A 456,682-nucleotide genomic window follows, 5' to 3' on the forward strand; every position below is an offset into this window, starting at 1 on the left:
ACCGCGCCGCCGCCGCCCTGCACCTCAGCCAGTCCGCGGTCAGCCAGCATCTGCGCCGGGTCGAGGCGGTCGTCGGCGAGCCCCTGATCCAACGCTCCGGCCGCGGCATCGTGTTCACCGAGATAGGGCTGAAAGCGCTGCGGCATGCCCGCACGATATTGGCCGCACACGACACGGCGCTCGACGACCTCGGCGCCGTCGAACCCAAGCTCCTGACGATCGGGGCCACCGAGCACGGCGCAGACGTGATGCTGCCCGGGCTGACCGGCGCGCTGCGGGAGCGCCTTCCCGACCGGCGCGTGCGGTTCCGGCTCGACCGCAACGTGTCGCTGGCCGACTCGATCGAACGCGGACTGGTTGACTTGGCGATCATGCTCGACGGGGCCGGCCTGGACCGCGCCAACGCATCCGGAGTGGTTCGGCTGCAATGGATCTCCGCGCGCGCGTTGGCTGTCCCGGCGCGCGACCCACTCCCACTGGTGATCTTCTCCGAGCCGTGCACCTTGCGTGAGCCCGCCTTCGCCATTCTCGAAAACCACGGCATCGACTATGAGATCGCCGCCGAATGCGGCGATCTGTCCGGGCTGTACGCGGCGGTGCGGTCGGGCCTCGGGGTGGCGTTGCTGCCGATGATCGGCAAGCTGCCGGACGGCTTGTGTCCGGCCGAGGGACTACCGCCCACCAATAACGCATCGGTTCTGGTTCGCGGCCGAGCCGGCATCGATCCGGACCTGCTGAGCACGGTCGACGAGGCGGTGCGGGACGTGCTCGCCGCCGCGGACTGATTCCCGCCGCCGAACAGCGCAGCCCCGTCGGGCTTTTCGCGCTCCGTCGCTCAGCTCACAGTGCAGCGGTGAGTCTCCACAACGCTTCGCGGTCCACCGTCGCGGAGCGGTCGATCGGGCTGATCACCACGTCCGTGGCGCCTGCATCGCGATAACGGCGCAAGTGTTGCACGACACGTTCTTCCGTTCCGATCGCGGCAAGTTCGACGACACTGTCGACTTCTTCCCTGGCGATCACGTTGCGATAGGACGGGATGCTCTCGTAGAGGCTCAGCTGTTGCGCGGCGATTGCGCGGGCGCCCTCGACGTCTTCGGACAACAGCACCGGCACGGCGGCGATGATGCGCGGCGCGGGACGCCCCGCATCGGCCGCTGCCTTGGTGATTTCCGGCACGATGAATTCGCCGACGGTCCGGGGCCCCGCCAGGTAGGGCAATGTCCCGTCCGCCAGTTCGCCGGTGACCCGCAACGCCTTTGGGCCCATCGCCGCCACATACACCGGGATGGGTGTCCCGCCCGCGACCTGGACCGGCCAGGTCGGGCTCGCACTGAGCTCGCTCCCGTGGAAATCGACGCCTGCGGCGTTGAACACCGACCCGAGGATCGTCAGATGCTCCCGTAACCGGGTGATGCCGTTTGACCAGTCGGCGCCGAAGGTCTGGCGCTCGATCTGGCGCGCACCCAGACCGAGGCCCAGGCTGAAGTTTCCGTGCGCGGCGGCCTGTGCCGTCTGCGCGAGCGACGCGACGATCAGCGGGTGACGCGGATTGATCGGCACCACCGACGTTCCGACGCCGAGTCCGGGCACGGCGGCGCCCACGAGGGCCGCCAACGCGAGCGCGTCGTAGTTCTGCTGTTGGGGAAGCCACACGTGGGCGACACCGTGCGCATAAGCTTCGCGGGCTTGCGCGACCACATCGTCAACGAGGTTGGCGGCATCGGGGCGCGCCATGAGGATGATTCCGGTAGGCATATCGACAACCAACGGCGCCGCCCGCTCGAGCATTCCTGCGGCACCGACACCCTGATGGGCCACGACCTATCGAGGTACCAAACCTTCCACGACCCCGAGGATTTCGGCACACTGCTTGACCAGACGATGACCGCTCAATTCGATGAATTCACCTGAGCCCCGGAACGACTCACGATCATTCAATGCCCTCCCGGCGTCCGATGAAGAGCGGGGAATTACCGGGTCAAGATCGGCCTGAGGTCGTCGAGGCGGTCGAATAGGTGCCAAATATATCCCGATGACCCGTTCTCGCGGTGCCGATGCAGATCGGCGAGCTCCGGGTCGTTGCAGTAGCTGTCAAATGCGTCTCGTGATTCCCATTCCACGAGTATCAGCACTTGTCGCGGCTCGATGTCACCGACAATCGCATGTTGGAAGCTGCCGAGCGCGACGACGCGACCGCCGTGCTTGGCCACCTCGGCGGGTGACCGTCGTGAGTATGCGCGGTACTCGTCGGCGTCGGCGATATCGAAGAGGTTCAGGGCATAAACGGTCATGGTCGCAAACGCTACGGGGCCGGATAATGCGGCGGCAGGTGCCGGTGTTCAACAGCGGCGTCACCGGCTGAGTGTCGGCGCGTTAGTGTGCCTTGGTCGGCCGCAGCGAACCGGTCGATAGAAAAGTTGAGCAATTCATGACCGCAGCAGCAGAAAAGTCAACGCTCGAATCGCGCGTCGGCCACTACTACCGAGTCGACGACAGCTACCGGGTCGCCGCTGAGAAGGTGCGCGAGTACGCCCGCGCGGTGCAGGACTATCACCCCGCGCACTGGGATATCGCGGCCGCCGCGAAGCTCGGATATTCGGGCCTGGTGGCGCCGCTGACCTTCACGTCGATCCCCGGCATGGTCGCCAACCGGCACCTGTTCGAATCCGTGGTCGTCGGTTACGACATGTACCTGCAAACCGAAGAAGTCTTCGAGCAGCACCGGCCGATCATGGCCGGCGATGAACTGCACACTGACGTCGAGCTGTCATCGGTGCGCAGGATCGCGGGCAGGGATCTGATCACCGTGACCAACACCTTCACGGACTCGGCCGGCGAACGGGTGCACACCATGCACACCACCGTCGTCGGTGTGACGGCCGAGGATGTCGATCCGGCGATGATGACGGCCGCGGAGAACGTGGTGATGCACGACGTGAATCTCGCCGGAGTCGATCGCTCCGAAGCGGCCTACCGCAAGACGGTACGTCCCGAGGCTGACGTGCGGATAGCGCAGGGTGGCACGCGGCGCATCCCGGGAACCCCCTCCTTCGATGACCTCAAGGTCGGCGATGAGCTGCCGGTGCACCACGCCCGGCTGTCGCGCGGCGACCTGGTGAACTATGCCGGCGTGGCCGGCGACGCCAACCCGCTGCATTGGGACGAGAACGTCGCCAAGCTGGCGGGGCAGCCCGATGTGATCGCCCACGGAATGCTCACCATGGGTTTGGGTGCCGCGTTCGCCTCGGCATGGTCGGGCGACCCCGGTGCGGTTACCCGCTACGCGGTGCGCTTGTCGCAGCCCGCGATCGTGTCGGCCGCGGGCGGTGCAGACATCGAGTACAGCGGCCGGATCAAGTCGTTGGACCCCGCGACCCGAACCGGTGTGATCATCGTCGGCGCCAAGTCCGGTGGCCGGAAAATCTTCGGCCTGGCGACGTTGAATATCCGCTTCCGCTGAATGTCCTCCGTGGGAGGGGTGGCCTATTGATCCGCGTCAGCGGATGCAAGGGCTGAAAACATCATGTGCGGCTTACCCCGCGCGTCAGCTGATGCGGATGACCAGAACCGACACCCGCCGCGCATCACCGCGCCATGTTGGCGAAGCGCGACAGGTGCAGCTGATGCGCGACGGTGACGGTCTTGGTCGGCCCGTTACGGTGTTTGGCGAGAATGAAATCCGCCTCCCCCCCGCGTGGATCGTCGCGCTCGAAAGCGTCCGGCCGGTTCAACAGGATGACCATGTCCGCGTCCTGCTCCAGCGATCCGGACTCACGAAGGTCGGACAACATCGGCTTCTTGTCGGTGCGCTGCTCGGGACCGCGGTTCAGCTGAGCGATCGCCACCACCGGCACCTCAAGCTCTTTGGCCAACAACTTGAGTTGGCGCGAGAATTCCGAGACTTCGACCTGGCGTGACTCGTGCTTCTTGCCGGACGTCATCAGCTGCAGGTAGTCGACCACGACCAGCTTCAGGTCGGCCTTCTGCTTGAGCCGGCGGGCTTTGGCACGGATCTCCATCATCGTCAGGTTGGGCGAGTCGTCGATATACAGTGGGGCCTCACTGATTTCGCTCATCCGCCGCGCCAGCCGCGTCCAGTCGTCGTCGCTCATCCGGCCCGAACGCATGTCGGACAGTTTGATCTTCGCCTCCGCCGAGAGCAGCCGCATCACGATCTCGGACTTGCTCATCTCCAGCGAGAAGATGACGCTGGCCATCCGGTGCTTGATCGAGCAGGACCGCAAAAAATCCAGCCCTAGCGTGCTTTTGCCCACGCCGGGCCTGGCCGCCACGATGATCATCTGCCCGGGGTGCAGGCCGTTGGTCACCTCGTCGAGTTCGGTGAAGCCGGTCGGCACTCCGCGCGAGATGCCGCCGTTGGAGGCGATGGCGTCGATCTCGTCCATCGTCGGCTGCAGCAAGTCCTCCAGCGGCACGAAGTCCTCCGACGTGCGGCGGTCGGCGACGTCGTAGATCTCCGCCTGCGCGCGATCGACCACCTCGGCCACGTCGGCGCCCTCGGCCCCCGCGTAGCCGTACTGCACGACCCGCGTGCCCGCCTCCACCAGCCGGCGCAGCAGCGCCTTCTCGGCGACGATGCCGGCGTAGTAGCCGGCGTTGGCGGCCGTGGGCACGGTCGAGATCAGCGTGTGCAGATAGGGCGCGCCACCGATGCGGCGCAGCATCCCGCGGCGGTCCAGTTCCGCGGCCACCGTCACGGCGTCGGCCGGCTCCCCGCGCCCGTAAAGATCCAGGATCGCGTCGTAGACGTTCTGATGCGCGGGGCGGTAGAAGTCGCCGGGCCGCAGCCGCTCCAACACATCGGCGATGGCGTCCTTGCTCAGCAGCATGCCGCCCAGCACCGCCTGCTCGGCCGCGAGGTCCTGCGGTGGCTGACGGCCGAAGTCCTCGCTGGGTGCCGGCGAATCCATGCCAGACGCCAGGTCATCGACGACCGCCATGGATCCCTCCTCCCCTGCCACGCACCCGAACGTACATTCGAAAACCGCTCTCGCCAGCGTAAGTCAAGGAGCCGACACTTTCGCCGCACAACACTCGCACGCCTCGCGCCGGGACGACGTTAGACGTTGCTGGCTAGGAGGTGAAAGGGGCGCTGTTCATGAACCTGTGCATCGTGTGTGCATATCCGTCGACACCTGTGTTGAGTGGGGTGTGGAGAACCTGTGTATGAATTCAAGGGGCTTGAACATCAATGCTGTTAAGGGCCATGTAACGCGACGAATTTGGTGTGGACAAGAATCTCTACGGCGTGTCGTCGCAGGTTACTGCGCCGGGCGTGTTGGCTTTCAGCCATATTTTCGGAGAGTTACGGCAGGGTAAATAGGGTCCCCGAAACACCCCACACCAATAGTTCGCTGGCGTACGCCTCCGCGACCATCGGCGATGCGGGCAGAAAGTATGACCGCAGCGCAACTGAACCCGGCGGCGGCCGATCAGGGCCACCGCCGGGAAAGAGCAAACGTCGGAGGCTTAGCTCTCCGCGACAACCTCGAGAGCGACCTCGACGTCGACCTCGGGATGCAGGTGCACGGACACCGGGTGGGTGCCGACGGCCTTGATGTGCGACTTGGGCAACCGGACGATCCGCTTGTCCAGGTTCGGCCCGCCCGCCTTCTTGATGGCCGCGACGACATCGCCGGAGGTCACCGAGCCGAACAGCTTGCCGGAGTCGGCCGCGGTCCGCACCGGCAGCTGGACGGGGCCCAACCCTTCGATCGCCGTCTTGAGTTCGTTGGCGTGCCCGAGGTCGCGCACCGCCTTGCTTTCGCGGGACCGGCGGATGTCGTCGGCCTGCTTCTGCGCGCCGCGTGAGGCGACGATCGCCAGGCCGCGCGGGAGCAGGAAGTTGCGGCCATAGCCGTCCTTGACCTCGACGGTGTCACCGACGGTACCGAGGTGGTCGACGTCGGCCGTCAGAATCAGCTTCATCGTTGTTCGTACTTTCGCTCAGGCTTCGGCGGCTATCGCGCCGAGGAAGTGAAGGGCAGCAGAGCCACCTCGCGGGCGTTCTTCACCGCGATCGCGATGTCGCGCTGGTGCTGCACGCAGTTGCCGGTGACGCGGCGCGCCCGGATCTTCCCGCGCTCACTGATGTAGGTGCGCAGCAGCGTGGTGTCCTTGTAGTCGATCGATTGATCCTTCTTCGCGCAGAAGACACACTTCCGCGTCTTGACCGGCTTTTCGGGAGCCGGGCGTCGCTTGCTGGACTTGGCCATGACTGTCTTTCTTTCCGTTGCTTACTGTTGAAGTTCTTTCAGAACGGCGGTTCGTCGTCGCCGCCGCCGAAGGACCCGGACGCCGGGGCGCTGCCCCAGGGGTCGTCGGCGGGCGCGGCGCTCGCCGAAGCCGACGCCTGCCGGGACCCGCCTCCGCCGCCGAATCCGCCGCCACCGCCACCGCCGCCGCTGCGGCTGGCCTTGTTCACCTTGGCGGTGGCGTACCGCAGCGAGGGCCCGATCTCGTCGACCTCGACCTCGACGACCGTGCGCTTCTCGCCCTCGCGCGTCTCGAAGGACCGCTGCTTGAGCCGGCCGGTGACGATCACTCGCGCGCCACGGGTGAGGCTCTCCGCCACGTTCTCGGCGGCTTCCCGCCAGATGTTGCAGCGCAGGAAGAGGGCCTCGCCGTCTTTCCATTCCCCGCTCTGGCGGTCATAGATCCGCGGTGTCGACGCGACGGTGAAATTCGCGACGGCGGCACCCGACGGGGTGAACCGCAGTTCGGGGTCGGCGGTCAGGTTTCCGACGACGGTGATAGTGGTGTCACCAGCCACAATTTCCTCCTAGTTCCGCCCTGCTACTCGCTTCTCAGACGGTGGATGGCACGTGTCCTCGCTGAGCCTACGCAAGTCCACCGACGGTGGGCCCGCGACTCAGCCACGGGTGTCAGTGCTTGTCGGTGCGCATCACCTTGGTGCGCAACACCGACTCGTTGAGGCTGAGCTGGCGGTCGAGCTCGGAGACCGTCGCCGGCTCCGCTTTCAGGTCGACGACGACATAGATGCCCTCGGCGTGCTTGGCGATCTCGTAGGCCAGCCGGCGCCGGCCCCAGATGTCGACCTTTTCGACGGTTCCGCCGTCTTTGCGGACGACGTTGAGGAACGTCTCCAGCGACGGAGCAACGGTGCGCTCGTCGAGCGTGGGGTCAAGAATGACCATGATTTCGTAGGGACGCATGGAAACCTCACCACCTCCTCTGGTCTGCACGGCCACGGTCGATCCGTGGCAGGAGGGTCGCCTGCGTCGGCAACCGCCCCAGGCTACCGGATGGGCGGGGTGGCCTCCAAAATTGAGGCGACCCGGAACCGGCTACTGCCGGGCGTTCAGGTATTCGGTGGCCCTGTTCACCGTCGCCTGATCGGCCTTGCCGAGGGAACCGGAATCGAACGGTGGCTGCGGGTCGTATTCGATCAGCAGCTGCGCGGCCTGCGCGCCCTGTCGATCAACCAGGAGCTCAACCAGGCGCAAGGCCATGTCGATGCCGCTGGAGACCCCGGCGGCGGTGATGATCCGCTCCGGCAGGTGCTCGACGACGCGATCCGGCACATACTGGGCGCCCAGCTCGTTGAGCAGGTCTCTGGCGCGCCAATGCGTCGTGGCGGTGAGCCCGTCGAGCAGGCCCGCGGCGGCCAACAACAACGCGCCGGTGCACACCGACGTGGTGAACGTCGTGGTGGGGTGCACGGCTTGCAGCCAGGCGCGGATGGTGTCGTCGTGGATCAGCTGCCGCGTGCCGATCCCGCCGGGAAACAGCACCACGTCCGGCGAGGTGACCTCGTCGAACCGCGCGTCGCAGCACAGCCCGAGCATGCCGTTTTCGGTACGCACCTCGCCGCGGCGGTGACCGATGAACACGACCTCGATCGACGGGACGCGTTGCAGCACCTCGTAGGGGCCCACCGCGTCGAGCGCGGTCACCCGGGGAAACAGCGGGACGGCGACGAGTGTCACGGCACCGCGGGCTCGGCTTCGGGGATCGCGGTGCGGCGCACGCCGGACGGTCGCAGCCGGTCCGGCAGCCAACCCGGCGGGGCGTCGGGGGCGCGGTCGAAGGGGCCGCCCGACGGGTCGTCCACCCGGCCACCCCAGCGCACCAAATCCTCGTCGGGCCGGTAGATCTGGCGGACCACCAGCGCGCACAATGCGACGACGGCGATGTCGCGCAGTAACACGGTCGTGGTGAAGAACTGCTCGGGCAGCGAACGGTTCGGGTTGCCGTACAGGTAGTACATCCGTGGTACCCATACCACCGCGTCGATGGTCATCCACGTCAGCAGGATCCGGCGATGCGGGAGGGCCAGCACCGCAAGCGGCACCAGCCACAACGAGAACTGCGGACTCCACACCTTGTTGGTCAACAGGAAGACGGCCACCACCAAGAACACCAGCTGCGCCAGCCGCGGCCGCTGCGGAGCGGTGAGCGCGACGTATACGATTGCCGCACAACCGATTACGAAAAGCACGGTGACCACGGCGTTCAGCACGGTGGGCGGCTCCCAGAACCCGAGCTTGGGATCGAAACCGCGCCAACCCGTGAACGACTTCACCACGTTGTACACCGAATCCATGTCGTCGCCCCGCCGGGTATTGAGCCGGAAGAACTCCGACCACCCGCGCGGAAACAGCACCAGGACAGGCAGATTCACCAACAACCACGTCGCCGCGGCCGTCCCGGCGGTGCGGGCCAACGCGCGAAAGCGCCCCGTCCGGATCGCCAGAGCCACCATCGGACCGAGGAACAACAGCGGATACAGCTTGGCGGCGGCGCCCAATCCGATCAGCACACCGGCGAGCACCGGTCTGCGCCGCGCCCACGCCAGCAGTCCGGCCATGGCGAATGCCGTTGCCAGCGCGTCGAAGTTGGTGAAGATCTGGAAGATCACCAGCGGCGACGCGGCCACCAGGGCCGCATCCCAGACCCGCCGCCCCGCCAGGCCGGCGGTTGCCCAGACCGTGGCCAGCCACGCCAGCGCCAGGCCGAATGCTGCGACGTTGAAGAACATCACCACCTCGGCGACCACCGGCAAGGGGGCCAGCTTGCTCAGCGCGGTGTAGGTCTTCGCCAGCGCCATGGAGACGTACTGATACATCCCGGTCAGCACCGGATACTCCATGTAACGCACCGCGGGCCGGCCGTCGTAGCGGGTCTGCGGGGTGCCGCCACCGTCGGTCTCGACCCAGCTGGACTTGTACGGAAACTTGCCCTGGCTCAACAACTCCGCGCCGTAGAGCGGAACCGTGTCTGAGTAACACAACTCGTAGTAGGCGCGCTGGTTCTCCCAGTTGGCCACCCGCTGATCGGCCGTTCCGGTGCCGGTGCTCTGCAGGCAGGCCGCCTTCGTCGACCAGCCAAGCGCCAGGAACACCAGGCCGATCATGAACATCACCCGCAGCGGGGTCATCACCCGGGTGCGGCCGATCAGCGCGTGCCGGCCCACCGGTCCCCCGACGACGTCCGCCAGCGCGGCGCCCAACGGGTCGGTGCGGCTCGGGCAATCGCGATTGCCGACGCTACGCAGATCGGCGGCCAGCGGCGCCGGGGAAATGGTGGCGGTCTGCCGCTGAGCCTCGGTCACGGTGGCGGTTGGCCAGGCGGCGGGGCTTGGGGACCACCCGGCGGGACGCCCGGCTCGGGACCGCCGCCGGGCGGCGCCGGCCCGAGAGTGACCGTCGTGGGCGGCCCGACCGGGATGGTGATGCCGGGCGCCACCTCGACGGTGGGCTGAATGACGGTCACCGACGGCTGCGGAGGCGGGGGCGGCGGCGCCGGGACACCCGCGTAGCCGCCGATCTCGGTTGGCTTGGGGAAGGATTCATTGGAGGTGCCCTTCAGGGCGCCGTCCATGGTGGACTTCCAGATGTCCGACGGCAGCCCCGAGCCGTAAACCGGTGCGCCCGAGGCGGTTACCAGCGGCACGTCGCCTTTCGCGGTGCCCACCCAGACGGCCGTCGCCAGCGACGGCGTGTATCCGACCATCCACGCGTCCTTGTCGGCGGTGGTGTCACCGAGCTGCGTGGTGCCCGTCTTGGCCGCCGACGGCCTGCCGCCGGACAGGGCGTGGCCGCGCGAGTAGCTGGCGATCGGCTCCATGGCCGCGGTGACGTTGTCGGCCACGGCCTTCGGGATGCGCTGTTCGCCGTTGTTGTCGGACTTGCTCGCGTCGAAGAGCACCTGGCCGTCGGAGTTGACGACCTTCTGCACGAAGTGCGGCCGGTGATAGAGGCCGGACGCGGCCAGCGTGGCGTATGCCGAGGCCATGTCGATGACCCGGGTCTGGTACTGCCCCAACACAATCCCGTTGTTGGGCGGTCCGCCCTTGCCGTCTTCGGACAGCGTGTGGTCCACGCCGGGGAAGCTGGTCGCGATGCCGGCCTGGTGCGCGGCGTCCGCGACGGCCTGGGGTCCGCCCTTGAGCTTGAGCATCAGCCGGTAATACGAGGTGTTCAACGATTGCTTGAGCGCCTGGGCGATGTTGCACGTCCCGCAGCCCTCGCCGTCGACGTTCGTGATCTTGATGCCGTCGACCGTCAGCGGTGAACTGTCGACCTGGTAACCCAGGCCGATCCCCTGCTCGAGCGCGGCGACCAAGGCGAACACCTTGAACGACGAACCGGTTTGCAGCCCGGCCTGCGCGAAGTCGAAGCCGTTGGCGTCCGTGCCCCCGTAATAGGCGCGGATCGCCCCGTCGTGCGGGTCGACCGACACCACGGCCGATCGCATGTCGGGGTCTTGCCCGTCAAGGTATTTCGAAACCGCCTTCTCGGCGGCCTGCTGTGCCTTCGGGTCGATGGTGGTGGTGACCTGCAAGCCCTGAGTGTTCAGAGTCCGCTCGTCGATGTTGAACAACTCCATCAACTCTTTGGTCACCTGGCGCTCGATCAGCCCGTTGGGCCCCGTCGTCTGGTTCTCCGCGCGCGCCTGATCGGGCGGAACCGTCTGTGGAAACTCCTGCGCGGCGCGGTCGCTGGGTGAGAGCGCCTTGGTCTCCACCATGCCGTCGAGCACCCAGTTCCAGCGCGCGCGGGCCCCCTGCGGGTCGACGGCCGGGTCCAGCGCGGACGGCCGCCGGATCAGGGCCGCCAGCAACGCACCCTCGGAGACGGTGAGCTGCTCGACGGGCTTGTTGAAGTAAGCCTTGGCGGCGGCGGAGATGCCGTAGGCGCCCCGCCCGAAGTAGATGATGTTCAGGTAGGCCTGCAGCACATCGTCTTTCGACCACTCCCCCGACATCTTGGTGGCGATGACGAGTTCCTTGGCCTTGCGCATCAGGCCGCTGACCCCGTGCTGGGCCGACCCCACCAGCGCGTTCTTCACGTACTGCTGGGTGATGGTCGAGCCGCCCTGCAGGTCGCCGTTGCCGAACAGGTTGTTGTCCACCGCCCGCGCGAACCCGCTGAAGTCGAACCCCGGGTTCGAATAGAAATTGCGGTCCTCGGCGGCGATCACCGCCTGGCGCACGTGGACCGGCACCTGGTTGATGTTGACGTCGACCCGATTGCCCTCGGGCGGAATGATTTTGGCGATCTCGGACCCGTCGCTGGCCAGGATGGTGGAGACCTGGTTGGTGCGCAGGTCGCCCGGCTTGGGGATGTCGACGATGAAGTACGCCATGGCGAACGTGACGATCGGCAGGAGCACCAACACCGCAGCCGACAGGTAGGCCGCTCGCCGCACCCACACCCAGTTGATCTGTTGGGTCCAGTGAACGTTGCCCGGCGGCCGTGGCCCGAAGCCGTCGGGTCCGCCGGGCCGTCCACGCGGCCCCGGCGGGGGTGGTGGGCCTTCCGGCGGGCGGCCTGCCCCGCCCGGCCGGTCGCGGCGCGCCGACGACCGGCTGTCCAGCGCGGCCTTGACCTCTTCGAGCGCGTCCCGTTGCAGGGGCGTCGACGGGGGGGCGTCCATTGCGGCTTTGACTTCGTCGACGCTGGGATCGGGCCGGCGGGGTGACCGGTCGTCGACAACCGGCGGCAGGATCGTGGTCAGCCTGTCATCGGGTGGAACGCCCCGGCGGTGCCCACGCGAAGGCGCGTCGCGCGGGCGATCGCCGATTCCATGTCTGCCCACACCTTCAGTCGCCGGCCCGTCCGCGTCGCCCGACGACTGGTTGCGGGGTCCGTCGTTATTCAATGGCCGTTCGCGCGCCGTTGCGCGCCGTCCGCGTAGTCCGGGTGCCCCTGGGCGGAGGCGCGGTGCGCGCCGCGCCGAGCACGTACGACTTGACCAGATGATTCCACTCGCAGGTCCGGCATACCTCCACCACGTGGACGGCGAACTCCTCGAAGCGACTTGCCAGCAGGACCAACTCTTCGGCCGTGCGCGCCGAACCCGACACCGGACCCAGATGCTCACCGAACACCCACGACACCAGCGTCAGCTGCTCCTTGCGGCAGATCGGGCACATGACCTGGCTCGGTTTCCCGTGAAACTTGGCGGCGCGCAGCAGATAAGGGTTCGCGTCACACACCTCGGACACACCCGTGCGGCCCGAGTACACCTCGGCCAGCAGTGCTCGCCGCCGGAGCGCGTAGTCCACCACTTGTCGCTGCAGTCGCACGCCCCCCAGAGTACGTCGCCATCGGCGAGCGCCGATACGCAACCAAAACCGTGGCGGCCCGCGGCGGGTGGTCGGCCGGTGCTTTACCCCCGAACCGGGGACCGGACTCTACGATCATCCCCGTGGCGAAATGGCTCGGGACATCGCTCGCTGGTCGGCCGGCGGCGAGCACCCGCGCGACGGACACCAACCGGCAAGACGCCTGCAAGATCCTCGACAACGCGTTGAACGACGGCCAGCTCTCGATGGAGGAACACCGGGAACGTGTCAGCGCGGCCACCAATGCGGTCACCCTCGGCGACCTGCAGACCCTGGTGACGGACCTGCAGACCGACAGCTCCGCGCTGCCGACGCCGGCGGTCAAGGGCCCGCGGGTGCCGCCGAAGCTCGGCGGCTGGGGCTCGCTCGCCGCCGCCTTCGCCGTGTCGGTGCTGCTCGGCATCGGCATCGGCTGGGGCCTGTACGGCAACACCGGCTCACCGCTGGACTTCACCACCGATCCCGGGGCCAAGCCGGACGGAGTCGGCCCCGTGGTGCTGACCCCGCCCACCCAACTGCATTCGGTCGGCGGGCTTACCGGGCTGCTCGAGCAAACGCGCAAACGGTTCGGCAGTGCCGTCGGGTACCGGCTGGTGATCTACGCGACGTACGCGGTGTTCGACCGGCCGGATCCCTCCGACGACCGCAGGGTGTTGACCTACACCTACCGCGGCGGATGGGGCGACCCCTCCAGTTCCGCCCGGAGCTCCGCCGACGGTCCCGTCGCGGTTGACCTGAGCAAGTTCGACGTCACGGCGACGGTGGGCATTATGCGCGGCGCCCCGCAGACCCTCCGCATGAAGCCGTCGGACGTCAAAACCCAGTACCTGATCATCGAACCGGCGAGCGACCCGACCACGCCCGGCGCCCTGTCGCTATCGCTGTATGTCTCCAGCGACTACGGTAGTGGCTACATCGTCTTCGCAGGTGACGGCACCGTCAAGCAGCTGAACTTGCCGTCTTGACCGACGCATGAGCCGCCGGCGCCCGCCGCGATTCGAATTCGCGAACCCTGACTAACAGCTGACGAACAGCCGGTGGTGTTGTGGCGAATATATCGAGGCGATACGATTACGCGAGGCGTCGAACCGTCGTAACCGATCGTGCAAAGGGGGTGATTCGATGCTGGAGCTCGCCATCCTGGGCCTTCTGATCGAATCGCCGATGCATGGTTACGAGTTGCGCAAGCGACTGACCGGCCTCCTCGGTGCGTTCCGTGCGTTCTCGTACGGTTCGCTGTACCCGGCCCTCCGTCGGATGCAGGCCGAAGGCCTGATCGCCGAGGATGCCGCCCCGGCCGGGACCCCGGTTCGGCGCGCCCGGCGCGTCTACCAGCTAACCGACGAGGGCCGTCGGCGCTTCGGTGAGCTGGTGGCCGACACCGGTCCGCACAACTACACCGACGACGGCTTCGGGGTGCACCTGGCGTTCTTCAACCGGACTCCGGCGGAAGCACGCATGCGCATCCTGGAAGGCCGCCGCCGTCAGGTCGAAGAGCGGCGGGAGGGCTTGCGCGAAGCCGTGGCGCGGGCCAGTAACTCGTTCGACCGTTACACCCGCCAACTTCACCAACTGGGGCTCGAGTCCAGCGAGCGCGAAGTGAAGTGGCTCAACGAGCTCATTGCTGCGGAGCGGGCGATGCCCGGCCTCTCCGAGCAGACGTAAACCCCTGCACGAATCCCATCAGCTGCGAAACAAGGTTATGGAGTTAGGAGAACGCCCTATGAGTGACCACCAGCCGCCGAAGGCGGAAGAGGCGCAGACCGACGTACGAGTCGCCATTGTCGGCGTCGGTAATTGCGCGTCTTCGCTGGTACAGGGCGTCGAGTATTACCAGAACGCGGACGAGAACAGCACCGTCCCCGGTCTGATGCACGTGAAGTTCGGCCAGTACCACGTGCGCGACGTCAAGTTCGTTGCCGCCTTCGACGTGGACGCCAAGAAGGTCGGATTCGACCTGTCCGACGCGATCTTCGCCTCGGAGAACAACACGATCAAGATCGCCGACGTGCCGCCCACCAACGTGACGGTGCAGCGCGGCCCGACCTTGGACGGCATCGGCAAGTATTACGCCGACACCATCGAGCTGTCCGACGCCGAGCCAGTCGACGTGGTCAAGGTGCTCAAGGAGAACAACGTCGACGTGCTGGTCTCCTACCTGCCCGTGGGCTCGGAAGAGGCCGACAAGTTCTACGCCCAGTGCGCCATCGACGCCGGCGTGGCGTTCGTCAACGCGCTGCCGGTGTTCATCGCCTCGGACCCGGTGTGGGCCAAGAAGTTCGCCGACGCCGGTGTCCCGATCGTCGGCGACGACATCAAGAGCCAGGTCGGCGCCACCATCACCCACCGCGTGATGGCCAAGCTGTTCGAGGACCGCGGTGTGCAACTGGACCGCACCATGCAGCTCAACGTGGGCGGCAACATGGACTTCCTCAACATGCTCGAGCGCGAGCGGCTGGAGTCCAAGAAGATCTCCAAGACACAGGCGGTCACCTCCAACCTGCAGCGGGAGTTCAAGACCAAGGACGTGCACATCGGCCCGTCCGACCACGTCGGCTGGCTCGACGACCGCAAGTGGGCCTACGTGCGGCTCGAGGGTCGCGCGTTCGGCGACGTGCCGCTGAACCTCGAGTACAAGCTCGAGGTGTGGGACTCGCCGAACTCCGCGGGTGTCATCATCGACGCGGTGCGCGCGGCCAAGATCGCCAAGGACCGCGGCATCGGCGGCCCGGTGATCCCGGCGTCGGCCTACCTGATGAAGAGCCCGCCGCAGCAGCTGCCCGACGACGTCGCGCGCACCCAGCTCGAAGAATTCATCATCGAAGGCTGAAGTCTCTTCAGTCCGCGGGCGTAACGCCTCGGCGATTTCCACCTCTGGAATTGCCACGGCGTTACGCTCGCGGCCGCTGGAGCCATTTCGGCCCACGGGGCTGTGCGAGTGCTTAGCATCATCTCTCGATGACCGTTCAGCCCGCCGCGTTCCTGCGCACGACCCTGCCGCTGGACCTGTCCCGGCTCGCGGAGTTGGACAGCGGCCGGTACCACTCGATCTGGCTGCCCGACCACATGGTCAGCTTCTGGCCCGACGCCATCTGGACTCCCGAGTTCACCGACCTGGCCACCGCATCCCCGTCGCCGCACCGCCACCTCGACGGGCTGGCGGTGGCCGCGGCGGCCGCCGTCCTGACCGAGAACGTTCCGCTCGTCAGCGCCGTCGTCGACACCGTGCGCCGCCACCCCAGCATGCTGGCCCAGACCGCGCTCACGATCGACCACCTCGCCAAGGGGCGTTTCATCCTGGGCCTGGGCAGCGGCGAGAGCGAGAACACCCTGCCCTACGGCTTCGACTTCTCCCGGCCGGTCAGCCGCTTCGAGGAAGCGCTGACGGTGATCCGGCTGCTCTGGCAGAGCGACGGCCCGGTCGATTTCGACGGGCAGTTCTACACCCTGCGCCATGCCCGGCTGGACACCGAGCCCTACGCGGGCCGGCCGCCGCAGATCTGGATCGGCGCCAGTGGCCCGCGGATGCTGGACATCGCCGGCCGGCACGCCGACGGGTGGTGGCCCGCCGGCGCCTGGACGCCGGAGCACTATGCCGAAATGCTCGCCGCGGTCAGGCAATCGGCCGAACGCGCCGGCCGCGATCCGCAGGCGATCACGCCGTGCTTCATCCAGGTCTGTCTGATCGGCGAGGACGAGGACGCCCTCGCCGACATCCTCCAAGCGCCCCTGGTCAAGGCGTTCCTGCTGCAGGTATCAGCGGACACGTTGCGCGACTTCGGATTTGAGCACCCGATGGGCGATCGGTGGCGCGGATTCCAAGACATCGACCCGGCGGTGCTCACCCGCGACCGGATCCTGGAATTCCTCGACAAAGCGCGGCCCGAGATGGTGCTGGCCGCCGTCCCGCACGGGACGCCGAAGCAGGTTGCCAAGGTCGTCAAGACCTACGTGGACGCCGGACTGCGCGTCCCCAAGATCCTGGACTACGGCGCGATGGCCGGCCTGAGATATGCCGAGGCTTCGGCGGCCAACGTGCGCGCCGCCGAAGACGAACTCATGCGGCTGTGCGGAGGGTCGTCGTGACGACGCCCCTGTGCGCCGCCCAGCTGCTTGCCGACGCGCAGGCCGAGACGGGACTGCGCGACTACGGCGATCCCACCTTCCCGCAACGCTTCACCGTCGCCGTCGACCACCTCAACGGCCTGGGCATGAACACCGAGGGCAACCGGCAGGCGGCGCAGGTGTGCCGCTGGCTGCTGACGTCGCGTCTGGAATTCATCGAAGACCGCAACCGCTACCCGATCGCCGACGAGGTGATCGACGAGCCGATGTTCGTCACGGGCGAACCCCGTTCGGGCACAACGCTCATGCACGCCCTGATGTCCGTCGATCCGTCAGCCCGGGCGCTGCGCTTCTGGGAAGTGATGTACCCGTCACCGCCGCCGGGTCTGGCCGGTCCCGACGACGACCGCCGGGAGCGGGCCGACGCGGACTGGCGGGAGATCAACGCCAAGCTGCCCAAGTGGCTGCACAGCCACCCGTACAACGACATGCTGGGTGACGGCCTGCCCGAGGACGAGCGCACCTGGGCGTTCGACTTCCGCGTGATGACGCCCACCGCCTGGTGGCGAGTGCCCATGCAGTCGCTGGTCGGCGGCCTGGCCACCGATCCGACGGCGCAATATCGCCTACACAAGGCCATGCTGCAACAGCTGCAATATAGCCGGCCGCGAAAATTCTGGGTGCTCAAGGGTTTTCATGGATTTCGGCTCAAGGAACTCTTCGACGCCTATCCGGACGCGCACCTGGTGTGGCTGCACCGCGACCCCGTCCAAGTCGCGGCGTCACGCACGATGATGATGGCCGACATCGCCGAGGGCATCGTCGGTCCGGTCGACCTGCATGCCGAAGCGAAGAGGCACCTCGAGATGACCCGCGCCAGTATCGCCAACACGATGAGCAATCCGTTGGTCGACGATCCGCGCATCCTGCATGTGCGCTACGCCGACTTCGTCGCCGACCACATCGGCACCGTGCGGCGCTACTACCAGTTCTGCGGCCGCGAGCTGTCGGACGACGCCGAATCGGCGATGCGTGCCTACCTGGCCAACAATCGTGGCGACCGCTACGGCAAATTCACGTACTCCACCCGACTGCTGACCGACATCGGCGAAGACCTCGATGCCCTGCACGAGGAATTCCGGGCATTCCGAGAGCGATTCGGCGTCGCCATCGAGAACCGCGCCTGACATGCCCGGCCCACACCACCGTCTGTCGGTGCACAATGTCACCTTCCAAGGCGAGTCGCTGGCCGAACTGGAAGCTCATTGGGCAGCGCTTGGCGTCTCCCGGCTGAGCATCCTGGACAGCCAGCTGCTCGAGCCGCACTTCCCGATGCTGTTGCACGGCAACGCATATTCCGTGGAGGCCGTCTATCACCTCTTCGCCGGCGGCAGGCTGTCGAGCGAGACGCGCGCCGCGCGTGATGCGCTGTCCACTGTGATCGACGCCGCTGCCGCTGTCGGGGCCCGCACCGTATACCTACTGACCGGCGGGCGCGGTGACCTCACCTGGGCGCAGGCCGCGGACCGATTTTGCGCCATGGTCGCGCCCTGCGTGGCGCAGGCCAAGGCGGCCGGGGTGGCGCTGGCCATCGAGAATGCGTCCAGCCTCTACGCCGACATTCACCTTGCCCACACCCTGCGCGACACCGTCACGCTGGCCGAGATGGGCGGCCTGAGTGTCTGCATCGACGTATTCCACTGTTGGGCCGAGGGGGATTTCGAGGCTATGGTGCAGCGGGCGTTACCGCGAACGGCGCTGATCCAGCTGAGCGACTATGTGCTCGGTGACCGGGCGCTGCCGGCCAGGGCGGTGCCCGGCGATGGCACGATTCCGCTGGAAGCGTTCGTCACCCAAGCGCTCGCCGGCGACTACTCCCGCGGTTTCGACCTGGAACTGATCGGTCCGCGGATCGACCGCGAGGGGCACCTGGAATCCGCCCGGCGCGCATGTGATGTCCTCAGCGCGATGCTCGAGAGACTGGGTGCGTGAGCATGGCCTTCGGTGACGGTCCCGACGACGCGGCGCTGCAGCAGGCTTGGTCTGAATTCTGCGCGCGGCTACAGAAAGCGGGCGAGCAGGTCTTCAAGCAGGCCAACCCGGCGTCGGGCGCGCAGCGGGTCGATGCCTATCGGTTTCTCACCCAAAACCTCGGCCAGGCCTTCGATCTGGCGCTCGAAACGCGCGACACCCGCTACCCGGTTCTGCACACCTTCTGCGGCCCGACCCGCAAGCTCGGCGGCGACTGCGCCGACTTCACCTACCAGCAGGCGTGGATCGACGGGCAGTCGACGTACCGGCTCGCGGGGACCCGTGGCACCGCAAGGTTCCTCAACATCACGGTCCACGGGCCACGTACGCCCGGCCCGGGCGTGCTGCACGAACCGTTCGGTGACATCCCGGAGGGCAATCTGCTCGGTCATCAGCTCCAGATCGACCCCGACGGCGAATTCGAGCTCTACATCGGCGGACCCGAGCGCGGGCCGAACTGGCTGCCCACCACGGCCGAGTCGCGGAAACTGTTCATTCGGCAGGGTTTCGACCGCTGGGACGAGCTGCCGGCGCAGCTTCGCATCGAGCGGATCGACATGGCCTCCCCCAAGCCGTTGCCCTCGCCCACCGAAATGGTCGAGGCGATGCGCTGGGCCGGCGAGTTCGTCACCGGCCTGATGGCCGACTGGCCCGAGTTTCCCTTCACCTACGGCGGCGTCGACGCCAACCGCCCCAACGTCTTCCCGCAAATCGCCGCGACCGACGCCGATACCCGGCGCGGCCGCGCGGCCGCCAACATGTATTGGGAACTCGCGGACGACGAGGCGCTGATCGTCGAGTTCGGCGCCCACGACGGGTTGTGGATGCTGAGCAACATGGGCGTCTTCTTCAACAGCATGGATTACCTGTACCGGCCGGTGAGCTACACGCCGAGCCGCACGCAGGCCGACGCCGACGGCCGCGTTCGTCTCGTCATGGCCCATCGTGATCCGGGCGTTCGCAACTGGCTCGACACCCAGGGCTTCGCGCGCGGCAACCTGACCTACCGGCACATGCTCGAGGGCGAGCCCGCCGCGCTGAACACTAGGGTTCTCAAGCACGACGAAGTGCTCGCCGCCCTACCCCCGGACACCGCCATGGTCAGCCCTGCCGAACGCACCGCCGCGATGTGGGAGCGCTTCCACGGCATTCGCCGTCGTTACGTCCTTTAGACGCCGGCGCTAGTGTCTTAGCTCGTGGCCGAAATGTCCGAAGGTGAGCTCGATGGATTGTCGGAGTTCTCGCTGTTGTCCGAGAACGCCGAGCAGGCCGGTGTCACCGGTCCGCTGCCCGCTGTGCAACGCGTCGACGCGGGCGGGAATGAGGACAAGATCAGCGGGCTGCGCTGGGGTGACACTCCCCCGCGGATCGTCTTCCTGCACGGCGGCGGGCAGAACGCGCACACGTGGGACACCGTCGTCGTCGGCCTCGGCGAACCCGCGCTGGCCGTGGACCTGCCCGGGCACGGCCATTCGGCATGGCGCGAGGACGGCGACTACTCGCCGCAGCTCAACGCCGACGCCCTGGTGCCGGCGCTGCGCGAGCACGCCCCAAACGCCGATCTCGTCGTGGGCATGTCGCTGGGCGGGTTGACCGCGATACGTTTGGCCGCCGTCGCGCCCGAACTCGTGAACGAACTCGTCCTGATCGACGTCACCCCGTCGGCACTGCAGCGGCACTCGGAGATGACCAAGGAACAGCAGGGCACGGTCGCGCTGATGCATGGGGAGCGCGAATTCGAAAGCTTTCAGGCCATGCTGGACCTGACGATCGCGGCGGCGCCGCATCGCGAGGTGAAGGCCCTGCGCCGCGGCGTCTTTCACAACTCGCGCCGGCTGGACAACGGCAAGTGGACGTGGCGCTACGACGTCATCCGCAAGTTCCCCGACTTCGACGTCCTCTGGGACGACGTGGACAGGTTGTCCGCGCCCATCACCCTCATCCGCGGCGGCAACTCCGGATTCGTCAGCGACGATGATGCCGCCGAATTGCGGCGCCGCACAAGCCATTTCCGAGCCGCGCACGTCGTCGAGAATGCCGGTCACTCCGTGCAAAGCGACCAGCCCCGCGCCCTGATCGACCTGCTGCGCGGGGTGCTGGAGGCGCGCTGAGCCTACGGTGGGTGGTATGGAATCAGACCTCCCCATCCGCGTCGGTGTGCAACTGCAGCCGCAGCACGCGCCGCAATACGGACAAATCCGTGACGCCGTGCGTCGCTGCGAGGACATCGGCGTCGACATCGCGTTCAACTGGGACCACTTCTTCCCCCTTTACGGGGATCCCGACGGCGCGCATTTCGAATGCTGGACCATGCTCGGGGCCTGGGCCGAGCAGACATCGCGCATTGAGATCGGCGCGCTGGTCACCTGCAACTCCTACCGGAATCCCGAGCTGCTGGCCGACATGGCCCGAACCGTCGACCACGTCTCCAACGGCCGGCTCGTGCTGGGGATCGGCTCGGGCTGGAAGCAGAAGGACTACGACGAATACGGCTACGACTTCGGCACCGCGGGCAGCCGGCTGGCCGACCTGGCTGGCGCGCTCCCCCGGATCAAGGCACGGCTGGCGAAGCTGAATCCGCCGCCGACCCGCGACATCCCGATCCTGATCGGCGGCGGCGGGGAGCGTAAGACGCTGCGGCTGGTCGCCGAATACGCCGACATGTGGCACAGCTTCACCTCCGCCGACGAGTTCCCGGCGAAGTCACAGGTGCTGGCCCGGCACTGCGCCGACGTCGGCCGTGACCCGGCGAGCATCGAACGTTCGGCCGCCGTGCAGGACCGCGGCGACCTGGTAGGCAATGCCGAGACGCTCGTCGGCCTCGGTGTCACGCTGTTGACCGTGGCCTGTGACGGTCCGGATTACGGCCTCGGCGCGGCCGAAGCGCTGTGCCGGTGGCGCGATAGTCGCTGAGGCTCCCGACCATTTATCGGTCAAACGCCGGAAAGTACGAGCCCACTCGTGAGAAACTTCTCGCGCTGATGCCGAATCGGGTTTGAAAGAGACTCAACGACGAATGCCGAAGAAATACGGGGTCAAAGAAAAGGACCTGGTTGTTTCGCACATCCTTCACCTCTTGCTGACGGGAAAGTTGCGCACCGGCGACCGCGTCGATCGCAATGAGATCGCGCTGGGGCTCGGAGTGAGTCGCGTCCCGATTCAAGAGGCGCTGGTTCAGCTTGAACACGACGGCATTGTCTCCACCCGCTATCACCGCGGGGCGTTCGTCGAGCGATTCGATGAAGCCACAGTCCTCGAACATCACGAGCTCGACGGGCTGCTCAACGGCATCGCCTCCGCGCGCGCGGCGACCAGCCCGACCCCGCGCATCCTCGGGCAACTCGACGGCTTGATGCGCTCGCTGCGCGGCGCGAAGGATTCGCGCGCGTTCTGCGACATCGCCGCGGAGTACCGAGGCACCATCAACGACGAATACGCCGGGCCGCGCCTGCACGCCACGATCCGCGCCTCGCAGAACCTCATCCCCAGGGTGTTCTGGCTGACCTACCAGGGCGGCCGCGAGGAAATGCTGCCGTTCTACGAGGACGAGACCGCCGCGATCAACCGGCGCGATCCCGAGGCCGCGCGGGCCGCGTGCGAGAGTCGCTCCTACCTGGCGGCCCAGACCATGCTGGCCGAACTTTCCAGGCGCAGGGTGTTCACCGTGCCCGACGAAGTGGTCCCGGTCGTGCCCGGACCGCTCGAGGGACTCGACGACGCCGAACCCGTGGGCGTCGAGCCGTCGCTGGCTCTTTAGAGCGGACGCTCACCCGACGAAGCCGGCCGCCGGTCGATACGGTGGCAGGGATGAATGTGCGCGCGGACCGGCGCACCCTGCGCCGCGGCAGGCTGTTCGGACTCACCGCGACCCTGGTGTTGGTGTGCTGCATGGCATTAGGCGGGCTCGCGGCGCCCGCCGCTGCCGACTGGAACCAATGCGCGCCGTCCGGTTTGGACAACGCAAGGGCCCTGCCCAAAGACCTGACCGAGTCCCAGTCCACGCCCGAGGAAGACCGGGACACGACAAATTCGGTGGAACCGCTCAGCGCCGTCGACGTCGGCGCGCTGGGCCTGGGCACGCCGGGCGTGCTGACGGTGGGGACACTGTCGGACGCCCCGCCCAACATCTGCATCAATCCGACCGGCGAATTCAGCGGCTTCGACAACCTGCTGCTGCGCGCCATCGCCGACAAGCTGCACCTGCAGCTGCGCTTTGTCAGCACGGACTTCTCCGCGCTGCTCGCTCAAGTGGCGTCCCGGCGCTTCGACGTCGGATCGGCGTCGGTGAAAGCCACCGAACGGCGTCGTCACACCGTCGCATTCACCAACGGCTACGACTTCGGCTTCTACTCGCTGGTGGTGCCGCCCGGTTCACCGATCCACAAGTTCGGCGACCTGGCGGCCGGCCAGCGCATCGGTGTCGTCCAGGGCACCGTCGAGGAGTCCTACGTCGTCGACACCCTGCATCTGCAACCGGTGAAGTATCCGGGCTTCGCGACCCTGTACGCCAGCCTCAAGACCCGCCAGATCGATGCGTGGGTGGCGCCCGGAACCCTCGCCTCGACCGTCATACGGCCGGGCGATCCCGCGGTGACCGTCGCGAACACGTTCAGCGCAGGCAATTTTGTGGCGTATGCGGTCGCCAAGGAGAACAAGCCGCTGATCGATGCGCTGAACTCCGGGCTGGACGCGGTGATCGCCGACGGCACCTGGGCCAAGCTGTACTGCCAATGGGTCCCGCGTAGCCTGCCGCCGGGCTGGAAACCCGGGTCCAAAGCCGCGCCCGTCCCAAGCCTGCCGGATTTCGCCGCGATCGCCGCGAGCCAGCATCGCGCGGCGAGGGGTCCGGCCGCGCCCAAGTCGACGCTCGCCCAGTTGCGCGACTCGTTCTTCGACTGGGACATGTACCGCCAGGCCATTCCCGTTCTGTTCACGACGGGGCTGCCGAACACGTTGATCCTGACCAACAGCGCCATCGTGATCGGCCTCGCGCTCGGAATGGTGCTGGCCATGGCGGGCATCTCGCATCGGCGCTGGCTGCGCTGGCCGGCGCGGGTTTACACCGATATCTTCCGTGGCCTTCCCGAAGTGGTGATCATTCTGCTGATCGGAATGGGCATCGGGCCATTGGTCGGCGGTCTGACGAACAAGAATCCCTACCCCTTAGGGATTGCCGCGTTGGGATTGATGGCCGCGGCCTACATCGGCGAAATCCTGCGCTCGGGAATACAAAGCGTGGACCCCGGCCAGTTGGAGGCCTCCCGCGCCCTGGGATTCAGCTATACGGCCGCGATGCGGCTGGTGGTGGTGCCGCAGGGAATACGGCGGGTGCTGCCGGCACTGGTCAATCAATTCATCGGGTTGTTGAAGGCGTCGGCTTTGGTGTACTTCCTGGGCCTGATCGCCGATCAGCGGGAGCTCTTCCAGGTGGGCCGGGATTTGAATGCCCAAACCGGGAGCCTGTCGCCGTTGGTGGCGGCCGGTCTCTTCTACCTGATACTGACCATTCCGTTGACGCATCTGGTGAATTACATCGACACCCGCCTGCGCCGCGGTCGAGGCGCCCCCGACCCCGACGACAATTCCAGCTTGCTCGCGACGACGTTCGGCCAGGAGATCACGTGAGCGCCGCCGTTGCGGGCCGTGCGCCAGTATCGCTGGCCGCCAAAGACATTCACCAAACGCTGGGCGGAAACAAGGTGCTGCGCGGCGTCGACCTCGAGGCGCCCGCCGGCACCACCGTCGCCGTCATCGGGCCGTCCGGCTCTGGCAAGTCGACGCTGCTGCGCACCTTGAACCGATTGCACGAACCCGATAGCGGCGACATCCTGCTGGACGGCCGGTCCGTGTTGCGCGACGATCCCAACAAGCTGCGCCAGCGCATCGGCATGGTGTTTCAGCAATTCAACCTCTTCCCGCATCTGAGCGTGCTGAAAAACGTTGCGATGGCGCCGTGCAAGTTGCGGCACCTGCCCGCCGACGAGGCCCGCGAGCTGGCGCTGGCTCAGTTGGACCGAGTTGGCCTGAAGCACAAGGCCGATGCCCGGCCCGGCATGCTGTCCGGCGGCCAACAACAACGGGTCGCGATCGCCCGGGCGCTGGCCATGGCCCCGCAGGTGATGTTTTTCGATGAGGCGACGTCGGCGCTGGATCCCGAAACGGTGAAAGGAATCCTGCAACTCATCGCCGACCTCGGCGCCGACGGTATGACCATGATCGTGGTCACTCACGAAATGGGTTTTGCCCGCTCGGCATCCGACACCGTTGTCTTCATGGATCGCGGCAAGGTCGTGGAATCCGGGGCGCCGGACCAGATTTTCGAAGCCGCGCAGACCGAACGGCTACAGCGATTCTTATCCCAGGTACTTTGATCACCCCCATTGCTACTAATTAGTCGGCATAGCTACCTTGTCCTGGCTGATATAGCGTTAGACTCCCCGTTTATGGCGGACAGCGAATCCACCGCGGCCGACGTCACCGAGCTTGCGGAAGGTTTGCACCGTGCGCTGTCCAAATTGTTTTCGATTCTGCGGCGCGGGGACCCGAGCGGCACGGCGGCCGCGGGCGAACTGACGTTGGCGCAACTCTCGATTCTGGTCACCCTGCTGGACCAAGGGCCGATTCGGATGACCGACCTGGCGGCCCACGAACGGGTGCGCACGCCCACCACCACCGTGGCGATCCGCCGGCTGGAGAAGCTGGGGCTGGTGAAACGTTCGCGCGACCCGTCCGACCTGCGGGCGGTGCTGGTCGACATCACCCCGCGCGGGCGTGCCGTCCACGGCGAGTCGCTGGCCAACCGGCGCGCCTCGCTGGCCGCGATGCTCAGTCAGCTACCCGCGTCCGACCTCGGTATCCTGATGCAGGCGCTGGCGCCGCTGGAACGGCTGGGCTGCGGTGAGCCGACCTCGGGCCCCGCGGGTGAGCCGCCGGCGTGTAAAGAGGCATGAAAGTATCTGCCATGCAACGAGTTTGGTTGCGCCCGTAGACTGGGGTACATGCCCACTGCACTCATCACCGGCGCCGGTGGCGGCATCGGTTCCGCGATCGCCACGGCGTTGGCGCCCACCCACACCCTGCTGCTGGCCGGTCGGCCGTCCGACCGGCTCGACGCCGTCGCGCAACGGCTCGGGTCGACGACGTTTCCCCTGGACCTGACCGACTCCGGTGATATCGAGGCCGCGTGCGAGATCGTGGACGAACTCGACGTGCTGGTGCACAACGCCGGCATGTCGATCCCCGGTCATGTGGCCGAGTCCAACATCGACGAGTGGCGCGCCACGTTCGCCGTCAATGTGCTTGGGCCGGTGGAACTTACGTTGGCGTTGCTGCCGGCACTGCGGCGGGCCCGCGGCCAGGTGGTGTTCATCAACTCCGGGGCGGGCCGCAACGTTTTGTCCGGCATGGCGTCGTACTCGGCCAGCAAGTTCGCGTTGCGGGCCTTCGCCGACTCGCTGCGCGCCGACGAGCCCGAGCTGCGGGTGACCACGGTCTACCCCGGCCGCACCGACAGCGAGATGCAGCGCGAGCTCGTCGAATTCGAGGGCGGGACGTACGACCCCAGCAAGTTCCTGCGGCCCGAAACCGTCGCGGCCGCGGTCGCCAGCGTGGTGGCCACTCCCCCGGACGGCCACGTTCACGAGGTGGTGCTGCGGCCCAGGGGCCGGTGACCCGTAGCCCGCTAGACGACCAGGTTGACCAGCCGGCCGGGGACCACGATCACCTTGCGCGGGTTGGCGCCGGCCAGGAACGCCTGGACTTTTTCGTCCGACAACGCCGCGGCCTTCAGGGTGTCCTGATCGGCGTCGGCGGCCACCACCACTCGCCCACGCACCTTGCCGTTCACCTGGACGGGGTACTCGACGCTGTCGTCGACCAGGTAGGCGGGGTCGGCCTGCGGGAAGGGGCCATGCGCCAGCGACGTGGTGTGGCCCAACCGCAGCCACAGCTCCTCGGCCATGTGCGGCGCCAACGGCGCCAGCATCAGCACCAGCGGCTCGACCGCCGCCCGCGGCACCGCGTCGCGGTGCTCTTTGGTGAGGTGGTTGGTGTACTCGATCAGTTTGGCTGCCGCAGTGTTGTTGCGCAGTGCGGCATAGTCTTCCGAAACTCCCGCGATGGTGCGGTGCAGCGCTCGCAGGGTGTTGACGTCGAGCTCCTGCTGCCCGGCCACATCGACCACCCGCGTCTCGCCGGTCTGCTCGTCGACCACCAGCCGCCACACGCGTTGCAGGAAGCGGTGGGCCCCGACGACGTCCTTGGTGGCCCATGGGCGGGAGGCCTCCAGCGGTCCCATCGACATCTCGTACACCCGCAGCGTGTCGGCGCCGTACTCGTCGCAGATCTCATCGGGGGAGATCGAGTTCTTCAGGCTCTTGCCGATTTTGCCGAATTCCTGGAAGACCTCGACCTCGCCGTCCGGGCCCGGGTAGAAGAAGCGGTCGCCGCGCTCGACCACCTCGTCGGCCGGAACGTAGGAGCCGCGCGAGTCGGTGTAGGCGAAGGCCTGAATGTAGCCCTGGTTGACCAGGCGGCGGTATGGCTCCCGGGAGCTGACGTGACCCAGGTCGTATAACACCTTGTGCCAGAACCGGGCGTACAGCAGGTGCAGCACCGCGTGCTCGGCGCCTCCCACATAGAGGTCGACGCCGCCGGGATCCTGCGGGCCGTGCTCGTCCGGTCGCGGCCCCATCCAGTAAGCTTCGTTTTCCTTGGCGCACAACCGTTCCGAGTTGTGCGGATCGGTGTAACGCAGTTCGTACCAGGAGCTGCCGGCCCACTGCGGCATCACGTTGGTGTCGCGGGTGTAGGGCTGCAGGCCGTCGCCGAGGTCCAGGTCGACATGCACCCACTCCGTCGCCTTGGCCAGTGGTGGCGACGGCTCGCTGTCGGCGGCGTCGGGGTCGAACAGCACCGGCGAATAGTCGGGCACGTCGGGCAGCTCGACCGGCAGCGCGGCCTCGTCGAGCGCGTGGGCGCGTCCGGCACTGTCGTAGACGATCGGAAACGGCTCACCCCAGTAGCGCTGCCGGGCGAAAAGCCAGTCCCGCAGCTTGAATTCGATCCGCGCCCAGCCGCGGCCGTCCGCCTCAAGGCGGGCGGTGATCGCCTCCTTCGCCGCGGGCACGTCCATTCCGTCGAGGTAACCGGAATTGACCAGGACACCGTCACCGGGGTACGCGGCCTCCGAGATATCTCCCCCCGCAATGACTTCCACGATCGGAAGCCCGAGCTGTCGGGCGAAGTCCCAGTCGCGCTGGTCGTGGCCGGGGACCGCCATGATGGCGCCGGTTCCGTACCCGGCCAACACGTAGTCGGCGATGAAGATCGGCACCGGCTTACCGTTGGCGGGGTTGGTCGCGTAGCTACCCAGGAATACGCCGGTCTTGTCCCTGTTCTCTTGACGCTCGAGGTCCGACTTCGCCGCGATCGCCTGCCGGTAGGCGGCGACCGCCTCCCCCGGCGTCGCGCCCCCGTAGGTCCACCGCGCGTCGGTCCCCTCCGGCCATCCGGCGGCGATCAGGCCGTCGACCAGGTCGTGCTCGGGAGCCAGCACCAGGTAGGTGGCGCCGAACATGGTGTCCGGCCGGGTGGTGAACACCTCGATGTCGACCGTCTCGCCGCTGGCGTTGATCGCCGAGAACAGCGCCCGGGTGCCGGTGGAACGGCCGATCCAGTTGCGCTGCATGGTCTTGACGGGCTCCGGCCAGTCAAGCAATTCCAGATCATCGAGGAGCCGGTCCGCGTAGGCGGTGATACGCATCATCCACTGCCGCAACCGCTTCCGGAACACCGGGAAGTTGCCGCGGTCGCTGCGGCCATCCGCGGTGACCTCTTCGTTGGCCAGCACCGTGCCTAGACCGGGACACCAATTCACCAGCGAGTCGGCGCGGTAGACCAGTCGGTGGCTGTCGATCACGTCGGCCCGCTCCCCCACCGTCAGCGCGGCCCAGTCCCGTCCATCCTCGAGGCGCCTTGCGCCCGAGTCGAATTCCGCGATCAGTTCGGCGATCGGGCGGGCCTTGCGGGCCGAGGTGTCGAACCAGGCGTTGTAGATCTGCAGGAAGATCCACTGCGTCCACTTGTAGAACTCGACGTCGGTGGTCGAGAAGCTGCGCCGGCTGTCGTGGCCCAGGCCCAGCCGGCCCAGCTGACGCCGGAAGTTCACGACGTTGGCCTCGGTCCGGGTCCGGGGATGGGTGCCGGTTTGCACGGCATATTGCTCGGCGGGCAGCCCGAAGGCGTCGAAACCCAACGCGTGCAGGACGTTATGTCCGGTCATCCGGTGGTAGCGGGCATACACGTCGGTGGCGATATAGCCCAGCGGGTGCCCGACGTGCAGTCCCTCGCCCGAGGGGTAGGGAAACATGTCCTGCACGAACAACTTGTCGGCGGGGACAGGGGTGCCGTCCGTCGGGGCCAGCGAGCCGACCGGGTTGGGCACGTTGAACGTGCCGAGCCGCGCCCAGTTCTCCTGCCAGGTGCTCTCGATACGGCCCGCCAGCGCCGCCGTGTAGCGATACGTCGGCGCATCAGAGTCCGTCTGAACGGCGCCGGGGTTGTTCCCGGGGGCGGTGGTCGGGGAGTCGGTCACCTGAACAGGGTATAAGGGCGGCCTCGGCGCGACCGCCGGCCACAGGATGATCTCGGTTCCGTTGCGCACCGATCAGAGGTTCATCCCATCTCGATTTCGAGCCTATTCATCACCTTTGACCTGTAGTTACAGTCGGCCTCTAACTGCTGGCAGTGCGCCATTGGAAGGACCGACGCAGATGATCGAGATCGTCCCCGCCCACCGTGCGCTCCTCGGGGGTATGGTCGCCGGCCTGATCGGCATGGCGGTTTTCACGGGCGCCCAGGCATCGGCAGACCCCTTGCTTCCCGCACCATCCCCCGTTCCCGTGATCCCGGCACCCGCGCCGCAGAACCTCACCGCCGTGCCAGGGCAGGCCCCGACCAACCGGTTCCTCGCCGCCCCGCCGGCGTCGAATCCCGTCGCGTCGCCGACGGCCCCGGGCGCCCCGGTCCCGGCCGCGGTCGCGCCCGTCGCGCCGGTGGCCCCCGCGGTCACCCCGGCCGCCTCGGGCACCATCCGCGAATACCTGGAGTCGAAGGGGGTCAAGCTCGAGGCGCAGAAGCCCCAGGGGCTCAAGGCGCTCGACATCACCTTGCCCGTGCCGGCGCGCTGGACCCAGGTGCCCGACCCCAACGTGCCCGACGCTTTCGCGGTGATCGCCGACCGGCAAGGCAGCAGCATCTACACCTCGAATGCCCAGGTGGTGGTGTACAAGCTGGTCGGCAATTTCGACCCGCGAGAGGCCATCTCACACGGTTATGTCGACAGCCAGAAGCTTCTCGCCTGGCAGCCCACCAACGCCTCGATGGCCGATTTCGGCGGCTTCCCGTCCTCGATCGTTGAAGGCACCTACCGTGACGGCGACGTGACGCTGAACACGTCGCGGCGGCACGTCATCGCCACCTCGGGGCATGAGAATTATTTGGTCTCGCTCGCGGTAACCACCGATCGCGCGGTCGCCGTCGCCGACGCACCGGCCACCGACGCGATCATCAACGGCTTCCGCGTGACCGTTCCCGGGGCGCCTGTCCCCGCGCCGGTCCAGACGCCCGCGGCCTCGCCGGTCGGGCTGACCCCGGCGCCGGTCGCACCAGGGCCGGCCCAGGCTCCGGTCCCCCAGGCCCCGGTCTCGCAGGTTCCGGCCGCGCAAGTTCCGGTCGGGCAAGTACCGGCCATGCCCCCGGTCGGGCAGGCACCCGTCGCCGCTCCGGTCGGGCAGGCACCCGCCGTGGCCCCGCTCCGGCAGGCCTCGGCCACCGCCCCGGTCGGCCTGCCGGTGCAGGCGCCCATGCCCAGCCGCCAGCCCACGCCGAACCTGCTGGCCCTGGTTCCCGGCCTGCCCCCGCTGCCCAACTTCTCGTTTCTGCAGCACTAGACGCACGGCCCCGACCCCGCGGAGCCGACTGAGCGGGCAGGGGCTCGGCCTCGTATTGTGAGGCCATGCTGATTGCGGGCCTGCTGAGCATGTGTGCGGCGGTCGCCTCCGCCGGGTTCGGGACCTGGTCGCTGGCGCGCCCCCGGAATGTCGACCCCACCGCGCTGGCGCTGCGGTCCATGGCTCCCGCTCAACTGGCGGCGGCCATCATGCTGGCCGCCGGCGGCGTGGTGACGCTGGCGGCGCCTGCACACACGGCGATAGTGGTGCTGATCGTCTGCGTCGTCGGCGCGTTCGGAACGCTCGCCGCCGGGTCGTGGCAGAGCGCCCGCTTCGCGCTGCGACAAGAGGCGGCCGCGCCGGCCTGCGCGGGGACCTGCGCGGGCTGCACGCAGTCCTGCCACTGAGCCCGGCGGAAGCGTCGCTGCGGGGCTAGTTGCGGCTGAGGTCGATCGGATGGGTGGCCAGCAGCGACAGCGGCAGCGGCTGGCGACGCAGCACCTGCCCCCACAGGTCGGACCTCGACCCCACCAGAACGTCAGAGGGCAACGCGGACAAAACGATCCAGTCGTCGCGTTCGATTTCGCCTTCCAGCTGGCCGATGGTCCAGCCGGAGTAACCCGCGAAGATCCGCACCCCCTCCACGAAGGGCGCGATCGTGTCGGGGTCGGCGTCGAGGTCGACCATCACCACCCGGCCGTCCACATGCCGAAGGCCCGCAACGCCCTGCGGATCGGCGCCGACGCGCAAGGCCGCCAGGCATAGGGCCGCGTCGCGCTTCACCGGGCCGCCGATGAACATCGTCTTCGGCTTGGCCGCCAGTTTGGTCCACTGCGGCAGGACGTTGTACACCGCGGTCTCGCTGGCGCGGTTGAGCACCACGCCCAAGGTGCCGCCATCGTTGTGCTCGACGATGTAGATCACGCTGCGTCGGAACGTCGGTTCGAAAAGATCGGTGTTGGCCAGCAGCAAGGTACCCGCGCGCACCCGCTGCGCGGCCGGCGCGACATAGTCCTCAGGATCCTCGGGCGGCACCCCACCATCATGGCATCCGGCGCTTGTCGCTCGGGGGAATCAAGCGCGGGGCGTGAAGATTTGTACTGTTGGTAGATCAGCTCGGACCGTGACGAGCTTGCTAGCCCCCCTCGTGGAAGTCGGTTTCGTGATCCAATCCCGGATGCACTCAAGCGCACCCGCCGAAATGTGGCGGTCGGTGCGCAGTTTGCCAGACTTCTGGCGGCTGCTGCAGGTGCGCATGGCGAGTCAATTCGGTGACGGGCTGTTCCAGGCGGGTCTGGCGGGGGCGTTGCTGTTCAATCCGGACCGGGCCGCCGACCCGATGGCCATCGCGCGGGCATTCACCGTGCTGTTCCTGCCTTACTCGCTGTTGGGGCCGTTCGCGGGAGCCCTGATGGACCGCTGGGACCGGCGGCTGGTGCTCGTCGGCGCCAACGCCGGCCGGGTCATCCTGATCGCCGCGATAGGCACCATCCTGGCGGTCCGGGCCGGCGATTTGCCGCTGTTGTTGGGCGCGCTGTTCGCCAACGGCTTGGCCCGGTTCGTCGCTTCCGGGCTGTCTGCGTCGCTGCCGCACGTCGTGCCGCGCGAACAGGTCGTGACGATGAACGCCGCGGCCAACGCCGCCGGGGCCATCGCCGCCTTCATCGGCGCCAACTTCATGCTCGTGCCCCGGTTCGTGTTCGGCGCGGGTGACAAGGGGGCCTCGGCGATCATCTTCCTCACCGCGATCCCCGTGTTGACCGCCTTGCTGCTGTCGTGGCGGTTCGGCCCTCGTGCCCTCGGCCCGGACGACACCAAGCGGGCGATCCACGGACCCGTCGTCTACGCCGTCGTCACCGGCTGGCTGCACGGCGCGCGCACGGTGGCGCAACGGCCGACGGTCGCCGCCACCTTGTCCGGCCTGGCCGCCCACCGGATGGTGATCGGCATCAATTCCTTGCTGGTCCTGTTGCTGGTCCACCACATGACCGACCCCGAAGCCGGGGGATTGGGTACTGCGCTGGTGTTCTTCGGCGCCGCGGGTCTGGGCGCGTTCCTGGCCAACGTGCTGACTCCGCCCGCGGTCCGTCGCTGGGGGCGCTACGCCACGGTCAATGGTGCGTTGGTGCTGTCGGCGATCATCGAGGTCGCCGGCGCGGGATTACTGCTACCGATCATGGTGGCCTGCGGCTTCTTCCTCGGTGTGACCGGGCAAATGGTCAAGCTGTGCGCCGACTCGGCGATGCAGATGGATGTCGATGACGCCCTTCGCGGGCACGTTTTCGCCGTGCAGGACGCGCTGTTCTGGGTCTCGTTCATCGTCTCGATCACGGTGGCCGCGCTGTTGATTCCCGCCGACGGCCATGCGCCGGCGTTCGCGCTGTTCGGCTCGGGGGTGTACTTGGCCGGCCTGGCCATGCACGGCGTCCTGGGCCGGCGCGGCGAGCAGGCGAATAATCGCTACCCGGCGGCGGCAACCGACGAGCGGAGGCAATGATGGCGGGTCCCGAACCGATCGTGGCTGACCTACGGGCCGAAAGCGATGAACTTGACGCCCTGGTTGCACCGCTGCCGCCCGAACGCTGGGCCGATCCGACGCCCGCGCCCGGCTGGACGATCGCCCATCAGATCGGGCACCTGTTGTGGACCGACCGGGTCGCGCTGACCGCGGTCACCGACGAGGCCGGGTTCGCCGAAGAACTCAAGGCGGCCGCCGCCGACCCAACCGGCTTCGTCGACGCGGGCGCCGACGGGTTGGCGGCTCTGCCGCCGGCCGAGCTGCTCGCCGATTGGCGGGTCACCCGCGGCCGATTGCACGACGAGCTGCTGATGGTTCCCGCCGGGCGAAAACTTCCCTGGTTCGGGCCCCCGATGAGTGCGGCGTCGATGGCTACCGCGCGGTTGATGGAGACGTGGGCCCACGGACTGGACGTCGCGGACGCGCTGGGCGTCAAGCGGGTGGCCACCGACCGGCTGCGGTCGATCGCTCATCTTGGGGTGCGCACCCGCGACTACGCCTTTTTCGTGAACAACCTCCCCGCTCCCGTCGAGCCGTTCCTGGTCGAACTGCGGGGACCCAGCGGCGACACCTGGAGTTGGGGACCGCCCGACGCGGCCCAGCGGGTCACCGGTTCCGCGGAGGACTTCTGCTATCTGGTCACTCAGCGCCGCCCACTCGGTGCCCTCGACCTCACCGCGCACGGGCGCGACGCCCAGCGCTGGCTGGAGATCGCGCAGGCCTTCGCGGGCCCGCCCGGCGGCGGGCGATGAGGGCGCGGGCCCGCCCGGCGTCGGGCGATGAGCGCGCGGGCGCGCGAGGTCAGTGCAGCGGACCGCCGTAACTTGCCCGGTTCTCGGCCTCGGCCTCTTCACGCAACGCCGTGATCGCCAGGTTCAGTCTGTCGGCGAGCTCGCCGTGGGCGTATCCGGTCATCACACCGGGATGCAGCGTCAGATTGAGCAACCGCCCGTCGGCATTCGCCACGGCATAGACGTCGCCGAGATCGACACTGTAGGTGACGGCCTCCGCCTGGGCCACAAGGGCTTCCCACTTGTCGGCGGCCTCGCTCAGTTCGCGAAGAACCGACTCGACGAGATCCTTGTCGCCGAGATTCGCGCCACCGCCCGAACCCGACACGATCACAGTATGTCGACCGCCCTAACCAGCGTCAATTCGAAAATTCGAGGGTGAGGAGCAACTCCGATCGCCCTACGCGCCGGGCGGCGGCCCGGCAAGTTTCCGATACCAGGCGAGGTGGTAGTTCGCCGATATCGCGTCGCCGCTGGCGAGGCCTTCGGTGGCGGCCATCAACAGGCACTTGAGCAGAAGTGTCGGATTCACCGCCGGGTATTGGACCAAGAGCTGGTAGCGCGCCGTATCGAGGTGCACCCGCAACACGTCGACCTCCTGGTCGATGATCACGGCGTCCGCGGCAGCCGCGTCCGCCAGCCTCTGCACGATCCGGGGGAGCCCGTCGAAGCGACGCGTGGTCTCGCTCAGCGCCCTGCCCAGGTCCTCGATCGCGGGGAGCTCGCGCGGTTCCACAGACGATTTCGTCGCGGCGAAGTCGGCCGAGCGGCGTAGTGAGTCACCCGGGGCGTAAGTGACGACGCGTACCGCGTCGCCGATCAACGCGCCGACCCTGCCGGTGCGTGGCTCGGGTTCCAACAACCGCACGCCGGCCGGAAGGGTGATGCCTGCAGGTATCCAGCCGTGGGCGAGGTCGGTGACCAACACCGTCGTACCGTCGGCACGGTCGCCGACCGCCCAATTCAGCCGCGGCTCCTGGCGGACCACATACTCGAGCAATCGGTTCAGCCGGTCGACCTCGAAACCCGTTGCAATGGGACTGTTTCCGCGGGGCAGGCCGGAGGGCTCCCGGGGAACCTGCGGTTCATCGTGCCCGGCAGCGGCCTCGCCTGCGACCGCGTGGTGGCGACCACTGTCCGCCGGTTCGTCGACGACGGGCTCGGCCTCGGTGATCGCGGGGATGACCTGTGTCTCCTCAATCGAAGCCGCCGCTGCGGTCTCGGCGGGTTCCGGCTCGTGCTGGGCCTCGTCCGCTCCCTCCACGTCGACGTGGTGGCGACCGGTGGCGACCGGCTCCCAATCCATCGCGGACACGCTGTCGGCGGGCTCGCCGACGACGCCTTCGGCCTCGGCGATCGCGGGGATGACCTGCGTCTCCCCAATCGCGGTCACCGCGGCATCGGCCTCCGGGGGCCAGTCGGGTTCGTCCTGGTGCGTTGCCGGCTCCTGCGCCGCCACGTAGTTGCGACCGTTCGTGACCGACTCCTGACCGGGTTCCATGTCCTCGGCCGGCGCTTCGACGACGTGTTCCACTTCAGCCGCGCGCGGGATGACCTGCGTCTCCTCCATATCCGGCATTTCCGGCATATCCGGCGCGGGCGCGGCCTCTGCCGCGATCTCCTGCGCAGGGGTTTCCTGCGGCGGCGGTCCGGGCTCGTCCCCACGTTGCGGCGTCACGGGGGGCGGCCTGTCGGCGACCCGCCACCGCGGCTTACGCACCGTCCTGGTGGGCGCTTCGGAAGGCCTCGCGTCCGTGACAGCAGGAATGATGCGGGTCTGCTCCATGTCCGGCGACGGCGGCTCGGCGACCTGCGGGCGGGGATACCCGGCGTTCACCGAGCGCAGCTGGCGAATCGTCGATTCGACGCGCCGCACGGCGCGGGCACGGGCCTCATCGATGACCCGTGCCTCTTCGGCTTGGCGGGACAGATCGGCCAACCCCGCACGTCTGATCATCCTCAGCTGCTCGTTGGCGTTGTCGGCGATCCGTTGCAGGTCGACCTTCAGATACTCTGCGAGCGTGGCGTTTTCGGTGGTGAGCGTCGCAAGCTCGGCAGGCCAAAGCCCACCGATCACCCAGGGGGTGCAATCGATGGGAGAGCTGAAGGCCGGCATCGCCAATGATTCCCGGGTAGCTCTCCGGAGGCGCTGACGCGCCGTCATCCGACCGAAGATCGCCACCGGTTAAGCGTACCGGCAGCTGACCAATCGCTTATTCGGTGAGTGAATTGTGCAGGTGTGACGGCCTGGGTAGCGTGGGGATATGGCCGAATCTGCCTTGCAGCAGCAACTCGACGAGGTGCGTGACCTGCTCGCTCGTGCACGAGAGTTGTTCGGCCCCAATCCCGTCGAGCCGCCCACGAATATCGCTCCGGATCCCGACGCGGCCAAGACCTGGCTGCTGTAGGCGCCGAAACCGGCTAGCGTGCGGTGCCGCGGCGGCGCAGTTTGTGTGCGAGCAACTTTTCGATCGCCGCATCAAGATCGCGCGGGGTGGGCACCTCCGCCGAGGGGGTATGCCCGGCCGCCAGGATTTCGTCGCGAATCTCCAGCAATGCCTTGAGGCAAGAAACGTCGGCGGTCAGCAAGATGCCGCGTGCCAGCGTCTCGGCGTCGGTCTCCATCGCCTCCTCGCTCAGCGCAACGCTGTGCATGTAGCCGCCGCGGCAGGAGCGGACGAGGATGTGCCCACTCGGGTGAACGGTGTCAAAAGCGGGATCCGCGTCCGTCATCGACCGCGGTCGGCAATGCCGCCGAGGTTGCGCGCCGACTCCTGCTCGTGCTGTTCCCACATCGCCGCCGACGCCGCGAGTTTGTCCGCCAGGTCGGCGTGGTCTGCGGCTTGTTGCTCGTAGCACTGGCGTCGGAGTTCGAGCAATTCGCGCCCGGCGTCGCGAAGTTCACCGAAGATCGGGCCCAAGGAGTCCAGGCTTTCCTGTATTGCCTCATGCGACGACGGGACCGTGCGCAAGTACTCGGAGGTTTCCTGGTGACGCGCGGCGGCTTGACGCAAGTGCGTCGGCACCACATGAATCGAATCTGCCATCCGCTGTCTCCTCTTCACGGTTGCCGGCCAGACCGGCGTGATCACTATTGTCAGTTGGTCGACGCCGTCGCCGGCCGTGTGGGTGTCGGTGTCGGTGTGTCGGGCTTCGCCGGCGCGGTCATGGCCGACGCCGGTGGATGCTCCCAGCCTAGAAAGCTTGGCCCGCTCACGGTGGCGATGTCTTGAATTTGGCCATCGAGAAGGGCCTTGCCCGAGCCGAGGGCAAGTGCGTGCCGGTCGACGAACATCCCGATGTCCGCCGGAGCCACGTGGGACGCGTCGATCGGCTCGGCGACCGCCGTACCCGGCGGCGGGATCGTTATTCCCTGCTGCTGGAAGGCATCTGGTATGGCCACCCCACCAACGGCGGCTTTGATCGCCGCCGCCAACTGGGGGCTGGCCGCGGTCACCGTCTCACCGTCGGGCAAGGTCACCGTGGTGGGACCGGCCGGTGGGGATTCGTCCCCATCCGTCGGCGCGTCCGCGGGGGTGTCACCGTCTTGTGCATCCGGTTCATCTGACGAAGCGTCGGCCTCTGGATCCGGATGTTCCCCGGAATCCAGCAGGCTGTCGTCGTCGAGGCCTGGGAGCGATGGGTCGCCGCCCTGCAGCGCGGGAAGCGGCAACCCGCCCGGCGTGGCGCCGAAACTCGGCACTCCCGGGGCGACGTTGGGCACTGGCGGCAACACGGGAGGAACGGGCGCCGCCGGGGCGGTCACGCCGTCCGGCACACCCATTCCCGGCAGGTCATCGGTTGCCAGGCCCGGTTCGTCGGCCAGCAATGAATCCAGCAGCGGATCCCACTCGGCGTCGTCCGCCGACGGCGGGGTCGCGGTATCGGCGCCGGAGGCCCGGACCGGTGGGTGCTCGTCGGGGCCGTCCGGCTGATTCTTGGACGCGTCGTAGAGCGATGTCCATGCGGCCATCAGAGCTGATTTCGACGTGTCGTCCAGGCTGGCGCTGAGGACCACCGCGCGAATGTCTCGGAGTTTGCCGATCAGAAAGCGTTGGAAATCGCGCGCTCCGGCCGGGGTGTCCAGATCCGATCGCGTCCGTACCGCGGCTTCGGTGTCCTGCTGCAACGTGGCCAGCGCCTGGCCGCCATCGACGGCGTTCAGGTGGGCATTCAAGATGGCGGTAATCACCTGCATGTCGAGCTGGGAACTCGACGAATTCTGGTGTGCCAACGCGGCTTCGGCGCGCGCGATGGCTTCCGCCGCCTCACCCTTCTCGCCATCCGGCGGCGTCGCGTGTTGCTGACGGATCTTGCCCACGATCGCCTGAAGCTGTTCGGGCGGTGTCGTCGGGGCGATCACGGCGGCCAGCTCGCCGGGTGACAGGCCCGCCTGCCACGCGTTCGGGTCACCGGTGCGATCTCGCGCATATTTCACCGCGGCAAACAGATCTTCGTACGCCGGCATCGGTCAGGTGACCGGCGCTGCATGCACCGCACGTGTTTGCGGGATGCGTTGCGGCCCATCCATGTCCGGCGACAGTACCCAGACATGTGGCTGCCGACAATTCACTGTGCAGGGCGATTGTGGATAACACTGCGACCGTGCCTTGCTACCCGTTGTCGGGGGCGTACTGGTCCCGAAGACCTTCCAGGACAGTCTTTTTCGCTCGACTGAGTTCGCGTGCATCCTCGAGGACCGCGGTGATCTCGCGCTGTTTGGCCAGCAGGAATCGCTGAAACTCCCGCGCGCCCATCGGCGTGTCGACGGCGAGGCCCGCTTGGTGCGAGGTGGCGTGGTCGATCTGCTCGGCGATGGCATCCAGCCGCCGGGCGCCCTCCCGCATCGCGGCATGAGCACCGGTGAGCACCTCTGTCAGCACGCGGTCGGCGTCGGCGGCGGTGCCGTGCTGGCCGGCCAGCGCCGACTGCCGCGCCTGCATGGCGGCCACCGAAGGTCCGGCTTGTTCGGTCATCGGTTCACCCTGTTCGTCATAGCGGTCGGCGGATAGCGACGTTGGCGCCCAGCCGGCTGATCCGAACCGAAGCACCCGAGTAGGGCGCTTCGATCACCAGGTTGTTGCCGATGGCCAGCTGAACGTGTCCGGCGTGGGGGAAGACGAGATCACCGGGCCGGACTTGCGAGCGAGGCACCGGGATCCCGTCGTTGATCTGCTGATAGGTGGTGCGGTCCAACCGAATTCCCGCTTGCGCGTAGCTCCACTGGACCAGGCCCGAACAGTCGAACTGGTCGGGCCCGGTCGCACCCCACACGTAGGGCCGGCCCAGGCGTGACAACGCGGCGCGCACCGCGACTGCGGCGCGCCCGGTCAACCCCGGTCCGGCGGCGCGGTGGCGCAGGAGTTGGTAGCGCAGTGCCCTCAGTTCCGCGAGGTGTCGTCGGGCCCGGAAGCGGGCCCACACGACGTGCGCGCGTTGTGTCCGGAGTCGCGCCGCGCGGCGGCGCATCGCCTCGCGCTGCGCCATCGGTGTCGTCGGGACGACGGCAGCGTCGGCGCGGGCTTCATCGAGGACGGTCCGGGTCAATTCGCGGGCCTGGGCCCGATCCCGCTGGGCTCCGGCGATGACGTTCGCCGCCGCGCCGTCGGTCGCAGCGGCGGCCGCGAGGCGTTGCCGGCTGTGATCCGCGGCGAGCCGGTAGCCGCCGTGTCCGAATCCGTCGTTCAGCTTGGCGGCTGGACGCAACAGGTTGCGGTAATGCCCGGTGCCGGCATCCAGCGACGGGGGCCGCGTATTACCGACGAACATCTCGTGAGCACGGCTCAACACCCCGATCTCGCTTTGATTCACTGGGCCTCCTCGCCTTGGCGGCCTTCGGATTCGACGGCGTCGGTGAAGGCGCGCACGCGGGGGAGTGCCCCGGGCGGGATAACCCCCCGGTTGCGAATGTCCCAGATCTCCTCGACGTCGACACCGACCAGGGCTGCGATGATCGGCTCCGGCAACGACGACTGGGCGCAGGCCCTGTCGAAACGTGCGCTCAAGCTGGTCGGCATCCGCTTCAGCAGAGCCGTGCGGGTGGCCTCGAGGGCCTGGAGGTGCTCCATCAAACGGTCGGTGGAGTCCGCGCCGGCATTCACCGCGACCCGCCAGGAACCGGCGGCGAGCATCTCGGCCTTCACGCACTGAGCGATCACAGACAGAATATACGTCTCATATTCGTTTGATGTTGTCGCAGGCAACCGATCGATGACGGACTTGAGCGCTTCGAGCTGCGCTTCGGCATAACCTTCCAGCACTTCCGTGTCACTGTGCCGGTCCACGACCACGGGCCCGGTGCGCCTGGCGGGGACGGCGGCGGGCGGTTGCGCGGCCATCAGCCGGGCCAGTTCGGCGTCCGGATCGGCGGCCACCAAGAGCCGAGAATAGGTGCCCGGCGGCAGGCCTAGTCCGTTTTCAACCTTCTGAACTGTGCTTTTGTGAGGTTTGCGGGCGCCGCGCTCCAGGAAGCTCAGCCCCATGATGCTCACACCGGTCGCGGCGGCCAGGTCGGCCAATGACCAGTCGCGCGACTCCCGTAAAGCGCGGATCGCCGCACCGGCCGATTCACGGCTCACCGCACGCTCCGGCCATAGGCCGGATAGTACACAGCTCAGGCCGTATCGCTCTCTATATACGTTTTTGTCTCGTTTCTCTTGCGCGGGCGGCGGATCTCTGTATACGCTTTTGCCTACGTTTCACGTTCGACAAGGAGACCGACATGGGACACCCCTGCGCTGCCAACCCGGAACTTTGGTTCGGCTACCCCGACGACGACGGTGGTGATGGCGCAGCCAAGGCCCGTGCGTACGAGCGGTCGGCCGTCGAGGCACGCATCCAGTGCCTGCGCCGCTGCCCGCTGGCGCAGCAGCGCCGCTGCGCCGAGCACGCCATCGCACACCGCGAGGAGTACGGCGTCTGGGCGGGGGTCAAGCTCCCTGGGGGCCAATACCGCAAGCGCGAACAGCTTGCCCAGGCTCACGAGGTTCTGCGGCGCATCGCGTCCGGCGAGATCAACGCGCGCCAGCTGCCGGAGAATGCCGCCCTGCTCGCCAACCACGAACATGAGGCCGTTGCGGTGGCCGCGGTGGTGCTGCACCTGCCGCTCGCCCGAGTCGGACCGCGTTCGGCCGCCTGACGTTCCGTCCGGCATTGGAGTCGTTTGCTGGCGTGGTCAACGGGGTAGTCGGGCGGCACGACCGTGTCTGTCGACCCGAAGGCGGGATCCATGACGTTCGACCTGACCCCGACCGCAGCACAGCACGACCTGGCCCGGCGAACCCACGAGTTCGCCGAAGAAGTGGTCCGCCCGGTGGCGCTGCACTACGACCAACGACAAGAGTTTCCGTGGCCGGTGTTGGAGGAGGCAGCCCAGCGCGGCTTCTACAGCCCCCTGTTCTACCGCGACCTCATCGGCGATCCGAGCGGCCTCTCGTTGCCGATGTTCATGGAGGAGTTGTTCTGGGGCTGCGCCGGGATCGGGCTGGCGATCGTGATGCCGGCATTGGCGCTGTCGGCGATCGGGCAGGCCGCGTCGCCTGAGCAGATGCTGGAGTGGGCGCCCGAATGTTTCGGAACGCCAGGCGATCTCAAGCTCGCGGCGCTAGCGATCTCCGAACCGGAGGGCGGCAGCGACGTCAGGAACCTGCGCACACGCGCGCGCCGCGACGGTGACGACTGGATCATCGACGGCCACAAGATGTGGATCGGCAATGGCGGGATCGCCAACGTGCACGTGGTCAATGCGGTCGTCGACGAAGAACTCGGCCATCGCGGACAGGCGCTGTTCGTGGTTCCCGGTGGCACACCGGGGCTGAAGCTGGTGCGCAAGCTGGACAAGCTGGGCTGTCGCGCGTCCCACACCGCCGAGTTGTTGTTCGAAGGCGTTCGCGTTCCTGGCGCGAATCTGCTGGGCGGACAAGAGAAGTTGGAGCACAAGCTCGCCAAGGCCCGCGAGGTCGTGGCGGGCGGGAAGCGCTCCGGCTCCGCGACGTTGGGCACGTTCGAGCAGACCCGGCCCATGGTCGCCGCCCAGGCCATCGGGATCGCCCGCGCGGCGCTGGAGTACGCGACGGCGTACGCCACCGAGCGCGAGGCGTTCGGCGGGCCGATCATCGACAACCAAGGCATCGCCTTCCCGCTGGCGGAGCTGGCCACCCAGATCGACGCCGCCCGACTGTTGACCTGGCGAGCGTCCTGGATTGCGGCCAACAACGTTCCGTTCGAACGCGGGGAAGGCTCGATGTCGAAGATGGCCGCCAGTGAGGTGGCCGTCAAGGCCACCGAACGCGCCATTCAAACCATGGGCGGCTGGGGCTACATCACCGATCACCCGGTCGAGAAGTGGTATCGGGATGCCAAGCTGTACACCATCTTTGAGGGCACCAGTGAGATCCAGCGGATGGTGATCGCCAATGCGCTGGGAGCCAGCGTCGGCACGCCCCCACTGCATGTGGTGCTCGAGCCATCGGGCGGACCGCTGAACCGGGTCTTCGGGCGCGGCACCCCGCTGCGATCCCGCGCCGCCGACACCGCGTTGTCGATGCAGGACCGGGTGCCCGAGCCCGTCATGCGGCTGGCCATGAAGGTGCTCCGTCCGCCGCGCAAGTAGCGGTGTCTGGGTACGGTCGGGGTGACGATGAGCAACCTTGAGGCGGCGCCGATCGAAGTCGCCTGCGCTGCCTTGCCAAGCGCGGGCCTCGAGGTGCTGCGCCCCCGGGAGGTTCCGTTGGGCGGGCCCCGCGCCATGCGGGTGCATCGCACGCTTCCGCAACGCCAACGCTCGCTGATCGGGGCGTGGTGCTTCGTCGACCACTACGGCCCCGCTTCCACGCGCATGGACGTCCCGCCGCATCCGCACACCGGACTACAAACGGTGAGTTGGTTGTTCAGTGGGGAAGTGGAGCACAACGACAGCGCCGGCGTGCACGCGATGGTCCGACCCGGCGAGCTGAACCTGATGACTGCGGGTGCCGGTATCTGCCATTCCGAGGTATCGGTTGAATTGCCGGCCGCCTTGCATGGCGTGCAGCTCTGGGTGGCGCTGCCAGGTTCGGATCGCGATACCGGTCGCGACTTCGCCCACTACGTGCCGCGGCCGGCGGCGCTTCCCGGTGCGACGGCGCGGGTGTTCCTCGGCGAACTGCCCGATGCCGCGTCCCCGGTGCATACCTTTACTCCGCTGCTGGGCGCGCAGATCGATCTCGACGCCGGGGCCCGCCTCGATATCGACATCGACCCGTCGTTCGAGCATGGGGTGCTCGGCGATCGCGGCTCCGTCCGCGTGGAGGAGACCGCTCTGACAGTCGCCGACCTGGTCTATCTGAGCCCCGGCCGCTCCTCGCTGCACCTGCACAACGTGGGGGAGGGGCCGGCGCGGGTGCTGCTGATCGGTGGGCCACCGTTCGCCGAAGAGCTGGTGATGTGGTGGAACTTCGTCGGACGAAGCCACGACGACATCGTGGGTTACCGCCGCCTGTGGGAGGACGGCGACGAGCGGTTCGGCGCCGTCCACGGCTACCGCGGTTCACTTGCCCGGCTGCCCGCCCCGCCGCTGCCGACTACCCGGCTGCGGCCCCGACCTGTACCGCAAAGAAGGGAGAGTGCAGATGACCGCCGATAAGACCGGAGCCGAAACCACCGTCAGGCTGGAGGAGGGCCGCTACACCATTGCCGTGGAAGGCAAGCAGGTCGGCCTCGCCGATTTCGCCGACCGCGGTGACCAGCGGGTCTTCCACCACACCGAAATCGATCCGGCGTACGGCGGACGTGGCCTGGCAACCATTCTCGTCGAGCAGGCGCTCGACGAGGCCCGTGGCGAAGGTAAGCGCATCGTTCCCGTGTGCTCGATGATCGGCACGGTGTTGAAGAAGCACCCCGAATACGACGACATCACCGATGCCGTTACGCCGGAGATCCAGCGGTGGGTGCAATCGTCGTAGCCTAGGTTGGGTCGCCCAGCGCGAGAGCCTGCTGTATGTCGTTGGGGGAGCCACCGCTTCTAATGGACCGTGAGCCGCTCATTTTCGGGGCGCGTCAAGCAATTCCCGCCCTGATCATCCGTCCGATTTCGTCAACCGACTTAGACATAAGGTGACTAAAGATGGTTGCGTACGGTTCCATCAGAATTGCTTTTCCACTTGGCGATAGTAGTTCCGCGATTCCCGCCTTTATGGGGGTTACAGTCACGTCCGGACTGAAGCCCGCAGAATAGAGTTGGGGCCCCAGAGGCGGTGCACCTATGACTCCACGTGCCAACGAGGACCAGATCCACATCAGGTATTTTTCGGCGAGCTCGAGCGAAGACAACTTCGCCGTGTCGTTGCGACGTTGTCCACGGTCATCGATCGTATCAACGGTCCACCAGTCAGCATCGTGACGAAGGTGTATCGAGAAATCACCGGATGTGAACGCGATCTCACAATCGTCGCATTCCAATGAGACGTTTGGGTTGAGCATGCGGGCGCGGTGAGACCATTCAAGCCAGCTCGCGGAAATTCGTGAGAAATCGGTCATTGTCTACGTATATCTCCTAGGAATCCGGAATCCTCTAGAGCTTGCACCGGGGCATCGTTCCCGTCTGGCCCAATGACTCGATATTGAATTCCCCCGCCGGGTTGATGAAACCAGGGCGCTGCTTGAGATTGTTCAATGTGGTAGCCGGGTGGTAGTGCGGTCGGGTCCTTAACCACATACTGATAATAGGGTTTGAGAGCACTTTCGGGCGGGAGCGATAGTTCTGCGAATGGTGTTCCTTCAGGAGCCAAGTACGAGCCATAAGGGCTGCCGAAACGGCCCAGGACCGTGCCTGGGCTGATGGTCGCGTCGGGAATGACGGTGCCCGGGACCGCGTACGGTTTTGTCGGCAGCGTGTCATCTGGGTAGAACAGGCTGCCGTCCGGGTGTCTGAACTCCGGACCGGGCTCGACTGGGTTGTATCCGTGGAACAACTCGTGCTCAGGGGGCAGTCGGGGCGGCGGTTCGAGGGGTACCACCGGTGGCGCCGGGCTATCGGGCGCCACCGGCACGTGCGGGCCCGCCGGTGGTCCAGCATCAGGCGGAAGCTCACCGCTCGCCGGGTGCGGCGTGTGCTCGACGACGGGTGCGGGACCGGGGTGGGTGGCGCCCGGCACCGGCTCGCCGCCCACGCCCGGTGTGGGTGAACCGTGGGGGGTCAGGTCTGCGCCGGCGTTTGCCGCACGCTCCTCGGCCCCGCCTAATGCGCGGGCTAGAACATTGTCTCCGGTCAAGCCCTCCAACGCTTCGCGGCTGAACAGCGTCTTGAGCCCTTGCCAAGCCACCTGACCGCCCGCCTTCAGCCCATAGCCTCCGACTGCGGTGGTGATAGCGCTCCACAACGGTTCGGGGGTGGCTTCCACCTTCCCCGGATCCAACGTGCGCATGCCGGTCAACTTGCCGCCGCTGAAGGTATAAGACGTGCCCATGGCCTGGTCGAAGAATTCGCCCGCACCGTTCTTGAGCTGTCCGTAGACCTGCACGGGCTGTCCATCCACGGTGTGGGTGAACATGAAACGACCGTCGGGGGTGATTGTTATCGATGCGGGGTCTACGTCCTTGTAGTCGGGGATCTTGCCCAGGTCGTCGAGCGCGTGGGCGAGGTCCGCCTTCAGCTTGGGCAGCCTCGCGCTGGCGGCCTCGCCCTCGGGCGACCCCGGGCCGTGCGCATAAAGGTCGGCCATGGCCTTGTTCAAGGCTTCCTGCGCGGCGCGCACCTTGCCCATTTGGTCCACCACCGCTTGGTCGGTGATCCTGCGGAGGTCGGCGAGCGCTCGCGTCTGGGCCTCGGTGGGCTTCGGCGAACCGTCGGCGTCGACATCGTGCAGGGAAGCGGGATCGTATCCGTCGGTTCGTAGGTTGCTCAGCGAATTCCGTAAGCCATCGGAGTAGCCATTGCGTATCGAATTGAGCTGTGCAAGTGCGGCTTTGGTGTCATCGATGGCGTCCCTTTCACAATTGCGGATCAGGGCATCGAGGATGTGGCGGTCCTCCGCGCTGACGTTGTCGGCCTGCTCCATCGCGACGGCTTGGCCGATCAAGCCGTCGAGCGTTTGCAGCTGGTTCTCGAGCGCCGCGATCTGTCCCGCCGCAGCCTTCTGCGCCTCGGCCAAGGAGGCCGCGATGTTTTCCAAGTCGACGCCGATCTTGGGCAACTGCAGGGACTGAATACCGAGCGACTGGGTCACCCGCTGCACTTCGGCGGAGTCGTTGATCGGATGACCGCCATCCCTGCGGTCCCACGCAGCGTTGAATCGGTTGCGAGCTTGCTCGAAGGCGTGCTGCGCCTCAGCGGTGCATCGGCCGGCGCGGTGGAAGACCTCCGCCAGCGAGGAGATCTGCCCGGGGCTCCCGGATTGCAAGCTCTTGTTGATCGCCCACGGGTCACCGCCGGCCTCGCCAATCAGCGCCGCAACGCTTATGTAGCGCAGCTGCATCGCATCACCCTTAGCTGCGCGGCGTCATACGCCACGACCATTGCCACCCCTCCTGAGCTGGCAATTACGCTACTAATGCGATCGCAGCCGTCAATTCACTGCGGGCTTCAGCCCATGGGGCGATGACCAACACACCGCTCCTACTGGGACGGCGAGGGTGGCCGGGTGTCCTGCCTCCGGCGCAACACGCGGGAATACACAGAGGTCACGAACTCCTCGAGCCCGTGACCACAGCGCCTGCGGTCCTGCGAACCGCTCAATGTGGGCGAAGGGGGACTTGAACCCCCACGTCCCGAAGGACACTGGCACCTGAAGCCAGCGCGTCTGCCATTCCGCCACTCGCCCGGGGAAAAACAACCGATGGACCATACCACTCTAATAGCCGCATTCCCCAACCGACTGGTCGGGCTCGAACGCTGGGCGGCGCTGCGAGACAACGCCTCTGAGCAGGTCCGACGCAGTTCTCAGAGTTTCCACGGTGCCGCAGCGGCGCGCTGTCCCGATACCATGCTGGAGTGAAAGGTCACCGCGCGAATGGTTTGCCGCCAGCGTGCGGCATGCCGCGTCACGTGCGGGTGAATGCCGGCGCATGAGTAACCAACGGGGCCTGGCGGCGCGGATCGAGCGCAGGCTCGAGGCGACCGTCGACAATGCGTTCGCCCGAGTCTTCGGTGGATCAGTCGTTCCGCAGGAGGTGGAGGCTCTCCTGCGGCGCGAGGCCCGGGACGGTGTCGAGAGGCTGCAGGGAAATCGCCTTTTGGCCCCCAACGAATACATCATTACCCTCGGTAGGCACGACTTCGAGAAGGTGGGCGCCGACCCTGATCTCACGTCGGACGCTTTCGCCAGGTACTTGACCGACTACATCCGTGAACAGGGGTGGCAAACGTATGGTGAGGTGGTCGTCCGGTTCGAGCAATCATCGAACCTGCGTACCGGCCAGTACCGCGCCCGTGGTGCTGTCAACCCTGATGTGCAGCCCCGCCCGACGGTCAACCATCCCGTCCGGCCACAATCAAATAATGCGTTCGGCGCAGAACGAGGAGTAGCACCAATGACTGACGATTCGAGCTACCGCGGGGCTCAGGGGCCGGGGCGGCCCGGCGATGAGTATTACGACGACCGTTACCAGCGTCCGCCAGAGGGTGGCGCGGAACCGCAGGGGGGACCTGACCAGCGGGGTGGGTATCCGCCCGAGCAGAGCGGCTACCCGCCGCAGCAGGGCTACCCGCCACCCCGGCAGCCCGAGCAGGGCGGCTACCCGGAACAAGGCGGTTACCAGGGCCCGGGCGGCTACCCGGATCAGCGCGGGTACCAAGGTCCGGGCGGCTACCCCGACCAGCGCGGCTACCAAGGCCCGGGCGGCTACCCCGAGCAGGGCCAAGGCGGCTACCCGCCGCAGTACGAGCAGCGTCCTCCCGCGCCCGGCGGGTACGGCGGCCAGGGTTACGACCAGGGCTATCGCCCGGGCGGCGGCTACGGCCCCCCGCCCGGGGGCGGTCAGCCCGGCGGTCAGCAGGGCTACGGCGGTTACGGCGAATACGGCCGCGGACCGGCGCGCCCGGACGAGGGGGGCTATGCCCCACCCGAGCAACGGCCGGCCTATCCCGAGCAGGGCGCCGGCTACGAGCAAGGCGCCTACCCCGAGCAGGGCGCCGGCTACGAACAGGGCGCCGGCTACGAACAGGGATACCAGCAGGGCGGTGGCTACGGTCGGCAGGACTACGGCCCCGGCGACTACACGCAATACGCTGAAAACGTCCCGGCCGGGGGATACCCCGGACCGGCCGGTGGATACGCCGAGCCCGCGCACCGCGATTACGACTACGGCCAGCAGCCCGAGTACGCCCAGCCGAGCGAGTACGGCCAGCCCGCTGACTACGGCCAGCCGGCCGGCGGCTACGGCGCGTACGGCGGTGGCGGCTACGGTGCGGCCGGAACGGCGGTCACCCTGCAGCTCGACGACGGCAGCGGCCGCACCTATCAGCTGCGTGAGGGCTCCAACATTGTGGGCCGCGGGCAAGACGCCCAATTCCGGTTGCCCGACACCGGGGTGTCACGGCGTCACCTCGAGATCCGCTGGGACGGGCACGTGGCCCTCCTTTCCGACCTGAACTCGACCAACGGCACCACCGTGAACAACGCGCCCGTCCAGGAGTGGCAGCTAGCGGACGGTGACGTGATTCGTCTGGGCCACTCGGAGATCATCGTCCGGATCCACTGAACCCGCTCGGCTCAACGCTGCCGTGCTTCGCCCCGTGTCGACCGGCGTCCAAGTATCGTGACGTTGCCGATGTGCTCGGGGTCACGGGCGCAAGGGGGATGCCGCCAGGACGGAAAGGACGCCAGATGCAGGGACTCGTTCTGCAGCTGACGCGTGCCGGATTTTTAATGTTGTTATGGGTATTCATCTGGTCCGTCTTGCGGATCTTGCGGACCGATATCTATGCGCCCACGGGCGCCGTCATGGTGCGCCGCGGGTTGGCATTACGCAGCACCCTGCTGCCGTCGCGGCAGCGCCGCCACGCCGCCCGCTATCTGGTGGTGACCGAGGGGGCATTGGCCGGCGCCCGCATCACACTCAGCGGGCAGCCGGTGTTGATCGGGCGTGCTGACGACTCCACCCTGGTCCTCACCGACGACTACGCCTCCACGCGGCACGCCCGGCTGTCTCAGCGCGGTTCGGAATGGTACGTCGAGGATCTAGGATCGACCAACGGCACTTACCTTGACAGGGCGAAGGTGACGACTGCGGTACGAGTTCCGATAGGTACGCCGATTCGGATCGGCAAAACGGCGATCGAGTTGCGCCCGTGACGCTGGTCCTGCGATATGCCGCCCGCAGCGATCGCGGCCTGGTACGCGCCAACAACGAAGACTCCGTGTACGCCGGTGCGCGGCTGCTCGCCCTGGCCGACGGCATGGGGGGCCACGCCGCCGGCGAAGTCGCCTCCCAGCTGGTGATCGCCGCGCTGGCCCATCTCGACGACGACGAGCCCGGCGGGGACCTGCTGGCCAAGCTCGACGCCGCGGTGCGCTCGGGCAACGCGGCGATCGCGGCGCAGGTCGAGGCGGAGCCGGAGCTCGAGGGAATGGGCACCACACTCACCGCCATCCTGTTCGCGGGTGACCGGATCGGTCTGGTGCACATCGGCGACTCGCGCGGCTACCTGCTGCGCGACGGTGAACTGACCCAGATCACCAAGGACGACACGTTCGTCCAGACCCTGGTCGACGAGGGCCGCATCACCCGCGAAGAGGCACACAGCCACCCGCAGCGGTCGCTGATCATGCGCGCGCTGACCGGTCACGAGGTCGAACCCACCCTGACGATGCGCGAGGCGCGCGCCGGCGACCGCTACCTGCTCTGCTCCGATGGGCTCAGCGACCCGGTGAGCGACGAAACCATCCTCGAGGCGCTGCAGATCCCGGACGTGGCCGAAGCCGCCTACCGCCTCATCGAGTTGGCGCTTCGCGGCGGCGGCCCGGACAACGTGACCGTGGTGGTTGCCGACGTCGTCGACTACGACTACGGCCAGACCCAGCCGATTCTGGCCGGCGCGGTTTCCGGTGACGAAGACCAGATGACCTTGCCGAACACCTCCGCGGGCCGCGCCTCGGCGATCAGGCCGCGCGACGAGGCCGCCAAACGTGTTGCGCCACAACCGGAAACACCTATCCGGCCGCGTTGGCCCCGGCGGCGGATGTTCTTCGTCGCGACACTGGCGGTGTTGTTCGTTCTCTCGGGCCTCGCCATCGCGTGGTGGGTCATCCAGCGCAACTATTACGTCGCCGAATACGACGGCCAGGTGTCGATCGTCCGCGGAATTCAGGGCTCCCTGTTGGGCGTGCCCCTGCAGGAGCCGTACTTGGTCGGCTGCCTGAGTCCGCACAACGAACTGTCGCTGATCAGTTATGGCCAATCCGGTCACTCGAATTGCCAGCTGATGACGTTGCGGGACCTACGCCGTCCCGGGCAGGTGCAGGTGCAGACCGGACTGCCGGGAGGCAGCCTGGACCAGGCGGAGTCGCAGCTACGGCAATTGCTGGCCGAGTACCTGCTGCCGACCTGTCCGTCGCCGCGCGCCACGTCGCCGCCCGGGTCGCCTGCCCCCGGGAGCGGCACCCCCGAACCAAGTGTCGCGGCATCGCCGACAACAACCGCTCCATCGACCACGGCTTCTTCCGTCCCCGGCGCCCCAGCCCCCACCAGTGCCACAGGCGGCCCGACCCCTTCGCCGTCGGGCCCCACGACCCCTTCCCAGACGGTCACCGCGCTTCCAGCGCCTCCACTTCAACCGGGCATTGACTGCCGGACGGTGGCATGACGACACAACTGCAGCCGCCCGTCGCGGTCACGCCTCCGCTGCCCACACGTCGCAACGCCGAGCTGCTGCTGCTGTGTTTCGCCGCAGCGATCACCGTCGCCGCGTTGCTCATCGTCGAGGCCAACCAGGATCGCGAAGTGCGCTGGAACGTCATCAGTTACGGACTGGTCTTCCTGCTCGTATTCGGGTCCGCGCACATGGCCATCAGGCGTTTCGCCCCCTATACGGATCCGCTGCTGTTGCCAATTGTGGCCCTGCTCAACGGCCTTGGCCTGGTGATGATCCATCGGCTCGACCTGGTCAACAACCAGATGAGCGGCCGTCATCACCCCAGCGCTACCCAGCAGATGATGTGGACCGTGGTCGGGGTCGTCACGTTCGCGCTCGTGGTCACGTTTCTCAAAGACCATCGCCAGCTGGCGCGGTACGGCTACATCTGCGGAATCACGGGGCTGGTGTTGCTGGTGATTCCCGCCCTGCTACCGGCATCGCTGTCCGAACAGAACGGCGCGAAGATCTGGATTCGGTTCCCCGGCTTCTCAATTCAGCCCGCCGAATTCTCCAAGATCTTGTTGCTGATCTTCTTTTCCGCCGTGCTGATCGCCAAGCGGGGGCTGTTCAACAGCGTCGGAAAGCATTTCATGGGCCTGACCCTGCCGCGCCCGCGCGACCTCGCGCCGCTGCTGGCGGCCTGGGTGATCTCGGTGGGTGTGATGGCCTTCGAGAAGGACCTCGGCACCTCGCTGCTGCTCTACGCGTCGTTCCTGGTGGTGGTTTACCTTGCGACACAACGGTTCAGCTGGGTGGTGATCGGCCTGGTGCTGTTCGCGGTGGGCAGCGTCATCGCCTATTTCATCTTCGCCCACGTCCGCGTCCGCGTGCAGATGTGGTGGGATCCGTTTTCCGACCCGGACGGCAGCGGCTACCAGATCGTGCAGTCCCTGTTCAGTTTCGCCACGGGCGGCATCTTCGGCACCGGGCTCGGCAATGGTCAGCCCGATACCGTGCCGGCCGCGTCGACCGACTTCATCATCGCGGCCTTCGGTGAAGAGCTCGGGCTTGTCGGCCTGGCCAGCATTTTGATGCTCTACACCATCGTCATCGTCCGCGGCATGCGCACCGCGATCGCGACGCGGGACAGCTTCGGCAAGCTACTGGCGGCGGGCCTCGCCTCCACCCTGGCGATTCAGCTGTTCATCGTCGTCGGCGGCGTCACGCAACTCATCCCGCTGACCGGACTCACCACGCCGTGGATGTCCTATGGCGGCTCGTCATTGCTGGCGAACTACATCTTGCTGGGCATCCTCGCTCGCATCTCCAACAGCGCCCGGCACCCCGTGCGCGGACGCGACCGCAAGGACTCTCCGATCGCGGCGGCCAAGACCGAGGTAATCGAGAAGGTATGAACACCTCTCTGCGCCGCATCTCGGTCACCGTCATGGCGTTGATCGTGCTGCTGCTGCTCAACGCCACGATGACGCAGGTGTTCGCCGCCGACTCGCTGCGGGCCGACCCGCGCAATCAGCGTGTCCTGCTGGACGAGTACTCGCGGCAACGCGGCCAGATCGTCGCGGGCGGCCAGCTGCTGGCGTACTCGGTGGCCACCGACAGCCGCTTCCGCTTCCTGCGGGTCTATCCCAACCCCGCGGTGTACGCGCCGCTCACCGGTTTCTACTCGCTGCGCTACTCCAGCACGGGCCTGGAGCGTGCCGAGGACCCGCTGCTGAACGGCTCCGACGAGCGGCTGTTCGGGCGGCGGCTGGCCGATTTCTTCACCGGCCGCGACCCGCGCGGCGGCAACGTGGACACCACGATCCGGCCGCGGGTCCAGCAGGCCGGGTGGGACGCGATGCAGCAGGGCTGCGGCGGACGGCCGTGCAAGGGCGCCGTCGTCGCCCTCGAGCCATCCACCGGCAAGATCTTGGCGATGGTGTCGTCGCCGTCCTATGACCCCAATCTGCTCGCGTCGCACGATCCCGAGGTGCAGGCGCAAGCATGGCAGCGGCTTCGCGACGACCCCGACAATCCGATGACCAACCGCGCCATCTCGGAGACGTACCCACCCGGTTCCACGTTCAAGGTGATCACCACCGCGGCGGCGCTCGAGGCCGGCGCGACCGACGCCGAGCAGCTGACCGCGGCCGCCTCCATCCAGCTGCCCGACAGCACCGCGACACTGGAGAACTACGGCGGCCAGCCCTGTGGCAGCGAGCTCACGGTGTCGCTCAAGCAGGCGTTCGCCCTGTCGTGCAATACCGCGTTCGTTCAGCTCGGCATCCACACCGGGGCCGATGCGCTGCGCAGCATGGCGCACTCGTTCGGCCTGGACACCACCCCGAGCGTCATTCCGCTGCAGGTGGCCGAATCCACCCTTGGGATCATCCCGGACGCCGCCGCGCTGGGCATGTCCAGCATCGGCCAGAAGGACGTGGGGCTGACCCCGCTGGAGAACGCTCAGGTCGCCGCGACCATCGCGAACGACGGCGTCACGATGCAGCCCTACCTGATCGACAGCCTCAAAGGCCCCGACCTGGCGACCATCAGCACCACCGTTCCTTATCAGCAGCGCCGCGCGGTGTCGACCCAGGTCGCCGCTAAGCTAACAGAGCTGATGGTCGGCGCCGAGAAGGTCGCGCAGCAGAAAGGGGCCATTCCCGGCGTGCAGATCGCATCAAAGACTGGTACCGCAGAGCACGGCACCGATCCGCGAAATACGCCGCCGCACGCGTGGTACATCGCCTTCGCGCCCGCGCAGACGCCCAAAGTCGCCGTGGCAGTGTTGGTGGAGAATGGCGGCGACCGCCTGTCCGCGACGGGAGGTGCACTCGCCGCGCCGATCGGACGGGCTGTCATCCAAGCCGCGCTACAGGGAGGACCATGAGCCCGCGAGTTGGTGTGACGCTGTCGGGCCGCTACCGCCTGCAGCGCCTGATCGCCACCGGCGGCATGGGCCAGGTCTGGGAGGCCGTGGACAGCCGGCTCGGGCGCCGTGTCGCGGTCAAGGTGCTCAAGCAGGAGTTCTCCCAGGATCCGGAGTTCATCGAGCGGTTCCGCGCCGAGGCCCGCACCACCGCCATGCTCAACCACCCCGGCATCGCCCAGGTCCATGACTACGGCGAAAGTCAGCTCGACGGCGAAGGCCGCACGGCCTACCTGGTGATGGAACTGGTCAACGGCGAGCCGCTGAACTCGGTGCTCAAGCGCACGGGCCGGCTGTCGCTGCGGCACGCGCTGGACATGCTCGAGCAGACAGGGCGGGCGCTGCAGGTCGCGCACGCCGCCGGCTTGGTGCACCGCGACGTCAAACCGGGCAACATCCTGATCACCCCGACGGGCCAGGTGAAGATCACCGACTTCGGGATCGCCAAGGCCGTCGACGCCGCACCCGTCACCCAGACCGGGATGGTGATGGGTACGGCCCAGTACATCGCCCCCGAACAGGCGCTGGGGCACGACGCGACCCCCGCCAGCGACGTGTACTCGCTGGGCGTCGTCGGCTACGAGGTGGTGTCGGGCAAGCGGCCGTTCACCGGTGACGGCGCCCTGACGGTGGCGATGAAACACATCAAAGAGCCGCCCCCGCCGCTGCCCGCCGAGCTGCCGCCCAACGTGCGCGAGCTCATCGAGATCACGCTCGTCAAGAATCCCGCGATGCGCTACCGCAGTGGCGGTCCTTTCGCCGATGCCGTCGCGGCGGTGCGCGCCGGCCGCCGCCCGCCGCGGCCCAGCCAGTCACCACCGCCCGGACGGGCGTCGCCGGCGGCCATTCCGTCGAGCCCCACCACCAGGGCGGCGGCCGTCACCAGCAGCCGCCCTGCGGCGCCGCGCCGAACCCGGCCGTCCACCGGCGGTCATCGCCCACCCCCGGCGCGGCGCACCTTCTCGTCTGGTCAGCGGGCGTTGTTGTGGGCCGCCGGGGTGCTCGGAGCGCTGGCGATCATCATCGCGGTGCTCATCGTCATCAATTCCCGCGCGGACACCCAGCAGCAGCCGCCGCCCCCGACGGTCACCGACACGGGGGGTCCACCGGCGCCGCCGGCGAGCAAGACCCCGAGCGGTTCCGCGCCGGGCCCCGCGCTGCGGCTCAATTGGACGGATCGACCGACGATAGGGAATTCTGGACTGCAACGAGGGCCGACCCCGCATGGATGGCGTTCACCACCGACGCCCAGCGTGTCACCGGCCCGACACGAGATACCACGATGACCTCCCCTCAACACCTGTCTGACCGCTATGAACTGGGCGAAATCCTCGGATTCGGGGGTATGTCCGAGGTTCACCTGGCCCGCGACGTCCGGCTCCACCGCGATGTCGCGGTCAAGGTGCTGCGCGCCGACCTGGCCCGCGATCCCAGCTTTTATCTGCGGTTCCGCCGCGAGGCGCAGAACGCCGCCGCGTTGAACCACCCGTCGATCGTCGCGGTCTACGACACCGGCGAGGCGGACACCCCGACGGGCCCGCTGCCCTACATCGTCATGGAGTACGTCGACGGCGTCACGCTGCGCGACATCGTGCACACCGAGGGCCCGCTACCCCCGCGGCGGGCCATCGAGATCATCGCCGACGCATGCCAGGCGCTGAACTTCAGTCACCAGGCCGGCATCATCCACCGCGACGTCAAGCCGGCGAACATCATGATCAGCAACACCAACGCGGTCAAGGTGATGGACTTCGGCATCGCGCGCGCGATCGCCGACAGCGGCAACAGCGTCACCCAGACGGCGGCCGTGATCGGGACGGCCCAGTACCTGTCGCCCGAGCAGGCCCGCGGCGACACCGTCGACGCCCGGTCCGACGTCTACTCGCTCGGTTGTGTGCTCTACGAAATCCTCACCGGTGAGCCACCTTTCACCGGTGACTCCCCGGTCGCGGTCGCATACCAGCACGTGCGGGAGGACCCGATTCCGCCGTCGCAGCGGCACGAGGGCATCTCGGCCGACCTCGACGCCGTCGTGCTCAAGGCGCTGGCCAAGAATCCGGACAACCGCTACCAGACGGCCGCCGAGATGCGCGCCGACCTGGTGCGGGTGCACAACGGCGAAACCCCCGAGGCGCCAAAGGTATTCACCGATGCCGACCGTTCGTCGCTGCTCGCCACGGGCGGCAACCTGCCCGGCCCGCGCACCGATCCGCTGCCCCGCCAGCCCCTGCGCCGCATCGAGGACCGCGACGGCGGGTCGGTCGGTCGCTGGATCGTCGCCGTCGCCGCGCTGGCGGTGCTGACGATCGTCGTCGTGATCGCCTTCAACACCTTCGGCGGCACGACCCGAGATGTCCAGGTGCCCGACATGCGGGGCCAGGTGTCCGCCGATGCCATTGCGGCGCTGCAGAATCGCGGCTTCAAGACTCGCACCCTGCAGAAACCCGACTCCGCGATCCCGCCCGACCATGTCATCAGCACCGATCCCGGCGCCAACGCATCGGTGAGCGCGGGCGACGAGATCACCATCAACGTCTCGACCGGCCCCGAACAGCGTGAAGTGCCCGATGTCTCGTCGCTGAGTTACTCAGACGCGGTCAGCAAGCTCAAGGCCGCGGGATTCAGCAAGTTCAAGCAGGCCAATTCGCCGTCGAGCCCCGAGTCGCTGGGCAAGGTGATCGGCACCAACCCGCCTGCCAACCAGACGTCGGCGATCACCAACGTGATCACCGTGATCGTCGGCTCCGGCCCGGAGACCAAGCAGGTGCCCGACGTCGCGGGCCAGACCGTCGACGTCGCCCAGAAGAATCTCACCGTCTACGGTTTCACCAAGATCACCCAGACGCAGGTGGACAGCACCCGCCCCGCCGGCGAGGTCATCGGCACCAATCCGCCCAAGGGGCAGACGGTTCCGGTGGATTCGGTGATCGAGGTGCAGGTGTCCAAGGGCAACCAGTTCGTGATGCCCGACCTCAGCGGCATGTTCTGGGCGGACGCCGAGCCGCGGCTACGGGCGCTGGGCTGGACCGGGGTGCTGGACAAGGGACCCGACGTCGACGCGGGAGGGTCGCAGTCCCACCGGGTGGTGTATCAGAACCCGCCGGCCGGTACCGGTTGCAACCGCGACGGGATCATCACGCTGAAGTTCGGCCAGTAGCCGCCGGGTCGGCCGGGAAATAAGGCTGCACCGCCGCACGGACCTCGTTCTCGAGCCGGCGGACCAGCGTGTCGTTGCGGGGCCACCCGCAGTACGCCAGCCAGTTCGCCAACATCCGGTGCCCACCCTCGGTCAGGATGGACTCCGGGTGGAACTGAACCCCGTGAATGGGCAGCTCGCTGTGCCGGACCCCCATGATGACGCCCCCGCGCGTGCGCGCCGTCACCTCCAGCACCGGGGGCAGTGACTCCGGCAGTATGGTCAGCGAGTGGTAGCGAGTGGCCGTGAAGGGATCCGGAAGTCCTTGCAGCACACCGGTATTGGTGTGGAAGACGCTGCTGGTCTTGCCGTGCAGCAGTTCTGGCGCGCGGTCCACGGTGGCGCCGAAGGCCACGCCGATGGCCTGGTGGCCGAGGCAGACCCCGAGCAGCGGCGTGCGTTCGGCGGCACATGCCCCCACGAGACCGACGGAAGCGCCCGCGCGTTCCGGGGTGCCCGGCCCAGGACTGAGCAGGACGCCGTCGAACCGCTGGGCCACGGCGGCCTCGTCGGAGAGCCTGGCGTCGTCGTTGCGCCACACCTCGGCCTCGACGCCCAACTGGCCGAGATACTGCACCAGGTTGAACACGAAGCTGTCGTAGTTGTCGACGACCAGGATCCGCACCGTGCCAGGTTACCGTCCGCCCGAATTCAGTAGCCGATGGTTCCCATGGGCTGCGCGAAATGCAGCCGGTCCGGCTCGGTGTGGCCGACGACCTGCACGTCGGGCTTGACCTCTTCGCGGTAGCCGAGCCCGAACCGGACCACGTATTGCCGGTACAGGGTGACCAGGGGAGCGGCGGCCAGGGCGGCCTGCATGGCGGCCGCGTTGCCAATCGCGGTGATGGTGTAGGGCGGGCTGTAGGTGCGGCCGTTGAGCAGCAGCGTGTTGCCCACGCAGCGGGGCACCGAGGTGGCGATGATGCGCTGGTCCTGCATCTGGATCGCCTCGGCCCCGGCGCTCCACATCGCGTTGAGGACGGCCTCGATGTCTTGCTGGTGCACCACGAGATCGTCGGGGGAGGCGTCCCGCGGGAACCGCCCGTTGGCGTCCCGTGACGCGTCCTCCAGGGTGACCACCAGCCCCGGCCCGTGCACCGGGTTCATGTCCGCGTCGGCGGCCAGCTCGGCGGAGCGTCGCAACATCGCCGACAACGCCCGATCCGAGGACCGTCCGTGCGCGGCGTCGATCTTGCCGGAGAGCTCGTCGCGCTGGGCGTTGAGATGATTCACCGACGACTGCGCCTCCCGGACCAGATCCACCAGCCGTGGGGCATCGCTGCGCCGGATCTCCGCGCCGCCGGACACCCCGTGCGTGGCGGCGAGCAGCAGCCCGGCCAACAGGCACACCACCGGGACGCCGAAGCGCCACGCTGACGGGCGTCCGTCGCTCATCCGGTCTCCAATTTCCTGGTCGCCGCGTCCGGTGAGTTAGTCTCGTAGCCAAGCTGTGCGTGCAGCTGCGGTCTTCATCGTTGCACCCCGTCCCGCTCACCGTCTTGTTGAGGTAATCATGCCCAAGTCCAAGGTCCGCAAGAAGAACGACTTCGCCGTCAGCTCGGTCAGCCGCACGCCGGTGAAGGTGAAGGTCGGGCCGTCGAGCGTGTGGTTCGTGGCCCTGTTCGTCGGCCTCATGCTGATCGGTCTGGTCTGGCTGATGGTGTTCCAGTTGGCCGCCGTCGGCACCCAGGCGCCGGCCGCCCTCAACTGGATGGCGCAACTGGGGCCGTGGAACTACGCCATCGCGTTCGCTTTCATGATCACCGGTTTGTTGCTGACCATGCGGTGGCACTGAGCGCAACCGGCGCCGGAATGAATTCATTTTTGAGTTGCTTCGTTACTGCGTCAGCAACATTCCTGCCACCCAATCACACGCGTGTGATTTATCCCCACTGTTGATAGCGTCTGTGGATAACTCCATCGGCAGTGGTGGGAGGGGCTGAAGGGCCCGTGCAGCAAACACAATGGGAGCCTCGCACGGCGGGAATCGCTGGTTGTGGGGCCGCCGGTGTCTTGATGGCTATCGCCGCTGTGACCGTGGTCACAGACGCTCCGGGCCGCATTTTGGCGGGGATTGCCGCGGTGGGTCTGATCTTGTTTGCGGGCGCGACGTGGCGCGCGCGGCCGAAGCTGGCAATTACGGCCGACGGGCTGGTGCTTCGGGGATGGTTCCGAACGCAGGTATTGCGGCCCCCCGACATCAAGATCATTCGGATCACCGAGTTCCGCCGCTACGGACGCAAGGTCCGGTTGCTCGAGGTCGAGACGGCCGACGACGCGCTGGTGCTCTTCTCGCGGTGGGACCTCGGGACGGACCCGCTGGAGGTGCTCGACGCGCTGACCGCCGCCGGTTACGCGGGAGGCCACGCGCGCTGACCGGACCGGCGCCGGCCCGGGCCTACGAGATGGTGATCGACTCGATGACGACCGGCTCGGTGGGGCGGTCGTTGCTGTCGGTGGCCGTCGTCGCGATGGCCTCGACCACCCGCTGCGACTCCGGGTCCGTCACTTCGCCGAAGATCGTGTGCCGCCGGTTCAGGTGGGGAGTCTTGCCTACCGTGATGAAGAACTGGGAGCCGTTGGTGCCCGGGCCCGCGTTCGCCATCGCCAGCAGGTACGGCTTGTCGAATTGCAGTTCGGGGTGGAACTCGTCGGCGAACTTGTAGCCCGGGCCGCCGCGGCCCGTTCCGGTCGGGTCGCCGCCCTGGATCATGAAGCCCTGGATCACCCGGTGAAACACCGCGCCGTCGTAGAACGGACCAGACGACCCGCCCGATGCGTTCTGGGTCGAGTACTCCTTGGTGCCCTGCGCCAGGCCAACGAAGTTCGCGACTGTCTTGGGCGCGTGGTTTCCGAACAGGGCGACTTTGATGTCGCCGCGGTTGGTGTGGAGTGTGGCGGTAGCGGTCTGAAAGGGGCTGTTGGTCACGGCATGAGAGTCTGCCACTACCCATCCGCATGCCCGCACCCGGTGCCGCTCAACCCAAGCCACGGCCGAAAACGCGGCGCGCACATAACGGTTCCGCCGAGGTCCCTATGCTGGCAGTCTGTTCAGCAGGCACAGAAAGGCGACAGATGAGGGCGAAGGCGGAATCCCGGCTGACCCCGCGGGAGCGACTGACTCGCGGGCTGACCTATTCGACCTTGGGACCGGTGGACGTCACACGGGGAGCCGTCGGCCTCGGTGTCCAGTCGGCGCAGTCGACCGCAGCGCAGATTCGCCGCAAATATCAAGAGGGGCGCCTGGCCAGGGAGCTCGCCGCCGCCCAGGAGACCCTGGCTCAGGAGTTGGCTGCCGCCCAGGAGGTGGTGGCGGGGCTGCCTCAGGCGCTTCAGGACGCGCGTCGGGGACAGCGGCGGGGCAAGCGCCCGTGGGTGATCACCGGAGTCGTTGTCGCGGTCCTTGCCGGCGGCGCCGTCGCGTTCAGCGTGGTGCGGCGCTCGGTGCGGGCGAAGCCGCAGGAGCCGCAGTCGCGGCCCCCCAGCGTCGACGTTCAGCCGCGGCCATGATTTGTGGAGCCTAGGGGAATCGAACCCCTGACACCCGCCTTGCAAAGGCGGTGCTCTACCAACTGAGCTAAGGCCCCTCGACGTGATCGGGTGGCTGACCGGATGTGTCGTCCACCGCCACGTGCCAGACCTCGACCCCGCGTCGGTAGCGCGCCACCGCCACCACCACCGCGATCAGTGTGATTGGCAGGGCGAGTCTCACGCAACGTCTCGATGGGCACATGGTTGTGGGCCTAGGAGGACTCGAACCTCCGACCTCTTCGTTATCAGCGAAGCGCTCTAACCGCCTGAGCTATAGGCCCGTACTCGCGGTACGGCCGAGCGACGAGATTACCGCAATCGCCGCCGCACCCCCAAAAACGCTAGTCGCGGTCCGCCAACGTCACTTCGATGCCGCCGATCAGATCGGTGGTCAGGTTGTAGACGAACGCGGCGATGGTGGCCATCGCGGTCAACAACACGATGTTGACCAAGCCGATCAACACGGCGCCGCCAAAGATGGTGCCGCTGGAGACGAGCTCCCCGCTGCTGCCGCTGGTGTTGTTCAACAGGTCGCCGACGTTGCTGTTCAGCTTCGACCACACGCCCATGCCCCCGAGCACGAGGTAGAGGAACGCGACGGCGATCATCCAGACGAAGAACAGCGCGACCGAGAGCAGCAAGGAGACCTTCAGCGTGCTCCACGGGTCGATCCGGCGGATCTGCATGCTCGCCCGCACCGGGCCGCGCGGCCGCCGGGACACCTGGGTCCGAGTGTCCCGGGCTTCGCGGCCCTCCCGGCTCTCCGAGGCCGGCGACCGGCCGGAATCCGGCGCGCCGGACGCCTCCGCCGAGCGGTCGGGCGTCGTTTTGCGCTGCGGGGCCCGCGGCATCGGGCCGGACAGGTCGGGCAATTCACTGGCGTAGGCCTCCGCGGGCGGCCCGTCGCCGCGCGGCGCAGGCGCTTCGGTGTCGTGCGACGGGTTCTTCGCCGGTGGGGGAGCACCGGCGCCCGGTGCCGCGGTGCCGGAGATGAAGCGGTTGAGCCGGGCCTCGACACCGCCGGGCGGCCCCGACGGCCGCGCCTCGGTGGGCGGCTCGGTCTGGCGCTGCGGTGCCTGCGGCGGCCTGGGCCCGCCGCGCTGCCAGGGCGGTGCGTCCCCGGCGTCCGGAGCGCGGCCGGACTGTGCGGGAGGCGTCGCGCGGTGTACACCGGCGCGCTCGGCAGAACCGTCCCCATTAAGGCCGTCGCCCTTTTTGGGGGCGCCCGGCTCGTTCGGTGAGGTCACCCCGACTCCTTACATCTCCTGCCACGGCCTCGGGGCTATGGCAGTCGCATTTTGTCTGGTCGGGCCGAGTCTAATTGCCCGGCTGTTCCCCGAACCCCCCGGATTGTTCCCGGCTAGCCATCCGAGCCCGCGGCGCCTTCCGCTTCCTCGACGACCTCGTCCGCGTTTTCCTCGGCGTTGCGCGCGATGGCCAGCAGCGTGTTGTCCTCGCCCAGGTTCATCAGGCGCACGCCCTTGGTCTGTCGTCCCGCCTTGCGCACCTGGCGCGCGTCGGTGCGGATAACGCCGCCCCCGGAGGTGATCGCGTAGAGCTCGCTGTCGTCGTCGACGATCAGCGCGCCCACCAGCTTGCCGCGCCGCCGGTCGTACATCACGGTCAGCACGCCCTTGCCGCCGCGGCCCTGCACCGGATACTCCTCGATCGCGGTGCGCTTGGCGTAACCACCCGACGTGGCCACCAACAGGTAGGTCCCCTCGCGAACCACGTTGAGCGACAACAGGTAATCGTCGGTGTTGAACCGCATGCCCTGCACGCCGGAGGTGGCGCGTCCCATCGGGCGCAGCGCCTCATCGGTCGCCGAGAACCGGATGGATTGACCGTTGGCCGACACCAGCAGCAGGTCCTCATCCGAGGAGCACAGCACCGCGCCGACGAGCTCGTCGTTGTCACGCAGGTTGATCGCCACGATGCCGCCCGACCGGTTGGAGTCGAAGTCGGTCAGCTTGGTCTTCTTGACCAGGCCGTTGCGGGTGGCCAGCACCAGATATGGGGCGTCCTCATAACTGCGGATCTGGATCACCTGGGCGATGCGCTCCTCCGGCTGGAAGGCCAGCAGGTTGGCGACGTGCTGACCGCGCGCCGTGCGCGACGCCTCCGGCAATTCGTACGCCTTGGCGCGATAAACCCGGCCCTGCGTGGTGAAGAACAGGATCCAGTCGTGCGTGGAGCTGACGAAGAAGTGCCGCACGATGTCGTCCTGCTTGAGGCCGGCGCCCTGCACGCCCTTGCCGCCGCGTTTCTGGCTGCGGTACAGGTCGGTCTTGGTGCGCTTGGCGTAGCCGGTCTCGGTGATGGTGACGACGACGTCCTCGCGGGCGATCAGATCCTCGTCACTGACCTCGCCGTCGGCCGCGACGATCCGGGTACGCCGGTCGTCGCCGTGCTTCTCGACGATCTCGGCGAGCTCGTCGCGCACAATGGCGCGCTGGCGCTCGGGCTTGGCCAAAATGTCTTCCAGGTCCGCGATCTCGGCCTCGATCTTGGCCAGGTCGTCGACGATGCGCTGGCGCTCGAGGGCCGCCAGGCGACGCAACTGCATGTCCAGGATCGCCTGGGCCTGGATGTCGTCGATGTCGAGCAGCTCGATCAGGCCGGCCCGGGCGATGTCGACGGTTTCCGACGCCCGGATCAACGCGATGACCTCGTCGAGCGCGTCGAGCGCCTTGACCAGACCGCGCAGGATGTGGGCGCGTTCGTTGGCCTTGCGCAGCCGGTAGGTGGTGCGCCGGACGATGACGTCGAGTTGGTGCGCCACGTAGTGGCGAATCATCTGGTCGAGCCGCAGGGTGCGCGGCACCCCGTCGACGATCGCCAGCATGTTGGCGCCGAAGCTGGTCTGCAGTTGGGTGTGCTTGTAGAGGTTGTTCAGCACCACCTTGGCGACGGCGTCGCGCTTGATCTCGACGACGATGCGCACGCCGACGCGGTCGCTGCCCTGGTCCTCCACGTTGGAGATGCCGGCGAGCCGGCCGTCGCGAACCTGCTCGGCGATGGAGGTGATGAAGTTGTCATGGTTGACCTGGTAGGGCAACTCGGTGATCACCAAAGAGGTTCGGCCCCTTGCCTCTTCGACCTCCACGACGCCGCGCATCCGGATCGACCCGCGGCCGGTCTTGTAGGCGTCGGCGATGCCCGTGGTTCCGACGATCAGCCCGGCGGTGGGGAAGTCCGGGCCCTTGACGCGTTCCATGCACGCGGCCAGGGTGGCCTCCTCATCGGCCTCGTGGTTCTCCAGGCACCAGAACACTGCCTCGGCGAGCTCCCGCAGATTGTGGGGCGGGATGTTGGTCGCCATGCCGACCGCGATGCCGCCGGAGCCGTTGGCCAGCAGGTTGGGGAACCGACTGGGCAACACCGTCGGTTCCTGCACCCGACCGTCGTAGTTCGGGATGAAATCGACTGTCTCCTCGTCGATTTCACGCAGCATCTCCATCGCCAGCGGGGTCAGCCGCGCTTCGGTGTACCGCATCGCGGCCGGCGGGTCGTTGCCGGGCGAGCCGAAGTTGCCCTGTCCGTCGACGAGGGGATACCGCAACGACCATGGCTGCGCCATGCGCACCAAGGTGTCGTAGATCGACGCATCGCCGTGCGGATGGTAGTTACCCATCGTCTCGGCGACCGAGCGCGCCGACTTAGCGTGGCTGCGATCGGGCCGGAATCCCGAGTCGTACATCGCGTACAGCACGCGGCGGTGTACCGGCTTGAGGCCGTCGCGTACCTCCGGCAGTGCGCGCCCGACGATCACGCTCATCGCGTAATCGATGTAGCTGCGCTGCATCTCCTGCTGAATGTCAACGGGTTCGATGCGGTCGCCGGCCTCGTCGCCGGGCGGCAGCGTGGTGTCAGTCATCTATTCCCCTTTGTGGGTTGGCGTGCCCGACGAATGCGTCAGACATCCAGGAAGCGAACGTCCTTGGCGTTGCGGGTGATGAAGCTGCGGCGCGCGTCGACGTCTTCGCCCATGAGGATGGAGAACAACTCGTCGGCCGACGCGGCGTCGTCCAGCGTGACTTGGCGCAGCACCCGCACCGACGGGTCCATCGTGGTCTCCCACAACTCTTTTGCGTCCATCTCACCCAGACCCTTGTAGCGCTGGATGCCGTCCTCTTTGTTGATCTTCTTGCCGGACTTCAGCCCCGCCTCGAGCAGGCCGTCACGTTCACGGTCGGAGTAGGCGAACTCGGGATCGGTGCGCTGCCACTTCAACTTGTACAGCGGCGGCTGCGCCAAGAACACGTGCCCGTTCTCGATCAGTGGCCGCATGAACCGGAACAGCAGCGTCAACAGCAGCGTCGAGATGTGCTGGCCGTCCACGTCGGCGTCGGCCATCAGCACGATCTTGTGGTAGCGCAACTTGGTGATGTCGAATTCGTCGTGAATGCCGGTACCCAGCGCGGTGATGATCGCCTGGACTTCGGTGTTCTTCAGCACGCGGTCGATGCGGGCCTTTTCCACGTTGATGATCTTGCCGCGCAACGGAAGGATCGCCTGGAACATCGAGTCGCGACCGCTCTTCGCCGAGCCGCCGGCCGAATCGCCCTCCACCACATAGAGTTCCGATTTCCTCGGGTCGGTAGAGCGGCAGTCGGCCAGCTTCCCGGGCAGCCCGCCAAGGTCTGTGGCGCTCTTGCGGCGCACCAGCTCCCGCGCCTTGCGCGCGGCGATCCGCGCCTGCGCCGACGACACCGCCTTGTTCACAACGGTTTTCGCCTCAGAGGGGTTCGCCTCGAACCAATGCGTCAGCTGCTCGTTGCACACCCTCTGCACGAACGACTTGACCTCGGTGTTGCCCAGTTTCGTCTTGGTCTGGCCCTCGAACTGGGGCTCGGCGACCTTGACCGAGATGACCGCCGCCAGGCCTTCCCGGATGTCGTCGCCGGTCAGGTTGGCGTCCTTCTCCTTCAGGAGCTTCTTGTCTTTGGCGTACTTGTTCACCACCGAGGTCAGCGCGCTACGGAAGCCCTCCTCGTGCGTACCCCCCTCGTGGGTGTTGATGGTGTTGGCGAAGGTGTGGACCGATTCCGAGTAGCCGCCGTTCCACTGCATGGCGATCTCAACCTCGTGGCCCGTGCCCTTTCCGTCGAAATCGATGACGCTCTGCTGGATCGGGCTCTTGGTGCGGTTGATGTGCTTGACGAAGTCGACCAGGCCGCCGGGGTAGTGGAACGTGCGGTGCTTGACCTTATGGGGCGCAGTCGATTCCGCGGCCTTCTCCTGGGCGGATTTGGGCGCCTCGGCGGTGTCGCTGACGACCTCGTCGACGACCTCGTCCTGCTCTACTCGCTCGTCGGTGAGGTTGATCGTGAGGCCTTTATTCAGGAATGCCATCTCCTGGAGGCGGCGCGCCACGGTCTCGAAGTCGTACTGGGTGGTTTCGAAGATCTCCGAGTCCGCCCAGAACCTGATGGTGGTGCCGGTCTTCTTGGTCGCCTCGCCTTGCTTGAGCGTGCCGGGCACGGCGCGGTCGTAGTACTGAAACCACTCGTGCCCGTCGCGCTTGATGTTGACTTCGAGTCGGGTGGAGAGCGCGTTGACCACCGAGACGCCGACGCCGTGCAACCCGCCGCTGACCGTGTAGCCGCTGTTCTCGCCACCGAACTTGCCGCCGGCGTGCAGCTGGGTCATCACCACGTCGACGGTGGGGGCGCCGGTGGCATGCATCGCCACCGGAATGCCGCGGCCGTCGTCGGCCACCTCCACGCTGCCGTCGTCGAGGAGCCGCACGTCCACCCGGGTGGCGTAGCCGGCCATCGCCTCGTCCACCGAGTTGTCGACCACCTCCCAGATGAGGTGGTGCAGCCCACGCTCACCCGTGGACCCGATGTACATGCCGGGGCGTTTGCGGACCGCCTCCAGCCCTTCGAGCACGGTGATCGCTGACGCGCCGTATTCGTCTTGCGCCTTCTTCTTCTGGGCAGCCACGGTCGGAATGCTCTCCTTGGGGTTTCATGCGGGCGGTTCGGTCACCGCGTCAGTCGCATGTGGCCAGTCTACCGTGATGGGCCGTCCGTACCGATTTTCTGGGCGCGTTTCTACCCAGCTAACCGCGCCGTGCGGGCGATTTCTCTATTCCCGCCGCGTCCCGACGTGCATCAAGGTGCTCCGTGTCGTCCTAGCGGCTTTGAGCGGCCTGTCGGGGAACGCTCGTCTGGGGATGGTCGGCGCCGGTCCGGGCGCTAGCCGTAGGTGTCGCGCGGACCCCTTCCGGCGATGTGGCGCGGCCCCTTGCGCCACGACGGCGCCGCCGGCCCGGTGATCTTCAGCGACGTCACCACCCCGTTGCCGACGGCGGCGGCGATCTTGGCCAACAGCTGCGACTGGATCATCCGCAACTGGGTGGCCCACGCCGTCGATTCCGCTGCCACGCTCAGCACACCATCGCTCAACGCGGTTGGCGTCGCATGGTCGGCGATCTGCGCGCCCACCACCGACGACCAGTTGCCGAGTACCGTGCCTTCGGCCACCTGCGTCGACCAACCGCGCTTCTTGGCCAAGTCGCGCGCCAACCTGCCCAACGGCTGGGGATCGCGCGCGTCGGGCCCCGGGCCCGACCAGCTTCGCCGCTGCCCCGCCACACGGCGGGTAGCCGGTGGTATCGAGCGGCCCCGTCCGGCGTCCTTTCCCTGCGCACGGGCCGCGGCGCGGGCCTCCTCGAGGGTGCGCCGGACCATGTCCATGCCGCGCAACAGGCCCGCATCCGCTGCGCCGGCTGAATCTTGCTCGTCGCTGCCGGTCATGACCGCACCGCCGAGACCCGGCCCAGGTCGTCGTCGCGCAATTCGATGTTCACCTGCGTGGCGGCCCAACCCGCCGGGATGTCTTCGACCACCGCCGCCGTGACCAACACCTGCTCCGCCGATTCCGCTACCGTCGCCAAGGCCCGGCGCCGGGCCGTATCCAGTTCGGCGAACACGTCGTCGAGCAAGAGCACCGGTTCGGTCCCATCAGCGCGCAGCAGCTCGTACGCGGCCAGCCGCAACGCCACCGCGAAAGACCACGATTCCCCATGGCTGGCAAACCCTTTCGCGGGTTGATCACCCAACCACAGCTCTAGATCGTCGCGATGCGGGCCGACCAGACACATCCCACGGTCGAGCTCCGCGTCACGGCGTTCCGCCAACGCCGCCAGCAGCGCGGCCTCGAGGAATGCGCGGTCACCACCGCGCGCGTCGGTCGATGCCTGTGCGCCAAGGCTGGTGCGGTAAGCGATTGTCGCCGGCCGCGATGCCGGTGCCAGCAGCTGGTAAGCCTTCTCCACCTCGGGCGCCAACTCGTTCACCAGGTCGATCCGCGCGGCCATCAACTCGGCGCCGTATTCGGCCAACCGGCTGTCCCACACATCGAGGGTGTCCAGGGCGCCGCGGTCACCGCGGTGCCGAATCCCGGAGGCGGATTTGAGCAACGCCGTGCGTTGCCGCAGAACCTTCTCGTAATCCGCGCGGACCCCGGCGACCGTCGGGCGCCGCACCGTCGCCAGGTCATCGAGGTAGCGCCGCCGGTCCGCCGGGTCCCCCCGCACCAACGCCAAGTCCTCCGGGGCAAACAGGACGGCGCGCAACACCCCGATCACCTCGCGCGTGCTGCGCACCGGTGACCGATTCAACCGTGCCTTGTTCGCGCGCCCCGCCGCGATCTCGAGGTCGATGGCGCATTCCCTGCCCTCGTTGACCACGATCGTCGAAATCACCGCCCGGTCGGCACCCGCCCTGATCAGCGGCGCATCGGTGCCCACGCGGTGCGACCCCAATGTCGTCGAAAACCACAGCGCCTCAACAAGATTGGTCTTACCAAACCCGTTCGAACCGACGAATACCGTCCGGCCCGGCTCCAACTCGAGGTCGGCGTGCGCCCAGGACCGGAAATCACGCAGTCCCAAATGCCGGACGTACACCTATCCGGGCAACCGAACTGGCATCAACAGGTAGACATAATCCGTCGGCAGCGCTGCAAAGGGTCCGTTTCCGGTTGGCGAACTGTCATCGCCCGAGGCCGGCCGCAGCAACGCCGGCTTGCCCGGGGTCGTGAAGCCAAACGACACCCGCTCCGAATGCACCGCGGCCAGCCCGTCGGTCAGGTAGGTCGGGTTGAACGCAATCGTCAACGGTTCGCCGACGAAATCGACGGCAAGGTCTTCCTCGGCCCGGCCCACATCGTCGGCCCCCGCGGACAGCCGCAGCGAGCCCTCGGAGAACTCCATCCGCACCTGGGCGCCCCGATCGGCCACCAACGCCACCAGCTTGATCGCCTCGGTCAGCTCGGCCACGTTGATGGTCGCCACCGCCGTGTGCTCGGCGGGCAACAGTTGGCGGAACTTCGGGAACTCCGCATCGAGGAGCCGGGTGGTGCTGCGCTTGCCGTTCCCGCTGATGCCAAGCAGGCCGTCCTTGCCGACCCCGCTGCCGGCGCCCAACGACAACCGAACCTCGGAACCGTCGGCGCCTGCCCTGGCCGCCTCGGCCAACGTTTTCGCCGGCACCAGCACGGCGGCTTCGATGTCGGGTGACGATGCCGACCAGGTCAGCTCGCGCACCGCCAGGCGGAACCGGTCGGTCGCCGCCAAAACCACGGTGTTACCCGAGATCTCGACGCGAATCCCGGTCAACATCGGCAGCGTGTCATCCCGGCCGGCCGCGATGGCCACCTGACTGATCGCCTCCGCGAAGACGTCGGCCGGCAGTGTGCCGGTCTCGTCCGGTAACCCCGGCAACGTCGGGTAATCCTCGACGGCCATGGTCGGCAGCGAGAATCTGGCGCTTCCGCAGTTCAGCGCGACCCGATTCCCGTCGACGTAGAAGTCGACGGGCTTGTTCGGCAACGCCCGGGTGATGTCGGACAACAACCTTCCCGACACCAAAACGCTTCCGGGAGAAGCTATTTCAGCAGCAACCTGCGCTTCTGCGGAAACTTCGTAATCGAATCCCGAGATTGTCAGGCCCTCGTCGGACCCGGATAACAGCACTCCTGACAGCACCGGCACCGCCGGCCGGGTCGGCAGATTCTTCGCCACCCACGACACCGCATCGGCGAAAGACTCCCGCACCAAACGAAACTTCAAGTCGCTGAGGCCAGCTCTAGTCGTCGCCGCGTCCATAGCGTCCCTTCACCTACCGAGCGATTAAAAAGTTCAGTGGCTAGCCTCTCCCCGCTAGCACGGGGCTCCGCCACGAACGCCACCGGCACTTCGTGCCAACGGCGACCGCAACGGCAGTCGAAGAACAACCGTAGATCGTCCGACGCCAACTTGAAAGCTAATCGCGAAGGCCGACAAGGCGGGTTACCGGCGGATCAGCCGTGCGCGTTCCACCGGGAGTCCCCAGCGCTGTATTTCAAAGAAGAAACGACGAAGAGATCTCAGTACTAGTAATAAGGCCTGTGCATCCTGGGGACAACGCCGGTTCGACGCAGCTAGGACAGGGATCGGGCTGTGGATCGCGGCGTGGACAACTGTGCGCGTGGTGTTGGGCCGCTGGGGACGAAGCGTGGTTGTGAACGCGGCGAGGGTTAGTACACGGCTGTTTGACGGTGTTGTGCACAGTGCTGCGCACAATCTCTTGGTGTGGCGGGTGTGACAGCCGTGGGAGAAGTTTTTTGAAATTGCTTGCGCGCGAGGGCTGACGGACGCCCAGGATTCAGCGCTTGGAGCGCTGGCGGATGCGAGTGGTGAGCTCTTTGACGTGATCGAAGACCTCACGTCGCTCGGCCATCTCGGACAGGATCTTGCGTTGGGCATACATGACCGTGGTGTGGTCCCGCCCGAATGCCTGCCCGATCTTGGGCAATGACAGATCGGTGAGCTCGCGGCACAGATACATGGCGATCTGGCGGGACTGCGCGAGCGCGCGGGTCTTGCCGGGCCCGCGTAGTTCTTCGACGGTGGTGTCGAAGTATTCCGCGGTGGCAGCCATGATGGTCGCCGCGCTGATCTGCATCGTGCTGGCGTCGGCGATCAGGTCGCGCAGCACGATCTCGGCGAGGGCCTTGTCGATCGGGGTCTTGTTCAACGAGGCGAACGCGGTGACCCGGATGAGGGCACCCTCGAGTTCGCGGATGTTGCGTTCGATGCTGCTGGCGATGAGTTCCAGGACGTCATCGGGGACGGCCAGCCGCTCCATCTGTGCTTTCTTGCGCAGGATGGCGATGCGGGTTTCGAGTTCTGGCGGCTGGACGTCGGTGATCAGGCCCCACTCGAACCGGGTCCGCAGGCGGTCTTCGAGGGTGGCGAGCTGTTTGGGGGGCCGGTCCGACGAGATGACGATCTGCTTGTTGGCGTTGTGCAGTGTGTTGAAGGTATGGAAGAACTCCTCCTGGATACCTTCCTTGCCCTCGATGAACTGAATGTCATCGACCAGCAGGACGTCGACGTCGCGGTAGCTGCGCTTGAACGCGACCTTGCGGTCGTCGCGCAGGGAGTTGATGAAGTCGTTGGTGAATTCCTCGGTGGAGACGTACTTGACGCGCATGCCGGGGAACAGTCGCTGCGCGTAATTGCCGGCGGCGTGCAGCAGGTGGGTCTTGCCCAGCCCCGACTCGCCCCAGATGAACAGCGGGTTGTAGGCGCGCGCCGGCGCTTCGGCGATGGCCAGGGCCGCGGCGTGCGCGAAGCGGTTGGAGGCACCGATGACGAAGGTGTCGAAGGTGTACCGCCGGTTGAGGCTGGTGCCGCCGGCGACGGCCGGGTCGGTGGGGTGCGGACGCTCGGTGAAGTAGTTCGGCCAACTCTGCGACGCGCTGTCGACGGCCTCGCCGTTCTCGTCGGCGTCGTCATCGGCAAACGGCGGTTCGGATTGTCCGAACTGCTCGGCTTGCGGAAGGACGACATCGTCGGCGTCGTCGTCGGGCGGTGCGATGCGCACCCCGAGCTGGATCTGCTGCCCGAGCCGCCGGCTGAGGGCGTCGGTGATGGGTGCGCGCAGATGACGTTCGATCTCGTTCTGGACGAAGCTACTGGGCACCGAGAGCAGGGCGAACCCCTCGACGATGGTCAGTGGTTGGACGAGATTCAGCCAGGCCCGTTGCTGAGGGGTGAGGGGAGCGATGAGCGTGGTGCGGTTGGCGGCTACCCCGTCCGGGGTGGATTCCCCGTTGAGCTCGGACACGACCGCGTTCCACACGGTGGTGAAACTTGAACCGGGGTCATCGGTCAACGACGCATCCCCCTGGTTCTCGAGCATCCCGGGTCGAAGTACAACCACGCTTGGCGACAAAGCAACTGTCCACATAGTTATACACAGGTGTGGACAGGATGAGCGTATGCGAGCCACAACCTACCGGCGACGGCTCGCGATCTCCGTGCTGGAAGAAAACCATTGCAGGCTGTCAGGCAGCTAGTCGACCCACCATCCTCGCTTCGTTGTCAGCGTCGTTGCAGTCTAAAACGACACTGGCAGAAGCTAACAGTTTTCCGTGCGGCTGCCAACCGTTCTGCTGCATTCCAATCAGGTTGTTTAGGGTTCGGTGGGCCTGGCTCCGCTCGACGCCGGTGCGGCGCCTGACCGGAGGGGGCCGCTGGCGGCGATCTGGCCGGCCGCGATCGAGCGGGTGCCTTGGGACAGGCCAGGTTTGACCAGGCGAAGCCCGGTCAGTACCCTCAAACAGTCGCCCGAAAGTCGGCGATGCGGCTGCGACCCAGGTTTGCCTGGGGACCGCGCCGGCCAGCAGCAAGATTACCTCCGACCGACCCGCAGACGAACCTGAGCGAGACGTCTGGCCGGCCGGATGGAAATGCGAGACACAACGAGGAGAACGTCGTGGCCAAGGGCAAGCGGACCTTCCAGCCGAACAACCGGCGCCGAGCCCGCGTGCACGGCTTCCGGTTGCGCATGCGTACCCGCGCCGGACGCTCGATTGTGTCGAGCCGGCGCCGTAAGGGGCGCCGCGCGCTATCTGCCTGATCGCAACGTCGGGTTTTCGGCGGTGCTTCCGGCACGCAACCGCATGAGGCGGTCAACGGACTTCGACGCGACGGTGAAGCACGGAATTCGCGCGGCGCAGCCCGACGTCGTCGTCCATGTCCGGCGCACGGACGATCGCGACGCTGCGACGGCTCCGCGCGTCGGATTGATCGTCGGCAAGTCCGTGGGTTCGGCGGTCGAACGCCACCGGGTGTCGCGCCGGCTGCGGCACGTGGCGCGATCCGTGTTGGGTGATCTCCACGAGTCCGACCAGATGGTCATCCGGGCGCTGCCCGGGAGCCGGACCGCATCGTCGGCGCGGTTGGAACAGGAGCTGCGCCGGGGGTTGCGACGGGCGCTCGACTCGGTGGGACGGGACCGGTGAGCGCGCCGGCGAGCGCCGTCCATACGGTGGGCGCGGCGGTCGTGCGCGGGCTTGTCTCGGTGATCCAGCTGTACCGGCACATGGTCTCGCCGTTGCGACCGGCGACGTGTCGCTTCGTTCCGACGTGCAGCCAGTATGCGGTCGAGGCGCTGACCGAATACGGCTTGGTGCGGGGGAGTTGGTTGGCCGCGGTCCGGCTCGCCAAGTGCGGACCATGGCATCGGGGCGGATGGGATCCGATACCGGAACGCCCGGGATGCCAAGAGAACTTCGAAGATGCCAGCGACGCGTGGCCCCGCCCGGCGGCGCGAGGGGAGAGTGGAACTCTTGTTTGATTTCTTTAGCCTGGACTTCGTCTACTACCCGGTGTCGTGGATCATGTGGGCCTGGTACAAGCTGTTCGCCGCGATGTTGGGGCCGTCCAACTTCTTCGCGTGGGCGCTGTCGGTGATGTTCCTGGTGTTCAGCCTGCGGGCGCTGCTGTACAAGCCCTTCGTGCGGCAGATCCGCACCACCCGCCAGATGCAGGAGCTGCAACCACAGATCAAGGCGCTGCAGAAGAAGTACGGCAAGGACCGTCAGCGGATGGCGCTGGAGATGCAGAAGCTGCAACGCGAGCACGGGTTCAACCCCATCCTCGGATGCCTGCCGATGCTCGCGCAGATCCCGGTGTTCATCGGTCTGTATCACGTGCTGCGGTCGTTCAACCGGACCACGGGGGGCTTCGGTCAGCCCCACCTGTCGGTGGCTCAGAACCGGCTGACCGGAAACTACGTCTTCAGCCCGACGGACGTCGGGCACTTCCTGGACGCCAATCTGTTCGGCGCACCCATCGGTGCATTCATGACGCAGCGGACCGGGTTGGACGCGTTCACCTACTTCAGCCGGCCGGCGGTCATCGCGGTCGGGGCGCCGGTGATGATCCTGGCGGGGATAGCGACGTACTTCAACAGCCGGGCCTCGGTGGCGCGACAGAGCCCGGAAGCCGCGGCCAATCCGCAGACCGCGATGATGAACAAGCTCGCGCTGTATGTGTTTCCGCTCGGCGTGGTCGTGGGTGGCCCCTTCCTGCCACTGGCGATCATCTTGTACTGGTTCGCCAACAACATCTGGACGTTCGGTCAGCAGCACTACGTGTTCGGAATGATCGAAAAAGAGGACGAGGCGAAGAAGCGGGAAGCGCTGGAGCGACGGGCGGCCAACGCGCCGGCCCCGGGGGCCAAACCGAAGCGGAACGCCAAGGCGCCACAGCCGGGTGGCAACGGGTCGCCGAGCGCGGGGGAGGGCGAGGCGGAGTCCGAGGCCCCCGACGAAGACGCGCCGGCCGCGAAGCCTCCGGCGGCCAAGCCGAATCCGGGTGGCCAAAACGGTGGAACCGCCAACCGCACCCCGCGGCCCGGGGCGCGACCCAAGAGACGCAAACGCTGACAAGGGGACACAGCCAGAGCGGGCCGCCTTGGCATGGTGACCCCGAGGGCAGGGACCCGCGGATGAGGGAGAGAAAGACATGACCGACGCAGACACGACGACCGAGCGCGACACGGACACCGAACTCGATGCCGAGCGGCCATCGGAGAACGGTGCGGAGGCGGACGCCGACGACTTCGACGATCAAGAAGAGCGGTTGGTCGCCGAGGGAGAGATTGCCGGCGACTACTTGGAAGAGCTGCTGGACCTGTTGGACTTCGACGGGGACATCGACCTGGACGTCGAGGGCAACCGCGCGGTGGTGAGCATCGACGGTAGCGACGACCTGACCAAGTTGGTCGGGCGTGGCGGCGAGGTGCTCGACGCGCTGCAGGAACTCACCCGCCTGGCCGTGCACCAGAAGACCGGCGTGCGGAGCCGGCTGATGCTCGACATCGCCGGCTGGCGGCGCCGGCGCCGCGAGGAGCTGGCGGCCCTGGGCGACAAGGTGGCCCGACGGGTGCTGGAATCCGGCGAGCGTGAAGAGCTCGCGCCGATGACGCCGTTCGAGCGCAAGATCGTCCACGACGCCGTGGCGGCGGTCCCCGGCGTCCACAGCGAAAGCGAGGGCGCGGAGCCCGCGCGCCGCGTGGTCGTGCTGCACGACTAGCGAGTTACAGCGGTGTAGTTCCCACGCCGAAGCCCATCTGGGTGCCGGCCCGAGTGGAGGATGTTTCACGTGAAACATGTCGGCCCGGGCGAACCTGCGGCGGACATGCACGCCTGGCCGAAGCCCGGCACCGCGCCGGAGGCGGCGGCGACCATCTTCGGTCCGAGAATCGATCTTGCGCGACGCTACGCGGAACTGCTGGCCGGCCCGGGGGTGGAACGCGGGCTGCTCGGGCCGCGCGAGGTGGATCGCATCTGGGACCGGCATCTGCTCAACAGCGCCGCGATGGCCGAGCTGCTGGAGGCCGGCGAGCGGGTCATCGACATCGGCAGCGGAGCGGGACTGCCCGGCATCCCGCTGGCCCTCGCGCGCCCCGACGTCGAGGTGGTGCTTCTCGAACCGCTGCTGCGCCGCAGCGAATTTCTCAGCGAGGTCGTCGACCAACTAGGGTTGGCCGTCGAAGTGGTCCGCGGCCGTGCCGAGGAACTGTGGGTACGCCATCAGTTCGGGGAAAGGGATGCGGCGGTGTCGCGAGCGGTTGCGTCGTTGGACAAGTTGGCCAAGTGGAGCATGCCGTTGCTTCGGCCGGGCGGGCGGATGCTCGCGATCAAGGGCGAGCGCGGGCGCGAGGAAGTTGAACAGTACCGGCGTGTGATGGCAGCATCGGGCGCCGTTGATGCCAGGGTGGTGACATGTGGCGCGACCTATTTGCGTCCCCCCGCAACCGTAGTTATAGCGCGGCGCGGAAGACCGCAACGCCATCAGTCGGCACGGATCGGGAAGACGGGGAACCGATGAACAGTCCGGGAGATCTGCCGACCCCGTCCGGGCCGGCCCTGAACGCCGTGGACGCCCAGGCGCCGATCGCCCCGGAAGCCCGGCCGCCGATGTCGAGCACCGTGGGCAACCCCGAGGCGGATGTTTCACGTGAAACATCGGACGAGTTCGACACCCCGATCGGTGCGGCCGCCGAACGGGCGATGCGGGTCTTGCACACCACCTATCCGCCGCTGCGCCGGCCCCGCCACCGTCGGGTGTTGACCGTCGCCAATCAGAAGGGCGGCGTCGGCAAGACCACCACCGCCGTGAACCTCGCCGCGGCTCTCGCGCTCCAGGGGCTCAAGACGTTGGTCATCGATCTCGACCCGCAGGGCAACGCCAGCACGGCGCTCGGGATCACCGACCGGCAATCGGGCACGCCGTCGTCGTATGAGGTGCTCATCGGTGAGGTGGCGGTCAAGGACGCGCTGCGGCGCAGCCCGCACAACGAGCGCCTGTTCTGTGTCCCGGCCACCATCGACCTGGCGGGGGCCGAGATCGAATTGGTCAGCATGGTCGCCCGTGAGAATCGGTTGCGCACCGCCCTGGCCGAACTGGACGACCTCGACTTCGATTACGTCTTCATTGACTGCCCGCCCTCCCTGGGGCTGCTGACCATCAATGCGCTCGTCGCCGCCCCGGAGGTGATGATCCCGATCCAGTGCGAGTACTACGCGCTCGAGGGTGTGTCACAGCTGATGCGCAACATCGAGATGGTGAAGGCCCACCTCAACCCCCGGCTCGACGTGTCCACCGTCATCCTCACGATGTATGACGGCCGCACCAAGCTCGCCGACCAGGTGGCCGAAGAGGTGCGCCGGTACTTCGGAAGCAAGGTGCTGCGCACGGTGATTCCGCGCAGCGTCAAAGTCTCCGAGGCGCCCGGCTACAGCATGACCATCATCGATTACGACCCCGGCTCCCGCGGGGCGATGAGCTACCTCGATGCGAGCCGCGAGCTCGCCGAACGTGATTGACCACCATCCGTGAAGGGACGACCATGACGCAGCCGTTACGCAAGAAGGGCGGCCTCGGCCGGGGCCTGGCTTCGCTGATCCCGACTGGCCCCGCCGAAGGTGACTCGGGTCCCGCGACGCTCGGTCCGCGGATGGGGGACGCGGCAGCGGACGTGTTGATCGGTGGACCGGGGCCGGACCTGGCGCCGGCAGGTGCGGTGTATCGCGAGATCGCGCCGGCCGATATCGAGCCCAACCCGCGCCAGCCTCGGCAGGTGTTCGACGACGAGGCGCTATCTGAGTTGGTGCACTCCATCCGCGAGTTCGGCCTGCTGCAGCCGATCGTGGTCCGCGCGGTGCCCGGGGCCAAGACGGGACCGCGGTATCAGATCGTCATGGGGGAGCGGCGCTGGCGGGCGGCCCAAGAGGCGGGGCTCGCGACCATTCCCACCATCGTGCGCGAGACCGGTGACGACAATCTGCTTCGCGACGCCCTCCTGGAGAACATTCACCGGGTGCAGCTCAACCCGCTGGAAGAGGCGGCGGCATACCAGCAGCTGCTCGACGAGTTCGGCGTCACCCACGACGAACTTGCCTCACGCATCGGCCGCTCGCGGCCGTTGATCACCAACATGATCCGGTTGCTGAAACTGCCGATCCCTGTGCAGCGGCGGGTAGCGGCCGGCGTGCTCTCGGCCGGCCACGCCCGCGCCCTGCTATCGCTGGAAGCCGGTCCCGAGGCGCAAGAGGAACTGGCCAGCCGCATCGTCGCGGAAGGGCTGTCGGTGCGGGCGACCGAGGAGGCGGTGACGCTGGCCAACCGCGCCGGCGCGACCACCCCGGCACCCCAGCGGCGCAAGCCGATCCAGATGCCCGGTCTGCAGGAGGTCGCCGAGCGGCTGTCCAACGCCTTCGATACGCGGGTGACGGTGAGCCTGGGCAAACGAAAGGGCAAGATCGTCGTGGAGTTCGGCTCCGTGGACGACTTGCAGCGAATCATCGACATGATGACCACCGCCAAGGCCTAACCCGCCATACGCTGTAATTACGTCACTGTGACACCGGAGCGGTCACGGCTGGGCAACAACGAGCTCTCGACGCCGTAGGGTTACGAAAGCGCATGCGTTTCAAGGATTTTCGGTAACAAACCGGTTGGGACGGTAACGCGTCGGGCGCCCCGGCGCCGTGATCGGCGCCTCGAAGGCAAAGCTGGCCCGATTGCGGCTTACTCTCCTATCCTGGAGGGGTTGCCGGCGCATTTGGCTGCAGCACCGCACAGGAGCCAGGAGGCTAGTGTCCGCTCGAATCACACCGCTGCGCCTCGAGGCCTTCGAACAGCTTCCCAAGCATGCTCGCCGCTGCGTGTATTGGGAGGTCGACCCAGCGACCCTCGGTAACCAGGACCATCTCGCCGACCCGGAATTCGAGAAGGAAGCCTGGTTGTCGATGGTGATGCTGGAGTGGGGCTCGTGCGGCCAGGTCGCCACCGCGGCGACCGACGACCGAAGTCAAAGCGAGCCCCCCTGCCTGGGCTATGTCTTCTACGCGCCGCCGCGGGCGGTGCCCCGGGCGCAGCGGTTTCCCACGGCCCCGGTCTCCGCGGACGCGGTGCTGCTCACGTCGATGGGCATCGAGCCCGGTCAGGCCACCGACGATCTGCCGCACGGCCTCCTCGCCCGGGTGATCGACGAACTGGTCCGCCGTGGAGTCCGGGCGCTGGAAGCCTTCGGCCGCACACCGGCGGCTTCGGAATTGCAGGACCCGCTGGCCGCGAGCCCCGATGTGCGGCCGGTGTTGGAGGCCGTCGGTGACTGCTCGGTGGACCACTGCGTCATCGACGCGGAGTTGTTGCAGGACGCGGGTTTCGTTGTGGTGGCCCCACATCCGTACTTCCCGCGGCTGCGGCTCGAGCTGGACAAGGGCCTCGGTTGGAAGGCCGAAGTCGAGGCGGCTCTAGAACGCCTGCTGGAAAACGCGCAGCTGCAAGAGCCGGTCGGAGCCGGGTCGGTGGCGGGAAATACGTTGCGCGGCGCCGAGATCGGCTAAGAGCCGCCGAGCCGGCTGGTCCGCTCGACCGAAAGTTCGTGGGCCAAAAGTTCGGCGAAGGTGAACGTGCCGGTGGGCCGGTCGTTCTTGCCCAGGAGGTAGAGCCGTTTGACCGCGGCGAGGATACCTTCGGCGATGGCGTCGCGCGTTTGCGTCGAGATCAGCATCGCGCGATCCTGCGGATTGGTGATGTAGCCGACGTCAACCTGTACGGTTGGCATCCGGGTCAGGCGCAACAGATCCCAGGTCCGGCCATGCGTCCGGCAATCCCGTAACCCCGTGCGGGCCACGACCTCTCGTTGGATGAAGTCGGCGAGATTGCGCCCGATCGTGGACACCGAGCCGTGCGAGTTCCCGAAGTGAAAGGACGCCACCCCGTTGGCCGCGGAGCTGGGCTGACTCTCGCAGCGCAAGCTGATCATCAGGTCCGCGCCGACGTTGTTGGCGGTGGCGGCGCGTTCGGCGTCGGACGGGCTGCGGTTGACCGGCCGCGACAGGAACGTTTCCATCCCGATGGCGGTCATCCGCCCCTCGAGTCGGCTTGCCAAGTCCCACAACACATCCGCTTCGCTGACCGGTCCCGACGGACCCTGCATCAGCTCACCGAGGTCGGTGCCGCCCCGGCCCGGATCGATGATGATCCGCTTGCCCGACAGCTTGGGCCCCGATCGGCGCACCAGTTCTTCCTCGCGGATCGCGTGCGGTGAACCGCCGGTGACGCGGGAGCTCAGAAAGTACAAGGAGCGCAATGTTTCTGGGCCACAGATGCCGTCGGCGGCGAGCCCGTACTCACGCTGGTATGACATCAACGCGTTGTGCGTCTGCAACCCGAAGTGCCCGTCGACCAGTCCGGTGTAGAAACCGAGGTCTTGGAGGCGGGCCTGCAGGGTGGCGACGTCGTCACCATAGAGCGGTGCGCCGAATTGGTGATACAACGTGCGCGCACCGAGCCGGTACGACGCTTCCTTCAACGCGCGATAGGTGGCCTCGCCGACGAGGCCGTCGACCAGCAGGCCGCGGTGCTGCTGGAAGGCGCGCACCGCCTGGTCGAGTTCGGTGTCGAAGAGCTCGGCGGGCACCTGCCGGCCGGTGGCGAGGTCGTCCTCGGGGCCGTCGAGCAGCCCTAGCGCCGCCAACGTAGCCCGGATTTCGGTCACAGCTGCGCTACGGTCACCACAGCGCAGCGCATCGCCGTGTTCACGGCGCGGACTCGACATACCAAAGGCCCTCCGGGACACACTGACAGGCTCGCATCTGGGCAACAGCTAACGGTTATTGTCGCAGATGCTTCCCATATTCGGGAAAACCCCAGGCTGAACGCGGGGCGTGGTGCGGCGAATTCAAATGACGGTCAACTGAGGTTCGGCACCGCGTCCGAGAGCTCGCGCAGCAGCGCCGCCTTACCTTTGGCGCCGACGATCCGCTTGACCGGTTGGCCATCCTTGAACAGGATCATGGTCGGGATCGAAACGACCTGGAAGTCGCGCGCGGTGACCGGATTGGCGTCCACGTCGAGCTTGGCGACGGTGAGCTGGCCGGCCCGCTCGCTCGCGATTTCCTCGAGAACCGGCGCGACCATCTTGCACGGACCGCACCACGTCGCCCAAAAGTCAACCAGCACAGGCTTATTGCTGGACAGCACCTCTGTGGAGAAGGATGCGTCAGAGACTTCGATTGTGGCCCCGGCTTTTTGGGCGTCGGTCATTGAGGTGCTCCAATCATCTCGGTACTGCCAGGAAATTCGGTTGCGTCGCTTTGGGCGGCCGAGCTTGATTCGACGTGGTCGGCCAGCCAGCGTTCGGCGTCGATGGCCGAGGCGCAACCGCTGCCGGCGGCGGTGATGGCCTGGCGGTAGGTGCGATCCACCAGGTCCCCGGCGGCGAACACCCCCTCGATCGAGGTCGCCGTGGTGTGGCCCTGAACCAGCACGTAGCCATCGGGGTCGGTGTCGAGGACGTCGCGGACCAATTCCGAGCGCGGGTCGTGACCGATCGCCACGAAGACGCCGGTGACGGGCAGGGTGTTTTCCTCGCCGGTGACCGTGTCGCGCACCCGCAAACCCGTCACCGTCTCGTCCCCGTCGACCCCCAGCACCGCCTTGTTGGTCAGGATGGTGATCTTCTCGTTGGCGCGGGCGCGGTCGAGCATGATGCGCGAGGCGCGGAATTCGTCACGGCGGTGCACCAGGGTGACGCTGCGCGCGAATCGGGTCAAGAACGTCGCTTCCTCCATCGCCGAGTCCCCGCCGCCGATGACCGCGATGTCTTGATCTTTGAAGAAGAATCCGTCACAGGTCGCACACGAGCTCACACCACGACCGAGCAACTCCTGCTCGCCGGGGACGCCCAGATACCGCGCCGCGGCGCCCATCGCCAGAATGACCGCCCGCGCGCGGACGGTCTCACCCTCGGCGGTCGTCACCGACTTGATCGGCCCGTCCAGCGACACCGACTCGACGTCTTCCATCCGCAGGTCGGCCCCGAAGCGCAGGGCCTGCTCGCGCATCTGGTCCATCAACTCCGGACCGGTGATGCCATCGCGGAACCCCGGGAAATTCTCCACCTCGGTGGTGGTCATCAAGGCCCCGCCAAACGACGTTCCCTCGAACACCACCGGCGCCAGCTGTGCGCGGGCCGTATACAACGCCGCGGTGTACCCAGCGGGGCCCGAGCCGATGATGATCACGTCGTGCACAGTGTCGGCGGTCATAGAACCCTTTCAACCAATCGTCCCTGGATTCCTACAAACGCCAGCGTAGGCACGGCTGTTCCCCGGCGCGTCGGACACCCCGGCACCACACTAGGGGCGCGGAACCTGAGTGGTGGCCAATAAGCCGGTATCGGCGGCGCTGCAGTTCAGCGCCACCGCGTAAACGGCCAGGCTGTGGGGAGTGTCGCCGGCCACTACCAGCACGACGCCGGGGCGGGCGTTGATCTCGACGCGGCGCGCGCCCAGCACCTGCGTGGCCGCCGGATAACCGAGGCCGGTGAGGCATGAGGCGCGCCGGCCAGGGTCGCCGAGTGGTCCGTAATCCGGACGCTGGGCGAGGAGACCCAGGATCTCGTCCTGCGACAGGGGGACCGTCATCGGCGGCGTCGACACCGTGATGTGCTCGGCGGTGACCGGGGTGCTGGGGGCGGGTTCGGGGGCGGTGATCAGCGCCGCGGTCCCCACGCCCACCGCCGCCAGCACCGCACCGACGCCGGCCACCGTGGCGACCACCCGCCCGGTCCGCATCGGCGGCCGGGCCGAGTGCGCGGCGGGCCGGCCCGCCTCCGCCGATTCCAGCGCGGCCGAGACGCGGGCGGTGACCTCCGGCGGGACATCGGGCGGTGGGTCGGCGCCAAGGGTGGCAACGTCGCAGCGCACGCGATTCAGGGCGCGCAGGATCTGCTCCGCCTCGGCGTCGCCGCGAACCCGCTGGCGCACGCGGGCCGCGGATTCGTCGTCCAGCAGGCCCGCCTGCAGGTCGGCGAGAAGCTCGACCGTCAGGGGCGGCTCGTCGGCATCGTGGTCGGCTTCATCCATCCGCCCCAGTGTCCGTCATGCGCTGCTTGACGGCCATGGGTGGGGCCAGGTCGGGGGAGGCTTTGAGGTAGCCGAGCAGCTCGGCGAGGCGAACACGGGCACGCGCGCATCGGCTTTTGACGGTGCCCTCGGCGACGCCCAGCAGAGCGGCGGTGTCGGCCACCGAGTACCCCTGCATGTCGACGGCCACCACCGCCGCCCGCTGCTCGACGGGAAGCCGCATCAAGGCGCGGTGCACGATCATCGCGGTCTCGACCTGGGTCGTCCGGTCGGCCACCGGGAAGACGTCCTCGAGCGGCACGGTGGGATGTGCCTTCGTGCGCCGCAGCCGGTCCAGGCAGGCGTTGACGACGATGCGGTGCAGCCAGCTGCCGACGGCGGCGTCATGCCGGAACGCGCCGGCGCCGCGGTGCGCCGAGAGCATGGCGTCCTGCAGCGCGTCCTCGGCATCCTCCGCGGTGCGCGTGGTCAGCCGGGCCAGCCGGTGCAGCTGTCGTTGGTGGCGAAGGAACAACTCCCCGAAGGCGCGGCGATCGCCGGCGACGTGGGCTGCCAGCAGCTCGGCGTCGGTGCGTTCACGCTGGATGTTTCCCCGGGAGCCCACGGCCGGACAGTATCCAATCGGCTGCGGGGCGGCACTTCACCACGGCGGCCGATTGTGGGGCGAAATCAGGATGCGGCCTGGACCGTGATTTCCGAAAAGCCGGCCTGGCTCTTGCCGTTCGTGGTTCCCAGCGTGGAGATCCACACCAGCAGATTCGACGTCGGTGAGCCGGACCGGACCGGGATGACGTTGTGCCCGGGCTTGAGCGTGAACGCCTGCGCCAGCACGGTCGTGTCGTTCAGCGATGCCGGCGACGCCGTGGCCGACGAGCGGATCTCGACTTTCGTCCCGGTGCTCGGGGTGTCGATGCTGACCTGCCCGACCACCGTGGGGTTCGGCAGCTGCAGCATGAGCCCCTCACCCTGCTTGAAGCTGGGGAACGGGACGGCGTCGGTGTAGACCTCGGTGGCCCAGGCTGTCGAGGGGTCGCCGTCGATGGCCTGGCCGGCCGTGCCCGCATTGTCGGCGTCGCCGTCGGGGGAGTAGACCGACGCCCTGGTCGGTTTGACGACGCTACCGGCGGCGGTGGAGCTCGGGGCCGACGACGATACGGACGACGACGGGCCGTTGAGCCCCAGCTCGTCCTTGTTCAGGCCGCCGCCGACATTGCCGAAGATCTTGCTCACCACCGACGCCAGGACCAGCAGGGCCACCACGATGACGACGAGGCCGGCCCCGACGCCGATCAACACGTTGCGGCGCCGGCGCGCAAAGTTGGCGTCATCTTCACCCGCGGGCACGCGGGCGGTGGCGGGCGCCGGCGAATCATCGATCGGGCCCAGCACCTCGGTCCGATCGGCTACCGCGGTCGCCTGCTGCAGCAGGTTCAAAAGCGTTGAGGCACTGCGGATCCCGCCATCTTCCTGAACCGCGCGGACAGCGACAGCCGAGATCTGGAACGGAATCTCCCGGTCGATGACCATTGGTTCGACCGGCTGGCCCGCCGAATCGCGTTCGGCCGGGGCGAGCCCGCTGCGCACGCTCGACTCCGCGAGCGGCCACCGATTGACCAGCAGGGCATACAGCGCCGCACCGATCCCGCGGATGTCGCCCTGCGGGTTGGCGTCGGGCATGGTCGCCGGGTAAGCGAGCACGACGTCGCCCTCGATGCTGACCCGCACCCGGCTCGGGTGGTCGATCGACAACGCGACACCGGCCCGGTGGGCCGCATCGGCGGCCGCGGCCAGCGATTGCATGGCCCGCACGGCGCCGACGGGCGACGGCGCGGTGTCGGCCACCTCCTGCAGCGACCCGCCCCGCACCCACTCCGAAACGACCAGGCCGCCGTGGCCCGTATGGACCACGTCGAGCACCCGGGCGATGCCGGGCTTGTCGATGCGGCTGAGCCGCAGGGTGCGGGACAGGATTTCCTGCAGCACGTCGTCGGGCAACGCCCTGTCGGGGTCGACGAAGGTCAGCGCCACCTGCCGGTCCAATGCGGTGTCCAGCGCCTGCCAGAACTGCAGCGGCGGCGCGCCGCCGTGGAAGACCAGCAGCCGATAGCGGCCGCCGGCGATGCGGGCACCGGGAACCAGATGGAGGTCGTCTGCCGGCGGTTCCCCTCCGCGGTCGCGGGGCGCATCGAACGGGGCCGGGCCGCGCCGCGATTCGGGGGCGACGTCGCCGTTGCGCTGGTCGGCCGGGCGCGCCGGCGACGGCTCCGGCTCACGGCCGGCGGGTATGTCGGGTTGGAAGTCGTCGGCGACCGGTCGTGGCAGCTCGGCACCCGACGCGGCGCTCTCGACAGGGCGGTCGGTCACCTCCGGTCCTTTCGCTAGCCGGGCTGGGGTTGCCCGCTCCGGAGGTCTGCGCCGGATCGGCTCCTGGACCGCATTTACCCCAGGCGGGGACGAATTCCTCTGCTCAGGGTACGTGACCGGGGATGGGCGAGACGATCGATCCGCTGTGACCGGTTTGCGGGGGGTCGGCGTGCGGCCGCCGAAGCGGTGTCTGACCGCGTCGAGTGCGGCCTGCGCCTCCGGGACGCGTGCGCGGAGCATGACCGCGGCCATGATCGGCAGCATGATGACCCCGAGGATGAGCAGGCGCAGCAGCGAGCCGGCGCCCCCGCCGTGCGTGGTCAGCCGGTCGAGCCCCAGCAGGCGGTCGGCCACGTGGGCCACCAATCCGGCCAGCATGGACGCGGTGATGGTGACCAGGATGGTTCGGAGCTCGCCCTTGCTGATCAGCTGGCCGCCGGTCGGCAGCAGGGTGTGCCGCAACAGGAGGTAACCGACGATCGCGCCCGCCAGGAACCCGATGCCGTTGGCCAGCCCCAGATAGCCGGCGACCAGCTTGGGGTCATGGGTGAGGTGCGGAGCCAGGACGGATCCGACGATCTTGACGGCCGTGATGACGAGGATGATCACGATCGGCGTCCAGGGCTGCTCGCGCGCGTAGAACACGCGCAGCTGGAGCAGCACCAGGCCGTAGGGGATCAGCGTGAACGCCGACATGGCGATCGCGGCGCCGAGGTAGCCGGCGTCGACGCCGCCGAAGTGGCCGTAGGCGAACAGCGCGCTGCCCATCGCGGGCCCGCCGACGGTCATGAACGCGACGATCGGGATCAGCGTGATCAGTGTCAGTCGGGTGGCCAGCGACAGGTCGGCGAGCACGGCCTGGGTGTCGTCGGCGGCGGCGTTGCGGCTCAGCCGCGGCATCACCACGGTCAGCACGGTGACGCCGATCATGCCGAACGGCAGCATGAGGACCAGCCAGGTGTAGTTGTAGATCGCCGGGCCCGAGGCGGCCGCCGTGCTGGCGATCTGATTGCCGACCACCAGGCCGAGCTGGCTGATCAGCACGTAGAGGACCATCGCGGCGGCCATGGTGCCGAAGCGCTTGAGGCGTTCGTCGATTCCCCACATCGGGCGCAGGTCGACGCGTTGGCGCCGCAGCGCCACCAGCAGCACCGCGGTCTGCGCGAAGACACCGAGCGTGGTGCCGACGCCGAGGACAAGCAGCTTGGTGTTGCCCATGCGGACGGGGTCGACCGACAACTCCCCGGGCACGACCGCGTACACCGCCAGGGTCGCAAGGGCGACGACGTTGTTGACGACCGGCGCCCACGCTGTCGGCCCGAACACGTTGCGGGTGTTCAGGATCGCCATGAACACCGACGTGAGGCCGTAAGCGAGCACCTGGGGGAGCAACAGGTAGGCGAAGGCCGTGGTCAGCGGCTCGTTGACCTGCGGGTCGCGGCCGAGCATGAGCCGCACCAGCAGCGGCGCTGCGAGCACCGACAACGCGGTCGCCACCAAGAGCAGCGCGGTGGTCAGCGTGACCAGGCGGCGCACGAATGCCGCCCCGCCGTCGGGGTCGCTCTGCTCGGCGCGGGCCAGCACGGGCACGAAGATGGCGGTGAAGGTCGCCTCCAGCACTAGGGCGGCCACCAGGTTGGGCAGCTGGTTGGCCACCGAGAACGCGCTCGACAGCGCGGCGCCGAGGATGGCCGCCAGGAGCACGATCCGGGCGAAGCCGGTGAGCCGGCTGACCAGCGTGGCGAAGGCCATCGCCCACGACCGCGACACCAGGGCGGCGTCGGACAGTTCGGGTCGCCGGCGATCGACGCCCGCAGGGACGGGCGGCAGGGGACCGGTGGGCGGTGAGCCCGGGACCCGGGGTCGCCGCGGCGGCTGTGGCAGGCGGGGGTGTTGCGGTGCGGCCTGCCGGTGGGCGGGTTTCATACTCGGTGCTCTTGCTCGACCCGATCGTCGGCGCCGTCGTCCAGCCCCGCGGATCTGGTGCGCGGTGGGTCGGGCCGGTCCAGGTCGGCGGGGTCGGGCTGGCCGCGGAAACGGTGCCAGAGGCGGCGTCCGGCCAGCAACACCAGCACGGCTGCGGCCGTCATGGTGATCGCGAAGAGCACCTTGCCGTAGGCGTTGGAATGCACCGACAGGCGCACCGGGTCGCCCAGCCGCAGGCCGTCCGGGGTGCGGAGCGTGACGTCGATGGCGACCCGCTGGGTGAAGTTCACTTCGATCGGCACCCGCAGCGGTAGGTATCCCGGCGGCAGCTCGATCTGGCCGACGTCGGTGACCCTCATCCCCGGCGGGGCGTCGACCTGCAGCCGCACCCGGATCGGAACGGCCAGGCCGTTGTGCAGGGCCAGCGGCAGCGGGCTGTGCTCGGTGGCCAGGGTGTACGAGCCGCCCGGGTTGACGATCGTGACCGCGCCGAACAGGTCGTTGATCGTCTTGCCGACGACGGCCAGGCGTTGCTGGGCCATCCCGTTGCGGGTGTCTGGCGGTTCGGATTGGCTCAGCGCGCGCAGCATGTCCTCGCGCAGCGGGGCGGTGTACTGGATGCCGGTCAGCCCGGTGCGGTCGTCGGTGGTCAGCGCGGAGGTCAGGCCCCACAGCCGCCCCACCTGGCCGGCGATCGAGGCGGTGACGTCGTCGCCGAATCGACCGCGTGCGGAGGTGGAGGCCCCCACCGGTTCGGACGGCTCGGCGCCGGGTTGCCCAACAGGATTGGCCTCGGTGACGACCGCCGGCAGCGGTCGCGGCACCGCCAGCCCGGACCGGATGCTGGTGGTGAGCGCGGTCAGGATGACGTGGGCGTCGTCGGCCTGCAGGTTCCATGTCGCCGGCGGGACGAGGAGCTGGGTGCGCGGCTCATCGTCGGGGCGCAAGGCGTGCCAGAACATCGAGCCCAGGGCGTCCTGGCGGCGCGCGGTCGCCGAGTCGTGCGCGAGCCGGACGGTCAGCGAGGGATCAAGGTAGGTGGGGACTGCGGGTGAGTTTCCCGCCCCGGCCAGCGCGGCGCCCACCGCAGGGTCGAACGGCGCGACCACGACTTGAGGGGACAGCCGCCGCGGCGCGGTGTCGGCGGCATCAGTGGATCCTTGCGCGTCCGGGGCGGACAGGTCGGCGGCAGCAACGGCGACGGTGTTTTCGTTGGCACCGAGCAGATTGACCGCGCGGTTGGTCAACGGGCCGTCGGGCAGCAGAGTGGCGCCGTGAATGGACGGCACGTCCAGGATGCGGTCGACGATGCTGTTGACGCCTGTGGTCGCGGCGGCGCTCAGCCCCCGATCGTTGACGCGCTGCAGAGCGTCCAGGTCGGCCTGCGCGTAGGGGAGCGGGGCGACGCACGTGCGGCGGGCCAGGGCACGCAGCCGGTTGAGCCATTCGGTCGCTGCGGCCTGTCCGGCACCCGGATGGGTCAAAGTGCCCGGGAGCTGACCGGGGCCCTCGGGCGGGTCGGTCACCACATAGCCGGCGGTCATCGCGTTGACGGTGACGAGCAGGTCGGGGTCGACGGCCAAACACAACGCCCGGCCGACCGCGCCGTCGGGGTCGACGTCGTGGCTGGTGGCGACCTCGGCCGCGGACAGCAGGATGTCCAACCTGCCGCCGCTGGCCAGGGAGCCGGCGAGGTCGTCGTCGACCAGTCGCACCGGAATGGTGCCGCCGGGAACGCCCGGCGCCAGCCTGGGCCGGTCGGCCAGGGGCCACAGCATGGTCAGCCCCACGGGTTTGGAGGTGTCGGGCGCGACGGCGGAGCCCAGATCGCCGCCCTGGTCGGGCGGCACACCGACCACGGGAAGCAGGAAGCGCGCGTTGTCGAGCCGGGCCGGGGCGCCGTAATCGGGGGTGCCGTTCACGTTGACCAGGACCGGGTAGATGCCCGGCTTTTCGACACCCAACGATTGCTTGGTCAGGGAGCGCAGTGGCGCCGACAGCGTGAAGCCGGCCTGTTGTCCGCGTTGCAGTTCGGGAGCGACCGTGAGGAAGTCGGCCGCCGGTTGGTATTGATCGGTGTCGCCGTCGAGGGTGGTTCGCAAGCCCGCGGACGTGGTGACCGCACCCGCATGCTCGAGCCGGACCATCACGTCACGGACGGGGCGGTCGCCGATGTTGGTCACCATGCCGCTGACGGTCACGACGGGTGGGCTGGTCGTGGTGACGACGTCGGGGGTGACCTGGTCGATGCGGACCCGGACGAACGGCGTCACGCCGGGTTCACCGGCGGTGGCGTGCGGCATGACGGGCCCGGTGAGCATCCCGAACCCGGCCACGATGCCGATCACTGCCGCGAGGCGCAACAAGCAGAGCCGGGATGCCGTCACGGCCCTGGCCCGTGGCCGTTCTTGCGGCTGGTGGCCGGCTTGTCGGCGTGCCGGGTGCGCGAGTGCGTTTGTGGGCGGCGCCGGGGAGCGGTGGGCGGCAGCGGCGGCAGCGCGGCGGGGCCGTCGTTCTGCAGCTTGTCGATCAGCTCGTCGGCGACCCGCGCGAGCCGGCGTTCGTCGGCGTAGGCCAGCTTGGAGGGCAGCTCGTGGATCGGCACCCAGGCCACCTCGGCCACTTCGAGGTCCTCGTCGGACAACTCGCCGCCGGAGAACCGCATCAGATAGTGGTGCACGGTCTTGTGGACCCGGCGGCCGTCCGTGACGAACCAGTAGTCGATGCGTCCCAGCGCCGCCAGCACGCTGCCGCGGATGCCGGTCTCTTCGGCGACCTCTCTTATAGCGGTCTGTTCGGCGGTCTCACCCTGCTCGATGTGCCCCTTGGGCAGCGACCACAGCATCCGCCCCCGCCGGTCGACGCGGCCGATCAGCGCGGCGACCTGGGAGTCGCGCGGGCCGTCGAGGCCGTCGATGACCAGCCCGCCGGCGGAGGTTTCGTGCACGGTGCGCAGCCGGTCCGGTCCGCGGCGAGGCGAACGGGATCGGCGCGATTTCGTCGCCGTCGAGTCCGCGGGCGCTTGGCCGTTCGTCTGGTTCTCGGTCGAACTCGCGGCGCCACGACCGCGCCGCCGCCCCCGGCGTCGACGTGGCTTGTGTTGTTCGCCGTCCGACACCCAAGCGATAGTAGCTGGCACGACATCGTCTCCCAGGACATACTCGCCGCTGGGCGGCCCCGCGATGGCTCTGAACGTATCGGGTCAGATCGGTCCGATCGCATGCGCGATGACGAACGCCGGAATGAAGATCAGGAGTGAGAGTGGCCCTGACAAGCTGCCAATCATCATTCCGCGGCCGATCTGACCACAGCGGCCCGATGCTCGCGCGATGAGGGCGCTGACGCCGACGTATGCCAGCGTTACGGGGAGAACGACAAATACCAAGGGCCACATCGGCAGAACGAACAGCCAGGTGACGAGATCGACCACGAAGACGTGAGCTATGGCTACTGCGAAACTCAGGGGCCCATAGCGATTGTTGGATGGGTCGACTGCAGGTTTGTCCGTCATCGCGGCCCTTCAGCGCAGGACCAGATAAGCGAAGATCGTTCCGCCTGCGAGCACGACGGCTGAACAGCTCACGACGCTGATGCCAAGACCACGACTACGTGGGGACGACGACCTCAGGAACGCGACGCCGGCAAGCAGCGACGCCAAAGCTGTCAGGACGGTGGCGGTCAGCATCCATCCGCGCTCACCGGCGTACGCGCTGTGTGTGTCGAACGGCCACTTGCCCAGCAGCCACATGGCGACAAGCAACATCCCCACTATCGGTTGGACGACAAAGGGCGCTGACCATGTCGCTGTGCGCCAGGCGCGGGTGTCGAAGAAGTTCGCTCCCTCAGAACTCGACATACTGTTGCTTTCTGTCACTGGACGGTCATGCCGGAACTGCAATGCCTGTAGGCAGGGAAGGCACCGAACGTATGTCGGTGACTGGGCCAAAGTCTGTGGTCGGTAGAGGAACCGGCACATCGTATTTCTGGTTCCATCCGCCCGTGTCGAACGGTGTGAACGCCTTACCGCCAAGGGGACCTACGTCGTGGTGCCGGAACAGATTCAAGGCTGGGCCTAGCGAGCTACCCGACTGTGCGGGGTCGATCAACAACGGACGCGTACTGCCACTTGGAAAGTCCTGATAAGCCTCGAGCGAGGGGTAGTTAGTACGTGTGCCATTCACCTGCACACCTTCTGGTCCCGGCGTGAACACCAGGTCGCCATTGACCGTGATGGTGTGGCCCGCCAATGGACCGTTCGGATCGGCGGTGAACCCTGGCGCGAAAGGGTTGCCGGCGTCGTACTTTATGCGAACTGATCCATCGGAGAGCTGAGTAACGCTACCTGTTGGTGTGCCCACCTTGACAGTCCCGGGAGCACCGCTCGAAGTCTCTTCGACGGACGGATTTTGTCGCAGAATCACGAGGCCATTTTCGAAGTCGATGTAGGTCGTTACCTTGGTGTCTTCTGGATCGAAATTGATGTTGGGTCCGCGGTCGTTCCCAAGATCCCGGTTGCCAAAAGGAGAGCTCGTCACGTCCCGCTGCTCGATCCACTGCGAAACACGGACCACTCCTTGGCCTGGTACGGGGCGAATCTTCACCACTCGGACCTGCGATTTGGCCCCGTTGAACTTGGGGTCGTACGTCTGTGGGTCTAGAGCTGCCGCGGTCTCCCAGTCGGCCGCCGACGTCGGTTCGCGGCCAAAGACCTGCTTGAACGCCTCGATTTGGTTGCGACGCCGTTCCTCTGCGTTTTGCGGGGGCGCTTCCGGGATGTCGCCGTCGAGAACCTGGATTGGCGGCTCGTATCCGTCCTGCTTGCGCAGGTTAGCCATCGAGGCTTGCAGCTGCCGAGAATACTGATCGCGGACTTGGTTCATTTTGTCGGCCGACGCCTTGGTGTCGGCGATCGCGTGCTTCTCAAGCCCGTTTATGTAGTGGTCCAGCAGCTTCCTTTCCGACCCTGTTAGCCGGGGATCTTTCTCCAGCTCGACGGCCTCGCCGATTTGATCATCGAGGCCTTGTAGCTGTTTTTCCAGCGCTGAGATTTCGCCTCGTCCGGACCGTTGGGCCTCGGCCAACGCGGCCGCCACATTTTCCAGATCGGCACCGATCTTGGGCAATTGAGCAGCTTGTACCCCGAGCGTCTTAATTGCCCGTTGTACCTCGGCCGAGCTATTGATCGGATTCCCGCCGTCCTGATGCGTCCAGGCTTTGTCGAAGCGGTTGCGCGCCAGGTCGAATGCGGCTTCTGCTTCCCCTGTGGAGTGGCCCGCGCTATGAAACGCGTTTGCAAGATTCGAGATCTGGGCCGGCCGACCGCTTTGCAATGTGCCGTTGATACGCCATGGGTCGCCGCCCGCGAACATGATGAGTGCGCCCTTGCTTATGTATCGGAGATGCACCGCATCACCCCGCCCGTTTCACCCTTCCCGCAGCGCGTAACGCTACTACCGCGCGTCGGCCGGTCAATTCACCGCGGGTGCGTGCCAGTGATGCCACGGGCAGGTGCGAGCCTCCTCACACGGGCGTTTCGGTTTCGGCCGACTACGCTGATCGAACGTGTCCGAAGCCGATGTCGAGCTGCTTGCCGCCGCCGCGGTTGCCCTGAATCAACAGGCGCCCGTGCTGCGCGAGCTGGGCTCGGCGTTCGACGCGGCAGGCCACGAGCTGTACCTCGTCGGCGGCTCCGTGCGGGATGCCCTGCTGGGCAGGTTGAGTCCGGACTTGGACTTCACCACCGACGCCCGCCCCGAGCAGGTTCAACAGATCCTGCGGCCATGGGCGGACAACTTGTGGGACACCGGCATCGAATTCGGCACTGTCGGTGTCGGCAAGGGCGAGCACCGGCTGGAAATCACCACGTTCCGCGCCGACGCCTACGACCAGGTGTCCCGCAAACCCGCGGTGCAGTACGGCGAGCGCCTCGACGACGATCTGGTGCGGCGAGATTTCACGGCCAACGCGATGGCCGTGCGCATCACGCCGGACGGACCGGGCGAATTCCTCGATCCCCTCGGCGGTTTGGCGGCCCTGCGTGACCGCGTGCTCGACACCCCGGCCGCGCCGGAGGTGTCCTTCGGCGACGACCCGCTGCGGATGCTGCGCGCGGCGCGGTTCGTCTCGCAGCTCGGCTTGGCCGTCGCGCCGCGGGTACGCGACGCGATCGAGGCGATGGCGCCCGAGTTGGGGCGGATCAGCGCCGAGCGGGTGGCCGCGGAGTTGGACAAACTTCTGCTCGGCGACGACCCGGTGTCCGGCATTGACCTGTTGGTGCAGACCGGCATGGGGGAGGTGGTGCTGCCCGAGGTCGGTGGCATGCAGATGGCCATCGACGAACACCACCAGCACAAGGACGTCTACCAGCATTCGCTGACGGTGCTGCGGCAGGCGATCGCGCTCGAGGACGACGGCCCGGATCTGGTGCTGCGCTGGGCCGCGCTGCTGCATGATATCGGCAAGCCCGCGACCCGGCGGCACGAAGCCAACGGCGGCGTGAGCTTTCACCACCACGAGGTGGTCGGCGCCAAGATGGCGCGAAAGCGGTTGCGGGCGTTGAAGTATTCCAAGCAGATGGTCGAGGACGTCTCGCAGCTGGTGTATCTGCATCTGCGGTTTCACGGGTACGGCGAGGGCAAGTGGACCGATTCCGCGGTGCGCCGCTACGTCACCGATGCCGGGTCGCTGCTTCCGCGGCTGCACAAGCTGGTGCGGGCCGACTGCACGACCCGCAACAAGCGCCGGGCCGCGCGGCTGCAGGCGAGCTACGACCGGCTGGAGGCGCGCATCGCCGAGCTTGCCGCCCAAGAGGATTTGGCGCGCGTGCGGCCGGATTTGGACGGCAACCAGATCATGAAACTGCTCGACATCCCCGCCGGCCCGCAAGTCGGCGAGGCGTGGCGCTTCCTCAAAGAGCTGAGGCTGGAGCGCGGGCCGTTGTCGGCCGAGGAGGCCACCGCGGAACTGCTGAACTGGTGGCGCTCGCGCGGGAACCCGTAGCGGTGGTTGAGCGTCCGAGCATTCGTGGATTACTGCATGAGTGGTGACGACGGCACGGCGGCTATGTGGCACCGCGACCTCGACATGGACCTTGACGGCGACGGCCGGCTCGATGCGTTCGGGCTGGACTTCGATGGTGACGGCCTGCGCGACGACGCGCTCGCGGACTTGGACGGCGACGGCATCGCCGATCACGCGGTGCTCGACCTCGACAACGACGGCACTCCCGAGGCGTACTTCACCGACGACGGATCCGGTACGTGGGGGGTAGCCACAGAGCAGGGCCGGCAACTGCGCTGGTTCGGACTCGACGGTGTCGAGCACACCGGCGGCCCGTTGGTCGACTTCGACAGTCACGGCGGCGTCAATGACCGACTCTTTGATCTCGACGGCGACGGTGCCGCCGATCGAGTGCTGTGCACCGACGAGGACGGCGTCACCGGATACGTCGACACCGACGGCGACGGCAAGTGGAACGTGCGGCTGAGCGATACGGACGGCGACGGTCTCGCCGACGGCGCCACCGCCTTGTGAGGGGCGACCCGGCCTCGTCGGTCGAGACGACGTGAATTGACCGCTGCCGTCGAGGTACTTAGCTTGGTCAATACAGGCGTGACGTGCGATTGCGTCTCACCGAGTCGGGCTTGAAAGGGGTGGCAATGTTCGTCGACACAGCGCTGCTGCACTCCGGAGGCAACGAGTCGCATCGCGCGGGCGGGCACGCCCAAGAGGGAGCCGACCAGCTCGCGCGCGGGCCGCTGGCGTCGGGAATGTTCGGTGACTTCGCCGCCGCGGATTCTTTCCACGAGGCGGTCACCGCCGCACACACCCAGCATGTGCAGAACCTGCAGGGCCACCAGCGGACGCTGACCGATGTCGGCGCGAAGGCCCATCACGCGGCCAAGGGCTTCACCACCATGGACGAGCAGAACGCCGGCGAACTGCAGGCGGTGCGGCCGAGCGCGAACGGCTCGACGCCGCGAGTTTGAACTCAACGTCGCGCGGGCGCCGGCCCAGGAGTCGCTGTATACGCGGGATTAAAGCTATCGATTAGCCAGGCTCCGTCCCCCTTGGCCATTCCCACAAGCACCGAACCCCTTGTGGTTTCGGAAGCTGGCTTATCAAGACTTGTGGAGACCTGGTTTGCGAACACCGGAATTGGCCGACGGATTGAAAGATCTCAGATCAAGAAATCGCGCTGATCGCGCTTACGGCTCGATGAAGCTGGACGGCGATGCCGGAAGGTGCTATGTGCCTATGTCGGCATGGCATGGGTTGACCGATCGGTCGGTGGCAAGCCGGTGCGGCGGAGACTCGATTCGCCTACATCTGCTCTGCATCGACGGAGTTATTGCGTTGTTGACGTGTAGCACATGCGGATAATCCAGGAGAATGGCGGTTACGGTGTTGGGCTAAGTGAGGAGGGCTGCTGTATGGGGGATCTGCCTCCAAACTTCGCTGGGGAGCCACCTGTAGGCGCGCCAGCAGGACTTTGGCCACCGACCTATCCACCTCAACCCGGAAAGCGCCCACGCACGTGGCCAGCCATCAGCGTTGCAGCCATCGCCGTTCTGCTGGGCGCAGCCGCCCTCGTTGTGGCGTCTACGCGGTCTGTGAATAACTCTGCCTCTGGCTCAGCGAGCACCTCGGCGGCGCCGACCTACACCGCAGCGGAGACGGCCGACGCACACAAAAAGCTTTGCGATATCTACAATGTAGCCGCGCGTGCGGTCCAAATTGATACCAATGGCGACAATCCTGCCTTGGCGGGCGTGGCCACGGTGAATGCGTCACTGATGCTGGAACAGGCGGTGAAATCAGCTCCCGCGATCTCATCCGGCGACCGAGCAGCCGCTCTCACGCTCGCGGCTGCGTACACGAATGCTACGGCCATGGGAAGCCAACTGCAGCGTACCGACCCCGCCTGGCAGGCGGTAGTTGACGATGTCAATGCCAAGGACGCTGCGATGAAGAAGGTGTGTAGCGGAGGGTGACGCGTCACTCTTGAGCGCGCGTGGCGCGTGGCGACCTATGTGCACACCCGTCCGATGATCGGAGCACTGACGAGCGCTGCCTAGATCTGAGACCGACGGGAATCCCTGGTGCGGTTATGCCGAGAATCCCGCAACACCCAGTAAGCCTGTCGTGCACCGCTCCAGGTAGACGAAACCGCGACTCGCGGTGAATTGCTGCCATCCCCCGCCTGGCCCACTATGGAGGCTGGAGCCGAGCTTTACACGTGGTCCGACAAGCGTCTCGATTCGGGAAGCACTTGAGGAGGGTGGATGGTCGGCGACGAGCCTTGGAGGCCTGCTGAGGGTCCGGCCCCGCAGCCGCCCTGGGCAAATTGGTCACCGAAATATGTCGGCCAGCCAGTGCCTCGCTCGCGCCCGTGGCTGGCAATCGCTGTCGTATTAACCGCAGGCCTAGCCATCGCCGCTCTAATCTTGGCCCTCACACGACCGAGGGCTCCGAGTTCATCGACCGCTACAACGACGCCGACCCATGCGCCCCCCGATGTCGCCGCCGCACAACAACAACTGTGTGACATGTACCAACTCGCAGCGAAAGCTGTCCAGGTAGACACCGCTGGCACTGACAAAGCGCTCGCTCGCATCGCCACAACCAATGGGGCTCTGATGCTCGACATGGCAGCGAGTAACCCGGCCCTCGACGCTAACCACCGGGATGCCGCCCGCGCTCTAGAAGCTGCTTACCTGACGGTGACGGCAAAGAGCAGCTATGGGGTTGCGACGGAAGCCGACTTTCAATCAGCACTCGATGATGTCATCGCAAAGGATGCTGCGATGAAGAAGGTATGCAGTGGCGGTTGACCTTCCGCCCGGGAAGTGGACCCTGGCGCTGATTGGGCCCTGGTGGCCAGCGCCGTCGACCGGTCTGCGCGCTGGTGCTCAACATTGGAGCCAGGCGTGTGCCGAGCAGCAGTTCTTTTCGCAGGACCTCCGCAGTCAGTGGATGACGATCGCGGCGAGTAACCAGGGCCACACGGCGGACGATCTTATATCCAGGTACCAAGAAGGCGAGAAATTTCATCTGGATCTCGCCGAGAAGTACCAGGCAAAGGCGCGAGCCTTCAATTCCGGCGCTGATGCAATCGACTATCTACGAAGTCGATTGGCAGACATAGCGAATGCAGGCAATAGAGAGATAGACCAAATTCTTGCGTCGAAAAAACCCCTGCCAGAACAGGTCGCAGAGGTGCAGGCCGTCCAGTTGCGTTGCAATGGTGATGCGGCAAACGCGAGTCTGAACGCAGTCGACAAGCTCACAATGGCAACCCAGAAGATCCTTGACTCTGAAGGTGTTGGTGGTGACGCTCGAACGTGGGCGCGTGAACAGGGGTTCAATGTGGAGAATCCTTCATCACCACGTCCGATAAGCGAGGGAGATCTCGGATCGACGCAGACCGCGCCGGGGTTCGGCGGCGGTGTCAGTCACGCCGACCCGTCGCCCGTTGGCAGCGACACGACGGTGACACCGACGGGATATGGAGGCGGTTCTGGTCATGCGGGCCCTGCATCCGGTAGCGGCGGCGCTGCGGCGACGCCGGCGGGATACGGGGTTGAGTTCGGTCATGGAAATGAGGTGCCAGGTGGTACCGCGCCAGGAGTGTCGCCCGGTACGGCCACCGGAACTGGGCTGGTGCCGGGTGCTCCGCTGATGAGTACACCGATTCACGGCGCCGGGGGTATGTCACCCGCCGGCCTTGGGCAGGGCGCCTCGCCCAACCTGGCGCAATCATTCGCATCCGGGATGGCGACTGGGCAGCCTGCCGGTGCCGGTGCCCAGGGGTTGTCGTCGGGTGCGATACACGCAATGGAATCCGGAGGGGGCGCGCCTCCCGAGACCGGGCCCCCTGCGGGCACGCCGCCTGTGACACCGACCGCACCTAGCGCGGGGGTTTTCATTCCGACGAGTACTCCAGTCGACGCACCCCCGCCGGCCGCTTCCGCGCCACCGGCCACCGGCGGCACCGCTCCGGTCGCGCCGGTGATGACAGGGGGATCCTGGTCGGGGTCGGCAGCGCCTGTAAGCGGCAGTCCGAATATTCCTGCTGGGTCGCTGCCCGCGTACGGCTCTGACCTGCGCCCGTCGGTCGCGGCGCCCCCTGCCATGCCTGCGGCTCCGACGGCGCCAGTCTCGGGGGCGCCGGTGGCGCCGTCGCCGGGATCGTCCCCGTCGGCTGGCGGACCCCTGGTTTCCCCGGTGGAACGCGGGGCTCCGGGAGCCGCGGCCGGGCAGGCGGGTGCGAACTCGTCGAGCATGGTCGGTGCGTCAGCGGTGTCGGCGGCAACTGGCGCGACCGCCGGCGCGGTATCCAGTAGGGCGGCCGAACAGCAGAGGTTGCAGCGACTCGTCGACGCGGTGGCCCGCCAAGAGCCGCGATTGTCCTGGGCGGCTGGGCTGCGCGACGATGGCACCACCACCCTGTTGGTCACCGACCTCGCTGCCGGGTGGATCCCGCCCCACGTCAAACTGCCGGCCCACGTAACGGTGCTGGAGCCGGCCCCGCGCCGACGAGATGCAAGCGTGGTGGATTTGCTGGGGGCCGTCGTCGTCGCGGCTGCCCACGAGCACAACACATATGTCGGCGAACCGGACCCGGAAGCTCCCGCGCTCAGCGGTGATCGACCGGCGCGATCGGCCTCGCCGCAGGTAGACGAACTGGGACCAGCCCTGGTGGAAGCTGTGCGCCGTCGCGATGGTTTGCCGCGAATTGCGCAGGCCATTGTGGCGCCGGCGGTGCGGAATACGGGTGTTCTTGAAAACGAAACCGAACTCTTGCGCAGCTGCATAGCCGAGATTCAGAACTCGGTGCTGACCGCTTACCCAAATCACGACGCAGCAGCCGTCGGAGATTGGATGTTGCTCTCGGCAATCGAGTCGCTGATAGATGGGCACGAGTATCTCGCGAATTACCACATGGCCTGGTTCGACGTCATCGGCCGTCTCGCTGGCGCCGAAGGCGTCGTCCAAAAACCGAGGTGAATACCAATCTCAGGCTGCTATGCCAAACTGGTGAAGTGTGATTGAACGCGCACCAAGGGGTTCCGGTTCTAATAGCGGGGTGGAGGTGAGGCTATGACCGGGGGCGATGGCACCATCAAAAGCGCTCCAGCCGTATTGGGAGGGTTAGTGGGCGCGCCGGAAGCGCCGCCTCCGATGCCGTTTCCTATGTCCGCGGGTGGAACCAGCCCCACCGACGGATTACGGGGAGCGCTTGAAACCGCCGGCAACGCCGGTGTGCCGAAAGACGCCGCCGACGCGGCCGCGGCCGACGCGGATCGCCGGGCGCACGCGGCCGACGCCGCCGCGAAATTCCCTGCCAACGAAGCTGAATCACAGCAGCAAATGCAGAACGTGGGTCAACAAGCGCCGCAGATGATGCAGCAGATGCTGCAAAGCATCACGGGTGCCCTCGGCGGCGCGGTCGGCGGCATCATGCAGCCGCTGACGCAGCTGCCGCAGCAGGCAATGCAGGCCGGCCAGAGCGCGATCCAGCCGCTGATGAGCGCGGTGCAGGGCGGTGCCCACGGAGCGGGGCTCGCGAGCGATGCGCATCTCGTCGACAGTGTCGGCCCGGGCTCCGGAGCCGGCGGGGGCTCAGGCTTGGGCGGCGGTGCCGGCCTCGGGGGCGGCGGCACCACGCCGGCCAGCTCGCTCGGTCCGCCGCCGGTGCCGACGTCGTCCCCACCGACGACGCCAGCCGGGGCGGCCAAGGCGGCCGTGACGCCGCCGGTCAGCGGCGCGCCAACCGTGTCGGGGCAAACCGGCATGGGTGGTATGGGCATGATGCCGCCGGGTGCGATGGGGGCAGGCGGCGAAGGAAGCAAGGAGAAGCCACCGGAAAAGCGGATCTCGGCCCCGGGCGTGCCCAACGGTCAGCCCGTCAAGGGTCGCCTGACGATGCCGCCGAGCCCGCCGGGTCCCAAGCCCGGTGAGGACAAGCCCACGGTCGTCACGAATCGGCCGAATCGCCGGATCGTCATCATGCCCGCCGACGACGAGGCAAAGGAATAGGCGGCACCGCAAGCCATTCCCACGCCACCGGAAGGTGAGTGGTCGGGCAACGCGCCCGGCAGTAGGGTCGCTACGTGATCAAGCGGGCTTGAACCGTTCGTTATTGACAGCGCGACTGCCTATTCGTGCATGCTATTGAGTACGGATTTTCGCAGGGCAGAGGGTGTGGAAAAAGGGGATGCGGGTGGGGCAGTCGTTGACTGATCCGCTGACGGTGCAGGCGGTGACGGCGCTGTCCCGCGGCCACGGCCTGTTCGCCGGTGAGACCATTCCCGCTCCGGTCGGCGGCGCCCAGGAACACCCCGAGATCCGGACCAACGGCCTCCCGAGAGCCGCGGCGACAAGGTCGACGAACGCGCTCTACGAACTGCGCCAGTCGAGCCAAACCGACCGCGCACTTTCTCACATCATGGTGACGGCGCGCGCCGACCACGCGCATGCCAGGGCGGCGACCCGGGCCGTCCTGGACGACGCGAAGGCCGACGTGACGTCGCCGGCCGACAACCCGATGGCGCGTCGTGAGGCGATGGCCCGGATGGCGGCGAGGCTGCGCACGCAGCATCGGCACATCGTGAACTCGCGCCGGCGGGCGCGGCTCCTGGCGCTGCGACTGCGGCGGCTGCGCTACCGGCAAAGGCGGACGGCGATGCGAGGCGACCACGGCAGCGGGCGGGCGGCGGTGGTGGCGGCGATCCGCAAAGCCTTGGACATCAAGGGCATTCACGACCCGGCGGCGCGGGCCCGCTGGGAGCGGGGCATGGACCTGGTGGCCCGCCGCGAGTCCAACTACAACGCCCACGCGGTCAACGGCTGGGACTCCAACGCGGCACGGGGCACCCCCAGCAAGGGCGCCTGGCAGTTCATCGCGCCCACGTTCGCGGCCTACCACGAGCCGGGAACCTCACGCGACATCAGCAATCTGGTGGCACAGGCATGCGCATTCATCAACTATGCGATGGGCCGCTATGGCGTCGCGGTTGACGCGTCGAATCTGGCTGATCAGATTCAGCAGGCCGATCCTCGCCGAGCACCTAAGGGGTATTGAGCATGCCGCTGAGTTTGTCGAATCGCGACCAGAACTCCGGTCACCTGTTCTACAACCGACGGCTGCGGGCGGCGACCACCCGATTCTCGGTGCGCATGAAGCACGACGACCGCAAGCAGACCGCCGCCCTGGTGTTGTCGATCCTGCTGGTGGCCATCGCCGCCGGGTGGATGATGCTGCTGAACGTCCTGAAACCGACTGGGGCAGTAGGTCAATCGGCCATCATCGGCGACCGCGATTCCGGCGCCATCTACGCCCGTATCGACGGCCGCCTCTATCCCGCCCTGAACTTGACGTCGGCCCGGCTGGCCACCGGGACGGCGAACCCGCCGACGTGGGTGAAGCGCAGCGAGATCGCGAAGTACCCGACCGGCCCGCTGATCGGCATTCCGGGGGCGCCGGCAGCGATGCCCGTGAACCGGGGCGCGATCTCGGCGTGGGCGGTGTGCGATACCGCCGGGCGCCCGCGCAGCGGGGAGAAGCCGGTCGTCACGTCAATCGCCGGCACACTCGACGGCGGCGGCCGCGCGGCGCCGCTGGCCGACGACGCCGGAGTGCTCGTGACGTTCGAGGGAAGCACGTACGTGATCTGGGGCGGCAAGCGCTCGCAGGTTGATCCGGCCAGCAGAGCGATCACCCTGAGTCTCGGGCTGGACCCCGGAGTGACCTCGCCCGTTGAGATTTCGCGCGCGCTGTACGACGGGCTGCCCGCGACCGAGCCGCTGCGCGTCCCGGACGTCCCTCAGGCGGGCGCGCCGTCGACATGGGTGTCCGGCTCGCAGGTGGGCGCGGTGTTGCAGGCCCAGACCGCCGGCGGCGGCAAGCAGTTCTACGTGCTGCTGCCCGACGGGGTGCAGAAGATCACCAGCTTCGTCGCGGACCTGCTCCGCAGCGCGAACTCCTACGGGTCGACGGCGCCGCGCGTCGTTACGCCCGACGTGCTGGTCAACATTCCCCAGGTGAATTCGCTGGCGGTGGACTACTACCCGACGAAGCGGCTGAATTTCGTTGACACGGCGGCGAATCCGACCACATGCGTCGGCTGGGAGAAGGGCTCGACAGACCCGCAGGCTCGCGTGGTCATCTACAACGGGCGGGGCCTGCCGGTGTACTCCTACCTCGACGACCGGATCGTGCACCTGGTGCGCGACGACCGCAACCCGGGATCGGTGGTCGCCAACCAGGTGCTGGTGCTGCCGGGGGCGGCCAACTTCGTCACCTCGACCAGCGGGGTGATCACCTCGGATTCCCGCGAGTCGTTGTTCTGGGTGTCCGACAACGGCGTTCGGTTCGGCATCGCCGCCAACGACGACACCATGCGCGCGCTCGGCCTCGATGCTGCCTCGGCGGTCCAGGCGCCGTGGCCGTTGCTGCGCACGTTCGCCGCGGGCCCGGCGCTGTCGCGGGAGGCGGCGCTCGTGGCGCGTGACACGGTGCCGGCACTGGGCAGGGCGGCGGTGGTCACGACATCGGCGAAGGCGGGAGGCTAGGGATGTCCAAGAAAGCGTTTCCCATCAACCGGGTCAAGATCGAACCGCCGAAACCCGTTCGGGTGGCGCCGAATGCGCCGATCGCGCTGCCGGAGCGCGAACCCCGCAACATCTGGGTGATGATCGGGGTGCCGGCGCTGATCGTGGCGCTCATCGGCACCATCGTCATGCTCTACGTGTCCGGGGTGCGCAGCCTGTCGACCGGGTTCTTCCCGCTGATGGGCATCGGCGCGTTCAGCATGCTGGCGTTCTCCGGACGTTTCGGGCGGGCCCGCAAGATCACCTGGGGCGAAATGGAAAAGGGCCGCCGCCGCTACCTGCGGGACCTCGACTCCAACCGCGACGAGATCCAGACCGCGGTGTGCGCGCAGCGTGAATGGCAGAACGCGCTGCACTCGGATCCGCGCGGGCTGGGGGCGATCATCGGCGGCCCGCGGATGTGGGAACGCGGCCGCGGCGATGCGGATTTCCTGGAGGTGCGGCTGGGCACCGGCGTGCAGCACGCCCCCGACTCCGTCTTGTCGGTCACGTGGCCCGACATAGCCTCCGACGAGGAGCTCGAACCCGTCACCGGGCAGGCGCTGCGCGATTTCATCTTGGAGCAGCGCAAGATTCGTGATATCGCCAAGGTGGTCAACCTGCGATCGGCGCCCGGTTTCAGCTTCGTCGGCGACGAACTGGACCGGCTGCGCTCGTTGATGCGTTCGGTGTTGTGCTCGCTGGCGGTCTTCCACAATCCGCGCGACCTGAAATTGATGGTGGTCACCCGCAACCCCGAGGTGTGGTCGTGGATGGTGTGGCTGCCGCACAACCTGCACGACGAGCTGTTCGACGCGTGCGGCTGGCGGCGGCTGGTGTTCGCCACACCGGAGGAGCTCGAGGAGACCCTCGGTGCGGAGCTGCACATGAAAGGAAAGCGCGGCGCGTGGACACCGCTCGCGGCGGCGAGCCCCACCGCGATGGGATCGGCACTCGAGACCGGCACCGACACTGCCCACCTGGGACCGCACCTGGTGATCGTCGACGACAACACCGGCAGCCCCGACGCGTGGGAGAGCGTGGTGGGGCAGGTCGGCAAGGCAGGAATCACTTTGCTGCGCATAGCATCCCGGGTAGGCACCGGCGTGGGCTTCGCCCAGGACCAGATATTCGAAATGGGCGAGCGACACAGCGTTCCGGTCAACGGCGAGGTCAGGTTCGGCCGGAACGGGTTCGACGCCGACGGTGAGGATGGGCGCCCGGCGCCGTTGTTACGGGTGCGCGGCAAGTTCTTCGCCCACGCCGACCAGCTGTCGATCCACCGTGCCTACCGGTACGCCCGGGCGATGGCCCGGTGGTCACCGACCAGCCGCAGCGAGATCGCGGATTCGACGGGCGGCGCCGCCGAATTGCTGCGCGGCCTGGGCATCATCGATCCGCGCGAACTGGACGTCGACCGGTTGTGGGCCGAGCGCCGCGGCCGCGGCGACGAGCGGTGGTGCGAAATCCCGGTCGGCGCCAAACCCACCGGCGAACTGCAGAACATCATCATCCGCGCGAAAGACTTCGGCGGCTTCGGGTTTCACTCCGTGGTCATCGGCACCAGTGGTTCGGGAAAGTCGGAGTTCTTCCTGTCCCTGGTCTACGGCATCGCGCTGACCCACTCCCCGGAAGCGTTCAACGTCATCTTCGTCGACATGAAGTTCGAGTCGGCGGCCCAGGACATTCTGGGCATCCCGCACGTCGTGGCGGCGCTGTCGAACCTGGGCAAGGACGAGCGGCATCTGGCGGAGCGGATGCGCAGGGTCATCGACGGCGAGATCAAGCAGCGCTATGAGCTGTTCACTTCGGTGGGCGCGCGCGACGCCAACGACTACGAAGAGATCCGGCTGGCCGGACGAGACCTGCCGCCGGTGCCCGTCCTGCTCGTCATCGTCGACGAGTACCTGGAACTCTTTGCCAATCACGAGAAGTGGATCAATCTGATCATCCACATCGGTCAGGAAGGCCGCGGCGCCAACGTCTTCTTCATGCTCGGCGGGCAGCGGCTGGACCTGTCGTCGCTGCAGAAGGTCAAGTCCAACATCGCGTTCCGGATCGCGCTGCGCGCCGAATCGGGTGACGACAGCCGCGAGGTGATCGGTTCGGACGCCGCATACCACCTGCCGTCGAAGGAGAACGGCTTCGCCCTGCTGAAGGTGGGGCCGCGCGACCTCGAACCGTTCCGCTGCTTCTACCTCTCGGCTCCCTTCGTGGTGCCCAAGGGCAAGGAGGTCGCGACCACCGTCGACATGACCCTGACCAAGCCGCGGCTCTACAACTGGCAGTACCAGCCGCTGGAGGCGGCCGACGCAGCGGCGCTGGAAGCGGCGGCGGCGGCCGACACCGAGCCCGACGAATTCCTTTATCACGATGACGGTTTCAAACGGAAGAAGATCGTCGACGTGCTGCGCGAATCGTTGCAGCATGTTCCGCACCGGGCGCCCCGGCGGCCCTGGCTCGAGCCGCTGGAGGACCCGGAGCCCGTCGACGTCCTGGTGTCGGCTTACCGGGGCAAGCCGTGGCACGTGGACTACGGCCAGAACGCGGGGCTGATGTTCCCGGTCGGCGTCATGGACATCCCCGAGGAGTCCAAGCAGGTCGTGCACGCCGTCGATGCGCTGCGCAGCAACGTGATCGTGGTGGGGGCCAAGCAGCGGGGCAAGACGACCACGCTGATGACGCTGATGTCTTCGGCGGCAACGATGTACAGCCCGGCACGCGTGACGTTCTTCTGCATCGGCGGCGCCACTCTGGCTCAGGTAGCGTCGCTGCCGCACGTCACCGACATCGTGTCGCCGAAGGACGCCGAGGGTATCGAGCGCATCTTGAGCAGCATGGACGCGTTGATCGACGCGCGTGAGGATTCGTTCCGGCGGCTGAAGATCGACCTCGACGGCTTCCGCGAGCGCCGCTTCGCACCGGGCAGCGACGGGCTGGGCGGCACCGACCCCAACGATCCCTTCGGTGACGTGTTCGTCGTGGTGGATGACTACGACGACGTGTACTCCAAGGACACCGTCCTGGGCGACCGCATCATCTCGTTGAGCAGCCGCGGCCCCGAGTACGGGGTCCACGTGATGTGCAGTGCGGGCGGATGGATTCACGGCCAGCGGCAGAGCCTGCTGCAAAACGCCACGGCGCGAATCCAATTGCGGCTGGCCGACCCGAGCGAAAGCCAGATGGGCCACTCGTCGCTCGAATCACGTGACGCCGCCCGCCGGACGCTGAACAGGCCGGGCTTCGGTCTGACGGACAGCCTGCACGAGCTCAGGGTGGGTGTCCCGGCGCTCGCCGACCCCGCCACCGGCGCGCTGGTCAGCATCATCGACGTCGGGGCGCGGATCGCCGACGTTGCGGGCGTCACCAAACACGCCACCCTGCAGCGTCTTCCGCAGCGCATCGAGTTGCGCGCGATCCTGGAATACGACGCGGCGCACCCCAGTGGCGACGACCTGTCGATCGCGTTCGCGATCGGCGAGCGCCACGAGCTGGGCCCGGTTCCGCTCAAGCTCCGGGAAAGCCCGGGCTTGATGATCCTGGGGCGGCAGGGCTGCGGCAAGACGCTGTCGCTGGTGTCGATCGGCGAGGCGATCATGAGCCGGTTCAGCCCCGAGGAGGCGCAACTGACGCTCATCGACCCTAAAACCGCCCCGCACGGGCTGCGAGATCTGAGCGGACCCGGCTATGTGCGCGCGTATGCCTACGACCAAGACGAGATCGACGAGGTGATAACTCAACTGGCGCAACAGATCCTGCTGCCCCGACTGCCTCCGAAGGGCCTGAGCCAGGAGGAGCTGCGCGCGCTCAAGCCGTGGGAGGGCCCGCGGCATTTCGTGCTGATCGACGATGCGCAGGATCTGCGCCCCGATCAGAGCTACCCGCCCAAACCCCCGGTGGGGGCGGCGTTGTGGAAGCTGATGGAACGCGCCCGGCAGATCGGCCTGCACGTCTTCACCACCCGCAACAGCGCGAACTGGGCGACGCTGCAGATGGATCCGTGGATGCGGTTCCAGAACTCGGCGAAGGTGGCGCAGCTCTACATGGACAACGACCCGCAAAACCGGATCAACCGTTCGGTCCGCGCCCAGGCGCTGCCGCCGGGACGCGGCCTGATGGTGAGCGCCGACGGCGACGTCGAGGGCGTGCTGGTGGGGTTGCCGTCTACCGTCGTGATCCCGCGGCAGTAGCCATCGAAACCGGCCGTGCCACGGGGGCGTCAGCGGGGACATCGGCTTGGCGGGGTAGCGTGCGCGGCCACCAGAACCAGCGGCCAAGCAGCGCCACGATGGACGGCACGATGAAGGCCCGCACGACCAGGGTGTCCAACAGCAGCCCGACCGCGATGGTGGTGCCGATCTGGGCGATGCTGAGCACGCTGCTGCTCAGCAACGCCAGCATGGTGAGGCCGAAGACGATGCCCGCGACGGTGACGACCCCGCCGGTACCGCCGAACGCGCGAATGATGCCGGTCCGCAGGCCCGCCGCCGATTCTTGTTTGATACGCAACGCCAGCAGCAGGTTGTAGTCCGCCCCGACGGCGATCAGCGCGATGAACGCGATTGGGGCGACGGCCCAGTGCAATTCGTGGTGGAGCAGGTGCTGCCAGATCAGCACGCTGGCACCGACGGCCGACGCGTAGGAGGTGACGACGGTTCCGACGACGACCAGCCCCGCGACCGGGCTGCGCAGCATCGCCGTGACGATCAAGAAGATGAGCACCAACGCGGCGCCGACGAGCAGCTTGACGTCGCCGGCGACGAAGCGCTGCAGGTCGGCAGTGACGGGCCCGACGCCGGCAAGGTCCACCTCGGTGGGGGCCAGGGTGCCTTCCTTGGTGGCCTCCTTGATGGCGCCGCGCACCTGGTCTGCCCGCTGGGCTCCGTCGGAGCCCCACTCCGAGCCTTCGCCGTAGACCAGCAGGTAAGCGGCGCGGCCGTTCCCGGAGATCAGGTGGCCCAGGGCGGCGGTGTAGCGCGGATCGGTCAAAGCCCGCTGCGGCAGGTAGAAATCCGCCGCCGCACTGCCCTGGAATTGCGTTGCGAGCTCGTTGAGGTAGTCGGTCAATTGCCGCATCTGGGGCCCCAGCGTATCGGTCAGGCTCAGGAGGTCATGGGTGGCCGAACGCGCCTGCCCCAACGCGTCTTTCATCGAGGCCACGCTCTGCGGCAGAGCGGCCATCGCGGTGGCGGCCGTGCTCGAACCGCTGGTCAGTTCGGCGGCGCCGGCGTCGAGGCGTGCCGACGTCTGCACCAGGCTGTCTACCGGCTGGAGCACGCGGTCCACGGTCGAACAGATCGGGTTGGCGGCGCAGTCGGGGGTTCGCCCGACGAAGTCCCGCAGCGGGTCGAGGTATCCCGACACCGCGGTGACGTTGCGCTGCAGCCCATCCATCCCGGCGCGCATGTCGTCTGCGGCTCCGGACACCTCGGCCAGCCCCGCACTGCCGCCGCGCAGGCCCTTCCCCAAGCCGTCCACCGCGAGCTGGGTCCGCGCCAGCGCGCCGTCCAACTCGGAGACCCGTTTGAGGCGTTGGGTCAGCGAGTCCATGGTGTCCCCGAACTGCCGTCCGAGCACACCGGCCTGATAGCTCAGGGTGGCCTGCTCGGGGACCTTGCCGTCGGGCCGGCTGGCCGACTGCACCGCGCGTACACCGGGTACGGCCATGATGTGTCGCGTGATTCGCTCGATGGCGATCAGGCCGGCAGGGTTGCGCAGGTCGTGGTCGGCCCGGATCGCGATGACGTCGGGCAACAGCGAATTGGATGCGAAGTGGCGATCGGCGCTGACGTACCCGCGGTTGGAGTCGGTCGACGACGGCGTTGCGGCGGGTTCGTCGAAGCCGACCCGCATGCCGGCCAACGGCAGCGCGGCCAGCAGTGTCAACCCGCCCGCGGTGACCAGGATCGGGCCGGGCCAGCGGGCGACGGCGGTCCCCACGCGGCGCCAGTGCCGCGCCGTCCCCGACGGCCGCGGTTCGAGATACCCCCGGCGGATGGCCAGGCTCATCAGCGCGGGCGTCAGGGTCAGCGCGGCCGCCATGGTCGCCAGAATGCCGACGGCGCACGGCAACCCGGCGCTGCGGAACGAACCCACCTGCGCGAACACCAGGCAGGCCAGCGCCACCGACACCGTGAGCGCCGACCCGATCACCACGGGCGCGATCGAACGGTAGGCCTCCGCCAGCGCCTGGGCCGGTGCGACGGCGCGGCGGCGGCCTTCGTGGTAGCGGCCGACCAGGAAGATCGCGTAGTCGGTGCCGGCGCCCAGCGTCATGGCCGCCATCAGCGCGACCGAAAAGAGCGACACTTCAACCACATTGGATTGTCCCAGGGCGGCCACGACGGCGCGGGCCAGGGCCAGGGCGAGCCCGACCGAGATCAGCGGAATCGCCGCCGCGATCGGCGATCGGTACACCATCAGCAGCAGGAGCAGGATGAGGCCGATGGTGGCGGCGGTGATGCCGAGCATCTGCCGATCGATCGCGGAGAATTCGTCGACGATCGTGGCGCCCGGCCCGGTGACATGGACGTCCAAGCCGGCCGGCGGCGAAAGCCTCTGGACGGTGGCGCGCACGGCGTTCACCGAATCGCGCGCCTGAGCGGTGCCGAGCATCCCGGCCAGCCGCACCATGACGCTGACGGCCCGCCCGTCCGAACTCCGCGCGCCGGCGGCCGTGGCGGGCTGCGACCACAGGTCGGTCACCGCGTACACGTGACGATGATCGGATCCCAGGGCCGCCGTCATCGCGTCGTAGAACTGGCGGTCGCGCGGCGCAAGCGCCTGATTGCGTTCCAGCACAACGTAAACGAAGTTATTGCTCGGTGTTTGATCGAACAACTGGGCGGCGCGCGCCGCCGCGACAGCGCTTGGCGCGTCGGTGGGCATGAAGGATCGGGCGTGCGAGTCGACCACCCGCTCCAGTTGCGGGACAACCAGATTGGCGGCGCCCGCCGCCACGACCCACAGGCCGACAACCAGGACCGCATAGCGACCGGTGAGCCGCCTCAGTAATCCACCGCGGTCATGCAACGGTCTGCCGATCGCCCGCCGGTCCGCCGAAGAGGCCCACGGCGACGTGCTCGCCCCGGGACAGGGAGCGCACCCGCAGCGAGCGCCGGGAGCCGATCCGCACCAGCGCGTGCAGGCCGGGCTCGGCGGCCTCGAGGTCTGCCCGCACCTGTTCGGCCGGCACCCCCTCGTGCGCCGCCTGGTCCAGCTTGGCCACCAGCATGGTGATCCAGCGCTGTCCCAGTGAAAGCAGCAGGCCCTCCTCGTCACCGAACAGCCGGGCTACGTCCGAGGAGTCGGCGACCAACGCGAGCGCCGCCTCGGGATCGGTGTCGGCGGTTTTGATCACTTCGGCCATGAAGGCCATTCGGTCGTGCAGCAGTGTCCATGTCATGACTCGACGCTAGGAAAGAAACCGGGCGGTGCGCGTCGTGCCGAAGTGCAGTCTTTGTCTCCTACCACGGGCGGAGGTGATTGCCGCCCACGGGATGATGTCACCAGGTCGCGCGCTCTTTTACGATTGGACGATGTTGCGTGGCGCAACGAGATACCTGCGGGAACAGCTTCGCCGGCGAGGCGAGCTGATTCCCGTCGGTCTGACCTGGGCGTCGTTGATAGCCGTCGATGTCAGCCACGTCGGCGGCGCGGTGATCGCGATCCTGCAGCGTCCTTCCGCCGATCTGCCCGTCGGGCTGACCGCCTTCGCGGTGTCCATCGCGCCGACGCTCGTGTTCTTCTTCCTGAATACGAAGCTCAGCCCGGTGCTGATGTGGGCGACCTGGTCGACGGCCACCGCGATGATGCTGTTCGGCACGTCGACCCCCATTCACGCCGATTTCGCACCGGCGCTGCTGGTGCTGATGGTGTTGTCAACTGCGACATTGAGTTCCATTGCGGGTGGCTTGTTGTCGGCGGTGTCTGCGGCCGCGCTGCTGCTGGCCGCGGCCGCACTGCACCGCCTGGACGCGGTGGTGCTCTATCTGGCTTTCGTCGGCGCAGGGTGGCTACTCGGGTACGTGATGCGTGCCCAACGGCTGCTGCTGGCCGAGCAGATCGAGGCGCAGAAGATGTTGGCCCAGCACGCCGCCGCCGACGAGCGGCGGCGCATCGCCCGGGAAGTGCACGACGTCATCGCGCACTCGCTGAGCATCACCCTGCTGCATGTGACGGGTGCGCGTCGGGCGCTGCAGCAGGACCGCGATGTCGATGACGCGGTCGAGGCGCTGGAACAGGCCGAACGCCTGGGCCGGCAGGCGATGGCCGACATCCGGCGCACCGTCGGACTGCTCGACAGCTCGCCGACGAAGGCCGCTCAAACGACGCCCGAACCCGGCATCGACGACATCGGCGTCCTGGTGGCGGACTTTCAGCGCGCCGGCCTGGACGTCACGCTGCGCGTCGACGGGCCGACCGAGCGCGTCTCGGCGGCCGTGGGCCTGGCGCTGTACCGCATCACCCAGGAATCGCTGGCCAATATCGCCAAGCACGCCCCGGACTCGAAATCGACGGTGGCGCTGTGTGTCTCAGCGACGTCGGCCGGCCTCACCGTGGAGAACAGGCTGCCGGTCGCGATCGCCGCGCCGCTGTCCGCGGAGGGCCGGGGGTTGCGCGGCATGCGTCAGCGCGTCGAGCTGCTGGGCGGGGCCATCGACACCGGCCCCACCGCCGAGGGGTGGTCGGTGCGTGCCGACATACCGCTGCACGAAGGTGACACGGGCTGGCGGCCGTGGTGGTGCAAGGCGTGATCCCCCACCACGCGGAGACGCCCGAGATCACCGTCCTCCTCGTCGACGACCAGGATCTGGTGCGCTCGGGACTGCGCCGGATCCTGCGCCGCAAGGACGGGTTCGTCATCGTCGCGGAATGCTCCGACGGTGACGAGGTGCCGGCGGCGGTGGCCGCGCACCGGCCCGACGTCGTCGTGATGGATCTGCGCATGCGCCGGGTCGACGGCATCGAGGCGACGCGCCGGCTCGGGGGGACGCCGCCGGTGTTGGCGCTGACCACCTTCAACGAGGACGAGCTGCTCTCGGAGGCGCTGCGCGCCGGGGCCGCCGGCTTCGTGCTCAAGGACTCGTCCGCCGAGGAACTGATCCGTGCCGTGCGGGCGGTCGCCAGGGGCGACAGCTACCTCGATCCGGCCGTCACCGCGCGCGTGCTGACCACCTATCGCAAGGCCGCGCCGGGGCCTCGCGGCACCGCGACCGCCGAGTTGACCACCCGAGAGCTCGACGTGCTGACCCTGATGGGCAGGGGCTTTTCCAACGCCGAGATCGCCGACGAACTCTGCATTTCCGGCGTCACCGTCAAAAGCCACATCGGCCGGATCTTCGGGAAACTCGACCTGCGGGACCGTGCGGCGGCGATCGTCTACGCCTACGACAACGGCATCGTCGTCCCGCGCTGAGGGACAAAGCGGATTACAGAGGGGCGCCCTGCTCCGCCAGGTTCAGCAGGGCGTACGCCATGCACATCAAGAAGTTCAGCACGACCAGGACCAACCCCGCGAAGATCAGTGAGCGGGTGCCTTGGCGCTTCAGCCGCTTGTACCGGGCGGCGCGCGTTTCCCGGTCGAACCGCAGCGCGATCAATGCGAATTTGACGTCCATCACCTCGTGGGCGGCCAGGGGCGCGCCCGCCAGCATCTCCTGCAGGCGGTCGGGCGCCGTTCGGACGCCGACCCGTTCGAAGCTCCGGCACATTCGCCGCGCGCGTCTTCGCGCGAGTGGTTGATATCGCATCTGTAGCTGATGCGCGAGTTGCCCTCGGTCGTCCCCCCACGGGTTTGACGGGGTCATCACGAGACGGATTCTAAATCGCATCGGGCCGATTACGGCGTGTCTACACACAAATTATGGTGACGGCGGCTGATTGGCCGCGCCGCTCGCGCGCTCGGACCGGGGCAGGTCCAGATAGCGCTCCAGGTTGCGGTGCATGTTGATCACGCGGCGCTCCTCGCTGGAGAGCACCAAGTGGGTGAAGCCCGGTTGATGCATGCCGCGCTGCAGTCCGGCGAGCACCTGGATGTCCTGGGTGAGCACCACGCCGGGCTCGGCCTCCCCGGCGGGCACCCGCACGTCGGTCGGTTTGGCGCGCGGAGCACCAGGCGGCATCCGCGTCATCAAGAACATGACCAGCTCACCCCTGTCGGGATCGGGGCCGGGCCGCGAGCACATGACGGTGAGGTGGTCGGCGTTGGCCAGCAGTGTCATGTTGGGGAAGACGTTGTACTGGTGCAGCCGGGTGATGCGGTCCGTGTCGGCCCAGTCGAGGTCCACCCCGCGAGTGGCGGCGAACGCCCGGGTGTGCGCGGCGATCAGATCCTGTACCGTCTGCCCGGCCCGGCGCTCATCAGCGGGGAAGGGGGTGCCTTCGACGGCGCCCATGAGCGCCCCTTGCGTGTAAACGTAGGCGTCCCAGACCTCTTCGTCGCTCAGCGCGCCGTCGAAGCGGGGGCTCTGGACGCCGTAGGGCTGGTCGGATTTGCCGGTGTGACCCCAGATTTGTTGTGGCGCATGAATGTCGTCGACGCAGCGCAGCAATTCCGGGTGCAGCGTCTGGATGTGGTAGGTCTCGCTGTAACCGTCGGCGATCGTCTTCCAATTCGCGTCGACCTCGACGGTCAGCGTGGCATAGCAGCGGAAGTCGTCGAGCCGGCACCAGGCGATGTCGTCGGGCACCGCCTCCAGATATTCGGGCAGCGGCATCGCGTCGAGGTCGAGATTGACGAAGACGAGGCCCGCCCAGGTGTCCACCCGGACCGGCACCAGCGGGAAGTCGGACAGCTTGAGCGACCCGAAGCCCTTGCGGTTGGGCACCCGTTTGAGCGCGCCGGCCAGGTCCCAGGTCCACCCGTGGTAGCCGCACTTGAGCTCGCGCAGCCCCGAGCCCGAGCCCACGCACACCGAGTTGCCGCGGTGGCGGCAGGCGTTCTGGAAGGCGCGCAGCAGCCCGTCGTCGCCGCGGACGATCAGCACCCCGTACGGTCCGCACCGGTACTCGAAGTAGTCGCCGGGTTCGGCGACGTGGTCGACCATGCACGCGAGCTGCCAGACCTTCGGCCACATCCGCGCGACCTCGAGCGCGGCGAACGCCGGCGAGTAATAGCGCTCGGCCGGAACCAGGGTCGGGCTGTCCGGCGGGGTGCCGATCGCGTCGTCGTCGCGGGTGCGGGTCGGGTTGCCGGCGGGCGCGTTCACGTGCGGAGCCTTAACGCGCTCCGCGCACCAAACGTCCGGGGCGGGCCCCGGTGTCGACGTCGTTGCGCCGGGTCACGGTCCCGCTGACGATCGTGGCGGCGTAGCCACTGGCTCCCTGCAGGATCCGGTTGCCGCCGGCGGGCAGGTCGAAGGCCATCGCGGCGGGGTGCAGCGTCAGGGCGTCCATGTCGATGACGTTGATGTCGGCCTTCTTGCCCGGCTCGATGGTGCCACGGTCGGTGAGGCCGAACAGGTGGGCGGTATCACGGGACTGCTTGCGGATCACGTATTCCAGCGACAGCTTCTCGCCCCGGCGCCGGTCCCGCGCCCAGTGCGTCAGCAGGAACGTGGGATACGAAGCGTCGCAGATCATTCCGCAGTGGGCGCCGCCGTCGGAAAGCCCGAGCACGCCGGCCGGGTGCAGCAGCATCTCGCGGATCGCGTCGCAGTTGCCGTCGGCGTAGTTGAACAACGGCAGCATCAGCATGGCGGTCGCGTCCCGCTCGAGCATGAGGTCGTACAGCGTGGACAGCGGGTCCTCGCCGCGGGCTGCCGCGATGGCGGCGACAGAGCGGTCCGGGGTCGGCTCGTAGTCGGGCGGATCGCCCAGCGCGTAGAGCCGCTTGAGCGAATGCTGGACCAGGGCAAACATTCCGTCGAACAACAGGGTGGGGTCGGCGGGCAGGTCCTCGTCGGCCAGGATGGCGGCCTTCACCGCCGGGTCCGCCAGGCGCTGCGCGAGTTCCTCGCGGCTGCACTCGGCCTTCAGCCGGCGGTAGGTGGGCCGGTGGCTGAAGCCGTGATGACCCTGGAAGCCGATCATCATGCCGAACGGGCGAGCCGCGACCTGGGGGTAGAGGCGGGCGCCCTCGGCGTGCGCGTCCGCGGACAGGTCCAGCATCTCGCGCCACAGGTTGGGGTCGGCGTCCACTTGAATAAGGGCGAAGGAGACCGGCCGGTCGATCTCGCCGCTCAACCGGCGCATCCAGTCCAGTTCCTTCTTGGGCGCGACGATGTCCTCGCCCGCGGAGCCCTGCGGCGCCAGCTCGAAGACGGCCTGACCGCCGGCGGCCATGGCCCGCCCGAGCCCGAACAGCTCATCCTCGGCCGCAAACGTGCCGGGCACCGGTTCACCGTCCATGGCGCGGTGGCCCATCGTGCGCGACGTGGAAAACCCGAGCGCGCCGGCCTCGATCGCCTCACGGACCAGCCGGCCCATCGCCTCGATGTCGTCGGGCGTCGCCGGTTCGTTGCGGGCCCCGCGCTCGCCCATCGCGTAGGCGCGGATGGCGCCATGGGCGACCTGGCTGCCCACATCGACGGAGAATTTCTGTTTGCCGATCGCGTCGAGGTATTCGGGATAGGTCTCCCAGCCCCAGGTGATGCCCTCGGTGAGAGCGGTGCCGGGAATGTCCTCGACGCCCTCCATCAACTCGATCAACCACTGCTCGGTGCCGGGCCGCACCGGGGCGAAGCCGACGCCGCAGTTGCCGGTCACGATGGTGGTGACGCCGTGCCCGCTGGACGGCTCGAGCAGGCCGTCCCAACTCACCTGACCGTCGTAGTGGGTGTGGATGTCGACGAAGCCGGGGGCCACCACACGCCCGGTGGCATCGATGGTTTCGGCGGCTTGTGCCGTCTGCAGGCCACCCGCGGCGGGGTCACCGGCCCCGCGACGGACGACGTCGACGATCTTGCCGTCCCTGATGCCGATGTCGGCGCGATAGCGCCCCGCGCCGGTGCCGTCGACGACGGTGCCACCAATGATCTTCAGGTCGAACACGGGACTCTCCTTGCCGCCACGGGGCCGAAGACGCGACAAGACGCGCCAGCATTTCGCTACGGGAAGTAGCGTAACTCGTGGGGTGGCCACCGCAATAGGTTCGGCGCAAACTTTGCTTGGTTCAGAGCGAACTCTTCAGCGCCGCGACCGTTTCCAGGTCGTCGAGCGCCGCGACGCCGCGCCGCAACCCTTCCATGGCGATGTCTTCGACCTGCATGCCGCCCATTCCCGCGGTGATCAGCGGGGCGACGTAGGCATACAGCGCGGCCTGGCGGAACCGCAGCCACAGGTCGTCGCGGTCCAGCTCGGGTCCGCCGGCCGCCGCGAGCGCGCGGCGGTAGTCGTCGAGCAGCTCGCGCTGGGTCGCCCGGCGGTCTTCGGGGGTGAGGCTGGTGATCAGCGTGTAGGCGAGTTCCCGGGACGGGTGCCCGCGCCGCACCGCCTGCCAGTCCAGCAGGCCGGCCTTGCCGCCGTGGAAGTACATGTTGCCGGGATGGGCGTCGCCGTGCATGACGGTGTTCGGGGGAGTGTCGATGAGGGCGGCGACCGCACGGTAATTGTCGGCGATGAAGCGGCCGTTCTCGACGGGGATGTCGGTGCGTTCGGCAAGGCGCTTGATGGAGGCGTGCATCAGCGAGCCGGTCAGCAATGAGGTGACGTCGCCGGAGGGCGTGTAGACCCAGCCCAGCGGGCCGCGCGCGTGGCGGGGTTGGCGTTCCCAGAAGGTGGCGTGCAGATCCGCCAGCAGCTCGACGATCAGGCCGGCCTGCTCCAGCGAGAGCGGGTGCAAGGTGTCGGGGAACTCGCATGACTCGGCGGGAAGGTCTTCGAGCACCACGAGGTAGCGCCCGGTCCACGGATCGAACGCCGTGCCGTAGGCATACGGAGCGCCCACGACCTGCGGGGCGAGCCGGCTGTAAAACCGCACCTCGGTCTGCCCGAGCCGGCCCAACTCACCCATCAAGCGGGTGGCCGCCGACTTCGCCGCGAGCTTGACGAACACCGAGTCGGGGACGTTCTTCCCGGTCAATACCAGCCGCGCTCGCGTCGACGTCCCCGCGTCGCTGCCTAGGACGCGGACCGACCGCACTGTGGTGCCCATCAGCCTCGAGAGCACCCCCGCGTCGATGTCCTGAACCCGGCGGGGCAACCCGAACCGACCACCGACCACTGCGTCGGTGGCTACCCGGCCCACGCCGCGGCCTAGGTGAGCGGCCAAGCCGGCGGCCGAAACCGCCTGCGACACAGGGTTTCTCATATCCGTTCGTTTCGTGGCGTGGACATGTCACCCGCGCCGCGAGCCCGGGGGGCGTCGCGGCACGGGGCCAGACAAAAATACGCGATCGTGCGAACATCAGACAATACGCCGTTATTGTCTGATCTCCGGTACCAGGGCGCGCACCACGAACTGCTCGACGAACTCGCGTTTGTCGACGGCCGGGCGGTGTCGCCACGTGGGCGCGAGCAGGAACAACGTGGTCGCGTGCAGCCACTGGACGACCGACCGTGGATCAAGATCCGCGTGCAGACGGCCCGCCGATTTCCACCGCTCCAGCAACGGTTCGTAGTGCCGCAACAGCGTCTCCACGATGGGCTCCGAACCCCGCTCGAGGGCCGTCGCCACGGCGGTGCTCTCGGCGGCGAACAGCGCCTCGTTCAGTGGGTCGCCGTCCACCGATTCGACGCGCGCCAGGATCATCTCGGGCACCGACCGCGCGGGATCGTCCGGGGCGGCCAGCGAGCGCACCAACTCGCCGAGTGCGCGGTCGACGCGCGCCAGGATCAGATCCAGCAGGACGTCGTCGCGGCCGGGGAAGTACCGGTACACAGTGGACCGCGAGACCCCCGCCTCGTCGGCCACCTCGCCCATCCGGAACTGCGTGTTACCGCGTCGCACGATGCAGCGTCCCGCGGCGTCCAGGATGCGCCTGCGCGCCTCCTCGTCGTCGAGGATCGCGCGGTCGTCGCCCCACCGACGGCTCGGTTCCATGGCGCAGATGTTACGGCGCCCCTTGCGGGGAACAACGAAATCGATTGCGAACCAAGCACATCGCCGATGCCTCGCACCAGGACTTCGACGCCTAGGGCCGTCGCGTCAGGTCGGTCCAGGTCATCGTGACGCGGGTTCCGTGCGGCGTGCGGTCGATGGTCACTTCGTCAGCGAGCGCCTCCATCAGCGGGATGCCGCGCCCGCGGAGTTGCTGATGGTGCTGGGCAGGAACTTTCTGGCGCCAATGGCCGCGATCGTCGACGGTGACGGCCAGGCCGTCGGATCGGTGGTCGTAGGCCGCACCCACGTCCAGCGTCCCGCGCTGGGAGGCGTCGCAATAGGCGAATTCCGCGGCGTTGGCGATGGCTTCGTTCACCGCCAGCAACACGTCGCTGAACCGGTCGGCGCCGCGGGCAAGATGCGTTTCGAGCCAGGTGCCGAACTCGGCGCGGGCCCGCGCGGCGCTGCGCGGGTCGGCGGCGACGCGTTTCCGTACGAAGCGGGACGGGTCATCGAGGTTCGACGCGGTGTGCGCCTGATGGTCAGAGCGTCCCATCGTTTCCAGCTGTGCCCCCATCACGGCTCACCCAGCAGCGACGCCGCTCAGCGCGTCGTCGAGCGTGCTGTAGAGCGCGAGCACGCTGTCGATTCCCATCAGTTTGATCGGCCGGCTCGTCGCGGACCCGTTCGCGACGACCGCGAACCGGGTGGGCGGCTCGGCCTCCGCCTGCGCCGTGACCAGGACGGTCATCCCGGCCGACGCCAAGAAGTCGACTTTCGAGAGGTCGACGATCAGCGCGGCGGGTTTGGTCCCCAGCGCGGTCTGGATCGCCTCGGCCAGATGCGGCGAGCTGAGCATGTCCACTTCACCCGAGACGGTGAGCACAACCGCCTGATCTACCTGCTGTTTTCCTACTGCGAATGCGGTCGGATCGATCGGATCGCCGGTTTGTTCGCCCATGGTCTATCACTCACATTCGGTCCCCGGTGGGACGCTGTTAGCTCTCAAAATAGCCGCTGCCGAGGCCGGGGGCTGCTTGTTCAACCCCGCGGATAGCGCTTGCCTTCGGAGGAGACACACTCCGTCGATCTGCGCTGCTAGCAACAGATGCAGCCGCAAGTTGTTTATTCGATGGTATGACACGGGGCGAACCACACTCAAAACGACTGAACCGATCGCGTCGCCGCCCCGTCCAGTGAGTGTGTCTGGCGGTCCCCACAGAAGTTGCGCCCGGCGTCGGCCCGTGCGTGAATCAGCTCAATCGGATTCGTGTCCCGTGTGGGCCCCGTGGCCTGCGCACACACGGAAGGGCGGTCGGCATGGAGCCCGATGATCGCGGTGGCGAGCCGGACGACCCGCCCGGCGACGTCGAGCCCGCCCGGCCCGTCCCCGACGCGGTGTCACGCCGGCGGGCATTGCTGGGCATGGGTGCCGTGGCGGGCATCGCCGCGGTCGATGTCGGCGGATTCGCCTACGCCGGCGGCTGGCTGCGACCCGACGCGCTGACCCCCCCGCGATTCGCCGACCGCTTCGAACACGTCTACGGACGCCACGACGGTTTCCGCCGGAACCACGCCAAGGGTCTGAGCGCGGTGGGAACCTTCGCGAGCACCGGCGCCGGGGCGGCGATCTGCCGGGCCGCGGTCTTCCGAGCGGGGAACGTCCCCCTGATCGGCCGCTTCTCCCTGTCGGGAGGCCTGCCGGATCAGGCGGACGTTAGCACCACCGTCAGGGGACTCGGCCTGCTCTTCCAGGGTCCCGACGGCCAACAATGGCGCACCGCAATGGTCAACATCCCGGTCTTCCCGGACAGCACACCGCAGGGGTTCTACGACCGGTTGCTGGCATCCCAACCCGTACCGGGGACCGGCAAGCCTGACCCCGAGAAGATGGCCGCCTTCCTCGATCGCCATCCCGAGACCGTCGCGGCGCTGAAGGTGATCAAGCAGGCCCCGCCGAGCGCGGGGTTCGCCGACAGCGCCTTTTACGGCCTGAACGCGTTCCGGTTCACCAACGCCGCCGGGGCGACGGTTCCGGTGCGCTGGGCCGCGGTCCCGCAGCAATCGGCGGGCACGCCGGCGCCCGCGGGCGGCAAGGACTACCTGTTCGACGACCTCATCCGCGTGCTGTCCCAGCGACCGCTGAGTTGGCGGCTGGTCCTCACCGTCGGCGAGCCCGGGGACCCGACGAACGACGCCACGACACCGTGGCCGGTGTCGCGCCGCACCGTCGATGCCGGCACCATCACCGTCACCGCCGTGCACACCGAGGCTCCCGGCAACGCGCGCGACATCAACTTCGATCCGCTGGTCCTGCCGGACGGCATCACGGCTTCCGACGACCCACTGCTGGCCGCGCGATCGGCGGTCTACGCCCGCTCGTTCACCCGCCGCGCCGAGGAACCCAAGACGCCCAGCGCCGTCGACGTCTCCCGGGTGCTCCGGTGACGCGAGGCGCCGCCGCCGCGACCCGGTTCGCGCTCCCGTCCCGCGTGCTGCACTGGCTGATGGCGCCGATGGTCATCGCGCAACTGCTCATCGGTGTCACCATGGTCGCGTCGCTGAGCTACTACCCGCTGCTGCTGGCCATCCACCGGCCGCTGGGCGCCCTGATCCTGGCGTTCGCCGTCGTCCGGCTGGCGAATCGGCTCAGACACCGGCCGCCACCGTTCCTGTCCACCATGAGCGGTGCGGAACGGCGCGTCGCGACGTGGTCGGAATACCTGCTGTACGCCCTGCTGCTGCTGCAGCCCCTGACCGGGTGGGCCATGCTGTCGGCAGCGCGGGTTCCCGTCACGTTGGCGGGACGGCTGCGATTGCCGGGCATCGCGCCGCAGAGCATCGACGTGTTCGCGGTGCTGCGCGAGTGCCACGGCGTCTTCGCGTTGCTGCTGTTCCTGACGTTCACCGCGCACATGTGCGCGGTCCTCTTCCACACGCTCGTTCTGCGGGACCGGCTTCTCGATCGCATGGCGCTGTGGCGCGGCAGACCCGCCACCGCGCAGCCCGATCACGCCGAGCTCTGACGGCCTGCCTCCTCCGGAAACAACCGGCCGAATATGATCGGCACGATCATCGGAGGGTGCGCCGCGCCGCCGGCGCCGTGCCCATACGCCGACCACGAAGGAGTGGAGAACTTCCATGCCGAACCAGCAGCAAGCCGAGCGGATGACGTCAGGCAAGGGGTTCATCGCGGCGCTCGACCAGAGCGGCGGCTCGACGCCCAAGGCGCTGCGCCTCTACGGCATCCAGGATGACGCGTACTCGTCCGAGGAGGAGATGTTCGACCTCATCCACCAGATGCGGTCGCGGATCATCACCTCGCCGGCGTTCACCGGTGACCGCGTGCTGGCCGCCATCCTGTTCGAGCAGACGATGGACCGCGAGATCGCGGGCAAACCGTCGACCACCTACCTGTGGGAGACCAAGGGCGTGGTGCCGATCCTCAAGATCGACAAGGGCCTGGCGGAGGCGTCCGACGACGTACAGCTGATGAAGCCGATCCCCGGCCTGGACGGGCTGCTCGAGCGGGCCGTCGGCCTGGGCGTTTTCGGCACGAAGGAGCGGTCGGTGATCGGCGGGGCCAACCCCGAGGGCATCGCCGCCGTGGTCGCCCAGCAGTTCGAGCTGGCCCACCAGGTGCTCTCGCACGGTCTGGTGCCGATCATCGAACCGGAGGTCACCATCTCGATCTCGGACAAGGCGGAGGCCGAGCCGATCCTGCGCGACGAGATCACCAAGCAACTCGAGAACCTGCCTGACGGGCAGCGCGTGATGCTCAAGCTGAGCCTGCCCAGCGAGGTCAACTACTACCGCCCCCTGATCGAACACCCGAAGGTGATGCGGGTGGTCGCACTCTCCGGCGGCTATTCGCGCGAAGAGGCCAACGAACTGCTGGCGAAGAACACCGGGTTGATCGCCAGCTTCAGCCGCGCGCTGACCGAGGGGCTCACGGTCGACCAGTCCGATGAGCAGTTCAACGCCACGCTGGACAAGGCGATCCAGTCGATCTACGACGCCTCGGTCGCCGGCTGACCTAGTAGCGGTGGTGGGCCATCCGCGGCGGCCCGTCGTCGCTGTCGTGTTCGTCCGACACCACGGCGGGCACCATCTCGCTCGTCACCAGCCCGTCGTCGCGCGTCAATTCGTCGATCACATCGAAGGTTTCGGCGATGTTGGCGGGGGTGTCCACGACGATGGTCACGACGGGGACGCGGCGGCGCAGCGACAGGAACTTGTCGCCGTGCGGTCGATGGTCGCCGTGGTATCCCCAGATGCCGCGCAGCACGGTCGCCCCGTCGGGTGCTTCGCACTGCCGAAGCCGCCGCACGATCGCGCGGTGAATCGGCACGCCCTCGTGGAGGGCCGACTCGGACGTGTAGATCGTCAATTTCTGGAACAGCGGCAGGCCACGCTCGTCGACCCCGGGGAGGGCGTGCGGCCGTTCCAGTAGTTCGCCGTCGCGTTTGCACACGCGGACCCGCTCTAGCGTGAACATCGGGTGGCGCTGCAGCGCCGCCAGCTCCGGCAGTACCCCCGCGATGCGCTCACCGGATCCGACGGCGAGGATCATCATCGGGACGTTGGCGTTTCGGCCGATGAAGCGCGCCCGGTGCCGCTGCCCGTGGGTGACGCCGTCGACCCCCAGCAGCACCGATGCGCCCGCGATGCGACGCCGGTGCAGGAGATCACAGATGGCGATGTAGGCCGGGGTGCCGTTGACCCGTTCCTTGCGGCCGACGTACACGGTCAGCTTGACGGCTTCGCGCAATTCGTCGGGCAGCTCCAGCGGCCCGATGTCTTCGCGCAGCAACCGCGCCCGCTCCAAGGTGACCAGGCCGCGCCGCTTGATGGCAAGCACCGGGTCGAGCAGGGCCTCGATCTTCGCCCTCGTGTCGACCGCGACGATCGCGACGGGCGGATCCTCGGACAACGTCAATGACTCGTCGGTCCTCACGTGGCGCCCCGTACCGAAGCCGCCTATGCCGCGCAGCACCACGCCACAGGCGATGCGATGCCGCGCACACAGGTCGAGCATCGCATCGGACACGAAGCCTTCATCGGTTCGCCGACGCTCGGCCAGATAGGTGGTGAGTTTGAGGCAGTCCTCGTCCATGGCCGCTCCTAAGGCGTTGCGGTGCAAGAGCCTTCACTTGCCGCTGGCAACGGTCAAGGCGTCATGCGATGGTGTCCTCCCGCTTGGTGGTGATCTTACCCGCTCGAGATCGACCGCTTAGCCGCCAAGGGTGACCGGGTCGTGCTGCGCGGCTTTTGGGATCCGCTGCCGCCGTGGCATCAGGTGCAAGCATCGAATCATGCTGCCAACAAACGGTATACGGCGAACCGACAACAGCATTGACGAAAGACCCTGTGGTGCTGAGGGTCTCGTGCAAGCCGGTCCGTGTCCCGGTAAGGGCGTGGGCGTCGGGCTCTGCACCGATGTGTCTCCGTCGGTGAACTTTTCGCGGCGCCGGCGCAATTTCGCTGCACGGATGACAGCCAGTTTCCAGCTGACACCCAGGTTCTAGGTATTCCGCAGGTCGGAATGGCGGCGGTACGCTTCGGCCATGCCGTTTTTGAACGGCGGGCCCTTTGCCAGACGCGCCATCCAGCGGCCGCCGGGATCTGGCGGAATGGGCGATGAGTATCTCGCCCAGCAGCTGCGGCTGCCACCGGGAAGCGCTGAAGACAATCGGTCATTGCCCGATTCGCCGACGACTATGGCCTACGACTTGCCGGGAAGTCGACTCTGGCAGCACTCGTCGCCGAACGCGTTGTGCACCAACGGTCGTAACGGCCGTACGTGCGGAAAATTCACGGATTCAACGCCCGTCACCTGACGGCCCTAGCAGAACGGAATCACCGCCATGTTCACCGGCATCACTAGCCACGGCAGCGCCCTGCTTGCCTCCATTGTCTTGCTGACCGGCGGCGCTATCGTGCGCGACGGCGCGGCAGCGGCCGACCCGAGCCAAGATGAGCAGTTCATCGCCCTTCTCGCCGCGGAAGGAATCCCCGCCGTCGAAGGCATGCCGACCCTCATCTCCACAGCCCACAAGGTTTGTCGCGTACTCGATCGCGGGATCTCGGTGGACACCATGGTGGACGCGATGTTGAACAATGCGTACACCCAGGATCCGGTCGAACGCCTTTACCCCCGCACCCGCCTCACGTCCACCATGACCCGGTTCATCACCGCGTCGGTTGAGGCCTACTGCCCGCGCGAACAGGGCAAGATAGCGACCATCATGGCCCAGACCGCACCGGCGTCGAATCGGCTGTGGCACAGCGGCCCCGGGTGGCGGAAGGGGCCGGGCGGCGTGCTGTCGCTGCCTCACGTGAAGCAGACCGGCGCGCATGGCATAGCGCTCGCATCCTCGGTCAGGGCGCTTCCGTCCGGAGACATGGTCCCGCCGTCGCCGCCGGATATTCCGCCACCACCGCCGGCCGAGCATCTCCGGACACCGCCCCGGGCGATCGCGGTGCAGCCCACACCAAAACGCCTGCCACCGTTGCCAGAGCGGCCGCCGTCGCCGAAGCAGCAGCCGCCGCCACCCCAACAGCTGAAGCCTCCGACGGGTGCGCCTCGGCAAGGCGGCCCTGCCACCGGCCAGGGTGGTACCGGCGGCGGCGATGCCGGGGCGAGTGGTGGCGGCAGCGGAGGTGGTAGCACGGGTGGTGGCGGCCTGGTGCCGGCCTCACCCATGCCGCCGGCGCAACCGATGCCGCCGGGCTTCGTCAGGCTCGCGCCGTGAGGACGGGAACGGAACGCCGGCTGCCGCCGCAACCTGTTCGGCGGACACGGGCCGCTTCAACGCAGGTTTTCGGTCGGCACCGCGTAGCGCTCCTGGTAGGCGCGCACCCGCTCGCGCACCTCGCCCTCCTGCAGGCCGGTGTCTGACCACGTGTAGCGGCCGCGCCCGCCGTCGCCGGGGTGGACGGCCAGGAAGTCGCGCATCCTCTGCTCGGCCTCGGGTCGCAGCTCGCGATCGAGCCGCTGGTAGATGTCCTTGATGGTGGTCCACGGGTCCTTGACGAAGTCGCGGTATTGCACGTCGATCACGCGGTCGGCCGGCACCGCCCCGCTGTCTCGCAGGGCCATCTCGCGCTGCAGCCCGACGACGATCTCCTCATAGGACTGCGCCGCGCACTCGGCGATGCTGGACTCGTCGCTGCACATTCGGCGCAGGTGGTGGGTCAGGGCGGCGATCGAGGAGATGACGTTGAGCGGGTCGCGGTGCGTCTGCACGATCAGTGCGTCGGGGTATTCCGCCAGCAGCGTGTCGAGCTGCCACAGGTGCGCCGGAGATTTGAGCAACCATTGACCGGGCACCCCGGACTGCAAGTGTTGCAAGAAGATTTGGTGATAGCGGTAGGCGCCCGCGTGGTCCGCCTCATACAGCAGCCAGCGGTAGTAGCTCGGCAGGCGGTACTGCACCGAGAAGATCATGCTGACGAATTCTCCGGCGGTGATGCGCACGCACTCCTGCCCGACGCGGGCGCCCATCGGATGAAACGCCAGAAAGCCCGGCATGATCTGTTCGGACATGTCGATGCTGGCCTGCGTCTGCGCGATACGCGGGTCGTCGTGATAGGTCTCCGGCTGCGGAACCGGACAGGGCTCGTCGACCTCCCATGTCAACGGGGCGCGCAGCTGCGGGTCCTGGGCGAGCAGGTCGTAGAGGATGGTGGTCCCGGTGCGGGGCTGGCCGACGATGAAGATCGGCGCCGCGATCGGCTTGGTGGCGACCTCGGGATGTTGTGTGCGCCAGGCGATCACGCCCAGGCGATTCTTCAGGGCCCGCATGATGTCGAGGTGGGCGATCTCCACGCCGATGTCCGACAGCCGCGCGTCGTTGATCAGACCGTCGGTGAGGCGGTGCAGCCCGGGCCGCCACCCCTCGGCGCCGAAGTCGTCGCTTCCGACTTCCTCGCAGGCGGCGGCGATCAGCCGTTCGGGGGCGAATCGGTCCTGCAGGTTCATACCGGCTCCTCACACTGGCGCACCGTCACCGTCACCTCGGGCGGGCTGGGGTTGTCCAGCCAGCGCAAGACGACGAAGCCTCGATGCCTGCCGCCGGTGTCAAGCCAGTGGCCGGCTCCGAAATCCTTGGCGGAGACCGCGATCCGCACCCGGCCGTCGGCGTCGGGCACCACGCCACGGTTCGTCACCGAGCTGTGCCGGACGCGCGGTTCCAGGCACTCGTGCCAGATGCTTTCCAGCGTGACATTCCAGTACCGGGTGTCGGGGGGCGCGATGTCGAGCACCAGGGCCTCGCCGGGTTGAAGCCGGTAGGTCCCGATCATGTACAGGTTGTCCGGTGTGGTGTCGGCGGGGCCCAGGCTCGCGGCCTCGGCGGTCAGCAACGTGTTCGGCATGTCGAGCAGCTCGGGCTTGATGCTGCGGTGCAGCGTCGCAAGCTTCATCAACGACCAGGCCATCGCGGTGAACTGATCGGCGAGCGCGCCGTCGGTCAGCGGCGTCAGCGGGCCGGGATCCAATGCCTCGATCCGCAGCGTGGCCAGCTCTTCGCGCGCGCGATCACCGATGTACTCGCGGACCACCAAGGACGAGGCGTCGGCGGGTATCTGCACCCACTGCGCACCGGCGAGCTCGGAGGGTTCGTCCGCCGAGAGCACGAGCGCGAATTCGCCCGAGTCCAGCGCCAAGTCGCCGTCGCTGACATATCCCGCCATGCGGCGCGGTGTGAGTCCGGTGCCGGCCAGGACCTGCAGCCCCAGGTACGCACTCGTGCCGCGGGAACCGCTGACCCGGTAACTTCGGTCGCCACGGATCATCGCCAGGTAGTAGTTGCCGTCGGGGTTGGGGCCGCCGACCATGCGGTTTTGTGAACACATATCGAAGAAACAGGGCCGCTCGGCGTCGGCCTCGACCGACATCTGCGCGCATAGGGACGAGACGCGGGCGATGAGCCGCAACCCTTCGAGCAGCTCCCGCTCCGACTCGGCGTCCTCCGTGACGATCTTGGTGACGTCCGTGAGCATCTGCTGGAAGAACTGCCACGCGGCGCGCGCCGTCGGGGCCGCCGGATCGGACGAAACGGGTTCCTGAGACATCGTCTCATGCTAAGACTATGTCTTACGATTGAGGCGTCGATTCGTCGAAAAGGTGGGGGAATGGCTGCCACGGCGTCGTTGGCCGAACGGAAGCGAACGGCGATGCGTCAGCGCATCGCCGGCGCCGCGGCTCAGCTGGTGGCCGATCGCGGTTTGGCGGGCACAACGGTGGACCGCATCGCCGACGAAGCCGACATCGGGCGGGCGACCTTCTTCCGGTACTTCAACTCCAAGGAAGACGCCGTCGCCGAGGGCATGACCGTCCATTGGCTCAACCGGATCACCACCGCGCTGGCCGCCCAACCCGAGCACCTGAGCGCCACCGACGCGGTCATCGGCGCCTTCGCGGAGCTCGCCGCCGGGTCCGCCGACATCGAGGACCGGATTCGTGAATTAGCTACTCTCACAAGGTCTTCCGAGACGCTGGACGCGTGGACGCTCCACATCTACGTGCGCTACGAGCTGGCCATCGCCGATCTCATCGCGCCGCGCCTGCCGCGGCTGGCCCCGCAAGACCCCCGGCCCCGCCTGATCGGCGCGCTGGCGATGGCGACCGTGCGGATCGCGCTGGACGACTGGCTGAGCCACGGGGGATCACTGCCGGAACGCGTGGGGCAGGGCCTGGCCGCGATCACGATCGGGTGAGCCGGGGTTCTATTCGGCAGTCCGGCAGATGCCTTCCCTAGGTGTCGCCGATCACCGACGTCAGCACCGATTGGGGACCAATGCCCCTGCTGCGGAGCGGCGGTCGCCGCTATTTTGGTGTGTGGCTTGGGGATTCGCGTGAACGGTGTTACGCGAACGTTAACACTGGGTGGCCGCCGCGATGCCAGATAACCAAGGAGTGACCGTGTCCGGTGAGCGCTTGGCCAACCAGGTGGGCGGCGCCCCGCGCCTCGCGCAGGCCGGCGTCGACGCCGGCGTCCCCGGGCGACTGGTGGATTTGCTCGATCAGATCGACGACCTCCTGACCAGCTTGTCGGACGCGGAGGCGTCCTGGGCGGGATGGCTATCGGCCGTTGCAACCGAGCATCGGTCGAGCGCGCGGAATCTGGTGCACTATTGGGCGATTCGCCAATCCGATCTGCGCGAACTGCAGGCCACCTTGGCCGAGTTCGGCCTTTCGTCGTTGGGCCGCAGCGAAGCACATGTGCAGGCCACGCTGGCGGCGGTTCGCTCGGCGATCGCCGCGATGGTGCACGGAAGCTGGCGGCCGCCGCCACCGTCAGCGGTACCGATTGCGCAGGGCTCAAGGATCCTGCGACAACGCGCGGCTGAGCTGCTGGGCCCTCAGCCCGCGCATCGCACGACCCGCATCATGGTCACGCTCCCGTCAGCGGCCGCGAGTGACGCCGAGGTGGTTCGCGAATTCGTGCAACGCGGCATGAACATCGCCCGGATCAACTGCGCTCACGACGATGTACGGGCGTGGCGCGCAATGGTCCACCACGTTCGGGACGCGGCCGCACGCGCAGGCACGACATGTCTGGTCGCAATGGACCTCGCCGGGCCGAAGCTGCGGACCGGGCCCCTGATGCCGGGGCCGCGCGTGCTCAAACTGCGTCCGCGGCGGGACGCTCTCGGTCACGTCGTCGCCCCGGCGCGAGCGTGGCTGACGTCGACCGAGGAACCGAGCGACCCGCCCGAACCCGAAATGGCATTGGTTACGGTGCCGCGGCAGTGGCTGGCCAACCGCGCCGCCGGCGATGTGCTGGCCTTGACGGACGCACGCGGGTCCAAGCGCCGACTCGTCCTCGGGTCCCTCAGTGAAATCCCCGAACCTAGCGGATTCGTCGTGTCCGGGCGGCAGACAACGTACCTGCAGACGGGGACGGTGCTGCTCGCCGAAGGCGACGAGGAACCGACCGAAGTCGGATTGCTCCCCACCACCGAGCAAAGTCTGTTGCTGCATGCCGGCGACCTGCTGCGGTTGACGCGCGACTGTTCACCGGCCCCGGTCGAGGGAAGTCAGGCGATTCCGCGCATCGGTTGCACGCTGCCCGAGGCGTTCGATCAGGCCCGTGTCGGTGACGCGGTCCACTTTGACGACGGCAGGATCGGTGGGCGGGTGGTGTCGGTCGACCGCGATGTTCTTACCGTGCGCATTGACCATCCGGAAAATGGCCGAGCCCGCCTGAAGGCCGGCAAGGGCATCAACATGCCCGATACCGACCTGCCGGTGCCGGCGCTCACGGACCGCGACGTCGTCGACCTGGCCGCGGTGGTCGAACTGGCGGATCTGGTCGATATGTCGTTCGTGCGGACCCCGTCGGATGTCGAACGGTTGCTCGATGAGCTCGACCGGCTGGGTGGCGACAACGTGGGCATCGTGCTCAAGATCGAAACCCGGCAGGGCTTCGAACACCTACCGCAACTGCTGCTTACGGCGATGCGCCGTCCCCTGGCCGGGGTGATGATCGCGCGCGGGGACTTGGCCGTCGAGTGCGGCTATGAGCGGATGGCCGAGTTGCAGGAGGAAATCCTGTGGCTGTGCGAGGCCGCGCACTTGCCGGTGATTTGGGCGACGCAGGTACTCGAACAGCTCGCCAAAACCGGCTTGCCGTCCCGCGCCGAGATCAGCGATGCGGCCATGAGCGAGCGGGCGGAGTGCGTGATGCTCAACAAGGGGCCTTACCTCAACGACGCGATCACCGCCCTCGACAACATCATGTCGCGAATGGCGGAGCACCACTACAAGAAGAACGCATTGTTTCGTCCGCTGCGGTCCTGGTCAGCGTCCATTGGCGAGAGCCTCGACGATGAGCCGCGTGGTCCGCTCGGCCCGCCGTCGTGAGTAGGGCTGGGCGCCGGACAGGATCGGGTAGACGACCCCGCCGACGATCGCGTCCGCGGCCGACTCGGCGGTGGCCCCGTCGATGCCGTCGGCGACGATCCGCGCCCTGACGCTCTCGTGCAGCGGTTCACTGAACCCACCGCGCAGTTTGACGGCGGTGTCCTCGTGCTCCATGCCCGCGGCGGTCAAGACCCGCAGCATCGCCGAGCCGCGGGCCGTCGTCAGTGTGGTCGCCAGCTTGCGCACCCACCCCGCCAGGTCGGCGGCCAGATCGTCGGTGTGATTCACCGACGCCAGGAGTTTGTCGGCGTCCTCGAGCATGACGTCGGCGACCAGGGCTGGGCGGCTGGGCCACCACCGATAGATGGTCTGCTTGCCGACCCCGGCGCGAGCGGCGACCGCCTCGATGGTCAGGCCGTCGAACCCGCGCTCGAGAAGCAGTTCGCGCGTGGCGGTGACGATCGCCCTGCGCGACTTCTCGCTGCGGCGCCTCGGCGCGCTCACCTGGGTGAGATCGCTTGGCATATGGTGATCCTCACTGCCGCGGTGGCCGGCTTTACACAGCCTGACTACCCCCGGTAGTCTGCCACAAGACGAGACGGTCCGTCTTGTAAGTCGGAAGGGTAGCAGTCCGTGCGGCCAACCTTAGTCACCTCACGGCCGTCACCGTGACCTTGGGACTGAGCCCGGAGCAACAGGAGCTCAGCGCCGCCGTCGGGCAGTTCGCCGGCCGGCACGCGCCCATCGCCGCCACCCGTGAGAGCTTCGACGACCTCGCGGCGGGGCGGCGGCCCGGATGGTGGGACGCCCTCGTGGGCAACGGCTTTCACGCGGTGCACCTGCCCGAGAGTCTCGGCGGGCAGGGTGGCCGGCTGATCGACGCCGCGTGCGTTCTGGAGGCGGCGGGCAAGGCGCTGTTGCCCGGCCCGCTGCTGCCCACGGTCACCGCCGGGGCCGTCGCGTTGCTGGCCGACCCGACGACGGCCGCCGAAGCCCTGGTGCGGGAGCTGGTCGCTGGGGTCACCGCGGCGGTCGTGCTTCCCGACGAGGGCGACTTCAGCGCACGCGCCGACGGCGGGGGGTGGCTGATCACCGGCGCGTCGGAGGTCTCCGCCGGTGTGTGTGCGGCGGGGACGGTTCTCGTCGGAGCGCGTGCGGAGGACGACGGCGTGGTCTGGGTGCTGGTGGACACCGAAAGGCCCGGTGTGACAGCGGAACCCGTCAACGGCACCGACCTGGTCGCCGACACCGGCACCTTGCGACTCGACGACTACCGGGTGGCCGGCTCCGAGGTGCTCACCGGGATCGACCCCGACCGCGCGCGGTGCGTCACGCTGGCCCTGTTGGCCAGCGCGTTGTCCGGCATCGTGCAGTGGTGCGTCGAGGCGGTCACCGCGCACCTGCGCATCCGGGAACAGTTCGGGAAGGTGATCGGCACCTTCCAGGCGTTGCAGCACAACGCGGCGATGCTGCTGGTGAGCAGCGAGCTGGCCACCGCGGCGGCCTGGGACGCGGTGCGTGCCGCCGACGAACCGATCGACCAGCATCGCATGGCGGCCGCCGGCGCGGCGGTGATCGCAATCTCACCGGTGCCCGATCTCGTCCTCGACGCGCTGACCATGTTCGGGGCCATCGGTTTCACCTGGGAGCACGATCTGCACCTGTACTGGCGAAGGGCGATCAGCCTCGCCGCCTCGATCGGCCCGGCGAATCGCTGGGCCCGGCGCCTGGGCCGGCTGACCTGCGGCCGGCAACGCGACATGTCGGTCGACCTCGGCGACGCGGAATCGGAATTCCGGTCATGGGTGGCCGAAACCTTGGACACCGCAGCGCAATTGCGTAACGACCAGCCCGGCCGCCAGGGCGACTACCCGGAGTTCGAGACGGGACCGCAGCGCACCCTGATCGCCGACGAGGGCTTGATCGCGCCGCACTGGCCGGCGCCCTGGGGACTTGACGCCGGCCCACTGCGACAGCTCATCATCGACGACGAGTTCGCCAAGCGGCCCGACCTGGTGCGTCCCTCCCTGGGCATCGCCGAGTGGATCCTGCCGTCAGTGCTGCGCGCCGCGCAGCCGGATCTGCAGGAGAAGCTGATCCCTGCGACGCAGCGCGGCGAGATCGCCTGGTGCCAGCTGTTCAGCGAGCCGGGCGCCGGATCGGATCTCGCCGCACTGTCCACGCGGGCCACGAAGGTCGACGGCGGCTGGAAGATCAACGGGCACAAGATCTGGACGTCGGCGGCGCATCGGGCGGACTTCGGGGCCCTGCTGGCACGCACCGATCCTGACGCCGGCAAACACCGCGGCATCGGCTACTTCATCGTCGACATGCGATCGGCCGGCATCGAGGTCCAGCCGATCAAGACGGCGACCGGCGACGCGCACTTCAACGAGGTCTTCCTGACCGACGTGTTCGTGCCCGACGACATGCTGCTCGGCGACCCGACCGGAGGCTGGAACCTCGCGATCGCCACGATGGCCGAAGAGCGTTCCGCCATCAGCGGTTACGTCAAGTTCGACAGGGCGGCCGCGCTACGCCGGCTTGCGGCCGCACCGGGACCGGACCGCGACGACGCGCTCCGCGCGCTCGGCGAGCTCGACGCGTACACCAACGCCATCAAGGCGCTGGGTGTACGGGAAACGATCCGGTTGCTCGACGGCCAGGCATCGGGGCCCGCCTCCAGCATCGCCAAGGTGGCGATGAGCGTCCTGCTGCGCAGGACCTTCGAGGCCACGCTGCGCTTGACCGGCCGTGCGGCGATGGTCGCCGACTCCGACCCCGACATCGTGGAGCGTTACCTGCACCTGCCCGCCGAGCTGATCGGCGGCGGCACCCGGGAGATTCAACTGAACATCATCGCGCAGATGATCCTCGGACTACCCCGAAAGTAGGACAGCCCATGGGATTACGCGGGGAAGCCGCGATCGTCGGCTACGTCGAACTTCCGCCCGAGCGCCTCAACAAGGCCTCGCTCGCCCCGTTCGCGATCGAGCAATGGGCGGAACTGTCCGCTGCCGCCCTCGACGATGCCGGATTGACCGGTGACGTCGTCAACGGGATCGTGGCATCGCACCTGGCGGAGTCCGAGATCTTCGTGCCGTCCACCATCGCCGAATACCTCGGCGTCGGTGCGCGATTCGCCGAGCACGTCGACCTCGGCGGTGCCAGCGCCGCCGCCATGGTCTGGCGGGCCGCCGCGGCGATCGAGCTGGGCATCTGTGACGCGGTGTTATGCGCGCTGCCGGCCAGATACATCACACCGTCATCGAAGAAGAAGCCCAGGCCGTTGGTCGACGCGATGTTCTTCGGTTCGTCGAGCAACCAATACGGCTCTCCCCAGGCCGAATTCGAGATCCCCTACGGCAACCTCGGCCAGAACGGCCCGTACGGGCAGGTGGCCCAGCGCTACGCGGCCGTCTATGGCTACGACGAGCGGGCGATGGCCAAGATCGTCGTCGACCAGCGGTTCAACGCGAACCACACCGAGGGCGCGATCTGGAAGGACAAGCCGCTCACGGTCGACGAGGTCTTGGCCAGCCCGGTGATCGCCGACCCGCTGCACATGCTGGAGATCGTGATGCCGTGTGTCGGGGGTGCCGCGGTGGTCGTCGCCAACGCCGACCTCGCCAGGCGTGCCCGTCATCGACCGGTGTGGATCAAGGGATTTGGTGAACACGTGCCGTTCAAGACCCCCACCTACGCAAAGGACCTGCTGCACACCCCGATCGCGGAGGCCGCCGACACCGCGTTCGCCATGACCGATCTGAGCCGGGAGCAGATGGACATGGTGTCGATCTACGACTGCTACACGATCACCGTGCTGCTGTCGCTGGAGGACGCCGGGTTCTGCGAGAAGGGCAAGGGCATGGAATTCGTCGCCGATCATGACCTGACGTTCCGCGGCGACTTCCCGCTCAACACCGCGGGTGGGCAACTGGGCTTCGGTCAGGCCGGGCTCGCCGGTGGCATGCACCACGTCTGCGACGCCACGCGCCAGATCATGGGCCGCGCGGGCGCCGCGCAGGTCGCCGACTGTCACCGTGCCTTCGTGTCCGGCAACGGCGGAATCCTGTCGGAACAAACCACGCTGATACTCGAGGGGGATTGATTCGGACATGGTCACCTTCGAACGCCCGATGCCGGTCAAAACCCCTACCAGCACGCCGTTTTGGGACGCGCTGGCACAGCACCGCATCGTCATCCAGTATTCGCCCTCACTGCGCGGCTACGTGTTCTACCCGCGGGTGCGCGCCCCGCGCACCCTGGCCGACGATCTGGAATGGCGGGAGATCTCGGGGATGGGGACGTTGTATTCCTACACCGTGGCGCGCCGCCCGGTCAGCCCGCACTTCGCCGACGCCGTCCCGCAACTGCTGGCCATCGTCGAATGGGACGAGGGGCCACGGTTTTCCACCGAGATGGTCAACGTCGACCCGGCCGACCTTCGGGTCGGGATGCGCGTTCGGCCGGTGTTCTGCGACTACCCGGAGCACGACGTCACGATGCTGCGCTACGAGCCGGCCGACTGAGCCCCTCGGGCCGGTCCCCGCGACGGCATGGACTATTAGTCCGTAACTGGCGCCGGCGCCGGGCGAAAGACGCCGCCGCGCGCGGGCGTGCTGTGCGCGTTGCAGGGCAACCGAATACGGCGACGACGAGGCCGCGCTCACGGTTGACAGTGTGATCGGCGCCATTATCTACTAGTCCTATATCACCGAGGAGCGCGGCATGCATAAGGACGATTTGATCCTGATCAGCGTGGATGATCACATCGCCGAGCCCGCCGACATGTTCGACGCCCACGTCCCCGCCAAATACAAAGACCGCGCGCCCCGGGTGGTCATCGAACCCGACGGCGTCCAGCAGTGGTACTACGGCGAGGTCCGCGGCCGGAACATGGGGCTCAATGCGGTGGCGGGCAAGCCCCGGGAGATGTACAACATCGATGCCTCCCGCTACGACGAGATGCGCCCCGGCTGCTTCAACGTCGACGAGCGGGTTCGGGACATGAACGCCGGCGGCCAGCTGGCCGGCCTGAACTTCCCCAACTTCACCGGCTTCTCCGGCCAGGTCCTCAACCAGGGTCCCGACCGCGACGTCAACCTCGTCATGATCAAGGCATACAACGACTGGCACATCGACGAGTGGTGCGCGGCCTACCCGGGCCGATTCATCCCCTGTGGCATCCTGCCGCTGTTCGACGTGGCCGAGGCGGCCAAGGAAGTCAAACGCCTCGCCGACAAGGGTTGCCACGCGGTGACGTTCTCGGAGAACCCAGAGGCGTTGCAAATGCCCAGCATTCACACCAAATACTGGTACCCGCTGTTCGAGGCGGTTTGCGAGAACACGACCGTCCTGTGCACGCACGTCGGCTCGGCGTCGCGTTCCCCGCAGGTGTCCAGCGACGCGCCGCCCAGCGTGCAGATGACGGCGTCGTCGATGATGAGCATGTTCACCTTCACCGAGCTCATCTGGGCCGAGTTCTGGGCGGACTTCCCGCAGCTGAAGTTCTCGCTCACCGAAGGCGACGTCGGCTGGATACCGTACTTCCTCTGGCGGGCCGAGCACGTCTACAACCGCCATTCGGGGTGGACGCTGGCCACGTTCCCGCCCGGGTACAGCGGGCCGGCCGACGTGTTCAAGCGGCACTTCTACACATGCTTCATCAGCGACAAGGTCGGCGTGCGCAACATGGACTGGTTCAACGAAGACATGCTGTGCTGGGAGTCCGACTTCCCCCATTCCGACAGCAACTGGCCGTTCGCGCCCGAGGACGTCATCGAGACCATGGGGCATCTCGACGATTCGGTCATCAACAAGATCACCCACGAAAACGCCATGGCCGCTTACTCGTTCGACCCGTTCCGGCACATCCCCAAGGAACGCGCCCGCGCCGGATGCCTCCGCGCCCAGGCCGCCGACGTCGACGTGGTCACGCACGTCGGCCGCCGGGCCAGCCAGCGTGACCGCGACGCGTGGACCCGGATGACCCAGTTCGCCCTGCAGGCGCAGGTGACGGCGGAAGCCGCCGGGATCGCGGGGCGCGCCACCACCCTGGGCAACTGAACGTGGCAGCCCGAGCGCCGTTCGCGGACTGGCGCGTGCTGGAGTTGTCCAACGGGATCGCGGTGTCCTACTGCGGCAAGATGTTCGCCGACGCCGGCGCCGACGTGGTGAAAATAGAATCGGCGCAGGGGGATTCGCTGCGCAGGCGGTCGGCCGGCGGGCCCGCCGGGGCGCTGTTCGGCTACCTGGCCGCGGGCAAGAAATCGGTGACCAGCGGCGGCCAGGCGGAGATCGACGCGCTGCTGGCCGGCGCCGACCTCGTGCTCACCGACCTGACCGACGGTTGGACGCTCGACGAAATCACGGCCCACACCGGCGCTTCGGCAGTGGTGGTCGCCGTGACACCGTTCGGCACGGCGGGACCCTACGTCGACGATCGGGTGATCGCCAACGAGTTCATCCTGCAGGCGTTGTGCGGCTCGACCGCCGGCCGCGGCTGGCCGGAGGACGAACCGGTGCAGGCCGGCGGGCAGCTCGGCGAGTGGCTGGCGGGCACGTTCGCCGCCGCGGTCGCCGCGGCCACCGCCCGGCATGCCGCGCGCGGCGGCCGCGGCGAGGTCATCGATGTGTCGACGTACGAGGCGATGGTCATCGCGATGGGCGGGCTGTCCGCCATGTCGGCCAGCGTGCTGGGCGCAGACTCCCTCCTGGGCCGGCGCAGTCTGGAACTGCCCTCGATCGTCCCCACGGCCGACGGCATGGTGGGCTTCTGCACCATCACCGCGCAGCAGTTCCAGGACTTCCTGGTGCTCATCGATCGTGCCGATCTGCTCGACGACGCCGAGCTGGCGTCGTTCGACGGGCGGGTCGCCCGCCGCGACGAGTTCGTCGGCATGGTCACCCAGTGGACCCAGTCGCGCACCACACAGGAGATCGTCGACCTCGCGGTCGCCTTCCGCATCCCGGTGGCCCCGATCGGGACACCCGAAATGCTGCCCAAGATCGACCATTTCGTGGAACGCGGTGTGTTCGTCGAATCCGGGGCGGGCGGGCTGCAGCCGAGGGTGCCGTATCGCAGCGACGCGATGCCGACGAGGCCGCCGGGGCGGGCGCCGCGGCTCGGCGCCGACAACGGCCGGGTTCACTGGCCGCCACGACCGGCCCCGCCTCACGGCGCCGGCGCCGACGCCCTCCCGCTGGCTGACACGCGGATCACCGATTTCACCGCCTTCTGGGCGGGGCCGGTCGCCACACAACTGCTGGGCGCTCTGGGCGCCGACGTGATCAAGGTCGAGGGGGTCCGCCGGCCCGACGGCATGCGGTTCTCCGCCGGCCGCCCGCCCAGCTGGGACCAGTGGTGGGAGTGGGGCCCGGTCTTCCTGTGCAGCAACAACAACAAGCGCGGCGTGAGCGTCGAACTCAGCACCGAGGCGGGGCGGGCCATCGCGCTGGAGCTCGTCGCCGCAAGCGATCTGGTCATCGAGAACTTCTCGCCCCGGGTGATGACGAACTTCGGTCTGGGCTGGGATGCCGTGCGCGCGGCCAACCCCCGCGCCATCATGGTGCGGATGCCGGCATTCGGGCTCGACGGTCCCTGGCGGGACCGCGTGGGCTTCGCCCAGACGATGGAGCAGGCCACCGGCATGGCGTGGATGACCGGCCACGCCGATGGGCCCCCGGTGATCCCGCGCGGCGTGTGTGACCCCATCGCGGGCCTGCACGCGGCCTTCGCCGCGGTGGCCGCGCTGGTGATCCGCGACCGCGACGGGAGCGGGATGCACGTGGAGTCCACCATGGTCGAGGCGGCGTTGAACGTGGCCGCCGAGATGATGGTGGAGTATTCCCGCAACGGAATCCAGATGCGGCGCAACGGCAATCGCGGCCCCGACGCCCGCCCCCAGGGCGTCTACCGTTGCCGGGGCGATGACGACTGGGTGGCGCTGGCCGCGACGGACGACGCGGCGCGCGCGGCGCTGGCGCGACTGCTCGGCCGGCCGGACCTGCACGACGGCGACTGGCGGGAGCGGCCGGACGAAAATGACAAGCTGATCTCGGACTGGACGGCGCGCCAGTCGGTGGGCGAAGCGGTCGAAGCGCTGCGCGCGGCGGGGGTGGCCGCGGCGCCCGTCACGCCGGCCGCGGCACTGCTGAGCGACCCGCACCTGCACGCGCGCGGTTTCTGGGAAACCGTCGACCACCCGGTCGCCGGCTCCTTCCTGTGCACGGGAATGCCGTTCGCGTTCCTCGGCCGGCCGCGGCGCTGGATCCGCCGGGTACCGCCCCTGTACGGCCAGCACACCGGCGAGGTCATGACGGAGCTGCTGGGGCGCAGCCAACGAGATCTGTCGGCGTTGCGGGAGTCGGGGACCGTGAGCGACCGGCCGGCGGGCCTGTGACATGGCCGTCACCCTCTGCGTGCCACCCCGGGCCGGCGAATTGTGCGCGCCGGTGCGCTTTTTGGTGCGCGAGGACTCGGTGGTGATGGAACTGACCGCCCGGCACCGCATCACCAGCGTCGAATGGGACGAGCGCGAGCGCGCGGTCGCGATGGTCGTCGAGATCACCGACCCGCAGACGGCGCGTCCCGTGGACGTGCGGATCGACGTCGTGGAACCGCGTCCGGGCGGCGGGCCGCCCCCCGACGCCCGCACCACGACCATCGGGACCATCACCCGTGACGGTCGGCAGTACGACGTCGTCGGCACCTACCTCGGCGTCGTGGCGGACGAAAACTAGACGCGAAGGATACGAAGTGGCAGGCACAAAACGCACCGCGGCGATCGTCGGGGTGCACAACACCCGGCAGGGTCGGCGCCTGGAGGGCGAGACCTCGCGGAGCCTGGCGCTGACCGCCATCCGCGGCGCGCTCGACGACGCGGGCCTGCGCCTCGACGACGTCGACGGGATCAGTGCGGGGCCACTGTCCACCGCGCTCATCTACGACCTGCGGCTCGGCCCGGCCTGGCAGGGGCTCGCCTTCGGCGTCGGCATGATCACCGAGGCGGCCGCCGCCATCGAGCACGGCATGGCGGACGTGGTGGTGCTGGTCGCGGCCCAGGCCGGCGAATACCGCGACCACGAGGCGACGGCGCCGTGGACCCGACCCGAGAACGAATTCGTCGCGCCCTGGGGCATGTTCACCACCGCCGAGTTCGCGCTCATCGCGCGCCGCCACATGCACGCCTACGGCACCACCCGCGAACAACTGTCGATCGTGGCGGCGACCATCCGCAACAACGGATCTCGTAACCCCCAAGCCGTCTACTACCGACGCGGACCCTTCACGCCCGACGACATCACCGCCTCCCGGCCCATCGCCGACCCGTTTCATCTCCTGGACTGCGCCACCACCTCAGAAGGCGGGTGCGCCCTGGTCGTGGCCGACGTCGAAAAGACCGACGGCGCAAGCCAACCCATCTTCCTGCTGGGCAGCGGCGCGGACTTCCACGGCCCGTCCTATCAGCACCCGCCGGCGTGGGACCTGGCCGGACGGCGGGACCGGCACGTCAACGGGGTGGTCGGCCGGCGCGCGGCCGAGCGCGCCTTCCGCCACGCCGGGTTGCGGCCCGACGACGTCGACGTGCTGGAGCTCTACGACCCGTTCTCCTTCGAAATCATCCGCCAGCTCGAGGCGTTCGGGTTCTGCGGCGAGGGCGAGGGGGGACCGTTCGTCGCCGACGGCCACATCGCCATCGACGGCAGCCATCCCATCACCACCGACGGAGGGACCATGTCGTTCAGCCATGCGGGCTCCAATCCGCAGATGATGCAGCGGGCCGTCCGGGCCGTCGAGCAGCTGCGCGGCCAGGCGGGCGAACTTCAGGTCCCCGATGCCCATATCGCGTTGTGCAGCAACGGGGGAGCGGGCGCCTTGTTCACCACGCTGCTGATCCTGGGAGACGAACCGCGGTGACCTCCGACGCCCTGCGCCCACAAACCGGTCCGGTGCCCCATGCCAGCAGCCACCTGAGCCTGCCCTTCTGGCAGGGCTGCCGGGCGGAGGAACTGCGGTACCAACGCTGCGACGCCTGCGGCCTGGCCAACTTTCCGCCGACCGAGCACTGCCGCCAATGCCTTTCGGCCCAGGTGCGCTGGGAGCGCAGCGGCGGCCTGGGCGAGATCTACAGCTGGACGGTGGTTCACCGGCCGGTGACGGCGGAATTCTCCCCGCCCTACGCACCCGCGATCGTCACGCTGGACGAGGGTTACCAGATGCTGACCAACGTCGTCGGCCTGGCGCCGGAGGAGCTGCGGATCGGCATGCGCGTGCGGGTTCAGTTCCACGCCGCCGGTCCCGACGTGACCCTGCCCTACTTCACCGGCCAGGACTAGGCCGCCGTGAGCCCCCGGCGCACCAGCAACGGCCTGCCGGTAACCGCCTACCTGGTACTGGGCGTGCTCGCCGCCAACGACGAGCAGCTCACCGCGGGCGAGATCAAGATGCGCGCAGAGCTGTCCGTCGGCCACTTCTACTGGTCGCCGTCGGTCAGTCACGTGCGGCGCGAGCTGAACCGCTTGCTGGCGCGCGGCATGGTCGGCGAGATCGGCGCCCAAGCGGGCAAGCGGGCGATCACGCTCTACGAGACCACCGATGCCGGACGTGACGCGCTGCGCCGGTGGGTGCAGCACTTCCCCGGCCAGGACCAGGTCGTCATCAAGCACCCCGTCATCCTCAAGACCTGGCTCGCCCGCGGCGAGGACCCCGAACTCATCGTGGACACCCTGGACCGGCACCTCGAGGCGACCCGGGCGCGGCTGGACGAGGCGCTGTGGTCGCGGCAGCGGTCGCGCGAACTCGGCATCAGCGCCGACCCGGACCAGCGCTTCTCGTTCGCCGTTCTGGACTACGCGATCCGAGGCCTGTACGCGGAGCTCTCCAACATCACGCAGCTGCGCGACGAGATCGCCGGCGGCACAACGCGAGACCCCGTCAAGCGGGTGCGACGGGCGAAGGGCCAGATCCGCCGCCGGGTACCCCCGGGCTAGGCGCCGCGACCGTATAGGCGGTGCCGCGCGGTTCGCGCTCCCAGAGCGTTTCGCCCGCACCGATGGCCGTCCCTTCGCCGATCAGTTGACGCTTGAGCACCTTGTGGGTGGCGGTGCTCGGCAGGTCGGCGGCGACGCGAACGTAGCGTGGGCGGGCCTTCGGGGACAGGTCGGGCTGAGCGTCGAGGAACGCCTCGAACGCGTCGGGGTCCAGGGTGTGCCCCTCGTTGAGCACGATCGCCGCCATCACCTGATCGCCGACGCGCCCGTCCGGGACGGCGTACACCGCGGCGCGGTTGATCGAACTGTGCCGCAACAGGATCCGCTCGATCGGTGCGGCGGCGAGGTTCTCCCCGTCGACCCTCATCCAGTCGGCCGTGCGGCCGGCCAGGTAAATCCAGCCGTCGGAGTCGCGGTAGGCGAGGTCACCCGACCAGTACATGCCGTGCCGCATGCGTTCGGCGTTGGCGTCCGGGTCGTTGTAGTAGCCGGTGAAGAAACCCGATCCCGCCGTGTTGACCAACTCGCCCACGGCCTCGTCGGCGTTGACCAGGGCGCCGTCGGCGTCGAACCGCGCGACCGCGCACTCGGTGACGGTGTCGCTGTTGTAGATCGCCACCCCGTCGACCCCTTTGCCGATCGAGCCCTTCGGCGTGCCGGGTTCGCGGATCACGATGACCGCGTTCTCGGTCGAGCCGAAGCCGTCCTCCACCTGCACGTCGAAGCGCCGCGCGAACTCCTCGATGTCCTTGTCGTTGGCCTCGTTACCGAACGCCACCCGCAGGGGATTGTCGGCGTCGTCGTCGCGCTCGGGCGTGGCCAGGATGTAGGCGAGCGGCTTGCCCACGTAGTTCATGTACGTCGCCCCGTAATGACGGATGTCGTCGAGGAAGCTGCTGGCCGAGAATTTCGCCGGCACGATCGCGGCGCCGGAGACCACCGCGGGCGCCCATCCGGCGACGACCGCGTTGGAGTGGAACAGCGGCATCGACACGTAGCAGGTGTCCTGCTCGGATAGCGCGAAGCGCTCGACCAGGTTGATGCCGGCGAACGTTGCCATCAGGTGCGATACCTGCACCGCCTTGGGATTCCCGCTCGTTCCCGAGGTGAAGATCATCATGAACGGGTCCATCGCGGTCACCTGCCGGCGCGGCTCCAGTTCGCCGGCTTCCTCGACGAGCTCGGCCCACTGCGGGGTCGAGGTGTCGAGGACGAGCGTTCCCTCGAGGTCGAGGCCGTCCAGCAGTGGCCGGTGTTCGGCGTCGGTGACGAGAAACTGGCAATGCGCGCGCCGGACGTCGGCCGCCAGCGCCTCGCCGCGCCGCGTGTTGTTCAGGCCGCACAGCACGTAGCCGCCCAGTCCCGCCGCGGCCATCTGGGCCAGCATCTCGGGGTTGTTACCCAGCAGGGCGCCGACGTGCATCGGCCGGCCGGGGTCGGCCGCGGAGATCAGGGCCGCCGCCCGCTGCGCCGCTCCCGCCAGGTACTGACTCCAACTCCATTGCAGGCCGCGGTGTTTGACCGCGACGCCCGGGTCGGACAAGCGTCTGCGCAGCAGCGCCTGAATCGTGTCGTCAGTCATCGGTCGGAATCACTTTCACTCTGCCTCGCCACTGCGAGACGAGACGGTCCGTCTTATGGTAGCGACCGGCCGAAGGTCGCAAAATCGCGGCGGTTGATGGACGTCGTCGGCATTCCAGACTGGCAGGGCGTCCACCGACCCCGTTGTGGATGTTCATGCCAGATTTGCCCAGGATTCCCTTTCGAACACTGCGTGTATAGCGGCTCCCTTCGTATTGAACGGCGAACATGGCCTCATGCTGTTTGAGTTGCACAGGTCGCTGATTCTGCTCAGGAATCGAGCGCGAGAATTTCATCGCCAGGTCTCACAATCACGATCGATGGATCTCTCCGGCCGGCGACGTCACGGTGGTCGACCGGCCGTGCCGAAAGACGACGAGCAACGCTGATTCCCCGCCGTTATCCGCCCACCATCATCAGACCGCCGTCGACCGCCAGCAGCTGCCCGGTGATGAATCCGGAACCGGGCCCGGCGAGAAAGACCAGCATCGGGCCGAGATCGCGGGCGGGATCGCCCAGCGCGCCGCCCAGCGGGATCATCATCTGCATCTGCTGGTCGATGAACGCACTGGCGTCGGGGCCGAGGAACTCGCGCAGCCGGTCGGCGCCGGCCGTCTGCACCGCCGGCGCCAACGCGTTGACGGTGATCTTGTCTCCCGCCCATGCCTTGGCGGCCGAGCGCGTCCACGCCTGGACCGCGCCCTTGGTCGCGGCGTAGACGGCCGAAATGGGGCTGCCCATCACGGCTTCCGACGAGCCGAAGTTGATGATCCTGCCGCCCTTGGGATCCTGGCCCTTCATCACGGCGTAGGCGGCCTGGTTGGTCAGGATGGTGGCCTTGACGTTGGTGTCCAAGAGGAACGAGATCTCGTCGACGCTGATGTAGCCGGGAATCCCGGCCTGCCACAGCCCCGCGGCGTTCACCAACACGTCGAGCCCACCCAGGCGGTCGGCGGCCTGCCGCACCGTCGCCGAGACCGCGTCGGCGTCGCGCACATCGCACTGCAGCCAGGTGGCCGCGAGACCGTCCGGCGGTGGGGTCTGGTGATAGGTGGCGGCCACCTCGGCCCCCGCCGCGGCGAGGGCTCCGACGGCGGCCGCGCCGATTCCGGTCGCGCCGCCGGTGACCAGGATCCGCCGGCCTTGCAGCGGCGCCGTCGTATCTGACATGGGCAAGACGCTACCGCCGGCGGCGCGGGCGGTTACGTGCGCACGGCGATCGTGGACAACAGGTCGGCGAGCCGGTCGGGCTGGTCGATCATCGAGAAGGTCCTGGCGCCTTCGATGACCTCGAGGCGGGCGTTGGGGATGGTGGCGGCCAGCCGGGCGCCGTCCTCCTGCTCGAAGAACACATCGTCGGCCGACCACGCGACCAGGGTGGGCTTGTCGAACTCGGGCAGCCGGGCCGCGACGCCCGTCGTCACCTCCGTGCGCATTGACAGGGTGAACTGGCGCAGGTCTTCGGCGATGCGAGGGTCGGACAGCCCCGGGCGCACCCAGGCCTCGGTGAGATCGTCGATGTTGCGATGGGCCAGCCCGTCGAACGCGCGCTTGCGCGCAGCCGGCACCCGCATCGCCTGCGCCACGGCCCGGAACGTCGTCTTCGCCTTGGCCGCCAGGATCACCGGCTTGAGGATCGGCGGCGGAAAGTGTTCGAACGCATCGCAACTCGTGAGCACCAGGGCGCCGAGCCGCTCGGGGTGGTGGACGGCCACCAGTTGGGTGACCACCCCGCCGGTGTCGTTGCCGACCAGCACCACGTCCTCGAGGCCGAGGGCGGCCAGCACCTCGGCGACCATGCCCGCCACGCCGGTGATGGTTCGATCGGCGCCGCGGCGCAACGGCTCGGGATGGGCGCCGAGCGGCCACGTCGGGGCGATGCAGCGCAGCCCGAGGTCGGCAAGGCGGCCACTGACCTGGCGCCACAGCTGGCCACCCATCATGTACCCGTGTACGAAGACCACCGGCCTGCCGCTGTCGGGTCCGGTTGCTTCGTAATGGATGATTCCGGCGCTAATGTCGATCGTCGGCATAGAGAACTCCTACTTCGATACACTTACAAACAGGCTGTCTGTTCGTAAGTTACCAACAGGTTGTATGGAAATCAAGAGACGGACCCAGGAAGAGCGCTCCGCGGCAACCCGCGTTGCGCTGATCGCGGCCGCCCGCCAGCTGTGGGGCCGTCGGGGCTATGCCGAGGTGGGGACGCCGGAGATCGCGACCGCCGCGGGGGTGACGCGCGGCGCGATGTACCACCAATTCGCGGACAAGGCAACGCTTTTCCGCGAGGTCGTGGAGGCCGTGGAGCAGGACGTGATGGCGCGGATGGGCACGTTGGTGGCCGGGTCGGGGGCAACCACGCCGGCGGATGCGATCCGTGCCGCGGTCGACGCGTGGCTGGAGGTCTCCGGCGATCCCGAGGTTCGCCAGCTGATGTTGCTGGACGCCCCCAGCGTGCTGGGCTGGGCCGGTTTTCGCGACGTCGCCCAGCGGTACAGCCTGGGCATGACCGAACAGCTGATCACCGAGGCCATCCGCGCCGGCCAGCTGCCCAAGCAACCGGTGCGGCCGTTGGCGCACGTGCTGATCGGTGCGCTCGACGAGGCGGCCATGCTCATCGCCACCGCCGAGGATCCGAAACGCATGCGCCGGGAGACCCGGCAGGTGCTGCATCGGCTGATCGACGGGATGCTGAACGAACCCGCGCGCTGAGACCCTCCAAGGGCTGAGGCCCCGCGACGCACTGTTGCTTCAACCTCCGCCGCCATCTCCTCGCTCGCGAACCACGGCGACGCCCGCGATGACGCCCTGGATGAGCCGGTCGAGGTGGTCGGCGCTTGCGACCGCGGGCTGCCCCGCGACGAACGTCAGCATGATCCCGTTGATCAGGGCGAGCGTGGCGATCGCCTGGTCTTCGACGAGCGCCGGGTCGGGGGCGCTGCCGTCCGGATGCCAGTGGGCGACGACGTCGCGGGCCAGGGTGTAGAGCCGCTGCGCGGACTCGTCCAGGGTGGTGGCCAGTTCGGGGTCCCGGCCCGCGAGCAACGCGAGCTCGTAGCGCGCCTTGGCGCGGGTCAGCCACGGTTCGCTGTTGACGTACATGACGATGCGGGCCAGCCCCGCGGTGCCGGTGAATTGCGCGGCCGGATCCTCGGCGAGCTCGGCCATCCGGGAAAAGTCGGCCACGTCGAGCTCGGCCACGCGCGCCGCGGCCGCGTGCAGCAGCGCCTTACGGGTCCGGAAGTAGAACGACGCGGTGCCGGCCGGCACGCCGGCGCGATCATCAACCCGGGGGTGGCTGACGCCGTGAACCCCGTTGGTGCCCAGCAGCTCGATCGCGGCGTCCGCGAGCTGGCGGCGCCGCTCGGGCGCGTTGTGCTTTCTGCGTGCTGGGATTGGTCCAGTCTAAAACTGGCCGCAGTTGGGTGCCGTCGGTTCTCCGTTGAATCGGGCGGCGATCCACTGCATGGCCGGCTCGCCGTCGACGAGCATGGGCAACGCGTGGTTGATGATGAGCTTGTTCAGGAACGGTGGTTCCTCGTTGGTCCGGAACTCCACGTCGGCACCCTGGGCGCACCAGTCGCGACCGAGTTGATTGGCCGCGGTCCACGGCACCAGTGGGTCGTAGTGGTTGCTGTTGATCAGCACCGGCGCGTTGGGTTTGTAGCGCCCGAGCCGCTGGTCCTCGAACAGGGTGTTGAACGGCTCCTCGTTGACCAGCTGATTGATGTCTTCGGTGAAGTAGGGCTGGATATGGCGAAACATGAAGTCCAGCAGGGTCTGCCCGACGCACTGGCGCGAAACTGATTCGAGCATCGCCAGCCCACGCGGGGTCATCTTGGAACGGATGACGTCGGCGAACTCCGGGTAGGCGGCCATGACGCTGTTGAGGGCGTACCCGACGACGCCGACCAGGACGCTCCCGTCCGCGTACGGCAACAACTCCTTGAGGTTGGCGGGCGGCGCCCCGGCGTAGGTCCCCACGATATGGAGATCGGGCGCGTAGGCCGACGCCAACTCGGCCGCCGACGCGGTCGCGCCCCCGCCCTGCGAGTAGCCCCAAAACGCCACCGGCCCATGGGGATCCAGCGATGTTCCCGGCAGCTTCATGGCCGCGCGGGCGGCGTCGAGGACCGCCTGCCCCTCGGCCACGCGGCCGACGTAGGTGTGCATGGAGGTGGTGCCGAGGCCTTCGTAGTCGGTCATCACGATCGCGAAACCGCGGGCGACCATCGTCGCGACGAACAGTTCCTCGTAGTTGAACATGATGTCCCACCCGCCCGAATAGTGGATGCCCTGGTTGAACATTCGCGACGGGGCGCACTGGTTGCCCTGGCCTTGGGTGCCCGGTGCGTAACTGATCAAGGGCCGCGGCCCGCGGCCCGGCCAGTCGTTGTAGGGCTCGAAGTAGGTGCCGGTGACCGCGATCGGGTTGCCCCGGGTATCGGTGCTGCGGTACATGATTCGCGTGCCGGTGGCCATGATCGCGCCCAGCTGGCCCGATGGCTCCAGCACCAGTCGGGACGGTTCGGTGCGGATCAGATCGCCCGGCTGGCCGGGCGGCAAGGGGTCGGGCGGCGTGTAGAACTCCGCGTACTGCGGTTCGTCCCCGCCATCGGCGCGGGCGATGCCCGGGCCGACGAGCGTGGCGAGGATGACCAGCAGCACGGCGAAAGCTCCCCCAACCCGGCGCATTACGGAACGGTAACAATCGGAGGCCACCGGCGGAAGGGCGTTCTCTAAAATTTTAGAGATTTGCCCCGTCCTAACGATGGTGCTGAGCGAAGAACCGCCAGATCGTGTCGGTGGCGTTCAACGCCGTCGACGGTGCGGGGATGCCCGCGAGCTTCTCGGCAAGGGGGCTGGGCTCGCCGCCCGGCCATTGATGGCCCGCGCCGGCCACCGAGATCAGCTCGACCGTGCGCCCGTCGGCGCATCCGGCGATCTGTGTCGTCACGTCGCCGGTGGTGCTCGAGGTCGGCGGCCCGCACGCGTCGATGGCGCGCCAGGTGGCGTTGACGGACTGCGCGGAAGGGCCGTCGACGCGGGCGGTCCCGTTGACTGTGAACGCCTTTCCCGGTCCGCCGTCGTAGGGGACCCGATCGTCGGCCGTGCCGTGGACCTGCAGCACCGACGCGGGCCGCGCGCGCGAACAGTCGGTCAGGAGCGTGCCGGCCACCGGTGCGATCGCGGCGAACAGGTCGGACTGGCAGCCGAGCCGAAGCGCCATCATGGCCCCGTTCGACATGCCGGTGACATAGACGCGCGCCCGATCGATGGGGATCTGTTGCTCGATGGCGCCGACCATGGTCGTGATGAAGCCGACGTCGTCGGCGTCCACGCGCTGCGGTTCGCCGCAGCACGTCCCGGCGTTCCAGGCGCGGTTGAGCCCGTCGGGGTACGCGACCAGGAAATGCCCGGCGTCGGCCTCGGCGTCCCAGTGATAGGCCCGCTCGGCCTGCTCGCCGGTGCCGAAGCCGCCGTGCAGCATCACCACCAGCGGCGCCGCATCGGTCAATCCCTGGGGTCGGTACAGGTGAAAGGTCCGGCTTGCGCCGCCTGAGCCGACGCTCTGGGTGGACTGACCGATCGGGATCGATTGCGCGCCGGGCGTTCCCAGCGCATGGCCGCCGCCGCCCAGGCACCCACCGAGCACGGCGGCCAGGGCGGCGACGAGGCAGAAGCTGACGGGCCGCGCGCGTCGGGATCGCATGACGCCATCGTGGCACCCGGCGGTGCGATTGACAAGTTACTTGTCAATTTTGTCGCAGGTGGCACACTCTCCCCATGCGACGCCCCGTGCCTCCCGACTGGCAACCCACCGTGCCTGCGCTGGTGAACCTGGTGGCCGCGTCCGGGGCGCCGCGGTTGCGGGCGGCGTTTGCCGCCGCGGGCCTCGACGGGATCCGCCCGGCGCAAGCGGTCGCCCTCATGCCGCTGGCGGCCGGGGGGCTGCACGCCTCGGATCTGGCCGATCGGCTCCAAGTGAGCCGCCAGGCGGTGGCCCAGGCGATCACCGGCCTGGAGCGACATGGCTACGTCACCCGGGTGCCCAATCCTCTCGACGCGCGGGCCCGAATCATCGAGCTGACGCCGCGCGGTCGGCACGCACTGCGGGTAATGCGTTCCAGCGCCGTCGATTTGGAGGGACGCTGGGAGCGGATTTTGGGGCGGCGGCGATTGGCCGAGCTGCGCGAGACCTTGCAGATGTTGCTCGGCGATCAGGCGGAGTCGGCGGGGGACTGACGCCCGCCGAAAATTCCCGTGTCCTCACCGTCGTCGACGGCTTAGGCTCGACTCAAGACAGTGACAGGAGTCCGCCGTGCCCATCTTCATGGTCGAGCGCAACTTTGCCGAGGAATTGGAACCGAGCCTCGAGGCTGCCGACGGTATCAACCGGATCAACGACCTGGAGGGCGTTCGCTGGATGTATTCGTTCCTGTCGGCGGACAAGCGGAAGACGTACTGCCTCTATGAGGCGCCGTCGCCGGAGGCCATCAGGTCCGCGGCCGCCCGTGCGGGCCTGCCCGCCGACACCGTCGTCGAAGTGAAAGACCGCCTGATGCCGGACGGGGCGCTGTCCGACATCTGACGCGGCGTTACCCCAGGAGTTCGTGATCGGCGGCGTACATCGCCGCCTGTGTGCGGTTCGCCGCTCCCGTCTTGATCAGGATGTTGCGCACATGGTTGGCCGCGGTGTTGGTGCTGATGAACAGGCGTTCGCCGATCGCCCGGTTACTCAACCCCTCAGCGAGCAGCCGCAGCACCTCGACCTCCCGTTCGGTCAGACCGTCGGGACCCATGGGAGGCGCGGCGAGCACCGAATCCGCCAGGTCGACGACCCGGGTCTGGCCGATCGCGCCGGCGACGGTCCGTGCTTCGCCGGCGAGCCGCCGAGCTTCTTCGGTGCGTCCGCACGACGCGGCGAACAACGCGTGCCGGGCCAGCGTCTCGCTGATGTGGACCACCGAGCCCATCCGGCGGTCCATCTCGATCGCGGCGGCGAAGTGCCGCTGGGCCGCGGCGCCGTCCCCACAGAGCGCCGCCATTCGGGCCAGATACCGGTCTGCGCTGCCGAACAGCGCGACGAACTGGCCGGCCACCAAATTCTTCCCGGCATAGCGGGACACGAACGGGCGCAGCGCGTGGACCGCTTCGCGGTTGGAAAGTTCCAATGCCGCCTCCACCATGAACACCAGCTCCATCGGCCACTGCGCATCCTCGAGGCGGTCGCCGAGGTTGCGGTTGAGCAGCCGATTCAGCGCGCGGGTCATGCCGTGTTCGCATTGGAGCTCGGTGTACAGGGCGAGCAGGCCGGGCACCCAGCGGCCCGCGAATGTCTCGCTGCCGTCGATGAACCCGCCGAATCTTTTCAGATCGCCGGTCTCGCGGCGAATCATGAACATCTGGACCCCATTCGAGCCCTCGGTGTCCTCGGCGCCGAACAAATCCCCCGTGCGCAAGGCGAGATCGGCCCATCGTTCGGCGCCGGCGAAGTCGCCGCGCAGGTAGGCCAGCGCTTGCTCGATGCAGGCGCCGACGAAACCGAAGGAGGGTTGTCCGCAGGCCTGGGCCGCCCGGCGCATGTCGGCGGTCGCGGCGGCCAGGCCGTCGGGCCGGCCGGCCAGGTAGCTGACCAGGGCGTGGAAATGTGAAGCCGCGCCCAATGACTCGTAGTCGCGGCGTGCCAGCGCCATGCCGGACACCTCGGCCGCACGCTCCGCCTGGACCGCACTCATTTCCGGGGTGAGGCCCTGCCACAGGCTCGTCTTCAAGGTGTGCAACAGGACCGCCGGGTCGCCGATGGCCCGCGCGCGCTCGATCGCGTCGGCGCCGACCTCGCGGGCCCGTGCCGCCTCGCCCGCGAAGGCCAGCGCTCGACCGAAGCTGCCGAGCGCCTGCACGTAGCGTGGGTCATCGGCTTGCAGCCCGGACGATTCGAGGGCCGACGCCAGCAAGTCGGCCGCCCTCGAATTCGACTGTCCGGGGCGCCAATTGGCCTCCTCGTAGCCGACGGCCGCCTCCAACCGCGTCAGCGGGTCGTCCATCGCGCCGATGCGTTCGTAGATAACCCGCGCGAGCGCAAATGAGGCGCCGCGCACATGGTTGGCGGCGGCGTCGAGGTGCAGCCTGGCCCGCTCGGCGAGGCTGAGCTCGGGAAGCGACGCCGCCCGCTCGAACCACTTCGCGGCGTCTTCGTAGGCCAGGCTCTGTTCGGCCATCCGGGCCGCCCGGCGCGCGTACTGCAACGCCTTGTCGTGGTAGCCGAGCACGTGCGCGCGCAGGAAATGGTTGGCCAGGCGCGGAACGAGCGCGGGGTCCGCGCGTCCCTCGAGGGCCTCGGCGGCGCGCGCGTGCATGACCCGCAGCCGCGAGGCCGCCATCCCGGCGAGCACCGCCTCGCGGGTCAGCGCGTGCACGAACGCGAACTCACCGTCGGAGTCGTGGACCGCGCGCACCAATCCGACGGCCTCGGCCGAATCGATCGCCGCCAGCGTCGCGCCGACCTCCGTTTCGCATGTCGAGACGAGCGCCGGCAGGTCGAACGTTTGGCCAAGCACCGCTGCCTGCTCGATGACCGCACGCACACCGGCCCCCAGGCCGGCGAGGCGACGGGCGATGGCGTCTCCGATCGACGCGGGGACCGTCTGATGCGTCCCCAATGTCGCCAGGCCGCCGCGGATTTCGAGGTCGTTGACCAGTTCGGTCAGGAAGAACGGGTTTCCGCCGGTTTTCTCGCGCAGCAGGGCGGCGGCCGTGCGCGCCGACGCCGGGGCCATCTGCTGGGTGCGCGCCACGAACTCGGCGATCGCCTCGGTGTCCAGGCCCGCCAAATCCAGCCGCCGCACCCCGTCGAACCGGTGCAATTCGGCCAGCCGGGTGGCCAGATCGTCGGACCGGTCGGGCTCGGTCGTGCGGAAGGTGATCACGACCAGCATGCGAACGTCGGCACACCCGATCAGGACGTGCTCGAGCAGCGCCAGCGTGGGGAGCTGCGCCCAGTGCAGGTCGTCGAGGATCAACGCGATCGGGCGATCGACCGCCAGTCGCCGCAGAAAGCCGGTCATCGCGTCGAAGAGGGCCTGCCGCGCCGGCCCGGCGTCCGCGGCGGGGCCGTCGTCCGGCACATGCCGGCCGACTTGCGGCGACAGTCGCCGCAACTGCGACCCCGCGTCGCTGAGTGGTTCGGCCATCGAACCCGGCGGACCGGCGATCAGCAGCCGGTCGAGCGCTTCGGCGAAGGGCGCGTAGGGCACATCCTCGTCGGCCGTCGAACTTCCGACGAGCACCGCGACGCCGTGGTCGAACAGCGTGCCCGCCACCTCCGCGGCGAGCCGCGTCTTACCGGCCCCCGGCTCGCCGCCGACGAAAACCGCCTGGCGGTTGCCCCGCTCGACCCGCTCCCAGGCCTGCTCGAACACCGCGAGTTCCGCGCCGCGACCCACCAGCGGGCCGCGGCGACGAGCGATGAGTTCGGCCGGGAGCGGGGGCGGCACCCACTGCGCCATGCAAACAAGGTAACCGCGGCAGTGTGGGTGGGTCGATAGTCAGATGTGACTATCGTGGAAGGCCTCGGAAATGCTCGGTTGTGGTCATGACGCGCGGCTCACCGGACTCGTAGCGTCGCCATATCAACACCCGCGAGCAAACCCAAGGAGGTGTGGGCGATGAGCCTCACAACCGCAACCGATGAATTACGGGCCAGGCTCGGCTCGCAGGTAATCCTCCCCGACGACTCCGGTTACGACGAGGCGCGCGCGTTGCACAACGGCATGATCGACAAACGGCCGGCGGTGATCGTCCGCTGTCAGTCGGCTGCCGACATCGCGGGCGCGCTCGAATTCGCCCGGAGGTCAGGACTTGCGGTCGCCGTCCGCGGGGGCGGCCACAACGGTCCCGGATTCGGTTCGGTTGACGGCGGCCTCGTCATCGATTTGTCGCTGATGAACCTCGTCGACGTCGACCCGGGAAGGCGCACCGCCCGGGTACAGGGCGGTGCGACGTGGGCACAGGTCGACGCCGCGACGCACGCGTACGGTCTGGCGACGCCGACCGGCATCGTCTCCACCACGGGTGTCGGCGGCCTGACCCTCGGCGGCGGCCACGGGTACCTCACCCGCAAGCACGGCCTCACCATCGACAACCTGTTGGAGGCCGAGGTCGTGCTGGCCGACGGCAAGGTGGTGACGGCGTCGGAATCCGAGCACCCCGACCTGTTCTGGGCGCTGCGCGGCGGCGGCGGAAACTTCGGCGTCGTCACGTCGTTCACCTTCCGGCTGCACCCGGTCCACACGGTGATCTGCGGTCCCACCGCCTGGCCCGCCTCGGCCACCGCCGACATCCTCACGTGGTATCGGGATTTCATCCCGGCTCAGGACGAGGATCTCTACGGATTCTTCGCGGCCATGACGGTCCCACCGGTGGCGCCGTTCCCCGAGGCGTTCCACCTGCAGAAGGCCTGCGCCGTGGTCTGGTGCTACACGGGCGACCCCGCGGGCGCCGAGGAGGCGTTCGCGCCGGTCCGGCAGATGGAGCCCGCCTTCGACGGCCTGGGTGCCGCGCCCTTCCCGGCACTGCAGTCCACCTTCGACGCCCTGTATCCCAAAGGCCTGCAATGGTATTGGCGCGGCGACTTCTTCCGGACGGTGCCCGACGGCGCGGTGGCCGCCCACGCCCGCTTCAGCGAACAACTGCCGACCATGCACTCCACGATGCACCTGTATCCGATCGACGGGGCGGTCCACCGCGTCGGTGCGTCCGAGACGGCATGGGCGTACCGGGATTCCAACTTCTCGCAAGTCATCGCCGGAGTCGACCCCGACCCGGCGAACGCAAAACTGTTGAAACGCTGGGCCGTCGACTACTGGGACGCGACCCACCCGTACTCGGCCGGCGGTGCGTACGTGAACTTCATGATGGACGAGGGCCAGGAGCGGGTCCGGGCGACCTACGGCCCGAATTACCAGCGGCTCACCGAGGTCAAGGCGCAATACGATCCGAGCAACGTCTTCCGCATCAACCAGAACATCCTGCCGGCGGGCTGACGGGGCATACTGTGTGCTCGGGGCGCTTTACGCAGAAGGGCACGCTTCGTGATCACTCGCGATGTCGAGGCGAGCGCGGTAGCCGACTTGGCGCTCTCTCCTGCGCGGGCGGCGTTGGCCGTCACCATCGACGATGAGATCCTCGTTCTGCCCGCGAGCGTGAATCTTGACGCCCCCGTCGACCCCGCGTGGTCGCCGCGCGTCGTCCAGGTCCCGGAGGGCTGTCCAGATCTTGCCGATCGCAACGTCGTTGTCGTCGCCGACGATGGTCCACAGTGGTTTCGGCTGCGTTCGTTGACGGTCCGAGGGATGGCCAAGGCCATAGGCGATCACACCTACCGGGTCATGCCCCAACGAATCGTGGCCTGGGATTACGGAGCGCTTCGTCAGGTAGCGACGTCGCCGGTGGCCCCACCACGGCAGACTCCGTTCACGGCTGCCGGCCGGACGGACGAAGTCCCAGCCTTTCGCTCGCCGGAACTCGCTGCGGCGCTGCAGACTTCGCGAGTGATGATTGTCGCCAGTCGGTCGCTGAAGGGAACCCCGTTCGCGGTTCCGTTGTGGTTTGTCGCGCACGGCGGCCGCATCTATACGACGACCTCCGCGTCATCGTGGACGGTGCGCAATGTGGTCGCCACGTCACAGGTGGCCTTGTTGTTCGGGGGCGAGGGCCGGGACGACCCCGGCCGGCTCCTCGTGCGCGGATATGCCCGAGCGGTCCGCGGCGCGCCACCTGCGGCGGTGACCGCCCGGATGGCATGGCGCTACTACCTGCGACCGGAGTTCGCGGCGGTGGAGCTGAGGCACGCACGGCTTTGGGCGCTGCGACTGCGCTACTACCTCCAGTCGCGGGCCGCGTACATCGTGATCACGCCCAAGACGACGACCGGATGCCGGGCGCCGCAGCCGCAGCGTGCGACGAGCAGCTAAGCGGGCGGGCACGGCCATCGAGATGTGGAGGCGGCGTCGCGTCGGATTATCGTGATGGCATGGAAGATCCGCATATCTACCGCCGTCTCGCGCTGCTCGAACAGCAGGTGCGCCTATTGTCCGAAAGGCTCGAGGTCCCGTGCCCGACGTTCGGCAGCGACGTGGGCGCTACCGCGCCGGGCGTATTCGAGAACGGTGTGCCCGCGGAAGTTGTCGGCCTCGCCCGTTCCGGGAACAAAATCGCCGCGATCAAGCTGTACCAGCAGTTGACCGGCGCGGGCCTACGCGAGGCGAAGGACGCCGTCGACCCCCTGTAGGGCGACTATGGCCCGCGGAACGCGCTGTTCATCCGCCGCTTGAAGGCGCGATCGAAACGGCGGTAGCCGCGACGCAAGGTGTGGCCGGGCCAACCGTCGCCCGTCAGCTCGGCGGGCAGCAGCGGGTCGCGCTGAAGATGGCGGACCACGGCGATCGAAAGCGCGAACTCGTAGGTGAAGCTCTCGGTCGAGTCGTCACGTCCGCCCGTTTCGAGCGCGGAATTCATCGCGTTAATGAGCGCCCTGGCGTTGTCGGCCCATTCATCGAGGGAAAAAAGCGATCGCACCCTGTCGGCCGCCATGTCCGTGGCGGCGCCGTGGAAATGGGTGCACTGCCGCTCCAGGACCGCCCTGAGCGGCGGAAACCGTTGCGGATCAAGGTTATCCGGGCGAATCCAAACGCCCTCCCGAAGCTCGACCAGATGCAGGGCCGTCGCCGCCCTTCTCAGCTCCAGGCGATCGCCGGCCGACCTGCGCTCCAGTGCGACGATCGCCAGTTCCCAGGTTCCGTCCCAGCGCCGGGCGGCCGCGTCATCGATCCGCGCCGCCTCATCGACGCGTTCGCGCCGCTCGGACAATCGTCCCGCGAGCGCGTAGCTGCCACCGTCGGCGGTCAGTTCGCCGGTGGACACCATCCGCCACAGGCACGTGCGGGTCGCGCCGGGGCTGATGCCGAACAGCGAGCCCACCGCCACCAGCTCCGCCACCGTGAGGCGCCCACGGTCCGACCCCAGCAACGCCGAAGCCAGCACCGAGCGCGCGCTCAGCGGCCGGCTGTCGATCAGGTCCCTCGCCGGGGATCGAGGCGGGGCGGGCACGGCTGACAACGGTATCACCAAATCATTGACACGTGATGTTCACAGCGTGATACTGACGGACATGAGCGTCCCGGCCGAGTCGGTGCTCGCCAACGACGTGGAGATCGTGCGGCGCGTCCTCGCCCATATCGACGCCGGTACCACCGACGCGGGTGGCGCGTGGCGTGAGCCGGTCGAAAACTATTTGAATCCAGGCCGATTCGCCGAAGAACTCCGGTTGCTTCGCGCGATGCCGAGCGTCTTCGTCCCCTCGGCGGCGATCCCCGACCCGGGCGACCACGTCGAGCGGAACGCCTTCGGCGTGCCCCTGTTCGCCGTGCGGGGGCGCGACCGGCGCGCGCGGGTGTTCCGCAACGCGTGCCGGCATCGCGGTTTCGCCCTCGTCGAGGGGGCCGGCTGCGCCCGCGCCCTGGTGTGTCGCTACCACGGGTGGACCTATCGCCTGGACGGTTCGCTCTCGCACGTGCCCAACGCCGAGGCGTTCCCCGGCCTGGACGCGTCGACCCGCGGTTTGGTCGAGGTCCCCAGCCACGAGGTGGACGGTCTCATCGTCATCGGCGCGCTCGACTCACCTGCGGGCACACAAGATCTGGTAGGCGAGGCGCTGGCCGCGTTGACGGGCGGGGCCGCCTGGCGGGACAAATTGGCCCCGGCATGCCGGCTCGTGTACGTGGAGTCCACCCCGAAGGCGATGAACTGGAAGGTTCTCGTCGAACAGTTTCTAGAGGGCTACCATATCCGGTCGACGCACAAGGACACCTTCTTCCCGGTGCAATACGACGACCTCAACGTGGTCGAGACATTCGGTCCGAACAGTCGAATCACCTTCCCGTACCGCAACATTGAACGGCTGCGTGATCGCCCCGAGAGCAGCTGGACGACGGATGCGCGGGTGACCTACGTGTATCAGCTGTTCCCGAACGTCATGGTGGCGACCTTCCCGGATCTGGTGCTCGTGATCGTGGTCGACCCGGTGGACATCGACCACAGCACGCTCGTCGTCTACACGATGGTCAGGCGGGACTTCGTTGACCGGGTGACGGCCGATGCGCCGAGCAACCCGGCGGGGGCGGGTAGCTTCATCGCCCGCGGTGCGGTGGAGGACAACGAGATGTCCGAGGGCGTGCAACGCGGATTGCACTCGGGCGCAAACCAATTCGTGGAATTTGGCCGCCACGAGAGCGCGATCGGGCACTTTCATGCCACGCTTGATGAACGCCTTGCGGCCATCGCCCGACCCTAGGGCGTCTTCAGGAAGACGTCGTTGAGCGTGACGGTGCGCAGGTTGCGCTCGCGGATGAAGTCGACGAGCTGCGGGTAGACGTGCGTCACGGGCAGGTGATTGAGGTGTCCGATGACGATCGCCTGCGGGGTGAAGTACTGATCGGCCATCTGGACGATGTAGTCCTCGGTGATCAACGTGGAATCCGACAGCGACCCCGACCACAAGGTCGGCACCGTGTAGCCCAGATCGGCGGCGACGGCGTCGACGGCGGCGTTGCGCTTGGCGTACGGCGGCCGCCAGTACGGCTTCGCGCCGATGCCGTACGTCTTCTTGAGGAATTCGTCGTTGCGGGAGAGCTGTTGGGCGATCTGGTCTTTGGGCAGCTTCGTCAGATCGGGGTGGGACCAGGTGTGGTTGCCGAGTTGGATCTGCCCGCTGTCGACCAGGGGCCGCAGCATCTCCTTGTTCTCGGTCCAGGAGTCATAGGTCCCGTTGACGAAGTAGGTCAACCGCACACCGGTGTCCTTGGCGAACTGTGTGTACGCGCGCACCACCTCGCTGTTGACGCCGTCGTCGACGGTCAGAGCGAGCAGATCGCCTTCGCCGGGGATCTTCATCAATGCACCCCCGCCGGGCAGCGGGATGCGGGCGTCGGGCGGCGGGGGCGGCAACAAGGCCGTCGGGGCGGCGGGGCCGGATACCGCCACGGACGCCGGCGGTACTTGGGCGAACGTTCGCGGCTGCGGGTCGACCACGAGCCGGGCGGCACCCACGCCGGCGACGACCGACGCGGCCAGCGAACCCAGGAACTGACGGCGGTTCATCTCGACGCGAGAGGTGGTCCGGACTCGACGTGGGGCGCGGCGCGGCGCGCACCGGGCCGACCCGCGGAGGGGTCGCCCGTCATGCAGTACATCGCAGCCATCAGCAGCGAACGGTACCACTACCAGGGCGAATATAACGCGAGCGTTACTGGTGGGTCACCTGTGAATTTTGTGACTACTGTGATTACCCGTGCTGGGGCAGCTGCACCGGCTCGACTTCGGGCGTTCCCAGCCTCGAGGCCAGCCAGGGCAGCGCAGCGGTGAACGCCTGAGCGGCGAACGGCCAGTCGTGCTTGCCCGGCTGGCTCACCACGGCGCAGGTGATGCCGTTGGCGGCGCCGGCGGCGCACAGCGCGTTCGCGGCGGCGTCCTGGCCCTCCGGGTTGGCGGTGGGGTCGGTGCTGGGAGCCGCCCCGGTCGGGTTGGCTTCCTCGGCGACGTTGCGCGGCTCCGATGACCCCGGGACGTCGAACCAGCCCGCCAGCCCGGTATAGCGACCATGGCGCGCGATCACCGTGAGCGGGTCGAAAGCGGCCCACGCCGTGTGGTTGCCGCCGAACAACTTGGCGATCGTTTGGTCCCTGGGGCCGACATTGGGGCTCCGGTCACCGGCGATGTCGACGAACGCGCTGAATAACTCCGGATGCATGACGGCCAGGTCGACCGCGCAGGTCCCGCCCATCGACCATCCGGCGACGCCCCAGTTGGCGCGGTCGGCACTGACGCCGAAGTTGGACACCACGAACGGCACGACATCCTTGGTCAGATGGTCGGCGGCGTTGCCGCGGCTGCCGTTGACGCACTCGGTGTCGTTGTCGAAAGAACCGGTGGGATCGACGAACACCAGCACCGGGGCGAAGCCGTGATGCGCGGCGGCGAAGCCGTCGATCGCGGTGAAGGCGCCGCCCGGGCCCAGCCAGTCGGCCGGGGTGTTGAACGCCGAGCTGATCATCATGACCGCAGGCAGCCGAGGCGGGGGATTGCTGTTGAACCACGCGGGGGGCAGATAGACCAACTCCCGGCGGTGGTGAAAGTGGGAGGCGTTGTCGTCGATGTCCACCGGCACCACCACGCCCTTGGACGGCCTGGTTCCGGCGACCTGCATCTCGGTGACGCGAAGCCGGTCGACCTGGTCGGGCAGCGGCACCGAGGTCAATTGATTCCACGCGGCAAGTGCCGTCGGGAAATAGCCCACCCATCCGTTGAGGGCCAGGCCCGCGCACGCCACGCACAGGGGTACGGACAACACGGCCAGCGCGCGGCGCCACCAGCGTGCACCCGGCCATCCCACCAGCACCACCGCAGCGGCCAGGCCGGTCAGCGCGATCCACACCCACAGCGCCGTCGGCGCCGGGTCGCCGGCCACGCCGAGCGACGTGATGTACCAATACGAGAGCCCGGTCACCGCAACGGCCGCGATCAGGGCCACGGGCAGCACCCGCTTGAGCCAGGGCCGCGCACGCCACTGGATCGCGACGATCAGCGCCAGCAACGTCAGTGCCTGCACGGCCGGCGGGAACCAGCCGTGCAGCAAGGACAGTCGTCCGAAGAATTGGTCCAACGGTCGTTGCCTTTGCTGAGTCGATCGCTGCGCGGAGCGGACCCGTGGTCTTTTCGAACGCAATGGGTCGGAAGACAACTATCCCACATCAGCCCCGCCCCTCCGGGTGCCCGTCGCGGCGTGTGGGTGTGGCGATCTACGGGTTCGTCACGCTGCTGAACGAGCGGAGGCGCAGGCTGTTGGCGACGACGAAAACGCTGGAAAAGGCCATCGCAGCGCCCGCGAGCATCGGGTTCAGCATGCCGAGCGCGCCGAGCGGGATCGCGGCGATGTTGTAGCCGAAGGCCCAGAACAGGTTGGTCTTGATCGTGGCCAGCGTCCGCCGGGACAGCCGGATCGCATCCACCGCGGCGCGCAGGTCGCCGCGGGTGACGGTGAGGTCGGCGGCTTCGATCGCGACGTCGGTGCCGGTGCCCATGGCCACCCCGAGGTCGGCGGCCGCGAGGGCCGCGGCGTCGTTGACGCCGTCGCCGACCATGGCCACCACCTTGCCTTCGGACTGCAGGCGTTTGACGGCGGCGACCTTGTCGGCGGGCATCGTGTCGGAGATGACCTGTTCGATGCCGACCTGCTCGGCGATCCGATCGGCGACGGCCCCGTTGTCGCCGGTCAGCAGGATCGGCGTCAGGCCCAGCCGCTTGAACTGCCGGATCGCCTCGGCGCTGGTGGGTTTGACGGTGTCGGCGACCACCAGGACTCCGCGCGCGCGGCCGTCCCAGCCGACGGCGACCGCGGTCCTGCCCTGGCCCTCGGCGCGCGCCGCGCCCACCGACAGCGCGGCGTCCAGCGGCTGGCCCGCATCCGCCAGCAGGCGTGGGCGTCCGACCGTGATCGTGTGGCCGTCGACGATGCCCCGCACACCGTTGCCCTCGAGGCTGGCGAAACCGTCGGGTGTGGGCAGGGCGTGCAGCTCGGCTTTGGCGGCCCTGGCGATGGCCTGCGCGATGGGATGTTCGGAGGCGTCCTCGAGCGCCCCGGCGTAACGAAGGAGCGTCTCGCGGTCGGTCGCCGGCCCGGTGATCACGTCGACCAGGGTCATCTTCCCGGTGGTGACCGTGCCGGTCTTGTCGAGCACGATCGTGTCGACGCTGCGGGTCGACTCCAGCACCTCGGGGCCTTTGATCAGCACACCGAGCTGAGCCGCGCGGCCCGTGCCGACGAGCAGGGCGGTCGGGGTGGCCAGCCCCAGGGCGCACGGGCAGGCGATGATGAGCACCGCGACGGCCGCGGTCAGGGCCGCGGTGGCCGGGAAGCCGAGCGCGAGCCATGCGCCGAGCGTCAGCAGGGCGATGCCGATGACGACGGGGACGAACACGGCGGAGATGCGGTCGGCGAGCCGCTGCACCTCGGCCTTGCCCGATTGGGCCTCCTCGATCAGCTTGGCCATGTGCGCCAGCTGAGTGTCGTCGCCGACGCGGGTGGCGCGCACGACGAGGCGGCCGCCGGCGTTGACGGTGGCACCCGTGACGGCGTCGCCCTCGCCGACCTCGACCGGGACGGATTCGCCGGTGAGCATCGAGGCGTCCACGGCCGAGGATCCCGCGACCACGATTCCGTCGGTGGCGACCTTCTCGCCGGGCCGCACCACGAACTCGTCCCCGACCGCGAGGCGGTCCAAGGGGATGCGGGTCTCGGCGCCGTTCCGCAACACCGCCACGTCCTTGACGCCCAGCTCGATCAGTGCGCGCAGCGCGGCGCCCGCCGCCCGCTTGGAACGCTTCTCGAAGTACCGTCCGGCCAGCACGAACAGCGTCACGCCCGCGGCCACTTCGAGGTAGATGTTGCCGGCGCCGTCGGCCGCCCCGACGGACAGCTCGAAGCGGTCGCGCATCCCCGGCTCCCCCGCGGTCCCGAGAAACAGCGCATACAGCGACCACAGGAAGGCCGACAGCGTTCCGATCGAGACGAGGGTGTCCATGCTGGCGGCGCCGTGTCTCAGGTTGGCCCAGGCCGCGGTGTGGAAGGGCCGGCCGGCCCACACGACGACCGGGGCGGCCAGCACCAGCGACGCCCACTGCCAATAGCGGAATTGCAGGTCGGGGACCATCGCCATGGCGATCACCGGGCCGGCGAGCACGGCCGCGGTGATCAGGCGCGCGCGAAGCGCGCCCAGCTCGGGGTCGACGGCGGTCGTGGGGGCGCGTTCCTCCCGCCGCTGGGGCAGGGCGGCGCTGTAACCGACCTGTTCGACGGCGGTGATCAGCAGTTGGGGGTCATACCCCGAGGGGACGGTGAGCGCGGCCTTTTCGGTCGCGTAGTTGACGGTCGCGGCGACACCGTCGAGCCTGTTCAGCTTCTTCTCGATCCGGGCCGCGCACGACGCGCACGTCATGCCCGCGATGTTCAGCTCGATATGGGTCACCGGCGCCGCGCTCATGCCACCAAGACGGCCTCGTAGCCCGCCTCGTCAACCGCGCCGAGGACTGCAGCGGAGTCGAGGGGAACAGAACTCGTGATCACGAGACGGCCCGTGTCGGCGCTGACCTCGACACGCTGCACGCCCGGGAGCCGACCGACCTCGTCCTTGACCGCCGCCTCGCAGTGGGCGCAGCTCATCCCGTCCACCCGGTATTCACTCGTGGTCATGGCATTCCTTCCGATACCCACCATTCTGACTGGTGGGTGGCGTCAGGGGTGCGGCAGTATCGGTCCGGACCGGGATCAGACGTAGCCCACGCCGATGTCGACCGACACCTGGGTGGCCGTGACCAACCGGGACTGGTCGGAGGCCAGCCAGGCTACGGCGTCGGCGATGTCCTCCGGCTGCGCGATTCCCTCGGGCAGCAGCGGCTTGTGCAGGCCGCGAAGATGCGGGTAGGTGTCGGCGGCCGCCTGCAGCGCCTCGCGCATCCGGCCGGTACCCATCGGCGTCGCGACCGCTCCGGGGTTGAGGCTGTTGACGCGGATGTTGTGCCGGCCCAGCTCGGCGGCGAACGCGCGCGCCATCCCGACCACGGCGTGCTTGCTCGCGGTGTAGTGGATCATGAACGACTGCATGTTGATGCCGGCCGCCGACCCGATCAGGATGATCGATCCGCCGCGACCACCGTCGATGATGTGCGGGGCGCCGGCCATCACCGTGTTCCAGGTGCCGGTCACGTTGGTGTCGATGGTGTCGCGGAACGCTTCCGCCGTGATCTGGTCCCAGGGCGCGGGACTGCAGATCCCCGCGTTGGCCACGATGATGTCGAGACGGCCCAGTTCGCCGACCGCCCGGCCGACGGCAGCTGTGAGCGCCTCGAGGTCGCGGATGTCGACGGGCGCGGCGATGACCCGTCTGCCGTGGGCGCTCACCAGCCGCTCCGTTTCGGCCAGATCCTCGGGCGTCGGCGAATCGTAGGGCACGCTCGGCGGCAACGGTCCGGCGATGTCGACGGCGATGATGTCGGCGCCCTCGGCGGCCAAGCGTACGGCGTGCGCCCGGCCCTGCCCCCGCGCGGCGCCGGTGATCAGTGCGACCTTGCCGGGAATTGACTGGCTCATCGGTTCTCGAAGTCCTTTCTCACCAACCCGGCGAAGCGTAGCGTCGAGCTGGCTTTGCGAGCTCAGCGGAGGGAAGCATCATGACTGTCACCGTTGTCGATGCGGGACCGCGGCAGGTGAGCCGGTCGGTTGAAGTGGCCGCGCCGGCCGCCGAGCTGTACGCGATGGCCGCCGACCCGCGCCGCCACAGTGAACTGGACGGCTCGGGCACCGTGCGCGACAACATCAAGGTGCCGGCGGAAATGGCTGTGGGATCGAAGTTTTCGACCAAGATGAAGATGTATGGCCTGCCGTACCGCATCACCAGCACGGTGACCGCCTTGAAGCCGAACGAACTGGTCGAATGGCGTCACCCGGTGGGCCACCGCTGGCGCTGGGAGTTCGAGGCGCTGTCTCCATCGCTGACGCGGGTCACCGAGACGTTCGATTATCGCGACGCCGGCGCGATCAAGAACACGCTGAAGTACTACGAGCGGATCGGTGCCTGCAAAGGAAATGCCGTCGGCATTGAAGCCACGCTCGCCCAGCTGCGAGACCGCTACGCCGCGCGATAACCGCGACGGTGAACAAAATCAGGACGGCGATCGCGGCTGCTCTGTGGACAAGATCAGTCGCCCGTGAGCATCCCCAGCGTTGCCCTCCTCCTCACTGTGTCTCGCACGGCGCAGGCGCCGATTCAGTCCGGCCAATTCGTCGGCCGGTACGGATTGGTCATCGCGTTGGCCTGGATCGGCTTTGGCAAGTACGTCAAACACAGCCCACTGATGAGCTGGATATACGACGCATTCAGCGCCGCGACCGTCGCACGAGGGCTGGGAACAGTGGAAATCGCTGCGGCACTGCTCATTGCGTTGCGGCCGGTATGGCCGCGCGCGTCGGCGGCGGGCAGCGCGCTGGCGGTGGTGCTCTTCGTGGGGACGCTGAGTTTCTTGTTCACCACCCCCGGCGTCGTCGCCACCCACTCCGCGGGCCTTCCCGTGCTCTCGGCGCTACCGGGCCAGTTCCTGCTCAAGGACCTGGTGCTGATCGGCGTCGCGGTGTGGACCTTGGGCGAGTCGTTGACCGCGCGAACAGCGTCCCCCTGATCAGGTCCTTCGCCGCGGCCAGCGTGGCCGCGTAAGCCTGCGGCGACAGACTGGCCGCCCGCTCCGTCAATCCTCGAGTCAGCGCGTAGATCGCATCGACTGCGGCGCCCGCGTCGGTGCCGGCGGGTAGCGCGCCGCGGGTCCGGGCGTCCTCGACGATCTCGGCGACGGTGTCGCGCAACGCTTTCGGTGCGGGATCCTGCGGCCGGCCGCGAAGGGGATGCTCGGTGCTCTCCGCACGGACCGCGCGATCGAATGCGGCGAGATGGGGATGCTCGCGCATGAGCCGGCTTGCCTCGTCCAACACCGCCGCAAGGCGATCGGCCACGTCATCGCGCGACGCGGCGGCCGCTCGCAGCCGCGGCACCGCCTTCCGTTCGATGTCCTCGACGGCGGCGTCCAGCAATTCGGACTTGTTCGGAAAGTAGTGATACAGGCTGCCGCTGGTCATGTCGGCAGCCCGGGCGATCTCGCGAATCGTGGTGCGGGAATAGCCCTTCTCGGCCACGCACCGCATCGCCGCGGCGATGATGCGGGCGCGGGTCCGCTCACCGTCGGCGCCCACCGGTCGGCCCAATTGCGATGCCGTGGCGCTCATGCGGCGCGAAACCCGCCGCGGGTCCGTCCATCACCCACTGCGCACCTCCGCGGCCAACCCCGGGCTAATCGATCACTCGATTATATTTGACCGGGTCGGCACCGAGCGCCGGCGGACAGGACGCGCGAGTGGGAAAGGCACGGTGACGCGGGCGCAGCTGGGACGCCCCGTGGGCGCCAGCGGCGAGGAGACCCGGCGACGGATCATCGCCGCCACCATGCGCTGCGTCGCCGACGTCGGCTACTCGCGAGCCACGATCCGCGAGATCGCCCGCACCGCGAACGTCACCAGCGCGAGCCTCTACAACTATTTCCCCAACAAGGCCGAGTTGATCAAAGCCGCGATCGCGGCGCGCACCGATGTCGCGCTGCCCCGGCTGCGTGCGGCCGCCGCCAAACCCGGGAATGTCATCGACCGCATCGAGGCGGTGCTCGACGAATCGGGCCGGCTCATGCGCGAGTACCCCGATCTCGCCGCCTTCGAGTGGGTCATCCGTGCCGCGGGTGTCGTCGGTGCCGATTCGCAGCCCGCGGGAGGCGCCGGTTTTCAGGCATTCCGCGAAATCATCGAGGGCGTCATCGACGAGTCCTCCCGCGCGGGCGATCTCGCTCACCGGCCCGATCGGGACAGCGTCGTCGAGGCCGTCTACGCCCTGATCTACGGGTTGGTCGAACTGGCGGCCACGTCGCCGCCGCGGGAGTACCACGCCGCGCTCGAGTCGGCCAAACGAATGGTCAGGGGAACGCTGTTCGCTCCGGCCGGGCGGGGATCACCGCAGGCAGGGGGCATTAAGCGCCCTTGATATGATCAAGCGATTGATTATATAGTCGGGCCACGAGAGGAATCCGGCCGTGACTGAGACCGTTGGCGTGACCTTCGACGTCGACGCGCTGCGCCGCAAGTACGCCGAAGAGCGGGCGCGGCGCCTGCGCCCGGACGGCATCGCGCAGTACGTCGAGATGGCCGGTCCGTTCGCCCGGTTCGCCGACGACCCGTGGGTGGACGGGAACTTCACTCGGGAGCCGCTCACCGACGAGGTGGACGTCGCGGTCATCGGGGCCGGCTTCGGCGGGTTGTTGACGGGCGTGCGCCTGCGTCAGCTCGGCGTGGACAGCGTGCGGTTGATCGACAGGGCGGCCGACGTGGGTGGCACCTGGTATTGGAACCGGTATCCCGGAATCGCCTGCGACGTCGAGTCCTATGTCTACATGCCGCTGCTCGAGGAGCTCGGCTACATCCCGACCGAGAAATACGCCAAGGGCGCCGAGATCTTCGCGCATTGCCAGCGCATCGCCCGACACTACGACCTCTACCGCGACGCGTGCCTGCGCACCGAGGTACGCGAGATCCGCTGGGACGCGGACGAATCCCGGTGGATCATCCGCACGAACCACGGCGACGAGATGCGGGCCCGGTTCGTGTCCATGGCCAACGGCTACCAGGCCAAACCCAAGCTGCCCGGCATCGAGGGCCTCGGCGCGTTTCGCGGCCACGCGTTCCACACCAGCCGGTGGGACTACTCCTACACCGGCGAGGAGCTGGAGAACCTGGCGGATAAGCGTGTCGGCATCATCGGTACCGGGGCCACGGCGATCCAGTGCGTCCCACATCTCGCCCGGGCGGCGCGGCGGCTCTACGTCTTCCAGCGCACGCCGTCATCGGTGGACGTGCGGGCCAACCGCCCGACGGATCCCCAGTGGGCCAGCACATTACGGCCCGGCTGGCAGCGCGACCGCATCGAGAACTTCCAGATTCTCACCGCCGGCGGCCGGGCCGACGAAGACCTGGTCGCCGACGCGTGGACGAGCATCACCCGCAAGCTTCCGGTGATGCGCCATGACGGTGACGGCGTTCTGGACCCGGCACAGCGCGGCCGCGACATCGAAATCGCGGATTTCGCGAAGATGGAAGAGATCCGGGCGCGAGTCGAGGGGATAGTCACCGACCCCTCCACCGCGGAGGCGCTCAAGCCGTGGTACGGGTACTTCTGCAAACGCCCCTGCTTCCACGACGAGTACCTGCAGACGTTCAACCGCGACAACGTCACGCTGGTCGACACCCGCGGCCGCGGCGTCGAGCGCATCACCGAGGCCGGCGTGGTCGTCGATGGTGTGCCCTACGAGCTCGACTGCCTGATCTTCGCAACGGGTTTCGAGGTGGGCACCGACTACTGCCGTCGCACGGGGTTCGAGCTCGTGGGCCGCGACGGGGTGTCACTGACCGAACACTGGCGCGACGGGGTGCGCACCTTTCAGGGGCTGTGTACGACGAAGTTCCCGAACTGCTTCATCGAGAGCATCGCCCAGGCGGGCTTGACGGTGAACTTCCCCTACCTGCTGGACGTGCAGGCCACCCACGCCGCGTGGATCATCGCGTGGGCGCTCGAGCACCGCGTGACCGAGGTCGAGGCCGCGCCGGCCGCGGAGTCGGCGTGGGTCGAAACGGTCGTCACCCGATCGGCTGCCAGCGCCGAGCGCGCGCAGACGTGCACACCCGGCTACTACAACCGGGAGGGCAAGGCGGACAACAAGACTCGGCAGGGTAGCTTCTTCTTCGGCGCGCCCACCGAGTACGCCGACCTGCTGCGCGAGTGGCGGGCCAACGGTGACCTGGAAGGCTACCTGATTCGCGGCGGCGAGGCCCGGCCGTGACCAGTCGGCAGGCCGGGTGGCGCTACGGCGTCGGCCGGCTGCGGGCCGCGACCCGGCGCCGGCGCCCACCCAAGGTGGCGATCATCGGCGCGGGTTTCGGTGGGCTGGGCGCCGCCGTCGCGCTACGCCGGGCCGGCATCGACGATCTGGTGATCATCGAGGGCGACGAGGGCGTCGGCGGCACCTGGCGACGAAACACGTATCCCGGCGCCGCGTGCGACATCCAGAGCCACCTCTACTCGTTCTCGTTCGCCCCCAACAAATCCTGGAGCCGAACCTACGCCCGACAGCCGGAGATCCTGGCCTACCTGGAGTCGGTCACCGACGACTTCGACCTGCGCCGGCATCTCATGCTGGGCACCCGGGTCCACTCGGTCCGCTGGACCGGCGCGGCCTGGGACTGCCAGCTGGACCGTGCCGGGCGCGCGGACACCCTGACCGTCGACGTCGTCGTCTGCGCCGTCGGATTGTTCGGTTCCCCACGGCTTCCCGACATCGCGGGCCTGACCGACTTCACCGGCACGCTCATGCACACCGCGCGGTGGGATCACCGGGTCGACCTGGCGGGCAAGAAGGTGGCGGTGATCGGCACCGGCGCGAGCGGGGTGCAGGCGGTCCCCGAACTGGCCGAGATCGCCGAGAGTGTCACCGTCTTTCAGCGCACACCGCCGTGGATGGTGCCCAAGGACGACCGCCCTTACAGCGCCACCGAATTGGCGCGGTTCCGGCGCAACCCCCTGGCCGCACGCCGCACCCGCTGGCAGATCTGGAAGTTCCAGCACGACAACACGGCGACCTTCGCCGACGATCCCGTCATCGACGCGCGCACGCAGTTCGCGACGTCGTTCCTGGAGCGCACCGTCGCCGACGAGGCGCTGCGCCGGGCGTTGACGCCCGACTACCCGTTCCGCTGCAAGCGGGTGTTGCTGGGGGACGATTTCTACCGGGCGCTGCAGCGGGACAACGTCGAGCTGGTCACCGACCCCATCGAGCGGATCGATAAGTCGTCGGTGCGCACCCGCGCGGGGCGCGTCGTCGACGTCGATGTGATCGTGCTGGCCACCGGGTTCGAGACGTCGCGCTATCTGTCGGGCATCGACGTCATCGGGTCCGGGGGACGCCGGCTGCACGAGCGGTGGGGTGATGACCCGAGCGCCTACCTGGGCGTCGCGGTCAGCGGCTTCCCGAATTTCTTCATGCTCTACGGTCCGAATACCAACCAGGGCGGCAATTCGATCGTCTACATCCTCGAGGCCGGTGCGCGACTGATCGCCAGCGCGGTCAGCCGAGTGGCGCGCAAGGGCGGCTACCTCGACGTTCGCCCCGATGCCGAAAGGCGCTACAACGACCAGCTTTCCGCGGACCTGGAGCGCACCATCTGGACCCGGTGCGACAGCTACTTCCGGTCGCCCACCGGCCGCATCGTCACCCAGTGGCCGTACACCGAGCTGGAGTACGCCCGCCGCACCTGGCGGCTGCGGCCGCGCGACTGGCGGCTAGCGCAGGCCGAAGTCGATGACCCCGCGGATCAGGTGGCCGGCGGTCAGGTCGGCGTAGGCCTCGTTGATGTCGTCGAGCCGGTAGCGTCAGGTGATCATCTCGTCGAGGAGTAGCCGACCCGACTCGTACAGCGTGGCCAGTAGCGGGATGTCGCTCTTGGGATTACACGAACCGAAGACGGTGCCGCATCGAGCTCGAATTCTTCGACCGACCACGGGCGGCCGTACTCGTGGAGGATGGCCGCGCGGCTTCGCATCGACCGCGCTACCGGGCGGGGTCCGCGGCGACCTCGATGTCGCCGGCCGCGGCCGCGGCCCTCAATTGGTGGAAATCATCGAGCGCCTTGTCGGCGTAGGCGTAGCACCACTCGGCCACGGCGTCCTGCACGATGTTGCCGGTGCCGACGTATCCGCGTAGCAACGACGCATTCGCGCTCTGCGAGTGGGCGCGCGCCAACAGCACCGCGCAGGCGGCGACGTAGTCGCTGAACGTGGCGGGCGCCATGCCCTCGGTGTCGATCGTGCCCTTCATGTCGTGGAACTGCCGGACGTAGTAGTCGCGGCCGTCCTTGCGGGTCGGCCCGAGAAACACGTCCGACATCGCCTGCAGAATGCGCTGGCCGTCGACGACGCGGATGCCCTGGCCCTTGGCCTCGACGGCCGCGCCCAGCATGGCCGGCTGCGGCCAGCCGCCGTATTCGTCGAGCACCGACCGGGTTGCCTCCTTGATCTGCAGGATGAGCGGGGTGCCGTTGGGGCCCACCAGGATGACCAGGAAGCACCGGGTTCCCACGCTGCCCACGCCGACCACCCGCAACGCCACATCGGTGACGCGGAAATGCGACAGCAGAAGCGCGATGTCGGCGGGAACGGTGGCCAGGTATTCCTGAATCGACTCCACCAGAACGGCTTCGGCGTCCTCGTCGAGGTGCTGCAGAACCGGTGGCACCTCCCGCAGCCGCGGTGTTCCGTCGGCGCCGATCTCGGTGAGCTGCCTGAAGAGCCGCGCCGACGTCCGGCTGCGCGCCCGGGACGTCGTCTTCTGAATCACGCCGAGCAGGCCCTTGGATACCGTCGCGGCGTGGCGCTCCGGTTCCACGCGCAGGTAGTAGCGGTCCAGGACATCCATCGCGAGCATGGCCTGCAGGCTGGTCTGGTAGCCGAGCAGTGCCTGCCCGACGCAGCGGCGGATCGCCTTGGCGGGGTACCCCGCATGACGACCGCCGACGATCGCGCTGGTGATCAGGCGCTTGACGTCCCACTCCGCCGGGGCGACGGCAGCCTCGTCGAAGTCGTTCAGGTCGAACACGATTGAGCGGTGCGGCGCCGCGTACATGCCGAAGTTGGACACATGAGCGTCGCCGCAACACATCACTTCGATCCCGCTTGACGGGCTGGCACCCAGATCGGCGGCCATCACGGCGGCCGACCCGCGGTAGAAGGAGAACGGGTCGGCGAGCATTCGGGCAAACCGCAGCGGCACGAGTTCGGTTAGCCGCCCGGTGTTTTGAGCCACCAGGATTTCGGTGGCCGACTTCGTGGATGGGGTCAGCTGCGCGAGCGTGCGGCGCGGCACGGCCTTGCGCAGCGCACGGCCGCGCGCCTCATCCTGGTCCGGAACCTCGAGATCGATCAGGCGTTCACGCAGCACCCGTTGCGGCATCCGCTCAGCATAGGTAGCGAGCCCGCGGCCGCGGCGGGATTTCGGCGCCTTGACCCGCGGTTGACGCCGACGAGATCAACCGGCGGCCACCCTGGCTCGCTCGGTCATCGAGGCGATCACGCCGCCGTCGTTGAGGATGTCGGTGCCGGTGAGGTACCCCGCCTTGTCACTGGCGCAGAAGGCGAACAGCTCGGCCATCTCCTCGGGCTTGCCCCAGCGCGGGACCGCGGCGTTGGTGACCATCGCGCCGGCGCCCGCCTGCTCCTCGAGCCGGCCCATCTCGGTGTCGACGGAGCCCGGCGAAACCGAGACGATGCGCAGACCCCGCGCGTTGAACCGCTCCGCCTGCGACTGGCTGTACCACTTCACGAAGCTCTTGCTGACGGCGTAGGCAATGCCGGGCCGCGCCTCTTCGGGCACGATGTCACAGGTCGTCGCCATGGCGTCCAGGAATGCGTCCGCGTCCCGCAGGGCCAGCGAAAACTGGTCCACCGGAACCATTTCCGCGGGCAACAGGTGGGCCGCCATCGATGCCACGTTGACGATCGCCGCGCCCTCGCCGGCCACCGCGTAGAACGCCTCGTCGACGTTGAGCGTGCCGAGCGCGTTGGTCCGCATGATGTAGTCGGCGGGGCCCATGCTGGGACTCACCCCCGCGGTGTGGATGACCGAGGCGAGCGTCCCGAGATTGTTTGCGGTGTCGAGCAGCTCATCGACCGACCGCCGGTCGGTGACGTCGCAGTGGACGGCCGTGGGAGTGATCCCGAGCTCGTCGAGGGCCGCGACCGCGTCCGCCAGGCGATCCCGCCTGATGTCGCAGAGGACGACGGCGTGGTCGCGTCCGATGATCTTGGCCGTGGCCAGGCCCATGCCACCCGCGCCGCCTGTGATGACCGACACCCGATTCATATCTGGACCGTATACGGCGTGCGATCGCCGCGAGCTAGGGGTCCGGCACCGGATGGTGGGGGTGACCGCTGTGGCGGATGGCCGTCCCGAAGAACGGCGCGCGCAGGGTGGCCCTCAGGTCGCGCCGGTTTCGGATCAGCGCGATGATCGCCACCGCGGTGTAGACGCCACAGAGCAGAAGCCGGCCATGGGTGGAGGCGATGGGGAACTGCACGACGAACAGGCCCAGCAGGGTGCATGCCGCGGCGCGGTGGAAGCGCAGCGCCAGCAGCAGCGCCACCCCCATCATCGTCTGGGTGGCCGTCAGCAGCACTTCCTCCACCTGACGCTGGTCGAGCTGCAGGGAGAATCCGCCGCCGCCCAGCAGGTGGGCGATCGGCAGCGAGCCGATGAGCAGCGTCCACTGGTTGACCTTGGAGGAGATCAGGGTGGCGATGGCGGCCGTGCCCTTGCCACGGGCGGCGAAGATGGTCGCGACGATGAACTCCGGGGCTTCCGAGGCGAGCGGGGCGAGCCATTGAACCAGCAGGAAGCGGTCGATGCCGAGTTCGTTGCCCGCGGCGACCAGGTTGTCGGCGAAGGGCTTGGCGCAGAGCAGGATCACCGCGCCCGACGCCAGGAAGAGGCTCACGACGACGACGCGCCGGCGGCGATCGGGTAGCTCCCCGAGGGCCGCGGCGGTCCCGATCAGATCGGGCTCCTCCACGTCGCCGTGGCCGACCTTGTAGAGGTAGAACCCGAACCAGGCCAGCAGCGCCAGCCCCAGACCGAAGTGAATCTGGCCGCTCGCCGGTATCGCGAACGCGATGACACCGGCGATCAAGAGGAATCCGAGTTCGACGCGATTGGTCGGCTGTAAGGCGAGGCCGGTGGCCTTCCCGGCACCGGCCTTGCGGGCCACCACGATGCTGACCAGCACGACGACGGGCCAACCGAGGCCCATCAGCAGCCGGTTGGACCCGGTCATGTTGGCGGCGGCGTATTGCGTGTATTCGGCGTTGTGACCCGACACGTACGCGTAATAGAGGTCGACGGCGTACTCGGGCAGCACCGCGATCAGCGCCAGCACCGCGGTCGCCATCCCGCCGGAGACGTCGATCTGCGCGGCCTCCGCCGCCCAGGCCAGCAGGAAACTGGCCGACACCACCGCGGCGCCGAAGATCAGCAGGGCGATCACCGGGTCGGGGTGCAGGCCGGCGATGCGAACCACCAGCGCGGGGGCGACGAACGCCATGGTGATCAGCGCCGAACGGGCCAGGGTGCGGCGCCGCGAGCGTTCCGCCGTGGAGATCGCGGCGGGCCTGTCAGTGGCGAGCATCGTCATCCTTCGATATGGAGGGGTGGCGATTCGTGGCGGCTCGTGAGGTTAGGTTTGCCATGCCGAACCGCCTCCCCAAGTTACCCGTCCGGCCCGCCGCCAGCAACGTGGTTTCCCCAAAGGGGCGGCTTTGGGCGCGCGACTATCTTTGCTGGCCAGATGGGTGTCAGCGAAAAGTTAGGGTGCCCCTATTCCGAAGTTTGGCAAACCTTCCACCGCGGAATCCGGCCCTCTGCAGTACGACGGGCTGAGGAAGGGGGTGGTTCCCCTTATTTGTCCGGGCCCATGGCCGCGGCCGCGGCTTGGGCGAACAGTTCGACGGCTTGGTTGCGGGTTAGCGAGGCCAACATTTGCGCGGCGGCGCGCATCATGTCGCCGACCATCAGCGTCGGGCCGTTGCCGAGGTTTTCGAACGCCTCCGCGATGACTTCCGCCACCGGGGCCGCGCCCGGCGGCACCTCGTCGAGCGACGCAATCTGGCCGCGGCTGTGTTCGAGTTGGCGCAGGGCGGGCGTGTCGGTCTTGCCCAGGATCAACCCGAGGACGTCGACGCCCTTGTCGTGCAACTCGGCCCAAAGCGCCTCGGCGAAGACCATGTCGAACGCCTTCGTCGCCCCGTAGGCCACCATGTTGGCCCCGCCGGCCAGGCCGGCGCCCGACCCGAACAGCACGATCCCGCCGCGGCCCCGCTCGACCATGGGGGCGGCGAAGTGGTGGCACAGCTGCATCGGCACCACGCAGTTGCGTTGCACCATCGCCTCGGCGGCTTCGATCGGATGGGCGAGAAACGGCTCGAAGTTCGGGTCGGCCCCCGCGCAGTACACCAGGAAGCCGACCTCCAGGTCGCTGGTCGCCGCCGCGATCGTGGCCGCCGCGTTCGGTTCGACGAGATCGATGGCGAGCGTGCGCGTGGACACCGACGTCGCTTCGCGGATCTCGGCCGCGACCTCGTCGAGGACGGCTTGCCGGCGGGCGACCAGCACGACATTGATCCCACGATCGGCGAGCCCGCGGGCGAACGCCGCGCCCACCCCGTCGGAGGCGCCCGCGACCAGCGCCCACGGCCCGTATTTGGTTTCGAACGTCATCTAGGCGCCCCCGACCGTCGTCAGCCGGACCTGGGTGTAGCGCCGCCGGGCGATGCGCCACCCGTCGGAGGTGCGCACGATCTCGTCGTCGTAGAAACCGATCGCGTTGACGCCGGAGTTGTTGTCGCCGGCCATGATCAGGCCGTCGATATAGGTCCGCGCCGTCGCCTTGTCGCCGTCGACCGCAATCGCCTGATTGGTCAACCGGTGCAGCGTGTGCCCCGCGAGGTCGTGCACCCGCTCCATGAAATCGGCGACGGCGTCGATGCCGCTCCACGAGCCGATCTCGCCATAGTCGAGCTGGCAGTCCGCGGTGAACACGGTGCGGAACAGCGGCCAATCGCGGCGGTCTATCCCGGTGGCATAGCGCACCAGCAGCTCGGCGATGTCCTGGCGGTCATCGCGTTCGGTCATGGCAGGTCTCCGTTCGGGTGGACCACGATCCGCGGCGGGCCGTCCGACCGGCGGGCCAGCTCGAGCGCGTCGGGCACTTCGTCGAGGCCGATGATCTTGCCCACGCTCGGGAGCGGGTCCAGCCGCCGTGCCGCGATGGCGTCGAGCGTGCCATACCAGTCCTGCGGGTGTGGGCCGCCGCCGAATTGGATGGTGACGCCTTGGCGGGTGGCGGTGGTGATGTCGAGCGTGTCGCCGGTGTACCAGCCACCCGCGCAGTACAGGCGGGTCGCCATCTCGGCGGATTCGACGAGGTTCTGGATCAGTCCGGCGGCACCGACACACTCGAAAACGACTGCCGGGCCGGGTAATCCGCGTTCAGCGCGCACCTCGTTGAACGCTTCGAATGGCGACGTCTCGGCGGGGTCGACCGTGACGTCCGCGCCAAAACGCTCTCGGGCCAGTTCGCGGCGGTCAGCTTTGTAGTCCGCCACGAGAATCGGTTCGATGCCGCGGCTCGCCAGGGCCGCGACGGCCGACAGGCCGATCGCCCCCGCGCCGATCACGATGGCGACCTCGCCCGGTTGCATCCGCGCCGACCGAACGTAGAACTCGCCGACGGCGAACGCGTCGGTCAGCGCGACGGCGTCACTGGAGACGTCACCCGGGACCGGCTTGGCCGCCACCTCCGAAACCACCAGCAGCTCACCGAAACTTCCCTGCGCCTCGGGATGCTGGCCGATGATCCGCATTCCGCCGGCGCCGCCGCCGACCAGGCGCACCGGCATGGCCGTCACGCGGGTACCGATCGCGAACTGACCCGTGCAGCCGGGCCCGTGGCCGACGACCTCGCCGACGAACTCGTGACCGAGCACGATGTCGCGGTCGGTGTCATACAGCGAACGGCCGGTCGGATCGTCGACGGCAAGCTCCGGGTGGTCCATGAAATGCACGTCGGACGCGCAGATCGCGGTGCTCAGCGTGCGCAGCAACAGCTCACCCGGCCCGGGCTCCGGGTCCGCCGTCTCACGGACCTCCACCCGGCCTTCTCTCAGTACCGCAGCGCGCAAAGGCTAACTTTCTCGAATAATCGATATATAATCTCGAATGTTCGTCTAACTCTAAATCCTGCGGCAGAGGAGTCAAGCCATTCGCGGGTCGACGTCTGCGCCGACCGCCCGGGTGCTCGACGTCGTCGAGCTCCTGGCCCGGTCCGGTAGTTCGCGGCCACGGTTCTCTGACATCGTCCGCGAGCTCGATCTCACGCAGGCGACGGCGCACGCCATCCTCAAGACGCTGTGCGACCGGGGGTGGGCCAGCCGCGACCCGGTCGCCAAGACGTTCACGCTCGGGCCCGCGCTGGCGGTGGTTGCGGCGCGCACGGACACCGCCCGGCCGCTGGCGCACGCGGCGCGATCCGCCGCGCTGCGATTGTCCCGCGAAGTCGGCTACGCCTGCTCCGTCGTCGAGCGATTCGGTGACTCGTTGGTGGTCACCGCATTTGAGGGCGAGCCCGCCACCCCACCGTCCGGAATTCCGGGTGATCGCATCCCGTACGCGCCGCCGTTCGGGGTGGCGATCGCCGCCTGGGACGACGAGGAGGAACAACGCGCGTGGATCCGCCGCGGCGCGGGCAGCAATCCGGACCGCACCCGGCGCCTCGAGCGGGTGTTGGCACACACGCGTGAGCGCGGCTTCGACGTCGACTGGACGACGCCCGCGCTGGCCCAGGCCGTGCGGGTGGTCGGCACGCTGGACAGCGACGAGATGCCCACGCCGGTGCGGCACATCGTGGATCAGTTGCTCGTCGAGTTCACCACCATCGGCTTCCTCTCCGACGACAACCCGGGCCGGCGCAAGCAGCCCGTGGTGACCATCGCCGCACCGGTTTTCGACGAGCGACACGTAACCATGATGGTGGCCGTGCACCCGTTGTGCCCGCTGTCCGCGAGGCAGATTCGGGTCATCGGTAAACAGTTGACCGACGAAACCGCGGCGATCAACCTGGCCCCGCCGCGGCCGGATACGGTCGATCGCGCCGTCTAGGCTTCGCCCATGGAACTGCGGCAGTTGCGCTATTTCGTGGCCGTCGCAGAGGAACTGCACTTCGGCCGCGCCGCACGGCGGGTGCACATCTCCGGACCGGCCCTGTCCCAACAGATCATCGCGCTGGAGCGTGAGCTGGGTGCCGACTTGTTCGTGCGGGACCGGCGCAGCGTTCGGTTGACCGAGGCCGGACGCACCTTTCTCCCGGACGCCCGCCGGATCCTGTCCCTGGCCGGCGACGCCAAGGCCCGGCTCCAGCAGGCGGCGGCGCGCAGCGCGCCGGTGCGCCTGGGTTACGTCAGTTGGCTGCCCGACGACATCACCGCCATGGTCGGGCAGGCGGCGGACCTGCGGCTCGACGAATGGGTGCTGCCGTCACACGCGCAGGCCGACCGGGTGGCCGAGGGCACCCTCGACATCGGGCTGGCGTGGGTCACGGCCGCGCAGGTCGACGAGCGCGGTCTGACCGCGCACCTGCTGCGAACCGAGCCGCTGCACGCGGTCGTCCCCGGTGCCAGCTCATCCGAACCCGTTGCCGCGCAACGGGTCAGCGTACTCGTCGACGCCGACGAGTCGGCCTGGTCGTCGTGGAATCGATACGCCAAGGAGTTCGCCGCCCACACCGGCGCCCGCGTCGTCCCCATCGGCGACGGTGGCATCACCGGTGACGCGTTCTACGCACACGTGCGCAGGATCGGCACGGCCGTACTCGCGTCACCGAAACGCCATACCGCGGCGCTCCCGCCCAGCCTGGGGCAGCGTCCCGTCGCCGAACCGGTGCCGGTGTGGACGTGGTCGCTGCTGCACCGCAGGGACGACGACCGCGCGGCAGTGCGCGGGGCCGTGAACGCGCTGCTGGCGGTCGCCCGTTCCCGCGGCTGGCCCGCCCCGCCCGACGAACCGTGGTGGGCGCCGGCCGACGACCCCCACCTGCGGTGAGAAGCCTTATCGAGCACTGGTAAGAGAACGGTCCTGGACGGCGGGACGGCGCTGCGCTTGGGTGAAGGTGACGCAGTCCGGGAGGCGAAAAGTCATGGCACATAACTACGTTGTGGACGAGCTGGCCGGTTTCGTGGTCGGCGCCGAGCCGGCCGACCTGGCGGGCCGGCCGCGCGCGCTGATGAAACGCAACGTGCTCGACAGCATCGCCTGCGCGGTCGGTTCGCTGGACGGTGAACTCGTCGCGGCGATTCGCGAACACACCGGCCAGTTCAGCGGGGCCCCCACCGCCACACTGGTGGGCGGCGGACGGGCGTCGGTGGACCAGGCCGCCTTCTTCAACGCGGTGCTGGTGCGCTATCCCGATCTGTTGGACACCTATTTGACGGTCGGGGGGCTGTGTCATCCCGCCGACAACTTCGGCGCCGTGTTGGCGGTCGCCGAGCACACCGGTGCCAGCGGAGCCGATTTCCTGCTGGCCCTGGCGGTCGCCTACGAGGTGCAATGCCGGTTCAGCGCGCAGGTTCCGGTGATGGCGCGGGGACTCAATCACGCGTTGCAGCTGTCGATGTCGGTCGCGGCCGCCACGGCGAAGCTGCTCGGGCTCAGCGCCGGCGAGACCGCCAACGCGATCGCGGCCGCCGCCACCGACAATGTGTCGCTGGCGACGGTGCACGCCGAACCGGTCTCGAACTGGAAGGGCATTTCGCCGGCCATCACCTCCATGCGCGCGGTGTACGCGGCCATGCTGGCCGCGCGCGGCGTCACCGGGCCCAGGTCGTTGTTCGAGGGCCCACACGGGCTGGTGCAACTGTTCGGCCAGCCCATCGACCTGGCCACCGCCGATCGGCGGCTCGCCTGCGTCGAACAGACCTACCTCAAGCAGTACTGCTCCCTGATCCACGGCCAGGTGATCATCGACGCGGTCCTGGCGCTGCGCACCGAAAACGACCTGCGCGGCGGGGACGTCGCGCGGGTGACCCTCGAGGTCTTCCAGGGCGCGTACGACTTCGCCGGCGGGGGAGCCTATGGCGCCAAGGACCATCCGCGCACCAAGGAGCAGGCCGATTACAACCTCAAGTACCTCACCGCGGTGGCGCTCCTCGACGGCGGGGTGGGCCCCGAACAGCTGGAAACCGAACGCGTTTCGCGCGGCGATGTGCGGGAGCTGTTGACGCGTGTCGACGTCAAGCCCGCCGCCGACCTGACCGCCGACTATCCCCGGCGCACGGCGGCCCGGGTGCACCTGGTGACTTGCGACGGGCGCGAATTCGACCGTGAGCAAGCCGATTACGAGGGCTCCCCGACCCGGCCCATGTCGTGGGAACGCGTCGCGGACAAGTTCGGATGGCTGGCCGAACCATTCTGTGACGAAGCGCTGCGCGCCGATATCGTCACCGCGGTCGACCGCCTCGACGAGATTTCCGTCGCCGACCTCACGGGCCTGCTGGGCGCGGCGAGCCCCACCGCCCAACGGCCGCGCACCCACCCCCGGTTCTGACGCGCGCCGTGCGCGCCCCCTTGCGTGGGCCGCCGCCCGCAGTCGATGATCGGCCATGCGCAAAGATGAGGGCATCAATCGGTGGGAGTTGGTCACCTGTGCCATCGCGGGGCACGCCACCTATGCGCCCGACGACGAGGGCCTCGCGGCGCGGCTGAGCGGTACCACCGGGCTCGGCGAAGTGTGGCGTTGCCTGCGCTGCGGTGAATTCACCGTGGGGGAGCCGCACGGGCGCGGGCGCGCCGAAGACGCGCCGATGATCATGCGCGGCAAGGCTTTACGTCAGGCCATCATCATTCGGGCCCTCGCGGTGGAACGCCTGTTCCGGGCGGTGGTGATCGCGCTCGCCGCATATGCGGTGTGGAAGTTTCGCGGTGCGCGCGGCGCCATCCAGGCGACCCTCGAACGCGACCTGCCCATCTTCCGCGCCGCGGGGTTCAAGGTCGATCAGATGACGATCGTGCACGAGTTGGAGAAGGCGCTGGCCGCCAAGCCCTCCACCCTGGCCCTGCTGACGTTGATGCTGGCCGCCTACGCGCTGCTGGAGGTCGTCGAAGGCGTCGGATTGTGGTTACTGAAACGCTGGGGCGAGTACTTCGCGGTGATAGCCACCTCGGTGTTCCTCCCGCTGGAGCTGCACGACCTGGCCAAGGGCATCACGATGACCCGGGTGGTCACCTTCACCATCAACGTGGCAGCCGTCATCTACCTGTTGTTCTCGAAGCGTCTGTTCGGTTTGCGGGGCGGCCGCAAGGCGTACGACGAGGAACGACGCGGCGAGCAGCTGCTCGACGTCGAGAAGGCCGCCGCCGGAACCTGACGTCAGGCCGGCGGCTGCCGCGGGTGGATGAAAATGCCGTGCGCTTCGACCGTGACGCCATCCTCGTCGGCGAGGTGACCGACGGCGAACGTCTTGACCCCCTCGGTGCGCTCGACATGGGCCTGCGCGCGCAACGGCCGCTCCAGCGCTGTCCGGCGCCGGTAGCGCAGGGTGAGCGTGCCGGTGTAGGCGGGCCGGCCGGGCTGGTGCGCCGTCGCACCGAGCACATGGTCGAGCACCAGCGCGCAGACGCCGCCGTGAACATGGCCCGGCGGTCCTTCGTAGGCCGGGCCCAGCGTGAATTCCGACCACACCAGGCCGTCGGCCTCGTGCCGGACCACCAATGGCGGTGCCACCGGGTTGCGGACGCCGACCACCGCGTTTCCCCACGCGACCGCCTGGCCGTCGGGGGTGTGGCGCACGCCCACGGGCCCCGGCTGCGCCGTCTCACCCAATTCGGCTGCGGCCGCGTCGATCTTGGCCTTCGCCGACGCCACCGCCGCGGGCTCGGCCTCGCTGCGGATGCTGACGTCGATGAGCCGGCGGATCGACTCGGCCAGCGGCGCGTAGACCGACTCGAGTTGGCTCAGATCGACGCAGGGCGTTTGGTTATGCATCTCGGCAACCTAACAGGGCCGCGGCTGGTAAGAACGGAGCGATGGGCACTTATGCGGTCACCGGATCGGCTTCCGGGATGGGCCACGAAACCGCGCAGCGGCTTACGTCCGACGGGCACACCGTGATCGGCGTCGACATCAAAGACGCCGATATCGTTGCGGACCTGTCGACGCCGCACGGGCGCAAGCAGGCGGCCGACGGGGTGCTGGCGGCCGCGGGCGGCAGACTCGACGGTGCGGTGCTGGCCGCCGGCCTCGGTCCCAGCCCCGGCCGAGAGCGGCTACGCCAGATCGGCCAGGTCAACTTCTTCGGGGTCGTCGAGCCGCTCGTCGCCTGGCGACCGGCGCTTGCCGCGGCCGAATGCGCGAAAGTGGTGGTGGTGGCGAGCAATTCGGCAACCACCGTGCCCCTGGTGCCGGGCCGAGCCATCAAGGCCCTGCTCGAACATGACGGCGACAAGGCGCTGCGGTCGGTGCGGCCGTTCGGTCCGGCCGCGCCGACGATGATGTACGCGGCGTCGAAGATCGCCGTCGGTCGCTGGGTGCGGCGCCACGCGGTGCTGCCGGAATGGGCGGGCTCGGGTGTGCGCTTGAACGCCCTGGCGCCCGGAGCCATCATGACGCCGTTGCTGCAGGAACAGCTCGCGACGCCGCGACAGGCCAAGGCGGTCCGGTCCTTCCCGGTTCCGGTCGGCGGCTTCGGTCAGGCGCGGCACATGGCCGACTGGATGTGTTTCATGCTGTCCGAGTCCGCCGAATTCCTCTGTGGCAGCGTCATCTTCGTCGACGGCGGGACCGACGCGTATTTCCGGGCCGACGATTGGCCGAAAGCGCCGCCGGCCCGCGGGCTGCCTGCCTACCTGCGACGGTTCCGGCGTTCGAGCAAGCTGTGACGGGTGCCCGGCGCGCCCGCGGGTGTGCGTCGCGCCACAATGCGGTTTTTCGCGGTGTTCATCCCGGCGCGGCGCGTCCGTAAAGCGGGCCGGGTGCAATTCAATGAGTCGGCGCACCGGCCGAACAGACGAAGGATCGAAACCGTGGCAACACTGCCATCCTGGATCAGCCAGAGCCCCACCCACCTCGATGTGATGACGCCGCTCAAGGCGCGCGCCTGTGACGCCTGGCAGGCGGTGCTGCGAAGCGGGCCGCGCCGGGCGCGTGCCAACGTGACGCTCATGCAAAGGGGCGTCGAGCGCTGCTGACGATGGCGGGCGGTTGAGCGCGCAGACGAACTCCGCGGAAGTCATGCCGGGGGCCGTCATCCGGCGGGGCCCGTACTAGCGATACCGCCTACCGTGGCGAAACCGCTGAGCCCGTTTCACGTTCGCGCCGGCGAGCCCGCGACGCGCGCAGGTTGGCGGCGTTGCCGCACGTCTTGACGTCATGCCACACCCCGCTGTTGTTCTTGGAGCGGTCATAGAACGTCGACCCGCAGTGACGGTTGTGGCACTGCTTGACACGTCGCCAGGTGTCGGCCTGCTGGCTGAGCAGGATCTCGGCCAAAAGCGCCGAGGCGAGCCAACGCCAGCCGGTGCCGCTGGGCTCGAGCCGCACCGCACCGTCGTCGGACATCACGAGGGATGCGGGAGCGGCGCTTCGTCCAATCGGCGCCTCGCCGGTGACAAGGGAGTCGATCCCGGCCCGCAATGCCCGCAGCCTGGCCAGGTCCGCATCGCCGAGCCTCGGGGGAGGCAGGTCCACGCCGCGGGCGGCCGACCAGGCCCGCACCGCGCCGGCCACCCAGTCGTGGGCGAGCGTGGTGTCGGCGAGCAGGTCCGGGCCGTATCCCTCGATTCCGCGGGTGTTGAGGAAGTCCTGGACCAGGCCCAGGCCTCCCGGCGCCGGGGCGAGGCCGTACCGCTGTGACGCAGACCATGCAGCAGACATATGCAAAACATACTTGACTATGTCGACGCCCGCAACTACGGTGACAGAATCAAACGTTATTTACCTACGTCAAGGAGTTGCGGATCATGGTCAACATCAAGGGGTCGACGGTCGTGGTCACCGGCGGACAGCGCGGACTCGGCAAGGCCATCGTCGACGAGTTGCTGACGCGGGGCGCCGCCAAGGTGTACGCCACGGCGCGGGCGCCCCAGCCCACTGCGGACCCCCGGGTGGTGAGCGTCGAACTGGATGTAACCAAGCCGGAATCGGTGGCCGCCCTGGCTGTTTCGGCTCCCGATGCCGAGATCGTCATCAACAACGCCGGTGTGCTGGGGGCGCGCAAGCTGCTCGACAGTGACATCGAGGAAGTGCGCGTGGTCTTCGAGACGAATTACTTCGGCGCGCTGCGGGTCGCCAAGGCGTTCGCGCCGATCCTGGCCGGCAACGGCGGCGGAGCCCTGGTCGACATCGCCTCGATCCTGTCCTGGATGCCCGGCTCCGGCGGATACGGCGACTCCAAGGCCGCGTTGTGGTCGGCGACCAATTCGCTGCGGATCGAACTGGAGAAGCAGGGCACCCTGGTCGTGGCCGCGCACCTCAGCTTCACCGACACCGAGATGACCTCCGGATTCGACGCCCCCAAGAACGACCCGCGCCAGGTGGCGCGCGCGATCGTCGACGGCATCGAAGGCGACGACACCGAGGTGCTGGCCGACGACGACACCCGCTATGTCAAGGCGGCGCTGTCCGGACCGGTCGAGGCGCTGCCCCGGATGCCGTGATCCGCCTGGACGCATGAAGGTCTGCCCGAAGGCAGATCCCCGTCTTAAGACGGTGGGTCAATCAGGCCCTTGCGGATGGCCTCGCCCAAAAATGGGCTTGCTGCACTTCGGGCAGACCACCGGGTTGCCCCGGCACCACTACGGTCGCATCGCACCGGTGGGCGCTTCGACGGCCGAAGGTCCCCAATGCTTTGGCCGAAGGTCACCCCGGCACCGGGGCGGTGCCACGGTCGACGTGTTTGGATAGCGGCATGCCCGACATGGAAATCGAAGGCGTCGTCAGCGCCACGCGCGTCATCGCGGCCAGCGCCGCGCGGATCTTCGAACTCATCGCCGATCCCGCGCGCCAGCCGAGCTGGGACGGCAACAACAACCTCGCCTCGTCCGCTCCCGGGCAACGAGTCCGTGCGGTCGGTGACGTGTTCAAGACGACGCTGACCAACGGTGCCGTGCGCGAAAACCACGTCGTGGAATTCGTCGAAGGCAGCAAGATCGCCTGGTGCCCAGCCGAACCCAGGAAACAGCCGCCCGGTCACCTGTGGCGCTGGGAGCTCAGCCCGGTGAACGCCGAACTCACCACGGTGACCCACACCTACGACTGGACCGCACTCACCGACCCCACCCGCCTCGAGCGCGCCCGCGCGACGACGCCGGACATGTTGCGCGAATCCATGGACCGGCTCGCCGTGGTCGCGCAGGCCCCCGACGCGGGAGGGCAAGGCTGAAGCGGGCTCGACTCAGCCGTTCTTCCCGCGCACCCACTGCACCGTGCCGAGGTTCTTCACCCGCACGCTGACGAACCCGTGGCCTTCCAGGATGTCGCCGATCTCGTCGTCGTCGAAGACGTGCGCCCCGACGTTGGGCAGCTTCTGAAAGAACCGGGCGGCCGGGCCGACGGTGGGCACCATGACGGCCAGCCTGCCGCCCGGTCGCAGCACCCGCGCCATCTCGCCGAGGGCCGCCGCCGGATCGGGAACCAGTTGCAGCACCGCCGCCGAGATGACCGCGTCGACCGTGTCATCGCGCAGCGGAAGCCGTTGCGCGTCAGCCCTGATGAACCCCACCTGCGGGCCCGCCTCGTTACGGACGGCGCGCGCGAGCATGGCCTCCGAAATGTCGACCCCCAGGGCCAGCCCGTCCGGGCCGGCCGCGCGCGCGAGCGACGCGGTGACGTTGCCCGGGCCCGACCCGACGTCCAGGGCGATGCCGCCCGGCGGGATGTTCAACCACTCGAGCGGCGTTTGCCACGCGCTGATCAGTCGCCGCGACAGCGCCTGGGCGTTGTCGTAGAGCATCGACCCGATCGGTGACGCCCACGCCGCCTGGATCGGGCCGGTGTTCTTCGCGACTTCGTCGCCCTCGGTACGTCCGCCGTCGAGCAGATCGAGATAACCCTTGCCCACGTCCGGATCGGCCGGCGGATCGGCGAGCAGTTCCAGCGCCCGCCGCAGCGCCGGGGGCAGCGAAATGTGCGCGTCGGTCATGCGTAGTCCTTCGGGTGAAAAACCAAGTCGCGGGCCGGAACTCGACCGGCGAACACAGCCGTTAGACAGCCTAGCCGAGCCGCGCGTGGCTACCGGCGGGCGACCGCGTGCTCGCGCACCAGGGAGTACAGCCGCCACTGGCCCGGCACCCCCTTGAGCGCGGCCTCGCCGCGGTCGCCGAAACGGTGCCGCGACCCGGTGACGATGTCGCGCAGCGTGGAGGACACCAGCACCTCGCTGGGGCCGGCGAGCGCGGCCACCCGGGCGCCGATGTGTACGGCCATGCCGGCGACGTCCGTGCCGCGCACCTCGACCTCCCCGGCGTGAATGCCCACCCGCACCTCGATGCCCAGCACGCGGACCGCGTCGACGATGGCGTCGGCGCAGGCGATGGCGGCGCTCGGGCTGCTGAACGTGGCGACGAAGCCGTCCCCGGCCGTGTTGACTTCACGCCCGGCGAACCGCAGCAGCTCGTGGCGCACGAGGGTGTCGTGGTTGTCGAGCAGGTCGCGCCAGCGGTGATCGCCGAGCAGCGCGGCCCGCTCGGTCGAGCCGACGATGTCGGTGAACACGATCGTGGTGAGTAGGCGCTCGGCGTCCGAGGCGCCGCGCACGCCGGTGATGAATTCCTCGATCTCGTCCAGCATGGGCGCCGTGTCGCCGACCCAGTACAGGGTGTCCTGACCCGGGCACTCGACGAGTCGCGCCCCGGGGATGTGCTCGGCGAGGTAGTGCGCGTGCCCCACGGGGCTGAAGTCAGGATTGTCGCGATGCAGGATCAGCGTGGGAACGGTGACGCGGGGGAGCCGGTCGCGGACATCGCCCTCCCTGACCTTGTTGATGAACGCGCGGGCCATGCTGGGAGAGGCGGCCCGGTTGCCGGCCATGTCCCACCACGCGCGGAACGCGGCGTCGGCCGCCACCGAGGGCGCGATGATGCCGAGCATGTCGAAACCCTGCTCGACGGCATCGGGCTCCATCCCGATCGACGTGAACCGGTCGGCGTCGTCGAGCTCGGCGCCGATGGGGTAATCGGGCCCACGCAGCGTGCGTGCCGCGCCGTTGGCGATCACCAGGCTGTTCACCCGGTCGGCATGGTCGGTCGCGAGAACGACACCGGCGAGCGAGGTGAAGCCCGGGGCGAAGATCGTTGCACGCTCGCATCCCACCGCGTTCATGACCGCGATGGCGTCCCGCGCCCACGACTCCGGGCCGAGCATGTCCAGCGAGGGGATCCGCGACGACAGGCCGATGCCGCGCTGGTCGAACCGGATCACCCGGCAGAACGACGCGAGCCTGCGGTGGAACCGGTACATCGAGGGCTCGAGATCGACACAGTCGATCGGGATCAACGGGCCCGGCAGCACGAGCAGGTCGATCGGGCCATCGCCGAAGACCTGATAGGCGATGTCGATCTCGCCGCAACTGGCGTACCGGGTGCGCGGAGCCGCAGAACTCCCAGCCACGCATTCAGGCTAGTGCAGGTCACCGACATGCCGGAACCGGTCAGCGGCGGATGATCGGCACCAGGTAGCGCGCCGCGTACTCGCGAACGGCCGCGGGATCCGACGTGTCGAGCCGGTCGGTGGGAAAGACGATGATGCCCAGGGCGACGCGAAGCAGGATGTCGGCGATGTTGGTCAGGTCGCGGTCGGGGATGTCGGCCCCGCACCGGCGCAGGGTGTGGGCGATGCCGTCGGCGAACTGACCGATCGGGAAGGCCTGCGATCGGGAGAACATGCCCAGCAGCTCGGGTTCGCTGTCGGCGATCCGGGAGTACAGCGGGGAATCGTGGACCAGGCGGACCCCGAGGGCGAACGCCTCGATCACGGCCCGTTCCGGGTCGCAGCCGGCGGTGGCCCGGTCCAGGGTGGTGAAGAACTGTTCGGCCTCCCGGCGCACCACATGCCCGAACAGGTCGTCCTTGGTCGGGAACCGCCGGTAGATGGTGCTGCGGCTGACCCCGGCGCGCGCGGCGACGTCTTCGATGTTTGCCCGTCGCACGCCGTACGTCTCGAACACGCCGCGCGCGGTGTTCAGGATGGTGCGATCGAGGTCGGTGAGCTCGCCGAGATTGCCGTCAAGGCTGTGGTTCGGCATGGATGACGACCCTCACTGCAATCTCGTCGCGGGGTTGCTACTCTGACACAAAGATACGAGTTTGTGTCATCGCCTCGCAAGAAGATCGCCGGCTCGGACCGCAGGGGAGGGGAGCATGACGGCCCACAAAGACGAGTTGATCGGCCCGACGGCCGGCACGCGTTTCGACACCGGCGTGCGGGAGGCGGTGCCCATGCCGGTCGACGAAGCCGGCGATGAAGCCGGCGACTTCGCGCGGTTGGGACCGGAATCGTTGATCTGGAAGTTCTACGGGGACAACCGCACGCAATTCTTCGGGTTCCAGCGCACCGCCGGGGTCGAGAACTGCATCGAACAGCTCGCCCAGGGCGTGCTCGACCACTCGGTGGTCTTCAGCGACACGCTGGGGCGGGCCAAGCGGACCGCGCCTCCGCTGATGAAGACCGTCTACTCCGACCAACCGCGCGAGTGGGGCCGCCAGGTGCGGGACTTCCACAAAACGATCAAGGGGACCATCAGCGACGGCTCGCGCTATCACGCGCTGAATCCGGAGTTGTTCTACTGGGCGCACGCCAGCTTCGTCGACCAGGTCATCTACAACACCGACACCTTCATCCGCCGGTTGTCCCGAGCGGAGAAGGAGCAGATCTTCAACGAGGGCAAGGTGTGGTACAGCCTCTACGGCGTCAGCGACCGCGCGCAGCCGCAGACCTATGACGAGTTCCTCGCGTATTGGGACGAGATGCTCGAGCGGTTCGTCCCGCACAAGACCGTCCTGTATGGGACCGGCTACATCAGGAAGGGGATCCCGGGTCCGCGCTGGATTCCGCGGCCGGTCTGGACGGTGTTGTCCGCGCCGCTCAACGCCTACACCCGGCTGGTGTTGGTCGGAACCATGCCCCCGCAGATGCGCGAAGTCTGCCAGCTGGAGTGGAATCCGAAGAAGGAGAAGCGGTTTCAGCGGTTCGCCGCCGCCGTGCGCGCGCTCAACCCGGTGATCAATCGGCTGCCCGTCAAGATGATCTACACCCCCTGGGCGGCCACGGCGTGGCGGCGCTCGGGCGTCGACCCGCGGCGGCTGCACAACCGCGCCCGCTAGGCGATGCTCACGAGCGTTGTTCGGCGGCGGTGATGGCGCCGCTGAGCAGCTCGTCGATGACCTTCTTGAACACCGGCAGCATCAGCCGGTCAACGCCGGGGATCTTCAGCGTTGACCGTAGATGCCAGTTGACCTCGGTCCCGGTGTCCGTTTCACGCAGCTGGATCGTGCCGATGTGATTCCGGGTCGGTGCGCCCGAGAGCATTTTGTACGCGTAGCGGGTGGGTCGCTCATACTCGATGATCTCCTCGACGAATGGTGGTCCGATCGCCACCAGACGTCTGATCGCGCCGACACCGTTTGGTGCGGGGTCGCCTTCGCGATCGAGCGTGCTGCGCCGGAATCCCCGCGTGTTTTCCGCGATCGCGCGGTGATCGGTCATGGCGTCGAACACGGTCTCGATCGGCGCCGTGGAGGTCCGGGTGAGGGTGAACTCGATCATCCGCACTCCATGTTGCCGACATGCCCCGCCGGTATCCGATTGTCCGCCGCCATGATCCGTCCCCTCTCGCTACAGAGAACATAGCCCTACGGCCGGCCGCCCATCGAGGCCGCACAAGTCCCCGTGTCGACGGGGACCGCGCATCCGGCTGCCAACGTGAACGGCGGGTACACGGCACCGAAATTCCCTGCGAAGTAAGCCAGTACGGCGGCGGGCGCTTGGCGAGCCGACCCGCATGGGCCAGGATCTGTTGGTATGGCCGATATCGATTTCTCGTTGCTGGACGTTCCGAGATCGGAACCGGTCGAGGATCCCGAGGCCTACCTGCGCGCCGCGATAGCCTGGCATTTCGGCGACGACACCGGTTCCACGTTCTGGTTGCGGACCGCCGCGACGTTGGACTTCAACCCACTCACCGACGTCAACACCTTTGCCGATCTCGGACTCTTTCCCAACCTCGTCAACGAATTGCGCGGTGTGCCGGTCGAGGAGCTCATTCCGCGCGGCTACGGCGAACCGCGTCCGGTGCCGCAGGTGTTCGAGTCCGGCGGCACCACCGGCGCGCCGAAACGGACTGCGCAGCTACCGGATTGGGTCGCGCAGGTGGTGCGCTGGCAGACCGAGGACTTCGCCGGTGGCGGGTTTCGCCGCGGCACGGGCTTCCTGTGCCTGATGCCGAGCGGCCCGCACGGGGTGGGCTATTTCTCGCGGCTGGTCTCCGAGCGGCTCGGCGCGACCTTCCACGCAATCGACATCGATCCCCGTTGGGTGAAGAAGGTCGCCGCCCGCGGCGCGGCCGCCGAAGTCGCCGCATACGTCGACCATGTCGTCGAGCAGGCCGTGTTCGTGCTGCGGACGCAGAACGTCGCGAACCTGCACACCACGCCGCCACTGCTGGAGGCCATGGCCCGCGACGATCGGGTGGTCGATCTGATCAACGACAAGATCCGCTACCTGTTGCTCAGCGGCGCGCACGTGGACGCCGACACGCTTGATCTGCTCCGCGGCATCTTCCCGGCCACCACGATCACCATGGCCTTCGGCAGCACAATGGTGCTCTCCCAGGCGGTTACCCGAACGGACGACGGCGACGTGTTCGTGTTCGACCCGCGGACGCCGTACGTGGTGTTCTGGGTGGTCGACCCCGATACGGGAGAACGGGTGCCCTACGGGCAGATCGGCCAGGTGGTCATGCACCACATCAGCAAGGGCATGTTCATCCCGAACAACCTGGAGCGCGACCTGGCGATCAGGATGCCCGGGCCGGCGGGCGAGCTCAGCGACTCGGTGAGCGCGGTACGCCCGGTTTCCACCTTCGAGGGCGAGGCCGTCATCGAAGGCGTGTACTGAGCATGCCGGGCGAACGATCCGGGGTCGCAGCCGATTTGGTGCCGATCGACGCGCTGGGCCCCGACGGGGAGTACCGGACCCGCCGCCGCGAGGTCCTGTTCACCACCGCCGGTGTCGCGGTCGCCGAGTTGAGCATCGTGCCGCCGCTGTACGTCTCGCGCACCCTGGCCGCGCAACGCAAGGCGGCGCCACTGCCCGTCGGGCAGCGCGCGGCGGCGCTGCAGGCCGCCGCCGGCATTTTCACCGACGATGCCGTCGCCGGCCTGGACTTCGAGGGCTACGTGGCCCTGGCCAGCCGGATGTCTGGCGTGCCGATCGCGGTTACCCGCGCCGGAGCGCGCAGCGTCGCGGACGCCGTCGGCGGCGCGTTCGACGCGGTCCTGCCGGCCCGCCCGGTGGGCGCGACGCTCGACTGGCGGGAAAACGGGACCCCCGGGGGCGGCGCGGTTTGGGCGCGGCGCGGGGAGGTGTTCGCCGTGCACGCGGCGGGGAACGGTCCCGGCGTGCATGGCCTGTGGCCGCAGGCCCTGGCGCTCGGCTACCGGGTCGCGGTGCGGCCCTCCCGCCGCGAGCCGCTGACCGCGCACCGGCTGGTGCATGCCCTGCGGCAGGCCGGCTTTCGCCCTGAGGACGCCGTCTACCTGCCCACCGATCACGCCGGCGCCGACGAGATCATCCGCTCGGCCGACCTGGCCATGGTGTACGGCGGGCAGCCGGTGGTCGACAAGTACGCCGACGACCCGGCGGTGATCGTGAACGGACCGGGGCGGGCCAAGATCCTGATCACCGCCGACCAGGATTGGCGCGAGCACGTCGACCTCATCGTCGACTCAATCGCCAACCTCGGGGGCATGGCCTGCGTCAACACCACCGCCGTGCTGTACGAGGGTGATCCCGCCCCGCTGGCGCGCGCGATCGCCCAGCGGTTGGCGGCGATCAGGCCGCTGCCCACCGATGACGAGCGTGCCATCCTGCCCACCCAGCCCGTCGAGAACGCCCGGGCCCTGGCGGATTACCTGGCGGCCAAGGCCACCGGATCCACGCCGCTGCTCGGCGCCGAGCAGGTGGTCGCCGACCTCGGCGACGGCCATGCCGCGCTGCGCCCCGCCGTGCATCTCCTGCCCGCTCCCGACCCGGACAAGCTCAACGTCGAGCTGCCCTTCCCCTGTGTGTGGGTCTCGCCCTGGTCGCCCGGCGCCGGGATGGCGCCGCTACGGCATTCGCTGGTCGTCACCGCGATCACCGGCGACGAGCAGCTGGTCGACGACCTGCTCGCCGAGCCGACGATCGCCAACGTCTACTTCGGGCCGCATCCGACCTGGCACTCGGCCCCCGCCATCCCGCACGACGGGTTCTTGGCCGACGCGCTGATGCGCAACAAGGGCTTCATCCGGGACTGACGGCGGATCGAGGAATTGGAACAGCTCGATCCCTACCGAGTTCCCGGTGAGCAGGTGGGCCTGCCAGGCGCGGCGAAACCGGCGGCCGAAGACCGACGCCGCCTCCGGGTGGCCGGTGCTCTCGAGCACCCGCGGTCAGCTGCCGAAGCCACCCCGGCCACTCGCGACCGGCGGGGTGCCGCTGGTGCCGGCGTCGAGGTGGCTGGAGGCGAAGGCGACGCCCTTGTCGATCGTGGCGCCGTCGTCGGCGTAGGTGTTGTGCGCGGCGAAGTTCATTCCGTCGGAGCACACCGGGTCTTCGGTGGCGCAGACCTTGATGGTCTTGTCCTGATACGCCGGGCCGATGACGACGGGTGGTTCGCCGAGGAAGTTCATGGCGCGCACGTTGGGGGTGCCGAACAGCACGACCGAGGAGACGTGGCTGGCCACCGAGGGGTCCAGGGGCTTGGGCACGGTGTTGGGGTCGACGCCGTCGGGGACTGCGGGGGAGGTGACAAAGCCCATCACGGCCGCGCCCTGGGAGTAGCCGCCGAGCACCATTTTGGTGTTGGGGCAGTCGTGGGCCATCGAATTGATGTGGGTCGCGGCGTCTCTGATGCCGTCGATGCCGGTGTCCCATTGGTCGCTGGCGGGGTAGTTGACCGGGTAGACGTCGAAGGATTTGGTTCCCAGGCGGGAGTGCAGGGCGTCGACGAAGGCTTGTCCGGTGGGGCCGACGCCGGGGGCTTCGCCGGTGCCGCGGGCGAACACGACTTGGACGTCGGGGCATTGGGCGGCGGCGGTGGGTAGGAGGGAACCGGTCAGGGCCGAGGCGCCGAGGCCGGACGCCGCGGCGACTGCTGGAGCAACGAAACGGGCTATTTGACGTGCGATCATGCCGCCATTGTGCCCAGTCAACGTTGCCGCTAAACAGGGGAAAGCAGGGAAATTACTGCGAATTCACACAACTCGGTTCACCCCGCGTCTCGCCGGTCGAGACTGCTTGCGCGCGACCCTCATCCGGCGCTGTGGTGGGCCGCCGATCCGTCGCCCGCCTGGGTGCGACCGGCAACGCCGGGGCGGGGCGCGGGACTTGACCGCGATGTGGTCTGCTAGCTATGACGATTCGAGCGCACGGTGAACCCATCGGCCGATGCTCGACATGCGGCCCGAGTGAATGCAGCGGCAAAGTTGAACGCATTAGTTGAGGTCCTCAACAAGGTCACGGACCACCTGGCCAATCCGGCTCGGGTGTCGGATCCCGACAAGCTGCGCGGCGTCGTCACCGGTAAGACCGCGCTGGTGACCGGCGCCTCCTACGGAATCGGCGAGGCGACCGCGCGCCGGCTGGCCGCGGCGGGGGCCACCGTGCTGGCGGTCGCCCGGTCCGAGGAACGCCTCGGCGACCTGGCGGCGTCCGTCAACGCCGCCGGCGGCCGCGCGATCGCCTACCCGACCGACCTCACCGACGAGGCCGCCGTCGGCGCGCTGACCAAGGAGATCACCGAGCGCCACGGCGCGCTCGACATCGTGGTCAGCAATGCCGGTAAATCGTTGCGCCGCTCGCTGCATGACCAGTACGACCGGCCGCACGACTTTCAGCGCACCATCGACATCAACTATCTCGGGCCGATCTGGCTGCTGCTCGGGCTCCTGCCGGCCATGCGCGAAAGCGGGCGCGGGCACATCGTCAACGTTTCCAGTGTCGGCGTGCGCGTTGTGCCGGGGCCGCAGTGGGGCGCCTACCAGGCGTCGAAGGGGGCTTTTGACCGGTGGCTGCGCAGCGTGGCACCGGAACTGCACGCCGACGGTGTGGACGTCACCACCGTGTACTTCGCGCTGGTCCGCACCCGGATGATCGAACCCACACCCGTCCTGGGCCGGCTCCCCGGCCTATCGGCCGACCAGGCCGCCGATGCGATCGCCAAGGCGGTCATCGAGCGGCCCCGCAGCAACGAACCGCCGTGGGTGTTGCCGGCCGAGTTGGCCTCCGTGCTGCTGGCCGGGCCGGCCGAACGCGCCGCCCGGCTGTGGTATCGGCGGTTCTTCTCCGATTCCGGCGCCCGGAGGGCCCGGCCATGACCGACGAGGGGGTGGTCGGCACCGCGGCGCGGGCGCTGCTGCGGTCGCGGCTGCTCGCCCCGCCGTCGCCGCTCGCGACCCTGCGGCTGCTCCATGAGGCCCGCCGGGGCGGCACCAACCCCTTCACCCTGCTGGCGGTGACCGCGACCCGGTGGCCCGACCGCGCCGCGATCGTCGACGACGACGGCGCCTGCGACTACCGCCGACTGCGGTCGGCGACCGAATCGCTGGCGCGCCGGTTGTCCCGCGACGGGGTGGGGCCCGGCGATGCGGTGGGCATCATGTGCCGCAACGGGCGCGGCTTCATCGCCGGGGTCTTCGCGGCCGCCCTGGTGGGCGCCGACGTGGTCCTGGTCAACACCGACTTTCGCAGCGACGCCCTGGCGTCGGCGATGGGCGCCCACCGGATCGGCACGATGATCGCCGACGACGAGTTCGGCGAGCGCGCCCGTGCCGCCGACGCGTCGGTCGTCCTCATCGACCCCGCGACGGTCACCGCCCGGGAGGGTGACCCGCGGCCCGCCGTGGCCGCGCCCGGCCGGATCGTCCTGCTGACGTCGGGCACCACCGGCACGCCCAAGGGGGTGCCGCGCTCACCGCAGCTGCGTTCCGCGGTGGGCGTGTGGGTGACGATCCTCGATCGGACCGGCCTGCGCACCGGGTCGCGAATCTCGGTGGCGATGCCCATGTTTCACGGTCTCGGGCTGGGCATGATGATGCTCACCGTGGCCCTCGGCGGCACGGTGCTCACCCATCGCCACTTCGACGCGGAAGCCGCGCTCGCGCAGGCGTCGCTGCATCGCGCCGACGCGTTCACCGCGGTGCCGATCGTGCTCGCGCGCATCCTCGACCTGCCCGAGCGGGTGCGGGCCCGCAACCCGGTGCCCTACCTGCGGGTCGTGATGTCGAGCGGGGACCGGTTGGACCCGACCCTGGGACAGCGGTTCATGGACACCTACGGCGAGATTCTTTACAACGGTTACGGTTCCACCGAGGTCGGCATCGGGTCCCTGGCCACTCCGGCGGAGCTGCGGGAGGCGCCCGAGACCGTCGGTAAACCGGTCGCCGGCTGCCCGGTGCGCATCCTGGACAGGAACGGCAGGCCCGTCGGCGCGCGCGTCACGGGGCGCATCTTCGTCGGTGGGAACCTGGCGAGCGAGGGCTACACCGGCGGTGGCGCAAAGACCGTCGTCGACGGCATGACCAGCACCGGCGACATGGGCTACCTCGACAACGAGGGGCGGTTGTACATCGTCGGCCGCGAGGACGACATGATCATCTCCGGCGGCGAGAACGTCTATCCGCGCGCGGTCGAGAACGCGCTCGCCCAGCACCCCGCCGTCGCCGACAACGCGGTCATCGGCGTTCCCGACGAGCGGTTCGGCCAGCGGCTGGCCGCGTTCGTGGTCTTGCAGCCCGGCAGCAACACCGATCCGGAAGCGCTGCGGGAGTACCTCAAGGACAGGGTCTCGCGATTCGAGCAGCCCCGAGACATCAACGTCGTCAGCAGCATCCCGCGCAATCCGGCGGGCAAGGTTTTGCGCAAGGAGCTGTCCGGCTAGGACTGCCGCGAAGCCCTCAGTCGTGCTTGGGTTCCAGCGCGGCGACCTGCTTGGCCAGCCAGTTGGGCGCCAGCACCGACACGACGGTGGCGCCCGCGGTGGCGCTGACGACGCCGCTCCAGGCGACCGGACCCAGTGGCGTGCAACCGAAGAAGTGGCTGACGCCAGGGGTCTGGACGATGGCGACCAGCACGCCCGCGCTGCCCAGCGCCGTCCCCAGCACCAGCGGGCTGTGGCGGCGGGTCAGCAGGGTCTGCGCCAGCTGCGTGGTCACCAGCGCGGTCAGTCCCATGGTCGACGTGCGGCGCTCGGTGCCCGGCGTCCAGCGACCGATGGCCCAGGCCGCCGTCGCGCCCGCCGCCGTGACGGCGCCGCGGGTGACGATCTGCCGCATCAGCGGCGCGTCGAGCGACGGGGAGGGCCCGGACAGCGTCGCCAGTTGGAAGGCGCGGTGCAGCTCCTCGGCGTCGCGGTCGGCGCCGTCCTCGGCCTCCTCCGGCTCGGGGTACTGCGGGGTGACCGCGACCGCGAGCGCGGGGAACATGTCGGTCAGCAGGTTCACCAGCAGCAGCTGCCGGGTGCCCACCGGCGCGCGGCCGGTGCCCAGGGCGGTGCCGATGAGGGTGAACAGCACTTCGCCGACGTTGCCGCCGACCAGGATGCTCACGGCGTCCCGGACGCCGCCCCACATGCCGCGCCCCTCGACCAGCGCGTCGAGCAGCACGCCCAGATCGTTGTCGGTCAACACGATGTCGGCGGCGCCGCGCGCGGCGGACGAGCCGCGTCCGCTCACGCCGATGCCCACGTCGGCCATCCGGATGGCGGCCGCGTCGTTCGCGCCGTCGCCGACCATCGCGATCGCCTGCCCACCGGCCTGCAGCGCCGCGACGATCTGCACCTTCTGCTCGGGGCTGACGCGGGCGAAGACCTGCACGTCGGCGGCGACTTTGGCGCGATCCTCCTCACCCAGGGCCGCGAGTTCCGCGCCGGTGATCTCGCGCGCGTCCTCCGGTAGCCCCAGTTGCCGGGCGATCGCCCGCGCGGTCACCGGGTGGTCGCCGGTGATCAGCACCACCCGCCGGCCGGCCTCCACCAGCGCCTCGATGAGTGGTCGCGCCGACGGGCGCGCGGTGTCGGCCAACCCGACGTAGCCGAGCAATTCGAGGTCGTGTGCGGCGGCGTCGACTTCGTCGGCGTCGGTGGCGTCCTCGTCGGTGCCGCGTTCCCAGCGGCGCTGCGCCACCGCCAGCACCCGCAGGCCCTGCTCGGCCAGGCGCAACACCAGCGACTCGGCGCGGTCGTGCTCGGCCTCCGAGTCGGTGAACCGGCAGCGCGGCAGGACCTCTTCCGGCGCGCCCTTGACCATCAGCATCGGTCCGCCATTGCCGCCCGCGACGCCGATCGCGGCGGAGTAGCCGCGACTGGACTCGAACGGCACATCCGCGATCACGGTCCAATCCGAGGCCCATTGGGCATCGACGGAATTCGCCGCGGTGAGGATCGCCTCGTCGGTGGCGTGCGCGTGGCCGCCCCCGTTGTGGGGCTGGGTGCTGCTGCGGGCGGCGGCCCGCAACACCGCGACGGACGCCGGGTCGGCCACATCGGGGAACGCACCGTCCGCATCGGTCCCGTGCGGGACGCCGCGGACGACGCGCAGGTGGTTTTCGGTGAGCGTGCCGGTCTTGTCGAAGCAGATCGTCTGCACCCGGCCCAGCGCTTCGACCGCGCGCGGCGTGCGGACCAGGACGCCGCGCCGCGACAACCGTTGGGCGGCGGCCAGTTGGGCCAGGGTGGCCACCAGCGGCAGGCCCTCGGGAACCGCCGCCACGGCGATGGCGACCCCGTCGGCGACCGCCTGACGCAACGAGCCCTGGTGCAGCAGCGCCAAACCGGTCACCGCCGCGCCCCCGGCCAGGGTCAGCGGGAGCACCTTGCTGGTCAGCTCACGCAACCGGGCCTGCACCCCGGCCGCGGACTCGACGTCGGCGATCGCCGAGATCGCGCGCTGCGCCGCGGTGCCCGCACCGGTCGCCACCACGATCGCGCGGGCGTGCCCGGCGACGATGGTGCTGCCCTCGAACAGCATGCTGGCGCGGTCGGAGTCGGCGACGGCGACGGGCTCGACCTGCTTGTCCACCGGCAGCGATTCGCCGGTCAGGAAGGACTCGTCGACTTCGAGGTCCTCGGCGACCAGCAGGCGCGCGTCGGCCGGCACGACTTCCGGGGCGGCCAGGTCGATGATGTCGCCGGGGCGCAGGGATTTGGCGTTCACCGAGACCGTCCGCTCGGCGGTGCGCGCCGCCTCGAGCCGGCGGCGCGCCGTCGCGACCGCGGGGACGACCACGCGGCGCGCGTACTGATCCTGCTCGGCGAACAACTCGGCGACCGCCGCCTCGGCCCGCAGCCGTTGCACCCCGCCGGCGATCGCGTTGGCGGTCATGACGCCCGCCACCAGCAGCGCGTCGACGCTGCTGCCGACGATCGCCGAGGCCGCCGCGCCGACCGCCAGGATGGGGGTCAGCGGATCGGCGAGCTCGGCCCGGGTCGCGGTCAGCAGTCGCCCCACCTGGCTCGCCGGCCCGCGCAGCGGCGCCACCACGGGGTTGTAGGACAGGTCGTCGAGGAGCTGCCGCCAGGGCGCGACGCCGGGCTCGACGGCCAGGGGCCGGGTGCGGCTGGCCAACCGGGAGTAGACGATCTCGGGATCCAGGGCGTGCCAGGCGGTCAGGGGCTGGGGTGTGGGGTCGGGCAGCCGGAGCACCCGGGAGGCCGCGAAGGTGCCCTGCATCAGCGCGGCCGCCGCGGCGGCATTGACCGGGTTGAGCCAGCGCTGCACGGCGAACGGGCTCAGGGTGCTCGGGTCACCGGTGACCAGCAACAGCCCCGCCAGCGTGCTGCCGCCCTTGGCCAGGCGCACCGCCGACTCCGTGGCTTCCCGGGCCACCGGAATCGCCGACAGGATGCGCACCGCCGCGGCCAGGTCCGTGCCGGTGATGATGTCCGCCGTCCACGGCGTCGCCGCCTGCGGGTCGTCCAGCGCCACCCCGACGTCGGCGATGGCCAGCGCGGCCAGCGTGTCGGTCGACGCGAAGTCGCGGTGCAGCGCGGTGATGAGCAACACCGGCCCGCGGTCCGTGCGCAGGTCGCGCACCAGCTGCAGCAGCGGCGTGCCGGGCGGGTGGCTCACGGCGACGCTGGCGGTCAGGTCCTCGGTGCCGGCGACGTGGCGCAACACCACCCGGGCGCCGGTCCGGTGCGCGATCTGCAAGAGCGGGATGGCGAACGGGTCGACCTCCCAACCCACGTCGACGCTGCCCACCCGCTCGCCGTCGACCACCAGATCGGCGTGTTCGAGGCCCTGTGCGGGCGTCGCGGACGACCCTTGCGCCCGGACCCACCGCAGCCGGGCGCCGGTGGCCGGCAGCTCGTCGGGGTCGGGTTCGGGCGCCTCCTCGCCGTGCAGCAGCGCGTCGGCGACCTCGTAGACGCGGTCCTCGTCCCACCCGGGTACGTCGCCGCGCGCCTGCAGTACGGCGCGGTTGTCGCCACGCAGTGCCGCCCCGTCGACGACGACCACCTTGACCCGGTCCAGCCGCCGCAGCGCACCCGGGTCGAGGAACAGCTGCCCGGCGTTGGCGAGGCCGCGGCCCAGCACGGCCGCGAACGTCTGCCGGCCCACGTGCGCCGCCCGCGGCACACCGGCCAGCAGCGCGCCGGCCGCGGCCTCGGTGCCGCCGCCGGCCAGCAGCGCACCCGCCGCGGCCACCAGCGACGCGTTGGCGGCCTGGTCGGCGTACTCCTCGACGGGCCCGGCCATCGAACCCTTCGCGGTGTCGATGGCGGCGTCGATGGCCCCGCCCACCACCACGTGGGAAGCCTCTCCCGCGGCGGCGGCCGCCGAATTATGGCGGGGCGCCTGCGATTTGGGTCCGGCCGACGAGATCACCGGAACCACCGGCGCCTGCGGCCGGTTGGGCGAGGCCAGCTCCGGTTCGCGGTCGCGCCAGCGCTGACGGTGCGCGGTGGCCTCGGACACCTGCAGGCTTCGTTGCGCCAGATCCAGCAGCGGCGTGCCGATCGCTTGTGTCAGGCCGTTGGCCAGCGCCGTCGACGCGCTGAGGGCGATGTCGGTGCCGACGCGGCCCAGCCGCGATTCCAGCACGGCGACAACCCGCGGCTGGTGATTCAGCAGCGCGGCGGCCGCGCGTGCGCTTCGCGGCGCGACCGGGAGCCTGCCCAGCCAGCCGGTCACCGCGGCGCCGATGGCCGCCACGTCCATGGCCGCGGCGCTGGCCGGCACCAGGATCGCCAACGGGTTTCCGGGGTCGGCGAACGGCGCCGTGCGAGGCGAATCTTTGGCAGCGACCAGCGTCAGGTCCGCTGCCACGCCGCAGACCGTGTCCCGGACCTGGTCCAGCACGGCATCGTTGTCGTCTTCCTTCTCGAATTCGACCACCAACCGGCCAAGGGCGCCCTCGACGTGGGCCGAGGCCACCCCGGGAATCCGGCGGACCGGCTCCTCCACCGCGGGCGCGTGCTCGTGCCAGCCCGGGAACGGCAGCAGCGGATCCAGGTCCAGGTGCACGCGCCGCCCGCTCTGCCACCGGATCGGCGGGGTGACGGCGGGCCCGGAACCGTTGGCGGAAGCGGTCAATCCGATTGCCCGGCCGGTCGTTTGGGCCATCGACTGCATCACCGGGACGGCCAGTTCGGTGACCGGGTTGGTCAATGTCTGCAGAGCGTCCGCCGCCCCGGCCGCCGTGGACAGGCCCGCTCGCACCACCTGCGCGGCTCCGTCGGTCATGCCGGCGACGACGCTGGCAACGCCCGGAATCCTCACTCAGTCACCCTTCGACTACCTCTACCGCGCTAATGATCCTGGGGGGCAGGGAACCTGTCCACCGTTGCGATCGTGGACTCCTGCGACGGCACCGGCGACTCCGGCGGTCGGGCCTTCCTTGGGTAACCGGAGGTGCGGTCGCTGCCCCTGCGCACAGGTTACCGGCTGGAGGGGAAACCGAACTTGCCGAACAGGCCGGGGTCCAGGAAGACCGTGACGGTGGCGACCCCGTCGGGACCTGTGGTGAGGACGTGGATGGAGTGGGCCCGCATCGTCCCGTCGGCGGCCCGGCGGTACTCGGCGACCGCCGGTTGTGCGTTCGCGGACGTCGGGATCATCGCGATGTCACCCGGCTTGGCGAACGCACGCGCGGACAGGAACCGCAGGACCGGTTCGCGGCCGGTGAACCAGATAGGCAGGGGCGGCATTTCGAGTTTCACATCCGCTTGCAGCAGCGCCGTGAGGGCGGCCATGTCCGCGTTTTCGAATGCCGCGCAGTAACGGTCGAGCAGTTCACGGCGCGCGGCGTCGTCGGGCTCGGACAGTTCTTCCTCGTCCGGGGAGATCTCGGCGAGGCGGGCCCGCGCGCGCTGCAGTGAGCTGTTGACCGCGGCCGGCGTCGTCTCGAGCAGCTCGGCCACCTCCGCGGCGCTGAACTGGACCACGTCGCGCAGGATGAGCACCGCTCGCTGGCGGGCGGGTAGCTCCTGCATGGCGGTCATCACGGCGAGCCGCAGGCTCTGCCGCGCGGTGACGTCGTCCTCCGGTGTCGGCATCAGCGAGTCCGGGATGGGCTCCAGCCACTCGTGCGCGCCGCCGACCGCGTCGAGGCTGGCGTCCGGGTCGACCGATCCGTCGCCGAGCCCGGCCGGCAGGACGCGGCGGCCCCGGTTCTGCAGGGCCCGCAGGCATGCGGTCGTCGCGATGCGGTAGAGCCACGTTCGCAATGCCGCGCGTTCCTCGAACCGCTGATAGCCGCGCCAGCCGTTGAGGTAGGTCTCCTGGACGAGGTCCTCGGCATCGTGCACCGACCCGAGCATGCGGTAACAGTGCGCGATCAGCTCCGCGCGAAACGGCGCTGCCTGCGCGATGAAATCCTCCCTCGCCGGCATGGCTTCTCCTGTCTCGGCTGCGACCGAACGCTACTCCAATACAGAGACGGCGGGCCGGGGAAATTCATCGGTCCGCGAGCGATGAATCCGCGCACCGCGACGCATCTCAATTAGTGAACGCACACCCCAGTGAGAGCGAGGACGAACATGAACCAGCCCAAGAGCACGGCCGGCCTGGCCGGCACCACGGCCATCGTCACCGGGGCGAGCCGCGGATTCGGCCGCGCGATCGCCGGCGCCCTGGCGGGGGCCGGCGCCCAGGTGGTCGGTGTCGCGCGCACCCGATCCGGTCTCGACGCAGCGCGCGACGAGCTGGGCGACGGCTTCGTCCCGGTCGCCGCCGACGCCGCCGACCCCGCGACGGCGCAGCGGCTCATCGACGAATACCGGCCGCAGACCCTGGTATTGAGCGCCGGTGCGGCGCCCCACATGAGCCCGCTGCAGGAGCAGAGCTGGGACAGCTTCAGCCAGAACTGGAATGTGGATGTGGCGCAAGCCTTTCACTGGTCCCGCCACGCGCTGCGACGTCCGCTGGCGCCGGGCAGCTCGGTGATCGTGATGTCCAGCGGCGCCGCCGTGGCGGGGTCGCCGCTCAGTGGCGGCTACGCGGGGGCGAAGGCGGCGGTCAGGTTCATCGCCAGCTACGCGGCCGTCGAATCGCTGCGGGCCGGGCTCGGGATCCGCTTCGTGTCCGTCCTGCCCCGGCTGACGCCGGCCACCGACCTCGGCGCCCGGGCCGTCGCGGCGTATGCCGAACGGCAAGGGGTCGACGTCGAGGCATTCGTGCGGGCGAGTGGGCCCGCGCTCAGCCCGGAACAGGTCGGCCGGTCGGTCCTGGCGATCGCCGAGGGTGAGCCCGACGGCGGCGAGGCCTACCTGCTCACCTCGACGGGCCTGTCGGCGGTGGCCTGAAGTCAGCGAAACCATAAGGAGGACAACGCCATGAAGACACCACCCATCGTGTCGGCCCAGGACTGGGCCGCCGCGCGCGAACGGCTGCTGGTGAAGGAGAAGGAGGTGATGCGAGCCCACGATGCCCTCGCGGCAGCGCGGCGCCGGATGCCGTGGCTGGCCGTCGACAAGGAGTACGCGTTCGAGGGGCCCGGGGGCAGGGTGAACCTGCTGGAGCTGTTCGCGGGCCGGCGTCAGCTGATCGTGTACCGCGCCTTCTTCTCGCCGGGCGTGGACGGCTGGCCCGACCACGCCTGCCGCGGCTGCTCGATGATCGCCGACCACGTCGGGCACCTCGCCCACCTGAACGCCCGCGACACCACCCTGGTGTTCGCCTCGCGGGCGGCCCAGCCCGACATCGCGCGGCTGAAGGCGCGAATGGGTTGGCAGGTGCCCTGGTTCACGCTGACCGACGATTTCGACGCCGATTTCGGCGTGGACCAATGGCACGGCACCAACGCCTTCATTCACGACGGTGAGCGCGTGTACCGGACGTATTTCATCAACAACCGCGGCGACGAAGCGCTGGGCAACACCTGGAGCTACCTCGACATGACCGCGCTCGGGCGCCAGGAGAATTGGGAGGACTCGCCGGACGGGTACCCGCAGACCCCGCCGTACGAGTGGTGGGAATGGCACGACGCATACGGCGAGCGCGCCCCGTCGCGGTGGTTCGGCGAGCCCGATCCCGACGACCCGAACGACCCGCGTCCGCCGCGCGGCGGCTAAATCGGGTCGAAGCGCATTTGGCTTTTGCGGCCCCGAATAACACGAATGCGCGGTAGCCGTACAACGGCTACGCGCGCAATATTCGGCTGAGTGAATTCGGGCTATAAAATTCGGTGGTTCGCCCTGTTGACGTGGTAGCCCGCCGGGAACGACTTCTCGATGACCTGCAGCTGGTGGTCCACCCTGGACTCGAGCTCGAGGACGACGCAACTGTCGCCGACGGTCTTCGATTCCAGGACTATGTACCGCTGGCCGCAATCCATGATGGGATCACCTGAGTGCAATGTTTCGACGGGCACCAATTCCGGGGTTCCGTTTGATTCCACCCATCACACGCTAGGTCAAACTCGCGGGTGAGGGAATAGTTTCCGGGCGACCCCGGGCGTCACTGCGCCCCAGGCTGCTTGAAGAACACGCTGACGCGAGAGATCCGGCCGTCGTCGGCGCCCTCGAACAGGATGCACTCCGGCCAGACCTTGGTGACCCCGTCGATCTCGAACGCCTCGGTCAGCTCGACGTAGGACAGCCGGGTGTTCACGTGTGAAACCCGCTGCACCTCCAGCCGGTGGCCGGCCAAATTGGTCAGGACCTTGCGCAGGTAGGCGACATAGTGCTGCTTGCCCTCGACGACGTCGCAGAACGGGCCCTCCCGCACCAGGCCTTCGTCGGCGATCGTTGCGGCAAGACCGTCCCAGTCGTGCGCGGCCAGGCACTCCAGATAGCGCTCGACCATTCCCGGCTCGCTCACCCCCACCACAGTAGGCGACCGATCAGCCGCAAAACAGCTTTGCTAAAGCGCCGCGCCGGGCCCGGCGGTGCGGGCGAGAATGGGGCGATGAGCGCACCGAGCCCACCCGATTCGCCGCCCGCCGCCCCGAGTTGCTATCGGCATCCGGGCCGGCCGACGTACGTCCGCTGCAACCGTTGTGAGCGCTACATCTGCGGGGACTGCATGCGCAGCGCCGCGGTCGGTCAGCAGTGCGTGGAGTGCGTGCGGGCGGGCGCCCGGACCATCCGGCAACCGCGGACCCGCTTCGGCGGGCGCCAGCGCACGGACACGCCGGTGCTCACCTACGCCCTGATCGCGATCAACGTGCTGGCCTTCGTGCTGCAGATGGCCTCGGGGAATCTGGAGAAGCAACTCGCGCTGTGGCCGCCGGCGGTCGCCGACGGCCAGTTCTACCGCTTGGTGACGTCGGCGTTCCTGCATTACGGGGCGACGCATCTGCTCTTCAACATGTGGGCCCTGTATGTGGTCGGTCCGCCACTCGAAATGTGGTTGGGCCGCCTGCGTTTCGGCGCGCTCTACGCACTGAGCGGGCTGGGCGGTTCGGTGTTGGTCTATCTGATTTCGCCGCTCGACACGGCGACGGCGGGCGCCTCGGGTGCCATCTTCGGTTTGTTCGGCGCCACCTTCGTGGTAGGCAAGCGGCTGGCCTTCGACATCCGCTGGGTGGTGGCGGTGATCGCGATCAACCTGGTCTTCACCTTCCTGGTGCCGTTGATCAGTTCGCAACGCATCAGCTGGCAGGCGCACCTGGGTGGGTTGGTCACTGGTGCGCTGGTCGCCGCGGCCTACGTTTATCCGCCAAGGGAGCGCCGCAACGCGATCCAGGCCGCGGTGACGGTCATCGTTTCGATGGTGTTCGCCGTGCTGGTCTGGTGGCGCACGGGCCAGCTGCTCGCGGAGTTCTCCGCATGAGCTGGTGGCTCGCCCACGCCGAACACACGCTGACCGAGGACGTGCCCGCACCCCCGGCAGAGGTCCGCGACTTCTATGTGGACCTGGGCAACATCAAACTCGTCCACCCACTGATCGTGTCCGTGGAGTCGTTGTCACACAGCCAAACCCCGGACGGTGTCGTCCACAGCTACCGCGTGCGGGACCGGATCCCGTTGGGGCCGTTCACCCTCAACAACACCTACCGGGCGAGGGTGTGGGTGCCGGTGTCCGGTGACGTGCTGACCGAGGCCGACCAGTCCCCGGGGGTCCACCTGCGCGGGACGGTCAGCTTCGAGCCCATCCCGGCGGGCACGCGGGTCACCGAACGCATCCGGATAGCCGCGCCCCGGCCGCTGGCCCGGATCACCACACGCGAAGCGGTCAAGGCGCACGTTGCGATGCTGGCCGGTATCCGCCGCCGCTTCGAGGACGGATGAGCGGCGCGGCTTCCACCCCGAGCTTCACCGGTCCGCGAAGTCGATGATTCCGCGAATGTTGCGGCCCTCACGCAGGTCCACGAACGCCTCGTTGATCTGCTCCAGCCGGTAGTGGCGGGTGACCAGCTCGTCGAGTTTCAATGCGCCCGCCTGATACATCGACAACAGCAACGGCACGCTCGTGCGCGGATTCATCCCGCCGTAGAGCGCTCCCTTGAGTTGTTTGGAGGACAGCACCATCTCCTGCAAGATCAGCGGAACCACAGGCTCGGTATAGGGGGTGATGCCGGTGACCACGCATGTCCCGCCCTTGCGAAGCAGCCTCATGGCCAACGGGATCAAGTCCACGTGCACAACGCCGGCGGTCACGATGACGCGGTCGGCCATCACGCCGGCGGTGATGTCGGCCACCAGCGGTATCGACTCCTCGGCGGAGACGGCACTGTGTGTGGCGCCGAAGATCTTGGCCGAATCCCGCTTGGAATCAACCGGATCCACTGCAACGACATAGGTTGCGCCGGCCGCGCGGGCCCCTTGCAGCGCATTCATTCCGACACCACCGGTACCGATGACGACGACCGTGTCACCGGGCTCGGTGCCCGCCGAAATCGTTGCGGAGCCCCAGCCGGTGCTGACTCCGCACGACACGAGTGAGGCGGCGTGAAAGGGGATCGCGTCGTCGATCTTGATGACGGACCTTTCCGTCAGCACCGCATATTCGGCGAATGTGCCGAGTTGACCGTAAGCCATCAGGTTTTCGTCGCCGAGATGCCGCCGGCACGTTCCGTCGGTGGGCATCTCCCTCGAGAACAAACTCGCGCCGGCGTCACAGATGTAGCTCTGACCGTTCACGCAGAACCGGCAATTGCCGCACGCGGGAATGAACGACATCGCGACGCGGTCCCCGGGCTGCACCGTCGTGACGCCCGGCCCGATCTCTTCGATGACACCCGCGCCCTCGTGCCCACCGAGCATCGGGAACCAGTCCGGCTCAGGGATACCGGTGGAGGCCCGCACCTCGGGGGTGGGCAACACGTCGCCGGTGACGAGGTGATCGTCGGAGTGGCAGATGCCGGCAACGGCCATCCGTACCAGGACTTCACCGGCGTGGGGCGGATCGAGATCGACCTCGCGGACCTCCCAGTCCTCACCGACCCCGCGCAGCACTGCGGCACGACACTTCATTGCGACCTCCTTGGCAGATTCACCGCGCGATCCACTCCGACGTCAACGCGAACTCCGACAGATACTTCGTCGAACTCCATCCGCCGTCGACGACGATCGTTTGGCCGTTGATGAAACTTCCGCCCGGCGAACACAGGAAGGCGACGGTGCTGGCGATGTCGTCGATGCGGCCCAACCGCTGATGCGGGGTCATCTCGGTGTTGATCTTGCGGAATCGCTCATCCTGCAAGCGCTTCTCGACCATCGGCGTGACCGTCACCCCCGGCGCGACGGCGTTGCAGCGGATTCCGGACGCGCCGTACTGGCAGGCGATGTGCGTGGTCAGCGCGGTCAGCCCGCCCTTGGCGGCGGAGTAGGCGCCGCCGCGCAGGCCACCGATCACCGCGAAAGTCGATGTGACATTGATGATTGCCGACCCGGGCGCCATGTGGGGCAGCACCTCGCGCGCGAGCCGAAACGGTGCCCGCAGCATCAAATCCAGGAAGTAGTCGAGGGTCTCGTCGTCGGTTTCGTGCAGCGGCTTGGGGCTGCCCACCCCGGCGTTGTTGATCAGGAAGTCGATGTGACCCCATCGATCGACCGCGAGGTCCACGATGCGTCGCGGCGCGTCGTCGTCGGTCAGGTCTACCGCAAGTGTCGCAACGCGATCCGGATCGTTGATGACCTTTTCCAGCTCGGCCAGCCGATCGCGGTCGCGGCCCGTGCCCACGACCGCCATGCCCATCTCGGCGAGCTTGGCGGCGCATCCCAAGCCGATACCGCTGCTCGCTCCCGTGACGATTGCGACCTGCATATCACCCATCCCGTGTCTGCGCCGGTGTTAAAGCCGCTCGGATCCGATGTTTGAGTACCTTGCCCGCGTCATTCTTCGGCAGGGCATCCCAGATCACGACCTGTTCGGGTGCCTTGAATTTGGCAACGCCCTTGCTCACCAGCAGCGCAAGCAGGCTCGCGACGTCCGGGCTCGCCGCACCCGCGGGGACGATCACGGCACAGGCCCGCTCTCCGGTGCGCTCGTCGGGCAGGCCGACGACCGCGATTTCGGCGATGTCCGGATGGTCGGCCAGCAGGTCCTCGACCTCCTTGGCCGAGATGTTCTCGCCACTGCGGATGATGACGTCCTTGGCCCGGCCGGTCACGACGAGGTACTGGCCATCGACCCAGCGCCCCAGGTCGCCGGTGCGGAAAAAGCCTGCGGCGTCGAAAGAGTCGGCGCCGTCCTCGGGGTGACGGTAACCCAGCAGCATCTGGGGGCCGCGCACACAGATCTCTGCGTCCCCGGCGGGGGCGGCGTCGTGCGCGACGAGCTTGATCTCGGCGATTCCCGGCCTGCCGTCGGTGTCCGCCGCGGAACTGGCTTCGTCCGGCCGCGGTGCGCCGACGGTCGCGACGGGCACTTCGGTGCAGCCGTAGACGCGGGTGACCACCGCATGCTCGAAATACTTCGCGGCGCGGCGGATCAGCGACGGCGATACCGACGCGCCGCCGCAGATGAACACCTTCAAGTTGGGCAGACGGGTGGCGGCGCGCTCGGCAGCGGACAGCAGCTGCTGCAGAAACGGTGTGGCCCCGGCCATGTGGGTGCACCGTTCGGAGTTCATCAATGCGACCGCCTCCGACGCCTCCCATCGGTCCATGAGCACCGCGGTGGTGCCCAACAACAGCGGGCACTCGAACGCGTATATCGAGCCGCCGATATGGGCGACCGGCGACGGGACCAGGAACGTGTCGCCCGGGGCGATCATCCAGTGGTCACGGAGCTGACAGATCAGGGCGTGTATCGAATTATGCGTGTGCAGAATCCCTTTCGGGCGGCTGGTGGTGCCGGATGTGTAGAGGATCATCCGCACGGAGTCGGGATCCAACGCCGGAAGCGGCGCGGCGTCCGGCGGCGGCTGCAGCAGGGCCCGGTAGGGTATGTGCGAATCGGCTTGCCTGGTTTCAGGGCCGCGCAGCACCACCACCGCCGGCGCCGGGCTCATCGCGGCCGTCACGCGTTCGAGCATCGCCGCGTAGTCGTGCCCGCCGTATTGCTGCGGAACGAAAATCATTGCGGTATCGGCGTCTTCGAGAATGAAGCGCAGGTCGTGGTCGCGCAGCGACGGCAGGATCGGGTTCACCACCATTCCGGCCAGTGTCGCAGCCAGATAGATGACGGCGGATTCGTGCCAGTTCGGCAGCATGAACGACACGACGCTGCCCGCCGGCATCCGCGCCACCAAAGCGGTGGCCAGCGCGCCGGCCTGTGCGTACAGCGTGGCGCAATCCAGCCGGAATTCCTTGTCGACCACGAGGGTCCGCCCGGGCGACCGCTCTGCGGCCGTGCGCAGCGAATCCGCCAGCGTGGTGTGCACCCACAGCCCGCGCCGATACGCGTCCGACGCATGGGCCGTGTCCTGCGGTGCCCGGGTGATCACCACGACCTCATCTCGGGTGGCCTTGCCCGTCCACGCGACGCATGGTCATCGCGTACCGAAACCCCGACGACAGGTGGGTGTTGATCGTCACCTGGGCCACCTCGCCGTCGGAGGTCGTGTAGGTGCGCCGCATCTGCAGCGCGGCCGTCCCCGGTTGGGCGCCGAGGCCGTCGGCAAGCTCCGGCGAGAGCAGGACGGCGGCGATCTCCTGGTGCAACTGGGCGACGCTCACCCCGAACAGATCCTCGATCAACGGAAATATCGGACCGGCATGGCGTTGCAGCAGCCTGCCGACCGCGGCGAAACTCCGGCTGATGTAGTACTCCGTTCGGCATATCGGCACCGACGCGCCGTCGGCTTGCCGGTAGCCGCGGACCGACAGCCACTGGGTGCCGACCTCGAGCCCGGTCCGTGCGGCCAGGTCGTCGTCGATCGTCACCATCGCGTTGGATTCGATCGTCAGCTGCGCGCCGGCCGCGAACGCCAGCAGGTCGTCAATCGACATCGCATCTTGGGCATAGGAACTCGACGCCGGCCGGGGCACCACCCGGGTGCCCGCCCGCGGCCGGGACGCGACCAGGTTGTCTTCGCGCAGCCGGCGCAGCGCCTCGCGGACGGTGTAGCGGCTCACCGCGAAGCGCTCGCACAGCTGGTGCTCGGTCGGCAGCTGCGAGCCCACCGGATAAACCCCGTCGACGATCTCCTTACGCAGGGTGCGCGCAATCTGCAGGTAGCGGTGATCGCCCGCGATGGCCGGCGCCATCAGCCGCCGTCCCGTGTCGGGCGCAGGGCCAGCACGCTGCCCTCGCCGTCGGCCGAGACGTACAGCGTCCCGTCGGCCGCGGCGGCGATGCCGGCGAAGGGGCCCTGCGGTCCGGAGAACGGTGGCATCCCGCGCAGCGGCTTCGGCGTCACACCCGGCGGGGGACCGACCGGCAGCCCGGACGCGATCGTGTGGCGCGTATTGCTGGTCAGATCGAAACCGATCAGCTCCTTGGCGCCGGCGTCCACGATGTAGAGCACGCCGCCGTGGACCAGAATGCCTTGCGGGCGGTGCAGATCCGGGACAACCGTGTCGGCCCCCGACCGGTGCACCCGGATCACCCGTCCGGCTCCGGCCTCGGCGACCAGACACGCCCCGTCGGCATCGATCGCCACGCCGACCGGCTCACACAGATCGCGCGCCAGCACCTCGAACCCGCCCGACTTCAGCGACAACACCCTTCCGGTGCCCAACTCCGCGACGACCACACCGCCGGGACTCACGGCGACACCGTAGAGCTGGTCGAAACCGTCCGCCAGCACGTCGCTTTCGCTCGCCTCCGGCCGGTAGCGGCTCACCTGACCACCGGAGGTCGTGACGATGAACTCTCCGGGTCCGCTCGTCGCGACGCCGCGCAGGAATCCCGGATAGCCGGGGCTGAACAGCATTCCAGCGGTGTGCAGGGAGCCATCAGGCAGCGCGACGTAGAAGTACGTGCCGTCGGCGACGTAGAGCCGCCCGTCGTGGCCGACCGCCAGGTCCATCGGCCAGTTGAGTCCGCCCGCCAACACGGATCGCGCGGTGCCGTCCGGCGATAACTGGGTGATCTCGCCGGTGAAGTTGGAGACGAACAGCTGATCGCCGACGAAAGTGCAATTGTCCAGCCCCGGATTCAACTGGGCGAGCACCCGCCGTTCGCCACTGCGAGGGTCGATGCGCAGTACCTGCCCGCTTGCCACTTGCGTCGAGACGATGTAGCCCTGCGCGTCGAATTTGACCGAGTCGGGCACACCGAGGTCGCCCGCGACACGCTGCGGGTCTCCGCCGTCCGGGTCGACGCGCCAAATCTCGTTGGCGCCCATCACCGGGAAGTACAACAGGCCGTCCGGCCCGACTTCCATCGCGTTCGGTGAAGGCACGTTCTCCACGAGCACCGTTGGTGGCCCGCCCGCCAGGTGGAATTCCATCAGCCGGCCACCCTCACGGCATTCGCCGACGAACAACCGGCCTTGATGGAAGGTGATGCCGTTGGCCGACGGAACGTCGTCGCGCAACACCTTCGTTCGACCGCTGGTGTCGAGCACGCTGACCCGGCCGTCCATCACCTCGGTGGCGTACAGGTTGCCGCTCGCGTCGAACGCGATGTCGTCGGGCGCCACGATGTCGCCGCCCCTGGGGCTGGTCGTCACCAGTTCACCGGTGCGGGGATCCAGCGCGCTGATCTGGCTGCCGGTCACCTGGGCGATGTAGATGCGACCGTCCGGGCCGGTGCGCAAACCGTTGGCGCCGAACAGGCGACTGGGCGCGGTGACCCGCTCGAGGTCCCAGCCCGGTGCGACATCGATCGGGGGCGCCCCATTCGATGGGGCGTACCGCGAGGGCTGCGTGGAGATGGCCCGCGAAATGGACATGCTCGCCGAGGTCCTTCCGTCAGCCGGTTGGGCTGGACGTTATCAACTCCTACTAGTCCAGACAATAGCTACGAAAGCCACGCGGATGGACCTTGACAGCGAACTCCACCGATCGGAATAGTGTTCTCCAAACGGCAGAATGAGATATTTTGTCCGGACAAAGCGGAGAGTAGGTCTCGAACGTCGACCACGTTCGAGGCAGGGAAAGCAGGTCATGGACGATCTCCTCGCGCTCGACGGTCGCGTCGTGGTCGTTTCCGGCGCCGGCGGGGGCGGCATCGGCACGACAGTTGCCGCCATGACCGCCCGGGCCGGAGCCACGGTGATCGCGGTGAGCCGGTCGAAGGACAACCTCGACGAGCACATCGCTCCGCTGGCAGGGCAGGGGCTGGCCGTGGTGGCGGTCGCGGCCGACGCATCAACCGACGAGGGCATCGCCGCGGTGATCGACCAGGCGCGACGGGCCGAGGGCACCCTCTACGGTCTCGTCAACGTCGCCGGCGGTGCCGAGCCGTCCACCTGGATGCCGTCGACCCGGGTGACGCGCAGCGACTGGCGCAAGATCTTCGCCGACAACCTCGAAACGGCGTTCTTCATGAGCCAGGCCGTGGCGAGTGAACTCGTCGCGCAGGGACAGCCGGGATCGATCGTGTCGATCTCCTCGATCAGCGGCATGAACACCGCGCCGTTTCACATCGCCTACGGGACGGCCAAGGCGGCGATCGCGGCGATGACCCGGACCATGGCCCTCGAGTTGGCGCTGGCGGGAATCCGGGTCAATGCCGTGGCGCCCGGCGTCACCGAGACGGCCGCCTCGCGGACCTACGTGGGCGAGGACCCCGAGCGGGACCGGCAGGCGATCGCGATGGGACGGCGTGGGCGACCCGAGGAGCAGGCCGGCGCCGTCCTCTTCCTGCTCTCGGAGATGTCGAGCTACATCACCGGCCAGACGCTGCTCGTCGACGGCGGCCTGGACCTCAAGTGGAGCCACCTCGGACCCGACAACACGTCGCTGTTCTTGCATGACGAATCCTTCCGCACGGCGATCAGGAGGATGTGATGACCGATCTGGCCAAGGGCGTGAATACCGCAGCGGCCGAGGAACTGTCGAAACCGATGACGATCGGCGTCGAGGCCTACATCTCCGAGGACTACGCCCGCGCCGAGCGGGACAAGCTGTGGCGCAGGGTCTGGCAGCAGGTCGGCCGCGTCGAGGAGTTGCCCGACGTCGGCAGTTACCTGACTTACGACATTCTCGACGACTCGATCATCGTGGTGCGCACCGGCGATCACGAGTTTCACGCGCACCACAACGTGTGCATGCACCGCGGCCGCCGGCTGATCGACACACCCGAGGGCGCCAAGAATGCCTGCGGGCGCACCCGAAAGTCGTTCGTCTGCGGATTCCACGGCTGGACTTACGGTTTGGACGGCGCATGCACTCACATCCGCGAACAACAGGACTGGCAGGAGGCGCTCACACCGGACAACACCCACCTCCGACCGGTCAGGGTCGACACCTGGGGCGGCTGGTTGTGGATCAACATGGACCCCGACTGCGAACCGCTGGCCGATTACCTGTTCCCCGCCGCGAAGATCCTCGACCCGTTCGGCCTGGAGAACATGCGCTACAAATGGCGCAAGTGGCTGTCCTTCGACTGCAACTGGAAGGTCGCCCTGGAGGCCTTCAACGAGACCTACCACGTCTACACCACGCACCCCGAGTTCAATAAGTTCGGCGAATTCAAGGGCTGGGCCAAGGTGCAGGGCAGGCACAGCAACATCGGTTATGACGCCCCGGACGATCTCGCGGCGACCAAGTCCAAGATCCGTCTCGGAACCGGCGCCGATCCCCGCGTGTCAACCGCGCAGATGCAGATCTACACGATGGAGGAAACCAACACCTCCACCACAGAGACACTGGTGAACGCCGCCAAGCGGTTGGTCGACGAACTGCCCGAGGGCACACCGGCCGACAAGGTCCTCGAGCACTGGCTGGCATCCGCGCGCCGCGACGACGAAGCCCGCGGCGTGATCTGGCCGACGATTCCGTCCGACATCCTCGGCCAGGCGGGCACCGCGTGGCAGATCTTCCCGAACTTCCAGATCGGTCAAGGTTTGACGGTGGCGCTGTGCTACAGCGCACGTCCGGACCCTGGCTACAACCCGGACAAGTGCATCTTCGAGGTTTCGGTCTTCGAGCTCTACCCGAAAGGTGAAGAACCACAGACAGAGTGGGAGTACACGCCGGTAGGTGACCCCAGGTGGCGGTCGGTACTACCGCAGGACTTTTCCAACATGGCCGCCGTGCAGCAGGGCATGAAGTCCCTCGGCTTCCCGGGAACCAAGCCCAATCCGTACCGCGAGCGCAGCACCGTCAATCTGCACCATCAACTGTCGAAATACATGGGTGTCGGTGAGCCCCGAGAACTTTGTGGTGAGGAGCCCCCGCTGGCATGACCGGGTACCCAGACGAGTGCGGACCGACGCAGACGCCCGATGACATCGACATCGAGGCGCTGCGTGAGAAGTACCGGCAGGAACGCGAGAAGCGCCTGCGCAAAGAGGGTTCCAAACAGTACATCGAGCTCGAGGACGATTTCGCCGGCTACTACGAGGTCGACCCGTATACGCCGGTGATACCTCGAGAACCGATCAACGAGGACATCGACGTCGCGGTACTCGGCGGCGGCTTCGGCGGCCTGCTGTCGGCGGCCCACCTGAAGAAGGCGGGCGTCGATGATGTGCGGATCATCGAGCTCGGCGGCGACTTCGGCGGCGTCTGGTATTGGAACCGGTATCCCGGCATCCAATGCGACAACGAATCCTACTGCTATATACCGCTTCTCGAAGAGCTCGATTTCATGCCGTCGAAGAAGTTCGCCGACGGTGCGGAGATCTACCAGCACTGCCGCAACATCGGCAAGCATTTCGGCCTCTACGACTCTGCGATCTTCTCCACTCAGGTGCGCGAGCTGCGCTGGGACCAGGAGATCAAGCGCTGGCGGATCAGCACCAACCGCGACGACGACATCCGCGCCCGGTTCGTGGTGCTGGCGTCGGGGCCCTTCCACCGGCCGAAATTGCCCGGCATCCCGGACATCAAAGTGTATGGCGGACACAGCTTTCATTCGTCGCGGTGGGATTATGACTACACCGGAGGCGACGCCACCGGGGGGTTGCACAAGCTGGCGGACAAGCGCGTCGCGGTGGTCGGCACGGGTGCCACGGGTATCCAGATCGTGCCCTTCCTCGCGCGCGACGCCCGACATCTCTACGTGTTCCAGCGCACCCCTTCGACCGTCGACGCGCGCAACAACAAACCGACCGATCCGGAATGGGTCAAGACGCTGCGGCCGGGCTGGCAGCGGGAGCGCCAGCGCAACTTCCACTCGTGGACGTTCGAGGGCATGGCACTGGGCCAGCCGGATCTGGTGTGCGACTTCTGGACCGAGCTCGGGCGCAACACCGCGGCACGGGTACTCGCCCTGGACGACCCCGCGTCGCTGACCCCCGAGCAGTTCATGGCGATCCGGGAGGAAGAGGACTACAAGATCATGGAGCGGCTCCGGCGCCGCATCGACAGCCTGATCAACGATGAGGCGACCGCCGAAGCGCTCAAGCCTTATTACCGCTTCCTGTGTAAGCGCCCCTGCTCCAACGACGATTATCTGGCGAGTTTCAACCGTCCGAATGTGACACTGGTCGACGTGTCCTCGAGCAAGGGCGTCGAGCGGGCCACCGAAAAGGGTTTGGTCGCAAACGGTGTCGAGTACGAGGTCGACTGCATCATCTACGCCAGTGGCTTCGAGATCACCACCGAGATCAGCCGCCGCTACTCGATAGAGACGATCGAAGGCCGCGACGGACTGTCCCTGTTCGACTACTGGCACGACGGATACCAGACGCTGCACGGGATGACCAGCCGTGGCTTCCCGAACCAGTTCTATACCGGTTTCACCCAGGTCGGCATTTCTGCGAACATCGCCGCCAACTATGAGCTGCAAGGCGAGCACATCGCCTACATCATCGCCGAAGCGTTGAGACGGGGCGCGACCACGGTGGAGCCGAGCGAGGCGGCGCAGCGACAGTGGTGCTCGACGATCCGGGAAACCGCGGTCGACAATTCGGCGTTCGACGCCCAGTGCACGCCGGGCTATTACAACAACGAAGGCGGCGGCGGGGGAGAAGGAATCCGGTCGCACCTGGGCGAGCCCTACGGTCCCGGCTTCTACGCCTTCGAAGAGTTGTTGCAGGTGTGGCGCGACAGGGGCGAGCTGGAAGGGTTGGTGCTCGGCACTTGAGCGAAGCCCACTCAGCGCTACTGCGATTCGACGACCGCGTTGCCGTGGTGACGGGAGCCGGCCGCGGATTGGGCCGTGCGTACGCGCGACTGCTGGCCTCGCGCGGGGCGAAGGTGGTCGTCAACGACGCCGGCGGCGGGATCGACGGCGAAGGGGCCGATGCCGGTCCGGCCGAGGAGGTGGTCGGCGAGATCACGGCGGCCGGGGGCCAGGCTGTCGCGTGTGGCGCGTCGGTGGCGACCCGCGAAGGCGGCGAGGCGATCATCCGGACCGCGCTCGAGCACTACGGCGGCATCGACATCTTGATTCACAACGCCGGAAACGTCCGCCGTGGCTCGCTGAAGGAGATGAGCTACGAGGACTTCGACGCCGTGCTCGGCGTGCATTTGCGTGGCGCGTTCCACGTGCTGCGGCCGGCGTTTCCGCTGATGTGCGAGGCGGGATACGGGCGCATCGTGCTGACGTCGTCGATCGGCGGCCTGTACGGAAACCAGGGCGTGGCCAACTACGCGGCCGCCAAGGCGGGCGTGATCGGGTTGTCCAATGTCGCGGCGCTCGAAGGCGCCGCAGACGGTGTGCGGTGCAATGTGATCGTGCCCGCCGCGGTGACGCGGATGGCCGCCGGCATCGATACTTCGGCGTACCCGCCGATGGGTCCGGAACTCGTCGCACCCGTCGTGGGCTGGCTTGCGCACGAATCCTGTTCGGTGACCGGTGAATTGTTCATCGCGCTGGCGGGTCGCGTCGCGCGGGCAGTCATCGCGGAGAGTCCCGGCGTCTGCCGGTCGTCGTGGACGGTCGAGGACGTCGGCAGCCATTTGGATGCGATCCGATACCTCGAGGCGCCACTGATTTTTCCGGTCGTCCCGGACGGACATGACCAGCACATCCGCTACAGCTTCGAGCTGGCTCAGAGGTCTAACGAACTACATGGCTCGAACGATCAGGGAGCGCTCCATGGCTAGCCCGACGGGCCCGATGGCCGGTGTGCGCGTGATTGATCTCACCGCGATGGTGATGGGACCGTACTGCACGCAGATCATGGCCGACATGGGCGCCGACGTGATCAAAGTCGAGCCCCCGCAAGGGGATAACACCCGCTACATCTCGGTTGGCCCGGCGCCCGGCATGAGCGGGGTATTCGTCAATGTCAACCGCGGCAAGCGCAGCATCGTGCTGGACCTGCGGACCGACGCCGGAACGCGTGCGTTGCACGCCCTCGTTGAGACCGCCGACGTGTTCATCCACTCGATGCGCGCCAAGGCGATCGCCAAGCTCGGCTTCGGCTACGACGACGTCGCCGCACGGAATCCCGCGATCATCTACACCAATTGCTACGGGTACGGGCGACGCGGGCCCGATCGCGACCGCCCCGCCTACGACGACACGATTCAAGCCGAGTGCGGGTTGCCGGCAGTGCAGCAGCAGTTGACCGGCGAGGCCGATTACGTCGGCACCATCATGGCCGACAAGATCGCCGGGCTGACGGCGCTGTACGCGACGACGATGGCGTTGTTTCACCGCGAGCGCACGGGCCAGGGACAAGAGGTCGAGGTCGCCATGTTCGAAACCATGGCCTCGTTCATGCTCGTCGAACACGCCAACGGCGCCCTGTTCGACCCGCCGCTGGGGCCCGCGGTGTACCCGCGCACCGTGGCGCCCAACCGGCGCCCGTACCGCACCAGCGACGGCTACATCTCCGCGTTGATCTATAACGACAAGCATTGGCACGCCTTCATGACGGCCGTGCAGCCACCGTGGGCCAGCGACCTGTACTCGACGCTGGAACAGCGCGCCAGCGAAATCGACACCGTGTACGGGCTGGTGGCCGAGACGATGAAGGAGCGGACCACCGCCGAGTGGCTGGCGCTGCTGCGGGAACTGGAGATACCGGCCGCGCCACTGAACACTCCCGGGGAACTATTCGACGATCCGCATCTCAACGCCGTCGGCATGTTCGAGACGGTGGACACCCCGCACGGACCGGTGCGCTTCCCGGGCGTACCCACGTGGTTCTCGCGGACGCCGGGTCGCGTCGCGGGGCCGGCGCCAGAGCTCGGCGCCCACACCCGCGAAATCCTCGACGAGCTGGGCTTGACCGTCGACATGGGTCCGGTGTCCGGTTCGGGCTAGCGCCTACTCAACGAAACGTCATGCAACTGAAGGAGTTCCCGACCATGCCCGTCCCCGTCTACAAACGCATTCTCGACCTGTTCGAGGCCGAGGGCGTGAACACGCTGTTCGGCATCCCGGACCCGAACTTCGTGCACATGTTCGCCGAGGCCGACGCTCGCGGGTGGTCGGTGGTCGCGCCGCACCACGAACTCAGCGCGGGATTCATGGCCGAGGCGGCGTCACGGATGACGGGTAAGCCCGGCCTGTGCATCGGCACGCTCGGTCCGGGCATGGCCAACATGGCCGGTGCGATCCAGTGCGCGCTCGTGGAGAACTCGCCGGTGATCTTCCTCGGCGGCCAGCGCGCCCGCATCACCGAGCGCCGGGTCCGGCGCGGACGCATCCAGTTCGTCCAGCAGGAGCCGCTTGTCGCGCCGTCCGTCAAGTACAGCGCATCCATCGAGTACGCCGACCAGACCGACGAGATCATCCACGAGGCGATCCGCCGGGCCATGTCCGGCACCCCGGGCCCGGCCTACATCGAGTACCCGTCGCACGTCATTCTCGAGGAGCTCGACGTGGCGGACCCGCTGCCGCCCAACCGGTACCGGCTCGTCAACCAGACCGCGGGTGAGCGCGAGGTGGCCGAGGCGGCGAAGCTGATCCGGGCGGCGGAGAGCCCGATCCTGTTGGTCGGGCACGGGGTGCACACCTCGCGCACCGGTGCGGCGGTCCGGGAGCTGGCCGACCTCATGGCCTGCCCGGTGATCCAGACCTCCGGCGGCACGTCGTTCATAAGCGGTCTCGAGGACCGCACCTTCGCCTACGGATTCTCGCCGGCGGCCGTCGAGGCGGTGGTGAAGTCCGATCTGTGCGTCGCGCTCGGCACGGAGCTCGGCGAACCGAGCCACTACGGCAGGACCCGCCACTGGGCCGAGAACGACGCAAAACGGAAATGGGTTCTGGTCGAACAGGATCCGATGGCCATCGGCGTCAACCGCCCCATTGACATCCCCCTGGTCGGTGACCTTCGTGGCGTGGTGCCCCAGCTGGTGGAAGCGTTGCGGGACACCCCGCGAAAGGCATCGGTCGATCTCGAACGCTGGATCAAGGCTGACGCGGCGGAGCTGGCGCAGCTCGCCGAGAACGCGCCGACGGGCCGGACCCCGGTACATCCGGCGCGGTTCGTCGTCGAGGCCACTCGGGCTTTTCCGAAGGACGGCATCATGGTCCGTGACGGCGGCGCGACCGTCATCTTCGGTTGGACCTATTCGCAGGCCAAGCCGCGCGACGTCATTTGGAACCAGAACTTCGGCCATCTCGGCACCGGCCTGCCGTACGCGGTCGGAGCGTCGGTGGCCGAGGGCGGTAAGCGCCCGGTGATGCTGCTGACCAGCGATTCAGCGTTCCTCTTCCACATCGCCGAGTTGGAAACCGCTGCGCGGCAGAAACTTCCGCTGGTGTGCGTGGTGGGTGTCGACCACCAGTGGGGCCTCGAGGTGGGCGTCTACAAACGCACCTTCGCCCAGCCGTCGCCGCAGCCCGGCGTGCACTGGAGCAAGGACGTCCGGCTCGACAAGGTCGCCGAGGGCTTCGGCTGCCACGGCGAGTACGTCGAGAAGGAGGACGAGATCGGCCCGGCGATCCAGCGGGCCTACGCTAGCGGCAAGACCGCCGTCGTGCACGTGTGCATCGACCCGAAGGCCAACTCCGAGGAGATGCCCAAGTACGACGAATTCCGCACCTGGTACGCCGAAGGCACCCAATAAGCAATAAGGAGTAGTCATGCGCGAATGCCTCAAGTTCTACATCGACGGGCGCTGGGTAGACCCGGTGCGGCCCAACACCTTCGACGTCGAGAACCCGGCGACCGAGCAGGTCTCGGGGAAGATCTCGCTCGGCTCGGCCGCCGACGTCGACGCGGCGGTCAACGCCGCCCGGCGAGCCTTCGCCGGTTGGTCGCAGAGCACCCGCGAACAGCGCCTGGATCTACTGGAGGCGATCCTCGCCGAATACGGCAGGCGTGCGGACGATCTCGCTGACGCGGTCACCGAGGAGATGGGCGCGCCGCCCTCGCTGGCCGCGGGCCCGCAGGTTCAACTGGGGCTCGGTCACCTGGTGACTGCGATCGACGTGCTGAAGAACTTCCCGTTCTCCGAACAGCACGGGGCGACCCTGATCTCCAAGGAGCCGATCGGCGTCTGCGGGCTGATCACGCCGTGGAACTGGCCGCTGAACCAGATCGCTGTCAAGGTATACCCCGCGCTGGCCACGGGCTGCACGATGATCCTGAAACCGTCTGAGGTCGCACCGTATTCGGCCTACATCTTCACCGAGATTCTGGACGCCGCGGGTGTGCCGGCGGGTGTCTACAACCTTGTCAACGGTGACGGGCCCGGCGTCGGCGTCGCGTTGGCGAGCCATCCCGACGTCGACATGGTCTCCTTCACCGGATCCACGCGCGCCGGGGTCGAGGTCGCCAAGAACGCCGCGCCGACGGTGAAGCGGGTGACACAGGAGCTCGGCGGCAAGAGCCCCAACATCGTGCTCGACGACGCGGGCTTTGCCGACAGCGTTCGCGCCGGCGTGCTCAACATGATGCCCAATTCCGGGCAGAGTTGTAACGCGCCGTCGCGCATGCTGGTCCCGAATACGCGGATGGCCGAGGCCATCGACATCGCGCGTGGGGTGGCCGAACAGGTCAAGGTGGGTAGCCCGGGCGACAAGACCGCGCTCGGACCGGTGGCGTCGAGAGCGCAATTCGAGAAGGTGCAGCGCCTGATCCAGCAGGGCGTCGATGAGGGCGCGACCGTCGTCGCCGGCGGCCCCGGCCGCCCGGCCGGGCTGAACACGGGGTACTACGTCAAGCCGACCGTCTTCGCCCATGTCACCAATGACATGACGATCGCGCGCGAGGAGATCTTCGGTCCGGTGCTGTGCATCCTCGGCTATGACGACATCGACCAGGCCGTGCAGATCGCCAACGACACCGATTACGGTCTGGCCGGCTATGTGTCGGGCGCCGACCTCGACAAGGCACGGGAGGTGGCCCGCAAGATCCGCGCGGGTTGGGTGACGATCAACCATGCGTTCGACATGAACGCGGCGTTCGGCGGCTACAAGCACAGTGGCAACGGCCGAGAGTGGAGCGAGTTCGGGTTCCACGAATACTTGGAGGTCAAGAGCACCCTGGGCTACGCGCCCTGAAAGGCCGCGCCTTGAAGCGCTTGCCCTCGCGTGTCTTCTGCTGAATCCGGCTGCGTCGCAATTAGGCTTGCTCCGATCACGAGGAGGGGCAGCGACGTATCGGCATCAACTTTGGCGCCGGGCGACAGGTCGGTCAGGGCGCGTTAACAGCGGAAACTGAACCGGGCGGGAGGCATCCCGCGCCGGCTCGTCGTGCACCGCGGCCACGTTGGGTTGCCCCCGTGCGCCGGGCCGGACGCGTGGCGATCTGGGATAAACCCGAACGGCGCAGGGGGATTCCGGCGCTCGACGGTTTGCGCGCGATTGCGGTCGCGCTGGTGCTGGTCGGCCACGGCGGCATCCCCGGGGTGGGTGGCGGATTCGTCGGCGTGGACGTCTTCTTTGTGTTGAGCGGATTCCTGATCACCTCGCTGCTGCTGGACGAGCTGGGACGCACCGGCCGCATCGAGCTGACCGGCTTCTGGATTCGCCGCGCGCGCCGGCTGTTGCCGGCGCTGGTTCTGATGGTGCTCACGGTGGCCGCGGCCCGCCAACTTCTTCCCGACCGGTCCCTCACCGGCCTGCGCGACGACGCGATCGCGGCGTTCGTGTGGATGGCGAACTGGCGCTTCGTCGCCCAGAAGACCGACTACTTCACGCAGGGCGCCCCACCCTCGCCGCTGCAGCACACCTGGTCACTCGGGGTGGAGGAGCAGTACTACTTCGTGTGGCCGGTGCTGCTGATCACGGTGACCCTGCTGTTGGCCGCGCGCGCAAGGCGCCGCCTCACCCGGGCCACCGTCGGCGGTGTCCGGTTCGCGACCTTCGTCATCGCCACGGTGGGGGTCCTGGCGTCGGCCGCGATCGCCATGGTGGTGGTGTCCGACAGCACGCGCGACCGCGTCTATTTCGGCACCGACACCCGCGCGCAGGCGCTGCTGACCGGCGCCGCGGCGGCCGCCCTGCTGGTTCGCGACTGGCCATCGCTGAACCGCGGCTGGTGCCTGATCCGAACCCGCTGGGCCCGGCGCGTCGCCCGCGTGCTGCCGCTCGCCGGCCTGGCGGGCCTCGCGGCGGCCACCCACTACGCCACCGGCAGCAGCGGCGAGTTCCGCCACGGTCTGCTCCTCGGGGTCGCGATCGCGTCCGTCGTCGTGGTGGCCCCGGTGGCCCTGGAGCAGCGCGGCGCGGTCGCCCGCGTGCTGGCTGCGCCACCCCTCGTGTGGCTCGGCACCATCTCCTACGGTGTCTATCTCTGGCACTGGCCGATCTTCTTGGTGCTCAACGGCGAACGCACCGGCTGGACCGGGCTGCCCCTATTCGCCGCCCGGTGCGGCGCGACGGTGGCGCTGGCCGCGGCATCCTGGTGGCTGATCGAGCAGCCGATCCGCCGTTGGCGGCCGGCGCGGGTACCGCTGCTGCCGTTGGCTGCGGCGACGGTGGCGAGTGCGGCCGCGGTGACGCTGCTGGTGGTTCCGGTGGGGACCGGGCCCGGCCTGCGTGAGGTCGGCCTGCCGCCGGGGGTTTCGGCGGTGGCCGCGGTGTCCCCGTCCCCGCCGGGCGGCGGACGGCCCGCGCCCCGGGATCCGCACCGGCCGTTCACCGTTTCGGTGTTCGGCGATTCGATCGGGTGGACCTGGATGCACTACCTGCCGCCGACGCCGGGGTTCGCCTTCCTCGACCACACCGTCATCGGCTGCAGCCTGGTGCGCGGCACGCCGTACCGCTACATCGGCCAAACCCTCGAGCAGCGGCCGGAGTGCGACGGCTGGCCGCTCAGATGGTCCACGCAGGTCGCCCAGGACCAACCAGACGTCGCGCTGTTGGTCATCGGCCGCTGGGAAACCGTCGACCGCGTCAACGAGGGTCAATGGACCCACATCGGTGACCCCACGTTCGACGCGTACCTGGGCGGCGAGCTGGAGCGGGCGCTGAACATCGTGAGCTCCACCGGCGTTCGAGTGGTGGTCGCCACCGTGCCGTACAGCCGCGGCGGCGAAAAACCGGACGGCCGGCTCTATCCGGAGGACCAGCCCGACCGGGTCAACCTGTGGAACACCATGCTGCGCAAGACCGTCAGCCATCATCCGAACGTGCAAATCCTGGACCTGAACAAGAAGCTCTGTCCGGACGGCGTTTACACCGCCAAGGTGGACGGCATCAAGGTGCGCAGCGACGGCGTTCACCTGACCCCCGAAGGGGTGAAGTGGTTGACACCGTGGCTCGAAGAATCCCTGCGCTGAGCCCTAATCACCGGTGCGGCAGCTGATTTCCATGCTGTCGCTATCCCGAACCTGGAAGTTGAAGCTCACGTAGCCGTTCGCTGGATCGCGCACCCGGTCGAGATACGGCTGCGTGTCCGCGGCGCTGGTGTTGTCGGCCACCACCAACGCGCCCGTGGACAGCCGGGGTTCGAGCAGCTCGAGCACCGGCAGATACAGATCCTTCCAACCGTCCAGCAAGACGAAGTCGATCGGGCCGTCCAGGTCGGCCAGCGTGGCCAGTGCGTCGCCTTCGAGGATGGTGATCACGTCGTCCAGCCCGGTCTGGGTGAACGTCTGCCGCGCGGCAGCGATCTTGGTGTCGTTGAGCTCGGTCGTCACCACCCGGCCGGAGCCGTTGTCCCGCACCGCCGATGCCAGGTGCACGGCGGAGATGCCGAACGACATCCCGAACTCGACGATCGTGGCGGGGCGGGCCGCCCGCACCAGGGCGTAGAGCAACCGGCCGGCTTCGGGCGTGACCGGGATGTAGAACTCGCTCATCGCGTCGGCGCGCTCCTGCGCGGTCATCGGCCGGTCGAAATCGCCGTGCCGCTGGCGCAACAGCGACATCTGGTTCTTCGCTTCGGTATACATGCGGTCGAGCACTGTCGCGACCCTCGGGTCTTGCAGAGTGTTGGCCATGCCGTCGAGGGTAGGCCGAGGCGGTGGGCGCCCGGCCGCGCGCACGTCGGAGGGGCCACGAGCTGCGGTAACGGTTCCGCAACGAGTTTGACGGGCCCGGGGCCGCGGTGTAGAAAGGGTTTCGCAAGCACCTCGGTAGGTGAGGCGTCTGCATGGACACAGGCCACTGACCCCGAACGTCGAGAGACGCCCCGGGTCAGGACAGCTCTTCCCGGACCCAAGGGTTGAGCCCAAGTGGCTTCCGGAACGAGAAGCGGGTCGCGACCGTCGGTTGAGAAGCGATCGCAAGCGCGGCGAAGCCGGGCGAAGCGGGTCGCGACCATCGGCTAAGTTCCGGATACGCCGTGCAGTGCCGAAGCTCCGACGAGAGGGGTGCGGTCGGCGGCACGCCGCCGGCATTCGCTTCCCTCCTGTTCAGGTGACATGTGATGACACCCGCGTGTGTCGCGGCCGTGAGGAGGTGAGGGCGAGATGAGTCCGGGCGACAGTCCCTATCCGAAATCCGTCTTGTCCCGACCCGGCTTCGGCATTGCTTCTGCCGCCTGAGCTTTCGCGGGCACTCCGGTTATTCGCGCGCGTCAACCCGCGCGCGGCCCTTCCGGCCCGAGTGCCCTGAGCTGAGCCGATCGGGCCTCCCCAAAGGAGAAATCATGGCTTTTCTTGTCACACACCGTGTTACCGGTCGGACCGGTGGGCGGGGACGTTCATGGCTGCGGTCGGCGCGGCTTTGGGCCACCAAGGTGCACGCGCGGACGACCCTCACTCCCCAGGAGCGGGCCAACCTGTACGTGTCGCGCATGCCGATCGCGATCGTCACGGCCTCGCTGGGTGGGCACCCTTCGACCGGCGAACGCCGGTGAGGGGTTCCATGTCGACGTATCCCGGCGTGGGGGGCGGCTCACTGTGAATCGTTTGGTAGCAGAACGATTTTCCCGTGGGTGTGGCGCTTCTCCAGTTCCGCGTAGGCGTCGGCCACCCGATCCAGGGGATAGGTGGCGGCCACCTCGAAATCGATGGCGCCGCTGACGACGAGGTCGGCCATCTCGGCCAGCACCTGCGGCGTCGACGCCTCGGCGCTGCCTTCCGCCTTGGCGCCGACTTCGCCGGCCTTCTGGAACGAGATGATGGTGTTGATTCGGTCAGGAGCCACACCGAGGTCGACGGCGAGCTGCATGTAGTCGGGGCCGAACAGATCGATGAACGCGTCGATTCCGGTCGGCGCCGCCTCGCGCAGCCGGTCGGCCAGCCCATCCCCATAGGGGATCGGGGTGACGCCGTGGGCGCGCAGCCAATCGGCGTTGGCCGGTCCGGCGATGCCGAGCACCCGCGCCTTCCGCAGCACCAGAAGCTGCACGACGAGGCTGCCCACCCCGCCCGCGGCCGCCGAGACGGCGACCGTCTCTCCCGGTTGCGGTGCGACCGCGCGGACGGCCGCGTACGCGGTCACGCCGACGACGTAGAGGGAACCCGCTACCTCCCAACGGAGTTCGCGGGGTTTGTGGATCAGCTGGCCGACCGGAACCGTGGCATGGGTGGCGTGGCTGGATCGGCGGAGGCTGAACCCCAAAACCTCGTCGCCCACTGAGAATTCGGTCACTTGGGGGCCCACGGCCGTCACGACGCCGGCGAGGTCGCTGCCCTCACCGGACGGAAAGGTGGCGGGAAACATCTCGTGCAGGGCCCCGCTTCGGATGGCGGCCTCGCCGGGGTTGATCCCGGCGGCGCGGATTTCGACGACCACCTCGCCGGGATCGGGGGCGGGCATATCGACGTCGGCCACGTACAACACCTCGCGGCCGCCGTACCGGTCGAACCGTACGGCGCGCGCCGCAACAGCCGCCATGTCGATCTCCTCCCCGCCGTGAACATGCCGTCCCACGCCAGCATAGGCATCCGGAATGAGCGCCCGGGAACCGTCGTCGCCGCGATCAAGAAGGGCCTGCCCGGCCAGGCCGCACCGCGGCTACACCAGGCCGAGCAACCGCAGATCGAAGACGTACTTGGCGATCAAGTCGGCCGACAGATGCGGAATGTCCTTGTCCGCGCCGAGTTTGGCCGCCCGGACCGCACCGCGGAAGACGTCGGTCGGGGCCGGCGCGCCGCGCAGCGGCTTCGCCGGGTTCCGGTAAGCGTCCAGCAACGGCAGCACCGACCGTTGGCGGTGCTTGTCCGGCAGGGCCCGAAGCGCGGTGCCGAAGCGTGCGAGCCACTCGTCGTAGTCGTCGATGCGCCGGATGTCGTGGCCGTCGGCGATCAACCAGTCCACGAACACGTCCAGCGAGATGCCGTCGTCGTGCGGGTTCATCACGTCATAGGAGCGAAACGCTTCGGCGGGCCCCGCATCTTCCGCAGCCGTTGCGAGCTGCTCGCCGAGCGCGGTCACCGCCTCCGCCACGAAATCGGCGGGCAGCCCGTCGTAATGGGCGACGGCCCGGCCGCCTGTGTCGGGGGTTTCGTAGAAGGACGACGGGGCGATCCCGGTGACGAGCAAGCTGAAGATCAACCGCGTGAAGGCGTCGGGAAGGTTCAGCTGGCCGGCGTAGCGGCTGTGGGCGAGGATCATGTCGGACCGGAAGACGGCGACGGGCAGCCCGCACAGGTCGTGCGCCTCGCGCAGCAGTACCTCCCCGGCCCACTTGCTGTTGGCGTAACCGTTGGCGTAGCTGGCCTCGATCGGCCGAACCGGGCTGACCGCGCGGATGTCGCCGTCCTCGGCGAATTCGGCCGGATCGACGGACATGGCCACCGCGACCGTCGACAGATAGGTGACGGGTTTGATGCGCGCGGTGATCGCCAGGCGGATAACTTCCGCAGTGCCAACGACATTCGGCCCGAACAGTTGGTCATAGGGCAGTACGTGGTTGACCAGCGCCGCCGGGTGAACGATCAGGTCCACGCCGCGGGCCAGTCCGTCCCACGTCGCCTGGTCCAGCCCCAGGTTCGGCTCGCCGATATCGCCGGCGAGGACCTCGAGATGGTCGGCCGCGAGCTCGCGGAACCGGTCGACCAGGCGGGGATCGCCGCTGCGGTAGACGTCCTCGAGCCGCGCGGCGGCCGCCGTGGCGTCCGTGCCGCGGACGACGCAGATGAGCTTTCCGCCCGTCTCGGCGAGCCGCTCGAGCCATTCCAGGCACAGGAACCGGCCGAGGTAGCCGTTTGCGCCGGTCAGCAGGACCGTGCGCGGTGTGCCGGTGACGCGCGGCAGTTGCGGGGCGGCGGCCAGGGTGTGCGCGTCGATGAACCTGTCGAGGGTGAGGTCGGCCGCGCGGACCTCGGTGGCGTCGCGCCCGTGCACCGTCGCGAACGCCGGCCGCCGCGATCCCGAAGCACGTTCGGCCTCAACGTATTCCGCCAGCTGACCCAGGTCGGTGGCCGGACCGATGATCATTCCCACCGGCACCTCCACCTCGAAGATGTCCTGCAGCAGGTTGGAGAAGGTCAGGGCCGACAGGGAATCCCCGCCGAGTTCGACGAACAGGGCGCCGGGTTCCGGCGGGCCGCCCGCGAGGCCGAGCAGCGCTTCGGCGGCGCGCGCCAGCGTCTCGATGACCGGGCGGTCGGCCGCGCTCTCGCGCAACGCCCGCAGCTCGCTCTCCCGGTTGGCGGCCAGGTCGGCGTACAACTGATCGAGCCGCTCGCCGTAGCGCTCCTTGAGCCTCGGCCGTAGTAACTTTCCCACCCCGGACAGTAGCCCGTTGTCTTCGCTGAACGGTTCCGGCTCGATGAGAAAGTCGGCCGGCACCTCGTAGGACTGCAGTTCGGCGAGTTTGCCTGACTGGCGCAGGGATTCGCGGAGGGCGGCCCTGAGGCCGCCGGCGTCGTCGGCGAATCGTTCCAGCGCCTCGGCGGTCGGCACGATGACGGCCAACAGGTAGGGGCGTTCGCTGTTGCCGTAGACGAAGATCTGGCGGATCAGGGCCGCGCTGCTGAACACGGCCTCCAGGCGCGCGACGGCGACGAATTCGCCTTGGGCGAGCTTCAGTACGTTGTTGCGCCGGTCGACGTAGGCGAGCCGATCCGGCTCCAGCTCGGCCATCACGTCCCCCGTCCGGTAGTAGCCGTCCGCGTCGAAGGCATTGGCGGTGACGTCCGGGCGCTTGAAGTATCCGGGTGTGGCGGTCTGCGACTTGACCAGCAGCTCACCCCTCGGAAATGGTTTGTCGGTAAGGAAATAACCCAGTTCGGGAACGTCGACGAGCTGGTAATCCAGGACAGGGGGGCGGGTGATTCTGCCGTCCTTGGTCACCATCCCGACCTCGGTCAACCCGTAACCGTCCAGGACGTGCACATCCAGGCAGGCCTCGATGAAACCGCGCATCTCGGCGGCCAGCGGCGCGGTGCCGCAGAACGCGGTGACGATGCGTCCGCCCAAGACCTGCTCGCGCAACTCCGTCCGCGCCTCGGCCTGGGCGGATTCCGGCTCGGCCCCCTGGGCGACCCGCCGGTCGACGGCGCTTTGGTAGCGCTGGTACAGCATCTCGGCCACCCGGGGCACCAACCCCATCTCGGTGGGGCGCACCAGGTTCCAGTCTTCGAACAGTGTGGACAGGTCGCTCTCGGGGACGAAGTAGCTGGTGCCGCCCGCTTGGAACGCGGTCGACAACGGTATCCGGCCGCCGAGGTGGTTCAGCGGCATGAAATTGACGTTGAGCACGGGCGTGTCCGCGAAGTCGGGCATCAGCTCGTTGGTCCACAGCTTGCACAGCATCCGCTCGGTGTACATGGCGCCCTTGGGTAGTCCGGTGCTGCCCGACGTGTACATGATCATGGCCAGGCGTTCATCGGTGCCGCCGGTATACGGCGGCTCGGGCGGCAGGGCGCGACCGCGCTCGATCAGCTCGTCGAACGTCTCGATCGTCACCGTCATCCCCGCGGCCGACAGCTTCGCCCGCGCGCGTTCCAAAGCCTCGCGCTGGTCATCGATTTCGGGGACGTAGTCGAAAACCACCAAGCGCCGCACCGACGCGCTCCCCAGCGCCGCCTCGACGGCAAGGTCGAGGTAACCGGCGCCCGCCGCGAGCACCCGTGGCTCGACCTCGGCGACGATCGGCCGCAAACGTGACGCCGCCGCGTTGTGTTGCAGCGGCACCGCCACCAGACCGAGATAGCCGCACACCAGGTCGAGCGTCAGGTACTCGGCGCTGGCGAAACCCACTGTGGCGACGAAGTCTCCAGGGCGCACCGGTTCGGTGGCGTCGCGGCGCCAGGCGGCGGCGATCGCTCCAACGCCGGCCCACAGGTCGCGATAGCTGATGGTCTCGAACCGGGGCAGCAATTGCGTGGTGCTGCGGCCGTTTTCGGGATCGGTGACCAATGAGCGTGCGCGCCAGCCCAGTGCCGGGCGATCGGCGTAGCCGTCGATGTAGGTCTGCAGGATCTCGGTCAGCCGCAGCCCCGGCCGGCGCGCCGTCCGCTGAAGCGCTGGGTCCGGCTTGGCGTTCCGGAACTGCTCGTCCTCGACATCGAGTCGGCGAATACGGCCGGCTACCCGCTCGCGTGCCGGACTGCCAGGACCCGCACCGGTCGATTTCTCGCGCCCCGCATCACCGGTCATGGCCAGCCTCCCGTTCGGATCCTCGTCCTACCGAGAACTCACCGCCGCAGGCCAGTCTTCCGTTCAACCGTTGTGACGGTTGTCACAGGGGGCACGCGTCGGGATCAGGCGACGACCTGAATGGGATCGCCGACGTTCACCTGGTTGAAGTACCAGGCGGCGTTGTCGGGACTGAGGTTGATGCAGCCATGGCTGACGTTTGCGTAGCCCTGGGAGTCGACGGACCACGGTGCGGAGTGCACGTAGACGCCACTCCAGGTGACGCGGACGGCGTACTGGGCGGTGATCTTGTATCCCTCGGGCGAACTCAGCGGGATGCCGATGGTCCGCGAATCCATCACGACGGAGCGCTGCTTCTCCAGCGCGGTGAAGTTACCGACCGGCGTGGGCCGGCTGGGCTTGCCCATCGACGCGGGCATGGTACGCAGCACTTCGCCGTTGCGGCTGACGGTGAAGGTGTGCGCGGAAATGCTGGCGACGCCGAGTAGCGCGTCACCGGTGTCGAATCCCGTCGTCAGGGCCTGGACACCGACCGAGACGTGGGTGTGGGTGGGCCAGTACTGGTTGGGCACCCACTGCACGACGTTGTTCTCGACCCATTCGAAGTGTCCCGGCGTGTTGCTCGGCGACGTCACGTGGATGGACCGCTCGACGGCCGTGCGATCGCCGACCGGCGCCGTGAACGTCACCACCACCGGGTGCGCCACCCCCACCACCGCACCGTTCGCCGGCAAAACCGAGGCGACCGGGGGGGCGGGTTGCGGCGCGGGAACCGACGCGTGGCTGCGGCCGACCGATCCGACCAGCCCCATCGCCGTGATCGCGACCATAACAAATAGATAACGAACACCTCGACGCATAGCGCCCGCCCTTCGAGATGGTGCGATCAACACGACTGTATTCTACCGGCTGTACCCGCATTGCCGCTTTCAGCAAACTTTTGCCGACCCGCGGCCGCCCGATTTCCGCCGGTGGCCCCGGCGGGCGCTCGATCCCGCAGGGCGGGGCGCCCTCAGCGCCGTCCCCGGACGATGCCCCACAGCACAGGCATTTTGGCAACGCCCGGGAATGTGTCCGTGCTGCATCGGCTTGCCGGACTGGCTGGGGCGCCGGTGAGACGTTAGCCTCAGCGAAACTCCGTGCGCCGAGGAGGTGCGGGTGCTCTTCCGACAGTTGGAGTACTTCGTCGCGGTCGCCCAGGAGCGCCACTTCGCCCGGGCCGCCGAAAAGTGCTTCGTGTCTCAACCCGCGCTGTCCGCCGCCATCGCCAAGCTGGAGCGCGAACTCAACGTCACGCTGATCAACCGCGGTCACAGCTTCGAGGGCCTCACGCCCGAAGGGGAGCGGTTGGTGGTGTGGGCGAGGCGGATTCTCGCCGAGCACGACGCTTTCAAGGCCGAGGTGCATGCGGTGCGCTCGGGTATCACCGGCATGCTGCGGCTGGGCACGGTCCCCACCGCCTCCACGACGGCCTCCCTGGTGCTCTCGGCGTTCTGCTCGGCGCATCCGTTGGCGAAGGTGCACATCCTCTCCCGGCTGGCGGGCACCGAACTGTACCGGCGGCTGCGCGAATTCGAGCTGGACGCCGCAATCGTGCACGCGCCGCCCGACGAGGCCCACGACATGAACCTGGTGCCGTTGTACGAGGAGCACTATGTCCTGTTGTCGCCCGCGGACATGCTGGCATCCACCGCCTCGACGATGACCTGGCCGGAGGCGGCCCAGTTGCCGCTCGCGTTGCTCACCGCCGACATGCGGGACCGCCAGATCATCGACAAGGCCTTCGCCGACCACGCGATCGAAGTGTCCCCACAGCTCGAAACGGACTCCGTCGCTTCGCTATTCGCTCAGGTCGCCGCGGGTAATTGGGCGTGCATCGTGCCGCACACGTGGTTGTGGACGTCGCCGTTGGGTCCGGAGGTCCGGGCGGTCGAGATGGTCGATCCGGTGCTCAAGGCCGACATCGCCCTGGCCACCAATTCCGCCGGGCCGGGGTCACCGATCGCCCGCGCGCTCGTCGCGTCCGCCGAGCAGCTGTCGCTCAACGAGTTCTTCGACGCGCAGCTGTCGCGAATCACCCACCGGCACTGACCTTCCCCGGCTTCGCCGCGCTGGTCGGGTTCAGGTTCGCCAGGTGCCCGCTCTCCACCCCGGCCGCGGGGTCGAGTTCGCAGTCGATGATCGACGGTGTCCGGGAGCCGATCGCCGCGGACAGCGCCGACCGCAATTCCACCGGGGTGGTGACGTGATATCCCTTGCCGCCGAAGGCCTCCGCGATGAGTTCGTGATGCGCCCGCGCGCTCAGCACGGTAGGAGCGGGATCCGTTCCGCTGGGGGATTCGTCGCCGCGGTAGACGCCGCCGTTGTTGAGGATGACGACGGTCACCGGAAGCCGGTAGCGGCAGATCGTCTCGATCTCCATGCCGCTGAAGCCGAACGCGCTGTCGCCCTCGATCGCGACCACGGGCCGGCCGGTTTCGACGGCGGCGCCGATGGCGTAACCCATGCCGATGCCCATGACACCCCAGGTTCCCGTGTCCAGCCGGTGCCGCGGCACCGCCATGCCGATGACGTTGCGGGCCAGGTCCAGCGCGTTGGCACCCTCGTTGACCACGTAAACGTCCGGGTTCTCTTCCAGCACAGCACGAATCGCGCCGAGCGCGTTGTAAAAGCGCATGGGATGGGGGTCTTCGGCCAGGCGTTCGCGCATCTTGGCGTCGTTGCGGGCGGCGCGCTCGGCCAGCTCATCGGTCCATTCCGTGGGCACCGTGAGGGGGTGGGCCGCGACGCCGTCGCGCAGCGCTGACATCACCGAGCCGATGTCGCCGGCCAGCGGCGCCGCGATCGGCTGATTGCTGTCGAATTCCGACGGGGCGATGTCGACTTGCACGAATTTCGCGTCGGCGGACCACTGCGGCGAGTCCCCATGGCCCAGCAGCCAGTTCAGCCGGGCGCCGACCAGCAAGACCACGTCCGCGCGCGCGATCGCCAGCGAGCGGGCGGCCGCCGCCGACTGGGGGTGGGCATCCGGCAGCAGCCCCTTGGCCATCGACATCGGCAGGAACGGAATCCCGGTGGTCTCGACGAACTCCCGAATCACGTTGTCCGCCTGGGCGTATGCCGCGCCCTTGCCGAGCACGATCAATGGTCGGCGCGCTTGCGCCAGTACCCGCAGGGCGTGTTCGACCGCTTCGGGTGCCGGCAGCTGGCGGGGCGCGGGATCGACGACCCGCCAGACCGTTTCCGCCCCGGCCGAGGCGTCCATCGCTTGCCCCAACACCTCGCCGGGGATGTCGAGGTAGACGCCGCCGGGACGGCCCGAGACCGCGGTGCGGATGGCGCGCGCTACGCCACGCCCGATGTCCTCGACCCGGCCGATCCGGTAGGCCTCCTTCACGAACGGCCGTGCGGCGTCGAGTTGGTCGATGTCCTGGTAGTCGCCGCGGTGCAAGTCGACCAGCGCCCGGTTGCTGGATCCCGAGATCTGGATCATCGGGAAGCAGTTCGCGGTGGCGTTGGCGAGCGCCGGCAACCCGTTGAGGAAACCGGGCCCGGACGTCGTCAGGCACACGCCCGGCCGGCCGGTCAAAAATCCGGCTGCGGCCGCGGCGTTGCCGGCCGAGGCCTCCTGCCGGAAGCCGATGTAGCGGATTCCGGACGCCTGCGCGACGCGGGCGAGGTCGGTGATCGGGATGCCGACGATCCCGTACATGGTGGCGACGTCGTTGGCCTTGAGCGCTTCCACCACCAGATGGAAGCCGTCGATCAAACGCGTGGACGCGGTCATGGGGGCGACTCCTCGTGTGCGGTCGGAGGTGAAGTAAAGCCTCGGCCCTTACTCTGACGCGGCGACCCCGCGGGTGTCCAAGACGGAGCCGCTATGCGTCGATAGTCATCGGTTATCGGTCGTGAGTGAATCAATATTGGACGGGCGGCGAGGCCAACCGGCATGGTTCGGGCAGGTGCTTTGCGACGGCGTACGGAAAGGGAGCGCGCGATGAGGACGACGAGGCCTGAGGAGATCATCGGCGGAGGCATGGGCTCAGCGGGTCTGGCGGACCCACGCATCGCGGACCTGGTCGAGGAGGTGGCGCGGCGAACCCCGGAGGCGCCCGCCCTCGTCGTCACCTCCGATCGGGTACCGGTGAGCTATCGCGACCTGCTCCGCCTCGCGGACGACCTGGCGGGACAGCTGAAGCGGGGCGGACTGGTTCCCGGGGACCGCGTCGCGCTGCGCTCCGCAAGCAACGCGGAGTTCGTCGTCGGGTTGCTGGCGGCTTCGCGCGCCGACCTGGTCGCGGTTCCGCTGGATCCGGCGCTCCCGGTCGGCGAGCAGCGCGCGCGCAGCGCGGCGGTGGGGGCGCGCGCGGTGCTCATCGACGGCGCCGCACCCGGTGACGGGGAGGACGGGGAACACGCCCTGGCGTGGTGGCCACTCGCGGTCACGGCCGGCCGCGCGGACGGCGCCGCGAGGGTCAGGGTGGACGCCACCGCGACACCGGCGCAACGGTTTTCGGTGCCCGAGGGTCTGCGCGACGACGACGCCATGATCATGTTCACCGGTGGCACCACCGGGGTGCCGAAGATGGTCCCGTGGACCCGCGGCAACATCGCCGGTTCGGTGCGGGCCATCGTCGCCGGATACCAGCTCGGCCCCCGGGACGCCACGGTCGCGGTGATGCCGCTCTACCACGGACACGGGCTGCTCGCCGCGCTGCTGGCGACGCTGGTGTCCGGGGGCACGGTGTTGCTGCCCGCCCGCGGACGGTTCTCGGCGCACACCTTCTGGGACGACATCGGCGCCGTCCGCGCCACCTGGTACACCGCCGTCCCGACGATTCATCAGATCCTGCTGGAGCGGGCCGGCGCCGGCCAACCGGGCAGCGCCGCGCTGCGGTTCATCCGCAGTTGCAGCGCGCCGCTGACCGCCGAGGCGGCACAGGCGCTGCAGGACACGTTCTCCGCCCCGGTGGTGTGCGCCTTCGGGATGACCGAGGCCACCCACCAGGTGGCCACCACCGGAATCGGCGACGCCGAAAATCCTGCGGCCACACCGGGTCTGGTCGGTCAATCGACCGGTCCGGAGATCCGGATCGTCGGGTCCGACGGCCGGCCCGTGCCCGCGGGGGAGGTGGGCGAGGTCTGGCTGCACGGGCCCACCGTGGTGCGGGGCTACCTCGGCGACCCGGCGATCACCGCCGCCAATTTCACCGACGGGTGGCTGCGCACGGGTGACCTGGGAACCCTCTCGGCGGCCGGCGAACTGATCATCCGCGGCCGCATCAAGGAACTCATCAACCGGGGCGGGGAGAAAATCTCCCCGGAACGCGTCGAGGGCGTGCTGGGCAGCCACCCCGACGTGCTGGAGGTGGCGGTCTTCGGGATGCCCGACAAGCTGTACGGCGAGACGGTGGCCGCGGTGATCGTCCCCCGGGGATCCGCCGCGCCGACCGCGGACGAGCTCGCCTCGTTCGCCCGGGACCGACTGGCCGCCTTCGAGGTTCCGGCCAGTTTCCAGCAGGCCGCGGAGCTGCCGCACACGGCCAAAGGATCACTGGACCGCCGCGCCGTCGCCCAGCGGTTCGGCCGCGGGGCGTGAGCACTCAGACGGTGGCCTTCACCCGGGTGGCCGCCGTCTCCGGCATGGGTTCGTAGCGGGCGAAGGTGCGGGTGAACGACGCGGCGCCGTGGGCCAGTGAGCGCAGGTCGATCGCGTAGCGCGTCAGCTCCACCTGGGGCACCTCGGCTTTGACCAGCGTGCGTTCGTTGCCCGCGGTGTCGGTCCCGAGCACCCGGCCGCGACGACCGGACAGGTCACCCATCACCGCCCCCACGAAGTGGTCGGGCACCAGCACCGAGATCTCGTCGATGGGCTCGAGCAGGCTGACCTTCGTCGCCGCGGCCGCCTCGCGCAGCGCCAGAGCGCCCGCCATCTGGAACGCGAAATCCGAGGAATCGACGCTGTGCGCCTTGCCGTCGAGCAGCGTGACCCGAATGTCGACCACCGGGTAGCCGGCGTGCACGCCCTTTTCCATCTGTGCCCGCACACCCTTCTCCACGCTCGGGATGAATTGCCGCGGCACCGCCCCGCCGACCACCCTGTCGAGAAACTCGAATCCGGAGCCCTCCGGCAGCGGCTCGACTTCGATGTCGCACACCGCGTACTGGCCGTGCCCGCCGGACTGCTTGACGTGACGACCGTGGCCCTTTGCCTTGCCGCCGAACGTCTCCCGCAGCGGCACCCGAAGCTCGACGGTGTCCACGGTGACGCCGTACCGGTTGGCCAGCGCGTCGAGGACGACACCGGCGTGGGCTTCCCCCATACACCACAACACGATCTGGTGCGTCTCGGAGTTCTGCTCGATCCGCAGCGTGGGGTCCTCGGCGGCCAGCCGGCCCAGACCCACCGACAGCTTGTCCTCGTCGGTCTTGGCGTGCGCCTGGATCGCGACCGGCAGCAGGGGCTCGGGCATGGTCCACGGCTTCAGCACGAGCGGCTCCGCCTTGTCCGACAGGGTGTCGCCGGTCTCGGCCCGGCTCAGCTTGCCGATCGCGCAGATGTCGCCCGCCACCACGGCGGTGGCGGGGCGTTGCTGCTTGCCGAGCGGAAAGGACAGGACGCCCACGCGTTCGTCTTCGTCGTGGTCGGGGTGCGTGCTGCCATTCCCGTTGACCGAGCCGAAGAACGACGCGAAATGGCCCGACACATGAACCGTCGTGTCGGGCCTGATGGTCCCGGAGAACACCCGGACCAGGCTGAGCCTTCCGACATAGGGGTCTGACGTCGTCTTCACCACCTCCGCGAGCAGGGGAGCGTCGGGATCGCAGGTCAGCGTCGCGTGCGGGGCGCCCTGTGGCGTAAACACCTCCGGCAGCGGGTGTTCCATCGGTGACGGGAATCCGCGCGTGGCGACCTCGAGCAGCTCCAGGGTGCCGACGCCGGTGCTGCTGCACACCGGGATCACGGGGAAGAAGGACGCCCGGGCGACGGCCCGCTCCAGATCCTCGATGAGCACCGCCTCGTCGATGGACTCGCCGCCGAGGTAGCGATCCATCAGCGACTCGTCCTCGGATTCCTCGATGATGCCTTCGATGAGGGTTCCGCGCGCCTCCTCGATCTTCTCGGCGTCGGACGGATCGGGCGGCTGCATGGTCCGCTTTCCGCCGGCGTATTGGTAGCGCGTCTGCGACAGCAACCCGATCAGGCCTTCGCACGACGGCAGGCCGGTCGGCAGGTAGAGCGGTAACACCTTGTCTCCGAACGCGTTCTGCGCGGCCGCCAGCGCCTCGGAGTAGTTGGCGCGGGTGTGGTCGAGCTTGGTGATCACCACGGCGCGGGGCATGCCGACCTGATCGCATTCCTGCCACAGCGATTTGGTGGGTTCGTCCACCCCCTCGCTCGCCGCGATCACGAACAGGGCGCAGTCCGCGGCGCGCAAGCCGGCCCGCAACTCCCCGACGAAATCGGCGTACCCGGGCGTGTCGACCAGATTGATCTTGATGCCGTCGTGCGCCAGCGACGCGACGGCCAGGCCGACCGACCGCTGCTGGCGGATCTCGGCGTCGTCGTGGTCGCAGACCGTGCTGCCGTCGGTGACCGAGCCCGCCCTGGTCAGCACCCCACCGGCGACCAGCAGCGCCTCGACCAGGGTGGTCTTGCCGCCGCCGGAGGGCCCGACCAGGACGATGTTGCGCACATCGCCGGGACCGTTCGCGGTGGGAGCGGCCGCCGCGCCCTGGGAAGCGTTCGCCTTGTCCGCCATGACGTTCCTCCAGTTCTCCCTGGCCGTGTCACCGAGTGGGGCCGCCCAGCGCGGTGTGTCCTAACTCACAGGGTCCATGGGCAACTTTTCCCCCAACCGCGGCCCAACACAAGGCCACGGGCAGGCCACAATTGCGTCGGCCCGATCCGCAAGGGAGCGTCGTTCGTCAGGCGTGCCAGCTCGACCAGCGGCGCACCGCGACCGCGATCACCGGCCCATCCAGCGAAACCGATTGATACTGAGGGTATTTGGCGCGCAGGAGCCGATAGGCGGACTCCATCGCCGCCCCGTCGGTGTGGATGGCCGCCGCGCCGTCGGCCCGCACCCACCACAACCGCGTCCAGTCATCGGCGTAGTGGTCGACGAGCAGGCTCACATTGGGGTCGTTTTCGATGTTGGCCAGCCGCCGCAGCCGTCGCGTCGTCTTGGGCTTCGCATCGACGGCGGTGTAGACCACGTCGGGGGAGCCCTCGGCGACGGCGAACACCACCGGCACCAGGTGGGGAAGGCCGCCCGGCGTCACGGTGGCCAGCCGGGCCACCGGCGACCGGCCGAACCTGGCCTTGGGGTCGAATTCGCCCACCCCGTCAGCCTAGGCGCCGCCCAGCCGTGTCGGCGGGAATCCATCGCGGCTGATCAGGACCTTGCTACTGCCGTGAATAGCTACCTGCATTACGGTTATATACACATAAATGTGCCGCCCAGAACCGCACGGCCGGGACAGTTTGTGTTTACCGCGACGCAGGAAGGGTGACGGGATGGGCAAATCGAACCACCGCTCGGTCTGGTGGTCATGGTTGGTCAGCGTGCTGGCCGTGGTCGGGCTGGGACTCGGCTTGGGCGTCGCGCCGGCGGCCGCATCGCCGTTCCCCCGGCCGCAGGCTCCGATCGATGCCGCCGCGCTGGTCGGTCAGGTCGGGCCGCAGGTGGTCAACATCAGCACCAAGTTCGGCTACAACAACGCGGTGGGCGCCGGGACGGGGATCGTGATCGACCCCAATGGCGTCGTGCTGACCAACAACCACGTCATCTCCGGCGCGACGGACATCAGCGCGTTCGACGTGGGCAACGGCCAGACGTACGCGGTCGACGTGGTCGGTTACGACCGCAGCCAGGACGTCGCGGTGCTGCAACTGCGCGGCGGGGCCGGGCTTCCGAGCGCCGCGATCGGCGGTGGGGTGACGGTGGGCCAGCCGGTCGTGGCGATGGGCAACGCCGGTGGCCAGGGTGGAACGCCCAGCGCGGTGTCCGGCAAGGTCATCGCGCTCAACCAGTCCGTGTCGGCAACCGACACCCTGACCGGCGCGAACGAGTCGCTGGGCGGGCTGATCCAGGCCGACACGCCGATCAGGCCGGGCGACTCGGGTGGCCCGCTGGTCAACAACGACGGGCAGGTCGTCGGCTTGAACACGGCCGCCACCGACAATTACAAGATGTCGGGCGGCGGGCAGGGCTTCGCCATCCCGATCGGCCACGCGATGGGCGTGGCCGGGCAGATCAGGTCGGGCGCCGCGTCGAACACCGTGCACATCGGCCCGACCGCGTTCCTCGGCCTGGGCGTCACCGACAGCAACGGCAACGGCGCGCGCGTCGAACGCGTGGTCACCGGCGGTCCCGCGGCGGGGGCCGGGATCTCTCCCGGTGATGTCATCACCGGCGTCGACAACGCCCCGATCACCGGGGCCACGTCGATGACGGACGTCCTCGTGCCGCACCACCCGGGCGACAACATCGCGGTGCACTACCGCTCCGCCGGGGGCGGCGACCGCACCACGATTGTGACGCTGGGGGAAGGGCCGCCGGCCTGATCGCCGCGTCGATGATGCCCGGCTGGCGCCCAATTCCCTTGGCGCCGACCGTGTTTCGTCACATGTCAGCTGGCGTGATTTCGAATGTCGCGCCTCGGGTATCCGTGGCATCGTGGATTTGATGAACGACGCAAGAGAAGCTGTCGAGCACCATCCCGCAGGGGGCAGTCACGTCCAGGACGGTGTGGTCGAGCACCCCGAGTCCGACGACTTCGACAACGCCGCCGCGCTGCCCACCGACCCGACGTGGTTCAAGCACGCCGTCTTCTACGAGGTGCTGGTACGGGCGTTCTTCGACGCCAACGCCGACGGGTCGGGCGATCTGCGCGGACTCCTGGGGCGCCTGGACTACCTGCAGTGGCTGGGCATCGACTGCATCTGGCTGCCCCCTTTCTACGATTCGCCGCTCCGCGACGGCGGCTACGACATCCGGGACTTCTACAAGGTGCTGCCCGAGTTCGGCACCGTCGAGGACTTCGTCGCGTTGCTCAACGCCGCCCACGAGCGGGGCATCCGCGTCATCACCGACCTGGTGATGAACCACACGTCGGAATCGCACCCGTGGTTCCAGGAGTCGCGGCACGACCCCGACGGCCCGTACGGCGACTTCTACGTGTGGAGCGACACCAGCGAGCAATACACCGACGCCCGGATCATCTTCGTCGACACCGAGGAGTCCAACTGGACCTTCGACCCGGTGCGCCGCCAGTTCTACTGGCACCGCTTCTTCTCGCATCAGCCTGACCTGAACTATGACAACCCCGCCGTGCAGGAAGCCATGATCGACGTCATCCGCTTCTGGCTGGGCCTGGGCATCGACGGCTTCCGGTTGGACGCGGTGCCCTACCTGTTCGAGCGGGAGGGCACCAACTGCGAGAACCTGCCCGAGACGCACGCCTTCCTCAAGCGCGTCCGCAAGGTCGTCGACGACGAATTCCCGGGCCGGGTGCTGCTGGCCGAGGCCAATCAGTGGCCGGCCGACGTCGTCGAGTACTTCGGGGATCCCACCACCGGCGGCGACGAGTGCCACATGGCGTTCCACTTCCCGCTGATGCCGCGCATCTTCATGGCGGTTCGGCGGGAGTCGCGCATTCCGATCTCGGAGATCCTGGCGCAAACACCGGAGATCCCCGACATGGCGCAATGGGGGATCTTCCTGCGTAACCACGACGAGTTGACGCTGGAGATGGTCACCGACGAAGAGCGCGACTACATGTACTCCGAGTACGCCAAGGATCCGCGGATGAAGGCGAACGTCGGAATCCGGCGCCGCCTGGCGCCGCTGCTGGACAACGACCGCAACCAGATCGAGCTGTTCACCGCGCTGCTCTTGTCGCTGCCCGGCTCGCCGGTCCTGTACTACGGCGACGAGATCGGCATGGGCGACGTCATCTGGCTGGGTGATCGCGACGGCGTGCGCACCCCGATGCAGTGGACGCCGGACCGTAATGCGGGGTTCTCCAAGGCCAACCCGGGCCGGCTCTACCTGCCGGCCAGCCAGGACTCGGTCTACGGCTATCAGGCCGTCAACGTGGAGGCCCAGCGCGACACGTCCACGTCGCTGCTCAACTTCACCCGCATGATGCTGGCCGTGCGGCGCCGCCACGAGGCCTTCGCGATCGGCATGTTCCAGGAACTGGGGGGCTCCAACCCGTCGGTGCTGGCGTTCGTGCGCCAGGTGCCCGGCGGCGGGGACACGGTGTTGTGCGTCAACAACCTGTCGCGGTTCCCGCAGCCGATCGAACTGAACCTGCAGCACTGGAGCGGTTGCACGCCGGTGGAGCTGACCGGGCACGTCGAATTCCCGCGGATCGGGCACCTGCCCTACCTGCTGACATTGCCGGGCCACGGTTTCTACTGGTTCCAGCTGACCGCATGTGAGGAGGACGCATGACCGCGCCGGCGACGATGCAGAACGAAGTGATGAGGAGGAGCGGCGCCGATGACCGCGCCGGCGACGATGCAGAACGAAGTGATGAGGAGGAGCGGCGCCGATGACCGAGCCCGCTAAGTTGCCCTGGTCGGACTGGATCCCACAGCAGCGGTGGTACGCCGGACGCAATCGGGAGCTGACCTCCGCCGAGGCCGCCGTGGTCGTCCCGCTGCGGGAGCACCTCGACCTGGTTTTGGTCGACGCCCAGTACGCCGACGGCTCGTCGGAGCGCTACCAGGTGATCGTGCAATGGGATGCCGGGCCGGTCTCCGAGTACAGCACGGTCGCCACCATCGGCGCCGCCGGGGATCGCACCGGATTCGACGGTCTGTACGACACCGACGCGCCCCGGTTTCTGTTGTCGTTGGTCGACTCGTCGGCCGTGCGTAGCGCGTCCGGCACCGAAGTGAGGTTCGCCAAGGAGCCCGGTGTCGAGCTGCCCCTGGAGGCGCTGCCGCACGTCTCGGACGCCGAACAGAGCAATACCAGCGTCATCTTCGACCGCGACGCCATCTTCAAGGCGTTTCGCCGGGTCAGCAGCGGCATCAACCCCGACATCGAGCTGAACCGGGTGCTGGCCCGTGCCGCCAACCCGCACGTGGCCCGGCTGCTCGGCACCTACGAGATGGCCGCCCCGGACGGCACCGACGATGAGGCATGGCCGCTCGGCATGGTGACCGAGTTCGCGTCCAACGCCGCCGAAGGGTGGGCGATGGCCACCGCCAGCGTCCGCGACCTGTTCGCGGAGGGCGATCTGTATGCGCACGAGGTCGGCGGCGACTTCGCCGGCGAATCCTGCCGGCTCGGCGAGGCTGTCGCCTCCGTGCACGCCACCCTGGCGGAGTCCCTCGGCACGTCGACGGCGGCCTTCCCGGTCGACACCGTGCTGGCGCGGCTGTCGTCGACCGTGGCGAAGGTGCCCGAGCTGCAGGAGTACGCGGCGACCATCGAGGAGCGATTCGCCAAACTCGCCGACGAGGAGATCACCGTCCAGCGGGTGCACGGCGACCTGCACCTCGGTCAAGTGCTGCGCACCCCCGAAAGCTGGCTGCTGATCGACTTCGAGGGCGAGCCGGGCCAGCCGCTCGAGGAGCGCCGGGCTCCGGATTCGCCGTTGCGTGACGTCGCCGGCGTGCTGCGGTCCTTCGAGTACGCCGCGTACGGGCCGTTGGTGGACCAGGCGGCCGACAAGCAACTGGCCGCCCGCGCCCGGGAGTGGGTGGAGCGCAACCGGACCGCGTTCTGCGAGGGCTACGCCGCCGCGGCGGGGGTCGACCCGCGAGAGTCGGCCGAGTTGCTGGCCGCCTACGAACTGGACAAGGCGGTCTACGAGGCGGGATATGAGGCGCGACACCGCCCCCACTGGCTGCCGATCCCGTTGCGCTCCATCGCCCGGCTCACCGCCTCGTAGGCGCCAAGGTAGGAACAACGTAGGAAATCGCTATGCGTCGCCTGCGAGCGGCACGGGCGTCTGGAAGCATGTCGGTGTGACGAGTGAGATCTTCGACAGCGAGGCGCGGTTGTCCTGGGTGCTGGCGGCGCTGGCAGGCGTCATCGGGGCGATCTCGTTCACCCACTCCGCGGGGTACTTCGTGGTTTTCGTCACCGGCAACGCCCAACGCGCCGTGCTCGGGTATTTCACCGGCGAAGGGTGGCTGGCTGTGAGCGCCGGGCTGCTCATTGCGGCGTTCGTCGCCGGCGTGGTTATTGCGTCACTGGGCCGGCGATTTTTCTGGGTGGACCATCCGCACGGCCCGACGGTCCTGACCACCTTCAGTTTGGCGGCCGCCACCGTGGTCGACATCTTCGATGAGGGATGGGCGCAGAATTTGGTCGATTTCGCGCCGATGATGCTGCTGGCGTTCGGGACCGGGGCGTTGAACACATCCTTCGTCAAAAATGGCGAGGTTTCGGTGCCGTTGAGCTATGTGACCGGCACGACCGTCAAGATGAGCCAGGGCATCGAGCGCCACATCGCTGGTGGTGGAAACGTCTCGGACTGGCTCGGTTACTTTCTGCTGTTGGCCAGCTTTATGGTGGGCGCGGCGGTGGGCGGCTTCATCGGCCTGGTCGTCAACGGGACCTGGATGCTGGTGATGGCTACGTCCGTATGTGCGGTGACGACCGGGTACACCTACTTCCACCAGGACCGCCGCGCGCTGTTGAACGACCGGCCGGACAAAAAGCATCGGCAGCAGCGCTGACCGGTGCGCTGCTGCCGATGCTGGCTTGGCGGGGTTTCAGGCCGCCGGTTGTGCCGGCTGCGACGGTTGCGCCGGCTGTGCCGTGGTATTGCTGGCCAGCAGCACCTGCTGGATGTCGGGCTTCATCGCGACCAACTGCTGATTCCAGTAGGGCCACGAGTGCGTCCCATTCGCCGGGAAGTTGAACGTCCCGTTGCGCCCGCCCGCCGCGGCGTAGGTGTTCTGGAACTGCTGGTTGGTGCGCAGCGTGAGGCCCTCCAGGAACTTGGCCGGCATGTTGTCGCCGCCCAGGTCGCTGGGTGTGCCGTTGCCGCAGTACACCCAGATCCGGGTGTTGTTGGCGACCAGCCGCGGAATCTGAACCATGGGGTCGTTGCGCTTCCACGCCGGGTCGGTGGACGGACCCCACATGCTGTTGGCGCTGTAGCCTCCCGAGTCGCTCATCGCCAGCCCGATCAGCGTCGGCCACCAGCCCTCGGACGGGTTGAGGAAGCCCGAAAGCGAGGCGGCGTAGGGGAACTGCTGCGGGTAGTACGAGGCCAGGATCAGCGCGGAGCCACCGGACATCGACAGGCCCACCACGGCGTTACCGGCCGGGGAGACCTGCTTGTTGGCCTGTAGCCACAGCGGCATTTCCTGGGTCAGGAACGTCTCCCACTTGTAGGTGTAGTTCTGGCCGTTGCTCGACGACGGTTGGTACCAGTTGCTGTAGAAGCTGGACTGGCCGCCAACCGGCATCACCACCGACAGGCCCGACTGGTAGAACTCCTCGAAGGCCGGGGTGTTGATGTCCCAGCCGTTGTAGTCGTCCTGGGCGCGCAACCCGTCGAGCAGGTACACCGCGTGCGGTCCGCCGCCTTCGAACTGAACCTTGATGTTGCGGCCCATCGACGGTGACGGCACCTCCAGGTATTCCACCGGAAGACCCGGTTTCGAGAACGCCCCCGCGGTAGCCGAGCCGCCGGCCGCCGTGACGAGGCCGGCCATCAGAGCGGCCCCCATGGCCGCGACCGCCAGTTGACGCGGCATGGTTGCCGCGGCGCCACGCAACTTCCGCAACTCTTCGAAGAACTTCATAGCTCTCTACCCATCCCAACTTTCATCTGCCGCGTGCGGCGGTCGAATCTGTTCGTGGGCAGTGAAACACGTGGGGACGAGGCAAATCGCCTGTCGCGGCCGGAGCTTCACATCGCGGTTGGCTAACGATTGGGAGTCGGCCGGAAATCGTTACGTTCTGGTCACGATCGGCTATCGAGGGCGCAACTAGGTGACGAGCCGGCGCAACAGCGTTGAGGCGGCGGCGATTCCGAGGACCGCCGCGACCACCAGGACGACGATGTCCATCGGGTTGAAGGGCGTGCCAATGAGCAGGCCCCGCAAGGCGTTGACCTCGTAGCTGAGCGGGTTGACCCTGCTCAGCACGTGCAGCCAGGCGGGCATCACGTCCACCGGGTACAGCGCGTTGGAGGCGAAGAACAACGGCATCGTGATGGCCTGGCCGATGCCCATCAGCCGATCGCGACTGCGCACCAGGCCGGCCAGTGTCATCGACAGGCAGGCGAAGAATGCGGCGCCGAGCATCACGACGGCCATCGCGGCCACGATCCGCAGCGGGTTGACCGTGAGGCCGATATTCATCAGGTACGCCAACGTCATTACGCCGACCACCTGGGCGACCGAGCGCACGCCGGCGGCGAATGCCTTGCCGGTGATCAGCGCCGACGCGGGCGCCGGCGTCACCATCAGCTTGGCCAGGACGCCGGCGTCTCGGTCCCAAATGATTTGTATGCCATAGAAAATGGAGATGAACAACGCCGACTGGGCGATGATCCCCGGCGCCAGGAACGCCAGGTAGGACACCGATCCCGTCTGGATGACGTGCAGGTGGCTGAACGTGGTCCCGAAGATCAACAGCCACAGCGCCGGCTGCACCATCCGGGTCACAAGTTCGGTTCTGTCGTGCTGCAGCTTCTGCATCTCGACGATCGCGAACGCGCCGACGCGGCTGAGCACCGCACCGACTCGTTGCCATCCGCGCGGTGCGCGAACCAGGGTTGCGGGCATGACGCTATCAACCGACACGGCGCGCAGCCTTTCTGGCGGAACGGATTTCACGCAGCGATCCCGCAGACTCGGATGACGCGGAACCATCGTCCAGGCCCGAGGCCGCATAGTGGCGGAACACGTCCTCGAGCGTGGCGCGCGGCGACACGGTGGACTTCAACTTGGCCGGCGTACCCACCGCCCGCAACTCACCGTGGTGCATGAGCGCGACCCGATCGCACAGCGCGTCGGCCTCTTCCATGTAATGGGTGGTCAGCAGCACGGTCATGCCGAACTCGGCCTGCATCTTGCGCACCTGCGTCCAGACGCCGTCCCGCGCAATAGGATCCAGCCCGACCGTCGGTTCGTCGAGCACCAGCAGCGACGGGCGGTTCACCAGCGCCTGCGCCACCTCGAGGCGCCGGACCATGCCGCCGGAATAGGCCGCGGCCAGCCGATCGGACACGTCGAGCAGCTCCATCGCGGCCAGCGCCTGCTCGACACGATCGGAACGTTCGGCCCGGGGCACGCCGTAGAGCCGCGCGAACCACTCGACGTTCTGCCGGCCGGTCAACGTTGGTTCGATCGAGAGTTGTTGCGGCACATAGCCGATGTTGCTACGAATGTCGGTGGTCTGGCGGCGCGCGTCGAGCCCGAGGATGCGCAGTTCGCCCTGCTGCACCGGCGCCAGCGTGGTGAGCATCCGGACCATGGTCGTCTTCCCGGCGCCGTTCGGGCCCAGCAGGCCCATGGTTTCGCCGGTGCGCACCTGCAACGTCACGTCGTTGACGGCGGTGAACTGACCATACCGATAGCTCAGGTGCCTGGCGTCGACCGCCATCGGCAGTGACCCGCTCATGACTTTCGCTCCTGCAGTCTTCTGGTCATCGTCTCCATGACCTCCAATCCCTTTGTCAAAGACTCGATTTCATCGTCGTCGAGTTCGGCGAGCACTTCGGCCAACACGTCTCGCCGCGCAGCCCGAGCTGCGTCCACGACGTGCTGGGCGGGCTCGGCGAGGTGTAACCGGCCGACCCTGCGGTCCGTGTCGCCGACCGTGCGGATGAGCAATCCCCCGGACACCAGCTTGGAGACCAGGGTGGACGCGGTGTTGGGGGCCAACCCGAGCTCGGCGGCGGCGGCGTTGACCGAGATGCCCGGTTGCCGGGCCACCAGCCACAACAACTCGGACTGCGATTCGCTCAGCCGTGACGAGTCGAAGCCGCGCCCGGCCGAGCGTCGCAGTTGCCGGCGGAACCGGCCGACGACGCGAAACACGTCGGTGACCACATCGGTACTCGACTGCACCTTCTCCACGATACCTCTGTAGCCGAGCTATTTATGTGGGGAAGCTGTGTATCGGTTATGTACCCGCTACTTCGGGAGTCGATGCAGGACGACGTCGGTGAGGGCCCCGTCGTCGACCCGGGCCGTCATGTAGGTGCAAAAGGGCTGCCGGCGGCGATCCGTCGGCGAGCCCGGGTTGAGCAGGCGCAATCCCGTTTCGGCGCGCGTGTCCCAGGGGATGTGGCTGTGCCCGAACACCAGCACCTGGGTGTCGGGATAGAGCCGCGCCATCCGCGCTTCGCGGCCGGCCGCCGCGCCCGTCTCGTGCACGACCGTGAAACGCACCCCCGCCAGGGTCACGTCCGCCCGTTCCGGCAGGCGCGCCCGTAAGGCGGGACCGTCGTTGTTGCCCCAGCAGGCCACCAGCCGGGCCGACCTGCCTTCGAGTTCGTCCAGCAATTCGGGCACCACCCAGTCGCCTGCGTGCACGACGACGTCGGCCGCCTCCACCTCTTCCCAAACCCGCGCGGGCAGGCCGCGGGCGCGCCCGGGGACATGGGTATCGGAAATCAGCAGCAGCCGCACAGCCTTATCTTGCGCCGGGCGGTTGTCACCCCGGCGTCGAAGCCATGGCTTTTTCGCGCCTGGTGGCCGCCGCGTCCGCATCCTCACCGAGGAGAAGGGACCGGACGAGGCGACGCGGACCGAAGGGCCGCAGCATGGAGCTCGCGGGGCGCGGGCGCACACGCATCGGCCACCAGAACCACCGTCCGAGCAGCGCCGCGATCGACGGCGTCATCAACGAGCGCACGATCAACGTGTCGAACAGCAGGCCGAGTCCGATCGTGCTGCCGGCCTGGCCGATCGAGCGCAGGTCGCTGGCGACCATCGACATCATGGTGAAGGCGAAGACGAGGCCCGCCGTGGTGACGACCCCACCGGTCTCGCCCATGGACCGGATGATGCCGGTCTTCAGCCCGGCGCCGATCTCCTCCTGGAACCGCGACACCAGCAGCAGGTTGTAGTCCGAGCCCACGGCCAGCAGGATGATCAATCCGAACACCGGCGCGATCCAGTTCAAGTCCAGGCCGAGGAGGTGTTGCCACACCAGCACCGTGAGCCCGAAGGCGGCACCCAGCGACAGCAGCACCGTCCCGACGATCACCATGGACGCCACCAATGCCCGCGTGATGATCACCATCACGACGAAGATCAACGTCAGCGCCGCGAGTCCGACGATCAGCAGGTCGTAGTGCGAGCCCGACTGGATGTCGCGGTAGATGGCCGCCGTGCCGGCCAAATAGAACTTGGCCCCGGTCAGGGTCGTTCCCTTCACCGCTTGATGAGCGGCGGCCAATTCCGGCATGACGGCCGAAATGCCCGCCGGCGTGGCCGGGTCCGCATCGTGGGTGATGATGAAGCGCGCGGCCTTACCGTCCGGAGACAGGAAGAGCTTCAGACCGCGCTGGAAGTCGGGGTTCTGGAAGGCCTCCGGCGGCAGGTAGAAGTAGTCGCCACTGCGGGAAGCGTCGAAGGCCTGCCCCATCGCGCTGGCCGTGTCGGTCATCTGAGCCATCTGCGTGACCAGGCCCGAGAAGCTGCTGTGCATCGTGAGCAGCGTTCCCTGCATCGATTTGGCGACGGCGATCATCGGCGGGAACTGCGCGGCCATCTGCGGGATGATCGCGTCGACGTTGTTGACGTCCTTGATCAGCGTGCTCATGTTCTCGCTGAATTTGTCCACACCGTCGATCGCCTCGAACACCGACCTCGTCGCCCAGCAGACGGGGATGTCGAAGCAGTGCTGCTCCCAGTACAGATAGCTGCGGAGCGGCCGGGCGAAGTCGTCGAAATCGGCTAGGTGGTCCCGCATTTCGTCCAGGGTGGCCTGCATCTCGTGCATATCGCCGACCATCTGATGCGTCGCGTTGCTCATCTGCCCGAGCAGGCCCTGCATCCGCTGCATCGAGACGATCATGGCGCCGAGGTCGTCGCTCATCTTCAGCATGTCGGCCGTCCGGTCCCTCATGAACTGAAGGTTCTCCTGGATCGGGATCGATTGTGCACTGATCTGGAACGGTATGGAGGTGTGCTCAATCGGCCCACCCAACGGCCGGGTGATGCTTTGCACCATCGCGATTCCCGGTGATCGGAAGATGTCTTTGGCGAGTCTGTCCAGGATGATCATGTCGCCGCTGTTCCGCATGTCGTGATCGCTCTCGATCATGAGGATGTCGGGATTCATTGTGGCAGCGGTGAAATGGCGCTCCGCGGCCGCGTACCCCACGCTCGACGGCAGGCCGCGGGGGATGTAGAAGCGGTCGTTGTAGCTGACCTTCATGCTCGGCATGAAGAGGATACCGACGATGGCGATGACCAAAGAGGCCGCGAACACCGCTCCCGGCCAGCGCACCGTAGCCGTGCCGATGCGCCGCCAGCCGCGCGTCTTGATCATGCGTCGGGGGTCGAGCAAACCGAACCGGGTGGCCACCGCGACAACGGCCGGGGCCGCCGTCATCGCGCCGGCGACGACGACGAGCAACCCCAGCGCTGACGGAATGCCCAGCGCCTTGAAATACGACAGCCGCGCCAGGTGCAGGCAGAAGGTGGCCCCCGCGATCGTCAGCCCCGAGCCCAGGATGATGTGCGAGGTCCCGCGGAACATCGTGTAGTAGGCCGTTTCTCGATCCTGACCGGCCTGGCGAGCCTCCTGGTAGCGACCGATGAGAAAGATCGCGTAGTCGGTCCCCGCCGCGATCGCCAGCGAGGAGAGCATGGCCACCACGAACGTCGAGAAGCCCAACAGTTCGTAATTTCCCAGCAGCGCAACAAGCCCTCTGGCGGTGCCCATTTCGAAGCCGACCATGACGAGAACCAGCAGCAACGTGCTGACCGAGCGATAGGCGATGAACAGCATGATCATGATGACCACGCCGGTGACGCCCATCATCTTGAACATGCTCTTGTCGGCGGCTTCATTCATGTCCGTCGTCAGCGGCGCCGGGCCGGTGACGTACACCTTGAGCCCTGGGGGCGGCTCCGACTTGTCGACGATCTTGCGCACCGCGTCGACGGATTCGTTGCCCAGGGTGCTGCCCTGGTCGCCGGCCAGGTTGAGTTCGACGTAGGCGGCTTTGCCGTCCTTGCTCTGGACGCCGGCGGCGGTGAGCGGGTCGCCCCAGACGTTCTGGACGTGCTGCACGTGCTTGGGGTCGGCCTGCAGCCTGTTCACCAGGCCGTCGTAGTAGCGGTGCGCCTGGTCGCCGAGTGGCTTGTCGCTCTCCAGGACGACCATCGCGATGCTGTCGGAATCCGACTCATGGAACGTTGCGCCCATCCGCTTGGCGGCAATCATCGCCGGCGCGTCTTTCGGCGACATGGTCACCGCGTGCTTGCGTGCGACCGACTCGATCGGCGGCACAAGCACGTTCAGGGCAACGGTGAGCAGCAGCCAGCCGATGATGATCGGCCACGCGAAGGTGCGGACGAACCGCATGAATCTCGGACGGGCGTCGGTGTCGGTGTCGGTGTTCATGCGGCCTTCACCAGACAAGACGTTTGGGCGTGGTGCCCGGCCGAGGACTGCTCATCCTTGACCACACCGTTGACGGTGATGCGGCATCCGAGTTTGTCGCTATTGCCCTGTGCCACCACGTTGGCGATCACGGCAGGCACCGTCGTGGTGATCGTGAAGGTCCAGGGCAGGTTGGTGAAGTCGGCCTGTGCCGGCTGTGCGTTCTTGTCCAAGTAACTCACGCTTCCCGTCGTGTCGCTGGGCCCGTAGATCTCGTATGTCACCTGCTTGATATGCGAGGGCTTGAGGGGCTCGGCGCTGCTGCCGGTCGCGGTGAAGATCTCTTCTGAGCCGAAAACGCCGCGGAGCCGATCAACGGCCACGCTGCCGAGGGCGACCGCCACCACCACGACGAGCGGTACCCAAGCCCGTCTGAGAAGCGTGGACACTGACGTTTCCTTTCCTCGTGACCGGGGTCTCCCGGTATGGAGTCTTAGCCCGCGTCACCGCGGCCAATAGGGCCATTCGGCCCGCAGTTGAGGGTCGGCAGGCACACGGCCCGCGCCAACGCGTGAGCTGTTACCCGCGAGTCCCCGCTTAACCCGCGGTTCCAGTAGTACCATACCCCCAGGGGTATCGCCATCCGAGCCTCCATGCCCCCAGGGGTATGGTATGAAGGAGTTATGGAAGAAGGATTTCTCGGCGGTCGACCGCTCACGGCCGACCTGGCCGGTCACGACCCCGCCGACATGGACGCGGTCCTCGCCCGGTTGCGCCGGGCCCACGGCCAACTCGGCGGCGTCATCGCGATGATCGAGCAGGGCCGCAGTTGTAAAGATGTCGTCACCCAGTTGGCCGCGGTGTCGCGGGCGCTGGATCGCGCCGGATTCAAGATCATTGCCTCGGGTCTGCGCGACTGCATCACCCAGCCGGAGGGTAGTCCCTCTGACGGGGCCCGCTTGTCGATCGACGAGTTGGAAAAGCTGTTCCTCAGCCTGGCCTGACGACCGGCCGCTATGACAAGGGGATGAGCAATGGAGCCTGCCGACAGTAGTCGAGCTGGATCGAAGGTCACGCTGTGGCTGGACCCGGTGTGTCCGTTCTCGTGGAACACCGCACGCTGGATCCGCGCCGTCGCCGAGAAGACCGGCATGTCGGTGGATTGGCAGCTGATGAGCCTGGTGGTGCTCAACGAGGGGCGCGAACTCCCGCCCCCGCAGCAGGCGCGGATGCGCGACTCCCGCAAAGTCGGCCGGTTGCTGGCCGCCATAGCGCGGGAGAAGGGTGACGACGGGTGGGTTGCCGCGTACTTCGCCTTCGGTGAGCGATACATCGACCGCTCGGAACCCCTCGACGACGGCCTCGTCGCCCATGTGTTGACCACGGTGGGGGTGCACGACACCACCGCAGAGGCGGTCTCGGACGAGTCCCTGGACGAGTTCGTGCGCCGAGGGCACCAGGCGGCACAGGATGCCCTCGGCGAAACCGGCGGCAGTCCGATTCTGCGGATCGACGGGCATGCCTTCTTCGGGCCGGTCCTGACCGCGTTACCCGACGGGGCGGACTCGATCGCATTGTTCGACGCGGTCGCGACGTTGGCCGCGGTTCCCCAATTCGCCCAGCTGCAACGGCCGCGCACCGCGGCCTGACGCCCGCGCCACCGATAACACCTGGAAAGAGGAGAAGAAATGACATCAGGTTTGACCACCACGTTGCACACCTCGTTCGAGGACGCGGTGAAACGGACGACGGACGCCCTGGCCGAGCAGGGTTTCGGCGTGCTGACCACCATCGACGTCAAGGCCACGCTGAAGAAGAAGCTCGGTGAGGACATGGAGGACTACCTCATCCTGGGGGCGTGCAACCCGACGTTGGCGCATCGCGCCCTCGGGATTCACCGCCAGATCGGCCAGTTACTGCCGTGCAACGTCGTGGTGCGGGCCGACCCCGACAGCTCGGGTGATGCGGTTCTCGTCGAGGCGATGGATCCGCAATTGATGGTCAAGGTGACCGGTGAGCAGGGGGCCTTGCAGGACGTCGCGGACCAGGCCACCGCCAAACTGCAAGCCGCGATCGGCGCGCTGAAGCAACCGTCTCCGACACCCTGACGCCGGCCCTTCGGGGCCGGGCCAGGCCCGTGACATCGCGGGCCGCGGCTGGCGTGCCGTGATCACCGCGGTCGGCCGACGTCCCGGCGAATCGCTCGTGGACGTCTGAAAGGTATTGGAGTGTCAGCTCTTTCGGGTCTGGTGTTGGCGAAACTGACTGCACCGGCACTCGTGGTGGCACTTTCGCCCATTCCCATCGTCGTGTCGTTGGTACTGCTCGTTCACAACGACCGGCCGTACTCGTCGAGTGTCGCGTACTTGATGGGGAGGCTGGTGTCGCTGACCGTTCTCGCCACGGGATTCATGCAGTTCCCGCGATTGTTCGACGATCTGCTGGGGCCCGCGCCGGCGTGGGCCGACTGGGCGGTGATGGGTGTCGGCGTGGTGCTGATGTCATTCGGTGTCTGGCTGTGGTGGCGACGCGCCCACGGGAGGGGCGGGCCGGGGTGGGGAGGCAGTGTGGGCACGATAACGCCGTCGGCCGCGGCCGCGATCGGGATGCTTCCCATGCTGGCCAACCCGAAGGTGCTGGCCGCCAGTGCGGCCGTCGGGACGGAGATCGCCACCGTCCGAATGACCGCCGTCGGCTCGATGCTGGCGGTGGCTTACTATGCGGCGCTGGCGAGTTCGACCGTCGCCGCCCCTGTCTTGGCCTACCTCGTCGTCGGACCACGGATCGACCCTCAGCTGGAGCGGATCAGGCGCTGGATGGAGCACCAGCGCCGGGCACTCACGGCCGCGGCCGTCGTGTTGATAGGCCTCGCCGTGGTGCTGTACGGCCTGTCCTGAGACTGACCGGCGGCTGACGGACCGGATGGCCGCGGCGTCCGTCAGCCGCGTTGGCTGCGTGCTTCGGCGCCCGTTTCCCCGGCATCGAAAGAGTCGTCCGGACCGGCCGCCCCGACGTACGAGCCGTCGGCCTCGCCGGCCGCGGCGCGTGAGCGAGACTCGTGAGCCTCCGGTTCGACGTCGGGCTCTGTCTTGTGGCCCTTACCTTCTGGCATGATTCCCTTCCAGGCAGCTCGCAGCGTTCGGGTAGGGATTCCCGGTTCGTCGTGGTGAAAACCCACAACCGTCAGCGCGCGGCGCTATGGTTACCGCCCGGAGCCAAGGAGAAACTCAATGCGCACCTTCGATTCAGTAGCCGACCTCGCGGCCGCCGCCGGCGAAACCATCGGGCACAGCGACTGGGTGACCATCACCCAGGAGGACGTCAACCTGTTCGCCGACGCGACCGGCGATCACCAGTGGATCCACGTCGACCCCGAACGCGCGGCCGCCGGCCCGTTCGGCAAGACGATCGCCCACGGCTTCATGACCCTGGCGCTGCTGCCGCGCCTGCAGCACCAGATCTACACCGTCAACGGCATCAAGCTGGCAATCAACTACGGCCTCAACAAGGTTCGGTTTCCCGCCCCGGTGCCGGTCGGCTCGCGGGTGCGCGCCCAGACATCATTGGTCGGCGTCGAGGATGTCGGGAACGGCGCCGTGCAGGCGACCATGTCGACGACCGTAGAGATCGAAGGCGCGCCCAAGCCGGCCTGCGTGGCCGAGAGCATCGTCCGCTACCTCACCTGATTTCGTGGTCGCCGGCGTCAGAACTCCGCCACCGAGTGTTCCAGCCGCTCGGCCAGCCGGGCCTGGGCCTCCGCGCGGCGGGTGGGGATGTGCGCCGACGGGAACGGCGTTGTGACGGGCTGATATTCGCGCAAGGTGCGCCGGGCCACCGTCATCTTGTGCAGCTCGGTGGCGCCGTCGGCGATGCCCAGCGACTCCGCGGCCACCATCATCTTGACGAACGGCATCTCGTCGGACACGCCGAGCGCGCCGTGCAGGTGCATGGCCCGCTGCACGACGTCATGCAGCACCTGGGGCATGGCGACCTTCACCGCCGCGATGTCGCGGCGCACCTTCTGATAGTCGTGGTGCTTGTCGATCAGCCACGCGGTGCGCAGCACCAACAGCCGGAACTGCTCGATCTGAATCCAGCTGTCGGCGATCTTCTCCTGGGTCATCTGGAAATCGGACAGCCGCCCGTGCCGGGTCTTTCGTGACACCGCGCGCTCGCACATCATGTCAAAAGCGCTGCGCGCCAACGCTATTGTTCGCATGGCGTGGTGGATGCGGCCACCGCCGAGCCTCGTCTGGGCGATCATGAATGCCTGGCCCTCGCCGCCCAGCACGTGGTCGGCCGGCACGCGGACGTCGGTGTAGCGGACATAGCCGTGGCTGGCCCGCTTCGACGACTCGGCTCCCACGCCGACGTTGCGGACGATCTCGATGCCGGGCGTCTCGGCCGGAACGATGAACAGCGACATCTTGTCATAGGTGCGCGACTCGGGATTGGTCACGGCCATCACGATGAAGAACGACGCGTGCTTGGCGTTGGTCGAGAACCACTTCTCCCCGTTGATCACCCAGTGGTCGCCGTCGCGGGTCGCGGCCGTGACGAATTGTCCCGGGTCGGAACCACCCTGAGGTTCGGTCATCGAATAGCACGAGGTGATCTCGCCGTCGAGCAGCGGTTGCAGGTAGCGGGACTTTTGTTCGTCGGTGCCGAACATCGCGAGAATCTCGGCGTTGCCCGAATCGGGCGCCTGGCAGCCGAAAACGGACGGCGCCCAGCGGGAACGTCCGAGGATCTCGTTGAGCAGCGCGAGCTTGACCTGACCAAATCCCTGCCCGCCGAGCTCTGGCCGCAGGTGCGCGGCCCACAGGCCCTGGTCCTTGACCTGCTGTTGCAACGGCCGCAGGATCGCCATCATCTCGGCGTTCTTCTTGTCATACGGGTCGAGGGCGACCAGATCGAGCGGTTCGAGTTCGTCGACCATGAACTTCTCGACCCAGTCGAGCTTTGCCTGATAATCCGGATCCGTTTCGAAATCCCACACGGTGGCCACCCGTTCCCCGGCGCAGCGTCGCGCCGGCCTCGTCGATGAAGGCCATCGTAGATGGCCGCGGCGGCGGATCAGCCGTCGCCGCGGGTGTCGACGACGCGCTGGGCGATGTCGACGAGCTTGACCTGACTCTCCTGGGACAGCATCCGCAGCAGGTCGAACGCGCGCAGTTCGTCCACACCGTAGCGCTCCATGATGATGCCCTTGGCCTGGCCGATGCGGTCTCGCGTCGACAGCGCCGACTGCAGCTGCTCGCCGTGCCGCGCCGCCAGAATGGCTGCGGCGGCGTGCGCGGCCAGCACCGAGCCGGTGGTCTCCGCCTCGGCATCCCACGCACCGGTTCGCAGACCGAACAGGTTCAACGCGCCGGCGGTGCGGTCGGCGGTGTACAGCTTGAACGACAGGCTGCTGAGCACGCCGTGCTGCACGGCCGCCGGCGCGTACCGCGGCCAGCGCGACTCGTCGCGCATGTCATCGCTTCGCACGATCGTCTCGGCGAGTGCGGCTTGGGCGCAAGGCCCTTCACCGAAGTCGTGCTGCAGCTGGTCGAGCCGCGCAACCAGGCTGTCGGTGTCCGCGACGGATTCGAACTCGCCGCCCCTCTTGACAAGCAGCACGCCGGCGAAATCTGCCCCGGGTATCAGCTCCACCGCGGCGGTGGTCACGTCGGCGAGGACGTCACCAAGCGAGCGGGGCGCGGCGATGCCGCGGGCAAGCTCTGCCATGCGCACGGCGAGCTGGTGGCTCGAGGTCGGGTCTGCAGACTGCATAGGATCGGATTCTCCACGGTCGCCCGGCACGCGGAATCGCCCGGTGCGGATCATCGGTTGATGTCGTTGCGAATGCCGGCTGCTGGTCGCCGCCGGCAACGGTTGTTCGCATTGACCACGGGTACCCGCCGCCGACCAGATCTATCTCGACCCGCCGGGGAGGCCCAATGTTCATCCATAGCAAAGATCTTCAATTCGAGGTCCGCGCCGTCGACGTTCAGCCCGAGGTCGAGACCGATACGAGCTAATGCAACTTGGGCAAGACGTTGATGCGGTAGAACTCGATGGCCGACAGCGGATTGCTTTGGGGGAAGTGCAAAAACGGCACGGCGCCGGCGTCCACGACCGCTTGTACGGCCCTGATGTGCGGCTCGGGGTCGGTGCCGACGGTCCAGTTGGCCAGCACCTTGTCGATGGGATTGACCTCCGCGGCGCGCTGGATGTCGACCGGATTGGGCTGGTCGACGGCGCCGGCCGTGAAGCGCCACAGGCCGGCTGCGGCGGTCGCTTCGGCGTGGTCGCCGACGACCGCGAACAGCTCCGCGCGCTTGCCCAGGCCGGCGGGGTCACGGCCGGCTGCTCGCGCGCCGGCGCCGAATGCGGCCAGCAGTGCGGAATTCGTGACGTCGCGGGCCTGACCGATCCATCCGTCACCGTATTGGCCGGCCATTGTCGCGCTCTTGGGCCCACTGGCCGCCACGAAGATCGGCGGCGGTGTGGACGGGGTGTCGTAGAGCTTCAAGGCGTTGGTCTGAAAGTAGCGCCCGGCGAACGAGGTTCGCGATCCACTCCACAACCGGCGGATCAGGGTGATCGCCTCGACCAGCCGATCGTGGCGCTCGGCGTATTTGCCGAACGCGTTGGTCGCCGCCTGCTCGTTGAGCCGTTCCCCGGTCCCGACTCCCAGGAAGACGCGTCCGGGATACAGGACTGCCAGCGACGCGAAGGCGTGTGCCACCACTGTCGGGTGGTACCGGTACGTGGGGCAGGTCACGCCCGTGCCGAAGGAGATGCGGCTGGTGGCGTTGCCCACCAATGCCAGGGTCAACCACGGGAACATCGAATGGCCCTCGTTGTCCTGCCACGGCTGGATGTGGTCGCTGGCCCACACATGCTGGAAGCCGGCCTCTTCGGCCGCCTGGGCTTGTGCCACCAGCTGGTCGGTGCGGAACTGCTCGTGCGAGAGCACCACACCGACCGCCTTGGCCGCGGGCGGGGCGTGGTCGGCGCCCGGCCGCCCACAGCCGGCGGGCAGTCCGGTGGCGCCGAGCATGCCCGCACCGGCGGCCATCCGCCCGAACGTGCGACGCGAGACGCCGGTCACCGGACTAACGTACCCGCCGCTGCGACGGTCACACCCCCGATGCGACGACCGGCCACCCGCTAGCCTGACTCGGGTGAGTCCCCAGACGCGCCCGGCGCGCAAGGCCGATCTCGGCGAACTGTCACGCACCCTGGGCCGGGCCTTCCACGACGACCCGGTGACCACCTGGCTGCTGCCCGACCCGAGGGCGCGCACCGCGCACCTGCACCGGTTGTTCGCGACGATGACGCGCCACCACCACCTGGGCTGCGGCGGCGTCGAGGTGGCCTGTGACGGCCCGGGCATCGGCGGGGCTGCGCTGTGGGATCCGCCGAATCAGTGGCGCGAGACGCGCAGGGGCGAACTGGCGATGATCCCGACTTTTCTGCGGGTGTTCGGCCTGCGCTCGGGGAGGGCGCGTGGCCTGCAGGAGCTGATGAAACGGATGCATCCCGAGGAACCGCACTGGTATCTCGCCGTGATCGGGAGCGACCCGTCTGTCCGTGGGCAGGGCTTCGGTCAGGCGCTGATGCGGTCGCGGCTGGACCGCTGCGACGCCGAGTACTGTCCGGCCTATCTCGAGTCGAGCAAGCCCGAAAACGTGCCGTACTACGAACGTTTCGGTTTCGCGGTGACGCGCGAGATCGTCGTGCCCGACGGTGGCCCGACCATGTGGGCGATGTGGCGTTCGCCGCGATAGCGCGCGCGTTTAGCCCCACTGCCCGGCGGGCAACCGATCCCGCATGAGCGAAAACCCTCAAGCCGACGAGTTGGTGGACCCCTCGGATTTTCCCGAGGAAGGCGGGCCCGGTGACACCCTGAACGCGAGCGAAGGCACCGATTCCGACGAGGTTCACAACGACGACGGTGACATCGTCGTCGACCCGCCCGAGGGGTGGAGCGAAGCGAACCGGTTCGGCATGACCGCGCGGGAAGAGCGCGAGGGCGAATCGTTGGATGCCCGGCTGGCCGAAGAGGAGCCCGACGTCTCGGTCGATGACGTGGGGAGCGCACCGCCCGACGGCCCTCCCGGGCGCGCGCATCGGGGCCAGATCGACGGCGCGCCCGAAGACGGCCGGTCGCTGTACGAGGTCGTCGACGGGAACGAAGCGCTGGACTTCACGCAGACCCTGGAGTGAGCTCAGCAGTGTGCGACTGTTCACTCCGAGTCGGGTGGGCGGACGGCCGCTACGGGCTACTCTTCCAGCCGGCGATGCCGATCGCGATCATCCGCAGTTGTTTGACGGCGATCCGCCGGATGTCTTCGAGCGTCTCGGTGCTCTGTGCGTCCTCGATGGCCTCCGCGATGACGATCATCGAGTTGACGAACAGGGTCGCCAGCACGTTGAGGTCCTCGGTGCTCCACTCGCGCAGCCGCGGGAAGCGCGCCAGGTCAGTGGCCAGCTCGGACGTGATCAACCGGATCTCGGTGCGGATGGCATAGCGCAGCACGCTCAGCCCGCTGTTGCGTTCTCGTGCGATGAATCGCCAATGCTCCCGCCGCTGCGCGACGCTGGCAACCAAGATTTCGACGGACGACTCGATGACCCGATTCGGGTCGAGCTTGCCGGCGCGCGCGTCACGCAGGGTGTCGCGCAAGCTTCGGAACGACTCGTCGATCAGGACCAGCCCGAGGGCCTCCATCGACTCGAAGTGGCGATAGAACGCCGCCGGGACGATGCCGACCTCACGGGTCACCTCGCGCAGGCTCAGGCTGGAAAAGCTGCGGTCCTGCAGCAGCTTGAGCGCCGCGGCGATGATGGCGCGACGGGTCGCCTCCTTGCGCTCCTCGCGTGACCGGCTTTCCCGTGAGCGCTCGCGACCAGAACCGCGCACCCGTGAGCTAGGAGTACGGCTGTTCACTATGTGAACCCTACCACAGACCTGCAGTAAACCCTTGACTACCCGGGCGGTGTGGGCCCACGGTGTACATATGTTCACTCAAACCGCTCAGACTTCTGGCCGGGCCCTCGCTCGCACTTTTCGGAAGCGAGTCTTGGGTTCAGACCTTCTCGACCTACTCACCGGCCCCCACGGCGTCGATCGGTACACCGAGCTGGTGGCGCCGACCTGGACGCTGGGAGAGGCCCGCGCCAAGGTGATCGACGTGCGCCGCACCACTGCCCGCAGCGTCACCCTCACGCTCGCCCCGAACGAGCGCTTCACGTCCGCCTGGACCGTCAAGGCCGGCCAGTACGTCAACCTCGCCGTCGAGATCGACGGCCGCCGGCACACCCGCTGCTATTCACCGGCCAACGCCGAGGGCGCGGCCCACCTGGAGCTGACCATCGGTCGGCACGACGGCGGCCTGGTCTCGACCCACCTCTACGAGCACGCCCGCCGCGGCATGGTGGTCGGTTTGGCCGGTGTCGGCGGCGACTTCACGTTGCCGACCGAAAGGCCGCGCAGGATCCTCTTCGTTTCCGGGGGAAGCGGCATCACGCCGGTGATGGCGATGCTGCGCACCCTGGTCGCCGAGAGCCACCCCGGCGAGATCGCGTTCATCCATTACGCCCGCACGGGGGCGGAGGCGTGCTACCGCGACGACCTCGCCGCCCTGCCCGGCGTCCGCGTGTTGCACGGCTACACCCGATCCGACGGCGGCGATCTGGTCGGCCGGTTCGATGCGGCGCATCTGGCCGCCGCCATGCCGTCGCCCAATGCGGTGTTCGTCTGCGGCCCAACGCCTTTGGTCGATGCCGTGCGAAACCACTGCGAAAACGTCCACACCGAGAGCTTCGTGCCGCCGTCGTTCGAGGCGCCGGCCAACCCGTCGGGCGGCCGCGTCACCTTCGCCGACAGCGGGGTTGACGTCACCGACGACGGGCGCTCGCTGCTGGAACAGGCGGAATCGGCCGGCCTGTCACCCGAAAACGGCTGCCGGATGGGCATCTGCCACACCTGCACTCGGCGGAAGACCGCCGGAACGGTGCGCAACCTGATCACCGGCGCGGTCTCGACCGGTCCCGACGAGGACGTGCAGATCTGCGTGTCCGTGCCGGTCGGCGACGTCGACCTTTCGCTTTAGCGCCGCCAAAACCTCTGGAGGAAAAGCCATGACACAGAACAAGATCAAACTGACACCCCAACAGGCCGACGAATTCGGCCGTGAGCTGGACGCCATCAGGGAACGCGTGCTGGCCAACTTGGGCGCAGAGGACGCCGACTACATCCGCCGCGTCATCAAAGCCCAGCGCGCGCTGGAGGTCGGCGGCCGGGCGCTGCTCTTCCTGCCGCCCGCCTGGCTGCTGGGCACCACGATGCTGGGCCTGTCGAAAATTTTGGACAACATGGAGATCGGCCACAACATCATGCACGGTCAATACGACTGGATGCGTGACCCGAACATCTCCGGCCGGTCATTCGAGTGGGACACCGCGTGCCCGGCCGATCAGTGGCGCCATTCGCACAACTACATGCACCACACCCACACCAACATCGTGGGAATGGACCGCGACATCGGTTACGGCATCCTGCGGATGAGCGAAGACCAGCGCTGGCAGCCGTACTACCTCGGCAACCCGCTCTACGCCTTCTTGCTGATGGTGCTGTTCCAGTACGGCGTCGCGCTGCACGAACTCGAGACGGAACGCATCCGCTCCGGCGAAATCGAGCTCGCCGACAAACACGACGTGCTGCGCGCGATCTGGAAGAAGACGCGTCGGCAAACCCTCAAGGACTATGTGGCCTTCCCCTTGCTGGCCGGTCCCTTCGCCCCGTTCGTCTTCGCGGGCAACCTCTCGGCCAACCTGATGCGCAACGTGTGGTCGTACATGATCATCTTCTGCGGCCACTTCCCCGACGGCACCCAGGAATTCACCGTCGAGGAGACCAAGGACGAGTCGCGCGGCATGTGGTACTTCCGCCAAGTCCTCGGCTCGGCAAACCTCACCGGCGGCAAGCTTTTCCATCTGCTGTCGGGCAACCTGTCCCACCAGATCGAGCACCACTTGTTCCCGGACATGCCGGCCCGCCGCTACGCCGAGATCGCGCCCGAGGTGCAAGCGATCTGCGAGCGCTACGGCGTCCCCTACAACCGTGGCCCGCTGCTGCGGCAGTTCGGCACCGTCGTTCGCAAGATCGTCCGGCTGACCTTCCCGGACTCGGTGCGGCGCAGGGCCACCTCCGACCGGTCGGCCGATCCGGTGCCCGCGGCCGCCTGAATCCTCGCCCACCTCCCCCGCGCCCGGGGTATTGCGCGCGGAGGACAATGGGCGGCGTGGAATGGACCGGCGCACGCTACGCGGACAAACCGACGGTGGAGGCATCGACGTGGGTCGACGCCGATCCGGCCCGGGTGTGGAGCCTGGTTTCCGACATCAAGCTGATGCCGACGCTGAGCAATGAGCTGCAAGCCGTGGAGTGGGCCGAGGGTGCTGACGCCCCGCGCGTAGGGGCCCGCTTCATCGGACACAACGAACACGAGGCGTTCGGGCGGTGGAGCACCACCTCCCAGATCGTCGCGTGCGACGAGCCGCGCGAATTCGCCTGGGCCGTCGGCCAACCCGAAGAGCCGGCGGCGATGTGGCGGTTCCGGCTGACGCCCCGCGACGGCGGCACCGCGCTGAGCTACTGGATGCAGATGGGGCCGGGACGTTCGGGGCTGTCCGTGGCCATCGAATCGATGCCCGACAAAGAGCAGAAGATCGTTTTCGTGCGGATGCGCGAGTTCGAGGCCGCGATCGGCAAGACGCTCGCGGCGATCAAGAGGCTGGCCGAGCACGGGGTGCGTTGATGCGCACCGCGACGACCGTCGAGTTGTCGAGCGCCGGTCGGGAAACCGCGGCCTTCGTCGTCGAGGCGGAGAAGCTGGGCCTGGACGTGTGCTGGGTGGCCGAGGCTTGGGGTTCCGACGCGCCGTCGGCGCTGGGCTACCTCGCGGCGCGCACCGAGCGGATCCTGCTGGGTTCGGGCATCCTGCAGGTCGGCGTTCGCTCGCCGGTCATGGTCGCCCAGACCGCTATCACCCTGTCCAACCTCTCGGGCGGGCGTTTCCTGCTCGGGCTGGGCGCGTCGGGACCGCAGGTGATCGAGGGTTTGCACGGCGTCTCGTTCAGCCGGCCGCTGGTGCGTATCGCCGAAACCGTCGACATCGTGCGACAGGTGCTCGCCGGTGGGAAAATCTCGTACTCCGGCAAGCATTTTCACATTCCGCTCCCCGGCGGCGAAGGCGTGCCGATGCGGCTGTCGGCCCGGCCCGAGCATCCCATCCCGATCTACCTGGCCGCGCTCTCACCGGCGATGCTGCGGCTGACGGGGCGGACCGCCGACGGCTGGCTCGGTACCAGCTTCGTCCCGGAGGGTGCCGGCGATGCGTACTTCTCGCACCTCGACGAGGGCCTGGCCGCCGCCGGCCGCACGCGCGCCGCCATCGACATCTGCCAGGGTGCCGAAGTCGCCTTCGCCGCCGACGAGGAGGAACTGCGCGGGATGGTCGCCGGCCGCAAGAGGGAGCTGGCCTTCAGCCTCGGCGGGATGGGGTCGTCGAGCACCAACTTCTACAACCAGGCCTACAGCCGGCAAGGCTGGGCCGACATCGCCGCCGAGGTGCGCGAGCGCTGGCAGCGGGGGGACCGCGACGGCGCGGCCGCGCTGGTCACCGACGAGATGGTCTTGGCCACCACGCTGATCGGCACCGAGGACATGGTGCGCGCCCGGCTAGCGGTGTGGCGAGACGCCGGCGTGAACACCGTGCGCCTGTATCCGGCCGGCGATTCGCTGGAGGCGAAGCTGGGCACGCTCGGCCGGGCCATCGAGTTGGTCGCCGAGGTCTAGGACACGTCCGTCGGCGCGAGCGCGACCTTCACCAGCTGCACCGCCGGCCGCTCCGGCACCCCCTCGGCCAGGAACCACCGGAAGGCGAGGTTCCCGCACGGATACCCCAGGGTGGTCAGCGAATTCGGGTGGCCGGTCGTGCCGCGGGACAACACGATCGTCACCGAGCCGTCGCTGTTGAGCGCGGCGCTGTGGCCGTTGATCGAGCAGCGGACGTCGGGGCCCTCGGCGGCGCCGAAGGTGGCCATGAATTGATTCCACACCACCAGGTTCCAGAACCGGCATGCGGGAGGCCGGTGCGTGATGACCAACGCTTCGTCGTCGTCGAGCACGAAGCTGCCGTAGGAGTAGCAGGCGTCGCGCGCCGACCAGCCGAAGTTGGCGTCGGGGACCTGATAGGGGTCGGCGAATTCATTTGCGGCGTGCGCGGTTTCGTGTCCGAGTGCATGATCGTCGTCGACCCGGGTGCCGACCGCCAGCGGCACGATCGCGAACATGGTGCGCAACCAGGTCGTGGCGGCGCGCAGGCGCGCGGCGGTCTCGGCGTCGCCGTGCCGGATCGGGTCCGGCTCGTCGAGCGCCTCGATCCGCCAGGTGACGGGGCGGCCCGTGAGCGGGTCGGCCTGGTAGTCGCGGGTCATGAGCACGGCGGCATCGGGCGTGGGGCCGAGTTCGAAGGCGAAGTTGCCGTCGGCGTCAATGTCGAGGTCGCTGTCGCGGACGATCGCGACGACCCGGTCGGACCACGCGCCCGGCGACGGTTCGTTGTAGGCGGTCACCGAAAAGTACACGCTGTCACCCCTATTGCCACTGATGCGGTAGCGGCGCTTCGGGTCGACCGGGCACATGAAGTAGTAGGCGTCGGTGTTGTCGCCACCCCAGCGGCGGTCGCGGCGCAACGGCGTGTTCACCTCGACGAGCTGGGGGCGGCCGGGCTCGGTGAAGAGGTAGGCGTCGAACGCCACGCCCAGCGTGCTGGCGAGCATGCGGTAACCGTCGGCGATGTGCCGGTCGTCGGCGACCGCCCGGTCGCCCTCCAGAAAGGATCGGTCCAGGGTGCCCAGGGTGCCGAGCAACTCCTGCCAGGCGGCGGTCGATTCGTGCGTCATGCGCTGATTCCCTTCAGGAGCAACGTGGTGGTGCGGTCGACCCACGCGTCGTCGAGCTCGCTGACGCGGGTGAGCAAGCCCATCAGCGTGATGCCGGCGATGGCCTCGGTTAATTCGGCGGCGGTCACGTCGGGCCGGACCTCGCCGCGACCCGCGGCCCGCGCAAGCAACTGGGCGAGACCGCCGCCGATGACGCCGGCGAAGCGCTCCAACAGCGCCGAATGCAGGGTCGGGTCCGCGGCCATCTCGCCCACGAGCCCCGGCAAGGCCGCCCGGGCGGCCGGTGTCGTCAGGAAAGCCATTGAGCGACGGACCATTTCACGCAGGTCCTCGGGCAAGGACCCGGTGTCGGGCAGCTGGGTCGCGGCGCCGATGGGAAACACCGCCTCGTGCACGAGGTGCGCCTTGCTCGGCCAGCGCCGGTAGATCGCGGGCTTGCTGGTGCCGGCGCGGTCGGCGATCGCGGAAACCAACAGCCCGGCGTAGCCGGTCTCGGCGAGCAGTTCGACGGTCGCGCTCAGCACGGCGGCGTCGATGCGTGGGTCACGGGGTCGGCCAAAATCCACTACCATTACGAAACCGAGGGTAACATAAGTCGCCGTGACCGACGCCGTTCGCCTTGATGACCTCGCCCGGCCCCGATTCAGCGCCGAGGCCCAGCAGATCCTGGACATGATGGCCACGCTGGCACCGGACTGCCCGCTGGACTCCGACGCGCTGCACGAGCGCGCCACCGCGGACACCGGGCTCGACGACTTCGGCCCGTCGGACTATCGGGAGCGGCTCGACGTCTACCTCGCCGCGCTGCGCGACATCGACGGCCTGCACGGGGCCGGGGTCGTGAACTTCTACGGCCAGTTGCTGCAGCTGCTCAAGAACCGGCTCCTGCTGACCGACCTGCTGCGGCGGCATCCCGAGATCGACGACGTCGAGCTGCAACCGCCGGTGGTGATCGCCGGCCTGCCCCGCACCGGCACCACCCATCTGCACAACATGCTGGCGGCTCCGGCCACCTTCCGCACCATGCCCTACTGGGAGAGCGTCGAACCGTTTCCCCTGCCGGCCGAGGCCGGCGTCGAACCGGACCCGCGGCGGGCGCGAATGGACGTCGCGGTCGGGGTGATTAACACCGTGATGCCCTATTTCCCGCTCATGCACGAGATGACCACCGAGCACGTCCACGAGGAGATCCAACTTCTCGCCAACGACTTCTCGACCATGCTGTTCGAGACGCTGGCCGACGTGCCGCGCTGGCGTGAGTACTACCAGGCGCACGACCAGACGCCGCACTACGAGTACCTCGCCCGCCAACTCAAGGCCATGCAGTTCTTGCGTGGCGGCCGGCGCTGGTTGCTCAAGTCGCCCCAGCATCTCGAGCAGGTGCCGGTGCTGAGGCGCGTATTTCCCGGCAGCATCGTCGTTTTCACGCACCGCGACCCGGTGCCGGTGGTGCTGTCGATGATCGCGATGATCACCTACTCCGCGCGCATGCACCGGTCGCCCGTGCCCGTGCAGGAGATCGCGGCGTCGTGGATCGACCGCTTGGACGACATGCTTTCCGCCCTCGTGCGCGACCGGGACACCATCGGCCCGGAGCACTCGATCGACATCCGATTCGACGACTTCATGGCCACCGAACTCGGTGTGGCCGAGCGGGTGTATGCCCTGGCCGGCGAGCCGCTCACCGGCGAGGCCCGAACGGCGATCGAGGACTACCTGTCCGGCCACCAGCGAGGGCGGCTGGGCAACGTCTCGACATCCTGCGAGATGTTCGGGCTGGACGAGGCCGATCTGCGCGGCCGCTTCGCACCGTATGTCGAGCGGTTCCTGGCCTAACCCGCGGCAGGCCGCTACGTTCTGAATCTATGGTCGCTATGCCCACGCTGGACGGTGTCGAACACAGGTATGTGGACCTGGGCGGCGGTGTGACGATCCATGTGGCGGACGCGGGTCCGGCCGACGGGCCGGCGGTGATGCTGGTGCACGGCTTTCCCCAGAACTGGTGGGAATGGCACAACCTGATCGGGCCGCTGGCGGCCGACGGCTACCGCGTGCTGTGCCCGGACCTGCGCGGCGCGGGCTGGAGTTCGGCGCCCCGCTCGCGTTACACCAAGACCGAGCTGGGCGACGACTTGGCGGCCGTCCTGGATCGATTGAATGTCCAGACGGTCAAGCTCGTCGCGCACGACTGGGGCGGGCCGGCCGCGTTCATCATGATGCTGCGCCACCCGGAAAAGGTGACCGGCTTCTTCGGAGTGAACACCGTGGCGCCCTGGGTGAAGCGCGACCTGCGGGCGGTGCGCAACATCTGGCGGTTGTGGTACCAGATCCCGATCTCGTTGCCGGTCATCGGCCCACGAATGATCGGCGACCTCAACTCGCGGGCGAGCCGTCTGCTCGGCTCATGGGTCGGTGGTGGCTTCGCGCTGCCCGAGGAGGACCTCCGCCTCTACACCGAGTGCATGCGTCAGCCCGGCCACGCGGAGGCGGGTTCGCGGTGGTATCGCAGCTTCCAGTCCGGGGAGATGATGCGCTGGATGCGCGGCGAGTACGACGACGCGCGCGTCGAGGTGCCGGTCCGCTGGCTGACGGGCACCGAAGACCCGGTGATCACGCCCGACCTCACCGACGGATATGCCGAGCACATCAGCGATTTCAAAGTGGAGCTGGTCGACGGCGTCGGGCATTGGATCGTCGACCAGCGCCCGGATCTGGTGCTGGACCGGCTGCGGGCCTTCCTGCGCGGCGAAACATAGCCCTCATGGCTTGACGAGGATGCGGATGGGGTTGCCCTGCTGGCGTTCGAGCATCTCGATGCCGTGCGACAGGTCTTCCAGGGCGACGATCTCACTGATCGACCGCGAAAGGTCAAGGCGCCCAGCCGAAACCAACTTCGCCAGCGTTTCGATGTCGACGTTCTGATAGCCCAGGTGGCCGAGCACTTGCTTGCGGGTCAAACCGAACAGGGAGGTCGGCCCCACGGTCGGCGCCTCGGCGCTCATTCCGACGCCGACCAGCCGGCCTCCCGGGGTGAGGCAATCGAGCCCCTGCTCGAACGTCGCCTTCAGGCCGACGGCGTCGAACGCCACGTCCAGCAGGCGGCCGCCGGTGGCCTCGGCGATCTTGTCCCTGAGCCCGTCGTCGCGGGAGTCGAACGCGTAGTCGGCCCCGACGGCCAGGGCGCGCTCCAAGACGGCGGGGTTGACGTCGACCGCGACGATCGGTACGGCGCCGACCAACCGCGCGAGCTGGACGATGTGGGTGCCGAGGCCGCCGACGCCCCACACGCCGACCGACTCGCCGACCGCCACCTTCCCCGTCCGGACGACGGCGCCGAACGGGGTGGACACCGCGTCGGCCAGGATCGCGGCCTGTTCCAGCGGCACGTTGTCGGGCACGCGGGTCAGCCCGGCCGCCTGGGCCAGGGTGTATTCGGCCCACGCCCCGTCGTAGGCGAAGGCCATCAACTGGATGCGCAGGCAGTTCACCACGTCGCCGCGCCGGCAGTTCGGGCAGCGCTGGCAGGGCCGGCCGGCCGCAACCACGACGCGGTCGCCCTCGGCCCAGCCGGTCACCTCCGGCCCCAGTTTGGCGATGGTGCCCGATGCTTCGTGGCCCTGGGTCACCACGGGCTGCTGCGCCGGGAAGGTCCCGTTGATCAGGCTCAGGTCGGAGTGGCAGATGCCGCAGAAGGCGACCTTGACCAGGACCTCACCGGGGCCGGGCTCGGGTATTGGAACATCCTCGAGCGCAATTCTTTTGGTGTCTGCGTAGAAGCGCTCGGCGCGCATCGTCGTCGCCATGGGCTAGTCGACGCCGATGGTGACTTCCGTGGACTTGATGAACACGGTTGCGGGCTGGCCGACTTGGAGTCCGAGATCGGTGGCGGCGTCCTTGGTCACGGAGGAGGTGATGACCTGGTCGCCACCGTCGAGCTTGACCTTCACGACCGCCATCACGCTGCCGAGATCGACCTCGGTGATGGTCCCTTTGAGCTGATTTCGGGTCGAGAGCCGCATCGTGAGGTCCTCCGTCTGGTTGGGGGTCGGTCTGCGATTGAACCTAGCCCGGCGACGATGCGGGCCGAAAGGCCGGCTGAGGAGGCGGGCGATTTGAACCTAGTGCCGCGGGCCGAGCAGGGCTATGGAGGCGTCGACAGCCGGCTCGACGATTCCGCGCACCGGTTGGCCGTCTTCGACGGCAAGCGCGGTCAGTTCGCGCAAGCCCCCCAGCAGGATGACCGCCAGCGGGGCGGTCAGCGGCGGCAGCTCGGCCCGCTGGAAGCCGGGGCTGGCGCTGAGGTCGATCAGCAGGCTGGACAGCAGCTGCAGGCCTCGGCGCTGCACCGGGCGCGCGGCGGCTCCGAGCGAGGGAAGTTCCCGGATCCAGCTCAGCGTGAGGGCCGGCCGGGACTCGATGTAACCGACGTACGCCTCGACGGCCTGACGAATCTGCTGGTGCCAGTCGGCCTCCGGGTCGACCGCCGCCACGATGCACTCGCCCAGCTTTTCGATGTCGGCCCCCAGCAGCTCCAGGAAGCACTCTTCCTTGCTCGCGAACTGGTCGTAGAAGGTGCGCTTGGACGTGCGGGCGTTACGAACGACGTCGGCGACGGTGCTGGCGCGGTAGCCGCGCTCTGCGATCGAGGTGGCGAGGCCCTCGAGCAACCTGAGCCGAAACGGGTCGCCAAGTACCGCTTCGTCTGCCGTTGCTGTCGCCGCTGATGGCACGGCCGGCGCCCCTTTCGATAAGTGCGGCACCCTTGTCAGGCTGTGGTACCTCAGAGTACCGTATCTCCAAAGGTTCTGGTACACGGCAGTACCACCCCGGTGCCCGGGGCGAATGTGGGGAGCAGTCCGCCATGAGTGAAGTCGTCACCGCCCCACCGGCAACCGCGGCCGTCAGGTTGCCCCCCGCAGCCCGGCTGCCGAAGTTGTTGCAGGGGTTGGGTTTCGCGGTCTCGCGACGGGGCATGATTCAGCGGCTGGCCCGCCGGCACGGCGACGTCTTCACGCTGAACCTCCCGATCTACGGCCCGGTCGTGGTGGTCGCCGACCCGCAACTGGCCAAGCAGATCTTCACCACCAGCCCGGACGAGCTCGGCAACATCCAGCCGAACCTGAGCCGGCTGTTCGGTTCCGGGTCCGTGTTCGCACTCGACGGGGAGGACCATCGCCGCCGGCGGCGCCTGCTGGCGCCGCCGTTCCACGGCAAGAGCATGAAGAAGTACGAGGAGATCATCGAAGAAGAGGCACTGCGGGAAACAGCGGGCTGGCCGGAGGGTGAGGCCTTCGCGACGCTGCCGTCGATGATGCGCATCACGCTGAATGCCATCCTGCGCGCCGTATTCGGGGCCGAAGGCGCCGAACTCGACGAGCTGCGCCGGCTCATCCCGCCGTGGGTCACGCTGGGCTCACGGATGGCGACGATGCCCAAACCGCAACGCAGTTACGGGCGCTTTACCCCGTGGGGGCGCCTGGACGAATGGCGCCGCCAATACGACACCGTCATCGACAGGCTGATCGAAGCCGAGCGGGCCGATCCGAACTTCGACCAACGCAGCGACGTGCTCGCACTGATGCTGCGCAGCACCTACGACGACGGTTCGGTCATGTCGCGCAAGGACATCGGCGACGAATTGCTCACCCTGCTGGCCGCCGGGCACGAAACGACGGCCTCCACGCTGGCCTGGGCGTTCGAGCGGCTGACGCGGCACCCGGACGTGCTGGCGGCGCTGGTCGAGGAGGCGGACAACGGCGGCCAAGAGCTGCGCCAGGCGACCATCCTGGAGGTGCAGCGGGCCCGGACGGTCATCGACTTCGCCGCCCGGCGCGTCTATCCGCCGCGGTATCAGCTCGGGGAATGGGTCATTCCCCGTGGCCAATCCCTGCTGGTGAGCATCGCGCAAATTCACGAAAACCCCGACGTTTTCGCCAATCCGGAGCGATTTGATCCGCAACGGTATGTCGGGACCAAGCCGTCGGCCTTCGCGTGGATCCCGTTCGGTGGCGGCACCCGTCGCTGCGTGGGGGCCGCCTTCGCCAACATGGAGATGGACGTCGTGCTGCGAACGGTGTTGCGGCACTTCACCATCGAGACCACGACGGCGCCCGGCGAGCGGTGGCATGGCCGCGGGGTCGCCTACACGCCGAAGGACGGCGGACGGGTCGTGGTGCGCCGGCGCTGAGCGGAAGCTCCCCGTCTACTGGCCCGCGGTGGCCCGGCGCGGCAGTTTCCAGCCCGGCCGGATGTAGTGGCAGGTGTACCCGTTCGGGTAGTGCTGCAGGTAATCCTGGTGCTCGGGCTCGGCCTCCCAGAAATCCCCGGCGGGGCTGACCTCGGTCACGACCTTGCCGGGCCACAGCCCGGAGGCTTCGACGTCGGCGATGGTGTCCAGCGCGATCCGCTTCTGCTCCTCGTCGAGGTAGAAGATGGCCGACCGGTAACTGGGTCCGCGGTCGTTGCCCTGGCGGTCTTTCGTTGTCGGATCATGGATCTGGAAGAAGAACTCCAGCATGGTGCGATAGTCGGTGACCGCCGGGTCGAAGACGATCTCGATCGCCTCGGCGTGCGTGCCGTGATTGCGGTAGGTGGCGTTCGGGACGTCGCCACCGGTGTAACCGACCCGCGTCGAAACCACGCCCGGCTGCTTGCGGATGAGTTCTTGCATCCCCCAGAAACAGCCGCCGGCCAGGATCGCTTTTTGGGTTGCCATTGCTCGTCCTCCTCATGGGCCACGATGCCGCCCAGGCTACACTCCGCCGATGAGCCGCAACGTCGCGACGATCTCGGGAAATGCCGCCACATGACGACGCAGGAATTCACTCGCAGCGAACTGTCCGCCGCCTTTCAGAAGTTCGAGGAGACGGTGGCCCGGGCCGCCGAAACCCGCGACTGGGACGCCTGGGTCGAGCAGTACACACCCGACGTCGAGTACGTCGAGCACGCGGCGGGCACGATGCGGGGCCGCGACGAGGTCCGCGAATGGATCAAGCGCACGATGACGACCTACCCCGGCAGCCACATGGTGGCCTTCCCGTCGCTGTGGTCGGTCATCGACGAGGCACGCGGACGGATCATCTGCGAACTGGACAACCCCATGCGCGACCCTGGGGACGGCAGCGTCATCAGCGCCACGAACATCTCGATCGTCACCTACGCGGGGGACGGTCTGTGGTGCCGACAGGAAGACATCTATAACCCGCTGCGTTTCCTGCGCGCCGGCATGAAGTGGTGCCGCAAGGCCCAGGCGCTCGGCACGCTCGACGAAGACGCCGCGCGGTGGATGCAGGAGAACGGCGGCGGGCAACCGTGAGAGAAGGGAAACCCTTGGGCACCAAACCCAAACTCGTCATCGGCGCCAACGGCTTTCTGGGTTCGCACGTCACCCGCCAGCTGGTGGCCGATGGTTTCGAAGTGCGCGCCATGGTGCGCCCGAACGCCAACACCCGCTCGATCGACGACCTCGAGCTGACCCGGTTCCACGGCGACGTCTTCGACGACGCCACCCTGCGCGAGGCGATGGACGGTGTCGACGACGTCTATTACTGCGTCGTCGACACCCGCGCCTGGTTACGCGACCCGGCGCCGCTGTTCCGCACCAACGTCGAAGGGCTGCGCAACGTTCTCGATGTCGCCGTCAACCAACCCGACCTGCGCAGGTTCATCTTCACCAGCACCTACGCGACGGTGGGCCGGCGGCATGGGCACGTGGCAACCGAAGACGACGTGATCAGCCCGCGGGGGCTGACCCCCTATGTCCAGTCCAGGGTCCAGGCCGAGGACCTGGTGATGCGGTACGTGGCCGACGCCGGGCTGCCCGCGATCGCGATGTGCGTCTCGACGACCTATGGCAGCGGTGACTGGGGCGGCACGCCGCACGGTGCCTTCATCGCCGGCGCGGTCTTCGGCAAGCTGCCCTTCCTGATGAACGGCATTCAGCTGGAAGTCGTCGGCGTCGACGACGCCGCGCGGGCCATGATCCTGGCCGCCGAGCGTGGGCGCACCGGTGAGCGGTACCTGGTGTCGGAGCGGATGATCGCGCTGAACGACGTCGTGCGCATCGCCGCCGACGAGGCCGGAGTTCCGCCGCCGCAACGCTCGATCTCGGTGCCGATGCTCTATGCCCTGGCCGCGGTGGGCACCTTGAAGGCCCGGCTCACCGGCAAGGACTCCGAACTCAGCCTGGCGTCGGTGCGCATGATGCGCGCCGAGGCCGACGTCGACAGCAGCAAGGCGAAGCGCGAATTGGGTTGGCAGCCGCGCCCGGTCGAGGAATCGATCCGCGAGGCCGCCCGATTCTGGACGGAGCTCAAAGGCGCCAAGGGTAGGAGCACGACGCCGGGCTGAACGCCGCGCCGCCGGGCGTTCAACTCGACCGGTGCGGTTGCCTCGCGACTAGCCTCGGCCGGCGTGACTACCGAAAAGGTAAGCGTCGACCTCAGCGGGGCGCCCCAGACCATGCTGGCGACGTTGTACGCCAAGGCGTTGGACGCCGACTTCCCGAAACCGATTCTGGGCGACCGGTACGCCAAGGAGGTCGTCGAGCGCATCGACTACGACTGGAAGAAAACGACCATCACCGCGCGGCGGGCGCCGTCAGTGACGACTCGGTCGGCGCACTTCGACCGGTGGACGCGCAAATTCCTTGCTGCGCACCCGCGCTCGGTCGTGCTGCACCTGGGCTGCGGACTGGACAGCCGGTTTTTCCGTTTGCAGCCAGGCCCGGACGTGGAGTGGTACGACGTGGACTACCCCGAGGTCGCAGCGTTGCGCGCCCAGCTTTACCCGAGCCGCGATCACTATCGCATCGTGGCCGCTTCGGTCACCGACCCGGCATGGCTGGCGGAAGTCCCCGCCGACCGTCCCGCACTGATGATCGGGGAGGGGCTGACCATGTATCTCACCGAGCAGGACGGCACCGCGCTGCTGCGCCGGGTGGTCGAGCGGTTCGGTTCGGGTGAGCTCCAGTTTGACGCGTTCAATTGGCTCGGAATCAAGTCACAATGGCTCAACACCGTGGTGCGACGGTCAGGTTCCACGCTGCACTGGGTAATCAACGGGCCCGAAGACATCATCGGAGCCGTGCCAACGGTGCGGCTGCTGGCCTGGGAACGATGGTTTGAGTCGGACACCTTCCCACAGTTGCCCCGCTCAGCCCGAGTCATGGGCAAGGTCATGTCGTTGGTTCCGGCCGTGGCCAATATGGCGCAATATCACCGCTACGCGTTCGGGCGCCCTGATCGGGAAGGGTCGGGCCCCGGCTCGTGTTGAACCGGCTATCGGCGACTAGGAGGAGACCATGAGCCACCCCGAAATCAAAGAACCCAGCGCTGGCCACCCGATCAGCATCGAGCCGACGAAGGGGCGGGTCCAGGTCCGCGTCAACGGCGAGCTGGTTGCCGACACGACGGCCGCTCTCGAATTGCGCGAGGCCACTTTGCCTGCGGTGCAATACATTCCGATGAGCGACGTGCTGCAGGACCGGCTGACCCGCACCGACACCAGCACGTATTGCCCCTTCAAGGGTGAAGCCAGCTATTACAGCGTGACCAGCTCGGCCGGGGACACCGTCGAGGACGTGATCTGGACCTACGAGCAGCCTTATCCGGCGGTCGCGGCGATCGCCGGGCATGTCGCGTTCTACCCGAACAAGGCCGACATCAGCGTTTCGACGGCCTAGAAAGTCCACCCGGGCAGCGCGGCCTCGTGGGCCCGGGTGTCGCTGTACAGGCGCATCGAGACGATCAGCCCGTCGCGGGTGTCGAAGATGCAGACGAACGGGCTGTCGTACTCGACGCCGCCGGTGGTGGTGCCGGTGGCCTGCGCCTCCACCACCACCGTTTCCCCCTCGTTGACGCAGCGCACCAGATCGACGGTCAGCTCCAGTTCCCGCTTGCGCCGCTCGACCACCCGGCGGAAGGTCTCCTTGTCGCAGGAGGCGCGCGTGACGAGTGACCAGTAGGTGAAGTCGTCGCTGAGCAGCGAGAAGCCCTCGTCGAGGTCGCCGCCGTCGCTCGTACTCTGCAGGAACATCCAGGCCAGTTCGCCCTGCGGGTCATCGAACGGCGTCATCACACCGCAATATTGACTTGGCACATCGTTAACGGTCAATGAGAGTCGGTCGGTGGAAATCGCGCGCACGGTCACGTTCCCCGGGGCGGTCAGCTTCGGGCACACGTTGGCGCCGCTTCGCCGCGGTTTCGGGGATCCCTGTTTTCACGCGTCCGGCGACGGTGCGATCTGGCGGACCAGCCTGTTGCCCACCGGGCCGGTCACCGCCCGGATCAGTCGCTCGACGGCCAACGCCGCCCACTGCGTGGCATGGGGCGGCGGGGCGCCCGAGTTCGTCGAACGGCTGCCCGCGCTGCTGGGCTCCGAGGACGACGCTTCGGATTTCGTTCCCCGGGATCCCATCGTCGCCGATGCGCACCGTCGCGTCCCGCACTTGCGGCTGGGCCGCAGCGGGCTGGTGCTGGAGGCTCTGATCCCGGCGATCATCGAGCAGCGGGTGCCCGGTGCCGACGCGTTCCGGTCGTGGCGCCTGCTGGTGTCCAAGTACGGCTCACCGGCCCCGGGACCGGCGCCGGCGCGGATGCGGGTGCCGCCGCCGGCCGAAGTGTGGCGATACATACCGTCATGGGAATTCCATCGCGCCAACGTCGACCCGAGGCGCGCGCAGACCCTGGTGGCGTGCGCGCGGCGGGCCGCCTCGCTGGAACGGCTGGCAGCCCGTCCGGCCGCGCAGGCCCGCGAGGCGCTGACGTCGCTGCCGGGGGTGGGGGAATGGACCGCCGCCGAAACCGCGCAACGGGCGTTCGGGGACGCCGACGCGCTGTCGGTGGGCGACTACCACGTCCCGAAGATGATCGGCTGGACGCTGGTGGGCCGCCCGGTCGACGACGCGGGCATGCTCGAGCTGCTGGAGCCGATGCGTCCGCACCGGCACCGGGTGGTCCGGCTGCTCGAGGCCAGCGGACTGGCCTACGAGCCGCGGCGGGGCGCCCGGCTACCCGTGCAGCACATCAGCGAGCTCTAAACGTGGTCATGGCCTCGCTGGGGCGGCGTTTTCGGCAACGGCCATCGGGTAACCCACTGCGGAGACGTGACCGTGCGCGAAACGGAGGAAATCGATGACACAGTTCACCATCCCGGGGCTCACCGACAAACAGGGAGCGCGGCTGACCGAACTGCTGCAGAAGCAACTGAGCACCTACAACGATCTTCACCTGACGCTCAAGCACGTTCACTGGAATGTGGTGGGGCCCAACTTCATCGGTGTGCACGAGATGATCGACCCGCAGGTGGAGGCCGTCCGCGGTTTCGCCGACGACGTCGCCGAGCGCATCGCCGCCCTCGGCGGGTCACCCCAGGGCACCCCGGGAGCGATCGTCAAAGACCGCACCTGGGACGACTATTCGGTCGGCCGCGACACCGTCCAGGCCCACCTGGCTGCGCTGGACCTGGTCTACACCGGCGTCATCGAGGACATCCGCAAGTACATCGAGGAGACCGAGGAGCTCGACCCGGTCACCCAGGATCTGTTGATCGACCAGGCCGGGAACCTGGAGAAGTTCCAGTGGTTCGTCCGCGCTCACCTGGAGAGCGCCGGCGGCAAGCTGACCCACGAGGGGTCCGCCACCGAGCAGGACGCCGCCCGCAGCGCGCGCGACTCCTAGCGGCGGCCCTCCGCGCGGCGTTCGCGCTCGGCGGCGGCGGTCTCGCGGTTGAGCCGCTGAGACTCGTAGATCGTGACGTTGGTGCGCGACATGAGCAACGCCGCGATGCCGACCGAAAGAATGGCTCCGGGCACGACGGAGAACGAGCCGGTCATCTCGGCGACCATGATCATGATCGCCAGCGGCGCCCGCGCGACGCTGCCGAAGCAGGTCATCATGCCGACGACGACGAAGATCCCTGGTTCATGCGGCACCCCGGGCAGGCCGGAGAGCTCGCCCAACCGCCAGACCGCGGCCCCGACGAAGGCTCCGATCACGATGCCCGGCCCGAAGAGTCCGCCGGATCCGCCGGTGCCGATCGACAGTGACGTGGCGACGATCTTGGCGATCGGCAGCACGACCACGATCCACAACGGGATGGTCAGCAGCGAGCCGCGGTCGGCCGCCAGCTGGGCCCAGCCGTAGCCGCTGCTGAGGATCTGGGGGACCACCAGCCCCAGCGACCCGACGAGCAGCCCGCCGATCGCCGGTTTGAGCACGGGGCCGCCCGGCAGCCGGCGGGTGAGCCGCACCGCGGCGTGGAACGTGCGCGCATACAGGTACCCGACCGCGAAAGCGACCAGGCCGATGACCACGAACCACAGCAGCGGCCACGCCCTCTCGAAGCGGTACTCGGCGTCGATGTAGCCGAACAGCGGATCGAAACCCAGGAACGCGCCGAGCACCGCGTAGGCCGTGCCGGAGGTGATGAATCCGGGCAGCAAGCAGCGATAGTCGAAATCGTCGCGGTACGTGATCGACGCGGCCAGGACCGCCCCGCCGAGCGGCGCGGCGAAGATGGCCCCGATCCCGGCGCCGATGCCCAGGGCGACGGCGATCCGGCCGTCCTCGTCGGACAGGTGGAGCCGCCGAGCGAGCAACGAGCAGAAGCCCGCCGAAATCTGCGCCGTCGGGCCCTCCCGCCCGGCCGAACCACCCGACCCGATCGTCAAGGCGCTGGCCACCATCTTCACCAGCACGACCCGGAACCGGATGGCGCGCGGATCATCGTGCACGGCCTCGATGGCCTGGTCGGTGCCGTGGCCGGTCGCCTCGGGCGCGAGCTTCGCGACGATGAAGGCCGACAGCAAGGCGCCTCCCGTCGTCACCAACGGGATCGCCCAGGCGCGGCGAAAACCGGTGTCGCCGTGGCCGCCACCCTCGCCGACGGGCGTCGGGATGTGGTAGCCGCCGAGATAGCCGAGCAGGAATTCGCCGGTGTACTTCAGGGCCAGATAGAAGACGACGGCTCCCAGGCCGGCGACGAAGCCGATCATGACGCCCAGCAGCAACCACTTCTGCAGGTAGCCGGACCTCCTGATCGAAGCCCCGAATCGTCCGCCGGCGCCCGGGGTCGAGGCCGCCGGGGCCACCGCGGGCCGGGGTTCGTCATCCGTTTGTTCGGTCACGGTGCGGGCCGGGCTCTCGGTCGCGGCTCGCGTCCCCCAAACATCAAGTCATCCTATGCAGCCCCGCCGTGACGCACCCGGGGAATAACTGGACCGCAGTCCGGTTATTCGGAGCAGTTCTCAATACGGAGGTCACATGCCCGCCATCACCGCCAACACGCTGACGTTGCCGCGCATCGGCGCGGCCGTCCCCGCCGACACCGAGCGCCCGGTCCGGTCGATCACCACCGGGCCGCGCGGCTACGAGGGGGAGGGCTTTCCCGTCGTCCGCGCCTTCGCCGGGGTGAGCGCTGCCGCCCTGGACCCCTTTGTGCACATGGACCAGATGGGCGAGGTGGAATACCAGCCGGGCGAGCCGAGGGGCACCGACTGGCACCCGCACCGCGGGTTCGAGACGGTCACCTACATGATCGACGGCAAGTTCGCCCACCAGGACTCCCACGGCGGCGGCGGCCTGATCACCGACGGCGCCACGCAGTGGATGACCGCGGGTTCGGGCATCCTGCACATCGAGACGCCGCCCGCCGAACTTGTCGACAGCGGCGGCCTCTTTCACGGCATCCAGTTGTGGGTGAACCTGCCGAAGAAGGACAAGTTCGCGCCGCCGAGGTACCAGGCCATCGAGGGTGGCGACGCAAAGTTGATCGCATCCGATGACGGCGGGGCGCTGGTCCGCATCATCGCCGGCGAGGTGGACGGCCACCGGGGGCCCGGCGTCACCCACACGCCGATCACCCTCGCCCACGCCACGATCGAAAAGGGCGCCCGCCTCAACCTTCCGTGGCGGCGCGATTTCAATGCGCTGGTGTACGTGTTGTCCGGAAGCGGATATGTCGGACCGGTCGCGCACCCGATTCGCGAGGGCCAATTGGGGGTGCTGGGGCCTGGAGATCGGATCACCGTTGGGGCCGACCGGGCGCAGGAATCGTCGCGCACACCGGCCATGGATGTGCTGCTTCTGGGTGGCCAACCCATTCGCGAACCGGTATTCCACTACGGCCCTTTCGTGATGAACTCACGGGCCGAATTGGTCGAGGCGGTGCAGGACTACCAGGCCGGCAAGTTCGGCAGCATTCCGCCAAATGCGCTAATGCCGCACCATGGCGGTGGCACACTTTAACGATGTCTTCAGGGGAGGGGCGCAGGCCAGGACGCCCCCCTGCCGCCAAGGCCGATGAGACGCGACAGCGAATCATGCAGGCCGCCCGCCTGGTCTTCAGCGAACGCGGTTACGACGGCGCGACCTTTCAGGCCATCGCGGCCCGCGCCGATCTGACCCGGCCGGCGATCAACCATTACTTCTCCAGCAAGCGCGTCTTGTATCGAGAGGTATTGGAGCAAACGAATGAAGCCATCATCGGAGCCGGGATCAGAGAGGCCGATCGGGAGACCACAATGGTGGCGCAGCTGACGACATTTATCTCCGCGGCGGTGCGCGCCAATTCCGAGAATCCGTCGGGGTCGGCGCTGATAATTTCCGGGGTACTCGAGTCGCAGCGGCACCCGGAGTGGAACAAGACCGAAAATGAGTCCGTGCGCGCCGTCCGGGAATTTTTGGATCGGGTCGTCAATGACGCGATCCAGCGCGGCGAGGTCGCCGCCGACATCGACGCGTCGGCGCTGGTCGAGTCCCTGGTCGTCATCATGTGCGGTGTCGGCTTGTACGCGGGCTGGGTGGAGAGCCCCCAGCAGATGCTGGCCGTGACCGGGATGCTCCGACAGCTGATGGAAGGCGCGCTCTGGCGGCCGGGCTCCTAGGCGCCCTTGGCGCAGTGAAGTTGCGCACAAAGCGTATAGGCTAACTAACTTATCCCGGTAGCATGGTCGGGTCATGACTGATCTGGATGAGTCGTTACCGCCTTCCCTGAGAACTGCCGGCGACAGCTGGGCCATCACCGAACTCGTCGGTGCCACCGCGCTGGGCGTCGCCGCGTCGCGGGCGGCGGAAACCGCCGGACGCGCTCCGCTGATCCGCGACGAGTTCGCGCGCGTATTGGTCTCGTCGGCCGGTCCGGCATGGGCCCGGCTCACCGATCCCGAGATGGCCTGGCTCGACGGCGATGAGCAGGGACGCCGCGCGCATCGCCTCGGCATCGACTACCAGGCGGTGCGGACGCACTTCTTCGACGAGTACTTCGCGGACGCCGTGTCGGCCGGGATTCGCCAGGTGGTCATCCTGGCCGCCGGGCTGGACGCGAGGGCCTACCGCCTGGACTGGCCGGACGGCACCGTCGTCTACGAGATCGACCAGCCCAAGGTGCTCGAGTACAAGGGCGGCATTCTGCAGCAGCAGGGCGCCGCACCCACTGCACACCGCCGCCCGGTCGCCGTCGACCTGCGCGACGACTGGCCGGCGGCGCTGGTCGCCGCGGGATTCGACCGGACCCGGCCGACCGCCTGGCTGGCCGAGGGCCTGCTCCCGTACCTGCCAAGCGACGCGCAGGACCGCCTCTTCGAACTCTTCACCGCCCTCAGCGCCCCGGGCAGCCAGGTCGCCATCGAGGCGTTCGGCCTGAACTCCCGGAGCAATTCGCAGCGCTGGCTGCGGATGCGGGAACGGCTCGGCCTGGACGTCAACGTGCAGGCGCTGACCTATCACGAACCGGACCGGTCGGACGCGGCCCGGTGGCTGAGCGACCACGGCTGGCAGGTACGCACCGTGGACAACCACGACGAAATGGCCCGGCTGGGCCGCCCGGTTCCCGAAGACCTGGCCGAGGACGCGGTGCGCAGCACGTTGCTGCGGGCGCGTCTCGGCGAGCCGACCGCCTGACTTCCCCCAACCCAAGGAGCACCGCGATGAGTTCCCTGCGCACCCACGACGACACCTGGGACATCAAGACCAGTGTCGGCAGCACGGCGGTGATGGTCGCCGCCGCCCGGGCCGTCGAAACCGAACGGCCCGACCCCCTCATCCGCGACCCGTACGCCAAGCTGCTGGTCACCAACGCCGGCGCCGGGGTGTTGTGGGAGCACATGCTGGACCCCGACGTCGCGGCCAAGGTGGAAGCCCTCGATGCCGAGTCGGCGGCGCAGCTCGAACACATGCGCAGCTATCAGGCGGTGCGCACCCACTTCTTCGACACCTACTTCAACGATGCGGTCGCCGCCGGAATCAGGCAGGTGGTGATCCTGGCGTCCGGCCTGGATTCACGCGCGTACCGCCTCGACTGGCCCGCGGGCACCGTGGTGTACGAGATCGACCAGCCCCAGGTGCTCGAGTACAAGTCCGCCACGTTGGCCGAGCACGGGGTGGCGCCCTCGGCCGACCGCCGCGCGGTGGCCATCGACCTGCGGCAGGACTGGCCGGCCGCGCTGCGCGCCGCGGGCTTCGACCCGACGGCGCGGACCGCGTGGCTGGCCGAGGGTCTCCTGATGTACCTGCCGGCCGAGGCGCAGGACCGGTTGTTCACCCAGATCGGCGAGCTGAGCCCGGCCGGAAGCCGGGTGTCGGCGGAGACCGCGCCCGCGCACGCCGACGAGCGTCGGCAGCAGATGCGCGAGCGGTTCCGGAAGGTGGCCGACGAGCTCGGCATCGAGGAGACCGTCGACGTCGGGGAGCTGATGTACCGCGACGAGCACCGGGCGGACGTCACGGACTGGCTGAACGACCACGGCTGGCGCGCGCAGGCGCAGCGCTCGACGGACGAGATGCGCCGGCTGGGCCGCTGGAACGAGAACGTCCCGCTGGCCGACGACGACGACGCCTTCTCCGACTTCGTCATCGCCGAGCGGGTCTAGCCCCAGCGCGCCCACCGGTTCGCCGGGGCCAGATCCTTTCTACTGCTCTCCCAACCGGATGGTTAGGATCGCGGTTATCACCCATTGAGCGCGCGTGCGACGAGCAGCGGGCGCCTCCGGGATGACCGAAGCAGGGGAAGGACAACGATGACCACCGAATCGGTTACACCCAAGACATCCGCCGCCAACGGTGCGCCGACGCCTCAGCCGGCGAACGTCCCCGCGACGGTCGAGCGGCTGCGCAAGACCTTCGCCACCGGGCGCACCCGCGACATCGAGTGGCGCAAACGGCAGTTGCTGCAGCTGGCCAAGCTGATGGAAGAGAACGAGGCGGCCATCGCGGCCGCTCTGGCCGAGGATCTGGACCGCAGCCCGTTCGAGGCGTTCATCGCCGACGTCGCGACCACGGCCGGCGAGGCGAAGTACGCGGCCAAACGGGTGCGCAGGTGGACGCGCCGCAAATACCAGCTGCTGGAGATGCCGCAGCTGCCCGGCCGCGGATGGATCGAATACGAGCCCTACGGCACCGTGCTGATCATCGGCGCGTGGAATTACCCGTTCTACCTGACCCTGGGGCCCGCGGTCGGCGCGATCGCCGCGGGCAACGCCGTCATTCTCAAGCCCTCGGAGATCGCCGCGGCGTCGGCGCACCTGATGGCCGAGCTGGTGCCCAAATACCTCGACAACGACGCGATTGCCGTGGTCGAGGGCGACGGTTCGGTCAGCCAGGAGCTCATCGCGCAGGGCCTGGACCGCGTGCTGTTCACCGGCGGCACCGAGATCGGCCGCAAGGTCTACGAAGGCGCCGCGCCGCACCTGACGCCGTGCACGCTGGAACTCGGCGGCAAGAGCCCGGTGATCGTGGCGGCCGACGCCGACGTGGACGTCGCCGCCAAGCGGATCGCCTGGATGAAGCTGCTGAACGCCGGGCAGACCTGCGTGGCCCCCGACTATGTGTTGGCCGACGCCAAGATTCGTGACGAGCTGGTGGACAAGATCGGCGCGGCCATCACCAAGTTCACGTCGGACAAGCCCGACGGAATGCGGATCGTCAACCAGCGCCAGTTCGACCGGATCAGCAGCTACCTGGCCGGTGGCGACGGCAAGGTCATCGTCGGCGGGAAGTGTGACCCGTCGAGCCTGCGCATCCAACCCGCCGTCGTGGTCGACCCCGACCCGAACGGCCCGCTGATGCAGAACGAGATCTTCGGGCCCGTCCTGCCGGTGATCACAGTCCAATCCCTCGACGACGCAATACGTTTCGTCAACTCCCGGCCCAAGCCGCTGTCCGCCTACCTGTTCACCAAGACACGCGAGACCCGCGAACGGGTGATCAAGGAGGTGCCGGCCGGCGGCATGCTCGTCAACCACCTGGCCTTCCAGGTGTCGACGGCCAAGCTGCCGTTCGGCGGTGTGGGCGCATCGGGGATGGGCGCCTACCACGGCCGCTACGGCTTCGAGGAGTTCAGCCACCGCAAGTCGGTGCTGACCAAGCCGACCCGGCCCGACCTGTCGAGCTTCATCTACCCGCCGTACACCCCGCGGGCCTTCAAAATGGCCCGCCGAATGTTCTGATCGCCCGAAATCGCTTACTAGGACGTAGTTTTCACCTGAGAGAGGAACCTGATGCCCGGAGTGCAGGATCGTGTCATCGTCGTCACCGGAGCCGGTGGGGGGCTGGGCCGTGAATACGCCCTGACCCTCGCCCGTGAAGGCGCCAGCGTCGTCGTGAACGACCTCGGCGGCGCCCGCGACGGCACCGGCGCCGGACACAACATGGCCGACCACGTCGTCAACGAGATCAAGGACGCGGGTGGCCGGGCGGTCGCCAACTATGACAGCGTCGCCGACCCCGAGGGCGCGGCCAACATCATCAAGACGGCGCTCGACGAGTTCGGCGCCGTGCACGGCGTGGTGAGCAACGCCGGGATCCTGCGTGACGGCACCTTCCACAAGATGACGTTCGAGAACTGGGACGCGGTGCTCAAGGTGCACCTGTACGGCGGCTACAACGTGCTGCGTGCCGCCTGGCCGCATTTCCGCGAGCAGAGCTATGGCCGCGTCGTCGTCGCCACATCCACCAGCGGCCTGTTCGGCAACTTCGGGCAGACCAACTACGGCGCGGCAAAGCTCGGCCTGGTCGGCATGATCAACACGCTGGCGCAGGAGGGGGCGAAGTACAACATCCACGCCAACGCCGTCGCGCCGATCGCGGCGACCCGGATGACCGAGGACATCCTGCCCAAGGAGGTGCTCGAGAAGCTGACGCCCGAGTACGTCGCGCCGGTGGTGGCCTACCTGTGCACGGAGGAAAACGCCAACAACGCATCGGTTTTCGTCGTCGGGGGCGGAAAGGTGCAGCGGGTGGCGCTGTTCCAGAACGAGGGCGCCAACTTCGACCAGCCGCCGTCAGTGGAGGACGTCGCCGCGCACTGGGCGGAGATCGACGACCTCTCGGCGGCCAAGCAGGCCAACTTCAAGCTGTAGCGGTCGGCGGCCGGGGCCGCGTGGATCCGGTCAGGTGAGCAGCGCCCGGCGCAGCCGATCCACGTCGGCCTCGGTGATGCCCGCATCGCTCAAATAGGCGTCCAGCGAACCGAATTGCTCGTCGATCGTCTGGCGCGCCGCGGCCAGGTACTCGGGCCGGACGCCGAGGACACCGTCGGACAGCCGCGCCTCGGTGAAGGTCATCACCTCCGGGGTCAGCTCGGTCTCCGAGCGCTGCTGGATCATCTCCGAGATCCGGGCCCGCAGCTCCGACACGGCGTCATTGCTGCGCAGGTAGTCGGCGACGATGGCGTCGCGGTCGATGCCGACGGTTTCCAGCACCGTCGCCACCACGAAGCCGGTGCGGTCCTTGCCCGCGAAGCAGTGGGTGAGGACGGGCCGCCCGGCGGCCAGCAGCGTGACCACGCGGTGCAGCGCGCGCTGGGCGCCGTTGCGGGTGGGGAACTGGCGGTACTCGTCGACCATGTAGCGGGCAGCGGTGTCGTTGATGGACTCGTCGGGCTCGCCGTTGGTCATCAATTGCCGGAACGCGTGCTCGTGGGGGGCGTCGTCGCCCTCCCCGGCGTCGTCGGCGAGGTCCGGGAACGGCAGCAGGTGGACGTCGACGCCGTTGGGAACCCGTCCCGGGCCTCGGCGGGCGACCTCACGGGCGGCGCGCAGGTCGGCGACGTCGGTGATGCCCAGCTCCCTCAACGTCGACCGGCCGTGGTCGTCCAGGCGGCTCAGCTCGCTGGACCGGAACAGCCGGCCCGGCCGCAGCGCGCCCACGCCGTCGGCGACGTCGCGAAAGTTCCACGCGCCGGGCAACTCCCGGAGGGCGGCCTTACCCATGTGCGGTGACCGCAGCGGCGAGCGGGGACTTCTCCCCGCCGAGTTCGGCGCGCGCGATGGTCCGCATGTGCACCTCGTCGGGGCCGTCGAACAGGCGCATGGCCCGATGCCAGCCGTACGACCGGGCCAGCACCGTGTCCTCGCTGACCCCGGCGGCGCCGTGCACCTGGATGGCGCGGTCGATCACATCGCAGGCCACCTGCGGCGCGACGGCCTTGATCTGCGAGACCAACGTGTGGGCGGCCTTGTTGCCGTGCTGGTCGATCGTCCACGCCGCCTTGTGGCACAACAGCCGGGCCTGATCGATCTCGTTGCGGGACTTGGCGATCGCCTCCCGCACCACGCCCTGCTCGGCCAGCGGGCGGCCGAACGCCACTCGCTTCTGCGCCCGGTCGACCATGAGGGCCAGGGCCCGCTCGGCGCCGCCGAGCGCGCGCATGCAGTGGTGGATGCGGCCCGGGCCCAGTCGGGCCTGGGCGATGGCGAAGCCGCCACCTTCCTCCCCGAGCAGATTGGTGACCGGGACCCGGACGTTGTCGTAGATGATCTCGCAGTGGCCGGGCTGGTCCTGGTAACCGAAGACCGTCGTGGAACGGACGACCGTCACGCCGGGGGTGTCGATCGGCACCAGGACCATCGACTGCTGCTGGTGGCTGGCCGCCTCGGGGTTGGTACGGCCCATGACGATCAGGATCTTGCAACGCGGGTCCGACGCGCCGGAGGTCCACCACTTGCGCCCGTTGATGACGTAGTCGCCACCGTCGCGGACGATGGAGGTCTCGATGTTGCGCGCGTCGCTGCTGGCGACCGCCGGCTCGGTCATGGAGAAGGCGCTGCGGATTTCGCCGCCCAGCAACGGCTCCAGCCACTGCTTGCGCTGCTCCTCGGTGGCGAACAGGTGCAGGGTCTCCATGTTGCCGGTGTCGGGCGCCGCGCAGTTGAGCGCCTCGGGCGCGATCTCCAGGCTCCAGCCGGTGATCTCGGCCAGGGGGGCGTATTCCAGGTTGGTCAGGCCCGACTCGGCCGGCAGGAACAGGTTCCACAGCCCGCGCTCTTTGGCCTTGGTCTTCAGCTCCTCGATGATCGGCGGGACGGTGTGGTCGTCCGGGCCGGCCTCTTGCCGGTACTTGTCGTAGTCGGCCTCGGCCGGGAAGACGTACTCGGTCATGAAGTCGGTCAATCGCTGGTGGTAATCGTTGGCTTTGGCCGACATCGCGAAGTCCATGCCGTCACCATAGGACACGTGCGACGACGCCCGATATGGCGAGTCGCGTTGGTTCACCTACGCGACACCGAAGCCACGCACACGACACGCCGCGACGGGTGTGCGTGGCTTCAGTCTCGCGGTAGACATGGCGCCATGAGCGAATCCCGTCCGCCGTTCCCCCCGTTCAGCCATGAGACGGCGTGCAAGAAGGTGCAGGCCGCCGAGGACGCCTGGAACACCCGCGACCCGCACCGCGTCAGCCTGGCGTACACGCCGGACTCGCAGTGGCGCAACCGCGGCGAACACGTGGTCGGCCGCGACGAGATCGTGGCGTTTCTGACCCGCAAGTGGCAGCGCGAACTCGACTACGCGTTGCGAAAGAGCTTGTGGGACTTCCATGACAACCGCATCGCCGTGCGATTCCAGTACGAGTGCCGCGACGCGAGCGGCCAGTGGTACCGCAGCTACGGCAACGAGTTGTGGGAGTTCGCCCCGTCCGGCTTGATGGCGCGGCGCGAGGCCAGCATCAACGATGTGCGGATCGACGAGTCCGAGCGCCGCTACTTCGGGCCCCGGCCGGCGGCGGAGCACGGCCAGGACATCCCGCTCTGGTAGCCGGCGGGCCACAACGCCGTCTTGTGACTCCACAACGCGGCGGGCGCTACTGCGTGCGCCCCGGCTGACGAACCATCGACGGGAGCCGATCGGCCGCGGCGTGGGTATCCCGCCCCGGTCGATCGCACGTCCGGGGCGGATTCCGGCAGGCGTTAAGGTAGCCAAGCGTGCGGCCCCCAGCGGCGGCACATCCAAAACGGCAGGAAAGTGCGGGAAGCAGATGTACGCGCCATGACAGATGCGCAGACGACGGTAGGGGTGGTCGCCGAGTCCGGGGCCGACGAACGGCGGGTCGCGCTGGTGCCCAAGGCGGTGGCGTCCCTGATCGGCAGCGGGGTGGCGGTAGTGGTCGAGGCGGGCGCGGGTGAAGGCGCGTTGCTTCCCGACCAGCTCTACACCGAGGCCGGTGCAAGCATCGGCGACGCCTGGGCCGCCGACATCGTCGTGAAGGTGGCGCCGCCCACCAAAGAAGAAGTCGCCAGGTTGCGCCGCGGGCAGACCCTGATCGGGTTCCTGGCACCGCGCAACGCCGACAACTCGATCGGCGCGCTCACCGAGGCCGGCGTGCAGGCGTTCGCGCTCGAAGCCATCCCGCGGATCTCCCGGGCCCAGGTGATGGACGCGCTCTCGTCGCAGGCCAACGTCGCCGGCTACAAGGCCGTGCTGCTGGCCGCATCGGAGTCGACGCGGTTCTTCCCCATGCTGACGACCGCGGCCGGCACCGTGAAGCCGGCCAGCGTGCTGGTGCTCGGCGTGGGGGTGGCCGGGTTGCAGGCGCTGGCAACGGCCAAACGGCTGGGCGCGCGCACCTCCGGCTACGACGTGCGCCCCGAGGTGGCCGATCAGGTCCGCTCAGTCGGGGCCCAATGGCTCGACATCGGTATCGACGCGGCCGGTGAGGGCGGGTACGCCCGAGAGCTCACCGAAGACGAACGCGCCCAGCAGCAGCAGTCCCTCGAGAAGGCGATCGCCGGGTTCGACGTGGTGATCACCACGGCGCTGGTGCCGGGACGGCCCGCGCCCCGGCTGGTGACCGCCGCGGCGGTGGAGTCGATGAAGCCCGGCAGCGTGGTGGTGGACCTGGCCGGGGAGACCGGGGGCAACTGCGAACTCACCGAGCCGGGGCAGACCGTCGTCAAGCACGACGTGACCATCGCCTCGCCGCTGAACCTGCCGGCGACGATGCCCGAGCACGCCAGCGAGCTCTACAGCAAGAACATCACCGCGCTACTGGACTTGTTGATCACCGACGGCAAGCTGGCCCCCGACTTCGACGACGAAGTCGTCGCGGCGGCCTGCGTCACTCGTGCCGGGAAAGAAGGCGCATAGATGTACGACGAGCTATTGGCCAACCTGGCGATCCTGGTGCTGTCCGGGTTCGTCGGGTTCGCGGTCATCTCCAAGGTGCCCAACACGCTGCACACGCCGCTGATGTCGGGGACCAACGCCATTCACGGCATCGTGGTGCTGGGCGCGCTGGTGGTGTTCGGCGAGGTCGAGCACCCCTCCCTGGCGGTGCAGATCATCCTGTTCGTCGCGGTGGTGTTCGGCACGCTGAACGTCATCGGCGGCTTCATCGTCACCGACCGGATGCTCGGCATGTTCAAGGGCAAGAAGAAAGCCGTGCCTGCCAAGACCGAAGACCTGGCGGCGAAATGAATTACCTGGTCACCGTCCTCTACATCATTTCGTTCGCGCTGTTCATCTATGGCCTGATGGGCCTGACGGGTCCCAAGACCGCGGTGCGGGGGAACCTGATCGCCGCGGTGGGCATGGCCATCGCCGTGGCCGCGACGCTCATCAAGATCCGCCACACCGAGTCCTGGGTGCTGATCATCGCCGGCCTGATCGTGGGTGTGGTGCTGGGCGTCCCGCCGGCGCGGCTGACCAAGATGACCGCCATGCCCCAGCTGGTGGCGTTCTTCAACGGCGTCGGCGGCGGCACCGTCGCGCTCATCGCGCTGTCGGAATTCATCGAGACGAGCGGCTTTTCCGCCTTCCAGCACGGCGAGTCGCCGACCGTGCACATCGTGGTGGCGTCGTTGTTCGCCGCCATCATCGGCTCGATCTCGTTCTGGGGCTCGATCATCGCGTTCGGCAAGCTGCAGGAGATCATCTCCGGGTCGCCGATCGGCTTCGGCAGGGCGCAGCAACCGATCAACCTGCTGCTGCTCGCCGCCGCGGTGGCGGCGGCCGTGGTCATCGGCCTGCACGCGCACCCCGGCACCGGTGGGGTGTCGTTGTGGTGGATGGTCGGCCTGCTGGCCGCCGCCGGAGTGCTCGGCCTGATGGTGGTGCTGCCGATCGGCGGCGCCGACATGCCTGTGGTCATCTCTCTGCTCAACGCGATGACCGGGCTGTCGGCCGCGGCGGCCGGCCTGGCGCTCAACAACACCGCGATGATCGTGGCCGGCATGATCGTCGGCGCGTCCGGCTCGATCCTGACCAACCTCATGGCCAAGGCGATGAACCGCTCGATCCCCGCGATCGTCGCGGGCGGATTCGGCGGCGGGGGCGTTGCGCCCAGCGGCGACGCGGGCGGCGACAAGCACGTCAAGGCGACCTCGGCCGCGGACGCCGCGATCCAGATGGCCTACGCCAACCAGGTGATCGTGGTGCCCGGATACGGCCTGGCGGTCGCCCAGGCCCAGCACGCCGTCAAGGACATGGCGTCACTGCTGGAGGGCAAGGGCGTCCCGGTCAAGTACGCGATCCACCCGGTCGCCGGCCGGATGCCCGGGCACATGAACGTCCTGCTGGCGGAGGCCGAGGTCGACTACGACGCCATGAAGGACATGGACGACATCAACGACGAGTTCGCCCGCACCGACGTCGCGATCGTCATCGGCGCCAACGACGTCACCAACCCGGCGGCGCGCAACGAGCAGTCCAGCCCGATCTACGGCATGCCCATCCTCAACGTGGACAAGGCCAAATCGGTGATCGTGCTCAAGCGGTCGATGAACTCGGGGTTCGCGGGCATCGACAACCCGCTGTTCTACGCCGACGGGACGACGATGCTGTTCGGGGATGCGAAGAAGTCGGTGACCGAGGTCGCCGAGGAACTGAAGGCGTTGTGAGTCGTTAAACCGGCGGGTAGGCGGGCGGCGGGTAGCCGTTGCCGTCGACGACGCCGCGCAGCCCCCACGGGACGTAGCGGAAGAAGAACTCGATCTCGTCGCTAGCGTCGTAGTCCGGGCTCGGATCCATGAGGCCACCCCTCTAGTCGCGACTTGAGCTTTGACGGCGAGTCTAGCCCCATCCTGGTCGGGGCGACACCTGGCGTTTGCCTAAACTGTCCAACCAGTTGATTGATAATTGGCCGTGCCCGGCACCCGGCAACCGGTCCGGCAATGACGATAGCGAGTACAGATGCCATCCGAGAACGGACGAACGCGCCGCGAGGAGTTGCTGGCGGTGGCCACCAAGCTGTTCGCCGCCCGCGGCTACCACGGCACCCGGATGGATGACGTCGCCGACGTGATCGGACTCAACAAGGCGACGGTCTACCACTACTACGCCAGCAAATCCCTGATCCTCTACGACATCTACCAGCAGGCCGCCGAGCGCACGCTGGCCGCCGTTCACGATGACCCCTCGATGACCGCGCGAGAGGCGTTGTACCAGTACACCGTGCGCCTGCTCGACCAGATCGCTGCCAATCCCGAGGGTGCCGCCGTGTATTTCCAGGAGCAGCCGTACATCACCGAGTGGTTCACCGAAGAGCAGGTCGCCGCGGTGCGGGAAAAGGAAACCCAGGTCTACGAGCACGTGCACGGCCTCATCGACCGGGGCATCGCCAGCGGCGAGTTCTACCAGTGCGACTCCCATGTCCTGGCGCTGGGCTACATCGGTATGACGCTGGGCGCCTACCGCTGGTTGCGGCCCAGCGGGCGGCGCAGCGCCAAGGAGATCGCCGCCGAATTCAGCACCGCGCTGCTACGCGGGCTGATCCGTGACGAAGCGATCCGCACCAGTTCCCCGCTCGGGCCCTAGGCCAGATGGTGGCGACCCGCTTCGCCCGGCTGCGCCGCGCTCGCGATCGCCACTAGGCCCGATGGTGGCGACCCGCTTCGCCCGGCTGCGCCGCGCTCGCGATCGCCACTAGGCGTCCGCGGCCTTGAGGTGCTTGTCGAGGAAGGCGAGCTGATCGGCCACCACACGCTCGAACGCCTCGTCGACGTAGATCGCGAAGTGCCCCTCGGGATACACCTTGACCTCACCGCGCGGAGCCTTGGCCGCATAGCGCAGCGTCGGCCCCGGCGGAGCCACCGAGTCGGCTTCGCACACGCAGAACAGGATCGGGCAGGGGATCTTCGCGGTGTCGCGGCCGGGACGATAGGCCATGATGCGCAACGCGATTCGGGCCGCCACCTCCTGGGCGATGTCCACACCGTCGGGCACCAGCCTCAGATAGCCCGGGTACGCGTCGGGTGCGTTCATCAGCGCGACCTCGCCCGGTCTCCCCACCGTCGGGATCATGACCGGTGGTTTCCCGAGCCGTTCGGCGAGCAGGTCGCGGGCGGCCCGAATCCCGACGCGTAAAAAGATCAGCGGGGACAGCGTCCGTATCGACGCGACGGAGTCGGTGAAGGGGCATTGCACCACCGCGGCCGCGATACCCGGCAGCCGGGCCGCCGTGGCGATCACATGCCCGCCGGCAAAAGAGGTGCCCCACAGCGCGATTCGATCGTGGTCGATTCCCGGAAGGGTGCGCGCGTAAGCGACCGCGGCGGCCCAGTCGGCGAGCTGCAGCCCGACGTCGAGCACCTGGCGCGGCTCACCCTCGCTGTCGCCGAAGTTGCGGTAGTCGAACACCAGGCAGGCGTAACCGGCCCCGCTGAATCGTTCGGCGTAGGCGTCGAGCCGCATCGTGCGCACCCCGCCCAGGCCGTGCGCCATCACCAACAGCGGCGCCGGTGCGCTGCCGGTCGGCCGGTAGAGCCAGGCGCTGATGAGAACCCCACCGGAGGGGAACCGGACGTCTTCACGTTGTGCCATCAACCAGTCATTCTGCCCGGCGGGCCGCGACCCGTCCGCCGGTATGCGCCACAGATTTTATGGACTACTGTCTAGAAACGTTTGAGCGCTCAACGAACGGAGACTCTCATGGCGATCCGCGTCGCGCACGTTGGTACCGGAAACGTCGGAGGGTTGGCCTTAACCGAGCTGATCACCAATCCGCAGTTCGAATTGACGGGCGTGTGTGTGTCCACCCCGGAGAAGGTGGGCAAGGACGCCGGCGAACTGTGCGGGGTCGGTCTCGCCGCCGGTGTCGTCACCGGCGTTACGGCCGTCTCCGACCTCGACGCCCTGCTGGCCACCAAGCCCGAGTGCGTCGTCTACTGCGCGATGGGAGACACCCGGCTGCCCGACGCCATGGCCGACGTCATGCGCATCCTGGCCGCCGGCGTCAACGTCGTCGGGTCCTCGCCGGGGCTGCTGCAATACCCGTGGGGCGTGATGCCCGACAAGTACATCGAACGCGTCGAAGATGCGGCCCGACAAGGCAATTCGAGCATCCTCATCACCGGGGTCGACCCCGGGTTCATCAACGACCTCATCCCCTTCGCGCTGGCGGGCACCTGTCAGAGCATCGAGCAGGTGCGCTGCATGGAGATCGCCGATTACGCCACCTACGACGGCGCGGAAGTCATGCACTACATGGGATTCGGCCGGCCCCTCGACGAGGTGCCGATGCTGCTGCAGCCGGGCATCCTCGGCATCGCCTGGGGGACGGCGATCCGCCAGCTGGCGGCGGGCCTGGGCATCGAGATCGACGAGATCACCGAGTCCTACCAGCGGGAGCCCGCGCCGGAAGACTTCGACATCGCCGTCGGGCGCGTTCCCAAGGGCACCATGGCCGCGCTGCAATTCGAGATCCGCGGCATGTCCGACGGGCGACCGGCCATCGTCATCGAGCACATCACCCGGCTGCGGCCGGACCTGCGACCCGACTGGGCGCAGCCGGCCGCGGGCGGCGGCTCCTACCGCGTCGAGATCACCGGCGAGCCGTCCTACGCCGTGGACATCGTTCCCAGCAGCCGCAAGGGCGACCACAACCACGCCGCGATCGTCGGCGCCGCCGGGCGCATCGTCAACGCCATTCCCGCGGTGATCGCCGCGCCCCCCGGCATCCGGACCACGCTCGACCTGCCGTTGGTGACCGGAAAAGGCCTCTACGCACCAACCACTTTGGTGAGCACCTAAATCGAAAGGAGTCCCTGTGGGACGGGTAGAAGGCAAAGTCGCGCTCATCAGTGGCGGCGCTCGCGGGATGGGCGCCGAGCATGCGCGGCTGCTGGCGGCCGAGGGCGCCAAGGTCGTGATCGGCGACATCCTCGACGACGAGGGCAAGGCGGTGGCCGACGAAATCGGCGACTCCGTGCGCTACGTCCACCTCGACGTCACCCAGCCCGACCAGTGGGACGCCGCCGTCGAGACCGCGATCGGCGAATTCGGCAAGCTCAACGTGTTGGTCAACAACGCCGGCACCGTCGCGCTCGGCCCGTTGAGGAGTTTCGATCTGGCCAAGTGGCAGAAGGTGATTGACGTCAACCTGACCGGAACCTTCCTGGGCATGCGGGTGGCCGTCGATCCGATGATCGCTGCGGGAGGCGGCTCGATCATCAACGTGTCCTCGATCGAGGGCCTGCGCGGCGCGCCCATGGTGCACCCCTACGTCGCCTCCAAGTGGGCGGTGCGTGGTCTGGCCAAGTCCGCGGCGCTGGAGCTGGCGCCGCACAACATCCGGGTCAACTCCGTGCACCCCGGCTTCATCCGTACCCCGATGACCGCGCACCTGCCCGAGGACATGGTGACCATTCCGCTCGGTCGCCCGGCCGAGTCGCGCGAGGTCTCGACCTTCATCCTGTTCCTGGCCAGCGACGAGTCGTCCTACGCGACCGGAAGCGAGTTCGTCATGGACGGCGGATTGGTGACCGACGTGCCGCACAAGCCGTTCTAGCGTTCAGCGCCGGCCGCGTCGCAGCCGTTAAGATAACTGACCGGTCGGCTAACATCGAGAGATGCCGCGTCCCCCGAATCCCGAGGTGCGGAGTCGCCTGCTTGCCGCGGGGCTCGAACTGGTGCACGCGCGCGGATTCTCTGCGAGCGGCGTCAAGGACATCACCGACGCGGCGGGCGTGCCGAAGGGGTCGTTCTACGCGTATTTCCCGAGCAAGGAAGCGTTCGCGGCGGCGATCCTCGAGCATTACTGGGCCGACATCGAGACGCGCCTGCTGCCGATCCTCGACGAAGCCGGGCCGGCGCAGGACCGGATCACCCGCTTCTTCCATGCTCTTGCCGACGAGCACGAGGCCGGCGACTTCCTGCTTGGCTGCTTGATCGGCAATCTGTCACTCGAGCTGGGCGGTTCGAGCGAACCGGTGCGCGCCGAACTCGTGCGCATTCTCGATCGCTGGGGCGCGGCCCTCACCGAGTGTGTGCGGTCCGGGCAGCGGCGTTCCGGCGGCGTCCGTCGCGACCTCGCCGCTCCGGAACTCGCCTCCCAGCTGATCGAGGCGTGGGAAGGTGCGGCCCTGCGGGGGAAGGTGAGCCGCAGTAGGGCCCCGTACGACCGATTCGAATCGACCACGGTCCCGGCACTCCTGCACTGAGGCGGTCGGCGGCGGAATGGTTCACGGGCCCCGCTTGTTAAATAGACGACTGGTCATCTATTATTGAGGCCTTCCGCTTCCGAACACGAGGACGTGTGCCATGCCAGAGCCAAGCAGCGAAGCCGACCGGCAAACGCCTGAGCTGCCGCCTTCCGGCTTCGTGCTCGACCTCGATCGCGCCGCGCTGGTCCTCACCGATCCGCAGATCGATTTCCTGAGCCCGGCGGGCGTCGCATGGCACGTCTTCGGCGACGGGGTCCTGGACAACGACGTCGTCGCCCATATCGGCGAGCTGCTCGACGCCGCGAAGCGGGTGGGCATCACCGTCGCGGTGTCACCGCACTACTTCTTTCCCACCGACAAGCAGTGGCGGTTCGGTGACCCGCTCGAAAAGTTCATGGACTCGGTGGGCATGTTCGCGCGCCAAAGCGCTTACCGGGCGGACGGATTCGCCGGCTCTGGCGCCGACTTCCTGCCGGCGTACCGGCACCACATCCACGACGGTCAGACCGTCATCGCCTCACCCCACAAGATCGTCGGTCCGGAGTCGAACGACCTGGTGCTTCAGCTGCGCAAGCGCGGCGTCACCCAGGTCGTCCTGGCGGGGATGGCCGCCAACCTGTGCGTCGAAGGCCACCTGCGCGAGCTCATCGAGCAGGGCTTCGAGGTCGCCGTCGTCAAGGACGCCACGGCGGGCCCGCGCCTGCCCGAATGCGATGGCTATCTTGCCGCGTTGGTGAATTTCCAATTCCTCGCCAGCGCAGTCTGGACTACGTCCGAAGCTGTCGCCCTGCTGACCAAGCAGGCCGATCCGTCGAAAACAAAGGAGGCCGAAAGCCATGGCACCGAATGAAAGTCTCAGCCAGCGCAGGTTCGTCCTGAACGATGGAAGCGGTGCGATCCCGGCGCTCGGGTTCGGCACGTCGCTTTCCGACAACACCAAGACCCGTGCTGCCGTCAAGGCCGCGGTCGAGGCCGGGTTCCGTCACCTTGACGCCGCCGAGCGGTATCGCAACGAAGCCGAGGTGGGTGCGGCGCTCAAAGAGCTTTTCGCGGCAGGGACCGTGCGCCGTGAGGACTTGTTCGTGACCACGAAGCTGTGGAACAACAACCATCGACCGGAGCGAGTGAAGCCCGCCCTGCAGGCCAGCCTGAACAGGCTCGGGCTGGACGCGGTCGATCTGTATCTGGTGCATACCCCGTTCGCGTTCAAGCCCGGCGACGATCAAGACCCCCGCGACATCCATGGGGCCGTCGTCTACGACGACGGGGTCACGTTGGCGGACACCTGGGCGGCGATGGAAGTCCTGGTCGACCAGGGCCTCACGCGGGCGATCGGCCTCTCCGACATCGATGCCGAGGGCACCCGAAAAATCCTGAAGACTGCCCGCATCAAGCCGGCGGTGGTGGAAGTCGAGTCGCACCCGTATCACCCGCAATGGGAACTCCACGAGATGCGTCAGACCGACGGCATCATCCTGTTGGCCTTCGCCTCGCTCGGTCACGCGCTGGAGCCGCGACTGCTCGACGACCCTCTCGTCGTATCGATCGCTCGGCGGCTCGGCAAGACGCCCGCACAAGTGCTTCTGGCCTGGGGCGTCCAGCGCGGCAGCGCCGTTCTCACCGCGTCCGTTTCACCGGCGCGCATCCGCGAGAACTTCGATGTCACAGCGCTTCCCGACAGCGCCATGCACGAGATCAACGAACGTCTCGACACTCGGATCCGGTTCAATTCCGTTGTGGACGCGGGCGAACCGGGATTTGCCGAGGTTCCCCGGGGCTAGGGTGGTGCAGTGAAGGCGATGGCCGGCATCGGCGTGCCGACCCACCTTGCCAGCGTCATATCCGGCCCCGACGGCGTCACTCGCTGCCGGTGGGCCACCCAGACGGGCCGCGATCTGACCGCCTACCACGATCATGAGTGGGGCACACCGGTACACGGGGAGGCCCCGCTCTTCGGGGCGCTTGTGCTGACCTACTTCGAGAACGGCCTGTCGTGGGCGACCGTTTTCGACAAGCGGGACAACCTGCGCAAGGCGTTTCACGGATTCGACCCGGCCGCGGTCGGAGAAATGACGCCCGAAGACGTCGAAAGGTTGATGACCGATGCCTCGATCATCCGCCATCGACGCAAGATCGAAGCCACGCTCCACAACGCCCGCCTGTTATCGACACACTCGTTGTCGCGACTGGCGTGGCAACATCAACCCCGCCGGCACCATCGGCTCCGAAGCTTAAGCGATGGCAGGATGGTGAGCCCGGAGTCACGCCGGCTCTCAGGAGCATTGCGAGAAGCGGGTTTTCGCATGGTCGGGCCCGTGGTCGCCCACTCGTTCATGCAGACCGTCGGGATTGAAATCGGTCATTTCGAGGGCTGTTTCCGCGCGCCGGCGTGAGGTGCTATAACCGCGGGCATGCTGCGTAGCCTGGCCGAGGTAGTGGGACCGAACCACGTCGTCACCGATCCCGACGTGCTCGCGGGCCGCAGCGTCGACCACACCGGTCGCTATCGGGGACGGGCCAGCGCGCTGGTGCGCCCCGGTTCGGCCGAGCAGGTCGCCGAGGTGCTGCGGGTGTGCCGGGATGCCGGGGCACATGTGACGGTGCAGGGCGGCCGCACCTCGCTGGTGGCGGGCACGGTGCCCGAGCACGACGACGTGCTGCTGTCCACCGAGCGGCTGCACGCCCTCGACGACGTCGACGCCCTCGAGCGCCGCGTCCGGGTGGATGCGGGTGCCACGCTGGCGGCCGTGCAACGCGCCGCGGGCGCCGCGGGCCTGGTGTTCGGGGTGGATCTGGCCGCCCGGGACACCGCGACCGTCGGCGGGATGGCGTCGACGAACGCCGGCGGCCTGCGCACGGTCCGGTACGGCAACATGGGCGAGCAGGTCGTCGGCCTCGAGGTGGCGCTGCCCGACGGCTCGCTGCTGCGCCGGCACAGCCGGGTCCGCCGGGACAACACCGGCTACGACCTGTCGGCGCTGTTCGTCGGCGCCGAGGGCACCCTCGGTGTCATCACCGCGCTGGACCTGCGGCTGCACCCCACCCCCGCGCGGCGGGTGACGGCGATCTGCGGGTTCGCCGAGCTCGGCGCCCTGGTGGATGCGGGCCGGACGTTCCGGGACGCCGACGGCATCGCCGCGCTGGAATTGATCGACGGCCGGGCGGCCGCCCTGACCGGCGAGCACCGGGGCGTCGGATCACCGGTCGAGGGCGCCTGGCTGTTGCTGGTGGAGCTGGCCGGCGACGACGACCAGACCGACCGGCTGGCCGGCCTGCTCGACGGCGCGCGTCTGTGCTCCGAGCCCGCGGTCGGCGTGGATGTTGCTGCGCAGCAACGGTTGTGGCAGGTTCGCGAGGCGCTGGCCGAGGTGCTCGGCGTGTACGGGCCGCCGCTGAAGTTCGACGTCTCCCTGCCGCTCTCGGCTATCGACGGGTTCGCCAGTGCGGCAGTCGATCTGGTCGGTGCGCACGCCCCGGAGGCACTCCCCGTGCTGTTCGGTCACATCGGGGAGGGCAACCTGCACCTGAACGTGCTGCGCTGCCCGGTCGACCGGGAACTCGCGCTGTACGAGCCGATGATGGAACTCATCGCGCGGTCCGGCGGCAACGTCAGCTCCGAGCACGGCGTCGGCACGCGCAAGCGCCACTACCTTGGCATGTCCCGGGAACCGGCGGACATCGCGGCGATGCGGACCATCAAGGCCGCGCTGGACCCGACGGGGTACCTCAACGCCGCGGTGCTGTTCGACTAGCGGACTTCCTTTCGTGCCGCGAGGGTGCGCTGCGGTACGCCCGATACGGCGTGTCGCGGTGCAGACACGCACGCTCGCGGGGTGATTAATCGGAAGGCGCCTTGATCCCGACCGCGTGCCGCAGCTGCGCCAGGAACTGGTCCGCGTCGTCGCTGCGGACGATGTAGTGCGAGATCGCGATCCGGATCACCGTCGCCGCCTTCACCGCGGCGTTGGGCCCGGGCAGGTGCCGCTGCAGGCCCTCGCGCATCTGTGGGATGACCCACGAGAACTGGGCGATGGTGTGCTCGGGCTCGACGTCGACCATGCGCACCCCGGAGTACGAATGCTGGTACTCGACGATGAATCGCAGCACGGCGTCGAGTTTGTCGACGCCCTTCAGGCCGGCGGTCGCCTTGATGAGGCCGCTTTCGAAGATCTGGCGCTCGTAGCTCGAGAACGCCGACAACAGTTCCTCTTTGGACGCGAACCAGCGGTAGAGCGTCGGGCGCGAAACCCCGGCCTGGGCGGCGACGTCGGACAGGCTGAGCTTCGTCTTGCCGTTGCGGCCGAGAACCTCGGCGGTGGCGTCGAGGATGCGCTGACGCGTCGAGGTGTCGGGTTCTGCGGTCTGGGCCGGACGGCTCATACGTGCAACTCTACGAAGTCGTTCACCGTTATTTCGCTTCCCGGCCGGACTTGCCCGGGCGCGGGCGCACCAGCACGGACTGCTGGATGGCGCCGACCGCGCCCCGCTCGTCGAACAAGGTGCCGATCGTGGTGCCGACACCGTCCGGGCCGTAACTGGTCTCGGCGCGAATGCCGATCCAGTCACCGTCGGGAACCCGGAACACGTGCACGGCCAGATCGGTGTTGAGGAACGTCCACCGGGTGATGTTGAGCTTGCTGCCGATGCCGTTGGCGCAGTCGGCCACGGCGAACAGGCGCTCCAGCGGTGTCATGGTCTCGCCGGTGACCAGGTCCACGGTCGGGCGGATCCACGATTCGCCGGGGCCCTCGCTCAGCGGCTCCGTCAGCCACAGCCAGTCCAGGCTGTGCACGTAGTTGCGGTCCCACTCCCGTGCCTTGAGGTTGCGGTTGCGCGCCTCGCTGCGCGGCCCGGGCATCGGGGCCGCGGCGTGGGCCACCGCGCGCGTGTCCAGCGTCTGCAACCGCCATCCGCTGGCGCGCGCCACCGCCCGGGGTTGGCCGTCGGGACCGGGGGCCAGCATCTCGGCGCTGACCAGTTCGATCTGTTTCCCGCCGCGCTGGACCTGCGCGGTGACCCACAGGTCGCCCTCGGCGGGCACCCCGCCCAGCAGGTCGATGACGACGCGCGACAGGCGGGTGTCCTCGCGCTGCTGGCAGCGCTCCAGCGCCCGCACCAGCAGCGCCGACACCGGACCGCCGTGCTGGATCGCGGCCGACCAGGTGCCGCGCGCCAGGTCGGTGGCCCGGAACTTCTCGCACTCGGGATAATTGCCGCCCGGGGCGGCGGCGCCATCGACGAGCTCGTAGTAGGAGTCCGACATCGTCAACCTCTCGTCAGGGCAGGCCGGCGCCGGGGGTGCTCACCGTGACGGCATCCAGCCGCGACAGCCGGGTGCCGATCAGGCGCTGGGGGTATGCGTCCGTGCTCGACAACAAGAACAGTGTCCGGCGCTCGGGGCCGCCGAGCGCGCAGGCGATGGCGACACGCTCGCCCATGTCGATGCGGTCGGTCACGGCGCCGCCCTCGACGATCCGCTCGAACTGGTGGGCCAGGGTCATCGACGCCCACACCGCGCCGTCGGCGTCGAGCGCGATGCCGTCGGGCGGCCCGTCCAGGCCGTCGGCGAACGGTCGGCGCTCGGCCAGTCCGCCGTCGGCGCCGATGGTGAAGGCGGTCAGCCGCCGGCCGATCGACTCGGCGACGATGAGGGTCTCGCGGTCGGGCGTGATCACCATTCCGTTGGGAAAGTCGAGGTCTTGGGCGACGACGGTGGCGGTGCTGTCCTCGGGATCCAGCCGGATGATCGAGCCGCCGCTTCGCGCCTGGCATCCGATGTAGGCGCGGCCCACGTCGTCGATGACCATGTCGCCGAGGTTGGCCGGGGCCAGCTCGGCGAGATCGGCGATGGTGTCGACGGTTTCACCGTCGTAGCGCAAGACCTTGCGGTCTTCGGCCGAGACGATCAGTAGCGACCCGTCGGGCCGGAAACCCAGACCCGAGGGGGAATGCCCGGGCAGCGGCAACGTGGTCAGCGAGCCCCCCATCGTGGAGGTGTGCACCGCCTCGCCCAGCATGTCGGAGAACCACAGCAGGCCCTCGAACCAGCGTGGCCCTTCGCCGAAGCAGAAGCCGTTGGCCAGCGGCTCGGGAATCATCCGGGCACGCCTTCCGCTTTACAAAACACCGCCAAAGTGTCACGCACCGCGGGTACCGGTGTCAATCTTGCGACTTGGCGAGTTCTCGCGCGACCGCCTCATGGTAGGCATCTATCTTCGCGGGATTGACCTGTGCAAAGAGCTGATCCGGCAGCGGGGCGTGCTTGGCCGCCTCGATCGTCATGGTCCGGGAGAACAGTGTGATGTCCTGCCCCGGTCTGGTGAACCGGTACGCCACCGTGATGCGGCCCTCCATTCCCCCGGCGCCATCGCGATCGTGGCCCAGGCGCCCGACCGAGGTGAACACGAAGAGCTCCGGGCGCACCGCGGCCGCCAGTTGCCAGGTGAAGATCCGGTCGCCGTCGGGACCCGCCTCCTCCCAGGTGTCGCCGACGCGCAACGACAGCTCCGGCAGGCCGCCGATGTGCGCGCTGCCGGGATAGGTCTTGGTCCAGTTCTCCGGGTTCGTGACGAAGTCGTAGACGGTCTCGGCGGACTGGGTGAATGCGGTCTCCGAAGTGCTGGTCACGATACCCAATTGCGTTGCCTCCGTGTGTATTCCGTCGGTGGATCGACCCACTGGGCCGCGGCCTTGTTAGCCAACCTTTACAAATCCTACGCAAAGTGTCACGCTGAGCCGTGAGCGGCTAGCGCGAGAGGCGGAGCGGAATTGACCACGGAATCTGAGCAGACCGAGTGGACGGTGCAGGGCCTGCTGGATCTGTTCGATGTGCAGCCCGACGGGCAAGACCGGTTCACCGGCGACACCGGCATCGCCGCCGGCGACGAACGACAGGTGGTGGAAGGCACCCAGGTGCTCGCCCAAGCGATCGTCGCGGTGGCCAAACGCTTCCCGGACAAGTCGGTCCGCTCGGCGCACGCGGTGTTCTCCCGCGCCGTCACGGTCGGCCCGCCGATCGAACTCGTCCTCGACGTCGTCGCCGAGGGCCGCTCCACGGCCACCGCGGTTGTCGCCGTGCACCAGAACGGTCGGCGCTGCCTGAGCATCACCGTGCTGGCCGACGTGCCGACCGGCGACGTCATCCGCCACCACCTGCCCCGTCCCGACGTGGCCGCGCCCGCCGACGCCATCCCCTCGCCGATGCCCATGGTGGGCCGGGAACTGCGCCTGGTCGACGTCGTCGACGTCAACAGCCCCGACGAGGTCGGGCCGCCGGAGCTCTACGCGTGGCTGCACTACGACCCGATCCCCACCCGCGACGACCTGGCCAAGGCGCTGCTCGCGTACTTCACCGGGCATCTGGGGATCTCCACCACCATGCGCGCGCACCCCGGCATCGGCACCGCCCAGGCGCACCTGACCGTGTCGACCGCGCCCATGAGCATCTCGGTGGCGTTCCACGAGCCGGTGCGCTGGGACGGGTGGCTGCTCTACACCCACGAGAGCACCCAGGTCGGCGCGGGGATGTCGTACGTGCGCGGCACGGTGCACTCGGAGGAGGGCGAGCTGCTGTGCTCGTTCGCCCAGGAGGCGCTGATCCGGCCGCTGCGCACGACCGACACGGCGATCGATTCCCGCGCACGGTTCTAGCGGCTGGTCGCGCTCATGCACTTCACCATCACCCACCCGATGCACAGCCACCCGTACAACCCGGAGCTGGTGAGCGGGGACGGCATCGGGAAGGTGGCCGCGGCCACCGAGGCGGCCGGCATCCACGGCTTCGGCTTCACCGACCACCCGGCGCCGTCGCAGCGGTGGCTGGAAGCCGGCGGCCATGACGCGCTGGACCCTTTCGTCGCACTGGGTTTCGCGGCGGCGACGACGAGCACGCTGCGGCTGATCCCCAACATCGTGGTGTTGCCCTACCGAAACCCGTTCGTGGTGGCCAAGTCCGGCGCCACACTGGACCTGCTCTCCGGCGGCCGGTTCACGCTCGCGGTGGGAGTGGGCTACCTCAAACGGGAGTTCGCCGCGCTGGGGGTCAGCTACGACGAACGTGCCGAACTGTTCGAGGAAGCCCTGCAGGTGATCCGCGCGGTCTGGACGGGTGACGACATCACCTATGAGGGAAAGCATTTCAGCGCGCGCGGCATCACCGCACACCCCCACCCGCCGAGCGACCCGCATCCGCCGATCTGGATCGGCGGCAACACGTCCTCGGCGCGCCAGCGGGTGGCGCAATACGGCGACGGCTGGTGCCCCTTCCCGGCGCCGCCCCAACTGGCCCAGACCGCAGGTACGGCGGTGATCGACTCGGTGGCGCGCCTCACCGACGGCATCGACGACCTGCGGCGCCGGTGCGACGCCGCGGGCCGGGACTGGTCGGCCATCGACGTCACCTTCACCAACTTCGAGGGCGGCAGCCCCGCCGACGACGCATTCAACGCCGACGCCTACCTCGACGGCCTGGAGAAGCTGGCGAAGACGGGCGTGACGTGGGTGAGCGTCCACCTGCCCGGCGACAGCATGGCGCACGCGCTGGAAACCCTCGACCGTTTCCGCACCCTCGTGATCGACGCGGCCTGATGGACTTCTCCCGCGTCGACCTCTCACCCGAGGACCGCGCCTTCCGCGACGAGACCCGGGCGTTCCTCGAGAAGCACGTCACCGACGAGGTGCTGCACCGGCAGCTGGAGTACGGCGAAAACTTCGACGAGCACGTGCATCTGGCGCTGGGCGAAGCCGGCTACCTGGCGTCGGACTGGAAGCTCGAGTCCGAAGGCGGATTCAGCCCGGTCCGTCGACGCATCTTTCAACTCGAGATCGGCCGGGCCCACACGCCGTGGTATCACTGGGGCACCACGTCCGTGGTCGCCCGGTTGGTGCGACAGTTCGGGGCGCCCGAGCTCGCCGACAGCGTCCTTCCGGGTGTGCTGTCCGGCGAGATCCGGCTGTGCCTGGGCTACACCGAGCCCGAGGGTGGCTCCGACGTCGCCACCTGCAAGACCCGGGCGGTGCGGGAAGCGGATGGATCTAGCTGGATTATCAATGGCTCCAAGATGTTCACGTCGAACGCGCAGAACGCTCGCTACGTCTTCCTGCTCACCAACACCGACCCCCAGGGGCGCAAACACCGGAACCTGACCATGTTCCTGGTGCCACTCGATTCGCCGGGCGTCGAGATCCAGGGCATCCGCACCCTGGACGGCGATCGCACCAATATCGTCTACTACAGCGACGTCCGCGTCGACGACCTCCACCGCATCGGAGAAGTCAACGACGGCTGGACGGTGATGCGCGCGGCGCTGGACTCCGAGCACGGCCTCGTGGATCCCGAAGATCATGGCCTGCAATACATTGCGGCGATGGCCGGGCACGGCGACGTGATGGCCGAGGTGGTCGACACGGTGGCGGCGGCCGTCGCTCGACCGGGCCCGGACGGCCGGCGGCCGCTGGACGACGATTCGGTCAAATACCGGCTGGGGCGCGGCGTCGCGCGGATGGAGGCGGCGCTGTCCACGCCCGGGATGTTCGGGCGGGTCGCGGTCGCTCAGACGATGCGCGACGTCACCCCGGATCTGATGGACATCCTGGGAACCGCCTCGGCGTTGCCCACCGAGACTCCGGGCTCCGCGACCGACGGTGCGGCAGAACACCTTTACCGGCTGGCGCTGCCGCTGGGGATCTACGGCGGGACCATGGAGGTGTTCCGCAACATGATCGCCCAGCACGAACTCAAGCTCGGACGACCCAGCTACGGCGGCTGACTCGGGTCATCGCGTCCACCGACGAGCGCTCTGCATTCCGGCGCGCCAACGTGCTTTCGGAGCGCTACCGTTTCACCGAGTGCCGGTGGCAGAGAGGTGGCCCGCAGTGGTTGTTCTGGTGGCCCTCGGTTCGTTCGCCACCACCTTGCTCGGCGGTTATGCGGCGCTGCGCATCGGTTCCTACCGCTATCTGGTGCTGGGCCTGGTCGCCGGGCTGATGCTCGGCGCCGTGGCCTTCGACCTGCTGCCGGAAGCGCTGAGCCAGGGGTCGTGGAGGGTGTTCGGCATACCCGCCCCGCTGGTGGCCTTCGTCGTCGGCTTTCTGGTCCTGCATGTCGTCGAACACACGGTCGGCATCCATCGCGGCGACGGATCGGATGACGCCGGCGTACCTGAGGCGCCCGGCATCGGGATCCTCGCCGCGTCGGGGCTGATCGGCCACAGCCTGATGGACGGATTCGCCATCGGGGCCGCCTTTCAGGCGGGGGCCGGGCCGGGGGCGGTGGTGGCGGTTGCGGTGATCGGCCACGATTTCGCGGACGGCTTCAACACCTACACCGTCACGTCGCTCTATGGAAACGACCGCCGACGGGCGCTGGCGCTGCTGGCCGCCGACGCCGTCGCGCCGCTGGTCGGTGCGGCCCTCACGCTGGCCGTGACGATTCCCCATCGCGTACTGGGGTTGTATCTGGGATTCTTCGCCGGTTTCCTGATGTATCTGGCCAGCGCCGACATCCTGCCGAGGGCGCACGCCGGACATCGGACTCCGGTGACCTTGGCGTGCACCATCGGTGGTGCGCTGTTCATGCTGGCGATTGTCGGCCTGGCGAGCTAGGCGAACTGGGGTTCAACGCCTCTGGGTGCGCGCCCGTGGTGATCCCATCGCGGGTACCGGATTTCGCGCTAAAACACCCGGCTGCAATCGATTTCGGGAATGTCTTTGCCGCTGGGGCCAGGCGGCCGCCTCGGCGATGATCGCATTCGGAGATCGGCGCCCAGCTGTTCATCAGTCCGAACACCGTCGCGTACCACTTGCGCAAGGTATTCATCAAACTGGGCGTGACCGCACGGCGCCAACTCGCTGTCGGGACGATCAATCAATCACCGCCCGTCGCCGACTGGCGATTGGCCGCCACGGGCGACGAGACGTCGACGGCCTTCAACAGTCAATAGCGCGTCACGGGATGGACTTTGGCGACTGCTGAAGGCGGGTGGCGAGTACCGCGACTCCATCACCGGTCAAATGCCCTAGCGCCCAGGGACGGCCGGCCAGCACTGAGGCAAGGTGGCCGGCTTCGCCGGTGACCGTTGGTCCATCACTGGGGCGTGACCAGGTGGTGTCGGTGGCGATGAGGTTCAGGCCTCGTGCGCGTGCAGAGGCCGGGACGAACGGGTTCGGAATTCCTACCTCGGTGTCGAGAACGGCGGCGAGTATTGCCGGGGGAATCGCGGAGTCGGCACCGAGCGTGTAGCTGATATCCAGTTCATGGATGACGTGATCACCGAGGAGCAGTCGACGGGGGAAAACGCGCCCGATGCCTCGCGCCCGCAGTGTCAATGCCGCAAGGTCATCGATCAGCGTGTGCGGGTCCCGTCGTGCCGCCAACGCGCGGGCCATTGAGGAGTTGGTGCGGTCGAACGAACCCCGGTGTCGCAACATCGCGGCGCCGATCGACGGCAGCGTGGCTGAGTAGCCGACGACGAGGTGGGCCAGGATTTCGTGGTTACTCCAGTCTGTGCACAGGCTGGGCTGCGACCACTGGCCTGCGGTGAGAGTACTGAGAAATGCAACGAGCCGAGCGTCGTTGTCCTGAAGGGCATCAACCGCTTTGGACATTCAAGTGCTCCTGAAGGAATTGGGTTTGGTCGGCGAGCAATTCCCCTAGTAAGGGCGGGTGATAAATCTGGAAGTGGTCCCCGTCGTAGTGACGGACGACGCCATACGGCGCGCGGTGTCCCACGTCCGCGGCATGGCGCGGGTTCATGAGGGTCTCTCGTGCGGAGACGCATACCAGCAGTGGAGCCGCAATTCTCGCGGCGCCGTGTTTGGCGCTGGTCACGCCGATCCCGATGACGTCGGCGGCGGCGATGCGGTTGTCGAAGGTCGTGCCGGCGGGCACGGTGGAGTACCAGCCGGCGAGAGCACCGGGGATGGTGACTGCAGCGAGGCTGCCCGGTTCGCCGACGATGGGGACATATCGTGGGGCGGCGCCCCACCTGCGGCGAAACAGGTCGTCGAGGATCGCCGGTGTCGCGCGGAGAGCGAGCCGCCAGCCGTTGCGGGCCAGTGTTGCCGGTCCATGGACGATCGGGCACTGCACGACCACCGCAGCGAGATCGCGCCGGGCTCCGGCTTCCCGCAGCACGTGCATCGCGCCGAGGCTGGTGCCCCACAAGCCGATTCGTTGGGAGTCGATGCTGTCGTGGTGACGTAGATAGTCCAGCGCAGCGCCGACGTCCTGTTGGTGTCGGCGCATGCTGAAGCGCTGCCGTGGTGAACCGTCCGAAGCGCCGGTGTGCCGGTAGTCGAAGGCCAGTGTCGCCACGCCGGCATCTGCGAAGTGTTGCTCGTATTGCGACATCACCATGCCGTGCGTCGCGCCGAGGCCGTGGCAGAGTACAACCCCCGGATGGGGGCCGGCGCCGTGCGGCAGGGTCAGCCAGCCCGTGCACCGAACGCCTTGCGAAGTAAACGAGACCGTGGTGGTGGCGATGTGAGTGCTCATGACAAACTTCCCTCCATCGATGCGTACGTTGTACGTATTGGTCTACTTTAGGTACGCTGTACGTGTCAAGGGGTCCCAAGCGGGAGGTGAGCTATCCGGGCACGATTCACCGTCTCTGAAGTGCGCGCACACGCAATGGGGATCGTCGATCGCGACGGGCTGAGCGCGCTAAACATGCGCTCGCTGGCAACCGCCCTGGGCACCGGGCCGATGACGCTCTACAACTACGTCAGAGATCGAGAGGAACTCGAGGCTTTGGTTGCCGAAGCGGTGCTGGCCGACGTGAAACTACCTGCGCCGTCCGACGATTGGCTTGTTGATGTGAAATCCATCGCGATCGCTGTGTGGGAATCAATGCGCCGTCACCGTAACGCTGTCCCGCTGGTCCTGACCCGCCGCACCGTATCGAACGAGAGCTTCGCGCCTGCAGAACAGCTCGTCGCGGCACTGGTCCGTGGCGGACTTGCCGACCACGATCTGTTGGCCGCCTTTCGTGGGGTGCTCAGCCTGATCATGGGTGCCGCGCAAGTGGAGTTGGCCGGCCCCGCGGCGGTGGGCGTCCCAGAGCAGGCCAACATCGATGCCGCCAGCCGCATCGGACGCCTGGCGGACAACGACCACCCCCACCTGGCAGCCCTGGCATCCACCAGTCAACAATCATCGATGGCCGCGGACTTCAACCGCGCCCTCGACATGCTGCTAGTTGGAATCCAGACCCGCGCGGATACGTCTCGAACGAAGCGGAACAGTCGACGCACCCCGAAGCGTTGAGCTGCGACGCCTAGCTACGGCGGCTGACCGGCAGCTCCGCGGTCACGTCGGCGCGGGCGGCGTCGAAGCTGAAAAACCCTTTGATGGGCAGGCTTTCCGGCGGCGGATCGGGGTAGCTCCACGCGACGTCCTCGACATCGCCCGCGGACCAGTAGGTGGCGAAACCCTTGTAGTTGCAGTAGCTCGACGTATCCGAGCGACGCAGCAGGTCGGTGCGCACGTGCGCCGGATCGACGTAAAGCCTTGGTTCTAAGGAGGTTTCGAAGACGATCACGGTGTCGTCGGTGTCCACCAGCACCGTGCCGGCGATCGAGACACGCAGCCGGCGCTTGGTGGGACGGCAGTCGACGCGGTGGTAGGGATTGGGTGGGTAGTGGACGAGTTCGCGGCCCTCTTCCAGCCAGGTGTCGACGGCGTCCCAGGGCACGTGCACGAAGCCCGGGGCCTCTGGCTCGGGTTCGGTGGGCAGGTCACCGACCTCGTCTGCCCGGAAGGCATAGCCGAGCGGTTGGCCCCGCCGGTGCACCAGCAGCGCCCCTTCGGTGTCGATCACCAACTGCCCATCCCGAACAGCTTGCACGCGGCGCGGATGAGGCTCGATGAACACGACGTCGGCGGGCAGCGGGGGCGAAAACCGACCGGCCGGATCACTGCTGAGTGGACCGCGTCCGGCTACCAGGCTCATGGTGTGAGGCTAGACCTCTGTCGGCTGAGCCGGTGTACGCCGGGACCGGGTCAGTGGTCCGCACCGAGCAGCGCCGCGTACTGACGTTCGAGCACCTTGGCGGCGCCACTGCCCCAGCGCTCGGCCAACGACCGTGAGAACGGGTCGGGGAAGATTTCGTCATCGTCGTTCTCCACCCCGTCGAAGATGGCTTGCGCCACCGCTCCCGGCGAGGCTTTCGGTATGTCCAGGCCGCGGGTCATCTCGGTGTCCACGGGCCCGGTCAGCACGGCATGCACACGCACTCCCTGCTTGGCCAAGATGACACGAAGCGATTGCGTCATGGAGAACGCCGCGGCCTTGGAGACGGAGTAGGCCGGAATGATGGGCAGGGGGGCCAACGCGTTCACCGACAGGTTGTTGACGATCGATCCGCCGGATCGGGCCAACAGCGGCAGGAAGGTCTCGATCACGGCGTAGGTGCCGAGAAGGTTGACCTCGAGGTGCCGTTGGAGCGCGGAGGGGTCGCTCAAGTCGTCGTAGAGCGCGAGGCCGGCGTTGTTGACGAGGATGTCTAGGGAGTCAACCTGCTCGGCTGCCGCCCGAAGCTGCGCGGCGTTGGTGATGTCCAGCGTCAAAGGCGTCACGCGGGCGTCGCCATTGCCCGCCAAGGCTTTCCGGGTACCGGCGTACACCTGTCGGGCGCCCCTGTTCAAGGCCTCCACGGACAGCGCACGCCCGATGCCGCGGTTGGCGCCGGTGATCAGAACCGCTTTTCCTGCGATCGTTGTCACAGAGATCATCTCCCTTGTCGTTTCGTATTGCCGGCGGCCCGCGCCTCTCGTGGGGCTCACCGCGGCGAGCCGTCGAGGCCCGCATCTATTCCGATGCATCGGGACGCGCGAAATCATCGATCGGCAGATCAGGAGTGCGTGACATGCCAGGATGCGTGCGCTCGGCCGCGCTAACCGGTAGGAACGTAGCCATGGCGGGACCAATGGAGGGTGTCAAGGTCGTCGAGCTCGGAGTGTGGGTCGCCGGACCGGCCGCCGGCGGCATCCTGGCCGACTGGGGAGCCGACGTCATCAAGATCGAGCCGCCGAGCGGCGACCCGGGCCGGCTGTTCGGCAGGATGCTCGGCTGCGACCTCGGGGTCAATCCGCCGTTCGAGATGGACAACCGCTCCAAGCGCAGCATCGTGTTGAATCTCGCGGAGGAGGCGGGCCGAGACATCGCTTTCGAATTGCTGCGCGACGCCGACGTTTTCGTGACGAATGTGCGGCCGGGCGCGTTGCAACGCCTGGGGCTCGACTTCGAGTCGGTGTCGGCCCGTAATCCTCGCCTGGTCTACGGGCTGATCACCGGATACGGCGAAACCGGGGCCGACGCGGACCGGCCCGCCTACGACGTGGCCGCGTTCTGGTCGCGGGCCGGGGTTGCGCATCTGCTCACCCGGCCCGGCGACACGCCGCCGTTCCAGCGCGGCGGCATGGGCGACCACTCGGCCGGCATGACGCTGGCGGCCGCCATCTGCGCGGCGCTCGTTGCCCGCGCGCGCACCGGGACCGGTCAGCTGGTGACCACCTCGCTGTATCGCCAGGGCGCCTACACGGTGAGCTTCGACCTCAACACCTATCTGCTGACCGGCCAGCCGATCGCGATCGGGCAACGCGAAACGATGGGCAACCCGTGCATGAACAACTACACGACCGCCGACGGGCGCCGATTCTGGATCGTCGGCCTCGAAGTCGATCGGCACTGGCCGCCGCTGTGCCGTGTCGTCGGTCATCCGGAATGGCTGGAGGATCCCCGGTTCCGCGACGCCTACGCGCGGTTCACCAACGCTGTCGAACTGATCGCCGAGCTGGACGCGATCTTCGCCACCCGCACGCTCGACGAATGGGCACAGGTCTTCGCGGGCGAACCCGACTTTTTCTGGTCGCCGGTCAACAGCCTCGAAGACGTCGTCGCCGACGAACAATTCCACGCGGCCGGCGGCATCGTCGACGTGCCGGACGGGGAAGCCAGCGTTCCGATGGTGGCCACACCGGCCGATTTCCACGGCACACCGTGGGCGCCCCGTTCTGCGGCACCGGAACTCGGGCAGCACACCGAGGATGTGCTCGCCGAACTCAAGGCGCGCCGCGGGTCGTGACCACCGGTCGCGCCTTTACAAAATTGCTCTGAAGTGTCACGCTGTCCGGTGTGCCGCGTGAGCGGCCACGGCCCAGGACAAGCGTTGCGGCAAGCGCCAATGCACGGTTTCGGTGCGGCGGTGAGGAACGGATTGAATGGTCACGTCAACGTTCGACATCAGGCAAGGCAGCCGGGTCAACGCCCGAGCCGGCCGGACTGACCGTGAGTGTCTGCGATATCGGCTCGACGTCATCGCGGTCAGCGCCCTCGACGTCGTCCGATCGGCCGGAGGTTGGCTCTACGACCGGGCGATGGCCGGCTGGCAGGTGACGGTGCTCCTGCCGGATGGCGCCGACGCCCGGTCCCTGCGGATCCTGGGCGTGCGGGCGGCGGACTTGGAGGAGCAGTTCGCCGCGACGGGTCCCGGCTGGACGAGTCAGAGTCTGGCCGTGAGCGCCGAGGCGTTCGCCGCGGACGCCCGCGTGCGCGACTTGGTGCTCACGTCGCTCGACGACCGGTTGACCGAAGTCGCGTTGTGGGGTCAGCTGCCTTCGGGCTGGCCACTGCGGGTGGATCGCGGGGTGGCCAGGGCGCAATATGCCCTCAGCGCGGCCGCGCGCAGGTTCAAGGGCCATGCGCTCGCGGCGTCCGGGATCGATTGCCCCACGGTCTATTCCACCGAGGCGCTGCTCTGCGACTTGGCGACCTGCGAGCGCATCGATTCGGGGCTGGTCCGGCTCGACTGATGAAGAAGTACTACCGCCACACGCTGCTCTATCTGCACGAGACCATCTCGCTCGGCTCCGGGCGAAGCGATTGCTTCACCGAGGTGTTCTCCGATACCTACCGGCCGATGATGAACGAGCTCGGGGCGCGATTGTTCGCAATCTGGGAGAGCACGCCCTACAACGGTCACTGGCCGCAGGTGACGATCATCTGGGAGATCGACGGGTTCGCCGACTACGCGCGGATCGGGGCCGCCCAGGCCCGCGGCGGCAGCCACGAAGCCGCGGCCGGCAAATGGGCGGCCTTCCTGGCCGACATCGGCGCCGCGGGCGAAGGCCGCATCATGTACCCGGGGCCCAGCAACAAGACCCTCGCCCAGCTGCGCGAGGCCAATTTCGCTGCGCCGCTGGTGATCCAGGAGATCATGCAGACCAAGCCGGGACGCCAGGACGACTACATCCGCGAACTGGAGCGCCTCTACGTCCCGTGGTCGGAACGCACCGGCAAACGCTGGCTGGGCTCGTTCACCACGACCTTCCGCTACAACGAGGTCATCCACTACTGGGCGCTGGACGGCGGCTGGGAATGCTTCGCCAACCACTACCCATCGTGGAAGGAAAGCCCGCCCCCGGAGATCGTCACCTGGATGAGCGTGGCGCCCGCCCTGCGTGACGGCTGGGAAGACTCCATCCTGCAGGCCCTACCGCCGTCGCCGCTGCAGTGACGGGACAGCGAGCACGCGTGGACGTCACCGACTTCGCCTACGACCCCTTCGACGCGCGGGTGATGGCGAACCCGCTGCCGTACTACCGGATCCTGCGCGACCATCATCCCGTGTACTACATGCCGCAGTGGGACACCTTCGCCCTGTCCCGATTCGAGGACATCTGGCAGGTGCTGGAGGTCAACGACGGAACGTTCGTCGCGTCGGAAGGCACCCTGCCGGCGGCGTCCGTCCTGGCCAAGCACAACTCCGGCCCGGTCGCCGACCCGCCCTTGCACCCGCTGCCGTTTCACGCGGTGTTCGACACGGATCTGTACGCGGAAATCCGGCGTGCGCACTCCCAGCCGCTGCGGCCCAGGTCGGTCACCGGCTGGGAGGCCAGAATCCGCGAGCTGGCCAACGAGCGCCTCGACGAGCTGCTGCCGCGCGGTTCGTTCGACCTCACCCAGGACTACGGCGGCATCGTCGTGGCGTCCGTCGTCTGCGAACTGCTGGGCATCGCAACCGATCTCGCACCGCAGGTGCTCGCCGCGGTCAACGCCGGCAGCCTCGCCGAGCCCGGCGTCGGGGTGGACACCGCCGAAGCGCGGCCCAACTACTTCGAGTACCTGCTGCCGGCGGTTCGCCGCCGCCGCGCCGACCAGTCCGGGCAGCCGCTCGCCGTGGTGGACGGCCTGCTCGGCTACCGACTGCCCGACGGCAGCCCGCTCGACGACGTCGAAGTCGCAACCCAGATGCTGTGCATCTTCATCGGCGGCACCGAGACGGTACCCAAGATCGTCGCCCACGGGCTGTGGGAGCTCGGCCGGCGGCCCGACCAAATGGCAGCGGTGCGCACCGACCCCGAGAACAACGTGCCCGTCGCCCGCGAGGAGATGATCCGGTTCTGCGCGCCCGCGCAGTGGTTCGCCCGAACCGCGCGCAAGCCCTTCACCATTCACGGCAAGACCATCCGGCCCGGCCAGCGCGTCATCACCCTGCTCGCATCGGCCAACCGCGACGAGCGGGAGTATCCCGAACCCGACGAGTTCATCTGGGACCGGCCCATCCGTCGCTCGCTGGCCTTCGGCCGCGGCCAGCACTTCTGCATCGGCTACCACCTGGCCCGGCTGGAAGTCGCTGTGCTGCTGCAGGAATGGTTACGCCGGGTGCCCGAGTTCGCGATCCAGGCCGACGCCGCCAGGCGGCTGCCCTCGAGCTTCCAGTGGGGTTGGAACAACATCCCGGTGGAGGTCTGACGTGTGGTCGTACCGGATCATCGCCCCCTACCTGTTCGAGCGGACGACGATCGCGGAGCAGACACCCGAGTGCCTCGCCGACGGCCAGGTGCTGTTGCGGTTCATGGCCGCCGGTGTCTGCGGCAGCGATCTGCCGGCGTTCCGCGGCGCGCGCGGCCGACTTCCGGGCGACGACGGAGCCAGCGCGGCCGAAAAGGACGGCTTCCCCATCCATGAAGTCGCCGGCGAGGTGATCGCCAGCCGCCACCCCGATCACCGTCCCGGCGACCGCGTGGTGGGCTGGGCCTCCGGGTTCGACGGCATGATGGAACGCGTGATCAGCCACGGTGACGGCCTGGCCCCGTACGACCCGTCGCTGACCCCGGCGCAAGCCGTCGGGCTGCAACCGCTGGCGTGCGTCCTGTACGCCTGCGAGCAGCTGCCGGACCTGGCGGGCAAACACGTGGCGATCATCGGCCAGGGCTCCATCGGCCTGCTGTTCTCCTACGTCGCCAAGGCGGCCGGCGCGCGGCGCGTCACCGGGGTCGACCCCATCGACCGGTCAAGCCTGGCAACCCGATTCGGCGTCGACGACCCGGTGCGCGCCACCAGCGACCGCTGGGTGAGCCGGCTGGCCGCCGACGACCGCGCCGACATCGTCGTCGAGGCCGTCGGTCACCAGGTCGCCACGCTGGGCCACGCCATCGACGCCACCGCGCCCGGCGGCACCGTCTTCTATTTCGGCGTCGCCGACGACGACGCCTACCCGATCAGCATGCGCAGCATGCTACGCAACAACCTGACGCTGAAATCCGGTGTCACACTGGACCGGCGGCGAGTGCTGGAGCTCGCCGGAAAGTTCGCCGCCGAACATCCCGAACTGCTCGCCACCTACCTGACGCACACGTTCGGCATCGACGACGTGCAGGGGGCGTTCGAGCTCGCCTGCCGGCCCGTTCCCGAACGCATCAAGATCGCGATCGCGGAGTGAACGTGACCGGCAATTCGCAGAGCGCATTGCAAGGGGCGCTGAACCGGGGCGTCCCGGTATGGGGCGGCTGGATCACCGGGCCGACGGCGCTCGGACCGGAGGAATTCGCCCGCGCCGGTTACGATTACGTGGGGTTCGACGCCCAGCACGGCTACCTCGACGACGCCGACGTCGCCGCGATGCTGCGCCAGACCGAGCACCTTCCCATCGGCACCGTGGTGCGGCTGCCCAACGCCGACGCCGCGCCGATCGGGCGCGTGCTCGACGCCGGCGCTGACGCCGTCGTCATCGCCATGATCGAGTCGGCGGACCAGGCCGCCGCGGCGGTGGCCGCCGCCCGCTACCAGCCCGCCGGCGTCCGCAGCTTCGGCCCGCTGCGGGCCGGACTGGGCCGCGACACCGCTGCGCTGGAATCCCGGGTCAGCGTGTTCGCGATGATCGAGACGGCGGCGGCGCTGTCCGGTCTGGACGAGATCTGCGCGGTCGACGGACTCGCCGGACTCTACGTCGGGCCGGCGGATCTGGCCCTCTCCCTGGGCGTGAACGTGGACGGCGCGACCAGGGACCCGGCCGTCCTGGAGGCGATCGTGCGAATCCACCGAGCGGCCACCGGGGCCGGGCTGGTCACGGGCATTCACGCCGGGAACGGCACGACGGGCCGCGCCATGGCCAAGCTGGGGTTCTCCCTGATCACCCTGACAGCCGAGTCGCACGCGCTGCGGCGGGGGGCCGCCGAGTACCTGCGCGAGGCGACCGAACCGTGAGCGATGATCAAACCGCGATCCGCGAATTGCTGGCCGGTTACGCCCTCGCGCTCGACGCGGGCGACATCGACGAATGCCTGGAGCTGTTCCTCCCGCACGCCGAATTTCGGGTCTACGGGCGGCGTTTCGCTGGGCATGACGGCATCGGAAGAATGTTCCGGGACGCTCCGCGCGGGCTGCACCTGACCGGGGTGTCGCGCATCGACGTCCGCGGCGACACCGCAACCGCGCGGTCGCAGGTGTTGTTCGTCCGGGCGGGTGACCTGCACCTCCGACCCGCCCTCTACGACGACGAACTGGTGCGCACCGACGGGCGGTGGTGGTTCCTGCGGCGCCGCTGCCACTTCGTCACCAGCCGCGGCCTGTCCGACACCCCGGAGGTCACGCCATCATGAGTCAACGTGTCGCACTGGTGACCGGCGCGGCCGGCGGCCAGGGCTGGGCCATCGCCAAACGACTGCGGGCGGAAGGCTATTCGGTGGCCGCCTGTGACCGTCGCGCGCACGAACTGGCCGCGGGGGTCGGCGAGCTGGGCGACGACGAGGTGATCGCGATCGAACTCGACGTCACGTCGGAATCAGGGTGGCAGTCCGCGGTCGACACCGCGATCGCCCGGTTCGGGGCGCTGACCACGCTGGTCAACAACGCCGGCGTACTGCACCGCGCGTCGTTGGCCGACGAGACGGCGGAGGGCTTCGAGAGTTCCTGGCGGGTCAATTGTTTCGGCGCGTTCCTGGGCATCCACGCGGCGCTGGACCACCTGCGCGCGGCGCAGCACGCGGCCGTCGTCAACATCTGCAGCACCGGCGCCATCCGCCCCTTCCCGCACCATGCGGCCTACGGCTCGGCGAAGTGGGCCTTGCGCGGCCTGACCCAGAACGCCGCGGCCGAACTGGCTCCCCTCGGCATCCGGGTCAACGCCGTGTTCCCCGGACCGATCGCGACCCCGATGCTCGATGGCGCCACCCAACTGCGGCTCGCCGCGTCGTCGGCCTTCGGGCGGATCGGCCAGCCGAGCGAGATTGCCGACGCGGTCGCGTTCCTGGTCTCCGAGCACGCGTCGTTCATCACCGGGGCGGAGCTGGTGGTCGACGGTGGCCAGTGCGTGCAGATCCGATGAGCGGCCCGACGATCGGGATCATCGGCGCCGGGCCCGGCGGCCTGGCCCTGGGGATCCTGCTCGCGCGAGCCGGGTTTCGGGACTTCACCATCTTCGACCGGGAAGACGACGTGGGCGGGACCTGGCGCATCAACACCTATCCGGGACTGGCGTGTGACGTCAAGTCACACCTCTACTCGTACTCGTTCGACCTGAACCCGGACTGGTCGCGGCTGTGGTCGGGGCAGGCCGAGATATTGGCGTACTTCCAGCGTTGTGCCGACAAGTACGCGCTGCGCCCACACTTGAGGCTGCGCACCGAGATCCGTTCCGCACGGTGGGAGGGCGACGCGCGGCGGTGGTGCCTGACCACGACCGAGGGCCACCGGCACCACTTCGACGTGGTGGTTTCCGCCGTGGGCCTGTTCACCCGTCCGCTTCTCCCCGACCTCGTGCAGGAGGAACCGTTCACCGGAACGGTGATGCACTCGGCGCGGTGGGATCACTCGATCCCGCTCGAGGGCAAGCGAATCGCGGTGCTCGGCACCGGATCCACGGCGTCGCAGCTGTTGCCCGAGTTGGCCAAGGTGGCAGCCAAGGTCTACTCGGTGCAGCGATCGCCGACCTGGATCCTGCCCAAGCCGGACAGGCACTACACGCGCCGCGAACGCTGGGTCTTCGCCCACGTGCCGTGGGCCAAGAAGCTGTACCGGACCCGGCTGTGGCTGCGCAGCGAGGCCAACATCTCGGTGATCGAGCACGGCAGCGAAAAGACCCACGAGTTCACGGCCGTCGCGCTCGCCCTACTCGAAAAGTCCATCGCCGATGAGGAATTACGCCGCAAGCTCACCCCCACCCACCCCATGGGCTGCAAGCGGCTGGTGTTCTCCTCGGACTACCTGCCCACCCTGACCCAGCCCCACGTGGAGGTGCTGACCAGCCCGGCGCGGTGCCTGCGGGCACACTCCCTGGTCACCGAGGACGGCACCGAACGCGAGGTCGACGTGGTGGTGTGCGCGACCGGCTACGCCGCGGCCGACTATCTGGGGGAGCTCGACGTCTCCGGGGAACGCGGCGTCACCCTGCGCGAGGCGTGGCGGGACGGGCCGCACGCCTACCTCGGCATGGCGGTACCGGGATTTCCGAACTTCTTCATGCTGTACGGCCCCAACACCAACGTGGGCTCCAACAGCGTCATCTTCATGCTCGAGGCTCAAGCGCGCTACATCGTGCGTGCACTCAGACACATGCGGCGCAAGGGCAGGAACTACATCGCGGTGCGGCCCGCCGCGCTGGCCGACTTCGTCGCCACGATCGACCGGTGGATGGTCGGCACCGTTTGGACCACGCAGTGCAGCAACTACTTTCGCGCCGCAAACGGTCGCGTGGTGACGCAGTGGCCGCGAAGCGCGCGTAGCTTCTGGGGCATGACACGGCGTTTCCGCCCGGGCGACTTCCGCTTCGAAGCGCCGGCCGACCCGGTGCCCGGCGCGCCGGCGGCGCCGGACAGGGAAACTCGATGACGCTCCTGGACGGCGCCGAACGCCTCGACCCCGAACTGCGGGCCATCGCGACCACCCGAACCGACTTCTCTTTCGGCTCAATCCAACTCACCCGCGAACCGTTCAACGAGCGGCGCCGCGCCGCGGCCGAACAGACCGAAGTGCGGGGGGTCCAGATCGCCGAGGACCGGGTGCCCGCGGAACACCCGGTACCGGTGCGGATTTATCGCGGCGGGCCCACACCGGCACCCGCGGTCGTCTACTGCCATGCCGGCGGCTTCGCGCTGGGAAACCTGGACACCGACCACCGCCAATGCGTGGAACTCGCGCGCCGCGGCCGGTGCACGGTGGTGTCGGTGGACTACCGGCTGGCGCCGGAGCACCCCTACCCGGGCGCGCTCGACGACGCGAGCGCCGCGCTGCGATGGGTGGTGGCCCACGCCCGCGAACTCGGCGTCGACGCGGCCCGGCTCGGCGTCGCCGGCAGCAGCGCCGGCGCCACCCTGGCCGCGTGCCTGGCGCACGCGGCGGCCGACGGGGCACTGCCGCCCGTCGCCTTCCAGTTGCTGCACCAACCCGTGCTGGACGATCGGACCACCCCGTCCAAGAAGGAATTTCGCACCAGCCCCGCGTTCGACGGCGAGGCGGCCGAGCTGATGTGGGGCCACTACCTGGGCGAAACATCCGGATCGGAATCGGCCGCGCCCGCGCGGCGGACCCGACTCCAGGGTCTGCCCCCGGCGCTGATCACGTGCGCGGAGATCGATCCGTTCCGCGACGAAGCGATCGACTACGCGCACCGGCTGCTCCGCGCCGGGGTATCGACCGGGCTGCACGTGTTCGCGCGCACCTGCCATGGATTCGATTCGCTGCTGCCCGACTGGTCGGTATCCGAGCGCCTGTTCGCGCTGCAGGGCCATGCGTTGCGGGACGCCTTGGACACGACGGGCGCGGGACCTTCGCCTCTACTCTGAGCGCACGGGCCGTCGGCAGAATGTCCTGCCATGAAGATCACCGGCCTCGAGGTTGTGCCGTTCGAGACGGTCGTCGACCGAATTTCGTTCGGCCAGCTGATGACTGATTACCGCGTGGTGCAGACGGTGACCAAGGTGCTCACCGACGACGGGATCGAGGGCTACTACTTCGGCGGGCACTTTCACGGCGACCAGGACGGCCTGCTGCCCGGGGATCAGGCGATCATCCAACAATTTCTGGGCCCGCTGCTGGCCGGCCAGGACCCGCTCGACCGGGCGGAGATCTGGCGGCAACTGTGGGCGGCGAAGCTCCCCGAAAATGTCTGCAGCGTCATCGATCTCGCCTTGTGGGATCTGGCCGGGCGGGCCGCCGGGCTGCCGGTACGCAAACTGCTGGGCGGTGCCCGGGACCGGGTGAAGGCCTATGCCAGCAGTTTCAACAACCTCGGATCACCCGACGAATACGCCGCCCATGCGCTCGAGTGCAAGCGTCATGGCTACGCCGCCTACAAGATCCACCCCTACCACTACTGGAATCCCGCGACGGGTCAGTTCGCCTTCCCGCGGCCCTCCTATGTGGACTGGGACATCCGGGTGTGCCGGGAGGTTCGGGCGGCAGTGGGCGACGAGATGGTTCTGATGTTCGACCCGTGGGGGACCTACCACACCCACGAGGATGCGCTGCGGGTCGGCCGCGAGCTGGAACGGCTGGGCTTCTACTGGTACGAGCACCCCATGCCGGAGTACCGGGTGGAGGCCTACCGGCGACTCGGCGACGAACTCGACATCCCGATCTGCTCGCCCGAGATCGCCGAGGGCGGCATCTACACCCGGGCGGACTGGATCCTGCGGCGTGCGTCCGACATCAGCCGCATCGACGTCCTGCGTGGCGGCATCACCGGCGTGATGAAGCTGGCCGGGATGTGTGAGGCGGTCGGCATGCGCTGCGAGCTACACATGAGCGGCTTCGGCAACCTGCAGGTCCTCGGCGCCACCAGCGAAGACGTCTGCGAATACTACGAGCGTGGCCTGCTGGGGCCAGGGGTGCGCTACGACGCCGCGCCGCCGCATCTGACGGCACCATGCGACCCACTCACGCCGGACGGATTCGTCGAGATACCGTCGGCGCCCGGACTGGGCTACGAAATCCGTTGGGATTACATCCAAGAACACCGATTGCCGGACGCGGGGGTGGAACCCGTCCCGCCGCTGCACCCGAGATAATGACCGCATGGCGTGCTGCGATTACCCGATCCCCTCAGAAGGCTGCGACGGCGCCTTCACCGTCGACGCGTCGCGGGTGACGTTCGGGCGCAACTGCCTGGCGGAGGTGGGGGACAGGGCCGCCGCTCACCGGTTGCGGCGGGTGGCGCTGTTCTCCGACGCCGGCGTGGCCGCGCTGCCGATCTTCGCCAAGACGCGTGACTCGCTCATCGCCGCCGGACTGGACGTGGTCACCTACACCGACGTGCACGTCGAGCCCACCGACGCGTCCTTCCGGGACGCGGCGGATTTCGCCCGAGACCTCGATCCGGACGGCTACGTATCGCTGGGCGGTGGCTCGGTGATCGACACGTGCAAGGCCGCCAATCTGTACGCGACCCATCCCGCCGACTTCCTGACCTACGTCAACGCGCCCGTCGGCGCCGGTGAACCCGTGCCGGGCCCACTCAAGCCGCACATCGCATGCCCCACCACGGCCGGCACCGGCAGCGAGGTGACCGGCATCGCGATATTCGACCTTCTGTCGCTGTCGGCGAAGACCGGCATCGCTTCTCCCGCGTTGCGGCCCACGGAGGCGCTCGTCGACCCCGACTGCACGGCGAGCCTGCCCGCCGAGGTCGTCGCCTCGGCGGGCCTCGATGTGCTCTCGCACGCCTTGGAGTCCTACACCGCGCGGCCCTACGTGCGGCGTCGCGCCCCCGAACGGCCCAGCCTGCGGCCAATGAGCCAGGGCGCCAATCCCTGGAGCGATCTGGGTTGCCGTGAGTCGTTGGGCGTGCTGGGGCGGTTTTTGGAGCGTGCGGTGCACGACCCCGCCGACGGTGAGGCCCGCGAGCAGATGATGTGGGCCGCGACGCTTGCGGGCATCGCGTTCGGTAACGCGGGTGTCCATGCCCCGCACGGGATGGCCTACGCGGTGGCGGGGCTGGTACGCGACTTCCGGCCCGCGGGCTACCCGGGCGACGAGCCACTCGTGCCGCACGGCATGGCCGTCATCCTCAATGCGCCGTCGTGTTTCCGCTTCACGGCCGAGGTCAACCCGGAGCGGCACCTCGAGGGCGCCCGGCTGCTGGGCGCTGACACCCGGGGCGCCGGCCCCGAGGATGCGGGCGAGGTGCTCGCCGCCGAACTCATCCGGATCATGCGCGCGGTCGGCATGCCGAACGGCCTTGGCGGGGTGGGCTACACCGAAGACGACGTGGTGGCGCTGGCCGAGGGCGCCCATCCGCAGCAGCGCCTCCTGCAGAACGCTCCGCGTGAGATGAGCAAACCGGTTCTGGCGGACCTTTTTCGGCGCGGCATGCGCTACTGGTAGCGCGTGTCGACCATGCTGCAATACAGGCATGACTTCAGCTCCCGCGGTACCGCCCGCACCGGACGGGCTCACCAGCGACGACTTCCCGGTGCGCTGGCCGGTGGGTACCCGCTGGGCCGACAACGACATGTTCGGCCACCTCAACAACGCGGTCTACTACCAGTTGTTCGACACCGCGATCAACGCCTGGATCAACACCGGCGTGGGGCTGGACCCGCTGACCACGCCCGCGCTGGGCATCGTCGCCGAATCCGGCTGCCGGTACTTCTCGGAACTGCATTTCCCCGAGGGTCTGGTGGTGGGCGTGGCGGTGACCCGGCTGGGCCGCAGCAGCGTCACGTACCGGCTCGGCGTATTCCGGGCGGCGCAGCGGAAGCAGGCGCAGCCCATCACCGCGCTGGGCCACTGGGTGCACGTCTACGTCGACCGGCACAGCCGCAAGCCGGTTCCGATTCCCGACGCCGTCCGCTCGTTGCTGTCGACGGCGGTCGTGGACCGATAAGACCGAGATCGCCCGTCGCAGCGGGGCTTTCGCGCGAACCACTGCCCGGGGCTGCACCCGCGGAGCGCGTCGCGCCCCCGGCTATGCTTCGCCAATGCCAGTGATGAGCAAGACCGTCGAGGTCCGCGCCGACGCCGCCGTGATCATGGCCATCGTCGCCGACTTCGAGGCCTACCCGCAGTGGAACGAGGAGATCAAGGGCCTCTGGGTGCTGGCCCGATACGACGACGGCCGCCCCAGCCAGCTGCGGCTCGACACCGACTACCAAGGCATGCAAGGCATGTTCATCCAGGCCGTGTACTACCCGGGCGAGAACCAGATCCAGACCGTCCTACAGCAGGGTGACCTCTTCACCAAGCAGGAGCAGCTGTTCAGCGTGGTGGAGCTGGGCGAGTCCAGCTTGCTGACCGTTGACCTGGACGTCGAGACCTCGATGCCGGTTCCCGCGCCGATGGTCAAGCAGCTCCTCAACAACGTGTTGGACCACCTCGCCGAAAAACTCAAGCAGCGGGCCGAGCAGCTGGCATCCGGCTAGGTGACGATCGCGGCGACCCGCTTCGCCCGGCTTCGCCGCGCTCGCGATCGCCGCTAGTCGAAGATGCCCGTGCGGTCCCGCATCTCGGTCAGCCGGGCCGCCGCGTCGGTGAACTGCCACACGGTGTGCTCGATCACCGCCGCGGCGTCCCGCCGGCGCAGCGCCGCGATCAACTGCCGGTGATTCTCGACCGCGGCGGCACCCCACTGCGCGTCGGCGGCGTACACCAGCACCGGCATGTAGCGCGCGGCGTTGAGCAGGAACCACGCCAATTTGATCCGGCCGCTCGCCTGATTGAAGACCCGATGAAACGCGAACTCGATGCCCGCGATGGTCTCGGCGTCGCTGGACCCGACGGCCGCGGCGAGCGCCTCGTTGATGCGCTCCAGCTCGTTGATCTCGGCCTCGGTGATGTGGTCGGTGGCGGCGGCCGCCAGCTCCTTGGCGATGGTGGCCTGCAGCCAGAAGATGTCTTCGATGTCCTGGCGCGTCAGCGGCAACACGACGTGACCGCGGTGGGGTTCCAGCTGCACCATGCCCTCGCCGCGCAGCTTCAGCAGGGCTTCGCGCACCGGTGTGACGCTGACACCGAGCTCGGCGGCGGTCTCATCCAGGCGGATGAACGTTCCCGGCCGCAGCGCCCCGGACATGATCGCCGCCCGCAAGTGGCCCGCGACCTCATCCGACAGCTGTGCCCGGCGCAGTGGCCGTCGGCTCCTCAGTCGCGTCGATAGCGGTGCGTTCACGGGGGCTGCCAGGACTTTCGGGGCTTCGCGGAGTTGGTTTGAAACTTTTCTCGGGGCTTGTCAGCGGGGGCCTCCAAGCCATAATGTGACCCAGACAACACCATGTTTTATCAAATATCAACGTGGCGCAAGCGGTGCGGGAGTGAAGGGGAAGGGTCGGTTTGACCGCGCAATTGGCGAGCCATCTGGCACAGGGGACCGAGCAGCCGTACCTGGCCCGGCGACAGAACTGGGTGAACCAACTGGAGCGGCATGCCCTGATGCAGCCCGGCGCGACAGCGCTGCGGTTCCTTGGCAAGACCGTGACGTGGGGGGAACTGCGGCGCCGGGTGGCGGCGCTGGCCGATGCGTTGAGCCGTCGGGGAGTCGGTTTCGGCGATCGGGTCATGGTCCTGATGCTCAATCGCACCGAATTCGTCGAGTCGGTGCTGGCGGTCAACATGCTCGGCGGCATCGCCGTACCCCTGAACTTCCGGCTCACCGCCGCCGAAATCGCCTTCCTGGTACAGGATTGCGAAGCCCGCGTGATGATCACCGAATCGGTGCTCGTCCCGGTCGCCACCGGGGTCCGCAACGCCGAGCCACTGTTGGGCACGATCGTCGTGGCCGGCGGCGCGGGCGACGACAACGTGCTCGGCTACGAAGACCTGATCAACGAGCCCGGCGCTGCCCACGAACCCGTCGACATCCCGAACGATTCGCCGGCGCTGATCATGTACACCTCGGGCACCACGGGCCGTCCGAAGGGCGCCGTGCTGACCCACACCAACTTGACCGGCCAGACCATGACGGGGCTGTACACCAACGGCGCCGACATCAACAGCGACGTCGGTTTCGTCGGCGTTCCGTTCTTCCACATCGCGGGCATCGGCAACATGCTGACCGGGATGCTGCTGGGAACGCCGACGGTGATCTACCCGCTGGGCGCGTTCGACCCGGGTCAGCTGCTCGACGTGCTGGCCGAGGAGAAGGTCACCGGCCTCTTCCTGGTGCCCGCGCAGTGGCAGGCCGTCTGCTCCGAGCAACAGGCACGGCCCCGCGACCTGAGGCTGCGGGTGATGTCGTGGGGGGCGGCGCCGGCCCCGGACGCGCTGCTGCGTGAGATGTCGGCGACGTTTCCCGGCACCCAGATCCTCGCCGCGTTCGGCCAGACCGAGATGTCGCCGGTCACCTGCATGCTGCTGGGCGAGGACGCGATCCGCAAACGTGGATCGGTCGGCAAGGTGATCCCGACCGTGAGCGCCCGCGTGGTCGACGAAAACATGAACGACGTGCCCGTCGGCGAGGTTGGCGAAATCGTCTATCGCGCACCAACTTTGATGAGCGGCTACTGGAACAACCCGGAGGCCACCGCGGAGGCGTTCGCGGGCGGTTGGTTTCACTCCGGGGACCTGGTCCGGATGGACGCCGACGGCTACGTCTGGGTGGTCGATCGCAAGAAGGACATGATCATCTCGGGCGGCGAGAACATCTACTGCGCCGAGGTGGAAAACGTGCTGGCCAGCCATCCCAGCATCGTCGAAGTCGCGGTCATCGGGCGCTCACACGACAAGTGGGGCGAGGTGCCGATCGCCGTCGCGGCGGTCGCCGGCGACCAGCTGCTGCTCGAGGAGCTGGCGGAATTTCTGGCCGAGCGGCTCGCCCGGTACAAGCACCCCAAGGCGCTCGAAATCGTGGATGCGCTGCCGCGCAATCCCGCCGGCAAGGTGCTCAAGACTGAGCTGCGGATTCGTTACGGATCCGCAAATTTCGACGAAAACGGTTCCAAGACAAAAGATTTCACTGCCAGAGAGGAAAGCTGACGGAAACTGTAACGTTTGCCCGCTGTTGGCGAAGGGTTAATTGTGCAGATGCAGTTCACACGTGCATGGCCATCGGGTACATTCCTGTGGTCTCCGTTACTACTTGCCAGTAGGGAGCCGATGGTCACACACGTTGGGTTGGGGCGAGGCGGGGGCACCCCGGCCGCGAGGCGGCGAGGGGGGCGAGGCGTGCTACACGATTCGCCGCGGCGCCGGAAGGCGCGCGGTACCAGCTGGAGGGGGCAGCGGTGACGTCAACGTCGGCTAGTCGACGGGGCCCCTACTTGGTCGGTTACCTGCGCGATCAGCTGGAGGCCCCGCTGACCCTCATCGGCGGCTTTTTCCGGATGTGCGTGCTGACCGGACGGGCCCTGTTCCGCTGGCCGTTCCAATGGCGCGAGTTCGTCCAGCAGTGCTGGTTCATCATGCGGGTGGCCTTCCTGCCGACCATCATGGTCTCGATCCCGCTGACCGTCCTGCTGATCTTCACGCTCAACGTGCTGCTGGCCCAGTTCGGGGCCGCCGACCTGTCCGGCGCCGGGGCCGCGATCGGTGCCGTCACCCAGCTCGGCCCGCTCACCACGGTGCTGGTGGTGGCCGGCGCCGGGTCGACGGCGATCTGCGCGGACCTGGGTGCACGCACCATCCGCGAGGAGATCGACGCCATGGAGGTGCTCGGCATCGACCCCATCCACCGGCTGGTGGTCCCGCGCGTGATCGCCGCGACCCTGGTCGCCACGCTGCTCAACGGGCTGGTGATCACCGTCGGCCTGGTCGGCGGCTACCTGTTCGGTGTCTACCTGCAGAACGTCTCCGGGGGCGCCTACCTGGCCACCCTGACCACGATCACCGGCCTGCCCGAGGTCGTCATCGCGACCGTCAAGGCCGCGACGTTCGGCCTGATCGCGGGACTGGTCGGCTGTTACCGCGGGCTGACCGTGCGCGGGGGATCCAAGGGCCTCGGCACCGCCGTCAACGAGACCGTCGTGCTGTGCGTGGTCGCGCTGTACGCGGTCAACGTGGTGCTGACGACCATCGGTGTGCGATTCGGAACGGGACACTGACATGTCAAACGCTGCCGTATTGCGCGCCCGGTTCCCCCGGGCGGTCGAAAACCTCAACCGCTACGGCGGGGCCGCGGGCCGCGGCCTGGACGACGTCGGCCAGATGGCCTGGTTCGGGGTGGTGGCCCTCGGGCACATCCCGCACGCGCTGCGCAACTACCGCAAGGAGACGCTGCGGCTGATCGCCCAGATCGGCATGGGCACCGGCGCGATGGCCGTCATCGGCGGCACCGTCGCGATCGTCGGCTTCGTCACCCTGTCGGGTAGCTCTCTGGTCGCCATCCAGGGGTTCGCCTCGCTGGGCAACATCGGCGTCGAGGCGTTCACCGGCTTCTTCGCCGCACTGATCAACGTGCGCATCGCCGCCCCGGTCGTCACCGGCATCGCGATGGCCGCCACCGTCGGCGCCGGCGCGACCGCGGAGTTGGGCGCCATGCGCATCAGCGAAGAGATCGACGCCCTGGAAGTCATGGGCATCAAGTCGATCTCGTTCCTGGCGACCACCCGCATCATGGCCGGTCTGGTCGTCATCATTCCGCTCTACGCGCTGGCCATGATCATGTCGTTCTTGTCCCCGCAGATCACCACCACGGTGCTCTATGGGCAGTCCAACGGCACCTACGAGCACTACTTCCGGACGTTCTTGCGCCCCGACGACGTGTTCTGGTCATTCCTCGAGGCCATCATCATCACGGCGGTCGTGATGATCACCCACTGCTTCTACGGATACAACGCCGGCGGCGGGCCCGTCGGCGTCGGGGAGGCCGTCGGCCGATCGATGCGTTTTTCGCTCGTCTCGGTCCAGGTCGTGGTTCTGGCAGCAGCGTTGGCGCTCTATGGCGTCAACCCCAACTTCGCGCTCACGGTGTAGCCGCCATGACATCGCCAGTGAAGATCAACGCCCCCCGGACCCCGCCGTACAAGCTGGCGGGCGTCGCCGCGCTGATCATCGCCTTGGTGGCCCTGGCCCTGGTCTACGGACAGTTCCGGGGTGACTTCACCCCCAAGACACAGTTGACGATGCTGGCGTCGCGGGCCGGGCTGGTGATGGATCCGGGCTCGAAGGTGACCTACAACGGGGTCGAGATCGGCCGGGTGGGCAACATCTCCGAGGTGGTGCGCGACGGCAAGCCCGCCGCCAAGTTCACGCTGGAGGTGTATCCGCGGTATCTGTCGCTGATTCCGTCCAACGTGAACGCCGACATCAAGGCGACCACCGTGTTCGGCGGCAAGTACGTGTCGCTGACGACGCCGCAAAACCCCTCCCCGCAGAAGCTCAACCCGCACACCGTGATCGACGCGCGGTCGGTGACCACCGAGATCAACACCCTGTTCCAGACCGTCACCTCGATCGCTGAGAAGGTGGATCCGGTCAAGCTGAACCTGACCCTGAGCGCGGCGGCCCAAGCGCTGACCGGGTTGGGCGACAAATTCGGCCAGTCGGTGGTCAACGCCAACGCGGTGCTCGATGACGTCAACCCGCAGATGCCGCAGGCGCGTCACGACATCCAGCAGCTGGCCGGGCTGGGCGACACCTACGCCAACGCGGCGCCCGACCTGCTGGACTTCTTGAACAACGCGGTGATCACCTCGCGGACCATCAACGCGCAGCAGAAGGATCTGGACGAGGCGTTGTTGTCGGCGGCCGGGTTCGGCAACACCGGCGCCGACATCTTCAACAGGGGCGGACCGTACCTGGCGCGCGGCGCGCAAGACCTGGTTCCCAGCGCCCAGCTGCTGGACACCTACAGCCCCGAATTGTTCTGCACGCTGCGCAACTACCACGACATCGAGCCGAAGGCCTCCTCGTTCCTGGGCGGCAACGGCTACTCGTTGGTCGCCCACACCGAGGCGCTGTCCGGGTTGGGGCTGCTGGCCAACCCCGTCTCGTTGGTCGCCACCCTGGCCACCCTGGTCGGCGGCTTGGCCGGAGTGGTCGGCGGGGCGCCGAACCCGTACACCTACCCGGAGAACCTGCCGCGGGTGAACGCCCGCGGCGGGCCGGGGGGCGCCCCGGGTTGCTGGCAGCCCATCACCCACGACCTGTGGCCCGCACCGGAATTGGTGATGGACAGCGGCAACAGCCTCGCGCCGTACAACCACCTCGACACCGGCTCCCCGTACGCGATCGAGTACGTCTGGGGCCGCCAAGTAGGGGATAACACGATCAACCCATGAAAATCACCGGAACCATCGTCAGGCTCAGCATCTTCTCGTTTGTGCTGCTGATCTTCACTGTGATGATCATCGTCGTGTTCGGTCAGATGCGCTTTGACCGCACGAACGGATACGCCGCGGAGTTCACCAATGTGAGCGGGCTGCGGGCGGGCCAGTTCGTCCGCGCCTCCGGGGTGGAGATCGGCAAGGTCAGTTCGGTCAAGCTGATCGACGGCGGCAAGCGGGCGCGGGTGGAGTTCAACGTCGACCGCTCGGTGCCGCTGTACCAGTCGACGACCGCGCAGATCCGCTACCTCGACCTGATCGGCAATCGCTACCTGGAGCTCAAGCGCGGCGAGGGTGAGGGCGCCGAGCGGGTGTTGCCGCCGGGCGGCTTCATCCCCGCGTCGCGAACCTCGCCGGCGCTCGACCTCGACGCCCTGATCGGTGGGTTCAAACCGCTGTTCCGGGCGCTGGACCCGCAGAAGGTCAACACCATCGCGACGGCCCTGATCACCGTGTTCCAGGGGCAGGGCGGCACCATCAACGACATCCTCGATCAGACCGCGCAGCTGACCACCCAGCTCGGCGAGCGCGACCAGGCGATCGGCGAGGTCATCAAGAACCTCAACATCGTGCTGGACACCACGGTGCGCCACCGGCAGCAGTTCGACCAGACGGTCAACAACCTCGAGGTGCTCATCACCGGGCTGAAGGACCACGGTGACCAGCTGGCGGGCGGAACCGCGCACATCAGCAACGCGGCCGGGACCGTCGCCGACCTGCTCGCCGAGGACCGCGGGCTGCTGCACAAGACGATCAACTACCTCGACGCGATCCAGCAGCCGCTCATCGACCAGCGCGACGGGCTGAACGACTACCTCAAGAGGGTGCCGACCGCGTTGAACATGATCGGGCGCGCCATCGGCTCCTACGGCGACTTCGTGAACTTCTACGCCTGCGACATCACGCTCAAGATCAACGGGCTGCAGGCAGGCGGCCCGGTCCGCACGGTCCGGCTCTTCCAGCAGCCGACGGGTAGGTGCACGCCGCAATGAGAACACTGGAACCACCCAACCGGGTTCGCATCGGGCTGATGGGCATCCTGGTGCTGCTGCTGGTCCTCGGCGTCGGGCAGAGCTTCACCAGCGTCCCGATGCTGTTCGCCAAGCCGAGCTACTACGGGCAGTTCACCGACACCGGCGGCATCAACACCGGTGACAAGGTGCGCATCGCCGGCGTGGACGTCGGCAAGGTGGAAGGCATCAACATCGACGGCGACCACATCCGGCTGAAGTTCTCGCTCGGCACCGCCACCATCGGCACCGAGAGCCGGCTGGCGATCAAGACCGACACCATCCTCGGGAAGAAGATCCTCGACGTCGAGGCCCGCGGCAACCAGCCGCTGCGGCCCGGGGCCACCCTGCCGATCGGGCAGAGCACGACGCCCTACCAGATCTACGACGCGTTCTTCGACGTCACCAAGGCCGCCCAGGGCTGGAACATCGACACGGTCAAGGAATCGCTGCACGTGTTGTCGCAGACCATCGACCAGACCTATCCGCACCTGAGCGCCGCACTCGACGGGGTGGCCAAGTTCTCCGACACGATCGGCAAGCGTGACGAGCAGGTCAAGCATCTGCTCGCCCAGGCCAATCAGGTGGCCAGCGTGCTCGGGGACCGCAGCGAACAGGTCGACCGGCTGCTGGTCAACACCAAGACGCTGCTGGTCGCCTTCAACGAACGCGGCCAAGCCATCAACGCGCTGCTGGCCAACGTCGCCGCCTTTTCCGAACAGGTCAAGGGCTTCATCAACGACAACCCCAACCTCAACCACGTGCTCGAGCAATTGCGCACGGTGAGCGACATCTTGAAGGAGCGCAAGGACGACGTCGCCGCGGGGCTGACCGAGGTCGGTAAGTTCCTGCCGTCGCTGAACGAGGCCATCGCGTCGGGCCCCTTCTTCAAGGTGGTCCTGCACAACCTCGCGCTGTACCAGATCATTCAGCCGTGGGTCGACGCCGCCTTCAAGAAGCGCGGCATCGACCCGGAGAACTTCTGGCGTAGCGCCGGGCTGCCCGAGTTCCGGTGGCCCGACCCGAACGGCACCAGGTTCCCCAACGGTGCTCCGCCGCCGGCACCTCCGGTGTTGGAGGGCACGCCGGAGCACCCGGGGCCGGCCGTCCCGCCCGGATCGCCGTGCTCCTACACCCCGGGCAACCCGGGTGGCAACGTCACCGTCGGTGACGAGGGCCTGCCGCGGCCGTGGAACCCGTTGCCGTGCGCCGGCGGGGGTGTCGGGCCGTTCGGCGGTCCGGGTTTCCCGGCGCCGGTCGACGTCATGACCTCGCCGCCGAACCCCGGCGGCCTGCCGCCGACGCCGGGCATCCCGATCGCGGGACGGCCGGGGGACCCGCCCCCGGACGTTCCGGGGACGCCCGTGCCGCTGCCTGCGCAGGCACCGCCGGGTGCGCGCACCGAGAACCTGGCGCCGGCCGGGCCGACGCCGCCACCGTCGACGTTCGCGCCGGGCTTCCCGCCGGGGCCGGCGGCACCACCCGGGCCGGGCGAACAACTGCCGGCGCCCTTCATCAATCCCGGCGGATCGGGAGGCAGCGGCGCGGCCGGGGGAGGTAGCCAGAATTGAGCACCGCCTTTGACATCCGGAACATCCGGCTACCGAAGCTGACCCGGGCGACCGTGATCATCGGGTCGCTGGTGATCGTGCTGGCCATTGTCGTCGCGTTCGTCGGGTGGCGGCTGTATCAGAAGCTGACCACCAACACCGTGGTGGCCTACTTCCCGGCGGCCAACGCGCTCTACCCCGGCGACAAGGTCCAGATCATGGGGATGCGGGTGGGCGCGATCGACAAGATCGAGCCGGCCGGCGACAAGATGAAGGTCACCTTCCACTACGAGAACCAGTACCGGGTTCCCGCCAACGCCAATGCGGTGATCCTCAACCCGACGCTGGTGGCGTCGCGGGCCATCCAGCTCGAGCCGCCCTACAAGGGTGGCCCGGTGCTGGCCGACAACGCGGTGATCCCCGAGGAGCGCACCCAGGTCCCGGTGGAATGGGACCAGCTGCGCAACAGCATCACCAACATCATCTCCAAGCTGGGGCCGACGCCCGAGCAGCCGACCGGCCCGTTCGGTGAGGTCATCGAGTCCTACGCCAACGGCCTGGCCGGCAAGGGCAAGGAGTTCAACACCACACTGAGCAATCTCTCGCAGGCGTTGACCGCGCTCAACGAGGGCCGCGGCGACTTCTTCGCGGTGGTCAAGAGCCTGGCGCTGTTCGTCAACGCGTTGCACAAGGACGACCAGCAGTTCGTCGCGCTGAACCAGAACCTGGCCGACTTCACCACGCGGCTCGCGCACAACGACAGCGACCTGTCCAACGCGATCGAGCAGTTCGACAGCCTGCTGTCCACGGTGCGCCCGTTCCTGGACAAGAACCGTGGGGTGCTGACCTACGACATCAACAACCTGGCGACCGTGACGAACACGATCCTGCAGCCGGATCCGCTCAACGGGCTGGAGACCGCGCTGCACGTCCTTCCGACGGCCGCGGCGAACATCAACCAGATCTATCACCCGTCGCACGGGTCGGTGGTCGCCATCCCGGCGATCACCAACTTCGCCAACCCGATGCAGTTCATCTGCAGCTCGATCCAGGCGGGCAGCCGGCTCGGGTACCAGGAGTCGGCCGAACTGTGTGCGCAGTACCTGGCGCCGATCCTCGACGCCATCAAGTTCAACTACCTGCCGTTCGGCGCGAACCTGTTCAGCACCGCCGAGACCCTGCCCAAGGAGGTGGCGTACTCCGAGGACCGGCTGCACCCGCCGAACGGATACAAGGACACCACCGTGCCCGGCATCTGGGTCCCCGACACCCCGACGTCGCACCGCAACACCCAGCCCGGCTGGATCGTCGCGCCCGGGATGCAGGGCCAGCAGGTCGGTCCGATCACCGCGGGCCTGATGACCCCGGACTCGCTCGCCGAGCTCATGGGAGGCCCCAACATCGCGCCCCCGCAATCGAACCTGCAAACCCCGCCGGGGCCGCCGAACGCCTACGACGAGAACCCGGTCGTGCCGCCCATCGGGCTCAACGCCCCGGTGCCCATCCAGCCGCCACCGCCGGGGCCGAACGTGGTCCCGGGTCCGGTCGCCCCGACGCCGGCGCCGGTCGCGGCGCCCGCGCCCAACGCCGGCGGGCCGCCGGTACCGACTGACTTCGGGGGTGGCCAGTGAGGCGCGCGCTTCGGTTGATCCGCCGCGGGTCCTGGCAGGCGCTGGTCCTGCTGGTGGCCGCGCTGGTGTTGAGCTCGTGCGGCTGGCGCGGGATCTCCAATGTCGCGATCCCCGGTGGCCCGGGCAGCGGCTCGGGGGCGATGACGATCTACGTCCAGGTACCGGACACGTTGGCGATCAACGGCAACAGCAAGGTGATGGTGGCCGACGTGTACGTCGGGTCGATCAAGTCCATCCAGCTGAAGAACTGGGTCGCCACCTTGGCGCTGGGTGTGGACAAGAACGTCAAGCTGCCCAAGAACGCGATCGCCAAGATCGGCCAGACCTCGCTGCTGGGTTCTCAGCACGTCGAGCTGGCCGCGCCGCCGAACCCGTCGCAGGAGCTGCTCAAGAACGGCGACACCATCCCGCTGAAGAATTCCTCGGCGTATCCGACCACCGAGCAGACGCTGGCCAGCCTGTCGCTGATCCTGCGCGGTGGCGGTATCCCCAACCTCGAGGTGCTGCAGAACGAGGTCTACAACATCTTCAACGGCCGGGGGGATCAGATCCGGTCGTTCCTGGGCAAGCTGGACACCTTCACCAGCCAGCTCAATGAGCAGCGCGACGACATCACCCATGCGATCGACTCGACCAACAGGCTGCTGACGTACGTGGGGGCCCGGGCCGACGTGCTCGACCGGGTGCTGACCGACATCCCGCCGCTGGTCAAGCATTTCGCCGACACCAAGAACCTGCTGATCAACGCCGTCGACGCGGTGGGACGGCTCAGCCAGGCGGCCGACCAGTACCTGTCGGAGGCGCGCGGGCCGCTGCACACCGACCTGCAGGCGCTGCAATGCCCGCTCAAGGAGCTGGGCCGCGCCTCGCCGTATCTGATCGGCGCGCTGAAGCTGATCCTGACGCAGCCGTTCGACATCGACACGGTCCCGAAGATCTTCCGCGGCGACTACATCAACATCTCGCTGACGCTCGACGTGACCTACAGCTCCGTCGACAACGCGTTCCTCACCGGTACCGGGCTGTCGGGGGCGCTGCGCGCGCTCGAGCAGTCGTTCGGGCGTGATCCCGAGACGATGATCCCCGACGTCCGTTACACGCCGAACCCCAATGACGCGCCCGGTGGTCCGCTGGTGGAAAGGGGGGACAGGAATTGCTGACTCCTTTCATCCGACGCCAGCTGATCGCGTTCGGGATCTTGACGGTCATTTCGCTGCTCGTGCTCGGGGTGTACTACCTCCAGATCCCGAGCCTGGTCGGCGTTGGCCGGTACACGCTGAAGGCGGAGCTCCCGGCGTCGGGCGGGTTGTACCCGACGGCGAACGTGACGTATCGCGGCGTCACCATCGGCAAGGTCACCAACGTCGAGCCGACCGAGCGGGGCGCCGAGGCGACGATGAGCCTCGACAGCCGTTACAAGATCCCGACCGACGCGACGGCCAACGTGCACTCGGTGTCGGCCGTCGGTGAGCAGTACCTGGACCTGGAGTCGACCGGGAACCCGGGCAAGTTCTTGTCGGACGGTCAGACGATCACCAAGGGCACCGTGCCCGCCGAGATCGGGCCGGCGCTGGACACGGCCAACCGCGGGCTCGCCGTGCTGCCCAAGGACAAGATCGCCCAATTGCTCGACGAGACGGCGCAATCCGTGGGCGGGCTGGGTCCCGCCCTGCAGCGCCTGGTGGACTCCACCCAGGCGATCGTCGGCGACTTCAAGACCAACATCACCGACGTCAACGACATCATCCAGAACTCCGGCGGGGTCCTGGACAGCCAGGTCAAGTCGGGTGATGCCATCGAACGCTGGGCGCGCAACCTGAACAGGCTGGGCGCGCAGTCCGCGCAGGAGGACCAGCACGTGAAAAGCGTGCTGCGCCAAGCGGCGCCGACGGCCGACCAGGTCAACGACGTCTTCAACGACGTGCGGGATTCGCTGCCGCAGACGCTGGCGAATCTCGAGGTGGTGTTCGACCTGCTCAAGCGCTACCACACCGGCGTCGAGCAGGTCCTGGTGTTCCTGCCGCAGGGCGCGTCGATCGCCCAGACGGTGGCGGCGCCGTTCCCCAACATGGCGGCCCTGGACCTGGCGTTGTCGATCAACCAGCCGCCGCCGTGTCTGACCGGGTTCATCCCGGCATCGGAGTGGCGGTCGCCGGCCGACACCAGCATTCAGCCGCTGCCGTCGGGCACCTACTGCAAGATCCCGATGGACACCCCGGCCAACAGCGTGCGCGGATCCCGCAACATCCCGTGTACGGACATCGAGGGGAAGCGGGCGGCCACCCCGCGGGAATGCCGGGACCCCAAGCCGTACGTACCGGCGGGCACCAACCCCTGGTACGGCGACCCCAACCAGATCCTGACCTGCCCCGCCCCGGCGGCGCGCTGTGACCAGCCGGTGAAACCGGGCCAGGTGATCCCGGCGCCGTCCATCGACACCGGTCTGAACCCGGCCCCCTCGGACCGGGTCGCGGGGACGCCTCCGCCGACCAGCGATCCGTTGTCGCGGCCGGGGTCGGGTACCGTGCAGTGCAACGGCCAGCAGCCCAACCCGTGTGTCTACACCCCCAACGGGTCTCCCGCGGCGATCTACAGTCCCCAAAGCGGTGAACTGGTAGGGCCAGACGGGGTTAAATACTCCGTCGAGAACTCGGCCAGAACAGGAGACGACGGATGGAAGGAGATGCTGGCGCCAGCCGGCTGAACCCCCCACCGATGCCGAAGTTTCGTCGTCTGCGCGGGCGGCGTCCGAAGAACGAGGACCCGGCGGCCGTCGCCGAACCGACCAATCCCGAGGCGACGGCCGAGGAGTCGGCCGAGCCCGAGAACGCGACCGAACCGACCGGCCCGGCGCTGACGGCCGAAGAGCCGTCGGCGGCCGAGGTGCGCGCGGCGGAGCCGGCCGAGCCCGAGGACTCAGCCGAGCCCGAGGAGCCGGCCGAGCCCGAGGACGCAGCCGAGCCGACGGAACCCGCGGCCGCGCCCGGCGAGGCCGCCGAGCGTCGTCCGTCGCGGTTGGGCCGCGGCTGGCTGGCCGGCATCGCGGCGGCGCTCGTACTCTGCGCCGCGGCCGTCGGCGCCGGCGGTTACGTCGCGCTGCGCTATCACCACGAAAGCCAGGCGATCGCCCGCAACAACGCCGCGGCGCTCAAGGCGGCGGTCGACTGCGTTTCGGCGACCCAGGCGCCTGACACCAACGCGATGGCCGCCAGTGAGCAGAAGATCATCGACTGCGGTACCGACGCTTTCCGCTCGCAGGCCTTGCTCTACACCAGCATGCTCGTTCAGGCATATCAGGCCGCCAACGTCCACGTCCAGGTGTCCGACATGCGGGCGGCGGTCGAACGCAACAACCCCGACGGCTCCGTCGATGTGCTGGTGGCGGTCCGGGTGAAGGTGGCCAACGATCAGACGCAGAACGAGACCGGTTATCGCCTGCGGGTGAAAATGGCTATGGCCGAAGGGCAATACAAGATCGCCAAGCTCGACCAGGTGACGAAGTGACGGTGGTGGTCGAGAAGCCACCGGCCCTGGCCGTCGAGGAGTTCCCGCGGAATGCTTTGGCGCCGTGGCATCTTCGCGCCGGCGCGCTCGCCGTCGACATCCTGCCGGGCGCCGCGGTGGTGGCGACGATGGCGCTGGTCTGTTTCACCGTTCCGTTCGGCGGTGTGTGGTGGTGGGTGGGTGTCACGGTCGGCGGCCTGGCCATCCTGTTGATGTTGGTGAACCGGTCATTGCTCCCGGCGGTCACCGGCTGGAGCCTGGGGCGCGGCCTGTTCGGCATCGCGGTCGCGCGGCGCGACGGCGAAACCATCGGGCCGTGGGGGCTGCTGCTGCGCGACCTGGCGCACCTGTTCGACACCGTCTCGCTCGTGGGATGGCTTTGGCCGCTGTGGGATTCGGGTCGCCGCACGTTTGCCGACATGCTGCTGCGCACCGAGGTGCGACGCCGGGAAACGGCCGAGCCGAGCTTCGACGCCCGGCGGTGGACGGCGGTCGTGGCGCTGGGTGCGGCGGGACTGTCCCTCGCCGGTGCCGCGATGAGCTACGGGGTGGTGTTCGCCCCGGATCGGGCCACCGACCGAACCCGGGCGGAGCTGGACACGCAGGGCCCCAAGATGGTCGCTCAGATGCTGACCTACGACCCCAAATCGCTGCACGACGATTTCGCGCGGGCCCTGTCGTTGGCGACCGACAAATACCGGACGCAACTGGCCGCCCAGCAGGACACCGTGCAGAAGGGCAACCCCGTCATCAACGAGTACTGGGTGACCGACCACGCGATCCAGTCCGCGTCGCCGGACCGGGCGACGATGCTGATGTTCATGCAGGGGCGCCGGGGCGCGGCGCCCGACGAACGCTACATCTCCGCCACCGTTCGGGTGACTTTCGCCAAAGCCGGCGGCGGCCGCTGGCTGGTCGACGATCTCACCGTGCTCACCAAGCCCAAACCGCCCGGGGGCGGGAAATGAGCCCGCGCCGCAAGTTTGCCCCGGGCGAGGAACCGCTGCTGGTCCCGCGCCCGGTGCCGCCGCGGCGACCGCGGGGCCTCCCGTGGGTCAGCGCGATCGCCGCGGTCTTCACGGCGGCCGCGATCACCGTGTGCAGCCTGATGCTCGTCGACCACGAATCCCGCGAGCTCGCCGCGTCGAAGAATCGCGAGGTGCTCAGCTACGTGACCGGCTTCATGACGCAATTCACCTCCATCGACCCGTTCCATGCCAACGACTACGTGACGCGGGTGCTCGCCCAGGCGACCGGCGACTTCGCCAAGGAGTACCGCGACAAGGCGAATGAGATCTTGCTGCAGGTGGCGCGCGCCGAGCCGGCCACTGGCACCGTCCTGGACGCGGGGGTGGAGCGATGGAACGACGATGGCAGTGCCACCGTCATCGTGGCCACCGCGGTCAGCACCAAATCGCCTGACGGTAAACAAGTTTGGCAAAACGCGAATCGATGGACGGCGACCGCCACGCAGGAAGGAAAGCAGTGGAAGATCAGCAACCTGCAGCAGGTGATCTAGCCGCCGACGAGAGCGCCGCCGCCCCGGAGGGAGCGGCGGCCGACGAGCGCGCGGACTCGCCGGACACCGACGAAGGCGCTTCCGCCGCAGCGGAATCCACCGCCGACGAAAGCGAGGCCGACGCCGCCGACGCGCCGCCCGCCGGACGCAAGAAGCGCAAATGGCTGGCGGGCAAGCGGTTGGCGATCACCGCCGTCGTTGCGGCCATGCTGTTCGTCGGTTCCGCGGCGTTCGCCGGCGCCACGGTGCAGCCGTACCTGGCCGATCGTGCCGCCGCCGCAACCAAACTCAAGGTCGCGCGGACCGCGGCCGACGCGATCACCACGCTGTGGACGTACACGCCCGAGAACATGGACACGCTCGCCGACCGTGCGTCGCGCTATCTCAGCGGGGACTTCGAGGCGCAGTACCGCAAGTTCGTCGACGCCATCGTGGCCCCGAACAAGCAGGCCAAGATCACCAACCACACCGACGTCACCGGCGCGGCGGTCGAATCGATCGACGACGCCAACGCCGTCGTCATCGTGTACACCAACACCACGTCCACCAGCCCGTTGACCAAGAACGTGCCGTCGCTGAAGTACCTGTCCTACCGGCTGTTTCTCAAGCGCGCGAAGGGCCGCTGGCTGGTGACCAGGATGACGACCATCACGTCGCTGGATTTGACGCCGCACGTCTAGCGCGGTCTGCGACGACCCATGGCCGTTACCTCGCCGGTGTCGGAGCGCTCGACCGTCGCGGCACTGCTGTTGTTGACGTTCGCCACCGGCCTGGCCGACTCGATCAGCATCTTGGTGCTCGGCCATGTGTTCGTCGCGAACATGACGGGAAACGTTATCTTCCTCGGCTTTTGGTTGGCGCCCAGGACGAGCATCGACCTGACCGCGGTCGTGGTGGCGCTGCCGACCTTCGTCTGTACGACGATTCTCAGTGGCCGGATGTCGCGGCACTTCGCCGAACGGACGCGGCGGTGGATCACCACCGTATTGGCAATGGAGATCGGCCTTTTGGTGGCGCTGGCGATCCTGGCCGGCGCGGGTGTCCTGCACTATCACGACAACACCAAGCTGATCATGATCGGCATGCTGGCGGTCACGTTCGGCCTGCAGCACTCCAGCGCCCGCCAGTTCGGCATTCAGGAACTGTCCACCACGGTACTGACGTCCACGATCGTCAGCCTCGGCCTGGACAGCCGCCTGGCCGGCGGCACGGGTGTGCGTCAGACACTGCGTCTCGGCGTCGTGTCGACGATGTGCGCCGGGGCCTTCCTGGGTGCGACGATGTCACGATTCGTGGTCGCGCCGGTGTTCGCCGTCACGGCGGTGGTGGTGGCGGCCAGCCTGCTGATCTTCCGCTTCGGCCGGCCTAGTTGAACGCCAGCCAGCTGGGCAGCGCCCGCTCGTGCGAGTCGCACAGCACCTGCCGGGTGTCGCACGACCCCCGCGGAGAGCCCGCGCCGGCCCACATGCCGCCGGTGTCGCGGCGCAACACGATGGCCGACGACCCGCCCCCGTCGAGCAGGATGGCGTTGTCGCTGCCCAGGCCCCGGAACAGGTCTTGCATGTTGTCCGGGGTGTAGCTGCCGCCCTCGAAGACGTACATCTCGTCTTTCTGCCGCGAGTACGCCAAAGCCGTTCGTGCGGCGCTGGGTCCACCGTCGTGCAGCTGTCCGGTCTGGCCGGGCGCCAGCAGCCCGATCCCGGACACCGCCACAAACCGCTCGTTCTTGTTCAGCAGGTCCTCGACCACCGGGGTCGCGGAGTCGTAGTCGTTCTTGGTCCTCGGCCACACCACGTACGGTGCGCCGCCGGACGGCAGGATCATCGTCGTCAGGGCGCTCCAGCTTTCGCCGCCGCCCGACAGGCCCTGTTTGCCCGGGTAGGCGACGGTGCCGGTGACGGCCTGGTTGGCGCGGCCCTGGCCGTGGGTGTTGTCGACGAAGGCGCCCAGCGGGGAGCTGCAGCCGGTCTGGCGCCACGAGCCGGCCTTCTGCCCGCGGACGTCGAAGAAGTTGGCGTTGATCGCGATCGTCGGTTGACCCATCCGCTGCCACGCCTGCAGCGGCGCATAGAGTTCCGACGCCTGCCAGAGCCCCTCACCGGTGCGGGCGCCGGGATTGTTCTCGCAGCGCGCCTGATCGCCCTGGTGGGTGTCGACCAGCAGGTGGGGCGAAAGGCGTCCCGCCGCATTCTTGATGATCATCAGGTGGCCGCCGTTGTTCATCTCGTACCAGCTGCCGCCGGCGTTGAGCATCGGCGCGGGGTGACCGGGACCGAAGTTATAGACCAGGTAGGAACCCTTGGTGGTGTTGATGGCGTTGGCCAGCAGATCGCGGCCGTCGGCGGCGTGCGCCACCGGCTGGCCCGTGCTGCTGGCGAGGGCGACGCACGCAACCATGGCGGTGCAGCCGGCCACCAGCCGGCGCAAGCTGGCGCGTCGGGTCAGCACGATCGCCCTTTCGGCCCGGATCTGGATGCAACATCAACATCATCAGTCACATCCGTCACACTGTCAATCTAGGTAACGGGCGGGTGACGCTCGGGCGGCGTTCGAATTACGTTTGCTCGCTTGAGCTTTCGGCCTCGGTCTCGGTCGCGACCGTCCGCTCGTGCTTGCCGCTTTGGCGGGCCTTGTGCTGGGCCTGGTGTTCCATGGCGATCGCCATCTCGACCGCACCCGGGATCCGGTGGAACCCCTTGCGGTCGTAGAGGTGGGTGACGATGCCGCCCAGCAGCAGCCCGATGACGAGGCCGATCGACGTCATGAGCAGCGCCTGCGATATGCCGGTGCCCGCGTGTCCCTTGAAGTAGAGCAGCGACCGGGTGCCGAGGAAGACCTGGTGCATGGGCTCGAACTCGGCGAGCCAGCGGAAGAAGGGTGGCGTGGCCTCCAGCGGCACGGTGGCGCCGGCCGACGGCAACCCGAGGATCACGAAGATCAGCATGCTGACCAGCAGGCCACCCGTGCCCAGCACCGAGAGCAACGAACTGGACGTGATGCCCACCGCCGCGATCGCGAACACCCCGAAGGCCCAAAGCTGCCAGCCGAGGTCGATCGGCATGCCGAGACCGTGCGCGATGGCCAGATAGACCAGCGAGGTGAGCAGCCCGAGCAGCACCATGATGGCCCACTTGAGCAGCAGGGTCTGGAAGCGCGAGATTCGCACCTGCTCGGCGAAGCGGTACACCGGGCCGAATTCGGCCGGTACGTAACCGAGCAATGCATCGACCAGGGTGCTGACCACGATGCTGCCGGTGAAGCCCGCGAGCAGCAGCAGGAGGGCGTAGTAGAAGGCCGACAGCCCGTTTCCGGTGCCGTTGGGCAGCGGGTTGTGCACGGTCGACTCGATCTCGATCGGCGTGGAGAGGCCCTCTTCGGCGGCCCCGGCGAGCGGGGCACCGCCGGTCTGCGCCTTGACCTGAGCGAGAAGCCGCTCACCCACTTCGCCGTTGGCCACGCCCATCGCCATGTTCAGGGTCTGGCCGGCGATGCTGGCGCCGAGCGTGCCGGCCCGGGGGTTCGTCGAGATCGTGATCACCGGCCGTTCCGCGGGCCCGGGCAGCACCGCGCTGGCGCCCAGGTCCCGCAGTTTCGACGAGAAGCTCGGCGGTATCAGCACCGAGCCGTACACCTGCCCGGTGTCCAGTTGATGCCTGGCCGCGTCGCGGCGGAGCACGCGGACGTCGAACTTGTCCTTGTCCAGGCCGTTGACCAAGCGGCCGGTCAGCTCCGCGCCGGCCGGCCCCGCGTCCTCGTTCACCACGGCGATGGGGAAGTGCCGCAGGTTGGTCATCGGGTTCAAGATGCCGCCGAGATAAAGCGCGCACAACGCCGACATCAGGGCCAGCGTGATGACCAGCGGCGCGGCCCAAAACCGCACGGTGCGGACCGCTCTGATATTCCGGTTGGGGTTGGGCGCCGCGTGCTGCGGCCGCGATTGAGACATGCCGGCTCCTGTCTGTCACGCCCACTCTATGGGCTCGGCGCCCCCAGCTTTGCGTGCATCTCCCACACCAGTAGCTCCGACGGCTCGCCCGCGGTCACCCGCAGGCCGCCCGCGTCGGTGAACCGGACGGCGTCGCCCTGCCGCAGGTCACCGACTCCTGGGCAGGTGACCGCGCCGCGCGCGAGGAATAGGTGCAGGTAGGGCGCGTGCGGAAGCGGCACGGTGGCACCGGCCCGCAACCGCGTGGCGTGCAGTGCGGCGTCGCGGTTGTGCAGGGTGATGGCCCCGGGCCGGCCGGGGATGCCTGAGGCGATCGTCACAAGTGTGCCGTCCAACACCTCCGCGCCGACCTCGTGCTGTTGATAGCCCGGGGTGATGCCGGCCTCGTCGGGCACAACCCACATCTGCACGAAATGCACTGGCTCCGTGGCCGAATCGTTCTTCTCGGAGTGCAAGATCCCGCTGCCCGCCGACATGCGCTGGGCCAGACCCGGATAGATGACGCCGCGATTGCCGATGGAGTCCCGATGCGCCAGGTGACCCTGCAGCACCCAGGTGACGATCTCCATGTCCCGGTGCGGATGCGTGTCGAATCCGGTTCCGGGCGCGACGATGTCGTCGTTGTTCACCAGCAGCAGCCCGTGGTGGGTGTTGTCCGGGTCGTAGTGATCGCCGAACGAGAACGAGTGGCGGGAGGTCAGCCAGGGCGTCCTGGTGACGGCCCGCTCGGCCGCACGCCGAACCTCCGCGTGGACAGCCATCCGGCCAGCCTAATCGCCCGGTCAGGCCACCGTCGCGGCGAGCAGGCCCTGGGCGTGCCGGAGCGCGGCGTCGAGCTCGGGCAGGGTCAGCCCGGCGGAACGGCCCAGGTGGATCTCGATCTGGTACTCCGGCTGACCGTCCTGCCCGAAGATCGGAAGCACCACGAATTCCGCTGCGGCCAAGTCCGTTTCGAGGGCATCGGTGACCGACTGCAGCGTCACCATCGTCATCAGGGTGGTGAGCTGGCGGGTGACCTGGGCCGTCGGCTCCAGCGACGCGAGGACGTCCGCCAGCCGGCTGTGCAGCGACTGGTGGGTGTCGTCGAACCGCCAGGCGCCATACCCGCGGGCGCGGATGTCGGCGAGGACGCGCCGGTGTTCCGCGATCTCCGCCCGCGTCAGCCGGGGCATCACGCGGTGCAGCCAGGCGTGGATGAAATCATCACCGCGCCAGGCCATTGCGACCAGCCCGAACGGCGGGTCGATCGGAAAGCGCTGTCCGACGGCCCGCCCGCCGTCGGTCGCGTGTCCGACCGCGTCCACGGTGGTCAGGTGCCGGCCGCCGATCTTCGACATCGAGCAGCCCGCGCCCAGCGTGTCGTGCAGGAACCGCAGGGCCGCGCGGCCCCGGTCCAGCAGCGGGAACTGCGCCCGCAGCCCGTGTACCAGTCCGAACAGGCCGCTGCCCAGCACGTAGCGACGATCTTCGCGGCGCGCGACCCAGGCGCGGCCTTCCAGCTCGGCCAGCACCAGGGCGCACGTGGAAGTGCTGATCGCACACCGCTTCGCCAGCTCGGCCGATGTCCGCCCCTTCGGTGAATCCGCAAGCGCCGCAAGCACGTCCATCACCCGCGCGGTGGGCGGTGATTTGGCGGTTGACGTACCGATGTCCGCCTCCCTACGATCCGTCCAAAATGTGAACATATACGTCCTAATAATAGGAGAATCTGTGACCAACGTGGGGGTGTGGGGGCCGGGTTCCATGGGAGTGATCGCCTTGCGCGGCGTGATCGACCACCCGGAGTTGCAGCTGGTCGACCTCGTCGTGCACAGCGACGCGAAGGTGGGGCGCGACGCGGGCGAGCTGTGCGGGATCGCGCCGGTCGGGGTGGCGGCCACCCGGGACCCGGCGGCGCTGCTCGCCGGCGACGCCGAGGCGGTGGTGTACGCCGCCGGCGCCAACCTGCGGCCGCTGGAGGCCGTCGGGGACATGGTCTCCATCCTTCGGGCGGGCAAGAACGTGGTGTCGTGCTCGGTGGTGCCGCTGGTCTATCCCGACGGCGTCGACGCCGCGTTCACCGACCCGCTGCGGCAGGCGGCGCTCGACGGCGGAGCGTCGTTCTTCACCACCGGCATCGACTCCGGGTTCGCCAATGACGTTCTGCCCCTGGTGCTCACCGGCGTCTCGCGGGCCATCGATTCCGTGCGGGTGACCGAGATGTTCAACTACGCCACTTACCCGGACCGGGCCGCGGTGTACGAGATCCTCGGCTTCGGCCGGCCTCCGGAATACCGAGCGTTCGCGGCGCAGCCCGGTATGTTCACCTTCGGCTGGGGCCCCGTCCTGCATCAGCTCGCCGCCGGCCTGGGCGCCAAGATCGACAACATCGAGGAAAGCAACGAACGCCTGCCCGCGGCCGAGTCCTTCGACACGCCCACCGGCCACATCGCCGCCGGGACGATCGCGGCCATGCGCTCCACACTGACCGGATACGTCGGCGGCAAGCCAACCTTCGTCCTGGACCACGTGACCCGGATGCGCGACGACATCGCCCCGGACTGGCCGCAGCCGCACATCTCGATCCCCCCGAAGGACCTCGGCTACGGGCAGGCGTCGGGACGCGGCCTCTACCGGGTGGAGATCGAGGGATCCCCAAGCATGCGTTGCGAATTCGAGATGGCCGAAGACCACGACCACGACCTGGGCGCGCGCATCGCCGGCGCCTCGCGAATGGTCAACGCCATCCCCGCCGTGTGCGCCGCCCCGCCCGGGCTGCTCTCGGCGCTGGACCTGCCACTGATCACCGGGGCAGGCCTGGTCCGCCCGGTGGCGGGGCCGCCGCCGGACAGCCGGCTGTTCTAGGACCGGTCGCCGGGATACGTCGCGGCGGCCAGCTCGAGAATCTCGTCCCGGTCCGCCGCCAGGATGAAGCCCGACCGGATCGACGCGTCGAGGGCGGCGGTGAAACGTTGCAGGTATTGGTTCATCCCGCCCGGGTACAGCCGGCGCAATGTGCCGGCGTCGAAGAGTTCGCCGGAGCCGAAGAGGGCGGACATGATGCTTTCCTCGCCGCCGAGCCCCGAGGTCCGCGCGACAGGTACGTCCACCCACGGGGTTCTGACGCCGCCAAGGACCAGGCCGTGGTCGTCGAGGATGGGCCGCGGCCCGTCGGCATCGCGCACCCGCATGGGCTCCGCCGCAGGCGCGGGCTCTCCGGTGCGCACCCATGCGTCGAGTGCCGCGAGCGCCGCCTGCGCCACGTAGTGGTGTTGTGGGGCGAAGTTGATGTCGTGCGAAAGGCGTTGCCCCATCAGCATGTTCGTCGGCGCGTACGCCGCGACGAGGTCCGCGAGCGGTGCCGTCCCGCTGTCGATCGGCCCGACCTGGATGGTGTAGTTGTCGGCGTGCGCGGCCCCGGGGATCTCCCAGACCCGCAACCACGGGTTGTCGGGCTGGCGCGCGAAGTAGTAGGCCTCCCGCGCGCCGCCGAAGAGGTCCGTCTCGGTGATGATGGCCAGCAACGGCACCCGCAGGTCCGGGCGGAACGCGACGGCGTGCGGTGCACTCGCCTCGTCGAAGATGGAACTCCCGTCGAGCGGCGCGGCGGGGCCGAATCGCGAATGGACGAAGAAGCCGTCGTACCCCTCCGCCACCGGGTCCACGGCGTTGACATAGGTGGTGAGGAACATGGCCGACTGCGACTCGCCCAGCGCGAGGACCCGTCGGGCACGCAGATCACCCAAAACTCCGGTGTCCGCGGCGTTTCTGATCACCGCGCCGACCTGGGAGAAGATGTCGTAGGAGAAGGCGTCACCCGGGTGGTACAGCGGTGCGTAGCGCGTCGGATCCTGGATCTTCAACGACATGTCGACGCCGAGCAGGCTCGCGCCGCCGTCCACGCCGACCCGCTGCGCCGAAACGGCGACGTACGCGTAGCCCGCGCGAACGATCTCCCGGTGCGCCATCATCCAGACCGCGGGAGCGTCGATGCCGCCGCTCACGTTGAGCCATTCGACGAGCGCGGTTCCGTTGAACCGTGCCGGATCCGTGGGGCTCAGCACCGCCATTCTGGTGGTGTAATCGGCGGTGCCGGAAGGGGATACGCTCCACCGCGGGTCGGGCCCCGGTGGCACCGTCGGCGCATACGACGCGGCCGTCCCGGAGACGAAGAACTCCTTGGCCGTGTAGCCGACGTCGGCGAGGTCGTAAGCGCCCAACAGCAGACGCGGCCGCCCGGGGACGGGTGTGATCTCGGGCGAAATCGTCACAGCGAACCGGGCAGCCCGAACGTCGCGAACAACTTCTCGTCGAGGAACGCCACCACGTGCGACACCCGGTCGCCGCGCACGTCGAGCACGTGCAACTGGAAGGGCACGTGCACCTCACCGGCACGCATGTACATGGCGGCGCCGGGCTGACCGTTGGCGACCAGCGGCAACAGGCGCATGTCGCCGGCGGATTCGGCGGGGCACTGCTGATGGATGAGGGTGACGATGTCCCGCGCACCCCGGTACCAGCCGGCGTACGGTGGCATCTCCCAGATCGCCTCGGCGGTGAACAACTCCACCAGGCGGTCGATGTCGTAGGTCTCGAAGGCGGCGATGTAGCGGGCCAACAGGTCCTGGGCCTCGGGGGAATCCGGCGCCGCCAACCTGTCAGCGGGGCTGGGTCCCACGGCGTCCAGCTGGGACCGGGCCCGCTGCAGCAGGCTGTTGACGGCCGTCGTGGTGGTGCCGATCGCTTCGGCCACTTCGGCCGCCTTCCACTGCAGCACGTCGCGCAGCAACAGCACCGCGCGCTGCCGGGGTGAAAGGTGTTGCAGCGCGGCGACAAACGCCAACCGCACCGACTCGCGCGACCCGACGATCACCGACGGGTCGGCCTGGTCGTTCGTCAGGTCCGGGATCGGCTCCAGCCAGGGCACCTCGCGGCGCTCCTGCAGCTCGGCGGTCGGGTCGGAGCTGGGCGCGCCCAGGCCGGTCGGCAACGGCCGGCGTTGCCGGCCCTCCAGCGCGCTCAGGCAGGTGTTGGTGGCGATGCGGTGCAGCCACGTCCGCATCGACGACTTGCCCTCGAAGCGGTCGTAGGCCTTCCAGGCCCGCAGCAACGTTTCCTGAACCAGATCCTCCGCGTCGTGCACCGACCCGGTCATCCGATAGCAGTGCGCCAGCAGCTCACGACGGTACGGCTCGGCATGTGCCGAGAAGTCCCCGCCGACCGCCGGGGCGAGTTCGGAGTCGGCGGCGTTGTGCGCAAGCAGCCCCACGATGGGAGAGCCTACGACAGTGTCTGGCAGGGCGACCTGCAGCGGGAGCCATTACGCTGCCCGTAATGACTAGGACCGTGCAGTGAACCGCGACGAACGGCACTTCGACGGGTTCGGCGGCGTGCGCATCGTTTACGACGTCTGGACACCCGACACGACGCCGCGGGCGGTCGTCGTCCTTTCGCACGGTCTCGGCGAGTACGCCCGGCGCTACGACCACGTCGCGCAGCGTTTCGGTGCGGCCGGCCTGGTCACCTACGCGCTGGATCACCGCGGCCACGGCCGCTCGGGCGGCAAGCGGGTGCTGGTGCGGGACATCTCCGAGTACACCGCGGACTTCGACAGCCTGGTGCGGATCGCCACCCGGGAGCATCCCGGGCTCAAGTGCGTCGTGCTCGGGCACAGCATGGGCGGCGGCATCGTGTTCGCCTACGGCGTCGAACGCCCCGACAACTACGACCTGATGGTGCTCTCGGGGCCCGCGGTGGCGGCCCAGGAACAGGTGTCGCCGGTGATGGTCCTGGCCGCCCGGGTGCTCGGAGCGCTGGTCCCCGGCCTGCCGGTGCAGGAGCTCGACGTCGACGCCATCTCCCGCGATCCCGCGGTGGTGGCGGCCTACAAGAACGACCCGCTGGTCTACCACGGCAAGGTCCCGGCCGGCATCGGCCGCGCCCTGTTTCAGGTCGGCGAGACCATGCCACAGCGCGCGCCGGCGCTGACCGCGCCGTTGCTGGTGGTGCACGGCTCCGAGGACCGCCTGATCCCCGTCGCCGGAAGCCGGCGGCTGGTCGAGTGTGTGGGCTCCACCGACGTCGAGTTGAAGGTCTACCCCGGGCTCTACCACGAGGTGTTCAACGAACCCGAACGCGAGCAGGTGCTGAACGACGTGGTCTCGTGGATTACCGCCCGGCTGTGACGGAAAGTGTCGTATCGCTTGAGTAGTTTGGCGAATATGACTGACGACAAAATGCTGGCCCGCATCGCCGCACTGTTGCGTCAGGCCGAAGGCACCGACAACACGCACGAGGCGGACGCCTTCATGAGCGCCGCGCAGCGGTTGGCGACGGCGTCCTCCATCGACCTGGCGGTGGCGCGGTCCCACGCGGCCAGCCGCTCGCCGGCGCAGGCCCCGACCCAGCGCACCATCACTATCGGGAACGCGGGCACCAAGGGCCTGCGCACGTACGTGCAGCTGTTCGTGTTGATCGCCCTGGCCAACGACGTGCGCTGCGATGTGGCGTCGAATTCGACGTTCGTGTACGCCTACGGGTTCGCCGAGGACATCGACGCCACCCACGCGCTCTACGCCGGCCTGGTGGTCCAGATGGTGCGGGCCTCGGACGCGTACCTGGCATCGGGTGCGCACCGGCCGACGCCGACCATCACCGCGCGGCTGAATTTCCAGCTGGCGTTCGGGGCGCGCGTGGGCCAACGCCTGGCGGAAGCCCGCGACGAGGCCCGGCGTGAGGCCACCAAGGACCGCCGCCGCCCACCGGGCACCGCTATCGCGCTGCGGGACAAGGACGTCGAGCTGCACGACTATTACCGCAGCGCCTCCAATGCGCGCGGCACCTATCAGGTCAGCCGGGCGACGGCCGGCTATTCTTCGGCCGCGCGGCGCGCCGGCGACCGGGCCGGGCGGCGGGCGCGGCTGGGAAACAGTCCCGAACTGCCCGGCGCGCGCACCCCGCTGGGCCGGTGAGCCCGGGACCGTCCGCCAAGCGGGACTCCCAGCGAGCCAGGGTTTACGCGGCCGAGGAGTTCGTCCGGACGCTGTTCGACCGCGCCGCAGAGCACGGGTCGCCCACCGTGGACTTCTTCGGTGCGCAGCTCACGCTGCCGCCGGAGGGACGATTCGGCTCGGTTGCCAGCGCGCAGCGCTATGTTGACGAGGTGCTTGCGTTGCCGGCGGTGCGCCGGCGTTGGCCCTGCGCCCCGCCGCTGCGCTTGCGGCCGCGACGGGCCGCGACCGCGGCCCACTACGAATATCGCGACGGCGCGGGCGTTATCGCGGTCCCCGACCGCGACACCGCCGACTGGGCGCTGCGCGAGCTGGTGGTGCTCCACGAGGTCGCGCACCACCTGTGCCAGGCCGAGCCGCCGCACGGCCCCGATTTCGTCGCGACGTTCTGTGAGTTGGCCGAGCTGGTGATGGGTCCCGAACTCGGGCACGTGCTGCGCGTCGTGTACGCCAAAGAGGGTGTGCGGTGAATGATCCCGATGCCCGCGCGCGCGAGGTCGAGGCCCAGCTGACCGACGACGAGCGGTTCGCGCTGCTGGTCGGGGTGATGGGCGCCGGCGAGATGTGGCCGGTGCGGGACGAGCGCATTCCGCCCGGCGTCCCGATGAGCGCCGGCTACGTCCCCGGGGTTCCGCGGCTCGGCGTCCCGGCGTTGCTGATGAGCGACGCCGGCCTCGGCGTGACCAACCCCGGCTACCGCCCGGGCGACACGGCCACCGCGCTGCCCGCCGGGCTCGCCCTGGCCGCCGGCTTCGACCCGTCCCTGGCCCGTGCCGCGGGCGAGGTGATCGGCCGGGAGGCCCGCAGCCGCGGGTTCAACGTGCAGCTTGCCGGAGCCATGAACCTCGCGCGCGACCCCCGCAACGGGCGCAACTTCGAATATGTTTCCGAGGACCCGCTTTTGACGGCGACGATCGCCGCGGAGTCGGTCGAGGGCATCCAGCAACAGCGCGTCATCTCGACGGTCAAGCACTACTCGCTGAACTGCAACGAGACGAATCGACACTTCCTGGACGCGGTCATCGATCCCGACGCGCATCGCGAATCCGACCTGCTGGCCTTTGAGATCGCCATCGAGCGCGCGCGGCCCGGTGCGGTGATGACCGCCTACAACAAGGTCAACGGGACCTACGCCGCCGCCAACGACGTCCTGATCAACCGGGTGCTGAAAGGGGCCTGGGGATATCGGGGCTGGGTCATGTCCGACTGGGGGGCGACACCGTCCTGGGAGTGCGCGCTGGGCGGGCTGGACCAAGAGTGCGGGGCGCAGATCGACGCGCTGCTGTGGCAGTCGGAGACATTCGGTGAGCCGCTGCGGGCAGCCCACGCCGAGGGCAGGCTGACCGGCGAGCGCCTCTCCGACATGGTCCGGCGGATCTTGCGATCGGTGTTCGCGGTCGGCATCGACCGGGCCGACGCCGCGCCCGCACCGGACCTGGCCGCGCACAACGAGATCGCGCTGCGGATCGCCCGGCAGGGGATCGTGCTGTTGACCAACCGCGGGCTGCTGCCGCTGGCGCCGCACTCGACCGCCCGCATCGCCGTCATCGGCGGACATGCGCACGTCGGAGTGGCGGCAGGCTACGGATCGAGCGCCGTCGTCCCGCCGGGCGGCTATGCGGCCGTCATACCGATCGGCGGCTCGGGGCTGGAGGCCGGCCTGCGCAAGCTGCATCTGCTTCCCTCGAGCCCACTGGACGAGCTGCGCAAGCAATTCCCCGGCGCCCAAATCGAATTCGATCCCGGCATCAACCCCGCCGAGGCGGTGCTCGCGGCGCGTCGCGCCGACGTCGCGATCGTGTTCGCCGTCCGCGCCGAAGGGGAGGGGTTCGACATCCCCGACCTGACCCTGCCATGGGGCCAGGACGCGTTGATCAGCGCCGTGGCCGGCGCCAACCCCAACACCGTCGTGGTGCTCGAAACCGGAAATCCGGTGAGCATGCCCTGGCTCGACTCGGTGCGGGCCGTTGTGCAGGCCTGGTATCCGGGGCAGGCCGGCGGCCGCGCGATCGCGGAAATCCTTGCCGGCCACATCAATCCGTCGGGCCGGTTGCCCGTCACGTTCCCGGTCGACCTGGGCCAGACACCGCGCCCTGAGCTGCCCGGCCTCGGCGCCGCATGGGGGGAGCCGAGCACCATCGACTATGCCGAGGGATCCGATGTCGGCTACCGCTGGTTCGCCGCGACCGGCGCGGCTCCGCTGTTCGCCTTCGGACATGGCTTGTCCTACAGCGACTTCGAGTATCGCGACCTGGAAGTCACCGGCGGAGACACCGTCGCCGCCAGCTTCAGCGTCGTCAACATCGGCGACCGCGCCGGGGCCGACGTCCCACAGCTGTACCTGACCGCGGCCCCGGGCGGCGAGTGCCTGCGCTTGCTGGGATTCGAGCGGGTCGAGCTCGAGCCGGGCGCCACCCGCCGCGTGACCATCGAAGCGGATCCGCGCCTGCTCGCGCGCTACGACGGCAGCGTGGGAAGCTGGCGCATCGCCGCGGGCGATCACCGGGTGGCGGTGAGCGCGTCGGCGGTCACGCCGCGGCTGGCGGCGACGGTAGAGCTCGCCGGTCGTACGTTCGGGCGCTGATCGGCTGCCGCATCGAGCGTGCGTTCACGGACTCGGCTGTGCACTCAGGGTAGGGTTCCCCGGCGTGTCGCCGCCATGGACGCACACTCGACGCGGGCCTCGGCGCGGAAAGGATCCGGCCCGAACGGACGACCGGCGCGCGGACTACTTGACCGGGGTCAGCTCGTCGCCGCAGGTGCAGCGGTACGGTTCGCCCGACCCGGAGCAGTGGCAGGGGACCTCGATGCGAACGCGACACCCGCAGCCCTCGTGGCCACAGGTCAGTTCGGTGCCTGCTTCGTAATTCGCCATTTCCTCACCCATTTCTTTGTCGTGAACTCTTGCGGCTGTAATCGACCACGTCGTCACTATATACCCCCCATGGGTATCCGGTAAACGGTCGTGACCCCACTGATATCGACCGGACCGTCGCCGCCCGGGCCCGCCGCCGCGGCTAGCGTTGACGGCATGACCCGGAAACCAACCCCACAAGACGTCGACGACTTTCTGAACGACACCGTGGTCGGCGACGACCCGGCCCTCCGCGCGGCGCTGCAGGCCAGCGACGCCGCCGGGCTGCCGCAGATCGCCGTGTCGGCCCAGCAGGGCAAGTTTCTGAGCCTGCTCGCCGGCGCCATCCAGGCCCAGCGCGTCCTCGAAATCGGCACGCTGGGCGGCTTCAGCACCATCTGGCTCGCGCGCGGCGCCGGACCGCAGGGCCGGGTGGTGACGCTGGAATACGAGCCCAGGCACGCCGAGGTCGCACGGGCCAACCTGGAACGGGCGGGCGTCGCCGACCGGGTGGAAGTGATCGTCGGCGCCGCGCTCGACACGTTGCCCACCGTGGACGGCGGCCCCTTCGACCTGGTGTTCATCGACGCCGACAAAGAGAACTACGTCGAATACCTGCGGTGGGCGGTCCGGCTGGCCCGCCCCGGCGCACTCATCTTGGCGGACAACGTGATTCGGGAAGGGCAGATCATCGAGCCGCAGCGCAACGCCCAGGCGGAGGCGGTGCGCCAGACGTTGCAGCTGATGGGCGAGCACCCACGGCTGGACACGGCCGTGATCCAAACGGTCGGTGCCAAGCGCTGGGACGGCTTCGCGCTCGCGGTGGTGCGCTAGCGTCCGTCAGCCGGGACTGAGGTCGGCGACCGCCTGCGCGGCTGAGGTGAGTTCGCCGATGCGAAGCGCTGTTTCACCGGCATACAGCGCCGCGCGGTCGACCCACGCATCGGGCATCGTGGCGAGCGGCGCCAGCGGCGTGAGCAGTGGACGGGCCGGCGACTGCAGGCACATCAATGCCCCGGCGTCGAAGTAGCCCAGCGCGGTCAGGGGGCGGCTCGCCGCGTTGATGGCCGCCGGCAGGGCCTTGGCCCAGCCGTCGTCGCGGCACCAGCGCCGCGTCGCGGCGTTGGGCACGACGCGATGACGCAGCGGCCAGCTGAGGCCGAACAGGTTGGTCTCGATCGTCTTGTCCGCGTTGGCCACCCGCCGCTGGTACTCCCGGTTGGCGTTGGCTTCGTGCGTCATCAGGAAGCGCGTTCCCGCGACGACGCCGCTGGCGCCCGCCGCCAAGGCGGCGCGGGTGTCCTCGCCGGCGGCGATCCCGCCGGCGAGGAACACCGGGCGGCGGCCCGCCGCCGCCAGCGCCTGCGGCAGGAACCGCAGCGCCGGCATGGTCCCGACGAGGTGGCCCCCCGCCTCGCGTCCCTGAGCGATCAAACCGTCAGCGCCCCAACCGATAGCGGCGTTCGCCTGCGCCGCGGTGCCGACCATCACGAACACGAAGACGCCGGCGTCGCGCAGGTGCTGGACAAGTCCCCGCTTTTCACCGAAGGCCAGCACGACCACGTCGACGCCGGCGGAGACGCAGACCGCGACGTGCGCGCGATGAACGAAGGGCATCAACAGGTTCACCGCGACCGCGCGCCCCGGCGCCCGCTCGCGCATCTCGGCGATGGACGCGCGCAGCTGACGGGGAGTGGCCAGGCCCAGGGTGCCCAGGCCGCCCGCTTCGGCGACCGCCGCCGCCAGCGCCGCACCCGCGAGGCCGCCCCCCATGCCGGCCTGGGCCACCGGAACGTCCAGGCGCAGGCGGTCCGCGATGTCCATTCTCACGACGCTACGCGGCAGGTCAATCCCGGCCCGGCGACCCGTCCGGAGCCCCGTGATTTCGTTGCTGGGACTCGGCGGGCAAGCGTAATCTTGATGGCAGATGGATGGGTGCAGACGGCCCACAGTGCTTGCTACACAACGGGCTTGCTGCATAACAGAAAGGTCACGAAATGAGTACAGTCCATTCATCAATCGATCACCACCCGGATTTGCTGGCTCTGCGCGCGGGCTATGACCGCGCCGCCGAGTCGATGAGCGCGCACGTCACCTTCGGGCTGGCGCTGCTGACCGGCCTGTACGTGGCCGCGTCACCGTGGTTGGTGGGATTCGGCGCGACGGCGTCGCTTGCCACGTCCGACCTGATCGCCGGCATCGCGGCGGCGTTCCTGGCGTACGGGTTCGCGACGGCGCTCGACCGCGCACACGGCTTGACCTGGACGATGCCGGTCCTCGGCGGGTGGGCCATCGTCTCGCCGTGGGTCCTGCCGGGCTTCGCGCTCACCGCCGGCATGATGTGGTCGAATGTCGTCGCAGGTGCGCTGCTGACGGTGCTGGGCCTCAACGCCACGTACTTCGGCAGGCGCACCCGCGCGGCGGCCGCCCACGCCTAGTCTCCGAATCCGCCTGAGCCAGGCGGCGATCGGGCCTAGCCGCAGACCGCGCCGATCGCCGCCGAGCTCACCAGCTTGACGTACTTGGCCAGTACGCCGGTCTTATAGCGCGCCGGCGGAGGGGTGAAACCCTCACGGCGCGAATCGAATTCGGCGGGGTCGACCAGCACGTCGAGAACCCGGTTCGCGACGTCCAGGCGGATCGGGTCGCCGTCACGCAGGAAGGCGATCGGCCCGGCGTCGACGGCCTCGGGCGCGATGTGGCCCACGCACAGGCCGGTGGTGCCGCCGGAGAAGCGGCCGTCGGTCAGCAGCAGCACGTCCTTGCCCAGGCCGGCGCCCTTGATCGCGCCGGTGATGGCCAGCATCTCGCGCATCCCGGGTCCGCCCTTGGGCCCCTCGTAACGGATCACCACGGCGTCGCCCGTGGTGATCGTCCCGTCCTCGAGGGCGTCGAGTGCGGCCCGCTCGCCGTCGAAAACCCTTGCGGTGCCCTCGAACACGTCGGAGTCGAAACCGGCCGTCTTGACCACCGCGCCCTCGGGCGCCAGCGACCCGCGCAGGATCGTGATGCCCCCGGTCGGATGGATCGGGTTGCTCAGCGCCCGCAGCACCTTGCCGTCGGGGTCGGGCGGGTCGATCGCGGCCAGGTTCTCGGCGACGGTCTGGCCGGTCACCGTCAGGCAGTCGCCGTTCAGCAGACCCGCGTCCAGCAGTGCCTTCATCACCACCGGCACACCGCCGATGTGGTCGACGTGGGACATGACGTGGCGGCCGAACGGCTTGACGTCGGCCAGGTGCGGCACCTTCGACCCGATCCGGCTGAAGTCGTCGAGTGACAGGGCGACGTCGGCCTCGTGGGCGATCGCCAGCAGGTGCAGCACCGCGTTGGTGGAGCCGCCGAACGCCATCACCACCGCGATCGCGTTCTCGAAGGCTTCCTTGGTGAGGATGTCGCGGGCGGTGATGCCGCGCCGCAGGAGCTCGACGACCGCCTGGCCGCTGCGGCGGGCGAACCCGTCGCGGCGGCGATCGGTGGCAGGCGGCGCCGCGCTGCCCGGCATCGACATGCCCAGCGCCTCGGCGGAACAGGCCATGGTGTTGGCGGTGTACATGCCGCCGCAGGCGCCCTCGCCCGGGCAGATCGCGCGCTCGATGGCGTCGACGTCCTCGCGGGGCATCAAGCCGCGGGCGCACGCGCCCACCGCCTCGAACGCGTCGATGATGGTGACCTCGCGTTCGCTGCCGTCGGACAGCTTGGCCACCCCCGGCAGGATGGAGCCCGCGTAGAGGAACACCGCCGCCAGGTCCAGCCGCGCGGCGGCCATCAGCATTCCGGGCAGGGACTTGTCGCAGCCGGCCAGCAGCACCGAGCCGTCGAGGCGCTCGGCCTGCATGACGGTCTCCACGCTGTCGGCGATCAGTTCGCGTGACGGTAGCGAGAAGTGCATGCCCTCGTGGCCCATCGAGATGCCGTCGGACACCGAGATCGTCCCGAACTCGAGCGGGTATCCGCCCGCCGCGAAGACGCCTTCCTTGACCGCCGTGGCGAGCCGGTCCAGCGACAGGTTGCACGGCGTGATCTCGTTCCACGACGACGCCACCCCGATCTGCGGCTTGGCGAAGTCCTCGTCGCCCATGCCGACCGCCCGCAGCATGCCGCGCGCGGCGGCCTTCTCCAGGCCGTCGGTTACGTCCCGGCTGCGGGGTTTGATGTCGGTGAGTCGGGTCGCATCGGGTGTGGTGGCCATCCTGCAAGTATGCGTGAACTGGCCGGACGGCAAATGTGCGGGTCATACCCTGGCGGGGTATAAAGTGGATTCGGGACGCCGGCCCGGCCACGCGTGGCGGGCGCGTATGGGCAGAGGTGAAGGACGGATGACGAACGCGCACGGATATTCGCAGCAGAAGGACAACTACGCCAAGCGGCTGCGGCGCATCGAGGGCCAGGTGCGCGGCATCGCGCGGATGATCGAGGAAGACAAGTACTGCATCGACGTCCTCACCCAGATCAGCGCCGTCAACAGCGCGCTGCGTTCGGTCGCGCTGAATTTGCTCGACGAACACCTGAACCACTGCGTCACCCGGGCCGTGGCCGAGGGCGGCGACGACGCGGATCAGAAGCTCGCCGAGGCCTCTGCGGCCATCGCGCGCCTCGTTCGTTCCTGATCGGTGACCGAGTTGAGACCCGGCTTGCGGCCCTGATAAGGGGGGAGCCGTAGTTGCGGTCCGTACGGTAAGGCAGTGTGATCGCATTAGGCGCGACAACCCAAGAACTGGGTAGCCCGGCCGATACCGACGCCATGACTGCCGAAACCAATGCTGCCGCGCGAACGTGGACCCCGCGGATCGCGGCTCAGCTCGTTGTGCTGGCCGCCGCGGCGTTCATCTATGTCACGGCCGAGATCCTGCCCGTCGGCGCCCTGCCGTCCATCGCGCGCAACCTGCACGTCAGCCTGGTGCTGGTGGGCACGCTGCTGTCGTGGTACGCGCTGGTGGCGGCCCTGACCACGATTCCACTGGTGCGCTGGACCGCGCATCTGCCGCGCCGGCGGGTGCTGGTGGCCAGCCTCACCTGCCTGACCGTCTCGCAGCTGATCTCCGCCCTGGCGCCCACCTTCGGGGTACTGGCCGCCGGCCGGGTGCTGTGCGCGATCACCCACGGCCTGCTGTGGTCGGTGATCGCCCCGATCGCGACCCGGCTGGTGCCGCCGAGCCACGCCGGCCGCGCGACGATGTCGATCTACGTCGGAACCAGCCTGGCGCTGGTCGTCGGGAGCCCGCTGACCGCGGCGATGAGTCTGATGTGGGGCTGGCGGCTGGCGGTGGTGTGCGTGACCGTGGCGGCCGCCATCGTCACGGTCGCCGCCCGGGTGATGTTGCCGGAGATGGTGCTCAGCGAGGACCAGCTCAAGTGCGTGGGCCCGCGGTCGCGCCACCACCGCAACCGCCGGCTGATCATCGTCAGCGTCATCACCATGATCGGCGTGACCGGGCACTTCGTCTCCTACACCTACATCGTGGAGATCATCCGCGAGGTCGTCGGCGTCCGCGGGCCGAACCTGGCGTGGGTGCTGGCGGCCTACGGCGCCGCGGGAGTGCTGGCCGTCGGCCTGGTGGCGCGGCCGCTCGACCGCAGGCCCAAGGGCGCCATCATCGGTTGCATGGCCGGTCTGACGTCGGCGTTCGTCGTGCTGACCGCGCTGGCGCTGGGCGGCCGGCCGGCCGCGGCGGCGGCGCTGATCGGGACGGCCGCGATCGTGCTCTGGGGGGCCATGGCCACCGCCGTGTCGCCGATGATGCAGTCGGCGGCGATGCGCAGCGGGGCCGACGACCCCGACGGCGCGTCGGGGCTGTACGTGACGGCGTTTCAGGTGGGCATCATGGCGGGCGCGCTGGCGGGCGGCCTGCTGTACGAACGCAGCGTGGTGTTCATGCTGGCCGCGTCGGGCGGTTTGATGGCGTTGGCGCTGGTCGGCACGGCGGCGAACCGTCATGCGTTCGACGTTGCGCCGACAAGCTCACGCGATTCATAGCTGGGCAGCTCAACGGCGCAAATGCGCGCGCGACGGACCGTGGTGTGATGACGAATTTGTTAGCTGGCATGCGCCCTATGCCACACTGTGTCAGGTACTCGAGTGTGGAGGGATGCATATGTCGGGCTGGACCCGAGGGCGGTTTTCGGCCGCGCTGAACGCAGCCGGATTGGCTTCTGTCATGGCCTTGGCGCTGGTGTTGAGCGCGGCACCGGCGCTGGCGGATCCGGACCCGGCCCCTGGCGACCCGGGTGTCGTGGCGGCGCCGCCCGGCCCGCCCGCGCCGCCGCCCGACCCGTTCGCGCCGCCCCCTCCGCCCGCCCAGCCGGCGCCACCGCCGCTACCGTGGATGCCCCCGGCGGCGCAACCGGCCGCGGCCTCGGCCGATGGGCAGAACCCCACCCCGTTCACCGGGACGGCGCCGTTCGGGCCGCCGTCGTTCGTCCCCAAGGGCGGCTCGACCGTGGGCGTCGGCCAGCCGATCATCATCAACTTCCCCGGAACGGTCGAGAACGCCGACGCGGCGATCGCCGCCGTGCACGTCTCGTCGGTCCCGCCGGTCCCGGGCAAGTTCTACTGGATGACCCCGACCCAGCTGCGCTGGCGCCCGATCAATTTCTGGCCCGCGCACACCGCGGTGACCGTCGACGCCGGCGGCACGGTGTCCACCTTTCAGACCGGTGACACGCTGATCGCCACGGCCGACGACGCGACTCATCAGCTGACCATCACGCGCAACGGCACCGTGGAGAAGACCTTCCCGATGTCGATGGGCATGACGTCGGGCAACCACCAAACCCCCAACGGCACCTATTACGTGCAGGACAAGAAGGCGTCGGTGGTGATGGACTCCTCGACTTACGGGGTGCCGGTCAACTCGACCTACGGCTACAAGGTGACGGTGGAGGACGCGGTCCGCTTCGATAACGTCGGCGACTACGTGCACAGCGCGCCGTGGTCGGTGGACGACCAGGGCAAGCGCGACGTGAGCCACGGCTGCATCAACATCAGCCCCACCAACGCCAGGTGGTTCTTCGACAACTTCGGTCCGGGTGACCCGATCGTCGTGAAGAACTCCAGCGGTGGCTCGTACAAGAAGAACGATGGCTCCGCCGACTGGATGAACTAGCCTCCGGCGCCGAGCAGTTCCCCGCCCGCAGGGGGACTGCTCGCCCGAGGGCTTTCGCATGCCCGGCAATTATGTATAGCATCATACATAAGCTGACGGCCTGAGGAGCGGCGATGCGCAGTCCACGCGAGCGGATGGTGATCTCCGCCGCGCTGTTGATCAGGGAGCGGGGCGCGCACGCCACCGCGATCTCCGACGTCCTGGAACACAGCGGCGCACCGCGCGGATCGGCCTATCACTACTTCCCGGGCGGGCGCACCCAATTGTTGTGCGAGGCGGTCGAATACGCCGGCGAGCACGTCGCCGCGATCATCGCCGAGGCCGGAAGCGGGGCCCAGCTGATGGACACCTTGATCGACAAGTACCGACAACAGTTGCTCGACACCGACTTCCGCGCGGGCTGTCCCGTCGTGGCGGTGTCGGTGGAGGCCGGCGAGGACGCGGGCGAGCGCATGGCCCCGGTCGTCGAGCGCGCGGCGGCGGTGTTCGACCGCTGGACCGACCTGATCGCGCAGCGCTTCATCGCCGACGGAATTCCGCGCGAGCGCGCCGCCGACCTGGCGGTGCTGGCCACCACCGCACTCGAGGGCGCGATCGTGCTGGCCCGGGTGCGCCGCGACCTCGCCCCCCTCGACGTCGTCCACCGGCAGCTACGCGAACTGCTGTCGGCCGAGGCGACCAGAAAGGACGTCCCGCAATGACCGGTGAATGGAAGTCCACGGCATGCATCCTCTGCGAATGCAACTGCGGCATCGTCGTCCAGGTCGAAGATCGCCGGCTGGCGCGCATCCGGGGTGACAAGGCGCATCCGGCATCCAAGGGCTATACCTGCAACAAGGCCCTGCGGCTGGACCACTATCAGAACAGCGGCGCCCGGTTGACCTCCCCGCTGCGCCGCCGCGCCGACGGCAGCTTCGAGGAGATCGACTGGGACACCGCGATCGTCGAGATCGCCGAGGGGTTCAAGCGCATCCGGGACGCCTACGGCGGCGACAAGATCTTCTACTACGGCGGCGGCGGGCAGGGCAATCACCTGGGCGGGGCCTACAGCGGCGCATTCCTCAAAGCCCTGGGTTCCCGCTACCGGTCAAATGCGTTGGCGCAGGAGAAGACCGGTGAGGCCTGGATCGACGGGCAGCTCTACGGCGGCCACACGCGAGGCGAATTCGAGCACGCCGAGGTCGCGGTGTTCGTCGGGAAGAACCCGTGGATGTCGCAGAGCTTTCCCCGCGCCCGGGTGGTGCTCAACGAGATCGCCAAGGACCCGAACCGGTCGATGATCGTCATCGATCCCGTCGTCACCGACACCGCCAAGATGTCCGACTTCCATCTGCGGGTGCGGCCCGGCGCCGACGCGTGGTGCCTGGCCGCGCTGGCGGCCGTCCTCGTGCAGGAAAATCATTGTGACGAAACGTTTCTCATGGAGCACGTGCGCGGCGCCGACGCCATCCGCGCCGCGCTGCGCGACGTTCCGGTGGCCGACTACGCGCAACGGTGCGGGGTGGACGAGGAGTTGTTGCGTGCCGCGGCGCGGCGGATCGGCGCCGCGGCCAGCGTCTCGGTGTTCGAAGACCTCGGGGTGCAACAGGCGCCCAACAGCACACTCTGCTCGTACCTGAACAAGCTGCTGTGGATCCTCACCGGCAACTTCGCGAAAAAGGGTGGCCAGCATCTACATTCGTCGTTCGGGCCGCTGTTCGGCCAGTTCTCCGGGCGCACACCGGTGACCGGCGCGCCGATCATCGCCGGGCTGGTGCCCAGCAACGTGGTGCCCGAGGAGATTCTGACCGACCACCCGGACCGCTTCCGCGCCATGATCGTCGAGAGCAGCAACCCCGCCCACTCGCTGGCCAACTCGGCCGCGTGCCGCGAGGCCTTCCAGGCGCTGGAGCTGATGGTGGTCATCGACGTCGCGATGACCGAGACCGCCCGACTCGCGCACTACGTGCTGCCGGCGGCCTCCCAGTTCGAGAAGCCGGAAGCCACGTTCTTCAACCTTGAGTTCCCGCACAACGCCTTTCAGCTGCGCCGGCCGCTGCTCGAGCCGCTGCCCGGAACCCTGCCCGAACCCGAGATCTGGGCGCGGCTGGTGCGGGCCCTGGGCGTGGTGGACGATGCGGACCTGCGGCCGCTGTCGGAGGCGGCCCGGCGCGGCCGGCAGGCCTACGCCGAGGCCTTCCTGGGCGCGACCGCAACCAACCCGACCCTGGCCAAGGTGCTGCCCTACGTCCTCTACGAGACGCTCGGGCCGACGCTGCCGGAGGGCATGCGCGGCGCGGCCGCCCTGTGGGGGCTCGCCCAGAAGGCCGCGCTGACCTATCCCGACGCCGTGCGTCGCGCCGGGCACGCCGACGGCAACGCGCTGTTCGACGCGATCCTCGACACCCCGTCCGGGGTGACGTTCACCGTCCATGACTACGAGGACGATTTCGCGCTGATCGGCCACCCCGATCGCAAGATCGCGCTGGAAATCCCGGAGATGCTCGACGAATTGGCGGCGCTGAGCGCCGGTCCGCCGCGGCTGACCACGCCCGAATTCCCGGTCGTGCTCTCGGTGGGCGAGCGCCGCGCCTACACCGCCAACGACATCTTCCGCGACCCGTCGTGGCGCAAGCGCGACGCGGACGGGGCGCTGCGCGTCAGCGTCGAGGATGCGCAGGCCCTCGGGCTGGTCGACGGATGCCGGGCCCGCGTCAGCACCGCGGCCGGCAGCGCCGAGGCGACCGTCGAGATCACCGAGACCATGATGGCCGGACACGCGGCCCTGCCCAACGGTTTCGGGCTGGACTACGTCGACGGCGACGGGCATACGGTGGTCGCCGGTGTCGCCCCGAACGCCCTCACCTCGACCGGGTGGCGCGACCCCTACGCCGGCACGCCGTGGCACAAGCATGTGCCCGCGCGCATCGAGCCGGCGCCCGTCAGTTCCAGATCTTGACCCGGTGCTGCGGGGCTAGAAACAGCGCATCGTCCTCGGCGACGTCGAACGCTTCGTAGAAGGCGTCCATGTTGCGGACGACGCCATTGCAGCGGAACTCCGGCGGGGAGTGCGGATCGGTGGCCAGCCGCCGGATGGCTTCGGCCTGACGGGATTTGGTGCGCCACACCTGGGCCCAGCCGTAGAACACCCGCTGCACGCCGGTGAGGCCGTCGATGACGGGCGCCGGCTTGCCGTTCAGCGACAGCTGGTAGGCCAGCAGGGCGATCGACAACCCGCCCAGGTCGCCGATGTTCTCGCCGACGGTGAATGCGCCGTTGACGTGGTAGCTCGCGTCCAGTCCCCGGGGCGTGTACGCGCCGTACTGCTCGATGAGTGCCTTTGTCCGGGCGTCGAATTCGGTGCGGTCGGCGTCGGTCCACCAGTCGACCAGGTTGCCGTCGCCGTCGTACTTGGCGCCCTGGTCGTCGAAGCCGTGGCCGATCTCGTGCCCGATCACCGCGCCGATCCCGCCGTAGTTGGCGGCGTCGTCGGCCCCCACGTCGAAGAACGGTGGCTGCAGAATCGCTGCGGGAAAGACGATTTCGTTCATCCCCGGGTTGTAGTAGGCGTTGACCGTCTGGGGGGTCATGAACCACTCGTCCTTGTCGACGGGGCCGCCCAGTTTGGCCATTTCCCGATCGTGGTTGACCGTGTAGCCGCGGCGGAAGTTGCCGTAGAGGTCATCGCGGTCGATCACCAGCGCGGAGTAGTCACGCCACTTCACCGGGTAGCCGACCTTGGCGACGAACTTGTCCAGCTTCGCCAGCGCGCGCTGCCGGGTCTGCGGCGTCATCCAGTCCAGCTCGTTGATGGACAGGCGGTACGCCGCCTTCAGGTTGTCCACCAGCGCGTCGATGTGGGCCTTGGCGTCCGGCGGGAAATGCCGCTGCACGTACAGCTTTCCGACGGCGTCGCCCATCAGGTTCTCCACCAGCGACACCGCCCGCTTCCAGCGGTCGCGGATCTGCTCGGCCCCGGTGAGCAGGCGGCCGTAGAAGTCGAAGTCAGCGGTGACCAGCTCGTCGGTCAGCCAGGACGCGCGGGCGCGGATCACCCGCCAACGGGCCCAATCCTTCCAGTCCGCCAGGTCACCGCCGGCCCACAGGGCGGCGAACGCGGTGAGGTAGTCGGGCTGGCGCACAATGACTTCCGCCAGGTCGTGCGGTGTGCCGCCCAGCGCGTGGGCCCAACCGGCCCAGTCGAAGCCCCTGCCCTCGGTCTGCAGATCCGCGAAGGTGCGCAGGTTGTAGCTGAGGTCGGCGTCCCGTCGCTTGACCACGTCCCAGTGCGCGGCCGCCAGCTTGCCCTCCAGCGCGACGATGCGGGCCGCGGTCTCGGCGTGCGCTTCCGGGGGTCCGCCGTACACCAGGCCGAACATCCGCGCGATGTGCCCGGGGTAGGCCGCCAGCACCTGCGCGTGCTGCTCGTCGCGGAAGTACGACTCGTCGGGCAGCCCGATGCCGGATTGGGTGAAGTGCACCAGGTAACGGGCCGAGTCCTTGGCGTCGGTGTCGATATACATCGCGACCCCGCCGCCCACCCCGGTGCGCTGCAGCGCGCCCACCACCGCCGCCAACGCGTCCGCGTCGGCGGCGGCGTCGATGGTGGCCAGCTCGTCGAGCAGGGGCTGCAGGCCGCGGCCCTCGATCGCCGCCTCGTCGAGGAAGCTGGCGTACAGATCGCCGATGCGTTGCTCGTCGCTGCCCGGCGCGGCGCCGGCCTCGCTGGCCTCGATGATCAGGTCGCGCACCTGTTCTTCGGCCTGGTCGAACAGGTGACGGAACGCGCCGTCGGTCGCCCGGTCGGGCGGTATGTCGTATTCGGCCAGCCAGCGGCCGTTGACGTGACCGAACAGATCGTCCTGGGGGCGGATGTCGGCGTCGACGTAGCTCAGGTCGATGCCGGAGCGAAAGGCCTCTACAGTCACCCCGCCATCCTTCCATCTTTCCCGGATGCGACGATCGGGCCATGTCCGACGGCCAGCGAACCGAGCCAACCAACCAGGAAGTGGCGGAGGCGGAGGACGCCGACCCCGACGAAGCCCTCGACGACGAGTCCGGCGAAGCCGAGGCCGCGGGCGGCCCGATGTTCTCCCCGTACGGCATCGCGTCGACCGTGCTGGGGGTGCTGTCGGTGGCGGCGGTCGTGTTCGGGCTCTTCCTGTGGTCGGGGCACCGCGACGACACGGCCGAACGCCGCTACCTGAGCCGCGTCATGCAGACCGCCGCCGACTGGACGGGTGTGCTGATCAACATGAACAGCGGCAACGTCGACTCCAGCCTGCAACGGCTGCACGACGGGACGGTCGGCGAGCTCAACACCGATTTCGACGCCGCCATGCAGCCGTACCGGCAGGTGGTGGAGAAGCTGCAGTCCAAGAGCGCCGGGCGGATCGATGCGGTGGCCGTCGAGACCGTGCGCCACGACCTGGACACCGAGCCCGGTGTCGCCCGGCCCGTGGTCACCACCAAGTTGCCGCCGTTCGCGAGCCGGATGGATTCGGTGATGCTGGTCGCGACGTCGGTCAGCGAAAACGCCGGAGCCAAACCGCAGACCGTGCACTGGAACCTGCGGCTCGACGTGTGCAACGTGGACGGCAAGCTGATGATCTCGGGGCTGGAATCGATCCGATGAGAAACCTCTGGCGACTGCTCGCCTTCGACATCCTGGCCCCGCTGGCCGCGGTCGCGGCGTTGCTCGCGATCGGGCTGATACTCGGCTGGCCGCTGTGGTGGGTCTCGGCGTGCTCGGTGCTGGTGCTGCTGATCGTCGAGGGTATCGGCGTCAACTTCTGGCTGCTGCGCCGTGATTCGGTCAGCGTCGGTACCGACGACGACGCGCCGGGCCTGCGCATGGCCGTCGTCTTCCTGTGCACGGCGGCGCTGGTGGCCGCGGCGTTTACCGCATACACGCACTGGACACGGACGGACCGCCAGTTCAAGGACGACTCCCGCGACGTGGTTCGCGTCGCGACGGGGATGGCGGAGGCGATGGCGTCGTTCACCCCGGGCGCCCCGGACAGCTCCATCGACCGGGCCACCGCGTTGATCGTTCCCGAACACGCCGCCGCCTTCAAAGAGCAGTACGCGAAGTCCAGCGCCGACTTGGCCCAGCACAACGTCACCGCGCAGGCGGCCACGCTGGCGGCCGGGGTCGAGGCGCTGGGACCGTCGGCGGCCAGTGTGGCGGTGATCCTGCGGGTCACCCAGAACGCGCCGGGGCAATCCCCCAACCGGTCGGCGCCCGCGCTGCGGGTGGCGCTGACCAAGCACGGCGACACCTGGCTGGTGTCGGACGTGCTGCCGGTCAGGTGATCAGTTGGACTCGGCCGACCGCGTCGACTTCACCTTGACGAAGCGGTCCGAGAGTCGGCGCATCCGGATCATCAACGACGCCGACGGGCTGATGCTGCCGTCCAGGTAGGCCCCGAGTTCCTCGGCGGCCACGCCGATGCGGGAGGCGAATTCCTGCTGCGCCAGACCCGATCGGTCGATGAGCAGCCGCACGTGGCGGGCCACCTCGGCGCGCTCGTTGGCCTCGAGATGGGTGCGGGCGCGTTCCAGCACCTCCCACAGCGCCTTGGAGATGCCGTAGGGCCGGGTGCCTTCGAGCACCTCTTCGACCTGGCGGGCGGTCCGGCCGTACGGGTCGCGCTTCAAGGCGGCGGCGATGCGCTTCCAGGTGGCGATGTCGCCGCCCTGCAACGCGGCACGAATGGCGGACGTCGGCCAGAACTCGACCGGCTGGTCGCCGTCGGGGGCAGGCGCCGCGTCACGCCCGCGCGGCTCGGTGTCCGGCCGCTGGGGTGGCGCTGCGGGGCGTCGGTCAGGTGCCAACGTCACCTCGCCTCCTCCAACATCGCTACGGCCACCGACAGGCAGCGCTGCCTGATCTCCTCCCAGTCCGAGTGGGCGTCGCCCTCAGGCCCCTGCTCGTCGTCGAGATCCCAGGGATCGGGATCAGCGAGTCGACGGACCAGCTGGGTGGCGATCCATTGCCGCCTGGGCGACTGACAACAGTAGTACCTGTCCATTCCGGACAGCACCACCGCGGCGGTCTCGGGCTCCAACGTTTCAACCATATCGGCAAATTCGGCGTAATCGCGGCGGCTGTTACGGCACATGATGAGGTACCCCTTGAGGCGCAGCGTCTCGGCGCCGGTCGGGACCAGCAACCGGTCGCCCGTGGGCAGCTGCACGTGGGTGGTTTCCACCGGGGAGCGGCGCTCGTACATCGGCGACTCCGCGGGGTCCTTCTCGTTTTCCAGCGCGTCGATGGCGACCGAAAGCCGCCCGCGCCACAGCGTGACCGGGTGCACGGGCCGATCGGCCCCGACGATCGCCTTGGCGATGCCGTTGCGCGATGTCAGCCCGCCGACCAGCTTCTTGGCTCCCGAGGTGCCGTTGGTGTGACCGTTGCTGCCGGTCTTGCGCTCGCCGGCGCCCACCCCGGCCCCCGCGCCCTCGTCGTCGATGTTGACCTGATGCGGAATCTGGCCGGGGTCCCGGCCGCGATCCTGCTGGGTCGCCTGCAGCGGGGCGCCCTGCCTCTGGCCGCCGCCGCGCCCGCAGCCGGTGAACGCCAGCGGGTCGGTCACGCAAATGGCGTCGGGCGCCAGGTGCTTGAGCTTGGCCGCCGACTTGATCACCATTCGCAGGTCCGCGTTCGGCGCCGTCAGCGCCGATATGTCGTCGGGGATGACGACGACGTCGGCCAGGTCGACTGCTGGCAACGGCCGGTCGAAGTCGACCGACGGCAGCATCCGGGACAGCCACGGGGGCAGCCACCAGTTCCACTGGGCGAACATCGCCATCAGCGCGGGTACCAGCACCAGCCGCACCACGGTGGCATCGACCGCGATCGCCACCGCGCACGCCACGCCGATCTCGGCGACCAGCGGCATGCCGGCGAAGGCGAACCCGACGAAGACCGCGATCATGATCAGGGCCGCGCTGGTGATGGTGCGGGCGCTGGTGCTCACGCCGTAGGCCACGGCGTCGCGGGTGTTGCCGGAGTGCAGGAAGCGTTCCCGGATGCGGGTCAGCAGGAAGATCTCGTAGTCCATCGACAGCCCGAAGGTCATCGCGAGCACCAGCGGGGGAACGGTGCTGTCGATGGAGCTGATCTGGGCGAACCCCAGATCCTTCAGCCAGCCCCACTGGAACACCATCACCAGGCTGCCGTAGGCGGCCGCGACCGACAGCAACGTCATCAGCACGCCCTTGAGCGCCAGGAACACCGAGTGGACCGAGAGCAGCAGCATCACGAACGCGATGAGCGCGACGATCGCCAGCACCAGCGGCTCGGTCTTGGACACCTGGTCGTCGAAGTCCTTGATCAGCGCGGTGGGGCCGCCGACGTCCACTCGTGCGGTTCCCCGGTCGGGCACCTTGGGGAGTTGCGCGCGCATCCAGCCGACGGTCTCGCGGGCGCGCATGTCCTCCGGGTCGACCGACAACACCGCGGAGAGCAGGGCGCTGCCGTTGTCCTCGGCGAATTGCGGCGGTGCGACCGAGACGAGGTTGGGCGCCTGCGTCATCCGCTGCCGGATCGCGCCGATGGTCTGGCTGTGTTCGGGTGAGGCGGCGCCGCCGTCCGGGAAGGTGACCAGCACCCGGATCGGTCCGAGCGCGCCGGGACCGAGCGCCTCGGCCGCGGCGCCCACCCCGGCGCGGATCTCGTGCGACGAGTCGAACTGGCGCAGCAGGCTGTTGCCCAGCACCATCGAGGAGGCCGGCACGGCCATGACGAGCAGGACCAGCGACGCCGCCAGCGCCGACATCCACGGCCGGCGCATCACCCATCCGATCCAGCGGTTCCAGAACCGGGATTGGCCGCCCTCCGGCCCGTGCGACCAGTGCAGGAAGGCCGACCTCTTCGCGGCCGACCGGCCGAACGTCGCCAGCGCCGCCGGGGTCAGGGTGGTCGACGTCAGCATCGCGACCGCGACGGCCAGGATCGCTCCGGTCGCCATCGACTTCAGCGCCGGGGTGTTGATCACGTAGATCCCGGTGAGCGAGGCGACAACCGTCATCCCGGACAGCACCACGGCCAGCCCCGAGGTCGCCATCGCCGCGTCGACGGCCTCCCTCGGCTCGCGCCCGGACCGCAGCTCCTCGCGGAAGCGCATCAGGATGAACAGCGAATAGTCGACGGCCAGCGCGATCCCGAACATGGACACCGTCGAGGTCACGAACACCGACATGGTGGTGTAGGCGGACAGCAGGTAGACCAGGCCCATGGTGACCACGACCGTGCACACGCCGAGGGCGAGGGGGATCGCCGCGGCGGCCAGGGAGCCGAACACGGCGAGCAGGACGATCAGGATCACCGGCAGGTTCCAGCGCTCGGCGGCGGCGATGTCGTGCTTGGTGTTCTGCGCGGCGGCGGCGCTGAGCGCCCCCTGCCCGATCACATACAGCCGCACCCGGCCGTTCGCGGTCTGGCCGGGCTGATCGCCGTTGACGCCGACCTTCTTGCGCAGCTGCTTGGCGACGTCGCTGGTGTTCCGCGAATCCAGCCGCAGCGACAGCACATACGGCCGGTCCGGCTGCGGCGGCCGCTGGGTGGGGTTGGGCACCTCGGAGACACCGGGGACCTCGGCGGCGGTGCGGCGCAGCAGCGCGACCGCGTCGTTGATGTCGGAGTAGCTGGCGTCCGGGCGCGGGGCCGCCACCAGGGCCAGCGAGGACGACCCCTGGTCGTGGTACAGCTCCTCGAGCTGATCGTGGACCAGCAGCGACTGCGAACCGGCCACCTCGAAACCGCCGCCGGTCAGGTTCCCCGACTGCGTCAGGGCCAGATAGACCGCCGGAACCAAAGCCAGCAACCAGCCGGTGAAGACCAACCAGCGGTACTTACGCAGGCTGCGGCTGAGGCGCATCATTAACTGCTGGATTTCTTCCGCTCCCCGTGTGTCGCTTAACGCGTGCTGGCGAGAATACCGCAGCGGGCTGTGGATGATGTGCGCTTTCTGGCAGCTGAGCTGCAGCGACGGCGTTGTTGCCAAGACGCTGCCAAGTCGTTGTGCACCGGTTATCGGGCGGGATTTTCCTCACACGTCCTCACGCGGGCTGGCAGGCCCGCTGCCTGCGATGGCAGGATGTCGGATGGCCTGCGGGGCCGTGGGGAACTCCGCGATCGACGAGGCCGTCCATTGCAGCCGTTTGCGAGGCGCCGTGCCGCGCGCGACGCCGCAAACACCTGAAGGAGTTTCCATGACGAGAGGCACCACGACCGGGCGCCGCAGGATCTTCGCCGGGCTGATCGCCGCCACCCTGCCGAGCGCCGCCCTGGCGGTCCTGGCGGGACCACCGGCGACCGGTGCCACCGACCCGTGCGCGGCCAGTGAAGTCGCCCGGACGATCGGTTCGGTGTCCAAGTCGATGGGCGACTACCTGGACTCGCACCCGGAGACCAACCAGACCATGACCTCGATGCTGCAGCAGCAGGCCGGTCCGCAGTCGATGACCGGCCTGAAGTCCTACTTCGAGGCCAACCCCAAGGTCGCCGGCGACATGACGTCGATCGCCCAGCCGTTGACCAACCTGTCGCTGCAGTGCAAGCTGCCGATCTCGCCGGCCCAGGCGATGGGCATGATGCAGCAGGCGCAGGGCGCGGCCGGTGCGCTGCCCGCCCTGCCGGGTAACGCCGCGGGGGCGTCACCGCTGGGCGGCGCGCCGGCGGCCACCGGGCCCGCCGCACCGGCGCCGGCCAACGCGCTGTCCGGCCCGCCGCGGGGCAACACCGCCGGCTAGCTTTCGGTTTCGGCGTTCCGGTCGGGCGGCAACGGCCCCTGCAGGGCGGTCTCGGTCGGATCGTTGACGGGCCCGCCCTGAGTCGCCGGCGGTTCGGGGTCCGGCGCGGTCGATTCGTCGTCCGGGACGGCGACGTTTTCGGTGCGGAACACGAAGAAGAACACCACCCAGCCGATGGCTGAGATGAGCAACCAGCTGATCAGCCGGTAGATCAGCATCGCCGAGATCGCGTTGGGTAACGACATGCCGCTGGACACCAGCCCCGGAACCAGCACCGCCTCGACGACCAGCAGCCCGCCGGGCATCAGCGGTATCGTGCCGACGGCGCGGGCGGCCGCGTAGGCCACCGTCAGCCCGGCGACCGACGCGTGATCGCCGGCGGCGTAGGCCGCGAAGCCGAGGCAGGCGACGTCGGCGATCCAGTTGAACATGGACCAGCCGAAGGCCACCCCCATGTCGCGCCGGCTCAGGCTCACCGATTCGAGCTGCATCAGCGTCTGGCGCCACCGGTCCAGGCCGGTCTCGGCGGGCCGGCCGCGCACGGAGTTGACCCACGACAACACCCGGCACCCGATCCCGTCGATCAGTTCCGGCCGCGACGCCACCGCCTGGGCGAGGATCAACAACGCGACGAAGCCGCCCAGGGTGAACAGCAACGAGAACGGGTTGTTCTTGGCGCCGAGGAAGAAGGCCCCGCCCAGCCCCAGCAGCGCCAGCCCCACGGCCTGCAGAACGCCCGCCATCACCAGCTGCCACGACGCCACCACCGTCGACGCGCCCCAAAGCCGTTGCTGCCGAAGCAAAAACGTGGCCGAGAGCACCGGCCCGCCGGGCAGCGTGGTGCTCAGCGAATTGGCGGCGTAGACGGCGGCTTCCGATCGCAGCTGCTTGACGTGCACGCCGGCCGATCGGAGCAGTGTGCGCTGGATCTGCGCGAAGCTGTGCATGGACGCGGCCGACGCGGCCACCGAGGCCAGCAGCCACCACCAGTTCGCTTCGTACAGGCTCATCCAGGCCTTGGCCAGCTGATGCCAGCCCAGCGCGACCTCGACGGCAAGCACGATCGCGACGATGCCGAGGATCACCCATCGTGCCCACCAGTACTTCCCGCGCGGGGTCTCTTCGCGCGGGAAGTCGAGATTGCGGGCGGGGGCGTCGGGCGACACGTGATTTAGGGTAACGGTGCAGGTGGCGCCGGGATCGCCGTGCGGCGCCGACCGTGTCGTCGTCGTAACCGGATCGTGCCGGCGTGGTCGTGCCCCGCCGGGCTGCCGACGGGTCCGCGCACGTTTGGCAATGCCCCCCGCCGGATAGGCTCACCCAATGCCGGCAAACACCGACGACGCTTCGGTCGAACCCCTCGTCCGCAAGACCGCAGCCTGGGCCTGGCGTTTGCTGGTCATCTTCGCCGCGCTGATCGCCCTGCTGTGGGTGGTTAAGAAGCTCGAGATCATCATCGTCCCGGTGCTGGTGGCGCTGCTGATCAGCGCGCTGCTGCTGCCGGTGGTGGACTGGCTGGACCGGCGCGGTTGGCCCCGCGGCGGTGCGGTCGCGATGGTGCTGCTGGGCGGATTCGCGATCCTGGGCGGCATCTTGGCGTTCGTCGTCATCCAGTTCATCGACGGCCTGCCGGGCCTGACCGAACAGGTGACCCGCAGCATCGAGTCCACCCGGCGCTGGCTCATCCATGGGCCGGCGCACCTGCGCCGCGAACAGATCGACAACGCGGGCAACGCCGCGATCGAGGCGTTGCGCAACAATCAGGCCAAGCTGGAAAGCGGCGCCCTGTCCACCGCGGCCACCGTCACCGAGCTGGTCACGGCGGCCGTGCTGGTGCTGTTCACGTTGATCTTCTTCCTCTATGGCGGACGCAACATCTGGGCATACGTGTCCAAGATCTTCCCGGCCGACGTCCGAGAACGGGTGAGCGAGGCGGGCCGCGCCGGTTACGGGTCGTTGACCGGATACGTGCGGGCCACCTTTCTGGTGGCCCTGACCGACGCCGCCGGGGTCGGCGCGGGCCTGGCGATCATGGGCATCCCGCTGGCGCTCCCGCTGGCCTCCCTGGTATTCCTGGGCGCCTTCGTCCCGCTCGTCGGTGCCCTGATCTCGGGCCTGGTGGCCGTCGTGGTCGCGCTGTTGGCCAAAGGCATTGTGTACGCGCTGATCACGCTCGGGGTGCTGATCGCGGTGAACCAGCTCGAGGCGCATGTCCTGCAGCCGCTGGTGATGGGCCGCGCGGTGTCGATCCACCCGCTCGGGGTGGTGCTGGCCATCTCCACGGGCGGGGTGCTCGCCGGGATCGTCGGCGCGCTGCTGGCCGTCCCGACGGTCGCGTTCTTCAACAACGCGATGCAGGTGCTGCTCGCCCCGGATCCGGCGGCCGAAGCCGAGAAACAGACGGAAGAGGCCGACGGGGGCGGCACCATCCTGCAGGCCGAACCCGACGAGCCCGAGGCCAAGTAGGGCCGACGCCTACAGCGGGCCTACAGCCGTCCCTCGCGACGCAGCAGGTCCTGGGCCGACAGGCCCCCTCCAGAGCGACGCCGCTGGCGCGCGTCGCCGTTCTCGGCCTGGCCGGGCGAGTTCAGCTTTTCCGTGGCCACGTCGGAGTCGTTCCCCTCCGACCGCATGGACGGGAAGGCGGTGGTGGGTTCGGCCGCATCGACCTGATCGTCAGGACCGTTGGTGGGCACCGGAATTGCCCGCGTCTGGCCACCCGACGGTGGCGGCGGCGGTGCGGCGGGGCCCGGGGCGGGAGGTCGTGGCGGCGCCGGCGGCGCCGCGTTGGCCGGCCGCTCGTGGCCGGGGGACGCCGGTTGGGCCGGGGCGGCGTTGGGCACCGAGAGGCGTGTCGTCTTGGCCTCGGTCGGCTGACCCGGCCGGGTTTGCAACCGGGTGGTGTTGGCGGCATCGGCCGGCGGTGCCGCGGCGCGCGTCGCGGCGCCCGCGGGCACGTCCTGAGCGGGCTTGGGCTCGGCCGGCCCCGGACGCGTCGCGCGGGACGGCTCGAGCGCGGCGGGGTGCGTGGGGTCGTGCGGTGGGCGCGGCGCGGCGGCTACCAGGCTCGCCGCCACCGGCGGCCGCGCTGGACGCCCGTTGAGGGTCGGCCGCTTGCGCTCGTCGGGCAGGTCGATCTCGCCCAGCCCGATCTTGTTCTGCAGCCGCCGGGCCCAGCGGGGGGCCCACCAGCAGTCGTCGCCGAGCAGCTTCATCACGGACGGCACCAGGAACATGCGGACCACGGTCGCGTCCAGCAGCAGGGCCGCCATCAGGCCGAACGCCAGGTATTTCATCAACACCAGATCGGAGAACACGAACGAACCCGCGACGACGGCCAGCACCAGGGCGGCGGCGGTGATCAGCCGCCCGGTCGTCGCGGTGCCGATCCGGATGGCCTCCGCCGTCGACATGCCGCGTTCGCGCGCCTCGACCATGCGCGACACCAGGAACACCTCGTAGTCGGTGGCCAGGCCGAAGCCCACCGCGACGACCAGCGCGATGAGCACCACCATCAGCGGGGTCGGCGTGAAGTTCAGCCACGTCGAGAAGTGCCCGTCGACGAAGATCCACGTCAGGATGCCCATCGTGGACCCGAGCGTCAGCGCGCTCATCACCGCGGCCTTGATCGGCAACACCACCGATCCGAACGCCAGGAACATCAACAGCATCGTGGCGGTGAGCAACAGCACCAGCATCAGCGGAGCCTTGTCGAACAGGCTGTGGATGCTGTCCTGCTCGAGGGCGGGGGTGCCGCCGACATAGAGGTTGAGGCCCTTCGGCGGGTTTATCGACCGGAGTTCGCCGATCTTCTTGGCGGCGTCGTTCTTATTGACCAGCCCGTTCTGGATCACCCGCACCGAGCCGTCCTTGGGCACCGATGTCCCGTTCGGGCCGGCGATGCAGGGGTTGCCGGCGATGGTGGGACACGGCCGCTCCTCCCACGTCTTGTCGGTGAACCCGTTGATGCCCGCGATCCTGCTGCGGATGTCGGCGACCTGCTGGTCGGTGACCTTGCTGTGGTTGGTGCTCTGGATCACCACCGTCAACTGCTCGGTGCGGTAGCCGGGGAAGAGCTTGTCGAAGTGTTCCTGGGCCAGGCGCACCGAATTGTCCGGCGGCAGGTACTTCTCGCTCATGCCGCCGAACGACAGGTTGCCCAGCGGGATGACCAACAAGATCATGCCGACGGCGATCGGGATGGCGAAGGCCAGCGGCCGCTTCATCACGAAGTTGACCAGCTTGCCCCAGAACCCGGCCTCGACCTCTTCACGGGTCTTGGTCTTCTGCAGGCGGTCGGCCAGCCAGTTCAGGTAGGCGCGGGAGTACTTCCAGTTCCGCAGGAAGGGCACCCGGAAGGCGGTCCGCACGCCGAGCGCGTCGACGTGCCGGCCGAGGATGCCCAGGCAGGCCGGCAGAAACGTGATCGACAGGATCGCGGCAAGCCCCACCGCGGCGAAGATCGCGTAGGTCAGCGAGTGCACGAAGCCCTGCGGCAAGACGAGCAGGCTGGCGCTCGACGCGATGATCAGCACCGCCGAGAACGTCACCGTTCGACCGGCCGTCATGACGGTCCGGCGGACGGCGGCCTCGGTGTCGTAGCCCTCGGCGATCTCTTCCCGGAACCGGCTCACCACGAAGAGCCCGTAGTCGATGGCGATACCGAGGCCGATCAGCGACACCACCGGCTGGGCGAAGAAATGCACCGGCCCGAACATGGCGACCAGGCGCAGGATGCCCAGCGCGCCCGCGATGCTCAGCCCACCCACGATGGCCGGCAGGCCGGCGGCGACCGCGCCGCCGAACACCAGGAACAGCACCACCGTCACCAACGGCAGGGCCAGCACCTCCATGCGCCGCTGGTCCGTGGCGATGGTGCCGGTCAGGGCGTTGGCGATCGGCTCCAGCCCGGCCAGTGCCACGGTGCCGCCGTTGAGTTTCTGCAAGTCGGGCGCGATGGCCTTGTAATTGTTGAGGATCGTGTCGTCGTCGTCGCCCTTCAGCGGGATGGACACGAAGGTGTGCTTGCGGTCCTCGCTCACCATCCCCTTGATCAAGGGGTTCGTGCTGTCGGGCGCCGCCAGCCAGCCGGCCCAGCCGACGACCTGGTCGGGGTGGTCGGTCTTGAACTTGTTGAGTTCGCCGACGATCTTGTCTCGCCAGGCCGGGTCGTCCACCGTCTTGCCCTGCGGCGCGGTGAAGGTCGCGACGATGTGGCTGGTGCGGTCGCGGCCGTAGGTCTGGTCGCCCAGCACCGAGGCCTTCACGGATTGACTGCCCTCGTCGTAGAAACCGCTCTGTGTGACATGCTTACCGAGGCTCAGGCCGAACACCCCACCCAGCAGGCACAGAGCTACCGTGACCCCGATCACGATGTACCGGTAGCGGTACACAGTTCGACCCCACCAGGCGAACACGCAAGCTCCTTACTGGATCGTTAACGACCCGCGCATCGGTTTTCCAGTGTCACACACGCGCGGTCAACAGAGCGGACAGCGGCCGGAACGGCTGCAGCCATGCTCCCTGATCAGGCAGCGAATCTAGGCCGATTCGTGGCAACGGCTCCCGGAACACGCCGGTGATGTCTTCCAGGTCGACGAAGTCCAAGGTATCCGACGCTAGCGCCCAACTCGCATGTTCGCGAAATCCGATGACCTGGACGGCGACCCCGCTGCGTGCTATCTCCTCCAGCGGTTGACGAAACGCCTGCCCGTCGGCGGACGCCACCACCAGCGCCGCCAGCCCCTCGCTGCGCCGCAGTTCGATGTGGGCGAGCATGTCGCGGTCGACGTCGCTGTCCTCGTCGATCTTCGGTTTGGCGAACACCGCGAACCCCACATTGCGAAGGGCGTCGACCCAGGGCCGCACGACCTCGGCGCTGCCCGGCGCGATGTTGGTGAAGACGGTGGCCTCGGGTTCCACCACGGCACCCGGCCGGCCCGCGCTGACCTCGGCGGTGCGCGCCAGCAGCCAGCGCCCCAGGGCGTCGAAGCGCGGCCGTTCCAGCGCGGTGGGGCGCCGCCCCAGGATCGAGCCGAGCCCCATGTCGAGGTTGGGCGCGTCCCACACCAGCAGGACGCGTCCGCCCGGCGGGGTGAAGCCGCCCAGCGCGTCGTCGGGCAACACCGCCAGGGGCTCTGCCGCGGTCTGTTCTTCCGCCAGGCTCATGGTCATCGCCTACTCATGTCGTAGCCAGATGAATTCGGTCACGGCGCTGCCCGCTTCGTGGGCCTTCGTCTCGTATTTAGTGGTCGGCCGCACCACCGAGACGGGCAGGCCGTCGCCGGGTCCGACGCGACGCAGCCGTGGTTCGGCATCGCCGAGGGCGCCGATGTGTTCGGCGTAGCCCGGGTGGTCCGTGGCGACGTGGAGGACACCACCAGGGAGTAACCGGTCGGCGATCAGGCCAATCGTGCCCGGCTGCAGAAACCGCCGTTTGTGGTGGCGGGCCTTCGGCCAGGGATCGGGGAAGAAGACGCGGACCCCGGTCAGGGTCCCGGGCGCGATCAGCCGCTGCAGCACGTCGAGGGCGTTGCCGCGGATCAGGCGAATGTTGCCGACCCCCGCGCGGTCGATCGCGCACAGCAGTTGCGCCAGGCCGCGCTTGTAGACCTCCACCGCGATCACATCTATATCGGGCTCGTCCTGGGCCATCGCCAGCGTCGAGGTGCCGCTGCCGCAACCGATCTCGAGCACCAGCGGCGCCTGTCGGCCGAACCACGCGCGGGTGTCCAGCGCCGGCTCGGCGCCTTCGGCGGCCGGCACGCCCACGGACAGGCCCAGCTCCGGCCACCGCCGTTCCCAGGTCTGCCGCTGGGCGTCGGACAGCGCGGAACGTCGGGAGCGAAAGGTCGATGCCGGGAGATAACGCTGGTCGCGCCTGCCGTCCGACCCCTCGGGCGCGTCCGGACGCACTTCAACCCCGGGTTGCGCATGCATTTGTCCATGGTGGCCCATAAACCGGTGATGTAGCCGCCCCTGGTCCAGATTGATACCCAACAGTTGCCTTCAGCTGGTAACAGTCAAACGGTGGCTCGCATCAAAGTGACGCAGGTGCCACCATTCGGTGGGACCCGATCGGCCCCCGGGTCGGATCCATCGAATCGAATGGGGAGGGAATGAGGGGACAAGGACATCAGGATTTCGCCGACGAGCTGGCCCGGTTCGCCGCCGGCCACGCCGACCCGCGCGTCACGGTAATCGCCCAACGAACGGCCGCCCCGCTGCGCGTGCTGGTTCGGGGCCGCCCCGGCGTGGGCCGCGGCACGGTGGCCCGGGCGCTGGACGGGGCCGGAGCCGGCGCCGGCATCGCGGTGACCCCAGCCGACGGCGGTGACGCCGACATCGTCGTGCACGTGATCGCCGAGGTGGTCAAGCCCGAAGACGTCGACGCCATCGCCGTCGCCGGACGCCCGGTGCTGGCGGTGCTGAACAAGGCCGACCTGGCCGGGTCCCTCTCCCGTGGGGACGGCCCGATCGCGGCGGCGCGGACCCGGTGCGCCGAGCTGGCCGCCGTGGTGGGCGTGCCCATGGTTCCGATGACCGGCCTGCTCGCGGTCGCCGCGCTCGATCACCTGGACGCCCCGCTGTGGGCGGCCCTGCAGACGCTGGCCGCGCACCCCGGCGCGGCCGCTCTGCTCGACGGCTCGTTCCCCGGGTTCATGGCGGCGGACAACCCCGTGCCGGCCGGCGTGCGGCTGCGCCTGCTGGACACCCTGGACCTGTTCGGCGTCGCGCTCGCGGTGGCCGCGATCCGCCAGGGCCGGACGGCCGCGCAGGTGCGGGCCCTGCTCCGGCGGGCGAGCGGTGTCGATGCCGTCCTGTCCCACCTCTCCGGCGTCGGCGCCGAGGCCCGCTACCGGCGGGTGCTGGACGCCGTCGCGGAGCTGGAGGCGCTGGCCGTCGGCTCGGGCGAATCCGCGGAGCGGATCAGCGGCTTCCTTTCCCACGACGACACGGTGGTGGCGCGGATGGCGGCCGCCGTCGACCTGGCCGAGGCGGCCGGGCTGGACGCGGACAATTCGGGGCCGGCCGACTGGGACCGCGACCCGGCCGCGCACCTGCCGCGCGCGGTGCGGTGGCAGCGCTACAGCCGCGCGCCGGTGAGCGACCTGCACCGCGCCTGCGGCGCGGACATCGCCAGGGGATCGATGCGGCTGTGGTCGCAGGCGTGTGGCTCGCTGCCGGGGGAGCCGGTGGGGGACTGGCGGTGAGCGGCGAGCGGCACGACGATCCGGTCGCCGAGGTCGACGCGCTGGTGGCGGGCATCGGACCGGAGCTGGACGCCCCCGCCGTGCACCGCCGCGACGTGGTGCTGGTGACCGGGCCCTGGATGGCCGGGGTGAGTGCGGTGGCCGCGGCGCTGCGCGAACGGCTGCCTGAGCACAAGTTCGTCGAGTCGGCGGAGCTGGGTCCCGGCGAGGCGCCGATGGCGGTGGTGTTCGTCGTGTCCGCGGCGGCCCAGCTGACGCCGTCCGACTGCGCGCTGCTGGACGCCGCCGCCGCGCACACCGATGTGGTGGTTCCGGTGGTGTCCAAGATCGACGTGCACCGCGCCTGGCGCGACGTCCTGGCCGCCAACCGCGAGGCGCTGGCCGCGCACGCGCCGCGGTACGGCGGCGTGCACTGGGTGGGCGCGGCCGCGTTGCCCGACCTCGGCGAGCGGGACGTCGACGAGCTGGTGGAGACGCTCGCGGCGCGGCTGGCCGACCCCGAGCTCGCGCGCAGAAACAGGTTGCGGGCGTGGGATTTTCGGCTCAAGACCGTCGCGCAGCGGTTCGACCGCGACGCCGACGGCGCCGGGCGGCGGGCCCGGGTCGACGCGCTGCGTGACGAGCGCAGCACGGCCCTGCGCCGGCGGCGCGAGGCGAAAACCGAGCGCGCGATCACGCTGCGCGGCCAGATCCAGCAGGCGCGGGTTCAGCTGTCGCACTTCGCGCGCAACCGCTGCTCGTCGGTGCGCGGCGAGTTGCAGGAGGACGTCGCGGGATTGTCCCGGCGCAACATGCCCGGCTTCGAGGCGCACACGCGCGACCGGTTGGGCGAGGTGGTCGCCGAAGTCAACGAGGGCACCGCCACCCACCTCGCGGACGTCGCGCAGGTGGTGGGGGTCTCGACGACCCTGCCGCCACTCGAACAGCTGCCCACGGTCGATGTCCCCGCGCCCCCGCTGAAGTCCCGGCGCCACGAAACCTGGCTGTTGATGCTCCTCGGCGCCGGCTTCGGCCTGGGTGTGGCGCTCACCCTGAGCCGGCTGATGAGCGGGCTGGCCACCCGGCTCAGCCCCGCCCTGTCCGTCGTCGCGGCCGTGACGTGCGTGGCGATCGGGCTGGCGGTCACCCTGCTGGTGATCAACATCCGCAGCCTGCTGCGCGACCGGGCGCTGCTGGACCGCTGGGCGGGGGAGGTGACCTCCTCGTTGCGGTCGGTCGCCGAGGAGTTGGTCGCCACCCGCGTCCTGGTCGCCGAGTCGGTGCTCACCAAGGCGGTGCTGGCCCAGGACGAGGTCGAGAACGCCGCGGTGAGCGACCAGGTCAACGCCATCGACCGCGAGCTGCGCGCACACGCCGCCGCGGCGTCGCGCGCCGCGGCCGCGCGGGACCGGGAGATGCCGACGGTGCTGGCGGCCCTGGACGCCGTGCGTGCAGAACTCGGCGAAGCGGGTATACCCCGGTCCGACGGCCCCTCGTCGGACGTGCAGCAAGACGCGGGAAACGAGGCAACCGAGAAACCGGCTTCTAGGAGCGGTGATGGCGATTCGCAGGGATCTTCTGAATCGTTGTTGTGAGAAGGCTTATACCTGCCCGAGGCTTCCCCGACAAGATGCTCACGATAACCTGTAGTTAACGCCACCATGTCAACCGTTGTGTGGGCGACCGCATACGCGATAGGCACGTAGAGAAGCCCGAGTACGACGAAGAATTCAGGAGACTTCGATGACCTCAGCGACCATTCCCGGTTTGGACACCGCACCCACTAAACATCAGGGGCTGCTGTCGTGGGTACAGGAGGTCGCCGAGCTCACCCAGCCTGAGCGGGTGGTTTTCGCCGACGGCTCCGACGAGGAGTGGCAGCGGCTGACGGATCAGCTGGTCGAGGCCGGCACGTTCAAGCGGCTGAACCCCAAGGAGTACCCGAACTCCTTCCTGGCGTTGTCCGACCCGTCCGACGTGGCGCGCGTCGAGTCCCGGACCTTCATCTGCTCCGAGCGGCAAATCGACGCCGGGCCGACCAACAACTGGATGGACCCCGCCGAGATGCGGTCCACCCTGACCGACCTGTACCGCGGCTGCATGCGCGGCCGCACCATGTACGTGGTGCCGTTCTGCATGGGCCCCCTCGGCGCGGACGACCCCAAGCTGGGCGTGGAGATCACCGACTCCGAATACGTCGTCGTCTCGATGAAGGTGATGACCCGGATGGGCAAGGCGGCCCTGGAGAAGATGGGTGACGACGGCTTCTTCGTCAAGGCGCTGCATTCGGTCGGGGCCCCGCTGGAGCCCGGCCAGAAAGACGTGCCGTGGCCGTGCAGTGACACCAAGTACATCACCCACTTCCCGGAGACCCGCGAGATCTGGAGCTACGGCTCCGGCTACGGCGGCAACGCCCTGCTGGGCAAGAAGTGCTACTCGCTGCGCATCGCCTCGGCGATGGCGCACGACGAGGGCTGGCTCGCCGAGCACATGCTGATCCTCAAGCTCATCTCGCCGGAGAACAAGGCGTACTACTTCGCGGCGGCCTTCCCGTCGGCGTGCGGCAAGACGAACCTGGCCATGCTGCAGCCGACCATCCCGGGCTGGCGTGCCGAGACGCTCGGGGACGACATTGCCTGGATGCGGTTCGGCAAGGACGGCCGCCTGTACGCGGTCAACCCCGAGTTCGGCTTCTTCGGGGTGGCGCCGGGCACCAACTGGAAGTCCAACCCCAACGCCATGCGCACGATCGCCGCGGGCAACACCGTCTTCACCAACGTCGCGCTGACCGACGACGACGAGGTGTGGTGGGAAGGCCTGGAGGGCGAGCCCGATCACCTGATCGACTGGAAGGGCAACGACTGGTACATCCGCGAGACGGAAACCAAAGCCGCGCACCCGAACTCGCGGTACTGCACCCCGATGTCGCAGTGCCCGATCCTGGCGCCGGAATGGGACGACCCGCAGGGCGTGCCGATCTCGGGCATCCTGTTCGGCGCCCGCCGCAAGACCACGGTGCCGCTGGTCACCGAGGCCCGCGACTGGCAGCACGGGGTGTTCATGGGGGCCACCATGGGCAGCGAGCAGACCGCCGCTGCCGAGGGCAAGGTCGGCACCGTGCGCCGCGACCCCATGGCCATGCTGCCGTTCCTGGGCTACCACGTCGGCGACTACTTCCAGCACTGGCTGGACCTGGGCAAGAATTCCGACGAGTCCAAGCTGCCGAAGGTGTTCTTCGTCAACTGGTTCCGCCGAGGTGACGAGGGCCAGTTCCTGTGGCCGGGCTTCGGCGAGAACAGCCGGGTGCTGAAGTGGATCGTCGACCGCATCGAGCACCGGGCCGGCGGCCAGGACACCCCGATCGGTGTGGTGCCCTCCGCCGAGGACCTCGACCTGGACGGGCTCGACGCCGACAGCGCCGACGTCGCGCAGGCGCTCGCGGTCAAGGCCGACGAGTGGCGTCAGGAGCTGCCGCTGATCGAGGAGTGGTTCGAGTTCGTCGGCGACAAGCTGCCCACCGGCGTCAAGGACGAGTTCGAGGCGCTCAAGCAGCGGCTGGCCGACGCCGACTAGGCCCCGGCGCTAGCCGCCGAGTCACCCCGCGCGCCGCCCAGGGTTCGTTTTCTTCTCCGCGTACATGAGTTCGTCTGCGCGGGCCAGCAGTTCGTCGACGGTCGCGTGCTCGGCGACGGACGCCCGCACCAGGCCGATGCTCGCGGAAAGGCGGTAGGGGCGGGCGCTCGTCTCGTTGAACGAGCGGAACGCCTCGGCGAGCCGCTCTTTGAGAGCCGCCGTGCCACCGTCGCTTTCGGTGACCATGACGCAGAATTCGTCGCCGCCCAGGCGGGCGACGATGTCGGACTCGCGCCGCACGCCGCGCAGCACCCGGGCGAGATCTTTGATCAGGGTGTCTCCGGCATCGTGGCCCTGCTCGTCGTTGACCCGCTTGAGCCCGTCGATGTCGAGGAAGGCGAGCACGCAGTCGTGGCCGAGGTGGTGCGCGCCGCGCAGCTTCTGCTCGGCCAGCAGGTAGAAGCCGCGACGGTTGTTGAGCCCGGTCAGTTCGTCGGTGACGGACAGCCGGCTGATCTCCTCGTTCGCGCTTTCCAGCTCGAAGGTGCGGTCGCGCACCCGTTGTTCGAGTTCGGCGTACACCTGGACGTTCTCCATGGCGATCGATGTCGAATCGGCCAGGGCCTGTAGCAGTCGCACTTCCTGCTCGGAGGGCGGATGCCGGTGGGCCCAGTAGTTGCCGATCGCCCCGATCGGGTCGAGCTTGCGGATGGGCACCATCACCAGGCTCTTGACGAACGTCGCGCGGTAAATGCCTTGCGGGATACGCGAATCCCGGTAGACGTCCGGAATTATCGCCGCCTCGCGGTTGAGCATTGCCCAACCGCTGACGCAGGCGTCGATGGGGAAGCGGCTGCCCTTCCACAGTGGGGCGATGGCGTCTTCGTCGGCGTAATAGCACTTGTCGTCGTTGCGCAGCACGAATGTGGCGCCATCACAGCCGGTGAGCTCGCGCGCCGAGGACCGGACGATGCGCTGAATCTCGTTGAGGCTGCGCGCCAGCGAGAGTTCCTGGACCGCCTCGAGCAGGCGTTCCATCCCGTCGACATAGGCGTCGAGGCCGAATCGGCCGGGTGCCGAGCAACACGGCGCGGGCGCGGCTGGGCTCTCAGCCTCCATACGCACCTCCGCACCAGACTGGCCTGAAATGCCGGCTTCGCCAAGGCACGGTACTTTACAGTGATCGGCGCCGAACCGCCTCCGAACGCGGTCGCTGCGCGGAACCTGACCACTTGACACCCGTCAAGTTTTTCGGCGGTACAGTCTGCGCATGCAGATTCGCGAGCACTGCGGCGCCGACAAGCCCGCCGTCATTCTTCACCCGTCCGGTACCGTCGTCACCTTCGATGAGCTGGAGGCGCGGGCCAACCGGCTGGCGCACTACTTCCGGCGCCACGGCCTTGCCGAGGGCGACGCCGTCGCGATCCTCATGGAGAACAACGAGCACATGCACGCGGTCATGTGGGCGGCGCGTCGCAGCGGCCTGTACTACGTGCCGATCAACACCCACCTCACCCCGGCCGAGGCCGCCTACATCGTCGAGAACAGCGCCGCCAAGGCGATCATCGGTTCGGCCGCGCTGCGCAAGACGTGTGAGAACCTGGGCGAGCACTTGCCGGGCGGGCTGCCCGAGCTGTTGCTGATCGCCTCGGAAAGGGGAGAGGCCGATCTCGAGGGCTGGGCGCGCTACCCCGAATGCGTTGCGGGCGAGCCGGACACCCCGATCGACGACGAACGGGAGGGCGACCTGCTGCAGTATTCGTCGGGCACCACGGGCCGGCCCAAGGGCATCAAACGCGAATTGCCGCACGTGCCGCCGGCCGAGGCGCCGGGCATGATGTCGGCCCTGGTCGGCTTCTGGATGAACCCGGATTCGATCTATCTGAGCCCGGCACCGCTGTATCACACCGCACCGTCGGTGTGGTCGATGAGCGCGCAGGCCGGGGGGATCACCACGGTCGTGCTGGAGAAGTTCGATCCCGAAGGCTGCCTCGATGCCATCGCGCGCCACCGCGTCACGCACGGCCAGTTCGTCCCGGCGATGTTCACCCGGATGCTGAAACTTCCTGAGGCGGTGCGCAATTCGTACGACCTTTCCAGCCTGCAGCGGGTGATGCACGCGGCGGCCCCGTGCCCGGTGGAGATCAAGAAGCAGATGATGGACTGGTGGGGGCCGATCATCGACGAGTACTACGCCTCCTCCGAGGCGATCGGGTCGACGCTGATCAGCGCCGAGGAGTGGCTGGCCCACCCGGGCTCGGTCGGCAAGCCGATGGCGTGCGAGATCCACATCCTCGACGAGAACGGCAACGAGTTGCCGCCGGGGCAGGCCGGTGAAATCTACTTCGCGGGCGGCTATTCCTTCGAGTACCTCAACGACCAGGAGAAGACGGCCGCGTCCCGCGACACCCACGGCTGGGTGACCGTCGGCGACGTCGGCTACGTGGACGACGAGGGTTACCTGTACCTGACCGACCGGCGCCACCACATGATCATCTCGGGCGGGGTGAACATCTACCCGCAGGAGACCGAGAACCTTCTGGTCACCCACCCCAAGGTGCTGGACGCGGCGGTGTTCGGCGTTCCCGACGACGAGATGGGGCAACGCGTGGTGGCGGCCGTGCAGACCGTCGACCAGGCCGACGCCACCGACGAATTCGCCGACGAACTGCTCACCTGGTTGCGAGACCGCCTGGCGCACTACAAATGTCCGCGGTCGATCGCGTTCGAGACGCAGCTGCCGCGCACCGACACCGGCAAGCTCTACAAGAACGGGCTGATCGAGAAATACTCGGTGTGACCCATGCTGCGGGTGGTGGACCTGTCCGGCGCGCCGGACGCCGGGCCCGAAACGGTCACCGCAACGGCGCCGGGGGTGATCCTGGCCCACGGCGCCGCCGCCGGCCTCGCGCGGTGCCAATCATGGCTGAGCGCGGCGTCTTTCACCCTGACCGAGGATCGCTGCGACGATCGCCGGGTGGTCACCGTCGACTCGGTGCCCGACGCGCTCGCCGAGTTGACCGCGCGTTGTCACCATTGGCCGCACGCCAGCAGCGTCTGTGACGACGTGCTGCGCGCGGTGGAACCGGGCGGGCCGGCACTGCCCGCGGTGGTGACGGAGTCGCTGGCGTACTCGACCCTGCAGGCCGGCCCCGAGTTCGCGCGCTGGCTGACCCGGCGCGGACCGGCCCGGATGCCCGACATCACCGACCCGGTGCGGGCCGAGCGCGACGGCGACACGCTGCGCATCGCGTTCAACCGGCCGCAGCGGCACAACGCGTTCTCCACCGACGCCCGCGCCGCCCTGCTGGAGGCGCTGGCCGTCGCGCAGCTGGACCCGTCGGTGACCGGGATCGTGTTGAGCGGCAACGGTCCGTCGTTCTGCAGCGGCGGAGACCTCGCCGAATTCGGCACCTTCACCGACCCCGCGAGCGCTCACCTCGCGCGGACCCGGCACAGCCCCGCCCTCGCGCTCGACGCGCTCACCGCCCGGTTGGGCCGCGCCTGCCGGGCGGAGGTGCACGGCCGCGTGCTGGGGAGCGGGCTGGAGATGGCGGCGTTCTGCGGTTGGGTGGCCGCGCGGGAGGATTCGGTGTTCGGGCTGCCCGAACTCGAGCTGGGGCTGATCCCGGGCGCCGGCGGGACGCTCAGCGTCACCCGCCGGATCGGCCGGTGGCGCACCGCCTATCTGGTGTTGTCCGGCCGCACCATCGACGCCGGAACCGCGCTGGCCTGGGGTCTTGTCGACGAGGTCTACGCCTAAAGCGTTGTCAGAAGCCCGAATACGTGGTGGTCGTGGTGGACGGCAGGTGGGAGACGGCGAAGACGCCGATGGCGACGTAGACGAGCACGAGGATGACGGCGAAGACGGCCCCGACGACGGCACCGATGATGGCCCACTTCTTGGCGCTCTGCGCCGCCGCCTGCGCCTCGGCGTAGCGGCCCTGAGCCCACAGCCCGGACACCTTGGTGGAGTAGACGATCGAGACGATTCCGATCGGCAGGCAGCACAGCACGGTGCACAGGATGGCCCAGACGAGGTAGTTCTCCGGTTCCGGCTGGCCTGGCCAACCCGGTTGGGGCGCCTGCCAGCCGGGCTGCTGGCCCGGCCAGCCCGGTTGCTGACCCTGCCAAGCCGGCTGCTGGCCCTGCCATTCCGGCGGCTGGCCCTGCCATTCCGGCGAGCCTTCGTACGGCCCAGGGGGATAACTCATGGCAGCCGACTTTCTTTCGTTGCAGTAACTTTTGCTCCCACGCAGCTTTGCTGGCGGGAGAAGTCAGGCAAGGATACAGCACGCCCCGACGTCAGGCCCGCACATTCGGCCCCGCGGTCAGATGCCGCCCCGCGCGACCAGCTGCCCGGCGATCACGTTGCGCTGAATCTCGTTGGTGCCTTCACCGACGATCATCAGGGGCGCGTCGCGGAAGTAGCGTTCCACGTCGTACTCGCACGAGTAGCCGTAGCCCCCGTGAATCCGCACGGCGTTCAGGGCGATCTCCATCGCCACTTCGGAGGCGAACAGTTTGGCCATGCCGGCTTCCATGTCGCAGCGTTCGCCGCTGTCGTAGCGTTCGGCGGCGTAGCGGGTGAGCTGGCGGGCGGCGGTCAGTTTGGTGGCCATGTCGGCCAGGTAGTTGCCGACCGACTGATGCTGCCAGATCGGCCGCCCGAAGCTCTCCCGCTGCTGGGCATAGGCCAGCGCGTCCTCGAGCGCCGCCGTGCCCACGCCCAGCGCGCGGGCGGCCACCTGGATGCGGCCCGTCTCGAGCCCCGTCATCATTTGCGAAAACCCTTCGCCCATGCGGCCGCCCAGCACCGCCGACTCGGGCGCAGAGAAGTCGTCGAAGGACAGCTCGCAGGACTCGACGCCCTTGTAGCCCAGCTTGGGCAGGTCCCGCGACACCGTCAGGCCCGGGCCGTGCCGGACCAGCACGATCGAGATGCCCCGGTGCCGCGGCGTGGCGTTCGGATCGGTCTTGCACAGCAGCGCGATCAGCCCGGACCGCCGCGCATTGCTGATCCACGTCTTGGCACCGTTGATCCGCAAGCCGCCGGAACCGTCCGGTAGCGCCGTGGTCGTCATGTTCTGCAGGTCCGAGCCGCCGCCCGGCTCCGTCAGCGCCATGGTGGCCCGCAGCTCGCCGGTGGCCATCGCCGGCAGGTAGGTCCGCTTCTGCTCCTCGGTCCCGAACAGCGTGAGCAGCTTGGCCACCACGGTGTGCCCGCCCATCGCGCCGGCCAGGCTCATCCAGCCGCGGGCCAGTTCCTCGGTGACCCGCACGTGGCACGGCATGGACACCGGCGACCCCCCGTATTCGTCGGGAACGGCAAGGCCGTAGATGCCGATCCGCTTCATCTGCTCGATCCACGCCTCGGGATAGGTGTTGGCGTGCTCGACATCGCGGACGGTCGGCTTGACGTCGCGGTCGATGAACGCCCGCACCGTGGCCACCAGCATCTCTTCTTCGTCATTCACCTGCGAGCACCCTCCAGCGTCGACCCCCGGCGTTGACCCCCGATTCCATAGCCTGCCAGCATGTGGCGTTGTGACGAGTGAGGGGTATGCGGGGATCCGCGCCGGCGGGCCGTACTTCGACGACCTCTCGATCGGTCAGGTCTTCCACTGGGCACCGGCGATCACGCTGACGTCGGGATTGGCCGCCGCCCACCAGGCGATCGTCGGGGATCGGCTGCGGCTCGCGCTGGACGCCGACCTGTGCGCCGCCGTCACGGGCCTGCCCGCCCCCCTGGCACACCCGGCCCTGGTCTGCGACGTGGCGATCGGGCAGTCGACGCTGGCCACCCAGCGCGTCAAGGCCAACCTGTTCTACCGCGGGCTCACCTTCCACCGGTTCCCGGTCATCGGTGATTCCCTGTACACCCGCACGGAAGTGGTTGGGCTGCGGGCGAACTCGCTCAAGCCGGGTCGCGCGCCGACGGGGCTGGCGGCGCTGCGGATGACCACCGTCGACCAGGACGATCGGTTGGTGCTCGACTTCTACCGGTGCGGCATGCTGCCCGCAAGCCCGGATTGGGCGCCCGACGGCGCGGCGCAGGACGACCTGTCCGCCATCGGCGCCGACGTGCCCGGCCCCGCAGTCGATCCGACCGCACAGTGGGACGCCGCGGTGTTCCGGAACAGGGTGGCCGGTCCACACTTCGACGCGGGCCTGGCCGGTGCCGTACTGCAGAGCACCGGCGACGTGGTCAGCAGCGCGCCCGAACTCGCCCGGCTGACCCTGAATATCGCTGCCACCCACCATGATTCGCGGACGGGCGGGCGCCGGCTGGTGTACGGCGGGCATACCATCGGGCTCGCCCTCGCGCAGGCCGGCAGGCTACTGCCCAACCTGGTGACGGTGCTGGGCTGGGCGTCCTGCGACCACACCGGCCCCGTGCACGAGGGCGACACCCTGTACAGCGAACTGCACGTCGAATCCGCCGAGCCGACCGGCCGAGGCGGTGTGCTGGGGCTGCGGTCGCTGGTCTACGCCGTCGGTGACCCCGCGGGCGAGCCGGACCGCGCGGTGCTGGACTGGCGATTCAGCGCGCTGCACTTCTGAACCGCGGCGCCACGAGCACAATGGGAGGGTGAGCTCGGCGACGTCGGTGTGGGGGAGCAGCGGGCTGGCCTATCTGACCGGCGAGCCGGACGGGCCGCCCGACTTCTCCCGGGCGAACGTCCTGACCCACGCCCAGCGGGTTGCGGCGGCCGTCGGTTGGCGGCTGGGGTTCGCCATCGACGCCGCCGGCCTGCTGGCCGGGCGGGCGGCATTGCTGGGCCTGACCCGCGGCGGCCGGGTCTCGGCCGGCCGCGCCACAAGATTGCTGGCCGCCGCCGACGGCTGGTGCGCGATCACGCTGTCGCGCCCGGATGACGCCGCCGCCGTGCCCGCGCTCGTGCAATCCGACGACGCCACGGGGGATCCCTGGCCCGCGTTGCGGCGCTGGGCCGCAACGCAATCGCTTTCGGCGATCATCGAGCGCGCGACGTTGCTCGACCTGCCGGCGGCGCGCCTGGGCGAAGCCGTGGCCGCCGCGCCGCGAATTCGACCGTGGGGCGCGCGCGGACCGGCGCGCGGCAGCACGGGCCTACTGGTCGCCGACCTGTCGTCGATGTGGGCGGGCCCGCTGTGCGGGCAGCTGCTGGCCCGCGCCGGAGCGACCGTGGTCAAGGTCGAGAGCCCGGCCCGCCCGGACGGCACCCGAGCGGGCAACCAGGCGTTCTTCGACTGGATGAACGGTGAAAAGCTCTCGTACTGTGTCGATTTCGACCGGCAGGCGGGCGAGTTGCGGGAGTTGCTCGCCGTCGCCGACGTCGTGATCGAAGGCTCGCGTCCCGCGGCGCTGACCCGGCGCGGGCTGGGGCCGGACGACGTCGCGGCGGGTGGCGGGCGAATTTGGTTGCGCATCAAGGGATACACCGATGGGCGCCCGGCGTTCGGTGACGACGCCGCGGTGGGCGGCGGGCTGGTCGGCGTCGCCGCCAGCGGGCCGGTGTTCTGCGGTGACGCCATCGCCGACCCGCTGGCCGGGCTGGAGGCGGCCCGGGTGGTCGTCGACTCGCTGGGGCGCGGGGGCGGGGAGCTGATCGAGGTCTCGATGGCGGCGGTCGCCGCCGGCTATGCGGCGCTGCCGACGCAGGCGTCGGTCGCCAACCGTCCCGCGCCGCCGCCGCCGCCTCCGCCGCCCGCCCGGCCGGCGGCCCGGCTGGGCGCCGACAACGCCGCGGTGCGCCATATCGTGGCCCAACGGGGCTGCCTGTCATGCTGATTCGGCGCGCCACCCTGCTGGATGGGACGGCAACCGATATCCGCTTCGGCGAGCGGATCGACGAGATGGGTGACGGGCTGGTCGCCCAACCCGGCGAGGGCGTGCTCTACGCCGGCGGGGGAACCGTCCTGCCCGGCCTGCACGACCATCACGTGCACCTGCGCTCGGCGGCCTCCGCGCTCGATTCGTTCTTCGTCGGGCCGCCCGGAGTCAGCACCAAAACCGAGCTGACACAACTGCTGTCGAACGCGACGCCGGGCCCCGACGGGTGGATTCGCGCCGTCGGCTACCACGAGTCGGTGGCCGGCGACCTGGACCGGACCGCGCTCGACGCCATGGTGCGCGGCGCCCCGGTGCGTATCCAGCACCGCAGCGGTGCGCTGTGGATCCTCAACTCCGAGGCGCTGGGCCGGGTGGGCCTGGCCGAACATCCCGACGGGCGGCTGCGCAGCGCGGACCACGGCTGGTCGGACCTGCTGCAGCGGCGCGAGAGCGACCTGGCCGAACTGAGCCGGCGCATCACCGCGACGGGCGTCACCGGCGTCACCGACGCCACTCCCGACCTCGACGCCGACGACATGGTCTCGCTGGTGGTGGCGCACCGCCGCGGCGAGTTCCGGCCCCGGCCGAGCTTCCTATCCCCGGGCAAGAGGATCCTGCACGACGACCGCCTCGACCTGGACGGCCTGACCGAGTGGATCGCCGGCCAGCACGACGAGGGCCGGCCCGTCGCCGTGCACTGCGTGACCGCCGCGCAACTCGTGGTCGCCATCGCCGCCCTGCGGGCGGCCGGCGGCCATCCCCAGGACCGAATCGAGCACGCCGCCGTGGTGCCCGACGACAACCTGGCCGACCTGGCCGACCTGCGCGTCACGGTGGTGACGCAGCCCAACTTCGTCGCCGAGCGCGGCGACCACTACCTCACCGACGTCCCCGCCGCCGAGCACGATCAGCTGTGGCGGGTCGCCTCCCTGCTGACGGCGGCGGTGCCGGTCGCGCTGTCCACCGACATGCCGTTCGGCCACGGCGATCCCTGGACGGCGATGCGCGCCGCCGTCTACCGCACCACCCCCAGCGGTGTCGTGCTCAACGCCGGCGAATGTGTCTCGGCCCGAAAGGCTTTGGCGATGTTCCTGGGCCGGCCGGAGAGTCCGGCCCAGCCACGGGCGGTGACGATCGGCGAGCCGGCGGACCTGTGCGTACTGAGCGAGCCGCCGGCGACGGCGCTGGCCGAGCTGGACGCCGGCATGGTGGCGGCCACCATCATCGCGGGCGAGCTCGTTTACTTCGCGATGTGACCGGCGATCACGGCGCGGCGGCGAGCGCGGCGCGCAGGATGGCGCACTGGCTGTCGAAAAACCGCTTAGACACTTGCGCTTTGGGCACGAAGAGGTCGAACCCGTGGAAGGCTCCGGGAACGGTCTCGACCTGGCACGGCACCCCGGCGGCCATCAGGCGCTCCGCGTAGGCCAGGTCCTCGTCGTGGAACAGGTCGTGGGTGCCGACCCCGATCCAGGCCGGCGGCAGCCCGCCCAGCTCTTCGCGGCGCGCCGGCACGGCGACGTGCGGGTCGGCGTCGCCGAGGTAGGCCGCCCAGCCGAACTGATTGCTGCGGTTGTCCCACAGCCGGTAGTTCGGGTTGTGGGCGGTGGCCGAGCTGCGGTCGTCGAGCATGGGATAGGTCAGCAGCTGGAACGCGGGGCTCACCTCGGCGCGGTCGCGGGCCAACAGGGCCAGGGCCGCGGCCAGTCCGCCGCCGGCGCTGGCGCCGCCGATCGCCACCCGGTAGCGGTCCACGGACGGCAAGCCGGCCAGCCAGGTCAGCGCCGAGTAGCAGTCTTCCAGCGGCGCGGGATACGGATGTTCGGGCGCCAGGCGGTATTCCACCGACGCGACGGTGATGCCCAGTCGGCGGCTGAAGCCGCTGCAGAGCCGGTCGTCCTGCCGGGCGGTGCCGATCACGTATCCGCCCCCGTGGATCCACAGCAGCGCCGGGGTCGGCGCGGCCACGCCGGCCGGCCGGAACAGCCGGACGCCGGCTCCCGAGCTCAGCGTGATCACCTCGACCCCGGGAACGGGCTTGGCGAGGCGCTCACGCACCGCCATCGCGGCCCGCATGATCCGCAGGGTCCGGGGACCGACGAGTCGGCGTGGCGCGAAACGGGCGATTCGCTGCAGGTCAGGGTGAACATCGGTGTTCGGCACCGGATCAGTATCACCGACGGCGAAGGCCGGAGGCCCGCGGATCAGTGATAGGCGGCGGCTCAGACATCGGGTGGCAACGCGACCGGCACCAACTGATCAGTGGGAACCCATGTGGGAAGGCACTTCTGCCCAAGCCGATCGCCAATGAACCATTCCGCCCCCGGGCGCGTACTCCAAGCGCGGTGGATTAGCCGGACGAAGATCGGGGTATCGGTTGGAGTGCTGGCGAGCGCGGCAGCCGTCGTGCACGCTGTCGCTGGTTCGTCGTCGCAACGTCCCTCACCGGGACCGAGCTAGGGCCGCCCGGTCGGGCAGGACGCGAGGGACGTGAATGCTGGGGCATCTCTACGATCGGGCGCTCGGCGGCGAGCGATGTTGGATTCGCCACGACGACGGCGAGCTGCGGCCGTTGCCCGCGCACCGCTGGCTGGGTGTGCGATGTCCCGAGCACGAACGTCCCGGTGATTCATCCGGCGACGCCTTCGACGAAGACTTCGACGAAGCGGTCACGCGGATGTGCACCGGGCCGACGATCGAATTGGGCTGCGGGCCGGGCCGGCTGGTGGCTCGGCTGATTCAGCGGGGGATACCGGCCCTGGGCATCGATCGCTCCGTGGCCGCGATCCGGCTGGCGGGCCGCGGCGGCGCGCCGGTCCTGCTGGGGGACGTGTTCGACCCGTTGCCCGCGATGGGCCTTTGGCAGACGGTGTTGCTGGTCGACGGCAACGTGGGCCTCGGTGGAGACCCGTGCCGCATCTTGGGGCGGGCCGCCGAGCTGCTGGCGCGGGGTGGCCGGTGCGTGGCCGAGTTCGACGCCGAGAACATCGGCATCCGTTCGCGTTGGGTCCGGCTGGAGTCGGCGTGTGAGGTGGGCCCCTGGTTCCGCTGGGCGTCGGTCGGCGTGGACAGCGCCGCCGCGCTGGCCGCGCAGGTCGGTCTGACGCTGACCGGCGTGCGCCTGATCGGCGGCCGGGTGATCGCCTGCCTCGCGGCGATGTGAGCGTGTCGCGGCCGGCCGTTTTTCACCGAATAGCAAACGCTGCCGCCGCCTAGAGCAGGACGGATACCCGCGGGGCAATCCCAGGTCGGATGTCATTTCGATGTCGGAGGTCGCGTCGACGGAAACGTCAGTTTCGGACCTGGAGCCGGGGGTACGCTGCCCTAACACCACGGCAAGGAGGCCGGCTATGACATCGTGCGCGAAATGGTTGCTACGGGCCCGACCGGGCGACTACGCGCTGGCCCTGAGCGTCGCGGGCGCTTCGCTGCCGGTGGTCGGAAAGCACCTCGAGCCGCTGGGCGGCCTCACCGCGATGGGCATCTGGGGCGCCCGGCACGCGCCCGACTTCTTCTCCGGGCTGACCAAGCCCCGGCGGCCGTCGGACGGCGGCGACGACGTCGGGCTCCCCGACGGGCTGAGCGCCCGGGAGGTGTCCATTGCCGCGCTGCGGGGAATCGTGTCGGCCGCGGACCTCGAGCTGGAATGGCCGGCGGCGCTGCGGACGCCGCCGATCTGGGACGCGATGCGTCAGCGCCGCTACCTCCACCGTCGGGCGGTCCACTACGGGGACCATCCCGCGCAGGTGCTCGACGTCTGGCGCCGCAAGGATCTGCCCGCGCATCCCGCGCCGGTGCTGATCTTCGTGCCCGGCGGCGCCTGGGTGCACGGCAAGGCCATGGGCCAGGGCTCGGCCCTGATGTCCCGGCTGGCCGAGCAGGGCTGGGTGTGCCTGGCGATCGACTACCGCGTCGCCCCCCATCACCGCTGGCCGCGGCACATCATCGACGTCAAGACCGCCATCGCGTGGGCGCGCGCCAACGTCGACAAATTCGGCGGTGACCGCGATTTCGTCGCCGTGGCGGGTTGTTCGGCCGGCGGGCACCTGTCCGCACTGGCCGGCCTCACCCCGGACGACCCGCAGTTGCACGCGAAGCTGCCGGAAGGCGCCAACACCTCGGTGGACGCGGTGGTCGGCATCTACGGTCGCTACGACTGGGAGGACCGCTCGACCCCCGAGCGCGACCGGTTCGTCGAGTTCCTGGAGCGGGTGGTGGTCAAGCGCAGGATGGACCGCCACCCGGAGGTGTTCCGCGACGCGTCGCCGATGGCGCGCGTGCATCGAAATGCGCCGCCGTTCTTGGTGATTCACGGCAGCCGGGACAGCGTCATCCCCGTCGAGCAGGCGCGCAGCTTCGTCGACCGGATGCGGGCGGTCTCGCATTCGATGGTGGGCTACCTCGAGCTGCCCGGCGCAGGCCACGGTTACGACCTCATCGACGGCGAGCGGGCGGGCGCGGCCGCGCACGCGACTTCGCTGTTCCTCAACCAGGTGTATCGCACCAAGGCGAACGCGGCCAAAGAGGTTATCTGAGCAGCCACCGCTGAGTATGGTCCCTTTATGGGAATGGGGCAGCGGTGAAACGGCTGAGCGGGTGGGACGCGGTCCTGTTGTACAGCGAAACGCCGAACGTGCACATGCACACGATCAAAGCCGCTGTGATCGAACTGGATTCCGATCGGCGTGGCTTCGACATCGGCGCGTTCCGCGAAGTCATCCGCGGCCGCCTGAACAAGCTCGAGCCGTTCTGCTACCAGCTGGTTGAGATCCCGTTCAAGCTGCACCACCCGATGTGGCGGGAGCACTGCGAGCTCGACCTCGACTACCACATCCGGCCGTGGCGGCTGCCCGCGCCCGGCGGCCGCCGCGAGCTGGACGAGGCCATCGGGCGTATCGCCAGCACGGCCTTGGACCGCAGCCGCCCGCTGTGGGAGATGTACTTCATCGAGGGCCTGGCCAACAACCGGATCGCGGTGGTCGGCAAGATCCACCACGCCCTGGCCGACGGCGTCGCCTCGGCCAACCTGATGGCCCGCGGCATGGATCTGCAGCCCGGGCCCGAGGGTGGGCCGTACATGTGCGATCCGGCGCCGACCGCGCGGCAGTTGCTGAGCTCGGCCTTCACGGATCACCTGCGCCACGTCGGCCGGATCCCGCACACGGTCCGCTACACGTTCGAGGGGCTGGGCCGGGTGCGCCGCAGCTCACGCAAGCTGTCGCCGGAGCTGACCCGCCCGTTCGAGCCGCCGCCGACCTTCATGAACCACAAGGTCACCCCGGAGCGCCGGTTCGCCACCGCGACGCTGGCGCTGGCCGACGTCAAGGAGACCGGCAAGCGGCTGGGGGCGACGATCAACGACATGGTGCTGGCCATGTCGGCCGGCGCCCTGCGCACCCTGCTGTTGCGCTATGACGGCAAGGCCGAACCCCTGCTCGCTTCGGTGCCGATGAGTTTCGACTTCTCTCCCGAGCGGATCTCCGGCAATCGCTTCACCGGCGTCCTGGTGGGCCTGCCGACCGATTCCGACGACCCGCTGGAGCGGGTGCGGTGCACCCACGAGAACGCCATAGCCGCCAAAGAGAGCAACCAGCTGATGGGGCCGGAGCTGGTCAGCCGGTGGGCGGCCTACATGCCGCCCGCGCCCACCCAGGCCTTCTTCCGGTGGGCGTCGGGGCGCGACGGACACAACAAGATCCTCAACCTGAACATCTCCAACGTGCCCGGACCGCGCGAGCGCGGCCGCGTCGGCGGGGCGCTGGTCACCGAGATCTATTCGGTGGGACCGTTGACCGCCGGCAGCGGACTCAACATCACCGTGTGGAGTTACGTCGACCAGCTCAACATCTCGGTGCTCTCCGACGGGGCCACGCTCAAGGACCCGCACGAGGTGACCGAGGCCATGGTGGCCGACTTCATTGAAATACGTAGGGCGGCAGGGCTTTCCGAAGAGCTCACCGTGGTCGAGGCCGCGATGGCTCCGGCGTGAGCCGCCCCGGGGGAAATGGCACTCTCGCCTGACGTCAATGGCGTTCTGGTCGACCGCTACCATCTCCACGGACAGCAGCCACCCCGACACCGAAGGAGTTGTGCGGCACGTGAGCACTGGGAGCGAAGAAGCCGGCGAACCCGAAGTTCTGGTCGAACAACGGGGCCGGATCCTCATCATCACGATCAACCGGCCGAAGGCCAAGAACGCGGTCAACGCCGCGGTGGCGAACGGCCTGGCCGAGGCCGTCGACCGGCTCGACGGCGACGCCGGCCTCTCGGTGGGCATCCTGACCGGCGCCGGCGGATCGTTCTGCGCGGGCATGGACCTCAAGGCCTTCGCGCGTGGCGAACTGCCCATCGTCGCGGGCCGGGGCATGGGCTTCACCGAGCGCCCACCGGTCAAACCGCTCATCGCCGCGGTCGAGGGCTACGCCCTGGCCGGCGGCACCGAGTTGGCCCTGGCCACCGACCTGATCGTCGCGTCGAAGGAGTCGGCCTTCGGCATCCCCGAGGTCAAGCGCGGGCTGGTCGCCGGTGGCGGCGGCCTGCTGCGGCTGCCGCAGCGGATCCCGCCGGCCATCGCCATGGAGCTCGCGCTCACCGGCGACAACCTGTCGGCCGAGCGCGCCCACGAGCTCGGGCTGGTCAACGTGTTGGCCGAGCCGGGCAAGGCGCTCGACGAGGCGATCGCGCTGGCCGAGAAGATCGCCGCCAACGGGCCGCTCGCGGTGGCCGCCACCAAGCGGATCATCGTCGAGTCCCGAGGCTGGAGCCCGGAGAACATGTTCGCCGAGCAGAACGCGATCCTGGCTCCGGTGTTCGCGTCCAACGACGCCAAGGAGGGTGCCGTCGCCTTCGCGGAGAAGCGCCCGCCGCGTTGGACGGGCACATAACCTCCCGGGTTACACTATGGCTTGAATCTGTAAACCGTCGGGAAACCGGAAAGATCGAGGATGAGCATTTCGCTGCTGCTTGAGATGGCTGCGTCGAGCAACCCCGATCGGACGGCCGTTGTTTCCGAAGACACCCGGCTGACGACGCAGCAGCTCAGCGATCTCGCCGACGGCGGCGCGGGGGTCGTCGCCGGATCAGGTGCCAGGCACCTGGCTTACGTGGGAACCGGCGGCGCGACGCTGCCGCTGCTCATCTTCGCCGCGGCCCGCGCCGGGGTTGCCTTCACGCCGATCAACTACCGGCTGTCGGCCGACGGCATCCGGGCACTGATCGGTCGCCTGCCCGAGCCGCTCGTGGTCGTCGACGGCCGGTATCGCGACATGCTGGGCGAGGCCACACCGCGGCTGATGGCCACCGAGGAGTTCCTGACGGCTGCGCGCAGCGCCGAGCCGGCCGCCGAGTTTCCCGACCCCGAGTCCGTCGCGATCGTGTTGTTCACGTCGGGCACCACGTCGCAGCCCAAGGCCGTAGAACTCTCGCACAACAATCTGACCAGTTATGTCACCGGGACCGTGGAGTTCGAATCGGCCGACGCCGGCGAGGCAGCACTGATCTGCGTGCCGCCCTATCACATCGCCGGAGTCAGCGCCGCGTTGTCCAATCTTTATGCCGGGCGCAAGATGGTCTACCTGCCCACCTTCGACGCCCAGGAGTGGGTGCGGCTGGTCGACGCCGAGCGGGTCACCACGGCGACGGTGGTGCCCACCATGCTGGACCGGATCGTCACGGTGCTGGAGAGCGGCGGCCACGAGCTGCCGTCGCTGCGCAACCTCGCCTACGGTGGCTCCAAGGTGGGCCTGCCGCTGGTGCGCCGGGCGCTGAAACTGCTGCCGCACGTGGGTTTTGTCAACGCCTACGGCCTGACCGAGACCAGCTCGACGATCGCGGTGCTGGGCCCCGACGACCACCGGGAGGCCCACTCGGCATCGGAGGCGCACGTCGCCAAGAGGCTTGGATCGGTCGGACGCCCGGTCCCGGGCATCGAACTGCAGATCCGCGACGAGGACGGCAAGGTGCTCGGACCCGGTGAACCCGGTGAATTGTTCGTCCGCGGCGAGCAGGTGTCGGGGCGCTACACCGGGATCGGCTCGGTGCTCGACGACGAGGGCTGGTTCCCGACCCGCGACGTGGCCCTGCTGGACGAGGACGGCTACCTCTTCATCAGCGGACGCAGCGACGACACGATCATCCGCGGCGGCGAGAACATCGCGCCGGCCGAGCTGGAGGAGGTGCTCATCGAGCACTCCCATGTCCGCGATGTCGCCGTGGTCGGTGTCGAGGATCCGCAATGGGGTCAGGCGATCGTCGCCGTCGTCGTGCCGGCCCTCGGGATCGATCCCGATCCCGAGGAGCTGCGCGAGCACGTCCGCAAGAGCTTGCGCGGGTCGCGCACGCCGGACCACGTTGTGTTTCGCGACGAGTTACCCACCACGGCGACCGGCAAGGTCCTGCGCCGGGAGATCGTCAAGGACTTGGGTGCGTTGCGCGCCGCGCCGGTCGAGCAGTAGGGGAGTTAAGGAAAAAACATGATCAAGAACGGAACCCGCCTGGCCAGCCAGGTGTGTGACACGCAGGTGATCGTCGTCAGGAGCGCCGACAGCCTCGACGATTTGCGTTGTGGCGGTGCGCCGATGGTGCCGATAGGCGCCGAGCGTTCGGGTGAGTTGGATCCGGCGTTCGCCGACGGCACCGTGATGGGCAAGCGCTACGTCGACGAGACGGGCGCCGAGGTGCTGGTGACCAAGCCGGGCGCCGGGAGCCTGAGCGTCGGGACTACCGCGCTGCAGCTCAAAGAGGTCAAGCCGCTGCCGGCCAGCGACTGAGGGATCACTCCGCGATCTTGTTGCGGACCACGAATTCCCTTGCCTTGATCAGGAATTCGAGCTGATCGCCGACCTCGCGCAACGGGTCGATGCTGGCGGTTGAGCGGGACAGCACAATGGCGCCTTCGAGGGCGGCGATCGACATCACCGCCAGCGATGCCGCGCAGGGCTCGTCGAAGCCGTCGTGAGTGAACGCCCGGGTCAGCGCCGCGCACCAGCGGCCCAGAATGGCGCCGGCCTCGGCGGAGAGCTTGGCGTCGGCTTCGTCCGAGCCGATCGCCGCGGCCACCACCGGGCAGCCGGCGCTGAAGCCGCCCTCGGTGAGCAGACGCTCCCAGAACTCGACGAACTTGCGCAGCAGCACGCGGGCGCCCTGGTCCGCGGCGTCGTCGATCATCGCGGTGATGGAGTCACCGGAATACCGCAGCGCCTCGATCAGAATCTGATTGCGACCGTCGGGGAAGTGGTAGTAGACGGAGCCACGCGGGGCGCCGCTGCGAGCGAGCACCGCGTCGATCGTCACCCCGGCGGCGCCGCGTTCACGCATCACCTCGGCCGCGCTGGCCAACATCTTCTTGCGCGTGCCGCCGCGCTTCGTCGGGGCGAGGTCCTGCACCGTTTCGGTCGTGGTCGCCACTCTCGTGCCTCCCGGAGCCAACGTTATGCAGCGTGTGAGTGCCGCAGTACCGGCCAATGCATGCTGCGCGGGCTGAAGCGGAAACTCCGGCGCTTCAGGTCGGGCATCTCGCGGGTGAATTGATAGCCGCCGATGTTCAGCTCGATGATCCACATAATTCTCTCCCGGCCTTAGCGCCGCCGATGATTATGCTGAGAAGCATATAAGACAGCGGTCCAGTAAGCAAGTTTCATTGCCTATGTAAACCCTGCACCACGAGAAACACCGATATGCGTTGTTGTGAATCGTGGTTGACGCGGGTGTAACAAGCAGGTTTCTATGCTCTTTTGCATAATTCTACAGGTGCGCGAACCGGCGTCGATGGCCTGAAACGCCGAACGTGCACTCACCGCGAGGTTGGTCCTGATTCGTCGCGGTGGGTGCACGCTCGGTGCGTTCCGGGGTCAGCTCTCGATGGTGTAGCCCATCGGCATCAGCACGCTCTTCTGCTGAGTGAAGTGCTCCACACCTTCGGGACCGTTCTCGCGGCCGATGCCGGAGTTCTTGTAGCCGCCGAACGGGCAACACGGGTCGAAGGCGTACCAGTTGATCGCGTACGTCCCCGTGCGAATCTTCTCGGCGATCTCGATGCCGTGCGGCACGTCGGACGTCCACACGCTGCCGGCCAGCCCGTACGCCGAGTCGTTGGCGATCTTGATCGCGTCCTCCTCGGTGTCGTAGGGGATGATGCTCAGCACCGGCCCGAAGATCTCCTCCTGGGCGATCGTCATCTTGTTGTCGACGTCGGCGAACACCGTCGGCTGCACGAAGAAGCCGCCGTCCAGGCCCTCGGGTCGGCCGCCGCCGCACACCAGCCGCGCGCCCTCCTCGACGCCCTTGGCGATGTAGCCCTCGACCCGGGCGCGCTGCTTCTCCGAGATCAGCGACCCGATCTGGGCGGCCGGGTCCGACGGCAGCCCCACCGGCAGCGCCTGCACGAAACCGCCTACCGCGTCCACGACTTCGTCGTAGCGCGAGCGCGGGGCCAGGATGCGGGTCTGGGCCACGCAGGCCTGCCCGGTGTTCATGATCCCGGAGAACACCAGCATCGGGACCGCGGCGGCCAGGTCGACGTCGTCGAGGACGATGGCCGCCGACTTGCCGCCGAGCTCCAGGGTGCACGGCTTGAGCATCTCCGCGGCGCGCCGGCCGATCTCCTTGCCGACGGCCGAGCTGCCGGTGAAGGAGAACAGGTCGACGCCCGGGTTGGAGGTCAGCGCCTGACCGGTCTCGATCCCGCCGGGCACCACCGACAGCACCCCCTCGGGCAGCCCCGCCTCGGCGAAGGCCTCGGCCAAGGCGTTTGCGCTGAGCGGGGTTTCGGCCGCCGGCTTGAGCACCACGGTGCAGCCGGCCAGCAGCGCCGGACCGAGCTTGTTGACCGCCAGGAACAGCGGCACGTTCCACGCGACGATCGCGCCCACCACGCCGATGGGCTCGCGGTAGACGATGCTCTGCCCATAGCCGCCGGTGCGGACTTCTTTCCACTTGACCTGGTCGACGGCCGGGCCGGCGAAGAAGTTCAGCGCGCCGATCGAGCTCATCCAGTGCATCGTCTCGATCCCCATCGGCGGCTGGCCGGTCTCGGCCGCCAGCAGCTGGGTGAACTGATCCTTGCGCTCCTCCATCAGCTTGAGCGCGTTGGCGATCACAGCCGCGCGCTCCTTGGGGGGCGTCGTGGGCCAGGGTCCGCTGTCGAAGGCCGCGCGGGCCGCGGCGACCGCGGCGTCGACGTCGGCGGCCGCCGCCAGGGGCACCTTTCCGACGTACTCGCCGGTGGCCGGGCAGCGCACCTCGATCACCTCGTCGGTCGACGGCTCGGTCCACTTGCCGCCGATGAAAAGCTTGTCGTATTCGGTCATGTCGCTCATTTGCGCCACCCTACCCAAGCCGACGCAAAACGAGAACATGTTTCATTATCGGGGCCGCAGCACCAGCACCAGATTGCTGACTCCGAACTCCCGCAGCAGCGGCACCGATGTCAGCCACCACGCCCATCGCGGGTGGTAGCGGGGAAATGCCGCCACCGCGGCGCCGGTGCTGGCGGCCCAGTCGAGGCCCTCGGCCGCGGACACGGCGAACAACGACGACCCGTAGTTGTTTTTCGCCGGATGCCCGTGTTTGCGCGCATATCGGGCGGCGGCCCGGGCGCCGCCGAGGTAGTGCGTCAGCCCCATCTCGTGCCCACCGAACGGGCCCAGCCAGACGGTGTAGGAGAGCAGGGCAAGCCCGCCCGGCTTGGTCACCCGCAGCATCTCGTTGCCCAGCTGCCACGGCCGAGGCACGTGCTCGGCGACGTTGGATGACAGGCAGATGTCCACCGAGTCGTCCGCGAACGGCAGGGCCATGCCCGAGGCGCGGACAAAGTTTCCGGGGCCGCGCGCGAGCGACGGCCCGGCCGCGTGCATCTCGCTCGGGTCGGGTTCGACACCCAGGTAGCGGAGCCCGGCGTCTTCGAACGCGGCCGAGAAGTAGCCGGGCCCGCCGCCGACGTCGAGCAGCGTGCGGCCGGCCGGGGGCTCGCCGTGCGCGGCCCGCCACAGGTCGCCCACCATCGCCGCGGTGTCCGCCGCCAGCGCGCCGTAGAACCGGGCCGGGTCCGATTGCTCGTAGCGGAACTCCGACAGCAGCCGCAGCGCACGGGCCAGGGTGGCCCGCCGCGCGAAGACTTGGGTGGGAGGCGGGGTCACGGCCACCGGCCAACCCTACGCATGGGTCCGCGTAGTCGCCGGGCTGCGCTTGACCGCCCACCTCGCGCCGCTCCGCGGCGCGCATCGTCGCCGGGCTAGGCTGACCGGTGATGTCTGCTCTGCGCTCCGTACTCCTGCTGTGCTGGCGCGATACCGGCCACCCGCAGGGCGGCGGGAGCGAAACCTACCTGCAGCGCATCGGCGCCCAGCTGGCGGCATCCGGCGTCGAAGTCACCCTGCGCACCGCACGCTATCCCGGAGCGCCTCGCCGTGAAGTCGTCGACGGTGTGCGCATCGATCGCGCCGGCGGCCGGTACTCCGTCTACGTCTGGGCCTTACTCGCGATGGCGGCGGCCCGGCTGGGGATCGGACCGCTGCGGCGGGTGCGTCCCGACGTGGTCGTCGACACCCAGAACGGCCTGCCTTTCCTCGCCCGCTTGGTCTATGGCCGTCGGGTGGTGGTCTTGGTGCATCACTGCCACCGCGAACAATGGCCGGTGGCCGGGCCGGTGCTCGGCCGGCTCGGCTGGTTCGTCGAGTCGAGGTTGTCGCCGTGGCTGAACCGGCGCAATCAGTACGTGACGGTGTCGCTGCCGTCGGCCCGCGACCTGGTGACGCTCGGGGTCGACAACGCGCGAATCGCGGTGGTGCGCAACGGACTCGACGAGGCCCCGGCGCGTTCGCTGACCGGCCCTCGCGCCGCCGCGCCGCGGGTGGTGGTGCTGTCCCGGCTGGTGCCGCACAAGCAGATCGAGGACGCGCTGCAGGCCGTCGCGCAGCTGCGGCCCCGCGTGCCGGGCCTGCACCTCGACATCGTCGGTGACGGGTGGTGGCGCCTTCGGCTCGTCGACCACGTCCGTCGGCTCGGCATCTCCGACGCGGTCACCTTCCACGGTCATGTCGACGACCTGACCAAACACCACGTGCTGCAAAGCTCGTGGGTGCAGCTGCTGCCCTCACGCAAGGAGGGGTGGGGCCTCGCGGTCGTCGAGGCGGCCCAGCACCGGGTGCCGACCATCGGCTACCGATCCTCGGGCGGCCTGTCGGATTCGATCGTTGACGAGGTGACCGGCGTCCTGGTGGACACCCACGCCGAGCTGGTGGATCGACTCGAGGAGCTGCTGTCGGACCCCGTGCTGCGCGACCAACTCGGCGCCAAGGCGCACACCCGAAGCGGTGAATTCTCCTGGGGGCAAAGCGCCGACGCCATGCGCACGGTTCTGGAGGCCGTGCGAACCGGCCACCCGGTCAGCGGCCTCGTCAGCGGCCGGGGCTGACTGACCGGGATCGCCACCCGCCGACCAACGCCCCGGCGCCGCCCACGAGCAGGACCGCCAGCCACGCCAGATGCGCGATCAACGTCGTCGTGCGGACGGCGGGGGCGGCCCCGGCGGTGTCGCCGCCGGTGCGATACAGCGCGAGGTCGTCGTCGCGGTAGACCGGCGTCAGCGCGTCGACGGTGCGGGCGGAGGCCCCCATGTCGCCGGCGGTGTCCGACTCCACGACCAGCCAGGCCACGCCGGCCGGGGCGAGGGCGGACGGATCGGGCCCGGCCAGCAGCAACTGCTGCACCGCCCGGGCGTGAGTGCCCTCGCCCGGGATGACGGTGCCCGAGATCACCAGGTCGCCGGTGCTCAGCACGTCGGCGCGCACCCAACGGGGCAACGGATCCAACACCGGCGCGCGACCCGACCACGAGTAGAGCCGCATGGTGCCGGCGGGCAACACCGCCACCGTCCCGGGTTGGGCGTTGATCGCGGCGGCCACCGCCGCCCAGCCACGCGGATACTGCGCCGGCGACACCTGCCCCCACACCCCCCAGGCCAGGTCGGGCAGCGCGAAGATCAGCGCGAGGCAGCAAACCGGCGCCGCCACCACATCCGCGGGTGGCGGCACCCATCTGCGCAGCGTCACCACCACCCCCGCGCCGGCCAGGGCGTAGGCCGGCACGGCCAGGGCCACCCACTTCTGCCCGTCGCGCAGCACACCGAAGCCGGGCACGGCGTCGACCCCGGCGGCCAGCAGGTGCAGACCCGGGCCGGTCGCCAGCGCGGCCGGCACCAGCACGGCGGCAGCCGCCAGCGCCAGCAGCGGCCGCGCCGCCGGGCGGCGCACCACCGCCGGCAACCCGACCGCGACCACGCCCAGCAGCACCACCGCCGACACCACCGCGAACGGGGTGGTCCGCGAGATCGGCACCGCCTCGCCGTTCCAGATCCCGCCCAGGCTGGCCAGGCTGGCGAGCGTGCCCAGACCCGGCTCGGCGCGCGGCGCGAACGCGGCGACCCCGAGGGTGTTCGCCGCCGTGTGGGAGGTCAACGACGCGCCCAGGGCCGACGCGGTCAGCCAGGGCAGCGCGGACACCAGCGCGGCGCCCGACGTCACCGCGGCGCACCGCCAGCGCGGCTCGCCCGGGCCCGGCGCGGCCACGCAGGCGAGCCCCACCGTCGCGGCGAGCAGCAGACCGGTTGGCGTCAGCCCGGCCAGCGCGATCCAGAAGGCCAGCGCGAAGAACGAGCCGGACGCCGTCCGCAGCCTGAGCATCGCCGTCGAAACCCAGGGCAGGCAGCCGTATCCGACCAGCAGGCTCCAGTGGCCCTGCAGCAGTCGCTCGGCGACGTAGGGGTTCCAGACCGCCACGGTGGTGGCGACGAACTGGCCGGCCGCGCCCGCGCCGGGCAGCGCCGTCGCGGTCAGCCGGGCCGCACCCCAGCCCGCGAGCCAGAGCCCCAGGACCAGCAGCGCCTTCACCACGACGCCGCCGTCCAGCGCGTGCGAGGCCAGCGCCACCGCGAAGTCTTGCGGCGTCGCCCGCGGCGCCGACGTCAGGCCCAGCGCGGTGTCGGAGACATACGAGCGCGGCGTGGACACGGCGTCGCGCAGCAGCAGGTAACCGGGCTTGAGCAGCGGCCCGACCACCAGCAGCGCCAAGGCCAACGCGTACCCGGGCCGGGACCAGCGCACGCGGCGGGCTACTCCCGTTCGGGTGGACTGGTGGGCTGGGGCGGCCCCGCATCGGGTGGGTCGTCGGCGCCCGGGGTGGGCGCGTCCGCACCGGGATCATCGCGCGAGGTGGGGCGCTGCGTGGGGAGCTTCTCGGTCTCGGCCTCGGCGCCCGGCACCGGCTCCTCGACCCCGCTGCGGCCGAAGAAGTCCTGATCACCGCGGTCCAGGCCGGGATCGGTCAGCGCGCTCTCGGTCCGCAGGCTGAACGAGGCGAGCAGGCCGCCACCCACCAGCGCGATCAAACCGACGGCGGTGAACGTGATCGGCAGCACCCGCGACCACAGGGCCAGCCGGTCGCGCTCGTCCCGGGCGGCGTTCACCTGCGATTCGACGGTGTCCTGGTTGGAGGTCACCTTGTAGTCGGCCAGGGTCAGCTCCGGCTTGAGTGGATCGCGGGCGAAGTAGTGGTTGGCGTGCTCGGTCTCCTTGACGATGGTGCCCGACACCGGGTCCACCCAGAAGGTCCGCTGCGCCGCGTAGTAGCGGGTCATGGTGATCTGCTCGTTCGGGTCGCCGCCCTGCACGCCCCACATCGATGCCGACGTGGTCTGCTTGGCGTCCTCGTTGCCGGCCAACAGCGACGGGTACGCCACCGGAGCCACGAGCTTGCCCTCGGCGTTGTAGCCGACGTTCTGGGTGAACTTGTAGGTGGTCAGGCCGTTGACGTCTTCCTGGCTGTCGTAGTTGACGTCGAACGGCTTCTGCGCGATCGGGTCGAAGTAGGGGTAGGTCTTCTTCTCGGTGTGGAACGGGAACCGGTAGGCCAGGCCGTCGTGCCGCAGCGGCATCGCGGTGGGCGGGTTCTCGTCGTTGAAGGCGCGCGGCTTCTGGACCGAGCCGCCGGCGTGGGTGTCATCGGAGACGGCCATCGCCGTCTTGCGGTTGAGGGTGACGGTGTCGACGATCGCCAGCAGCAGGCCGCTGTCCTTCTGCTTGTCGGTGCGCCGCACCGAGGTCCCGACCTGCAGCGTGACCACGTCGGTGTTCGCGGGTGATTCGACGCTGATCTGCTGCTGCGACACCAGCGGCACGTTCTGGTTGACGACCACGTGATCGGTCGACAGCGACGCGGAGTCGAGCGCGGTTCCGCTGCCGTCGCTGATCAGCGTGGCGTCGATGTCGAGCGGGACCTTGGTGATCCGGCTGGTGGTGTACGTCGACAACAGCAGCGCGGCGATCAGCAGGGCGGCTCCGAGTCCGATGATCCCGCATGCGGCGAACCGCAACATGACTGCTCGGTTCACGTTGCTGTGCCCTCCCTCATGGTCTCTCGCCGGGGCAAACCCGTTCGACCCTAACAGCAGAACGTAAGGCCCCGGCTTACCAATCTATTGGGACCGCCACGGGCCTTTCGGGTGTACCCATTCGTCGGCCGATGCATCCCAGGCAAACTGTGGGGGTGACGGATGGCCAGCAGGCGGGCGGGGTTCGCAGCTTCCTGCCCGCCGTGGAGGGGATGCGCGCCTGCGCGGCGATGGGCGTGGTCGTCACCCACGTCGCTTTCCAGACCGGACACTCCAGCGGGGTGACGGGCCGCCTGTTCGGCCGGTTCGACCTCGCCGTGGCGGTGTTCTTCACGCTGTCGGGATTCCTGTTGTGGCGCGGCCACGCCGCGGCCGCACGCGGCCTGGCCAGGCGGCCCCACACCGGCCACTATTTGCGGTCCCGGGTGGTGCGCATCATGCCCGCCTATCTGGTGGCGGTCGTCGTGATCCTGTCGCTGCTGCCCGACGCGGATCACGCCAGCCCGACGGTGTGGCTGGCCAACCTGACACTGACCCAGATCTATGTGCCGCTCACCCTGACCGGCGGGCTGACCCAGATGTGGAGCCTCTCCGTCGAGGTGGCCTTTTATCTGGCCCTGCCCATCCTGGCGTTGTTGGCCCGCCGCTTGCCGATCGGCGCGCGGGTGCCGGCGATCGCCGCGCTGGCCGCGTTGAGCTGGGCCTGGGGCTGGGTGCCCATCCATTCCGGATCCGGCACCAATCCGCTCAACTGGCCGCCGGCCTTCTTCTCCTGGTTCGCCGCGGGCATGGTGCTGGCCGAATGGGTCCACAGCCCGGTCGGCGTGCCGCACCGGTGGGCGCGGCGCCGCGTGGTGATGGGCGTCGCCGCGGTCCTGGCCTACCTGTTGGCGGCGTCCCCGCTGGCCGGGCCCGAGGGCCTGATTCCCGGCACGGCCAGCCAGTTCGCGGTGAAGACCGCGGCGGGGTCGGTGGTGGCGTTCGCGCTGGTCGCCCCGCTGGTGCTGGACCGCGTCGACACGTCGCACCGGCTGCTGGGCAGCACCGTCATGGTGACGCTGGGGCGGTGGTCCTACGGGCTGTTCGTCTGGCACCTGGCCGCGCTGGCCATGGTGTTCCCGGTGCTCGGGACGTTCGCGTTCACCGGCCGGATGCCCGAGGTGTTGGTGTTGACGCTCATCTTCGGGTGGGCGATCGCAGCGGTCAGCTACGGGCTGGTCGAGTCACCCTGCCGGGAAGCGTTGCGGCGCTGGGAGAAACGAGAGAAGCCGGCCGAAGGCCGCGATGCGGTCGACGCCGAGGCGGACGCGATCGCGCCCTAACCGGTTCGGTCCATCCACTCTTCCAGCGTGTGCGCGGACGGCAGGCAGATCGCGCGCTCGATCTTCTCAAATAGGTCGGCGCCGTACTCGACGGTGGAACGGACGAGGTTGCCCAGCGCCTCGATGTGGATCCCGTCGGTCAGCAGGTAAGCGTTCTCGCCGACGACGCTGACGTGGCCCGGGCGGGCGGTCTCGCGCACAAACGCCTTCGGCCAATGGGTTTCGCGGTTCCAGTCGTTGACCAGTTCCATCAGGCGCGGCCGCTCGGCGGCGGGGTAGTAGCCGGCGGGACTGATCGAGATCTCGAAGACGTCGCGCCGCAGGCCGTTGATCCGCAGGTTCACGTGCAGCTTGCCGCACTCGTAGCCGGGCAGCATCAGGAACTCCTCGCCGTCGTCGCTGCGAAAGAACCGCAACTGACGCGATTGCAGGTAACGGTCGATCAGGTCCGTGCTCAGCGGTTCGATCTGCATGGCCCGATGGTGCGGCCGCGGCCTTGGAGGATTCTTGATGCGAACGGTCGCGCGTCAGACCGGCTCGGCGGCCTGCAGGCGCGCGATGATCTCGGCGCGCACCGCCGACCGCCGGGCCTTGCCGGCGTCGTCGCGCAGGGGAGTGTCGACGAACTCGATGAAGTCGGTGGTGGGCGGCACCTTGTACGCGGCGAGGTGTTCGCGCAGGAACTCCTGCACGCCCTCGGCGTCCAGCGTGGCGCCGTCGGCCGTGTGCACCAGCGCGTAGGGCACCTGGCCCAGGTCGCCGGAGTTCGGGTCGGGGACGCCGACGACGAGGCAGGACAACACGTCGGGGTGCGCCGACAACGCGTTCTCGACCTCGGCGGGGTACACGTTGCGGCCGCCCACGGTGAACATGTCGACGCGGCGGTCCGACAGATACAGGAACCCGTCGGCGTCGAAATGGCCCAGATCGCCCAGCGAATCCCAGCCGTCGCGGCTCTTCGCCGTTGCGCCGACGTAGCGGTAGGTGGGCGCGCTGCCCGCACCGGGACGCATGTAGATCTCGCCGACCACGCCGGGCGGGCAGGGGTTGCCGTCGTCGTCGAGCACCTTCATCTCCCCGGCGACCACCACGCCCACCGAGCCGCGGTGGGTCAGCCACTGGTCGCCGGAGATGAAGGTGAGTGCCTGTAATTCGGTGCCGCCGTAGAGTTCCCACACCTTCTCCGGGGCCAGCAGGTCGATCCACGCCTGCTTGACGGCCGGCGGGCAGGGCGCCCCCATATGCCAGAACCGACGGATCGACGACAGGTCATACGACCCGGGGTCGGCGTGGTAGACGGGCAGCGCCCGCTGCATGATCGTCGGCACCGTCGTCAGGAAGGTCACGCCGTGGTCGGTGATCAGCCGCAGAAACCGCTCGGGGTCGAACCGGCTCATCACGACCAGGTGATGGCGCATCAGCAGGGCGAGCGTCGCGGTGGTGAAACCCGTGTTGTGGGACAACGGGATCGGGACCAGCGTGGTGTCGCCCTCCTGCGCGCCGAGGGGATAGCCGATGGCGGCCGGAATCCGGCTGTCACCGCCGGATTCGATGAGCTTGGGCCGGCCGGTGCTGCCACCGGATCCCATCGCCTTCCAGACCGGCGAGACCGCCTCCGGCAGCGCCGCGTCTGAGTGCTCCGGCCCTGGCGTGAAACCGGCTGGAACGCTGGGCATTTGGGGATGATCGCGACCGACCAGAAGCGCGGGCGGGCGCAGCTCCAGCAGGCCCTGCAGCTCCGCGTCGGGCAACCGGGCCGACAGCGGCTGGGGCACCGCGCCCAGCTTCCAGCACGCCACCGCGGCCTGGATCCACTCGACGGAGTTGGGCAACACCATGGTCACGTAGTCGCCGACGCCGACACCACGCTCGGCGTACGCGCGGGCCAGCCGGTTCGTCGAGGCGTCGAGCTCCGCGCGGGTGAGGGTCAGTCCGTCGCAGGTGACGGCGGGCTCGTCGGGCGCCAGCTCGGCCAGCGCCGAAATCTGGGTACCGATCGGCGGGATCGGCTCACTCATATGCGCCCTGCCGCTCGAAGATGCGGCGGGGGTTGTCGACCAGCATCGTGTGCAGTTGCTCGTCGGTCACGCCGCGCTCCTTGAGCGCGGGGATGACGTCGTTGTGGATGTGCAGGTAGTGCCAGTTGGGCGCCATCTGGGGCACGAGCTCTTCGGGCAGCGCGTCGAAGTAGCAGTTCGCGTCGTGCGAGAGCACCATCTTGTCGGCGTGGCCGCGCTCGCACATCTGCGCCACGATCTTGACCCGCTCTTCGAAGGGTGAGATCACGTCGAGGCCGAACCGGTCCATCCCGAGATACGACCCCGCGGCGATGAGTTCTTCGAGGTAGCCGATGTCGGTGCTGTCGCCGGAGTGGCCGATCACGACCCGGCTCAGGTCGACGCCCTCCTCCTCGAAGATGCGTTGCTGCTCGAGGCCGCGGCGCAGCCCGGCGTGGGTGTGCGTCGAGATGGGCACCCCGGTGCGCTTGTGCGCCTGGGCGACCGCGCGCAGCACCCGCTCGACGCCCGGGGTGATGCCGGGCTCGTCGGTGGCGCACTTGAGGATTCCGGCCTTGACGCCGGTGTCGGCAATGCCCTGCTCGATGTCGCGGACGAACATGTCGGTCATGATCTCCGGGCCGCCCAGCAACCCGCCGGGCCCCTCGTAGTGGAACCGGAACGGGATGTCGTTGTAGGTGTAAAGCCCAGTCGCCACAACGATATTCAGCTCGGTCGCCGCGGCCACCCGCGCGATGCGCGGGATGTAACGGCCCAGCCCGATCACGGTGAGGTCGACGATGGTGTCCACACCGCGGGACTTCAACTCGTTGAGGCGGGCGACCGCGTCGGCCACCCGCTTATCCTCGTCGCCCCAGGCGTCCGGGTAGTTGAGCGCGATCTCGGTGGTCATGATGAACACGTGCTCGTGCATGAGCGTCACGCCGAGGTCGGCGGTATCGATGGGGCCGCGGGCGGTATTGAGTTCTGACACGTGACTGATGCTAGGTCGACTCGGTGGCAAAGCAACAGTGCCGTCTCGTCGACGTCGCTGGGTCAGCGGCGCGAGGGCACCGCTTCGAGCCATTCCGTCGATTCGGGACTGGCGGTGAGCAACCGCAATCCGGCACCGTCGAGTTCGCGCAGGAGCTCGTCGGCCGTCAGCACCTCGAGATGGAAGCATTGCCGCAACGTCGACCCGTCGACGACCAACGCATATTCGCCCTCGACGAGCCCAGCGAGGTCGCTGTGGACCGTCACGCGGGCCGTCAGGTCGCCGATCGCTTTACATTCCGTCCAGCCGGCAGGTCGAGCCGCAAGATATGCCGGCGGCTTCCACTGGATGATCGCCTTGCCTGCCGGTTTCAGATGGTGCGCGACCGTAGCCAGCACCGCCCGTCGAAGCGCGACGCCCGGGTAGTGAATGAGGTTGGTCGGCAACAGGACCGCATCGAACTCCTGCGTCAGGCGCAGGTCCTCGATACGGGCGCGCACCGTGCGCGCGCACCGAACTTCGGCGAGCATGCGGTCGGAGTCGTCGACCGCGGTGACGTGGTGGCCGAGGCGGGCCAGCGGGTCGGCGATCCGTCCGGTGCCGGCACCGAGTTCCAGCACCGAGCTTCGCGGTCGAAGAAGGGCGTCGATCTGCTCGGGCTCTCCCGTCGGCGGCAGTCGGCGGTAGAGCTCGATCAGGCTTCCGTCGGCCGTGCGTTCGGTGTTCGCATCGGCTTGGCAGTGACAACACGACATCGCGGCAATCCCCTCAAGCCAGCTCGTAGAAGCCTGGACCGTCGATGTAACGCAGCGTCCAGAGGTCGCGAGCCACGACTTCGCCGACCTCGTGCACCAGCCTGACGAAGATCGGGTAGGTCAGGTCGTTGGTGGTCAGCGACAGTTGTTCGCCGGGGTTCACCCGGACCCGCATGTCGTGGAAGCTGTCCAGCCCCTTGATGGCCTCCAAGCTTTGGTAGGAGGTTAGGGTGCCGCTGCGCGGGGCGACCATGGCGGCGCCCGCAACCTGTTGGCGGAGGCGGTAGGGCCGCCCGCTGTTTTCGGCGAATTGCCCGGGTCGCGCGTAGGCGTCCACCGTCCATTCGACCTGCGACCGCCCGGTGGCCAAGAGTGCCCCCTCGGGCAGGGTGCCGCCCGCGATTCGCGCCCCCACTTCGACCAGACATGGCCCGTCGGACGTCATCTTGATCTCGGCATGGGCCGCGCCGTGCCGGATCCCGAGGGCGTCGAGCACGGCGAACGCGTACGCAACCAGCTTGTCCTGCACTTCGCCCGTCGCCGGCAGCAGCCGCCAGGCCACCAGAAGGTCGGGGACCCCGTTTGCGTTGATGCGATACGTCTCCCAGATGTCGCACACGTGGTGGGCTCCATCTCGGCTGACCGTGTCGACGATGTATTCGGTGCCCATCAGGCATTCCTGGGCCACCACACCGTCATTGGGCTGCGACAGCACGTTTTTGCGTCCGTCGAGCCGGCGGAAGGCTTGCACGGAGTCGTCGGGGGTGTGGCACCAGGCGACACCGTCGCCGGCGGCGCTGCGCAGTGGCTTGAGGACGACCATGCCCCGAACTTCGGTATGCCAGTCGCGAAGCTGCCTTTCGGTTTCCACCAAGATCTGCCTGGCTCCCCGCAAACCTTGCTGTTTGATCCGCTCGATCATCAGATACTTGTCGCGCCGTGCGCTGCTCAGCGCGGTGCCGTTGGTCGGTGCGCCCGTGATGGGGTGGAGGGCCTCGCTGAGCGCGTCGGCCAGTTCCACTCCGGGTTCGGTGCCCGCCACAACCGCGACCGGGCGGAACGGAGACAGCGCTTGCAGCGTCGCGTGTAAGTCGCCGTGGTGCACGATGTCGACGTCGTAGGGATATCGATCCGGTTGGCCGCGTAAGGCTTCGGGCACCTCGGGGCTGCTTTGCACACGCAGCGGGGTATATCCCGCACTCAGGAAACCCTGGGCCAGTTCGGTGCCGATGGAGGCGTAGGTGTCAACCAATACGACATGGCGCGTGGCGCCCTCGTGCACATCGCTCTTCATCTCAGTACGCGGCCTGATCCTCGAGATCGTGCTCGCGCGTGGGCAACAGGAAGCTGCGTTCACACGTCAGGAAGAGCGTGCCGTCCGCCTTCAGTCCACGGGTGGCGCAGCTGACGATGCCCTGGTGTGCCCGGGATGCCGATAGGCGCTTACCCAGGTACTCGGTCTCGGCATAGATGGTGTCCCCGACGAACACGGGGGCGAGAAGGCGGATGTTGTCCCAGCCCAGGTTGGCAAGGCCCTTGGCGCTGGTGCTGGGAACGCTCATGCCCGAGACGATCGACAAGGTGACCAGGCTCGACACCAAAGGCCGCTTCCACTCGGTCTGTTCGCAGTAAGCGTTGTCGATGTGCAGCGGGTGCAGATTGAGTGAGAGCAACGACATCCAGACGTTGTCGGCTTCGGTGAGGGTTCGGCCCGGACGGTGCTCAACGATGACCCCGACCTCGACGTCTTCGAAGAAGAGGCCGCGCGACTCTCGCCAGCGCCGATCAGCAATCTTCTTGTAGGCACGGATCTCATCCATGGGTGATCCCGTAGCGCGGCGCCTCAACCGCTATCGCCCGCGCCAGCAGGCGCCGCGCCGCGGCGACCATCGGCGGGCCAACCATCTGCCCGTCGAGGACACCGATCTCCCCGGATCGTTCGCGCGCCATCTCGATGACACGGCGGGCTCGTTCCACCTCCGCAGGCAATGGCGTGAAGCCGTCATTGATCACCGGCACCTGGCGGGGATGAACCGCGGCTTTGCCGCCGAAGCCGAGTTCGCGCGACCGGTTCACATCGATCTTGAGGGCGAGATCGTCGCTCAGGTCGAAGGTGGGTGCGTCGATGGCCGGGATACCGGCTGCGGCGGCGGCCGTGACGATGCGCGACCGCGCATAGAGCAAGGGCTCCCACTCCATCGATATGCTCAGGTCGGCCGCGAAGTCGGCGGCTCCGAAGACCAGCGCCCGTACGCGTGGCGTGGCATTCGCGATCTCGTCAACCGCCGAGAGGCCGGCCGCGGTTTCGATCGTTGCCAGAAAAGCGACGTCCGCGAGCTGGTCACCCAGCATGTCTTCCAGGATGAGTAGGTCATGCGCACAATTCACCTTCGGGACCAGCAGCGCGTCGGGTCTGATGGCGCCGTAAAAGAGGGCGAGAATGTCGTGCAAACCGTCGGCGGTGCGCAGGCTGTTGATCCGCAGGGCACGAACGCAGCCCGTCGACTTCGTGTCGAACAGCCGAGACGCTACGCGACGAGCCGCTTCGCGCTGGGCGGGCGGCACCGCGTCTTCGAGATCCAGGGTGCATACGTCGGCGCCTGATTTCAGGGCAGCCCGATAGCGGCGCGGATGGACAGCGCTCGTCATCAGCATCGTCCGAAAGACGTTATTTTGCGCCAACACTCGATTACTCATGCTGAAATACCGAACAGATCTTGTGATTCCGACGCCACCAATTCGCCGACGGTCTCGCAGAACCGGCGGATGTCCTCGGGGTCGTTGTCTGACCGCAGCATGATGCGCAGTCCCGCGTGGCCCATGGCGGTGACGGGAAAGAAGACCGCCGAGGTGTAGTAGCCGCGATCGAAGATTTCCCGCGACAGACCGATCGCTTTGGCGTCCTCGCCCGTCCGGATCAGCCGGATCGGGGTCAACGTGCCGGCCTGCGGGGTCGAGATCAGGCTGTCGAAGAGGGCGGCGTTGTCGCGCAGTTGTTGCTGTCGCTGTGCCAGCTCGGGTGAATTGTGCACGCGCAACGAGCCCAGGCACGCGCCGATCGTCGGCGCGTTCGCAGGCTTGGACCATGCCAGTGGGCCGCCGAAGCGCATGAGGACGTCGTAGTGCTTCTCTGGTCCCAACATGATGACCCCGCCGCTGGCGCCGAAGGCCTTTCCGAGCGAGGCGACGATGACGGTCAGCGGGTTGAGCTGCTCGGGCATCATGGATCGCACGATTCCTTCGCCTCGTTCGCCGTACATGGACAACGAGTGGGCCTCGTCGAAAAAGAGGAACAGCCCGTAGCGGTCCTGCAACTCCATCAGCTCTTTGACCGGGGCGATGCCCCCCAGCGAGTAGGCGCCGTCGGCGACGTAGGCGACCCGCTGGTGCTTCTTGCACATGTCTTCGAGGTAGTTGAGGTCGTTGTGCGGGCAGGTGTAGACCGGAGCCTCGTCGGCGCAGATGGGCTTGACGTAGTTGAGCGAGAAGTGCGCATGCTTGTCGAACACCATGACGCGCGGTTCACCGTCGTCGGTCAAGTGCCCCGAGGCGATCAGCGGCAGCACGGCGGCGCTCGCCACCGCCGTGGAGATCGCGGAGATGCAGCGTGCCCGATACAACGCCGAGAGTCCGGTTTCGAGTTCGTCGATGATGGAGAACCGGATCCGCAGCCGGGAGGCGGACAGCGCGAACGTCTGCTCCGAATCAATCGCCGCACGAGCGCTTTCCAGCACCCAGGGGTGGGAGTGCAGCCCGAGGTAGGAGCACGAAATCATGTTGATGAAACGGTGGCCATCGCTTTGCCGCTCCAGCCGATCGTTGCCGACGTAACGAACGCTGTTGTCCAGCAGCTTGTTGTCGGCTGCAGCCTGCCATGCGGGATTGCCCACGGCGACGGCCTTGGCGTTGTTCCGGAATCGGTGTATCCGGGGCTGTACATTCATCAACGGGTCTCCTCGAGAAGCGTCTTCGGTAACGCGGATCGCGCGTGGCTGAAGCCGTCCTCGAACGTCAATGTTTCGGAGATCCGCGACTAGCGATGGCCACCGTGGGTGTTACAAATCGCACGGTAGACAGGTCCGCGCGCTCAGGCCTCCACCAATCGGTTCGGGGGAGGAATGAATCTTCCGTCCCCTGATCGGGGGACATGCGCGAGCGCCCCTGGAAGGTTGGCGGTTAATTTCGTCGATTCGCCAGCCGACTGTCGCCCTCACGGCCACGCTATTGGCGTACCGTCGAGCCGCGTCCTTTTCCGAGCCCCGGGAGTCCCGTCATGTTGCTCAATCCCAACCACCTGCAACGCCAATACCCAGACCGGCGCTCGGCGGAGATCATGGCCGCGACCGTGGATTTCTTCGAATCGCGGGGCAAGGCGCGGCTGAAGGCCGACGACCACGAACGGGTCTGGTACTCCGAGTTTTTGGACCACATCGGGCGCGAGCGCATCTTCGCCTCGCTGCTGACACCGTCCGAGTACGGCGCCGGCGATTGCCGCTGGGACACCTACCGGATCAGCGAGTTCGCCGAGATCGTGGGCTTCTACGGGCTCAGCTACTGGTACCCCTTCCAGGTCACCGCGCTGGGGCTGGGCCCGATCTGGATGAGCGGCAATGAGGACGCCAAACGCAAGGCCGCCGCCCAGCTCGAGGCCGGCGAGGTGTTCGCCTTCGGACTCTCGGAGCAGACCCACGGCGCCGACGTCTACCAGACCGACATGATCCTGACGCCGTCGGAAGGGGGCTGGACCGCGAGCGGCGAGAAGTACTACATCGGCAACGCCAACGTGGCGCGGATGGTCTCGACGTTCGGCAAGATCGCCGGTTCTGACGAGTACGTGTTCTTCACCGCCGACTCCCAGCACGACCGGTACGACCTGATCAAGAACGTGGTGAACTCGCAGAACTTCGTCGCCAACTACGCGCTGCGCGACTACCCGGTCACCGAGGCCGACATCCTGCACCGGGGACCCGAGGCCTTCCACGCCGCCCTCAACACGGTCAACGTCTGCAAGTACAACCTGGGCTGGGGGGCGGTCGGCATGTGCACCCACGCCATGTACGAGGCGGTCACGCACGCCTCCAACCGCGTCCTCTACGGCACCGTCGTCACCGACTTCAGCCACGTGCGGCGGCTGCTCACCGACGCCTACCTGCGGCTGGTCGCGATGCGCCTGGTGTGCACCCGGGCCTGCGACTACATGCGCAGCGCGTCGGCGGACGACCGGCGCTACCTGCTGTACAGCCCGCTCACCAAGGCCAAAGTCACCAGCGAAGGGGAGCGGGTCGTGATCGCCCTGTGGGACGTCATCGCCGCCAAGGGGGTGGAGAAGGACACCTTCTTCGAGGCCGTCACCCGCGAGATCGGTTTGCTGCCACGGCTCGAGGGCACGGTGCACATCAACATCGGGCTGCTGGCCAAATTCATGCCCAACTTCCTCTTCGCCCCCAACAGCGAACTGCCCATCCTCGATCGGCGCGACGACGCGTCCGACGACGCGTTCCTCTTCGCCCAGGGGCCGACCGGAGGGCTGGGCAAGGTGCGCTTCCACGACTGGCGGGCGCCGTTCGATGGCTTCGGCCACCTGCCCAACGTCGCGCTGCTGCGCAAGCAGATCGACGTGCTCGCCGACATGCTGGCCAGCGCGACCCCTGGCGCCGCGCAGCAGAAGGACGTCGACTTCGCGTTCGCCGTGGGCCAGCTCTTCGCGACGGTGCCCTATGCGCAGCTCATCCTCGAGGAGGCCGCGCTGTCGGACGTGGACGAGACGTTGATCGACGGGATCTTCGCGGTGCTGGTCCGCGACTTCAACGGCTACGCAGTGGAGCTGAGCGACAAGCCCGCCACGACGGATGAGCAGGCCCGCTTCGCGACGCGGATGATCCGCCGCCCGGTCCACGACCCCACGCGGTACGCCCAGATCTGGAAGGAGCACATCCTTCCCCTCAACGGCGCGTACCAGATGCGGCCATAGGTCCAGCCGAATTCCGGCAAGCGCGGCAGGAGGTTGGCTCTGCTATTCGGCGGCGGCTGAGAGCGCGTCCAACAGAGCGTCGACGTTGAGCTGGGGTTGGATTCCTGCGGTTCCCGCCAGGCCCGGTGCGCTGGTGACAACGCCTGCCGCGGGTACCGCGCCTATCGCGCCGGAGGGGGTGGCGACAACGGGGGCGACGGGGAAGACGTAAGGGGTCGCGGTGACGGGGCCGGTAATGACGGTGCCGGCGTTGATCGCGGTGACGAGGCCGGTGCCGGCGTTGATGGTGACCTCGGCGCCTGCGCTGCCGGCGGTGACGGCGCCGCTGGGGATGGTGACCGCGGCGTTGACGCCGTTGATTTGGGTAACGGTGCCGGACGTGATGGTCCACGTTCCGGGACCAAAGGAGAGGACACCTGTACCAATAGGAACGGTCACCCCGCTCGGCGTCGTAACGGATCCGGGGGTGGAGAAATTGAACGAGGCGGCAGACCCGGGTAGCTGAGTGAAGACGACGGGGTTGCCGGGGGTGGCGGTGAAGGTCACGCCCGGACTGATGGTGGCGCCGCCGGGTGCGATGTTGGCGGTGCTGCCTGAAGGCAGGGGCGGGTCGACGAGGTTGGCCTGCTGAGTGGCCAGGGTCTGGGTCATCTGGGTCAGGGATTGGGTGCGGGCGCTGGTGGTGTTGGCGGCCGTCTGCGCCATCGACTGCGCTTGGGCGTCCTGGCCCGCCGGGTTGGTGGTCTGCGGCGGTTCATTGAATGACGTCATGGTGCTCGCGGTCGCCGAGTCGGCGGCGTAGACGTACATGGTGGCGGCGTCTTGGGCCCACATCTCGAAGTACTGGGCTTCGGTAACCGCGATCGCGGGGCCGTTTTGGCCGAAGAAGTTGGTGGCGATCAGCGCCATCAGCTGGGCGCGGTTGGCCGCGATCACCGGCGGAGGCACCGTCATCGCGAATGCCGCCGCATAGGCCGCGGCCGCCGCATACGCCTGCATGGCGGTGACTCCGGCTTGTGCGGCCGCGGCCTGCAGCCACGCCGCGTAGGGGGCGGCCGCGCCCGACATCGCCATCGACGACGGGCCGAACCATGCCAAGCCGGTCAGGTCGGCGAGTTGTGAAGAGTAGCCCGCTGCCGTGGATTCAAGCTCGGCGGCCACCGCGTTCCAGGCCGCCGCAGCGGCCAGCAGCGGTCCCGATCCCGGGCCGGCATACATCAACCCCGAGTTGACCTCCGGGGGCAGCAACCCGAAATCCATGGCCCCTCGCTCTCATTAGAACCAATGGCCAACGGACTCACCGACCATCGTCAACCTAACCACGACGGTTTAACCCGCGAGGGACTACTGCATTTTCGGCCCCATCACCGACGGACTAGCGCAGTCACCGCAACGACGACGCGCCGCGCCAATGCGTAGGGCGACCAGCCGGCCGACCTCGTCGAGTTCCTCGCGTCTGCCGACAAAGGGCCACTGGTCCAGCGCCAGCAAATATTAGCCAGCAGCTGGGGTTTTCCCCGGCGATTCGGACCGACGGAACCCGCCCTGCCAAACCCCTTGACTGTGACGCAGCTCACCGTAATATGACCAGTGGTCATCGACGCTAGGAGGCCGCAATGCCAACGGTGACTTGGGCGCGGGTCGACCCCGCTCGTCGCGCCGCCATCATCGAAGCCGCGGAACACGAGTTCGGGACGCACGGCTTCTCCCGGGGCAGCCTCAACGTCATCGCCCGGCGCGCCGGCGTCGCCAAAGGCAGCCTCTTCCAGTACTTCGCGGACAAGCGCGACCTCTACGCGTTCATCGCCGACATCGGCAGCCAGCGGGTGCGGGCCTACATGGAAGACCGCATCCGCGAGCTGGACCCGAGCCGGCCGTTCTTCGACTTCCTGACCGACTGGCTCGACGCGTGGGTGGCGTACTTCGCCGACCACCCGCACGAACGTGCGCTGCACGCCGCGGCGACCCTGGAAGTCGACACCGAAGCCCGCGTCAGCGTGCAGAACGTCATCCACCGGCACTACTTGGAAGTGATGCGGCCGCTCGTTCGCGACGCGAAGGCGCGCGGCGACCTGCGCGCCGACTCGGACACCGACGCGCTGTTGTCGTTGCTGCTCTTGATCTTTCCGCACCTGGCGCTGGCGCCCTACATGCGCGGGCTGGACCCGGTTCTCGGGCTCGACGAACCCACACCGGAACAGCCTGCTCTGGCGGTGCGCCGGCTCGTCGCGGTGCTGGCGGCCGCCTTCGCGGTGTCCCCGCGCCCTCCCGTCCACTCAGCCCCACAACAATCCGAGGAGGCCACATGACACGCACGCATTCGGGCTCGATGGTCAAAGGGGGGCTGAACTGGGACAGCCTGCCGTTGAAGCTGTTCGCCGGCGGCAACGCGAAGTTCTGGAACCCGGCCGACATCGACTTCTCCCGCGACCGCGCCGACTGGGAGCAGCTGACCGACGACGAACGCCACTACGCCGTCCGGCTGTGCGCGGAGTTCATCGCCGGCGAGGAAGCGGTGACCGAAGACATCCAGCCCTTCATGTCGGCGATGCGGGTCGAGGGCCGGCTGGGCGACGAAATGTACCTGACGCAGTTCGCGTTCGAGGAAGCCAAGCATGTCCAGGTGTTCCGGATGTGGCTCGACGCCGTCGGGGTCACCGACGACCTGCATCAATACCTCGACGACATCCCCACGTACCGGACGATCTTCTACGAGGAGTTGCCGGACTGCCTCAACGCCCTGTCGGTCGACCCGTCACCGGCCGCCCAGGTGCGGGCCTCGGTCACCTACAACCACATGGTCGAAGGCATGCTGGCGCTCACGGGCTACTTCGGCTGGCACAAGATCTGTGTGGAACGCGGCATCCTGCCCGGCATGCAGGAGCTGGTCCGGCGCATCGGCGACGACGAGCGGCGCCACATGGCGTGGGGCACGTTCACCTGCCGCCGCCACGTCGCCGCCGACGACGCGAACTGGGGCGTCTTCGAGACGCGCATGAACGAACTCATGCCGCTGGGGCTGCGCCTCATCGAAGAGGGCTTCGCCCTTTACGATCCGATGCCGTTCGGCCTCTCGGTGGACGAGTTCATGCAGTACGCGGCCGACAAGGGCATGCGACGCTTCGGCACCATCTCCAGCGCCCGCGGGCGCCCGCTCGAAGAGATCGACCTCGACTACTCGCCGCTGCAGCTCGAGGACACCTTCGCCGACGAGGACGAGAAGGCGCTGGCCGCCGCGTCGGTCTAGCCGACCCACACCGTCTTGGCGTTGACGAAGGCGCGAATGCCCAGGCCCGCGAGTTCGCGGCCGTAGCCGGAGCGCTTGACGCCGCCGAAGCCCAGCTCCGGGTAGGACACCGTCATCCCGTTGATGAAGACCTGCCCGGCCTCGATCTCGTCGATGAAGCGCCGCTGTTCGGCCTCGTCATTGGTCCAGGCGTTGGAACCCAGCCCGAACGTGGTGGCGTTGGCGATCTCGATGGCCTCGTCGATGCTCTCGGCGCGGTACATCGACGCGACGGGGCCGAACACCTCTTCGGTGTAGAGGGCCATGTCCTTGGTGATGTCGGTGACCACGGTCGGCGGGTAGAACCACCCCGGCCGGTCGATCGGCTTGCCGCCGGTGCGCAGCTTTGCCCCCGCCGCGACGGCGTCGTCGACCTGTTTGGCGATCTCGTCGCGCCCGGACTCGGTGGCCAGCGGGCCCACGTCGGTGTCGGGGTCGGTCGGGTCGCCGACCTTGAGCGCAGCCATCCGCTCGGTGAACTTGTCGACGAACGCGTCGTAGATGTCGGCGTGAACGATGAAGCGCTTGGCGGCGATGCAGGACTGGCCGTTGTTCTGGACGCGCGCGGTGACCGCGGTCTTGGCGGCCTCGTCGAGATCCGCCGACGGCATGACGATGAACGGGTCGCTGCCGCCGAGCTCGAGCACGGTGGGTTTGATCTCGTCGCCGGCGATGGCGGCGACCGACTGGCCGGCCGGCTCGCTGCCGGTCAGCGTGGCCGCCGCGACGCGCGGGTCGCGCAGGATGCGCTCGACCGCGCTGGACGAGACGAGCAGGGTCTGGAAGCAGCCGTCGGGGAAGCCGCCGCGGGCGATGACGTCGGCAAGGTAAAGCGCGGACTGCGGCACGTTGGACGCGTGCTTGAGGATGCCGACGTTGCCGGCCATCAGCGCCGGAGCGGCGAACCGGACCGCCTGCCAGAGCGGGAAGTTCCACGGCATCACCGCCAGCACCACGCCCAGCGGCTGGTAGCGGATGTACGCCTTGGAGGCGCCGACCGCGGCCGCGTCGGCCGGCTCGTCGGCCAGCAGCTTCTCGGCGTTCTCGGCGTAGTAGCGGAAACCCTTGGCACACTTGAGCGTTTCGGCCTTGGCGGAGGCCAGCGTCTTGCCCATCTCCTGGGTCATCATCGCCGCGACCTCGTCCGCCTCCTTCTCCAACAGGTCGGCGGTCGCGTTTGCCCACCCCGCGCGCTGGGCAAAGGTGGTGTTATGGCGGTAGTCCTGGAACCGGGCGTACGCGCGGGCGATCGCCGCGTCGACTTCCTCGTCGGTGGCGGGGGTGAAGGTCTTTACCGTCTCGCCGGTGGCCGGGTTGATCGTGGCGATGGGCACGCTGACATCCTTCGCTTCGGAGTTGGTAAGAGGTCCAACACCCAGCCTGCCACTATCGTTCCCCCAAGGGAGGTGCCGGATGAGTAAAGCCGCCGAGCTGATGGTCAAGTGCCTGGAAAACGAGGGTGTTTCCGTGGTCTTCGGCCTGCCGGGGGAGGAGAACATCCGCTTCGTGCAGGCGTTGGCGTCGTCGAGCATCCGCTATGTGCTCACCCGGCACGAGCAAGGCGCGGCCTTCATGGCCGAGATGTACGGGCGGGTCACGGGGCGGGCGGCGGTGGTGTCGAGCACCCTGGGTCCGGGCGCCATCAACATGCAACTCGGCGTGGCCGACGCCACCACCAACAGCACGCCGCTGGTCGCCGTCTCCGCGCAGGTGGGTCAGGACCGGGAGTTCAAGGAGTCGCACCAGTACGTCGACCTGGTGTCGATGTTCGCGCCCATCACCCGGTGGGCCGCCGGGGTCCCCACCGCGCGCGCCATACCGGAGATGTTCCGCAAGGCGTTCAAGGTCGCCGAGACCGAACGCCCGGCCGCGGTCTACCTCGCGGTTCCCGAGCACATCGATGCCGACGAGACCGACTACGACCTGACGCCGTTGCCGCGCAACGTCGTCCGTCCCGACGCACCCGCACCCGGCCAGGTGGAACGCGCGGTTGACATCCTGCGCAGGGCGAAGCGGCCGGTCGTGCTCGCCGGGCACGGCGCCGCCCGGGGAAACGCCACCGCGGCCCTGGTCCGGTTCTCCGAAGCATTCGGCATCCCGGTGGCCAACACATTCCACGGCAAGGGCGTGATGCCCGACGACCATCCCAACAGCATCGGCACCCTCGGGTTCATGCGGCACGACTACGTGAACTTCGGCTTCGACAATGCCGACGTGGTCATCGCCGTCGGGTACGAGCTGCAGGAGTTCGATCCCGTCCGGATCAACCCCCAGGCCGACAAGAAGATCATCCACATCCATCGTTTCCCGGCCGAGGTCGACGCGCACTATTCGGTGGACGTGGGGATCATCGGCGACATCGGCGCTTCTTTGGATGCATTGACGGAAGCGCTCGACGGGCACGCCTACGAAGCCGATCCCGAGGTGCCCGGCCACGGCCTGCTGGCCGAGGAATTCGCTCGCGGACAACAGGATTCGCGTTACCCGTTGGCCCCCGCGCGGGTGGTGGCCGATACCCGCGCCGCGCTGGGCCGCAGCGACGTCGTCCTGGTGGACACCGGCGCCACCAAGATGTGGATGGCCCGGCTCTACCCGACGTATGAGTGCAACACCTGCCTGGTGTCAAACGGGTTGTCCACCATGGGGTTTGCCCTACCCGGTGCGCTCGGTGTGAAGCTGGCGCGGCCCGACACGAAGGTGTTGGCGGTCGTCGGCGACGGCGCGTTCCTGATGAACTCGCAGGAAATCGAGACCGCCGTCCGCGAGCGGATACCGCTGGTCGTGCTGATCTGGGAGGACGGCGGCTACGGCCTGATCGAGTGGAAGATGGACCTCGAACTCGGCGCGCACTACTACGTGAAGTTCGGTAACCCCGATGTGGTGAAGTATGCGGAAAGCTTCGGCGCCAAGGGATATCGGATCAACAGCGCCGAGGAGCTGTTGCCGACGCTGCGGGCGGCGCTCGACGACGAAGGCGTCTCGGTGATCGCCTGCCCGGTCGACTACTCCGAGAACCTGCGGTTGACCGACCGGCTCGGCGAGCTGGACGAGACGCTGTAGATCCCTTCCAAATCGTTTGCGGGAGTGCGCCTTCGGTTCATTCACCCGCTAGGCTGTGCTCGGAGTTGCGATGACGACATCGGTGACAAGTCCCAAGCGATGCACTCGTGAGTGATGCAGGATCTGCCAGTCGTGGCCAATCAGGGCGCTCATGTTGATGGGGCGACATCCGCCCACCAGTCGGGGCGCAACATCCCACAGCCCGGTCCAGGTTCGCGAAACGCCTCGTTCAGTCACGCGTTCCCCGTGGCCAAGGCTGGCCACGCACAGCCGGCCGTCGGGGGCCAGAATCCGCCGGAGATCGTTGAGGACCGCTCGGGCATACTCCGCCTCGAGTAGGTCGAACACGAACGTGGACAGCACACGGTCCGCGGATGCGTCATCGGCGGGCAACGGCAGGGAGCCGTCGACCAGTGTGGCCTTCGCCCGTTCCGGCCAGGCGGCTAACCGACTCTTGGCTAAGTTGATCATGACCGGGCTGATGTCCACGCCGAGGTAGGTGACACTGGATGGAAGTGCACGCAGCAGGCGCTGAGCCAAGCGTCCTGTGCCGCAACCGAACTCGAAAATTGTCTGGTTACCCCCGAGTTCTGCGTTGGCTACGAGCCGGTCCGTCGTCGCATCCTCGTAAAAGGCCTGCCAGTCCTGGACTCTTCCGATCCGGTCGTAGACCGCGCGGGCCTGTTTCAAGGTGAGCGCCACGGTGCGCTTTCCCTCCCTGTCGTCGAGAACGCCGGTCAGCTTGCGGTGCGACGGAGTTCGTAGCGCCACAGCTCGAACAGACCGTTCGCGCGCCGAATAGCCGCCGGTTCGACAGCGGTTGGCTCCGCGTCGACCAGTTCCCAGCCCGCAGTGCCGAAGCGTTGCTTGACTTCCTCGACGGTCACGCCGGCATGCATGGGCGCGGCCCTGGGTGGCCTGCGAAAGCCGTACATCAGAAGAGTGGCGTCCGGCGCGGCGGCCTCGGAGAGGCCCGTGACGTAGGCGGCTCGCCGATCTTCGGGCAGCGTGTGAAAGCAGCCGAAGTCCAACAGCAAGGTGTAGCCGTCGCCGATGCCGAGATCGTCTGAGCGGGTCACGTCGCCTTCGATCCATCGCGGTGCCACCCCAGCGGCGGTGGCCTTGCGACGTGCGAGGGCCAACGCCTTGGGCACCATGTCAACGCCTGTCACATCCCAGCCGTGAGCGGCGAGATAGATGGCGTCGGTGCCGGTGCCGCAGCCGACATCCAGGGCGCGTCCCGCCGGCAGTGCCGCGGGTCCTTCGACCAGCTCGACCAGCTCGGCCGGTGGCGTCGCCCGGCACCAGATGATGAGACCCACCCGGTAGATGAACCGATAGACAACCTGATACCAGCGCAAACCGTCACGGGCGTGCCGACGGGGCATCAGCTGGTTGATCAACGCGCCGCCGACGGCAACCATCACGAGTCGGACGGGATGTCCCCGGCGACGGCGGGTTGTCTCGGAGTTCTTCGCTTCGCGCATGATTCGACTCCCGTCGATGAGCGCCCTGCCATCACTGGCACGTCCCTCGAAGGCCGCCTTGCCATTATTACACCATATTGTGTAATTATGGAATAATGACTGAGACACCGACGTGTGCCGCGGTAGGACCGGCCGGAGTGGCGGGCAAGCCGCCCCTGCGAAACCGGCCGCTGGTTACCTCCGAGCAGGCCGCCGACGTTGTCGGGCTCTTCAAGGTGATGGGCAACGACACCCGGCTGCGGCTGCTGCATGCGATGCATCGTGGGGGCGAGGTGTCTGTCGGTGAGCTGGCCGAACAGGTGGGCATGCGGGTGCAGGCGGTATCCAATCAGCTGCAACGTTTGTCGGATCGCGGCATGGTCGCCGGCCGCCGCGACGGCGCCCGCATCTTGTATTCGGTGGCCGATCCGTGTATTCCGGCGCTACTGGATCTGGCGTTGTGTCTGATCGAGGAAACCGGAACTCAGCGATGAACACCACAACGACGACGGCGACGACGACGACGCGGCATAGCTCAGCCGCGCTGTGACGTCGCCGTCGGCAACGCCATCGGCCGGACGTATCCGCCGACCAGCGTCCGATGCCACCAGGCGCGCTCGCGGCGCAGCTCGGCGGGTGTGGTGAACCGATACTCGTACAGCAGTGCGCGCACGTACCGTGGCGGTGAATCCGGAAATGGATTGTGCCGCAACAGGCGCAGCGTGGGGCGGTCGTTGCGCAGCAGGCGCTGCAGGAACGGGGTCAGCCACGGCTGCGCGTAGGCGGGCGAGATGGCGGCGAACCACATCAGCCAGTCCAGGCGCAGGTGATAGGGCGCCCACTGGCGCGGAAGCCGGCCCACGGCGCCGGGTTTGCCCTTGAACTCGTACTCCTTCCAGGCCGTCTGGTCGGTGAGGCGTGCGTCGTCGGTTCCTTCGATGACCACCTCGTGGCGGACGCGGCCGATGCTGCCGAACGCGCCGTAGGTGTTCACCAGATGAAAGGAGTTGAACGACATGTTCATTCGCTGGCGCGAGGACAGCATGTTGCGCACCGGCCAGTAGCTCATGAACAGCACCGCCGCCGCGAACGCGACGACCAGCGTGACGAACCACAGCGGTGTCGCCGAAAACGCCGGATGGGCGGGCATGCCGAACAGCGCCGATATCGACGAGTCGTCGATCGCGCTGCAGGCCAACAGAATCGTCACCCAATTCAGCCACGCGAAGTTACCCGACGCCACCAGCCACAGCTGCGTGACCACCACGATCGCCGCGGCGATGCTCGCCGCCGGCTGCGGTGCGAACAAGCCGAACGGCACGATCAACTGCGCGAAGTGGTTGCCCGCCACCTCTATTCGGTGCAGCGGCTTCGGCAGGTGGTGGAAGAACCAGCTGAGCGGCCCGGGCATGGGTTGCGTCTCGTGGTGGTAGTACAGACACGTCAGGTCGCGCCAGCACGGGTCGCCACGCATCTTGATCAGCCCCGCACCGAACTCGACGCGGAACAACAGCAACCGGGCCATCCACAACGTCAGCACCGGCGGCGCCACCCCGCCGTTGCCGAGGAAGATCATCAGGAAGCCGCTCTCCAGCAGCAGCGACTCCCACCCGAACGCATACCAGGTCTGTCCGACGTTGACGATCGAAAGGTAGAGCACCCAGAGCGCCAGCCACATCAGCATCGCCGCCCACAGCGGCACCGCGTCGGCCGCGCCCGCGACGACCGCCGCCGAGAGCGCCGCACCGAACCAGGAGGCCGCCGAGAACAGGCGATCGGAGTAGCGCAGGTGAAACAGGCTCGGTGTCCGCCAAAACGACTGCCCGGCAAGAAACCGCGGGACGGGCTGTATCCCGTGCTCCCCGATCAGCGCGCGGAACTGGGCCGCGGCCGCGACGAACGCCAGCAGGTAGACCACCGCCACGCCGCGCTCGAGCACCAGCCTGCCGAGCCAATATTCGGGTGCGGAAAACCAGCCCATGGCCGTAACTCCTCGGACGGTCGCGGTCACCAGAGACCCGCATATCCAGTCAATCAGGCGACAAACCGGTAGCCAATACCCGCAACCGGCTATTTATCCCCGGGCTGCCGCACCCGGCCCGGCAAGACCACCGCGGAAGCGGCGAGCACCGCGAGCGAAATCAACGCCAGCAGCTGAACATTCGCGGAATGACCCGCGTAGCCGTCGACCGACCGCCAGGGATGCCGGGACAACACCGCCCCGGCCACGATGAGCCCACCGGCGCTGAGCGCCATCGTGGCGCGGTCCAAACGCCGGCCCGGCAGCGCGTACCGCAGGCCCAGGGCGGCGCCGACCACGGCGGCCCCGGGCACACCGGCGATCACCGCCCCGCAGGCCAGCACCGCGACCGCCGCCCACGCCCCCGGCGTCCACGGCCGGGCGGGCGCGTCGCCGGTCCGCCCGGGCCGGGTGCGCCACAGCGCGAGCAGGGCCAGCAGCGGCAGCAAGGCCAGCCCCACCGCCAGACCCGCCCGGTAGGCGCCGTTGGACGGGAAGGTCAGCGTGATGGTGCCGGGGTCTCCCGGGGGCACCACCCAGCCCTGCTGCCACCCGTTCACGGCCACCGGGGTCAGGCGGGTCCCGGCGCTGGTGCGCGCCACCCAGCCGGGGTTGATGCTTTCGGGAATGACCAGGACCCGGGGGGTGGCCGACGGCGGAGCCTGCACTTCCCGACGGTCGGGGCCCCATGCGCGCCACACGGGGGCTGCGGAGGCGGCGCCGGGCTGGGGGGCCGCAGGTGCCGGCGGGGACAGGTCGACGCCGTCGACAACGAACTGGGCGCCCGGGCTGACCAGCAGCTCCTGCTGGCCCGCGGGCAGCGCGATCGGGTCGCGATCGCAGGCCCGCGCCGCGATGGGCTGGTCGTCGAGCAGCGCGCCGACGGTGGCACGGATCGACGTGTGCACGAACCGGCCCGCGAGGGCGATGACCGGGCCGTGGTCGCAGTCGACGGCGATCTCGCGCGCGCGGTCGCGGGCGGCGTCGGCGGGTGCGATCGGGCTGCCGCCGGCGCCGAGCACCGCGAGCTCGGCCAGCCCCGGCGGCTTGAGCTGATCGAAACCGAGCGCGTTGCGGTCGATGACGTCTTCCCAGTCCAGCAGGCTCACCGTGACGCTGTCGGTCACCCGGGGATTGAGCGGGATCGTCTGCGGTTGGCCGGGCCTCAACGCGCGCACCTGCGGGCCGTCGCCCAGGTTGACGGCCACCATCGTGGGGTGCGCGGGCAACGCCGACCGGCTCGGCACCAGCCGCAGCCCGGTCACCTCGGTGGGCCGCGGCAGCGCGAGCGTCAGGGTGGGCGGGGTCTTGTGTTGCACCACCCGCTGCGGTGCCGTCCACGCGGTGGCCGGGTCGCCGTCGGTCGCCGCGTACGCCGACCCGAGGACGTCCACCAGGTCGGCGTCACCCCGCGCCCGGGTGGTGTCCGGCTCGGCGATCAGGTCGGCCAGCTTGGGCCCCTGCCGGGGCCGCACCCACACCAGCGGGGTCACCGACATCGGCGACGGAACGGTCAGCGTCCGGCTGAGATTGACCGGCTCTTCGGGCGCCAGGGCCATCGACGGCGCGCAACGCACACCGTCGGGCGTCGGCGCGCAGCCCGGCCTGCCGAGCAGGTCGGAACCCAGGTCCCAGCCCGCGATGGCCGCGCCGGGTGGCGGCCCGGGCACCCGCACGGTGTGCCGCAGCTCGACCGGGTGGGCGAAGCCGGAGGCGTCGTACTGGGTGACCGTCAGGTCGGTGATGCCGAATTGCACACCGGGAGAACCGTCGTCGGTGCCCGCGGCGGTGATCCGCACCCACGGCGTCTCGCCGTAGGGCAGGGCGACGGCGAGCGGCTTGCCGGGCTCATCGAAGCGCAGGGTGGTGCTGCCGGTCGCGGTTTCGACCAGGATGCGGCGCACCTGCGCGCCGACCGCGGTCGCGCTGGGGGTCAGGGTGATCGCCGCGTTGGTCACCGGATGGTCGAAATCGACCTGCAGCCACTGGCCGACGGCGGACTGCAGGGAGTTGGACACCCACGCGGTCGCCGGGTCGCCGTCGACCGCGGCGACGGGGGAGGTCGCCGGAGCGACGTCGGGCATCGCGGTGGAGTCCGACGACGAGCTCGACACGGTGACCCGCCCGCCGGTCCAGGCGCCGGCGACCGGGTCGGTGCCGGGGACGGGGTAGTCGGGCACCCGGTTGTAGGTGTGCCGCGCGTCGCCCGCGGCGCGGACGGCCGACGAATGCTGGTCCACCCGGCCGTAGTCGGTCTCCCGGGCCACCGGGGTGTCGGTGACCGTCACCGCCGGCACCGGCAACCCGGCGCCGCGCGCGTCGGCGGTCATCAGCACCGGACCCAGCGGCGGCCGACCCTGCAGCCGGCGCCGCTCGTCGAGGCGCAGCAGCACCTCCGGTCCACCGTCGACGCGGGGCATCCGGTCGACGTCGGCGAGGTACGGCGCGCCCGGATCGCCGGCGATGCCCACCCGGTATATCTCGACGGCCGGGTATCGCGGACGCAGTCCACTGTCGGCGACGAAGCCCGCCAGGGTGCCGGGCCCCACCGGCTCGCCGAACTGCGCCACCTTCTGCAGCCCCGGGGATCCGTCGACGGCGCGGTGCACCAGGAGCGGACGCGCCGAGCGTGACGTATCCGGGTCCAGGTCGTTGCGTACCACCACATACGAAATACCTTGGCGCGCAAGAGTATCGGCCAGGCCGGCCGAGGGGCGCCCGGCGGCGAACAGGCGCTGCACGGAATCGAGGGCCCGGATGGTCTGCGGCGGGGTCAGCGGTATGGAGTCGCGCACGCCCCACGGGCTGCCGCCGAGCACCTGCAGCGGCTCGTCATGGCTGGTGCCCCACACCTGCGTGGCGAACGGCGCCCCGGGGGCCACCAGCACCCGGCCCGGGACGGGCGTCCCGGTGTTGTGCGCGTCGAGCCAGGCGGCGGTCTCCTGCCAGTACCGGGGTATCGCGCTGAAGGTGCCGGGCGGGGTCAGCCGGCCGGTCCACGCCAGCGAGGTGCTCACCATCAGCGCCGTCAGGACGACGATCGCGACCGCCACCCGCCGGTCGCGCTCGGGGTGAGCGAACGCGCGCAGCCACACCGACGCGGGTCGCCGGCCGGGCAGCGGTATCCGCCCCAACGCGTGGGCGAGGCCCAGCACGATCGGGATCCGGATCACCGACCCCAGCTTGTGCACGTTGCGCAGCGGTGCGCCGCCGGCGTCCAGGAACGCCTGCACCGCGTGCGCCACCGGCGAGCCCAGGCCGCCGCTGTAGCCGGCGGCCATCAACACCACGCCGGCCAACAGCATCGTCACCAGCCGCCCGCGGGCCGGGATCGCCGGACTGGCCAGTCCCGCCAGCCCCGCCGCGGCCACCAGGCACGTCGCCAGGACGGCCGCCGAGCCGGTCACCAGCGACGCGCCCGCGGTGGCGGTCGGCGCGACGTACGGGGTCCAGCTGTCGGTGCCGCGCAGTATCTCGGTCAGCGACGACCATTGCGTCGTCACGCCGGAGGACTCGATGAAGTCCAGGAACGGCGGGCTGATGGCGCGCAGCATCACCAGCGCCACCACCCACCACGCCATCGCCAGGGACAGCGCCACCAGCCACCACCCGGTGTAGCGCCACCACAGCCGGTTCGGCCGGTGGCAGGCCCACCAGATCACCGCGGGCAGGCAGCCGGCCAGCGTGGCGATCGCGTTGACCGCGCCCATCAACGCGACGGCCAAACCGGCCTGAGCGGCGAGCGCCCGCACCGACCGGTTGCCGGAAGCGCGCCCCCCTGATTTCAGGGCCAGGATCGTGGGCAGCAACACCCACGGCGAAAGCATCATCGGCAGGGTTTCCGACGAGATGGACCCCAGGGTGGTCAGCACCCGCGGCGACAGCGCGAACGCGGCGGCGCCGATCACCCGCGATGCCGGGCTGCCGATGCCCAGCGCCTCGGCGACCCGCAGCAGCCCCCAGAACCCGACCGTGAGCAGCAGCGCCCACCACAGCCGTTGGGTGACCCACCCCGGCACCGAGAGCAGGTGGCCGATCGCGAAGAACGTGCCGTGCGGGAACAGGTACCCGTAGGCCTGATTCTGCGCCTGCCCGAACGGCAGCTCGCTGTTCCACAGGTTGGTGGCCCGGGCCAGGAAGCGCAGCGGGTTGGCGGTGAGGTCGAGCTTGGTGTCGGGGGAGACCCGCCCGGGAGACTGCGCGAACGTCAACGCGCATGCGAGCGCCCCCACCAGCAGCAGCCACCGGCGCGACAGCGGCTCGGCCGATGAACATGGGACGGGCGAGCCGGCCTCGGCGATGGCCGCTGGATCCGACGGCGGCGACCCGCTGCGCCCGCTAGCTACGGTTGCCGTACTCGACCCGGTTGAGCACTGACGACTGCGGATCGCCCCCGGGGAGTGGCGGTTTCGTGTCCTGTTGCACCATCAAGGTGATCCCGAAGATCGCCGCCGCGCCGAGCAGAAGACCCACCACCACGCTCGCGGCGGCGGGCGCAATGATCCGGTTCATCGAGGGCTCCTCATAGCATCTTCGAAATCGTGGCGGCGGCCTAGCGCCAACCTAGCAGAAGCGCGATCGGTGCCCGGGGCGCTGGTCAGGGCAGGCAGTGCCCGTGAAAGCACCGGTCGCCGTATTGCACCTGATGGGGCGCGAGCGGGTTCAGCGCGGCCGGACGCCCCCGCGCCGGTGCCACGCCGTGGTCGGCGACGGCCACCGTGACCCCGAGGGTCGTCGCAACACCGACCGACAGACCCACCGCGATGCTGGCCGCGGCGGCCACGGTGAAACCCGTCATCGCTGGCATGTCGCCCCCTAGCCCCGCCGGCACCAGCCCAGGAGTGCCCCCGCACCCGAAGAAGAAACCCCCGACGAAAACCTCGTCGCTCCCCAGATCCGAAGGCCCGGATAGCGCCATGAAAACATGGCCCGATGTCATTTTCGCGCACCCTGGCCGTGCTCGCCTCCGTGTCGGCCTTGTTGGCGGGCTGCGCTCACCACGCCGCGCGGCCACCCGGCCCGTCGACCTCGGTCAGCAAGCCGACGGCCGCGGCGCCGGCGTGCGGTGACGTCAAAACGCTGCCGGTCCGCGACAAGCTGGCCCAGCTGCTGATGGTGGGTGTGAAGAACGCCGACGATGCCCGGTCGGTGGTCGACGGCTACCACGTCGGCGGCATCTTCATCGGCAGCTGGACGGATCTGTCGATCTTCAAGGGCCCCCTGGCCGACATCGCGGCGAAGGCCGGACCCCTGCCGCTGGCCGTCAGCGTCGACGAGGAGGGCGGCCGGGTGTCGCGGTTGCGCGCGTTGATCGGCGCGGCGCCCTCGCCCCGGGAGCTGGCCCAGACCCAGACCGTCGCCCAGGTGCACGACTTGGCGGCGGAGCGCGGCAAGAAGATGCGCGACCTGGGCATCACCATCGACTTCGCCCCCGTCGTCGACGTCACCGACGCCACCAGCGGCGTGATCGGGGACCGCTCGTTCGGCGGCGATCCCAACACGGTCACCGCCTACGCAGGCGCGTACGCGCAGGGCCTGCGGGACGCCGGGCTGCTCCCGGTGCTCAAGCACTTTCCCGGCCACGGGCACGGCTCGGGCGACTCACACACCGGCGGTGTCGTGACACCGCCCCTGAGCGACCTGCAGAGCGTCGACCTGGTGCCCTACCGCACCCTGGTGACCGCCGCCCCGGTCGCGGTCATGCTGGGCCACCTGCAGGTCCCCGGACTGACCGGCGACGACCCGGCCAGCCTGAGCCCCGCGGCGGTGCAGTTGCTGCGTGACGGCGTCGGCTACGGTGCCCCGCCGTTCGACGGCCCGGTGTTCACCGACGACCTGTCCAGCATGGGCGCGATCTCCGACCGGTACGGAGTGGCCGAGGCGGTGCTGCGCACCCTGCGGGCGGGGACCGACGTCGCGCTCTGGGTCACCACCGACGAGGTGCCCGCCGTCCTGGACCGGCTGCAGAAGGCGGTCGCGGCCGGCGAACTGCCCGGGCAGCGGGTCGACGACGCGCTCACCCGGGTGGCGACGATGAAGGGCCGCAGCCCCGCCTGCGGCCACTAGCGGTGATCGCGAGCGCGGCGAAGCCGGGCGAAGCGGGTCGCCGCCACTGTCACCACGCGCGTGCGGCCGCCGGGCGTTGCTTACCCTGGAGTCAGATAGCCGGGCTAGAGAGGCAAGCGATGGCGGGTGGCACCAAGCGGTTACCGCGGGCTGTCCGTGAGCAACAGATGCTCGACGCCGCGGTGCAGATGTTCTCGGTCAACGGCTACCACGAGACCTCGATGGACGCCATCGCCGCCGAGGCGCAGATCTCCAAGCCGATGCTCTACCTGTACTACGGCTCCAAGGAGGACCTGTTCGGCGCCTGCCTGAATCGTGAGATGGGCCGGTTCATCGACGCGGTCCGCGCCGACATCGATTTCACGCAGAGCCCGAAAGACCTGCTGCGCAACACCATTGTGTCGTTCATGCGCTACATCGACGCCAACCGGGCCTCGTGGATCGTGATGTACACCCAGGCCACCAGCTCGCAGGCGTTCGCGCACATGGTGCGCGAGGGGCGCGAACAGATCATCGAACTGGTCGCCGGACTGGTGCGGGCGGGCAGCCGCACCCCGCGGACCGAGCGGGAACACGAGATGATGGCCGTGGCGCTGGTGGGCGCGGGCGAGGCGACGGCCAACCAGCTCAGCATCGGCGACATCGACGCCGACGAGGCGGCCGAGCTGATGATCAACCTGTTCTGGCATGGCCTGCGCGGCGCGCCGGAGGAGCGGGAGGCCGCCGCGGCGGCGCGGCCCGAGAAGGGCGGACCCGGCGCCGCGGGGCGCTAACCCCTACATTCGTCATGTGGCTCGACCGCCTGCCCGGTGCAACGTCGACTTCTTCTGTGCCGTAGTCATCATCGGGTTGCTGGCCGGGATTGCCGGGCTGGCGACGACGTCCGTGCTGCGCTTCGTCGAGCACGTGACGTACCACTACACCTTCGGCGCGCTGCTCGCCGGCGTCGCCGCCAGCAGCCCGGTGCGCCGCGCGGTGGGGCCGATGATCGGCGGTGCGTTGGCGGCGATCGGGTGGTGGGCCCTGCGCAGGAGAACCCGGGTGCCGCCCCTGGCGGAGACCATCGCCCGCCGCGAACCGATACCGCGGCTGTCCTGGAGCGTCGACGCCATAGTGCAGGTGCTGCTCGTCGGCTCCGGCGCATCGCTGGGGCGGGAAGGCGCCCCGCGCCAATTCGCCGCGGCCCTCGGCGATTTCGGGACGGCCTGGCTCAGGCGACTATCGCCCCGCGACCGCGAGGTGCTGCTGGCCTGCGCGGCCGGCGCCGGGTTGGGTGCCGTCTACGCCGTTCCGCTGGCCGGTGCGCTGTTCTCGGTGCGGATCATGCTCAACACCTGGCATCCGCGGGCGCTGGGCGCGGCGTTCATTTCCTCCAGCCTGGCGGTCGCCGTCGGCTCGGCGATCACGCGGGACGAACCCAGCCTGCAGTGGCCGATCGGCGAGTCGACGTACCTGTTGACCGCGCACGGGCTGCTGCTGGCGCCGCTGACCCTCGCGGTGGGTCTGGCGTTCGACCGGTTGATGGCGGCGGCCCGGCCGGCCAAGCCCATGCGAACCTGGGTGCTGGTTCCCGCGCTCGCCGGAGCCGGGCTGGCGATGGGTATCTGCTCGCACTGGTGGCCCGAGTTGCCCGGCAACGGTCGCAGCGTCCTCACGGTGAGCCTGGAAAGCGGCATGACACTGTTGTCCGCGCTCGCGATCCTGGCCCTCAAACCCCTGCTGACGGCGCTGTTCCTGCGTGCCGGCGGGGCCGGCGGGATGCTGACGCCGTCGCTGGCCACCGGTGCGGCCGCCGGGGCGGCGCTGGTGCTGACGATCAACTGGGCGGCCGGGACCCACCTGCACGTGCCGGCGGTGTCGCTGGCGGGCGCCGCCGGCGTGCTCGCGGTGACGCAGGGCTCACCGATCTGGGCGGCGATCTTCGTCTGGGAACTCGCCCGGCCCCCGCTGTGGTTGTTCCTGCTTTTCCTGCTCACCGCGACCAGCGCCCACGGCCTGAAGGTGCTCGCCACGGGCCGCGGCCCGACGCACTCGGGCTGAGGCGCCGCTAGAGCCCCCGGACCGTGCCGGTCAGGTACGGGTAGCCCTTGGCGATGTTGCGCAGCGAGATGTCCCAGCCGTCGTGACCTTCGTCGATGTAGAGGCCTGCGGTGCCGGGCAGCACCAGCGGCTTGCCGAACCGCACCGAATACTTCACCGCGGCCGGGAGCCGGGCTTCGATGTTCGCCAATACGGCCGCCGCGCTGAACATTCCGTGCGCGATGACGGTCGGGAAGCCGAACAGCTTGGCCGCGATCGGGTTGGTGTGGATCGGGTTGTGATCGCCGCCGACGACGGCGTAGCGCCGGATCAGGCCCGGGGTGACGCGCACGACGGCGCTGGGCGGCGGCAGCTTGGGCTGCTTCTGCGGTGGCGGCTTGGGCTCGTCGGACAGGCTGGTGCGTTGCTGGTGCAGGAAGGTCGTCACCTGATGCCACGCCGTGTCGGTGCCGACGCTCACGTCGGTCACCAGGTCGACCAGCAGGCCCTTGCGATGCTCGCGCAGGTTCTCGGCGTGCACGCGCACACCGACGGTGTCGGTGACCGCGATCGGCCGGTACTGCGTGATGTAGTTTTCGACGTGCACCGAACCCATTGCGGCGAAAGGAAAGTCGAACCCGGTCACCAGCGACATCATCGCCGGGAAGGTCAACGCGAACGGATAGGTGAGCGGCACGTTGTTGCCGTAACGCAGGCCGGTGACCCCGGCGTACTCGGCCACGTTCGTGCGGTCGATGGGCAGTTCCTCGATATCCACCGTGCGCGTCGGCAACTGGTTCCCGCGGGACACCACGGGCAGCGCCCCCGCCGCCGCGCGCAGCATGTTCCTCAGGCCGCTTGGCTGGTTCATCGCGTCGTCCTCCTCGCAGCTATGCGCCCAGCATGGCCTGGCCGCAGACGCGGATGACGTTGCCCGTCACCGCGTTTGACGCCGGGTTGGCGAAGTAGGCGATGGTCTCCGCGACGTCGACGGGCTGGCCGCCCTGCAGCAGCGAGTTCAGCCGGCGGCCCACCTCGCGGGTGGCCAGCGGGATGGCGGCCGTCATCTGGGTTTCGATGAAGCCCGGTGCGACGGCGTTGATCGTGATGCCCTTGCCGTACAGCTCGGGCGCCAGCGCCTGGGTGAGGCCGATCATCCCGGCCTTGGTGGTGGCGTAGTTGGTCTGCCCGCGGTTGCCCGCGATGCCGGCCATCGAGGACAGCCCGATCACCCGGCCCCCCTCGCCGAGGGTGCCGTTGCCCACCAGCCCTTCGGTAAGCCGCAGGGGGGCAAGGAGATTGACGGCCAGGACGGCGTCCCAGCGCGCGTCGTCCATGTTGGCCAGCAACTTGTCGCGGGTGATTCCGGCGTTGTTGACCAGCACGTCGGCGCGTCCGCCGTGGTGCTCGCGCAGGTGCTCGGTGATCTTGTCCACCGCGTCCTCGGCGGTGACGTCGAGCCACAACGGGGTGCCCCCGACCCGGCTGGCCGTTTCGGCCAGCGTCTCGGCGGCCGACTCGACGTCGATAGCGACGACGCGGGCGCCGTCGCGGGCGAACACCTCGGCGATCGTCGCGCCGATCCCGCGGGCGGCGCCGGTCACGATGGCGACTTGGGAGTCCAGCGGCCGCTCCCAGTCCGCCGGGGGCGTGGAGTCGGCCTCCCCGATGTAGAACACCTGGCCGTCCACGTAGGCGGACTTCGCCGACAGGATGAACCGCATGGTCGATTCCACTCCCGTCGCAGCGGGTTTGGCGTCGGGGGAGACGTATACCAGCGCCACGGTGGTGCCGTTGCGCACCTCCTTGCCCAGCGACCGGGTGAACCCTTCCAACGCACGCTGCGCGATCCGCTCGTGCGGGCCGGCGGCGGCGTCGGGGGTGGTGCCGACCACCACGACGCGGGCGCAGTGGCCCAGGTTGCGCAGCAGCGGCGTGAAGAACTCGTACAACCCCCTGAGCCCCTCCGGCGTCGTGATGCCGGTGGCGTCGAAGACCAGCCCGCCGAACTGGTCGGCCCAGCGGCCACCCAGGTTGTTGCCGACCAGGTCGTAGTCCTTGGCCAGCGCGGCGCGCAGCGGCTCGACCACCCGGCCCTGGCCGCCGATCAGCAGGGAGCCCGCCAGCGGCGGATCGCCGGGCCGGTAGCGGCGCAGCGTCTCGGGCTGCGGGACACCGAGTTGCTTGGCGAGAAACGATCCAGGACCGGAGTTGACGATCTGACTGAACAGATCGGACGAGACCTTGGGAGCCACCGGAGCTACCTTCCATGTGCTTCGAAGTCGGGGTGTGCCTACAGCACAACCGTATCGAGGACGAACTTACTTCAGAGTAAGAACAGTGGGTAGTATGACCCCAGACGGCCGATCCGATAATCCAACCGCAGACACACGGAGAAGACAGTGGCCCCTGCAAGTTCCGAGGCAAGCAACCAGCGCAGTTCGCAGCGGCGACGGGTCGCCGTCCTGGGCGGTAATCGCATCCCGTTCGCCCGGTCCGACGGCGCCTACGCCGAGGCATCCAATCAGGACATGTTCACCGCCGCGCTGGGCGGGCTGGTGGACCGCTTCGGACTGGCCGGCGAACGGCTGGGTGTGGTGGTCGGCGGCGCGGTGCTCAAGCACAGCCGCGACTTCAACCTGACGCGCGAATGCGTGCTGGGCTCCGAGCTGTCGTCGTACACGCCGGCGTTCGACCTGCAACAGGCCTGCGGCACGGGCCTGCAGGCGGCGATCGCCGCGGCCGACGGCATCGCCTCCGGGCGGTACGAGGCGGCCGCGGCGGGCGGCGTGGACACCACCTCCGACCCGCCGATCGGGCTGGGTGACAACCTGCGCCGGACCCTGCTCAAGTTGCGCCGGTCCAAGTCCAACGTCCAGCGGCTGCGGCTGGTGGGCACGCTGCCGGCCACCCTGGGTATCGAGATCCCGGTCAACAGCGAGCCGCGCACGGGGCTGTCCATGGGCGAGCACCAGGCGATCACCGCCAAGGAGATGGGCATCAAACGCGTCGACCAGGACGAGCTCGCCGCGGCCAGCCACCGCAACATGGCCGCCGCCTACGACCGGGGCTTCTTCGACGACCTGGTCACCCCGTTCCTCGGGCTGTACCGCGACGACAACCTGCGCCCGGATTCGTCGGCGGAGAAGTTGGCGAAGCTCAAGCCCGTGTTCGGCGTGAAGTCCGGCGACGCGACGATGACCGCCGGCAACTCGACCCCGCTGACCGACGGGGCGTCGGTCGCGCTGCTGGCCAGCGAGGAGTGGGCGGCCGCCCACTCGCTGTCGCCGCTGGCCTTCCTGGTGGACGCCGAAACCGCCGCGGTCGACTACGTCAACGGCCGGGACGGGCTGCTGATGGCGCCCACCTATGCGGTGCCGCGGCTGCTGGCCCGCAACGGTCTGAGCCTGCAGGACTTCGACTTCTACGAGATCCACGAGGCCTTCGCCTCGGTGGTGCTGGCGCACCTGCAGGCGTGGGAGTCGGAGGACTACTGCAAGGAGCGCCTCGGCCTCGACGCCGCGCTGGGCTCGATCGACCGGTCCAAGCTCAACGTCAACGGCTCGTCGTTGGCCGCCGGCCACCCCTTCGCCGCCACCGGGGGGCGGATCCTCGCCCAGGCGGCCAAGCAGCTCGCGCAGAAGAAGGCGGAGCGCAAGGCCGGCGCGGGCAAGCCGCTGCGGGCCCTGGTTTCCATCTGCGCCGCCGGCGGCCAGGGCGTGGCGGCGATCCTGGAGGCCTGACCTCCGGGTAGCGGGCGGGCTTTCATGAAATGGGTCACACCGGGTTAGTAATTCCGTCGTAGGGGTATCCGTAGGCGCGGATGACCCCGTGTTGTGGTCTGACCCCCCGACCCCGACGGCAATACGGGGCATCCCCGGAACGACCGCCGGTCAACGCGGACGGGCGTACGAAAAGGGCCGCCGTTGGAGTGAGGGGATCCAGCGGCGGTCTTTTTGTCGCCGGGGGATCAGATGAAAACCCCGCTCCCATTTCGGGAGCGGGGTTTGCTCATCCCCGGTGGAAGCGGCTCAGAAAGCGGCCTCGTCGAGCTCCATGATGTCGTTGTCCAGCGTCTCGATCACCTCGCGGGTGCCGGCCAGCAGCGGCAGGAAGTTCTTCGCGAAGAACGAAGCCACCGCGACCTTGCCCTCGTAGAAGGACCGCTCCTCACCGCTGGCGCCGGCGTCCAGCGCCTGCACGGCCACCGCCGCCTGACGCTGCAGCAACCAGCCGATGACCAGGTCGCCGACGCTCATCAGGAAGCGCACGGAGCCCAGACCCACCTTGTAGAGGCTGGTCACGTCCTCCTGCGCCGCCATCAGGTAGCCGGTCAGGGTGGCCGCCATCGCCTGGACGTCCGCCAATGCCTTGGCCAGCAGCTCACGCTCGGACTTCAGCCGGCCGTTGCCGGACTCGCTGTCCACGAACTTCTGGATCTCACCGGACACGTGGGCCAGCGCCACACCCTTGTCGCGGATGATCTTGCGGAAGAAGAAGTCCTGCGCCTGGATGGCCGTGGTGCCCTCGTAGAGGGAGTCGATCTTGGCGTCCCGGATGTACTGCTCGATCGGGTAGTCCTGCAGGAAGCCGGACCCACCGAACGTCTGCAGGCTCTCGGTGAGCTTGGCGTAGGCCTGCTCGGAACCGACACCCTTGACCACCGGCAGCATCAGGTCGTTGACCTTGACGGCGAGCTCGGCGTCCACGCCGTGCACGGCCTGGGCGACCGCCGCGTCCTGGTAGGTCGCGGTGTAGAGGTACAGCGCGCGCAGACCCTCGGCGTACGCCTTCTGGGTCATCAGCGACCGGCGCACGTCGGGGTGGTGCGTGATGGTCACCCGCGGCGCGGTCTTGTCGGTCATCTGCGTCATGTCGGCGCCCTGCACGCGCGACTTGGCGTACTCCAGCGCGTTGAGGTAACCGGTCGACAGGGTCGCGATGGCCTTGGTGCCGACCATCATGCGGGCCTGCTCGATGACCTCGAACATCTGCGCGATGCCGTTGTGCACCTCGCCGACCAGCCAACCCTTCGCGGGCACGTCGTGCTGGCCGAAGGACAGCTCACACGTGGCCGAAACCTTCAGGCCCATCTTGTGCTCGACGTTGGTCACGAAGACGCCGTTGCGCTCGCCCAGCTCGCCGGTCTCGAAGTCGAACAGGAACTTGGGCACGAAGAACAGCGACAGGCCCTTGGTGCCCGGACCCGCGCCCTCGGGGCGGGCCAGCACCAGGTGGAAGATGTTCTCGAACAGGTCGCCGGAGTCGGCCGAGGTGATGAACCGCTTCACACCCTCGATGTGCCAGGACCCGTCGTCCTGCTGGATCGCCTTGGTCCGCCCCGCGCCGACGTCGGAACCGGCGTCCGGCTCGGTCAGCACCATGGTGGAGCCCCAGCCGCGCTCGGCGCAGATCACGGCCCACTTCTTCTGCTCCTCGGTGCCGAGGTGGTAGAGGATGTTGGCGAAGCCGGCGCCGCCGCCGTACATCCACACGGCGGGGTTGGCGCCCAGCAGGTGCTCGTGCAGCGCCCACACCAGCGCCCGGGGCATCGGCATGCCGCCGAGGACCTCGTCGATGCCGACCTTGTCCCACCCGGCCTCGGTGACGGCGCGGACCGACTTCTTGAAGGGCTCCGGCAGCGTCACCGAGTGGGTCTTGGGGTCGAAGACCGGCGGGTTGCGGTCACCCTCGACGAACGACTCGGCGATGGGCCCCTCGGCCAGCCGGCTGATCTCTGACAACATTTCGCGCGCGGTGTCGACGTCCAGATCGCTGTAGTCGCCGGCGCCCAAGGCCTGCTCAACGCCCAGGACCTCGAACAGGTTGAACACCTGGTCACGGACGTTGCTCTTGTAGTGGCCCACTACGGTTCCTCCTCGTTGAGAATGCCACTTGTGGTTGGGTACTAGGTCTAAGTTACCCACCAGTAACCCTGTAAAACTATCGCTGTCGACAGTTCCGCGCAAGCGAGTGTGATCTAAATTTCACCGTCTAACTAACCAACCGGTTGGGAACGTCGACACAACGGCCGTGACCTGCGGAGATGATTGGGGCATGACGAAAGTGAGTAGCGTCACCGCGCTGCCTGTCGTGGACATGCGGGCCGGCGCCGGCCCGCTGCGGGACGGCTTGCGCCGCGCCGCCCACGAGGTCGGATTCTTCTACCTGGCCGGCCACGGGGTGCCCGCCGGTCTCTCGGACCGGGTGCTCGACGCGGCACGGCGGCTGTTCGCGCTGCCCCAGGAAGACAAGGATGCGGTCGCGATGGTGCGCAGTCCCCACTTCCGCGGTTACACCCGGATGGGCGGGGAGCTCACCCGCGGCGAGGTGGACTGGCGCGAGCAGATCGACATCGGCCCGGAGCGTCCGGCGATCGGCGGGCCCGGCAAGCCCGACTACCTCTGGCTGCAGGGCCCCAACCAATGGCCGGCCGCCTTGCCCGAGCTGCCCGGGATCATCGCCGAGTGGGACGCCGCGCTCTCCGAGGTGGCCCGCACCCTGCTCCGGCACTGGGCGGCCTCCCTGGGCGGCCCACCCGACGTCTTCGAGCCCGCCTTCGCCGAAACCCCGGCCACGCTGATCAAGGTCGTGCGCTACCCGCGGACCGCGGCCTCGCCGCAGGGCGTGGGCCCGCACAGAGACTCCGGCGTGCTCACGCTGCTGTTGGCCGAGCCGGGGAGCCGCGGCCTGCAGGTGCGCCGGCCCGGGACCGGGGAATGGGTCGAGGTGCCGCCGGTCGACGACGCCTTCGTGGTCAACATCGGCGAACTGCTCGAGGTGGCGACGGGGGGTTACCTGCGGGCCACCGAGCACCGGGTCACCCTGGACGCGCAGCCGGCCGACCGGATCTCGGTGCCGTATTTCTTCAATCCGCGGCTGGACGCGCGGATCCCGGTGCTGACGCTGCCCCCCGAACTGCAGGCGCGCGCGGGCCGGGTCGCCGACCCCTCGGATCCGATCTTCTCCGTCTATGGCCGCAACGCCTGGAAGAGCAGGTTGCGCGCGCACCCCGATGTGGCTTCGGCGCACGGGTATTCGGCAGGTAGGGTCGGGGACGAGAATCCCGTTCTCGGCTCAAGGGGCGAATGAATTCCGGTGAACTCGAACAAGAATTTGACACCGTCCACACTCCGTGAGGCCTTCGGTCATTTCCCCTCGGGGGTGGTGGCCATCGCCGCCGAGGTCCAGGGCGCCCGGGAAGGCCTGGCGGCCAGCACCTTTGTCCCGGTCTCCCTGGATCCGCCGCTCGTGTCGTTCTGCGTGCAGAACACGTCGACGACGTGGCCCAAGCTCAAGGACCTGCCCATGCTGGGAATCAGCGTCCTCGGCGAGGCCCACGACGAGGCGGCGCGGACACTGGCCGCCAAGACCGGCGACAGGTTCGCCGGTCTGGAGACGGAATCCAGGGACAGCGGGGCGGTGTTCATCAAGGGCACCGCGCTCTGGCTGGAGAGCGCGGTCGAGCAGCTGATCCCGGCGGGGGACCACACCATCGTGGTGCTGCGGGTCATCGAGGTGACCATCGACGCCGACGTCGCACCGATCGTGTTTCACCGCAGCATGTTCCGGCGCCTCGGCGCCTGAGCGCGGCTAGGGGCGGCGGCCGAGTTCCGCTCGGAGGCCCGCTATCCGCTGCTCGATCTCGGCGGCGTCGTCGGGGCGGCCTTCCTTGCGCGCGAGATCGGCGCGCAGGGACAACTCGCGGATCGCGGTTCGAATTTCGTTGATGCTGGTGGTTTCTCGCATATCTCCCACGCTGCCTTCCGGAGTTTGGGTTGATATGCGGATACCCGGTGCCCCGGGTGGGCTAACGCCTCAGCGCCGGAACAGCTTGTTGCCCAGCCACACCACGGGGTCGTACTTGCGGTCGGCGACCCGCTCTTTCATCGGGATCAGCGCGTTGTCGGTGATCTTGATGTTCTCCGGGCAGACCTCGGTGCAGCACTTGGTGATGTTGCAGTAGCCCAGGCCGTGCTCCTCCTGGGCCTGGTTGCGCCGGTCCAGCGTGTCCAGCGGGTGCATCTCGAGCTCGGCGATGCGCATCAGGAAGCGCGGCCCGGCGAACGCCTCCTTGTTCTCGTCGTGGTCGCGGATCACGTGGCACACGTTCTGGCACAGGAAGCACTCGATGCACTTACGGAATTCCTGCGAGCGCTGCACGTCGGCCTGCGCCATCCGGTACTCGCCCGGTTGCAGATCCTTCGGCGGCGCGAAGGCCGGGATCTCGCGTGCCTTCTCGAAGTTGAAGGAGACGTCGGTGACCAGGTCCCGGATCACCGGGAACGTCCGCAGCGGCGTCACCGTCACCACCTCGTCCTCGGCGAAGGTGGACATCCGGGTCATGCACAACAACCGCGGCACCCCGTTGATCTCCGCCGAGCAGGAGCCGCACTTGCCGGCCTTGCAGTTCCATCGCACCGCGAGGTCGGGAGTCTGGGTCTGTTGCAGGCGATGGATGATGTCGAGCACCACCTCGCCTTCGTTGACCTCCACCGTGAAGTCCTGCAGCGCGCCGTTGGCATCGTCACCGCGCCACACACGCATGGTCGCGTTGTAGGTCATTAGCCTCTCCGTCCTGGATGCTCGGCCAGCTCACCGTCGGTGTAGTACTTCTCCAGCTCGGAGATCTCGAAGAGCTCCAGCAGATCGGACCGCATCGGCACCTGGTCCTTGCGGGTGACGCTGATGTCCGGGATCACCCCGTCGCCGCCGGCGGCCTGGCAGACCAGCAGCACCTTGCGCCAGCCCGAATCCATCGACGGGTGGTCGTCGCGGGTGTGGCCGCCGCGGCTTTCGGTGCGCTCCAGCGCGGCCTTGGCGACGCACTCGCTGACCAGCAGCATGTTGCGCAGGTCGATCGCCAGGTTCCAGCCGGGGTTGTACTCGCGCCCACCCTCGACGTGCATGTTCTTGAACCGCTCGCGGAGCTTGTCCAGCCGGGAGAGGGCCTCGGAGATCTCGTCCGCCTTGCGGATGATGCCCACCAGGTCGTTCATCGACTGCTGCAGTTCGAGCTGCAGCGTGTAGGGGTTCTCCGCCGCGGCCCCGTTGGGCGGTGCCTCGAACGGGGAGAGCGCGCGCTCGGCGGCGGTCTCGACGGCCTCGGCCGAGATGGTCGGGCGGCTGCTCAGCGCCCGCACGTAGTCGGCCGCGCCCAGGCCGGCCCGCCGGCCGAAGACCAGCAGGTCCGACAGCGAGTTGCCGCCCAGCCGGTTGGAGCCGTGCATGCCGCCGGAGCATTCACCGGCCGCGAACAGGCCCGGCACGGTGGCCGCACCGGTGTCGGCGTCCACCTCGACACCGCCCATCACGTAGTGACAGGTGGGCCCGACCTCCATCGGCTCCTTGGTGATGTCGACCCCGGCCAGCTCCTTGAACTGGTGGTACATCGACGGCAGGCGCCGCTTGATCTCCTCGGGCGTCAACCGGGACGCGATGTCGAGGAACACGCCGCCGTGCGGGCTGCCCCGGCCGGCCTTGACCTCGGAGTTGATCGCGCGCGCGACCTCATCGCGGGGCAGCAGGTCGGGGGTCCGGCGGGCCGAGTCGTTGTCCTTGAGCCACTGGTCGGCCTCTTGCTCGGACTCGGCGTACTGGCCTTTGAACACCGGCGGGATGTAGTCGAACATGAACCGCTTGGAGTCGGAGTTCTTCAGCACACCGCCGTCGCCGCGCACACCCTCGGTGACCAGGATGCCCTTGACGCTGGGGGGCCAGACCATGCCGGTCGGGTGGAACTGGACGAACTCCATGTTGATCAGCGACGCTCCGGCCCGCAGGGCCAGGGCGTGCCCGTCGCCGGTGTACTCCCAGGAGTTCGAGGTGACCTTGAACGACTTGCCGATGCCGCCGGTGGCCAGGACGACCGCCGGCGCCTCGAACATGATGAATCGGCCCGTCTGGCGCCAGTAGCCGAACGCGCCGGCGATCGCGTCACCGTCCTTGATCAGCTCGGTGATCGCGCATTCGGCGAACACCTTGATCCGCGCGTCGTAGTCACCGAATTCGGCGTGGTCCTCCTGCTGCAGCGAGACGATCTTCTGCTGCAACGTGCGGATCAGCTCCAGGCCGGTGCGGTCACCGACGTGCGCCAGCCGCGGGTAGGTGTGCCCACCGAAGTTGCGCTGGCTGATCTTGCCGTCCTTGGTGCGGTCGAACAGCGCACCGTAGGTCTCCAGTTCCCAGACGCGGTCGGGCGCCTCCTTGGCGTGCAGCTCGGCCATCCGCCAGTTGTTGAGGAACTTGCCGCCCCGCATCGTGTCGCCGAAGTGGGTCTGCCAGTTGTCCTTCGGGTTGGCGTTACCCATGGCCGCCGCGGCACCGCCCTCGGCCATCACCGTGTGGGCCTTGCCGAACAGCGATTTGGACACCACGGCGACCTTGAGGCCGCGTTCCCGCGCCTCGATGACCGCACGCAGCCCTGCGCCGCCGGCACCGATGACGACTACGTCGTAGGCATGCCGCTCGACCTCAACCATGAAAATCCTCGCTAGCTAAGTTGTTCTTCAAATGGCTTTTCAGCCAACAAATCTCAGGTCGCTGATGGTGCCGCTGGCCACCAGGGCGACGTAGAAATCGGTGAGCATCAGGGTGCCCAGCGTGATCCAGGCGTACATCTTGTGCCGGGTGTTGATCTTGCTGACCTGGGTCCAGATCCAGTACCGCACAGGGTGCTTGGAGAAGTGCTTGAGGCGCCCGCCGGTCACGTGCCGGCAGGAGTGGCAGGACAGCGTGTAGATCCACAACATGACGACGTTGCCGACCAGGATCAGGTTGCCCAGGCCGAAGCCGAATCCGCCCGGTCCGCTGTCGGAGTGGAACGCCACGATCGCGTCGTAGGTGTTGATGACCGAGATGATGCCGGCGATGTAGAAGAAGTACCGGTGGGTGTTCTGGATGATCAGCGGGAACCTGGTCTCGCCGGTGTAGTGGACGCGGGGTTCGGCCACCGCGCATGCGCTGGGCGACTGCCACACCGTGCGGTAGTAGGCGCCGCGATAGTAGTAGCAGGTCAGCCGGAACAGCAGCAGGAACGGCAGGGACAGCGCCGCGTACGGCAGCCACCACACGTCCGGCAGGAACTGCGGCCAGATGTCACCGGCCTCGCCGCAAGCCTTGCTGACGCAGGGCGAGTAGAACGGCGTCAGGTAGTGGTACTTCGGGACGAAGAAGTAATCCTGCTGGAATGCGCGCGCCGTCGCGTAGATGACGAACGCGGCGAAGCCCAGGTCGATCCTCAGCGGCGACATCCACCACCGGTCGGTGCGTAGGGTCCGTTGCGGGATGCGGGCGCGCGTGGGTGAAAAGACACCTGACGCAGGACGGTTCGCCGTGGGTGCGCTCATCTAGTGTTCCTCTTCGAACGGGCTGTTGGTCGAAGGGTACACAGAGAGCACCCCCTGATTTCCGGGGGGCTTGGGTTGTCAGTACCTGCTGTGACCGCCGACACCCTCGTCGTCGACATCGCGCCAGAATTCGCTGTCGTACTGGGTGTCGGGAATGACGATCTTCTCGCCGGATTGCTGCACCGTGGCGCGCGTCAGGTCCAGCTCGGACACGTCGGTGTCAAGCAATTCGACGTCGGACAGGATCCGGTCCGCGTCGATGACGATGCGCCGCATCGCCGGGCTGTCACCGTAGCGACTCTTCAAGGAGCCCACGCACCGTCGCAGGCCCCCGATGAGGTCGTGCAGTTCGGCGAGTTCAGTGGTGCCAGTCGGGGGCGTCAACGGAAATCTCCTAGGGCGGGCGGTGTTGCGGATCACAGTACGCCCCCGATACTAGCCACGGCACAGCCCAACGTCAGGCGACTCGCTTCCTTATCTATCTCCGCGCGCCGCACCCGCTTGCCCGCGCGCGGGCAAGCGGCCCCCGGCGCCGGGTGCGGCCCGCATCAGTGTCGGGCGAGAGAACCGCCGGCGCGCCGGGGGCCGATCCGGAGCGAGAGCACCTGCGCGGCAGGCGAATCCGGCGGGGCGCTTGGCCCCGCCGGATCGTTGTCCACCTCTTACTTGGTGATCTCGATGCGCTTCGCCTGGCTTCCGGCGTAGGCGCCGGCGACCCGCACCGTCAGCACCCCGGCGTCGTAGGAGGCCGTGATGGCGTCGCCGGTGACGTGGGCCGGCAACTGGAACGACCGGTGGAAGGCTCCGTACCGGACCTCACGCAGGGTGCGCCCCTCTTTCTCCTCGGCGTGCTCGTCGCGGCGTTCGCCGTGGATCACGAGACGGCCGCGGTCGACCTCTACGTTGACGTCCTTCTCGACGTCAACGCCGGGCAGCTCGACGCGGACGACCGCGTCGTCGCCGTCCTTGACGATCTCCGCGGCGGGGTTGAAACCGCTGGTAGTCGGCTTGTACCAGTCCGTCGCGGCGGCGGGGCCGAAGAAGTCGCGCAACCACCGGTCGGTGTCCCAGGCCGGTCGCGACCACAATGCGAGGTTACTCATGGGGATCTCCTTGTGCTTCCTTGAGCTTTGTTGTGGATTTGCTGTGTCCGGCGCCCTTCCGGCCGGCTGTTAGGTGAAACATGAGTCGACCACGCTAAAGTTCCACCTAGGCGTTCGCCTTGGGCGAACGAATATTCACAGTGTTCCCTGTGAGTTGTGAGATCCTCGTCATAGGACCGTCACATTGGGCGAATTCGCGGTAATTTCCGGCCGCTAGCCTCAAAGCCATGGCTGCAGACGGGATTTCGCGCGCGCACTGTGCGAGCCGTCACATCGTCGTAGTCGGGCACGGCATGGTGGGGCATCGGCTGGTCGAGGCGCTTCGCGCGCGCGACACCGAGGGGTTGTGGCGCATCACGGTTTTCGCCGAGGAGGCCGACGCGGCTTACGACCGCGTCGGGCTGACCTCGTACACCGAAAGCTGGGACCGCAAGCTGCTGGCACTGCCGGGCAACGACTACGCGGGTGACGAACAGGTTCGGCTGGTGTTGAACGCTCGCGTGACCGAGATCGACCGGGAAGCGAAGTCGGTTGTTACGGCCGATGGGCAACGACACGGCTACGACACCTTGGTGTTGGCCACCGGCTCCTACGCGTTCGTCCCGCCCGTGCCCGGCCACGACCTGGCGGCATGCCACGTGTACCGCACGCTCGACGACCTCGACGCCATCCGGGCCGACGCCCAGCGCACGCTGGAGGCCGGTCGCACCCCGGCGGGCGTGGTGATCGGAGGTGGCCTGCTGGGCCTGGAGGCCGCGAATGCGCTGCGCCAGTTCGGGTTGCGGACGCACGTCGTCGAGATGATGCCCCGCTTGATGGCCCAGCAGATCGACGAGGGCGGCGGCGCGTTGCTGGCCAAGATGGTCGGCGACCTGGGCATCGCGGTGCACGTGGGCACTGGCACGGAGTCGATCGAAGCGGTCGACCATTCCGACGGGGTGTCGTCGGTGCGGGTGCGCCTGACCGACGGCGAGGTCATCGACGCCGGGCTGGTCATCTTCGCGGCCGGCATCCGTCCCCGTGACGAGCTGGCCAGGGCCGCGGGGCTGGAGCTGGCCGAGCGCGGCGGCGTGCTCACCGACTTGACTTGCCGCACAAGCGATCCGAACATCTACGCGGTCGGTGAGGTGGCCGCGATCGGTGGCCGGTGCTACGGCCTGGTGGGGCCCGGTTACACCTCCGCCGAGGTGGTGGCCGACCGCCTGCTGGACGGTGCCGCGGAGTTCGGCGAGGCGGACTTGTCGACCAAGCTCAAGCTGCTCGGCGTCGACGTCGCCAGCTTCGGCGACGCGATGGGGGCCACCGAGAACTGCCTCGAGGTCGCCATCAACGATGCGGTCAAGAAGACCTACGCCAAGCTGGTGCTGTCCGACGACGCGAAGACCCTGCTCGGCGGCGTCCTGGTGGGTGACGCCTCGTCCTACGGGGTGCTGCGGCCCATGGTCGGCAGCGAGCTGCCGGGGGATCCGCTCGCGCTGATCGCCCCGGTCTCCGGCGACGCTCCGGCGCTGGGAATCGGCGCGCTGCCGGATTCCGCGCAGATCTGCTCGTGCAACAACGTCACCAAGGGCGACCTGAAGTGCGCGATCGCCGACGGCTGCGCCGACGTGCCCGCGCTCAAGTCGTGCACCGCGGCCGGAACGTCGTGTGGATCGTGTGTGCCCCTGCTCAAGCAGCTGCTGGAAGCCGAGGGTGTGGAACAGTCCAAGGCGCTGTGCGAGCACTTCAGCCAGTCGCGGGCGGAGCTCTTCGAGATCATCTCGGCCACCGAGATCCGGACGTTCTCCGGCCTGCTGGAGCGCTTCGGCCGCGGAAAGGGTTGCGACATCTGCAAACCCGTGGTCGCGTCCATCCTCGCCTCCACCGGCTCGGACCACATCCTCGAAGGCGAGCAGGCCTCGCTGCAGGATTCCAACGACCACTTCCTGGCCAACATCCAGAAGAACGGCAGCTACTCGGTGGTGCCGCGGGTGCCCGGCGGTGACATCAAGCCCGAGCACCTGATCCTGATCGGCCAGATCGCGCAGGACTTCGGGCTGTACACCAAGATCACCGGCGGCCAGCGGATCGACATGTTCGGCGCCCGGGTGGACCAGCTGCCGGAGATCTGGCGACGGCTGGTCGACGGCGGCATGGAGTCGGGCCACGCGTACGGCAAGGCGCTGCGCACCGTGAAGAGCTGCGTGGGTACCGACTGGTGCCGTTACGGTCAGCAGGATTCGGTGCAGCTGGCCATCGATCTGGAGCTGCGGTACCGGGGCCTGCGGGCGCCGCACAAGATCAAGATGGGGGTCTCGGGGTGTGCGCGCGAGTGCGCCGAAGCGCGCTCCAAGGACGTCGGCGTCATCGCCACCGAAAAGGGCTGGAACCTCTATGTCGGCGGCAACGGCGGCATGACGCCCAAGCACGCCCAGCTGTTGGCCAGCGACCTGGACACCGAGACGCTGGTCCGCTACGTCGACCGGTTCGTCATGTACTACATCCGGACCGCCGACCGGCTGCAGCGGACGGCGCCCTGGGTGGATTCGCTCGAGGGCGGCCTCGATCACGTGCGCGAGGTCGTGTGTGAGGACTCGCTGGGCCTGGCCGAAGAATTCGAGGCCGCAATGGAGCGGCACGTGCTCAATTACAAGTGTGAATGGAAGGGCGTGCTCGACGACCCGGACAAGCTGTCGCGGTTCGTCTCGTTCGTCAACGCCCCCGACGAAGTCGATTCGACCGTGGAATTCACCGAGCATGCCGGGCGCAAAATCCCCGTGTCCATTGGCATGCCGAAGATCCGTATGGGAGCTGGAGAGAAATCATGACACTTCTCAACGACATTGCGGTGTGGACGACGGCCTGCGAGTACGACCGCCTCATCCCGGGCCGGGGGGTCGGCGTGCTGCTCGACGACGGGTCCCAGGCGGCGTTGTTCCGGCTCGACGACGGCTCGGTGTACGCGGTGGGTAACGTCGACCCGTTCTCCGGGGCGGCCGTGCTCTCGCGCGGGATCGTGGGGGACCGCGGTGGCCGGGTGACGGTTCAGTCACCGATCCTCAAGCAGGCCTTCTCACTGGAAGACGGTGAATGCCTGGATGATCCGAACTTCTCGGTGCCGGTCTACCCGGCGCGCGTCACGGACGACGGCGTCGTCCAGGTCGGCCGGATCGCCACCTAGCGGGTGATGTCGCCGACGAGGTAGCGCTGCATCGTCGGGCCGATGGCGTCGACGAGCGCGTCCACGGACATCGAATGCAGCGGCTCGGAGCGGATGCCGTAGCGCATGATGCCCAGGCCCACCAGTTGCGAGGCGCACAGCGAGGCGCGGGTGGCGGCCCTGTCGGCCCCCAGTAGCTTGAGCAGCGGGCCGAAAACCGGGCCGACGAACATGGTCTGCACGGTTTCGGCGGTCTTGGCCATCCCGGTCGAGGCGATCGCGCTCGCCGCGAAGGGGCCGCCGCCGGCGGCGTCCCACGTGGTGATCAACAGGCGCAGTGTCTGACGGCCCACCTGGTTGGCCCCGCCGGTCACGATCCGGTCGATGAATTCCGGTGTGCCGAACGGCAACCGCAGCATCTTGGCGACCGGGTCGAGGAGCCCACGCGACGGCTCTTCGCGACGGGGCATGGTGCCAGGATCGCCGGTATCAGGCCAAAGATCAAGCGTCGCGGGGCGTCGGCGCGCCCCACCGGTCGGCGCTTTCGGCCCGCTCAGGCCGCCGAATTCGGGCGCACGACGCGGTCATGGACCAACCGCTGCGCGCTCGACCGGCGCGAAGCGTGCCGGGCGGTCGGTGCGAGTACCGGCGGCATGGCCCGCCGGAATCGATTGGCGATCAGGCGGCTCAGGCCGGGATGGGTGCTCAGCGGTTCGCTGACCAGGTCGGCGCCGCAGGCGTGCAGCCGCTCCTGGAACAGTCCGTCGGCCAGCAGATAGGAGGCGACCACGACGCGCGCGTTGTTGCTGCGCGCATGGCGCCGCGCCTCGTCGACCGCTTCGGGCAACTGCGGATCCCCGGTTGCCGCGAACGCCAGGCTCACCCGCGACCCGGTCAGCGCAGAGACGAGCGTCGCCGTGGTGTGCAGGTCGGCGCGTGCCCTGGCATCCGATGTTCCCGCGGCCGCAAGAATCACCGAATCGCCGGGACGCCAACCGCATTTGACCAACTGATCGCCGACGAGGCGGGCGACCTGGCCGCTCGGGCCAAGGGCCGGCGTGACGATCACGCCGGGGTGCCCGCTGAGCTCGACGTGGGCCGGCAGGTCGGCGCGGACGTGGTAGCCGCGCGACAGGAACGCGGGCAGCACGATGGCGGGCCGGCCGGTGGCCTTCGCCCGCGTCAGCACCTCGCTGGGAGTGGGGCCCAACACGTCGACGAACGCGACCTCCACCGGGCGTCCGGTCAGCGAGCTCGCCTGCGCGGCAAGCCCTTCGACCATCGCCACGCCCTCCGGCCGGCGGGTGCCGTGCGCGACCAGGATCAGCGCCATGACGTGTCCGCTCGTTGCTCGGTCGCGAGCCGGTAGCCACGCTTGACCACGGTCGAGATGATGTTCTTGTCCCCCAGGGCCGTTCGCAGCCGTAGCACGGCCGTGTCGACGGCGTGCGGGTCGTTGCTGTTACCGGGCAGCGCACGCAACAGGTCACCGCGGGCGACGACGTCACCGGGACGCTTCGCCAGCGCGCGCAGTATCCCCATACCCGACGGCGACAGCACCTTGATCGAGCCGTCCACCAGCACGCAGGTGCCGCGGATGTCGACAGTGTGGCCCGCGGCGCGCACCGTGCACGAGCCCAGTAGCGGCAGCTCCTCTGCGACATGACGGGCCAAGGCGCCCAACCGCATTCGTTCCGGAGACGACGTCGGTACACCCTTTCGGATCAAGGGCTTGGAGGTCACCGGGCCGACGCACATCGCGTGCACCTCGCCGCGCAGCGCGCTCAGCAGCTGGTCCTCGATGTCCAGCTCGCGGCCGCGCTCGAGCACCGCGGCGGCCGCCGGCGCCGACGTGAAGGTGACCGCGTCGAACTGGCGTCCCGCGATGCCGGTCACGAGCTGATCGAACATGCCGCCCAACGGCGTTGGCTTCCAACGGTATACGCGGACGGGCACCACCTCCGCGCCGGCCATTCGCAACCCGCCGAGGAATTCCGGGAAGGGGTCCCACGCGTCGGCGGCGCCGTGCAGCTGGACCGCCACCCGCAGCCCGGACACCCCCGACTTGAGCAGGTATTCCAGCACTTCCTGGGATGACTCGGATTCCGGGGACCACTCCTCGTGCAGGCCGGCGGCGCGCAGCGCGCCGGTCGCCTTCGGCCCGCGCGAGACGATGCGGGCCGACGACAGCGCCTTGAGAAGCGGATTGACCAGGCTCCACCCCTCGGCCGCGGCCAGCCAGCCGCGGAAGCCGATGCCGGTGTGCGCTACCAGGATGTCGGGCGGCTCGGCGATCAATGCCTCGGTATTACGGTGCAGTTCGTCGTCGTCGGGCAGCGCGATCATGTTGATCGCGGGCGCGCTGCACACCTCGGCGCCCTGGCGGCTGAGCAGCGCGCACAGCTCCTCCGAGCGCCGACTCGACGTCACCGCGATGCGGTAGCCCGTCAGCGGCGGGGAGTCGAGCTGGCCCATATCACCTGTGTATGCCTGTCAGATTTCCGTTGAGTTACCTGGCAATTGCTTACGCATTGCCCACCATGAGGCCACGCTCACACGCGCGCCAGCGCGTCCGCCGGGTCGCCTTCCACGGCCTCGGCGGGCGACACCGGCCGGCGCGCGTACACCGTCCACGTGACGATCGCGGCCACCACGTAGGAGGCCAGGAAGGCCCAGTATGCCGACGTCTCCGTCCCGGTGGCCAGGTAGGACTGGCGCAGCGCGAGGTTGATGCCCACCCCGCCGAGCGCCCCGACCGCGGAGCAGATGCCGATCAGCGATCCCGCCCTGGCGCGCGCCCAGCGCCGGCGCTCGTCCTCGCTCGCCCGCAGGGCGCGGCTGCGCGCCTCGTAGACCGAGGGGATCAGTTTGAACACCGAACCGTTGCCCATCCCGGACAGGATGAACAGCACCATGAAGGCGACTACGTAGCCGACCATGCTGGCCGAGCGGTCGGCGGCGGTGTGGTCGTCGATGGTGCTGATGACCACCAGCAATCCGGCGCTCAGCGTCATGCCCGCCAGCACGCCGAGCGTGACCCTGCTGCCGCCCTTTCGGTCGGCGAGCCGTCCGCCATAGATCCGGGCCAGCGAACCCAGCAGGGGTCCGATGAAGGCCACCTGCGCGGCATGCAGCGCCGCGTGCTTGGCGCTTTCGCCGTCGGCCAGGAAGTTGACCTGCATCACCTGGCCGAAGGCGAAGGAGAACCCGATCCAGGAGCCGAAGGTGCAGATGTAGAGCAGCGAGATCACAAAGGTGTCGCGTTCGAACAGGATTGCGCGCATCGTGGTGAGCTCGGTGCCGTGGCCGACGTTGTCCATCAACAGCGCGGCCGCGACACCGACCACCGCGAGCGCCACCAGGTACACCGCGCACACCCAGTACGGCGCCTCGTGTCCGGCCGTCGCCAGCACCAGCAACGCGACCAGTTGGACCACCGCCACCCCGAGATTGCCGACGCCGGCGTTGACGGCCAGCGCCGAGCCCTTGAGCCGCTGGGGGTAGAAGGCGTTGACGTTGGCGAGCGAAGCCGCGTAGTTGCCGCCGCCGAGCCCGGTCAGCGCGGCGCACACCACGAAGGGCCACAGCGGAAGCCCGGGGTTGGCCAGCAACACGATCGTGCCCACCGTCGGGATCAGCAGCACGAACGCCGAGAACGCGGTCCAATTGCGGCCGCCGAAGGTGGCGATGCCCAGGGTGTAGGGGATGCGGGCCAGGCCACCGACGAGGGTGGCGACGGCGCCCAGCAGCAGCTTGTCGCCCGCGGTGAAGCCGTAGACGTGCTCGGGCATGAACAGCGCCATGACCGGCCACAGCGTCCAGATCGAAAAGGCGACGTGATCACCCGCGATGGTGCACAACAGATTGCGGCGCGCGACGTTCTTGTTGCCGGCTTCCCAGGCCACCGTGTCTTCTGGATTCCAGTCCGCGATGCGATGATTGCGGGCCATCCGATCGTCACCTTTCGTCGACTGCGATGCGGGAATCGGCACGGCGCAGTGCACATTTCCCGTTGCCCCGAGGGCGAATTCGGCTGGGACCCCGCAGCGGGAGGAGATCTGGGCGCCCCGAATGAAGGGGCATGCCCCGCCGTGTATTTCGATGCTCACATTCGGGACGGGAACGGGTCAACTCAGTCGGGCCCGAATCGCCTGTACGTTGATTACCAGTTAGCTGGTAAATCCCTGTAGGCCGCGGACGGTGAAATAGCCACTGAATCACCGTGATTCGACATCAACGCGTGACTTTGTGTGAGCTGTAACACATTTCGGTCAGGAAAACGGCCAGCCCACAACGTCGGCTCCCGGTCGGGCGCCCACCAGGACCCTGGGGCGCGACCAGTGCAGGCGCACCGATTGCCCGGGGCGCACCTGGGCGATCTTGTCGATATCCTCGTCTACCACCACGCCCACCACCGGGTAGCCGCCGGTGACCGGGTGGTCGGGCCCCAGGATCACCGGTAAACCGTTGGGCGGCACCTGAATTGCCCCCCGGGTGGTGCCCTCACTGGGCAACTGGCGGTCCGGGTATCGGTGCTGCAGGGGGCGGCCCACCAATCGCATCCCCACGCGGTCACTGCGGTCGGACGCCACCCAGTCGTTGTGCACCAGGGCATCGGGGTCGACGAACCAATCGTCCCGCGGACCGGGCACCACGGCCAGCTCCACGACATGTCCGGTGATCGCCGCCACCGGGGCCTGGTCCAGCTCGGGGTAGTCCGGGGTGTGCTCGCCGACGGGGAGCCGATCTCCCGCCCGCAGCGGTGCCGGCCCGATGGCCGACATCACGTCGTAGCTGCGCGAGCCCAGCACGGGCTCCACGCCGAAGCCGCCGCGCACCGCCAGGTAGGTCCGCAGCCCGGCGCGGGGGGTGCCCAACGCGATCACCTGCCCGTCGCGGACATGTTGAATGCTGTTGGTGCCGAACTTGTTTCCGTCGACGGTCGGGTCGGTGTCGGCGCCCGTGACCGCGATGTCGACGTCGCCGCCCCGCACGCGGGCCGCGAGACCGCCGAAGGTCACTTCGACGGTGGCGCGGTCATCTGGGTTGGCCACCAGCCGGTTGGCCAGCTGGTGCGCGCGACGGTCGGCGGCCCCGGATCGGGTCACACCGAGGTGGGCCAGTCCGGGGCGGCCGAGGTCCTGGACGACGGCGAGCGGTCCGGTGCGAAGGATCTCCAGGGTTGCCACGGTGACCTCCTTAACTCAGACGGCCCGGAATTGAACGCACATGCCCTGCGTGAGCAGCGCCGGTTCGGGCCGTGCGAGGTCCCACAGCACCGCGTCGGTGCGGCCGATCAGTTGCCAGCCGCCCGGCGACTGGCGCGGATAGATCGCGCTGAATTCGCCGGCCAGGCCGACCGAGCCGGCGGGCACCGAGGTGCGTGGCTCCGGGTGGCGCGGCACCCGCAGCCGCGCGTCGCCGTCGACCAGATACGCGAAACCCGGGGCGAATCCGCTGAATCCGACCCGCCAGAGGGAACCGGTGTGGGCCTCGATCACCTGCGCGACGGTCAGCCCGGTGTGGCCGGCGACCTCGGCGAGGTCGGGGCCGTCGTAGACGACGTCGATGACCACGTCGGCACGCCGATCAGGAGCGGCGGCCTCCTCGGCGGCGACCCGCATCTTGCGCAGGCGCTGACGGACCAGCCCCTGGAAGCGCGGGCCGTCGAGCTTGACCAGCACCGTGCGGGCGGCCGGGACGATGTCGACCACGCCCGGCAACGCCGCGGCGCGCAACTGCGCAGCCCACGCCAACACCTCGGCGGTGCTGCCGCATTGCAGCATCAGCGCGCTGTCGCCGAAGTCCAGGACCGTGTTGCCGACCAGTTCCGTCGGCAGGTCCTTGGACACGTTGTCGGTAAGGTCCGTGACGCTCATTACTCGACGGTAACCTCCCCAACGCGGGCCGGGCGAGGGGCGAGCGAGGGAATTTCGAACACTGCCAGAGCTGCCTTAGCAAACGCTCAAACGCCGCAGGCGCGGCGGGGATCTAGCCGAGGATTCTGCCCAGTTGCGGGGGCAGCTGGTCGGCGACCAACGGGTAGCTCAGCGGCGAGGAGAACGCGATCGCGCCGGCCTGCTCCTTGGTGGTGAAGATGTGCCGGTTCTGCGCGGTCGCCTGTGAGGCCGCGACGTCGGGGTCGGCGAGCAACGCCTTCTGGTCCTCGGGGCTCGCGGTTGTCCAGATGACCACGTCGGCGGAGTCGAGCACCTCTTTGACGTGGTCGCGGGGGATGACGGCGCGGTGGTCGCTGCCGAAAGGCTTGATGCTGTCGGCGATCACCAACCCCATCTGGTTGAGGAAGTCCGTGCGCCAGCCCGCGATGGTCGCCACCACGGTGCCCTGCCACAGCGTGCCCTGCATCAGCAACGCCTTCTTGCCGGTCCAGTTGGGGTGCTCCTTGCCGATGGCGGTGAATTTCTGGTCGACGGCGTCGATCAGCGACTTCATCTGGTCGGCCCGGAACACCGCCTGGCCGATGATGGTGGCCTGCTCCTTCCATGGCTCGAAGAAGGCGTCGCCGTCCGACTGCGGCACGGTCGGGGCGATCGCGGAGAGCTTCTGATAGGTGTCGGCGTCGACCCCGGCGTTGGTGGCCACGATCAGGTCCGGCTTGAGGCCCGCGATCTGGTCGACAGGAATCCCGTTGTCGAGGTTGAGCACCACCGGCTGCGCCCCGCCGAGTTTGGATTGGGCCCATGGCCACACCGCGAACGGCTGATCGCCGAACCAGTTGGTCACGGCGATCGGCACGACGCCGACCGCGAGCAGGTCGTCCTGCTCGGTGTAACCGGCGCTGACCACGCGTTTGGGCGGTTCCTTGATGACGGTCTGGCCGAAGAGGTGGTTGATCGTCACCGATTTGCCGCCGCCGGTATCCGACGACGGTTTGCGCGACGAGCACGCCGTCGGACCCGCGGCGGCCGCAGCGACCGCCGCAGCCCCTGCGAGCTGCAAGAATCCCCGTCGATTCCAACCCTGTCGCATCGCGTGAGATTATCGCGTTCCTGGCCCACAACGCCGGTCGCCGCGCGGTTGCCGCGTTCAGCCCAGCGGCATGCCCGCGTCCAGGAAGTCCAGGGCCCGGTAGATGGTTTCGGACGTTTTCGGTGCGCTGTCGTACGCCGCCATCATGGCGCCGACCATCGCGCCGACGAACACCCGGATCTCGAAATCGTCTGCGGGACGGCCGATTCGACGACCGATGGCCTCGGCCATGACGTTCACGGTGCGGTAGTACTCGTCGTAGAGGGCGGCCTTGAGCTCGGGGATCGAGAAGATCAGCCGCTGGCGGGTGTTCTCGAATTCCAGCTGCTCGGGCGACAGGCCGGCCATCGCGCTCGCGTACGCGCGGCGGATGGCCTGGCTGGGCGACAGCTCGGGCGGCTGGGCGTCGAACGCCGCCAGTATCAGCGGATCGAGGTCGTCTGCCAGCAGCAGCGCCTCCTTGGATCCGAAGTAGCGGAAGAACGTGCTGGGGGACACCTCGGCGGCATCGGCGATCTGTTCGACGGTGGTGGCGGCGTAGCCGTTCGCGTCGAAGAGGCGGAACGCCTCGCGGCGCAGGGCATGGCGGGTCTTGATCTTCTTGCGTTCGCGCAGCCCCAGGGGCTGCTCACTCGCCTGCATGCGGCAATTCTCGCGCACTCGGGGGCCGAAAAGTTCTGACAAGGGGCGAACGTCGGCTGCGAGATCCACGTATTGCCGACGTAACTGCGCCCACGCAGACCGGTAACAGTCCCTTTCTAACGTCGGGGCGTGACTACGACGACCACGCCAGAGTCGACCACCCCGGTCCTTGCGCCCCCGCGCCCGCCCCACCGGGGCGGGCACTGGATCGACGACTGGCGGCCCGAAGACCCCGCGTTCTGGGAGACGACCGGCAAGCCGATCGCCCGGCGCAACCTGATTTTCTCGATCTTCGCCGAGCACGTCGGGTTCAGCGTGTGGATGTTGTGGAGCATCGTGGTGGTCCAGATGACCGCCGGTTCCCACGGGCATCCGTCCGCGTCCGGCTGGGCGCTGACCGCCAGCCAGGCGCTGTGCCTGGTCGCCGTCCCCAGCGGGGTCGGCGCTTTCCTGCGCCTGCCCTACACCTTCGCGGTGCCGATCTTCGGCGGCCGCAACTGGACGACCATCTCGGCGGCGCTGCTGCTGATCCCGTGCGTGCTGCTGGCCTGGGCGGTCAGCCATCCCGGCCTGTCGTTTCCGGTGCTGGTGGCGATCGCCGCCACCGCCGGCTTCGGCGGCGGCAACTTCGCCTCGTCGATGGCCAACATCTCGTTCTTCTACCCGGAGAAGGACAAGGGCTGGGCGCTGGGCCTGAATGCGGCCGGGGGCAACATCGGCGTGGCGGTGGTGCAGAAGATCATCCCGCCCATCGTCGTCGCCGGCGGCGGGGTGGCGCTGTCGCGTGCCGGCCTCTTCTACATCCCGCTGGCCGTGGTCGCCGCGGTGTGCGCGTTCGGATTCATGAACAACCTCTCCGAGGCGAAGGCGGACGTGAAGCCCGTCGTGCAATCGCTGCGGCATCCCGACACCTGGGTGATGTCGCTGCTCTACATCGGCACGTTCGGATCGTTCATCGGCTACTCGGCGGCCTTCCCGACCCTGCTCAAGACGGTGTTCGGCCGTGGCGACATCGCGTTGACCTGGGCGTTCCTCGGCGCGGGCATCGGCTCGGTGATCCGACCGCTGGGCGGCAAGCTGGCCGACCGGATCGGCGGCGCCAGGATCACCGCCGTCAGCTTTGTCATGCTGGCCGTGGGCGCGGCGGCGGCGCTGTGGTCGGTCAACGCCAAGAACCTGCCGGTGTTCTTCGCCAGCTTCATGTTCCTGTTCGTCGCGACGGGCGTCGGCAACGGCTCGACCTACCGGATGATCTCGAGGATCTTCGTGATCAAGGGGGAGCTCGCGGGCGGCGACCCGGACACCATGGTGCACATGCGCCGCCAGGCGGCGGGCGCGCTGGGCGTGATCTCGTCGGTCGGCGCCTTCGGCGGTTTCATCGTGCCGCTGGCGTACGCCTGGTCGAAGTCGCAGTTCGGCACCATCGAACCCGCGCTGCGGTTCTACGTGGGGTTCTTCCTCGCCCTGCTGGTGGTCACCTGGTACTGCTACCTGCGCAAGAAGGGCGCCGTCGCGCGGGTCGGGGTGTAGCCCGCCTTCAGCGCGACGGCCTCTGCCTGCCCCCGTACCCGTCCCAAGGGCTGTAGTCGGCGATCAGCTCCTCCTGCGGCGGTCGTTGATCGGCGGGCACGTGCTGCAGGTTGATCCGGATCCGGTACCAGATCGAACTCGGCCCGCGCATGCCGTCGACCAGGATGTCGACCGGTTGCAGCAGGCGAGCGGCGTCCGGGTGGCGGCCACGCCAAGTGTCCAGCGCGGCCAGCGCCTCGTCCCTGGTCTTGGTGCGAGCGATCTCGATGAGCGGCATCGCCGACCGGCGCCGGCCGCCGGCCGGGCCGGATCCCTTCGGCGCCCGCTCCGGGGGCCCCATCTCCTCGGCCAGCACCAGCAGCCGGTCGAGCTCACCGACCGCGTCGTCCATCCCCGCCCACGGGTCACCCATGGCGGCGAACCGGGCGGGCACCGTGCCGATGGTGAACTCCTCGGGAAGGCGCTCGGTGACCTCGTCCCACAGCAGCGGCGTCGACACCCGGGCGTCCGGCGTCGCCCGCACCGAGTACGCCGACGCGACCGTGCGGTCCTTGGCGTTCTGGTTGAAGTCGACGAACACCCCTTCGCGCTCTTCCTTCCACCAGCGGCTGGTCGCCGCGTCGGGCATGCGCCGCTCGACCTCGCGGGCCACGGTCTGGGCGGCCAGCCGCACCTGCCGGAATTCCCAGCGGGGTGCGATCCGGGCGTAGATGTGGAAACCGCGCGACCCCGACGTCTTCGGCCACGGGGTCAGGCCGTAGTCCTCCAGCACCTCGCGGGCCACCAGCGCCACGTCGACGATCCGCCGCCAGGAGACCCCGGGCATCGGGTCGAGGTCGACCCGCAGTTCGTCGGGGTGGTCGAGGTCGTCGGCCAGCACGGGGTGCGGGTTGAGGTCGACGCAGCCGAGGTTGACCGCCCATGCCAGGCCGGCGGCGTCGTGGATGACGGCCTCCGCGGCCGAGGTGCCCCGCGCGTAGTGCAGTTCGGCGACGTCCACCCAGTCGGGCCGGTTCTTGGGCGCGCGCTTCTGGAACACCGCCTCCTCGGAAATGCCCTTGACGAAGCGTTTGAGGATCATCGGCCGCCCGGCCACGCCGCGCAGCGCTCCCTCGGCCACCGACAGGTAGTAGCGGACCAGGTCGAGTTTGGTGTGCGGCCCGGTGCCGCCGTGGACTTCGAACACCACCTTGTCCGGGTGGGTGATCGTGACCTGACGCCCGGCCACCTCCAGCGAAACCGGACCCATGTTCATCATCGTAAGTCGGTGGGTACTTACCCCTCGGAATGCGACGGACGTCACATAGGGTGGATCCATGCCTAATCTGATCGGCCTGCCCGGGCAGGCGGTTGCCAAGGTCCAGCAATACCTGGAGCGCGGCTCAGCCGAATTGCACTACGTGCGCAAGATCTTCGAAGCGGGTGCCTTCCGGCTGGAACCGCCGCAGAACTACGCCGCGATGGCCAACGACATCTACAAGTGGGGCGAGTTCGGCATGCTGCCGTCGCTGAACGCCAGACGCCACCCCGACCGCGCCGCCTGCATCGACGAAGAGGGCGAGTTCACCTTCTCCGAGCTCGACGAGGCCGCCCACGCGGTGGCGAACGGCCTGCTCGAGATGGGCGTCAAGGGGGGTGACGGGGTGGCCGTCCTGGCGCGCAACACGCGCTGGTTCCTGATCGCCTACTTCGGGGCCGCCCGGGTCGGCGCCCGCATCATCCTGCTCAACAGCGAGTTCTCCGGGCCGCAGATCAAGG

General features: G+C 68.5%; 425 protein-coding genes, 3 tRNA genes, 4 pseudogenes and 1 riboswitch (2 of these 433 running past the window's edge). Of the genes and pseudogenes, 235 read left to right on the forward strand and 197 right to left on the reverse strand.

Going from position 1 to position 456,682, the window contains the following annotated elements:
* Positions 1-785, forward strand: the 3' portion of a protein-coding gene (locus G6N37_RS19615) for a LysR family transcriptional regulator (RefSeq protein WP_163682952.1). Its footprint begins 67 nt before the window's first position; the window shows 785 of its 852 coding nt (coding positions 68-852); its start codon lies off the left edge, out of view; its stop codon occupies positions 783-785.
* A gap of 55 nt (positions 786-840) precedes the next feature.
* Here G6N37_RS19615 and G6N37_RS19620 read toward each other — a convergent pair whose 3' ends face one another.
* A complete protein-coding gene (locus G6N37_RS19620) occupies positions 841-1,758 on the reverse strand; it encodes an LLM class F420-dependent oxidoreductase (RefSeq protein WP_163685274.1) in 918 nt (305 codons plus the stop codon).
* Here G6N37_RS19620 and G6N37_RS26340 point away from each other — a divergent pair.
* Positions 1,657-1,914, forward strand: coding sequence for a hypothetical protein (locus G6N37_RS26340; protein ID WP_232075628.1), 258 nt, complete (start codon positions 1,657-1,659; stop codon positions 1,912-1,914). The two genes, G6N37_RS19620 and G6N37_RS26340, sit on opposite strands and share 102 nt — an antisense overlap.
* Positions 1,915-1,973: 59 nt before the next feature.
* Here G6N37_RS26340 and G6N37_RS19625 read toward each other — a convergent pair whose 3' ends face one another.
* Positions 1,974-2,294, reverse strand: coding sequence for a DUF1330 domain-containing protein (locus tag G6N37_RS19625; protein ID WP_163682954.1), 321 nt, complete (start codon positions 2,292-2,294; stop codon positions 1,974-1,976).
* A 137-nt stretch (positions 2,295-2,431) separates the two neighbouring features.
* Between G6N37_RS19625 and G6N37_RS19630 the strand changes: the two genes are divergently transcribed.
* A complete protein-coding gene (locus tag G6N37_RS19630) occupies positions 2,432-3,463 on the forward strand; it encodes a fused (3R)-hydroxyacyl-ACP dehydratase subunits HadA/HadB (RefSeq protein ID WP_163685276.1) in 1,032 nt (343 codons plus the stop codon).
* A 124-nt stretch (positions 3,464-3,587) separates the two neighbouring features.
* Here the strand turns inward: G6N37_RS19630 and dnaB are convergent, their stop codons facing one another.
* The 9 genes from dnaB to G6N37_RS19675 form a co-directional block, all read right to left on the reverse strand.
* Positions 3,588-4,964 (reverse strand): replicative DNA helicase, encoded by a 1,377-nt coding sequence (gene dnaB, locus G6N37_RS19635; protein ID WP_163682956.1) that lies wholly within the window; start codon positions 4,962-4,964, stop codon positions 3,588-3,590.
* A 529-nt stretch (positions 4,965-5,493) separates the two neighbouring features.
* On the reverse strand, positions 5,494-5,952 hold the full coding sequence (gene rplI / locus G6N37_RS19640; RefSeq protein ID WP_163682958.1) for a 50S ribosomal protein L9: 459 nt from the start codon (positions 5,950-5,952) through the stop codon (positions 5,494-5,496).
* A 32-nt stretch (positions 5,953-5,984) separates the two neighbouring features.
* Positions 5,985-6,239, reverse strand: coding sequence for a 30S ribosomal protein S18 (rpsR, locus tag G6N37_RS19645; RefSeq protein WP_163682960.1), 255 nt, complete (start codon positions 6,237-6,239; stop codon positions 5,985-5,987).
* Positions 6,240-6,277: 38 nt separating this feature from the next.
* The gene (locus G6N37_RS19650; RefSeq protein ID WP_163682962.1) at positions 6,278-6,796 is read right to left on the reverse strand and encodes a single-stranded DNA-binding protein; all 519 of its coding nucleotides are present in this window, start codon (positions 6,794-6,796) and stop codon (positions 6,278-6,280) included.
* Between the two features lie 112 nt (positions 6,797-6,908).
* Positions 6,909-7,199, reverse strand: coding sequence for a 30S ribosomal protein S6 (rpsF, locus tag G6N37_RS19655; protein ID WP_036362157.1), 291 nt, complete (start codon positions 7,197-7,199; stop codon positions 6,909-6,911).
* A 132-nt stretch (positions 7,200-7,331) separates the two neighbouring features.
* Positions 7,332-7,973, reverse strand: a complete 642-nt coding sequence (locus G6N37_RS19660; protein ID WP_163682965.1) for a DJ-1/PfpI family protein — start codon at positions 7,971-7,973, stop codon at positions 7,332-7,334.
* Positions 7,970-9,598, reverse strand: coding sequence for a glycosyltransferase family 87 protein (locus G6N37_RS19665; RefSeq protein ID WP_163682967.1), 1,629 nt, complete (start codon positions 9,596-9,598; stop codon positions 7,970-7,972). The genes G6N37_RS19660 and G6N37_RS19665 overlap by 4 nt, the downstream gene beginning before the upstream one ends.
* Positions 9,595-12,150 carry a transglycosylase domain-containing protein gene (locus tag G6N37_RS19670; RefSeq protein WP_174813853.1) on the reverse strand — a complete coding sequence of 852 codons (2,556 nt, stop codon included), beginning with the start codon at positions 12,148-12,150 and terminating at the stop codon, positions 9,595-9,597. Before G6N37_RS19670 ends, G6N37_RS19665 begins: the two co-directional genes overlap by 4 nt.
* Positions 12,143-12,577: a DUF5318 family protein gene (locus G6N37_RS19675; protein ID WP_163682969.1), complete on the reverse strand. Its 435-nt coding sequence runs from the start codon at positions 12,575-12,577 to the stop codon at positions 12,143-12,145. Before G6N37_RS19675 ends, G6N37_RS19670 begins: the two co-directional genes overlap by 8 nt.
* Before the next feature lie 122 nt (positions 12,578-12,699).
* Here G6N37_RS19675 and G6N37_RS19680 point away from each other — a divergent pair, with 122 nt between their 5' ends.
* The 14 genes from G6N37_RS19680 to G6N37_RS19745 all read left to right on the forward strand — a co-directional run bounded on the left by G6N37_RS19680 (position 12,700) and on the right by G6N37_RS19745 (position 26,382).
* Positions 12,700-13,581 carry a DUF1707 SHOCT-like domain-containing protein gene (locus G6N37_RS19680; RefSeq protein WP_163682970.1) on the forward strand — a complete coding sequence of 294 codons (882 nt, stop codon included), beginning with the start codon at positions 12,700-12,702 and terminating at the stop codon, positions 13,579-13,581.
* A gap of 157 nt (positions 13,582-13,738) precedes the next feature.
* Entirely contained in the window at positions 13,739-14,281 is a 543-nt protein-coding gene (locus G6N37_RS19685) for a PadR family transcriptional regulator (protein ID WP_055399552.1), read from the forward strand.
* A gap of 58 nt (positions 14,282-14,339) precedes the next feature.
* Positions 14,340-15,446, forward strand: a complete 1,107-nt coding sequence (locus G6N37_RS19690; RefSeq protein ID WP_163682973.1) for an inositol-3-phosphate synthase — start codon at positions 14,340-14,342, stop codon at positions 15,444-15,446.
* A gap of 128 nt (positions 15,447-15,574) precedes the next feature.
* Entirely contained in the window at positions 15,575-16,702 is a 1,128-nt protein-coding gene (locus tag G6N37_RS19695) for an LLM class flavin-dependent oxidoreductase (RefSeq protein ID WP_163682975.1), read from the forward strand.
* Positions 16,699-17,868: a sulfotransferase family protein gene (locus tag G6N37_RS19700; RefSeq protein WP_163682978.1), complete on the forward strand. Its 1,170-nt coding sequence runs from the start codon at positions 16,699-16,701 to the stop codon at positions 17,866-17,868. The genes G6N37_RS19695 and G6N37_RS19700 overlap by 4 nt, the downstream gene beginning before the upstream one ends.
* A 1-nt stretch (position 17,869) precedes the next feature.
* On the forward strand, positions 17,870-18,673 hold the full coding sequence (locus G6N37_RS19705; RefSeq protein WP_163682980.1) for a sugar phosphate isomerase/epimerase family protein: 804 nt from the start codon (positions 17,870-17,872) through the stop codon (positions 18,671-18,673).
* Between the two features lie 2 nt (positions 18,674-18,675).
* Positions 18,676-19,884 (forward strand): DUF1214 domain-containing protein, encoded by a 1,209-nt coding sequence (locus G6N37_RS19710; protein ID WP_163685281.1) that lies wholly within the window; start codon positions 18,676-18,678, stop codon positions 19,882-19,884.
* Between the two features lie 33 nt (positions 19,885-19,917).
* Positions 19,918-20,823, forward strand: a complete 906-nt coding sequence (locus tag G6N37_RS19715; protein WP_163685282.1) for an alpha/beta fold hydrolase — start codon at positions 19,918-19,920, stop codon at positions 20,821-20,823.
* Positions 20,824-20,839: 16 nt separating this feature from the next.
* Positions 20,840-21,625: an LLM class F420-dependent oxidoreductase gene (locus tag G6N37_RS19720; RefSeq protein WP_163682982.1), complete on the forward strand. Its 786-nt coding sequence runs from the start codon at positions 20,840-20,842 to the stop codon at positions 21,623-21,625.
* A 103-nt stretch (positions 21,626-21,728) separates the two neighbouring features.
* Positions 21,729-22,469: a GntR family transcriptional regulator gene (locus G6N37_RS19725; RefSeq protein ID WP_163682985.1), complete on the forward strand. Its 741-nt coding sequence runs from the start codon at positions 21,729-21,731 to the stop codon at positions 22,467-22,469.
* A 50-nt stretch (positions 22,470-22,519) separates the two neighbouring features.
* On the forward strand, positions 22,520-24,337 hold the full coding sequence (locus G6N37_RS19730) for an ABC transporter substrate-binding protein/permease (protein WP_163682987.1): 1,818 nt from the start codon (positions 22,520-22,522) through the stop codon (positions 24,335-24,337).
* Positions 24,334-25,083, forward strand: coding sequence for an amino acid ABC transporter ATP-binding protein (locus tag G6N37_RS19735; protein WP_163682989.1), 750 nt, complete (start codon positions 24,334-24,336; stop codon positions 25,081-25,083). Before G6N37_RS19730 ends, G6N37_RS19735 begins: the two co-directional genes overlap by 4 nt.
* A 72-nt stretch (positions 25,084-25,155) precedes the next feature.
* Positions 25,156-25,662, forward strand: a complete 507-nt coding sequence (locus G6N37_RS19740; RefSeq protein ID WP_163682991.1) for a MarR family winged helix-turn-helix transcriptional regulator — start codon at positions 25,156-25,158, stop codon at positions 25,660-25,662.
* Positions 25,663-25,710: 48 nt separating this feature from the next.
* Positions 25,711-26,382: an SDR family oxidoreductase gene (locus tag G6N37_RS19745; protein ID WP_163682993.1), complete on the forward strand. Its 672-nt coding sequence runs from the start codon at positions 25,711-25,713 to the stop codon at positions 26,380-26,382.
* Positions 26,383-26,393: 11 nt separating this feature from the next.
* Here G6N37_RS19745 and leuS read toward each other — a convergent pair whose 3' ends face one another.
* Positions 26,394-29,306 carry a leucine--tRNA ligase gene (gene leuS, locus G6N37_RS19750; RefSeq protein ID WP_163682995.1) on the reverse strand — a complete coding sequence of 971 codons (2,913 nt, stop codon included), beginning with the start codon at positions 29,304-29,306 and terminating at the stop codon, positions 26,394-26,396.
* A gap of 178 nt (positions 29,307-29,484) precedes the next feature.
* Between leuS and G6N37_RS19755 the strand changes: the two genes are divergently transcribed.
* Positions 29,485-30,663, forward strand: a complete 1,179-nt coding sequence (locus G6N37_RS19755; protein WP_163682997.1) for an LpqN/LpqT family lipoprotein — start codon at positions 29,485-29,487, stop codon at positions 30,661-30,663.
* Positions 30,664-30,728: 65 nt separating this feature from the next.
* Positions 30,729-31,070: a hypothetical protein gene (locus G6N37_RS19760; RefSeq protein ID WP_163682999.1), complete on the forward strand. Its 342-nt coding sequence runs from the start codon at positions 30,729-30,731 to the stop codon at positions 31,068-31,070.
* A gap of 25 nt (positions 31,071-31,095) precedes the next feature.
* Here G6N37_RS19760 and G6N37_RS19765 read toward each other — a convergent pair whose 3' ends face one another.
* Positions 31,096-31,698 (reverse strand): YqgE/AlgH family protein, encoded by a 603-nt coding sequence (locus G6N37_RS19765; protein ID WP_163683000.1) that lies wholly within the window; start codon positions 31,696-31,698, stop codon positions 31,096-31,098.
* Between the two features lie 142 nt (positions 31,699-31,840).
* On the opposite strand from G6N37_RS19765, the gene G6N37_RS19770 reads away from it, so the two are divergent.
* A complete protein-coding gene (locus G6N37_RS19770; RefSeq protein ID WP_163683002.1) occupies positions 31,841-33,160 on the forward strand; it encodes an MFS transporter in 1,320 nt (439 codons plus the stop codon).
* Positions 33,160-33,933, forward strand: coding sequence for a TIGR03084 family metal-binding protein (locus tag G6N37_RS19775; RefSeq protein WP_163683004.1), 774 nt, complete (start codon positions 33,160-33,162; stop codon positions 33,931-33,933). Before G6N37_RS19770 ends, G6N37_RS19775 begins: the two co-directional genes overlap by 1 nt.
* 49 nt (positions 33,934-33,982) lie before the next feature.
* Here the strand turns inward: G6N37_RS19775 and G6N37_RS19780 are convergent, their stop codons facing one another.
* Complete coding sequence (locus tag G6N37_RS19780) at positions 33,983-34,306, reverse strand: DUF2710 family protein (protein WP_174813854.1); 324 nt, start codon at positions 34,304-34,306, stop codon at positions 33,983-33,985.
* Positions 34,307-34,372: 66 nt separating this feature from the next.
* Positions 34,373-36,154 (reverse strand): DUF5631 domain-containing protein, encoded by a 1,782-nt coding sequence (locus tag G6N37_RS19785; protein WP_232075112.1) that lies wholly within the window; start codon positions 36,152-36,154, stop codon positions 34,373-34,375.
* A gap of 82 nt (positions 36,155-36,236) precedes the next feature.
* Here G6N37_RS19785 and G6N37_RS25900 point away from each other — a divergent pair, with 82 nt between their 5' ends.
* Positions 36,237-36,380: a hypothetical protein gene (locus tag G6N37_RS25900; RefSeq protein WP_167527398.1), complete on the forward strand. Its 144-nt coding sequence runs from the start codon at positions 36,237-36,239 to the stop codon at positions 36,378-36,380.
* A 13-nt stretch (positions 36,381-36,393) separates the two neighbouring features.
* Here the strand turns inward: G6N37_RS25900 and G6N37_RS19790 are convergent, their stop codons facing one another.
* From G6N37_RS19790 to G6N37_RS19815, 6 genes are all read right to left on the reverse strand, one after another.
* The gene (locus G6N37_RS19790; protein ID WP_163683008.1) at positions 36,394-36,705 is read right to left on the reverse strand and encodes a DUF2694 family protein; all 312 of its coding nucleotides are present in this window, start codon (positions 36,703-36,705) and stop codon (positions 36,394-36,396) included.
* Positions 36,702-37,019, reverse strand: coding sequence for an ESX-1 secretion-associated protein (locus G6N37_RS19795; RefSeq protein WP_083171392.1), 318 nt, complete (start codon positions 37,017-37,019; stop codon positions 36,702-36,704). Before G6N37_RS19795 ends, G6N37_RS19790 begins: the two co-directional genes overlap by 4 nt.
* Before the next feature lie 50 nt (positions 37,020-37,069).
* Positions 37,070-38,440 carry a DUF4226 domain-containing protein gene (locus tag G6N37_RS19800; RefSeq protein ID WP_163683010.1) on the reverse strand — a complete coding sequence of 457 codons (1,371 nt, stop codon included), beginning with the start codon at positions 38,438-38,440 and terminating at the stop codon, positions 37,070-37,072.
* A gap of 145 nt (positions 38,441-38,585) precedes the next feature.
* Positions 38,586-38,948: a DUF4226 domain-containing protein gene (locus G6N37_RS19805; protein WP_163683012.1), complete on the reverse strand. Its 363-nt coding sequence runs from the start codon at positions 38,946-38,948 to the stop codon at positions 38,586-38,588.
* Positions 38,949-38,964: 16 nt separating this feature from the next.
* Positions 38,965-39,783: a C40 family peptidase gene (locus G6N37_RS19810; RefSeq protein ID WP_163683014.1), complete on the reverse strand. Its 819-nt coding sequence runs from the start codon at positions 39,781-39,783 to the stop codon at positions 38,965-38,967.
* Positions 39,780-40,550, reverse strand: coding sequence for a helix-turn-helix domain-containing protein (locus G6N37_RS19815; protein WP_163683015.1), 771 nt, complete (start codon positions 40,548-40,550; stop codon positions 39,780-39,782). The genes G6N37_RS19810 and G6N37_RS19815 overlap by 4 nt, the downstream gene beginning before the upstream one ends.
* A 143-nt stretch (positions 40,551-40,693) precedes the next feature.
* On the opposite strand from G6N37_RS19815, the gene G6N37_RS19820 reads away from it, so the two are divergent.
* The 4 genes from G6N37_RS19820 to G6N37_RS19835 all read left to right on the forward strand — a co-directional run bounded on the left by G6N37_RS19820 (position 40,694) and on the right by G6N37_RS19835 (position 43,913).
* Positions 40,694-41,110 carry a WhiB family transcriptional regulator gene (locus G6N37_RS19820; RefSeq protein WP_163683018.1) on the forward strand — a complete coding sequence of 139 codons (417 nt, stop codon included), beginning with the start codon at positions 40,694-40,696 and terminating at the stop codon, positions 41,108-41,110.
* A gap of 90 nt (positions 41,111-41,200) precedes the next feature.
* Complete coding sequence (locus G6N37_RS19825) at positions 41,201-42,583, forward strand: acyl-CoA dehydrogenase family protein (protein WP_163683020.1); 1,383 nt, start codon at positions 41,201-41,203, stop codon at positions 42,581-42,583.
* Positions 42,584-42,610: 27 nt separating this feature from the next.
* On the forward strand, positions 42,611-43,594 hold the full coding sequence (locus G6N37_RS19830) for a pirin family protein (protein WP_163683022.1): 984 nt from the start codon (positions 42,611-42,613) through the stop codon (positions 43,592-43,594).
* Positions 43,581-43,913 (forward strand): GNAT family N-acetyltransferase, encoded by a 333-nt coding sequence (locus G6N37_RS19835; RefSeq protein ID WP_163685286.1) that lies wholly within the window; start codon positions 43,581-43,583, stop codon positions 43,911-43,913. Before G6N37_RS19830 ends, G6N37_RS19835 begins: the two co-directional genes overlap by 14 nt.
* 94 nt (positions 43,914-44,007) lie before the next feature.
* Here G6N37_RS19835 and G6N37_RS19840 read toward each other — a convergent pair whose 3' ends face one another.
* The 3 genes from G6N37_RS19840 to G6N37_RS19850 all read right to left on the reverse strand — a co-directional run bounded on the left by G6N37_RS19840 (position 44,008) and on the right by G6N37_RS19850 (position 46,769).
* Positions 44,008-44,487, reverse strand: coding sequence for a hypothetical protein (locus tag G6N37_RS19840; protein WP_163683025.1), 480 nt, complete (start codon positions 44,485-44,487; stop codon positions 44,008-44,010).
* A complete protein-coding gene (locus G6N37_RS19845) occupies positions 44,484-46,424 on the reverse strand; it encodes a TNT domain-containing protein (RefSeq protein ID WP_163683027.1) in 1,941 nt (646 codons plus the stop codon). Before G6N37_RS19845 ends, G6N37_RS19840 begins: the two co-directional genes overlap by 4 nt.
* Before the next feature lie 262 nt (positions 46,425-46,686).
* Positions 46,687-46,769: transfer RNA gene (locus tag G6N37_RS19850), tRNA-Leu, on the reverse strand.
* Positions 46,770-47,013: 244 nt separating this feature from the next.
* On the opposite strand from G6N37_RS19850, the gene G6N37_RS19855 reads away from it, so the two are divergent.
* The 7 genes from G6N37_RS19855 (at position 47,014) to pknB (ending at position 56,829) form a co-directional block, all read left to right on the forward strand.
* Positions 47,014-48,648: a DUF3662 and FHA domain-containing protein gene (locus G6N37_RS19855; RefSeq protein WP_163683029.1), complete on the forward strand. Its 1,635-nt coding sequence runs from the start codon at positions 47,014-47,016 to the stop codon at positions 48,646-48,648.
* A gap of 125 nt (positions 48,649-48,773) precedes the next feature.
* The gene (locus G6N37_RS19860) at positions 48,774-49,241 is read left to right on the forward strand and encodes an FHA domain-containing protein FhaB/FipA (RefSeq protein ID WP_046183038.1); all 468 of its coding nucleotides are present in this window, start codon (positions 48,774-48,776) and stop codon (positions 49,239-49,241) included.
* On the forward strand, positions 49,238-50,752 hold the full coding sequence (locus tag G6N37_RS19865; RefSeq protein WP_163683031.1) for a protein phosphatase 2C domain-containing protein: 1,515 nt from the start codon (positions 49,238-49,240) through the stop codon (positions 50,750-50,752). Before G6N37_RS19860 ends, G6N37_RS19865 begins: the two co-directional genes overlap by 4 nt.
* On the forward strand, positions 50,749-52,158 hold the full coding sequence (locus G6N37_RS19870) for an FtsW/RodA/SpoVE family cell cycle protein (RefSeq protein ID WP_163683034.1): 1,410 nt from the start codon (positions 50,749-50,751) through the stop codon (positions 52,156-52,158). The genes G6N37_RS19865 and G6N37_RS19870 overlap by 4 nt, the downstream gene beginning before the upstream one ends.
* Positions 52,155-53,633, forward strand: coding sequence for a D,D-transpeptidase PbpA (pbpA, locus tag G6N37_RS19875; RefSeq protein WP_163683036.1), 1,479 nt, complete (start codon positions 52,155-52,157; stop codon positions 53,631-53,633). Before G6N37_RS19870 ends, pbpA begins: the two co-directional genes overlap by 4 nt.
* Positions 53,630-54,958 (forward strand): serine/threonine-protein kinase, encoded by a 1,329-nt coding sequence (locus G6N37_RS19880; RefSeq protein WP_163683038.1) that lies wholly within the window; start codon positions 53,630-53,632, stop codon positions 54,956-54,958. The genes pbpA and G6N37_RS19880 overlap by 4 nt, the downstream gene beginning before the upstream one ends.
* Positions 54,955-56,829 (forward strand): Stk1 family PASTA domain-containing Ser/Thr kinase, encoded by a 1,875-nt coding sequence (pknB, locus tag G6N37_RS19885; protein ID WP_163683040.1) that lies wholly within the window; start codon positions 54,955-54,957, stop codon positions 56,827-56,829. The genes G6N37_RS19880 and pknB overlap by 4 nt, the downstream gene beginning before the upstream one ends.
* Here the strand turns inward: pknB and G6N37_RS19890 are convergent.
* Together G6N37_RS19890 and G6N37_RS19895 are read right to left on the reverse strand one after the other, a co-directional pair.
* Positions 56,807-57,493, reverse strand: a complete 687-nt coding sequence (locus G6N37_RS19890; RefSeq protein ID WP_163683043.1) for an aminodeoxychorismate/anthranilate synthase component II — start codon at positions 57,491-57,493, stop codon at positions 56,807-56,809. The genes pknB and G6N37_RS19890 overlap by 23 nt on opposite strands.
* A gap of 26 nt (positions 57,494-57,519) precedes the next feature.
* Positions 57,520-58,263 carry a DUF881 domain-containing protein gene (locus G6N37_RS19895; RefSeq protein WP_163683045.1) on the reverse strand — a complete coding sequence of 248 codons (744 nt, stop codon included), beginning with the start codon at positions 58,261-58,263 and terminating at the stop codon, positions 57,520-57,522.
* A 118-nt stretch (positions 58,264-58,381) separates the two neighbouring features.
* Here G6N37_RS19895 and crgA point away from each other — a divergent pair, with 118 nt between their 5' ends.
* Positions 58,382-58,663, forward strand: coding sequence for a cell division protein CrgA (crgA, locus tag G6N37_RS19900; protein ID WP_163683047.1), 282 nt, complete (start codon positions 58,382-58,384; stop codon positions 58,661-58,663).
* A gap of 155 nt (positions 58,664-58,818) precedes the next feature.
* On the forward strand, positions 58,819-59,244 hold the full coding sequence (locus G6N37_RS19905) for a PH domain-containing protein (RefSeq protein WP_163683049.1): 426 nt from the start codon (positions 58,819-58,821) through the stop codon (positions 59,242-59,244).
* Between the two features lie 22 nt (positions 59,245-59,266).
* Here G6N37_RS19905 and G6N37_RS19910 read toward each other — a convergent pair whose 3' ends face one another.
* Complete coding sequence (locus tag G6N37_RS19910; protein WP_163683051.1) at positions 59,267-59,815, reverse strand: peptidylprolyl isomerase; 549 nt, start codon at positions 59,813-59,815, stop codon at positions 59,267-59,269.
* Positions 59,816-59,943: 128 nt separating this feature from the next.
* Between G6N37_RS19910 and cwsA the strand changes: the two genes are divergently transcribed.
* Complete coding sequence (gene cwsA, locus G6N37_RS19915) at positions 59,944-60,378, forward strand: cell wall synthesis protein CwsA (protein ID WP_163683053.1); 435 nt, start codon at positions 59,944-59,946, stop codon at positions 60,376-60,378.
* 4 nt (positions 60,379-60,382) lie between these two features.
* Here cwsA and G6N37_RS19920 read toward each other — a convergent pair.
* From G6N37_RS19920 to dnaA, 9 genes are all read right to left on the reverse strand, one after another.
* A tRNA-Ala gene (locus G6N37_RS19920) sits at positions 60,383-60,455 on the reverse strand.
* A gap of 151 nt (positions 60,456-60,606) precedes the next feature.
* Positions 60,607-60,680 (reverse strand) — tRNA-Ile (locus G6N37_RS19925).
* 60 nt (positions 60,681-60,740) lie between these two features.
* On the reverse strand, positions 60,741-61,646 hold the full coding sequence (locus G6N37_RS19930) for a DUF3566 domain-containing protein (RefSeq protein ID WP_163683055.1): 906 nt from the start codon (positions 61,644-61,646) through the stop codon (positions 60,741-60,743).
* 113 nt (positions 61,647-61,759) lie between these two features.
* On the reverse strand, positions 61,760-64,276 hold the full coding sequence (gene gyrA, locus G6N37_RS19935; protein WP_163683056.1) for a DNA gyrase subunit A: 2,517 nt from the start codon (positions 64,274-64,276) through the stop codon (positions 61,760-61,762).
* A 38-nt stretch (positions 64,277-64,314) separates the two neighbouring features.
* Positions 64,315-66,348, reverse strand: a complete 2,034-nt coding sequence (gene gyrB, locus G6N37_RS19940; RefSeq protein WP_163683058.1) for a DNA topoisomerase (ATP-hydrolyzing) subunit B — start codon at positions 66,346-66,348, stop codon at positions 64,315-64,317.
* Between the two features lie 254 nt (positions 66,349-66,602).
* A complete protein-coding gene (locus tag G6N37_RS19945; RefSeq protein ID WP_163683060.1) occupies positions 66,603-67,163 on the reverse strand; it encodes a DUF721 family protein in 561 nt (186 codons plus the stop codon).
* A complete protein-coding gene (gene recF, locus G6N37_RS19950) occupies positions 67,160-68,317 on the reverse strand; it encodes a DNA replication/repair protein RecF (RefSeq protein ID WP_163683062.1) in 1,158 nt (385 codons plus the stop codon). Before recF ends, G6N37_RS19945 begins: the two co-directional genes overlap by 4 nt.
* A complete protein-coding gene (gene dnaN, locus G6N37_RS19955) occupies positions 68,318-69,517 on the reverse strand; it encodes a DNA polymerase III subunit beta (RefSeq protein WP_163683064.1) in 1,200 nt (399 codons plus the stop codon).
* Between the two features lie 538 nt (positions 69,518-70,055).
* Entirely contained in the window at positions 70,056-71,570 is a 1,515-nt protein-coding gene (gene dnaA / locus G6N37_RS19960) for a chromosomal replication initiator protein DnaA (RefSeq protein ID WP_163685288.1), read from the reverse strand.
* 603 nt (positions 71,571-72,173) lie between these two features.
* On the opposite strand from dnaA, the gene rpmH reads away from it, so the two are divergent.
* From rpmH to G6N37_RS20005, 9 genes are all read left to right on the forward strand, one after another.
* A complete protein-coding gene (gene rpmH / locus G6N37_RS19965) occupies positions 72,174-72,317 on the forward strand; it encodes a 50S ribosomal protein L34 (RefSeq protein WP_073880743.1) in 144 nt (47 codons plus the stop codon).
* 22 nt (positions 72,318-72,339) lie between these two features.
* Positions 72,340-72,702, forward strand: a complete 363-nt coding sequence (gene rnpA, locus G6N37_RS19970; RefSeq protein ID WP_163683066.1) for a ribonuclease P protein component — start codon at positions 72,340-72,342, stop codon at positions 72,700-72,702.
* Positions 72,699-73,037: a membrane protein insertion efficiency factor YidD gene (gene yidD, locus G6N37_RS19975; protein ID WP_163683068.1), complete on the forward strand. Its 339-nt coding sequence runs from the start codon at positions 72,699-72,701 to the stop codon at positions 73,035-73,037. Before rnpA ends, yidD begins: the two co-directional genes overlap by 4 nt.
* On the forward strand, positions 73,021-74,130 hold the full coding sequence (yidC, locus tag G6N37_RS19980) for a membrane protein insertase YidC (protein WP_163683070.1): 1,110 nt from the start codon (positions 73,021-73,023) through the stop codon (positions 74,128-74,130). The genes yidD and yidC overlap by 17 nt, the downstream gene beginning before the upstream one ends.
* A 79-nt stretch (positions 74,131-74,209) precedes the next feature.
* On the forward strand, positions 74,210-74,779 hold the full coding sequence (locus G6N37_RS19985; RefSeq protein WP_163683072.1) for a Jag family protein: 570 nt from the start codon (positions 74,210-74,212) through the stop codon (positions 74,777-74,779).
* A gap of 60 nt (positions 74,780-74,839) precedes the next feature.
* Entirely contained in the window at positions 74,840-75,577 is a 738-nt protein-coding gene (gene rsmG, locus G6N37_RS19990; protein ID WP_163683074.1) for a 16S rRNA (guanine(527)-N(7))-methyltransferase RsmG, read from the forward strand.
* Entirely contained in the window at positions 75,574-76,575 is a 1,002-nt protein-coding gene (locus G6N37_RS19995) for a ParA family protein (protein ID WP_163683077.1), read from the forward strand. The genes rsmG and G6N37_RS19995 overlap by 4 nt, the downstream gene beginning before the upstream one ends.
* Before the next feature lie 23 nt (positions 76,576-76,598).
* On the forward strand, positions 76,599-77,582 hold the full coding sequence (locus G6N37_RS20000) for a ParB/RepB/Spo0J family partition protein (RefSeq protein ID WP_163683079.1): 984 nt from the start codon (positions 76,599-76,601) through the stop codon (positions 77,580-77,582).
* 265 nt (positions 77,583-77,847) lie between these two features.
* Positions 77,848-78,600, forward strand: a complete 753-nt coding sequence (locus G6N37_RS20005; protein ID WP_163683082.1) for an acetyltransferase — start codon at positions 77,848-77,850, stop codon at positions 78,598-78,600.
* Here G6N37_RS20005 and G6N37_RS20010 read toward each other — a convergent pair.
* The 11 genes from G6N37_RS20010 to G6N37_RS20060 all read right to left on the reverse strand — a co-directional run bounded on the left by G6N37_RS20010 (position 78,597) and on the right by G6N37_RS20060 (position 91,823).
* A complete protein-coding gene (locus G6N37_RS20010; RefSeq protein ID WP_163683084.1) occupies positions 78,597-79,817 on the reverse strand; it encodes an N-acetylmuramoyl-L-alanine amidase in 1,221 nt (406 codons plus the stop codon). The genes G6N37_RS20005 and G6N37_RS20010 overlap by 4 nt on opposite strands.
* 134 nt (positions 79,818-79,951) lie before the next feature.
* Positions 79,952-80,305, reverse strand: coding sequence for a thioredoxin (gene trxA, locus G6N37_RS20015; RefSeq protein ID WP_163683085.1), 354 nt, complete (start codon positions 80,303-80,305; stop codon positions 79,952-79,954).
* Positions 80,302-81,309 carry a thioredoxin-disulfide reductase gene (gene trxB / locus G6N37_RS20020; RefSeq protein WP_163683087.1) on the reverse strand — a complete coding sequence of 336 codons (1,008 nt, stop codon included), beginning with the start codon at positions 81,307-81,309 and terminating at the stop codon, positions 80,302-80,304. Before trxB ends, trxA begins: the two co-directional genes overlap by 4 nt.
* Positions 81,310-81,399: 90 nt before the next feature.
* A complete protein-coding gene (locus G6N37_RS20025) occupies positions 81,400-82,128 on the reverse strand; it encodes a hypothetical protein (protein WP_163683089.1) in 729 nt (242 codons plus the stop codon).
* A complete protein-coding gene (gene sigM, locus G6N37_RS20030) occupies positions 82,121-82,732 on the reverse strand; it encodes an RNA polymerase sigma factor SigM (RefSeq protein ID WP_163683091.1) in 612 nt (203 codons plus the stop codon). Before sigM ends, G6N37_RS20025 begins: the two co-directional genes overlap by 8 nt.
* A 65-nt stretch (positions 82,733-82,797) precedes the next feature.
* Positions 82,798-86,418, reverse strand: coding sequence for a murein biosynthesis integral membrane protein MurJ (gene murJ, locus G6N37_RS20035; RefSeq protein ID WP_232075115.1), 3,621 nt, complete (start codon positions 86,416-86,418; stop codon positions 82,798-82,800).
* Positions 86,415-88,805, reverse strand: a complete 2,391-nt coding sequence (locus tag G6N37_RS20040) for a hypothetical protein (protein ID WP_163683093.1) — start codon at positions 88,803-88,805, stop codon at positions 86,415-86,417. Before G6N37_RS20040 ends, murJ begins: the two co-directional genes overlap by 4 nt.
* Entirely contained in the window at positions 88,802-89,536 is a 735-nt protein-coding gene (locus tag G6N37_RS20045; RefSeq protein ID WP_163683095.1) for an NUDIX hydrolase, read from the reverse strand. Before G6N37_RS20045 ends, G6N37_RS20040 begins: the two co-directional genes overlap by 4 nt.
* 84 nt (positions 89,537-89,620) lie before the next feature.
* The gene (locus tag G6N37_RS20050; protein ID WP_163683097.1) at positions 89,621-89,848 is read right to left on the reverse strand and encodes a hypothetical protein; all 228 of its coding nucleotides are present in this window, start codon (positions 89,846-89,848) and stop codon (positions 89,621-89,623) included.
* A 90-nt stretch (positions 89,849-89,938) separates the two neighbouring features.
* Complete coding sequence (locus tag G6N37_RS20055; RefSeq protein WP_163683098.1) at positions 89,939-90,181, reverse strand: hypothetical protein; 243 nt, start codon at positions 90,179-90,181, stop codon at positions 89,939-89,941.
* A 118-nt stretch (positions 90,182-90,299) separates the two neighbouring features.
* Positions 90,300-91,823, reverse strand: coding sequence for a putative alpha/beta hydrolase (locus tag G6N37_RS20060; protein ID WP_163683100.1), 1,524 nt, complete (start codon positions 91,821-91,823; stop codon positions 90,300-90,302).
* A 157-nt stretch (positions 91,824-91,980) separates the two neighbouring features.
* On the opposite strand from G6N37_RS20060, the gene G6N37_RS20065 reads away from it, so the two are divergent.
* The 10 genes from G6N37_RS20065 (at position 91,981) to eccCa (ending at position 106,202) form a co-directional block, all read left to right on the forward strand.
* Positions 91,981-93,417: a CCA tRNA nucleotidyltransferase gene (locus G6N37_RS20065; protein WP_163683102.1), complete on the forward strand. Its 1,437-nt coding sequence runs from the start codon at positions 91,981-91,983 to the stop codon at positions 93,415-93,417.
* Between the two features lie 24 nt (positions 93,418-93,441).
* Positions 93,442-93,951, forward strand: coding sequence for a pullulanase (locus G6N37_RS20070; RefSeq protein ID WP_163683105.1), 510 nt, complete (start codon positions 93,442-93,444; stop codon positions 93,949-93,951).
* Positions 93,952-94,076: 125 nt separating this feature from the next.
* Positions 94,077-94,406: a DUF2563 family protein gene (locus G6N37_RS20075; protein WP_163683108.1), complete on the forward strand. Its 330-nt coding sequence runs from the start codon at positions 94,077-94,079 to the stop codon at positions 94,404-94,406.
* 624 nt (positions 94,407-95,030) lie between these two features.
* Complete coding sequence (locus G6N37_RS20080) at positions 95,031-95,411, forward strand: hypothetical protein (protein WP_308205476.1); 381 nt, start codon at positions 95,031-95,033, stop codon at positions 95,409-95,411.
* A gap of 291 nt (positions 95,412-95,702) precedes the next feature.
* Entirely contained in the window at positions 95,703-96,251 is a 549-nt protein-coding gene (locus G6N37_RS20085; protein WP_163683111.1) for a hypothetical protein, read from the forward strand.
* A 1,450-nt stretch (positions 96,252-97,701) separates the two neighbouring features.
* Positions 97,702-98,427, forward strand: coding sequence for a DUF5631 domain-containing protein (locus tag G6N37_RS26565; RefSeq protein ID WP_332107590.1), 726 nt, complete (start codon positions 97,702-97,704; stop codon positions 98,425-98,427).
* A 93-nt stretch (positions 98,428-98,520) separates the two neighbouring features.
* Positions 98,521-99,459 (forward strand): hypothetical protein, encoded by a 939-nt coding sequence (locus tag G6N37_RS20095; RefSeq protein ID WP_372514703.1) that lies wholly within the window; start codon positions 98,521-98,523, stop codon positions 99,457-99,459.
* 178 nt (positions 99,460-99,637) lie between these two features.
* Positions 99,638-100,504 (forward strand): transglycosylase SLT domain-containing protein, encoded by an 867-nt coding sequence (locus tag G6N37_RS20100; RefSeq protein ID WP_174813855.1) that lies wholly within the window; start codon positions 99,638-99,640, stop codon positions 100,502-100,504.
* Positions 100,505-100,506: 2 nt separating this feature from the next.
* Positions 100,507-101,994, forward strand: a complete 1,488-nt coding sequence (gene eccB / locus G6N37_RS20105; protein WP_163683115.1) for a type VII secretion protein EccB — start codon at positions 100,507-100,509, stop codon at positions 101,992-101,994.
* A gap of 2 nt (positions 101,995-101,996) precedes the next feature.
* Positions 101,997-106,202 carry a type VII secretion protein EccCa gene (gene eccCa, locus G6N37_RS20110; RefSeq protein ID WP_163683117.1) on the forward strand — a complete coding sequence of 1,402 codons (4,206 nt, stop codon included), beginning with the start codon at positions 101,997-101,999 and terminating at the stop codon, positions 106,200-106,202.
* Here the strand turns inward: eccCa and G6N37_RS20115 are convergent.
* Both G6N37_RS20115 and G6N37_RS20120 read right to left on the reverse strand, forming a co-directional pair.
* Positions 106,177-109,044 (reverse strand): MMPL/RND family transporter, encoded by a 2,868-nt coding sequence (locus G6N37_RS20115; protein ID WP_232075119.1) that lies wholly within the window; start codon positions 109,042-109,044, stop codon positions 106,177-106,179. The genes eccCa and G6N37_RS20115 overlap by 26 nt on opposite strands.
* Complete coding sequence (locus G6N37_RS20120; RefSeq protein ID WP_163683119.1) at positions 109,037-109,417, reverse strand: hypothetical protein; 381 nt, start codon at positions 109,415-109,417, stop codon at positions 109,037-109,039. Before G6N37_RS20120 ends, G6N37_RS20115 begins: the two co-directional genes overlap by 8 nt.
* A 133-nt stretch (positions 109,418-109,550) precedes the next feature.
* Between G6N37_RS20120 and G6N37_RS20125 the strand changes: the two genes are divergently transcribed.
* Both G6N37_RS20125 and G6N37_RS20130 read left to right on the forward strand, forming a co-directional pair.
* On the forward strand, positions 109,551-110,768 hold the full coding sequence (locus tag G6N37_RS20125; protein WP_163683121.1) for a sensor histidine kinase: 1,218 nt from the start codon (positions 109,551-109,553) through the stop codon (positions 110,766-110,768).
* Positions 110,768-111,430, forward strand: a complete 663-nt coding sequence (locus G6N37_RS20130) for a response regulator transcription factor (protein WP_163685296.1) — start codon at positions 110,768-110,770, stop codon at positions 111,428-111,430. Before G6N37_RS20125 ends, G6N37_RS20130 begins: the two co-directional genes overlap by 1 nt.
* 13 nt (positions 111,431-111,443) lie before the next feature.
* On the opposite strand, the gene G6N37_RS20135 is transcribed toward G6N37_RS20130, so the two are convergent.
* The 7 genes from G6N37_RS20135 to G6N37_RS20165 form a co-directional block, all read right to left on the reverse strand.
* Positions 111,444-111,725: a hypothetical protein gene (locus tag G6N37_RS20135; RefSeq protein WP_174813856.1), complete on the reverse strand. Its 282-nt coding sequence runs from the start codon at positions 111,723-111,725 to the stop codon at positions 111,444-111,446.
* Between the two features lie 150 nt (positions 111,726-111,875).
* On the reverse strand, positions 111,876-113,222 hold the full coding sequence (locus tag G6N37_RS20140) for an aromatic ring-hydroxylating oxygenase subunit alpha (protein ID WP_163683123.1): 1,347 nt from the start codon (positions 113,220-113,222) through the stop codon (positions 111,876-111,878).
* A gap of 10 nt (positions 113,223-113,232) precedes the next feature.
* Positions 113,233-115,005: an N-acyl-D-amino-acid deacylase family protein gene (locus G6N37_RS20145; protein ID WP_163683125.1), complete on the reverse strand. Its 1,773-nt coding sequence runs from the start codon at positions 115,003-115,005 to the stop codon at positions 113,233-113,235.
* 121 nt (positions 115,006-115,126) lie between these two features.
* Positions 115,127-116,263 carry a phosphotransferase gene (locus G6N37_RS20150; protein ID WP_163683127.1) on the reverse strand — a complete coding sequence of 379 codons (1,137 nt, stop codon included), beginning with the start codon at positions 116,261-116,263 and terminating at the stop codon, positions 115,127-115,129.
* A gap of 111 nt (positions 116,264-116,374) precedes the next feature.
* The gene (locus G6N37_RS20155; RefSeq protein ID WP_163683129.1) at positions 116,375-116,995 is read right to left on the reverse strand and encodes a TetR/AcrR family transcriptional regulator; all 621 of its coding nucleotides are present in this window, start codon (positions 116,993-116,995) and stop codon (positions 116,375-116,377) included.
* A gap of 91 nt (positions 116,996-117,086) precedes the next feature.
* Complete coding sequence (locus tag G6N37_RS20160; protein ID WP_232075121.1) at positions 117,087-117,551, reverse strand: ATP-binding protein; 465 nt, start codon at positions 117,549-117,551, stop codon at positions 117,087-117,089.
* A gap of 27 nt (positions 117,552-117,578) precedes the next feature.
* Complete coding sequence (locus G6N37_RS20165; RefSeq protein ID WP_163683134.1) at positions 117,579-117,956, reverse strand: STAS domain-containing protein; 378 nt, start codon at positions 117,954-117,956, stop codon at positions 117,579-117,581.
* A 359-nt stretch (positions 117,957-118,315) separates the two neighbouring features.
* Between G6N37_RS20165 and G6N37_RS20170 the strand changes: the two genes are divergently transcribed.
* The 3 genes from G6N37_RS20170 to G6N37_RS20180 all read left to right on the forward strand — a co-directional run bounded on the left by G6N37_RS20170 (position 118,316) and on the right by G6N37_RS20180 (position 121,030).
* Complete coding sequence (locus G6N37_RS20170; RefSeq protein WP_276066458.1) at positions 118,316-119,443, forward strand: catalase family peroxidase; 1,128 nt, start codon at positions 118,316-118,318, stop codon at positions 119,441-119,443.
* Positions 119,440-120,021 (forward strand): cytochrome b, encoded by a 582-nt coding sequence (locus tag G6N37_RS20175; protein WP_163683136.1) that lies wholly within the window; start codon positions 119,440-119,442, stop codon positions 120,019-120,021. The genes G6N37_RS20170 and G6N37_RS20175 overlap by 4 nt, the downstream gene beginning before the upstream one ends.
* Before the next feature lie 115 nt (positions 120,022-120,136).
* Positions 120,137-121,030 carry a fructose bisphosphate aldolase gene (locus tag G6N37_RS20180; protein WP_163683137.1) on the forward strand — a complete coding sequence of 298 codons (894 nt, stop codon included), beginning with the start codon at positions 120,137-120,139 and terminating at the stop codon, positions 121,028-121,030.
* Position 121,031: 1 nt separating this feature from the next.
* Here G6N37_RS20180 and G6N37_RS20185 read toward each other — a convergent pair whose 3' ends face one another.
* The gene (locus G6N37_RS20185) at positions 121,032-122,111 is read right to left on the reverse strand and encodes a DUF190 domain-containing protein (protein ID WP_163683139.1); all 1,080 of its coding nucleotides are present in this window, start codon (positions 122,109-122,111) and stop codon (positions 121,032-121,034) included.
* Between the two features lie 751 nt (positions 122,112-122,862).
* Between G6N37_RS20185 and G6N37_RS20190 the strand changes: the two genes are divergently transcribed.
* The gene (locus G6N37_RS20190; protein ID WP_163683141.1) at positions 122,863-123,750 is read left to right on the forward strand and encodes a DUF732 domain-containing protein; all 888 of its coding nucleotides are present in this window, start codon (positions 122,863-122,865) and stop codon (positions 123,748-123,750) included.
* Positions 123,751-123,806: 56 nt separating this feature from the next.
* Here G6N37_RS20190 and G6N37_RS20195 read toward each other — a convergent pair whose 3' ends face one another.
* Together G6N37_RS20195 and G6N37_RS20200 are read right to left on the reverse strand one after the other, a co-directional pair.
* The gene (locus G6N37_RS20195; protein ID WP_163683143.1) at positions 123,807-124,979 is read right to left on the reverse strand and encodes a sulfotransferase family protein; all 1,173 of its coding nucleotides are present in this window, start codon (positions 124,977-124,979) and stop codon (positions 123,807-123,809) included.
* A complete protein-coding gene (locus tag G6N37_RS20200) occupies positions 124,976-126,073 on the reverse strand; it encodes a DUF1214 domain-containing protein (protein WP_163683145.1) in 1,098 nt (365 codons plus the stop codon). The genes G6N37_RS20195 and G6N37_RS20200 overlap by 4 nt, the downstream gene beginning before the upstream one ends.
* 60 nt (positions 126,074-126,133) lie before the next feature.
* Here G6N37_RS20200 and G6N37_RS20205 point away from each other — a divergent pair, with 60 nt between their 5' ends.
* Together G6N37_RS20205 and G6N37_RS20210 are read left to right on the forward strand one after the other, a co-directional pair.
* Positions 126,134-126,718: a TetR family transcriptional regulator gene (locus G6N37_RS20205; RefSeq protein ID WP_163683148.1), complete on the forward strand. Its 585-nt coding sequence runs from the start codon at positions 126,134-126,136 to the stop codon at positions 126,716-126,718.
* Between the two features lie 292 nt (positions 126,719-127,010).
* Positions 127,011-128,867, forward strand: coding sequence for a pyruvate kinase (locus G6N37_RS20210; protein ID WP_232075581.1), 1,857 nt, complete (start codon positions 127,011-127,013; stop codon positions 128,865-128,867).
* Here G6N37_RS20210 and G6N37_RS20215 read toward each other — a convergent pair.
* A complete protein-coding gene (locus tag G6N37_RS20215) occupies positions 128,805-129,392 on the reverse strand; it encodes a TetR/AcrR family transcriptional regulator (protein WP_163683151.1) in 588 nt (195 codons plus the stop codon). The two genes, G6N37_RS20210 and G6N37_RS20215, sit on opposite strands and share 63 nt — an antisense overlap.
* A 143-nt stretch (positions 129,393-129,535) precedes the next feature.
* Between G6N37_RS20215 and G6N37_RS20220 the strand changes: the two genes are divergently transcribed.
* From G6N37_RS20220 to G6N37_RS20260, 9 genes are all read left to right on the forward strand, one after another.
* Positions 129,536-131,761 carry an acyl-CoA dehydrogenase gene (locus tag G6N37_RS20220; protein ID WP_163683153.1) on the forward strand — a complete coding sequence of 742 codons (2,226 nt, stop codon included), beginning with the start codon at positions 129,536-129,538 and terminating at the stop codon, positions 131,759-131,761.
* A gap of 8 nt (positions 131,762-131,769) precedes the next feature.
* Positions 131,770-132,978 carry a thiolase family protein gene (locus G6N37_RS20225; protein ID WP_163683156.1) on the forward strand — a complete coding sequence of 403 codons (1,209 nt, stop codon included), beginning with the start codon at positions 131,770-131,772 and terminating at the stop codon, positions 132,976-132,978.
* Between the two features lie 7 nt (positions 132,979-132,985).
* Entirely contained in the window at positions 132,986-133,399 is a 414-nt protein-coding gene (locus tag G6N37_RS20230) for a Zn-ribbon domain-containing OB-fold protein (protein WP_163683158.1), read from the forward strand.
* Positions 133,400-133,598: 199 nt separating this feature from the next.
* A complete protein-coding gene (locus G6N37_RS20235) occupies positions 133,599-134,936 on the forward strand; it encodes an amidohydrolase family protein (RefSeq protein ID WP_163683159.1) in 1,338 nt (445 codons plus the stop codon).
* 2 nt (positions 134,937-134,938) lie between these two features.
* Positions 134,939-137,272, forward strand: coding sequence for a CaiB/BaiF CoA-transferase family protein (locus tag G6N37_RS20240; protein ID WP_163683161.1), 2,334 nt, complete (start codon positions 134,939-134,941; stop codon positions 137,270-137,272).
* A 1-nt stretch (position 137,273) separates the two neighbouring features.
* Positions 137,274-137,612, forward strand: a complete 339-nt coding sequence (locus tag G6N37_RS20245; RefSeq protein WP_163683164.1) for a hypothetical protein — start codon at positions 137,274-137,276, stop codon at positions 137,610-137,612.
* A gap of 16 nt (positions 137,613-137,628) precedes the next feature.
* Positions 137,629-138,789 (forward strand): thiolase family protein, encoded by a 1,161-nt coding sequence (locus tag G6N37_RS20250; protein WP_163683166.1) that lies wholly within the window; start codon positions 137,629-137,631, stop codon positions 138,787-138,789.
* Positions 138,786-139,208 carry a Zn-ribbon domain-containing OB-fold protein gene (locus G6N37_RS20255; RefSeq protein ID WP_163683168.1) on the forward strand — a complete coding sequence of 141 codons (423 nt, stop codon included), beginning with the start codon at positions 138,786-138,788 and terminating at the stop codon, positions 139,206-139,208. The genes G6N37_RS20250 and G6N37_RS20255 overlap by 4 nt, the downstream gene beginning before the upstream one ends.
* 6 nt (positions 139,209-139,214) lie before the next feature.
* Positions 139,215-139,862 carry a PadR family transcriptional regulator gene (locus tag G6N37_RS20260; RefSeq protein ID WP_163683170.1) on the forward strand — a complete coding sequence of 216 codons (648 nt, stop codon included), beginning with the start codon at positions 139,215-139,217 and terminating at the stop codon, positions 139,860-139,862.
* Here G6N37_RS20260 and fadD1 read toward each other — a convergent pair.
* From fadD1 to G6N37_RS20275, 3 genes are all read right to left on the reverse strand, one after another.
* On the reverse strand, positions 139,807-141,444 hold the full coding sequence (fadD1, locus tag G6N37_RS20265) for a fatty-acid--CoA ligase FadD1 (RefSeq protein ID WP_163683173.1): 1,638 nt from the start codon (positions 141,442-141,444) through the stop codon (positions 139,807-139,809). The genes G6N37_RS20260 and fadD1 overlap by 56 nt on opposite strands.
* Before the next feature lie 398 nt (positions 141,445-141,842).
* Positions 141,843-142,613 carry an SDR family NAD(P)-dependent oxidoreductase gene (locus G6N37_RS20270; protein ID WP_163683176.1) on the reverse strand — a complete coding sequence of 257 codons (771 nt, stop codon included), beginning with the start codon at positions 142,611-142,613 and terminating at the stop codon, positions 141,843-141,845.
* A gap of 32 nt (positions 142,614-142,645) precedes the next feature.
* Complete coding sequence (locus G6N37_RS20275; protein WP_163683178.1) at positions 142,646-143,476, reverse strand: alpha/beta fold hydrolase; 831 nt, start codon at positions 143,474-143,476, stop codon at positions 142,646-142,648.
* 64 nt (positions 143,477-143,540) lie between these two features.
* On the opposite strand from G6N37_RS20275, the gene G6N37_RS20280 reads away from it, so the two are divergent.
* A complete protein-coding gene (locus G6N37_RS20280; RefSeq protein ID WP_163683180.1) occupies positions 143,541-144,155 on the forward strand; it encodes a TetR/AcrR family transcriptional regulator in 615 nt (204 codons plus the stop codon).
* Between the two features lie 39 nt (positions 144,156-144,194).
* Here the strand turns inward: G6N37_RS20280 and G6N37_RS20285 are convergent, their stop codons facing one another.
* The 3 genes from G6N37_RS20285 to G6N37_RS20295 form a co-directional block, all read right to left on the reverse strand.
* Complete coding sequence (locus tag G6N37_RS20285) at positions 144,195-144,773, reverse strand: TetR/AcrR family transcriptional regulator (protein WP_163685302.1); 579 nt, start codon at positions 144,771-144,773, stop codon at positions 144,195-144,197.
* Between the two features lie 75 nt (positions 144,774-144,848).
* Positions 144,849-146,138: a lipase family protein gene (locus G6N37_RS20290; protein WP_163683182.1), complete on the reverse strand. Its 1,290-nt coding sequence runs from the start codon at positions 146,136-146,138 to the stop codon at positions 144,849-144,851.
* A gap of 70 nt (positions 146,139-146,208) precedes the next feature.
* On the reverse strand, positions 146,209-147,156 hold the full coding sequence (locus G6N37_RS20295; protein ID WP_163683183.1) for an extracellular catalytic domain type 1 short-chain-length polyhydroxyalkanoate depolymerase: 948 nt from the start codon (positions 147,154-147,156) through the stop codon (positions 146,209-146,211).
* Between the two features lie 74 nt (positions 147,157-147,230).
* Here G6N37_RS20295 and G6N37_RS20300 point away from each other — a divergent pair, with 74 nt between their 5' ends.
* Together G6N37_RS20300 and G6N37_RS20305 are read left to right on the forward strand one after the other, a co-directional pair.
* Entirely contained in the window at positions 147,231-147,689 is a 459-nt protein-coding gene (locus G6N37_RS20300; protein WP_163683185.1) for a MarR family winged helix-turn-helix transcriptional regulator, read from the forward strand.
* 76 nt (positions 147,690-147,765) lie between these two features.
* On the forward strand, positions 147,766-148,035 hold the full coding sequence (locus G6N37_RS20305; protein WP_163683187.1) for a DUF4242 domain-containing protein: 270 nt from the start codon (positions 147,766-147,768) through the stop codon (positions 148,033-148,035).
* 7 nt (positions 148,036-148,042) lie between these two features.
* Here G6N37_RS20305 and G6N37_RS26475 read toward each other — a convergent pair whose 3' ends face one another.
* Positions 148,043-150,952, reverse strand: a complete 2,910-nt coding sequence (locus G6N37_RS26475; protein ID WP_163683190.1) for a helix-turn-helix transcriptional regulator — start codon at positions 150,950-150,952, stop codon at positions 148,043-148,045.
* Between the two features lie 159 nt (positions 150,953-151,111).
* Here G6N37_RS26475 and G6N37_RS20315 point away from each other — a divergent pair, with 159 nt between their 5' ends.
* From G6N37_RS20315 to G6N37_RS20325, 3 genes are read left to right on the forward strand one after another with little or no spacing between them, the layout of a single operon-like run.
* Entirely contained in the window at positions 151,112-152,488 is a 1,377-nt protein-coding gene (locus G6N37_RS20315; protein ID WP_163683192.1) for an FAD-binding oxidoreductase, read from the forward strand.
* 48 nt (positions 152,489-152,536) lie between these two features.
* Positions 152,537-153,418 (forward strand): pyridoxamine 5'-phosphate oxidase family protein, encoded by an 882-nt coding sequence (locus G6N37_RS20320; protein WP_163683194.1) that lies wholly within the window; start codon positions 152,537-152,539, stop codon positions 153,416-153,418.
* Positions 153,419-153,477: 59 nt separating this feature from the next.
* Positions 153,478-153,735 carry a hypothetical protein gene (locus G6N37_RS20325; protein WP_163683196.1) on the forward strand — a complete coding sequence of 86 codons (258 nt, stop codon included), beginning with the start codon at positions 153,478-153,480 and terminating at the stop codon, positions 153,733-153,735.
* Between the two features lie 5 nt (positions 153,736-153,740).
* Here G6N37_RS20325 and G6N37_RS20330 read toward each other — a convergent pair whose 3' ends face one another.
* Positions 153,741-154,553: a PaaX family transcriptional regulator C-terminal domain-containing protein gene (locus G6N37_RS20330; protein WP_163683198.1), complete on the reverse strand. Its 813-nt coding sequence runs from the start codon at positions 154,551-154,553 to the stop codon at positions 153,741-153,743.
* Between the two features lie 61 nt (positions 154,554-154,614).
* Here G6N37_RS20330 and G6N37_RS20335 point away from each other — a divergent pair, with 61 nt between their 5' ends.
* The gene (locus tag G6N37_RS20335) at positions 154,615-155,796 is read left to right on the forward strand and encodes an aromatic ring-hydroxylating oxygenase subunit alpha (RefSeq protein ID WP_174813857.1); all 1,182 of its coding nucleotides are present in this window, start codon (positions 154,615-154,617) and stop codon (positions 155,794-155,796) included.
* On the opposite strand, the gene G6N37_RS20340 is transcribed toward G6N37_RS20335, so the two are convergent.
* From G6N37_RS20340 to G6N37_RS20360, 5 genes are all read right to left on the reverse strand, one after another.
* Positions 155,793-156,602, reverse strand: a complete 810-nt coding sequence (locus G6N37_RS20340; RefSeq protein WP_163683200.1) for a polysaccharide deacetylase family protein — start codon at positions 156,600-156,602, stop codon at positions 155,793-155,795. The genes G6N37_RS20335 and G6N37_RS20340 overlap by 4 nt on opposite strands.
* Positions 156,603-156,786: 184 nt before the next feature.
* Positions 156,787-158,163 carry an alpha/beta hydrolase-fold protein gene (locus G6N37_RS20345; protein WP_163683203.1) on the reverse strand — a complete coding sequence of 459 codons (1,377 nt, stop codon included), beginning with the start codon at positions 158,161-158,163 and terminating at the stop codon, positions 156,787-156,789.
* Positions 158,164-158,299: 136 nt separating this feature from the next.
* Entirely contained in the window at positions 158,300-160,540 is a 2,241-nt protein-coding gene (locus G6N37_RS20350) for a heavy metal translocating P-type ATPase (protein ID WP_163683205.1), read from the reverse strand.
* Positions 160,537-160,749: a heavy-metal-associated domain-containing protein gene (locus tag G6N37_RS20355; protein WP_163683207.1), complete on the reverse strand. Its 213-nt coding sequence runs from the start codon at positions 160,747-160,749 to the stop codon at positions 160,537-160,539. Before G6N37_RS20355 ends, G6N37_RS20350 begins: the two co-directional genes overlap by 4 nt.
* Positions 160,750-160,824: 75 nt before the next feature.
* On the reverse strand, positions 160,825-161,646 hold the full coding sequence (locus G6N37_RS20360; RefSeq protein WP_163683209.1) for a mycofactocin-coupled SDR family oxidoreductase: 822 nt from the start codon (positions 161,644-161,646) through the stop codon (positions 160,825-160,827).
* Positions 161,647-161,726: 80 nt separating this feature from the next.
* Here G6N37_RS20360 and G6N37_RS20365 point away from each other — a divergent pair, with 80 nt between their 5' ends.
* Positions 161,727-162,200: an SRPBCC family protein gene (locus G6N37_RS20365; protein WP_163683211.1), complete on the forward strand. Its 474-nt coding sequence runs from the start codon at positions 161,727-161,729 to the stop codon at positions 162,198-162,200.
* 96 nt (positions 162,201-162,296) lie between these two features.
* A complete protein-coding gene (locus tag G6N37_RS20370) occupies positions 162,297-162,731 on the forward strand; it encodes a DUF417 family protein (RefSeq protein ID WP_174813858.1) in 435 nt (144 codons plus the stop codon).
* Here G6N37_RS20370 and G6N37_RS20375 read toward each other — a convergent pair.
* Positions 162,655-163,329, reverse strand: a complete 675-nt coding sequence (locus tag G6N37_RS20375) for a TetR/AcrR family transcriptional regulator (protein ID WP_163683214.1) — start codon at positions 163,327-163,329, stop codon at positions 162,655-162,657. The two genes, G6N37_RS20370 and G6N37_RS20375, sit on opposite strands and share 77 nt — an antisense overlap.
* A gap of 142 nt (positions 163,330-163,471) precedes the next feature.
* On the opposite strand from G6N37_RS20375, the gene G6N37_RS20380 reads away from it, so the two are divergent.
* The 3 genes from G6N37_RS20380 to G6N37_RS20390 are packed head-to-tail and all read left to right on the forward strand — an operon-like array spanning position 163,472 to position 167,593.
* Complete coding sequence (locus G6N37_RS20380) at positions 163,472-164,131, forward strand: TetR/AcrR family transcriptional regulator (protein ID WP_163683215.1); 660 nt, start codon at positions 163,472-163,474, stop codon at positions 164,129-164,131.
* 49 nt (positions 164,132-164,180) lie between these two features.
* Complete coding sequence (locus G6N37_RS20385) at positions 164,181-165,980, forward strand: flavin-containing monooxygenase (RefSeq protein WP_163683217.1); 1,800 nt, start codon at positions 164,181-164,183, stop codon at positions 165,978-165,980.
* Positions 165,977-167,593, forward strand: coding sequence for a flavin-containing monooxygenase (locus G6N37_RS20390; RefSeq protein ID WP_163683219.1), 1,617 nt, complete (start codon positions 165,977-165,979; stop codon positions 167,591-167,593). Before G6N37_RS20385 ends, G6N37_RS20390 begins: the two co-directional genes overlap by 4 nt.
* 151 nt (positions 167,594-167,744) lie before the next feature.
* Here G6N37_RS20390 and G6N37_RS20395 read toward each other — a convergent pair whose 3' ends face one another.
* The 6 genes from G6N37_RS20395 to G6N37_RS20420 form a co-directional block, all read right to left on the reverse strand.
* Positions 167,745-169,142 (reverse strand): DUF2252 domain-containing protein, encoded by a 1,398-nt coding sequence (locus G6N37_RS20395; RefSeq protein WP_163683221.1) that lies wholly within the window; start codon positions 169,140-169,142, stop codon positions 167,745-167,747.
* Positions 169,143-169,217: 75 nt separating this feature from the next.
* Positions 169,218-170,051, reverse strand: coding sequence for an SDR family oxidoreductase (locus tag G6N37_RS20400; RefSeq protein WP_163683223.1), 834 nt, complete (start codon positions 170,049-170,051; stop codon positions 169,218-169,220).
* Positions 170,052-170,085: 34 nt separating this feature from the next.
* Positions 170,086-171,375, reverse strand: coding sequence for a sodium:proton exchanger (locus tag G6N37_RS20405; protein WP_163683225.1), 1,290 nt, complete (start codon positions 171,373-171,375; stop codon positions 170,086-170,088).
* Positions 171,376-171,638: 263 nt separating this feature from the next.
* Entirely contained in the window at positions 171,639-172,457 is an 819-nt protein-coding gene (locus G6N37_RS20410) for an SDR family NAD(P)-dependent oxidoreductase (protein WP_163683227.1), read from the reverse strand.
* A complete protein-coding gene (locus G6N37_RS20415) occupies positions 172,458-172,871 on the reverse strand; it encodes a nuclear transport factor 2 family protein (RefSeq protein WP_163683230.1) in 414 nt (137 codons plus the stop codon). It lies immediately after the preceding gene.
* The gene (locus G6N37_RS20420) at positions 172,868-173,920 is read right to left on the reverse strand and encodes a zinc-binding dehydrogenase (protein ID WP_163683232.1); all 1,053 of its coding nucleotides are present in this window, start codon (positions 173,918-173,920) and stop codon (positions 172,868-172,870) included. Before G6N37_RS20420 ends, G6N37_RS20415 begins: the two co-directional genes overlap by 4 nt.
* Positions 173,921-174,032: 112 nt before the next feature.
* Between G6N37_RS20420 and G6N37_RS20425 the strand changes: the two genes are divergently transcribed.
* The 4 genes from G6N37_RS20425 to G6N37_RS20440 all read left to right on the forward strand — a co-directional run bounded on the left by G6N37_RS20425 (position 174,033) and on the right by G6N37_RS20440 (position 178,156).
* Positions 174,033-174,896 carry a helix-turn-helix domain-containing protein gene (locus G6N37_RS20425; protein WP_163683233.1) on the forward strand — a complete coding sequence of 288 codons (864 nt, stop codon included), beginning with the start codon at positions 174,033-174,035 and terminating at the stop codon, positions 174,894-174,896.
* 9 nt (positions 174,897-174,905) lie between these two features.
* Positions 174,906-175,835, forward strand: coding sequence for a LysR family transcriptional regulator (locus tag G6N37_RS20430; RefSeq protein WP_163683235.1), 930 nt, complete (start codon positions 174,906-174,908; stop codon positions 175,833-175,835).
* A 112-nt stretch (positions 175,836-175,947) separates the two neighbouring features.
* Positions 175,948-177,336 carry an MmgE/PrpD family protein gene (locus G6N37_RS20435; RefSeq protein WP_163685309.1) on the forward strand — a complete coding sequence of 463 codons (1,389 nt, stop codon included), beginning with the start codon at positions 175,948-175,950 and terminating at the stop codon, positions 177,334-177,336.
* 55 nt (positions 177,337-177,391) lie between these two features.
* Complete coding sequence (locus tag G6N37_RS20440; RefSeq protein WP_163683238.1) at positions 177,392-178,156, forward strand: DUF2127 domain-containing protein; 765 nt, start codon at positions 177,392-177,394, stop codon at positions 178,154-178,156.
* Positions 178,157-178,158: 2 nt separating this feature from the next.
* Here the strand turns inward: G6N37_RS20440 and G6N37_RS20445 are convergent, their stop codons facing one another.
* Positions 178,159-178,773, reverse strand: coding sequence for a PaaI family thioesterase (locus G6N37_RS20445; protein ID WP_163683240.1), 615 nt, complete (start codon positions 178,771-178,773; stop codon positions 178,159-178,161).
* A 41-nt stretch (positions 178,774-178,814) separates the two neighbouring features.
* Between G6N37_RS20445 and G6N37_RS20450 the strand changes: the two genes are divergently transcribed.
* Together G6N37_RS20450 and G6N37_RS25905 are read left to right on the forward strand one after the other, a co-directional pair.
* A complete protein-coding gene (locus G6N37_RS20450) occupies positions 178,815-179,666 on the forward strand; it encodes an SDR family oxidoreductase (protein ID WP_163683242.1) in 852 nt (283 codons plus the stop codon).
* Positions 179,667-179,810: 144 nt separating this feature from the next.
* Positions 179,811-179,975, forward strand: coding sequence for a hypothetical protein (locus G6N37_RS25905; RefSeq protein ID WP_167527399.1), 165 nt, complete (start codon positions 179,811-179,813; stop codon positions 179,973-179,975).
* 88 nt (positions 179,976-180,063) lie between these two features.
* On the opposite strand, the gene G6N37_RS20455 is transcribed toward G6N37_RS25905, so the two are convergent.
* Entirely contained in the window at positions 180,064-180,660 is a 597-nt protein-coding gene (locus tag G6N37_RS20455; RefSeq protein WP_167527400.1) for a CGNR zinc finger domain-containing protein, read from the reverse strand.
* A gap of 86 nt (positions 180,661-180,746) precedes the next feature.
* On the opposite strand from G6N37_RS20455, the gene G6N37_RS20460 reads away from it, so the two are divergent.
* Both G6N37_RS20460 and G6N37_RS20465 read left to right on the forward strand, forming a co-directional pair.
* On the forward strand, positions 180,747-181,442 hold the full coding sequence (locus G6N37_RS20460) for an SDR family oxidoreductase (protein WP_163683244.1): 696 nt from the start codon (positions 180,747-180,749) through the stop codon (positions 181,440-181,442).
* A gap of 251 nt (positions 181,443-181,693) precedes the next feature.
* On the forward strand, positions 181,694-182,167 hold the full coding sequence (locus G6N37_RS20465) for an SRPBCC family protein (protein WP_163683245.1): 474 nt from the start codon (positions 181,694-181,696) through the stop codon (positions 182,165-182,167).
* Between the two features lie 12 nt (positions 182,168-182,179).
* On the opposite strand, the gene G6N37_RS20470 is transcribed toward G6N37_RS20465, so the two are convergent.
* The 3 genes from G6N37_RS20470 to G6N37_RS20480 form a co-directional block, all read right to left on the reverse strand.
* Complete coding sequence (locus G6N37_RS20470) at positions 182,180-182,926, reverse strand: methyltransferase domain-containing protein (RefSeq protein WP_163683247.1); 747 nt, start codon at positions 182,924-182,926, stop codon at positions 182,180-182,182.
* Between the two features lie 89 nt (positions 182,927-183,015).
* The gene (locus G6N37_RS20475) at positions 183,016-184,392 is read right to left on the reverse strand and encodes an adenylate/guanylate cyclase domain-containing protein (protein WP_163683248.1); all 1,377 of its coding nucleotides are present in this window, start codon (positions 184,390-184,392) and stop codon (positions 183,016-183,018) included.
* A 40-nt stretch (positions 184,393-184,432) separates the two neighbouring features.
* Positions 184,433-185,026: a TetR/AcrR family transcriptional regulator gene (locus G6N37_RS20480; RefSeq protein WP_163683250.1), complete on the reverse strand. Its 594-nt coding sequence runs from the start codon at positions 185,024-185,026 to the stop codon at positions 184,433-184,435.
* Between the two features lie 115 nt (positions 185,027-185,141).
* On the opposite strand from G6N37_RS20480, the gene G6N37_RS20485 reads away from it, so the two are divergent.
* Entirely contained in the window at positions 185,142-186,104 is a 963-nt protein-coding gene (locus tag G6N37_RS20485) for an oxygenase MpaB family protein (protein WP_163683253.1), read from the forward strand.
* A 7-nt stretch (positions 186,105-186,111) separates the two neighbouring features.
* Here the strand turns inward: G6N37_RS20485 and G6N37_RS20490 are convergent, their stop codons facing one another.
* Complete coding sequence (locus tag G6N37_RS20490; RefSeq protein WP_163683255.1) at positions 186,112-186,546, reverse strand: SRPBCC family protein; 435 nt, start codon at positions 186,544-186,546, stop codon at positions 186,112-186,114.
* A gap of 255 nt (positions 186,547-186,801) precedes the next feature.
* On the opposite strand from G6N37_RS20490, the gene G6N37_RS20495 reads away from it, so the two are divergent.
* Positions 186,802-187,896 carry a phenazine antibiotic biosynthesis protein gene (locus tag G6N37_RS20495; protein ID WP_163683257.1) on the forward strand — a complete coding sequence of 365 codons (1,095 nt, stop codon included), beginning with the start codon at positions 186,802-186,804 and terminating at the stop codon, positions 187,894-187,896.
* 35 nt (positions 187,897-187,931) lie between these two features.
* Positions 187,932-189,296 (forward strand): aldehyde dehydrogenase family protein, encoded by a 1,365-nt coding sequence (locus tag G6N37_RS20500; protein WP_163685313.1) that lies wholly within the window; start codon positions 187,932-187,934, stop codon positions 189,294-189,296.
* 135 nt (positions 189,297-189,431) lie between these two features.
* Here G6N37_RS20500 and G6N37_RS20505 read toward each other — a convergent pair whose 3' ends face one another.
* Positions 189,432-190,172, reverse strand: a complete 741-nt coding sequence (locus G6N37_RS20505) for a cutinase family protein (protein ID WP_163683259.1) — start codon at positions 190,170-190,172, stop codon at positions 189,432-189,434.
* A 276-nt stretch (positions 190,173-190,448) separates the two neighbouring features.
* Between G6N37_RS20505 and G6N37_RS20510 the strand changes: the two genes are divergently transcribed.
* Both G6N37_RS20510 and G6N37_RS20515 read left to right on the forward strand, forming a co-directional pair.
* Entirely contained in the window at positions 190,449-191,357 is a 909-nt protein-coding gene (locus G6N37_RS20510; protein WP_163683261.1) for an SDR family NAD(P)-dependent oxidoreductase, read from the forward strand.
* Positions 191,354-192,919 carry an AMP-binding protein gene (locus G6N37_RS20515; RefSeq protein WP_163685315.1) on the forward strand — a complete coding sequence of 522 codons (1,566 nt, stop codon included), beginning with the start codon at positions 191,354-191,356 and terminating at the stop codon, positions 192,917-192,919. The genes G6N37_RS20510 and G6N37_RS20515 overlap by 4 nt, the downstream gene beginning before the upstream one ends.
* A gap of 16 nt (positions 192,920-192,935) precedes the next feature.
* Here the strand turns inward: G6N37_RS20515 and G6N37_RS20520 are convergent, their stop codons facing one another.
* Together G6N37_RS20520 and G6N37_RS20525 are read right to left on the reverse strand one after the other, a co-directional pair.
* A complete protein-coding gene (locus G6N37_RS20520; RefSeq protein ID WP_232075127.1) occupies positions 192,936-197,759 on the reverse strand; it encodes a cation-translocating P-type ATPase in 4,824 nt (1,607 codons plus the stop codon).
* A gap of 158 nt (positions 197,760-197,917) precedes the next feature.
* Positions 197,918-198,898: pseudogene (locus G6N37_RS20525) on the reverse strand (sigma-70 family RNA polymerase sigma factor); the annotation flags it as partial.
* Between the two features lie 120 nt (positions 198,899-199,018).
* Between G6N37_RS20525 and G6N37_RS20530 the strand changes: the two are divergent.
* Together G6N37_RS20530 and G6N37_RS20535 are read left to right on the forward strand one after the other, a co-directional pair.
* Positions 199,019-199,783, forward strand: coding sequence for an SDR family oxidoreductase (locus G6N37_RS20530; RefSeq protein ID WP_163683266.1), 765 nt, complete (start codon positions 199,019-199,021; stop codon positions 199,781-199,783).
* Between the two features lie 30 nt (positions 199,784-199,813).
* A complete protein-coding gene (locus G6N37_RS20535; protein WP_163683268.1) occupies positions 199,814-200,551 on the forward strand; it encodes a DUF899 domain-containing protein in 738 nt (245 codons plus the stop codon).
* Between the two features lie 101 nt (positions 200,552-200,652).
* On the opposite strand, the gene G6N37_RS20540 is transcribed toward G6N37_RS20535, so the two are convergent.
* On the reverse strand, positions 200,653-200,877 hold the full coding sequence (locus tag G6N37_RS20540) for a hypothetical protein (RefSeq protein ID WP_174813859.1): 225 nt from the start codon (positions 200,875-200,877) through the stop codon (positions 200,653-200,655).
* A 59-nt stretch (positions 200,878-200,936) separates the two neighbouring features.
* Positions 200,937-201,284 (reverse strand): nuclear transport factor 2 family protein, encoded by a 348-nt coding sequence (locus G6N37_RS20545; RefSeq protein ID WP_163685317.1) that lies wholly within the window; start codon positions 201,282-201,284, stop codon positions 200,937-200,939.
* A 102-nt stretch (positions 201,285-201,386) separates the two neighbouring features.
* On the opposite strand from G6N37_RS20545, the gene G6N37_RS20550 reads away from it, so the two are divergent.
* Both G6N37_RS20550 and G6N37_RS20555 read left to right on the forward strand, forming a co-directional pair.
* Positions 201,387-202,253, forward strand: a complete 867-nt coding sequence (locus G6N37_RS20550) for a rhomboid family intramembrane serine protease (RefSeq protein WP_163683270.1) — start codon at positions 201,387-201,389, stop codon at positions 202,251-202,253.
* On the forward strand, positions 202,250-202,711 hold the full coding sequence (locus G6N37_RS20555; RefSeq protein WP_163683272.1) for an SRPBCC family protein: 462 nt from the start codon (positions 202,250-202,252) through the stop codon (positions 202,709-202,711). Before G6N37_RS20550 ends, G6N37_RS20555 begins: the two co-directional genes overlap by 4 nt.
* A gap of 24 nt (positions 202,712-202,735) precedes the next feature.
* Here G6N37_RS20555 and G6N37_RS20560 read toward each other — a convergent pair whose 3' ends face one another.
* The 5 genes from G6N37_RS20560 to G6N37_RS20580 are packed head-to-tail and all read right to left on the reverse strand — an operon-like array spanning position 202,736 to position 208,707.
* Positions 202,736-203,896 carry an NDMA-dependent alcohol dehydrogenase gene (locus G6N37_RS20560; protein WP_264066772.1) on the reverse strand — a complete coding sequence of 387 codons (1,161 nt, stop codon included), beginning with the start codon at positions 203,894-203,896 and terminating at the stop codon, positions 202,736-202,738.
* 19 nt (positions 203,897-203,915) lie between these two features.
* Positions 203,916-204,698 (reverse strand): SDR family NAD(P)-dependent oxidoreductase, encoded by a 783-nt coding sequence (locus G6N37_RS20565; RefSeq protein ID WP_163683274.1) that lies wholly within the window; start codon positions 204,696-204,698, stop codon positions 203,916-203,918.
* The gene (locus G6N37_RS20570) at positions 204,691-206,310 is read right to left on the reverse strand and encodes an AMP-binding protein (protein ID WP_372514731.1); all 1,620 of its coding nucleotides are present in this window, start codon (positions 206,308-206,310) and stop codon (positions 204,691-204,693) included. The genes G6N37_RS20565 and G6N37_RS20570 overlap by 8 nt, the downstream gene beginning before the upstream one ends.
* A gap of 10 nt (positions 206,311-206,320) precedes the next feature.
* Complete coding sequence (locus tag G6N37_RS20575; RefSeq protein WP_163683275.1) at positions 206,321-207,076, reverse strand: GntR family transcriptional regulator; 756 nt, start codon at positions 207,074-207,076, stop codon at positions 206,321-206,323.
* Positions 207,076-208,707 carry an SMP-30/gluconolactonase/LRE family protein gene (locus G6N37_RS20580; RefSeq protein WP_163683276.1) on the reverse strand — a complete coding sequence of 544 codons (1,632 nt, stop codon included), beginning with the start codon at positions 208,705-208,707 and terminating at the stop codon, positions 207,076-207,078. The genes G6N37_RS20575 and G6N37_RS20580 overlap by 1 nt, the downstream gene beginning before the upstream one ends.
* A 214-nt stretch (positions 208,708-208,921) precedes the next feature.
* Between G6N37_RS20580 and G6N37_RS20585 the strand changes: the two genes are divergently transcribed.
* The 8 genes from G6N37_RS20585 (at position 208,922) to G6N37_RS20620 (ending at position 220,555) form a co-directional block, all read left to right on the forward strand.
* The gene (locus G6N37_RS20585) at positions 208,922-209,767 is read left to right on the forward strand and encodes an SDR family NAD(P)-dependent oxidoreductase (protein ID WP_163683277.1); all 846 of its coding nucleotides are present in this window, start codon (positions 208,922-208,924) and stop codon (positions 209,765-209,767) included.
* Positions 209,767-211,167, forward strand: a complete 1,401-nt coding sequence (locus G6N37_RS20590; protein WP_163683278.1) for an aromatic ring-hydroxylating oxygenase subunit alpha — start codon at positions 209,767-209,769, stop codon at positions 211,165-211,167. Before G6N37_RS20585 ends, G6N37_RS20590 begins: the two co-directional genes overlap by 1 nt.
* The gene (locus tag G6N37_RS20595) at positions 211,164-213,011 is read left to right on the forward strand and encodes a flavin-containing monooxygenase (protein ID WP_163683279.1); all 1,848 of its coding nucleotides are present in this window, start codon (positions 211,164-211,166) and stop codon (positions 213,009-213,011) included. Before G6N37_RS20590 ends, G6N37_RS20595 begins: the two co-directional genes overlap by 4 nt.
* Positions 213,008-213,976, forward strand: coding sequence for an SDR family NAD(P)-dependent oxidoreductase (locus G6N37_RS20600; protein WP_163683280.1), 969 nt, complete (start codon positions 213,008-213,010; stop codon positions 213,974-213,976). The genes G6N37_RS20595 and G6N37_RS20600 overlap by 4 nt, the downstream gene beginning before the upstream one ends.
* A 13-nt stretch (positions 213,977-213,989) precedes the next feature.
* A complete protein-coding gene (locus G6N37_RS20605; protein ID WP_163685323.1) occupies positions 213,990-215,144 on the forward strand; it encodes a CaiB/BaiF CoA transferase family protein in 1,155 nt (384 codons plus the stop codon).
* Between the two features lie 44 nt (positions 215,145-215,188).
* A complete protein-coding gene (locus tag G6N37_RS20610) occupies positions 215,189-216,895 on the forward strand; it encodes a thiamine pyrophosphate-binding protein (RefSeq protein ID WP_163685325.1) in 1,707 nt (568 codons plus the stop codon).
* Positions 216,896-216,911: 16 nt separating this feature from the next.
* On the forward strand, positions 216,912-218,333 hold the full coding sequence (locus G6N37_RS20615; protein WP_163683281.1) for an aldehyde dehydrogenase family protein: 1,422 nt from the start codon (positions 216,912-216,914) through the stop codon (positions 218,331-218,333).
* A gap of 221 nt (positions 218,334-218,554) precedes the next feature.
* A complete protein-coding gene (locus G6N37_RS20620; RefSeq protein WP_163683282.1) occupies positions 218,555-220,555 on the forward strand; it encodes an acyltransferase family protein in 2,001 nt (666 codons plus the stop codon).
* 3 nt (positions 220,556-220,558) lie between these two features.
* Here the strand turns inward: G6N37_RS20620 and G6N37_RS20625 are convergent, their stop codons facing one another.
* Entirely contained in the window at positions 220,559-221,218 is a 660-nt protein-coding gene (locus G6N37_RS20625) for an O-methyltransferase (protein ID WP_163683283.1), read from the reverse strand.
* 124 nt (positions 221,219-221,342) lie between these two features.
* Positions 221,343-221,597, forward strand: a riboswitch (M-box (ykoK) riboswitch).
* Positions 221,598-221,868: 271 nt separating this feature from the next.
* On the opposite strand from G6N37_RS20625, the gene G6N37_RS20630 reads away from it, so the two are divergent.
* Entirely contained in the window at positions 221,869-222,078 is a 210-nt protein-coding gene (locus G6N37_RS20630; protein WP_163683284.1) for a hypothetical protein, read from the forward strand.
* A gap of 38 nt (positions 222,079-222,116) precedes the next feature.
* Here the strand turns inward: G6N37_RS20630 and G6N37_RS20635 are convergent, their stop codons facing one another.
* From G6N37_RS20635 to G6N37_RS20645, 3 genes are all read right to left on the reverse strand, one after another.
* Entirely contained in the window at positions 222,117-223,061 is a 945-nt protein-coding gene (locus tag G6N37_RS20635; protein WP_163683285.1) for an NADP-dependent oxidoreductase, read from the reverse strand.
* 120 nt (positions 223,062-223,181) lie between these two features.
* Positions 223,182-226,772, reverse strand: coding sequence for a carboxylic acid reductase (gene car / locus G6N37_RS20640; protein ID WP_163683286.1), 3,591 nt, complete (start codon positions 226,770-226,772; stop codon positions 223,182-223,184).
* A gap of 104 nt (positions 226,773-226,876) precedes the next feature.
* Positions 226,877-227,632, reverse strand: coding sequence for a L,D-transpeptidase (locus G6N37_RS20645; RefSeq protein ID WP_163683287.1), 756 nt, complete (start codon positions 227,630-227,632; stop codon positions 226,877-226,879).
* 298 nt (positions 227,633-227,930) lie between these two features.
* Here G6N37_RS20645 and G6N37_RS20650 point away from each other — a divergent pair, with 298 nt between their 5' ends.
* Positions 227,931-228,863 (forward strand): LysR family transcriptional regulator, encoded by a 933-nt coding sequence (locus G6N37_RS20650; protein WP_163683288.1) that lies wholly within the window; start codon positions 227,931-227,933, stop codon positions 228,861-228,863.
* Here G6N37_RS20650 and oxc read toward each other — a convergent pair.
* Positions 228,847-230,559 (reverse strand): oxalyl-CoA decarboxylase, encoded by a 1,713-nt coding sequence (oxc, locus tag G6N37_RS20655; RefSeq protein WP_163683289.1) that lies wholly within the window; start codon positions 230,557-230,559, stop codon positions 228,847-228,849. The two genes, G6N37_RS20650 and oxc, sit on opposite strands and share 17 nt — an antisense overlap.
* A gap of 249 nt (positions 230,560-230,808) precedes the next feature.
* On the opposite strand from oxc, the gene G6N37_RS20660 reads away from it, so the two are divergent.
* Entirely contained in the window at positions 230,809-232,371 is a 1,563-nt protein-coding gene (locus tag G6N37_RS20660; RefSeq protein ID WP_163685327.1) for a FadD7 family fatty acid--CoA ligase, read from the forward strand.
* 4 nt (positions 232,372-232,375) lie between these two features.
* On the opposite strand, the gene G6N37_RS20665 is transcribed toward G6N37_RS20660, so the two are convergent.
* Complete coding sequence (locus tag G6N37_RS20665) at positions 232,376-234,535, reverse strand: elongation factor G-like protein EF-G2 (RefSeq protein WP_163683290.1); 2,160 nt, start codon at positions 234,533-234,535, stop codon at positions 232,376-232,378.
* Positions 234,536-234,701: 166 nt separating this feature from the next.
* Positions 234,702-235,118 carry a TIGR03668 family PPOX class F420-dependent oxidoreductase gene (locus G6N37_RS20670; protein ID WP_163683291.1) on the reverse strand — a complete coding sequence of 139 codons (417 nt, stop codon included), beginning with the start codon at positions 235,116-235,118 and terminating at the stop codon, positions 234,702-234,704.
* A gap of 175 nt (positions 235,119-235,293) precedes the next feature.
* Here G6N37_RS20670 and G6N37_RS20675 point away from each other — a divergent pair, with 175 nt between their 5' ends.
* From G6N37_RS20675 to G6N37_RS20690, 4 genes are all read left to right on the forward strand, one after another.
* Positions 235,294-236,343, forward strand: a complete 1,050-nt coding sequence (locus tag G6N37_RS20675) for a S1C family serine protease (RefSeq protein WP_163683292.1) — start codon at positions 235,294-235,296, stop codon at positions 236,341-236,343.
* Between the two features lie 121 nt (positions 236,344-236,464).
* Positions 236,465-238,237, forward strand: coding sequence for a maltose alpha-D-glucosyltransferase (treS, locus tag G6N37_RS20680; protein ID WP_163683293.1), 1,773 nt, complete (start codon positions 236,465-236,467; stop codon positions 238,235-238,237).
* A gap of 100 nt (positions 238,238-238,337) precedes the next feature.
* Positions 238,338-239,687 carry a maltokinase N-terminal cap-like domain-containing protein gene (locus G6N37_RS20685; RefSeq protein WP_163683294.1) on the forward strand — a complete coding sequence of 450 codons (1,350 nt, stop codon included), beginning with the start codon at positions 238,338-238,340 and terminating at the stop codon, positions 239,685-239,687.
* A 76-nt stretch (positions 239,688-239,763) separates the two neighbouring features.
* Positions 239,764-240,480, forward strand: a complete 717-nt coding sequence (locus tag G6N37_RS20690; RefSeq protein ID WP_163683295.1) for a YoaK family protein — start codon at positions 239,764-239,766, stop codon at positions 240,478-240,480.
* A gap of 36 nt (positions 240,481-240,516) precedes the next feature.
* Here G6N37_RS20690 and ag85C read toward each other — a convergent pair whose 3' ends face one another.
* The 7 genes from ag85C to G6N37_RS20725 all read right to left on the reverse strand — a co-directional run bounded on the left by ag85C (position 240,517) and on the right by G6N37_RS20725 (position 247,773).
* A complete protein-coding gene (gene ag85C / locus G6N37_RS20695) occupies positions 240,517-241,557 on the reverse strand; it encodes a diacylglycerol acyltransferase/mycolyltransferase Ag85C (protein WP_163683296.1) in 1,041 nt (346 codons plus the stop codon).
* 186 nt (positions 241,558-241,743) lie between these two features.
* A complete protein-coding gene (locus tag G6N37_RS20700) occupies positions 241,744-242,562 on the reverse strand; it encodes an ABC transporter permease (protein WP_163683297.1) in 819 nt (272 codons plus the stop codon).
* Complete coding sequence (locus G6N37_RS20705; protein ID WP_163683298.1) at positions 242,552-243,382, reverse strand: ATP-binding cassette domain-containing protein; 831 nt, start codon at positions 243,380-243,382, stop codon at positions 242,552-242,554. Before G6N37_RS20705 ends, G6N37_RS20700 begins: the two co-directional genes overlap by 11 nt.
* Positions 243,379-243,840, reverse strand: a complete 462-nt coding sequence (locus tag G6N37_RS20710; protein WP_163683299.1) for a MarR family winged helix-turn-helix transcriptional regulator — start codon at positions 243,838-243,840, stop codon at positions 243,379-243,381. The genes G6N37_RS20705 and G6N37_RS20710 overlap by 4 nt, the downstream gene beginning before the upstream one ends.
* A 57-nt stretch (positions 243,841-243,897) precedes the next feature.
* Entirely contained in the window at positions 243,898-244,395 is a 498-nt protein-coding gene (locus tag G6N37_RS20715; RefSeq protein ID WP_163683300.1) for a metallophosphoesterase family protein, read from the reverse strand.
* Positions 244,396-244,420: 25 nt separating this feature from the next.
* Positions 244,421-247,306 carry an MMPL/RND family transporter gene (locus tag G6N37_RS20720; RefSeq protein ID WP_372514732.1) on the reverse strand — a complete coding sequence of 962 codons (2,886 nt, stop codon included), beginning with the start codon at positions 247,304-247,306 and terminating at the stop codon, positions 244,421-244,423.
* A 35-nt stretch (positions 247,307-247,341) separates the two neighbouring features.
* Positions 247,342-247,773, reverse strand: coding sequence for an MmpS family transport accessory protein (locus G6N37_RS20725; RefSeq protein WP_163683302.1), 432 nt, complete (start codon positions 247,771-247,773; stop codon positions 247,342-247,344).
* Between the two features lie 234 nt (positions 247,774-248,007).
* Between G6N37_RS20725 and G6N37_RS20730 the strand changes: the two genes are divergently transcribed.
* From G6N37_RS20730 to G6N37_RS20745, 4 genes are all read left to right on the forward strand, one after another.
* On the forward strand, positions 248,008-248,328 hold the full coding sequence (locus G6N37_RS20730) for a metal-sensitive transcriptional regulator (RefSeq protein WP_163683303.1): 321 nt from the start codon (positions 248,008-248,010) through the stop codon (positions 248,326-248,328).
* A 30-nt stretch (positions 248,329-248,358) separates the two neighbouring features.
* A complete protein-coding gene (locus tag G6N37_RS20735; RefSeq protein WP_163683304.1) occupies positions 248,359-248,973 on the forward strand; it encodes a mycothiol-dependent nitroreductase Rv2466c family protein in 615 nt (204 codons plus the stop codon).
* 39 nt (positions 248,974-249,012) lie between these two features.
* A complete protein-coding gene (locus G6N37_RS20740; RefSeq protein WP_163683305.1) occupies positions 249,013-249,432 on the forward strand; it encodes a DUF302 domain-containing protein in 420 nt (139 codons plus the stop codon).
* Between the two features lie 120 nt (positions 249,433-249,552).
* Positions 249,553-250,221, forward strand: coding sequence for a GAP family protein (locus G6N37_RS20745; protein ID WP_163683306.1), 669 nt, complete (start codon positions 249,553-249,555; stop codon positions 250,219-250,221).
* Positions 250,222-250,262: 41 nt separating this feature from the next.
* Here the strand turns inward: G6N37_RS20745 and G6N37_RS25910 are convergent, their stop codons facing one another.
* Complete coding sequence (locus tag G6N37_RS25910; RefSeq protein WP_167527402.1) at positions 250,263-250,436, reverse strand: hypothetical protein; 174 nt, start codon at positions 250,434-250,436, stop codon at positions 250,263-250,265.
* Between the two features lie 118 nt (positions 250,437-250,554).
* On the opposite strand from G6N37_RS25910, the gene G6N37_RS20750 reads away from it, so the two are divergent.
* Positions 250,555-251,010, forward strand: a complete 456-nt coding sequence (locus G6N37_RS20750) for a MaoC family dehydratase (RefSeq protein WP_163683307.1) — start codon at positions 250,555-250,557, stop codon at positions 251,008-251,010.
* A gap of 17 nt (positions 251,011-251,027) precedes the next feature.
* On the opposite strand, the gene G6N37_RS20755 is transcribed toward G6N37_RS20750, so the two are convergent.
* The 3 genes from G6N37_RS20755 to G6N37_RS20765 all read right to left on the reverse strand — a co-directional run bounded on the left by G6N37_RS20755 (position 251,028) and on the right by G6N37_RS20765 (position 254,423).
* Positions 251,028-252,323: an acyl-CoA dehydrogenase family protein gene (locus G6N37_RS20755; RefSeq protein ID WP_163683308.1), complete on the reverse strand. Its 1,296-nt coding sequence runs from the start codon at positions 252,321-252,323 to the stop codon at positions 251,028-251,030.
* A 77-nt stretch (positions 252,324-252,400) separates the two neighbouring features.
* Positions 252,401-253,099, reverse strand: a complete 699-nt coding sequence (locus tag G6N37_RS20760; RefSeq protein ID WP_163683309.1) for a GAF and ANTAR domain-containing protein — start codon at positions 253,097-253,099, stop codon at positions 252,401-252,403.
* Positions 253,100-253,343: 244 nt separating this feature from the next.
* Positions 253,344-254,423: a F420-dependent hydroxymycolic acid dehydrogenase gene (locus G6N37_RS20765; RefSeq protein WP_163683310.1), complete on the reverse strand. Its 1,080-nt coding sequence runs from the start codon at positions 254,421-254,423 to the stop codon at positions 253,344-253,346.
* Positions 254,424-254,496: 73 nt separating this feature from the next.
* On the opposite strand from G6N37_RS20765, the gene G6N37_RS20770 reads away from it, so the two are divergent.
* Both G6N37_RS20770 and G6N37_RS20775 read left to right on the forward strand, forming a co-directional pair.
* Positions 254,497-255,102, forward strand: a complete 606-nt coding sequence (locus G6N37_RS20770) for a GNAT family N-acetyltransferase (RefSeq protein ID WP_163683311.1) — start codon at positions 254,497-254,499, stop codon at positions 255,100-255,102.
* 43 nt (positions 255,103-255,145) lie between these two features.
* Positions 255,146-255,541 (forward strand): hypothetical protein, encoded by a 396-nt coding sequence (locus G6N37_RS20775; RefSeq protein ID WP_163683312.1) that lies wholly within the window; start codon positions 255,146-255,148, stop codon positions 255,539-255,541.
* 49 nt (positions 255,542-255,590) lie between these two features.
* On the opposite strand, the gene G6N37_RS20780 is transcribed toward G6N37_RS20775, so the two are convergent.
* Entirely contained in the window at positions 255,591-256,238 is a 648-nt protein-coding gene (locus G6N37_RS20780; RefSeq protein ID WP_174813967.1) for a TetR family transcriptional regulator, read from the reverse strand.
* 97 nt (positions 256,239-256,335) lie between these two features.
* Between G6N37_RS20780 and G6N37_RS20785 the strand changes: the two genes are divergently transcribed.
* Genes G6N37_RS20785 through G6N37_RS20800 form a run of 4 tightly spaced genes read left to right on the forward strand, consistent with a single transcriptional unit; the run spans position 256,336 to position 260,177 of the window.
* Entirely contained in the window at positions 256,336-257,430 is a 1,095-nt protein-coding gene (locus G6N37_RS20785; RefSeq protein ID WP_163683314.1) for a ferredoxin reductase, read from the forward strand.
* Positions 257,431-257,458: 28 nt separating this feature from the next.
* Entirely contained in the window at positions 257,459-258,565 is a 1,107-nt protein-coding gene (locus G6N37_RS20790) for a fatty acid desaturase family protein (RefSeq protein ID WP_163683315.1), read from the forward strand.
* Positions 258,566-258,612: 47 nt separating this feature from the next.
* The gene (locus G6N37_RS20795; protein WP_174813860.1) at positions 258,613-259,137 is read left to right on the forward strand and encodes an SRPBCC family protein; all 525 of its coding nucleotides are present in this window, start codon (positions 258,613-258,615) and stop codon (positions 259,135-259,137) included.
* Positions 259,137-260,177: an LLM class flavin-dependent oxidoreductase gene (locus tag G6N37_RS20800; protein WP_163683317.1), complete on the forward strand. Its 1,041-nt coding sequence runs from the start codon at positions 259,137-259,139 to the stop codon at positions 260,175-260,177. The genes G6N37_RS20795 and G6N37_RS20800 overlap by 1 nt, the downstream gene beginning before the upstream one ends.
* Here G6N37_RS20800 and G6N37_RS20805 read toward each other — a convergent pair.
* Positions 260,174-261,286, reverse strand: a complete 1,113-nt coding sequence (locus G6N37_RS20805) for a DUF1214 domain-containing protein (protein WP_163683318.1) — start codon at positions 261,284-261,286, stop codon at positions 260,174-260,176. The two genes, G6N37_RS20800 and G6N37_RS20805, sit on opposite strands and share 4 nt — an antisense overlap.
* Positions 261,283-261,858 (reverse strand): TetR/AcrR family transcriptional regulator, encoded by a 576-nt coding sequence (locus G6N37_RS20810; RefSeq protein ID WP_163683319.1) that lies wholly within the window; start codon positions 261,856-261,858, stop codon positions 261,283-261,285. The genes G6N37_RS20805 and G6N37_RS20810 overlap by 4 nt, the downstream gene beginning before the upstream one ends.
* Positions 261,859-261,886: 28 nt before the next feature.
* Between G6N37_RS20810 and G6N37_RS20815 the strand changes: the two genes are divergently transcribed.
* Positions 261,887-263,122 (forward strand): sulfotransferase family protein, encoded by a 1,236-nt coding sequence (locus G6N37_RS20815; RefSeq protein ID WP_163683320.1) that lies wholly within the window; start codon positions 261,887-261,889, stop codon positions 263,120-263,122.
* A gap of 29 nt (positions 263,123-263,151) precedes the next feature.
* Positions 263,152-264,042, forward strand: a complete 891-nt coding sequence (locus tag G6N37_RS20820; RefSeq protein ID WP_163683321.1) for an alpha/beta fold hydrolase — start codon at positions 263,152-263,154, stop codon at positions 264,040-264,042.
* A gap of 3 nt (positions 264,043-264,045) precedes the next feature.
* Here G6N37_RS20820 and G6N37_RS20825 read toward each other — a convergent pair whose 3' ends face one another.
* The 3 genes from G6N37_RS20825 to G6N37_RS20835 all read right to left on the reverse strand — a co-directional run bounded on the left by G6N37_RS20825 (position 264,046) and on the right by G6N37_RS20835 (position 266,016).
* Positions 264,046-265,089: a zinc-binding dehydrogenase gene (locus tag G6N37_RS20825; protein ID WP_163683322.1), complete on the reverse strand. Its 1,044-nt coding sequence runs from the start codon at positions 265,087-265,089 to the stop codon at positions 264,046-264,048.
* A gap of 3 nt (positions 265,090-265,092) precedes the next feature.
* Complete coding sequence (locus tag G6N37_RS20830; RefSeq protein ID WP_083173584.1) at positions 265,093-265,305, reverse strand: TOBE domain-containing protein; 213 nt, start codon at positions 265,303-265,305, stop codon at positions 265,093-265,095.
* A gap of 99 nt (positions 265,306-265,404) precedes the next feature.
* Positions 265,405-266,016, reverse strand: a complete 612-nt coding sequence (locus tag G6N37_RS20835; RefSeq protein WP_163683323.1) for a TetR/AcrR family transcriptional regulator — start codon at positions 266,014-266,016, stop codon at positions 265,405-265,407.
* A 131-nt stretch (positions 266,017-266,147) separates the two neighbouring features.
* Here G6N37_RS20835 and G6N37_RS20840 point away from each other — a divergent pair, with 131 nt between their 5' ends.
* Positions 266,148-267,473 carry a cytochrome P450 gene (locus tag G6N37_RS20840; protein ID WP_163683324.1) on the forward strand — a complete coding sequence of 442 codons (1,326 nt, stop codon included), beginning with the start codon at positions 266,148-266,150 and terminating at the stop codon, positions 267,471-267,473.
* Positions 267,474-267,488: 15 nt separating this feature from the next.
* Here G6N37_RS20840 and msrA read toward each other — a convergent pair whose 3' ends face one another.
* On the reverse strand, positions 267,489-268,001 hold the full coding sequence (gene msrA / locus G6N37_RS20845) for a peptide-methionine (S)-S-oxide reductase MsrA (protein WP_163683325.1): 513 nt from the start codon (positions 267,999-268,001) through the stop codon (positions 267,489-267,491).
* Positions 268,002-268,091: 90 nt separating this feature from the next.
* On the opposite strand from msrA, the gene G6N37_RS20850 reads away from it, so the two are divergent.
* The 4 genes from G6N37_RS20850 (at position 268,092) to G6N37_RS20865 (ending at position 270,968) form a co-directional block, all read left to right on the forward strand.
* Positions 268,092-268,601: a nuclear transport factor 2 family protein gene (locus G6N37_RS20850; RefSeq protein WP_163683326.1), complete on the forward strand. Its 510-nt coding sequence runs from the start codon at positions 268,092-268,094 to the stop codon at positions 268,599-268,601.
* 14 nt (positions 268,602-268,615) lie between these two features.
* Complete coding sequence (locus G6N37_RS20855; protein WP_163683327.1) at positions 268,616-269,635, forward strand: NAD-dependent epimerase/dehydratase family protein; 1,020 nt, start codon at positions 268,616-268,618, stop codon at positions 269,633-269,635.
* A gap of 111 nt (positions 269,636-269,746) precedes the next feature.
* The gene (locus G6N37_RS20860) at positions 269,747-270,559 is read left to right on the forward strand and encodes a class I SAM-dependent methyltransferase (protein ID WP_163685329.1); all 813 of its coding nucleotides are present in this window, start codon (positions 269,747-269,749) and stop codon (positions 270,557-270,559) included.
* A 28-nt stretch (positions 270,560-270,587) separates the two neighbouring features.
* Positions 270,588-270,968 (forward strand): DUF427 domain-containing protein, encoded by a 381-nt coding sequence (locus G6N37_RS20865; RefSeq protein WP_163683328.1) that lies wholly within the window; start codon positions 270,588-270,590, stop codon positions 270,966-270,968.
* Here the strand turns inward: G6N37_RS20865 and G6N37_RS20870 are convergent.
* On the reverse strand, positions 270,965-271,363 hold the full coding sequence (locus G6N37_RS20870) for a nuclear transport factor 2 family protein (RefSeq protein WP_163683329.1): 399 nt from the start codon (positions 271,361-271,363) through the stop codon (positions 270,965-270,967). The two genes, G6N37_RS20865 and G6N37_RS20870, sit on opposite strands and share 4 nt — an antisense overlap.
* 49 nt (positions 271,364-271,412) lie before the next feature.
* On the opposite strand from G6N37_RS20870, the gene G6N37_RS20875 reads away from it, so the two are divergent.
* Both G6N37_RS20875 and dps read left to right on the forward strand, forming a co-directional pair.
* The gene (locus tag G6N37_RS20875) at positions 271,413-272,324 is read left to right on the forward strand and encodes a DNA-3-methyladenine glycosylase family protein (protein WP_163683330.1); all 912 of its coding nucleotides are present in this window, start codon (positions 271,413-271,415) and stop codon (positions 272,322-272,324) included.
* Between the two features lie 94 nt (positions 272,325-272,418).
* Positions 272,419-272,964 carry a DNA starvation/stationary phase protection protein Dps gene (gene dps, locus G6N37_RS20880; protein ID WP_163683331.1) on the forward strand — a complete coding sequence of 182 codons (546 nt, stop codon included), beginning with the start codon at positions 272,419-272,421 and terminating at the stop codon, positions 272,962-272,964.
* Here the strand turns inward: dps and G6N37_RS20885 are convergent.
* Complete coding sequence (locus G6N37_RS20885) at positions 272,961-274,376, reverse strand: chloride channel protein (protein ID WP_163685331.1); 1,416 nt, start codon at positions 274,374-274,376, stop codon at positions 272,961-272,963. The two genes, dps and G6N37_RS20885, sit on opposite strands and share 4 nt — an antisense overlap.
* Before the next feature lie 172 nt (positions 274,377-274,548).
* Between G6N37_RS20885 and G6N37_RS20890 the strand changes: the two genes are divergently transcribed.
* From G6N37_RS20890 to G6N37_RS20915, 6 genes are all read left to right on the forward strand, one after another.
* Positions 274,549-275,532, forward strand: a complete 984-nt coding sequence (locus tag G6N37_RS20890; RefSeq protein WP_163683332.1) for a pirin family protein — start codon at positions 274,549-274,551, stop codon at positions 275,530-275,532.
* A 2-nt stretch (positions 275,533-275,534) separates the two neighbouring features.
* On the forward strand, positions 275,535-276,170 hold the full coding sequence (locus tag G6N37_RS20895) for a TetR/AcrR family transcriptional regulator (RefSeq protein WP_163683333.1): 636 nt from the start codon (positions 275,535-275,537) through the stop codon (positions 276,168-276,170).
* A gap of 73 nt (positions 276,171-276,243) precedes the next feature.
* Complete coding sequence (locus G6N37_RS20900) at positions 276,244-277,185, forward strand: class I SAM-dependent methyltransferase (RefSeq protein ID WP_163683334.1); 942 nt, start codon at positions 276,244-276,246, stop codon at positions 277,183-277,185.
* Between the two features lie 35 nt (positions 277,186-277,220).
* The gene (locus tag G6N37_RS20905; RefSeq protein ID WP_174813968.1) at positions 277,221-278,153 is read left to right on the forward strand and encodes a class I SAM-dependent methyltransferase; all 933 of its coding nucleotides are present in this window, start codon (positions 277,221-277,223) and stop codon (positions 278,151-278,153) included.
* A gap of 147 nt (positions 278,154-278,300) precedes the next feature.
* The gene (locus tag G6N37_RS20910; protein WP_163683336.1) at positions 278,301-279,728 is read left to right on the forward strand and encodes an aldehyde dehydrogenase family protein; all 1,428 of its coding nucleotides are present in this window, start codon (positions 278,301-278,303) and stop codon (positions 279,726-279,728) included.
* Between the two features lie 51 nt (positions 279,729-279,779).
* Positions 279,780-280,640 (forward strand): SDR family oxidoreductase, encoded by an 861-nt coding sequence (locus G6N37_RS20915; RefSeq protein ID WP_163683337.1) that lies wholly within the window; start codon positions 279,780-279,782, stop codon positions 280,638-280,640.
* Positions 280,641-280,670: 30 nt separating this feature from the next.
* Here the strand turns inward: G6N37_RS20915 and G6N37_RS20920 are convergent, their stop codons facing one another.
* On the reverse strand, positions 280,671-281,492 hold the full coding sequence (locus G6N37_RS20920) for a tyrosine-protein phosphatase (RefSeq protein ID WP_163683338.1): 822 nt from the start codon (positions 281,490-281,492) through the stop codon (positions 280,671-280,673).
* Positions 281,485-282,705: an acyl-CoA dehydrogenase family protein gene (locus G6N37_RS20925; RefSeq protein WP_163685333.1), complete on the reverse strand. Its 1,221-nt coding sequence runs from the start codon at positions 282,703-282,705 to the stop codon at positions 281,485-281,487. Before G6N37_RS20925 ends, G6N37_RS20920 begins: the two co-directional genes overlap by 8 nt.
* A gap of 147 nt (positions 282,706-282,852) precedes the next feature.
* On the opposite strand from G6N37_RS20925, the gene G6N37_RS20930 reads away from it, so the two are divergent.
* From G6N37_RS20930 to G6N37_RS20945, 4 genes are all read left to right on the forward strand, one after another.
* A complete protein-coding gene (locus G6N37_RS20930) occupies positions 282,853-283,314 on the forward strand; it encodes a nuclear transport factor 2 family protein (protein ID WP_163683339.1) in 462 nt (153 codons plus the stop codon).
* Between the two features lie 231 nt (positions 283,315-283,545).
* Positions 283,546-284,643: a Re/Si-specific NAD(P)(+) transhydrogenase subunit alpha gene (locus G6N37_RS20935; RefSeq protein WP_163683340.1), complete on the forward strand. Its 1,098-nt coding sequence runs from the start codon at positions 283,546-283,548 to the stop codon at positions 284,641-284,643.
* Positions 284,644-284,973, forward strand: coding sequence for an NAD(P) transhydrogenase subunit alpha (locus G6N37_RS20940; RefSeq protein ID WP_163683341.1), 330 nt, complete (start codon positions 284,644-284,646; stop codon positions 284,971-284,973). It abuts the gene before it with no gap.
* On the forward strand, positions 284,970-286,394 hold the full coding sequence (locus tag G6N37_RS20945) for an NAD(P)(+) transhydrogenase (Re/Si-specific) subunit beta (protein ID WP_163683342.1): 1,425 nt from the start codon (positions 284,970-284,972) through the stop codon (positions 286,392-286,394). The genes G6N37_RS20940 and G6N37_RS20945 overlap by 4 nt, the downstream gene beginning before the upstream one ends.
* Before the next feature lie 4 nt (positions 286,395-286,398).
* Here G6N37_RS20945 and G6N37_RS20950 read toward each other — a convergent pair whose 3' ends face one another.
* On the reverse strand, positions 286,399-286,524 hold the full coding sequence (locus G6N37_RS20950) for a hypothetical protein (RefSeq protein WP_007167223.1): 126 nt from the start codon (positions 286,522-286,524) through the stop codon (positions 286,399-286,401).
* Positions 286,525-286,686: 162 nt separating this feature from the next.
* On the opposite strand from G6N37_RS20950, the gene G6N37_RS20955 reads away from it, so the two are divergent.
* Complete coding sequence (locus G6N37_RS20955) at positions 286,687-287,310, forward strand: TetR/AcrR family transcriptional regulator (RefSeq protein ID WP_083173605.1); 624 nt, start codon at positions 286,687-286,689, stop codon at positions 287,308-287,310.
* 8 nt (positions 287,311-287,318) lie between these two features.
* On the opposite strand, the pseudogene G6N37_RS26685 reads toward G6N37_RS20955, so the two are convergent.
* Together G6N37_RS26685 and G6N37_RS20960 are read right to left on the reverse strand one after the other, a co-directional pair.
* Positions 287,319-287,419, reverse strand: a pseudogene (locus G6N37_RS26685) (2-isopropylmalate synthase); the annotation flags it as partial.
* Positions 287,419-288,315, reverse strand: coding sequence for an alpha/beta hydrolase (locus G6N37_RS20960; protein WP_163683343.1), 897 nt, complete (start codon positions 288,313-288,315; stop codon positions 287,419-287,421). The gene G6N37_RS20960 and the pseudogene G6N37_RS26685, both read right to left, overlap by 1 nt.
* Positions 288,316-288,423: 108 nt before the next feature.
* Here G6N37_RS20960 and G6N37_RS20965 point away from each other — a divergent pair, with 108 nt between their 5' ends.
* The 7 genes from G6N37_RS20965 to G6N37_RS20995 all read left to right on the forward strand — a co-directional run bounded on the left by G6N37_RS20965 (position 288,424) and on the right by G6N37_RS20995 (position 294,688).
* Positions 288,424-289,524 (forward strand): NAD(P)H-dependent amine dehydrogenase family protein, encoded by a 1,101-nt coding sequence (locus G6N37_RS20965; protein ID WP_163683344.1) that lies wholly within the window; start codon positions 288,424-288,426, stop codon positions 289,522-289,524.
* A gap of 16 nt (positions 289,525-289,540) precedes the next feature.
* Complete coding sequence (locus tag G6N37_RS20970; RefSeq protein ID WP_083173607.1) at positions 289,541-290,281, forward strand: glucose 1-dehydrogenase; 741 nt, start codon at positions 289,541-289,543, stop codon at positions 290,279-290,281.
* Positions 290,282-290,342: 61 nt separating this feature from the next.
* A complete protein-coding gene (locus G6N37_RS20975; RefSeq protein ID WP_163683345.1) occupies positions 290,343-290,933 on the forward strand; it encodes a TetR/AcrR family transcriptional regulator in 591 nt (196 codons plus the stop codon).
* Positions 290,934-291,033: 100 nt separating this feature from the next.
* Positions 291,034-291,786 (forward strand): cysteine hydrolase, encoded by a 753-nt coding sequence (locus G6N37_RS20980; protein ID WP_163683346.1) that lies wholly within the window; start codon positions 291,034-291,036, stop codon positions 291,784-291,786.
* A complete protein-coding gene (locus G6N37_RS20985; RefSeq protein ID WP_163683347.1) occupies positions 291,773-292,717 on the forward strand; it encodes an aldo/keto reductase in 945 nt (314 codons plus the stop codon). The genes G6N37_RS20980 and G6N37_RS20985 overlap by 14 nt, the downstream gene beginning before the upstream one ends.
* A gap of 18 nt (positions 292,718-292,735) precedes the next feature.
* Entirely contained in the window at positions 292,736-293,329 is a 594-nt protein-coding gene (locus tag G6N37_RS20990; protein WP_163685335.1) for a DNA-3-methyladenine glycosylase I, read from the forward strand.
* Between the two features lie 18 nt (positions 293,330-293,347).
* Positions 293,348-294,688, forward strand: coding sequence for an FAD-binding oxidoreductase (locus G6N37_RS20995; protein ID WP_163683348.1), 1,341 nt, complete (start codon positions 293,348-293,350; stop codon positions 294,686-294,688).
* Between the two features lie 85 nt (positions 294,689-294,773).
* On the opposite strand, the gene G6N37_RS21000 is transcribed toward G6N37_RS20995, so the two are convergent.
* The 4 genes from G6N37_RS21000 to G6N37_RS21015 form a co-directional block, all read right to left on the reverse strand.
* Positions 294,774-295,316, reverse strand: coding sequence for a TetR/AcrR family transcriptional regulator (locus tag G6N37_RS21000; protein WP_163683349.1), 543 nt, complete (start codon positions 295,314-295,316; stop codon positions 294,774-294,776).
* A gap of 28 nt (positions 295,317-295,344) precedes the next feature.
* Entirely contained in the window at positions 295,345-296,199 is an 855-nt protein-coding gene (locus G6N37_RS21005) for a thioesterase family protein (RefSeq protein ID WP_163683350.1), read from the reverse strand.
* 13 nt (positions 296,200-296,212) lie between these two features.
* A complete protein-coding gene (locus G6N37_RS21010; RefSeq protein ID WP_163683351.1) occupies positions 296,213-297,034 on the reverse strand; it encodes an SMP-30/gluconolactonase/LRE family protein in 822 nt (273 codons plus the stop codon).
* Between the two features lie 61 nt (positions 297,035-297,095).
* Entirely contained in the window at positions 297,096-297,572 is a 477-nt protein-coding gene (locus tag G6N37_RS21015; RefSeq protein ID WP_163683352.1) for an SRPBCC family protein, read from the reverse strand.
* 132 nt (positions 297,573-297,704) lie between these two features.
* Between G6N37_RS21015 and G6N37_RS21020 the strand changes: the two genes are divergently transcribed.
* From G6N37_RS21020 to G6N37_RS26690, 5 genes and pseudogenes are all read left to right on the forward strand, one after another.
* Positions 297,705-298,586, forward strand: coding sequence for an acyl-CoA thioesterase (locus tag G6N37_RS21020; protein ID WP_163683353.1), 882 nt, complete (start codon positions 297,705-297,707; stop codon positions 298,584-298,586).
* A gap of 15 nt (positions 298,587-298,601) precedes the next feature.
* Positions 298,602-299,522: an LLM class F420-dependent oxidoreductase gene (locus G6N37_RS21025; protein WP_163683354.1), complete on the forward strand. Its 921-nt coding sequence runs from the start codon at positions 298,602-298,604 to the stop codon at positions 299,520-299,522.
* Positions 299,522-300,703: an acyl-CoA dehydrogenase family protein gene (locus G6N37_RS21030; protein WP_163683355.1), complete on the forward strand. Its 1,182-nt coding sequence runs from the start codon at positions 299,522-299,524 to the stop codon at positions 300,701-300,703. The genes G6N37_RS21025 and G6N37_RS21030 overlap by 1 nt, the downstream gene beginning before the upstream one ends.
* A gap of 106 nt (positions 300,704-300,809) precedes the next feature.
* Positions 300,810-301,538, forward strand: a complete 729-nt coding sequence (locus G6N37_RS21035) for a ZIP family metal transporter (protein WP_163683356.1) — start codon at positions 300,810-300,812, stop codon at positions 301,536-301,538.
* Between the two features lie 140 nt (positions 301,539-301,678).
* A pseudogene (locus G6N37_RS26690) lies at positions 301,679-301,876 on the forward strand (helix-turn-helix transcriptional regulator); the annotation flags it as partial.
* A 4-nt stretch (positions 301,877-301,880) separates the two neighbouring features.
* Here G6N37_RS26690 and G6N37_RS21045 read toward each other — a convergent pair.
* Both G6N37_RS21045 and G6N37_RS21050 read right to left on the reverse strand, forming a co-directional pair.
* Positions 301,881-302,540, reverse strand: a complete 660-nt coding sequence (locus G6N37_RS21045) for a maleylpyruvate isomerase family mycothiol-dependent enzyme (RefSeq protein ID WP_163683357.1) — start codon at positions 302,538-302,540, stop codon at positions 301,881-301,883.
* On the reverse strand, positions 302,524-303,429 hold the full coding sequence (locus tag G6N37_RS21050; RefSeq protein ID WP_163683358.1) for an alpha/beta hydrolase: 906 nt from the start codon (positions 303,427-303,429) through the stop codon (positions 302,524-302,526). The genes G6N37_RS21045 and G6N37_RS21050 overlap by 17 nt, the downstream gene beginning before the upstream one ends.
* 120 nt (positions 303,430-303,549) lie before the next feature.
* Here G6N37_RS21050 and G6N37_RS21055 point away from each other — a divergent pair, with 120 nt between their 5' ends.
* Positions 303,550-304,200 carry a TetR/AcrR family transcriptional regulator gene (locus tag G6N37_RS21055; RefSeq protein ID WP_232075128.1) on the forward strand — a complete coding sequence of 217 codons (651 nt, stop codon included), beginning with the start codon at positions 303,550-303,552 and terminating at the stop codon, positions 304,198-304,200.
* Between the two features lie 10 nt (positions 304,201-304,210).
* Here the strand turns inward: G6N37_RS21055 and G6N37_RS21060 are convergent, their stop codons facing one another.
* Together G6N37_RS21060 and G6N37_RS21065 are read right to left on the reverse strand one after the other, a co-directional pair.
* On the reverse strand, positions 304,211-304,885 hold the full coding sequence (locus G6N37_RS21060; RefSeq protein ID WP_163683359.1) for a DUF427 domain-containing protein: 675 nt from the start codon (positions 304,883-304,885) through the stop codon (positions 304,211-304,213).
* A 50-nt stretch (positions 304,886-304,935) separates the two neighbouring features.
* Positions 304,936-305,667, reverse strand: a complete 732-nt coding sequence (locus tag G6N37_RS21065) for an SDR family NAD(P)-dependent oxidoreductase (protein ID WP_167527403.1) — start codon at positions 305,665-305,667, stop codon at positions 304,936-304,938.
* A gap of 182 nt (positions 305,668-305,849) precedes the next feature.
* Between G6N37_RS21065 and G6N37_RS21070 the strand changes: the two genes are divergently transcribed.
* The 14 genes from G6N37_RS21070 to G6N37_RS21135 all read left to right on the forward strand — a co-directional run bounded on the left by G6N37_RS21070 (position 305,850) and on the right by G6N37_RS21135 (position 318,573).
* Complete coding sequence (locus tag G6N37_RS21070) at positions 305,850-307,019, forward strand: CaiB/BaiF CoA transferase family protein (protein ID WP_163683361.1); 1,170 nt, start codon at positions 305,850-305,852, stop codon at positions 307,017-307,019.
* 136 nt (positions 307,020-307,155) lie between these two features.
* Positions 307,156-307,746 (forward strand): hypothetical protein, encoded by a 591-nt coding sequence (locus G6N37_RS21075; protein WP_163683362.1) that lies wholly within the window; start codon positions 307,156-307,158, stop codon positions 307,744-307,746.
* Entirely contained in the window at positions 307,746-308,450 is a 705-nt protein-coding gene (locus G6N37_RS21080) for an NIPSNAP family protein (RefSeq protein WP_163683363.1), read from the forward strand. Before G6N37_RS21075 ends, G6N37_RS21080 begins: the two co-directional genes overlap by 1 nt.
* A 62-nt stretch (positions 308,451-308,512) precedes the next feature.
* Positions 308,513-309,688, forward strand: coding sequence for a cytochrome P450 (locus tag G6N37_RS21085; RefSeq protein WP_163685340.1), 1,176 nt, complete (start codon positions 308,513-308,515; stop codon positions 309,686-309,688).
* A 1-nt stretch (position 309,689) separates the two neighbouring features.
* Positions 309,690-310,658, forward strand: coding sequence for a zinc-binding dehydrogenase (locus tag G6N37_RS21090; protein WP_163683364.1), 969 nt, complete (start codon positions 309,690-309,692; stop codon positions 310,656-310,658).
* Between the two features lie 2 nt (positions 310,659-310,660).
* Entirely contained in the window at positions 310,661-311,422 is a 762-nt protein-coding gene (locus tag G6N37_RS21095) for an HpcH/HpaI aldolase family protein (RefSeq protein ID WP_167527404.1), read from the forward strand.
* Positions 311,419-311,817 carry a nuclear transport factor 2 family protein gene (locus G6N37_RS21100; RefSeq protein ID WP_163683365.1) on the forward strand — a complete coding sequence of 133 codons (399 nt, stop codon included), beginning with the start codon at positions 311,419-311,421 and terminating at the stop codon, positions 311,815-311,817. The genes G6N37_RS21095 and G6N37_RS21100 overlap by 4 nt, the downstream gene beginning before the upstream one ends.
* Positions 311,814-312,542 carry an SDR family NAD(P)-dependent oxidoreductase gene (locus G6N37_RS21105; RefSeq protein ID WP_163683366.1) on the forward strand — a complete coding sequence of 243 codons (729 nt, stop codon included), beginning with the start codon at positions 311,814-311,816 and terminating at the stop codon, positions 312,540-312,542. The genes G6N37_RS21100 and G6N37_RS21105 overlap by 4 nt, the downstream gene beginning before the upstream one ends.
* Positions 312,539-314,044 (forward strand): flavin-containing monooxygenase, encoded by a 1,506-nt coding sequence (locus G6N37_RS21110; RefSeq protein WP_163683367.1) that lies wholly within the window; start codon positions 312,539-312,541, stop codon positions 314,042-314,044. The genes G6N37_RS21105 and G6N37_RS21110 overlap by 4 nt, the downstream gene beginning before the upstream one ends.
* Complete coding sequence (locus tag G6N37_RS21115; protein ID WP_163683368.1) at positions 314,041-314,997, forward strand: alpha/beta hydrolase; 957 nt, start codon at positions 314,041-314,043, stop codon at positions 314,995-314,997. The genes G6N37_RS21110 and G6N37_RS21115 overlap by 4 nt, the downstream gene beginning before the upstream one ends.
* Before the next feature lie 30 nt (positions 314,998-315,027).
* Positions 315,028-316,221 (forward strand): enolase C-terminal domain-like protein, encoded by a 1,194-nt coding sequence (locus G6N37_RS21120; protein WP_163683369.1) that lies wholly within the window; start codon positions 315,028-315,030, stop codon positions 316,219-316,221.
* A gap of 7 nt (positions 316,222-316,228) precedes the next feature.
* Positions 316,229-317,536 carry a hydroxyacid-oxoacid transhydrogenase gene (locus G6N37_RS21125; RefSeq protein WP_163683370.1) on the forward strand — a complete coding sequence of 436 codons (1,308 nt, stop codon included), beginning with the start codon at positions 316,229-316,231 and terminating at the stop codon, positions 317,534-317,536.
* Between the two features lie 28 nt (positions 317,537-317,564).
* Positions 317,565-318,038: an acyl-CoA thioesterase gene (locus G6N37_RS21130; RefSeq protein ID WP_163683371.1), complete on the forward strand. Its 474-nt coding sequence runs from the start codon at positions 317,565-317,567 to the stop codon at positions 318,036-318,038.
* Positions 318,039-318,132: 94 nt separating this feature from the next.
* The gene (locus G6N37_RS21135) at positions 318,133-318,573 is read left to right on the forward strand and encodes an SRPBCC family protein (protein ID WP_163683372.1); all 441 of its coding nucleotides are present in this window, start codon (positions 318,133-318,135) and stop codon (positions 318,571-318,573) included.
* Between the two features lie 53 nt (positions 318,574-318,626).
* Here the strand turns inward: G6N37_RS21135 and G6N37_RS21140 are convergent, their stop codons facing one another.
* Positions 318,627-319,319: a GntR family transcriptional regulator gene (locus G6N37_RS21140; protein ID WP_179961864.1), complete on the reverse strand. Its 693-nt coding sequence runs from the start codon at positions 319,317-319,319 to the stop codon at positions 318,627-318,629.
* A 161-nt stretch (positions 319,320-319,480) separates the two neighbouring features.
* Here G6N37_RS21140 and fadD5 point away from each other — a divergent pair, with 161 nt between their 5' ends.
* From fadD5 to G6N37_RS21210, 14 genes are all read left to right on the forward strand, one after another.
* Positions 319,481-321,121, forward strand: coding sequence for a fatty-acid--CoA ligase FadD5 (gene fadD5 / locus G6N37_RS21145; RefSeq protein ID WP_163683373.1), 1,641 nt, complete (start codon positions 319,481-319,483; stop codon positions 321,119-321,121).
* 248 nt (positions 321,122-321,369) lie between these two features.
* The gene (locus G6N37_RS21150; protein WP_163683374.1) at positions 321,370-322,185 is read left to right on the forward strand and encodes an MlaE family ABC transporter permease; all 816 of its coding nucleotides are present in this window, start codon (positions 321,370-321,372) and stop codon (positions 322,183-322,185) included.
* Between the two features lies 1 nt (position 322,186).
* Positions 322,187-323,056, forward strand: coding sequence for an MlaE family ABC transporter permease (locus G6N37_RS21155; protein ID WP_163683375.1), 870 nt, complete (start codon positions 322,187-322,189; stop codon positions 323,054-323,056).
* 5 nt (positions 323,057-323,061) lie between these two features.
* The gene (locus tag G6N37_RS21160) at positions 323,062-324,363 is read left to right on the forward strand and encodes an MCE family protein (protein WP_163683376.1); all 1,302 of its coding nucleotides are present in this window, start codon (positions 323,062-323,064) and stop codon (positions 324,361-324,363) included.
* Positions 324,360-325,400 carry a virulence factor Mce family protein gene (locus G6N37_RS21165; RefSeq protein ID WP_163683377.1) on the forward strand — a complete coding sequence of 347 codons (1,041 nt, stop codon included), beginning with the start codon at positions 324,360-324,362 and terminating at the stop codon, positions 325,398-325,400. Before G6N37_RS21160 ends, G6N37_RS21165 begins: the two co-directional genes overlap by 4 nt.
* On the forward strand, positions 325,397-326,989 hold the full coding sequence (locus tag G6N37_RS21170) for a virulence factor Mce family protein (protein ID WP_163683378.1): 1,593 nt from the start codon (positions 325,397-325,399) through the stop codon (positions 326,987-326,989). The genes G6N37_RS21165 and G6N37_RS21170 overlap by 4 nt, the downstream gene beginning before the upstream one ends.
* Complete coding sequence (locus G6N37_RS21175; RefSeq protein WP_163683379.1) at positions 326,986-328,599, forward strand: virulence factor Mce family protein; 1,614 nt, start codon at positions 326,986-326,988, stop codon at positions 328,597-328,599. The genes G6N37_RS21170 and G6N37_RS21175 overlap by 4 nt, the downstream gene beginning before the upstream one ends.
* On the forward strand, positions 328,596-329,759 hold the full coding sequence (locus G6N37_RS21180; RefSeq protein ID WP_163683380.1) for a virulence factor Mce family protein: 1,164 nt from the start codon (positions 328,596-328,598) through the stop codon (positions 329,757-329,759). The genes G6N37_RS21175 and G6N37_RS21180 overlap by 4 nt, the downstream gene beginning before the upstream one ends.
* Positions 329,753-331,303, forward strand: a complete 1,551-nt coding sequence (locus tag G6N37_RS21185) for a virulence factor Mce family protein (protein WP_163683381.1) — start codon at positions 329,753-329,755, stop codon at positions 331,301-331,303. The genes G6N37_RS21180 and G6N37_RS21185 overlap by 7 nt, the downstream gene beginning before the upstream one ends.
* Positions 331,273-332,103 (forward strand): Mce protein, encoded by an 831-nt coding sequence (locus G6N37_RS21190; RefSeq protein WP_163683382.1) that lies wholly within the window; start codon positions 331,273-331,275, stop codon positions 332,101-332,103. The genes G6N37_RS21185 and G6N37_RS21190 overlap by 31 nt, the downstream gene beginning before the upstream one ends.
* Positions 332,100-333,071: an RDD family protein gene (locus G6N37_RS21195; RefSeq protein WP_163683383.1), complete on the forward strand. Its 972-nt coding sequence runs from the start codon at positions 332,100-332,102 to the stop codon at positions 333,069-333,071. Before G6N37_RS21190 ends, G6N37_RS21195 begins: the two co-directional genes overlap by 4 nt.
* Positions 333,068-333,622, forward strand: a complete 555-nt coding sequence (locus G6N37_RS21200; RefSeq protein ID WP_163683384.1) for a mammalian cell entry protein — start codon at positions 333,068-333,070, stop codon at positions 333,620-333,622. The genes G6N37_RS21195 and G6N37_RS21200 overlap by 4 nt, the downstream gene beginning before the upstream one ends.
* A complete protein-coding gene (locus G6N37_RS21205) occupies positions 333,589-334,302 on the forward strand; it encodes an Mce protein (protein WP_163683385.1) in 714 nt (237 codons plus the stop codon). The genes G6N37_RS21200 and G6N37_RS21205 overlap by 34 nt, the downstream gene beginning before the upstream one ends.
* An 18-nt stretch (positions 334,303-334,320) precedes the next feature.
* Positions 334,321-334,995: a YoaK family protein gene (locus G6N37_RS21210; RefSeq protein WP_163683386.1), complete on the forward strand. Its 675-nt coding sequence runs from the start codon at positions 334,321-334,323 to the stop codon at positions 334,993-334,995.
* Here G6N37_RS21210 and G6N37_RS21215 read toward each other — a convergent pair.
* From G6N37_RS21215 to G6N37_RS21230, 4 genes are all read right to left on the reverse strand, one after another.
* Complete coding sequence (locus tag G6N37_RS21215) at positions 334,988-336,097, reverse strand: phosphodiester glycosidase family protein (RefSeq protein ID WP_167527439.1); 1,110 nt, start codon at positions 336,095-336,097, stop codon at positions 334,988-334,990. The genes G6N37_RS21210 and G6N37_RS21215 overlap by 8 nt on opposite strands.
* A gap of 79 nt (positions 336,098-336,176) precedes the next feature.
* Positions 336,177-337,568, reverse strand: a complete 1,392-nt coding sequence (locus tag G6N37_RS21220) for a YhgE/Pip domain-containing protein (protein WP_163683388.1) — start codon at positions 337,566-337,568, stop codon at positions 336,177-336,179.
* 26 nt (positions 337,569-337,594) lie between these two features.
* Complete coding sequence (locus G6N37_RS21225; RefSeq protein ID WP_163683389.1) at positions 337,595-338,329, reverse strand: pirin family protein; 735 nt, start codon at positions 338,327-338,329, stop codon at positions 337,595-337,597.
* A 21-nt stretch (positions 338,330-338,350) separates the two neighbouring features.
* Complete coding sequence (locus tag G6N37_RS21230; protein ID WP_163683390.1) at positions 338,351-339,175, reverse strand: MarR family transcriptional regulator; 825 nt, start codon at positions 339,173-339,175, stop codon at positions 338,351-338,353.
* A 103-nt stretch (positions 339,176-339,278) separates the two neighbouring features.
* Here G6N37_RS21230 and G6N37_RS21235 point away from each other — a divergent pair, with 103 nt between their 5' ends.
* Positions 339,279-340,412: an NAD(P)H-dependent amine dehydrogenase family protein gene (locus tag G6N37_RS21235; protein ID WP_163683391.1), complete on the forward strand. Its 1,134-nt coding sequence runs from the start codon at positions 339,279-339,281 to the stop codon at positions 340,410-340,412.
* On the opposite strand, the gene G6N37_RS21240 is transcribed toward G6N37_RS21235, so the two are convergent.
* Positions 340,409-341,818 (reverse strand): alpha/beta hydrolase domain-containing protein, encoded by a 1,410-nt coding sequence (locus tag G6N37_RS21240; RefSeq protein ID WP_163683392.1) that lies wholly within the window; start codon positions 341,816-341,818, stop codon positions 340,409-340,411. The two genes, G6N37_RS21235 and G6N37_RS21240, sit on opposite strands and share 4 nt — an antisense overlap.
* A pseudogene (locus G6N37_RS21245) lies at positions 341,815-342,945 on the reverse strand (sigma-70 family RNA polymerase sigma factor). Before G6N37_RS21245 ends, G6N37_RS21240 begins: the two are co-directional and overlap by 4 nt.
* Here G6N37_RS21245 and G6N37_RS21250 point away from each other — a divergent pair.
* Genes G6N37_RS21250 through G6N37_RS21265 form a run of 4 tightly spaced genes read left to right on the forward strand, consistent with a single transcriptional unit; the run spans position 342,938 to position 347,141 of the window.
* Entirely contained in the window at positions 342,938-343,732 is a 795-nt protein-coding gene (locus tag G6N37_RS21250) for an alpha/beta hydrolase (RefSeq protein ID WP_372514733.1), read from the forward strand. The pseudogene G6N37_RS21245 and the gene G6N37_RS21250 overlap by 8 nt on opposite strands.
* 36 nt (positions 343,733-343,768) lie before the next feature.
* On the forward strand, positions 343,769-344,518 hold the full coding sequence (locus G6N37_RS21255; protein ID WP_163683394.1) for a DUF2786 domain-containing protein: 750 nt from the start codon (positions 343,769-343,771) through the stop codon (positions 344,516-344,518).
* On the forward strand, positions 344,515-345,027 hold the full coding sequence (locus tag G6N37_RS21260) for a TIGR04338 family metallohydrolase (protein ID WP_163683395.1): 513 nt from the start codon (positions 344,515-344,517) through the stop codon (positions 345,025-345,027). The genes G6N37_RS21255 and G6N37_RS21260 overlap by 4 nt, the downstream gene beginning before the upstream one ends.
* Positions 345,024-347,141, forward strand: a complete 2,118-nt coding sequence (locus tag G6N37_RS21265; protein ID WP_174813864.1) for a glycoside hydrolase family 3 protein — start codon at positions 345,024-345,026, stop codon at positions 347,139-347,141. Before G6N37_RS21260 ends, G6N37_RS21265 begins: the two co-directional genes overlap by 4 nt.
* Before the next feature lie 144 nt (positions 347,142-347,285).
* Here the strand turns inward: G6N37_RS21265 and mymT are convergent, their stop codons facing one another.
* Positions 347,286-347,432, reverse strand: coding sequence for a copper-binding metallothionein MymT (gene mymT, locus G6N37_RS21270; protein ID WP_073877879.1), 147 nt, complete (start codon positions 347,430-347,432; stop codon positions 347,286-347,288).
* Between the two features lie 156 nt (positions 347,433-347,588).
* On the opposite strand from mymT, the gene G6N37_RS21275 reads away from it, so the two are divergent.
* Positions 347,589-348,245, forward strand: a complete 657-nt coding sequence (locus tag G6N37_RS21275; RefSeq protein ID WP_163683396.1) for an O-methyltransferase — start codon at positions 347,589-347,591, stop codon at positions 348,243-348,245.
* A gap of 6 nt (positions 348,246-348,251) precedes the next feature.
* On the opposite strand, the gene G6N37_RS21280 is transcribed toward G6N37_RS21275, so the two are convergent.
* Positions 348,252-349,235, reverse strand: a complete 984-nt coding sequence (locus G6N37_RS21280) for an NAD(P)H-dependent flavin oxidoreductase (protein ID WP_163683397.1) — start codon at positions 349,233-349,235, stop codon at positions 348,252-348,254.
* 173 nt (positions 349,236-349,408) lie between these two features.
* Here G6N37_RS21280 and G6N37_RS21285 point away from each other — a divergent pair, with 173 nt between their 5' ends.
* Positions 349,409-349,849: an SPW repeat protein gene (locus G6N37_RS21285; RefSeq protein WP_163683398.1), complete on the forward strand. Its 441-nt coding sequence runs from the start codon at positions 349,409-349,411 to the stop codon at positions 349,847-349,849.
* A gap of 35 nt (positions 349,850-349,884) precedes the next feature.
* Here G6N37_RS21285 and ilvD read toward each other — a convergent pair whose 3' ends face one another.
* Positions 349,885-351,600, reverse strand: coding sequence for a dihydroxy-acid dehydratase (ilvD, locus tag G6N37_RS21290; protein ID WP_163683399.1), 1,716 nt, complete (start codon positions 351,598-351,600; stop codon positions 349,885-349,887).
* Positions 351,601-351,727: 127 nt separating this feature from the next.
* On the opposite strand from ilvD, the gene ricR reads away from it, so the two are divergent.
* The 5 genes from ricR (at position 351,728) to G6N37_RS21315 (ending at position 357,452) form a co-directional block, all read left to right on the forward strand.
* A complete protein-coding gene (ricR, locus tag G6N37_RS21295) occupies positions 351,728-352,018 on the forward strand; it encodes a copper-sensing transcriptional repressor RicR (RefSeq protein WP_007167284.1) in 291 nt (96 codons plus the stop codon).
* A 134-nt stretch (positions 352,019-352,152) separates the two neighbouring features.
* A complete protein-coding gene (locus G6N37_RS21300) occupies positions 352,153-353,385 on the forward strand; it encodes an MFS transporter (RefSeq protein WP_163683400.1) in 1,233 nt (410 codons plus the stop codon).
* Between the two features lie 118 nt (positions 353,386-353,503).
* Entirely contained in the window at positions 353,504-354,514 is a 1,011-nt protein-coding gene (locus G6N37_RS21305) for a L,D-transpeptidase (protein ID WP_163685348.1), read from the forward strand.
* Between the two features lie 113 nt (positions 354,515-354,627).
* The gene (locus tag G6N37_RS21310) at positions 354,628-355,215 is read left to right on the forward strand and encodes a TetR/AcrR family transcriptional regulator (RefSeq protein ID WP_163683401.1); all 588 of its coding nucleotides are present in this window, start codon (positions 354,628-354,630) and stop codon (positions 355,213-355,215) included.
* On the forward strand, positions 355,212-357,452 hold the full coding sequence (locus G6N37_RS21315) for a molybdopterin-dependent oxidoreductase (RefSeq protein WP_163683402.1): 2,241 nt from the start codon (positions 355,212-355,214) through the stop codon (positions 357,450-357,452). The genes G6N37_RS21310 and G6N37_RS21315 overlap by 4 nt, the downstream gene beginning before the upstream one ends.
* Here G6N37_RS21315 and G6N37_RS21320 read toward each other — a convergent pair.
* On the reverse strand, positions 357,436-359,421 hold the full coding sequence (locus tag G6N37_RS21320) for a M13 family metallopeptidase (RefSeq protein ID WP_163683403.1): 1,986 nt from the start codon (positions 359,419-359,421) through the stop codon (positions 357,436-357,438). The genes G6N37_RS21315 and G6N37_RS21320 overlap by 17 nt on opposite strands.
* Positions 359,422-359,462: 41 nt before the next feature.
* Here G6N37_RS21320 and G6N37_RS21325 point away from each other — a divergent pair, with 41 nt between their 5' ends.
* Both G6N37_RS21325 and G6N37_RS21330 read left to right on the forward strand, forming a co-directional pair.
* The gene (locus G6N37_RS21325) at positions 359,463-360,128 is read left to right on the forward strand and encodes a hypothetical protein (RefSeq protein ID WP_163683404.1); all 666 of its coding nucleotides are present in this window, start codon (positions 359,463-359,465) and stop codon (positions 360,126-360,128) included.
* Complete coding sequence (locus G6N37_RS21330) at positions 360,125-360,808, forward strand: hypothetical protein (protein WP_163683405.1); 684 nt, start codon at positions 360,125-360,127, stop codon at positions 360,806-360,808. Before G6N37_RS21325 ends, G6N37_RS21330 begins: the two co-directional genes overlap by 4 nt.
* On the opposite strand, the gene G6N37_RS21335 is transcribed toward G6N37_RS21330, so the two are convergent.
* Entirely contained in the window at positions 360,809-361,336 is a 528-nt protein-coding gene (locus G6N37_RS21335) for an XRE family transcriptional regulator (protein WP_163683406.1), read from the reverse strand.
* On the reverse strand, positions 361,333-364,380 hold the full coding sequence (locus G6N37_RS21340) for an MMPL family transporter (RefSeq protein WP_163683407.1): 3,048 nt from the start codon (positions 364,378-364,380) through the stop codon (positions 361,333-361,335). The genes G6N37_RS21335 and G6N37_RS21340 overlap by 4 nt, the downstream gene beginning before the upstream one ends.
* Positions 364,381-364,711: 331 nt before the next feature.
* Here G6N37_RS21340 and G6N37_RS21345 point away from each other — a divergent pair, with 331 nt between their 5' ends.
* Positions 364,712-365,251, forward strand: coding sequence for a hemophore (locus G6N37_RS21345; RefSeq protein ID WP_163683408.1), 540 nt, complete (start codon positions 364,712-364,714; stop codon positions 365,249-365,251).
* Here the strand turns inward: G6N37_RS21345 and G6N37_RS21350 are convergent.
* Positions 365,248-366,417 (reverse strand): lysylphosphatidylglycerol synthase transmembrane domain-containing protein, encoded by a 1,170-nt coding sequence (locus G6N37_RS21350; RefSeq protein WP_163683409.1) that lies wholly within the window; start codon positions 366,415-366,417, stop codon positions 365,248-365,250. The genes G6N37_RS21345 and G6N37_RS21350 overlap by 4 nt on opposite strands.
* Before the next feature lie 157 nt (positions 366,418-366,574).
* Between G6N37_RS21350 and G6N37_RS21355 the strand changes: the two genes are divergently transcribed.
* A complete protein-coding gene (locus G6N37_RS21355; protein ID WP_163683410.1) occupies positions 366,575-367,717 on the forward strand; it encodes an AI-2E family transporter in 1,143 nt (380 codons plus the stop codon).
* A 20-nt stretch (positions 367,718-367,737) separates the two neighbouring features.
* Here G6N37_RS21355 and G6N37_RS21360 read toward each other — a convergent pair whose 3' ends face one another.
* The 3 genes from G6N37_RS21360 to trmB are packed head-to-tail and all read right to left on the reverse strand — an operon-like array spanning position 367,738 to position 372,208.
* Entirely contained in the window at positions 367,738-370,668 is a 2,931-nt protein-coding gene (locus G6N37_RS21360; RefSeq protein ID WP_163683411.1) for an MMPL family transporter, read from the reverse strand.
* 49 nt (positions 370,669-370,717) lie between these two features.
* Entirely contained in the window at positions 370,718-371,419 is a 702-nt protein-coding gene (locus G6N37_RS21365; protein WP_163683412.1) for an NYN domain-containing protein, read from the reverse strand.
* 9 nt (positions 371,420-371,428) lie between these two features.
* Entirely contained in the window at positions 371,429-372,208 is a 780-nt protein-coding gene (gene trmB, locus G6N37_RS21370) for a tRNA (guanosine(46)-N7)-methyltransferase TrmB (protein ID WP_174813865.1), read from the reverse strand.
* 161 nt (positions 372,209-372,369) lie between these two features.
* Between trmB and G6N37_RS21375 the strand changes: the two genes are divergently transcribed.
* From G6N37_RS21375 to G6N37_RS21385, 3 genes are all read left to right on the forward strand, one after another.
* Positions 372,370-373,464 carry a hypothetical protein gene (locus tag G6N37_RS21375; protein ID WP_163683414.1) on the forward strand — a complete coding sequence of 365 codons (1,095 nt, stop codon included), beginning with the start codon at positions 372,370-372,372 and terminating at the stop codon, positions 373,462-373,464.
* Complete coding sequence (locus G6N37_RS21380; protein WP_163685350.1) at positions 373,461-375,038, forward strand: hypothetical protein; 1,578 nt, start codon at positions 373,461-373,463, stop codon at positions 375,036-375,038. Before G6N37_RS21375 ends, G6N37_RS21380 begins: the two co-directional genes overlap by 4 nt.
* Positions 375,039-375,186: 148 nt before the next feature.
* Positions 375,187-377,016 (forward strand): phosphoenolpyruvate carboxykinase (GTP), encoded by a 1,830-nt coding sequence (locus G6N37_RS21385; protein ID WP_163683415.1) that lies wholly within the window; start codon positions 375,187-375,189, stop codon positions 377,014-377,016.
* Positions 377,017-377,037: 21 nt separating this feature from the next.
* On the opposite strand, the gene G6N37_RS21390 is transcribed toward G6N37_RS21385, so the two are convergent.
* The gene (locus tag G6N37_RS21390; RefSeq protein ID WP_163683416.1) at positions 377,038-378,135 is read right to left on the reverse strand and encodes a GGDEF domain-containing protein; all 1,098 of its coding nucleotides are present in this window, start codon (positions 378,133-378,135) and stop codon (positions 377,038-377,040) included.
* A gap of 151 nt (positions 378,136-378,286) precedes the next feature.
* Between G6N37_RS21390 and fadD4 the strand changes: the two genes are divergently transcribed.
* Complete coding sequence (gene fadD4 / locus G6N37_RS21395; protein ID WP_163683417.1) at positions 378,287-379,816, forward strand: fatty-acid--CoA ligase FadD4; 1,530 nt, start codon at positions 378,287-378,289, stop codon at positions 379,814-379,816.
* 3 nt (positions 379,817-379,819) lie between these two features.
* A complete protein-coding gene (locus tag G6N37_RS21400; protein WP_163683418.1) occupies positions 379,820-380,779 on the forward strand; it encodes an enoyl-CoA hydratase/isomerase family protein in 960 nt (319 codons plus the stop codon).
* Positions 380,780-380,786: 7 nt separating this feature from the next.
* Here the strand turns inward: G6N37_RS21400 and G6N37_RS21405 are convergent, their stop codons facing one another.
* Together G6N37_RS21405 and G6N37_RS21410 are read right to left on the reverse strand one after the other, a co-directional pair.
* Entirely contained in the window at positions 380,787-381,230 is a 444-nt protein-coding gene (locus G6N37_RS21405) for a CD225/dispanin family protein (protein ID WP_163683419.1), read from the reverse strand.
* Positions 381,231-381,347: 117 nt separating this feature from the next.
* Positions 381,348-382,493: an acyl-CoA dehydrogenase family protein gene (locus G6N37_RS21410; RefSeq protein ID WP_163683420.1), complete on the reverse strand. Its 1,146-nt coding sequence runs from the start codon at positions 382,491-382,493 to the stop codon at positions 381,348-381,350.
* A 70-nt stretch (positions 382,494-382,563) separates the two neighbouring features.
* On the opposite strand from G6N37_RS21410, the gene G6N37_RS21415 reads away from it, so the two are divergent.
* The 3 genes from G6N37_RS21415 to G6N37_RS21425 are packed head-to-tail and all read left to right on the forward strand — an operon-like array spanning position 382,564 to position 386,088.
* The gene (locus G6N37_RS21415; protein WP_163683421.1) at positions 382,564-383,580 is read left to right on the forward strand and encodes a MaoC family dehydratase; all 1,017 of its coding nucleotides are present in this window, start codon (positions 382,564-382,566) and stop codon (positions 383,578-383,580) included.
* A 28-nt stretch (positions 383,581-383,608) separates the two neighbouring features.
* Positions 383,609-384,790: a CoA transferase gene (locus tag G6N37_RS21420; RefSeq protein WP_163683422.1), complete on the forward strand. Its 1,182-nt coding sequence runs from the start codon at positions 383,609-383,611 to the stop codon at positions 384,788-384,790.
* Entirely contained in the window at positions 384,784-386,088 is a 1,305-nt protein-coding gene (locus G6N37_RS21425; protein WP_163683423.1) for an amidohydrolase family protein, read from the forward strand. The genes G6N37_RS21420 and G6N37_RS21425 overlap by 7 nt, the downstream gene beginning before the upstream one ends.
* Positions 386,089-386,095: 7 nt before the next feature.
* Here G6N37_RS21425 and G6N37_RS21430 read toward each other — a convergent pair whose 3' ends face one another.
* Complete coding sequence (locus G6N37_RS21430; RefSeq protein WP_163683424.1) at positions 386,096-386,995, reverse strand: alpha/beta hydrolase; 900 nt, start codon at positions 386,993-386,995, stop codon at positions 386,096-386,098.
* A gap of 331 nt (positions 386,996-387,326) precedes the next feature.
* On the opposite strand from G6N37_RS21430, the gene G6N37_RS21435 reads away from it, so the two are divergent.
* The 6 genes from G6N37_RS21435 to G6N37_RS21460 all read left to right on the forward strand — a co-directional run bounded on the left by G6N37_RS21435 (position 387,327) and on the right by G6N37_RS21460 (position 393,600).
* Positions 387,327-387,995, forward strand: a complete 669-nt coding sequence (locus tag G6N37_RS21435; RefSeq protein ID WP_163683425.1) for a class I SAM-dependent methyltransferase — start codon at positions 387,327-387,329, stop codon at positions 387,993-387,995.
* A 187-nt stretch (positions 387,996-388,182) separates the two neighbouring features.
* Positions 388,183-389,367, forward strand: coding sequence for an alpha/beta hydrolase (locus G6N37_RS21440; protein WP_163683426.1), 1,185 nt, complete (start codon positions 388,183-388,185; stop codon positions 389,365-389,367).
* A 44-nt stretch (positions 389,368-389,411) separates the two neighbouring features.
* Positions 389,412-390,821, forward strand: coding sequence for a WS/DGAT/MGAT family O-acyltransferase (locus G6N37_RS21445; RefSeq protein WP_163683427.1), 1,410 nt, complete (start codon positions 389,412-389,414; stop codon positions 390,819-390,821).
* 109 nt (positions 390,822-390,930) lie between these two features.
* A complete protein-coding gene (locus tag G6N37_RS21450) occupies positions 390,931-391,716 on the forward strand; it encodes a crotonase/enoyl-CoA hydratase family protein (protein ID WP_163683428.1) in 786 nt (261 codons plus the stop codon).
* Between the two features lie 60 nt (positions 391,717-391,776).
* Positions 391,777-393,285, forward strand: a complete 1,509-nt coding sequence (locus G6N37_RS21455) for a class I adenylate-forming enzyme family protein (protein WP_163683429.1) — start codon at positions 391,777-391,779, stop codon at positions 393,283-393,285.
* Positions 393,286-393,303: 18 nt separating this feature from the next.
* A complete protein-coding gene (locus G6N37_RS21460; RefSeq protein ID WP_163683430.1) occupies positions 393,304-393,600 on the forward strand; it encodes a hypothetical protein in 297 nt (98 codons plus the stop codon).
* Positions 393,601-393,604: 4 nt separating this feature from the next.
* On the opposite strand, the gene G6N37_RS21465 is transcribed toward G6N37_RS21460, so the two are convergent.
* The 4 genes from G6N37_RS21465 to G6N37_RS21475 form a co-directional block, all read right to left on the reverse strand.
* Complete coding sequence (locus G6N37_RS21465) at positions 393,605-394,171, reverse strand: TetR/AcrR family transcriptional regulator (RefSeq protein WP_163685352.1); 567 nt, start codon at positions 394,169-394,171, stop codon at positions 393,605-393,607.
* A gap of 89 nt (positions 394,172-394,260) precedes the next feature.
* Positions 394,261-394,392 (reverse strand): hypothetical protein, encoded by a 132-nt coding sequence (locus tag G6N37_RS26480; RefSeq protein ID WP_264066823.1) that lies wholly within the window; start codon positions 394,390-394,392, stop codon positions 394,261-394,263.
* A 288-nt stretch (positions 394,393-394,680) separates the two neighbouring features.
* Positions 394,681-396,147: an aldehyde dehydrogenase gene (locus G6N37_RS21470; RefSeq protein ID WP_163683431.1), complete on the reverse strand. Its 1,467-nt coding sequence runs from the start codon at positions 396,145-396,147 to the stop codon at positions 394,681-394,683.
* Positions 396,148-396,192: 45 nt separating this feature from the next.
* The gene (locus G6N37_RS21475) at positions 396,193-396,966 is read right to left on the reverse strand and encodes a class I SAM-dependent methyltransferase (RefSeq protein ID WP_163685354.1); all 774 of its coding nucleotides are present in this window, start codon (positions 396,964-396,966) and stop codon (positions 396,193-396,195) included.
* Positions 396,967-397,076: 110 nt separating this feature from the next.
* On the opposite strand from G6N37_RS21475, the gene G6N37_RS21480 reads away from it, so the two are divergent.
* Positions 397,077-398,243 carry a glycosyltransferase family 4 protein gene (locus G6N37_RS21480; RefSeq protein ID WP_163683432.1) on the forward strand — a complete coding sequence of 389 codons (1,167 nt, stop codon included), beginning with the start codon at positions 397,077-397,079 and terminating at the stop codon, positions 398,241-398,243.
* Here G6N37_RS21480 and G6N37_RS21485 read toward each other — a convergent pair.
* Together G6N37_RS21485 and G6N37_RS21490 are read right to left on the reverse strand one after the other, a co-directional pair.
* Positions 398,227-399,930 carry a hypothetical protein gene (locus G6N37_RS21485; protein ID WP_163683433.1) on the reverse strand — a complete coding sequence of 568 codons (1,704 nt, stop codon included), beginning with the start codon at positions 399,928-399,930 and terminating at the stop codon, positions 398,227-398,229. The two genes, G6N37_RS21480 and G6N37_RS21485, sit on opposite strands and share 17 nt — an antisense overlap.
* Positions 399,931-399,938: 8 nt before the next feature.
* Positions 399,939-401,216 carry a DUF3068 domain-containing protein gene (locus tag G6N37_RS21490; RefSeq protein WP_163683434.1) on the reverse strand — a complete coding sequence of 426 codons (1,278 nt, stop codon included), beginning with the start codon at positions 401,214-401,216 and terminating at the stop codon, positions 399,939-399,941.
* A 131-nt stretch (positions 401,217-401,347) separates the two neighbouring features.
* Here G6N37_RS21490 and G6N37_RS21495 point away from each other — a divergent pair, with 131 nt between their 5' ends.
* On the forward strand, positions 401,348-402,538 hold the full coding sequence (locus G6N37_RS21495; protein ID WP_163683435.1) for an acyltransferase family protein: 1,191 nt from the start codon (positions 401,348-401,350) through the stop codon (positions 402,536-402,538).
* Here G6N37_RS21495 and G6N37_RS21500 read toward each other — a convergent pair.
* From G6N37_RS21500 to G6N37_RS21535, 8 genes are all read right to left on the reverse strand, one after another.
* Positions 402,535-403,011: a type III secretion system chaperone family protein gene (locus tag G6N37_RS21500; RefSeq protein WP_163683436.1), complete on the reverse strand. Its 477-nt coding sequence runs from the start codon at positions 403,009-403,011 to the stop codon at positions 402,535-402,537. The genes G6N37_RS21495 and G6N37_RS21500 overlap by 4 nt on opposite strands.
* A 54-nt stretch (positions 403,012-403,065) precedes the next feature.
* Positions 403,066-404,556, reverse strand: coding sequence for an AMP-binding protein (locus G6N37_RS21505; RefSeq protein WP_163683437.1), 1,491 nt, complete (start codon positions 404,554-404,556; stop codon positions 403,066-403,068).
* Positions 404,549-405,529 (reverse strand): phosphotriesterase family protein, encoded by a 981-nt coding sequence (locus G6N37_RS21510; RefSeq protein ID WP_163683438.1) that lies wholly within the window; start codon positions 405,527-405,529, stop codon positions 404,549-404,551. Before G6N37_RS21510 ends, G6N37_RS21505 begins: the two co-directional genes overlap by 8 nt.
* 62 nt (positions 405,530-405,591) lie before the next feature.
* Positions 405,592-406,284 (reverse strand): class I SAM-dependent methyltransferase, encoded by a 693-nt coding sequence (locus tag G6N37_RS21515; RefSeq protein WP_163683439.1) that lies wholly within the window; start codon positions 406,282-406,284, stop codon positions 405,592-405,594.
* 13 nt (positions 406,285-406,297) lie between these two features.
* Entirely contained in the window at positions 406,298-407,578 is a 1,281-nt protein-coding gene (locus G6N37_RS21520) for an ATP-grasp domain-containing protein (protein WP_163683440.1), read from the reverse strand.
* Between the two features lies 1 nt (position 407,579).
* Entirely contained in the window at positions 407,580-408,104 is a 525-nt protein-coding gene (locus G6N37_RS21525) for a MaoC/PaaZ C-terminal domain-containing protein (protein WP_163683441.1), read from the reverse strand.
* Entirely contained in the window at positions 408,097-408,939 is an 843-nt protein-coding gene (locus tag G6N37_RS21530; RefSeq protein ID WP_163683442.1) for an HpcH/HpaI aldolase/citrate lyase family protein, read from the reverse strand. The genes G6N37_RS21525 and G6N37_RS21530 overlap by 8 nt, the downstream gene beginning before the upstream one ends.
* A 38-nt stretch (positions 408,940-408,977) precedes the next feature.
* Positions 408,978-410,228: an 8-amino-7-oxononanoate synthase family protein gene (locus G6N37_RS21535; protein ID WP_163683443.1), complete on the reverse strand. Its 1,251-nt coding sequence runs from the start codon at positions 410,226-410,228 to the stop codon at positions 408,978-408,980.
* Between the two features lie 329 nt (positions 410,229-410,557).
* Between G6N37_RS21535 and G6N37_RS21540 the strand changes: the two genes are divergently transcribed.
* Positions 410,558-412,255 (forward strand): acyl-CoA dehydrogenase, encoded by a 1,698-nt coding sequence (locus tag G6N37_RS21540; RefSeq protein WP_163683444.1) that lies wholly within the window; start codon positions 410,558-410,560, stop codon positions 412,253-412,255.
* 42 nt (positions 412,256-412,297) lie between these two features.
* Here G6N37_RS21540 and G6N37_RS26485 read toward each other — a convergent pair whose 3' ends face one another.
* Positions 412,298-413,515 carry a PPE family protein gene (locus G6N37_RS26485; protein ID WP_179961865.1) on the reverse strand — a complete coding sequence of 406 codons (1,218 nt, stop codon included), beginning with the start codon at positions 413,513-413,515 and terminating at the stop codon, positions 412,298-412,300.
* A 356-nt stretch (positions 413,516-413,871) separates the two neighbouring features.
* On the opposite strand from G6N37_RS26485, the gene G6N37_RS21550 reads away from it, so the two are divergent.
* Positions 413,872-414,564: a TetR/AcrR family transcriptional regulator gene (locus tag G6N37_RS21550; protein ID WP_163683445.1), complete on the forward strand. Its 693-nt coding sequence runs from the start codon at positions 413,872-413,874 to the stop codon at positions 414,562-414,564.
* Positions 414,561-415,502, forward strand: coding sequence for a R2-like ligand-binding oxidase (locus tag G6N37_RS21555; protein ID WP_163683446.1), 942 nt, complete (start codon positions 414,561-414,563; stop codon positions 415,500-415,502). Before G6N37_RS21550 ends, G6N37_RS21555 begins: the two co-directional genes overlap by 4 nt.
* Here G6N37_RS21555 and G6N37_RS21560 read toward each other — a convergent pair.
* Positions 415,499-416,875 (reverse strand): NADP-dependent succinic semialdehyde dehydrogenase, encoded by a 1,377-nt coding sequence (locus G6N37_RS21560; RefSeq protein ID WP_163683447.1) that lies wholly within the window; start codon positions 416,873-416,875, stop codon positions 415,499-415,501. The two genes, G6N37_RS21555 and G6N37_RS21560, sit on opposite strands and share 4 nt — an antisense overlap.
* A gap of 79 nt (positions 416,876-416,954) precedes the next feature.
* On the opposite strand from G6N37_RS21560, the gene G6N37_RS21565 reads away from it, so the two are divergent.
* Positions 416,955-418,601: an acetolactate synthase large subunit gene (locus tag G6N37_RS21565; protein ID WP_163683448.1), complete on the forward strand. Its 1,647-nt coding sequence runs from the start codon at positions 416,955-416,957 to the stop codon at positions 418,599-418,601.
* 48 nt (positions 418,602-418,649) lie between these two features.
* Here the strand turns inward: G6N37_RS21565 and G6N37_RS21570 are convergent, their stop codons facing one another.
* Together G6N37_RS21570 and G6N37_RS21575 are read right to left on the reverse strand one after the other, a co-directional pair.
* Positions 418,650-419,303, reverse strand: a complete 654-nt coding sequence (locus G6N37_RS21570) for a class I SAM-dependent methyltransferase (protein WP_163683449.1) — start codon at positions 419,301-419,303, stop codon at positions 418,650-418,652.
* A 35-nt stretch (positions 419,304-419,338) separates the two neighbouring features.
* Positions 419,339-420,088 carry a class I SAM-dependent methyltransferase gene (locus G6N37_RS21575; RefSeq protein WP_163683450.1) on the reverse strand — a complete coding sequence of 250 codons (750 nt, stop codon included), beginning with the start codon at positions 420,086-420,088 and terminating at the stop codon, positions 419,339-419,341.
* Positions 420,089-420,183: 95 nt separating this feature from the next.
* Here G6N37_RS21575 and G6N37_RS21580 point away from each other — a divergent pair, with 95 nt between their 5' ends.
* Positions 420,184-420,561 carry an ArsR/SmtB family transcription factor gene (locus G6N37_RS21580; protein WP_163683451.1) on the forward strand — a complete coding sequence of 126 codons (378 nt, stop codon included), beginning with the start codon at positions 420,184-420,186 and terminating at the stop codon, positions 420,559-420,561.
* 41 nt (positions 420,562-420,602) lie between these two features.
* Here the strand turns inward: G6N37_RS21580 and G6N37_RS21585 are convergent, their stop codons facing one another.
* From G6N37_RS21585 to G6N37_RS21600, 4 genes are all read right to left on the reverse strand, one after another.
* A complete protein-coding gene (locus G6N37_RS21585; protein WP_163683452.1) occupies positions 420,603-422,048 on the reverse strand; it encodes a lipase maturation factor family protein in 1,446 nt (481 codons plus the stop codon).
* Positions 422,049-422,137: 89 nt separating this feature from the next.
* Complete coding sequence (locus G6N37_RS21590) at positions 422,138-426,388, reverse strand: alpha-(1->3)-arabinofuranosyltransferase (protein WP_232075587.1); 4,251 nt, start codon at positions 426,386-426,388, stop codon at positions 422,138-422,140.
* A 37-nt stretch (positions 426,389-426,425) separates the two neighbouring features.
* Positions 426,426-426,599, reverse strand: coding sequence for a DUF2613 domain-containing protein (locus tag G6N37_RS21595; RefSeq protein WP_065443914.1), 174 nt, complete (start codon positions 426,597-426,599; stop codon positions 426,426-426,428).
* 85 nt (positions 426,600-426,684) lie between these two features.
* Complete coding sequence (locus tag G6N37_RS21600; RefSeq protein ID WP_232075129.1) at positions 426,685-426,894, reverse strand: DUF2613 family protein; 210 nt, start codon at positions 426,892-426,894, stop codon at positions 426,685-426,687.
* Between the two features lie 125 nt (positions 426,895-427,019).
* On the opposite strand from G6N37_RS21600, the gene G6N37_RS21605 reads away from it, so the two are divergent.
* From G6N37_RS21605 to G6N37_RS21615, 3 genes are all read left to right on the forward strand, one after another.
* Positions 427,020-428,153 carry a glycoside hydrolase family 3 N-terminal domain-containing protein gene (locus G6N37_RS21605; protein ID WP_163683453.1) on the forward strand — a complete coding sequence of 378 codons (1,134 nt, stop codon included), beginning with the start codon at positions 427,020-427,022 and terminating at the stop codon, positions 428,151-428,153.
* 119 nt (positions 428,154-428,272) lie between these two features.
* Entirely contained in the window at positions 428,273-428,926 is a 654-nt protein-coding gene (locus G6N37_RS21610; RefSeq protein ID WP_163683454.1) for a TetR/AcrR family transcriptional regulator, read from the forward strand.
* 16 nt (positions 428,927-428,942) lie between these two features.
* Positions 428,943-430,193, forward strand: coding sequence for a chloride channel protein (locus G6N37_RS21615; RefSeq protein ID WP_232075135.1), 1,251 nt, complete (start codon positions 428,943-428,945; stop codon positions 430,191-430,193).
* 7 nt (positions 430,194-430,200) lie between these two features.
* On the opposite strand, the gene G6N37_RS21620 is transcribed toward G6N37_RS21615, so the two are convergent.
* Positions 430,201-431,043, reverse strand: a complete 843-nt coding sequence (locus tag G6N37_RS21620) for a MaoC/PaaZ C-terminal domain-containing protein (RefSeq protein WP_163683456.1) — start codon at positions 431,041-431,043, stop codon at positions 430,201-430,203.
* 19 nt (positions 431,044-431,062) lie between these two features.
* On the reverse strand, positions 431,063-432,427 hold the full coding sequence (locus G6N37_RS21625) for a 3-oxoacyl-ACP reductase (protein WP_163683457.1): 1,365 nt from the start codon (positions 432,425-432,427) through the stop codon (positions 431,063-431,065).
* A gap of 147 nt (positions 432,428-432,574) precedes the next feature.
* On the opposite strand from G6N37_RS21625, the gene G6N37_RS21630 reads away from it, so the two are divergent.
* Entirely contained in the window at positions 432,575-433,915 is a 1,341-nt protein-coding gene (locus G6N37_RS21630; RefSeq protein ID WP_163683458.1) for an acetyl-CoA C-acetyltransferase, read from the forward strand.
* 288 nt (positions 433,916-434,203) lie between these two features.
* Here G6N37_RS21630 and G6N37_RS21635 read toward each other — a convergent pair whose 3' ends face one another.
* The gene (locus tag G6N37_RS21635) at positions 434,204-436,039 is read right to left on the reverse strand and encodes an acyl-CoA dehydrogenase (RefSeq protein WP_163683459.1); all 1,836 of its coding nucleotides are present in this window, start codon (positions 436,037-436,039) and stop codon (positions 434,204-434,206) included.
* Between the two features lie 190 nt (positions 436,040-436,229).
* Between G6N37_RS21635 and G6N37_RS21640 the strand changes: the two genes are divergently transcribed.
* Positions 436,230-437,264: an isopenicillin N synthase family dioxygenase gene (locus G6N37_RS21640; protein WP_163683460.1), complete on the forward strand. Its 1,035-nt coding sequence runs from the start codon at positions 436,230-436,232 to the stop codon at positions 437,262-437,264.
* Between the two features lie 6 nt (positions 437,265-437,270).
* Positions 437,271-437,759 carry a flavin reductase family protein gene (locus G6N37_RS21645; RefSeq protein WP_163683461.1) on the forward strand — a complete coding sequence of 163 codons (489 nt, stop codon included), beginning with the start codon at positions 437,271-437,273 and terminating at the stop codon, positions 437,757-437,759.
* A 6-nt stretch (positions 437,760-437,765) separates the two neighbouring features.
* Here G6N37_RS21645 and G6N37_RS25915 read toward each other — a convergent pair whose 3' ends face one another.
* The 6 genes from G6N37_RS25915 to G6N37_RS21670 form a co-directional block, all read right to left on the reverse strand.
* Positions 437,766-437,921, reverse strand: a complete 156-nt coding sequence (locus G6N37_RS25915; protein WP_167527405.1) for a hypothetical protein — start codon at positions 437,919-437,921, stop codon at positions 437,766-437,768.
* 69 nt (positions 437,922-437,990) lie between these two features.
* Positions 437,991-438,737 carry a succinate dehydrogenase/fumarate reductase iron-sulfur subunit gene (locus G6N37_RS21650; RefSeq protein ID WP_163683462.1) on the reverse strand — a complete coding sequence of 249 codons (747 nt, stop codon included), beginning with the start codon at positions 438,735-438,737 and terminating at the stop codon, positions 437,991-437,993.
* Entirely contained in the window at positions 438,737-440,653 is a 1,917-nt protein-coding gene (locus G6N37_RS21655; protein ID WP_163683463.1) for a fumarate reductase/succinate dehydrogenase flavoprotein subunit, read from the reverse strand. Before G6N37_RS21655 ends, G6N37_RS21650 begins: the two co-directional genes overlap by 1 nt.
* 39 nt (positions 440,654-440,692) lie before the next feature.
* Complete coding sequence (locus G6N37_RS21660) at positions 440,693-441,520, reverse strand: hypothetical protein (RefSeq protein WP_163683464.1); 828 nt, start codon at positions 441,518-441,520, stop codon at positions 440,693-440,695.
* A 78-nt stretch (positions 441,521-441,598) separates the two neighbouring features.
* On the reverse strand, positions 441,599-441,904 hold the full coding sequence (locus G6N37_RS21665) for a hypothetical protein (RefSeq protein WP_163683465.1): 306 nt from the start codon (positions 441,902-441,904) through the stop codon (positions 441,599-441,601).
* A gap of 278 nt (positions 441,905-442,182) precedes the next feature.
* Complete coding sequence (locus tag G6N37_RS21670) at positions 442,183-442,623, reverse strand: Hsp20/alpha crystallin family protein (RefSeq protein WP_163683466.1); 441 nt, start codon at positions 442,621-442,623, stop codon at positions 442,183-442,185.
* Between the two features lie 227 nt (positions 442,624-442,850).
* On the opposite strand from G6N37_RS21670, the gene nirB reads away from it, so the two are divergent.
* Together nirB and nirD are read left to right on the forward strand one after the other, a co-directional pair.
* The gene (nirB, locus tag G6N37_RS21675) at positions 442,851-445,430 is read left to right on the forward strand and encodes a nitrite reductase large subunit NirB (protein ID WP_163683467.1); all 2,580 of its coding nucleotides are present in this window, start codon (positions 442,851-442,853) and stop codon (positions 445,428-445,430) included.
* A complete protein-coding gene (gene nirD / locus G6N37_RS21680; protein ID WP_163683468.1) occupies positions 445,427-445,783 on the forward strand; it encodes a nitrite reductase small subunit NirD in 357 nt (118 codons plus the stop codon). The genes nirB and nirD overlap by 4 nt, the downstream gene beginning before the upstream one ends.
* Here nirD and G6N37_RS21685 read toward each other — a convergent pair.
* The 8 genes from G6N37_RS21685 to G6N37_RS21720 all read right to left on the reverse strand — a co-directional run bounded on the left by G6N37_RS21685 (position 445,780) and on the right by G6N37_RS21720 (position 453,394).
* Positions 445,780-446,232, reverse strand: coding sequence for a TetR/AcrR family transcriptional regulator (locus tag G6N37_RS21685; RefSeq protein ID WP_163683469.1), 453 nt, complete (start codon positions 446,230-446,232; stop codon positions 445,780-445,782). The two genes, nirD and G6N37_RS21685, sit on opposite strands and share 4 nt — an antisense overlap.
* Positions 446,233-446,315: 83 nt before the next feature.
* Positions 446,316-447,095 carry a sirohydrochlorin chelatase gene (locus tag G6N37_RS21690; RefSeq protein WP_163683470.1) on the reverse strand — a complete coding sequence of 260 codons (780 nt, stop codon included), beginning with the start codon at positions 447,093-447,095 and terminating at the stop codon, positions 446,316-446,318.
* Positions 447,086-448,237, reverse strand: coding sequence for a uroporphyrinogen-III synthase (locus G6N37_RS21695; protein WP_163683471.1), 1,152 nt, complete (start codon positions 448,235-448,237; stop codon positions 447,086-447,088). Before G6N37_RS21695 ends, G6N37_RS21690 begins: the two co-directional genes overlap by 10 nt.
* Positions 448,238-448,314: 77 nt before the next feature.
* A complete protein-coding gene (locus G6N37_RS21700; protein ID WP_163683472.1) occupies positions 448,315-449,712 on the reverse strand; it encodes an MFS transporter in 1,398 nt (465 codons plus the stop codon).
* A gap of 321 nt (positions 449,713-450,033) precedes the next feature.
* The gene (locus G6N37_RS21705) at positions 450,034-450,951 is read right to left on the reverse strand and encodes a 5-oxoprolinase/urea amidolyase family protein (protein ID WP_163683473.1); all 918 of its coding nucleotides are present in this window, start codon (positions 450,949-450,951) and stop codon (positions 450,034-450,036) included.
* 15 nt (positions 450,952-450,966) lie between these two features.
* Positions 450,967-451,641, reverse strand: coding sequence for a 5-oxoprolinase subunit B family protein (locus G6N37_RS21710; RefSeq protein ID WP_163683474.1), 675 nt, complete (start codon positions 451,639-451,641; stop codon positions 450,967-450,969).
* A 112-nt stretch (positions 451,642-451,753) separates the two neighbouring features.
* Positions 451,754-452,752, reverse strand: a complete 999-nt coding sequence (locus G6N37_RS21715) for an ABC transporter substrate-binding protein (RefSeq protein ID WP_163683475.1) — start codon at positions 452,750-452,752, stop codon at positions 451,754-451,756.
* A 57-nt stretch (positions 452,753-452,809) separates the two neighbouring features.
* A complete protein-coding gene (locus G6N37_RS21720; RefSeq protein ID WP_163683476.1) occupies positions 452,810-453,394 on the reverse strand; it encodes an acyl-CoA-like ligand-binding transcription factor in 585 nt (194 codons plus the stop codon).
* A gap of 207 nt (positions 453,395-453,601) precedes the next feature.
* On the opposite strand from G6N37_RS21720, the gene G6N37_RS21725 reads away from it, so the two are divergent.
* A complete protein-coding gene (locus tag G6N37_RS21725) occupies positions 453,602-454,924 on the forward strand; it encodes an MFS transporter (RefSeq protein WP_372514734.1) in 1,323 nt (440 codons plus the stop codon).
* Between the two features lie 7 nt (positions 454,925-454,931).
* On the opposite strand, the gene G6N37_RS21730 is transcribed toward G6N37_RS21725, so the two are convergent.
* Positions 454,932-456,182 carry a DNA polymerase domain-containing protein gene (locus G6N37_RS21730; protein ID WP_372514706.1) on the reverse strand — a complete coding sequence of 417 codons (1,251 nt, stop codon included), beginning with the start codon at positions 456,180-456,182 and terminating at the stop codon, positions 454,932-454,934.
* 58 nt (positions 456,183-456,240) lie between these two features.
* Here G6N37_RS21730 and fadD2 point away from each other — a divergent pair, with 58 nt between their 5' ends.
* On the forward strand, positions 456,241-456,682 hold the 5' end (the start) of the coding sequence (gene fadD2, locus G6N37_RS21735) for a long-chain-fatty-acid--CoA ligase FadD2 (RefSeq protein ID WP_163683478.1). Its footprint extends 1,238 nt past the window's final position; only the first 442 of its 1,680 coding nucleotides appear in the window; it begins with the start codon at positions 456,241-456,243; its stop codon lies off the right edge, out of view.

Source organism: Mycobacterium seoulense, assembly GCF_010731595.1.
GTDB lineage: Bacteria > Actinomycetota > Actinomycetes > Mycobacteriales > Mycobacteriaceae > Mycobacterium > Mycobacterium seoulense.

What these genes read in the sequence shown, in the direction of transcription:
- G6N37_RS19620 (WP_163685274.1), bottom strand. Translation starts at nt 1,758, where the DNA reads ATGCCTACCGGAATCATCCTCATGGCGCGCCCCGATGCCGCCAACCTC.
- G6N37_RS19625 (WP_163682954.1), bottom strand. Translation starts at nt 2,294, where the DNA reads ATGACCGTTTATGCCCTGAACCTCTTCGATATCGCCGACGCCGACGAG.
- G6N37_RS19630 (WP_163685276.1), top strand. Translation starts at nt 2,432, where the DNA reads ATGACCGCAGCAGCAGAAAAGTCAACGCTCGAATCGCGCGTCGGCCAC.
- dnaB (WP_163682956.1), bottom strand. Translation starts at nt 4,964, where the DNA reads ATGGCGGTCGTCGATGACCTGGCGTCTGGCATGGATTCGCCGGCACCC.
- rplI (WP_163682958.1), bottom strand. Translation starts at nt 5,952, where the DNA reads ATGAAGCTGATTCTGACGGCCGACGTCGACCACCTCGGTACCGTCGGT.
- rpsR (WP_163682960.1), bottom strand. Translation starts at nt 6,239, where the DNA reads ATGGCCAAGTCCAGCAAGCGACGCCCGGCTCCCGAAAAGCCGGTCAAG.
- rpsF (WP_036362157.1), bottom strand. Translation starts at nt 7,199, where the DNA reads ATGCGTCCCTACGAAATCATGGTCATTCTTGACCCCACGCTCGACGAG.
- G6N37_RS19685 (WP_055399552.1), top strand. Translation starts at nt 13,739, where the DNA reads ATGCTGGAGCTCGCCATCCTGGGCCTTCTGATCGAATCGCCGATGCAT.
- G6N37_RS19690 (WP_163682973.1), top strand. Translation starts at nt 14,340, where the DNA reads ATGAGTGACCACCAGCCGCCGAAGGCGGAAGAGGCGCAGACCGACGTA.
- G6N37_RS19695 (WP_163682975.1), top strand. Translation starts at nt 15,575, where the DNA reads ATGACCGTTCAGCCCGCCGCGTTCCTGCGCACGACCCTGCCGCTGGAC.
- G6N37_RS19705 (WP_163682980.1), top strand. Translation starts at nt 17,870, where the DNA reads ATGCCCGGCCCACACCACCGTCTGTCGGTGCACAATGTCACCTTCCAA.
- G6N37_RS19710 (WP_163685281.1), top strand. Translation starts at nt 18,676, where the DNA reads ATGGCCTTCGGTGACGGTCCCGACGACGCGGCGCTGCAGCAGGCTTGG.
- G6N37_RS19715 (WP_163685282.1), top strand. Translation starts at nt 19,918, where the DNA reads ATGTCCGAAGGTGAGCTCGATGGATTGTCGGAGTTCTCGCTGTTGTCC.
- G6N37_RS19720 (WP_163682982.1), top strand. Translation starts at nt 20,840, where the DNA reads ATGGAATCAGACCTCCCCATCCGCGTCGGTGTGCAACTGCAGCCGCAG.
- G6N37_RS19725 (WP_163682985.1), top strand. Translation starts at nt 21,729, where the DNA reads ATGCCGAAGAAATACGGGGTCAAAGAAAAGGACCTGGTTGTTTCGCAC.
- G6N37_RS19730 (WP_163682987.1), top strand. Translation starts at nt 22,520, where the DNA reads ATGAATGTGCGCGCGGACCGGCGCACCCTGCGCCGCGGCAGGCTGTTC.
- G6N37_RS19740 (WP_163682991.1), top strand. Translation starts at nt 25,156, where the DNA reads ATGGCGGACAGCGAATCCACCGCGGCCGACGTCACCGAGCTTGCGGAA.
- G6N37_RS19745 (WP_163682993.1), top strand. Translation starts at nt 25,711, where the DNA reads ATGCCCACTGCACTCATCACCGGCGCCGGTGGCGGCATCGGTTCCGCG.
- G6N37_RS19755 (WP_163682997.1), top strand. Translation starts at nt 29,485, where the DNA reads ATGATCGAGATCGTCCCCGCCCACCGTGCGCTCCTCGGGGGTATGGTC.
- G6N37_RS19760 (WP_163682999.1), top strand. Translation starts at nt 30,729, where the DNA reads ATGCTGATTGCGGGCCTGCTGAGCATGTGTGCGGCGGTCGCCTCCGCC.
- G6N37_RS19770 (WP_163683002.1), top strand. Translation starts at nt 31,841, where the DNA reads ATGCACTCAAGCGCACCCGCCGAAATGTGGCGGTCGGTGCGCAGTTTG.
- G6N37_RS19775 (WP_163683004.1), top strand. Translation starts at nt 33,160, where the DNA reads ATGGCGGGTCCCGAACCGATCGTGGCTGACCTACGGGCCGAAAGCGAT.
- G6N37_RS25900 (WP_167527398.1), top strand. Translation starts at nt 36,237, where the DNA reads ATGGCCGAATCTGCCTTGCAGCAGCAACTCGACGAGGTGCGTGACCTG.
- G6N37_RS19790 (WP_163683008.1), bottom strand. Translation starts at nt 36,705, where the DNA reads ATGACGGACGCGGATCCCGCTTTTGACACCGTTCACCCGAGTGGGCAC.
- G6N37_RS19795 (WP_083171392.1), bottom strand. Translation starts at nt 37,019, where the DNA reads ATGGCAGATTCGATTCATGTGGTGCCGACGCACTTGCGTCAAGCCGCC.
- G6N37_RS19800 (WP_163683010.1), bottom strand. Translation starts at nt 38,440, where the DNA reads ATGCCGGCGTACGAAGATCTGTTTGCCGCGGTGAAATATGCGCGAGAT.
- G6N37_RS19805 (WP_163683012.1), bottom strand. Translation starts at nt 38,948, where the DNA reads ATGACCGAACAAGCCGGACCTTCGGTGGCCGCCATGCAGGCGCGGCAG.
- G6N37_RS19820 (WP_163683018.1), top strand. Translation starts at nt 40,694, where the DNA reads ATGGGACACCCCTGCGCTGCCAACCCGGAACTTTGGTTCGGCTACCCC.
- G6N37_RS19825 (WP_163683020.1), top strand. Translation starts at nt 41,201, where the DNA reads ATGACGTTCGACCTGACCCCGACCGCAGCACAGCACGACCTGGCCCGG.
- G6N37_RS19830 (WP_163683022.1), top strand. Translation starts at nt 42,611, where the DNA reads ATGAGCAACCTTGAGGCGGCGCCGATCGAAGTCGCCTGCGCTGCCTTG.
- G6N37_RS19835 (WP_163685286.1), top strand. Translation starts at nt 43,581, where the DNA reads ATGACCGCCGATAAGACCGGAGCCGAAACCACCGTCAGGCTGGAGGAG.
- G6N37_RS19840 (WP_163683025.1), bottom strand. Translation starts at nt 44,487, where the DNA reads ATGACCGATTTCTCACGAATTTCCGCGAGCTGGCTTGAATGGTCTCAC.
- G6N37_RS19845 (WP_163683027.1), bottom strand. Translation starts at nt 46,424, where the DNA reads ATGCAGCTGCGCTACATAAGCGTTGCGGCGCTGATTGGCGAGGCCGGC.
- G6N37_RS19855 (WP_163683029.1), top strand. Translation starts at nt 47,014, where the DNA reads ATGAGTAACCAACGGGGCCTGGCGGCGCGGATCGAGCGCAGGCTCGAG.
- G6N37_RS19860 (WP_046183038.1), top strand. Translation starts at nt 48,774, where the DNA reads ATGCAGGGACTCGTTCTGCAGCTGACGCGTGCCGGATTTTTAATGTTG.
- G6N37_RS19870 (WP_163683034.1), top strand. Translation starts at nt 50,749, where the DNA reads ATGACGACACAACTGCAGCCGCCCGTCGCGGTCACGCCTCCGCTGCCC.
- pbpA (WP_163683036.1), top strand. Translation starts at nt 52,155, where the DNA reads ATGAACACCTCTCTGCGCCGCATCTCGGTCACCGTCATGGCGTTGATC.
- G6N37_RS19880 (WP_163683038.1), top strand. Translation starts at nt 53,630, where the DNA reads ATGAGCCCGCGAGTTGGTGTGACGCTGTCGGGCCGCTACCGCCTGCAG.
- pknB (WP_163683040.1), top strand. Translation starts at nt 54,955, where the DNA reads ATGACCTCCCCTCAACACCTGTCTGACCGCTATGAACTGGGCGAAATC.
- G6N37_RS19895 (WP_163683045.1), bottom strand. Translation starts at nt 58,263, where the DNA reads ATGAGCGACGGACGCCCGTCAGCGTGGCGCTTCGGCGTCCCGGTGGTG.
- crgA (WP_163683047.1), top strand. Translation starts at nt 58,382, where the DNA reads ATGCCCAAGTCCAAGGTCCGCAAGAAGAACGACTTCGCCGTCAGCTCG.
- cwsA (WP_163683053.1), top strand. Translation starts at nt 59,944, where the DNA reads ATGAGGGCGAAGGCGGAATCCCGGCTGACCCCGCGGGAGCGACTGACT.
- gyrA (WP_163683056.1), bottom strand. Translation starts at nt 64,276, where the DNA reads ATGACTGACACCACGCTGCCGCCCGGCGACGAGGCCGGCGACCGCATC.
- G6N37_RS19945 (WP_163683060.1), bottom strand. Translation starts at nt 67,163, where the DNA reads ATGACCGGCAGCGACGAGCAAGATTCAGCCGGCGCAGCGGATGCGGGC.
- dnaN (WP_163683064.1), bottom strand. Translation starts at nt 69,517, where the DNA reads ATGGACGCGGCGACGACTAGAGCTGGCCTCAGCGACTTGAAGTTTCGT.
- G6N37_RS19985 (WP_163683072.1), top strand. Translation starts at nt 74,210, where the DNA reads ATGACCGACGCAGACACGACGACCGAGCGCGACACGGACACCGAACTC.
- rsmG (WP_163683074.1), top strand. Translation starts at nt 74,840, where the DNA reads ATGTTTCACGTGAAACATGTCGGCCCGGGCGAACCTGCGGCGGACATG.
- G6N37_RS19995 (WP_163683077.1), top strand. Translation starts at nt 75,574, where the DNA reads ATGAACAGTCCGGGAGATCTGCCGACCCCGTCCGGGCCGGCCCTGAAC.
- G6N37_RS20000 (WP_163683079.1), top strand. Translation starts at nt 76,599, where the DNA reads ATGACGCAGCCGTTACGCAAGAAGGGCGGCCTCGGCCGGGGCCTGGCT.
- G6N37_RS20010 (WP_163683084.1), bottom strand. Translation starts at nt 79,817, where the DNA reads ATGTCGAGTCCGCGCCGTGAACACGGCGATGCGCTGCGCTGTGGTGAC.
- trxA (WP_163683085.1), bottom strand. Translation starts at nt 80,305, where the DNA reads ATGACCGACGCCCAAAAAGCCGGGGCCACAATCGAAGTCTCTGACGCA.
- trxB (WP_163683087.1), bottom strand. Translation starts at nt 81,309, where the DNA reads ATGACCGCCGACACTGTGCACGACGTGATCATCATCGGCTCGGGCCCC.
- G6N37_RS20025 (WP_163683089.1), bottom strand. Translation starts at nt 82,128, where the DNA reads ATGGATGAAGCCGACCACGATGCCGACGAGCCGCCCCTGACGGTCGAG.
- murJ (WP_232075115.1), bottom strand. Translation starts at nt 86,418, where the DNA reads ATGAAACCCGCCCACCGGCAGGCCGCACCGCAACACCCCCGCCTGCCA.
- G6N37_RS20055 (WP_163683098.1), bottom strand. Translation starts at nt 90,181, where the DNA reads ATGTTGCTTGTCGCCATGTGGCTGCTGGGCAAGTGGCCGTTCGACACA.
- G6N37_RS20075 (WP_163683108.1), top strand. Translation starts at nt 94,077, where the DNA reads ATGTTCGTCGACACAGCGCTGCTGCACTCCGGAGGCAACGAGTCGCAT.
- G6N37_RS20085 (WP_163683111.1), top strand. Translation starts at nt 95,703, where the DNA reads ATGGTCGGCGACGAGCCTTGGAGGCCTGCTGAGGGTCCGGCCCCGCAG.
- G6N37_RS26565 (WP_332107590.1), top strand. Translation starts at nt 97,702, where the DNA reads ATGGTCGGTGCGTCAGCGGTGTCGGCGGCAACTGGCGCGACCGCCGGC.
- G6N37_RS20095 (WP_372514703.1), top strand. Translation starts at nt 98,521, where the DNA reads ATGACCGGGGGCGATGGCACCATCAAAAGCGCTCCAGCCGTATTGGGA.
- G6N37_RS20100 (WP_174813855.1), top strand. Translation starts at nt 99,638, where the DNA reads ATGCGGGTGGGGCAGTCGTTGACTGATCCGCTGACGGTGCAGGCGGTG.
- eccB (WP_163683115.1), top strand. Translation starts at nt 100,507, where the DNA reads ATGCCGCTGAGTTTGTCGAATCGCGACCAGAACTCCGGTCACCTGTTC.
- eccCa (WP_163683117.1), top strand. Translation starts at nt 101,997, where the DNA reads ATGTCCAAGAAAGCGTTTCCCATCAACCGGGTCAAGATCGAACCGCCG.
- G6N37_RS20120 (WP_163683119.1), bottom strand. Translation starts at nt 109,417, where the DNA reads ATGACATGGACACTGCTGCACGACCGAATGGCCTTCATGGCCGAAGTG.
- G6N37_RS20125 (WP_163683121.1), top strand. Translation starts at nt 109,551, where the DNA reads ATGTTGCGTGGCGCAACGAGATACCTGCGGGAACAGCTTCGCCGGCGA.
- G6N37_RS20135 (WP_174813856.1), bottom strand. Translation starts at nt 111,725, where the DNA reads ATGTGCCGGAGCTTCGAACGGGTCGGCGTCCGAACGGCGCCCGACCGC.
- G6N37_RS20150 (WP_163683127.1), bottom strand. Translation starts at nt 116,263, where the DNA reads ATGAGAAACCCTGTGTCGCAGGCGGTTTCGGCCGCCGGCTTGGCCGCT.
- G6N37_RS20155 (WP_163683129.1), bottom strand. Translation starts at nt 116,995, where the DNA reads ATGGAACCGAGCCGTCGGTGGGGCGACGACCGCGCGATCCTCGACGAC.
- G6N37_RS20160 (WP_232075121.1), bottom strand. Translation starts at nt 117,551, where the DNA reads ATGGGACGCTCTGACCATCAGGCGCACACCGCGTCGAACCTCGATGAC.
- G6N37_RS20165 (WP_163683134.1), bottom strand. Translation starts at nt 117,956, where the DNA reads ATGGGCGAACAAACCGGCGATCCGATCGATCCGACCGCATTCGCAGTA.
- G6N37_RS20170 (WP_276066458.1), top strand. Translation starts at nt 118,316, where the DNA reads ATGGAGCCCGATGATCGCGGTGGCGAGCCGGACGACCCGCCCGGCGAC.
- G6N37_RS20180 (WP_163683137.1), top strand. Translation starts at nt 120,137, where the DNA reads ATGCCGAACCAGCAGCAAGCCGAGCGGATGACGTCAGGCAAGGGGTTC.
- G6N37_RS20185 (WP_163683139.1), bottom strand. Translation starts at nt 122,111, where the DNA reads ATGGACGAGGACTGCCTCAAACTCACCACCTATCTGGCCGAGCGTCGG.
- G6N37_RS20190 (WP_163683141.1), top strand. Translation starts at nt 122,863, where the DNA reads ATGTTCACCGGCATCACTAGCCACGGCAGCGCCCTGCTTGCCTCCATT.
- G6N37_RS20195 (WP_163683143.1), bottom strand. Translation starts at nt 124,979, where the DNA reads ATGAACCTGCAGGACCGATTCGCCCCCGAACGGCTGATCGCCGCCGCC.
- G6N37_RS20200 (WP_163683145.1), bottom strand. Translation starts at nt 126,073, where the DNA reads ATGTCTCAGGAACCCGTTTCGTCCGATCCGGCGGCCCCGACGGCGCGC.
- G6N37_RS20205 (WP_163683148.1), top strand. Translation starts at nt 126,134, where the DNA reads ATGGCTGCCACGGCGTCGTTGGCCGAACGGAAGCGAACGGCGATGCGT.
- G6N37_RS20215 (WP_163683151.1), bottom strand. Translation starts at nt 129,392, where the DNA reads ATGCCAAGCGATCTCACCCAGGTGAGCGCGCCGAGGCGCCGCAGCGAG.
- G6N37_RS20225 (WP_163683156.1), top strand. Translation starts at nt 131,770, where the DNA reads ATGGGATTACGCGGGGAAGCCGCGATCGTCGGCTACGTCGAACTTCCG.
- G6N37_RS20230 (WP_163683158.1), top strand. Translation starts at nt 132,986, where the DNA reads ATGGTCACCTTCGAACGCCCGATGCCGGTCAAAACCCCTACCAGCACG.
- G6N37_RS20235 (WP_163683159.1), top strand. Translation starts at nt 133,599, where the DNA reads ATGCATAAGGACGATTTGATCCTGATCAGCGTGGATGATCACATCGCC.
- G6N37_RS20245 (WP_163683164.1), top strand. Translation starts at nt 137,274, where the DNA reads ATGGCCGTCACCCTCTGCGTGCCACCCCGGGCCGGCGAATTGTGCGCG.
- fadD1 (WP_163683173.1), bottom strand. Translation starts at nt 141,444, where the DNA reads ATGACTGACGACACGATTCAGGCGCTGCTGCGCAGACGCTTGTCCGAC.
- G6N37_RS20270 (WP_163683176.1), bottom strand. Translation starts at nt 142,613, where the DNA reads ATGTCAGATACGACGGCGCCGCTGCAAGGCCGGCGGATCCTGGTCACC.
- G6N37_RS20275 (WP_163683178.1), bottom strand. Translation starts at nt 143,476, where the DNA reads ATGCCGACGATCGACATTAGCGCCGGAATCATCCATTACGAAGCAACC.
- G6N37_RS20280 (WP_163683180.1), top strand. Translation starts at nt 143,541, where the DNA reads ATGGAAATCAAGAGACGGACCCAGGAAGAGCGCTCCGCGGCAACCCGC.
- G6N37_RS20290 (WP_163683182.1), bottom strand. Translation starts at nt 146,138, where the DNA reads ATGCGCCGGGTTGGGGGAGCTTTCGCCGTGCTGCTGGTCATCCTCGCC.
- G6N37_RS20295 (WP_163683183.1), bottom strand. Translation starts at nt 147,156, where the DNA reads ATGCGATCCCGACGCGCGCGGCCCGTCAGCTTCTGCCTCGTCGCCGCC.
- G6N37_RS20300 (WP_163683185.1), top strand. Translation starts at nt 147,231, where the DNA reads ATGCGACGCCCCGTGCCTCCCGACTGGCAACCCACCGTGCCTGCGCTG.
- G6N37_RS26475 (WP_163683190.1), bottom strand. Translation starts at nt 150,952, where the DNA reads ATGGCGCAGTGGGTGCCGCCCCCGCTCCCGGCCGAACTCATCGCTCGT.
- G6N37_RS20315 (WP_163683192.1), top strand. Translation starts at nt 151,112, where the DNA reads ATGAGCCTCACAACCGCAACCGATGAATTACGGGCCAGGCTCGGCTCG.
- G6N37_RS20325 (WP_163683196.1), top strand. Translation starts at nt 153,478, where the DNA reads ATGGAAGATCCGCATATCTACCGCCGTCTCGCGCTGCTCGAACAGCAG.
- G6N37_RS20335 (WP_174813857.1), top strand. Translation starts at nt 154,615, where the DNA reads ATGAGCGTCCCGGCCGAGTCGGTGCTCGCCAACGACGTGGAGATCGTG.
- G6N37_RS20340 (WP_163683200.1), bottom strand. Translation starts at nt 156,602, where the DNA reads ATGAACCGCCGTCAGTTCCTGGGTTCGCTGGCCGCGTCGGTCGTCGCC.
- G6N37_RS20350 (WP_163683205.1), bottom strand. Translation starts at nt 160,540, where the DNA reads ATGAGCGCGGCGCCGGTGACCCATATCGAGCTGAACATCGCGGGCATG.
- G6N37_RS20355 (WP_163683207.1), bottom strand. Translation starts at nt 160,749, where the DNA reads ATGACCACGAGTGAATACCGGGTGGACGGGATGAGCTGCGCCCACTGC.
- G6N37_RS20360 (WP_163683209.1), bottom strand. Translation starts at nt 161,646, where the DNA reads ATGAGCCAGTCAATTCCCGGCAAGGTCGCACTGATCACCGGCGCCGCG.
- G6N37_RS20365 (WP_163683211.1), top strand. Translation starts at nt 161,727, where the DNA reads ATGACTGTCACCGTTGTCGATGCGGGACCGCGGCAGGTGAGCCGGTCG.
- G6N37_RS20375 (WP_163683214.1), bottom strand. Translation starts at nt 163,329, where the DNA reads ATGAGCGCCACGGCATCGCAATTGGGCCGACCGGTGGGCGCCGACGGT.
- G6N37_RS20395 (WP_163683221.1), bottom strand. Translation starts at nt 169,142, where the DNA reads ATGCCGCAACGGGTGCTGCGTGAACGCCTGATCGATCTCGAGGTTCCG.
- G6N37_RS20400 (WP_163683223.1), bottom strand. Translation starts at nt 170,051, where the DNA reads ATGAATCGGGTGTCGGTCATCACAGGCGGCGCGGGTGGCATGGGCCTG.
- G6N37_RS20405 (WP_163683225.1), bottom strand. Translation starts at nt 171,375, where the DNA reads ATGACGATGCTCGCCACTGACAGGCCCGCCGCGATCTCCACGGCGGAA.
- G6N37_RS20410 (WP_163683227.1), bottom strand. Translation starts at nt 172,457, where the DNA reads ATGACGTTCGAAACCAAATACGGGCCGTGGGCGCTGGTCGCGGGCGCC.
- G6N37_RS20415 (WP_163683230.1), bottom strand. Translation starts at nt 172,871, where the DNA reads ATGACCGAACGCGATGACCGCCAGGACATCGCCGAGCTGCTGGTGCGC.
- G6N37_RS20430 (WP_163683235.1), top strand. Translation starts at nt 174,906, where the DNA reads ATGGAACTGCGGCAGTTGCGCTATTTCGTGGCCGTCGCAGAGGAACTG.
- G6N37_RS20440 (WP_163683238.1), top strand. Translation starts at nt 177,392, where the DNA reads ATGCGCAAAGATGAGGGCATCAATCGGTGGGAGTTGGTCACCTGTGCC.
- G6N37_RS20445 (WP_163683240.1), bottom strand. Translation starts at nt 178,773, where the DNA reads ATGCATAACCAAACGCCCTGCGTCGATCTGAGCCAACTCGAGTCGGTC.
- G6N37_RS20450 (WP_163683242.1), top strand. Translation starts at nt 178,815, where the DNA reads ATGGGCACTTATGCGGTCACCGGATCGGCTTCCGGGATGGGCCACGAA.
- G6N37_RS20455 (WP_167527400.1), bottom strand. Translation starts at nt 180,660, where the DNA reads ATGTCTGCTGCATGGTCTGCGTCACAGCGGTACGGCCTCGCCCCGGCG.
- G6N37_RS20460 (WP_163683244.1), top strand. Translation starts at nt 180,747, where the DNA reads ATGGTCAACATCAAGGGGTCGACGGTCGTGGTCACCGGCGGACAGCGC.
- G6N37_RS20465 (WP_163683245.1), top strand. Translation starts at nt 181,694, where the DNA reads ATGCCCGACATGGAAATCGAAGGCGTCGTCAGCGCCACGCGCGTCATC.
- G6N37_RS20470 (WP_163683247.1), bottom strand. Translation starts at nt 182,926, where the DNA reads ATGACCGACGCGCACATTTCGCTGCCCCCGGCGCTGCGGCGGGCGCTG.
- G6N37_RS20480 (WP_163683250.1), bottom strand. Translation starts at nt 185,026, where the DNA reads ATGCCGAACCACAGCCTTGACGGCAATCTCGGCGAGCTCACCGACCTC.
- G6N37_RS20485 (WP_163683253.1), top strand. Translation starts at nt 185,142, where the DNA reads ATGACGGCCCACAAAGACGAGTTGATCGGCCCGACGGCCGGCACGCGT.
- G6N37_RS20490 (WP_163683255.1), bottom strand. Translation starts at nt 186,546, where the DNA reads ATGATCGAGTTCACCCTCACCCGGACCTCCACGGCGCCGATCGAGACC.
- G6N37_RS20495 (WP_163683257.1), top strand. Translation starts at nt 186,802, where the DNA reads ATGGCCGATATCGATTTCTCGTTGCTGGACGTTCCGAGATCGGAACCG.
- G6N37_RS20505 (WP_163683259.1), bottom strand. Translation starts at nt 190,172, where the DNA reads ATGATCGCACGTCAAATAGCCCGTTTCGTTGCTCCAGCAGTCGCCGCG.
- G6N37_RS20515 (WP_163685315.1), top strand. Translation starts at nt 191,354, where the DNA reads ATGACCGACGAGGGGGTGGTCGGCACCGCGGCGCGGGCGCTGCTGCGG.
- G6N37_RS20530 (WP_163683266.1), top strand. Translation starts at nt 199,019, where the DNA reads ATGAACCAGCCCAAGAGCACGGCCGGCCTGGCCGGCACCACGGCCATC.
- G6N37_RS20535 (WP_163683268.1), top strand. Translation starts at nt 199,814, where the DNA reads ATGAAGACACCACCCATCGTGTCGGCCCAGGACTGGGCCGCCGCGCGC.
- G6N37_RS20545 (WP_163685317.1), bottom strand. Translation starts at nt 201,284, where the DNA reads ATGGTCGAGCGCTATCTGGAGTGCCTGGCCGCGCACGACTGGGACGGT.
- G6N37_RS20550 (WP_163683270.1), top strand. Translation starts at nt 201,387, where the DNA reads ATGAGCGCACCGAGCCCACCCGATTCGCCGCCCGCCGCCCCGAGTTGC.
- G6N37_RS20555 (WP_163683272.1), top strand. Translation starts at nt 202,250, where the DNA reads ATGAGCTGGTGGCTCGCCCACGCCGAACACACGCTGACCGAGGACGTG.
- G6N37_RS20560 (WP_264066772.1), bottom strand. Translation starts at nt 203,896, where the DNA reads ATGAAGTGTCGTGCCGCAGTGCTGCGCGGGGTCGGTGAGGACTGGGAG.
- G6N37_RS20565 (WP_163683274.1), bottom strand. Translation starts at nt 204,698, where the DNA reads ATGGGTGATATGCAGGTCGCAATCGTCACGGGAGCGAGCAGCGGTATC.
- G6N37_RS20575 (WP_163683275.1), bottom strand. Translation starts at nt 207,076, where the DNA reads ATGGCGCCGGCCATCGCGGGCGATCACCGCTACCTGCAGATTGCGCGC.
- G6N37_RS20580 (WP_163683276.1), bottom strand. Translation starts at nt 208,707, where the DNA reads ATGTCCATTTCGCGGGCCATCTCCACGCAGCCCTCGCGGTACGCCCCA.
- G6N37_RS20585 (WP_163683277.1), top strand. Translation starts at nt 208,922, where the DNA reads ATGGACGATCTCCTCGCGCTCGACGGTCGCGTCGTGGTCGTTTCCGGC.
- G6N37_RS20590 (WP_163683278.1), top strand. Translation starts at nt 209,767, where the DNA reads ATGACCGATCTGGCCAAGGGCGTGAATACCGCAGCGGCCGAGGAACTG.
- G6N37_RS20595 (WP_163683279.1), top strand. Translation starts at nt 211,164, where the DNA reads ATGACCGGGTACCCAGACGAGTGCGGACCGACGCAGACGCCCGATGAC.
- G6N37_RS20605 (WP_163685323.1), top strand. Translation starts at nt 213,990, where the DNA reads ATGGCCGGTGTGCGCGTGATTGATCTCACCGCGATGGTGATGGGACCG.
- G6N37_RS20610 (WP_163685325.1), top strand. Translation starts at nt 215,189, where the DNA reads ATGCCCGTCCCCGTCTACAAACGCATTCTCGACCTGTTCGAGGCCGAG.
- G6N37_RS20615 (WP_163683281.1), top strand. Translation starts at nt 216,912, where the DNA reads ATGCGCGAATGCCTCAAGTTCTACATCGACGGGCGCTGGGTAGACCCG.
- G6N37_RS20625 (WP_163683283.1), bottom strand. Translation starts at nt 221,218, where the DNA reads ATGGCCAACACTCTGCAAGACCCGAGGGTCGCGACAGTGCTCGACCGC.
- G6N37_RS20630 (WP_163683284.1), top strand. Translation starts at nt 221,869, where the DNA reads ATGGCTTTTCTTGTCACACACCGTGTTACCGGTCGGACCGGTGGGCGG.
- G6N37_RS20635 (WP_163683285.1), bottom strand. Translation starts at nt 223,061, where the DNA reads ATGGCGGCTGTTGCGGCGCGCGCCGTACGGTTCGACCGGTACGGCGGC.
- car (WP_163683286.1), bottom strand. Translation starts at nt 226,772, where the DNA reads ATGACCGGTGATGCGGGGCGCGAGAAATCGACCGGTGCGGGTCCTGGC.
- G6N37_RS20645 (WP_163683287.1), bottom strand. Translation starts at nt 227,632, where the DNA reads ATGCGTCGAGGTGTTCGTTATCTATTTGTTATGGTCGCGATCACGGCG.
- oxc (WP_163683289.1), bottom strand. Translation starts at nt 230,559, where the DNA reads ATGACCGCGTCCACGCGTTTGATCGACGGCTTCCATCTGGTGGTGGAA.
- G6N37_RS20660 (WP_163685327.1), top strand. Translation starts at nt 230,809, where the DNA reads ATGGGCTCAGCGGGTCTGGCGGACCCACGCATCGCGGACCTGGTCGAG.
- G6N37_RS20665 (WP_163683290.1), bottom strand. Translation starts at nt 234,535, where the DNA reads ATGGCGGACAAGGCGAACGCTTCCCAGGGCGCGGCGGCCGCTCCCACC.
- G6N37_RS20675 (WP_163683292.1), top strand. Translation starts at nt 235,294, where the DNA reads ATGGGCAAATCGAACCACCGCTCGGTCTGGTGGTCATGGTTGGTCAGC.
- treS (WP_163683293.1), top strand. Translation starts at nt 236,465, where the DNA reads ATGAACGACGCAAGAGAAGCTGTCGAGCACCATCCCGCAGGGGGCAGT.
- G6N37_RS20685 (WP_163683294.1), top strand. Translation starts at nt 238,338, where the DNA reads ATGACCGAGCCCGCTAAGTTGCCCTGGTCGGACTGGATCCCACAGCAG.
- ag85C (WP_163683296.1), bottom strand. Translation starts at nt 241,557, where the DNA reads ATGAAGTTCTTCGAAGAGTTGCGGAAGTTGCGTGGCGCCGCGGCAACC.
- G6N37_RS20705 (WP_163683298.1), bottom strand. Translation starts at nt 243,382, where the DNA reads ATGAGCGGGTCACTGCCGATGGCGGTCGACGCCAGGCACCTGAGCTAT.
- G6N37_RS20720 (WP_372514732.1), bottom strand. Translation starts at nt 247,306, where the DNA reads ATGCGGTTCGTCCGCACCTTCGCGTGGCCGATCATCATCGGCTGGCTG.
- G6N37_RS20730 (WP_163683303.1), top strand. Translation starts at nt 248,008, where the DNA reads ATGGAAGAAGGATTTCTCGGCGGTCGACCGCTCACGGCCGACCTGGCC.
- G6N37_RS20735 (WP_163683304.1), top strand. Translation starts at nt 248,359, where the DNA reads ATGGAGCCTGCCGACAGTAGTCGAGCTGGATCGAAGGTCACGCTGTGG.
- G6N37_RS20740 (WP_163683305.1), top strand. Translation starts at nt 249,013, where the DNA reads ATGACATCAGGTTTGACCACCACGTTGCACACCTCGTTCGAGGACGCG.
- G6N37_RS25910 (WP_167527402.1), bottom strand. Translation starts at nt 250,436, where the DNA reads ATGCCAGAAGGTAAGGGCCACAAGACAGAGCCCGACGTCGAACCGGAG.
- G6N37_RS20750 (WP_163683307.1), top strand. Translation starts at nt 250,555, where the DNA reads ATGCGCACCTTCGATTCAGTAGCCGACCTCGCGGCCGCCGCCGGCGAA.
- G6N37_RS20760 (WP_163683309.1), bottom strand. Translation starts at nt 253,099, where the DNA reads ATGCAGTCTGCAGACCCGACCTCGAGCCACCAGCTCGCCGTGCGCATG.
- G6N37_RS20775 (WP_163683312.1), top strand. Translation starts at nt 255,146, where the DNA reads ATGAGCGAAAACCCTCAAGCCGACGAGTTGGTGGACCCCTCGGATTTT.
- G6N37_RS20785 (WP_163683314.1), top strand. Translation starts at nt 256,336, where the DNA reads ATGTTCACTCAAACCGCTCAGACTTCTGGCCGGGCCCTCGCTCGCACT.
- G6N37_RS20790 (WP_163683315.1), top strand. Translation starts at nt 257,459, where the DNA reads ATGACACAGAACAAGATCAAACTGACACCCCAACAGGCCGACGAATTC.
- G6N37_RS20795 (WP_174813860.1), top strand. Translation starts at nt 258,613, where the DNA reads ATGGGCGGCGTGGAATGGACCGGCGCACGCTACGCGGACAAACCGACG.
- G6N37_RS20800 (WP_163683317.1), top strand. Translation starts at nt 259,137, where the DNA reads ATGCGCACCGCGACGACCGTCGAGTTGTCGAGCGCCGGTCGGGAAACC.
- G6N37_RS20805 (WP_163683318.1), bottom strand. Translation starts at nt 261,286, where the DNA reads ATGACGCACGAATCGACCGCCGCCTGGCAGGAGTTGCTCGGCACCCTG.
- G6N37_RS20810 (WP_163683319.1), bottom strand. Translation starts at nt 261,858, where the DNA reads ATGGTAGTGGATTTTGGCCGACCCCGTGACCCACGCATCGACGCCGCC.
- G6N37_RS20820 (WP_163683321.1), top strand. Translation starts at nt 263,152, where the DNA reads ATGGTCGCTATGCCCACGCTGGACGGTGTCGAACACAGGTATGTGGAC.
- G6N37_RS20825 (WP_163683322.1), bottom strand. Translation starts at nt 265,089, where the DNA reads ATGGCGACGACGATGCGCGCCGAGCGCTTCTACGCAGACACCAAAAGA.
- G6N37_RS20830 (WP_083173584.1), bottom strand. Translation starts at nt 265,305, where the DNA reads ATGCGGCTCTCGACCCGAAATCAGCTCAAAGGGACCATCACCGAGGTC.
- G6N37_RS20840 (WP_163683324.1), top strand. Translation starts at nt 266,148, where the DNA reads ATGAGTGAAGTCGTCACCGCCCCACCGGCAACCGCGGCCGTCAGGTTG.
- msrA (WP_163683325.1), bottom strand. Translation starts at nt 268,001, where the DNA reads ATGGCAACCCAAAAAGCGATCCTGGCCGGCGGCTGTTTCTGGGGGATG.
- G6N37_RS20850 (WP_163683326.1), top strand. Translation starts at nt 268,092, where the DNA reads ATGACGACGCAGGAATTCACTCGCAGCGAACTGTCCGCCGCCTTTCAG.
- G6N37_RS20860 (WP_163685329.1), top strand. Translation starts at nt 269,747, where the DNA reads ATGCTGGCGACGTTGTACGCCAAGGCGTTGGACGCCGACTTCCCGAAA.
- G6N37_RS20865 (WP_163683328.1), top strand. Translation starts at nt 270,588, where the DNA reads ATGAGCCACCCCGAAATCAAAGAACCCAGCGCTGGCCACCCGATCAGC.
- dps (WP_163683331.1), top strand. Translation starts at nt 272,419, where the DNA reads ATGACACAGTTCACCATCCCGGGGCTCACCGACAAACAGGGAGCGCGG.
- G6N37_RS20890 (WP_163683332.1), top strand. Translation starts at nt 274,549, where the DNA reads ATGCCCGCCATCACCGCCAACACGCTGACGTTGCCGCGCATCGGCGCG.
- G6N37_RS20895 (WP_163683333.1), top strand. Translation starts at nt 275,535, where the DNA reads ATGTCTTCAGGGGAGGGGCGCAGGCCAGGACGCCCCCCTGCCGCCAAG.
- G6N37_RS20900 (WP_163683334.1), top strand. Translation starts at nt 276,244, where the DNA reads ATGACTGATCTGGATGAGTCGTTACCGCCTTCCCTGAGAACTGCCGGC.
- G6N37_RS20910 (WP_163683336.1), top strand. Translation starts at nt 278,301, where the DNA reads ATGACCACCGAATCGGTTACACCCAAGACATCCGCCGCCAACGGTGCG.
- G6N37_RS20915 (WP_163683337.1), top strand. Translation starts at nt 279,780, where the DNA reads ATGCCCGGAGTGCAGGATCGTGTCATCGTCGTCACCGGAGCCGGTGGG.
- G6N37_RS20920 (WP_163683338.1), bottom strand. Translation starts at nt 281,492, where the DNA reads ATGGGTAAGGCCGCCCTCCGGGAGTTGCCCGGCGCGTGGAACTTTCGC.
- G6N37_RS20925 (WP_163685333.1), bottom strand. Translation starts at nt 282,705, where the DNA reads ATGTCGGCCAAAGCCAACGATTACCACCAGCGATTGACCGACTTCATG.
- G6N37_RS20930 (WP_163683339.1), top strand. Translation starts at nt 282,853, where the DNA reads ATGAGCGAATCCCGTCCGCCGTTCCCCCCGTTCAGCCATGAGACGGCG.
- G6N37_RS20935 (WP_163683340.1), top strand. Translation starts at nt 283,546, where the DNA reads ATGACAGATGCGCAGACGACGGTAGGGGTGGTCGCCGAGTCCGGGGCC.
- G6N37_RS20940 (WP_163683341.1), top strand. Translation starts at nt 284,644, where the DNA reads ATGTACGACGAGCTATTGGCCAACCTGGCGATCCTGGTGCTGTCCGGG.
- G6N37_RS20945 (WP_163683342.1), top strand. Translation starts at nt 284,970, where the DNA reads ATGAATTACCTGGTCACCGTCCTCTACATCATTTCGTTCGCGCTGTTC.
- G6N37_RS20950 (WP_007167223.1), bottom strand. Translation starts at nt 286,524, where the DNA reads ATGGATCCGAGCCCGGACTACGACGCTAGCGACGAGATCGAGTTCTTC.
- G6N37_RS20955 (WP_083173605.1), top strand. Translation starts at nt 286,687, where the DNA reads ATGCCATCCGAGAACGGACGAACGCGCCGCGAGGAGTTGCTGGCGGTG.
- G6N37_RS20960 (WP_163683343.1), bottom strand. Translation starts at nt 288,315, where the DNA reads ATGGCACAACGTGAAGACGTCCGGTTCCCCTCCGGTGGGGTTCTCATC.
- G6N37_RS20965 (WP_163683344.1), top strand. Translation starts at nt 288,424, where the DNA reads ATGGCGATCCGCGTCGCGCACGTTGGTACCGGAAACGTCGGAGGGTTG.
- G6N37_RS20975 (WP_163683345.1), top strand. Translation starts at nt 290,343, where the DNA reads ATGCCGCGTCCCCCGAATCCCGAGGTGCGGAGTCGCCTGCTTGCCGCG.
- G6N37_RS20980 (WP_163683346.1), top strand. Translation starts at nt 291,034, where the DNA reads ATGCCAGAGCCAAGCAGCGAAGCCGACCGGCAAACGCCTGAGCTGCCG.
- G6N37_RS20985 (WP_163683347.1), top strand. Translation starts at nt 291,773, where the DNA reads ATGGCACCGAATGAAAGTCTCAGCCAGCGCAGGTTCGTCCTGAACGAT.
- G6N37_RS20990 (WP_163685335.1), top strand. Translation starts at nt 292,736, where the DNA reads ATGGCCGGCATCGGCGTGCCGACCCACCTTGCCAGCGTCATATCCGGC.
- G6N37_RS20995 (WP_163683348.1), top strand. Translation starts at nt 293,348, where the DNA reads ATGCTGCGTAGCCTGGCCGAGGTAGTGGGACCGAACCACGTCGTCACC.
- G6N37_RS21000 (WP_163683349.1), bottom strand. Translation starts at nt 295,316, where the DNA reads ATGAGCCGTCCGGCCCAGACCGCAGAACCCGACACCTCGACGCGTCAG.
- G6N37_RS21005 (WP_163683350.1), bottom strand. Translation starts at nt 296,199, where the DNA reads ATGTCGGACTCCTACTACGAGCTCGTCGATGGCGCCGCCGCCCCGGGC.
- G6N37_RS21010 (WP_163683351.1), bottom strand. Translation starts at nt 297,034, where the DNA reads ATGATTCCCGAGCCGCTGGCCAACGGCTTCTGCTTCGGCGAAGGGCCA.
- G6N37_RS21025 (WP_163683354.1), top strand. Translation starts at nt 298,602, where the DNA reads ATGCACTTCACCATCACCCACCCGATGCACAGCCACCCGTACAACCCG.
- G6N37_RS21030 (WP_163683355.1), top strand. Translation starts at nt 299,522, where the DNA reads ATGGACTTCTCCCGCGTCGACCTCTCACCCGAGGACCGCGCCTTCCGC.
- G6N37_RS21045 (WP_163683357.1), bottom strand. Translation starts at nt 302,540, where the DNA reads ATGTCCAAAGCGGTTGATGCCCTTCAGGACAACGACGCTCGGCTCGTT.
- G6N37_RS21050 (WP_163683358.1), bottom strand. Translation starts at nt 303,429, where the DNA reads ATGAGCACTCACATCGCCACCACCACGGTCTCGTTTACTTCGCAAGGC.
- G6N37_RS21060 (WP_163683359.1), bottom strand. Translation starts at nt 304,885, where the DNA reads ATGAGCCTGGTAGCCGGACGCGGTCCACTCAGCAGTGATCCGGCCGGT.
- G6N37_RS21065 (WP_167527403.1), bottom strand. Translation starts at nt 305,667, where the DNA reads ATGATCTCTGTGACAACGATCGCAGGAAAAGCGGTTCTGATCACCGGC.
- G6N37_RS21070 (WP_163683361.1), top strand. Translation starts at nt 305,850, where the DNA reads ATGGCGGGACCAATGGAGGGTGTCAAGGTCGTCGAGCTCGGAGTGTGG.
- G6N37_RS21075 (WP_163683362.1), top strand. Translation starts at nt 307,156, where the DNA reads ATGGTCACGTCAACGTTCGACATCAGGCAAGGCAGCCGGGTCAACGCC.
- G6N37_RS21080 (WP_163683363.1), top strand. Translation starts at nt 307,746, where the DNA reads ATGAAGAAGTACTACCGCCACACGCTGCTCTATCTGCACGAGACCATC.
- G6N37_RS21085 (WP_163685340.1), top strand. Translation starts at nt 308,513, where the DNA reads ATGGCGAACCCGCTGCCGTACTACCGGATCCTGCGCGACCATCATCCC.
- G6N37_RS21105 (WP_163683366.1), top strand. Translation starts at nt 311,814, where the DNA reads ATGAGTCAACGTGTCGCACTGGTGACCGGCGCGGCCGGCGGCCAGGGC.
- G6N37_RS21110 (WP_163683367.1), top strand. Translation starts at nt 312,539, where the DNA reads ATGAGCGGCCCGACGATCGGGATCATCGGCGCCGGGCCCGGCGGCCTG.
- G6N37_RS21115 (WP_163683368.1), top strand. Translation starts at nt 314,041, where the DNA reads ATGACGCTCCTGGACGGCGCCGAACGCCTCGACCCCGAACTGCGGGCC.
- G6N37_RS21120 (WP_163683369.1), top strand. Translation starts at nt 315,028, where the DNA reads ATGAAGATCACCGGCCTCGAGGTTGTGCCGTTCGAGACGGTCGTCGAC.
- G6N37_RS21125 (WP_163683370.1), top strand. Translation starts at nt 316,229, where the DNA reads ATGGCGTGCTGCGATTACCCGATCCCCTCAGAAGGCTGCGACGGCGCC.
- G6N37_RS21130 (WP_163683371.1), top strand. Translation starts at nt 317,565, where the DNA reads ATGACTTCAGCTCCCGCGGTACCGCCCGCACCGGACGGGCTCACCAGC.
- G6N37_RS21135 (WP_163683372.1), top strand. Translation starts at nt 318,133, where the DNA reads ATGCCAGTGATGAGCAAGACCGTCGAGGTCCGCGCCGACGCCGCCGTG.
- G6N37_RS21155 (WP_163683375.1), top strand. Translation starts at nt 322,187, where the DNA reads ATGTCAAACGCTGCCGTATTGCGCGCCCGGTTCCCCCGGGCGGTCGAA.
- G6N37_RS21160 (WP_163683376.1), top strand. Translation starts at nt 323,062, where the DNA reads ATGACATCGCCAGTGAAGATCAACGCCCCCCGGACCCCGCCGTACAAG.
- G6N37_RS21165 (WP_163683377.1), top strand. Translation starts at nt 324,360, where the DNA reads ATGAAAATCACCGGAACCATCGTCAGGCTCAGCATCTTCTCGTTTGTG.
- G6N37_RS21170 (WP_163683378.1), top strand. Translation starts at nt 325,397, where the DNA reads ATGAGAACACTGGAACCACCCAACCGGGTTCGCATCGGGCTGATGGGC.
- G6N37_RS21190 (WP_163683382.1), top strand. Translation starts at nt 331,273, where the DNA reads ATGGAAGGAGATGCTGGCGCCAGCCGGCTGAACCCCCCACCGATGCCG.
- G6N37_RS21200 (WP_163683384.1), top strand. Translation starts at nt 333,068, where the DNA reads ATGAGCCCGCGCCGCAAGTTTGCCCCGGGCGAGGAACCGCTGCTGGTC.
- G6N37_RS21210 (WP_163683386.1), top strand. Translation starts at nt 334,321, where the DNA reads ATGGCCGTTACCTCGCCGGTGTCGGAGCGCTCGACCGTCGCGGCACTG.
- G6N37_RS21220 (WP_163683388.1), bottom strand. Translation starts at nt 337,568, where the DNA reads ATGTCTCAATCGCGGCCGCAGCACGCGGCGCCCAACCCCAACCGGAAT.
- G6N37_RS21225 (WP_163683389.1), bottom strand. Translation starts at nt 338,329, where the DNA reads ATGGCTGTCCACGCGGAGGTTCGGCGTGCGGCCGAGCGGGCCGTCACC.
- G6N37_RS21230 (WP_163683390.1), bottom strand. Translation starts at nt 339,175, where the DNA reads ATGGACGTGCTTGCGGCGCTTGCGGATTCACCGAAGGGGCGGACATCG.
- G6N37_RS21255 (WP_163683394.1), top strand. Translation starts at nt 343,769, where the DNA reads ATGACTGACGACAAAATGCTGGCCCGCATCGCCGCACTGTTGCGTCAG.
- mymT (WP_073877879.1), bottom strand. Translation starts at nt 347,432, where the DNA reads ATGGCGAATTACGAAGCAGGCACCGAACTGACCTGTGGCCACGAGGGC.
- G6N37_RS21275 (WP_163683396.1), top strand. Translation starts at nt 347,589, where the DNA reads ATGACCCGGAAACCAACCCCACAAGACGTCGACGACTTTCTGAACGAC.
- G6N37_RS21280 (WP_163683397.1), bottom strand. Translation starts at nt 349,235, where the DNA reads ATGGACATCGCGGACCGCCTGCGCCTGGACGTTCCGGTGGCCCAGGCC.
- G6N37_RS21285 (WP_163683398.1), top strand. Translation starts at nt 349,409, where the DNA reads ATGAGTACAGTCCATTCATCAATCGATCACCACCCGGATTTGCTGGCT.
- ilvD (WP_163683399.1), bottom strand. Translation starts at nt 351,600, where the DNA reads ATGGCCACCACACCCGATGCGACCCGACTCACCGACATCAAACCCCGC.
- ricR (WP_007167284.1), top strand. Translation starts at nt 351,728, where the DNA reads ATGACGAACGCGCACGGATATTCGCAGCAGAAGGACAACTACGCCAAG.
- G6N37_RS21300 (WP_163683400.1), top strand. Translation starts at nt 352,153, where the DNA reads ATGACTGCCGAAACCAATGCTGCCGCGCGAACGTGGACCCCGCGGATC.
- G6N37_RS21305 (WP_163685348.1), top strand. Translation starts at nt 353,504, where the DNA reads ATGTCGGGCTGGACCCGAGGGCGGTTTTCGGCCGCGCTGAACGCAGCC.
- G6N37_RS21310 (WP_163683401.1), top strand. Translation starts at nt 354,628, where the DNA reads ATGCGCAGTCCACGCGAGCGGATGGTGATCTCCGCCGCGCTGTTGATC.
- G6N37_RS21315 (WP_163683402.1), top strand. Translation starts at nt 355,212, where the DNA reads ATGACCGGTGAATGGAAGTCCACGGCATGCATCCTCTGCGAATGCAAC.
- G6N37_RS21325 (WP_163683404.1), top strand. Translation starts at nt 359,463, where the DNA reads ATGTCCGACGGCCAGCGAACCGAGCCAACCAACCAGGAAGTGGCGGAG.
- G6N37_RS21330 (WP_163683405.1), top strand. Translation starts at nt 360,125, where the DNA reads ATGAGAAACCTCTGGCGACTGCTCGCCTTCGACATCCTGGCCCCGCTG.
- G6N37_RS21340 (WP_163683407.1), bottom strand. Translation starts at nt 364,380, where the DNA reads ATGATGCGCCTCAGCCGCAGCCTGCGTAAGTACCGCTGGTTGGTCTTC.
- G6N37_RS21345 (WP_163683408.1), top strand. Translation starts at nt 364,712, where the DNA reads ATGACGAGAGGCACCACGACCGGGCGCCGCAGGATCTTCGCCGGGCTG.
- G6N37_RS21355 (WP_163683410.1), top strand. Translation starts at nt 366,575, where the DNA reads ATGCCGGCAAACACCGACGACGCTTCGGTCGAACCCCTCGTCCGCAAG.
- G6N37_RS21365 (WP_163683412.1), bottom strand. Translation starts at nt 371,419, where the DNA reads ATGAGCCTGGCGGAAGAACAGACCGCGGCAGAGCCCCTGGCGGTGTTG.
- trmB (WP_174813865.1), bottom strand. Translation starts at nt 372,208, where the DNA reads ATGGGCCACCATGGACAAATGCATGCGCAACCCGGGGTTGAAGTGCGT.
- G6N37_RS21375 (WP_163683414.1), top strand. Translation starts at nt 372,370, where the DNA reads ATGAGGGGACAAGGACATCAGGATTTCGCCGACGAGCTGGCCCGGTTC.
- G6N37_RS21385 (WP_163683415.1), top strand. Translation starts at nt 375,187, where the DNA reads ATGACCTCAGCGACCATTCCCGGTTTGGACACCGCACCCACTAAACAT.
- G6N37_RS21390 (WP_163683416.1), bottom strand. Translation starts at nt 378,135, where the DNA reads ATGGAGGCTGAGAGCCCAGCCGCGCCCGCGCCGTGTTGCTCGGCACCC.
- fadD4 (WP_163683417.1), top strand. Translation starts at nt 378,287, where the DNA reads ATGCAGATTCGCGAGCACTGCGGCGCCGACAAGCCCGCCGTCATTCTT.
- G6N37_RS21400 (WP_163683418.1), top strand. Translation starts at nt 379,820, where the DNA reads ATGCTGCGGGTGGTGGACCTGTCCGGCGCGCCGGACGCCGGGCCCGAA.
- G6N37_RS21405 (WP_163683419.1), bottom strand. Translation starts at nt 381,230, where the DNA reads ATGAGTTATCCCCCTGGGCCGTACGAAGGCTCGCCGGAATGGCAGGGC.
- G6N37_RS21425 (WP_163683423.1), top strand. Translation starts at nt 384,784, where the DNA reads ATGCTGATTCGGCGCGCCACCCTGCTGGATGGGACGGCAACCGATATC.
- G6N37_RS21435 (WP_163683425.1), top strand. Translation starts at nt 387,327, where the DNA reads ATGCTGGGGCATCTCTACGATCGGGCGCTCGGCGGCGAGCGATGTTGG.
- G6N37_RS21440 (WP_163683426.1), top strand. Translation starts at nt 388,183, where the DNA reads ATGACATCGTGCGCGAAATGGTTGCTACGGGCCCGACCGGGCGACTAC.
- G6N37_RS21455 (WP_163683429.1), top strand. Translation starts at nt 391,777, where the DNA reads ATGAGCATTTCGCTGCTGCTTGAGATGGCTGCGTCGAGCAACCCCGAT.
- G6N37_RS21460 (WP_163683430.1), top strand. Translation starts at nt 393,304, where the DNA reads ATGATCAAGAACGGAACCCGCCTGGCCAGCCAGGTGTGTGACACGCAG.
- G6N37_RS21465 (WP_163685352.1), bottom strand. Translation starts at nt 394,171, where the DNA reads ATGTTGGCCAGCGCGGCCGAGGTGATGCGTGAACGCGGCGCCGCCGGG.
- G6N37_RS26480 (WP_264066823.1), bottom strand. Translation starts at nt 394,392, where the DNA reads ATGTGGATCATCGAGCTGAACATCGGCGGCTATCAATTCACCCGCGAG.
- G6N37_RS21470 (WP_163683431.1), bottom strand. Translation starts at nt 396,147, where the DNA reads ATGAGCGACATGACCGAATACGACAAGCTTTTCATCGGCGGCAAGTGG.
- G6N37_RS21480 (WP_163683432.1), top strand. Translation starts at nt 397,077, where the DNA reads ATGTCTGCTCTGCGCTCCGTACTCCTGCTGTGCTGGCGCGATACCGGC.
- G6N37_RS21495 (WP_163683435.1), top strand. Translation starts at nt 401,348, where the DNA reads ATGCATCCCAGGCAAACTGTGGGGGTGACGGATGGCCAGCAGGCGGGC.
- G6N37_RS21500 (WP_163683436.1), bottom strand. Translation starts at nt 403,011, where the DNA reads ATGCAGATCGAACCGCTGAGCACGGACCTGATCGACCGTTACCTGCAA.
- G6N37_RS21505 (WP_163683437.1), bottom strand. Translation starts at nt 404,556, where the DNA reads ATGAGTGAGCCGATCCCGCCGATCGGTACCCAGATTTCGGCGCTGGCC.
- G6N37_RS21515 (WP_163683439.1), bottom strand. Translation starts at nt 406,284, where the DNA reads ATGTCGTGTTGTCACTGCCAAGCCGATGCGAACACCGAACGCACGGCC.
- G6N37_RS21520 (WP_163683440.1), bottom strand. Translation starts at nt 407,578, where the DNA reads ATGAAGAGCGATGTGCACGAGGGCGCCACGCGCCATGTCGTATTGGTT.
- G6N37_RS21525 (WP_163683441.1), bottom strand. Translation starts at nt 408,104, where the DNA reads ATGGATGAGATCCGTGCCTACAAGAAGATTGCTGATCGGCGCTGGCGA.
- G6N37_RS21530 (WP_163683442.1), bottom strand. Translation starts at nt 408,939, where the DNA reads ATGCTGATGACGAGCGCTGTCCATCCGCGCCGCTATCGGGCTGCCCTG.
- G6N37_RS21535 (WP_163683443.1), bottom strand. Translation starts at nt 410,228, where the DNA reads ATGAATGTACAGCCCCGGATACACCGATTCCGGAACAACGCCAAGGCC.
- G6N37_RS21540 (WP_163683444.1), top strand. Translation starts at nt 410,558, where the DNA reads ATGTTGCTCAATCCCAACCACCTGCAACGCCAATACCCAGACCGGCGC.
- G6N37_RS26485 (WP_179961865.1), bottom strand. Translation starts at nt 413,515, where the DNA reads ATGGATTTCGGGTTGCTGCCCCCGGAGGTCAACTCGGGGTTGATGTAT.
- G6N37_RS21550 (WP_163683445.1), top strand. Translation starts at nt 413,872, where the DNA reads ATGCCAACGGTGACTTGGGCGCGGGTCGACCCCGCTCGTCGCGCCGCC.
- G6N37_RS21555 (WP_163683446.1), top strand. Translation starts at nt 414,561, where the DNA reads ATGACACGCACGCATTCGGGCTCGATGGTCAAAGGGGGGCTGAACTGG.
- G6N37_RS21565 (WP_163683448.1), top strand. Translation starts at nt 416,955, where the DNA reads ATGAGTAAAGCCGCCGAGCTGATGGTCAAGTGCCTGGAAAACGAGGGT.
- G6N37_RS21575 (WP_163683450.1), bottom strand. Translation starts at nt 420,088, where the DNA reads ATGCGCGAAGCGAAGAACTCCGAGACAACCCGCCGTCGCCGGGGACAT.
- G6N37_RS21580 (WP_163683451.1), top strand. Translation starts at nt 420,184, where the DNA reads ATGACTGAGACACCGACGTGTGCCGCGGTAGGACCGGCCGGAGTGGCG.
- G6N37_RS21585 (WP_163683452.1), bottom strand. Translation starts at nt 422,048, where the DNA reads ATGGGCTGGTTTTCCGCACCCGAATATTGGCTCGGCAGGCTGGTGCTC.
- G6N37_RS21595 (WP_065443914.1), bottom strand. Translation starts at nt 426,599, where the DNA reads ATGAACCGGATCATTGCGCCCGCCGCCGCGAGCGTGGTGGTGGGTCTT.
- G6N37_RS21600 (WP_232075129.1), bottom strand. Translation starts at nt 426,894, where the DNA reads ATGCCAGCGATGACGGGTTTCACCGTGGCCGCCGCGGCCAGCATCGCG.
- G6N37_RS21605 (WP_163683453.1), top strand. Translation starts at nt 427,020, where the DNA reads ATGTCATTTTCGCGCACCCTGGCCGTGCTCGCCTCCGTGTCGGCCTTG.
- G6N37_RS21610 (WP_163683454.1), top strand. Translation starts at nt 428,273, where the DNA reads ATGGCGGGTGGCACCAAGCGGTTACCGCGGGCTGTCCGTGAGCAACAG.
- G6N37_RS21620 (WP_163683456.1), bottom strand. Translation starts at nt 431,043, where the DNA reads ATGAACCAGCCAAGCGGCCTGAGGAACATGCTGCGCGCGGCGGCGGGG.
- G6N37_RS21640 (WP_163683460.1), top strand. Translation starts at nt 436,230, where the DNA reads ATGACGAAAGTGAGTAGCGTCACCGCGCTGCCTGTCGTGGACATGCGG.
- G6N37_RS25915 (WP_167527405.1), bottom strand. Translation starts at nt 437,921, where the DNA reads ATGCGAGAAACCACCAGCATCAACGAAATTCGAACCGCGATCCGCGAG.
- G6N37_RS21650 (WP_163683462.1), bottom strand. Translation starts at nt 438,737, where the DNA reads ATGACCTACAACGCGACCATGCGTGTGTGGCGCGGTGACGATGCCAAC.
- G6N37_RS21655 (WP_163683463.1), bottom strand. Translation starts at nt 440,653, where the DNA reads ATGGTTGAGGTCGAGCGGCATGCCTACGACGTAGTCGTCATCGGTGCC.
- G6N37_RS21660 (WP_163683464.1), bottom strand. Translation starts at nt 441,520, where the DNA reads ATGAGCGCACCCACGGCGAACCGTCCTGCGTCAGGTGTCTTTTCACCC.
- G6N37_RS21670 (WP_163683466.1), bottom strand. Translation starts at nt 442,623, where the DNA reads ATGAGTAACCTCGCATTGTGGTCGCGACCGGCCTGGGACACCGACCGG.
- nirB (WP_163683467.1), top strand. Translation starts at nt 442,851, where the DNA reads ATGGCTGCAGACGGGATTTCGCGCGCGCACTGTGCGAGCCGTCACATC.
- nirD (WP_163683468.1), top strand. Translation starts at nt 445,427, where the DNA reads ATGACACTTCTCAACGACATTGCGGTGTGGACGACGGCCTGCGAGTAC.
- G6N37_RS21685 (WP_163683469.1), bottom strand. Translation starts at nt 446,232, where the DNA reads ATGCCCCGTCGCGAAGAGCCGTCGCGTGGGCTCCTCGACCCGGTCGCC.
- G6N37_RS21690 (WP_163683470.1), bottom strand. Translation starts at nt 447,095, where the DNA reads ATGGCGCTGATCCTGGTCGCGCACGGCACCCGCCGGCCGGAGGGCGTG.
- G6N37_RS21695 (WP_163683471.1), bottom strand. Translation starts at nt 448,237, where the DNA reads ATGGGCCAGCTCGACTCCCCGCCGCTGACGGGCTACCGCATCGCGGTG.
- G6N37_RS21700 (WP_163683472.1), bottom strand. Translation starts at nt 449,712, where the DNA reads ATGGCCCGCAATCATCGCATCGCGGACTGGAATCCAGAAGACACGGTG.
- G6N37_RS21710 (WP_163683474.1), bottom strand. Translation starts at nt 451,641, where the DNA reads ATGAGCGTCACGGACCTTACCGACAACGTGTCCAAGGACCTGCCGACG.
- G6N37_RS21715 (WP_163683475.1), bottom strand. Translation starts at nt 452,752, where the DNA reads ATGCGACAGGGTTGGAATCGACGGGGATTCTTGCAGCTCGCAGGGGCT.
- G6N37_RS21720 (WP_163683476.1), bottom strand. Translation starts at nt 453,394, where the DNA reads ATGCAGGCGAGTGAGCAGCCCCTGGGGCTGCGCGAACGCAAGAAGATC.
- G6N37_RS21730 (WP_372514706.1), bottom strand. Translation starts at nt 456,182, where the DNA reads ATGATGAACATGGGTCCGGTTTCGCTGGAGGTGGCCGGGCGTCAGGTC.